General features: G+C 61.9%; 393 protein-coding genes, 6 tRNA genes, 5 pseudogenes and 1 riboswitch (1 of these 405 cut by a window edge). Of the genes and pseudogenes, 213 read left to right on the forward strand and 191 right to left on the reverse strand.

Going from position 1 to position 461373, the window contains the following annotated elements; genetic code table 11:
- The coding region (locus tag ACZYR5_RS07750) for a hypothetical protein (protein ID WP_489107616.1) at positions 1–1883 on the reverse strand (1883 nt) is incomplete at its 3' end.
- A 69-nt stretch (positions 1884–1952) separates the two neighbouring features.
- Here ACZYR5_RS07750 and ACZYR5_RS07755 point away from each other — a divergent pair.
- From ACZYR5_RS07755 to ACZYR5_RS07775, 5 genes are all read left to right on the forward strand, one after another.
- Positions 1953–3890 carry a BapA/Bap/LapF family large adhesin gene (locus tag ACZYR5_RS07755; protein ID WP_489095165.1) on the forward strand — a complete coding sequence of 646 codons (1938 nt, stop codon included), beginning with the start codon at positions 1953–1955 and terminating at the stop codon, positions 3888–3890.
- A 266-nt stretch (positions 3891–4156) separates the two neighbouring features.
- On the forward strand, positions 4157–5554 hold the full coding sequence (locus ACZYR5_RS07760) for a TolC family outer membrane protein (RefSeq protein WP_489089517.1): 1398 nt from the start codon (positions 4157–4159) through the stop codon (positions 5552–5554).
- Positions 5551–7734 (forward strand): type I secretion system permease/ATPase, encoded by a 2184-nt coding sequence (locus ACZYR5_RS07765; protein WP_489089093.1) that lies wholly within the window; start codon positions 5551–5553, stop codon positions 7732–7734. Before ACZYR5_RS07760 ends, ACZYR5_RS07765 begins: the two co-directional genes overlap by 4 nt.
- A gap of 42 nt (positions 7735–7776) precedes the next feature.
- Positions 7777–8973, forward strand: coding sequence for a beta-barrel domain-containing protein (locus ACZYR5_RS07770; protein WP_489089094.1), 1197 nt, complete (start codon positions 7777–7779; stop codon positions 8971–8973).
- A gap of 34 nt (positions 8974–9007) precedes the next feature.
- Complete coding sequence (locus tag ACZYR5_RS07775) at positions 9008–9889, forward strand: alpha/beta hydrolase family protein (protein ID WP_489089095.1); 882 nt, start codon at positions 9008–9010, stop codon at positions 9887–9889.
- Between the two features lies 1 nt (position 9890).
- Here ACZYR5_RS07775 and ACZYR5_RS07780 read toward each other — a convergent pair whose 3' ends face one another.
- Entirely contained in the window at positions 9891–13034 is a 3144-nt protein-coding gene (locus ACZYR5_RS07780) for a Mur ligase family protein (RefSeq protein ID WP_489089096.1), read from the reverse strand.
- Between the two features lie 161 nt (positions 13035–13195).
- The gene (locus tag ACZYR5_RS07785; protein WP_027617210.1) at positions 13196–13396 is read right to left on the reverse strand and encodes a hypothetical protein; all 201 of its coding nucleotides are present in this window, start codon (positions 13394–13396) and stop codon (positions 13196–13198) included.
- 569 nt (positions 13397–13965) lie between these two features.
- Here ACZYR5_RS07785 and ACZYR5_RS07790 point away from each other — a divergent pair.
- Positions 13966–14811 carry a MinD/ParA family ATP-binding protein gene (locus ACZYR5_RS07790; protein ID WP_489089097.1) on the forward strand — a complete coding sequence of 282 codons (846 nt, stop codon included), beginning with the start codon at positions 13966–13968 and terminating at the stop codon, positions 14809–14811.
- 52 nt (positions 14812–14863) lie between these two features.
- Here ACZYR5_RS07790 and ACZYR5_RS07795 read toward each other — a convergent pair whose 3' ends face one another.
- The 4 genes from ACZYR5_RS07795 to ACZYR5_RS07810 form a co-directional block, all read right to left on the reverse strand.
- Positions 14864–16207, reverse strand: coding sequence for an OprD family outer membrane porin (locus tag ACZYR5_RS07795; protein ID WP_489089098.1), 1344 nt, complete (start codon positions 16205–16207; stop codon positions 14864–14866).
- Positions 16208–16350: 143 nt separating this feature from the next.
- Positions 16351–17673 carry an MFS transporter gene (locus ACZYR5_RS07800; protein ID WP_489089099.1) on the reverse strand — a complete coding sequence of 441 codons (1323 nt, stop codon included), beginning with the start codon at positions 17671–17673 and terminating at the stop codon, positions 16351–16353.
- 64 nt (positions 17674–17737) lie between these two features.
- A complete protein-coding gene (locus ACZYR5_RS07805) occupies positions 17738–18802 on the reverse strand; it encodes a M14 family metallopeptidase (protein ID WP_489089100.1) in 1065 nt (354 codons plus the stop codon).
- Positions 18799–19614, reverse strand: a complete 816-nt coding sequence (locus tag ACZYR5_RS07810; protein ID WP_489089101.1) for a gamma-glutamyl-gamma-aminobutyrate hydrolase family protein — start codon at positions 19612–19614, stop codon at positions 18799–18801. The genes ACZYR5_RS07805 and ACZYR5_RS07810 overlap by 4 nt, the downstream gene beginning before the upstream one ends.
- A gap of 109 nt (positions 19615–19723) precedes the next feature.
- Between ACZYR5_RS07810 and ACZYR5_RS07815 the strand changes: the two genes are divergently transcribed.
- The 4 genes from ACZYR5_RS07815 to pcaG all read left to right on the forward strand — a co-directional run bounded on the left by ACZYR5_RS07815 (position 19724) and on the right by pcaG (position 23145).
- Positions 19724–20653 (forward strand): LysR family transcriptional regulator, encoded by a 930-nt coding sequence (locus tag ACZYR5_RS07815; protein ID WP_489089102.1) that lies wholly within the window; start codon positions 19724–19726, stop codon positions 20651–20653.
- A 130-nt stretch (positions 20654–20783) separates the two neighbouring features.
- Entirely contained in the window at positions 20784–21713 is a 930-nt protein-coding gene (gene pcaQ / locus ACZYR5_RS07820) for a pca operon transcription factor PcaQ (protein WP_489089103.1), read from the forward strand.
- A gap of 97 nt (positions 21714–21810) precedes the next feature.
- On the forward strand, positions 21811–22530 hold the full coding sequence (pcaH, locus tag ACZYR5_RS07825; RefSeq protein WP_489089104.1) for a protocatechuate 3,4-dioxygenase subunit beta: 720 nt from the start codon (positions 21811–21813) through the stop codon (positions 22528–22530).
- A gap of 12 nt (positions 22531–22542) precedes the next feature.
- Positions 22543–23145 carry a protocatechuate 3,4-dioxygenase subunit alpha gene (pcaG, locus tag ACZYR5_RS07830; protein WP_489089105.1) on the forward strand — a complete coding sequence of 201 codons (603 nt, stop codon included), beginning with the start codon at positions 22543–22545 and terminating at the stop codon, positions 23143–23145.
- A 195-nt stretch (positions 23146–23340) separates the two neighbouring features.
- Here the strand turns inward: pcaG and ACZYR5_RS07835 are convergent.
- Positions 23341–23417 (reverse strand) — tRNA-Arg (locus tag ACZYR5_RS07835).
- Between the two features lie 346 nt (positions 23418–23763).
- Between ACZYR5_RS07835 and gabD the strand changes: the two genes are divergently transcribed.
- From gabD to ACZYR5_RS07850, 3 genes are all read left to right on the forward strand, one after another.
- Complete coding sequence (gabD, locus tag ACZYR5_RS07840) at positions 23764–25206, forward strand: NADP-dependent succinate-semialdehyde dehydrogenase (RefSeq protein WP_489089106.1); 1443 nt, start codon at positions 23764–23766, stop codon at positions 25204–25206.
- Positions 25207–25402: 196 nt separating this feature from the next.
- Complete coding sequence (gene gabT / locus ACZYR5_RS07845; RefSeq protein WP_489089107.1) at positions 25403–26680, forward strand: 4-aminobutyrate--2-oxoglutarate transaminase; 1278 nt, start codon at positions 25403–25405, stop codon at positions 26678–26680.
- Positions 26681–26816: 136 nt separating this feature from the next.
- Positions 26817–28037 carry an HDOD domain-containing protein gene (locus ACZYR5_RS07850; protein WP_489089108.1) on the forward strand — a complete coding sequence of 407 codons (1221 nt, stop codon included), beginning with the start codon at positions 26817–26819 and terminating at the stop codon, positions 28035–28037.
- Between the two features lie 34 nt (positions 28038–28071).
- Here the strand turns inward: ACZYR5_RS07850 and desA are convergent, their stop codons facing one another.
- A complete protein-coding gene (gene desA / locus ACZYR5_RS07855; protein ID WP_105755918.1) occupies positions 28072–29253 on the reverse strand; it encodes a delta-9 fatty acid desaturase DesA in 1182 nt (393 codons plus the stop codon).
- A gap of 146 nt (positions 29254–29399) precedes the next feature.
- Between desA and dibA the strand changes: the two genes are divergently transcribed.
- From dibA to ACZYR5_RS07885, 6 genes are all read left to right on the forward strand, one after another.
- On the forward strand, positions 29400–31319 hold the full coding sequence (gene dibA, locus ACZYR5_RS07860; protein ID WP_489089109.1) for a phosphodiesterase DibA: 1920 nt from the start codon (positions 29400–29402) through the stop codon (positions 31317–31319).
- Between the two features lie 178 nt (positions 31320–31497).
- Entirely contained in the window at positions 31498–31683 is a 186-nt protein-coding gene (gene oscA, locus ACZYR5_RS07865) for a sulfur starvation response protein OscA (RefSeq protein ID WP_489089110.1), read from the forward strand.
- A gap of 74 nt (positions 31684–31757) precedes the next feature.
- Complete coding sequence (locus ACZYR5_RS07870) at positions 31758–32771, forward strand: sulfate ABC transporter substrate-binding protein (protein ID WP_489089111.1); 1014 nt, start codon at positions 31758–31760, stop codon at positions 32769–32771.
- A 138-nt stretch (positions 32772–32909) separates the two neighbouring features.
- On the forward strand, positions 32910–33728 hold the full coding sequence (cysT, locus tag ACZYR5_RS07875; protein ID WP_489089112.1) for a sulfate ABC transporter permease subunit CysT: 819 nt from the start codon (positions 32910–32912) through the stop codon (positions 33726–33728).
- A 13-nt stretch (positions 33729–33741) separates the two neighbouring features.
- Entirely contained in the window at positions 33742–34614 is an 873-nt protein-coding gene (gene cysW, locus ACZYR5_RS07880) for a sulfate ABC transporter permease subunit CysW (protein ID WP_489089113.1), read from the forward strand.
- Between the two features lie 3 nt (positions 34615–34617).
- Entirely contained in the window at positions 34618–35607 is a 990-nt protein-coding gene (locus ACZYR5_RS07885; RefSeq protein ID WP_489089114.1) for a sulfate/molybdate ABC transporter ATP-binding protein, read from the forward strand.
- A gap of 135 nt (positions 35608–35742) precedes the next feature.
- Here ACZYR5_RS07885 and ACZYR5_RS07890 read toward each other — a convergent pair whose 3' ends face one another.
- Entirely contained in the window at positions 35743–36363 is a 621-nt protein-coding gene (locus tag ACZYR5_RS07890; RefSeq protein ID WP_489089115.1) for a LysE family translocator, read from the reverse strand.
- 179 nt (positions 36364–36542) lie between these two features.
- Positions 36543–37199: a response regulator gene (locus ACZYR5_RS07895; RefSeq protein WP_489089116.1), complete on the reverse strand. Its 657-nt coding sequence runs from the start codon at positions 37197–37199 to the stop codon at positions 36543–36545.
- 34 nt (positions 37200–37233) lie between these two features.
- On the opposite strand from ACZYR5_RS07895, the gene ACZYR5_RS07900 reads away from it, so the two are divergent.
- Complete coding sequence (locus ACZYR5_RS07900; RefSeq protein ID WP_489089117.1) at positions 37234–38991, forward strand: hybrid sensor histidine kinase/response regulator; 1758 nt, start codon at positions 37234–37236, stop codon at positions 38989–38991.
- Positions 38992–38994: 3 nt separating this feature from the next.
- On the opposite strand, the gene ACZYR5_RS07905 is transcribed toward ACZYR5_RS07900, so the two are convergent.
- Complete coding sequence (locus ACZYR5_RS07905) at positions 38995–39525, reverse strand: Mpo1 family 2-hydroxy fatty acid dioxygenase (RefSeq protein WP_489089118.1); 531 nt, start codon at positions 39523–39525, stop codon at positions 38995–38997.
- An 86-nt stretch (positions 39526–39611) separates the two neighbouring features.
- Here ACZYR5_RS07905 and ACZYR5_RS07910 point away from each other — a divergent pair, with 86 nt between their 5' ends.
- The 3 genes from ACZYR5_RS07910 (at position 39612) to ACZYR5_RS07920 (ending at position 41884) form a co-directional block, all read left to right on the forward strand.
- Positions 39612–40292, forward strand: coding sequence for a Crp/Fnr family transcriptional regulator (locus ACZYR5_RS07910; protein WP_489089119.1), 681 nt, complete (start codon positions 39612–39614; stop codon positions 40290–40292).
- A 127-nt stretch (positions 40293–40419) separates the two neighbouring features.
- Positions 40420–40668 carry a helix-turn-helix domain-containing protein gene (locus ACZYR5_RS07915; protein ID WP_489089518.1) on the forward strand — a complete coding sequence of 83 codons (249 nt, stop codon included), beginning with the start codon at positions 40420–40422 and terminating at the stop codon, positions 40666–40668.
- Positions 40661–41884, forward strand: a complete 1224-nt coding sequence (locus ACZYR5_RS07920) for a type II toxin-antitoxin system HipA family toxin (RefSeq protein WP_489089120.1) — start codon at positions 40661–40663, stop codon at positions 41882–41884. The genes ACZYR5_RS07915 and ACZYR5_RS07920 overlap by 8 nt, the downstream gene beginning before the upstream one ends.
- On the opposite strand, the gene ACZYR5_RS07925 is transcribed toward ACZYR5_RS07920, so the two are convergent.
- Positions 41885–42889, reverse strand: coding sequence for an AraC family transcriptional regulator (locus tag ACZYR5_RS07925; protein ID WP_489089121.1), 1005 nt, complete (start codon positions 42887–42889; stop codon positions 41885–41887). It abuts the gene before it with no gap.
- A gap of 100 nt (positions 42890–42989) precedes the next feature.
- On the opposite strand from ACZYR5_RS07925, the gene ACZYR5_RS07930 reads away from it, so the two are divergent.
- Entirely contained in the window at positions 42990–44063 is a 1074-nt protein-coding gene (locus tag ACZYR5_RS07930; protein WP_489089122.1) for a fatty acid desaturase, read from the forward strand.
- On the opposite strand, the gene ACZYR5_RS07935 is transcribed toward ACZYR5_RS07930, so the two are convergent.
- From ACZYR5_RS07935 to ACZYR5_RS07950, 4 genes are all read right to left on the reverse strand, one after another.
- The gene (locus ACZYR5_RS07935) at positions 44011–44964 is read right to left on the reverse strand and encodes a LysR family transcriptional regulator (protein ID WP_489089123.1); all 954 of its coding nucleotides are present in this window, start codon (positions 44962–44964) and stop codon (positions 44011–44013) included. The two genes, ACZYR5_RS07930 and ACZYR5_RS07935, sit on opposite strands and share 53 nt — an antisense overlap.
- Before the next feature lie 246 nt (positions 44965–45210).
- Entirely contained in the window at positions 45211–45561 is a 351-nt protein-coding gene (locus tag ACZYR5_RS07940; RefSeq protein ID WP_489089124.1) for a DUF6124 family protein, read from the reverse strand.
- Positions 45562–45915: 354 nt separating this feature from the next.
- A complete protein-coding gene (locus tag ACZYR5_RS07945; RefSeq protein WP_489089125.1) occupies positions 45916–47136 on the reverse strand; it encodes a CynX/NimT family MFS transporter in 1221 nt (406 codons plus the stop codon).
- Between the two features lie 16 nt (positions 47137–47152).
- On the reverse strand, positions 47153–47815 hold the full coding sequence (locus ACZYR5_RS07950) for an ankyrin repeat domain-containing protein (protein ID WP_489089126.1): 663 nt from the start codon (positions 47813–47815) through the stop codon (positions 47153–47155).
- A 108-nt stretch (positions 47816–47923) separates the two neighbouring features.
- On the opposite strand from ACZYR5_RS07950, the gene ACZYR5_RS07955 reads away from it, so the two are divergent.
- The 9 genes from ACZYR5_RS07955 to ACZYR5_RS07995 all read left to right on the forward strand — a co-directional run bounded on the left by ACZYR5_RS07955 (position 47924) and on the right by ACZYR5_RS07995 (position 59827).
- Positions 47924–48805, forward strand: a complete 882-nt coding sequence (locus ACZYR5_RS07955; RefSeq protein ID WP_489089127.1) for a LysR substrate-binding domain-containing protein — start codon at positions 47924–47926, stop codon at positions 48803–48805.
- A gap of 333 nt (positions 48806–49138) precedes the next feature.
- Positions 49139–49945 (forward strand): energy transducer TonB, encoded by an 807-nt coding sequence (locus ACZYR5_RS07960; RefSeq protein ID WP_489089128.1) that lies wholly within the window; start codon positions 49139–49141, stop codon positions 49943–49945.
- A gap of 45 nt (positions 49946–49990) precedes the next feature.
- On the forward strand, positions 49991–50713 hold the full coding sequence (locus ACZYR5_RS07965) for a MotA/TolQ/ExbB proton channel family protein (protein ID WP_489089129.1): 723 nt from the start codon (positions 49991–49993) through the stop codon (positions 50711–50713).
- Position 50714: 1 nt separating this feature from the next.
- A complete protein-coding gene (locus tag ACZYR5_RS07970) occupies positions 50715–51116 on the forward strand; it encodes an ExbD/TolR family protein (RefSeq protein ID WP_027617233.1) in 402 nt (133 codons plus the stop codon).
- Between the two features lie 178 nt (positions 51117–51294).
- On the forward strand, positions 51295–51876 hold the full coding sequence (locus ACZYR5_RS07975; protein ID WP_489089130.1) for an alpha/beta hydrolase: 582 nt from the start codon (positions 51295–51297) through the stop codon (positions 51874–51876).
- Between the two features lie 57 nt (positions 51877–51933).
- Positions 51934–52863, forward strand: coding sequence for a sigma 54-interacting transcriptional regulator (locus ACZYR5_RS07980; protein WP_489089131.1), 930 nt, complete (start codon positions 51934–51936; stop codon positions 52861–52863).
- 195 nt (positions 52864–53058) lie between these two features.
- A complete protein-coding gene (locus tag ACZYR5_RS07985) occupies positions 53059–54150 on the forward strand; it encodes a hypothetical protein (RefSeq protein WP_489089132.1) in 1092 nt (363 codons plus the stop codon).
- A gap of 16 nt (positions 54151–54166) precedes the next feature.
- Entirely contained in the window at positions 54167–58879 is a 4713-nt protein-coding gene (locus ACZYR5_RS07990; RefSeq protein ID WP_489089133.1) for an RHS repeat-associated core domain-containing protein, read from the forward strand.
- Between the two features lie 165 nt (positions 58880–59044).
- Entirely contained in the window at positions 59045–59827 is a 783-nt protein-coding gene (locus tag ACZYR5_RS07995) for a MetQ/NlpA family ABC transporter substrate-binding protein (protein WP_489089134.1), read from the forward strand.
- A gap of 387 nt (positions 59828–60214) precedes the next feature.
- On the opposite strand, the gene ACZYR5_RS08000 is transcribed toward ACZYR5_RS07995, so the two are convergent.
- Complete coding sequence (locus ACZYR5_RS08000) at positions 60215–61384, reverse strand: AAA family ATPase (protein ID WP_489089135.1); 1170 nt, start codon at positions 61382–61384, stop codon at positions 60215–60217.
- A gap of 206 nt (positions 61385–61590) precedes the next feature.
- Here ACZYR5_RS08000 and ACZYR5_RS08005 point away from each other — a divergent pair, with 206 nt between their 5' ends.
- The 3 genes from ACZYR5_RS08005 to ACZYR5_RS08015 are packed head-to-tail and all read left to right on the forward strand — an operon-like array spanning position 61591 to position 66802.
- Positions 61591–62688 carry an efflux RND transporter periplasmic adaptor subunit gene (locus tag ACZYR5_RS08005; protein ID WP_489089136.1) on the forward strand — a complete coding sequence of 366 codons (1098 nt, stop codon included), beginning with the start codon at positions 61591–61593 and terminating at the stop codon, positions 62686–62688.
- Positions 62685–63752 carry an efflux RND transporter periplasmic adaptor subunit gene (locus ACZYR5_RS08010; protein WP_489089137.1) on the forward strand — a complete coding sequence of 356 codons (1068 nt, stop codon included), beginning with the start codon at positions 62685–62687 and terminating at the stop codon, positions 63750–63752. The genes ACZYR5_RS08005 and ACZYR5_RS08010 overlap by 4 nt, the downstream gene beginning before the upstream one ends.
- A complete protein-coding gene (locus tag ACZYR5_RS08015; RefSeq protein ID WP_489089138.1) occupies positions 63749–66802 on the forward strand; it encodes an efflux RND transporter permease subunit in 3054 nt (1017 codons plus the stop codon). Before ACZYR5_RS08010 ends, ACZYR5_RS08015 begins: the two co-directional genes overlap by 4 nt.
- A gap of 73 nt (positions 66803–66875) precedes the next feature.
- On the opposite strand, the gene ACZYR5_RS08020 is transcribed toward ACZYR5_RS08015, so the two are convergent.
- The 12 genes from ACZYR5_RS08020 to ACZYR5_RS08075 form a co-directional block, all read right to left on the reverse strand.
- The gene (locus tag ACZYR5_RS08020; protein WP_489089139.1) at positions 66876–67499 is read right to left on the reverse strand and encodes a class I SAM-dependent methyltransferase; all 624 of its coding nucleotides are present in this window, start codon (positions 67497–67499) and stop codon (positions 66876–66878) included.
- A 53-nt stretch (positions 67500–67552) separates the two neighbouring features.
- Positions 67553–68197 (reverse strand): methionine ABC transporter permease, encoded by a 645-nt coding sequence (locus tag ACZYR5_RS08025; RefSeq protein ID WP_489089140.1) that lies wholly within the window; start codon positions 68195–68197, stop codon positions 67553–67555.
- Positions 68187–69308 carry a methionine ABC transporter ATP-binding protein gene (locus ACZYR5_RS08030; protein WP_489089141.1) on the reverse strand — a complete coding sequence of 374 codons (1122 nt, stop codon included), beginning with the start codon at positions 69306–69308 and terminating at the stop codon, positions 68187–68189. The genes ACZYR5_RS08025 and ACZYR5_RS08030 overlap by 11 nt, the downstream gene beginning before the upstream one ends.
- A gap of 2 nt (positions 69309–69310) precedes the next feature.
- The gene (locus ACZYR5_RS08035) at positions 69311–70120 is read right to left on the reverse strand and encodes a MetQ/NlpA family ABC transporter substrate-binding protein (RefSeq protein ID WP_489089142.1); all 810 of its coding nucleotides are present in this window, start codon (positions 70118–70120) and stop codon (positions 69311–69313) included.
- 129 nt (positions 70121–70249) lie between these two features.
- Entirely contained in the window at positions 70250–71614 is a 1365-nt protein-coding gene (locus tag ACZYR5_RS08040) for an LLM class flavin-dependent oxidoreductase (RefSeq protein ID WP_489089143.1), read from the reverse strand.
- Complete coding sequence (locus ACZYR5_RS08045) at positions 71614–72807, reverse strand: SfnB family sulfur acquisition oxidoreductase (RefSeq protein ID WP_489089144.1); 1194 nt, start codon at positions 72805–72807, stop codon at positions 71614–71616. The genes ACZYR5_RS08040 and ACZYR5_RS08045 overlap by 1 nt, the downstream gene beginning before the upstream one ends.
- Before the next feature lie 26 nt (positions 72808–72833).
- Positions 72834–74075 (reverse strand): SfnB family sulfur acquisition oxidoreductase, encoded by a 1242-nt coding sequence (locus tag ACZYR5_RS08050; RefSeq protein WP_489089145.1) that lies wholly within the window; start codon positions 74073–74075, stop codon positions 72834–72836.
- Positions 74076–74268: 193 nt separating this feature from the next.
- Positions 74269–75045, reverse strand: a complete 777-nt coding sequence (locus ACZYR5_RS08055; protein ID WP_489089146.1) for a hypothetical protein — start codon at positions 75043–75045, stop codon at positions 74269–74271.
- A gap of 450 nt (positions 75046–75495) precedes the next feature.
- Entirely contained in the window at positions 75496–76242 is a 747-nt protein-coding gene (gene tcyN, locus ACZYR5_RS08060; protein WP_489089147.1) for an L-cystine ABC transporter ATP-binding protein TcyN, read from the reverse strand.
- A gap of 4 nt (positions 76243–76246) precedes the next feature.
- Positions 76247–76912 (reverse strand): cystine ABC transporter permease, encoded by a 666-nt coding sequence (gene tcyL, locus ACZYR5_RS08065; RefSeq protein ID WP_489089148.1) that lies wholly within the window; start codon positions 76910–76912, stop codon positions 76247–76249.
- Positions 76912–77712 (reverse strand): cystine ABC transporter substrate-binding protein, encoded by an 801-nt coding sequence (gene tcyJ, locus ACZYR5_RS08070; RefSeq protein ID WP_489089149.1) that lies wholly within the window; start codon positions 77710–77712, stop codon positions 76912–76914. The genes tcyL and tcyJ overlap by 1 nt, the downstream gene beginning before the upstream one ends.
- Before the next feature lie 195 nt (positions 77713–77907).
- Positions 77908–78903, reverse strand: a complete 996-nt coding sequence (locus ACZYR5_RS08075) for a D-cysteine desulfhydrase (RefSeq protein WP_489089150.1) — start codon at positions 78901–78903, stop codon at positions 77908–77910.
- Positions 78904–79095: 192 nt separating this feature from the next.
- Here ACZYR5_RS08075 and epsC point away from each other — a divergent pair, with 192 nt between their 5' ends.
- Both epsC and betT read left to right on the forward strand, forming a co-directional pair.
- Positions 79096–80022 carry a serine O-acetyltransferase EpsC gene (epsC, locus tag ACZYR5_RS08080; RefSeq protein WP_489089151.1) on the forward strand — a complete coding sequence of 309 codons (927 nt, stop codon included), beginning with the start codon at positions 79096–79098 and terminating at the stop codon, positions 80020–80022.
- Between the two features lie 232 nt (positions 80023–80254).
- Positions 80255–82255 (forward strand): choline transporter BetT, encoded by a 2001-nt coding sequence (gene betT / locus ACZYR5_RS08085; protein WP_027617254.1) that lies wholly within the window; start codon positions 80255–80257, stop codon positions 82253–82255.
- 17 nt (positions 82256–82272) lie between these two features.
- On the opposite strand, the gene ACZYR5_RS08090 is transcribed toward betT, so the two are convergent.
- The 8 genes from ACZYR5_RS08090 to ACZYR5_RS08125 all read right to left on the reverse strand — a co-directional run bounded on the left by ACZYR5_RS08090 (position 82273) and on the right by ACZYR5_RS08125 (position 91053).
- The gene (locus ACZYR5_RS08090) at positions 82273–82533 is read right to left on the reverse strand and encodes a hypothetical protein (RefSeq protein WP_489089152.1); all 261 of its coding nucleotides are present in this window, start codon (positions 82531–82533) and stop codon (positions 82273–82275) included.
- A gap of 62 nt (positions 82534–82595) precedes the next feature.
- Positions 82596–83432, reverse strand: a complete 837-nt coding sequence (tauD, locus tag ACZYR5_RS08095; protein WP_489089153.1) for a taurine dioxygenase — start codon at positions 83430–83432, stop codon at positions 82596–82598.
- Between the two features lie 143 nt (positions 83433–83575).
- A complete protein-coding gene (gene tauC, locus ACZYR5_RS08100) occupies positions 83576–84409 on the reverse strand; it encodes a taurine ABC transporter permease TauC (protein ID WP_489089154.1) in 834 nt (277 codons plus the stop codon).
- Positions 84406–85200: a taurine ABC transporter ATP-binding subunit gene (tauB, locus tag ACZYR5_RS08105; protein ID WP_489089155.1), complete on the reverse strand. Its 795-nt coding sequence runs from the start codon at positions 85198–85200 to the stop codon at positions 84406–84408. Before tauB ends, tauC begins: the two co-directional genes overlap by 4 nt.
- Before the next feature lie 15 nt (positions 85201–85215).
- The gene (gene tauA, locus ACZYR5_RS08110) at positions 85216–86193 is read right to left on the reverse strand and encodes a taurine ABC transporter substrate-binding protein (RefSeq protein ID WP_489089519.1); all 978 of its coding nucleotides are present in this window, start codon (positions 86191–86193) and stop codon (positions 85216–85218) included.
- A gap of 311 nt (positions 86194–86504) precedes the next feature.
- Positions 86505–88088 carry a glutamate--cysteine ligase gene (gshA, locus tag ACZYR5_RS08115; RefSeq protein ID WP_489089156.1) on the reverse strand — a complete coding sequence of 528 codons (1584 nt, stop codon included), beginning with the start codon at positions 88086–88088 and terminating at the stop codon, positions 86505–86507.
- Positions 88089–88345: 257 nt separating this feature from the next.
- Positions 88346–88729, reverse strand: a complete 384-nt coding sequence (locus ACZYR5_RS08120) for a PaaI family thioesterase (protein ID WP_489089157.1) — start codon at positions 88727–88729, stop codon at positions 88346–88348.
- Positions 88729–91053: a Tex family protein gene (locus tag ACZYR5_RS08125; RefSeq protein WP_489089158.1), complete on the reverse strand. Its 2325-nt coding sequence runs from the start codon at positions 91051–91053 to the stop codon at positions 88729–88731. Before ACZYR5_RS08125 ends, ACZYR5_RS08120 begins: the two co-directional genes overlap by 1 nt.
- Positions 91054–91414: 361 nt before the next feature.
- Between ACZYR5_RS08125 and ompR the strand changes: the two genes are divergently transcribed.
- Positions 91415–92155 carry an osmolarity response regulator transcription factor OmpR gene (gene ompR, locus ACZYR5_RS08130; RefSeq protein ID WP_489089159.1) on the forward strand — a complete coding sequence of 247 codons (741 nt, stop codon included), beginning with the start codon at positions 91415–91417 and terminating at the stop codon, positions 92153–92155.
- 108 nt (positions 92156–92263) lie between these two features.
- Positions 92264–93577 carry an ATP-binding protein gene (locus tag ACZYR5_RS08135; protein WP_489089160.1) on the forward strand — a complete coding sequence of 438 codons (1314 nt, stop codon included), beginning with the start codon at positions 92264–92266 and terminating at the stop codon, positions 93575–93577.
- 134 nt (positions 93578–93711) lie between these two features.
- On the opposite strand, the gene rimK is transcribed toward ACZYR5_RS08135, so the two are convergent.
- Both rimK and rimB read right to left on the reverse strand, forming a co-directional pair.
- Positions 93712–94617: a 30S ribosomal protein S6--L-glutamate ligase gene (gene rimK / locus ACZYR5_RS08140; RefSeq protein WP_025855543.1), complete on the reverse strand. Its 906-nt coding sequence runs from the start codon at positions 94615–94617 to the stop codon at positions 93712–93714.
- Entirely contained in the window at positions 94614–95096 is a 483-nt protein-coding gene (gene rimB, locus ACZYR5_RS08145; protein ID WP_489089161.1) for a retropepsin-like aspartic endopeptidase RimB, read from the reverse strand. The genes rimK and rimB overlap by 4 nt, the downstream gene beginning before the upstream one ends.
- 220 nt (positions 95097–95316) lie before the next feature.
- On the opposite strand from rimB, the gene ACZYR5_RS08150 reads away from it, so the two are divergent.
- The gene (locus ACZYR5_RS08150; RefSeq protein WP_489089162.1) at positions 95317–95721 is read left to right on the forward strand and encodes an RNA-binding S4 domain-containing protein; all 405 of its coding nucleotides are present in this window, start codon (positions 95317–95319) and stop codon (positions 95719–95721) included.
- Positions 95722–95769: 48 nt separating this feature from the next.
- Here the strand turns inward: ACZYR5_RS08150 and ACZYR5_RS08155 are convergent, their stop codons facing one another.
- On the reverse strand, positions 95770–96570 hold the full coding sequence (locus ACZYR5_RS08155) for a phosphatase PAP2 family protein (protein ID WP_489089163.1): 801 nt from the start codon (positions 96568–96570) through the stop codon (positions 95770–95772).
- A 100-nt stretch (positions 96571–96670) separates the two neighbouring features.
- On the opposite strand from ACZYR5_RS08155, the gene hslO reads away from it, so the two are divergent.
- Together hslO and ACZYR5_RS08165 are read left to right on the forward strand one after the other, a co-directional pair.
- Positions 96671–97573, forward strand: coding sequence for an Hsp33 family molecular chaperone HslO (gene hslO / locus ACZYR5_RS08160; protein ID WP_489089164.1), 903 nt, complete (start codon positions 96671–96673; stop codon positions 97571–97573).
- Positions 97574–97752: 179 nt separating this feature from the next.
- Positions 97753–99294, forward strand: coding sequence for a phosphoenolpyruvate carboxykinase (locus ACZYR5_RS08165; protein WP_027617268.1), 1542 nt, complete (start codon positions 97753–97755; stop codon positions 99292–99294).
- A gap of 60 nt (positions 99295–99354) precedes the next feature.
- On the opposite strand, the gene ACZYR5_RS08170 is transcribed toward ACZYR5_RS08165, so the two are convergent.
- The 4 genes from ACZYR5_RS08170 to ACZYR5_RS08185 form a co-directional block, all read right to left on the reverse strand.
- A complete protein-coding gene (locus ACZYR5_RS08170) occupies positions 99355–99708 on the reverse strand; it encodes a DUF1493 family protein (protein ID WP_489089165.1) in 354 nt (117 codons plus the stop codon).
- A 66-nt stretch (positions 99709–99774) separates the two neighbouring features.
- Positions 99775–100071, reverse strand: a complete 297-nt coding sequence (locus ACZYR5_RS08175) for a hypothetical protein (RefSeq protein WP_489089166.1) — start codon at positions 100069–100071, stop codon at positions 99775–99777.
- A gap of 86 nt (positions 100072–100157) precedes the next feature.
- Positions 100158–101288 carry a hypothetical protein gene (locus ACZYR5_RS08180; protein ID WP_489089167.1) on the reverse strand — a complete coding sequence of 377 codons (1131 nt, stop codon included), beginning with the start codon at positions 101286–101288 and terminating at the stop codon, positions 100158–100160.
- Between the two features lie 80 nt (positions 101289–101368).
- On the reverse strand, positions 101369–101653 hold the full coding sequence (locus tag ACZYR5_RS08185; RefSeq protein WP_489089168.1) for a hypothetical protein: 285 nt from the start codon (positions 101651–101653) through the stop codon (positions 101369–101371).
- Positions 101654–102053: 400 nt separating this feature from the next.
- Here ACZYR5_RS08185 and ACZYR5_RS08190 point away from each other — a divergent pair, with 400 nt between their 5' ends.
- Both ACZYR5_RS08190 and ACZYR5_RS08195 read left to right on the forward strand, forming a co-directional pair.
- Positions 102054–104003, forward strand: a complete 1950-nt coding sequence (locus ACZYR5_RS08190) for a RecQ family ATP-dependent DNA helicase (protein WP_489089169.1) — start codon at positions 102054–102056, stop codon at positions 104001–104003.
- Positions 104004–104090: 87 nt separating this feature from the next.
- Positions 104091–104519 carry an acyl-CoA thioesterase gene (locus ACZYR5_RS08195; RefSeq protein ID WP_489089170.1) on the forward strand — a complete coding sequence of 143 codons (429 nt, stop codon included), beginning with the start codon at positions 104091–104093 and terminating at the stop codon, positions 104517–104519.
- A gap of 55 nt (positions 104520–104574) precedes the next feature.
- Here ACZYR5_RS08195 and ACZYR5_RS08200 read toward each other — a convergent pair whose 3' ends face one another.
- The 4 genes and pseudogenes from ACZYR5_RS08200 to ACZYR5_RS08215 form a co-directional block, all read right to left on the reverse strand.
- Complete coding sequence (locus tag ACZYR5_RS08200) at positions 104575–105069, reverse strand: glycine zipper domain-containing protein (protein WP_489089171.1); 495 nt, start codon at positions 105067–105069, stop codon at positions 104575–104577.
- Between the two features lie 199 nt (positions 105070–105268).
- Positions 105269–107617: an FdhF/YdeP family oxidoreductase gene (locus ACZYR5_RS08205; protein ID WP_489089172.1), complete on the reverse strand. Its 2349-nt coding sequence runs from the start codon at positions 107615–107617 to the stop codon at positions 105269–105271.
- Complete coding sequence (gene fdhD, locus ACZYR5_RS08210; protein WP_489089173.1) at positions 107614–108453, reverse strand: formate dehydrogenase accessory sulfurtransferase FdhD; 840 nt, start codon at positions 108451–108453, stop codon at positions 107614–107616. Before fdhD ends, ACZYR5_RS08205 begins: the two co-directional genes overlap by 4 nt.
- Before the next feature lie 131 nt (positions 108454–108584).
- Positions 108585–108773, reverse strand: a pseudogene (locus ACZYR5_RS08215) (LysR family transcriptional regulator); the annotation flags it as partial.
- A gap of 136 nt (positions 108774–108909) precedes the next feature.
- Between ACZYR5_RS08215 and lysM the strand changes: the two are divergent.
- Entirely contained in the window at positions 108910–109350 is a 441-nt protein-coding gene (lysM, locus tag ACZYR5_RS08220) for a peptidoglycan-binding protein LysM (RefSeq protein WP_489089174.1), read from the forward strand.
- A gap of 51 nt (positions 109351–109401) precedes the next feature.
- On the opposite strand, the gene yrfG is transcribed toward lysM, so the two are convergent.
- Positions 109402–110064, reverse strand: a complete 663-nt coding sequence (gene yrfG, locus ACZYR5_RS08225) for a GMP/IMP nucleotidase (protein WP_489089175.1) — start codon at positions 110062–110064, stop codon at positions 109402–109404.
- 88 nt (positions 110065–110152) lie between these two features.
- Between yrfG and nudE the strand changes: the two genes are divergently transcribed.
- Both nudE and cysQ read left to right on the forward strand, forming a co-directional pair.
- Positions 110153–110719, forward strand: a complete 567-nt coding sequence (gene nudE / locus ACZYR5_RS08230; protein ID WP_027617280.1) for an ADP compounds hydrolase NudE — start codon at positions 110153–110155, stop codon at positions 110717–110719.
- Positions 110716–111543 carry a 3'(2'),5'-bisphosphate nucleotidase CysQ gene (gene cysQ / locus ACZYR5_RS08235; RefSeq protein WP_489089176.1) on the forward strand — a complete coding sequence of 276 codons (828 nt, stop codon included), beginning with the start codon at positions 110716–110718 and terminating at the stop codon, positions 111541–111543. Before nudE ends, cysQ begins: the two co-directional genes overlap by 4 nt.
- A gap of 448 nt (positions 111544–111991) precedes the next feature.
- Here cysQ and ACZYR5_RS08240 read toward each other — a convergent pair whose 3' ends face one another.
- Genes ACZYR5_RS08240 through rfbB form a run of 7 tightly spaced genes read right to left on the reverse strand, consistent with a single transcriptional unit; the run spans position 111992 to position 119087 of the window.
- Positions 111992–112447, reverse strand: a complete 456-nt coding sequence (locus tag ACZYR5_RS08240; protein ID WP_489089177.1) for a YiiD C-terminal domain-containing protein — start codon at positions 112445–112447, stop codon at positions 111992–111994.
- A 35-nt stretch (positions 112448–112482) separates the two neighbouring features.
- On the reverse strand, positions 112483–113874 hold the full coding sequence (locus ACZYR5_RS08245) for a sigma-54-dependent transcriptional regulator (RefSeq protein ID WP_489089178.1): 1392 nt from the start codon (positions 113872–113874) through the stop codon (positions 112483–112485).
- On the reverse strand, positions 113871–115679 hold the full coding sequence (locus ACZYR5_RS08250) for a sensor histidine kinase (RefSeq protein ID WP_489089520.1): 1809 nt from the start codon (positions 115677–115679) through the stop codon (positions 113871–113873). The genes ACZYR5_RS08245 and ACZYR5_RS08250 overlap by 4 nt, the downstream gene beginning before the upstream one ends.
- A gap of 39 nt (positions 115680–115718) precedes the next feature.
- Positions 115719–116594 (reverse strand): dTDP-4-dehydrorhamnose reductase, encoded by an 876-nt coding sequence (gene rfbD / locus ACZYR5_RS08255; RefSeq protein WP_489089179.1) that lies wholly within the window; start codon positions 116592–116594, stop codon positions 115719–115721.
- The gene (gene rfbC, locus ACZYR5_RS08260; RefSeq protein ID WP_489089180.1) at positions 116591–117136 is read right to left on the reverse strand and encodes a dTDP-4-dehydrorhamnose 3,5-epimerase; all 546 of its coding nucleotides are present in this window, start codon (positions 117134–117136) and stop codon (positions 116591–116593) included. Before rfbC ends, rfbD begins: the two co-directional genes overlap by 4 nt.
- Positions 117133–118008 carry a glucose-1-phosphate thymidylyltransferase RfbA gene (gene rfbA, locus ACZYR5_RS08265; RefSeq protein WP_489089181.1) on the reverse strand — a complete coding sequence of 292 codons (876 nt, stop codon included), beginning with the start codon at positions 118006–118008 and terminating at the stop codon, positions 117133–117135. Before rfbA ends, rfbC begins: the two co-directional genes overlap by 4 nt.
- Positions 118005–119087, reverse strand: a complete 1083-nt coding sequence (gene rfbB, locus ACZYR5_RS08270) for a dTDP-glucose 4,6-dehydratase (protein WP_489089182.1) — start codon at positions 119085–119087, stop codon at positions 118005–118007. Before rfbB ends, rfbA begins: the two co-directional genes overlap by 4 nt.
- A gap of 163 nt (positions 119088–119250) precedes the next feature.
- Here rfbB and ACZYR5_RS08275 point away from each other — a divergent pair, with 163 nt between their 5' ends.
- The 4 genes from ACZYR5_RS08275 to ACZYR5_RS08290 all read left to right on the forward strand — a co-directional run bounded on the left by ACZYR5_RS08275 (position 119251) and on the right by ACZYR5_RS08290 (position 124801).
- On the forward strand, positions 119251–122163 hold the full coding sequence (locus ACZYR5_RS08275) for an aminotransferase (protein WP_489089183.1): 2913 nt from the start codon (positions 119251–119253) through the stop codon (positions 122161–122163).
- A 208-nt stretch (positions 122164–122371) separates the two neighbouring features.
- Entirely contained in the window at positions 122372–123250 is an 879-nt protein-coding gene (aguB, locus tag ACZYR5_RS08280; protein WP_489089184.1) for an N-carbamoylputrescine amidase, read from the forward strand.
- Positions 123251–123255: 5 nt separating this feature from the next.
- A complete protein-coding gene (gene aguA / locus ACZYR5_RS08285) occupies positions 123256–124362 on the forward strand; it encodes an agmatine deiminase (RefSeq protein WP_489089185.1) in 1107 nt (368 codons plus the stop codon).
- Positions 124363–124600: 238 nt separating this feature from the next.
- The gene (locus ACZYR5_RS08290; protein WP_489089186.1) at positions 124601–124801 is read left to right on the forward strand and encodes a hypothetical protein; all 201 of its coding nucleotides are present in this window, start codon (positions 124601–124603) and stop codon (positions 124799–124801) included.
- Positions 124802–124855: 54 nt separating this feature from the next.
- On the opposite strand, the gene ACZYR5_RS08295 is transcribed toward ACZYR5_RS08290, so the two are convergent.
- Positions 124856–126949, reverse strand: a complete 2094-nt coding sequence (locus tag ACZYR5_RS08295) for a TonB-dependent receptor (protein ID WP_489089187.1) — start codon at positions 126947–126949, stop codon at positions 124856–124858.
- 223 nt (positions 126950–127172) lie between these two features.
- On the opposite strand from ACZYR5_RS08295, the gene ACZYR5_RS08300 reads away from it, so the two are divergent.
- Positions 127173–127874 (forward strand): DsbA family protein, encoded by a 702-nt coding sequence (locus tag ACZYR5_RS08300; RefSeq protein ID WP_489089188.1) that lies wholly within the window; start codon positions 127173–127175, stop codon positions 127872–127874.
- A 238-nt stretch (positions 127875–128112) separates the two neighbouring features.
- Positions 128113–129399 carry an OprD family porin gene (locus ACZYR5_RS08305; RefSeq protein ID WP_489089189.1) on the forward strand — a complete coding sequence of 429 codons (1287 nt, stop codon included), beginning with the start codon at positions 128113–128115 and terminating at the stop codon, positions 129397–129399.
- A 213-nt stretch (positions 129400–129612) separates the two neighbouring features.
- Here ACZYR5_RS08305 and ACZYR5_RS08310 read toward each other — a convergent pair whose 3' ends face one another.
- From ACZYR5_RS08310 to ACZYR5_RS08325, 4 genes are all read right to left on the reverse strand, one after another.
- Complete coding sequence (locus ACZYR5_RS08310) at positions 129613–130446, reverse strand: hypothetical protein (RefSeq protein WP_489089190.1); 834 nt, start codon at positions 130444–130446, stop codon at positions 129613–129615.
- Positions 130446–132254 (reverse strand): hypothetical protein, encoded by a 1809-nt coding sequence (locus ACZYR5_RS08315; RefSeq protein ID WP_489089191.1) that lies wholly within the window; start codon positions 132252–132254, stop codon positions 130446–130448. The genes ACZYR5_RS08310 and ACZYR5_RS08315 overlap by 1 nt, the downstream gene beginning before the upstream one ends.
- A gap of 19 nt (positions 132255–132273) precedes the next feature.
- On the reverse strand, positions 132274–133791 hold the full coding sequence (locus tag ACZYR5_RS08320; protein WP_489089192.1) for an OmpA family protein: 1518 nt from the start codon (positions 133789–133791) through the stop codon (positions 132274–132276).
- Between the two features lie 405 nt (positions 133792–134196).
- The gene (locus ACZYR5_RS08325; protein ID WP_489089193.1) at positions 134197–135075 is read right to left on the reverse strand and encodes a LysR family transcriptional regulator; all 879 of its coding nucleotides are present in this window, start codon (positions 135073–135075) and stop codon (positions 134197–134199) included.
- Between the two features lie 100 nt (positions 135076–135175).
- Between ACZYR5_RS08325 and ACZYR5_RS08330 the strand changes: the two genes are divergently transcribed.
- The 3 genes from ACZYR5_RS08330 to ACZYR5_RS08340 all read left to right on the forward strand — a co-directional run bounded on the left by ACZYR5_RS08330 (position 135176) and on the right by ACZYR5_RS08340 (position 137089).
- On the forward strand, positions 135176–136102 hold the full coding sequence (locus tag ACZYR5_RS08330; RefSeq protein ID WP_489089194.1) for a DMT family transporter: 927 nt from the start codon (positions 135176–135178) through the stop codon (positions 136100–136102).
- A 107-nt stretch (positions 136103–136209) separates the two neighbouring features.
- Positions 136210–136563, forward strand: a complete 354-nt coding sequence (locus ACZYR5_RS08335; protein ID WP_489089195.1) for a type II toxin-antitoxin system HigB family toxin — start codon at positions 136210–136212, stop codon at positions 136561–136563.
- Between the two features lie 52 nt (positions 136564–136615).
- Positions 136616–137089 (forward strand): helix-turn-helix domain-containing protein, encoded by a 474-nt coding sequence (locus ACZYR5_RS08340; RefSeq protein ID WP_489089521.1) that lies wholly within the window; start codon positions 136616–136618, stop codon positions 137087–137089.
- Positions 137090–137201: 112 nt separating this feature from the next.
- Here ACZYR5_RS08340 and ACZYR5_RS08345 read toward each other — a convergent pair whose 3' ends face one another.
- From ACZYR5_RS08345 to ACZYR5_RS08395, 11 genes are all read right to left on the reverse strand, one after another.
- On the reverse strand, positions 137202–139574 hold the full coding sequence (locus tag ACZYR5_RS08345) for a TOTE conflict system archaeo-eukaryotic primase domain-containing protein (protein ID WP_489089196.1): 2373 nt from the start codon (positions 139572–139574) through the stop codon (positions 137202–137204).
- Between the two features lie 372 nt (positions 139575–139946).
- Positions 139947–140022, reverse strand: a tRNA-Thr gene (locus tag ACZYR5_RS08350).
- Positions 140023–140100: 78 nt separating this feature from the next.
- Positions 140101–140922: an FkbM family methyltransferase gene (locus ACZYR5_RS08355; RefSeq protein WP_489089197.1), complete on the reverse strand. Its 822-nt coding sequence runs from the start codon at positions 140920–140922 to the stop codon at positions 140101–140103.
- A gap of 324 nt (positions 140923–141246) precedes the next feature.
- A complete protein-coding gene (locus ACZYR5_RS08360; RefSeq protein ID WP_489089198.1) occupies positions 141247–142476 on the reverse strand; it encodes a methyltransferase in 1230 nt (409 codons plus the stop codon).
- Positions 142457–143146, reverse strand: a complete 690-nt coding sequence (locus tag ACZYR5_RS08365; protein WP_027617340.1) for an ABC transporter permease — start codon at positions 143144–143146, stop codon at positions 142457–142459. The genes ACZYR5_RS08360 and ACZYR5_RS08365 overlap by 20 nt, the downstream gene beginning before the upstream one ends.
- Positions 143143–143838 (reverse strand): ABC transporter permease, encoded by a 696-nt coding sequence (locus ACZYR5_RS08370; RefSeq protein ID WP_489089199.1) that lies wholly within the window; start codon positions 143836–143838, stop codon positions 143143–143145. The genes ACZYR5_RS08365 and ACZYR5_RS08370 overlap by 4 nt, the downstream gene beginning before the upstream one ends.
- Positions 143839–143915: 77 nt before the next feature.
- Positions 143916–144671, reverse strand: a complete 756-nt coding sequence (locus ACZYR5_RS08375) for an ABC transporter substrate-binding protein (RefSeq protein WP_489089200.1) — start codon at positions 144669–144671, stop codon at positions 143916–143918.
- A gap of 13 nt (positions 144672–144684) precedes the next feature.
- Positions 144685–145458, reverse strand: coding sequence for an ABC transporter ATP-binding protein (locus tag ACZYR5_RS08380; protein WP_489089201.1), 774 nt, complete (start codon positions 145456–145458; stop codon positions 144685–144687).
- 395 nt (positions 145459–145853) lie between these two features.
- Positions 145854–146306 carry a hypothetical protein gene (locus tag ACZYR5_RS08385; protein ID WP_489089202.1) on the reverse strand — a complete coding sequence of 151 codons (453 nt, stop codon included), beginning with the start codon at positions 146304–146306 and terminating at the stop codon, positions 145854–145856.
- A 6-nt stretch (positions 146307–146312) separates the two neighbouring features.
- A complete protein-coding gene (locus tag ACZYR5_RS08390; protein WP_489089203.1) occupies positions 146313–146729 on the reverse strand; it encodes a hypothetical protein in 417 nt (138 codons plus the stop codon).
- A 36-nt stretch (positions 146730–146765) separates the two neighbouring features.
- Entirely contained in the window at positions 146766–147746 is a 981-nt protein-coding gene (locus ACZYR5_RS08395; RefSeq protein WP_489089204.1) for an alpha/beta hydrolase family protein, read from the reverse strand.
- Positions 147747–147919: 173 nt separating this feature from the next.
- Here ACZYR5_RS08395 and ACZYR5_RS08400 point away from each other — a divergent pair, with 173 nt between their 5' ends.
- The gene (locus ACZYR5_RS08400; protein WP_489089205.1) at positions 147920–148366 is read left to right on the forward strand and encodes a carboxypeptidase regulatory-like domain-containing protein; all 447 of its coding nucleotides are present in this window, start codon (positions 147920–147922) and stop codon (positions 148364–148366) included.
- 73 nt (positions 148367–148439) lie between these two features.
- On the opposite strand, the gene ACZYR5_RS08405 is transcribed toward ACZYR5_RS08400, so the two are convergent.
- The 7 genes from ACZYR5_RS08405 to ACZYR5_RS08435 form a co-directional block, all read right to left on the reverse strand.
- On the reverse strand, positions 148440–148880 hold the full coding sequence (locus ACZYR5_RS08405) for a hypothetical protein (RefSeq protein WP_489089206.1): 441 nt from the start codon (positions 148878–148880) through the stop codon (positions 148440–148442).
- A gap of 181 nt (positions 148881–149061) precedes the next feature.
- Positions 149062–149137 (reverse strand) — tRNA-Phe (locus tag ACZYR5_RS08410).
- A 76-nt stretch (positions 149138–149213) separates the two neighbouring features.
- Positions 149214–149289: transfer RNA gene (locus ACZYR5_RS08415), tRNA-Phe, on the reverse strand.
- A 103-nt stretch (positions 149290–149392) separates the two neighbouring features.
- Positions 149393–149665, reverse strand: coding sequence for an oxidative damage protection protein (locus tag ACZYR5_RS08420; RefSeq protein WP_489089207.1), 273 nt, complete (start codon positions 149663–149665; stop codon positions 149393–149395).
- Positions 149662–150729, reverse strand: coding sequence for an A/G-specific adenine glycosylase (gene mutY, locus ACZYR5_RS08425; protein WP_489089208.1), 1068 nt, complete (start codon positions 150727–150729; stop codon positions 149662–149664). Before mutY ends, ACZYR5_RS08420 begins: the two co-directional genes overlap by 4 nt.
- Positions 150726–152951 carry an AsmA family protein gene (locus tag ACZYR5_RS08430; protein ID WP_489089209.1) on the reverse strand — a complete coding sequence of 742 codons (2226 nt, stop codon included), beginning with the start codon at positions 152949–152951 and terminating at the stop codon, positions 150726–150728. Before ACZYR5_RS08430 ends, mutY begins: the two co-directional genes overlap by 4 nt.
- Positions 152952–153035: 84 nt before the next feature.
- Positions 153036–153434 (reverse strand): acetyl-CoA sensor PanZ family protein, encoded by a 399-nt coding sequence (locus ACZYR5_RS08435; protein ID WP_489089210.1) that lies wholly within the window; start codon positions 153432–153434, stop codon positions 153036–153038.
- Between the two features lie 274 nt (positions 153435–153708).
- Between ACZYR5_RS08435 and ACZYR5_RS08440 the strand changes: the two genes are divergently transcribed.
- The 7 genes from ACZYR5_RS08440 to ACZYR5_RS08470 all read left to right on the forward strand — a co-directional run bounded on the left by ACZYR5_RS08440 (position 153709) and on the right by ACZYR5_RS08470 (position 159505).
- Positions 153709–155370 (forward strand): OFA family MFS transporter, encoded by a 1662-nt coding sequence (locus ACZYR5_RS08440; protein WP_489089211.1) that lies wholly within the window; start codon positions 153709–153711, stop codon positions 155368–155370.
- 262 nt (positions 155371–155632) lie between these two features.
- On the forward strand, positions 155633–156226 hold the full coding sequence (gene hisB / locus ACZYR5_RS08445; RefSeq protein ID WP_027617353.1) for an imidazoleglycerol-phosphate dehydratase HisB: 594 nt from the start codon (positions 155633–155635) through the stop codon (positions 156224–156226).
- Entirely contained in the window at positions 156226–156864 is a 639-nt protein-coding gene (hisH, locus tag ACZYR5_RS08450) for an imidazole glycerol phosphate synthase subunit HisH (protein WP_489089212.1), read from the forward strand. Before hisB ends, hisH begins: the two co-directional genes overlap by 1 nt.
- A complete protein-coding gene (locus ACZYR5_RS08455) occupies positions 156864–157124 on the forward strand; it encodes a DUF2164 domain-containing protein (protein WP_489089522.1) in 261 nt (86 codons plus the stop codon). The genes hisH and ACZYR5_RS08455 overlap by 1 nt, the downstream gene beginning before the upstream one ends.
- A 42-nt stretch (positions 157125–157166) precedes the next feature.
- Positions 157167–157904, forward strand: a complete 738-nt coding sequence (gene hisA / locus ACZYR5_RS08460; protein ID WP_489089213.1) for a 1-(5-phosphoribosyl)-5-[(5-phosphoribosylamino)methylideneamino]imidazole-4-carboxamide isomerase — start codon at positions 157167–157169, stop codon at positions 157902–157904.
- Positions 157905–157913: 9 nt separating this feature from the next.
- Positions 157914–158684, forward strand: coding sequence for an imidazole glycerol phosphate synthase subunit HisF (gene hisF / locus ACZYR5_RS08465; protein WP_027617357.1), 771 nt, complete (start codon positions 157914–157916; stop codon positions 158682–158684).
- 65 nt (positions 158685–158749) lie between these two features.
- The gene (locus tag ACZYR5_RS08470; protein ID WP_489089214.1) at positions 158750–159505 is read left to right on the forward strand and encodes a substrate-binding periplasmic protein; all 756 of its coding nucleotides are present in this window, start codon (positions 158750–158752) and stop codon (positions 159503–159505) included.
- Here ACZYR5_RS08470 and ACZYR5_RS08475 read toward each other — a convergent pair.
- From ACZYR5_RS08475 to gpmI, 4 genes are all read right to left on the reverse strand, one after another.
- Positions 159502–160281 carry a divergent polysaccharide deacetylase family protein gene (locus tag ACZYR5_RS08475; RefSeq protein WP_489089215.1) on the reverse strand — a complete coding sequence of 260 codons (780 nt, stop codon included), beginning with the start codon at positions 160279–160281 and terminating at the stop codon, positions 159502–159504. The genes ACZYR5_RS08470 and ACZYR5_RS08475 overlap by 4 nt on opposite strands.
- A gap of 1 nt (position 160282) precedes the next feature.
- Complete coding sequence (locus ACZYR5_RS08480) at positions 160283–161590, reverse strand: S41 family peptidase (protein ID WP_489089216.1); 1308 nt, start codon at positions 161588–161590, stop codon at positions 160283–160285.
- A 30-nt stretch (positions 161591–161620) separates the two neighbouring features.
- On the reverse strand, positions 161621–162916 hold the full coding sequence (locus ACZYR5_RS08485; protein ID WP_489089217.1) for a murein hydrolase activator EnvC family protein: 1296 nt from the start codon (positions 162914–162916) through the stop codon (positions 161621–161623).
- A gap of 219 nt (positions 162917–163135) precedes the next feature.
- Positions 163136–164665, reverse strand: coding sequence for a 2,3-bisphosphoglycerate-independent phosphoglycerate mutase (gpmI, locus tag ACZYR5_RS08490; RefSeq protein WP_489089218.1), 1530 nt, complete (start codon positions 164663–164665; stop codon positions 163136–163138).
- 155 nt (positions 164666–164820) lie between these two features.
- Here gpmI and ACZYR5_RS08495 point away from each other — a divergent pair, with 155 nt between their 5' ends.
- The 3 genes from ACZYR5_RS08495 to secB are packed head-to-tail and all read left to right on the forward strand — an operon-like array spanning position 164821 to position 166023.
- Entirely contained in the window at positions 164821–165234 is a 414-nt protein-coding gene (locus tag ACZYR5_RS08495) for a rhodanese-like domain-containing protein (protein WP_027617363.1), read from the forward strand.
- Position 165235: 1 nt separating this feature from the next.
- A complete protein-coding gene (gene grxC / locus ACZYR5_RS08500; protein ID WP_489089219.1) occupies positions 165236–165490 on the forward strand; it encodes a glutaredoxin 3 in 255 nt (84 codons plus the stop codon).
- A 50-nt stretch (positions 165491–165540) separates the two neighbouring features.
- Positions 165541–166023, forward strand: a complete 483-nt coding sequence (gene secB, locus ACZYR5_RS08505) for a protein-export chaperone SecB (RefSeq protein WP_489089220.1) — start codon at positions 165541–165543, stop codon at positions 166021–166023.
- 102 nt (positions 166024–166125) lie between these two features.
- On the opposite strand, the gene ACZYR5_RS08510 is transcribed toward secB, so the two are convergent.
- Positions 166126–166581: a tRNA (cytidine(34)-2'-O)-methyltransferase gene (locus tag ACZYR5_RS08510; protein ID WP_027617366.1), complete on the reverse strand. Its 456-nt coding sequence runs from the start codon at positions 166579–166581 to the stop codon at positions 166126–166128.
- Here ACZYR5_RS08510 and ACZYR5_RS08515 point away from each other — a divergent pair.
- Positions 166580–167020: a hypothetical protein gene (locus ACZYR5_RS08515; RefSeq protein WP_489089221.1), complete on the forward strand. Its 441-nt coding sequence runs from the start codon at positions 166580–166582 to the stop codon at positions 167018–167020. The two genes, ACZYR5_RS08510 and ACZYR5_RS08515, sit on opposite strands and share 2 nt — an antisense overlap.
- A gap of 401 nt (positions 167021–167421) precedes the next feature.
- Here the strand turns inward: ACZYR5_RS08515 and ntrC are convergent, their stop codons facing one another.
- The 4 genes from ntrC to glnA all read right to left on the reverse strand — a co-directional run bounded on the left by ntrC (position 167422) and on the right by glnA (position 172226).
- Entirely contained in the window at positions 167422–168858 is a 1437-nt protein-coding gene (gene ntrC / locus ACZYR5_RS08520; RefSeq protein WP_489089222.1) for a nitrogen regulation protein NR(I), read from the reverse strand.
- Entirely contained in the window at positions 168855–169940 is a 1086-nt protein-coding gene (gene glnL / locus ACZYR5_RS08525; RefSeq protein WP_027617369.1) for a nitrogen regulation protein NR(II), read from the reverse strand. The genes ntrC and glnL overlap by 4 nt, the downstream gene beginning before the upstream one ends.
- 274 nt (positions 169941–170214) lie before the next feature.
- The gene (locus ACZYR5_RS08530) at positions 170215–170634 is read right to left on the reverse strand and encodes a cupin domain-containing protein (protein WP_489089523.1); all 420 of its coding nucleotides are present in this window, start codon (positions 170632–170634) and stop codon (positions 170215–170217) included.
- Between the two features lie 185 nt (positions 170635–170819).
- Entirely contained in the window at positions 170820–172226 is a 1407-nt protein-coding gene (gene glnA / locus ACZYR5_RS08535) for a type I glutamate--ammonia ligase (protein ID WP_489089223.1), read from the reverse strand.
- A 331-nt stretch (positions 172227–172557) separates the two neighbouring features.
- On the opposite strand from glnA, the gene thiI reads away from it, so the two are divergent.
- Complete coding sequence (gene thiI, locus ACZYR5_RS08540; RefSeq protein WP_489089224.1) at positions 172558–174012, forward strand: tRNA uracil 4-sulfurtransferase ThiI; 1455 nt, start codon at positions 172558–172560, stop codon at positions 174010–174012.
- A 139-nt stretch (positions 174013–174151) separates the two neighbouring features.
- Entirely contained in the window at positions 174152–175975 is a 1824-nt protein-coding gene (gene typA, locus ACZYR5_RS08545) for a translational GTPase TypA (protein WP_489089225.1), read from the forward strand.
- Between the two features lie 267 nt (positions 175976–176242).
- Here typA and ACZYR5_RS08550 read toward each other — a convergent pair whose 3' ends face one another.
- Positions 176243–176680, reverse strand: coding sequence for a YkgJ family cysteine cluster protein (locus tag ACZYR5_RS08550; RefSeq protein WP_489089226.1), 438 nt, complete (start codon positions 176678–176680; stop codon positions 176243–176245).
- A gap of 252 nt (positions 176681–176932) precedes the next feature.
- On the opposite strand from ACZYR5_RS08550, the gene ACZYR5_RS08555 reads away from it, so the two are divergent.
- From ACZYR5_RS08555 to ACZYR5_RS08575, 5 genes are all read left to right on the forward strand, one after another.
- The gene (locus tag ACZYR5_RS08555; protein ID WP_489089227.1) at positions 176933–179383 is read left to right on the forward strand and encodes a glycogen/starch/alpha-glucan phosphorylase; all 2451 of its coding nucleotides are present in this window, start codon (positions 176933–176935) and stop codon (positions 179381–179383) included.
- 100 nt (positions 179384–179483) lie between these two features.
- Positions 179484–182624, forward strand: a complete 3141-nt coding sequence (locus ACZYR5_RS08560; RefSeq protein ID WP_489089228.1) for a DUF2339 domain-containing protein — start codon at positions 179484–179486, stop codon at positions 182622–182624.
- Complete coding sequence (locus tag ACZYR5_RS08565) at positions 182621–183994, forward strand: DUF3999 domain-containing protein (protein ID WP_489089229.1); 1374 nt, start codon at positions 182621–182623, stop codon at positions 183992–183994. Before ACZYR5_RS08560 ends, ACZYR5_RS08565 begins: the two co-directional genes overlap by 4 nt.
- A gap of 168 nt (positions 183995–184162) precedes the next feature.
- Positions 184163–185173 carry a class 1 fructose-bisphosphatase gene (locus ACZYR5_RS08570; protein ID WP_489089230.1) on the forward strand — a complete coding sequence of 337 codons (1011 nt, stop codon included), beginning with the start codon at positions 184163–184165 and terminating at the stop codon, positions 185171–185173.
- 3 nt (positions 185174–185176) lie between these two features.
- Positions 185177–185779: a DUF924 family protein gene (locus ACZYR5_RS08575; RefSeq protein ID WP_489089231.1), complete on the forward strand. Its 603-nt coding sequence runs from the start codon at positions 185177–185179 to the stop codon at positions 185777–185779.
- 85 nt (positions 185780–185864) lie between these two features.
- On the opposite strand, the gene ACZYR5_RS08580 is transcribed toward ACZYR5_RS08575, so the two are convergent.
- On the reverse strand, positions 185865–186629 hold the full coding sequence (locus ACZYR5_RS08580) for a methyl-accepting chemotaxis protein (protein WP_489089524.1): 765 nt from the start codon (positions 186627–186629) through the stop codon (positions 185865–185867).
- 93 nt (positions 186630–186722) lie between these two features.
- A pseudogene (locus tag ACZYR5_RS08585) lies at positions 186723–187757 on the reverse strand (HAMP domain-containing protein); the annotation flags it as partial.
- Between the two features lie 271 nt (positions 187758–188028).
- Here ACZYR5_RS08585 and ACZYR5_RS08590 point away from each other — a divergent pair.
- Positions 188029–188283: a hypothetical protein gene (locus ACZYR5_RS08590; protein ID WP_027617380.1), complete on the forward strand. Its 255-nt coding sequence runs from the start codon at positions 188029–188031 to the stop codon at positions 188281–188283.
- Positions 188284–188314: 31 nt separating this feature from the next.
- Positions 188315–188884, forward strand: a complete 570-nt coding sequence (locus ACZYR5_RS08595; RefSeq protein ID WP_489089232.1) for a lipocalin family protein — start codon at positions 188315–188317, stop codon at positions 188882–188884.
- A gap of 45 nt (positions 188885–188929) precedes the next feature.
- On the opposite strand, the gene ACZYR5_RS08600 is transcribed toward ACZYR5_RS08595, so the two are convergent.
- Positions 188930–190294, reverse strand: a complete 1365-nt coding sequence (locus ACZYR5_RS08600) for a formimidoylglutamate deiminase (RefSeq protein ID WP_489089233.1) — start codon at positions 190292–190294, stop codon at positions 188930–188932.
- Between the two features lie 187 nt (positions 190295–190481).
- Here ACZYR5_RS08600 and hutC point away from each other — a divergent pair, with 187 nt between their 5' ends.
- Positions 190482–191150: a histidine utilization transcriptional repressor HutC gene (hutC, locus tag ACZYR5_RS08605; RefSeq protein WP_256351103.1), complete on the forward strand. Its 669-nt coding sequence runs from the start codon at positions 190482–190484 to the stop codon at positions 191148–191150.
- Positions 191151–191164: 14 nt separating this feature from the next.
- The gene (locus tag ACZYR5_RS08610; RefSeq protein ID WP_489089234.1) at positions 191165–191737 is read left to right on the forward strand and encodes a HutD/Ves family protein; all 573 of its coding nucleotides are present in this window, start codon (positions 191165–191167) and stop codon (positions 191735–191737) included.
- 6 nt (positions 191738–191743) lie between these two features.
- On the opposite strand, the gene ACZYR5_RS08615 is transcribed toward ACZYR5_RS08610, so the two are convergent.
- Positions 191744–193381 (reverse strand): HAMP domain-containing methyl-accepting chemotaxis protein, encoded by a 1638-nt coding sequence (locus ACZYR5_RS08615; RefSeq protein ID WP_489089235.1) that lies wholly within the window; start codon positions 193379–193381, stop codon positions 191744–191746.
- A 442-nt stretch (positions 193382–193823) separates the two neighbouring features.
- On the opposite strand from ACZYR5_RS08615, the gene hutU reads away from it, so the two are divergent.
- The 16 genes from hutU to ACZYR5_RS08695 all read left to right on the forward strand — a co-directional run bounded on the left by hutU (position 193824) and on the right by ACZYR5_RS08695 (position 214326).
- Entirely contained in the window at positions 193824–195506 is a 1683-nt protein-coding gene (hutU, locus tag ACZYR5_RS08620; RefSeq protein ID WP_489089236.1) for a urocanate hydratase, read from the forward strand.
- Between the two features lie 220 nt (positions 195507–195726).
- Entirely contained in the window at positions 195727–196689 is a 963-nt protein-coding gene (locus ACZYR5_RS08625) for an ABC transporter substrate-binding protein (RefSeq protein WP_489089237.1), read from the forward strand.
- 70 nt (positions 196690–196759) lie between these two features.
- Complete coding sequence (locus ACZYR5_RS08630; RefSeq protein ID WP_489089238.1) at positions 196760–197611, forward strand: ABC transporter permease; 852 nt, start codon at positions 196760–196762, stop codon at positions 197609–197611.
- Positions 197608–198432: a quaternary amine ABC transporter ATP-binding protein gene (locus ACZYR5_RS08635; protein ID WP_489089239.1), complete on the forward strand. Its 825-nt coding sequence runs from the start codon at positions 197608–197610 to the stop codon at positions 198430–198432. Before ACZYR5_RS08630 ends, ACZYR5_RS08635 begins: the two co-directional genes overlap by 4 nt.
- 120 nt (positions 198433–198552) lie before the next feature.
- The gene (gene hutH / locus ACZYR5_RS08640) at positions 198553–200076 is read left to right on the forward strand and encodes a histidine ammonia-lyase (protein ID WP_489089240.1); all 1524 of its coding nucleotides are present in this window, start codon (positions 198553–198555) and stop codon (positions 200074–200076) included.
- A gap of 129 nt (positions 200077–200205) precedes the next feature.
- Entirely contained in the window at positions 200206–201744 is a 1539-nt protein-coding gene (gene hutH, locus ACZYR5_RS08645) for a histidine ammonia-lyase (RefSeq protein WP_489089241.1), read from the forward strand.
- Positions 201745–201823: 79 nt separating this feature from the next.
- Positions 201824–203218: an amino acid permease gene (locus tag ACZYR5_RS08650; RefSeq protein WP_489089242.1), complete on the forward strand. Its 1395-nt coding sequence runs from the start codon at positions 201824–201826 to the stop codon at positions 203216–203218.
- 17 nt (positions 203219–203235) lie between these two features.
- Positions 203236–204441, forward strand: coding sequence for an imidazolonepropionase (gene hutI, locus ACZYR5_RS08655; protein ID WP_489089243.1), 1206 nt, complete (start codon positions 203236–203238; stop codon positions 204439–204441).
- A gap of 10 nt (positions 204442–204451) precedes the next feature.
- Entirely contained in the window at positions 204452–205252 is an 801-nt protein-coding gene (hutG, locus tag ACZYR5_RS08660; RefSeq protein ID WP_489089244.1) for an N-formylglutamate deformylase, read from the forward strand.
- A 150-nt stretch (positions 205253–205402) separates the two neighbouring features.
- Positions 205403–206374 carry a prolyl aminopeptidase gene (gene pip, locus ACZYR5_RS08665; RefSeq protein WP_489089245.1) on the forward strand — a complete coding sequence of 324 codons (972 nt, stop codon included), beginning with the start codon at positions 205403–205405 and terminating at the stop codon, positions 206372–206374.
- Positions 206371–206808: a D-aminoacyl-tRNA deacylase gene (gene dtd / locus ACZYR5_RS08670; RefSeq protein WP_489089246.1), complete on the forward strand. Its 438-nt coding sequence runs from the start codon at positions 206371–206373 to the stop codon at positions 206806–206808. Before pip ends, dtd begins: the two co-directional genes overlap by 4 nt.
- A 277-nt stretch (positions 206809–207085) precedes the next feature.
- Positions 207086–208903 carry a glucan biosynthesis protein gene (locus ACZYR5_RS08675; RefSeq protein WP_489089247.1) on the forward strand — a complete coding sequence of 606 codons (1818 nt, stop codon included), beginning with the start codon at positions 207086–207088 and terminating at the stop codon, positions 208901–208903.
- A complete protein-coding gene (gene mdoH, locus ACZYR5_RS08680) occupies positions 208896–211466 on the forward strand; it encodes a glucans biosynthesis glucosyltransferase MdoH (protein WP_489089248.1) in 2571 nt (856 codons plus the stop codon). The genes ACZYR5_RS08675 and mdoH overlap by 8 nt, the downstream gene beginning before the upstream one ends.
- 243 nt (positions 211467–211709) lie before the next feature.
- On the forward strand, positions 211710–212507 hold the full coding sequence (locus ACZYR5_RS08685) for a transporter substrate-binding domain-containing protein (RefSeq protein WP_489089249.1): 798 nt from the start codon (positions 211710–211712) through the stop codon (positions 212505–212507).
- 132 nt (positions 212508–212639) lie between these two features.
- Positions 212640–213599, forward strand: a complete 960-nt coding sequence (locus tag ACZYR5_RS08690) for an amino acid ABC transporter permease (protein ID WP_489089250.1) — start codon at positions 212640–212642, stop codon at positions 213597–213599.
- Positions 213592–214326, forward strand: coding sequence for an amino acid ABC transporter ATP-binding protein (locus tag ACZYR5_RS08695; protein ID WP_027617397.1), 735 nt, complete (start codon positions 213592–213594; stop codon positions 214324–214326). Before ACZYR5_RS08690 ends, ACZYR5_RS08695 begins: the two co-directional genes overlap by 8 nt.
- A gap of 55 nt (positions 214327–214381) precedes the next feature.
- Here ACZYR5_RS08695 and ACZYR5_RS08700 read toward each other — a convergent pair whose 3' ends face one another.
- Positions 214382–216706 (reverse strand): fibronectin type III domain-containing protein, encoded by a 2325-nt coding sequence (locus ACZYR5_RS08700; protein WP_489089251.1) that lies wholly within the window; start codon positions 216704–216706, stop codon positions 214382–214384.
- 157 nt (positions 216707–216863) lie between these two features.
- Between ACZYR5_RS08700 and ACZYR5_RS08705 the strand changes: the two genes are divergently transcribed.
- On the forward strand, positions 216864–217334 hold the full coding sequence (locus ACZYR5_RS08705; protein ID WP_489089252.1) for an HIT family protein: 471 nt from the start codon (positions 216864–216866) through the stop codon (positions 217332–217334).
- Between the two features lie 30 nt (positions 217335–217364).
- On the opposite strand, the gene ACZYR5_RS08710 is transcribed toward ACZYR5_RS08705, so the two are convergent.
- The 11 genes and pseudogenes from ACZYR5_RS08710 to ubiE all read right to left on the reverse strand — a co-directional run bounded on the left by ACZYR5_RS08710 (position 217365) and on the right by ubiE (position 225385).
- Entirely contained in the window at positions 217365–218228 is an 864-nt protein-coding gene (locus tag ACZYR5_RS08710; protein WP_489089525.1) for a methyl-accepting chemotaxis protein, read from the reverse strand.
- Positions 218223–219281, reverse strand: a pseudogene (locus tag ACZYR5_RS08715) (methyl-accepting chemotaxis protein); the annotation flags it as partial. The gene ACZYR5_RS08710 and the pseudogene ACZYR5_RS08715, both read right to left, overlap by 6 nt.
- 72 nt (positions 219282–219353) lie before the next feature.
- The gene (locus tag ACZYR5_RS08720; protein ID WP_489089253.1) at positions 219354–220061 is read right to left on the reverse strand and encodes a 16S rRNA (uracil(1498)-N(3))-methyltransferase; all 708 of its coding nucleotides are present in this window, start codon (positions 220059–220061) and stop codon (positions 219354–219356) included.
- Positions 220058–220852 carry a twin-arginine translocase subunit TatC gene (tatC, locus tag ACZYR5_RS08725; protein ID WP_027617401.1) on the reverse strand — a complete coding sequence of 265 codons (795 nt, stop codon included), beginning with the start codon at positions 220850–220852 and terminating at the stop codon, positions 220058–220060. Before tatC ends, ACZYR5_RS08720 begins: the two co-directional genes overlap by 4 nt.
- A complete protein-coding gene (gene tatB / locus ACZYR5_RS08730; RefSeq protein ID WP_489089254.1) occupies positions 220849–221268 on the reverse strand; it encodes a Sec-independent protein translocase protein TatB in 420 nt (139 codons plus the stop codon). Before tatB ends, tatC begins: the two co-directional genes overlap by 4 nt.
- Before the next feature lie 10 nt (positions 221269–221278).
- The gene (locus tag ACZYR5_RS08735) at positions 221279–221557 is read right to left on the reverse strand and encodes a twin-arginine translocase TatA/TatE family subunit (RefSeq protein ID WP_489089255.1); all 279 of its coding nucleotides are present in this window, start codon (positions 221555–221557) and stop codon (positions 221279–221281) included.
- Positions 221558–221582: 25 nt separating this feature from the next.
- Positions 221583–221915: a phosphoribosyl-ATP diphosphatase gene (locus ACZYR5_RS08740; protein ID WP_489089256.1), complete on the reverse strand. Its 333-nt coding sequence runs from the start codon at positions 221913–221915 to the stop codon at positions 221583–221585.
- Complete coding sequence (gene hisI, locus ACZYR5_RS08745) at positions 221908–222309, reverse strand: phosphoribosyl-AMP cyclohydrolase (RefSeq protein WP_489089257.1); 402 nt, start codon at positions 222307–222309, stop codon at positions 221908–221910. The genes ACZYR5_RS08740 and hisI overlap by 8 nt, the downstream gene beginning before the upstream one ends.
- A gap of 81 nt (positions 222310–222390) precedes the next feature.
- A complete protein-coding gene (ubiB, locus tag ACZYR5_RS08750) occupies positions 222391–223995 on the reverse strand; it encodes a ubiquinone biosynthesis regulatory protein kinase UbiB (protein ID WP_489089258.1) in 1605 nt (534 codons plus the stop codon).
- Complete coding sequence (locus tag ACZYR5_RS08755) at positions 223992–224615, reverse strand: ubiquinone biosynthesis accessory factor UbiJ (protein ID WP_489089259.1); 624 nt, start codon at positions 224613–224615, stop codon at positions 223992–223994. The genes ubiB and ACZYR5_RS08755 overlap by 4 nt, the downstream gene beginning before the upstream one ends.
- The gene (gene ubiE / locus ACZYR5_RS08760; protein ID WP_027617408.1) at positions 224615–225385 is read right to left on the reverse strand and encodes a bifunctional demethylmenaquinone methyltransferase/2-methoxy-6-polyprenyl-1,4-benzoquinol methylase UbiE; all 771 of its coding nucleotides are present in this window, start codon (positions 225383–225385) and stop codon (positions 224615–224617) included. Before ubiE ends, ACZYR5_RS08755 begins: the two co-directional genes overlap by 1 nt.
- A gap of 165 nt (positions 225386–225550) precedes the next feature.
- Here ubiE and ACZYR5_RS08765 point away from each other — a divergent pair, with 165 nt between their 5' ends.
- The 3 genes from ACZYR5_RS08765 (at position 225551) to ACZYR5_RS08775 (ending at position 227387) form a co-directional block, all read left to right on the forward strand.
- Positions 225551–225826 (forward strand): polyhydroxyalkanoic acid system family protein, encoded by a 276-nt coding sequence (locus ACZYR5_RS08765; RefSeq protein WP_489089260.1) that lies wholly within the window; start codon positions 225551–225553, stop codon positions 225824–225826.
- A gap of 246 nt (positions 225827–226072) precedes the next feature.
- Entirely contained in the window at positions 226073–226495 is a 423-nt protein-coding gene (locus ACZYR5_RS08770) for a phasin family protein (protein ID WP_489089261.1), read from the forward strand.
- A 10-nt stretch (positions 226496–226505) separates the two neighbouring features.
- Positions 226506–227387, forward strand: a complete 882-nt coding sequence (locus ACZYR5_RS08775) for a phasin family protein (protein ID WP_489089262.1) — start codon at positions 226506–226508, stop codon at positions 227385–227387.
- Between the two features lie 189 nt (positions 227388–227576).
- On the opposite strand, the gene ACZYR5_RS08780 is transcribed toward ACZYR5_RS08775, so the two are convergent.
- From ACZYR5_RS08780 to ACZYR5_RS08825, 10 genes are all read right to left on the reverse strand, one after another.
- On the reverse strand, positions 227577–228197 hold the full coding sequence (locus ACZYR5_RS08780) for a TetR/AcrR family transcriptional regulator (protein WP_489089263.1): 621 nt from the start codon (positions 228195–228197) through the stop codon (positions 227577–227579).
- A gap of 75 nt (positions 228198–228272) precedes the next feature.
- The gene (gene phaC / locus ACZYR5_RS08785; protein ID WP_489089264.1) at positions 228273–229955 is read right to left on the reverse strand and encodes a class II poly(R)-hydroxyalkanoic acid synthase; all 1683 of its coding nucleotides are present in this window, start codon (positions 229953–229955) and stop codon (positions 228273–228275) included.
- A gap of 112 nt (positions 229956–230067) precedes the next feature.
- On the reverse strand, positions 230068–230925 hold the full coding sequence (gene phaZ, locus ACZYR5_RS08790; protein ID WP_027617414.1) for a poly(3-hydroxyalkanoate) depolymerase: 858 nt from the start codon (positions 230923–230925) through the stop codon (positions 230068–230070).
- A 72-nt stretch (positions 230926–230997) separates the two neighbouring features.
- Positions 230998–232677 (reverse strand): class II poly(R)-hydroxyalkanoic acid synthase, encoded by a 1680-nt coding sequence (gene phaC, locus ACZYR5_RS08795; RefSeq protein WP_489089265.1) that lies wholly within the window; start codon positions 232675–232677, stop codon positions 230998–231000.
- 257 nt (positions 232678–232934) lie between these two features.
- On the reverse strand, positions 232935–233306 hold the full coding sequence (locus tag ACZYR5_RS08800) for a gamma-butyrobetaine hydroxylase family protein (RefSeq protein ID WP_489089266.1): 372 nt from the start codon (positions 233304–233306) through the stop codon (positions 232935–232937).
- A 134-nt stretch (positions 233307–233440) separates the two neighbouring features.
- Positions 233441–234778, reverse strand: a complete 1338-nt coding sequence (gene hslU, locus ACZYR5_RS08805) for an ATP-dependent protease ATPase subunit HslU (protein ID WP_489089267.1) — start codon at positions 234776–234778, stop codon at positions 233441–233443.
- Positions 234779–234830: 52 nt separating this feature from the next.
- Positions 234831–235361, reverse strand: coding sequence for an ATP-dependent protease subunit HslV (gene hslV / locus ACZYR5_RS08810; RefSeq protein ID WP_007975582.1), 531 nt, complete (start codon positions 235359–235361; stop codon positions 234831–234833).
- 239 nt (positions 235362–235600) lie between these two features.
- Positions 235601–236299: an SPOR domain-containing protein gene (locus tag ACZYR5_RS08815; protein WP_027617418.1), complete on the reverse strand. Its 699-nt coding sequence runs from the start codon at positions 236297–236299 to the stop codon at positions 235601–235603.
- A gap of 1 nt (position 236300) precedes the next feature.
- A complete protein-coding gene (argS, locus tag ACZYR5_RS08820; protein ID WP_489089268.1) occupies positions 236301–238037 on the reverse strand; it encodes an arginine--tRNA ligase in 1737 nt (578 codons plus the stop codon).
- Between the two features lie 154 nt (positions 238038–238191).
- Positions 238192–240411: a primosomal protein N' gene (locus tag ACZYR5_RS08825; RefSeq protein ID WP_489089269.1), complete on the reverse strand. Its 2220-nt coding sequence runs from the start codon at positions 240409–240411 to the stop codon at positions 238192–238194.
- Positions 240412–240701: 290 nt separating this feature from the next.
- On the opposite strand from ACZYR5_RS08825, the gene rpmE reads away from it, so the two are divergent.
- The gene (gene rpmE, locus ACZYR5_RS08830; RefSeq protein ID WP_027617421.1) at positions 240702–240920 is read left to right on the forward strand and encodes a 50S ribosomal protein L31; all 219 of its coding nucleotides are present in this window, start codon (positions 240702–240704) and stop codon (positions 240918–240920) included.
- A 441-nt stretch (positions 240921–241361) separates the two neighbouring features.
- The gene (locus ACZYR5_RS08835) at positions 241362–242630 is read left to right on the forward strand and encodes a malic enzyme-like NAD(P)-binding protein (RefSeq protein ID WP_489089270.1); all 1269 of its coding nucleotides are present in this window, start codon (positions 241362–241364) and stop codon (positions 242628–242630) included.
- Positions 242631–242772: 142 nt separating this feature from the next.
- Here ACZYR5_RS08835 and ACZYR5_RS08840 read toward each other — a convergent pair whose 3' ends face one another.
- The gene (locus ACZYR5_RS08840; protein WP_489089526.1) at positions 242773–245214 is read right to left on the reverse strand and encodes a penicillin-binding protein 1A; all 2442 of its coding nucleotides are present in this window, start codon (positions 245212–245214) and stop codon (positions 242773–242775) included.
- Between the two features lie 218 nt (positions 245215–245432).
- Between ACZYR5_RS08840 and pilM the strand changes: the two genes are divergently transcribed.
- From pilM to ACZYR5_RS08960, 24 genes and pseudogenes are all read left to right on the forward strand, one after another.
- A complete protein-coding gene (gene pilM, locus ACZYR5_RS08845) occupies positions 245433–246461 on the forward strand; it encodes a type IV pilus assembly protein PilM (RefSeq protein WP_489089271.1) in 1029 nt (342 codons plus the stop codon).
- Positions 246461–247030 (forward strand): PilN domain-containing protein, encoded by a 570-nt coding sequence (locus ACZYR5_RS08850; protein WP_489089272.1) that lies wholly within the window; start codon positions 246461–246463, stop codon positions 247028–247030. The genes pilM and ACZYR5_RS08850 overlap by 1 nt, the downstream gene beginning before the upstream one ends.
- Positions 247027–247638 (forward strand): type IV pilus inner membrane component PilO, encoded by a 612-nt coding sequence (locus tag ACZYR5_RS08855; RefSeq protein WP_489089273.1) that lies wholly within the window; start codon positions 247027–247029, stop codon positions 247636–247638. Before ACZYR5_RS08850 ends, ACZYR5_RS08855 begins: the two co-directional genes overlap by 4 nt.
- A 23-nt stretch (positions 247639–247661) precedes the next feature.
- The gene (locus ACZYR5_RS08860) at positions 247662–248162 is read left to right on the forward strand and encodes a pilus assembly protein PilP (protein WP_489089274.1); all 501 of its coding nucleotides are present in this window, start codon (positions 247662–247664) and stop codon (positions 248160–248162) included.
- A 121-nt stretch (positions 248163–248283) separates the two neighbouring features.
- A pseudogene (locus tag ACZYR5_RS08865) lies at positions 248284–249507 on the forward strand (type IV pilus secretin PilQ); the annotation flags it as partial.
- Between the two features lie 4 nt (positions 249508–249511).
- On the forward strand, positions 249512–250030 hold the full coding sequence (gene aroK, locus ACZYR5_RS08870; protein ID WP_489089275.1) for a shikimate kinase AroK: 519 nt from the start codon (positions 249512–249514) through the stop codon (positions 250028–250030).
- A 147-nt stretch (positions 250031–250177) separates the two neighbouring features.
- Positions 250178–251278: a 3-dehydroquinate synthase gene (gene aroB, locus ACZYR5_RS08875; RefSeq protein WP_489089276.1), complete on the forward strand. Its 1101-nt coding sequence runs from the start codon at positions 250178–250180 to the stop codon at positions 251276–251278.
- A gap of 10 nt (positions 251279–251288) precedes the next feature.
- Positions 251289–252881 (forward strand): SPOR domain-containing protein, encoded by a 1593-nt coding sequence (locus ACZYR5_RS08880; RefSeq protein WP_489089277.1) that lies wholly within the window; start codon positions 251289–251291, stop codon positions 252879–252881.
- 348 nt (positions 252882–253229) lie between these two features.
- Complete coding sequence (gene gltB, locus ACZYR5_RS08885; RefSeq protein ID WP_489089278.1) at positions 253230–257675, forward strand: glutamate synthase large subunit; 4446 nt, start codon at positions 253230–253232, stop codon at positions 257673–257675.
- Between the two features lie 33 nt (positions 257676–257708).
- On the forward strand, positions 257709–259127 hold the full coding sequence (locus tag ACZYR5_RS08890) for an FAD-dependent oxidoreductase (RefSeq protein WP_027617432.1): 1419 nt from the start codon (positions 257709–257711) through the stop codon (positions 259125–259127).
- A gap of 186 nt (positions 259128–259313) precedes the next feature.
- Positions 259314–260381, forward strand: coding sequence for a uroporphyrinogen decarboxylase (gene hemE / locus ACZYR5_RS08895; RefSeq protein ID WP_489089279.1), 1068 nt, complete (start codon positions 259314–259316; stop codon positions 260379–260381).
- A 295-nt stretch (positions 260382–260676) separates the two neighbouring features.
- Complete coding sequence (gene gbpA / locus ACZYR5_RS08900) at positions 260677–262143, forward strand: N-acetylglucosamine-binding protein GbpA (RefSeq protein WP_489089280.1); 1467 nt, start codon at positions 260677–260679, stop codon at positions 262141–262143.
- A 76-nt stretch (positions 262144–262219) separates the two neighbouring features.
- Positions 262220–262756 (forward strand): cytochrome b, encoded by a 537-nt coding sequence (locus ACZYR5_RS08905; protein ID WP_489089281.1) that lies wholly within the window; start codon positions 262220–262222, stop codon positions 262754–262756.
- A gap of 10 nt (positions 262757–262766) precedes the next feature.
- Entirely contained in the window at positions 262767–263303 is a 537-nt protein-coding gene (locus ACZYR5_RS08910) for a type II secretion system protein N (RefSeq protein WP_489089282.1), read from the forward strand.
- 8 nt (positions 263304–263311) lie between these two features.
- Positions 263312–265240, forward strand: coding sequence for a type II secretion system secretin GspD (gene gspD / locus ACZYR5_RS08915; protein ID WP_489089283.1), 1929 nt, complete (start codon positions 263312–263314; stop codon positions 265238–265240).
- Positions 265237–266709, forward strand: coding sequence for a type II secretion system ATPase GspE (gene gspE / locus ACZYR5_RS08920; RefSeq protein ID WP_489089284.1), 1473 nt, complete (start codon positions 265237–265239; stop codon positions 266707–266709). Before gspD ends, gspE begins: the two co-directional genes overlap by 4 nt.
- A 3-nt stretch (positions 266710–266712) precedes the next feature.
- Positions 266713–267921, forward strand: coding sequence for a type II secretion system inner membrane protein GspF (gspF, locus tag ACZYR5_RS08925; RefSeq protein WP_489089285.1), 1209 nt, complete (start codon positions 266713–266715; stop codon positions 267919–267921).
- A gap of 3 nt (positions 267922–267924) precedes the next feature.
- Positions 267925–268377 (forward strand): type II secretion system major pseudopilin GspG, encoded by a 453-nt coding sequence (gene gspG, locus ACZYR5_RS08930; RefSeq protein ID WP_489089286.1) that lies wholly within the window; start codon positions 267925–267927, stop codon positions 268375–268377.
- 3 nt (positions 268378–268380) lie between these two features.
- Positions 268381–268848: a type II secretion system minor pseudopilin GspH gene (gene gspH / locus ACZYR5_RS08935; protein WP_489089287.1), complete on the forward strand. Its 468-nt coding sequence runs from the start codon at positions 268381–268383 to the stop codon at positions 268846–268848.
- A complete protein-coding gene (gene gspI, locus ACZYR5_RS08940) occupies positions 268841–269206 on the forward strand; it encodes a type II secretion system minor pseudopilin GspI (RefSeq protein ID WP_489089288.1) in 366 nt (121 codons plus the stop codon). Before gspH ends, gspI begins: the two co-directional genes overlap by 8 nt.
- A complete protein-coding gene (locus ACZYR5_RS08945) occupies positions 269199–269741 on the forward strand; it encodes a type II secretion system protein GspJ (protein WP_489089289.1) in 543 nt (180 codons plus the stop codon). The genes gspI and ACZYR5_RS08945 overlap by 8 nt, the downstream gene beginning before the upstream one ends.
- Positions 269738–270586, forward strand: a complete 849-nt coding sequence (locus ACZYR5_RS08950; protein WP_489089290.1) for a type II secretion system minor pseudopilin — start codon at positions 269738–269740, stop codon at positions 270584–270586. Before ACZYR5_RS08945 ends, ACZYR5_RS08950 begins: the two co-directional genes overlap by 4 nt.
- Positions 270583–271677, forward strand: a complete 1095-nt coding sequence (gene gspL / locus ACZYR5_RS08955; protein WP_489089291.1) for a type II secretion system protein GspL — start codon at positions 270583–270585, stop codon at positions 271675–271677. Before ACZYR5_RS08950 ends, gspL begins: the two co-directional genes overlap by 4 nt.
- The gene (locus tag ACZYR5_RS08960; protein WP_489089292.1) at positions 271674–272132 is read left to right on the forward strand and encodes a type II secretion system protein M; all 459 of its coding nucleotides are present in this window, start codon (positions 271674–271676) and stop codon (positions 272130–272132) included. Before gspL ends, ACZYR5_RS08960 begins: the two co-directional genes overlap by 4 nt.
- Here ACZYR5_RS08960 and ACZYR5_RS08965 read toward each other — a convergent pair.
- On the reverse strand, positions 272125–273372 hold the full coding sequence (locus ACZYR5_RS08965; RefSeq protein ID WP_489089527.1) for an MFS transporter: 1248 nt from the start codon (positions 273370–273372) through the stop codon (positions 272125–272127). The genes ACZYR5_RS08960 and ACZYR5_RS08965 overlap by 8 nt on opposite strands.
- A 151-nt stretch (positions 273373–273523) precedes the next feature.
- On the opposite strand from ACZYR5_RS08965, the gene ACZYR5_RS08970 reads away from it, so the two are divergent.
- On the forward strand, positions 273524–274411 hold the full coding sequence (locus tag ACZYR5_RS08970; protein ID WP_489089293.1) for a LysR family transcriptional regulator: 888 nt from the start codon (positions 273524–273526) through the stop codon (positions 274409–274411).
- A gap of 202 nt (positions 274412–274613) precedes the next feature.
- On the opposite strand, the gene ACZYR5_RS08975 is transcribed toward ACZYR5_RS08970, so the two are convergent.
- The 19 genes from ACZYR5_RS08975 to ACZYR5_RS09065 are packed head-to-tail and all read right to left on the reverse strand — an operon-like array spanning position 274614 to position 291911.
- Positions 274614–275840, reverse strand: a complete 1227-nt coding sequence (locus tag ACZYR5_RS08975) for a beta-ketoacyl-ACP synthase (protein WP_489089294.1) — start codon at positions 275838–275840, stop codon at positions 274614–274616.
- Positions 275840–276568, reverse strand: a complete 729-nt coding sequence (gene fabG / locus ACZYR5_RS08980) for a 3-oxoacyl-ACP reductase FabG (protein WP_489089295.1) — start codon at positions 276566–276568, stop codon at positions 275840–275842. The genes ACZYR5_RS08975 and fabG overlap by 1 nt, the downstream gene beginning before the upstream one ends.
- The gene (locus tag ACZYR5_RS08985; RefSeq protein ID WP_489089296.1) at positions 276561–277025 is read right to left on the reverse strand and encodes a hotdog family protein; all 465 of its coding nucleotides are present in this window, start codon (positions 277023–277025) and stop codon (positions 276561–276563) included. Before ACZYR5_RS08985 ends, fabG begins: the two co-directional genes overlap by 8 nt.
- Positions 277022–278218 carry a beta-ketoacyl-[acyl-carrier-protein] synthase family protein gene (locus ACZYR5_RS08990; RefSeq protein WP_489089297.1) on the reverse strand — a complete coding sequence of 399 codons (1197 nt, stop codon included), beginning with the start codon at positions 278216–278218 and terminating at the stop codon, positions 277022–277024. Before ACZYR5_RS08990 ends, ACZYR5_RS08985 begins: the two co-directional genes overlap by 4 nt.
- The gene (locus ACZYR5_RS08995; RefSeq protein WP_489089298.1) at positions 278215–278703 is read right to left on the reverse strand and encodes a hypothetical protein; all 489 of its coding nucleotides are present in this window, start codon (positions 278701–278703) and stop codon (positions 278215–278217) included. The genes ACZYR5_RS08990 and ACZYR5_RS08995 overlap by 4 nt, the downstream gene beginning before the upstream one ends.
- Positions 278700–279932, reverse strand: coding sequence for an NAD(P)/FAD-dependent oxidoreductase (locus ACZYR5_RS09000; RefSeq protein ID WP_489089528.1), 1233 nt, complete (start codon positions 279930–279932; stop codon positions 278700–278702). The genes ACZYR5_RS08995 and ACZYR5_RS09000 overlap by 4 nt, the downstream gene beginning before the upstream one ends.
- Position 279933: 1 nt before the next feature.
- Complete coding sequence (locus tag ACZYR5_RS09005; RefSeq protein ID WP_489089529.1) at positions 279934–281094, reverse strand: sodium:proton antiporter; 1161 nt, start codon at positions 281092–281094, stop codon at positions 279934–279936.
- Positions 281091–283430: an MMPL family transporter gene (locus ACZYR5_RS09010; protein WP_489089299.1), complete on the reverse strand. Its 2340-nt coding sequence runs from the start codon at positions 283428–283430 to the stop codon at positions 281091–281093. Before ACZYR5_RS09010 ends, ACZYR5_RS09005 begins: the two co-directional genes overlap by 4 nt.
- Positions 283414–284070: an outer membrane lipoprotein carrier protein LolA gene (locus ACZYR5_RS09015; RefSeq protein ID WP_489089300.1), complete on the reverse strand. Its 657-nt coding sequence runs from the start codon at positions 284068–284070 to the stop codon at positions 283414–283416. Before ACZYR5_RS09015 ends, ACZYR5_RS09010 begins: the two co-directional genes overlap by 17 nt.
- Positions 284064–284492, reverse strand: a complete 429-nt coding sequence (locus ACZYR5_RS09020) for an acyl-CoA thioesterase (RefSeq protein ID WP_489089301.1) — start codon at positions 284490–284492, stop codon at positions 284064–284066. Before ACZYR5_RS09020 ends, ACZYR5_RS09015 begins: the two co-directional genes overlap by 7 nt.
- Entirely contained in the window at positions 284485–286029 is a 1545-nt protein-coding gene (locus ACZYR5_RS09025; RefSeq protein ID WP_489089302.1) for an HAL/PAL/TAL family ammonia-lyase, read from the reverse strand. The genes ACZYR5_RS09020 and ACZYR5_RS09025 overlap by 8 nt, the downstream gene beginning before the upstream one ends.
- Complete coding sequence (locus tag ACZYR5_RS09030; protein ID WP_489089303.1) at positions 286010–286957, reverse strand: lysophospholipid acyltransferase family protein; 948 nt, start codon at positions 286955–286957, stop codon at positions 286010–286012. Before ACZYR5_RS09030 ends, ACZYR5_RS09025 begins: the two co-directional genes overlap by 20 nt.
- Positions 286954–287688 (reverse strand): glycosyltransferase family 2 protein, encoded by a 735-nt coding sequence (locus tag ACZYR5_RS09035; protein WP_489089304.1) that lies wholly within the window; start codon positions 287686–287688, stop codon positions 286954–286956. The genes ACZYR5_RS09030 and ACZYR5_RS09035 overlap by 4 nt, the downstream gene beginning before the upstream one ends.
- Positions 287681–289363: an ApeI family dehydratase gene (locus ACZYR5_RS09040; RefSeq protein WP_489089305.1), complete on the reverse strand. Its 1683-nt coding sequence runs from the start codon at positions 289361–289363 to the stop codon at positions 287681–287683. Before ACZYR5_RS09040 ends, ACZYR5_RS09035 begins: the two co-directional genes overlap by 8 nt.
- The gene (locus tag ACZYR5_RS09045) at positions 289360–289905 is read right to left on the reverse strand and encodes a COG4648 family protein (protein WP_489089306.1); all 546 of its coding nucleotides are present in this window, start codon (positions 289903–289905) and stop codon (positions 289360–289362) included. Before ACZYR5_RS09045 ends, ACZYR5_RS09040 begins: the two co-directional genes overlap by 4 nt.
- Positions 289902–290156, reverse strand: a complete 255-nt coding sequence (locus ACZYR5_RS09050) for an acyl carrier protein (protein ID WP_489089307.1) — start codon at positions 290154–290156, stop codon at positions 289902–289904. The genes ACZYR5_RS09045 and ACZYR5_RS09050 overlap by 4 nt, the downstream gene beginning before the upstream one ends.
- A gap of 9 nt (positions 290157–290165) precedes the next feature.
- The gene (locus ACZYR5_RS09055; protein WP_489089308.1) at positions 290166–290426 is read right to left on the reverse strand and encodes a phosphopantetheine-binding protein; all 261 of its coding nucleotides are present in this window, start codon (positions 290424–290426) and stop codon (positions 290166–290168) included.
- Positions 290407–291216, reverse strand: a complete 810-nt coding sequence (locus ACZYR5_RS09060) for a lysophospholipid acyltransferase family protein (RefSeq protein WP_489089309.1) — start codon at positions 291214–291216, stop codon at positions 290407–290409. The genes ACZYR5_RS09055 and ACZYR5_RS09060 overlap by 20 nt, the downstream gene beginning before the upstream one ends.
- Positions 291192–291911: a beta-ketoacyl synthase chain length factor gene (locus ACZYR5_RS09065; protein ID WP_489089310.1), complete on the reverse strand. Its 720-nt coding sequence runs from the start codon at positions 291909–291911 to the stop codon at positions 291192–291194. The genes ACZYR5_RS09060 and ACZYR5_RS09065 overlap by 25 nt, the downstream gene beginning before the upstream one ends.
- Before the next feature lie 325 nt (positions 291912–292236).
- On the opposite strand from ACZYR5_RS09065, the gene ACZYR5_RS09070 reads away from it, so the two are divergent.
- Positions 292237–293007 (forward strand): ParA family protein, encoded by a 771-nt coding sequence (locus ACZYR5_RS09070; RefSeq protein ID WP_489089311.1) that lies wholly within the window; start codon positions 292237–292239, stop codon positions 293005–293007.
- Positions 293008–293021: 14 nt separating this feature from the next.
- Here ACZYR5_RS09070 and trxC read toward each other — a convergent pair whose 3' ends face one another.
- Positions 293022–293456, reverse strand: coding sequence for a thioredoxin TrxC (gene trxC, locus ACZYR5_RS09075; protein ID WP_489089312.1), 435 nt, complete (start codon positions 293454–293456; stop codon positions 293022–293024).
- 192 nt (positions 293457–293648) lie between these two features.
- On the opposite strand from trxC, the gene ACZYR5_RS09080 reads away from it, so the two are divergent.
- The gene (locus ACZYR5_RS09080; RefSeq protein WP_489089313.1) at positions 293649–293945 is read left to right on the forward strand and encodes a type II toxin-antitoxin system HigB family toxin; all 297 of its coding nucleotides are present in this window, start codon (positions 293649–293651) and stop codon (positions 293943–293945) included.
- Complete coding sequence (locus ACZYR5_RS09085; RefSeq protein ID WP_489089314.1) at positions 293942–294343, forward strand: helix-turn-helix domain-containing protein; 402 nt, start codon at positions 293942–293944, stop codon at positions 294341–294343. The genes ACZYR5_RS09080 and ACZYR5_RS09085 overlap by 4 nt, the downstream gene beginning before the upstream one ends.
- A 6-nt stretch (positions 294344–294349) precedes the next feature.
- On the opposite strand, the gene selO is transcribed toward ACZYR5_RS09085, so the two are convergent.
- Genes selO through ACZYR5_RS09100 form a run of 3 tightly spaced genes read right to left on the reverse strand, consistent with a single transcriptional unit; the run spans position 294350 to position 300988 of the window.
- Complete coding sequence (gene selO / locus ACZYR5_RS09090) at positions 294350–295813, reverse strand: protein adenylyltransferase SelO (protein ID WP_489089315.1); 1464 nt, start codon at positions 295811–295813, stop codon at positions 294350–294352.
- 48 nt (positions 295814–295861) lie between these two features.
- Positions 295862–299212 (reverse strand): mechanosensitive channel MscK, encoded by a 3351-nt coding sequence (gene mscK / locus ACZYR5_RS09095; RefSeq protein ID WP_489089316.1) that lies wholly within the window; start codon positions 299210–299212, stop codon positions 295862–295864.
- A 33-nt stretch (positions 299213–299245) separates the two neighbouring features.
- Entirely contained in the window at positions 299246–300988 is a 1743-nt protein-coding gene (locus ACZYR5_RS09100; protein WP_489089317.1) for a potassium/proton antiporter, read from the reverse strand.
- Between the two features lie 320 nt (positions 300989–301308).
- Between ACZYR5_RS09100 and ACZYR5_RS09105 the strand changes: the two genes are divergently transcribed.
- The 4 genes and pseudogenes from ACZYR5_RS09105 (at position 301309) to ACZYR5_RS09120 (ending at position 303876) form a co-directional block, all read left to right on the forward strand.
- Positions 301309–301539, forward strand: a complete 231-nt coding sequence (locus ACZYR5_RS09105) for a hypothetical protein (protein WP_489089318.1) — start codon at positions 301309–301311, stop codon at positions 301537–301539.
- Positions 301536–301838 carry a cell division protein ZapA gene (locus ACZYR5_RS09110; RefSeq protein ID WP_489089319.1) on the forward strand — a complete coding sequence of 101 codons (303 nt, stop codon included), beginning with the start codon at positions 301536–301538 and terminating at the stop codon, positions 301836–301838. Before ACZYR5_RS09105 ends, ACZYR5_RS09110 begins: the two co-directional genes overlap by 4 nt.
- A 262-nt stretch (positions 301839–302100) precedes the next feature.
- Positions 302101–303012 (forward strand): annotated as a pseudogene (locus tag ACZYR5_RS09115) (HAMP domain-containing protein); the annotation flags it as partial.
- A gap of 132 nt (positions 303013–303144) precedes the next feature.
- On the forward strand, positions 303145–303876 hold the full coding sequence (locus ACZYR5_RS09120; protein ID WP_489089530.1) for a methyl-accepting chemotaxis protein: 732 nt from the start codon (positions 303145–303147) through the stop codon (positions 303874–303876).
- Between the two features lie 102 nt (positions 303877–303978).
- On the opposite strand, the gene ACZYR5_RS09125 is transcribed toward ACZYR5_RS09120, so the two are convergent.
- A complete protein-coding gene (locus ACZYR5_RS09125) occupies positions 303979–305781 on the reverse strand; it encodes an acyl-CoA dehydrogenase (protein WP_489089320.1) in 1803 nt (600 codons plus the stop codon).
- A gap of 80 nt (positions 305782–305861) precedes the next feature.
- On the opposite strand from ACZYR5_RS09125, the gene ACZYR5_RS09130 reads away from it, so the two are divergent.
- On the forward strand, positions 305862–306182 hold the full coding sequence (locus ACZYR5_RS09130) for a hypothetical protein (protein WP_489089321.1): 321 nt from the start codon (positions 305862–305864) through the stop codon (positions 306180–306182).
- A gap of 141 nt (positions 306183–306323) precedes the next feature.
- Here ACZYR5_RS09130 and putA read toward each other — a convergent pair whose 3' ends face one another.
- A complete protein-coding gene (gene putA / locus ACZYR5_RS09135) occupies positions 306324–310277 on the reverse strand; it encodes a trifunctional transcriptional regulator/proline dehydrogenase/L-glutamate gamma-semialdehyde dehydrogenase (RefSeq protein ID WP_489089322.1) in 3954 nt (1317 codons plus the stop codon).
- A gap of 461 nt (positions 310278–310738) precedes the next feature.
- Between putA and putP the strand changes: the two genes are divergently transcribed.
- Positions 310739–312223 carry a sodium/proline symporter PutP gene (gene putP, locus ACZYR5_RS09140; RefSeq protein WP_489089323.1) on the forward strand — a complete coding sequence of 495 codons (1485 nt, stop codon included), beginning with the start codon at positions 310739–310741 and terminating at the stop codon, positions 312221–312223.
- A gap of 191 nt (positions 312224–312414) precedes the next feature.
- Positions 312415–313251 (forward strand): 23S rRNA (adenine(2030)-N(6))-methyltransferase RlmJ, encoded by an 837-nt coding sequence (locus ACZYR5_RS09145; protein WP_489089324.1) that lies wholly within the window; start codon positions 312415–312417, stop codon positions 313249–313251.
- Between the two features lie 115 nt (positions 313252–313366).
- Here the strand turns inward: ACZYR5_RS09145 and msrA are convergent, their stop codons facing one another.
- The 5 genes from msrA to aceE form a co-directional block, all read right to left on the reverse strand.
- Positions 313367–314017, reverse strand: coding sequence for a peptide-methionine (S)-S-oxide reductase MsrA (gene msrA / locus ACZYR5_RS09150; RefSeq protein WP_489089325.1), 651 nt, complete (start codon positions 314015–314017; stop codon positions 313367–313369).
- 73 nt (positions 314018–314090) lie between these two features.
- A complete protein-coding gene (locus ACZYR5_RS09155) occupies positions 314091–316784 on the reverse strand; it encodes a sensor domain-containing phosphodiesterase (protein WP_489089326.1) in 2694 nt (897 codons plus the stop codon).
- A 212-nt stretch (positions 316785–316996) separates the two neighbouring features.
- A complete protein-coding gene (locus ACZYR5_RS09160; protein WP_489089327.1) occupies positions 316997–318391 on the reverse strand; it encodes an alkaline phosphatase D family protein in 1395 nt (464 codons plus the stop codon).
- Between the two features lie 304 nt (positions 318392–318695).
- Positions 318696–320330 carry a dihydrolipoyllysine-residue acetyltransferase gene (gene aceF, locus ACZYR5_RS09165; protein ID WP_489089328.1) on the reverse strand — a complete coding sequence of 545 codons (1635 nt, stop codon included), beginning with the start codon at positions 320328–320330 and terminating at the stop codon, positions 318696–318698.
- 11 nt (positions 320331–320341) lie between these two features.
- Complete coding sequence (gene aceE / locus ACZYR5_RS09170; RefSeq protein WP_489089329.1) at positions 320342–322987, reverse strand: pyruvate dehydrogenase (acetyl-transferring), homodimeric type; 2646 nt, start codon at positions 322985–322987, stop codon at positions 320342–320344.
- Positions 322988–323369: 382 nt separating this feature from the next.
- Here aceE and glnE point away from each other — a divergent pair, with 382 nt between their 5' ends.
- From glnE to ACZYR5_RS09235, 13 genes are all read left to right on the forward strand, one after another.
- Positions 323370–326309 carry a bifunctional [glutamate--ammonia ligase]-adenylyl-L-tyrosine phosphorylase/[glutamate--ammonia-ligase] adenylyltransferase gene (glnE, locus tag ACZYR5_RS09175; RefSeq protein ID WP_489089330.1) on the forward strand — a complete coding sequence of 980 codons (2940 nt, stop codon included), beginning with the start codon at positions 323370–323372 and terminating at the stop codon, positions 326307–326309.
- Between the two features lie 168 nt (positions 326310–326477).
- Positions 326478–327512: a lipopolysaccharide heptosyltransferase II gene (waaF, locus tag ACZYR5_RS09180; protein WP_489089331.1), complete on the forward strand. Its 1035-nt coding sequence runs from the start codon at positions 326478–326480 to the stop codon at positions 327510–327512.
- A gap of 1 nt (position 327513) precedes the next feature.
- Positions 327514–328575, forward strand: a complete 1062-nt coding sequence (gene waaC / locus ACZYR5_RS09185) for a lipopolysaccharide heptosyltransferase I (RefSeq protein WP_489089332.1) — start codon at positions 327514–327516, stop codon at positions 328573–328575.
- Entirely contained in the window at positions 328575–329696 is a 1122-nt protein-coding gene (locus ACZYR5_RS09190) for a glycosyltransferase family 4 protein (protein ID WP_489089333.1), read from the forward strand. The genes waaC and ACZYR5_RS09190 overlap by 1 nt, the downstream gene beginning before the upstream one ends.
- Complete coding sequence (gene rfaP / locus ACZYR5_RS09195) at positions 329696–330502, forward strand: lipopolysaccharide core heptose(I) kinase RfaP (protein WP_489089334.1); 807 nt, start codon at positions 329696–329698, stop codon at positions 330500–330502. The genes ACZYR5_RS09190 and rfaP overlap by 1 nt, the downstream gene beginning before the upstream one ends.
- Complete coding sequence (locus ACZYR5_RS09200; RefSeq protein ID WP_489089335.1) at positions 330502–331254, forward strand: lipopolysaccharide kinase InaA family protein; 753 nt, start codon at positions 330502–330504, stop codon at positions 331252–331254. The genes rfaP and ACZYR5_RS09200 overlap by 1 nt, the downstream gene beginning before the upstream one ends.
- Positions 331254–332690 (forward strand): lipopolysaccharide kinase InaA family protein, encoded by a 1437-nt coding sequence (locus ACZYR5_RS09205; protein ID WP_489089336.1) that lies wholly within the window; start codon positions 331254–331256, stop codon positions 332688–332690. The genes ACZYR5_RS09200 and ACZYR5_RS09205 overlap by 1 nt, the downstream gene beginning before the upstream one ends.
- Before the next feature lie 142 nt (positions 332691–332832).
- Positions 332833–334590 carry a carbamoyltransferase family protein gene (locus tag ACZYR5_RS09210; protein ID WP_027617485.1) on the forward strand — a complete coding sequence of 586 codons (1758 nt, stop codon included), beginning with the start codon at positions 332833–332835 and terminating at the stop codon, positions 334588–334590.
- Positions 334574–335704: a glycosyltransferase gene (locus tag ACZYR5_RS09215; RefSeq protein ID WP_489089337.1), complete on the forward strand. Its 1131-nt coding sequence runs from the start codon at positions 334574–334576 to the stop codon at positions 335702–335704. The genes ACZYR5_RS09210 and ACZYR5_RS09215 overlap by 17 nt, the downstream gene beginning before the upstream one ends.
- The gene (locus ACZYR5_RS09220; RefSeq protein WP_489089338.1) at positions 335704–336600 is read left to right on the forward strand and encodes an antimicrobial resistance protein Mig-14; all 897 of its coding nucleotides are present in this window, start codon (positions 335704–335706) and stop codon (positions 336598–336600) included. Before ACZYR5_RS09215 ends, ACZYR5_RS09220 begins: the two co-directional genes overlap by 1 nt.
- A gap of 8 nt (positions 336601–336608) precedes the next feature.
- Positions 336609–338012 (forward strand): PIG-L deacetylase family protein, encoded by a 1404-nt coding sequence (locus ACZYR5_RS09225; protein WP_489089339.1) that lies wholly within the window; start codon positions 336609–336611, stop codon positions 338010–338012.
- Between the two features lie 85 nt (positions 338013–338097).
- Positions 338098–339054 (forward strand): glycosyltransferase family protein, encoded by a 957-nt coding sequence (locus ACZYR5_RS09230; protein ID WP_489089340.1) that lies wholly within the window; start codon positions 338098–338100, stop codon positions 339052–339054.
- Positions 339055–339163: 109 nt separating this feature from the next.
- Positions 339164–340264, forward strand: a complete 1101-nt coding sequence (locus ACZYR5_RS09235) for a glycosyltransferase (RefSeq protein WP_489089341.1) — start codon at positions 339164–339166, stop codon at positions 340262–340264.
- Here ACZYR5_RS09235 and ACZYR5_RS09240 read toward each other — a convergent pair.
- Entirely contained in the window at positions 340250–340816 is a 567-nt protein-coding gene (locus ACZYR5_RS09240) for a BUD32 family EKC/KEOPS complex subunit (protein ID WP_489089342.1), read from the reverse strand. The two genes, ACZYR5_RS09235 and ACZYR5_RS09240, sit on opposite strands and share 15 nt — an antisense overlap.
- 148 nt (positions 340817–340964) lie before the next feature.
- Between ACZYR5_RS09240 and ACZYR5_RS09245 the strand changes: the two genes are divergently transcribed.
- The 3 genes from ACZYR5_RS09245 to hldE all read left to right on the forward strand — a co-directional run bounded on the left by ACZYR5_RS09245 (position 340965) and on the right by hldE (position 345603).
- Positions 340965–342137, forward strand: a complete 1173-nt coding sequence (locus ACZYR5_RS09245; RefSeq protein WP_489089343.1) for an O-antigen ligase family protein — start codon at positions 340965–340967, stop codon at positions 342135–342137.
- A 15-nt stretch (positions 342138–342152) separates the two neighbouring features.
- Positions 342153–343961 (forward strand): lipid A export permease/ATP-binding protein MsbA, encoded by a 1809-nt coding sequence (gene msbA / locus ACZYR5_RS09250; protein WP_489089344.1) that lies wholly within the window; start codon positions 342153–342155, stop codon positions 343959–343961.
- Between the two features lie 217 nt (positions 343962–344178).
- The gene (hldE, locus tag ACZYR5_RS09255; RefSeq protein WP_489089345.1) at positions 344179–345603 is read left to right on the forward strand and encodes a bifunctional D-glycero-beta-D-manno-heptose-7-phosphate kinase/D-glycero-beta-D-manno-heptose 1-phosphate adenylyltransferase HldE; all 1425 of its coding nucleotides are present in this window, start codon (positions 344179–344181) and stop codon (positions 345601–345603) included.
- A 52-nt stretch (positions 345604–345655) separates the two neighbouring features.
- Here the strand turns inward: hldE and ACZYR5_RS09260 are convergent, their stop codons facing one another.
- From ACZYR5_RS09260 to ACZYR5_RS09275, 4 genes are all read right to left on the reverse strand, one after another.
- Entirely contained in the window at positions 345656–346621 is a 966-nt protein-coding gene (locus ACZYR5_RS09260; protein ID WP_489089346.1) for a metal ABC transporter ATPase, read from the reverse strand.
- A 43-nt stretch (positions 346622–346664) separates the two neighbouring features.
- Entirely contained in the window at positions 346665–347477 is an 813-nt protein-coding gene (locus ACZYR5_RS09265; RefSeq protein WP_489089347.1) for an aldo/keto reductase, read from the reverse strand.
- Entirely contained in the window at positions 347474–348649 is a 1176-nt protein-coding gene (locus ACZYR5_RS09270; protein ID WP_489089348.1) for an NAD(P)/FAD-dependent oxidoreductase, read from the reverse strand. Before ACZYR5_RS09270 ends, ACZYR5_RS09265 begins: the two co-directional genes overlap by 4 nt.
- A gap of 90 nt (positions 348650–348739) precedes the next feature.
- A complete protein-coding gene (locus ACZYR5_RS09275) occupies positions 348740–349072 on the reverse strand; it encodes a DMT family transporter (protein ID WP_027617498.1) in 333 nt (110 codons plus the stop codon).
- Positions 349073–349285: 213 nt separating this feature from the next.
- Between ACZYR5_RS09275 and ACZYR5_RS09280 the strand changes: the two genes are divergently transcribed.
- Complete coding sequence (locus ACZYR5_RS09280) at positions 349286–350176, forward strand: LysR family transcriptional regulator (protein WP_027617499.1); 891 nt, start codon at positions 349286–349288, stop codon at positions 350174–350176.
- Positions 350177–350199: 23 nt separating this feature from the next.
- Positions 350200–351480, forward strand: a complete 1281-nt coding sequence (gene waaA, locus ACZYR5_RS09285) for a lipid IV(A) 3-deoxy-D-manno-octulosonic acid transferase (RefSeq protein ID WP_489089349.1) — start codon at positions 350200–350202, stop codon at positions 351478–351480.
- A gap of 30 nt (positions 351481–351510) precedes the next feature.
- Here waaA and ACZYR5_RS09290 read toward each other — a convergent pair whose 3' ends face one another.
- Positions 351511–352944, reverse strand: coding sequence for a TolC family outer membrane protein (locus ACZYR5_RS09290; RefSeq protein WP_489089350.1), 1434 nt, complete (start codon positions 352942–352944; stop codon positions 351511–351513).
- A gap of 205 nt (positions 352945–353149) precedes the next feature.
- Positions 353150–353255: riboswitch (TPP riboswitch) on the forward strand.
- A 142-nt stretch (positions 353256–353397) separates the two neighbouring features.
- On the opposite strand from ACZYR5_RS09290, the gene thiC reads away from it, so the two are divergent.
- Complete coding sequence (gene thiC / locus ACZYR5_RS09295) at positions 353398–355287, forward strand: phosphomethylpyrimidine synthase ThiC (protein ID WP_489089351.1); 1890 nt, start codon at positions 353398–353400, stop codon at positions 355285–355287.
- 124 nt (positions 355288–355411) lie between these two features.
- Positions 355412–356704, forward strand: coding sequence for a putative hydroxymethylpyrimidine transporter CytX (gene cytX / locus ACZYR5_RS09300; protein ID WP_489089352.1), 1293 nt, complete (start codon positions 355412–355414; stop codon positions 356702–356704).
- Here cytX and ACZYR5_RS09305 read toward each other — a convergent pair.
- Positions 356673–357419, reverse strand: a complete 747-nt coding sequence (locus tag ACZYR5_RS09305; protein ID WP_489089353.1) for an RsiV family protein — start codon at positions 357417–357419, stop codon at positions 356673–356675. The two genes, cytX and ACZYR5_RS09305, sit on opposite strands and share 32 nt — an antisense overlap.
- 214 nt (positions 357420–357633) lie before the next feature.
- On the opposite strand from ACZYR5_RS09305, the gene ACZYR5_RS09310 reads away from it, so the two are divergent.
- From ACZYR5_RS09310 to ACZYR5_RS09350, 9 genes are all read left to right on the forward strand, one after another.
- Entirely contained in the window at positions 357634–358251 is a 618-nt protein-coding gene (locus tag ACZYR5_RS09310; RefSeq protein WP_489089354.1) for an NUDIX domain-containing protein, read from the forward strand.
- Positions 358242–358694 carry a DUF1249 domain-containing protein gene (locus tag ACZYR5_RS09315; protein ID WP_489089355.1) on the forward strand — a complete coding sequence of 151 codons (453 nt, stop codon included), beginning with the start codon at positions 358242–358244 and terminating at the stop codon, positions 358692–358694. Before ACZYR5_RS09310 ends, ACZYR5_RS09315 begins: the two co-directional genes overlap by 10 nt.
- Before the next feature lie 105 nt (positions 358695–358799).
- A complete protein-coding gene (cpdA, locus tag ACZYR5_RS09320) occupies positions 358800–359615 on the forward strand; it encodes a 3',5'-cyclic-AMP phosphodiesterase (RefSeq protein WP_489089356.1) in 816 nt (271 codons plus the stop codon).
- A gap of 90 nt (positions 359616–359705) precedes the next feature.
- Positions 359706–360314 carry a YqiA/YcfP family alpha/beta fold hydrolase gene (locus ACZYR5_RS09325; protein WP_489089357.1) on the forward strand — a complete coding sequence of 203 codons (609 nt, stop codon included), beginning with the start codon at positions 359706–359708 and terminating at the stop codon, positions 360312–360314.
- Between the two features lie 42 nt (positions 360315–360356).
- On the forward strand, positions 360357–362261 hold the full coding sequence (parE, locus tag ACZYR5_RS09330; RefSeq protein ID WP_489089358.1) for a DNA topoisomerase IV subunit B: 1905 nt from the start codon (positions 360357–360359) through the stop codon (positions 362259–362261).
- Positions 362261–363244, forward strand: a complete 984-nt coding sequence (locus ACZYR5_RS09335) for an esterase-like activity of phytase family protein (protein ID WP_489089359.1) — start codon at positions 362261–362263, stop codon at positions 363242–363244. Before parE ends, ACZYR5_RS09335 begins: the two co-directional genes overlap by 1 nt.
- On the forward strand, positions 363241–363762 hold the full coding sequence (locus tag ACZYR5_RS09340) for a retropepsin-like aspartic protease family protein (RefSeq protein WP_489089360.1): 522 nt from the start codon (positions 363241–363243) through the stop codon (positions 363760–363762). Before ACZYR5_RS09335 ends, ACZYR5_RS09340 begins: the two co-directional genes overlap by 4 nt.
- A 10-nt stretch (positions 363763–363772) precedes the next feature.
- On the forward strand, positions 363773–366037 hold the full coding sequence (parC, locus tag ACZYR5_RS09345) for a DNA topoisomerase IV subunit A (RefSeq protein WP_489089361.1): 2265 nt from the start codon (positions 363773–363775) through the stop codon (positions 366035–366037).
- A 176-nt stretch (positions 366038–366213) separates the two neighbouring features.
- The gene (locus ACZYR5_RS09350) at positions 366214–366927 is read left to right on the forward strand and encodes a PqiC family protein (protein ID WP_489089362.1); all 714 of its coding nucleotides are present in this window, start codon (positions 366214–366216) and stop codon (positions 366925–366927) included.
- Positions 366928–367086: 159 nt separating this feature from the next.
- Here ACZYR5_RS09350 and ACZYR5_RS09355 read toward each other — a convergent pair whose 3' ends face one another.
- Positions 367087–368631: an AhpA/YtjB family protein gene (locus ACZYR5_RS09355; protein ID WP_489089363.1), complete on the reverse strand. Its 1545-nt coding sequence runs from the start codon at positions 368629–368631 to the stop codon at positions 367087–367089.
- Positions 368632–368765: 134 nt separating this feature from the next.
- Between ACZYR5_RS09355 and serB the strand changes: the two genes are divergently transcribed.
- Positions 368766–369980: a phosphoserine phosphatase SerB gene (gene serB, locus ACZYR5_RS09360; protein ID WP_489089364.1), complete on the forward strand. Its 1215-nt coding sequence runs from the start codon at positions 368766–368768 to the stop codon at positions 369978–369980.
- Between the two features lie 109 nt (positions 369981–370089).
- Here the strand turns inward: serB and asd are convergent, their stop codons facing one another.
- The 3 genes from asd to ACZYR5_RS09375 are packed head-to-tail and all read right to left on the reverse strand — an operon-like array spanning position 370090 to position 373353.
- On the reverse strand, positions 370090–370950 hold the full coding sequence (asd, locus tag ACZYR5_RS09365) for an archaetidylserine decarboxylase (protein WP_489089365.1): 861 nt from the start codon (positions 370948–370950) through the stop codon (positions 370090–370092).
- Positions 370951–370968: 18 nt separating this feature from the next.
- Entirely contained in the window at positions 370969–371784 is an 816-nt protein-coding gene (rhdA, locus tag ACZYR5_RS09370) for a thiosulfate sulfurtransferase (RefSeq protein WP_489089366.1), read from the reverse strand.
- Positions 371785–371826: 42 nt separating this feature from the next.
- Entirely contained in the window at positions 371827–373353 is a 1527-nt protein-coding gene (locus tag ACZYR5_RS09375) for an HDOD domain-containing protein (RefSeq protein WP_489089367.1), read from the reverse strand.
- A 166-nt stretch (positions 373354–373519) separates the two neighbouring features.
- On the opposite strand from ACZYR5_RS09375, the gene motA reads away from it, so the two are divergent.
- Positions 373520–374371 (forward strand): flagellar motor stator protein MotA, encoded by an 852-nt coding sequence (gene motA / locus ACZYR5_RS09380; RefSeq protein ID WP_489089368.1) that lies wholly within the window; start codon positions 373520–373522, stop codon positions 374369–374371.
- A gap of 3 nt (positions 374372–374374) precedes the next feature.
- Positions 374375–375400, forward strand: coding sequence for a flagellar motor protein MotB (gene motB / locus ACZYR5_RS09385; RefSeq protein ID WP_489089369.1), 1026 nt, complete (start codon positions 374375–374377; stop codon positions 375398–375400).
- Positions 375401–375437: 37 nt separating this feature from the next.
- Here motB and ACZYR5_RS09390 read toward each other — a convergent pair whose 3' ends face one another.
- Together ACZYR5_RS09390 and rsgA are read right to left on the reverse strand one after the other, a co-directional pair.
- Complete coding sequence (locus ACZYR5_RS09390) at positions 375438–375929, reverse strand: toll/interleukin-1 receptor domain-containing protein (protein ID WP_489089370.1); 492 nt, start codon at positions 375927–375929, stop codon at positions 375438–375440.
- A gap of 162 nt (positions 375930–376091) precedes the next feature.
- Complete coding sequence (gene rsgA, locus ACZYR5_RS09395) at positions 376092–377123, reverse strand: small ribosomal subunit biogenesis GTPase RsgA (protein ID WP_489089371.1); 1032 nt, start codon at positions 377121–377123, stop codon at positions 376092–376094.
- A gap of 107 nt (positions 377124–377230) precedes the next feature.
- On the opposite strand from rsgA, the gene orn reads away from it, so the two are divergent.
- Positions 377231–377773: an oligoribonuclease gene (gene orn, locus ACZYR5_RS09400; protein ID WP_105754010.1), complete on the forward strand. Its 543-nt coding sequence runs from the start codon at positions 377231–377233 to the stop codon at positions 377771–377773.
- Positions 377774–377872: 99 nt separating this feature from the next.
- On the forward strand, positions 377873–378484 hold the full coding sequence (locus ACZYR5_RS09405) for a trimeric intracellular cation channel family protein (RefSeq protein WP_027617524.1): 612 nt from the start codon (positions 377873–377875) through the stop codon (positions 378482–378484).
- A gap of 12 nt (positions 378485–378496) precedes the next feature.
- On the opposite strand, the gene queG is transcribed toward ACZYR5_RS09405, so the two are convergent.
- The gene (queG, locus tag ACZYR5_RS09410) at positions 378497–379561 is read right to left on the reverse strand and encodes a tRNA epoxyqueuosine(34) reductase QueG (RefSeq protein ID WP_489089372.1); all 1065 of its coding nucleotides are present in this window, start codon (positions 379559–379561) and stop codon (positions 378497–378499) included.
- Positions 379562–379624: 63 nt separating this feature from the next.
- On the opposite strand from queG, the gene ACZYR5_RS09415 reads away from it, so the two are divergent.
- From ACZYR5_RS09415 to ACZYR5_RS09470, 12 genes are all read left to right on the forward strand, one after another.
- Positions 379625–380485: an NAD(P)H-hydrate dehydratase gene (locus tag ACZYR5_RS09415; RefSeq protein WP_489089373.1), complete on the forward strand. Its 861-nt coding sequence runs from the start codon at positions 379625–379627 to the stop codon at positions 380483–380485.
- Positions 380473–380943, forward strand: coding sequence for a tRNA (adenosine(37)-N6)-threonylcarbamoyltransferase complex ATPase subunit type 1 TsaE (gene tsaE / locus ACZYR5_RS09420; protein WP_489089374.1), 471 nt, complete (start codon positions 380473–380475; stop codon positions 380941–380943). The genes ACZYR5_RS09415 and tsaE overlap by 13 nt, the downstream gene beginning before the upstream one ends.
- Before the next feature lie 3 nt (positions 380944–380946).
- Complete coding sequence (locus tag ACZYR5_RS09425) at positions 380947–382374, forward strand: N-acetylmuramoyl-L-alanine amidase (RefSeq protein ID WP_489089531.1); 1428 nt, start codon at positions 380947–380949, stop codon at positions 382372–382374.
- On the forward strand, positions 382371–384293 hold the full coding sequence (gene mutL, locus ACZYR5_RS09430; RefSeq protein WP_489089375.1) for a DNA mismatch repair endonuclease MutL: 1923 nt from the start codon (positions 382371–382373) through the stop codon (positions 384291–384293). Before ACZYR5_RS09425 ends, mutL begins: the two co-directional genes overlap by 4 nt.
- Complete coding sequence (miaA, locus tag ACZYR5_RS09435) at positions 384293–385264, forward strand: tRNA (adenosine(37)-N6)-dimethylallyltransferase MiaA (RefSeq protein WP_489089532.1); 972 nt, start codon at positions 384293–384295, stop codon at positions 385262–385264. Before mutL ends, miaA begins: the two co-directional genes overlap by 1 nt.
- 96 nt (positions 385265–385360) lie before the next feature.
- Entirely contained in the window at positions 385361–385621 is a 261-nt protein-coding gene (gene hfq, locus ACZYR5_RS09440) for an RNA chaperone Hfq (RefSeq protein ID WP_007921378.1), read from the forward strand.
- 12 nt (positions 385622–385633) lie between these two features.
- The gene (hflX, locus tag ACZYR5_RS09445) at positions 385634–386935 is read left to right on the forward strand and encodes a ribosome rescue GTPase HflX (protein WP_489089376.1); all 1302 of its coding nucleotides are present in this window, start codon (positions 385634–385636) and stop codon (positions 386933–386935) included.
- 96 nt (positions 386936–387031) lie between these two features.
- Positions 387032–388201, forward strand: a complete 1170-nt coding sequence (gene hflK / locus ACZYR5_RS09450; RefSeq protein WP_489089377.1) for an FtsH protease activity modulator HflK — start codon at positions 387032–387034, stop codon at positions 388199–388201.
- Positions 388201–389070 carry a protease modulator HflC gene (gene hflC / locus ACZYR5_RS09455; protein WP_401120868.1) on the forward strand — a complete coding sequence of 290 codons (870 nt, stop codon included), beginning with the start codon at positions 388201–388203 and terminating at the stop codon, positions 389068–389070. The genes hflK and hflC overlap by 1 nt, the downstream gene beginning before the upstream one ends.
- 313 nt (positions 389071–389383) lie before the next feature.
- A complete protein-coding gene (locus tag ACZYR5_RS09460) occupies positions 389384–390571 on the forward strand; it encodes an ATP phosphoribosyltransferase regulatory subunit (protein ID WP_489089378.1) in 1188 nt (395 codons plus the stop codon).
- Between the two features lie 54 nt (positions 390572–390625).
- Positions 390626–391915, forward strand: a complete 1290-nt coding sequence (locus tag ACZYR5_RS09465; protein ID WP_027617535.1) for an adenylosuccinate synthase — start codon at positions 390626–390628, stop codon at positions 391913–391915.
- A 138-nt stretch (positions 391916–392053) separates the two neighbouring features.
- Positions 392054–393988 (forward strand): methyl-accepting chemotaxis protein, encoded by a 1935-nt coding sequence (locus tag ACZYR5_RS09470; RefSeq protein ID WP_489089379.1) that lies wholly within the window; start codon positions 392054–392056, stop codon positions 393986–393988.
- Between the two features lie 6 nt (positions 393989–393994).
- On the opposite strand, the gene ACZYR5_RS09475 is transcribed toward ACZYR5_RS09470, so the two are convergent.
- The 5 genes from ACZYR5_RS09475 to ACZYR5_RS09495 all read right to left on the reverse strand — a co-directional run bounded on the left by ACZYR5_RS09475 (position 393995) and on the right by ACZYR5_RS09495 (position 397205).
- Positions 393995–395560, reverse strand: coding sequence for an ABC transporter permease (locus ACZYR5_RS09475; RefSeq protein ID WP_489089380.1), 1566 nt, complete (start codon positions 395558–395560; stop codon positions 393995–393997).
- Positions 395560–396570 (reverse strand): extracellular solute-binding protein, encoded by a 1011-nt coding sequence (locus ACZYR5_RS09480; protein ID WP_489089381.1) that lies wholly within the window; start codon positions 396568–396570, stop codon positions 395560–395562. Before ACZYR5_RS09480 ends, ACZYR5_RS09475 begins: the two co-directional genes overlap by 1 nt.
- A gap of 12 nt (positions 396571–396582) precedes the next feature.
- Positions 396583–396843: a hypothetical protein gene (locus tag ACZYR5_RS09485; RefSeq protein WP_489089382.1), complete on the reverse strand. Its 261-nt coding sequence runs from the start codon at positions 396841–396843 to the stop codon at positions 396583–396585.
- A gap of 23 nt (positions 396844–396866) precedes the next feature.
- Positions 396867–396953: transfer RNA gene (locus ACZYR5_RS09490), tRNA-Leu, on the reverse strand.
- 165 nt (positions 396954–397118) lie between these two features.
- Positions 397119–397205 (reverse strand) — tRNA-Leu (locus ACZYR5_RS09495).
- Positions 397206–397431: 226 nt separating this feature from the next.
- On the opposite strand from ACZYR5_RS09495, the gene rnr reads away from it, so the two are divergent.
- The 11 genes from rnr (at position 397432) to ACZYR5_RS09550 (ending at position 414349) form a co-directional block, all read left to right on the forward strand.
- Entirely contained in the window at positions 397432–400053 is a 2622-nt protein-coding gene (rnr, locus tag ACZYR5_RS09500; RefSeq protein WP_489089383.1) for a ribonuclease R, read from the forward strand.
- Positions 400050–400817: a 23S rRNA (guanosine(2251)-2'-O)-methyltransferase RlmB gene (gene rlmB / locus ACZYR5_RS09505; protein WP_489089384.1), complete on the forward strand. Its 768-nt coding sequence runs from the start codon at positions 400050–400052 to the stop codon at positions 400815–400817. Before rnr ends, rlmB begins: the two co-directional genes overlap by 4 nt.
- Before the next feature lie 296 nt (positions 400818–401113).
- Entirely contained in the window at positions 401114–401536 is a 423-nt protein-coding gene (gene rpsF / locus ACZYR5_RS09510) for a 30S ribosomal protein S6 (RefSeq protein WP_003217491.1), read from the forward strand.
- A 28-nt stretch (positions 401537–401564) separates the two neighbouring features.
- Entirely contained in the window at positions 401565–401795 is a 231-nt protein-coding gene (rpsR, locus tag ACZYR5_RS09515; protein WP_002551829.1) for a 30S ribosomal protein S18, read from the forward strand.
- A gap of 36 nt (positions 401796–401831) precedes the next feature.
- Positions 401832–402725: a hypothetical protein gene (locus ACZYR5_RS09520; RefSeq protein WP_489089385.1), complete on the forward strand. Its 894-nt coding sequence runs from the start codon at positions 401832–401834 to the stop codon at positions 402723–402725.
- A 19-nt stretch (positions 402726–402744) separates the two neighbouring features.
- Positions 402745–403191 (forward strand): 50S ribosomal protein L9, encoded by a 447-nt coding sequence (gene rplI, locus ACZYR5_RS09525; protein WP_027617542.1) that lies wholly within the window; start codon positions 402745–402747, stop codon positions 403189–403191.
- Between the two features lie 121 nt (positions 403192–403312).
- Positions 403313–404710 (forward strand): replicative DNA helicase, encoded by a 1398-nt coding sequence (gene dnaB, locus ACZYR5_RS09530; RefSeq protein ID WP_489089386.1) that lies wholly within the window; start codon positions 403313–403315, stop codon positions 404708–404710.
- 187 nt (positions 404711–404897) lie between these two features.
- Entirely contained in the window at positions 404898–407213 is a 2316-nt protein-coding gene (locus ACZYR5_RS09535) for a YgiQ family radical SAM protein (protein ID WP_489089387.1), read from the forward strand.
- A gap of 409 nt (positions 407214–407622) precedes the next feature.
- Positions 407623–410898 (forward strand): transglutaminase family protein, encoded by a 3276-nt coding sequence (locus ACZYR5_RS09540; protein ID WP_489089388.1) that lies wholly within the window; start codon positions 407623–407625, stop codon positions 410896–410898.
- 77 nt (positions 410899–410975) lie between these two features.
- Complete coding sequence (locus tag ACZYR5_RS09545) at positions 410976–413462, forward strand: circularly permuted type 2 ATP-grasp protein (protein ID WP_489089389.1); 2487 nt, start codon at positions 410976–410978, stop codon at positions 413460–413462.
- Positions 413462–414349 carry a transglutaminase family protein gene (locus tag ACZYR5_RS09550; protein WP_489089390.1) on the forward strand — a complete coding sequence of 296 codons (888 nt, stop codon included), beginning with the start codon at positions 413462–413464 and terminating at the stop codon, positions 414347–414349. Before ACZYR5_RS09545 ends, ACZYR5_RS09550 begins: the two co-directional genes overlap by 1 nt.
- Positions 414350–414384: 35 nt before the next feature.
- On the opposite strand, the gene ACZYR5_RS09555 is transcribed toward ACZYR5_RS09550, so the two are convergent.
- Complete coding sequence (locus tag ACZYR5_RS09555) at positions 414385–414570, reverse strand: hypothetical protein (RefSeq protein ID WP_489089391.1); 186 nt, start codon at positions 414568–414570, stop codon at positions 414385–414387.
- A gap of 68 nt (positions 414571–414638) precedes the next feature.
- Positions 414639–415226 carry a cytokinin riboside 5'-monophosphate phosphoribohydrolase gene (locus ACZYR5_RS09560; protein WP_489089392.1) on the reverse strand — a complete coding sequence of 196 codons (588 nt, stop codon included), beginning with the start codon at positions 415224–415226 and terminating at the stop codon, positions 414639–414641.
- Positions 415227–415569: 343 nt separating this feature from the next.
- Between ACZYR5_RS09560 and azu the strand changes: the two genes are divergently transcribed.
- The gene (gene azu / locus ACZYR5_RS09565; protein WP_489089393.1) at positions 415570–416016 is read left to right on the forward strand and encodes an azurin; all 447 of its coding nucleotides are present in this window, start codon (positions 415570–415572) and stop codon (positions 416014–416016) included.
- A gap of 193 nt (positions 416017–416209) precedes the next feature.
- On the opposite strand, the gene nadE is transcribed toward azu, so the two are convergent.
- The 3 genes from nadE to ACZYR5_RS09580 form a co-directional block, all read right to left on the reverse strand.
- Complete coding sequence (gene nadE / locus ACZYR5_RS09570) at positions 416210–417037, reverse strand: NAD(+) synthase (protein ID WP_489089394.1); 828 nt, start codon at positions 417035–417037, stop codon at positions 416210–416212.
- A gap of 3 nt (positions 417038–417040) precedes the next feature.
- Positions 417041–418267, reverse strand: coding sequence for a nicotinate phosphoribosyltransferase (pncB, locus tag ACZYR5_RS09575; RefSeq protein ID WP_489089395.1), 1227 nt, complete (start codon positions 418265–418267; stop codon positions 417041–417043).
- A gap of 93 nt (positions 418268–418360) precedes the next feature.
- Positions 418361–419260, reverse strand: a complete 900-nt coding sequence (locus ACZYR5_RS09580) for a LysR family transcriptional regulator (RefSeq protein ID WP_489089396.1) — start codon at positions 419258–419260, stop codon at positions 418361–418363.
- A gap of 161 nt (positions 419261–419421) precedes the next feature.
- On the opposite strand from ACZYR5_RS09580, the gene amaB reads away from it, so the two are divergent.
- From amaB to ACZYR5_RS09625, 9 genes are all read left to right on the forward strand, one after another.
- Positions 419422–420912 carry an L-piperidine-6-carboxylate dehydrogenase gene (gene amaB, locus ACZYR5_RS09585; protein WP_489089397.1) on the forward strand — a complete coding sequence of 497 codons (1491 nt, stop codon included), beginning with the start codon at positions 419422–419424 and terminating at the stop codon, positions 420910–420912.
- A gap of 110 nt (positions 420913–421022) precedes the next feature.
- On the forward strand, positions 421023–422306 hold the full coding sequence (gene amaA / locus ACZYR5_RS09590) for an L-pipecolate oxidase (RefSeq protein ID WP_489089398.1): 1284 nt from the start codon (positions 421023–421025) through the stop codon (positions 422304–422306).
- A 362-nt stretch (positions 422307–422668) separates the two neighbouring features.
- The gene (locus ACZYR5_RS09595; RefSeq protein WP_489089399.1) at positions 422669–423802 is read left to right on the forward strand and encodes an ABC transporter substrate-binding protein; all 1134 of its coding nucleotides are present in this window, start codon (positions 422669–422671) and stop codon (positions 423800–423802) included.
- A 204-nt stretch (positions 423803–424006) separates the two neighbouring features.
- Positions 424007–424921 (forward strand): ABC transporter permease subunit, encoded by a 915-nt coding sequence (locus tag ACZYR5_RS09600; RefSeq protein WP_027617557.1) that lies wholly within the window; start codon positions 424007–424009, stop codon positions 424919–424921.
- 3 nt (positions 424922–424924) lie between these two features.
- Complete coding sequence (livM, locus tag ACZYR5_RS09605) at positions 424925–426232, forward strand: high-affinity branched-chain amino acid ABC transporter permease LivM (RefSeq protein WP_489089400.1); 1308 nt, start codon at positions 424925–424927, stop codon at positions 426230–426232.
- Positions 426225–427097, forward strand: coding sequence for an ATP-binding cassette domain-containing protein (locus ACZYR5_RS09610; protein ID WP_489089401.1), 873 nt, complete (start codon positions 426225–426227; stop codon positions 427095–427097). Before livM ends, ACZYR5_RS09610 begins: the two co-directional genes overlap by 8 nt.
- A complete protein-coding gene (locus ACZYR5_RS09615) occupies positions 427094–427810 on the forward strand; it encodes an ABC transporter ATP-binding protein (protein ID WP_489089402.1) in 717 nt (238 codons plus the stop codon). Before ACZYR5_RS09610 ends, ACZYR5_RS09615 begins: the two co-directional genes overlap by 4 nt.
- A complete protein-coding gene (locus ACZYR5_RS09620; RefSeq protein ID WP_489089403.1) occupies positions 427797–427976 on the forward strand; it encodes a hypothetical protein in 180 nt (59 codons plus the stop codon). The genes ACZYR5_RS09615 and ACZYR5_RS09620 overlap by 14 nt, the downstream gene beginning before the upstream one ends.
- Before the next feature lie 573 nt (positions 427977–428549).
- The gene (locus ACZYR5_RS09625) at positions 428550–429317 is read left to right on the forward strand and encodes an SDR family oxidoreductase (protein WP_027617561.1); all 768 of its coding nucleotides are present in this window, start codon (positions 428550–428552) and stop codon (positions 429315–429317) included.
- Here the strand turns inward: ACZYR5_RS09625 and ACZYR5_RS09630 are convergent, their stop codons facing one another.
- The 7 genes from ACZYR5_RS09630 to ACZYR5_RS09660 form a co-directional block, all read right to left on the reverse strand.
- Entirely contained in the window at positions 429318–430457 is a 1140-nt protein-coding gene (locus ACZYR5_RS09630; RefSeq protein WP_489089404.1) for an AGE family epimerase/isomerase, read from the reverse strand. It lies immediately after the preceding gene.
- 130 nt (positions 430458–430587) lie between these two features.
- Positions 430588–431160, reverse strand: a complete 573-nt coding sequence (locus tag ACZYR5_RS09635) for a HupE/UreJ family protein (protein ID WP_489089405.1) — start codon at positions 431158–431160, stop codon at positions 430588–430590.
- A gap of 37 nt (positions 431161–431197) precedes the next feature.
- Positions 431198–431812: an urease accessory protein UreG gene (gene ureG / locus ACZYR5_RS09640; protein ID WP_489089406.1), complete on the reverse strand. Its 615-nt coding sequence runs from the start codon at positions 431810–431812 to the stop codon at positions 431198–431200.
- A gap of 23 nt (positions 431813–431835) precedes the next feature.
- Positions 431836–432510, reverse strand: coding sequence for an urease accessory protein UreF (locus ACZYR5_RS09645; protein WP_489089407.1), 675 nt, complete (start codon positions 432508–432510; stop codon positions 431836–431838).
- A complete protein-coding gene (gene ureE, locus ACZYR5_RS09650) occupies positions 432507–433007 on the reverse strand; it encodes an urease accessory protein UreE (RefSeq protein ID WP_489089408.1) in 501 nt (166 codons plus the stop codon). The genes ACZYR5_RS09645 and ureE overlap by 4 nt, the downstream gene beginning before the upstream one ends.
- 227 nt (positions 433008–433234) lie before the next feature.
- Positions 433235–433867, reverse strand: a complete 633-nt coding sequence (locus tag ACZYR5_RS09655) for a TetR family transcriptional regulator (protein WP_489089409.1) — start codon at positions 433865–433867, stop codon at positions 433235–433237.
- 172 nt (positions 433868–434039) lie between these two features.
- Complete coding sequence (locus ACZYR5_RS09660) at positions 434040–434381, reverse strand: hypothetical protein (protein ID WP_489089410.1); 342 nt, start codon at positions 434379–434381, stop codon at positions 434040–434042.
- A 389-nt stretch (positions 434382–434770) separates the two neighbouring features.
- Between ACZYR5_RS09660 and ACZYR5_RS09665 the strand changes: the two genes are divergently transcribed.
- Positions 434771–436840: an AsmA family protein gene (locus ACZYR5_RS09665; RefSeq protein ID WP_489089411.1), complete on the forward strand. Its 2070-nt coding sequence runs from the start codon at positions 434771–434773 to the stop codon at positions 436838–436840.
- A 63-nt stretch (positions 436841–436903) separates the two neighbouring features.
- Here ACZYR5_RS09665 and ACZYR5_RS09670 read toward each other — a convergent pair whose 3' ends face one another.
- From ACZYR5_RS09670 to ACZYR5_RS09680, 3 genes are all read right to left on the reverse strand, one after another.
- Complete coding sequence (locus tag ACZYR5_RS09670; RefSeq protein WP_489089412.1) at positions 436904–437623, reverse strand: hypothetical protein; 720 nt, start codon at positions 437621–437623, stop codon at positions 436904–436906.
- A gap of 76 nt (positions 437624–437699) precedes the next feature.
- Positions 437700–438476: a hypothetical protein gene (locus ACZYR5_RS09675; protein WP_489089413.1), complete on the reverse strand. Its 777-nt coding sequence runs from the start codon at positions 438474–438476 to the stop codon at positions 437700–437702.
- Between the two features lie 151 nt (positions 438477–438627).
- Positions 438628–439158, reverse strand: a complete 531-nt coding sequence (locus ACZYR5_RS09680; RefSeq protein WP_489089414.1) for a ferritin-like domain-containing protein — start codon at positions 439156–439158, stop codon at positions 438628–438630.
- 171 nt (positions 439159–439329) lie between these two features.
- Between ACZYR5_RS09680 and ACZYR5_RS09685 the strand changes: the two genes are divergently transcribed.
- Entirely contained in the window at positions 439330–440229 is a 900-nt protein-coding gene (locus tag ACZYR5_RS09685) for an esterase/lipase family protein (RefSeq protein ID WP_489089415.1), read from the forward strand.
- Here ACZYR5_RS09685 and ACZYR5_RS09690 read toward each other — a convergent pair.
- Positions 440226–441101, reverse strand: coding sequence for a DMT family transporter (locus ACZYR5_RS09690; RefSeq protein ID WP_489089416.1), 876 nt, complete (start codon positions 441099–441101; stop codon positions 440226–440228). The two genes, ACZYR5_RS09685 and ACZYR5_RS09690, sit on opposite strands and share 4 nt — an antisense overlap.
- Positions 441102–441196: 95 nt before the next feature.
- Here ACZYR5_RS09690 and ACZYR5_RS09695 point away from each other — a divergent pair, with 95 nt between their 5' ends.
- From ACZYR5_RS09695 to ACZYR5_RS09710, 4 genes are all read left to right on the forward strand, one after another.
- A complete protein-coding gene (locus ACZYR5_RS09695; RefSeq protein ID WP_489089417.1) occupies positions 441197–441979 on the forward strand; it encodes an AraC family transcriptional regulator in 783 nt (260 codons plus the stop codon).
- Positions 441980–442158: 179 nt separating this feature from the next.
- Complete coding sequence (locus tag ACZYR5_RS09700; RefSeq protein ID WP_489089418.1) at positions 442159–446538, forward strand: dermonecrotic toxin domain-containing protein; 4380 nt, start codon at positions 442159–442161, stop codon at positions 446536–446538.
- 126 nt (positions 446539–446664) lie between these two features.
- On the forward strand, positions 446665–446970 hold the full coding sequence (locus tag ACZYR5_RS09705) for a PsiF family protein (protein ID WP_489089419.1): 306 nt from the start codon (positions 446665–446667) through the stop codon (positions 446968–446970).
- 107 nt (positions 446971–447077) lie between these two features.
- On the forward strand, positions 447078–448091 hold the full coding sequence (locus ACZYR5_RS09710; protein WP_489089420.1) for an AI-2E family transporter: 1014 nt from the start codon (positions 447078–447080) through the stop codon (positions 448089–448091).
- 9 nt (positions 448092–448100) lie between these two features.
- Here the strand turns inward: ACZYR5_RS09710 and ACZYR5_RS09715 are convergent, their stop codons facing one another.
- Positions 448101–449375 carry an Hsp70 family protein gene (locus ACZYR5_RS09715; RefSeq protein WP_489089421.1) on the reverse strand — a complete coding sequence of 425 codons (1275 nt, stop codon included), beginning with the start codon at positions 449373–449375 and terminating at the stop codon, positions 448101–448103.
- Positions 449376–449667: 292 nt separating this feature from the next.
- Between ACZYR5_RS09715 and cbpA the strand changes: the two genes are divergently transcribed.
- From cbpA to ACZYR5_RS09730, 3 genes are all read left to right on the forward strand, one after another.
- On the forward strand, positions 449668–450609 hold the full coding sequence (gene cbpA / locus ACZYR5_RS09720) for a curved DNA-binding protein (protein WP_489089422.1): 942 nt from the start codon (positions 449668–449670) through the stop codon (positions 450607–450609).
- Between the two features lie 39 nt (positions 450610–450648).
- Positions 450649–450954, forward strand: a complete 306-nt coding sequence (locus tag ACZYR5_RS09725) for a chaperone modulator CbpM (RefSeq protein ID WP_489089423.1) — start codon at positions 450649–450651, stop codon at positions 450952–450954.
- 170 nt (positions 450955–451124) lie between these two features.
- Positions 451125–456356, forward strand: a complete 5232-nt coding sequence (locus ACZYR5_RS09730; RefSeq protein ID WP_489089424.1) for an NEL-type E3 ubiquitin ligase domain-containing protein — start codon at positions 451125–451127, stop codon at positions 456354–456356.
- Between the two features lie 188 nt (positions 456357–456544).
- Here ACZYR5_RS09730 and ureC read toward each other — a convergent pair whose 3' ends face one another.
- The 7 genes from ureC to urtE form a co-directional block, all read right to left on the reverse strand.
- Positions 456545–458245, reverse strand: a complete 1701-nt coding sequence (ureC, locus tag ACZYR5_RS09735) for an urease subunit alpha (protein ID WP_489089425.1) — start codon at positions 458243–458245, stop codon at positions 456545–456547.
- 111 nt (positions 458246–458356) lie between these two features.
- The gene (locus ACZYR5_RS09740) at positions 458357–458662 is read right to left on the reverse strand and encodes an urease subunit beta (protein ID WP_489089426.1); all 306 of its coding nucleotides are present in this window, start codon (positions 458660–458662) and stop codon (positions 458357–458359) included.
- Positions 458659–459195 (reverse strand): GNAT family N-acetyltransferase, encoded by a 537-nt coding sequence (locus ACZYR5_RS09745; protein ID WP_489089427.1) that lies wholly within the window; start codon positions 459193–459195, stop codon positions 458659–458661. The genes ACZYR5_RS09740 and ACZYR5_RS09745 overlap by 4 nt, the downstream gene beginning before the upstream one ends.
- Positions 459196–459201: 6 nt before the next feature.
- Positions 459202–459735: a GNAT family N-acetyltransferase gene (locus ACZYR5_RS09750; protein ID WP_489089428.1), complete on the reverse strand. Its 534-nt coding sequence runs from the start codon at positions 459733–459735 to the stop codon at positions 459202–459204.
- Between the two features lie 9 nt (positions 459736–459744).
- Positions 459745–460047: an urease subunit gamma gene (gene ureA, locus ACZYR5_RS09755; RefSeq protein ID WP_007907366.1), complete on the reverse strand. Its 303-nt coding sequence runs from the start codon at positions 460045–460047 to the stop codon at positions 459745–459747.
- A gap of 37 nt (positions 460048–460084) precedes the next feature.
- The gene (locus ACZYR5_RS09760; protein ID WP_489089429.1) at positions 460085–460924 is read right to left on the reverse strand and encodes an urease accessory protein UreD; all 840 of its coding nucleotides are present in this window, start codon (positions 460922–460924) and stop codon (positions 460085–460087) included.
- Positions 460925–460954: 30 nt separating this feature from the next.
- Positions 460955–461373: the 3' portion of an urea ABC transporter ATP-binding subunit UrtE gene (gene urtE, locus ACZYR5_RS09765; RefSeq protein ID WP_489089430.1), read on the reverse strand. 280 nt of this gene lie beyond the right edge of the window; the window shows 419 of its 699 coding nt (coding positions 281–699); its start codon lies beyond the right edge, outside the window; the stop codon is at positions 460955–460957.

A 461373-nucleotide genomic window follows, 5' to 3' on the forward strand; every position in this document is an offset into this window, starting at 1 on the left:
CCGACGCCGACGCCGATGCGGACGCTGACGCCGATGCCGATGCGGACGCTGACGCCGATGCCGATGCCGATGCTGATGCCGATGCCGATGCCGATGCCGATGCTGACGCGGATGCCGATGCCGATGCTGATGCGGATGCGGATGCGGATGCGGATGCCGATGCCGATGCCGACGCGGATGCGGATGCCGATGCCGACGCGGATGCGGATGCCGATGCCGATGCTGACGCGGATGCCGACGCTGATGCTGATGCCGACGCCGACGCCGACGCCGACGCCGATGCGGACGCTGACGCCGATGCCGATGCGGACGCTGACGCCGATGCCGATGCCGATGCTGATGCCGATGCCGATGCCGATGCCGATGCTGACGCGGATGCCGATGCCGATGCCGATGCCGACGCCGATGCTGACGCGGACGCGGACGCGGACGCCGACGCCGACGCCGACGCCGACGCGGATGCCGATGCGGATGCGGATGCCGATGCCGATGCCGACGCTGATGCTGATGCTGATGCTGATGCCGACGCCGATGCGGATGCTGATGCTGATGCCGATGCCGATGCCGATGCCGATGCCGATGCCGATGCCGATGCCGACGCCGATGCGGATGCCGATGCCGACGCCGATGCGGATGCTGATGCCGATGCCGATGCTGACGCGGATGCGGACGCCGATGCGGATGCGGATGCGGATGCGGATGCCGACGCTGATGCCGACGCCGATGCGGACGCCGACGCCGACGCCGATGCTGACGCCGACGCCGACGCCGACGCCGACGCCGACGCCGACGCCGACGCGGATGCGGATGCCGATGCGGATGCCGACGCTGATGCGGACGCTGATGCTGATGCTGATGCTGATGCTGATGCTGATGCTGATGCTGATGCTGATGCTGATGCTGATGCTGATGCTGATGCGGATGCGGATGCGGATGCGGATGCGGATGCGGATGCCGACGCGGATGCGGACGCCGATGCGGATGCCGATGCCGATGCTGACGCGGATGCCGATGCCGATGCGGATGCGGATGCGGATGCCGATGCCGACGCTGATGCTGATGCCGACGCCGACGCCGACGCCGATGCGGACGCTGACGCCGATGCCGATGCGGATGCCGATGCTGATGCTGATGCCGATGCCGATGCCGATGCCGATGCCGATGCTGACGCGGATGCCGATGCCGATGCCGACGCCGATGCTGACGCGGACGCGGACGCCGACGCCGACGCCGACGCGGATGCCGATGCGGATGCCGATGCCGATGCCGATGCCGACGCTGATGCTGATGCTGATGCCGACGCCGATGCGGATGCTGATGCCGATGCCGATGCCGATGCCGATGCCGATGCCGATGCCGATGCTGACGCGGATGCGGACGCCGATGCGGATGCGGATGCGGATGCCGACGCCGATGCGGACGCCGACGCCGACGCGGATGCGGATGCCGATGCGGATGCCGACGCTGATGCGGACGCTGATGCTGATGCTGATGCTGATGCTGATGCGGATGCTGATGCGGATGCTGATGCGGACGCCGACGCCGACGCCGATGCTGACGCGGATGCCGATGCCGATGCCGACGCTGATGCGGATGCGGATGCGGATGCCGATGCCGATGCCGATGCGGATGCCGATGCTGATGCGGATGCTGATGCTGATGCTGATGCTGATGCTGATGCCGACGCCGACGCCGACGCCGATGCCGATGCCGATGCCGACGCTGACGCTGACGCTGACGCTGACGCTGATGCTGATGCTGATGCTGATGCCGATGCCGATGCCGATGCCGATGCCGATGCGGACGCCGATGCCGACCTGGAAGCCTTCGACGATATCGCCACCGCTAAACTGAGCGTGACCCCAGCAGATCCGGTCAACCATCAGTTGCAGTCCGTAACCGTAGGCTCGTTGATAGTGGTCGCGGGGCTACCGGTGGGTGGTGTGCTCACGATGTCGCGGGACTTCACGGTGGAGGAGAGCCATACCGGCACCTTGAATATGTCCTTTGGCGGGGCCAGCGTGCTTTCCCTGGTGACGGGCGGGTTCACTGCGACGCTTGAGGTCAGTGACGGGGCAGGTGGTTGGCTGCCGGTTGCTCAAGGAGGCGCAGGAGGTGGCTTACTTGATCTGCTGGGGCTGTTTGGCGCAGGAGGGAGCGGGCAAGTCGAGGGTCTGGCGGCGGGCGATTATCGCTTTACGCTCACTCTGGATCCGCAACTCCTGGGCGTCATTTCCCTTGCGACAGCAACGCTGAGTGTTGATAGCCAAAGCCTGGTCGACTTCAACGTCACCGGCGGTGAAGTCAGCGGTAACGTCATCACCGACAACGGCGTGAGTGGCTTGCCAGACTCTCCAGGTACCAGCGCCGATGCGAAGGTCGAGGAAGTCAACGGGTTCACGGTCGATCCTGCAGCACCTACCGTGATTCACGGGTTGTACGGCGATCTGACGATCTCTGCCAACGGTGATTACAGCTACACGCCGAATGGCGATCCGGCCAACATCGGCAAGGTCGACAACTTTGTCTACGAGCTGGTGACAGCGGCGGGCGGGACGGCTACGGCCACCTTGCACGTGCGCATCGACAGCACTGACAGCAGCGTCACCTGGAGTCCTGCCGATCCGTCGGCACCGGGAACCGTTGCAGTGGTTGCCACCGATGACATCGGTACCGCGCAGATCGATCTGGTCCATCCAGTCGTTCCAACGGATCTGACCGACATCACCTACTCGCCTCCGTTGGTCGGCTCCAGGACAAAAGACGGTAGTGCCTTCACGGTCGCAGCCGACACCACAGTGGAGGTGGTTGTCAGCCGTAGCTTCGTCGGACTTGGTGTACTGCCAACGACCACCATCGTCTTGCAGAAATGGGACGGTTCAACCTGGAAACCGGTGGCGGGGCAAAGCACCACCGACCCGACCCATACCTTCACCATCAGCGCGCCGGGTGACTACATGGTGTCGTCAACCACCGGGGCCTTGGTCTCGGCCGGAACGATCACGGTGACGCAGACCCTGCACACCACGCTGCTGACGGAGTTCGTTACCGGTCCGGCCACTGCCGCAACCGGCAACGTCCTGGCGCTCAGTGACCACTCCGCAGCAGACAGCCTCGGCTCGACGTTGACGGTGCTGAGTGTGTTGGTCGGTGCCACCTACGTGATCCCGGGTCAAACCGGCGCCGTGGTCCACGGCCAGTACGGCACGCTGACGCTGCACGCAGACGGTGATTACAGCTACACACCGAACGCGAACCTGCTGGCGGCTGATATCGGCAAGGTCGATAGCTTCCTTTACAAACTCACCACACCAGGTGGCCAGGAGGACACCGCCACGCTGTACGTACGCCTTGACTCGCCGGATGTCGATCTGGTCTGGGACGATGCCCATCCGGGCGATCCAGGTACGCCTGGTGCCGAAGTCGCGGGCTTCGCGGCCGCTTCGTTCGAGCAAACCTCGTTCGAAGGGGACTCGTCACACGCCACGATCACCGAAGGTGCCAACGGTGATGACCACATCGCGATCCATGACACCGAGTTTGCAGCGGTAGATGGCGGCGATGGGTTCGACACCCTGGCATGGGACGGTGGCGATGCAACGATCAACTTGAGTCTGCTGGTCGGTAAAGTCAGCGACATCGAGAGCATCGACCTCAACGACTTCAGTGCCGTCAACCTGACCCTGAGTCTGGAAGACCTGGTAGCTGTCACGGCGCCCGAGACGGATAGATTGTTTATCCAGGGCGACGAACAAGACAGCGTCCAACTGACGGGCAACTGGTCGGTGGGAGCCACGCAACTGGAGAACGGGCAGGAGTACGTGGTGTACACCAGCCAGGAAGATGAAACCCATCAACTCTGGGTGCAAAGCGGCGTCAACGTGGTGTAGCCACGTTGCAGGCGGGGAGCGTCGGGCCGTTGGCCTGGCGTTCTCCTGCCCTTCCTTCAATCACTGAACGTAACCCTCCAGGCGGCGCGCGTGCGTCGTCCTGGCGGTTACCCAACGCATTCGAACAGCGCTGTGCACGTCTCTGAAATGTTCTCGGCAGCATGGCGAAATAGTGGCTATCTTTCTGACAGCACGTCGTATTGGAGCATTACTTGAAGCCTAAGGATCGGTTCGAGTTCCTGTTTGTGACTCTGTTGGCCGTGGCCATGCAGTCACTGACTATAGAGAAGGCCGTGGCGCTGACACGCGACTACGCACCTGAAAATCTCTCCACCATCAGCCCAAAAGATGTGGGCCAGCATTTACCGGGCGATTCGTTCGGAGCCAGCCGACCGGCTGCCCCCAGCAACGTGGTCCCCGACAACCTCGACCTGCCACGCGCCATTCAATTGGCCGTCGCCTGGCACCCCGCGATTGCGGAGTCCATTGGTCAGCTCTACCAGCAGCACGACAACGTCACCGTCGCCCGCTCGGGTTACTACCCGCAGATCAAGGGCGGTTTCAACAGCGGTTATGACAGCGGCCTGACCGGCAATGGCCAGAGCCAGGCCTTTACCCTGTCGATGTCACAAATGCTCTATGACTTCGGCAAGGTCGACAGCGCGGTGGACAGCGCCGTGGCCAAGCTCAATGGCAAGCAAGCCTCGGTGCTGCTGGCCATCGATCAGGTGGCCCGCGACACCGCGTTTGCGGTGATCGAGTTGCAGCGCTACCAGGCCCTGCTGGCGATTTCCCGGGAACAGGTCAAAGGCCTGACGGCGATTGCCGACCTCGCGCAAAAGCGCAGCGACATGGGCGCCAGCACTCGCTCCGACCTGATCCAGGCACGCTCGCGGGTCGAGGCAGCCGTCGCCACGCAACTGCAATACACCGCGCTGTACAACCGCTGGCGCAGCACCCTCGGCAGCCTGCTCGGGGCGCGGACGCCGGTGAGCATCACCGCGAGCATGCCGGCGACGCTCAAGCAGTCCTGCGACGGCATCAATGCCGACCAGGTGCTGACGCCTTCGCTGTTGATCGCCCAGGCCCAGCAGGTCGACGCCCAGGCGCAAATCGCCCAGGCGCGCGCCGAAGCGATGCCGACCGTATCGCTGGACCCCACCGCCACCCAATACCTGGACAACAACGACGAGGACGGCAGCGTCGGCGGCCGCGATCGCACGCGCTATGGGGTGTTCCTCAACGTGCAGATGCCGCTGTATCAAGGCGGCGCCATCACTGCCCGCAAATCGGCGGCGGCCCAGGCCCTGCGCGCGGCCGAGGCGGCCAACGATGCCGCGCGCCTGGCGGTGCGCCAGGGCTTGCTCGAGGCGCGGGACCAGACGTCCAGCCTCGAACAGCGCCTGTCGACCCTGGATTTTCGTGAACGCAGCATTTCCGAAACCCGCGATTTGTATCGCCAGCAATACCTTGAACTGGGCACGCGACCGCTGCTCGATCTGTTGAACGCCGAACAGGAAATCCACCAGGCCGCCATGGACCGGGCGAACACCGCCGCCGACCTCAATCGCCTGGAAATCGATTGCCTGTACAACAGCAGCGCCCTGCGCACGGCGTTCAACCTGGACAGCAGCACCATCCAAGGTGTGGAGATTCGACCATGAATGACGCCGTCAACCTCGATACCCAGAGCGCGAGCCAACCCCAGAGCCTGGACGCGGCGCTGGCTCTGAATTATGAAGGCTGGCTGGAAGCGATTATCAGCGTCGCCCGGCATAACCGCCTCGATTGCTCGGCGCAGAATGTGCGCATTGCCGCGCAGTGGAGCACCGGCGTCGACCTTGACCTGGTGCTGCGGCAGATGGCGCGCCAGGCCGGCCTGAGCCTGAAGATTGTCGATTTTTCTCCGGCATTGCTGGTGCAGCGCCGCCTGCCGTTGGTCGTGCAATTGGATGACGGACAGATCGGCGTCCTGCAGACCCTGGGTGACGACGATGAACTGGGAATTGTCTACAGCGGTGATCAGGGCCTGCAGAGCCGTATCAGCCGGGCCGAGCTGATCGCTGGCGCGCGCAAGGCGCTGATCCTGCGCCCGGCGCGGGCGGCGCGGGACTCGCGCGTCGACGACTACGTCAAACCCTACGAAAAAAGCTGGTTCAAAAGTATTGTCCTGCGTGATCTGCGCCCCTACGGCCACGTCATGCTCGCGTCGCTGGCAGCCAACGTGCTGGGCCTGGCCGGCGTGCTGTTTTCGATGCAAGTGTATGACCGGGTGATCCCGGCCGAATCGATGCCGACTCTGTTAGTGCTGTTTGGCGGGGTGATGCTGGCGTTGTTCTTCGATTTTGTCCTGCGGATCATGCGCGTGCGCATCACCGACCTGCTCGGCAAGCGTGCGGATATGCGCGTCTCCGACCTGGTCTTCGGCCATGCCATTCGCCTGCGCAACAGCGCACGACCGAAATCCACCGGCTCGTTCATCTCGCAGTTACGCGAGCTGGAACAGCTGCGCGAACTGATTACCTCGAGCACCGCCAGCGCCCTGGCCGACTTGCCGTTCTTCCTGCTGTTCGTAGTCATCTACTGGTTCATTGGCGGGCCGTTGGTGGCGGTGCCCTTGGGCGCGCTGCTGGTGCTGGTGGTGCCGGGCTTGCTGGCGCAGAAGAAACTGGCGCGGCTGGCCAACCAGTCAATGCGCGAAAGCTCATTACGCAGCGCCATGTTGGTGGAAACCGTGCAGGGCCTCGATGACATCAAGATGCTCCAGGCCGAGCAGCGCTTCCAGCAGCAATGGAATCACTACAACGCCACCGCCGCCGAGGCCAGCCTGCGCTCGCGGACCCTGACCAGCGGCCTGGTGACCTGGACCCAGACCGTGCAGGGCGGGGTGTTCGCCGTGGTGGTGGTGTTCGGTGCGCCGATGGTCATGGCCGGCGATATCACCACCGGTAGCCTGGTGGCGTCGTCGATCCTGGCCTCGCGGATGATGGCGCCGATGTCGCAGATCACCATGGTGCTGACCCGCTGGCAGCAGGCCAAAGTGGCGCTGCAGGGCCTGCACCGGATCATGCAATTGCCGGTCGACCAGCCCGAAGGCAGCAAGCGCGTGCAGTTGCCGGTGGTGCAGGGCAACTATGAGTTCAAACAGGCGGAGTTCAAGTACAGCGAAGACGCGCCGATGCCGGCCTTGCTGGTCAAGGACCTGAAAATCACCCCCGGCGAACGCATCGCCGTGCTCGGGCGCAACGGCGCCGGCAAGTCGACACTGTTGCAGGCGATGGCCGGGATGATCGAGCTGAGTTCGGGCTCGCTGACCCTGGACGGCGTCGGCCTGAGCCATATCGACCCGGCCGATGTGCGCCGCGATGTCGGCCTGCTGACCCAGAACTCGCGGCTGTTCCACGGCACCCTGCGGGAAAACCTGATGCTCGGTGCGCCCCATGCCAGTGACCAGGAGATCCTCGAGGCATTGACCTTGACCGGCGCCCTGGAATTCATCAGCAAATTCGCCCTGGGCATGGACCACATGATTCTCGAGGGCGGATTGGGCCTGTCCGGCGGCCAGCGGCAGTCGCTGTTGCTGTCGCGGCTGATCATTCGTCAGCCGCAGATCGTGCTGCTCGACGAACCGACCGCAGCCCTCGACGACGCCAGCGAGCGCAAGCTGATCCAGGGCCTCGACCAGTGGGGCGCGCAACGCACGCTGGTGATCGCCACGCACCGCATGAGCGTGCTGAGCCTGGTGGACCGGATCATCGTGGTCGACAACGGCACGGTGGTCATCGACGACACCAAGGACAACGCCATTGCCCGGCTTTCCAAACCCAGGAATCAGGCGCAATGAGCCGGCTGAAACTGCAATCGACTGCGCTGAAGGATAGTTCGCATGGCTACTGACACCCGTACCCCCGAGCATGCCCAGGCTCCCGACGACGGCCTCGACGACGCCACCGTGGTGCGCTCCACCCGCGTCGTCTGGTGCGTGGCGCTGATGCTGCTGGCCTTCGGCACCTGGGCGTACCTGTTTGAAGTCGACGAGGTGTCGACCGGCACCGGCAAGGTCATCCCCAGCTCGCGCGAGCAGGTGATCCAGTCGCTGGAAGGCGGGATCATTGCCGAGCTGAATGTCGCCGAGGGCGATATCGTTGCGCAGGGGCAGATCCTCGCCAAGCTCGACCCGACCAAGACCGAGTCCAATTTCGGTGAAAGCGCGGCCAAGTACCGTGCATCGCTGGCCAGCGTGGCGCGCCTGCAGGCGGAAGTGAACGGCACCGCGTTGAGCTTCCCTGCGGAACTCAAGGCCTACCCGGCCTTGATGGCCGCCGAAACCGATCTCTACCAGACCCGGCGCAAGGGTCTGGAGGAATCCCAGGCCGGGGTGCGCACTTCGTTGGGGCTGGTACGCAGTGAGCTGGAAATCACCGAAAACCTGGCCCGGGTCGGCGCCGCGAGCAACGTCGAGGTGCTGCGTCTGAAGCGGCAGAAATCCGAGCTGGAGCTCAAGCTTACCCAGTCACGTTCCGAGTACATGGTGCGGGCCGGCGAGGAACTGGCCAAGGCCAACTCCGATGTGCAGACCCTGTCCTCGGTGCTCATGGGCCGTTCCGACTCGGTCACCCGGCTGACCTTGCGTTCGCCGGTGCGCGGCATCGTCAAGGACATCGAGGTCACCACCATCGGCGGGATCATTGCGCCCAACGGCCGCTTGATGCAGATCGTGCCCATGGACGACCAACTGCTGATCGAGGCGCGGATTTCTCCCCGGGACATTGCCTTCATCCATCCCGACCAGGAGGCCAAGGTCAAGATCACCGCCTATGACTACTCGATCTACGGCAGCATGGACGGCAAGGTGGTGACGATCTCCCCGGACACCATCCAGGATGAAGTCAAACCCGAGGTGTTCTACTACCGGGTGTTCATCCGCACCAACGACAACGAGCTGCACAACAAGGCCGGCAAGGCGTTCTCGATTGTGCCGGGGATGATCGCTGCGGCAGATATCAAGACCGGGCAGAAGACGGTGCTCGACTTCCTGATCAAGCCGATGAACCGGGCGCGTGAAGCGCTGCGGGAACGTTAGTGGGCGAGGCGGCGGCGTGTTCGGATTGAGGCCCATGCGCGGGGTATGGGCGCTGGCTCTGCTGACCAGCTGGAGCCTGTCGGTGGGCGCCAGCGATGATTCGCCGCTGCTGTGGAATGCCGCCCCTGATCGCGCCAACTGCAACGACCCGCACTCGGCGCTGTGGGTCGAATCTGCCAGCGGCGAATCCTGCATCCGCTATTTCAGCGGCGTGGCGCTGGAGCATGCGCCGGTGGTGATCGTGATGTTCCACGGTGACCGCGACAAGGAGATGCGCCAGGCGCCCGAGCTGATCGCCGGCAACACCGTGGCGGCCAAGGACAAGCAGGCGGCGACCCTCAGCCGGCGCGCCCATGTTCCGGTGGTGATTGTCGCGCGTCCGGGAACCTACGGCTCCAGCGGCAACCACCTGCATCGGCGTCAGGCCAGCGAATTCCAGCCGCTGGATGCGGCGCTCGATGCGTTGCGCGCACGCTATTCGATCGGCAAGTTCGTTCTGCTCGGCCACAGTGGCGGCGCGACGGCGGTAGCGGCGTTGCTGACCCAGGGGCGCGAGGATGTGCAATGCGCGGTCATGACCTCGGGAGCGTTTGACCTGCTGAAGCGGGCACAGATGGTTCGTCAAAGAAGAGGCCTGCCGCCGCGTGAAGGGCGCGACACCAACGGCATGCTCAACCCCTACGATCCCCTGGATCATGTCGATGGCATCGCCAAAATACCCGGGCAGGCGCTGTTCGTCATCGGCAACCCGGACGACCAGATCACCTCTTTCGCGCTGCAGCAGAATTTTTTTGCGGCGCTGCAGGCGGCGGGGCTGCCGGCGCAGTTGATCGAAGCGCCGGCGGTGAGTCCGACCTTCCACCACCTGCGCAACGACATCGGCCTGAAGACCGCGGCGCGTTGCGCCCGACCCTGAGTCAGGGGGTCGCCAATGCCGGCTCGTTGTTGGTCAGTGATTCCACCAGCTCTGACAAGCGGGTGCCGCCCGAGCTTTTAACCAGCACATAGTCATCTGCGCGGAACCAGCGCGCGGCGTTATCGGGCAGTTGCTCGCGCAAGGCACTGACGTCCTCGAACCACTCGATGCTCAACTGCCCGCGCAACTGCGCGTACAAGGCGTGCATCAACGGGCCGCACAGCAGGGTATGGCGCGGCTTGGCCGCCAGCAGGTGTTCAGCCAGTTCCAGGTGATAACGCTGGCTGTCGGGGCCGAGCTCAAGCATGTCTCCCAGCACGGCGACCCGTTGTTGCGGCAGCCCGGGTAGCTCGGCAAGCATTTTCAACGAGGCGCCCATCGAGCCGGGATTGGCGTTGTAGGCGTCGTTGATCAACTGGTACGCACCGCCTTCGCAGTGAACCGTCAGGGTGTTGCCGCGACCTTGCACCGCTTCGAAGCTCTCCAGGGCAGCCAGCGCTTGTTCGGTGGGTAAGCCGGCGGCAATCAGCGCGGCGACGACCGACAAGGCGTTGAGCACCATATGGTGGCCGCGAGCGCGCAGGGTGAAGCGCAATGGCGCGCCGCGGAAACTGGCAGTGACTTGCACGTGCGAAGGCGTGGTGACGCAGTCGACCAGCCGCAGGTCGGCCTGCGCATGCTCGCCATAGCTGAGCTGGGATAACTGCGCGCGCCGGGCGGCATCCGCGAACACCTGGTAATACGGCATGTCGTGGTTCAGCACCGCGTGCCCGCCGGGCGCCATGGACCTGAAGATCGCGCTTTTCTTGCGCGCGACATTCTCCAGGGTGCCGTGATACTCCAGGTGTGCCGGCGACAGGCTGGTGACCACGGCAATGTGCGGGCGTACCAGTTCGGAGTTGATCGGCATCCTGCCCACCGCCATTTCCAGCACCCAGAAACGCGCTGGGGCGGTCATGCACGACAGGTTCCAGGCGATGCCGTGGGGCAGGTTGGCGTTGCCTTCGGTCTGTGCCACCGGCCCTAACGGCTGCAGCGCATGGGTGAGCATCGCCACCACCGTGGTCTTGCCGGCGCTGCCGGTGACACCGAACACCTGGCCGCCGAAGTTCAGGCGGGCATGCCGGCCCATTTGCAGCATGGCCTCGGCGGTGTCGGCGACTTGCAGCACTGGCAGGCCGGTGTCGAGATAGGGCGTTGGCTCGACGCAGACGAAGGCGGACGGCCGGCGCGATGGATCGGCGTTGGCCCACATCCGCGCCAGATGCGCCTCGTTGGGGCGCGCAGGGCTCGGTGGGCGACTGAGCATGCGCTGGTAATTGCCGAAGACCATCGACGGCACCAGGCCGCTGGCCTGCCAATCGGCGGGCGGCGCGACCACCCAGGTGCCGCCGGTGGCCCGGGCCACCGTGGCCGCGTCCCAGTGCCAGGCACCTTGCGTGCGCGGCAGTGCGCGAGCGACCTGGGGTGCGCCATCACGCAGGTACAGGTGATAGGCGATCAGCCCGGACAAGTAGTGTTCGACGTCGTCGATGCGCACCCGAAACGCGTGGTGGCGAATGAAGAACGCACCGACGATGCGCGCCGGATTGCGAAAGAACATCGCGATTTCCGGCCAGAAATAGCCGTTCATCAAATGCCCGGCGCGGTGGTGCAGGGCGCGGTAGAACGCTTGCAGATCGACTTCATTGAGCAAGTGGCGCAACTCCGGCATCTGCTCGATCCGCTGCAGCATCTGCTGGGCGGCCATCATCAGCTCCAGCAGGGTCGGGAAGGTGGTGATGCGCTGCTGGACGAAGCCCAGGTAGTCGACGAAATTGTTCAGGCCGAAACGGAAGTATTTTTCCTCGGGACGGTAGCGAGTCAGCTCGTTGACGCAGTAGCTCAGCCAGTGGTCGTGCTCGCGATGGTGCTGTTTGGCGATGAAGTAGTCGAAGGCTTTTTCCACCACTTGCAGCCAGCGCTCGTCGCCGCTCAGGCCATACAAACGCATCAGGCCAAAGGCCGCTTCGCCGTCGTAGTAGATGATGCGGAAGGGCGCCTTGATGCTCAGGTCGCCGGCGTGCAATACGTGATTGAAGCCGCCGGTGCGCGGGTCCTGCATCGAGGCGATGCCGTTGGCCAGCGCGGTCAGCAATGGCAGGTAATCGCGGCTGTCGGTGACTTCGCAGTATTTGACCAGGACCAGCAGGCAAACTGCGTTGCCGCCCAGTTTGATCTCATCGCCGGTATCCACCAGGAATGCTGCCGCGCTGCCGTCGGCCAGGGTATAGGGCTTGATCAGCTGCGTGGTGAGATAGCCGAGCGCACGCTGGATCGACCCATGCAGCGCTTCGTCGCCGGTCAGTGCAAAGGCTTCGATCATCGAGTAGGTGGTGCTGGCATGGCGCAGGGCGTTGTAGTTTTCGATGGTGCGATCGAAGCAGGGGAACACACCGTAGACGAACTGCCCGCTGTCCTTGACCTGGCGGCTGAGAAATTCAGAGGCGCTGACGACCTTTTCGCGAACATCGCCAGCGCTCAGCTCGGCGGTTTTGCGCCGACCGACGCTGGAGCCATTGCCGTGCAATTCATGGACGACACCGTCTTCACCACAGAACACACCGCGGGTCTGGAACAGGTAGACCAGTGAGCTCGGGTCGGCCTGCGCGGCCACCGCGGCGTCCAGTGCGGCAGTGTCGCTGAAGCGCCTTTTCACGTAGATCGAAAAGTTGCCAATGTTGAAGGTGGCCAGTGGCATGTTGGCGCCGCCATAAAGGATGGCGTTGGCGTTGATCTCCTGCTCGGTGAGTGCGGTCTTCAACGCCGGATCGAAAGCGATGCCCTGCCTGAAATAGTTGCGCTTGTAGCGCTTGAGTCGCTCCTGCAATTGCGCCCAGGACAATGAGGTCACGTTGACTGCACGCTCGACCCGCAGCCAGAGCGGCCCCTGCGCTTGTTCGTGTGCCTGCATCGCCTGCAATCCACTGTCCCAGGCAGCCTCGAAACCCACTGCGCTGACCTGGATCACCCGCGCTCGCTGGGAGCCGTCGCTGATGGAAAAGAACAGGCTGCAGTCGTCTGGATTGTCATTTTTGGCCGTGAGGTCGGCATCCTGCTGTTGCAGAAAGTTGTAACAAGCCGTTAGTTGCTGTTTCAAAGACATAAGAAAATCCATTGTCAGCGTCAGTTGAAGACAGGGGCAGGGCGAAGTGCTCGATGGACGCAACAGGATAGTTATGTGAGCTGCGTCACACTTGGCATCATTGCTCCCCACCGAAATGGGCTGATTCAGGTGGGGAGCCGAGAAGACTTAGTACGTTGGTCCTAGTTAAGAGGGAAATTATCTTCGCGAATCGATTCCTCTGCGGAAAAGTTGATCGGCTGATCAAATTCGCTCAAGTGGTTCTTGATTAGTTTTCTGAGGATCTGCGATACGGTTAGATCAACTGTCTCAGAGAGATCTTCTAATTTCTTTTTCGTCGGAAGATCGATCAATATAGTGAGGCGCGCGGTTTTCTTGTGCATATGCGGTCCTTCTCTCCCATCACCAAATTACAGCGATGGTTGGTTCTCCAATTCCCGATAAAAAATAGGGCTTTAGGTTGAAATTCCAAAGCTCAGTTAGGACTCTAATTCAACCGCTGAAGATTTTCTACATGAGCGGCAAAAAAATATCATCCGTCTGTGAGCCTTGATTTAAAGGGCTTTGTGAGTCCTATTGGGCCATTATTACAATCAGGCACACATCTTATTATCATCATGTTAGGTTGTTTTTCGGTATCCGCAAGGCGCATTTCATATTGTTCTGAAATCACGTTAAGGTAATGCTTTTGGATTAAATACAATTGCCTGGGAATCAGACTCTTGCGCATGTTTCCAGGTGTGTATCATTGTTTTTATCTGCGTGTTGTTGCCAGCGTGATGTCGCCCGTTGTGGCGGTCGTGGTCAACTTGATTTAGTTGCGCTGCAGTCGAGCGGTGACGAGACTTTCTGTTCTTCGACAGGAGTTGTTTGCGTGCAGAGCAACTAATTCAAAAGTATTAAGTGCCTAACAAGCCTGCCCAGTGATTGTGGTAAAGGAAAGATGTGCTCTATGCATGCAATAGACCCGTTGAAGATCACTCCAGTCCATCGCGTGCGTGTTATCGCGGTCGGTGGAGGCAAGGGTGGTGTCGGTAAAACCACCGTTGCGGTCAATCTTGCCGTGGCGTTGGCGAAGGCCGGAAAGCGTGTTGTGTTACTCGACGCCGACTTGGGCCTGGGCAGTATCGATGTGCTGTTGGGGTTGTTCCCGCGATTTACCCTGGCGGACGTCATTGAAGGTCGTTGCAGCCTTGCAGAGGCACTGATTCGTGGGCCTGGCGGGATTCGCATCGCACCCGCGGCATCGGGCGTGCAGAGCATGCTCAGGCTGCAACCGGCGCAATTTCGCGCGCTCACCCATGCCTTCAGTGCCATCAGTGAAGAGTTGGATGTGCTGGTGATCGATACGGCCGGTGGTATCGGGCAATGGGTGCTGAGTTTTTTGCAGGCCGCTCAGGAAGTCCTGTTGGTGATTTGCAACGAACCCGCTTCGATCCGCGGCACCGGCAACCTGATCAAGTTGCTGCATCAGGAATATGGTCTTCATCGTTTTCGAATACTGGTCAACCGCTCAGTCGGGCCACTTGAAAGTCGCAAGCTATTTGCCGAGTTGCATAAATACACCGATCCTTTCCTTGACGTACAACTGCATTACATAGGTGCGGTGCCCAGCGACGAGGCCGTGGCCAGGGCCGTGCGCAAGCGTCAGGCGGTAGTCGATGGCTATGCACGTTCAAAGTTCGCCCGGGCCTTTCGCGATATCGCCTTGAAAACCGAAGCCTGGCCGTTGCCGACTCACCCGGCAGGGCATGTAGAGTTTTTCGTCGAGCAACTGGCGCGTAGTTCCAGGGGCTAGGTCGATATTCGAAAACCGGGCCTGAAGGCCCGGTTTTTCCCGTCTCCACCCGTTACAGGATCTTGAACGGAACGTTGATGATCAGGCGAAACTCTTCGATGTTGTTCTCCAACTGGTACGGGCTGGAGCGGTGCCAGACGTAGCCACCGGTGATATTGGCGCCTTTGTAGGTGCCGGACTGCAAGACGTAGCTGGCCAGGGTGCCGACTTCGTAGTGGTTCTCGTTGTCCATCTTCTTGAAGTCGGCGTACATGCCATTCGGGCCGCCATCGTAGTGAGTGGCGTCGATACCCCAGCCCTTGATGTACCAGACCGAGGTGCGCAAGCCGGGCAGGCCGTACGCGGCAAGATCGTTCATGTAGTTGATCTGGAACGATTTCTCGTTGGGGCCGTTGTAGTTCGAGAGCGCGAGGTTGGGCAGGGTGATTGCATTGGACTCACCGACATAGTCGAAGAACTCGTCGCCATCGATCTTCTGCAGGCCGAACTTCAACGTATGGTTTTTCCAACTCGGCGCGATGCTCAGGCCGTAAGCCTGCTGGTCGATGTAGCCGCCTTTCTCGGTGCCGCTGGACTGGGTGTTGTAGACATCCAGCTGGACATCGGTGCTGATCGGGCCCGTCTGGAGCTTCTTGCCCAGGCCAACATATTCACGGTCCCAGATATCGTCGAAGCGCGACACGTAGGCACTGGTGCGCCAGCCGTCCCTGGTCACGTAATCACCGCCACCATAGGCAATGAAATCGCTGGTCACGTGGCGGTAAGTGAAGGTCGGGGTCAGGTCCTGGGTGCCGGCGCCGGTGCGCGGCGAGGCACGGTCGAAGTAGCCGGACTTGATGGTCAGGCCGTCGATGTCATGGCTTTCCAGCGAGACACCGTCAAACGAGGCGGGCAGGGTTCGGGTGTCGGCGAAAGCCATGACCGGTGTCTTGGCCATTTGCTGGCGACCGACTTTCACCGTGGTCCCCGCGAGTTTGACCTTGAGCGCGGCCACGCCGATTTTGCTCCAGTCGTCGACCACGTTGCCGTCCTTGTCCACCAGCACCCGGTTGCTGCCGCCGGCGGTCTGCAACTGGCTACGCTCCAGCGCCACCGCCGAGTAGGTCGAAAAGTCCAGGCCGAAGCCCAGCGGGCCCTGGGTAAAACCAGAGATGTAGTCGAGCTTGAAGCCCTGTACCCAGGCAGTACGGTCGCGCACCGCACGCGGTCCCTCATTGGTCTGCGCACGAAAACGCACGGCCTTGCTGCCGACTTCATGGGAGTACCACTGGCGGGTATTGAGCGTCAGCGAGCTGTCTTCGACAAAGCCGTGTTCTTCTGCAAAAACCGGCGACGCTGAAATCGCGGCCGCGAGCAAACCCGCCGACCATACTGGCAACTTTTCTGTGGGGTACATGGATCGCACCTATAGCTGTGGTGTTAACAGACGAACGTCTGAAGTTATTGTTGTTGTTCTAAGGGACGGGTCGAAGGCGCGCTTTTCAGGCGCACCCCGACCCTTGCGCTACGCAAGAGCACAGGTTCAAGCGGGGTCAGTAGTTACTGCTGAACGTTGGCGTCGCGGGATTCCGGCAGCATGCGCATGGCGATCAGGCTCAGCACGCTGATACCCACCAGGTACCAGGCGGGTGCCATCGGACTCGACGTTGCTGCAATCAGCCAGGTGACGACGAATTGGGTGCTGCCACCGAAAATCGCTGCGCCAAAGGCATAGGTGATCGACAGCCCGGTGCTGCGCACCGCGATGGGCAGTAACTCCGGAACCTGGACGATACCGGCCGCGCCGAACATTGCGGTCAGTGCGGCGATCACTGCACTGACAGTCAGCAGGGTGGCCAGGCTCGGTGAGCCCGAGAGCCACAAAAACAGCGGGACAATCAGCAAGGTCAGCGCGACGCGTGGCAGGATGTTGAGCAGGCGTCGCCCGTAGCGATCGCTCAAGTGCCCGCCCAACAGGGAAAACGCGAAGGTCACCAGGCCGCCGATCAAGACGCTACTTTGCGCCACGGCAGCCGGCAGCTTGAGCACCTGCACCGCATAACTGACCATATAGTTACCAATTTGCGACGCAACGGCGATCGAGGCGAACAGCATCACGCCGAGGATCAGGACCTTCTTGTGATTGCGCAGCACCTCGCCAACGATCGCACCGCCACTGCGCTCCGTCGTGCCTTCATGGGTTTCGGGCAGGGCGCGGCGCATGTACACCACCAGTGGAATCAGCACCAGGCTCAGCAGGAAGGGAATCCGCCAACCCCAACTGGCCAGTTGCTCGGTGCTGAGACTCAGGGACAGCATGACGCCGAGCACGCCGCCGACAGCGACCGCCAGGCCCTGGCTGGCGACTTGCCAACTGGCGTAAAAACCGCGGCGCCCTGGCGGTGCCGCTTCAATCAGCAGCGAAGTCGCCGGACCCAGTTCGCCACCCAGGGCCAGGCCCTGCAGCAGGCGGCAGATCACCACGAAGATTGGCGCGGCGATACCGATGGTCTCGTAGCTGGGGGTGATGGCCACACCCAGGGTGCCGAGAGTGATCAGCGTTGCGGTGAGGATCATCGCCGGCTTGCGCCCGGCCTTGTCGGCGAAGGTGCCAATCAGCACGCCGCCCAGGGGCCGCGCGAGGAAGCCAACGCCGAAGGTTGCGGCCGCTGCCATCAGGCTGCCGTATTCGCCCGCGACCGGAAAAAAGGCCTTGCCGATGTAAATGGCGAAATACGCATAGATGACGAAGTCATAAAATTCCAGCGCGTTGCCGGCCACTGCGGCGGCCACCGATTTCTTGCTGATGGAGGCGTGTGGAATGGCCCCTTCAGGGCTTTCCCCACTGGGGGTTTCGGTGATCGGTAATGTTGAGTAGTTCATAGTCAAGATGTCTGTAGTTATTAGAATTGATCTTAAACAGGTCCGTGTTTTCCGCTGTATGCCCTTACCAGTTGCCCAACCCTTGCAGCGCCTGTTTCATGACCTCGCTGGCCTGGTTCCAGACCGGTGTTTTCCAGTCTGTGTGGTTGGGATAGAACAAATCCTTGAGCTGCTGGGTGATCTCGCTGCTTTGTGCCGTGTGTTGTTGGCCGCGGCGGAAAACCCAGTGGTCGGCCCGTAGGGTGGTGATCATTTTCTCGATCGGGTAGGTGCCGAACTCCAGGCAGATCCCGATGTGCTTGGCCGCCGGGCATTCCTCCGAAATGGCGACCTGAATCGGTCCGCTCATCGGCACGCTGGTCGAGCTGCCGGCGTGCACATCGGTGATCTCACCCCACCAGTGGCGGGCTTTTTCCAGGGTGCAGTAGTCGCGGGTGGCGAAGATTTTTTCCCCGTAGCCGTAAGGGCCGAGCCCGGTGTGGACGTCTACCGAGGCAATCACCCTGGCCTGGGCGGCGTAGGTACGCAGAATCTGACGGAAGGTGGTGTTGCTCCAGGTCGGCGCGAGGCCGCCGAAGAACATGCCGTCCGGGTAGTGGTATTGCCCCAGGGAAATGGCGCACTGGAACTTCTTGTCGCCGTGAGTCAAACGGTATTGCTGCAGGACCTGATCGTCCTCGGGCGGCCAGTGCGCCGGCAGCAGGGCCTCATGAATTTCAGGGTAGCCCTCGTTTTGCGGCAACGGGCCGTCGAAGTCGATGAAGTTGCGGTTCAGATCGACGTTTTCCTGAGTCACCCGGCGCAGGTGGGAAAAGCCATGGGGGTTGATCCCGTGAACGTAGAGGATCGCCGTATCGTCCGGCTTGGCCAGGTCGAGTCGTAATGCACCGATTTGTATGGCCGAGCCCGGAAAGCCTTCGACGCCGTGCACGCCACTGAGCACCACGAGCAATTTCGACGCATCCCTCGGGCCGTCGAATACCACGTCGGTGGCCAGGGTTTCGTCACGGGCACCCTTGAGGTCCAGTTCATAGCTGTCGACGGTGAGGTCTTTGGCGTGGGCAGTGGCGAGGAATTTTTCTCGGGCCTGGGCGTACGAGTCGCTGAACAGCTCATCAATGTTGATCATGAAATCGAAGTCTCGGCTGTGACGATCGAGCGCAGGCGCAGTTCGTGCCGGCGTCGGCAGGCGTCACCAAAGGCCTGGAAAATGTCGCGGGAAAGGCGGTCGTCGTGCACGCGCATTTCTGGATGCCACTGCACGGCCAGGGCGAACCCCGGGGCGTCGGTCACCGAAAAAGCCTCGATCAAGCCGTCCGGCGCGGTCGCTTCGACGGTCAGACCGCTGCCCAGCCGGGCAATGCCCTGGTGGTGCAGGGAATTGACTTGCGCGTCCTCGGTGCCGCGCAGTCGCGCCAGCAGCCCGCCCTCGGCGACCTGGATGGCATGGCTGTGCTGGTACCACTCGATGATGGGACGGGCATGATCGCCTTCGCGGTGATCGATGGCGCCAGGGCGTTCATGCACCGCAGTGTCCAGGGTGCCGCCCCAGGCGACATTCATTTCCTGGAAACCACGGCAGATGCCCAGCACCGGAACCCCGGCGCTCACCAGTCTTCTGACCAACGGTATGACGGTCGCGTCCCGTGCCAGGTCCAGCGTCGACACATCCGCCGTGGCACTGCCGCCATAACGCAGGGGCGAAATGTTCGACGGGCTGCCCGTCAGCACCAGCCCATCGACATTGGCCAGCAGGCTGTCGAAGTCGATTGCGTCAGGATCGGCGGGCAATGCCAGGGGCAGGGCGCGAGCGGTGCTCGACACAGCATCGACGTAGCCATGCAACAGCGAGTGTGCGGGATGGCCATGGCGCTCTACGCGATCAGTGGCGATGGCAACGAGCGGTCTGGCGCCGTCGGCAAATAATGGCGGTGGGTTCATGGTCAAGTCCCGTAGGGGTTGGACGAGAACCCAGTCTATGAGAAGGGGGTATTGTGGTAAATTGCATAATAAATTCAGATTTCATGCGCACACTGCAAGTGAGAAGCCGATGAACATCCGCCAGTTGCAGCACTTTCTCGCCCTCATGGATAGCGGATCGCTCAGCGCCGCGGCCGAGACGGTCCATCTCAGTCAGCCGGCGCTTTCCCGGAGCATCAAGGCGCTGGAAGACGAGCTGCGGGTGTCGCTGTTCGATCGGACCAATCGTCGCCTGCACCCCACGCCTTTTGCGATGGAGTATCTGGAGCGGGCCAAACGTATCGTGTTCGACGAGCGTGAAGGCGCGCGCACCCTGAGCTTGATGAAGGATGGCGCCTACGGGCCGCTGGCGTTCGGCCTGGGGTCGTCTGTGGCCCTGGATTTCCTCGCGGCGTTGATCCGCCAGCTACTGGCCTCCGGTCCTGGCTTGCGGATCAAGGCCCAGGTGCACAGCACCGATGTGCTGCTCGATGCCCTGCTGAAGGAGAAGCTCGATTTCTTTATCGGCGAGGTTGGGGCGGCGGCCCGCCACCCCGAGCTGTTGGCCGAGCCCTTGTACACCTGCAGTTTTGGCTGGTTTGCCCGAGCCGACCATCCGCTGGCCGGACGCAAGGGGCTGACCCTGGATGACCTGAAAGCGTACCCCTTGATCGGCTCCGGCTACATCAGCGACATGCTGGCCCTGAAAATGGCCGATCTCTACGGCATGCAGATGCCGATCGAGAATAATTTCTCCGCGAGCATCAACAACATAGAAACGGCGCACGACCTGATACTCAGCACCGAGGTGATTTTTCCTACTACTTTCTTGGCCATGATCAAGCTGCTGCGGGACAAGTCGGTGACCCTCCTCGATGTGCAACCCGCTTTCGAGCTGGACCTGACCCTGGGCATCGTGACCCTCCGCCATCGAACCCTGGCGCCGGCCGCCGAGCAGTCGTTCAGCATCATTCGCGAGTATTTCCGGGCGATCGAGCAGGAGATCGCCACGTATTTGTAGATTGTAGGAGCGAGCTTGCTCGCGAGGGCATTCGTCCAGTTGAATTCGCGGGCAAGTCGCACCGCCGCTCCCACATAGACTGTTCTACGCCACAATAATGGCTACCATCCCCTCAAGGCAGAGCGCTCGATTGAACATCGATACCCGCATCAAATTCCGCCATCTGCTGTGTTTTCTCGAAGTCGCGCGCCAGGGCAGCCTGGCCCGTGCCTGCGACAAACTGGCGATCAGCCAGCCGGCATTGTCGAAGACCTTGAAGGAGCTGGAGACCCTGCTCGAGTCGACCCTGTTCGAGCGCAGCAAAAAGGGCACGACCCTGACCGAGGCCGGCGTGGCGTTTCTGCGTTATGCCGGGCCGAGCGTGCAATCGCTGCGCGAGGGGGTGAACAGTCTGCGCTCCGGGGTACACGAGCCCATCACCCTGCAGCTCGGTGTGCTGTCCACCGTCGAAAGCCTGTTGGTGCCGGAAGTGGTGCGTCGTCTGCACGAACGCCATCCGCCGCTGGTGGTGAATGTGGTGACCGGGGCCAGCGCCCATCTGCTGGCGCAACTGCGCGTTGGCGAGCTGGACCTGGTGGTGGGCCGCATGACCGACAGTCCGGCGATCCTCGGCCTGGCCTTTGAGCACCTGTACAGCGAGTCCATGACCCTGGTGGTGCGTACCGGTCATCCGGTTCTGGCCGATCCGCAGGGCCAGCACGACTGGCAGGACTATCCGCTGGTCCTGCCGTCGGCGGGCACCACCATTCGCCAATTTGCCGACAGCCTGTTCGTCCAGCACGGCATCACCCCGTCGCGGCAACGCCTGGAAACCCTGTCGGTAGCCCTGAGCCGACGCTACGTGCAAACCAGCCAGGCGATCTGGGTCGCGCCGCTGGACGCGGTCCGCGAGGACTTGCGCCAGGGTGACCTGGTCGAGCTCGACCTGGGCATGCGCGAGCCCGGTGGCTCGGTCGGGCTGTGCAGCAACCCGGCCTTGCCGCTGACGTCGGCGGCGCAATGGTGTGCGCAGGTGCTGCGCGAGGTGGGCGAGGAATACCGTGGCGGGCAGTATCCATAACCATATGGATATGGATAGGGTTGGTATTTTCAATGTTTGATTGGGCCGCAACAGGCGAAGCTGACGGACCTTTCACCATAATAATAGGAAGTACGACATGTCCGACGCGCACGACAGCCGCTTCGTCATTCGTGACCGTAATTGGCATCCCAAAGCCCTGACGCCTGACTACAAGACCTCGATCCTGCGCTCGCCGCGCCAGGCTCTGGTGAGCATTCCGCAATCGGTCTCGGAAACCAGCGGCCCGGATTTCTCCCACCTGCGCATGGGCAAGCACGACAACGACCTGCTGCTGAATTTCAATAATGGTGGGCTGCCGATTGGTGAGCGCATCCTGATCGCCGGTCGCGTCTGTGACCAGTACGGCAAGCCGATTCCCCACACCCTGGTGGAAATGTGGCAAGCCAACGCCGGCGGCCGTTACCGCCACAAGAAGGACAGCTACCTGGCGCCGCTCGATCCGAACTTCGGCGGCGTCGGCCGTGCGCTGACCGACAGCGAGGGCAACTACTGCTTCCGCACCGTCAAACCCGGCCCGTACCCATGGCGCAACGGCCCCAACGACTGGCGCCCGGCCCACGTGCATGTGTCCATCAGCGGCCCGTCCATCGCCACACGCCTGATTACCCAGCTGTATTTCGAAGGGGATCCACTGATCCCGATGTGCCCGATCGTCAAGTCGATCGCCAACCCGGAAGCGGTGCAGAGCCTGATCGCCAGACTCGACATGAGCATGGCCAATCCGATGGATTGCCTGGCCTATCGCTTTGACATCGTCCTGCGCGGCCAGCGCAAGACCCACTTCGAAAACCGCTGAGGAGGCCCGCACATGCCCGTTCAACTGCTGAATGAAACCCCGTCGCAAACCGCCGGCCCCTACGTGCACATCGGCCTGGCGCTGGAAACCGCCGGCAACGAGCCGCGCGAAGAGGAAATCTGGAACCAGATGGCCAAACCCGGCGCACCGGGCGAGCACATAGTGGTAGTCGGTTGCGTCTACGACGGCAACGGCCAGTTGATCCGCGATGCGTTTCTGGAGTGCTGGCAAGCCAACCACGAAGGCGTCTACGACAGCGACTACAACCTGGAAAAACCCTTCAACGGCTTCGGTCGCACCGCCACTACCGATGCTGGCGAATGGACCCTCAACACCATCAAGCCAGGCGTCGTGAAAAACGCCGCCGGCGTACCGATGGCCGCGCACATCAACGTGTCGCTGTTCGCCCGAGGCATCAACATCCACCTGCAGACCCGCCTGTACTTCGACGACGAAGCCGAAGCCAACGCTGTGGACCCGGTGCTCAACCTGATCGAACAACCCCACCGCCGCGAATCGCTGATCGCCAAGCGCTGCACGGTGGACGGCAAGTTGGCTTATCGCTTTGATATTTATCTGCAGGGGCCGGCGGAGACGGTGTTCTTCGATTTCTGAGGAGGGCGCATGGTCTAGCTGTTTGGCGTGGAGCTGCCACTGTTCGTGATCAAGCGAATCGCTGGCAGCTGCGCGCAGGTGGCTAACCCGGGAGTCCGGCAAGGTCGAATATCTCCCACACACTGCCGCCAAAAAACACCACCCACAAAAAAGCCCCAGACCCATAAGGCCTGAGGCTTTTTCTTTACAGCGGTATGGTGCACCAGGCGGGATTCGAACCCACGACCCCTGCCTTCGGAGGGCAGTACTCTATCCAGCTGAGCTACTGGTGCAGCGGGCGCCATGATACGCATAACCATTGCAGGCGTCCATGCTGCTGAAAATCCTGTTGTTTTGCCTCTGTCGACGCGCGTTCGTCACGTTGATCCGAAATACTGGGCAAAAGTCGGCTTTACGTTCTTTTTTTCGAACAGCCTATTGTCCTTTACCCCCTTTGATCCTAGGATTCGTTTGAGATTTCAAACGCTCTTGTCTGGGTGCTGAACCGTACGTGTTTCGAACCGTGCGCTATTTATGTGCTTCAGCCCGGTGAATGAGTTCCCTGACGGCAGCCCAAGGGCGCCTTTCTACAATCATAATTCGCTCCGCGCGTGCGCGGTGCTGTTAAGGAAAGCCGACATGCAGCTTAAAGATTCCCTGTTGTTCCGCCAGCAAGCCTTCATCGATGGCGCTTGGGTGGATGCGGACAATGGTCAGACGATCAACGTCAACAACCCGGCAACGGGCGAGATTCTGGGCACCGTGCCGAAAATGGGCGCTGCCGAAACCCGCCGTGCCATCGAAGCTGCCGACAAGGCGCTGCCGGCCTGGCGTGCACTGACCGCCAAAGAACGTGCGAACAAGCTGCGTCGCTGGTTTGAGCTGCTGATCGAAAACCAGGAAGACCTCGGTCGCCTGATGACCCTCGAGCAGGGCAAGCCATTGGCCGAAGCCAAGGGCGAAATCGTTTACGCCGCTTCCTTCATCGAATGGTTCGCCGAAGAAGCCAAGCGCATCTACGGTGACGTGATCCCGGGCCACCAGCCAGACAAGCGCCTGATCGTGATCAAGCAGCCGATCGGCGTGACCGCAGCGATCACCCCGTGGAACTTCCCGGCCGCCATGATCACCCGTAAAGCCGGCCCGGCCCTGGCCGCCGGTTGCACCATGGTGATCAAGCCTGCTTCGCAGACCCCATTCTCAGCCCTGGCCCTGGTTGAGCTGGCGCACCGTGCCGGCATCCCGAAAGGCGTGCTCAGCGTGGTCACCGGCAGCGCCGGCGACATCGGCGGCGAGCTGACCAGCAACCCGATCGTGCGCAAGCTGTCGTTCACCGGCTCGACCGAAATCGGTCGCCAGTTGATGGCCGAATGCGCCAAGGACATCAAGAAAGTGTCCCTGGAGCTGGGCGGCAACGCGCCGTTCATCGTGTTCGACGACGCGGACCTGGATAAGGCCGTCGAAGGCGCGATCATTTCCAAGTACCGCAACAACGGCCAGACCTGCGTCTGCGCCAACCGCCTGTACATCCAGGACTCGATCTACGACGCCTTCGCCGAAAAACTCGCGGCGGCCGTGGCCAAGCTGAAGATCGGCAACGGCCTGGAAGAAGGCACCACCACCGGCCCGTTGATCGACGGCAAGGCAGTGGCCAAGGTCCAGGAACACATCGCCGACGCCCTGAGCAAAGGCGCCACCCTGCTCACCGGCGGCAAGGTGATGGAAGGCAACTTCTTCGAACCGACCATCCTCACCAACGTGCCGAATACCGCGGCCGTGGCCAAGGAAGAAACCTTCGGCCCACTGGCGCCGCTGTTCCGCTTCAAAGACGAAGCCGAAGTGATCGCGATGTCCAACGACACCGAGTTCGGCCTGGCCTCGTACTTCTATGCCCGCGACCTGGGCCGTGTGTTCCGTGTGGCCGAGGCCCTGGAATACGGCATGGTTGGCGTGAATACCGGGTTGATCTCCAACGAAGTCGCGCCATTCGGCGGCATCAAGGCCTCGGGCCTGGGCCGTGAAGGCTCCAAGTACGGCATCGAGGATTACCTGGAAATCAAATACCTGTGCCTGGGCATCTAAGCCGCAAGGCTTGAGCCGGGCAGGGCATTGCTTGAAACGCAAAGGGCACGAGAGCGCTGACCCTTTGCGTGTTTCACCGGATTCTTATCTGTGGCCGGGAAAGCTGTGGCAGTCGATCATCGCATGCTGCCGTAGTTGCCTCCCCGCCGCGTAATCCTTGAGCCACGCCGACCGATGAGCGGCGAATGAGGACACTATGAGCAAGACTAACGCTTCTTTGATGAAACGCCGCGAAGCCGCTGTACCCCGCGGTGTTGGCCAGATTCACCCGATCTTCGCCGAGTCCGCGAAGAACGCCACCGTGACCGACGTTGAAGGTCGCGAGTTCATCGACTTCGCCGGCGGTATCGCCGTGCTGAACACCGGTCACGTGCACCCGAAAATCATCGCCGCAGTGACCGAGCAGCTGAACAAGCTGACCCACACCTGCTTCCAGGTGCTGGCGTACGAACCGTACGTTGAACTGTGCGAAAAAGTGAACGCCAAGGTTCCAGGTGATTTCGCCAAGAAAACCCTGCTGGTCACCACCGGTTCGGAAGCCGTGGAAAACGCCGTGAAAATCGCCCGTGCCGCCACTGGCCGCGCTGGCGTGATCGCCTTCACCGGCGCCTACCACGGCCGCACCATGATGACCCTGGGCCTGACCGGTAAAGTCGTGCCGTACTCGGCCGGCATGGGCCTGATGCCAGGCGGCGTGTTCCGCGCGCTGTACCCGAACGAACTGCACGGTGTGAGCATCGACGACTCGATCGCCAGCATCGAACGCATCTTCAAGAACGATGCCGAGCCGCGTGACATCGCTGCCATCATCATCGAGCCGGTGCAGGGCGAAGGTGGCTTCTACGTCGCGCCTAAAGCCTTCATGGCGCGTCTGCGTGCCCTGTGCGACCAGCACGGCATCCTGCTGATCGCTGACGAAGTACAAACCGGCGCTGGCCGTACCGGTACTTTCTTCGCCATGGAACAGATGGGCGTTGCTGCCGACCTGACCACCTTCGCCAAATCCATCGCTGGCGGCTTCCCGCTGGCCGGTGTTTGCGGCAAGGCTGAATACATGGACGCCATCGCCCCTGGCGGCCTGGGCGGCACCTACGCCGGTAGCCCGATCGCCTGTGCTGCGGCCCTGGCCGTGATGGAAGTGTTCGAAGAAGAGCACCTGCTGGACCGCTGCAAGGCGGTAGGCGAGCGTCTGGTGACCGGCCTCAAGGCCATCCAGGCCAAGTACCCGGTGATCGGCGAAGTACGTGCCCTGGGCGCGATGATCGCGGTCGAGCTGTTCGAAAACGGCGACAGCCACAAGCCTAACGCTCCGGCCGTGGCTGCAGTGGTTGCCAAGGCCCGTGAGAAAGGTCTGATCCTGCTGTCCTGCGGCACCTACGGCAACGTGCTGCGGGTCCTGGTTCCGCTGACTTCGCCTGACGAGCAACTGGACAAAGGCCTGGCGATCATCGAAGAGTGCTTCTCCGAGCTCTGATCACCGAGTGTGACCGGCTTCACAAAAAACCCGCTTCGGCGGGTTTTTTTGGTCTTTGGAAACACATCACCGGCTTTTCACCTGTATCGAAGTGCCAGCATTGTCTAAGGTGCAAGGATTGTCCCGGAGTGAAAAGATGACCGTTGTAGAGCTTCCCGCTGTGCCCCGCGTGCTGATTGCCGAAGCCGATCCCTGGTCGCGCGATCTGCTCAAACAGGTGTTGCTCAACGTGCGTTGCGACGCGCGGCTGGACCTGTGCGCCGATGGCCAGCAAGCGCTGCAACTGTTGAGTGAGCAGCCCTACGACCTGGTGATCGCCGACTGGGAGCTGCCGGGGGTCGATGGCCTCAATGTGCTGCGCAGTGTGCGTCAGCGCCGTCGCCAGCCGTTGCTGCCGTTCATACTGATGAGCAGCCGCAACGACAGCGCCAGCGTCCACGAAGCCGTGCCGTTGCACCCGAGCGCCTACCTGACCAAACCACTGGACATGGAAAACCTGACCCTGCGCTTGCAGCAGTTGCTGCTCAATGCCGGGCAGACCGTGTCCTGCGAGGTGCCGACCCTGGCGCCGGGCATGAGCCTGTCGACCTTTCTCGAGCGCCGCCGCGAGCTGGCCGACGGTGCGCCGCTGCTTACCGACGTGCAGCAGGCGGTCAAGCGCAGCCTCAATCCCAACGGCCTGGACCTGCGTTTGCTGGAAGAGGAAGTGCGCACCGACCCACAGATCACCGCCGTGCTGATCGCCGCCGCCAACAGCGCCGCCCATCACCTGGGTGAAGGCGTACAGACCCTGTCCCAGGCCCTGCATCGCCTGGGTACCGGGCAAAGCATGAACCTGGTGCTCGGGCTGGCCCTCAAGCGCAGCGCCAGGTTGAGCGACCCGCTGCTGGCCGACTACGCCGAGCGCTACTGGGAGCTGTCACTGCACACCGCGGAATACGCCCGCACCCTGGCCCGCCTGCTCGATCTCGATCAGGAGCGCTGCTATTGCGCCGGCATGCTCCATTGTCTCGGCGACCTGGCGCTGCTGCGCTGCCTGCAGGAGTGGAAGCAGGGCGGCGGCGAGCTGGACGATCAGGAGCAGATTGGCAACGCCCTCAAGGAGTTTGCCGCCGCCTACGGCTCGGCCTTGCGCACCCGCTGGCGTCTGCCGCTGGAACTGCGGGAATTGATTGCGGCGGTCTATCAACTCGGTGGTGGGGTGTACTCGCGCGAGGCGCTGGTGATGAACATGGCGGCCAGTCTGGCGCGCCTGACCGAGCATGAAGGTGTGGAGGAGCTGGCCAAGAGCCGGACGGCACGCCTGCTGAAGATTGGTCTGCCGGAATTGATGCGCCTGCGCAAGACGCCAGCCTGAACGCGGGAGTGAGTCACCTCACTCCCGCCGAGTGTCAGGCCGCTGGACGCAGCGAGTAGGTTTTCAGCTGGTGGGCGAAGTCGCGCAGCGATTGGATACCGCTGGCTTCGGCTTCGTGCACCCAATCCTTGATTGCCGCCAGCATGTCGTGGCCGTTGGAGCTGGTCTTGACCCAGATCTGCTGCAGGGCCAGGCGCTTCTCGTAGATCACCTTCAGTGCCTGACTGTGCTCGAGCATGGTCTGGATGCGCAGGTGATGGCGGTCTTCCAGCAGGCTGGTCTCACGCGACAGCAGGCGTTTGGCGCGGTGGAATTGGTGGCGTACCGAATGGTCGACCTTTTCCAGCTCCTGCTTGACCAGCGGGCCGATCACCAGCTTGCGGTACTGGGCCATGATCTGGAAGCGGTTGTTGAGGATCGCCATGGCGGTGTCCATGTCCAGGCTGCCCTTGCCTTCGACGCGGTGGGCGATGGGCGCCACCCGCTGCACCTTGGCCAGGCGCAGGAAGCTGAACACCTGGATCCAGGCCCAACCCATGTCGAACTCCCACTTCTTCACCGACAGCTTGGCCGAGTTGGGGTAGGTGTGATGGTTGTTGTGCAGCTCTTCACCCCCGATCAGGATGCCCCAGGGCACCAGGTTGGTCGCCGCATCGCGGCACTCGAAGTTGCGATAGCCCACGGCATGTCCCAGGCCATTGATCACGCCGGCCGCCCAGACCGGGATCCACATCATCTGGATCGCCCAGATGGTGATACCGATGGTGCCGAACAGCAGCAGGTCGATGACCCCCATGATCGCCACGCCCAGCAGCGGGTAACGGCTGTACAGCTTGCGTTCGATCCAGTCTTCGGGGCAGTTCTTGCCGTAGATGCGCAGCGTCTCGGCGTTTTCCGCCTCGGCGCGGTACAGCTCGGCGCCTTTGCGCAGCACGGTCGACAGGCCCTTGATCACCGGGCTGTGCGGATCGTCGACGGTTTCGCACTTGGCGTGGTGCTTGCGGTGGATCGCCGTCCACTCGCGGGTGTTCTGCGCCGTGGTCAGCCACAGCCAGAACCGGAAGAAGTGTTTGAGGCCGGCATTCAGCTCCAGGGAGCGGTGCGCCGAGTAGCGATGCAGGTAGACCGTGACGCCGACGATGGTGATGTGAGTCATGACCAGAGTGACGGCCACCAGTTGCCAGGCTGACAAGCCGAGTAAACCTTCGTACCACATAGGCTGTTGGGCCCTCGATAAAGAAAAAAATAGCTCGCGCATTATCACTCAGGACACAGATAAAACCAGTCGGCCTTTCAGATAAGAGAGGAGTGGTGGCTCTTTGCTCTATAATCCTGAGCTTTCGTAGGGACATGGATGACCGAATGTCGGCTTCATATCGCGCAGCCTTCCGTGCGGCGCTGCTTTACCTGGTGATTTCCGGCGGGTGGCTGGGTGTCACAGGTTGTTTTTTGAGCAACATATTCGATGGTTCAGCGGATCTGCCACGCTGGCAACTGATCAACGGTTATGTCTGGGTTGGCCTCAGCGCCGGCCTGATGCTGCTGGCCCTGGCCGGGCGCTGGAATGTGCTTGGGCTCAAGGATGCCCTGCGTTATCGCCAGGAAGATCGCGGGCGTCTGCGTCAGGCCCAGGCGGTGTTCGACTGCACTCACGAAGGGGTATTGGTCACCGATCGCCAGCGCAAGATCGTTCACGTCAACCGCGCGTTCATGGCCATTACCGGTTACCAGCCCGACGAGGTATTGGGGCATACACCGAGCCTGTTCAAGTCCGGTCATCACTCGTCGGATTTTTATAAGCAGATGTTTCAGGCTCTGGGTCGGCACGGTGAATGGAGCGGTGAAATCTGGAATCGGCGCAAGAGCGGCGAGATTTTTCCGCAGTGGCAGACCATCCGGGTCATTCGCGATGACTGCGGCCAGCTCAGCCATTACGTGGCGGTATTCTCCGACATCAGCGCGATCAAGGACTCCGAGCACGAGATCAAGCGCCTGGCGCACCACGATCCGCTGACCGATCTGCCCAACCGCCTGCTGTTCCGCGACCGGGTCGAGCAGGCCCTGGCGTCGGCGCAGGTGCACAAGCGCGGCTGTGCGTTGCTGATGATCGACCTCGACCAATTCAAGATGATCAACGACAGCCTGGGGCACAACGTCGGTGACCGCCTGCTCAAGGCCGTGGCGGCACGCTTGCGCGAGCTGTTCGGCCCGGGCGTGACCCTGGCCCGGCTGGGTGGCGACGAATTTGCCGTGCTGGTCGAAGATTGCGCGCAACTGGTGCAGGCGGCGGGCCATGCGCAACGCATCCTCGACAGCCTGAAAGAGGCGTTCGTGATAGATGGCGGCCAGTTGTTCATCAATGCCAGCGTCGGCATCAGCCTGTTTCCCAGCGACGCCTTGAGCGCCGATCAATTGCTGCGCAATGCCGATACCGCACTATTCAAGGTCAAGAGCTCCGGGCGCAACGACTACGCGCTGTACACCGAAGAGCTGACGGCGCATGCCCAGCATCGAGTGGAAATTGCCTTCGAACTGCGCCGCGCCCTCGAACAGCAGGAGCTGCGGGTCTATTACCAGCCGGTGCATGACCTGCAATTCAGCCGCCTGGTCGGCGTCGAGGCACTGGTGCGCTGGCAACACCCGCAGCGCGGGCTGGTGGCACCGGGTGAGTTCATTCCGATTGCCGAGCGCACCGGACTGATTGCCGAGATCGATGCCTGGGTGATGCAGCAGGCGTGTCAGCAGATGTGCGCCTGGCAGCAGGCCGGGGTGGTGCTGTCGTTCGTCGCGGTGAATGTCTCGACCCATCTGTTCGCTCGGCGGGAGCTGTATGAGCGGGTTGCTCAGGTTTTGCACGACACCGGCCTGGACCCGGCCTTCCTCGAGCTGGAGGTGACCGAAAGCGCGGTGATGCTTGATCCGGAGGTGGCGCTGGAGCAGATGCATCGCTTGCGTGAGTTGGGCGTGCGCCTGGCCATCGACGATTTCGGCACCGGCTATTCGTCGTTGCTGCGGCTCAAGCGCCTGCCGGTGCAGAAGCTGAAGATCGACCAGGGCTTTGTCGCCGGCCTGCCGGCAGACGACGATGACGCGGCGATCGTGCGGGTGATCATCGCCCTGGCGCAAAGCATGGGCATGCAGGTGCACGCCGAGGGCATCGAGCATCAGGAGCAGGCGGGCTTTCTGCTCGATCAGCGCTGCGACCTCGGCCAGGGCTACTGGTTTGGTCGGCCGATGCCGGCGAGCGAGCTGGACTGGTCACGGGCTCCGGCGATCCGCTAGGCCATGCGGGAGAGGGGCTGCGGTGCGGCCCCTTTTCCATGCAACTCATGTTGGTTGTTTCGGTTATATAAACATTCTTAAATAGTATTTTTAAGAATATCCAAGCCTCTCTACTATTGCTCCTACGCCGCAAGCAGTGCCGCCACTGCCAGGCACTTCCCCTTTCAGGAGCAGCACCATGAGCGCATCTCTACGTAGCGTTGACGGACATGACGAAGCCACCATTCTGCGTGAAATCCAGAGCGCCCTGCGCGATCTGCGGTTTGGCGCGGTAGAGATCACCGTGCACAACGCGCAGGTGGTGCAGATCGAGCGCAAGGAAAAATTCCGCCTGCAGAACCCGGCCGGCAACAAGCCGAGCTGAGTCGGCCTGGCACCGGCAACCCGTTTCCAGAACTCCATAAGAACAGCCCACACAAAAATTTCAGGAGCTTCACCATGTCGTCGATTCGCCGTTACGCTTTGGCCGCTCTGGCCAGTGCCATTTTTGCCGGTTCCGCGGTTGCCAAGGATTACGAGTTGCTGAACGTGTCGTACGACCCGACCCGTGAGCTGTATCAGGACTACAACGCCGAATTCATCAACTACTGGAAGAAAGAACACGCTGGCGACAACGTGAAGATCCAGCAGTCCCATGGTGGCTCCGGCAAGCAGGGCCGGGCGGTGATCGATGGCCTGCGCGCCGACGTGGTGACCCTGGCCCTGGCCGGCGACATCGACGAAATCGCCAAGCTGGGCAAGACCCTGCCCACCGACTGGCAGAAACGCCTGCCCGATGCCAGCACGCCTTACACCTCGACCATTGTGTTCCTGGTGCGCAAGGGCAACCCCAAGGGCATCAAGGACTGGGGCGACCTGACCAAGAACGGCGTCGAAGTGATCACCCCGAACCCGAAAACTTCCGGCGGTGCGCGCTGGAACTTCCTCGCGGCCTGGGCCTACGGTCTGAAAGCCAACGGTGGCGACGAAGCCAAGGCCAAGGAATACGTGCAGACCCTGTTCAAGCACGTACCTGTGCTGGACACCGGTGCCCGCGGTTCGACCATCACCTTCGTCAACAACGGTCAGGGTGACGTGTTGCTGGCCTGGGAAAACGAAGCCTTCCTGGCGCTGAAGGAAGATGGCGGCGCGGACAAGTTCGAAATCGTCGTGCCATCGCTGTCGATCCTCGCCGAACCACCGGTGGCCGTGGTCGACAAGAACGCCGAGAAAAAGGGCAACGAGCAGATCGCCGAAGCCTACCTCAAGCACCTGTACAGCCCGGCTGGCCAGGAGATCGCGGCGAAGAACTTCTACCGTCCGCGTGACAAGGAAGTGGCCGCCAAGTACGCCAAGCAGTTCCCGAGCCTGGACCTGGTGACCATCGACAAGGACTTCGGCGGCTGGAAAACCGCCCAGCCAAAATTCTTCAATGATGGCGGAGTGTTCGACCAGATCTATCAGGCGCAGTAATCTGACGACCGCCTTACCTGTAGGAGCGAGCCTGCTCGCGATGACGGACGATCAGCCAACCCATTTGTTGTCTGAGCCACCGCCTTCGCGAGCAAGCTCGCTCCTACCGTTGTAACCAGCCATTGACCAAGGACTTTTATGTCGCGTCGTATCTCCCCCGTCATACCCGGCTTCGGGCTGACGCTGGGCTACACCTTGGTGTACCTCAGCCTGATCGTACTCATACCCCTGGCGGCCATGTTCGTGCATGCCGCGCAACTGACCTGGGATCAGTTCTGGGCAATCATCAGCGCCCCCCGGGTGCTGGCGGCGTTGAAGCTGAGCTTCGGCACGGCGCTGTGCGCGGCCGTGATCAACGGCATCATCGGCACGCTGCTGGCCTGGGTGCTGGTGCGCTACACCTTCCCCGGTCGCAAGGTCATTGACGCGATGATCGACCTGCCATTCGCCTTGCCGACGGCGGTCGCCGGTATCGCCTTGACTGCGCTCTACGCCCCCAATGGTCTGGTCGGTCAGTTTGCTGCGGACCTGGGTTTCAAGATTGCCTATACCCCCCTGGGCATCACCCTTGCCCTGACGTTTGTGACCCTTCCGTTCGTGGTACGTACAGTACAGCCGGTATTGGCCGATATCCCCAAGGAGATCGAAGAAGCCGCCGCGTGCCTGGGTGCCAAACCGCTGCAAGTGTTCCGCCATATCCTCCTGCCGGCGCTGTTGCCGGCCTGGCTGACCGGCTTTGCCCTGGCGTTTGCGCGGGGTGTTGGTGAATACGGTTCGGTGATTTTCATTGCCGGCAACATGCCGATGAAAACCGAAATTTTGCCGTTGCTGATCATGGTCAAACTCGACCAGTACGATTACACCGGTGCCACTTCCATTGGCGTGTTGATGCTGGTGGTTTCCTTTGTCCTGTTGCTGCTGATCAACTTGCTGCAGCGGCGCATCGAAACCCCTTAAGGAGGCGCGAACCATGTCCCAATCGTCTATTAGCGCCGCATCTTCGGCCAACGCCGCCCGGCGTGGCAGTCCCGGCGCTCGGCGCGTCCTGATTGTCCTGGGCTGGCTGATCTTTGCCCTGTTCCTGCTGTTGCCGCTGTTCATCGTGGTGTCCCAGGGCCTGAAACTGGGCCTGGGTGCGTTCTTCACCGCGATCTTCGAACCGGACGCCCTGTCGGCGTTGAAGCTGACGGTGATTGCCGTGCTGATTTCGGTGCCGTTGAACCTGGTGTTCGGCGTCAGCGCCGCCTGGTGCGTGAGCAAGTACTCGTTCCGTGGCAAGAGCATGCTGGTGACCCTGATCGACCTGCCGTTCTCGGTGTCGCCGGTGATCGCTGGTCTGGTCTACGTGCTGATGTTCGGCGCCCAAGGCTTCTTCGGCCCGTGGCTGTCGGATCACGACATCCAGATCGTCTTCGCCTTGCCGGGCATCGTGCTGGCAACCATCTTCGTCACCGTGCCGTTCGTGGCCCGTGAGCTGATCCCGCTGATGCAGGAGCAGGGCACCCAGGAAGAGGAAGCCGCACGCCTGCTGGGCGCCAACGGCTGGCAGATGTTCTGGCACGTGACCGTGCCGAACATCAAATGGGGCCTGATCTACGGCGTGGTGCTTTGTACCGCGCGGGCGATGGGTGAGTTTGGCGCGGTGTCGGTGGTGTCCGGGCATATTCGCGGGGTGACCAACACCTTGCCGTTGCACGTCGAGATCCTCTACAACGAGTACAACCACGTCGCCGCCTTTGCCGTCGCGAGCCTGTTGCTGATCCTGGCGCTCTTCATCCTGCTGCTCAAGCAGTGGAGCGAAAACCGTATTAACCGCCTGCGCGCCAGCGCCGCGGAGGAATAATTCATGTCGATCGAAGTGCGTAACGTCAGCAAGAATTTCAATGCGTTCAAGGCGCTGGACAACATCAGCCTGGACATCCAGAGCGGTGAACTGGTGGCTTTGCTCGGCCCGTCCGGCTGCGGCAAGACGACTCTTTTGCGGATCATCGCCGGCCTCGAGACCCCGGATCAGGGCAACATCGTGTTCCACGGCGAAGACGTCTCGGGCCACGACGTGCGTGATCGCAACGTCGGTTTCGTGTTCCAGCACTATGCGCTGTTCCGTCATATGACGGTGTTCGACAACGTCGCGTTCGGCCTGCGCATGAAGCCGAAGAACCAGCGTCCGAACGAAAGCCAGATCGCCGCCAAGGTCCACGAGCTGCTGAACATGGTGCAACTGGATTGGTTGTCGGATCGCTACCCGGAGCAGTTGTCCGGCGGTCAGCGCCAGCGTATCGCCCTGGCCCGCGCCCTGGCGGTGGAACCCAAGGTGCTGCTGCTCGACGAGCCGTTCGGTGCCCTCGATGCCAAGGTCCGTAAAGAACTGCGCCGCTGGTTGGCGCGCCTGCACGAAGACATCAACCTGACCTCGGTATTCGTGACTCACGACCAGGAAGAGGCGATGGAAGTCGCTGATCGCATCGTGGTGATGAACAAGGGCGTGATCGAGCAGATCGGCTCACCCGGCCAGGTCTACGAGAATCCGGCCAGCGATTTTGTCTACCACTTCCTCGGCGACTCCAACCGCCTGCACCTGGGCGAGGACAACCATGTGTTGTTCCGTCCCCATGAAGTGTCGCTGTCGCGCCATGAACTGGAAGATCACCACGCCGCCGAAGTGCGCGACATCCGTCCGCTGGGTGCGACCACCCGGGTGACCCTGAAAGTCGAAGGGCAGAGCGAGTTGATCGAGGCTGAAGTGGTCAAGGACCACGACAGCCTGACCGGGCTGGCCAAGGGTGAGACGTTGTTCTTCAAGCCGAAGGTTTGGCAGAAGGTCGCGAATATCTGACGCTCGTCCTCCAGGGTCGAAACCGGTTTTTTCGGCACGACCCATTTCACTGTAGGAGCCGGCTTGCCGGCGAAGGCGGTTTGCCTGGCACGTCGAGGCGCTCCCTTCGCTGGCAAGCCAGCTCCTGTCGGGCATTCATGCCCAGCCGCTTTGCAGCACCAGCACACACCCCAACCCAATCAGAATCGAGCCGCTGAAACGCGGCACGAATCGCTGGCAGCCGGGCGACGACAACGGCCCGAGCAATAACGAAGCACCGAGCACCGCCGCCACGTCGGCCAGCGAAAACACCAGGTTGACGAAACTGCCCAGCAGCAGGAATTGCAGCCACACCGGTGCGGACGCGGTGACGTCGACAAACTGGGGCAGGAACGTCAGGAAAAACAGCGCCGTCTTCGGGTTGAGCATTTCCACCACCACACTGTCGCGCAAGACGCCGGGCTCGCGGGCGTCGCCGGTCGTGGCCGCGTGGCCGCTCTTGACGATCATCGAGCCGCCGAGCCAGATCAGATAACCCGCTCCCGCCAGACGAATCACATCGAACGCCATGGGCGCGGCGTGCAAGAGCGCCGACAAGCCGAACGTGGCTGCCGCGATGTGCGCATAGCAACCCAGGTGAATACCCAGGGCCGCCTTGAGTCCGGCGCGTCTGCCGTGGGCGAGCGTCTGGCTGGTCATGTAGAGGATCGCCGGGCCGGGCATGCAGGCGAATGCCAGGGTGGCGGTGGCGAAAGGAATCCAGAGGTGCAGGGACATGGTGGCGCTCTTCCAGTGAGTGATGCCGTCGGGCAGGTTCTGGAAGACGCTGTGGGTTTGGCCTTGGAGGTCGCGGGTGCAGCGCAGTACCAGAGCTGCAAGGTTAGGGAGAGGGCATGGGCGCTGAAATACGGCAGGTGTCGTATTTTATCTGTCGGCTGCGCGCAGGATGATGGGCCTCAACCCACCGCCAGACCCAGGCGAACGGCATACACGGCCAGTTCAGCGGTGTTGTGCAGATCGAGCTTGCGCATCAGGTTTTCCCGGTGCTTGCGCACGGTCAGCGGGCTGATATGCAAGGCGTCGGCAATCTCGCGGGCCGTTGCGCCCTGGGCGACCAGGCCGAGGATCTGCTGCTCGCGCGCCGTCAGGCCGGTGGTGTTGGCGATAAGGTGTTCGCCTGGCTGGCTGTTGCCGTGACCCTCTACCGCAAAGCGCACGGCCACCGCCAGGTAGAGTTGGTTGAGGCGGACGGCGTCGATGGCATCGAGCAGCTCCTGGCTTTCATCGGCCTTGGTGACGTAGGCCTGAACACCGGCATCGAGCACGCCGCGAATGGTGCTCAGTTCGACGTTGGCGGTCAGCACCAGGATTTTCAGGCGAGGGTAGGCGCTGCGCAGGTCGCGGATGAATTGCAGGCGATTGACCCCGGGCATGCCCAGGTCCAGAAGCAGCAGGTCGACCGGGTATTCGGCCAGCACCTTGAGGATCGCCTCGCTGTGGGCCGCTTCGCCGATCACCTGGAGATCGTCGCGGGTGGAGAGCAGAAACTTCAGACCATCGCGCACGATGCTATGGTCATCGGCAATCAACACGTTCAGGCGCTTCACATCCATTTTCAGTCGCTCTTTTTATTCTTGGGGTTTGGCCATGCCGCAGACAATCCAGCGCAAGCAGCTCGTCGATCTGTTGTATCGGCAATCTTACGCCGTATTGTTTGCCAACTTCGTTATTCCGTTGCCGGTGGCCTATGTCCTGCGTGATGCCCTGGTCCTGAATGAAATCATCGTCTGGATCCTTGGCATGTATGGCCTGACGCTGGTGCGGCTGGTGCTCTCGCGTCGCTATTTTAGTCGGTCCGCCACGATGGAGCCGCGCGAGGCCGCGAACTGGGGGTGGCGGGCCGCGTTGCTGTCGTGGTGGTCGAGTCTGCTGTGGGGCGTGCTTGGCTGGGTCGGGTTTGCCATGGGCGATCCGCAGCTCCTGGCCTTTACCTGCGTGGTGCTGACCGGGCTGGTGTGCGGCGCGGTGCCTTCACTGTCGGCCTTTCCCGCGGCCTACGCCGGCTCGTTGCTGGCGATGCTCGCGCCAGTCACGGCGCAATGCCTGCTGCAGTCGGGGGACACCTACACCATCTATTTGTTTTTCCTCGCCTGCCTGGCTGGGGTCAATCTGTACTACAGCCGGGTCACCTACCGCACGCTGTGCGAGACCATCCGGCTACGCCTGGAAAACCTCGACCTGGTCAGTCGCCTGGAGCAGGAACGCGACCGGGCCCAGGCCGCCGATCAGGCTAAATCACGTTTCCTTGCGGCGGCCAGCCATGATCTGCGCCAACCCATCCATGCGCTTGGCCTGTTTGTCGCCGGGCTGGCGGCGTTGGCCGAGCGCGGCGATGTGCTGGCTGACAAGGCCCGCGAAGTCGCGGCGCGCCTAGGCGCTGTGATCGGTAACCTTGGTGGGCTGTTGAATGGCTTGCTGGACATCTCGCAATTGGACGCCGGAGTGGTCGCGGTCAAGCGTGAGGCGGTATCGCTGGAGCGTCTGTTCGCCGACCTGGCTGATGAATTTATCGCGACCGCCCGTAGCCGCCACCTGCGATGGCGAGTGCGCCACAGCCAGCAGTGGGTCGACAGCGATCCGGTGCTGCTCAAGCGAGTGCTCGACAACCTGTTGTCCAATGCCTTTCGCTACACCGAGCGCGGCGGCGTACTGCTGGGTTGTCGTCGCCGAGGTGCCGAGCTCGAAATTCAGGTCTTCGATAGCGGCCCAGGGATTGTCGCTGAATTCCGTCGGCAGATTTTCGAAGAGTTCGTGCAACTGCATAACCCCGAACGCGACCGCAGCCAGGGACTCGGCCTGGGTCTGGCAATCGTGCGTCACACCACGCGATTATTGGGGCATGAGGTGCGCCTGGAGTCGGTGCCGGGACGTGGTTCGATGTTTTCCGTGCGGGTGCCGCTCAGCGCACCAGCCGGCCTCTCTTCTGCGCCGCCGGTGTTGGCGCGCCCGGCGGACGCCCTGGGCATTCTGATTATCGATGACGAACGCACGGTGCTGGACGCCCTGCGCAATCTGCTCGAGGTCTGGGGGCACAGGGTTTATGCCGGTGCCTCGGTGGAGGAAGCCTGTGATCGCCATGGCGAGGCGGCCGAGGTGGGGCCGGCGGCGGTCGACCTGATTCTCAGCGATTATCGTCTGAGCCGGATGACTGGCCTGGAAGCAATCAGCCGCGCCCGGCAGTATCTCAAGCGCAGCGTGCCGGCGATGATCATCACCGGCGATACCTCGGCCGCTTGCCTCGACGAGGCTGCGGCGAGCCAACTGCGGGTGCTGCGCAAACCGCTGGATGCGACGCTGCTGCGCGACAGCCTCAAGGCCTGCCTGGAGGCTCGGCAGTCGCGCTGAGCATCAAGCGCGGCCCGAGCGGCCGTGGACCGTATTGCGAACAGGGCCGCAGCGTTGCTCGATCTGTTCCTTGAGGTCATGCCGCAGGCCGAGCATGAACGCCAGTTCTGCCACCACGAACAATGGGCCGACGATCAAACCGGTCAGGTCATCGACAAACGCCGGCTTCTTGCCTTCGTAGTAATGCCCGACAAACTGGATCACCCAGCCCACCACAAACATCCCCACACCGCTGCTGAGCCAGACCATGGTGCCTTGCGCCGCCAGCGCGTGTCCGACCCATACCGACAGGCCCATCAGCACCGTCATCAGCACCCCCAGCGCCAGCTCAAGGCGCAAGTAGAACCACGCCGAAGCCAGGGCAACCAGCAGCGCAGGCGATAGCCAGAATCCGGCCACGGGCATCGAGGGACGCGACAACAGCACGGCCACCGCCACCACAATCAGCGGAATGCCGATAAAGTGGCTGGCGATGTTGCGTGGGTCACGGTGGTACGCGGCGTATTGACTGAGATGGTCAACGAGGCTTTTCATTGTTATTTCCTCCTGTAGGGATGTTGATCATGCCCTGCGGCCCGTCGGCGCTCTGTCAGGCAGACGACAATCAGCTTGGAGTGTGCATGCAAATCCCGGTCTGGCGTTCGCGCCTGATGCAAGGTCAGTGGTTCAGCCATCTGCCGCCTGAGTTACAGGATAGTCTGCTGGGCCTGGCCCGCGTGCGGCGGCTGACGCCGGGCCAGCGCCTGTTCGGCCGCGGCGATGCGCCCTGTGGCCTGTACGCGGTACTCGAGGGGGCGGTGCGGGTCGGCGCGGTCAGCGAGCAGGGCAAGGAAGCGCTGTTGAGCCTGATCGAGCCGGCACAGTGGTTCGGCGAGATATGCCTGTTCGACGGTCAGCCACGTACCCATGATGCGTACGCCGTCGGATCCTGCACCTTGCTGCAGCTTCCCCAGGCGGCGATGCTCGAACTCCTCGAACAGCACCCCGGGCACTGGCGACAGCTGGCGTTATTGATGAGCCACAAGTTGCGCCTGACCTTCATCAACCTCGAACAGCTGACCCTGCTGCCAGCCCCGGCTCGCGTCGCCCAACGCTTGCTGATGATCGCCGACGGCTACGGCGAAATCGAGCCGGCGCGCCGCGTGTTGCAATTGCCCCAGGAGCAGTTGGCGCTGCTGTTGTCGCTGTCCCGGCAGACCACCAATCAGATCCTCAAGGATCTGGAGAATCAGGGTCTGCTGCGGATCGGTTACGGCACCATCGAGATTGTCGACGCGCAGGGTTTGCGGGCGTTGGTTTGATTGCCTTCCGTCTTGCGCCGCCGTGTTTGGTCAAAAAACGAGCTATGCTTGGTTGGTTTATGCATCAAATACGATGCAAATTTAAATAATTTAATAAAGTGCATTCTATAGAGTGCATCTGGTGTTTATGGAAAACCTCGGTCAACTGATCAAATCGCTACGCAAAGAACGTCGGCTGACACAGCAGATGCTCGCCGAACAATACGGCATGAGCCGTGCGACGATCTCGGGTATCGAGAACAACACGCTGCCGGAGATCGGCATCCGCAAGGTCGAAGCCATCCTCAATGGCTTCGGCTACGAACTGACGGCTGCGCCCCGTCAGACCTCACGCCCAACCCTCGACAGTCTGCAAAAAGCAGGTTTCCATGGCTGAGCCTCGCGACGCCCGGCGATTACAGGTCAAGGCAGGCGAGCGCCAGGTGGCGACGTTGGGGCGTGGCGAAGTCTTGGCCGACACCGTGCTCAATTACGCGGCGGATGCTGCGGATAGCGACGCAGTGTCCCTGACCATGCCGATTCGGCTCGAGAGTTATCGATGGGAAGGAGGCGTACCGCCGGTTTTGCAGACGAATCTGGCGCAAGGCGCGTTGCGCGACGAACTGCAGCGACGGTTCGCCAAATCCGCTGGCGGGTTTGACGACTTCGACCTGCTGGCGATCACCGGTCCACACCTGTTGGGCCGATTGCAGGTCACCGACGGTCAACGGGAAAAACACCGATTCCCGGAAACCAGCCTCACCGAGTTGCTCGCCCAGGACACCACGCCAGGCCTGTTTGAAGCGCTGCTGCAGACCTGTGCCGAGTATTCCGGTGTCAGCGGCGTGCAGCCCAAAGTGCTGGTGCGTGACAGCGCCGCACGCTTGGCCCATCGGGGCGCCTCCCACCTGCTCAAGACCTTCGATGCCGAGCACTACCCGGAACTGGCCAGCAACGAATATTTCTGCCTGCGCGCGGCCCTGCATTCGGGGCTCGAGGTACCGAAATTCGAGTTGAGCGAGCGCGGTCAATTCCTCCTCGTGGAGCGTTTCGACTGCACTGCCCAGGGCACGCTGGGGTTCGAAGATCTGTGTGCGCTCAACGCCTGGCCGGCAACCGCTCGATACGCGGGCTCTTACGAAGGCGCTGCCAGGCAGATCAAGGCATTCGTTTCGCCGCCCTTGCTCAAGCACGCGCTGGAGTCGTTGTTCAAGAGGGTCGCCCTGTCAGCGGGGGTGAAAAACGGCGATGCCCACCTGAAGAATTTTGGCCTGCTGTACCCCGATTGCGCGGCGCACGCCCCGGTCAGCCTGGCGCCGGCCTACGACATCGTGACCACCTCGGTGTACGGCGGCAACGACAGCCTGGCGCTGCTGTTGGACGGTTCGAAAGCCTGGCCTGCGCGCAAGCGACTGGTGCGCTTCGGCCGGCTGGCCTGCAACCTGTGCGAGGGCCGCTGCAACGAGCTGTTGCAGCAGGTGGTGCACGGCATGGCATTGGCGATGGTCGAGATGAAGCGCTATATGAAGTTCAACCCGGGCTTTGTCGAGATCGGCACTGCCATGCTCGAGCAATGGCGCGCCGGCGCGGCGTTCAGTCTGGTGAACAGCTGATCAACTCAAACCATCGCGAAACTGCCCCGGCGTCATTCCGGTCCAGCGTTTGAAGGCACGGCTGAAGCTGCTGGTGTCGGCAAATCCCAACAGGTAGCTGATCTCGCTCAGTGAGCACTGCGGGTCGCGCAGGTGCAGCAGCGCGAGGTTCTCGCGGCTTTCGTTGAGCAGTGTGTCGAAGCGACAACCTTCATCCGCCAGGTGCCGTTGCAGGCTGCGCAAGCTCAAGTGCAAGGCCTGGGCGATACGCTCGGCGCTGGGTTCGCCTTCGGGCAATTGTTCCTCGATGGCGTCGCGCACCTTGCGTTCCCAGGTCAGCGGCTTGAGTTGCGCCAGGGTGCGCTTGAGCACGGTTTCGTTGTGCTCGGCCAGTTCCGGATTGGCGTCGTCCAGGTGGCTGTCGAAGTCATCGAGGGAAAATTCCAGGCGGTCTTGCGCGGCGGCGAAATGCACCGGCGCGCGGAATACCTTGTGCCAGGGATGGGGATCCGCCGGTGGCGGGCGGCGCAGGTACACCGCCAGCGGTGCGTAGTCGCGGCCCAGGCGGTTGCGGCAGGTGCGCACGTAGATCGCGGCAAAGGCATCGATGGCTTCCGGTGCCGGCGCCGGGTTGTTCTCGGGGACGGTGAGGGTGAAGCAGTAGCGGTCCTCGTCACGGCTCAGGTGCAACTCAAGGGCGTCGCTGACCACCTGGTGATAGCGCACGATGCGTTCGAACACCTCGCGCAGGTTGCCGCTGGCCACCAACGCATAGCCCAGTGCATGAAAGGTGGTGGGGCTGACAAAGCGCGAGACCCGCAGGCCGATCGCCGGGTCGCCGCTGACCTGCACCGCCAGTTCCCACAGGCGGGTGGTGGCCGACAGCGGGTAACGGGCATTGGGATCGTCCATCAGTTGCGGGTCGAGCCCGGCCTGCAGGCACAGCGCGCCGCTGTCCAGGCCCAGGGCATCGAGTTGTTTGCGCAGTGCGCGCGTCCAGCTGGCGAGGGAGGTGGGTTCAATCATGATGATTGGCGCTTCCGGTCAACAGGTTGGCGTCCACAGCTAGCGCCCGGGGCGACCGCGCAAGGCAGCATGCGAACCTCAATAACCAGAGGATGGAAGCATGCACGGTACTTCTGCAAGTCCCGATCGCCTGAATGCCCAGCAACGTTCGGCGCATATTCGTGAAGTGGTGCTGGCCAGGGGCGTCGAACTGCGCGAGCGCTACCCGTTGCTCAAGCATCAGGATGCGCTGGGCGCAGGCATCCTGGCGTTCGCCCTGGCCGGGATGATCGGTTCGGCGACGCTGTACATCAACGGCCATCTGGCGTGGTGGGCGTGCCTGCTGCTCAACGCGTTCCTGGCGTCGCTGACCCATGAGCTGGAGCACGACCTGATCCACAGCATGTACTTTCGCAAACAGCGCGTGCCGCACAACCTGATGCTCGGGCTGGTATGGCTGGCGCGGCCGAGCACCATCAACCCGTGGCACCGCCGCCACCTGCACCTCAATCACCACAAGGTGTCGGGCACCGAAGCCGACATGGAAGAGCGTGCCATTACCAATGGCGAGCCCTGGGGCATCGCGCGTCTGTTGATGGTCGGCGATAACCTGATGTCGGCATTCATTCGCCTGCTGCGGGCACCCACCTGGTCCCACAAATTGAGCATCCTGCGCCGGGTGTTGAAGGTCTATGCACCACTGGCGTTGCTGCATTGGGGCGCGTGGTACGTGTTTCTCGGCTTCCACGCCATCAACGCCGTGGCTTATCTGGCGGGCACTTCAGTGCAGTGGTCGCAGGCCACGCTGGCGGTGATGCAGGTAATCGATATTGCCGCGGTAGTGATCATCGGGCCGAACGTGTTGCGCACTTTTTGCCTGCACTTTGTCAGCTCCAACATGCACTACTACGGCGACGTCGAGCCGGGCAATGTGATGCAGCAGACCCAGGTGCTCAACCCCTGGTGGTTGTGGCCGCTGCAGGCGTTTTGCTTCAACTTCGGCAGCAGTCACGGCATCCATCATTTCGTGGTCAAGGAGCCGTTCTACATCCGCCAATTGACCGTGCCGGTGGCGCACAAGGTGATGCGCGAGATGGGGGTGCGCTTCAATGACTTCGGCACCTTCGGCCGGGCCAACCGCTTCACGCGCAAGGCGTCGCCACAGGCTGAGGCCGCGCCAGGGTTGCGGGTGTGAGCGCAGGCTTTGGTGGCTGATCCAGCGTCAGCAGGATGTCGATCAGGGCCCGTGCGGCGGGGGACAACCGATACCCGGTGCGGCTGACAATTCCGCAGCGGGTGCTCAGGCTCTCGAGGTGCGGCGGCAGGTTGCGCCAGTGCAGCAGGGCCACGTTGTCATCGGTGATCTCCTCGGTGCTGGCGACGCCGATGGCGTTGGATTGCAGCACGATCTTCAACAGCGCGGGCACGTGCTCGGTCTCGATGCTCGGCGAAAAGTCGCTGCGGCCGCTGAGGTTGGCCAGCGCCTTGCGAATACCCGCCGGCAGCTGGGTGGTGGCCAGCGGATAGACGAACATGTCGTTGGTCGACAGACTGTCCTTGGTCAGCAAGGGGTGTCCTGGCCGGCAGAAAAACACGCTGCGCCTGGGGGTCAAGGGGCGGGTCTGGAAATTTGGATCAGCCTCGAAATGCCGGATGTCGGCGATGAAGAATTCGATCTCTTCGCGGCTCAGGGCGCGGCTCAGTCGCGGGCCGTTGTCCACCTGAAAACTGCTGCGCAGCTTTGGGTGTGAATGGACCAGGCGCGCCACCGCGTCCGGCACCAGCCTGGCGGCCGAGGCCGGGTCGCAGCCGAAGCGCACTTCACCGGCATCGAGCTTGGTCATCTGCGTCACCTGGGCCGTCAGCAAGGCGGCGCCCTGCACCAGACTCAAGGCATGCTGCAACACCACCTGGCCTTCAGGCGTGGGTCGTAAATCCTTGTGCCCGCGATCCACCAGCACGCAACCGAACTCCTGCTCCAGGCCCTGGATGCTGCGGCTGAAAGCCGGCTGAGTGATGCCCATGGCATCGGCGGCACGGACGAAGCTGCGGTGCTCGTTGAGGGCGATGAAGTAGCGCAGCTGGCGAAGGTCCATGGTGATTGGGGCGTCCTGGAAAAGGCTGGGTGGTGAGGGATGCCTGAGGTTTTAAAGGGGATTTTATATGCCGTCAATTGATCAGTTTTTATGTTGTTAGATTATATTGGAATATGCACGCCCTCCCTGTAGGAGCTGGCTTGCCAGCGAAAATCGTCAACGATGACGCGCGGCATACTGAATAAACGCGGCGTTCTCGGGTTTTTCGCGAGCAAGCTCGCTCCTACAGGGATTGAGGTCGATGGATCATTCGCCCAAATGCATAGCCCCGGGCTGATCAATCCGCTCCAGTGTCTGCGCAACCAACAGCGCGCCCAGCGACACCATCTGCTGGATCGCCAGCGCCACATGGCGTTGTTTGCCTTGCAGTTCAAAAGCCAGATCACTGCTCATGGCATCAACCGCCGCCAGGGTTTGCGAGGCATGGATCAGCAGGGTTTCGGTGTCCTGGTTGGGGTTCACACTGAAGAGGTGCGAGGCGGGTTTTTCGGGGGATTCGGTGGGGCGGGAGGCTGGGCCGAGGTAGTGGTTCAGCGCGCGTTCGGCGGCGTCGTGGAGGGGGTGTAGCGGCGGGGGATTGGGGGTGATTTTGTGCATGGTGAAGCTCCTAGAGTAGTGAGCTGCCACCGTCCGCGGTCAAACGAATAAGGGTGGCGGCTGTACTCGGGTTGACCGACCGGGACTCTAGGAACCCGGCATACCCGAAGGTATCCCGCGCACGGCCGCCATAACATGAAATGATAGACATAAAAAAAGCGTCTGCTCATGATCAATGGACGCTGTGCGCCTAGAGTTTACACGGACGGTCAAATCCGATCGCTGAATGGGCAGCGACCGTCGAAGCCTAAAGAGACCGCTTCCGAGCGACAACCTGAAAGCCCTGTCAGATATTTTCCGCCGAGTCTGCGGTGACCGCATCCCCTGTAGGAGCTGGCTTGCCAGCGAAAATCGTCAATGATTACGCGCGGCAGCCTGAATGCACGCGGCGTCCTCTAGATCTTCGCGGGCAAGCCCGCTCCTACAAGGACTGAACACCCGCGTCAGCATCAGCATCGCCAGCACCGTGACGATCAACACCCACCAGGCGCTGGTGAAGCTGCCAGTGAGTTCGCGCAGCCAGCCGCTCAGCCACGGCGAGACGGCGTTGATCAGAAAACCCACGCCTTGTACGAACGCCGCCAATTGCCCGGCTGCCCGTGGGTCGCGGCGGTGGTCGAGGGTCAGCAGCAGGCTCAGGGCGAAGCAGGCACCAAGGCCGAAACCGATCAGCGCCACCCAGGCATGCGGTGCCTCCAGCGGCCACAGCACCAGGCCGGTAAAACCCAGGGCCTGGGCCATGAGGCTGATGCCCAGCAATGGCCGGCGGTCGATTCGTCGTTGCGCCAGGGCCGGCATCAGCAGCGCCGCGCTGACCTGGAAAATGGTCATGAACGCCAGCAGCGAACCGCTCTGCGTAGCGCTCCAGCCCAGTTGCAGGTAATAGGCCGGCAGCCAGGCGACCATGCTCATGTAGCCGCAGTTGATCAGACCGAAATACAGCGCCAGCAACCAGGCCCGGCGCTGGCGCCACAGCGTTTCGCCGGGCATGGCAGTAGCGGTGCCGTGCACGACGGTCGTCGGCATCCACAGCCACAGCATCAAGGCCGCCAGCGCCGGCAACAACCAGATGCCGAGCCCGGCCTGCCAATGACTGAAATGGCTCGCCAGGTGCGGGCTGAGCAAGGCGGCCAGGCCGCCACCGCCCATCAGCGACGCGGAGTAGACGCCCATCGCCAGGGCTACGTGGCCGGCGAAGCGGCGCTTGATCAGCGCGGGCACCAGCGCCTGGATCAAGGCCACGCCGATCCCGCCGAGCAGGGCGGTGGCAAGCAGGGTCGCGGCCTGGTCGAGCAACAGGCGCAGCAGGCACGCGAGGGCGATCAACAGCAGGCCGAGGGCGATGCCGCGACGCTCGCCCAAGCGTGCCTCCAGGCGAATGCCCAGCAAGGCGACCAGGCCCATGCAGATCACCGGCAGGCTGGTCAGCCAGGCACTGCTTTGAAAGCTCATGCCGGTGGCGCTGCGGATTTCGTTGAGCAACGGGCTGATGGAGCTCAGGAGTGGCCGAAGGTTCAGACCCAGGGCGATCAACAACAGCCAGCCCGCGAGCGGCTGCAGGCGCGAAGGGTTCATGGCAGATCCTGTGAGTTCAAGAGGCGCCGGCGTCGCGCAGCAGTTTGGCGATGGCCTGCTGGCCGCGTTGTTCGGCGTGGCGCAACGGGCTGACCCCGGCGTTGTCCGGCAGATTCAGGTCGGCCCCGGCGGCGATCAGTTGGGCGACGATCTGCTGGTGCGCCGGGCCGCCGTCGGCCAGCACGATCGCTTCCAGCAGGCAGGTCCAGCCCAGGCGGTTGATGTGGTTCAGGTCGACACCGGCAGCAATCAGCAGGCGCACGGTCTCGACATGTCCACGCTCGCACGCCGGGATCAGCGCCGTGCCGCCATAGCGATTGGTGCTTTTCAGGTCGGCGCCATGGCTCAGGGTCAGGCTGAGGATCTGGTTGTAACCGCTGGCGCCGGCCAGCAGGTAAGGGCTGTCCTGAATCAGGTTTTTCTGATTGACGTCGGCCCCGGCCGCGATCAGCGCCCGGGCGATTTCCACCTGGTTGTCGGCGGTGGCCAGCAGTAGCGGGCTGCTGCCATCGGGCCCGCGCTCATTCACCTCGGCACCTTGCTGCAGGAGCGTTTGTACCTGCTGCAATTGCCCGTCGCGCACCGCTTGGAGCAGCGCATCGTTAGCGGCCATGACGCCTCCCATCGTGAGCAGCCCAGCGAGTAGCAGGCCGTGTTTGAGCGTGTTGCGCAGGGTCATCGACAGATTCCCGAGACGACAGATTGGCCGCCAGTATGCTGAGGCCCTGTTGTATTCTGAAATTAAATATAACCATGCCAATCAGTGGCATTCGTAATGGTGATACCCATGTTCGACCCCGTGTTGCTGCGCAGTTTTGTCGCCGTGGCCGACAGCGAAAATTTCACCCGCGCTGCCGAGCGCCTGCACCTGACCCAATCCACGGTCAGCCAGCAAGTGCGCCGGCTGGAAGACAGCCTCGGCTGCAAACTGCTGGATCGCGACCAGCGCCGCGTAGTCGCCACTGCGGAAGGCGAGCGCCTGCTGGCGTATGCCCGGCGCATCCTGGCCTTGCAGGACGAAGCGGCGGACGTGTTGATTCATCAGCAAAGCGAAGGGGTGTTGCGCCTGGCGGTGCCGGAGGACTTCGCCGCCGAGCGCCTGATGCCGTTGCTCTCGGCCTTTGGCGTCGAGCATCCGGGGGTGCGCCTGGAGGTCACCAGCGGCCTGGGGCCGGAGTTGCGGCGCCTGTACCAGCGCGGCGAGTTCGATCTGCTGCTGGTCAAGCAAATGGGCCACAACGACGAGTGCCTGGCGTCCTGGCCGGAGCCGCTGTGCTGGGTCGACAGTGCCGAGAACCCAGCGTTCGGTCGCGAGCCGTTGCCGTTGGTGGCGTTTCCGGTGGGAGGGCTGTATCGCCACGAAATGCTGCATCACCTGGAAGTGGGCGGCTGGCGTTGGCGCATCGCCTATTCCAGCGCGAGCCTGGCCAGTGTCTGTTCGGCGGTGACTGCCGGGCTGGGCATCAGCCTGTTGCCGGTGCGCGTGGTCACGGCCGGTCATCGGGTGCTCGAGACCAGCAGTGGCTTGCCGGATATCCAGGGCGTGCGCCTGGCGCTGTATGCGCGCAGCGGCTTGAGCCGGGCGGGCAAGGCGCTGGAGGGGCAGTTGCTGGAGTTGGGCCGTAGGAGCGAGCTTGTCGAATCGTCGCACCGTCGCGAAAAACGTTAACGATGACGCGTTGTATCTGAAAGTCCGCGGTGCCCTCAAGATCTTCGCGAGCAAGCTCGCTCCTACAGGGGGAGGGGAGTTTTTCATGCCTTGCGTGAATATTTTCCATGCCTGTAAAGCATCGACTTTTCACCCCTTCGCTACAGCCCTTGATCGGCGTGGCTCTACGTCATTCAGCAAAAACATATATTCCATTCGGATCTATGCGAAGCCTTAAAAATTACTTTAAGGGATAAGCACTCCACGCCAATCATTCACCCCTGACACCAGCGCGGGGGGCTGTACAAGCGTGGGTGGCGGGTTATTCGCAAAGAGACCGTAGGGAGTCATTCAATGGGCAACGTCCAGACCGCCGCCAGCGCACATGACGTGTCGTGGCGCCAGGCACCGAGTGCCGAGCTGGTCGATCTTGGTCGACCGTACCGCACGCCGCTGGGCCAATTGCGCCTGCAGCAGACGCCGAAAAGTAGTCTGCGTCGGCGGGAGGCGATTGCGCTGGCGGTGCTGGCGGTGCTGGTGCATGGCGCGGTGATTTACTGGGTCAATCAACAACCGACGCCAGCGCTGCCGATTGTCCCGCCGGAAATTCCGCCGATGACCATCGAGTTCTCGCGTCCGGCACCGCCGGTGGTCGAGCCGCCACCACCGGCACCCGCGCCGCCAGTGGTCGAGCCACCGCCACCGCCGCCCGTAGTGGATGAATTGGCCGCCAAGCCGGCGCCAAAACCCAAGCCCAAGCCGGTGGTGAAGCCGACGCCGAAGCCTGCGCCCAAGGCGGTTCAACAACCGCCGGCACCCGCGCAACCGGCAGCCCCGGTGGCGGCTCCGGCACCCCCTGCACCACCGGCGCCCGCGCCGGTAACGCCGGCCTCGGCCAACGCCGCTTACCTGAAAAATCCGGCGCCGGAATACCCGTCGCTGGCCCAGCGTCGCGGGTGGGAAGGCACGGTGCTGTTAAGGGTGCACGTGTTGGCCAGCGGCAAGCCGGGTGAGATCCAGATCCAGAAGAGCAGTGGCCGCCAGCAACTCGACGACGCGGCTTTAAGCGCGGTGAAGCGCTGGAGTTTCGTCCCGGCCAAACAGGGCGACGTGGCCCAGGACGGCTGGGTCAGCGTGCCGATCGATTTCAAGATTCATTGAACAGCAACCTATTCGCGCTAAACGTTTACACAGAGGGAACACATCATGACGTTACTGGCATCTCCACTCGAATCCATCGAAAGCGCGGTGATCTGGCTGCTGGTGGTTTTTTCCGTCGCCACCTGGGGCCTGGCGTTGCTCAAGGGCGTGCAGTTCGCCCGCCTCAAGGCGCAAGATCGCAAATTCCATAAGCAATTCTGGGCTGCCTCCAGCCTCGACGCGGCGGCCGAGTTGAGTGAGACCCAACCCGGTGCCGCAGCGCGAGTGGCGCAGGCCGGTTATGCAGCGATCCAGGTCGGCGACGCGCCGGCGGCAGACCTGAGCCAGGCGATCAATCATCAGGACCGTCTGGAGCGCGCCTTGCGCCAGCAGATCGTGCGCGAGCGGCGTTCCCTGGAAACCGGCCTGGCGGTGGTCGCGAGCATTGGCAGCACCTCGCCGTTCATTGGTTTGTTCGGCACCGTCTGGGGAATCATGGAAGCCTTGAAAGGCATCAGCGCCGCCGGCTCGGCGAGCCTGGAAACCGTGGCCGGGCCGATCGGTGCGGCGCTGGTGGCGACCGGCGTGGGGATCGCGGTCGCTGTCCCGGCAGTGCTGGTTTACAACTATTTCCTGCGGCGCCTGAAGCTGACGGCCGCCGACCTCGATGACTTTGCCCACGACTTCTACAGCCTGGCGCAGAAGAGTGCGTTCCGCGTGCTGCTGCACCCCGCCGCACAGAAACAGGCGGTGCAGGGCGGCGCGCTGAAAGTGAAGGAGGCGTCCTGATATGGCCTTCTCCACCCAAGACAGTGATGAGGTGCTGAGCGAGATCAACGTCACGCCTCTGGTGGATGTGATGCTGGTGCTGCTGGTGGTGTTCATCGTCACCGCGCCCCTGCTGACCAATGCCATTCCGATCAACTTGCCGAAGACCGAGGCGGTGGCCCCGGTGGAGCAGAAAGACCCGTTGGTGGTGAGCATCGACGGCGCCGGCAAGCTGTTCATCAACAAGGATGAAATCGCCCCCGACCTGCTGGAGTTCAACCTGCAGGCCGCCAAGGCCAAGGACCCGGAGGTGCGTGTGCAACTGCAGGCCGACGACGGCGTGAACTACGGCGAAGTGGCGCGGGCCATGGCTTCGATCGAGCGAGCGGGCATCACCAAGTTGTCGGTGATCACCGCACGTTAAATAAATTTTGCTTTTCGAGGGCCGTCTCCTTGGCAGGGTGCGGCCCTTTTTTTCGGACTTGAAAAACTCAGGCCTTATATTCCATTCGAGTCTTAATAAATAGCTTCTTATTCCTTAACGAATATATGAGTCGTCCCTATACTGGATCAGGAACAGACACGCACCGGAGAGCTTCCCCATGCGCAACGAATCGATTCGCTATCTGATTGTGCCGGGCTGGCAGGGATCGCCAGCAGATCATTGGCAGAGCCACTGGCAGAACAGTTTGCCGAATAGCGCACGGGTCGAGCAGGCCGACTGGCTGACGCCGCGCCGTGAAGATTGGGTCGCGGCGCTGGCCGAAGCGATTGCCGCCGACAGCACGCCGGTGATCCTGATCGCCCACAGCCTGGGCTGCATCACGGTAGCGCATTGGGCGGCCACCGCACCGGTGCCGATGCTGCGCCAGGTACGCGGTGCCTTGCTGGTGGCGCCGGCCGATGTCGAGCGTCCGGCGTGCGCCCCGGCGTTGCGCAATTTCGCGCCGATCCCCACACAGCTGCTGCCGTTCCCGAGCCAGGTCGTGGGTTCCGACAACGATGCGGCCGTCAGTGCCCCGCGTGCGCTGGAGCTGGCGCGCCACTGGGGGGCCGAGGCCGGCATCCTGGCGGGGGCCGGGCACATCAATGTGAAGTCCGGCCATCAGCGCTGGGAGCAAGGATTCGCTTATCTGTACCGCCTGCAAAGCCGCCTGGAACATCACCAGCTGCGACGTGCCTGATTGTCCCTTTTTACTTGAACGCCCCCGTCCGCTGGCGGTTTTGGGCGGGAGCCTGCCATGAGTCTGCATGAATCTTTCGGTCAGCCGTTGCTGACCTTTCCCGACGCTGAAAAAAGCCCGTTGAGCATCCGCGCCAAGGCGCTGGTGTTCGTCGACCCGCGCTCGCGCACCTTGCGCCATGAGCTCGAACAACTGGCCCCGCGCTCGACCAGCGTGTTGATTCACGGCGAAACCGGGAGCGGCAAGGAGTTGCTCGCGCGGCATATCCACCGGGCCAGTGATCGCGGTGGGCTGTTCGTGTCGGTCAATTGCGGCGCGATCAGTCCGACCTATGCCGACGCTGAACTGTTCGGCTATGCCCCCGGCAGTTTCAATGGCTCGGCCAGCAGTCGCGCCGGCTGGTTCGGTTCGGCCAATGGCGGGACCCTGTACCTGGATGAAATTGGTGATTTGCCCCTGCCGATCCAGATCAAATTGCTCGCCGCCCTGGAAAATCACGAAGTCACCCGCGTCGGCGCCCAGCATCCGAGCCCGGTGGATGTGCGCCTGGTAGCGGCCACCAGCATCGACCTGGCCCAGGCGGTGGCGGCCGGTAAATTCCATGAGCGGCTGTACCACTACCTCAGCGAAGGCCAGTTGCAATTGCCGGCGCTGCGCGAGCGCCCGGGGGACATCTTGTCGTTGGCGGAATACTTCCTGGGGATCTACAGCCAGCGACTCGGCTTGCCAGTACCGCTGATCAGCGAAGCGGCGCAGCTGGCGCTGGAGCGCCACACTTGGCCGGGCAACACCCGCGAGCTGGAAAACGTCATTCACTTTGCCTTGTTGGTCAGTACGGGTGACGAGATTTTGCCGGCGCATTTGAATTTGCCGGTGGTTGACGCTTCGGCGGACTTGATCAGGCAGTGGGTGGATCGGCTGGTGGAAAGCGGCGAAGTCGGTGAGGTTCAATCATTGAAACGCTATCTGGAGCGTATAACTATCTAACTCAGGTAGCGGGTTAAACAAGGCATGGCAACTCAGGGTTGTTGTGCCTTTTTTTGTGGGCGTTATGTTTAGTAATATTTGCAGGGGGGTGGAGTATTTATTAAGTGCGTGGCTTTTTTTGTTCTGATTATAGTTGCGCTTGTCGGGAGTTGATTTCGATAAGTGGCTATTATTTTTCAGGGAAAAGGAAGTTTTATGAGTGTTATGGGTAATGATGCGGAAATGGCTCCCGGTCATGATGTTGAAGTGAATGAGATTGATGAAGTTGATGAGTTCTATGACCTCTACGAATTCGAAAAGCTTGATGAGGGTTCAATGTCAGAGGTCGCCGAGCCTTCTCCAATGGTCGTTGACGTTGCCGACACGCCGAGGTGGAGTGGACTTGAAAAGCTTCAAGTATTTTCCGCTACGGGCGCCACTGTTATCTATGCCAATGGTCATCAGCAGATCAAGTTAATAGTTGTCGTTCGAGCGGTCAACGATGCGTTCGAGGGCGTGAACCTATCCGAGGGGGAGTTCAAGAATATACATCTAGTCGACGCCTATAGCCGCCAGGCCCTGGAGTTTGATTATATCCGAGACGGTGATCCTCCTGTCTGGAAGTACAGCATGGACAAGATCGGTGATTTTGCACCGCTGCCCTATTCGGGAGAGTTCAATGGGCCAAGGACCCATGGGCCAGGTCTTTTTGTCAAAGCGTTCTATGTGAACAGTAATACGCCTTCGACAATCAATCTGGTGGCTGCCATCACCCGCTCTGATGGCAAGGTCTTTTACTCCGATGAAGAAGCACCGTTCGGCCGGGTAAGTCTCAAGGCGATTGCGCCGGCAGTCTACGCCAGGGATAAATTCATATTCAAACACTACGCAAATGAACGTTATGACTCCGAAGTCGTTGAGCGGCTTGATCGTTATCAACTACATCTGGAGGCCGAGCAGCACCATATAAAGTTTGTCAGTTGTCGGTTGAGCAACCTGCTGCGCGCTCGCAGCCATCCAGATAAACATTTTATTGATACTTATGTGATCAGTTACTTGAAGGGGCAGGAGGTCTTTCAAGAGTACGACTCCTACGCGGAGAAGGCTGACAGCGTCGCCATTGAGCACAATGAAGACGGCAAGATCACATTGCTTGTGCATGTTTCAAAAAAGCGAATCAGCGATCCGCTCATGCTCAATGACTGTCTGTCGGTAGAGATGTTCTTGCAGGACATGTATGGGAATAAACAGGTGCTCGAACTGCGCATTGACCCGGCGGACCCTACGCGCATTGTGTTGATGACTTGATATCAAGGAGAGATAGATGAGCACAGCAACACCCGAAGTCGAGTCAGGCGCGTTCAAGTTTTCTGATTTCGTCAAAAGCGGTGTGGATGCCCGCACCGGCACTTACAGCACCACTATCAGCCTCGCGGGCTGGAGGGCCAATAACGGTTGTGGTCCGCATATACCGCTGGCCCTATCCTTCAACTGTTTCCGAGCGCTGGACATTGGCTGGGGAGCAGGTTGGTCGTTGAGCTTGAGTTCCTATAACCAGAAAACCCACAGGTTGACGCTCGCCAGTGGGATTTCCTACCGTGTCCACAGGGTCGGTGGGAAGGTGGTAGTCAAAGATAAAAAACTGGAAAACACCCGGCTCACTCTTCACGGTGACAGGCTGATTGTCAGCCATAAGGATGGAATGGTCGAAGAGCTTTCCCGACCGGATGAAACCCATGACGAGTGGTTGCCTGAACGCGTGTATTCCAACGAAGGACGTTGGGTCAGCCTGGCCTACACCCTGGTTGGAGGTCGGCGCGTGCTGCGGGAGGTGCGTGATCAATTCCATCGCGCGGTAGTCCTCGAGTACGGCCTGGAAGACGCGCCTCCCAGCATCACGCTGTGGCCGGATCATCCGCAAAGGCGTATCAGCTTCAGCTTTTTCCTGAGCAATGGCTGGCTGCGCAAGATCAACCTCTCGCACACAAGCGCTGAGCGGCTGACCTGGTCATTCGATTACCAACAGTTGAATGGTTTCCTGGTGATGACGCAGGTCAGTACACCCAGCGGCTGCAGCGAAACCATTGAATACAAGGCGCGCGGTCATCAAGTACCGCCGGGGGCTCCGATCACCACGGTGCCTGCGGTGAGCCGCAGCGTGCTGGCGCCCGGTCAAGGATTGCCAAGCATCACCCGAGACTACGAGTACTCGGTCAGCAACTTCCTGGGTTATCTCTCCGGCATGCCCTGGTCGCAGGACGGCGATTGCCTTTACGACCATACGGGGACTTACACCTATTCCTCTACCGAGCGTCTGGTCACGTTGATCGCTGGCGAAGCCAGGGAAGAAAGCCGGATCGAAAGGACCTATAACCGCTTCCACCGGATGCTGTCGCAAATGTCGGTTGCCAAGGGCAAGATCCAGCACAAGTCGTTTACCTATCACGATGTCGATGGCCTGGATTTTTATCAGCAGCCCGCCAACGTTCAAATGCAACGCAGCGCGGCTGTTACTTATAAAGACAGCGCCACGAGCACGGCGACCCGAACTGAAATCACCCACACCACCTATGATCAGTTCGGCAATCTGCTGGAGCAGGTCAACCCCAGTGGCGCCCGGGAGGTTTATGTCTACTACCCTGCCGAGGGGGCCGAGGGGTGTCCGCCCAACGAGCTGGGTTTCAAGAGTGCGTTGAAACAACGTTCGGTCATTGCGTCAGCGGATTTTGCGTCGGCGCCGACCGTGACCGTTTTTTTTACCTACCTTGCTATGCCGTCATTGCGCGACGGCGGTCACAGCTTCCTGTCTCCGGCCACGGAAATGCTATTCGAGCGCGGCAACGAGGAGCCTCTGGTTGATACCCGCTTCGACTACATCGACGATGCCAGCCACGCCTTTTATGGTCGTCTCAAGCGGCGGACGTTGATCCAGCACGATGGCCACAATCGTCTCGAATTCGAGTATTCGATCGATGAGGATTCGGTCAGGACTCACCAGCAACTACAGGTCGCAGGTCTGACCTATGACTGCAATACCTGGCATGAGCGATTCAGCGGGAATCAGGTCAAGACTCGGGATGGCGCAGGCAACGAATATTCGACGCAGTACGACAGCCTGAACCGCGTCATCAAGGAAACCGCGGCCACCGCTGGGGTGAATCCAGCCTCGCGCACCACCTCTTTTGAACTGAGCAACGCGCCCGGGGCGTTGGGCGGCCTGGTGGTTCACACAACCAGTGTGCGGGGTGTGTCGAGCCAGTGCTGGGTCGATGGATTGGGGCGCAAGACCCGCCTTGAGCTTCAGGACGTCGATAGTCCGGGCAAGCCGATGCGCCTGACCTACGCCGCTCATTACGACCACCTGGGCCAATTGCTCAGCGAGACCCACACCGATTGGTTCGAGGGCGAGCCCGCCGTCTCGACGACCACCTTTGCCCATGACGATTGGGGGCGCGTGTGCAAAACCGTGGGTCCGGACGGGGTTGCGGTCAATGATGTGTTTGATCCGGTTGCGCTGACCCGAACCCGCTGGACCGAGGGAGGAGGGAAAACCCGGACCGTACTCAATGTTTTCGGCAAGCCGGAACGGGAGGAGCGTATTGATTCCCAGGGTACCCTCAGCGTCATTGCGAGGTTCACATACGACGGGCTGGGTCGTTGCCTGAGCCGAACCAACGAAGCCGGGTTTGCAACGGGTTTTCGCTACGACGTGTTCGGCCGGGTGGTGGAGACAATCTTGCCCGATGGCACCTCGATCAAAAAAAACTACAGCCCCTGCAGCACCCAGGACTATCCGCTCGACATCCGCGCCAACGACTATGTGCTGGGCAGCCTGGCCTACGATGGCCTGATGCGCATCACCCGCAGCACCGTCGGCGACAGAACCGAGCAATTGAGCTACGAAGGCTGGCAAACCCAGCCGTCCCAACGCATTACGGCAGCTGGCGAGGTGATCACGTTTGCTTTTGATCCATTGCTCAACGGGGTCGTGAGCTCAAGGGAAGGCAGCCATGCGGCGTTGTCGGCCCGCTACCGATTCGATCCTCGCACGGCGCAACTGATCGAAACCGCCAATCCCGTGGTGCAGCACCGGCTGGACTACTTTGAGTCGGGCAACGTGAAGACTCAGGAGTGGGTCGCCAGCGCGGGTAGCTACCGCACAAGCACTTCCAGCTCATTGAATGGGCTGCTCACCGGCTTTGTCGATGTCAACAACCTGCAAACCACCTATGACTACGACAGCGCAGCGCGACCGGTGCAGATCGAGCAAGGTCCGGTGTCGGCCCACTACACCTATGGCCCGCGAGGTGATCTGCTCACGCTGAGTGTTCGGGATTCGGCGTCTCGACGTTCGCAGACGACTCGCTTGGTGCACGATGAATTCGGTCGCGAAATAAAGCGCAGTTCGCTGTTGAGTGATGGCTCAGAGCTGGTCATTGAGCAAGTGTTCGGCGCCGACGACAAGCTGCGTCAGCGATCACTGACTCACGGCGACTCGACGCGCACCGAGACATTCGCCTACGACAATCGCGCGCGGCTGGTGCGCTATGACTGCGAGGGCTCGGCGAGGCCGGTCGACCCCTGGGGCAAGCGCATCAACTCCCAGCAATACAGTTACGACTACCTGGACAACCTGCTGACGGTGCTGACCGCTTTCGACGGTGGTGAAGACCTGTGTACCTTTGCCTACGAGCGTGCGGACAAGACGCAGATGAGTTCATTGACCCACAGCCATGGGGATTATCAGCCGCAGGCGGTGAGCTTTGAATACGATGGCAATGGCAACCTGCTCAACGATGAACAGGGGCGCCAATTCAGGTTTGATGCCTTGAGTCGGCTGGCGAGCGTTTCAAGCAGCGCCGATACGCACTATGGGTTCGACGCCGAGGACCGGTTGCACAGCGTCAGCAGCGAGTCGGGTGAGTGGACCAGGCAGTTCTATAAGGGCGATGCGCTGTGCAGTGAGGTCGACGGGCGCCAGCGTCGCAGCCTGCTGGAGTGCGGCGGCCAGGTGCTGGCCGAACAGCAGGGTGATTCGACTGTCCTGTTCGTTACCGATGGTCAGGGGACGGCGCTCAAGCGTGTGTCCGCAGAGAGTGATTCCGTGTTGTCCCACGCGCCCTATGGTCATCGCGCAATCACCGCTGGGTTGGGCGGTCTGCTGGGGTTTCAGGGCGAGCGCCTCGACCCTGCGACCGGGTGTTATTTGCTCGGCAACGGCTATCGGCCCTACAACCCGCAGTTGATGCGCTTTCACAGCCCCGACAGTTGGAGCCCGTTCGGTGGCGGTGGGCTCAATGCCTACGCGTATTGCCAGGGCGACCCGATCAATTTCAAGGACCCCAGCGGGCACATTTCGGTCTGGGGCTGGGTGAAAATCGGCGTCACCGCGTTATTGGCGGCCGCCGCAGTGGCGTTGACCGTTGTCACCCTCGGCGCGGCAGCACCCCTGGCAGGGCTATCGATTTCAGGCCTGGCCTATTTGACCCTGGAAGTCGTATCCGGTGTGGTGTCGGTGGCCGCAGCGGTCACCAGTGAGTTGGCGCCCGATTCCACTGCTTCCCAAGTCTTGACCTATGCCAGCCTGGCGTTGGGGGTTGTTTCGCTTGGCGCCACGACGCTGGCGACGGCGGGCAGCAAAGGCATCGGTTTCGCGCTGACCAAGAGCGTCAACTCATTGTCATCAGTCTCTGCTGCGCAGCGAACTGTGCAACGGGCGGCCGAGGGCGGGGGCATGTATGCCCGGGCTTCGGTTCTCGCTGCGGCAGCGAGGCAGACACTGAATGTGCAGAGCAAGCTGAATCATGTGCTGACTGCCAAAACAGTGATCTCCGCCCTGAGCGCTACAAAAACCGGAGTGGTCGTCGCCGCACAATCGGAAGAACTGGCCATCGAGGCGGACAGGCGACTACGCGAGGTATGGCCCAGCGCTGCAGACGCCGTCAGCCTCCAGGAGGTGCGCAAGGAGGTGCTGGGGGCCTGGGAGGATCTGGCGCGGCAAGTCGGTAGCAAAGCCATGGCATTGCGCAACGAATGAGCCCTGCGGACACCGTGTTAAATTGCAAAAAAGATATAAGAAGCTAGCTAAAAGATATTGTTCAGGAATAAAAAACCTCGGTATCTTCCACTTCACGCCAGCGATAGCACTTCGCTGGCAACCCACTTTTACGCCGTTGTCGACAACGACAATTAAGGACACCGCATGAAAAAGGTTCTGTTGTTTACTGCATTGGCGGCTGCCCTGACCGCTGGTTTGGCCCAGGCCGGCGAGAAACTGGTGGTTGCCGCGACCCCGGTACCGCACGCCGAGATTCTTGAACTGATCAAGCCGACCCTCGCCAAAGAAGGCGTGGATCTGGAAATCAAGGTGTTCACCGACTACGTGCAGCCGAACGTACAGGTGGACCAGAAGCGCCTGGATGCCAACTACTTCCAGACCCTGCCGTACCTGAAAAGCTTCAATGAAGGCAAAGGCACTAACCTGGTGACCGTGATCGGCGTGCACGTCGAACCCTTCGGTGGTTACTCGAAGAAAGTCAAAAGCCTGGCTGAGTTGAAAGACGGCGCCACCATCGCCATCCCCAACGAAGGCAGCAATAGCGGCCGTGCCCTGATCCTGCTGCAGAAAGCCGGCCTGATCGAGCTCAAGGACCCGAAAAACGCCCTGGCCACGCCCAAGGACATTGCCAAGAACCCGCATAACTTCAAGTTCAAGGAACTGGAATCGGCCATGCTCCCGCGTGTGCTGGACCAGGTTGACCTGGACATGATCAACACCAACTACGCGCTCGAAGCCGGCCTGAACCCGGCCAAGGACGCACTGGTCATCGAAGGTGCGGATTCGCCTTACGTGAACTTCCTGGTGGCGCGTCCGGACAACAAGGACAGCGCCGCCATCCAGAAACTGGCCAAGGCCCTGACCAGCCCCGAGGTGAAGGAATTCATCGCCAAGAAGTACAGCGGCGCGGTATTGCCAGCGTTCTGATAAACCCCTTCAAGGTTATAACGCCGACGGCTGATACAGCGTCGGCGTTTTTTTTGGCTTGTTGGAAGCGGATGCGCCCGCAAATCCCTGTAGGAGCTAGCCTGTCGAATCGTCGCACCGTGGCGATGAAATTGATGCGGTGGGGCTGATGCCGCCATCGCGAGCAAGCTCGCTCCTACAGGGGTTTGTGGTATGCCGCCCATATTGCGAACATCTCGGGACCCTGTAGGAGCTGGCTTGCCAGCGAACCAGACGCCGCAGTGCATCAGACACACCGCCTTCGCCGGCAAGCCGGCTCCTACAGATTTTGTGGCATGCCGCCCATTTTGCGCAGTTCAGTTTGTGGTTGATCAGAAAATCAGCGGTCACCCTGACACCGTTGGCTGGTCAATCCGGCCATTTCCACGCCGGCTCATCGAGCATGCCCTGACCCACCACTTCGGTCTGGCCGAAATTCTTCTCCAGCACGATGCAGTTGCATTGCTCATCCTGTTGCAGCGCCGCAATCAGTCGGCTGGCATGGGACACCACCCACACCTGGCAGTCCTGCGAGGCGCGGATGATCAGGCGGGCCAACGCCGGCAGCAGGTCCGGGTGCAGGCTGGTTTCCGGTTCGTTGAGCACCATCAGGGTCGGCGGACGCGGGGTCAGCAGCGCGGCGATCAGCAGCAGGTAGCGCAGGGTGCCATCGGACAGCTCGGCGGCAGACAGCGGGCGCAGCAAACCTTCCTGATGAAACTCGATGGCAAAGCGGCCGCCTTGCAGCGGCACGACGTTCAGTCGGGCGCCGGGGAAGGCGTCGCTGACGGCTTGTTGCAGCGCCTGGGGATCACCGATTTCACGGATGGTCTGCAACGCGGCGGCCAGATCGCGGCCATCGTGATGCAGCACCGGCGTGCGCGTGCCCAATTGCACCTGGCGCGCGGGGGCCTCGGCGTCGCTGCGAAAGTGATCATAAAAGCGCCAGCCGCGAATCTGTTCGCGCAGCAGCAACACCTCGGGCGAAGCACGCAGGTTGCCGACCTGATCGAACAGGCTGTCGAAGGCCGGTGTGCGCTGGGCCAGAACGTCCCAGTCGCGACCGTCGCGGGCCTTGATCATCGCCCCGGCGCGATTGACCAGCAGGCTGGCCGGGCGATACACGGCGCCGGCCCAGATGCACTCACGCTTGATTTCCGGGTCCAGGGAAAAAAATGACACCTCTGCAGGCAACGGCATCGGTAAGCCCAACGCGATGGCGTAGCTGAAATCTTCGCCGGCGAAGCCCAGGCGCAGGCGTTTGGGGCCTTGGCGCACACTGGCTTCGATGGCCACCTCGCCATTGCGCATGCGCCGGCTGAGGGTTTGCGGGCCAGCCCAGAAGGTCGAATCCAGCCCGCCCTCGCGTGCCAGGGCGTTGACCACACCGCCCTGGGCGGTCTCGGCCAGCAGGCGCAAGGCGCGGTACAGGTTGGATTTACCGCTGCCGTTGGGACCGGTGATCAGGTTCAGCCGGCCCAGCGGAATCACCAGTGTGTTGATCGAGCGGTAGTTGGCGACCGCCAGGGTTTTGAGCATCGGCAAATTCCTTTGCTGCGCGATGGGAAATGTGGCCGGGTTTTGATGTCGGACACCAAGCAATCGATGCGCAATGTCAGGATCCGGACCGTTTAATTCGTGCAGTTTGCATTGATTTTTCAATGGCTGCAGGCGCCGTGGTTTCCCTGATCTAAGCTCATCGGTCGTACGTCGCGAAATTGTAGGAAACAAGCAAAGGAGCCTGCATGACTGGTCTCGCAATGAAGTTCATCGTTTACCTGAGTCTCTGTGGGTTGCTGACCGCATGCAACGACAAGCCGGAAGTGGAAAAAGAACGCCCGAGGGTGTTTGTACAGGAGGTCAAACCCGCTGATTTTGCGGCGTCGGTGACGTTGACCGGGGATATCCAGGCGCGGGTGCAGACCGACCTGTCGTTCCGCGTCGCGGGCAAGATCATCCAGCGCACGGTGGATGTCGGCGATCGGGTCACGGCCAATCAGGTCCTCGCGCGGCTCGATCCCAAGGACCTGCAGACCAGCGTCGATTCGGCCCAGGCCCAGGTGGTCGCCGAAGAGGCGCGGGTCAAGCAGATGGCGGCGGCGTTCGTGCGCCAGGAAAAACTCCTGCCCAAGGGCTACACCAGCCAGAGCGAATATGACTCGGCCAAGGCCGCCTTGCTCAGCAGCAAGAGCGCGCTGGTGGCGGCCCAGGCGCAGTTTGCCAACGCCCGCGATCAACTGAGCTACGCCGCGCTGGTGGCCGATGCCCCCGGTGTGATCACGGCGCGCCAGGCCGAAGTCGGCCAGGTGGTGCAGGCCACTGTGCCGGTGTTCAGCCTGGCCCGCGATGGCGAGCGTGATGCGGTGTTCAACGTGTACGAATCCTTGCTGATGGAAGCGCCCAGCTCCCGGGACGTGGTCGTCAGCCTGCTGGATAACCCGAAGATCCAGGTCACCGGCACCGTGCGCGAAGTGACGCCTTCGGTGTCGGCACAAACCGGCACGGTGCAGGTCAAGGTGGCGCTCAAGGAGTTGCCTGAAGGCATGCGCCTGGGTTCGGTGGTCAGCGCCACCGGCAATGTCGCGGCGCAGAAAGTCGTCGAGTTGCCGTGGTCATCCCTGACCAAGAAAGTCCATGAGCCGGCAGTGTGGCTGGTCGATGACCAGGGCAAGGCGAGCCTGCATGTGGTCAAGGTGGGGCGTTACCAGACGGGCAGTGTGCTGATTCGCGATGGGCTGGAGCCTGGGCAGAAAGTGGTCACCGCCGGTGGCCAACTGCTGCACCCGGGGGTGCTGGTGGAAATTGCCCCGCCATCCGATAAAGCCGCGGAGAGTCTGCCATGAAGCGTTTGTTAGTGATGTCGGCGGGCCTGTTGCTGGTGGCCTGTTCGAAGCAGGAGGAGCCGCCGGCACCGATTCGCCCGGTGCTCTCGATGGTGGTCGAGGCCATGGGCCAACAAGACCTGGGACGCTTTGCCGGGAGTATCCAGGCGCGCTATGAGAGCAATACCGGCTTTCGTGTGGCCGGACGCATCGCCAGTCGCAGCGTCGACGTCGGCAGCGAGGTCAGCGCCGGCACGTTGCTGGCGAGCCTCGACCCGACCGATCAACAGAACCAGTTGCGCGCCGCCCAGGGCAACCTGGCGCAGATCCAGGCGCAACTGATCAACGCCCAGGCCACGGCCCGTCGGCAACAGGAACTGTTCAACCAGGGCGTGGGTGCCCAGGCGCAACTGGACACGGCCAACACCGACCTGAAAACCACCCAGGCTTCGATGGATCAGGCCAAGGCGGCGGTCGATCAGGCTCGCGATCAATTGTCGTACACCGAGTTGCGCGCCGATCATGCGGCGGTGGTCACTGCCTGGAGTGCCGAGGCCGGGCAGGTGGTGACGGCAGGGCAACAGGTGGTGACCCTGGCGCGCCCGGACATCAAGGAGGCGGTGATCGACTTGCCGGCGGAGCTCGCCGAGCAACTGCCGGCCGATGTGGTGTTCGAGGTCAGCGCGCAACTCGACCCGAGTATCCATACCACGGCCGTGGTGCGCGAGATCGAGCCCCAGGCCGATAGCGCCACCCGCACCCGGCGTGCGCGCCTGACCCTGGCCGAGACGCCAGCGGGCTTTCGCCTCGGCACCTCGATCAGGGTCAGCCTCAGCTCCAGCGTCGCGCCGCGTATCGAATTGCCGTTGACGGCCTTGCAGGAGGTGGATGGCAAGCCCCGCATCTGGGTCGTCGACCCGGCGACCAGGACCGTCTCGCCACGGGACATCACCGTCATCAGCCGCAGCGACGGCAGCGCGACGCTTGCCGGTGGCGTGAGCCAGGGTGAGCGCGTGGTCACGGCCGGGGTCCACAGCCTGAAACCCGGACAAACAGTCAAAATCGACGAAGGAAGCCCACAATGAAAGGGAGTTTCAACTTATCCGAATGGGCTCTGAAGCATCAGTCGTTTGTCTGGTACCTGATGTTCGTTGCCTTGTTGATGGGGGTGTTTTCCTACCTCAACCTGGGGCGCGAAGAAGACCCGTCGTTTGCCATCAAGACCATGGTGATCCAGACCCGCTGGCCGGGCGCGACCCAGGATGAAACCCTCAAGCAGGTCACTGACCGGATCGAGAAAAAGCTCGAAGAGCTGGACTCCCTCGACTATGTGAAAAGCTACACCCGCCCGGGTGAGTCGACGGTGTATGTGAACTTGCTCGACACCACGCCGGCCAAGTCCATTCCGGACATCTGGTACCAGGTGCGCAAGAAGATCGGTGATATCCGTGGCAGTTTCCCCGCCGGTATCCAGGGCCCCTCGTTCAACGACGAGTTTGGTGACGTCTACGGCTCGGTCTATGCGTTCACCGCCGATGGCCTGACCATGCGTCAGTTGCGTGACTACGTCGAGCAGGCCCGCCTGGAGATTCATAGCGTGCCGGGGCTGGGCAAGATCGAGATGGTCGGCCAGCAGGATGAAGTGCTGTACCTGAACTTCTCGACCCGCAAACTGGCGGCCCTGGGCCTTGACCAGCGCCAGGTGTTGCAGAGCCTGCAAACCCAGAACGCGGTGACGCCGGCCGGGGTCATCGAGGCCGGTCCCGAGCGTATTTCCGTGCGCACCTCCGGGCAATTTGTCTCGGAGAAAGACCTGCAAGCGGTCAACCTGCGGCTCAACGACCGCTTCTACCGCCTGGCCGATATTGCCGAGATCACCCGTGGCTACGTCGACCCACCGGCGCCGATGTTCCGCTTCAATGGCGAGCCTGCCATTGGCCTGGCGATCAACATGAAGGCCGGTGGCAACATCCAGGAATTCGGCAAGTCGCTGCACGAACGCATGAATCAACTGACCGCCGATCTGCCGGTGGGCATCGGCATCCACGTCGTTTCCGACCAGGCGCAGGTGGTGGAAGAAGCGGTAGGCGGCTTCACCAGCGCCTTGTTCGAGGCGGTGATCATCGTGCTGGTGGTCAGCTTCATCAGCCTCGGGGTACGCGCGGGGCTGGTGGTGGCCTGCTCGATTCCGCTGGTGCTGGCCATGGTCTTCGTGTTCATGGAGTACAGCGGCATCACCATGCAGCGGATTTCCCTCGGCGCCCTGATCATCGCCCTCGGACTGTTGGTGGATGACGCGATGATCACGGTGGAGATGATGGTCTCGCGCCTGGAAATGGGCGACACCAAGGAGCAGGCGGCGACCTTTGCCTATACCTCGACCGCGTTCCCGATGCTCACCGGGACCCTGGTCACCGTTGCCGGCTTCGTGCCCATCGGCCTCAATGCCAGTTCGGCCGGTGAGTACACCTTCACCCTGTTTGCGGTGATTGCGGTGGCGATGATCGTGTCGTGGATCGTGGCGGTGCTGTTCGCCCCGGTGATCGGCGTGCATATCCTCAGCACCCAGGTCAAAGCGCATTCCACTGAACCCGGACGGGTCGGTCGGGCGTTCAACAACGGCTTGCTGTGGAGCATGCGCAATCGCTGGTGGGCCATCGGCATCACCGTGCTGTGCTTCGCCCTGGCGCTGTTTTCCATGCGCTTCGTGCAGAACCAGTTCTTCCCGGCCTCGGACCGGCCGGAAATTCTGGTCGACCTGAACCTGCCGCAAAACGCTTCGCTGGAGGAAACCCGCAAGGCGGTCGACCGCCTGGAAGCGACGCTCAAGGGGGACCCGGACATCGTGCGCTGGAGCAGCTACATCGGCCAGGGTGCGATCCGTTTCTACCTGCCGCTCGACCAGCAATTGCAGAACCCGTACTACGCGCAGCTGGTGATCGTCAGCAAGAGCTTCGAGTCGCGCGAGGTGCTCAGCCAGCGCCTGCGCGAACGCCTGCGCAAGGATTTCGTCGGTATCGGCAGTTATGTCCAGGCCCTGGAAATGGGCCCGCCGGTGGGGCGTCCGATCCAGTACCGGCTCAGTGGCAAGGACGTCGACCTGGTGCGCAAGCATGCCATCGACCTGGCCGCCGAGCTGGACAAAAACTCGCACATCGGCGAGATCATTTTCGACTGGAACGAGCCGGGCAAGGTGTTGCGCGTTGATATTGCGCAGGACAAGGCGCGTCAGTTCGGCTTGTCGTCCGAGGACGTGGCCAACCTGATGAACGGCATTGTCAGCGGCTCGACCGTGACCCAGGTCGACGACGATATCTACCTGATCAATGTCATCGGCCGGGCCGTGGACTCCGAGCGGGGCAGCACCAAGACCCTGCAGAACCTGCAGATCGTCACCCCGAGCGGCACCTCGATTCCGCTGCTGGCGTTTGCCACGGTGCGTTATGAACTGGAGCAGCCGCTGGTATGGCGTCGTGACCGCAAGCCGACGATTACGGTCAAGGCGGCGGTGCGCGACGAGATCCAGCCCACCGACCTGGTGCGCCTGCTCGAGCCGAAGATCAACGCGTTCGCCGCAGCGTTGCCCGCCGGTTACACCGTGGAAACCGGCGGTACGGTGGAGTCCAGCGCCAAGGCCCAGGGGCCGATCGCCAAGGTGCTGCCGTTGATGCTGTTCTTGATGGCGACCTTCCTGATGATCCAGCTACACAGCGTGCAGAAGCTGTTCCTGGTGGTCAGCGTCGCGCCGCTGGGCTTGATTGGCGTGGTCCTGGCGCTGGTGCCGACGGGCACGCCCATGGGCTTTGTGGCGATCCTCGGGATTTTGGCGTTGATCGGTATCATCATCCGTAACTCGGTGATCCTGGTGACGCAGATCGACGAATTCGAACGCAATGGCTCGACGCCTTGGGATGCAGTGGTGCAAGCCACCGAACACCGGCGTCGACCGATCCTGCTCACGGCCGCTGCGGCGAGCATGGGCATGATCCCGATTGCCCGGGAAGTGTTCTGGGGGCCGATGGCCTACGCGATGATTGGCGGGATTGTGGCGGCGACCTTGTTGACCCTGTTGTTCCTGCCGGCGCTGTATGTGGCCTGGTACAAGATCAAGGAGCCGCAGAAACAAGCCCTGTAAACCGAGTGCTTCGCACTCATCGCGAGCAGGCTCGCTCCCACATTGGATCTGTGCGGTCCTGTAGGAGCGAGCTTCAGCTGCGCCAGACACTCGCCAACCAGGGCTGCTGCTCACGCGGCAGCCCTGCCGGGCGGTAGTAGTGCTCCAGCTCGACAAACCCCGCCTCGGTGAGCAATTGCTGCCACGCCTGAAGATCGTGATACGCCCCATAGCGCGGCCCGTTCCAGCCTCCCTGGTTGTCGCCGCGGGGATTGGAGCTGAACAACACGCCCCCAGGTTTCAGCGTCCCATGCAGTTGGCGCAGCACCCGTGGCAACTCCTGCCGCGGGATGTGGAACAGCACGGCGTTGGCGAAGATCCCGTCGAAATACTCGATGGGCAGGTCGAGCTTGAGGAAGTCCTGCTGCCAGACTTCGCAGCCGCTGTCCTCGCGGGCCATTCGGGCAAACTCGGCAGAGCCATCCAGACCGACAGCCACGTGGCCCATGCGGGTGAACGTCTGCAAGTCGCGGCCAGGGCCACAGCCGAAATCCAGCAGGGTAAAGGGCTCCGCGGCGTTGATATGACGCAACAGCGCCGCGATGTTCTGGCTGACGTCGAGATCGCGGGTGCCTTCGCGAAAGCCCTCGGCCACCGAGTTGTAGTGGCCCAGGGTGGTGCGGGTGATCTGTTCGAGGTCGGCGTCGGTGTGCTTCATGATCGGCTGCGCAGGCAAGGGAGTTGCCTGCGACTATAAGCGTTTTTCGTCGCTCAGCGCTTGTTCAGCCCCCGCGCCAGGCGGTCGCCGCCGAGCTGGATCGCGGCCACCAGCAGCACCAGCAGCACAATCACCGTGAGCATGATCTGGCTGTCGAAACGCTGGTAACCGTAGCGGTAGGCGATGTCTCCCAAACCCCCGGCACCAATGGCCCCGGCCATGGCGGACGAATTGATCATGGTCACCAGGGTGATGGTGAAACCGCCGACGATCCCCGGCAGTGCCTCGGGCAACAACACGTGGCGGATGATGTGCCAGCGTCGGCAGCCCATGGCTTGCGCCGCTTCGATCAGGCCGTGGTCGACTTCACGCAGACTGACTTCGGCGATCCGTGCAAAAAACGGTGTGGCGGCGATGGTCAGCGGCACCACGGCGGCCCAGACACCGTAGGTGGTGCCGACGATCAAACGGGTAAAGGGAATCAGCGCGACCATCAGGATCAAAAACGGAATCGAGCGGAACAGATTGACGAAGGCGCCCAGCGCGCGGTTCAGCGTTGGTGCTTCGTAGATCCCGCCCTTGGAACTGGTGACCAGGATCACCGCCAGCGGAATCCCCGCCAGCAGGGCGATCAACGACGACACGCCGACCATCAGGAAGGTGTCGATAAAACCTTGCAGCAAGCGATCAAACCACATAACCCAGCACCTCCACCTGTTGTGCCCAATTGCCGGCGCGTTGGTGCAGGGCGTCGGCCGTGTGCGGCGAGTCGGTGACCGCCAGCAGCAGTTGCCCCAGGGCATGCCCCTGGATCCGTTCGACCCCGCCTTGAAGCAGCCGCACACGACCACCGAGGGCGGTGAACAGCGCGGCGAGATCGGGCTCCTCGCTGGTGCTGCCGGTAAATTGCAGGCGCAGCACCACAGCGGCATTTGCCGAGGGTGGTTGGGCCTGCAGGCGCTTCTGCAGTTCGGCGGGCAGGGCATGTTGCAGCGGCGCCAGCAGGGTTTTGCTGACCTCGTGTTGCGGGTTGCCAAACACTTCCCAGACCGGTCCTTGCTCGACAATGCGCCCGTGTTCGAGCACCACCACCCGATCGCAGATGTCGCGGATCACCGCCATCTCGTGGGTGATCAGCACGATGGTCAGGCCCAGGCGCTGGTTGATCTCGCGCAACAGGCCGAGAATCGACTGGGTGGTTTCCGGATCCAGCGCCGAAGTAGCCTCGTCGCACAACAGGATCGCCGGATCGTGGACCAGTGCGCGGGCAATGCCGACGCGCTGTTTCTGACCGCCGGACAATTGCGCCGGATAGGCTTTGTGCTTCTCCTGCAGGCCCACCAGTTCCAGCAGTTCACGGACCTTTTTCTCGCGCTCGGCCTTGGCCACGCCCGCCACCTTGAGCGGCAGTTCGACGTTCTGCCACACCGTCTTCGCCGACATCAGGTTGAAGTGCTGGAAGATCATGCCGATGCGTCGTCGTAGCGCCACCAGCCGGTCTTCGTCGAACTCGCCAATGTCGACCTGATCAATCAGCACCCGACCCGAGGTCGGTTGCTCAAGGCGGTTGATGGTGCGGATCAGCGATGACTTGCCGGCGCCGCTGCGGCCGATGATGCCGAACACCTCGCCACGCTGGATCGCCAGGTCGATGCCCTGCAGCGCCGCGACCGGACCCTGTTGGCCGTTGTAGGTCTTGCCCAGGCCGACGAAGCGTACATGGGCGTGATTAAGCTCGGGGTGCAGCTCGCTGCGCACCGCCGATTGGGGCTCTGGAATTTCCAGTCGCCGTTGGCTCGCGGCACTCATCCTCAGCTTTCCCAGCCGGCTTGGTAGAGCTTGCCGTGGGCCTTGTCGAGGGCGGCGCGCACGGCGGGCGAGTGCTGGTAAATGTCGACGAACTTGATCAGGCGCGGATCGGTTTTGTGGTCCGGCTGGATCACGAACTGAATCACGTATTCCTTGTGGTCGAGGCCGTCGAACAGCAGGGCCGAGCCGGCGTCGAAAGTCTTGGCCAGACGGATGTAGGCCGGGTAGCCCTGGACCAGATCGGCGTCGTCATAGGCGCGGACCAGTTGCACGGCTTCGACCTGGAGAATCTTGATCTTCTTCGGGTTGGCGATGATGTCGTCTTCGGTGGCCTTGTAGCCGACACCCTGCTTGAGGGTGATCAGACCGGCCTTGGCCAGCAGTTGCAGGCCGCGACCGCTGTTGATCGGGTCGTTGGCGATGGCCACGCTGGCGCCTTCCGGCAGTTCGTCGAAGCTTTTGTATTTTTTCGAGTACAGGCCGACGTTGTTGATGATCCCCGGCGCGAATGGCACCAGGTCAAAACCGGCGGCCGCCTTGGCGTTTTCCAGGAAGGGGATGTGCTGGAAGTAGTTCACGTCGATATCGCCGGAAGCGAGGCTGACGTTAGGCGCGATCCAGTCGCTGAACTCCACCAGTTCGACTTTCAGGCCTTGCTTGCCGGCTTCTTCGACGGCGGCCTCGAGGGGAATGGCGAAGGCGGCGGTGGTGCCGACTTTCAACGGGGCATCGGCGGCGAAGACGGCCGAGCTGAAAAGACCGAGGGCCAGGGCCAGTGCTTTGACTGGGTGGGAGAGGTAGTGCTTTTTCATGATGAGTTATCCAGTCAATAAATTAGGGTTGTGTCGTTTGGTCAGGCCTCTTCGCGAGCAGGCTCGCTCCCACAGTGGATCTCGGGTGTTCACATAACCCCTGTAGGAGCGGGCTTGCCCGCGAAGCTCTTAGCGTCTGAAGGACGCGCCCGTATGCCGGGCAGGCAATTGCGCTTGTTCCTGGAACAACTTTTCGCGCAACGTCCCTTGCTCGTAAGCCGTCTTGTACGACCCCCGTCGCTGCAACTCGGGAATCACCAGTTCGATGAAATCGACATAGCTTTCCGGCGAGACAATGCGCGTCAGGTTGAAGCCGTCCAGGCCGGTTTCGGCGATCCACGATTCCAGCTCGTCGGCGACCTGCTCGGGGGAGCCGACCAGGGTGATGTAGCGCCCGCCGAGGGCGTGTTGTTCGAGCAATTTGCGCCGGGTCCAGTCGTTGTTTTTCAGGTGCTGGGTGGCGGACTGGATGGCGTTGCTCTTGACGTACTGGATCGGCTCATCGAGTTCGTATTCGGAAAAGTCGATGCCGGTGGACGCCGAGAAATGCGCGACGCCGGCTTCGGCGCTGGCGTAGCTCAGGTACTCGGCATGCTTGGCCCAGGCCGCCTCTTCACTGGCGCCGACTATCACGTTCAAGCCCATGAACACCTTGATGTCCTCGGGATTGCGCCCGGCGCTGACGGCGCTGGCGCGGACCTTGTCCACCTGGGCCTTGGTCGAGGCTTTGTTCTGGCCGCTGATGAACACACATTCGGCGTGCTGCCCGGCGAACTGCAAACCGCGCGCCGAGCTACCGGCCTGGAACAGCACGGGGGTGCGCTGTGGCGAGGGTTCGCACAGGTGATAACCCTCGACCTGATAGAACTCGCCACGGTGCTCGACCTTGTGCACCTTGTCGGGTTGGGCATAGACCCGCTGTTCGCGGTCGTTGCGCACCGCGTCGTTTTCCCAGCTGCCTTCCCAGAGTTTGTACAGCACTTGCAGGTATTCGTCGGCCTGGTCATAGCGCCGGTCATGTTCGACCTGCTCTTGCAAGCCCATGGCCTTGGCGGCGCTGTCGAGGTAGCCGGTGACGATGTTCCAGCCCACCCGTCCACGGCTCAGGTGATCGAGGGTGGACAGGCGCCGGGCGAACAAATAGGGCGCCTCGTAGGTCAGGTTGGCGGTCAGGCCGAAGCCGAGATTCTTGGTCACCGCGGCCATCGCCGAGACCAACAGCAACGGGTCATTGACCGGCAGCTGGATCGACTCCTTCAACGTCACATCGACCGACTGCTGGTAGACGTCATACACCCCAACGATGTCAGCGATGAACAGCCCGTCGAACAAACCGCGCTCCAGCAGTTGCGCGAGTTCGGTCCAGTATTCGACGCTTTTGTACTGGGTCGAATTGTCCCGTGGATGGGTCCACAGGCCGTGATTGATGTGGCCGATGCAGTTCATGTTGAACGCATTGAGGAGGATTTTTTTCCGGGCTGGCTGGGCGCTCATCAGATCGTCCCTCGCAGTGGCGGATTTTCCTGATTGAGGTAGTAATTGCCGACGGCGTGGTACTTCCAGCGCACCGGGTCGTGCAGGGTGTGCACCCGGGCGTTGCGCCAGTGGCGATCGAGGCCGTGTTCGGCCAGGGTCGCGCGGCTGCCGGCCAGTTCGAACAGGGTGCTGCCGGCGGCCAGGGAAATCTCGGTACTGATGGCACGGGCTTCGGCCACGGCAATCGAGGCCGCCGCCACGCTCTGTGCATCGGTGGTTGCCTGGGCCAGGTCGAGAAATTCGCCAGCACGTTCGAGCAGGGCTTCGCTGGCGTGCAGGCGGATGCTCAGGTGGCCGAAGCTTTTGATGGTCAGGGGGTCGGCAGTCGCCTGGTCGTGGCCGGAGTCGATCCAGGGGCGGGTCTTGGTGCGCACGAAATGCAGCGCGTCTTCGTAGGCGGCGCGGGCGATGCCGGTGTCGATGGCGGCATGGAGAATCTGCGCCAGCGGGCCAACGGTGGTGGGGCGTTCGAACGCGCTCTGGAACGGGATCACATCATCTGCCGCGACGTAGACGTCCTCGAACACCACCGAACCGCTGCCGGTGGTGCGCTGGCCGAAACCGCTCCAGTCGTCGATCACGCTCAGGCCCTGGCTGTCACGCGGGACAAACGCCAGGTGCTGGACGCCGTGTTCATCGACCACCGAGGTCGGAATCCGCTGCGCGTAGATCGCACCGGTGGCGTAGAACTTGCGCCCGTTGATGCGATAGCCGCTGCCGTCCTGGCTCAGGCGGGTCAGGCGATCGTGAGCGGTTTTGGTGCCCAGCTCGGCCAGGGCGTTGCCGAAACGTTGACCGGCCAGGACCTCGGCGTACAGGCGCTTTTTCTGCGCCTCGCTGCCGTTCACCCGCAGCACTTCGAGGGCATAGAAATGGTTCTGCGGGATCTGTCCGAGGGAGCCGTCGGCCTGGGCGATGAGCGCGATGACCTTGGCCAGGGTGACATTGGAGACGCCGGCGCCACCGTACTCCTTGGGTACGCTGATGCCCCACAGGCCCGAGCGGGAAAACACTTCCAGCTCCGGGTGTGGCAGACGGCGTTCGCGGTCGCGCAGGGCGCTGTCGCGCTGGAAGTCTTCGGCCAGGTCGCTGGCGACAATAAGGGCTTGTTCATCGCTGGTAATGACCGCGACGGAGGGGGAGTACGTCATGTTTTTCTCTCCAGAGGTCTGGTCGGTCAGATCCAGGAATGCCGGTTGGGCAGGGTGCCGTTGAGGTGATAGTTGCCCACGGCGTGGTACTTCCAGCGCACCGGGTCGTGCAGGGTGTGCACCCGGGCATTGCGCCAGTGACGGTCGAGATTGAACTCGGCGAGGGTCGCGCGACTGCCGGCCAGCTCGAACAGCTTTTCACTGGCCAGCAGCGAGATTTCGGTGGTCAGCACCTTGGCCTCGGCAACGGCAATCGAGGCGCGAGCCGCGGAAGCGGCGGTGATGGGCGCGGCGCGGACCTGGTCGAGGACTTTGCCGGCTTTACGCAGCAGGGCTTCGGCGGCGTGCAGTTCGATCTTCAGCTTGCCGATATCGGCGATCACGTAGAGGTCGTCACTGGCGCGTTCGACCTTGGCATCGATCCAGGGCCGGGCACGGGTGCGCACGAATTCGATGGCGTCATCCAGCGCGCCACGGGCAATGCCGAGGTCGATGGCGGCCTGGATCAACTGCGAGACGGCGCCCTGGATATTCGGCGTGTCGTTGATCCGCCAGGTTTCGACCACGAGCTCGGCGTCGACGCGTACATCGTTCAGCAGCACGGTGCCGCTGGCGGTGGTGCGCTGGCCGAAGCCGGACCAGTCATCGACGATGCGCAAGCCCGGGGTGCCGCGCCGCACGAACGCCATGACTTGCCTGCCCTGGTCATTCAACGCCTTGACCGCGACCCAATGAGCGAACAGGGCGCCGGTGGAGTAGAACTTCTGGCCATTGAGGACCCATCCATCGCCCTCGGCGGTGATCCGGGCCTTGAGCTCCAGGGTGTTTTTGCTGCCGCGCTCCGGCCCGGCATTGCCGATGCGCCAGCCGTCGAGCACGCTCTGGAACAACTGCTGTTTTTGCCCTTCGCTGGCGACCTGTTGCAGCAGGTTGAGGATGCCGAACTGGTTTTGCGGAATTTGTCCCAAGGCCGGGTCTGCCGCGCTGATGATGGCGAAGACTTCAGCCAGGGTGACATGGGAAATTTCGGGGCCACCGAAGGCCTTGCCCAGGGTGATGCTGCCCAGGCCACTGCGGGTGAACTGCTCGATCTCGGCCCAGGGCAGTTTGCGCTGCTGATCGCGGCGTGCGGCTTGCAGGCGGGCGACAGCGGCGAGTTGGCGGGCGGCTTCGAGAGCCTCGGCATCGTTGCTCAGCACCTGTGCAGGCAACAATGCCGGGGAGACGTCCAGATCGCTCTGGACAGTTGCTTCGGCCAGATTGGACATCACTGCCACTCCTTGGCTGCACGCAATGCCCTGGCTGGGGTGATTGTGTTCCGGACCATACCTACCTCACATCTCATGGATAAGCCGCGGGTTGCGGCGAAATCAGAATCTGGAATGTCCGGTGGTCCGGTATATATACCCTAATGGCTTATAAAAAATAAATGAACTAACTTTTTGGAATATATATAGAAGGTCAGCGCTGCTTCTTCTTCGAGCGTGCGGCGCTGTGGCGCAGGGCCTTTTGGCAGAGGATTTTCAGGCCGGGATCGCTGCCTCCGACCCTCAGCGTGCGGGCGGGAGCCCAGCGTGAATTGTTGCCGACCCGGTCGATGATGCAGTAAGTGACTTCGAGCCGGCTGTCCTCTCCAGCCTGGGCAATGACCTCGGGGGTCACCCAGACCTGAATTGGCCGGCCAACGTCGTCCGGCCGCAGCTTGGGCAGGTCCATGCGCGCGTCGCCCCAGCGCAGGGTGATGGCATCGTCCGCGGCCATGTTCAGGTACGGCGCGATGGTCAGCGGGACGCCGCGCTTGATCTGGTAGGCATTGACCCCGTGGCGAGCAATCATCAGCGCAATGCCCGCCGGCTCCAGGCTCTGGTTCTCGTCGGCGCACTCACCCAGGGGCTGGCCGCCGGGGCAATCCAGCTTGGCTTGCAGGCATCTGGTGGGCGAGATCAGCGGATTCTGGCCGACCTGCATCAGTCGGTAATGAACGCGTGACTGGCCGTTGCGGATAAAGCTTTCAGGGATCCGCACGTGCACCGGGTGGCCGATATCCGCGGGCTCAAGCAACCGCGAGGCGACGTAGCAGTTGTCCCAGAACAATTCGATCAGGTCGCCCTCGTCCATGCGGGCAGAAGGCGGGATCTCGATCAGCAGGTCGGCGGCCGAGGCGAGGTTGATGGCTGACCCTGGTGATTGCGCCAGGCAGGGGGCCGACAGTTCAATAGTGGGCGACAGGCAGGTCATAGGTGTATCTCCTTGAAATACCGCTGCGAAGTCCATTCGAAAGTGCGTTAGTTCATATCGATGAGAGTGGGGAGTTCGGCGAACAGTGCGTGAGCCGCCATTGGCCGTTAGGTAAAAGTGCGCTCGATAAGGCGTCAATAGAACAAGGTTGAGAACATGGCGAGGGCTCAGCTAATCCGAAATTTCCGACATTTTGCAGCGGTAAAGCTCACGGATGGCCGCGCGCTTTCTTCGCTGTACTTGGGGCGAGAGCTAGATTAGTCGGGGCTTTTCGTGGCTGAAAGCAGCAGGGCCTGTGCCAAGGTACGGCACAAGCGGAGGCGGGGAGAGGTATCTATTTGTAGTGAGTCTGTGTGCTGCGAAAGTTGCTGGGTTTTGTGTCTAAAAGCGTCACTTCCATCCGTGGAAAGTGATTGGGGTTACATAAAGTATTGGTTGGCTTTGGCAACTTCAGGCGTTGAGGAACTTGCTGAGAAACTGCCGGGTTCGCTCTTCTTTCGGGTTGGCAAACAAGGCCTTTGCCTCGCCTTGTTCGACGATCACACCCTTGTCGAAAAACACCACCCGATTGGCCACGTCACGGGCGAAGGCCATTTCATGAGTGACGATCACCATGGTGCGATTTTCCTCGGCCAGGCCGCGGATGGTCGCCAGCACTTCGCCGACCAGTTCAGGGTCGAGCGCCGAAGTGGGTTCGTCGAAGAGGATGACTTCTGGCTCCATGGCCAGTGCCCGGGCAATGGCCACGCGTTGCTGCTGGCCGCCGGAAAGGCGTCGCGGGTAGGCGTCTTCCTTGCCCGCAAGACCGACCTTGGCCAACAGTTTGCGCCCCAGGGCCAGGGCTTGTTCGCGGGGGACTTTCTTCACCACCAGCGGCCCTTCGGTGACGTTTTCCAGGGCTGTGCGGTGGGGAAACAGGTTGAAGTTCTGGAACACGAAGCCCACATGCTGGCGCAGCGTGCGGACCTGGCTCTGCTGTTGGTTCAGCGGTCGGCTGCCATCGATCTCGATGTCACCGACCTTGATTCGGCCACTGCTGGGTTCCTCGAGAAAATTCAGGCAGCGCAGGAAGGTGGTCTTGCCCGATCCGCTGGGGCCGATGATGGCGACCACCTCGCCTTCCTTGACCTCGAGGTCGATGCCATTGAGCACCACGTGACCCTTGAACTGCTTGGTCAGTTTTTCCACGACAATCATTGGGTCAGGACTCCTGATCGTGCCGATTGACCCGCTCTTCCAGCTTGTTCTGCAGGTGCGAAAGCACTGTGGCGAGAACCCAGTAGATCAGCGCGGCGGCAAGGTACATGGTGAAGATTTCGAAGGTCCGGGCGGTGATCAACTGCGCCTGGCGGAACAGCTCCGGCACCTGGATGGTGGCCGCCAGCGCGGTGTCCTTGACCAGTGAGATGAAGCTGTTGCCCAGCGGCGGCAGGGCGGTGCGTGCCGCTTGCGGGAGGATCGCACGACGCAGGGTTTGCGCCCGGGTCATGCCGATACTGGCTGCGGCCTCCCACTGGCCGCGATCGATGGAGCTGATGGCGGCACGCAGGATTTCACAGGCATAGGCCGCCATGTTCAGGGAAAAACCGATCAGTGCGGCCGGCAGCGGATCGAGCTCGATGCCCAGTTGCGGCAAGCCGTAATAGATCACGAACAGTTGCACCAGCAACGGCGTGCCGCGAAAGAACGACACGTAGATGCGAGCTATCCAGCTCACCAGCTTGTGGCGTGACAGGCGCATCAGCGCCAGGCCGAAGCCCATCAGCAGGCCGAAGAACATCCCGCCGAGGCTGAGGACCACCGTGTAGTACGCGCCCTTGAGCAGAAAGGGCGCGGAGTCCAGTGCGAGTTGGAAAGCTGCTTCCATTATTGAGTGACGTCAGCGTTGAAGTACTTTTCCGAGAGCTTTTTCAGGGTGCCATCGGCGCGCAGTTCATCGAGTGCCTTGTTCACTGCCGCCAGCAGTTCAGGTTCGCCTTTGCGCAGGGCAATGCCGGCTTCCTGGCGGGAGAAAGCTTCACCGGCAGCGACAGTTTTCGGTGCTTTCTTGGCGTATTCGAGGGCAGCCAGGCGGTCGATCAGAATGGCGTCGGTACGGCCGTTGTTCAGGTCGGCAAACTTGGTCGGATCATCGTCGTAGGTGCGCACGTCAGCACCCGGTACGTTGGCACGAACCCATTGCTCATAGTTGGTGCCCAGGCCGACACCGACTTTTTTGCCGGACAGGTCAGCGGCGGTCTTGATGTTCAGCGCGGCTTCCTTGTCTTTGAGCACCAGCGCCTGGATCCCGGACACGGTGTAGGGCTCGGAGAAGTCATACTTTTTCTTGCGCTCGTCGGAGATGGTCACCTGGTTGACCACCGCGTCCAGGCGCTTGGATTCGAGGGCGGCGAGGATGCCATCCCATTTGGTCTGTTGCAGTTTGGCCTTGACCCCGAGTTTTTTCGCCAGGGCTTCGGAAAGCTCCACTTCAAAACCGGTCAGCTTGCCGTCGGCATCGACGAAACTGAAGGGTGGGTAGGTGCCTTCAAGGCCGATGTTGATCGTGCCCGCGTCCTTGATTTTCTGTAACTGCTCACCGGCCACCGCCTGCCCCAGCAGACCGGCACTCAGCGCCAGACCCAGCGAACCCACCAGCAGATTTCGACGTAGTGCGGAAAAATTCATGACAAGCCCCTGTGTGTTTTTTATCAAGACGTTTGTTATCGAGCAGGCAACATCGGTTATCGAGCGATTGCAGCATCCTGCATTAAAGCAGCGTATGCGTCCCGCGGCGATTGCGCCTGCGGCGGGACTATATGACGACGCTGTTAGATTGGAAAATACTATTAAACTACTTGCTTATAACCGATTGTTGTCAGCTCAGGCAAAGGACCCTGCATAGGCAAACAACGCCGGTGCCCCACCGGTGTGCAGGAAAATGATCGGACCCTCATCGAAGCGCTGGCGGCCGATTCCATCCAGCAGACCGGCCATGGCCTTGCCGGTGTAGACCGGATCAAGCAGCAGACCCTCCTGACTGGCGAGGAGTTTCACCGCGGCCAGGGTGCCGGCATTCGGCTCGCCGTAACGCGGGGCGAAATACTCGTCCCACAGCTGCACCTTGAACGCCGGCGGCAGCGTCACGCCCAGCAGTTCTGCGGTGCGCTCGGCCAGGCCCTGGACCTTGGGCCGTTGATCTTCATCGCTGCGCGACACGGTGACGCCGATGACCGGCAGGCCCGGCAAGGCTTCGCCGAGGGCCAGGCCCAGGCCGCTGTGGGTGCCGGCGCTGCCCGAGGCCAGGACCACCGCGGCGAACTGCAGGCCGGTGTCCTTGATCTGCTCGGCCAGTTCCAGCCCGGCGCGCACATAACCCAAGGCACCCAAGGCGTTCGAGCCGCCAATCGGCACCAGGTAAGGCTGCCTGCCGTTGCTGCGCAGGCGCTCGGCCAAGGCTTGCAGTTGCTGGTCGGCGTTATCGAGGTTGTCGACCAGCTCGACCTTGGCATCGAACAGATCCAGCAGCAGGCGATTACCATTGCCCAGGTAATTCGGGTCTTCGGTCGCGATCGGGTTTTCCAGCAAGGCGACGCAGCCCAGGCCCAGCTTTGCGGCAATGGCCGCCGTCTGGCGCACGTGATTGGACTGGATGGCGCCGGCGGTGATCAGGGTATCGGCGCCTTGTGCCAGCGCATCGGCGGCGAGGTATTCGAGCTTGCGCAGCTTGTTGCCACCCATGGCCAGCGGCGTCAGGTCGTCACGCTTGACGTAGACATCGCGGCCCAGCCAGTTCGACAGGCGCTCGAGCTTTTCCAGGGGCGTGGCGTGGGTGAGCAGGTCCAGACGGTTAAAACGAGCCAGCTGTTGTTTGATCATGGGGCCGCACGGGTTGTAGGAAGTCTCTGGACTATAGGCAGGGGGATTTACTCGGGCAACCGTCAATCACTTATAGCTAAAAGTGCTGAGGGCAGGAAAATTCGTTCTTAAACGCGTTTTGAGCCCATGTCGTACAGTGATCGGCATTTCAGCGACCCATCGTGCGGTCGCAGCGTGTGAGGAGTCTTGACCGTGAGTGAACGTTCCAGCCATTGGCAATTACAGACCATCGTTGGCCAACTGCGTGCAGCCCGCGACCAGTGGCGTGCGCAGAATGGTCGCAGCAGCGGCGAGCAGGGCGGCCGTGAGCTGCCTTCGCGCGCAGCCATGGCGGAGATTCTTGAAGCGCTCTGTGGCGCCTTGTTCCCGATGCGCCTGGGGCCGGCGGACCTGCGCGAGGAAAGCGAGGATTTCTACGTCGGGCATACCCTGGATGTGGCGCTCAACGCGCTGTTGGGTCAGGCCCGTCTGGAGTTGCGCTACGTCGCCCGGCAAAGCGCGCAGGTTGACAGCGAAGTCGACGCACGCGCCATCAGCCTGATCCAGGATTTCGCCCTGGCGTTGCCGGCGCTGCGCAGCCTGTTGGACACCGATGTGCTGGCGGCCTTCCACGGTGACCCGGCGGCGCGCAGCGTCGACGAGGTGCTGCTGTGCTACCCGGGGATTCTGGCGGTGATTCACCATCGCCTGGCGCACCACCTGTACCGGGCCGGTTTGCCGCTGCTGGCGCGGATCAGTTCGGAAATTGCCCACTCGGCCACCGGCATCGACATTCACCCCGGCGCGCAAATCGGCCGCAGTTTCTTCATCGATCACGGCACCGGCGTGGTGATCGGCGAAACCGCGATCATTGGTGAGCGGGTACGCATTTACCAGGCGGTGACCCTGGGTGCCAAGCGCTTCCCGGCGGACGAGGATGGTCAGCTGCAGAAAGGCCACCCGCGTCACCCGATCGTCGAGGACGATGTGGTGATTTACGCCGGGGCGACTATTCTCGGGCGAATCACCATCGGCAAGGGCTCGACCATTGGCGGCAACGTCTGGCTGACCCGCAGCGTTCCCGCCGGTTGCAACCTGACCCAGGCCAACCTGCAGCACGATGACGGGACGCAGAAATAAGTTTTTGCCGACAGGATGCGAGCCCTTGCCAGCAGGGGCTTTGCGAGCGTGATAGCGGTTGGCGAGGGGCTACCGTCGAGCCCGCGGATTGGTCCTTAGCCCCCTATTCATGTTTAACTTGAACGTTCATTCAAGTTAAACCGGCAGTTCGCTGCCCGCTCACAACAGGAGGCTTGCCTTTGCTGAGTCCGATTTCCACAGCCACGTCCCACCTACAAAAGGTGCACCGAACATGAGTGCATCCGCTCCTGCTGCAAACAGTCAAATCCGCATGAACCCGCCGGTGTTTTACTTCGCCGCGACCTTCATTCTGCTCTTCGGCCTGGTGGTCATCGCTTTTCCGCAACAGGCCGGTGCCTGGCTGTTGGCGGCGCAAGACTGGGCGGCCAATACGGTCGGCTGGTACTACATGCTGGCGATGACCCTGTATCTGGTCTTCGTGGTGGTCACCGCCTTGTCTGGCTACGGCAAGATCAAGCTCGGTGCCGACCACGACGAACCCGAATTCAGTTACCTGTCCTGGGCCGGCATGCTGTTCGCCGCCGGGATCAGCATCACCCTGTTTTTCTTCTGCGTTTCCGAACCCCTGACCCATCTGTCGCTGCCGCCCCAAGGTGAGGCCGGTACCGCCGACGCAGCGCGCCAGGCCATGCAGATCCTGTTTCTGCACTGGGGCCTGCACGGCTGGGGCGTGTTCGCCTTCGTTGGCATGGCCCTGGCGTATTTTGCCTACCGGCATAACCTGCCGCTGGCCCTGCGCTCGGCGCTGTACCCGCTGATCGGCAAGCGCATCAATGGTCCGATCGGTTACGCGGTGGATGGTTTCGGCATCATCGCCACGGTGTTCGGCCTCGGTGCCGACATGGGCTTCGGGGTGTTGCACCTCAACTCCGGGCTCGACTACCTGTTCGGCATCGCCCACACCCAATGGGTGCAGGTCGGCCTGATCACCTTGATGATGGGCGCGGCGATCATCGTCGCGGTCGCCGGCGTCGACAAGGGCGTGCGGGTGATGTCCGACATCAACATGCTGCTGGCCTGCGCGCTGTTGCTCTTCGTGTTGTTCGCCGGCCCCACCCAGCACCTGCTCAATACCCTGATCCAGAATCTCGGTGACTACCTCGGCGCCTTGCCGATGAAGAGTTTCGACCTGTACGCCTACGACAAGCCGAGCGACTGGCTGGGCGGCTGGACGGTGTTTTATTGGGCCTGGTGGATTGCCTGGTCGCCCTTCGTGGGCCTGTTCATTGCGCGCATTTCCCGCGGCCGGACCATCCGTGAATTCGTCTTTGGCGTGCTGCTGATTCCCCTGGGCTTCACCCTGGCGTGGATGTCGATTTTCGGCAACAGCGCCATCGACCAGGTACTCAATCACGGCATGAGCGCGCTGGGCATGTCGGCCATCGACAACCCGTCGATGACCCTCTACCTGCTGCTGGAAACCTACCCGTGGAGCAAGACGGTGATCGCCGTCACCGTATTCATCAGCTTCGTGTTCTTCGTCACTTCGGCTGACTCCGGCACCGTGGTCTTGTCGACCCTGTCCGCCAGGGGTGGAAGCGCTGACGAAGACGGGCCGAAATGGCTGCGGGTGTTCTGGGGCGCGATGACGGCGCTGGTCACCAGTGCCCTGTTGTTCGCCGGCAGCATCGACTCGTTAAAGTCGGCGGTGGTCCTGACCTCGTTGCCGTTCTCGATGATTCTGCTGCTGATGATGTGGGGGCTGCATAAAGCCTTCTATCTCGAGTCGCAGAAGAAAATCGCGCAGATGCATTCGCTGGCGCCGGTCTCGGCTTCACGCCGGGGCAAGGGTGGCTGGCGTCAGCGCTTGAGCCAGGCGGTGCACTTCCCGTCACGTGACGAGGTGTATCGCTTCCTCGACACGACGGTGCGCCCGGCCATCGAGGAAGTGACAGCGGTGTTTGTCGAGAAGGGCCTGAACGTGATCGCGCAGCCCGATCCGGCCAACGACAGCGTCAGCCTGGAGATCGGTCACGGCGACCAGCATCCGTTCATCTATCAGGTGCAGATGCGTGGCTACTTCACGCCGTCCTTTGCCCGTGGCGGGATGGGGCCCAAGGAGTTGCGCAATCGGCGCTACTACCGGGCCGAGGTGCACCTGAGCGAGGGCAGTCAGGATTACGATCTGATGGGTTACACCAAGGAGCAGATCATCAACGACATCCTCGACCAGTACGAGCGGCACATGCAGTTCCTGCACCTGGTGCGTTGAGCGAGAGCCGGGGCTGCTCAGGTGTTGGCCGTCAGGGTCATGTACAACACCAGGGTGGCCACCGGCACGGCAAACACCAGGCACCCGGTCATCACTTCTTCGCGCGGCGAGCGCTCGGCGATCTTTACGCCGATGGCGCCGTTGATCGTTGTCAGTGCCAGCCACAGTACGATAAAGCTGTAGGTCATGACCTCGGGTGTGAAGCCCAGTTGCTGGCCGATGAACAGCATCAGCGCCAGCAGGATCAGGCCAAACGCGATGATGATGGTGGTGTGCATGGGCGAGCGCTCCTGTGCCGTCTATCGAGCATAGGCGGCGTTCAGGCGCGCAGGCCGAAAAGTTAGAACGGCACGTCGCCCAGCACTGTAGCGCGGTGCATCACCCGGCGGGCTGGACGGTAATCGTCGACGGCAAAATGCTGGGTCACGCGGTTGTCCCAGAAGGCTACGTCGTTGGTCTGCCAGCGCCAGCGGATGGTGAATTCCGGGCGGGTGGTGTGGGCGAACAACAGCTTGAGGATTGCCTCGCTTTCGGTCTCCGACAGTTCGTTGATGCGAGTGGTGAAGCCTTCGTTGACGAACAGCGACTTGCGCCCGCTGACTGGGTGAGTGCGGACAACCGGGTGCGACAGCGGTGGGTTTTTCTTGCGCGTGGCTTCCCACTGCGCGAGTGCTCGCGGACTGTTGCCGAAGCGTTCCAACGGGAAGGATTTGACGAAATCGTGGGTCGCCGTGAGTCCCTGCAGCAACTGCTTGAACGGTTCGGACAGCGCCTCATAGGCGGCGATGCCACTGGCCCACAAAGTGTCGCCGCCGAACTCCGGCAGCAGCTTGGCACTGAGCACCGCGCCCAGTGCGGGAGTCGGCAGGAAGGTCACGTCGGTGTGCCACACGGCGTTGTCGCGCACGTCGGTTTCGGCGGTGTCGAGGATCAGCACTTCCGGCTGTTCCGGGACGTTGGGGTAAATCGGGTGGATGTGCAGGTCACCAAAGTGGGCGGCGAACCGCGCCTGCTGTTCCGGGGTGACAGGTTGGTCGCGGAAGAACAGCACCTGATGCTTGAGCAGGGCTTGTTCGATGGTGTCGCGTTGTTCGACGTTCAGCGGCTGGGCAATGTCGAGGCCGCCGATCTGCGCACCGAGGGCACTGCTGAGTGGGGTGATGGTCAGGCTGCTCATGGGGGTTCTCTTCTTTACAAACTGTAGGAGCGAGCCGGCTCCGGGCGGCGTTCCGACGAAAGCGGTGGATCAGTCACAGCCTTATTGGCAGATGTACCGCTTTCGCGAGCAAGCTCGCTCCTACAAGGGGTTCAAGGTGCAGTTCAATGGCTCTGGCCGTGCCAGGGCACCAGCTTGCGTTGCAGGGCGCGCAGGCCCATTTCCATGGCGAAGGCGATCAGCGCGATCACCAGGATTCCCAGCACCACCACATCGGTGACCAGGAACTGCGCCGCCGACTGCACCATGAAACCCAGGCCGCTGGTGGCGGCGATCAGTTCGGCGGCGACCAGGGTCGACCAGCCGACACCCAGGCCGATGCGCACGCCGGTCAAGATGTCCGGCAGGGCGCTGGGCAAAATCACATGGCGGATCAGTTGGCTGCGGGTCGCCCCGAGCGACTGTGCGGCGCGCAGTTTCGCCGGGTCGACGGTGCGCACGCCGGTGGCGGTCGCGATGGCAATCGGGGCGAAGATCGCCAGGTAAATCAGCAGCACCTTGGACAACTCGCCGATGCCGCACCAGATCACGATCAATGGCAGGTAGGCCAGCGGCGGGATCGGTCGGTAGAACTCGATCAGCGGATCGAGCACGCCACGGGCGATACGGTTGTGGCCGATGGCAATGCCCACCGGCACTGCGGTCAGCACCGCAAAACCGAGGCCCAGGCCGATGCGCTGGAGACTGGCCGCCAGGTGTTGCCAGAGTGTCGAGTCCATGTAGCCGCTGGTCGCCAGCAGCCAGCCTTTTTGCACAACGGCCGAGGGCGGCGGCAGGAACAGCGGTTCGATCAGGCCGGTGGCGGTCACGGCCCACCACAGGGCGATCAGGCTGATCAGCGTCAGCACGCTGATCCAGCGAATGCTCAGGCTGCGGCGCGCCGGGCGCGATGGGGTTGTGGTGGGCGCCGCGGCGCGGCTGATTTCGTAAGTGCTCATGCGCGCTCCTGCCGCTGGGCGGCGCTGCGTTGCGAGAACACACGGGCCAGGACGTGCTCGCGGGTTTCGATAAAGCGTGGGTCGGATTTGATCGCGCGGGCCGATTCACCGGCGGCATAGCGCTGGCCGAAATCCAGCTGCAGGCGTTCGACGATCTGGCCGGGATTGGGCGCCAGCAGAATCAAGTCCGTGGCGAGGAACACTGCTTCTTCGATGTCGTGGGTAATCAAAAACACTGGCTTCGCCGTGCGCCGCCAGACTTGCAGGAGCAGCTCTTGCATCTGTTCGCGGGTGAAAGCGTCGAGAGCGCCGAAGGGCTCGTCCATCAGCAACACCCGTGGGTCGGCGGCCAGGGCGCGCGCCAGGCCGACGCGCTGTTTCTGCCCGCCGGAAAGCTGCCAGATACGCCGACTGTCATAGCCGGCGAGATCGACCAGGGCGAGCATTTCCCGGGCGCGGGCCTCGCGTTGCGCGCGGGGCACGCCGGCCAGTTCCAGGCCGAACGCAACGTTGGCCAGCACGTCCTGCCAAGGCAGCAAGGCGTCGTCCTGGAACACCACCCCGCGTTCGGCGCTCGGGCCTTTGACCGGTACCTCGTCGAGAGTGATCCGCCCGGCGCTGGGTTCGACGAAGCCGGCGATCAGGTTCAGCAACGAGGTCTTGCCACTTCCGGACGGGCCGAGGGCGACCAGCAGTTGCTGGGGCCCCAGGGTCAGGGAAATATCCGCCAGTACCGGTTCCGGGTTACCTGGGTACTGTGCGCTGATGCGCTCCAGTTGTAGCAAGGCCATCGCAGGGTGCTCCGATCAGTTGGGGATGAACTTGGCGCTGACGTACGGCGCGTAGTCCGGCAGGACGGCCTCGACCTTGCCTTGTTCCTTGAGGAACGCGGCGGTGTCGGTGATGGCCTTGGTGGTCGGTGCGCCGAGGCTGATGACCTGGTCAGCGGCCAATGGGTAGACGTTGCCTTGCAACAGCAGGGGGATATCGCTGGCCTTGGCGCCGGAGAGTTTCACCAGCTTGTCGACGTTGCCTTGATTGGCCAGCCAGGCTTGTGGGTCTTTGCGGTAGTCGGCATAGGCATCAAGGGTGACCTTGGCGAACGCGCTGACGATCTCCGGGTGTTTCTCGGCGAAGTCCTTGCGCACGATCCAGGCATCGAAGGTCGGCGCGCCGAACTTGGCCAGTTCACCGGAAGTGATCAGCACCTTGCCGTTTTCCTTGGCCACACCCAGGGCTGGGTCCCAGACGTAAGTGGCGTCGATGTCACCGCGTTTCCAGGCGGCGATGATTGCCGGCGGAGCCAGGTTGAGCACGGTGACTTTCGACGGGTCGATGTTCCAGTGCTTGAGCGCGGCCAGCAGGCTGTAGTGGCCGGTGGAGACGAAGGGCACGGCGATTTTTTTGCCGATCAGGTCTTGCGGGGTGTTGATCCCGGAGCCTTCACGGGCGACCAGCGCTTCGGCGGCACCGATCTGGGTGGCAATGAGGAAAGTCTGCACCGGCACTTTGCGGGTGATGGCGGCAGTCAGCGGGCTGGAACCGAGGTAGCCGATCTGCACATCGCCGGAGGCGATAGCGGTGATGACGTCAGCACCGTTGTCGAATTTGCGCCAGTCGATCTTCGCGTTGGTGGCTTTTTCATAGCTGCCGTCAGCCTGGGCCACTTTGGCCGGGTCAACGGTGGTCTGGTAGGCGACGGTGAAGTCTGCTGCCTGGGCGAAGAAGCTTGCTGCGGCCAGAGTCGCGGCCGCCAGGAGGCGAAGGGGGAAATGTCGTTTCATCATGAAAGTCTCATCAGGCGGCCGGGGTTTCGGCGAGTGATGAGACTAAATGATCTAAGAATCCGAAAATAAATAACTTTTTCGAATTAGCTTATATGGGGAAGTTTTCCTCGAGTGACCGCTGCGCGGTCTTCGCGGGCGACCGCTCCCACAGGGTTTGTGTCGGTCGCAGATTCTGTGGAGCGTACCCTGTAGGAGCCAGCTTGCTGGCGAAGGCGGAGTGTCAGTCACGGCATTCGTGACTGACCTGGCCTATTCGCTGGCAAGCCAGCTCCTACAGTCGCGTAATCCAATGTGGGAGCGGTCTCCCGCTAGTTGCTGATCGCCAAAATGCTCGCCTGATACGAGCCGACAAACACATCAAAGTCACCGACTTCGTTCTGCTCCAGCTCGCTTTGCTGTTGCAGCGAACTGCGCGCCAGTTCTTCGAACTTGGCCTGTTCCTCAGCCGGTAGAGGCTCGCTGCGGAAGAACTCGGCGTGGGCTTCGCTCTGGTGCAGGGAGAATTGGGCGAAGCTCTGCTGGTGCTGCTTCATCGTCGCCAGCACCTGGGCAGAAGGTGTTAGCGACGCATCGCGAATCTTCGCCAATTGGGCGTCAAGGGCTTGGCTGTGGGCGTCGCCGCCATGGCTCTGATCCAGCAAGGCTGCCAATGGGGCGATGTTTTCCAACAGCTCGCTGGCCCATTCCTTGAGGTCCACCGGCTGTCCGTCACGCTGCAATTGCAGGCCCGGACGGCGACCTTCCTTGACCACGCTGAGGAAGTTCGAGGTGGCGTTGCTGCAGGAGTCGCCGGTCAGCAGCGGGCTGTCGTTCAGCGCGCAGTACAGCAGGAAGGCGTCGAGGAAGCGCGCCTGCGGCAGGTCGATGCCCAGCGGCAGGAACGGGTTGATATCGAGCAGGCGCACTTCGACGTACTGGATGCCCCGGGCCATCAGCGCCTGGATCGGCCGCTCGCCGGTGTAGGTCACGCGTTTCGGGCGGATGTTGGAGTAGTACTCGTTTTCGATCTGCAGGATGTTGGTGTTGAGCTGGACCCACTCACCGTCCTTGTGCGTGCCGACTTCGACGTACGGTGGGTAAGGCGTGGCGACGGCCTTGCGCAGGCTGTCGGTGTAGCTGTTCAGGTCGTTGTAGCACGGCGTCAGTCCGGCCTGGGCGTTGCTCTGGTAACCCAGGTCGCTCATGCGCAGGCTGGTAGCGTAGGGCAGGTACAGGGTGTCGGCGTCCAGTTGTTCCAACTGGTGCGCTCGGCCGCGCAGGAAGCCTGCGTCGAGTGCCGGCGAGGCGCCGAACAGGTACATCAGCAGCCAGCTGTAGCGGCGGAAGTTGCGGATCAGGGCGATGTAGGCGACCGACTGATAATCGCGGTCGCTGCCGACGAAACCTTCGTCCTGCTTGAGCAGGGGCCAGAGTTTTTCCGGCAGCGAGAAGTTGTAGTGAATCCCGGCGATGCACTGCATGGTCTTGCCGTAGCGCAGGGCCAGGCCCTTGCGGTACACGTACTTGAGCTGCCCGATATTGGAGGTGCCGTAGTAGGCAATCGGGATGTCTTCCTCGGCCGGCAACGGGCACGGCATCGACGGACTCCACAGGTACTCGTTGCCGAGCTTGCTGTAGGCAAAGCGATGAATGCTGTCCAGGCTCGCCAGAGTGTCGGCCGGGTCGGGCAGGGCGGGCGTGATGAACTCCAGCAGCGACTCGGAATAGTCGGTGGTGATCTGTTCGTTGGTCAGCGCGGAACCCAGGCTTTCGGGGTGCGGCGTTTGCGCCAGGCGACCTTCCTCGGTCACGCGCAGGCATTCACGTTCAATACCGTGAAGACACTGTTCGAGCAGAGAGAGGTTGTCGCGCTCGCCGAGCAGAGCCAGGCGGCGGTTGAGAAGTTCGCTCAAGTTGGATTCCTTCACGCGTCAGTCGCCCCAATATGGGGGTGGGCCGGACGGTCTACAAGGGTGAAGTAGAAACTGGCGTTTTCGCCTTGTTTTTCGACTCATCAAAACCATTGTGGGAGCGAGCCTGCTCGCGAAGGGGGCGTGTCTGTCGATACAGACGTCACTGACACACCGCCTTCGCGAGCAGGCTCGCTCCCACAGAAAATCCCGGTGCTGCGGTCACAGCACCGAAATTACCCCAAATTGATGACGGCTAGCTACAGGACAGCGAACGTGCCTTGTGCTTTTACGACCAGTTTGTCGCCCTGGACCACCTCGGCCTCGACCACCAGCGTGCGCCGGCCCGGGTGAATCACCCGGGCCGTGCACAGCACCTCGCCGTCGGCGACGGCGCGGATGTAGTTGATCTTGCACTCGATGGTCGCGCTCTGCTGGTCAAAGCCGTGGGAGCTGGAGCAAGCCAACCCCATGGCAATGTCCACCAGGCTGAACAAAGCCCCGCCGTGCAGTTTGCCGGCACGGTTGCGCAGTTCTGGCGCCAGCTCCAGGGCAACTTGCGCGACCCCGGTTTCAAGGCTGTGCAAACGGCAACCCAGCAGCTTGAAAAAGGCGCTTTCGGTGTACCCGGCAGGGACCTCCATCAGCGCTTCTTCAACTGTTTGGCGTTGGCGAACAACGAGGCCATGGCGTTGTTGCTCGGTGCCGCTGCCGTGGTTTCCTTGCGTGGCGCGTTGCCCTGCGACTGACGTGGCGCCGAGCCAGGGCGGGCGCCACGGGCACCGTCGACCTTCTCGCCCGGGGTGTCGCTCATGCGCATCGACAGGCCCACGCGTTTACGCGGGATGTCGACTTCCATGACCTTGACCTTGACCACGTCGCCAGCCTTCACCGCTTCACGCGGATCCTTGATGAACTTCTCGGATAGCGCGGAGATATGCACCAAACCGTCCTGATGCACGCCGATATCGACGAAGGCACCAAAGGCCGTCACGTTGGTTACCACACCTTCGAGAATCATGCCCGGCTGCAGGTCCTTGAGGTCTTCGACGCCTTCCTGGAACTCGGCGGTCTTGAACTCGGGACGTGGGTCGCGGCCAGGTTTATCCAGCTCTTGCAGGATGTCGGTGACCGTCGGCAAGCCGAAGGTTTCGTCGGTGTATTTCTTCGGGTCCAGGCGCTTGAGGAAAGCGCTGTCGCCGATCAGCGAGCGAATGTCGCGGTCGGTTTCGGCGGCGATACGTTGCACCAGCGGGTAGGCTTCCGGGTGAACGGCGGACGAGTCCAGCGGGTTGTCACCATTCATGACACGCAGGAAGCCAGCAGCCTGTTCGAAGGTTTTTTCACCCAGGCGCGCGACTTTTTTCAGCGCCGCACGGGTCTTGAACGCGCCGTGTTCGTCACGGTGGCTGACGATGTTCTGCGCCAGGGTCGCGTTGAGCCCGGAGATCCGCGCCAGCAGCGCCACCGAGGCGGTGTTCACATCGACGCCGACGGCGTTCACGCAGTCTTCGACCACCGCGTCCAGGCCGCGCGCCAGCTTCAGCTGCGACACGTCATGCTGGTATTGGCCGACGCCGATCGATTTCGGGTCGATCTTCACCAGCTCGGCCAGTGGATCCTGCAAGCGTCGGGCAATCGACACCGCGCCACGGATCGACACGTCGAGGTCGGGAAATTCCTTGGACGCCAACTCGGACGCCGAGTACACCGAAGCACCAGCCTCGGAGACCATGACCTTGGTCATTTTCATCGCCGGGTATTTCTTGATCAGGTCGGCGGCCAGCTTGTCGGTTTCCCGGCTGGCGGTGCCGTTGCCGATGGCGATCAGGTCGACCGAGTGCTTGGCGCACAGGGCGGCAAGCACGGCGATGGTCTGGTCCCACTTGTTGTGCGGCACGTGCGGGTAGACCGTGGCGTGGTCGAGCAGCTTGCCGGTGGCGTCGACCACGGCAACCTTGCAGCCTGTGCGCAGGCCCGGGTCGAGGCCCAGGGTGGCACGCGGGCCGGCCGGCGCGGCCAGCAGCAGGTCGTGCAGGTTGTGGGCAAAGACGTTGATCGCCTCGGCTTCGGCGCCGTCGCGCAGCTCACCCAGCAGGTCGGTTTCCAGGTGGGTGTAGAGCTTGACCTTCCAGGTCCAGCGCACCACTTCCGACAGCCATTTGTCCGCCGGGCGATTCTGGTTGGCGATGCCGAATTGCTGGCCGATCATGCCTTCGCAGGGGTGCATGCTGCCCGGCAGTTCATCGCCGACTTTCAGCGCGGAACTGAGGATGCCTTCGTTGCGGCCACGGAAAATCGCCAGGGCGCGGTGCGACGGCATGCTTTTCAGCGGTTCGTCGTGCTCGAAGTAATCGCGGAACTTGGCGCCTTCCTCTTCTTTGCCGGCAATGACCCGGGCGCTGAGGGTGGCTTCCTGCTTCAGGTAGCTGCGCAGCTTGTCGAGCAGGCTGGCGTCTTCGGCGAAGCGCTCCATGAGGATGTACTTGGCGCCTTCGAGGGCGGCCTTGACGTCGGCAACGCCTTTTTCGGCATCGACGAAGCGCGCGGCTTCGGCGTCTGGCGTCAGGCTCGGGTCGTTGAACAGGCCGTCGGCCAATTCGCCGAGACCCGCTTCCAGGGCAATCTGGCCCTTGGTGCGGCGCTTCTGTTTGTACGGCAGGTACAGGTCTTCAAGACGGGTCTTGGTGTCGGCGAGCTTGATGTCACGTTCGAGTTGCGGGGTCAGCTTGCCCTGCTCCTGAATGCTGGCCAGGATGCTGACGCGCCGTTCGTCGAGTTCTCGCAGGTAGCGCAGGCGCTCTTCCAGATGACGCAATTGCGTATCGTCGAGGCTGCCGGTCACTTCTTTCCGGTAGCGGGCGATGAAGGGCACCGTGGAGCCTTCATCGAGTAGCGCGACGGCCGCTTCGACCTGTTGTGGGCGGACACCGAGTTCCTCGGCGATGCGGCTGTTGATGCTGTCCATAAAACCACCTGACAAATTGTGAAAGCAGGCTCGCGGGCGCAGGAACAAGGCCCGGCGAGTCTGGTTGAGCGGCCTGGGCTGCGCCGCTACCTGGATCAAAAGGCATCCCATTGACCCGTGAAATCGAACAATTACTGCCCGCGGCGAAAAAATAAAAAGCTGCCACGGACGTTAACGATCTGACGTTGCCTGACACAAAACGCCGCGCATTATAACCAGCGTTCCGCGCTTCGGGGGGTATCCCGACCTGTAGGCACAATGCCTGTATCACTGGCAGTAGAAGAAAAATCTGCTAACAATGCACACGGTACGTATAACGGCAGCTACGCCATAATGCGCGCCGAGATCAAAGGAGCATCCAATGAGCAGCACTGCACAAACTGCTGAAGGCGAAAAAATTCTTATTGTTGACGACGATCCGGGGCTCAGCAGCCTGCTGGAGCGTTTTTTTGTCAGCAAGGGCTACCGTGCCCGCGCAGTATCCAACACCGAACAGATGGACCGCCTGCTGGCGCGTGAAGTGTTCAACCTGGTCGTCCTCGACCTGATGCTGCCCGGCGAAGACGGCCTGACCGCCTGCCGCCGCCTGCGTGGCGCAAACAACCAGATCCCGATCATCATGCTGACCGCCAAGGGCGATGAGCTGAGCCGTATCAAGGGCCTCGAACTGGGCGCTGACGATTACCTGGCCAAACCGTTCAACCCGGACGAGTTGATGGCCCGCGTCAAGGCCGTCCTGCGTCGTCAATCGGCACCCGTGCCAGGCGCACCGGGCAGCGAGGACGAGAGCGTTACCTTCGGTGATTACGAACTGTCCCTGGCCACTCGCGAACTCAAGCGCGGCGATGAGGTGCACATGCTCACCACCGGCGAATTCGCCGTGCTCAAGGCCCTGGTGATGAACGCTCGCCAGCCGCTGACCCGCGACAAACTGATGAACCTGGCCCGTGGCCGTGAGTGGGATGCCCTGGAGCGTTCCATCGACGTGCAGATCTCCCGCCTGCGCCGGATGATCGAGCCCGATCCATCGAAACCACGCTACATCCAGACCGTCTGGGGCGTGGGTTACGTATTCGTCCCGGACGGCACCGCGACCAAGTGATGGGCGATTTGTAGGAGCGGGTCCGCCGGATAATGCGTTATCCGGTTGATTCGCGATCCGCAATTCTGCGAGGCTCTCTCGCTCCTGCAAAGTGTGTAGCTGCCTCCCATGAAAACCCCCGTGTGGTTCCCCCAGAGTTTTTTCTCCCGCACCCTCTGGCTGGTGCTGATTGTCGTGCTGTTTTCCAAGGCGCTGACCCTGGTTTATCTGCTGATGAACGAGGACGTGCTGGTGGATCGCCAATACAGCCACGGCGTCGCGCTGACCCTGCGCGCCTACTGGGCGGCCGATGAAGACAACCGGACCAAAATCGCCGACGCCGCCGGGCTGATCCGTGTGGTCGGCGCCGGCGTGCCGGAGGGTGAGCAGCACTGGCCCTACAGTGAAATCTATCAGCGCCAGATGCAGGCCGAACTGGGTGGCGACACCGAAGTGCGGCTGCGCATGCATGCGCCTCCTGCGCTCTGGGTGCGGGCGCCAAGCCTGGGCGATGGCTGGCTGAAAGTACCGCTGTACCCGCATCCGTTGCGTGGGCAGAAAATCTGGAGCGTGCTGGGCTGGTTCCTTGCCATTGGTTTGTTGTCCACCGCCTCGGCGTGGATCTTCGTCAGCCAGCTCAACCAGCCACTCAAGCGCCTGGTGGATGCGGCCAGGCAACTGGGCCAGGGCCGCAGCGTGCGGTTGCCGATCAGCGACACGCCGAGCGAGATGGCCGAGGTGTACCGCGCCTTCAACCAGATGGCCGAAGATGTCGAGCAGGCCGGACGCGAGCGCGAGTTAATGTTGGCGGGAGTCTCCCATGACCTGCGTACGCCCCTGACACGCTTGCGCCTGTCGCTGGAACTGATGGGCAGCCATAGCGATTTGACCGACGACATGGTGCGCGATATCGAGGACATGGACGCCATCCTCGACCAGTTCCTGGCGTTTATCCGCGATGGTCGCGATGAGTCGGTGGAAGAGGTCGACCTGACCGACCTGGTGCGTGAAGTGGCAGCGCCCTACAACCAGAACGAAGAGCGCGTGCGCCTGCGCCTCGAGCCGATCCAGCCATTCCCGCTGCGCCGGGTGTCGATGAAACGGCTGCTCAACAACCTGATCGGCAACGCCTTGAATCACGCCGGGAGCGGGGTAGAGGTGGCGGCCTATGTTTCGGGCGATGTCAGCGCGCCCTACGTGGTGCTCAGCGTGCTCGACCGTGGCGCAGGCATCGATCCGTCGGAGCTGGAAGCGATCTTCAACCCGTTCACCCGCGGCGACCGCGCTCGCGGCGGCAAGGGCACCGGGCTGGGCCTGGCCATCGTCAAGCGCATCGCCTCGATGCATGGTGGCAATGTCGAACTGCGCAATCGCTCCGGTGGTGGTCTCGAGGCGCGGGTGAGATTGCCGTTGGGGTTGATGTTGCCCAGGGATGCGGTTTAGAAGCAGTGGTGAGTTTCAAGCGGCAAGCTGCAAGCTGCAAGAGGAGAGCAAAGGCAGTCCGTGCCCGGCACAACCGACACCAACCGCTCCTGCTTTTAACTTGCAGCTTGTAGCTTGCCGCTCACCAACTGTTCTTATCCTTTCCCTTTGGTCCGGGTCATGTTCGGCCCGCCATTTTTCTCCAGGTGCTGGATGATGATCCCTGCCACGTCCTTGCCGGTGGTGGTTTCGATGCCTTCCAGGCCGGGTGAAGAGTTCACCTCCATCACCAACGGCCCGTGATTCGAGCGCAGGATGTCTACGCCGGCCACCGCCAGGCCCATGACCTTGGCTGCGCGCAACGCGGTCATGCGTTCTTCCGGGGTGATCTTGATCAGGCTGGCGCTGCCGCCACGGTGCAGGTTGGAGCGGAACTCACCGGGCTTGGCCTGGCGTTTCATTGCGGCGATGACCTTGTCGCCGACCACGAAGCAGCGAATGTCGGCGCCGCCGGCTTCCTTGATGTACTCCTGGACCATGATGTTCTGCTTGAGGCCCATGAACGCCTCGATCACCGACTCCGCCGCGGTTGCTGTTTCGCACAGCACCACGCCTATGCCTTGGGTGCCTTCCAGGACCTTGATCACCAGTGGCGCGCCATTGACCATGTCGATCAGGTCGGGGATGTCGTCCGGTGAGTGGGCAAAGCCGGTCACCGGCAAGCCGATACCACGACGCGAGAGCAGCTGCAGCGAACGCAGTTTGTCCCGCGAGCGGGCAATGGCCACCGATTCATTGAGCGGAAACACCCCCATCATTTCGAACTGGCGCAATACCGCGCAGCCATAAAACGTCACCGATGCGCCGATCCGCGGGATCACAGCGTCGAAGCCTTCCAGGGGTTTGCCCCGGTAGTGAATCTGCGGCTTGTGGCTGGCGATGTTCATGTAGGCGCGCAGGGTATCGATCACCACCATCTCATGCCCGCGTTCGGTCCCGGCTTCAACCAAACGACGAGTGGAATACAGACGCGGGTTCCGCGAAAGCACAGCGATCTTCATGCAACACCTGTGGAGGAAAGAATGGACACCGGGAACACCGGCTTGTCTTGAACGTATTTGATGCCGGGATTGACGACCAACTGGCCGTCGATCAAGGCCTTGGAGCCGAGCAGCAGGCGATAGCGCATGGACTTGCGGCAGGCGAGGGTGAATTCGACTCGCCAGACCCGATCACCGAGCGCGAGAGTAGTGCTGATTACGTAGCGAACCTGGGCCTGGCCGTTGGAACTCTTGATGGTCTTGCGGGTTACCAGCGGCGCCTCGCAGCGACGGTGACGCAGTTGCACCACCGTGCCCAGGTGAGCGGTGAAACGCACCCATTTCTCGCCATCGCGCTCGAAGGGTTCGATGTCCGTGGCGTGCAGGCTGGAGGTGCTGGCACCGGTGTCGATTTTCGCTCGCAGGCCGGCGACTCCCAGATCGGGAAGCGCTACCCACTCGCGCAGACCAACAACGGTCAAATGGTCAAATGTCTTCAAATGTGCTCAGCCGGTGAGAGACCTGCTCGCCGCGCAACGCGGACGAATGAGCGGTATTCACGCAGAATAGTGGTTAAAAGGCGACAGATATCTACAGCCCGGATTCCCGGCCCTCGAACGCAGTCCGAGGAGGTCGCGCATTGTATGCTGAGCCGGTGAAAATCATGGCACGTCAGAAACGGTAGTACAGTTCAGAAATATTTCAGAATGAGGAAATCCCATGGCACAAAAAACCGAAGAGGACGACAAGGTCCGTCTCGATAAATGGTTGTGGGCGGCGCGATTCTACAAAACCCGCGCGCTGGCCAAGGCCGCCATCGAGAGTGGCAAAGTGCATTGCCGGGGTGAGCGCTGCAAGCCGGGCAAGGAGCCTAGAATCGGTGACGAGTTTCAGATTCGCGCGGGTTTCGACGAGCGCACAGTGGTAGTCCAGGCGCTCTCGATTGTCCGCCGAGGCGCCCCCGAGGCGCAGACCCTGTACGCCGAAACCGAGGCCAGCATCGCCAAGCGCGAGAACGCCGCGGCACTGCGCAAGGCGGGCGCACTGGGCGTCAGCACCGATGGCAAGCCAAGCAAGAAACAACGTCGCGACCTGTTCAAGTTCCAGGGCAGCAGCCACGACTGAACGGCCAGGATCACAACCCATGGTTGTGATCCTGGCGCGAGGGAGTTGTCAGGCGCTGCGCACCACACTCATCCGCGAAACCAGCGGTAATTTGTCCAACAACTTGAAAAGTGGCGCTGTCAGCCGCATTAACAGTTCCGCGGCCTTTGCGGCAAAGGGTGTGTAATAGCCCCAACCCAAGGCCCAGACTGCCAGCAACAGGCCGCCGATATAATCGTCCTGGCCCCAGTGCGCCCCCGCCACCAGGCGCGGCAGCATGAACAGCAGCGCCAGGCCCCAGATCACCAGCCGTTGCCCGAGGGTACGGCTGAACAGGCCCATGAACAGCGCCCAGATAATCAGCACGGACGCATGATCGCCAGGGAAGCTCTGACTGGAACGGTCCTTGAGCTCCCAGGTTTTTTCCAGGCCGGGGAAGTAGTCACTCATTTGCACGGCGCCAGCGATCACCATCGATGGGCTCTGATGCTGCCAGCCCAGGTGGGCGGCGACTTTGGAGAACAGCGTGCGGATCACCAGCATCAACAGCAGGATGGCGAAGAACCCAAAAAATGCCCGGCGCACGTCACCGGCCTTGAACACCCAGTTGCCGCGTATCAGCAGCGCCAGCAGGATCACCCCGACCACCGCGTCGAAGGGGCGCAGGCTGGCGATTGCCCAGACATGCAACCAGCTGGCGCTGCTGGCCAATGGGTCATTGAGTAGGTGAAAAAGCCATTCGTCGAAAATTACACACAGCATTTGTCCCGCAGGCCATAACCAGAAACTCAGCAGAGCGAGCGGGATCAAATTACACAGCGTCAATCGGCCGAGGTCCCACCTTGCTTGGAACAGACTCGGATTGTTCATAAAATGCCTCCCATGGCAGTCAATCACGCACCAAAACAGTGCGATAGCGTGATTTTCGGCTCTTGGACACACTTTGTCATTACTTCAGATACCCAGACCTATGACTGATCTACCGGATACCGACTTCACCCAACGCTTCATCTTCGATGACAGCGACACCCGCGGCGAGCTGGTGGCGTTGGAGCGTAGCTACGCCGAAGTCCTTGCCAAACACCCCTACCCGGAGCCGGTTGCGCAATTGCTTGGCGAACTGATGGCGGCCGCGTCGCTGCTGGTTGGCACCCTCAAGTTCGATGGCTTGCTGATTCTCCAGGCGCGTTCCGAAGGGCCGATTCCGCTGCTGATGATCGAGTGTTCCAGCGAGCGTGAGATCCGTGGTCTGGCGCGTTATGACGAAGCGAAGATCGCTGCGGGCGCGACGCTCGGCGACATGATGCCCGACGGCTCACTGACCCTGACTGTCGATCCGGTGCGCGGCCAGCGTTATCAGGGCGTGGTCGATCTCGACGGCGAAACGCTGTCGGATTGCTTCACCAACTATTTCGTCATGTCCCAGCAGATTGGCACTCGCATTCAGCTGTGCGCCGATGGCCGCCGTGCCCGCGGCATGCTGCTGCAGCAATTGCCGGCCGATCGCCTGAAGGATGAAGAGGAGCGCGCCGCTAGCTGGCAGCACCTGACCGCCCTGGGCGGCACCTTGAAGGCCGATGAACTGTTGAGCCTGGACAACGAAACCGTCCTGCATCGCCTGTACCACGAAGAGCAGGTGCGCCTGTTCGATGTGCAGAAATTGCGTTTCCATTGCAGCTGTTCGCGTCAGCGTTCGGGCAATGCCTTGGTCAGCCTGGGGCAGGAAGATGCCCAGGCATTGGCGGTCGAACATGGCGGCAGCGTCGAGATCGATTGCCAGTTCTGCAACCAGCGCTACCTGTTCGATTCGGCCGATATCGCCCAATTGTTCACCGGAGCGGGTGTGGATACACCATCGGATACTCGGCACTAAAACGCTTCAGCGCAGGTGAATTCACTGCTTTGCGCCGGATTTGCGCCGTACTGACGGGAGGACTCTACTCTTTTCAGGCTTTTCTGGCATAATCCGGCCCACTTTTTTCGCGGTAGTAGTGCAGGACTTTCTACTACAAAACGTTCGGAGCACTCGGCCAATGGCCGACGGGGAACCTCATGACGCAAGCCAATAACGCCGTTTACACCGATCTGAGTGTTGATGATCTGGTTAAAGAAGCCCTCAATCGCGGTGAAGGCGAGCTTGCCGATACTGGCGCGCTGGTTGTTCGCACCGGTCACCGTACCGGCCGTTCGCCAGTTGACCGTTTCATCGTTGAAGAGCCAAGCACCCAGGACGCCATCGCTTGGGGCCCAATCAACCGCAAGTTCCCGGCCGACAAGTTCGATGCCCTGTGGGACCGCGTTGAGGCGTTCAACAACGCTCAAGAGCATTTCGTTTCCCACGTGCATGTAGGCGCGGCGGCTGATCACTACCTGGCCGTGAAGATGACCACCCAGACTGCCTGGCAGAACCTGTTCGGTCGTTGCCTGTTCATCAACCCGGCCCAGTACAACCCGGCTGGCCGTGAAGAGTGGCAGATCCTCAACGTGGCCAACTTCGAATGCGTGCCAGAGCGTGACGGCACCAACTCCGACGGTTGTGTGATCCTCAACTTCGCGCAGAAGAAAGTGCTGATCGCCGGCATGCGTTACGCCGGTGAAATGAAGAAAGCCATGTTCTCCGTGCAGAACTTCCTGCTGCCAGCTGCCGACGTGCTGCCAATGCACTGCGCCGCCAACATCGGCGAAGAAGGCGACGTGACCCTGTTCTTCGGTCTGTCCGGCACTGGCAAGACCACCCTGTCGGCTGACGAAAGCCGTTACCTGATCGGCGACGACGAACACGGTTGGGGCGAAGGCGTTGTCTTCAACATCGAAGGCGGCTGCTACGCCAAGTGCATCGACTTGTCCGAGAAGAACGAGCCGGTCATCTGGAAAGCCATCAAGCACGGCGCGGTCCTGGAAAACGTCGTGATCGACGATGCCAAGCACGCCGACTACAACGATGTCAGCCTGACCCAGAACAGCCGTGCGGCCTACCCGCTGGAGCACGTTGCCAAGCGTTCGGAAGCGAACCTGGGCGGCGAGCCGAACGCGGTGATCTTCCTGACCTGCGACCTGACCGGCGTACTGCCGCCTGTGTCGATCCTCAACGAAGAACAAGCGGCCTACCACTTCCTGTCCGGCTACACCGCTCTGGTGGGCTCGACTGAAATGGGTTCGGGTAGCGGCATCAAGTCGACCTTCTCCACCTGCTTCGGCGCTCCGTTCTTCCCGCGTCCAGCTGGCGAATACGCTGAACTGCTGATCAAGCGCATCCGTGGTTTCAACTCCAAGGTCTACCTGGTCAACACTGGCTGGACCGGTGGTGGCTACGGTTCGGGCAAGCGTTTCAGCATCCCGACTACCCGTGCAGTGATTGCAGCGATCCAGAGCGGCGCACTGGTCGGTGCCGAGACCGAGCACCTGGGCACCATCAACCTCGACGTGCCAAAAGCCGTACCGGGTGTTGAGACCGAGCTGCTGAACCCGCGCACCACCTGGGCTGACAAAGCCGCCTACGACGAAGCCGCCAAAGCACTGGCCGGCCTGTTCATCGAGAACTTCAAGAAGTTCGACGTGAGCGACGCGATCAAGGCTGCGGGTCCACAGCTGTAAGGGTTGCTTTGATGCAATGAAAAAACCGCCCTCCGGGGCGGTTTTTTTATGCCTGCGCCCTTACAGGCTTTCCAACTCTGCGGTGTCCCAATGCTGGGTTTTGATCAGTTGATAAAGCATGCCAATGGTCAGCGGCAGCTTTTCGCCACGACCCTTGGCGCGGCGTTTGAGAGACAGGTCCTGGCCTTCGGGGTGGAAGTAGCGATGGCTGTCGAAGTCATTCAGGTCAACGTCGAACTGTTCTTCCAGGGTCTCCATCAACAGCCGGGCATCGGAGCCGTCACAGCCAAGGTCGAAATTGACGCAGGTCCCGAGGCTGATGGTTTTGCGCTCGGGCAGGCCGAGCTCTTCGTGCAGCAACTGCATGAGCAGGTGCATGGCACGGTCGTCGGGGAAGTGGGGAGCGAGATTCATGGTGCGATCCGTCCGGGGTAGGGCTGGATGGTAGAGCGTGGGGAGACCTGGTGCAAAGCCCGGCCGTCAGCCCGGGGCCTGCCCGTCGAGCAACCGCTGCTGGGCGACCTGCAACAGGTCGCGGCCGTCCAGCGTCAGCAGGCGCAGGGCTCGGGTGAGGTGGGCGATGTCCTTGATGTCTGCGTGGCTGAAGGATTGGCGGTGCAGGGTGTCGAGCAGGTCGCTGGCAGCGCGGATGCGTTGCAGGGCGACTTCGAGGATGGCCTGTGGGTCGGTTTGCGTGTCGATCAGCAGGATCGGGGTGTCGTCCAGGTTGCTGCGCAGTGCGCGGAAGCGGGTGGTAAACGGGTTCAGTGTGGTCACTGAGAACTTCCTCGGTGCAGGCGTGGATCTGTGAGGATCATTCCCGCGCCATCGGTGGGAATGATCGAAAGGGGTGACTCGGCCACTCAGCGGATTTCCTGGTAGCTCGATGCCTCCAGCGTCAGGCTGGCCGACAGACCGGTTGCAGGTCTCATGTGACCCCCTTGCACCTTGGAAAATGCGATGCCGTCCTTGCCATGGGTAACGTAGCGCTCGCCTTGATCCAGTTCGGTGAAATAGGTGTACGACTCCTTGCGCATCTGCAGGTATTTCGCGTCATCGTTTTTCAGGCTGTTGTGATGATTTTCCAGTTCGGCTTTGGACAGTTCGAGTGTCTTGTCGAGCTTGACGCCCCAGCGCTGCAGGCAGGTTTCGGCGAAGTGGCGAACGATCAGGCCAGGGGCGGCGAGGATTTTCGGCCCTTTGTTGCCATTGGCGGCGGCGTTGCCGACCAGGGTGGCATGACGTCCGGCCATCGGGTAGATATGGGTGCGGGTGCTGCTGTGGGTTCGCGGGATAAGGCAGGAAAAACCCTTTGAGCGTTCATCGCGGGCAAAGAAGCCAACATACTCCCTGACATTGGCGCCGAGCAATGCGCGCTCGTCCTTGTAGTTCATCGGGCCGGGCACCGGATCAATGGCGAATATATTGACCGGGACATTTTTCAGTTCTTCGTCGTTGAGCATTTGGTTGGCCATCATGTGACAGCTGACCGCGCCGCGGCTCCAGCCTACCAAGTTGACGGTAGTTGGAATTAATCCATCTTTGCGGAAGGTTTTTATAATTTGCTCCTGTAACTTCTGCTGGGTCACAGCGCGGTTGCCGTAGTTGTATTTGCGCCATAGCCACGAACCCTCAACTTGAACATCTTCAATGGGGATTCCGGCATCCTTGAGTCGCCGGTATTCATCCTCTGTGAGCTCGATGCGTTCCCAGGAATATTGACCTTTGGCGATTTGTACGGCGTGTTTGACGTTTTCATCCCAACCACGGCCAAACAGGGTTCCAGAGATTCCATAGTGTTCGGATTTGAAGAACTGTTCATCGGCCTGAAGATTGCTCGAGCCGGGGCCGTCAACCACTATCCATTCGGCAAATTCCCTGCCGAGGGAGTTGGCGGCCAACGTCGAAACAAGTTCGCCGTTCCAGTAGGTCTCGTTCTTATAGTCAAATCTGGTCGAGCTGGTGCCGCAAAAATACACGGTTAGTGTGGTCATGAAGTGAGCCTTTATATAATCAATGATTGTTCAGGCTAGGTGTGTTTGGTTGATTATAAAAGGTGTTAATTGTTGCAGGTTTATTGTTGTGTAAGTTGCAGCTGAGCAGCGTCGAGTAAATCACTGCCATCTTGCGTCAGCAGGTAAAGCGCGCTGACGACATGCGCCATGTCTTTGCTATCGACCTGGTCGAAACACAGGCAATAGAGCGTTTCCAACAGTTCGCTGGCGGCGCGGATGCGTTGCTGGGCAGCGTCGAGCAGGGTGTCACAGGTGGCCTGGGTATCGATGACCAGTACCGGGCTATCGCCCGCAGTCGCTGTCAGAGGCCGATAGCGTTCGCTGGGAGATGTGAGGGTTGTCATGGCTGTGGGTCCGGGAAACGTTCGCTAAGTCCATGGCGCAGAACTATAGGGAGTGGCGCCAGAGCGCAGCAATAGAGTGCATATGGACGGCGGTTGTAGGGGGTTTACGGGTTTTGCGCTGATCGGACTACAGTCCTTTCGGAAGGATTTTTCTCAGGCACCCAGCGTTCGGTTTTCATACGAGGGTGTCAGGCGTTATGCAGTCAGCTGCGCCGAACTTCAGTCTGGTGAAGTAAGGCATTTCGTATTCGGGTGCACGATGTTTGTAGGTCCAGGCACAGCGAGCTGTCGGACACTCTCCCTGTATCATCCAGTATCTTTTTTACCCCGAGCTTTTCTCGACGTGTTGCGCTCGCCCGCTAGGCTTTCGGCACCGCAGCCGTCAACGGAGTGACCGCTTATGCACAACACCCTCCAGCAGGTCTTTGGTTATCCACAGTTTCGTCCCGGTCAGGAGGCGGCGATCAGCGCAGTGTTGGCCGGCCGTTCGACGGCGGCGATTTTCCCCACCGGTTCAGGCAAGTCCCTGTGTTATCAATTGCCGGCCGTGCTGTTGCCGCACCTGACGCTGGTGGTCTCGCCGCTGTTGGCGCTGATGCAGGATCAACTGGCGTTCCTGCAGCGCCACGGGATTGCCGCCGGCAGTATCGATTCGGCACAGAGCCGTGACGACGCCAACGAAGTGATGGCGCGCGCTCGCAGCGGCGAATTGAAGATCCTGATGATTTCCGTGGAACGCCTGAAGAACGAGCGCTTTCGCAACTTCCTGCAGCAGGTGCCGATCTCGCTGCTGGTGGTGGACGAAGCGCACTGCATCTCCGAGTGGGGGCATAACTTCCGCCCTGATTACCTGAAGCTGCCGGACTACCAGCACCAGTTCAATATCCCCCAGGCCTTGCTGTTGACCGCCACCGCCACGCCGCAGGTGATTGCTGACATGCAGGCCCGGTTCGCCATTGCTCCCGGCGATGTGGTGACGACCGGTTTCTACAGGCCCAATCTCAACTTGCTGGTGGAGCCAGTGCACGGCCAGGACAAGCGGCGTCGTTTGTTGGAATGGATGACCGAACGCACAGGTCAGCCGAGCATCGTCTATGTGACCCTGCAGAAAACCGCCGAGCAGATTGCCGAATACCTGAGCCGCAACGGGCTTGAGGCGCAGGCCTACCACGCCGGTTTACCCCATGAGCAGCGCGAGACCATCCAGCGTCGATTCATGGCCGGGGAGTCCAACTGCATCGTCGCCACCATCGCCTTCGGCATGGGTATCGACAAGAGTGACATCCGCAATGTGGTGCACTTCGACCTGCCGAAATCGATTGAAAACTACAGCCAGGAAATCGGCCGTGCCGGACGTGACGGGCAGCCTTCGGATTGCCTGGTGCTGGCCAATCGCGACAGCCTGAATGTCCTGGAAAACTTCGTCTATGGCGACACCCCGGAACTGGATGGCATCCGCCATGTGCTGGATGAATTGCTGGCGGCCGCGCCGGATGGGCAGTGGGAATTTCTGCTGGGGCCGCTGGCCGATCACAGCAATATCCGTCAGTTGCCGCTCAAGACCTTGCTGGTGCAGCTTGAACTCAAGCGCTTGATAGCACCGCGTTATGCCTACTTTGCCGAGTACCGGTTCAAGTACCTGCTGGAGCCGGAGGATTTGCTCGCGCGGTTCGAGGGCGAGCGTCGGGAGTTTGTCCGAGCCGTCATCCAGACATCCGACCGCAAGCGAACCTGGGCCACGGTGAATTTCGACGCGCTGTACCTGCAGCATCAGGCCGAGCGCAGCCGTGTGGTCAAGGCTCTGGATTACTTCCAGGAAAAGGGCTGGGTGGAACTGGAAAGCAGGCAAATGACCGAGGTCTACAGCCTGCTGCGCAGCGACTTCGACGCGCGGGCACTAAGCCTTGAGCTGTTCGCCTACTTCACCCGCCACGAATGCACGGAAATCGCGCGGATCCACGCGATGCTCGATCTGTTTGCAACCGAGCGTTGCCTCGGCCAGCGGCTGGCGCAGTATTTTGGTGACGACAATGCGCCCGAACGTTGCGGGCATTGTTCGGTGTGCCGAGGCCAGGTGGCCCACTTGCCAGCACCGCCGACGTTGCCGGCGCTTGTGGATAAAAACTTCGCGGCCTTGTGCGGCGATTTTATCCACAAGCACCAAAGCCACTGCGGCCAGGCGCCGGGCGCAGAACGGCTGACCCGCTTCCTTTGCGGGATCAGCGTGCCGCTGTTCACCCAGCTCAAGGCCAGGGCAATTCCAGGGTTTGCGGCGCTGGAGGACTATCCCTATGCCGAGGTGCGGGCCTGGGCCCAGAGCCATCTGGCGGCCAATGCATCCAGCGGCTGAATGGCGACCATCAGGGTTATCCCTTCAAAAAGCGTGGCGGCCTGACTATGGTGATCGCCGAATGCTCATTCATTGCCAGGAGATCCCATGACCGACCGCATGCCGCAACGCTCCGACTACCGTCACTTCCAGCCGATCATCACGCGCTGGCACGACAACGACGTCTACGGACATGTGAACAACGTGACCTACTACAGCTTCTTTGACACGGCGGTGAACACCTACCTGATCGAAGTCGGTGGCCTGGATATCCATGACGGTGAGGTGGTCGGCTTCGTGGTCAGTTCGGCCTGCGATTACTTTGCCTCGATTGCCTTTCCCGAGCGCATCGAAATCGGCCTGCGCGTTGGCAAGCTGGGCAACAGTTCGGTGCAGTACGAATTGGCGGTGTTCAAGGCGGGAGAGGAGGACGCCTGCGCGGCAGGGCGCTTTGTGCACGTGTTTGTCGATCGGTCGTCGAATCAGCCAGTGCCGATTCCTGGCCAGTTGCGTGAGGCGTTGCAGCGGCTGGTGTAAAACGAAAAATCGCAGCCCGAGGGCTGCGATTTTCGTTTGGCAATTCACTGATTCATCAGTCGCGATAGTAGCGATGCTTGTGCTTGCGATGCCCGTAGGCATGACCGCGGCCATGGTGGCCATCGCGGTAGTAGCGACGGTCGTCATGACCACCGCGGTAGCGACGGCCGTCATCACGGTCTTCGTCGTCGTATTTGTTGCCCATGTAGTTACCCAGCGCACCACCGGCGCCACCACCGGCAGCGGCGCCGATCAGGCTGCCAGTGCTGCCGCCGACGCTGCGGCCCACCACGTTGCCGCCTGCCGCGCCGAGCGCGCCGCCAATGGCTGCTTCGCCACGGCTGTGTTTGTTGGCACCCACCGCACTACCACCCGCACCGCCCAGTGCGGCACCAATGGTCGAGCCGGTATTGCCGCCCAGCGACTGACCGACGACTGAGCCGAGAACCCCGCCCAATGCGCCGCCCACACCTGCTTCAGTGGTGCCTCCAGCTGACGCGACGCCACTGATCAGGCCAAGGGACAACAAGAGAATCGAGGAGAACTTCATACAGGAGCCTCAAAGGGATGACGAGGCGATCCTGAGGCTGTGACAGCATCGTTACAATCGGAATCCGACGAGTAACACGACTTGTGCACAATTAGCTAAGTTATTGTTTTATCGACGGAACTTAATGGATTTTCGCGGGTCAATGGTTACTTGAGACAGGCCGCTTTCCCCGTAAAGCGGCCTTTTTTGTGGGCGTTTTTTACGCTGACTTGCTCAGGATCAAGCCGCTGTCGCTGGCCGCTTCCAGACGGATCGCGACGAATTTCGAGGTCGGCGTATGGCTGCCATCGCCGATGCTCTCCAGTGGCACCAGCGGGTTCACTTCCGGGTAGTAGGCGGCTGCCTGTCCCGCCGGAATATCAAACGCCAGCAGCGTGAAGCCCTTCACCCGCCGTTCCACGCCATCGTCCCAGAGCGAGACGATATCGGCCTTTTGCCCCGGTTTGAACCCCAGGCGAATGATGTCGGCTTCGTTGACGAACAGCACATCACGCTGGCCTTTGACCCCGCGATAACGATCATTGAGACCATAGATGGTGGTGTTGTACTGATCGTGGGAGCGCATCGACTGCATGATCAGGTCCGGCGCCTGGCCGGAGGCGCGGCTGCGTTCGTGGATCAAATCGAGCGGCAGGCTGTTGGGGCGGAAATTGGCGCGACCGGAGGCGGTGTTCCAGCGTCGCTCACCGGCGCTGTTGCCCAGGTAGAAGCCACCCGGATTCTCGATCTTCTGGTTGAAGTCCTTGAAGGCCGGGAGGGTCTCGGCGATCAGTTCGCGGATACGTCGGTAATCGCCGACCAGCCAATTCCAGTCCACTGGTGTCTCGCCCAGGGTGGCGGCCGCGATGCCGGCGATGATGGCCGGTTCCGAACGCATTTGCCGCGACAGCGGGTCCAACTGGCCATTGGAGGCGTGCACCATGCTGAACGAATCTTCCACTGTCACCGCTTGCGCGCCTTCGGTTTGCAGGTCGATGTCGGTGCGCCCCAGGCACGGCAGGATCAACGCGTCCTTGCCATGGGCCAGGTGGCTGCGGTTGAGCTTGGTGCTGATCTGCACCGTCAGCTCGCAGTTGCTCAAGGCCTGGAAGGTACGTGGGCTGTCCGGTGTAGCCTGGGCGAAATTGCCGCCGAGGGCGATGAACACTTTCGAACGCTTTTCGAGCATGGCGTGGATGGCTTCGACCACGTTGTGGCCGTTGTCCCGTGGCACCTTGAACTTGAAACGTTTCTCCAGCGCATCGAGGAACGCTGCCGGTGGCCGTTCGTTGATGCCCATGGTGCGGTCGCCCTGCACGTTACTGTGGCCACGCACCGGGCACAGGCCGGCGCCAGGGCGGCCGATGTTGCCGCGCAAGAGCATCAGGTTGGCGATTTCCTGGATGGTCGCCACCGAATGACGATGCTGGGTAATGCCCATCGCCCAGCACATGATCACTTTGGTGCCGGTGGCGTACATGCGGGCTGCCCGTTCGACTTCCACCAGGGTCAACCCCGACTGCTGGACGATCTGCTCCCACGGGGTGTCGTCGACGGCGGCCAGGTAGTCCAGCAGATTGACGCTGTGCTCGTTGAGGAAGGCGTGATCGAACACCGCCGGCGCGCCAGCCTTTTGCGCATCGCGTTCCCATTGCAGGAGAAACTTGGCCATGCCGCGCATCAACGCCATGTCGCCGCCCAGCGCCGGGCGCAGGTACGCGGTGTTGGTCGGCTTGTCGCCGTTGGTGAGCATTTCGATTGGTTTCTGCGGGTTCTGGAAACGTTCCAGGCCGCGTTCCTTGAGCGGGTTGATGCACACCACTTGCGCACCGCGCTTCACTGCTTCGCGCAGCGGTTCGAGCATGCGTGGGTGGTTGGTGCCGGGGTTCTGGCCCCAGACGAAAATCGCATCGGCGTGTTCGAAGTCGTCGTAGGTCACCGTGCCTTTGCCCACGCCCACGCTCTGCGACAGCGCCACACCACTGGCCTCGTGGCACATGTTCGAGCAGTCGGGGAAGTTGTTGGTGCCGTAGGCCCGGACGAATAACTGATAAAGGAAGGCCGCTTCATTGCTGGCTCGGCCCGAGGTGTAGAACTCGGCCTGATTGGGGCTCGACAGGCCGCGCAGGTGTTTGGCGATCAGGGCAAAGGCCGCGTCCCAGCTGATGGGCTGGTAGCGGTCGGTCTCGGCGTCGTAGCGCATGGGCTCGGTGATACGGCCCTGGTATTCGAGCCAGTAGTCGCTCTGCGCCAGCAGCGAGGTGACGCTGTGTCTGGCGAAGAACGCCGGATCAACCCGACGCTTGGTGGCTTCCCAGTTGACCGCCTTGGCGCCGTTCTCGCAGAACATCACCATGCCGCCTTCCAGCGAGTCGCCCCAGGCGCAGCCCGGGCAATCGAAGCCGCCGTTCTTGTTGGTCTTGAGCATCATGCGCAGGTTTTTCAGCGCGTTGTCGCTGGTCAACCAGGCCTGGGCAACGCTTTTCAGCGCGCCCCAGCCACCGGCCGGACCTTTATAGGGTTTGTAACGCGGAACGGGTGTCTGGTCGGCTTGACGGTGTTGACTCACGCTTGATTCTCCGACGCCGGGCTGTACACCCGTGGGGCGTTTTTCTGGGGTAAATGGATGAGATTGAGGTTGTGTCGGCGCGCCCATTGCACGGCCAGGCCGGTGGGTGCCGACAGGCTGACCAGAGTCTGGATCCCGGCGCGCAGGGCTTTCTGGATCAGCTCCAGGCTGCAGCGACTGGTGACAATCGCCAGGCCACCGGCGGTCGGGATGTTCTGCCGGGCGAGGGCGCCGATCAGCTTGTCGAGGGCGTTGTGCCGGCCGATGTCTTCACGGCCCAGCAGCAGCTCGCCACGTTCGTTCATGAACACCGCCGCATGCACGGCGCCGCAGTGCTGGCCCAGCGGCTGGAAGGCGCTGATGCGCTGGCGCAGACCGTCTAGCCACTGCGCGGGCGGCAAGGGCGCGCCGGGCAACACCTCGAGTTGAGGCAGGGCCTGTTCCACCGCCTCGACCCCGCACAGCCCGCAACCGCTGGTCCCGGCCAGTTGCCGGCGCTGGCGCTTGAGCTGCCAGAACGCGCGACTGGCGATGTTGACCTGGGCGTATTGCGCCGAGCCACTGCCGCTGAGCTGGATGTCGTAGATGTCCGCCAGTTCACTGACGATGCCGCTGCCCAGGCTGAAGCCGACAATGAAGTCCTGCAGATCGCTGGGGGTCACCAGCATCACCGCCTGGCTGATGCCGTTGTAGGCGATGGCCAGCGCCACTTCTTCCGCCAGCGCGGTGTCGGCGGATTCGTTGCGATCCAGGTTGCAGTACTGGTAGTTCTGACTGGCGGCGGGCGCGGCCGTTTCGGCAGCGGGCGCCGCGCAGGTCGGGCGCTTGGTATTCATGGGGCGTTACCGGCGGATTGTCCAGCTTCCAGCCTATGCGCGACAAAGTGTCGCGTCTAATCGCTATTACTGATCTACCGATAGATGGCGTCGATCAAGCGCTTGTGGTTGATCGTTGGTAAAAGGCGAAACCGTTCGCCCGGGGCGATGAAGCCTTCGAAGCGCTGGCCACGATTGACCAGCGGCAAGTCGAGTTCTTCTTCGAGGCTGCGCAAGCGCATCGACAGGGTCGGCTGGGTGATGTGGCAGCGCGCGGCGGCTTGGCCGAAATGCCGGGTCTCGTCGAGGGCGATGAGGAATTTCAGTTGTTTGATGTCCATCTTCGGTCCTCGGCGCGCTGGAGTGCGGATTCTAGCGGCTGGCTTGACCTGCGTCATTGGTCGGTTGGCAGCCGCGTGGCGTAGAGTTGGTCTAGGCTTTTGCGACCGGACCAATGAAACCCAAGGAGAGTGCACCATGAGTCTTTTGAGCTTTGTCAAAGAAGCAGGCGAAAAACTGCTGGATCTGCTGACACCGGGTAACGCCAATGCGAGCGAGCAGTTGAAGGAGCACATCAGCAAGGTCGGCCTGGGCAATCCCAACGTGCAGGCCACGGTAGAGGGTGACAAGGTCACTGTGACCGGCGAAGTCGCCAGTCAGGAAGAGAAAGAAAAAATCCTTCTGGCGGTGGGTAACATCGCTGGCGTCGGCAGTGTCGACGACCAGATCACCGTAACTGGACCAGTGGTCACCGCAGCACGTTTTGTGGTGGTGAAGAAGGGCGACACCTTGAGCGCGATTTCTCTTGCGGTGTATGGCAGCGCCAATCAGTACAACAAGATTTTTGAAGCCAACAAACCGTTGTTATCGCACCCGGACAAGATCTATCCAGGGCAGACCCTGCGTATTCCCGAGTAAGCCATCCAGCGTCTCCCGCAGAGTGCCAAGCGCCCTGTGGGAGAGCTGTCGCTAGAGCCCTTCGATCAACTGCCGATAATCCCCCACCGCGGCGAACTCGGCTGTGTCCTTGGGCGCCTTGCGGCTGTCCGGCACGCTGACCGCGAGCAAATGCCCAACGCCAAAATCCCGTGCACTGCGCAGGATCGGCAGGGTGTCGTCGATGAACAGGCTGCGGCTCGGATCAAAGCCGATGTCGGCCTGCAAGGCGTCCCAGAATTGCCGGTTTTCCTTGGGGAAACCGTAGTCGTGGGAGCTGATCAGCCGTTCGAAGTACGGCGCCAGTTCAATCCGCTCCAGTTTCAGCGACAGCGAATCGCGGTGCGCGTTGGTGATCAGGATCACCCGCTTGCCGGCCCGCTTGATCGCCGCCAGAAAGGTATCGGCGTCCGGACGCATGGCGATCAGGTGCGCGGTTTCCAGCTTCAGCTCGCGCACCGGCAGTTTCAGCTCGCTGCTCCAGAAATCCAGGCAATACCATTGCAACTGGCCGGCGTTGCGCTCGAACAGCGGCTGTATTTCCAGTTCGGCCATCGCCCGGCTGATGCCATGCAGTTCGGCGTAGCGCTGGGGCAGGTGCTCCATCCAGAAGTGATTGTCGTAGTGCAGGTCGAGCAGGGTGCCGTCCATATCCAGCAGAACGGTATCGATGTCGCGCCAGGGCAGTGTGGGCATCGCGGACTTCTCCAGCGGTAAACAAATATCCGACATAAACAATCAGGGCAGGCCGGGTATAGTAACCCGTTCACGTCAAGGAGCCGCCATGCGCCAGAAACCCGAAGTCCTCGCCCGCGAAATCGTCGCCACCAGCCGTCTGTTTTGCGTTGAAGCGGTCCAGCTGCGTTTCTCCAATGGCGTCGAGCGCACCTATGAGCGCTTGGTTGGCAAGGGCGCTGGCTATGGCGCGGTGATGATCGTGGCGATGCTCGATGCCGACCACGCGGTGTTGGTCGAGGAATACTGCGGCGGTACCGATGCCTATGAAATGTCATTGCCCAAGGGCTTGATCGAGCCGGGCGAGGATGTGCTGGCCGCCGCCGAGCGCGAGCTCAAGGAAGAAGCCGGCTTTGGCGCACGGCAACTGGAACACTTGACCGAGTTGTCGCTGTCGCCGGGTTACATGAGCCAGAAAATCCAGGTGGTGCTGGCCACCGATCTTTACGAAGAACGACTCGAAGGCGACGAGCCGGAGCCGATGCGCGTTGATCGGGTCAATCTGCGCGAGCTGGCGGCGCTGGCGCAGAATCCGCAATTCACCGAAGGCCGGGCCTTGGCGGCACTCTACCTGGCGCGTGACCTGTTGACCCAGCGTGGAGCCTTCCAGCCATGAATTTTCCCCATCCATTGATGGCGCCAGTGGTCGAACTGGCCTTGCGCGCCGGCGAGGCGATCCTGCCGTTCTGGCGCAGCGGTATCGACGTGCTGACCAAGGCCGACGATTCACCGGTGACCGCTGCCGACCTGGCGGCGCACCACCTGATCGTTGCCGGCCTGACCGCGCTGGATCCGAGCATCCCGGTGCTTTCGGAAGAAGACGCGAACATTCCCCAGTCCGTGCGCGCCGGCTGGCAGCGTTGGTGGCTGGTGGATCCGCTGGATGGCACCAAGGAGTTCATTGCCGGCAGTGAAGAGTTCACGGTCAATATCGCCTTGATCGAGAACGGCCGCGTGGTGTTCGGCGTGGTATCGATGCCCACCAGTGGCCGGTATTACGTCGGTGGCAGCGGCCTAGGCGCCTGGCGCGCGGACCGGGGCGAGGAGGCCACGACGATTCAGGTACGCACGGCACCTGCTTCAGGCGAATCCTTCACGGTGGTCGCCAGCCGGCGTCATTCCAGCCCTGAGCAGGAACGCCTGCTCGCCGGCTTGAGTGCTGCATTGGGTGAATTGCACCTGGCCAATATCGGCAGCTCGCTGAAGTTCTGCCTGCTGGCCGAGGGCGCGGCGGACTGTTATCCGCGCCTGGCCCCGACTTCGCAGTGGGATACCGCTGCGGCCCAAGGCGTACTCGAAGGTGCGGGTGGCGAGGTGCTGGACTTGAGCGGCGCGCCGTTCAGCTATCCGCCGCGGGAGTCGTTGCTCAATGGCTTTTTCCTGGCGTTGCCAGCGCGAGCAGTCTGGCGGGAAAAGTTGCTGGAACTGGCGCGGGCTTGAGATTTGTAGGAGCCGGCTTGCCGGCGAAGGCGGTGTGCCTGATGTACCTTGGCGTGGTATTCGCTGGCAAGCCAGCTCCTACAGATTTGCGGCGTGTGCGTGATTGCACAAAACCTGTAGGAGCCGGCTTGCCGGCGAAGGCGGTGTGCCTGATGTACCTTGGCGTGCTATTCGCTGGCAAGCCAGCTCCTACAGATTTGCGGCGTGTGCGTGATTGCACAAAACCTGTAGGAGCCGGCTTGCCGGCGAAGGCGGTGTGCCTGATGTACCTGGGTGTGGTGATTCGCTGGCAAGCCAGCTCCTACAGATTTGCGGCGTGTGCGTGATTGCACAAAACCTGTAGGAGCCGGCTTGCCGGCGAAGGCGGTATGCCTGATGGACCTGGGTGTGGTGATTCGCTGGCAAGCCAGCTCCTACAGGCCTATCCCAGAGGCGCGAAGCCGGACCCTCAGCGATGCAACACGTACTGCCCGCTAAAGGTCACCGCAGACTCATCACTCCCGGCATTGACGATCCGCGTCTGCAGGGTCAGGCGGGCGCGGCCATACCGTTGGTACATCGCCAGAAATTTCTTCCACACCGTCGCATCGGGTGCATCGCACAGTGCAATTGCGTCGCCGGTGACCGGCAGCGGGTAGCTGATCTGGCCTTCCTGGATCACGATGTGACCGTCCTCGATCCCGGCTTCACGCAGGCGCAGATGCAACCAACCCCAGCCCGCCAGTACCGCGCCGCAATAAAGGCTGCCGCCGAACATCGTGCTCTTGTGATTGACGTTGGCTGCCAGCGGCAGTTGCAGGCGCAGTTGCTGGTCCTGCCAGTCGAGCACGGTGAGGCCCATCTCCCGGGTCAGGGGAATGTCGTGGTGCAGGATCGATTCCAGATAACGGCTGTCGCGGTTCATGCAGGGGCCTCTAGCTAAAGGTTGATCGGCACGGCTCAGTCGAGGTCGTCGCCGTGATGCTGGGCGGCATCGGCGAAGTTCAGGCCGTGCTTGCGCAGTTTGTCATGCAGGGTCTTGCGCGGCACGCCCAGGGCTTCGGCGACGCTGCGCAGCGAGCTGTGGGAACGCGCCAGTTCGGCGGCGATCAGGTTCTTCTCGAAACTTTCCACCTGTTCGCTGAGGTTGCCGCTCGGCGCCTGGTCCTGCGGTGCCGGGCTGCCATCGACGGCATTCGAATCCAGCGCCAGCTCCAGGCCCAGGGCGAAGCGCTCGGCGGCGTTTTGCAATTCGCGTACATTGCCCGGCCATGGGTGGCGCAACAACAAGGCCCGTTGCCCCGGCAGCAGCTCGTGGGGCGCCAGGCCGTGGCGTTCGCTGGCTTCATTGGCAAAGTGCTGGAACATCACCAGGGCATCTTCACCGCGTTCGCGAAGCGGTGGAATGCGCAACGGCGCGACATTCAAGCGGTAGTACAAGTCAGCACGAAAACGCCCCTGATCGGCGGATTGGCGCAGGTCTTCCTTGGTCGCGGCAATGATGCGGATATCCAGCGGGATCAGTTGATTGCCGCCCAGGCGCTCGACCACCCGCTCCTGCAGCAAACGCAGGAGCTTGACCTGCACATCCAGGCTCATGCTTTCAATTTCGTCGAGAAACAGCGTGCCGCCATTGGCGAATTCGAACTTGCCGATACGGCGTTTCTGCGCGCCAGTGAAGGCGCCGGGCTCATGGCCGAACAGCTCGCTTTCGACCACCGACTCGGCCAGTGCACCGGCGTTGATCGCGACGAACGGGCCGTTGCGCCGGTTCGACAGGTCGTGCAGGGCGCGGGCTACCACTTCTTTACCGGCGCCGGTTTCACCGAGGATCAGCACGTCGGCCTTGGTCGGCGCCAGTGCACCGATCTGCTCGCGCAGGCGCTGCATCGACGACGACTGGCCGATCAGCCGCGTGCTCAGCTCATTGCGATCGCTCAGGGCCAAACGCAGGCTGCGGTTTTCCAGGACCAGGCGGCGCAGGGCCAGGGCGCGGCGCACGCTGTCGAGCAAGGCATCGCTGGCGAAGGGTTTTTCCAGGAAGTCATAGGCACCGGCGCGCATCGCCTGCACCGCCAGCGGTACATCGCCGTGGCCGGTGATCAGCAGCACCGGTAGCTCCGGGTCCTGGGCGTGCAGCTCGGCCAGCAGTTCCAGGCCATCCATGCCCGGCATGCGGATGTCGCTGACCACCACGCCCGGCCAGTCGCGGCCCAGCTGTGCAGCCAGGCCCTGGGCCTGGGCCAGTGGCAGGATTTTCAGGCCGGCCAGGTCGAGCGTCTGGCTCAGCGCCTGGCGCAGATGGGGATCGTCGTCGATCAGGATGACTTCAATCCGCTCGTCGATACTCATTCACTGCGGTCCTCGGACGGTTGCAGACTGACACCGGGTGCACCAGCGCGTAGCCGCAGGGTAATCAGGGCGCCACCTTCCTTGTGGTTGGCGAACGACAGTTCACCGCCGAAGGCGCGCATCAGGGTTTCGCAGATGGCCAGCCCGAGGCCAAGGCCCTGGGTGCGGGTCTTGGTGGTGTAGAACGGCTCGCTGGCGCGGCCCAGGGCTTCCATGCAGAAGCCCGGGCCGTTATCGCGGATGTACAGATTGACGCCCTCAGCGGTGGTTTCGGCACTCAGCCAGAGTTTGCGCGGCGGGCCTTTTTCGGTGAGGGCGTCGAGGGCATTCGCCAACAGATTGCCCAGCACCTGGCGCAGGCGGGTTTCGCCGGCCTGGACCCACAGCGCGGCGGCGGGCAGGTCGCGGATCAGCTCCACCTCCATGCTCCGGCGGCGCTTGGCCAACAGCGCCAGGGCATCGTCCAGTGCCGGTTGCAGGGCGACACTTTCCGGGGCGTGGCGGTCGCGTCGGGCGAAGGCGCGCAGATGGGCAATGATCGAAGCCATGCGCCCGGTCAGTTCGCTGATCAGCTTGAGGTTGCCGCGGGCATCGTCGGTGCGTTGATGATCGAGCAGGATTTCGGCGTTCTCGGCATAGCTGCGAATCGCTGCCAGGGGTTGATTCAGTTCATGGCTGATGCTCGCCGACATGGTGCCCAGCGCCGAGAGTTTGCCGGCCTGCACCAGGTCATCCTGGGCACGCACCAGCTCCTGCTGTGCCTGCTCGCGCTCAAGCACTTCTTCCTTGAGCCGACGGTTGAGGCCTTCGAGGTCGCTGGTGCGTTCGGCGACTCGTGCTTCCAGTTCGCGCCGGGTCCGGGCTTCGAAGTCGATGCGCTGCAGGTAATGCCGGCGGCGCTGCATCAGCAGCCCGAGCAGCAACATCAGCACCAGCAAGGTCGCGCCGCCGATCACCACGACATTGCGCACCGGGCGATCGATCAGCGTGCGCGGCGCGAGGATGCTGACGCTCCAGCCGGTTTCATCGATCTGCTGGGTCTGGGTCAGCCAGGCGTCGCGGTTGATCAGCAGCGGGCGCGGATCGAGGGTCGGGTAAGGCTGTACGCCGGCGATGGCCTCGCGTTCGTCGGCGGTCAGCTCGCGGGTGGCGCGGAACCGCCAGTCGGGCCGCGAGGTGAGGATGACCACGCCGTTGTGGTCGGTCACCAGCAGTTGTTCCGGGGTCTTGCCCCACAGGCTTTCGGTGTGGTCGAGGTCGACCTTGATCACCAGCACGCCAAGAATGTCCTCGCCATCGCGGACCGCCGCGGCAAAGTAGTAGCCGCGTTTGGTCGAGGTGGTGCCAAGCCCGAAGAAGCGCCCGAGACGACCCTGCATGGCTTCACTGAAATAGGGCCGGAAGGAAAAATTGCGGCCGATGAAACTGTCGGGTTTGTCCCAGTTGGAGGCGGCCAGGGTATTGCCCCGGGTGTCCATCAGGTACATGACCTCGGCGCCGGTCTGCGCGCTGATGTTCTTCAGGAAGCGGTTGGCGTTGCCCTGGGTGACGCCGTCGTCCGGTGCACCGAGCACGGCGCGCAGGGCCGGCAGGTCGCCGAGGATCTGCGGCAGCACCTCGTAGCGGTGCAGCGTGCCCAGCAGGTTGGCGACGTAGAGGTCGAGGGTCTGGCGGTTCTGCCCGGCCAGCTCGCTGCGGTAGTAACGCTCGGCCAGTTGCTCCAGCGGCCAGAGCAAGGGTGCCAGGCACAGGGCGAGCAACGCCAGGCTGCGCCAACGGGGTCTACGGGGGAGGGCTGGGGTCATGGGCATCGGGCGTCGCCTGAGAGTACGGATGCATTATGCCTAGGCTGGTTCGGCGAGACACTCGCGCAGTGCATCTTGCCAGTCGGGTTGGCTGACCTGCCATTGCTGTTGCAGCAAACGGCAGTCGAGCCGCGAATTGAGTGGGCGCATGGCCGGCGTCGGGTATTCGCTGCTGGGGATTGGCAGCAGCTCGGCGCATGGCCGATCGTGCAAGTGCTCGGCAATTGCCTGGGCGAAACCAAACCAGGAGGTTTCACCCGCAGCACTCAAATGGTAAGTGCCCCAGGCGCCGTGTTGCCCGCTTTGCCAGCGCTCGATCAATGCGCGGGTGCTGATGGCGAGGGTGCCGGCCCAGGTCGGCGCGCCGAGTTGGTCAACCACTACCCGCAACTGCGGCTGCGCCTGTAGCAAACGCAGCATGCTCAACAGGAAGTTGTGCCCATGGCGCGAATACACCCAACTGGTGCGCAGGATCAGGTGTTGTCCGCCGACGGCGTTGATTGCCTGTTCGCCGGCCCATTTGCTGGCGCCGTAGACATTCAGGGGACGCGGTGTATCGCTTTCGACATAGGGGCGGTCCTGCTGACCGTCGAACACGTAGTCAGTGGAATAGTGGATCAGCGGGATGCCCAGCTCGAATGCCTGCTCGGCGAAGATCCCTGGGGCGATGGCATTGATCGCGAAGGTCCGCTCGGGTTCACGCTCGGCCTGGTCGACTCGGGTGTAGGCGGCGGCGTTGATGATCAGGTCCGGGCGCAGGCTGCGGATCTGCTGGCGGATCATCTGTGGTTGCGCCAGATCGAGCTCGTGGCGCGGCGGCACAATCAACCGGCCGATGCCCGAGAGGCGTCGCTGCAACTCGGTGGCAACTTGTCCATGGTCGCCGCTGATGAGGATTTTCAGTGGCGCGCTCACGGGAACAGATCCGCCTCGGCCAGGGGTTTTCCAGCCATGTCCTTGGCGGAGAGTTGCGGCGCCTGGGTGAGTTGCCAGTCGATGCTCAGTTGCGGGTCGTCCCAGCGAATGCAGCGTTCGGCCGTCGGGTTGTAGTAGTCAGTGGTTTTGTAGAGAAACTCCGCGTATTCGCTCAACACCACGAAACCATGGGCAAAGCCTTCGGGGATCCAGAGTTGGCGGCGGTTGTCGGCTGAGAGATGCACACGGGTCCAACGGCCAAAATTTGCCGAGCTGCGGCGAATATCGACAGCAACGTCCAGCACTTCGCCAGCCGTCACCCGCACCAGTTTTCCCTGGGGCTGTTCCAGTTGATAGTGCAAGCCACGCAGCACGCCCCGTTGTGAGCGCGAATGGTTGTCCTGGACAAAAACCGGGTTCAATCCTGTCGCGTGTTGGAAGTCCCGGGCATTGAAGCTTTCGTAGAAAAAACCGCGCTCATCACCGAATACCTGGGGTTCGATAATCAGCACTCCGGGCAATTCGCTGTGGATGACGTTCACGGCGTTTCTCCGGCCAGGCTGTACAGGTATTGGCCGTAGCCAGTTTTGTCGAAGAAAGCCGCCTGGGCCAGCAACCGCTCACGGTCGATCCAGCCCTGGTGGAAGGCGATTTCTTCCAGGCAGGCGATTTTCAAACCCTGGCGATGCTCGATCGTCTGCACGTATTGCGAGGCTTCCAGCAGGCTGTCGTGGGTGCCGGTATCGAGCCAGGCAAAGCCGCGGCCGAAACGTTCGACCCGCAGGTCGCCGCGCTGCAGATAGGCGTTGTTGACGTCGGTGATTTCCAGTTCGCCACGCGCCGAAGGGCTGAGCGAGCGGGCAATCTCAACGGCCGAGTTGTCGTAGAAATACAGCCCGGTGACGGCGTAGCTGGATTTCGGCTGCTGGGGTTTTTCTTCGATCGAGAGGGCGTTGCCGTCAGCGTCGAAATCGATCACGCCAAAGCGCTGCGGGTCCTTGACCCAATAGCCGAAAATCGTCGCGCCGCTGTTCTGTGCGGCGGCTCGCAGGAGTTTTTCGGTGAAGTGCTGGCCGTGAAAAATGTTGTCGCCGAGGATCAGGCACACCGAGTCATCGCCGATAAACGAGGCGCCGATCAACAGCGCCTGGGCCAGGCCTTCTGGCGCCGGCTGTTGGGCGTAGCTCAGGCGTACGCCAAACTGGCTGCCGTCGCCCAACAGATTGCGGTATTGCGGCAGGTCGTGGGGCGTGGAGATCAGCAGGATGTCCTGGATGCCGGCGAGCATCAGTACCGAGATCGGGTAATAGATCATCGGTTTGTCGTACACCGGCAGCAGCTGTTTCGAGATTCCGAGGGTGATCGGGTGCAAACGCGTCCCCGAGCCGCCGGCCAATACGATGCCCTTCATCATGCAATCAAGTCCTTGAAGTCGCTCAGGCCCAGGCGCTGGCCCTGATAGCTGCCATCCGCCACCGCTGCGCACCATTCGCGGTTATCGAGGTACCACTGCACGGTCTTGCGCAGTCCGCTGGCGAAGGTTTCGTCGGGGGTCCAGCCCAGCTCGCGCTCGATCTTGCCGGCATCGATGGCGTAACGCAGATCGTGACCGGGACGGTCTTCGACGAAACGAATCAGCTCTGCGTAGCGGCCGATCCCGGCAGGCTTGTGCGGCGCGAGCTCCTCCAGCAGCGTGCAGATGGCGTGGACCACATCGATATTGCGCTGCTCGTTGTGCCCGCCGATGTTGTACGTCTGGCCGACGATTCCCTGGTCCAGCACCTTGAGCAATGCACGTGCGTGGTCTTCGACATACAGCCAGTCCCGCACTTGCTGGCCGTTGCCGTACACCGGCAGTGCTTTTCCGGCGAGGGCGTTGAGGATCGTCAGCGGGATGAGTTTTTCCGGAAACTGAAAAGGCCCGTAGTTGTTCGAGCAGTTGCTCAGCAGCACCGGCAGTCCGTAGGTGCGCTGCCAGGCACGGACCAGATGATCGGACGCCGCTTTGCTGGCCGAGTAGGGCGAGCTGGGGGCATAGGCGCTGGTTTCACTGAACAATTCGTCAGGGCCGTGCAAGTCGCCGTACACCTCGTCGGTGGAGACATGGTGAAAGCGCAGGGCACGCTTTGCCGGTTCGGCGAGGCGCTGCCAGTAGGCGCGGGTGGCTTCCAACAGGTTGTAGGTGCCGACGATATTGGTCTGGATAAAGGCTGCCGGGCCGTCGATGGAGCGGTCGACATGGGACTCGGCCGCCAGGTGCATGATCGCCTCGGGCTGGAAGCGCGCCATGACCGCACTGACCGTCGCCTGGTCGGCGATATCGGCCTGGACGAATTCGTAGCGAGTGTTGGTGGCGATGCTGGCCAGCGACTGCAGATTGCCGGCGTAGGTCAGCTTGTCCAGGTTGAGCACTTCATGATCGGTGTGCCGGATCAGGTGGCGAATCAGCGCCGAACCGATAAAGCCGGCACCGCCGGTGATGAGAATGCGCATGGAGAGGGCCTTTTTCACGTCTGAGCCTGTGAATCATAGCGTGTCGCGGGGTCCGGACGCGCCATCGGCGTGCCGGGCGCCCGATCACTGACCGCTGCCGGGGGTTGCGTATCGCCCCGAGCGGTGGCGATATAGGCGCCTTACAAAAAATCCAGGGGTCGTCATGTTGCTCGCCACGTTGATTCATCGCGCCAGTCTGGCCAGTCCGCAAGTCACTGCCGAGCAGGCGTTGGAGCTGCTGCACGAGCACTACGGCCTGAGCGGAACGCTGAAGTCGCTGGGCAGCCAGCAGGATCTCAACTATCGGCTCGACAGCGACCAGGGCCGCTTCGTCCTGAAAATCTGCCGGGGCGACTACGCGGCGCTCGAGCTCGAGGCCCAGCACGCGGCGCTCAAGCACCTCGGCGCACACCCCGGCCTGCACGTACCACGAGTGATTGCCGCGAAGAACGGCCAGGACCTGCTGACCCTAGAGCTGGCCGGGCAATCCCTGCATTTACGGCTGCTCGATTACATCGAAGGCCAGTCGCTGACCCACCTCGACCACCTTGGCCACGACGTGGTCGCCGGGTTCGGCCAACTCTGCGGGGAAATGGACCTGGCCCTGGCCGGCTTCGATCATCCCGGCCTCGAGCGTACCCTGCAGTGGGACGCCCGCCACGCCAGCGCCCTGACCGAGCACCTGCTGCCGGTGATCGCCGACGAAGCGCAGCGCGCCCGCCTGGCCGATGCCGCCCAGCGTGCCGAGCGTCGCTTGCAGCCATTGCAGGCGAAGCTGCCGGTGCAGGCGATCCACATGGACATCACCGACGACAACGTGGTCTGGCAGCGTGATCAGCAGCGGCACTGGCAGTTGCAGGGGGTGATCGATTTTGGCGACCTGATCCGCACCTGGCGCATCACCGATCTGTCGGTGACCTGCGCCGCGCTGCTGCACCATGCCGATGGCGATCCAATGGTCATCCTGCCGGCGGTGCGCGCCTATCACGCGGTCAATCCCTTGCGCCGCGAAGAGCTGCAGGCGCTGTGGCCGATGATCGTGGCGCGGGCGGTGGTGCTGGTGCTCAGCGGTGAGCAGCAGGTCAGCATCGATCCGCAGAACCAGTACAGCCGCGACAACCTGAACCACGAGTGGGAGATTTTCCGCGTCGCCACCTCGGTGCCGTTCGAACTGATGGAAGCCGCGATTCTGGTGGCCGTCGGCGAGTCGCTGCCGGTGATCGCCAGCCAGGGCTTCGCACCTTTGCTGCCGAGCCTGGTGGGGCGCGAGTTCGCGCTGATCGACCTCGGGGTCTTGAGTGCGCATTTCGAAGCCGGCAACTGGGAGCAGGAGGGCATTGATCAGCGCCTGCTGCAGGAAGCCGCGGCGGTCCATGGCCTGGCGGCCAGTCGCTATGGCCAGTTCCGCCTGTCGCGCACGCAACCAGACAGCGCCGTCGAGCCCGACACCTGCCCACTGCATGTCGACCTGCAGGTTCCCGAAGGGACCACGGTCGAGGCGCCGTTTGCCGGGATCGTGCACCTGGGTCGCGAGGGTCGTCTGCAACTGGACAGCGCGCAATTGAGCGTGCGCCTGTGGGGCGTCAATCCGTCGCTGCACGCCGGTGCCGCGGTGATCAAGGGCCAGGTGCTGGGTGAGGTCAGCGGTGCGCTGCGGGTGCAGTTGAGCCGTGGTGCCGAACTGGATCCACCGCTGTTCTGCAGCCCGTCGCGGGCGCCTGCCTGGCAAGCCCTGTGTCCGTCACCGGCGGCGCTGCTGGGGCTGGCCTGCGATGCCGAGGCCGAACTCGATCCGCACACCTTGCTGGCGCGCCGCGATGCCAGTTTCGCCCGCTCGCAGAAACACTATTACGTTGACCCGCCGCGTATCGAACGCGGCTGGCGCAACCACCTGATCGACATGCAGGGCCGCTCCTACCTGGACATGCTCAACAACGTCGCGGTGCTGGGTCATGGTCATCCGCGCATGGCCGCCGAAGCCAGCCGCCAGTGGTCGTTGCTCAACACCAACTCGCGTTTTCACTACGCGGCGATTGCCGAGTTTTCCGAGCGTCTGCTGGCGCTGGCGCCGGATTCGATGGACCGGGTGTTCCTGGTCAACAGCGGCACCGAGGCCAACGACCTGGCCATCCGCCTGGCCTGGGCCTACAGCGGCGGCCGCGACATGCTCAGCGTGCTCGAGGCCTACCACGGCTGGTCGGTAGCGGCGGACGCGGTGTCGACCTCGATTGCCGACAACCCGCAAGCCCTGAGCAGCCGACCGGACTGGGTGCATCCGGTCACCGCGCCCAACACCTATCGTGGCGAATTCCGCGGCCCGGACAGCGCGCCGGATTACGTGCGCAGCGTCGAGCACAACCTGGCAAAAATCGCCGAGCAAAAGCGCCAGTTGGCCGGGTTCATCTGCGAGCCGGTGTACGGCAATGCCGGCGGGATTTCCCTGCCGCCGGGCTATTTGCAGCAGGTTTACAAACTGGTGCGCGCCCAGGGCGGCGTGTGCATCGCCGACGAGGTGCAGGTCGGTTACGGGCGCATGGGCAAGTTCTTCTGGGGCTTCGAAGAGCAGGGCGTGGTGCCCGACATCATCACCATGGCCAAGGGTATGGGCAACGGCCAGCCCTTGGGCGCGGTGATCACCCGCCGGGAAATTGCCGAAGCACTGGAAGCCGAGGGCTATTTCTTCTCCTCGGCCGGCGGCAGCCCGGTCAGTTGCCGGATCGGCATGGCGGTGCTCGACGTGATGCACGAAGAGAAACTCTGGGAAAACGCCCAGGTCGTCGGCGGTTACTTCAAGGAGCGCCTGGAAGCCTTGATCGAACGCCATCCGCTGGTCGGTGCGGTGCACGGTTCGGGCTTCTACCTGGGCGTGGAGTTGATCCGCAATCGCCAGACGTTGGAACCGGCCACCGAGGAGACCACGCTGCTGTGTGACCGCCTGCGCGAGCTGGGGATTTTCATGCAGCCCACCGGCGATTACCTCAACATCCTGAAGATCAAGCCGCCGATGGTGACCTCGCGCCAAAGCGTGGATTTCTTCGTCGACATGCTGTCCAAAGTGCTGGATGAGGGGTTGTAGGCGTTTTTCACGGGCAATTTAACTCGATTAATATCGGCTTAAATATGTGTATTTCTGACGAAATGAATGAAGCGAGCTTCTAAAGCCGATTTTTATCGGTTATAAAGTCGCCTGACGCCGGGCTGTGGGTTGCCATGCCCGGACGTCCCCATTTCTGTCATCGGTCGAGGCCATACTCGATCCTCTGCACCCGCCCGGGAGATGATTCATGAGTCGTATCGTTACTGTCGCTGCTACCCAGATGGCCTGTTCCTGGGACCTTGAAGCCAACATCGAGACCGCCGAGAAGCTGGTCCGCGAGGCCGCGGGCAAGGGCGCGCAGATCATCCTGATCCAGGAGTTGTTCGAGAGCCCGTACTTCTGCCAGAAGCCGAACCCGGATTACCTGCAACTGGCGACCTCGGTCGAAGACAACGTGGCGATCAAGCACTTCCAGAAAGTTGCCAAGGAGCTGCAGGTGGTACTGCCCATCAGCTTCTACGAACGGGCCGGCCGTGCCCGTTTCAACAGCATTGCGATCATCGATGCCGATGGCAGCAACCTCGGGATTTATCGGAAAAGCCATATCCCGGACGGCCCTGGCTACCACGAAAAGTACTACTTCAACCCGGGTGATACCGGCTTCAAGGTCTGGAACACCCGCTACGCGAAGATCGGCGTGGGCATCTGCTGGGACCAGTGGTTCCCCGAGTGCGCCCGCAGCATGGCGCTGCTTGGCGCGGAAATCCTGTTTTATCCAACCGCCATCGGCAGCGAGCCCCACGACCAGACCATCTCCTCGCGTGACCACTGGCAGCGCGTACAGCAAGGCCATGCCGGCGCCAACCTGATGCCACTGATCGCCAGTAACCGTATCGGCAACGAAGAGCAGGACGGCTACGACATCACCTTCTACGGTTCCTCGTTCATCGCCAATCAGTTCGGCGAGAAGGTTGAAGAGCTCAATCAGACTGAAGAAGGCATACTGGTGCACAGTTTTGATTTGGATGAGCTGGAGCACATCCGCAGCGCCTGGGGTTCGTTCCGCGATCGTCGCCCGAACCTCTACGGCCCGCTGAAAACCCTCGACGGTTCCCTGGAGTCCTGATTGCAATGACCACTTTACACAGCACCCCGCGCGAAGACGGCTTCCACATGCCCGCCGAGTGGGCCCCGCAAACCCAGGCCTGGATGGTCTGGCCGGAGCGTCCGGACAACTGGCGCCTGGGCGGCAAGCCGGCGCAAGCAGCCCACGTTGCGGTGGCCAAGGCCATTGCGCGGTTCGAGCCGGTGACCGTTGCCGTGTCTGCTGGCCAATACGAAAACGCCCGCGCCCGCCTCGATGTGCCGAATATCCGCCTGGTCGAAATGTCCAGCGACGACGCTTGGGTGCGCGACACCGGGCCGACCTTCGTGATCAACGGCAGCGGCGAAGTCCGGGGTGTCGATTGGGATTTCAACGCCTGGGGCGGTTTTGACGGTGGCCTGTATTCGCCGTGGAACCGCGACTCGCAGGTAGCCGGCAAGATTCTCGAAATCGAACGCGCGCCACGCTATCGCACCGAGGGCTTCGTGCTCGAAGGCGGTTCGATCCACGTCGACGGCGAGGGCACGCTGATCACCACTGAAGAGTGCCTGCTCAACCGCAATCGCAATCCGCACATGAACCGCGCGCAAATCGAAGCGGTGCTCAGCGCGCAGCTGGCTGTGGATAAAATCATCTGGCTGCCGGACGGTTTGTTCAACGACGAAACCGACGGTCATGTGGATAACTTCTGCTGCTACGTGCGCCCGGGCGAAGTGCTGCTGGCCTGGACCGACGACCCGCAGAACCCCAACTACCCGCGCTGCCAGGCGGCAATGAATGTGCTGCAAAACAGCACCGACGCCAAGGGTCGCCCTTTTATCGTGCACAAGATGCCGATTCCGGGGCCGTTGTTTGCCACCGAGGAAGAGTGCGCCGGTGTCGATCCGGTGGACGGCACCCAGGAGCGCAATCCGTCGGTGCGCCTGGCCGGTTCCTACGTCAACTTCCTGATCGTCAACGGCGGGATTATCGCGCCGAGCTTCGACGATCCAATGGATGCGCCGGCCAGGGAAATCCTGCAGAACCTGTTTCCGCAGCACGAAGTGGTGATGGTGCCGGGCCGTGAACTGTTACTGGGGGGCGGCAATATCCATTGCCTTACCCAACAGCAGCCAGCGCCGCACACCGTTTGAGTGGAGATGTAACAAGCGTTTAGCCGGGTGCTCCACCCGTCTGAAGCACCCGTCAGCAAGCAAGCCCGCAGCCTTGACCGGTTGCGGGCTTTTTTGTTGCCGCACGTCGGCTCACCCGGCAGATTGGCATAGCTCTTGTATCTTTTTGAGAGTGATTCTCGGGAATGTAGAACGGCGTTGTTCTGTCATAAACCTTGGATAAGTTAGGCCGCTCACAAACCGGGAGAGAGCGCTGCACATGAACAGGGTCAGCGAGCAGACGCCGCATCCCTTTGTAATCAATAGCGAATCCCTGCAAGTGCTGGCGCAGTGGTTGAAATCCAACGGAACGCGACAGGTCAGGGAACCCGACCCGCGCAGGATGATGATCGAGCGCTACCCCGCTGGCTTGCTCAGCGAGGCAGAACTTGAGGCGCTGTGGGATGTGATGGAAGGATAGACAACAACGGATTGGTAAAGCGCTGCCCGGATGGCAGCGCTTTTTTTTCGCCGGTCAGAAACTGTAGGTGCCGGTCACCACCAGGCTGCGTGGCGCGCCCGGCTGGATCTGGAAGGCGCTGGTCGACGACTCGTAGTAGTGCTGGTCGCTGATATTGTTCAGCGCCGCGCGCAGGTCCCAGTCTTTCTGGCGGAACCCGGCCAGCGCATCCCAGCGGCCGTAACCCGGCAGCACAGTGGTGTTGAGGTTGTCGGCGTAGCGGTCGCCGACCAGGGTCAGGCCGGTCTCGGCGTACCAGCCCATTTCCGGTTTCCAGGTGATGAACAGGCTGCCGTTGCGTTTGGCGACGTTGCTGATGCGCTTGCCTTCAAAGCCGTTGTTGTCTTTCTCCACGGTCGCGTCCTGGAAACCGGCGCCACCGCGCAGGTACCAATTGCCAGTAATCTTGCCGGCCGCCGTCAATTCGATCCCGCGCGAGCGCTGCATGCCGGTCAGCAGGGTCACGGTTGGATCGTTCGGGTCGCTGGTGCGGCGGTTGTACAACTCAAGTTCGTAGACCGCCAGAGTGGTGCTCAAACGCTCGTCCAGCCAGTCGCTTTTGACACCGATTTCTTTCTGTTTGGTCAGCTCGGGGCTGAGGTCGTTGACGTTGGTGGTCACCCCCGGCGTGATGCCGATCAGGCCGCCGCCGACCGGGGAGAAGGTCTTGCTCCAGGAGGCATAGAACGAGTGGTTGCGCAGCGGCGTCCAGACCACGCCGACCCGCGGGCTGGTGCTGTGGCTGTCGCGGTCTTCGGAGATGTCCTTGAGCTGGTTGGTCGAATCGACCTCGAAGGTGTCGTAGCGCACGCCGCCGAGCAGTTGCCACTGATCATTCAGGCGCAGTTGATCCTGGACATAAATGGCGCGGCTTTCGACCTCGGTGTGTGAGTCGCTGAACACCTGCATGCGTCCGGTGTGCACCAGGTCGCGGTTGGGGTTGTACAGGTCCAGCCCCGGCACGGCCGTGTTGCCCGGTGGCGTGGTGGCGGCGTTGTAGAGTTTCGGGTCGCGGCGCTGGCTGCCCAGTTCCAGCCCGGTCAACAGACGATGCTCGAAACCGTAGGTGTCGAAGCTGCCTTCGAGCTCGAGGTTGTTGTAGAGGTTGCGAGTGGTCAGGTCCTGCTGCCAGTGCTGGCGCACCACCTGGTTGGTCGCGGTGTTCACGTTGGTGACGTAGGTGTTGTCGAAATCGCTGTCGAGCTTGAACACGCCGAGGGTCTGGCGCAGTTGCCAGTTGTCGGCGATCTCGTAGCTGAGTCTGGAGCGCAGGGATTGCGACTTGTCGTCGATGAAATCGTTGTCGGTGCCGTAGGTGGTATCGCGGCCGACGTCGGCGGGGCGGCCGTTGATCGCCGGGATGCCGCGATCGGGTGTGCGGTTGTAGCGGCTGTATTCGTACTGCACCAGCCAGTTCAGGTCGGGCGTCAGTTGCCAGCTCATCGAGGGCGCGAACAATTGACGACTGCCACTGACGCCGTCGCGGAAGCTGTTTTCGTCCATGTTGCCCATGTTCAGGCGCAGGCTAAGGTTGTCGCTGGGGTCGGTGCTGAGGTCGGCGTACAGGCTGCGCAGGTCTTCGCTGCCACCTTGGGCCTCAATCGTTGAGCGACGTCCGAACTCCGGCAATTTGCTCACCCGGTTGACGATCCCGCCCTGGCTGCCACGGCCATACAGTACGGCGGCCGGGCCCTTGAGCACCTCGATGCGCTCGATGTTGTGCAGGTCGCGCACGTACTGGCTGTCGTCGCGGATGCCGTCGAGGTAGAAGTCGTTGCTGGCGTCGAAGCCACGGATGCGCAGGCTGTCGAAGCGCGTGTCGGCGCCGCTGCTGACGTTGGGAATGCCGCTGAGGGCGGTGCCCAGATCGTTGGTGCCGTAGTCGGAAACGTTGGCGGTCTTGATCGAGTCGATGGCCTGGGGAACGTAGCGCACCGGAGTGGCGGTGCGCGTGGCGGTACTGGTTTCCTTGACCCGTGGGTCGTCGACGTCGGCGTCAGCGTTGATGGAGGTGGCGGGCAGTTCAGTGGTGGCAGCGTAAGTGAAACCGCCGCTCAACGAGGCGCAAAGGCCCAGGGTGACGGACGTAAGACGGAAGGGGGCAGGCATGGAGGAAACGCATCCGGAAAGGGTGGGAAATTTAAGGGTGCGAATGGTAATGCTTGCTATTTGCGTGCGTTAATTATTCTTGGGTCGCGCTGATGTTTCTTTGTTTCCAGTTGTGTCTGGGTTGATTTGACCGCTTGGCGCAACAAACTAAGTGCCATTACGGCGTTTTTCGAGGGCAGTGACAGGGCTAGTCTGTCGGCATTCAATTTTCTCGGAGCTGTCCATGTCTGCCGCGACCCTGCATTACCTTTACGATCCCCTGTGCGGCTGGTGCTATGGCGCCAAGCCGTTGATTGCGGCAGCACAGGCGGTGCTGCCGGTGGTCGCCCACGGTGGCGGGATGATGACCGGGGCCAATCGCCAGCCGGTCTCGGCGCAACTGCGCGACTACGTGATACCTCACGACCGGCGAATTGCCGAGTACACCGGCCAGCCGTTTGGCGAGGCCTATTTCGAAGGTTTGCTGCGCGATCACACGGCGCTGTTCGATTCCGCGCCGCCCACCGCAGCGGTACTGACGGCCGAGCAATTGGCCGGGCGCGGTCTGGAACTGCTCGGGCGTCTGCAAAGTGCGCACTATGTCGAGGGCCGGCGGATCGCGGATGAAGCGGTTCTGGTCGAGCTGGCCACAGCGCTGGGCCTGGAATCTGCCGCCTTCACTCAGACCTTCAAGCAGGTCTTGGCCAACGAACTGCCGGCGCATTTCAAGCACAGCAGGGCGCTGCTGGCGCAAGTCGGTGGTCAGGGTTTCCCGACTTTGGCGCTGGAGCAGGACGGGCGGTTTTCACTGATTGATATCGGTCCGTGGCTGCGCAGGCCGGACGCGTTCGCCCATTGGCTCAAACACTCTGTAGGGCAGGCGGCGGCGCAGAGTTCTTCAGACAATCCGAGCTGCAGCCTCGACGGCTGCGCGCCAGGCAATTGATTTCTTAGACGATTTTCTACTTATTACAGACGATTCACGAAATTGACACACAGTTACATGCGCGGCTAGGATCCGCCCCACGCCTGTGGCACGTAGCCACGACCTCAAAACAATAAAAAGGGCCCGCCACGCTTTCGCGTGGGCGGGCCCTTTTGTTTGACGGATGAAAAAAGAGCGCAAAAGCAGCCATTTCAGCCAGCGGTCACAGTGCGTCTCAACCCGTAATAAGGAAAATAACATGTTGAATAAGCGTATTAGTCTGATCGCTCTGGGGATGTTGAGCGCGACTCAAGCCATGGCCAATGACCAGGCGGAGTCCAAGGGTTTCGTTGAAGACAGCAGCCTGAAAGTGCTGCTGCGCAATGCCTACATCAATCGCGATTACAAGGATGGTAACGAAGACAAGGCCGAGTGGGGCCAAGGTGTAATCGGCACCTTCTCCTCGGGCTTCACCCAGGGCACCGTCGGTGTCGGCGTGGACGCCTTCGGTCTGTACGCCCTGCGCCTGGATGGCGGCAAGGGTCGTAGTGGTGCCGGCGGTATCGATTTCTTCAAGCAAGGCGACAGCGGCGCTGCGGCCAATGACCTGTCCAAGGGCGGCGCAGCGGTGAAATTCCGTCTGTCGAGCACCGTGCTGACCTACGGTGACCAGATGCCGGCCCTGCCGGTATTGAACTACGACAACTCGCGTCTGCTGCCGGAAAGCTACACCGGTACCCTGATCACTTCGAAAGAAATCGAAGGCCTGGAACTGAACGCCGGTCGTTTCACTGCTGAATCGCGCAAGAGCGCGGAAGGCCGTGACAGCGGTGGCCTGAAGTCGATCAACGTGTTGGGCGGCAGCTACCAGTTCACCGAACAGTTCAAGGGCGCGCTGTACGCTTCCGACGTCGAAGACGTGCTGAAGAAGCAGTACATCAACCTGAACTACGTGTTCCCGCTGGCTACCGATCAGTCCGTGACCCTGGACCTGAACGGCTACCGTACCAAGCTGGAAGACTCCTACGTTCGTGAAAGCGGCGCCACTGGCGACGACAACAAGATCTGGAGCCTGGCCGCCACTTACGCCACTGGCCCGCACTCGTTCACCCTGGCGCACCAGCGCAGCACCGGTGACAGCAACCTGGGCTACGCCTACGGCGGCTACCAGAAAGACCAGGGTCGCGTCGGTGACGGTGGCAACACCATCTACCTGGCCAACTCCTACTGGTCCGACTTCAACGCTGAAGACGAGCGCAGCTGGCAGTTGGGCTACGGCCTGGACTTCGGCGCGTTCGGCGTGCCTGGCCTGACCTACAACGTGGCTTACGTGCGTGGCGACAACATCACCACCTCCACCAGCACCGGTGGCACCGAGCGCGAAATCTTCAACCAGTTCAAGTACGTGGTCCAGAGCGGCCCGGCCAAAGACCTGAGCGTGAAGCTGCGCAGCTCGGTCCTGCGCGTGTCGCAGAAGTCCAGCGAATACAACGTCAGCGGCAACGAGCTGCGTGTGTTCGTCGACTACCCGATCAACGTGTTCTGATCCAGAGCGCTTGATTGCGGCCTGATTCACAGGCTGAAAAAAAGCCCCGGCTCGCGAGAGTTGGGGCTTTTTTATGCTGAAAAGATCCCCGTAGCTGTAGGAGCTGGCTTGCCAGCGAAGGACGTCAACGATAACGCAGCTACTTGATAGAACGCGTTATCGTTCACGTCCTTCGCGAGCAAGCTCGCTCCTACAGGGGGGCGTGTGGCGCAATCACTCCACCGCGCTGGTCAGCTCAGGATTACCAAAGCCTTTGAGCGACGCATTGGACTTGGCGAAGTACTGGCTCCAGAAGCCTTCGAGGTTCTGGATCATCTTGCCGCTGCGGTAGCCGTTCTTGATCTGGGTCGGCACGAAGGCGGCCCCATGCACGTAGACCCGGGCACCGTTGAAATCCGCCAGCAGGTTCTGCTTCTCGACCTTCGCCAGTTCCACGCCTGGATTGATCTCGCGGATTCCGTTGTTGGTGTAGAAGCTGCCGAAGTCGCTGTATTCGAGCATGTCGGACATCAGCAGGATGACGTTGTCGTCCACCCCTTCGGCGGTCTTGGTGTCGTCGCCGATGGACTTCAGGCTGAAGAGGATTTCGCTGCGCGGGATGTCCGAGCTGGACTTGCCCATGGTGCCGGCGAAGGCCTTGCCGAAGCGTTGGTAGAACGCCGTCGACTGACCCTTGAGGCAGGCATCGAACTTGCGCGTGGCCATCATCGGCACGTCGCCCAGCACGGCAGCATCGATGGGTTTCTCCAGCTCGCCGGCAAATTGCAGGCGAGTGTAGTGACCTTCGAGGTAGGCGCTGAACGAGTATAGGCGCAGTTTGTCGCCCGGTTGCAGGAAGCGCTTGATGTGGCCCCAGGCGGTTTTTTGCAGGTCCGGGGTCAGCGGCGTGGTCTGGTCGACCACCACCGTCAGCATGCGGCCGGACGGCGCGCTGCGGAATTGCTCGATCTTCGCTTGGGCGTAGCAGCTCGGGACATCATTGCGCTCCGCTGCCACCAGGGCAGCGGGCGCCAATGCCAGAGCCAGGATCAGGCTCTTGAACTTCATCAGGCCTCCGACTTGTCGAGCAATTGCAGTTTGCGCGCACGGCGGATGGTGGCCACGTCCACGCCCTTCTTGCCGGCCACATAATCCATGTCGTCGTCATCGTAGGCGGTCAGGTCGCCGTAGGCGTTGTGGTCGAAGGCGCCGGTCGAGGGGACAGGAGCTGGTGCGGCAACGGGCGCAGGTGCCGGGGCGGCTTCCACGGTGGCGGCTACGACTTGGGTGACAGCAGGTGCTGGAGCTGGCGCTGCCACCGGTGCAGCCGTCGGTGCCACGTAGAAGATCTTCAAGGCGGCGAAGCTCTTCTTGTAGCCGGCCAGTTCCGTGTCGTTATCACTGATCTGATCGAAGCGCGGGCTGGCCTTGGCGATCAGATCGTTGATCTTGTTGTCGTCGCCGGCATCGATGGCTGCGGTCAGTTCGCTGACGATCTTCGCCATGTAGTCGACGATGACCTTGCGATTGCCAGTGTCGGTCTCGTTTTTGATGCGGATTCGTTCCTTGGTCGCCACCTTGTCGTCTTCCTGCTGAATGTAAGACTCGAAAGTACGGTTCAGCAGGTCCGCGCGCAGTTGTTCCTGGTCGGTGCCGCTGACCCGGAACACGCTCAGTTGCAGGCCTTGCAGGGTGCCCAGCGAAGCCTGGGCATCGTTGGCGACGCTACGAGCCTGGTTGGCGTGATAGCGCATGTAGTCATCGGCGCTGGAGAACTTGTGGGTCAGCTCCCAGGCCTTGCGCGAGTGGGTGCCGGCGAAGCCGAAGATGAACGCCAGGTAGGTCGAACTGGCCTGGATGAAGATGAACAGGCCGCTGAGCACGGCGAAGGTCACCAGGGACGCGCGATGCAGGGCATCGATCTGGTCCTGTGCCGATTTACCGGCAGCGCTGTCGGAGAGTGCCTGCATGTCGTCCGGCAGTGGGATGGCGTCGGCGCTCGGGAAGTCGTCCGCCGCCTGGCTGACGGCGGGCGGGTTGGCGATCAGGTCGGTTTCCTGGGCGTTGAGGGTTTCGGTGCGCACCCAGAACGCAGCAATCGCCAGGCCGACGATGAAGATCCCGTAGCCGATCAACATGGTGTAGCGCTTGGCTGGCTTGTCGCCGTCCTTGTCCACTTTGACCCGGTTGAGGATCTGCTGATAAGGCGCGGCGCCGTCATCGATGTTGGTATTGTCGAGAGTGATGACGGCGGTGCTCATCATGTCGCCACCGGTGCCGCTGCGGCGCAGGTTTTCGTAGGACATGATGTGGTCGACCACGCGATTCTTGTACAACGCGCGACCGGCAAACTCGGACAGGAACAGGCCGATGATGGAAATCACCAGGCCGATGGCAAAGGCGCCGGCCAGCGCCGTGTTCGGTGTGGCCAGGGTCAGGGCAAAGGGCGCCAGGGCGAAACCGAAAGCGGTGGCCTCGATCAGCATCAGGATGACGATCAACGTCCACAGGCCCAGGCCTTTCTCGCGACGACCGTCTTCATGGATCTTGCCCAGATAATCCTGGTTACGGCGGAAGGCCGCTTCCGAAGGCTGGTGCAGGCGATAGTAGGTCTCGTAGAACCCGCACAGCTCCTTCTCGGACGACAGGAAGCCGATAGGCTTGGGGTTGGTTTCGCTGGGCTTTTCCTTTTCACCCGGGTTCTTGACCCAGTGGCGAATCCGACCAAAACCCGGCATGCGAATGCGCAGGTTCATCCACCAGTAGCGGAAGGACGACCAGTAGACGATCACTGGAATCGCCAACAGGATGGTGAAGACGACTGGAATGATCACATACCAGTACGCCGCAAAAAACGTACGAAAAATCTCGAGCATGTTGAGGGTCTCTCTCTATTTAACGGCGCTTGGGCGTGAACTGAGCGACGTAAGCGTCACCCTGTTTCGGGTAAAAGATTTCACCGGCGACTGCGTTGCCGGCGCGTTTGTCGAAGACGATGTCGATGCAGCTCACCGGCGACTGCTGCTGATCGAGCGCGAACACCCGATACAGAATCTGGCTCTCGCCTTCGTAGGTATTGGCGACCGAGGCGTAACCCGGGCTCTGTTTTTTCTGGGCGCTGGCGTAGTCGGTGATGAACTGCAGCTTCGGCGCCTGGGCCACTTTGGCCCCGTCACGCAGCACCGCCACCGGACCGACCGCCACCGAATGGCCGTTGACCGCAGTGGCCCACGGCTTGCCGTTGAGGCCGGGGAAGAACTCGTTGGTGGCGAACTCCTGCAGCGGCTTGTCGTCCGCCAGGCTCTTCACCTGGCCCTCGATGCGCGGCAGGTCGGCGACGCAGGAACTGAGCGGGGCTGCCGCGTTGGCACTGGCAATCAGGGCGAAAGGCGAACTTTTCGGGGTGATGCCCATGGCCAGCAGCGAACGGGTATCGGTGACGGCGTGGCCACCGAAATCAACGCCGCCCTTGCCGCTCAATGGCACGGTCGGCGAGCTGTCGACCACCACCGGCGCTGGCACTTCAGGGGCTGGGGTTTTGCTGGCAGGCTTGCTCGCCACCACCGCAGGTTTGCTCGCCGGTTTGGCGGCAGCAGGCTTGGCCGCCGCAGCCGGCGCGGTGCCGTGGGCGAGGTACTTGGCGTTGCTGCGTTCACTGCGCACGCGCTCGACCAGCAACTGCTCGTTCTCGACTTCGACAAACTCCACTCGACGGTTGGCTGCTCGGCCCTGTTCGGAAGTGTTGTCGGCCAGTGGGCGGGAAGCGCCGGCACCCTGGTAGTAGATGTCCTGACGGGGGATGCCGGCATCGGCGAGGATTCCGCCTACCGCACGGGCGCGCTGTTCCGAGAGTTGCTGGTTGAATTCGGCGGCGCCGGTGGCATCGGTATGACCGACCACCAGGACCTTTTTCGCCACCTGGCCCTTGGCCGGCTGTTTGTCGGTGAGCGCGGCGGCCAGCAGCGTCAGCTGCCGACGACCCGCCGGGGTCAGTTGCGCCGAGCCCACCGCGAACATCTCGGAGGATTGCACCTGGGCTTCCACGCCCACCGGCTGCACGCTTGGCGCGGCGCTCGGGGTGGCGGCGACGTTGGCCTTGATCTCGCTGACCTGCATCACCAGGCCTTCCTGCTTGGCCACGGCCTGCAGCTTCTTCACCCGATCCTGATACAGCAGCGCCACGCCGCAGCCGGCGCCGGCACCCACGGTCGCACCCGCGACCATGGCCTTGCCGTCACCTTTGGTCAGCGCCACGACGGCCACGCCGAGCACCGCTCCCACTGCACCGCCGGCCAGACAGGCGCTGGTTCCCGAGGACTGGCCCAGGTAGCCGTCGACCTGCGCGCAACCGCCCAGGCCCATCGCCACTGCCACGGCAAGTGCCGTCGGCTTCAATATTGTTTTCACACGCATGCCAATGTCCTTTTCCCCATTCCTTGACCCGCCATCAGACGGGGATGCTTGCCAACCCAGCCGTTGAATTTCCAATGCCCGAAGCCCGCCCACGGAAAATCGCAGGCGAGCGAAAGCCCGAGCTGCGCGCATAGCGCGAAACTCCAGGCGAACGAGAGATGTCATGACCCAGGCAAAAGCCCATGAAAGGAAATATCCGTATAAGTGCCAGCCATAAAAGGCCGGGACGTCCGTGTTTGCAGGTGCTGCTCAGAGGGCAGCAAATCTAGCACAACAAAGCGTCAGCTATTCGATCGAGGGTAATGGGCACATGATAGTGCCAAATAGCAGGATAGTGGCAATGTGATATGCAGAAAAACGGCAAATGTGACTTTTGACAGCTCGTATTGGTCGCTGATTGAAGCGTCAACGCGGTGCCGGGTGAGCGAATTCTGCCTGCAGCAAGGCGACAAAGGCCTCCCGCGCCGGATGGCGGACGGCGTGGGCATGCCAGTAGAACAGGTTATCGACGCGTGTCAGGTCGTCGAACTCATAGCCTAACCATCCGGCGTTATGGCGATACTGTTCGTAGATTCCGCGCGGCACCAGGGCCACGCCGGCACCGGCACTGACACAGCCGACGATGGTCCCGTAGCTGGCGATGCTGACGATCTTCTGCGTCAGCTCATGACGCAACAACCACTGCTCGAGCGCCAGGCGGTAAGGGCAGCCTGGCGGCCACATGAACAGGTCCTTGCCATGCAGATCCGCCGCGGTTTGCAAGGGGCCATGGGATTGGGCAGCGATCAGGACCAAGTCCTCGCCATACATCAGTGTGCGTTTGAGTGCAGGACGCTCGACGTCCACCGCCACTATCGCGCCATCGAGCCGGTGATGCTGAACATCGTCGAGCAACTGCGACCAGGTCCCGGTACTCAGCTCCAGCGACACCTTCGGATAGAGCGCATGATATTTGGCCAGCAACGGCGGTAAACGCCCTGACGCGCTGGACTCGATCGCACCAATGCGCAGCGGCCCGCTGGGCTCGTGAGTCGGCGCAACCGCACGCTGCGCCTCAGTCGCCAGATTGAGAATGCGCGACGCGTAATCGAGGAACACCTCTCCGGCCGGGGTAATCCGCAGCCCTCGGCCATAGCGGAAAAACAACGCAGTGCCGAGTTCACGCTCAAGGGACTTGATGCGCGCGGTGACATTAGACGGCACGCAGTGGAGCAATTCGGCGGCGCGCGCGATGCTGCCGCTATCGGCCACCGTCTTGAACATGCGCAGTTGGGACAGTTCCATAGCTCACCAAAAGTGAATTCTCGTAGCAGTTTAAGTCACTTGTTGTGAATGAAGGCGTTTTTGATACTCCCTGTGAGTCGTACACATCAGAGGAGTCTCCATGCAGCGCAGTTTGCTCAACATCAAACCCGGACTGAAAATCAGCATGGCGACGGTCTTTGTCATCCTGTGCTGGGCCTATTCGCCGATCGGCATCCGCATCGGATTGCAGGGTTACGAGCCTGGCCAGTTGGCCTTGATGCGCTTCCTCATCGCCTCGGCGTTCATGGCCGCAGTCGCCGCCGTCATGGGCATTTCCCTGCCGCGACTCAAAGACCTGCCACTGCTGATGCTGCTCGGCTTCTTCGCCGTCAGCCTGCACCACATCGCGCTCAACTTCGGCCAACGCAACATCAGCGCCGGCGCCGCGAGCGTCCTGGCGCAATCGACACCGCTGTTCAGCACACTGCTGGCGCACTTCGTGTTCAAGGATCGGGTCAACACCTGGCAATGGCTCTGCCTGCTCTGCGGCCTGTTCGGCGCCGCCGTGGTCATCAGCGGGGACCGGGGCCTGGGCCAACTCGACGCCCACGGTCTGCTGATCCTGCTGGCGGCACTGTCGTGGAGCCTGTACTTCGCCCTGCAGAAACACCACGCCCACCGCTACGACCCACTGACCATGGTCTGCTACACCATCTGGTCCGGCACCGCGCTGCTGCTGGTCTACGCGCCGGGCCTGTGGCACCAGGCACAAAACGCCCCGATCAACGTCAACCTTGCACTCATCACCCTCGGCATCTTCCCCAGCGCCCTGGCGTACCTGGCCTGGGCTTATGTGCTCAAACACAGCGTGGTCAGCCGGGCGTCGATGGCCCTGTACCTGATCCCGCCGACGGCTATGGGGATGGCTTCGGTGGTGTTGGCGGAGCGGCCTTCAGTGATGGTGGTTGTGGGTGGGGTGATTGTGTTGGGGAGTGTGGTGGGGGTTAGGTTGGGGCCTGTGCGGGGGCGGGAGGAACTGGGCAGTGAGAATGGCGCGAGGCCGTGACGCTTAGAAACAGAACATGAAATTATCTGGCGGGCAGATATCTGTTTGACAGATATCTGGATATGAGATAAAACTCATTGTATGCAAGGACGCCGGAGACCAAAAATATGCGAGTGGTTACAAAGACGGCGGTTGCTCAAGCTATTGAAGCGTACAGCCAATGGAAAGAGCCACTGAATTTGTGGCTGATCACCTTTGACAGGCCGCCTCTTCGGTTCGAGTCCTTTGAGCAGATTCGCGGCGTTTGGCTCACTGCCTCAGGATGGAACGTTGATCGTATCCCCCACTCAAAGCTGAGGCTCGCGAGTAAGAAAGGACCTCTTGATATCTATGTATTTGATATCAAGAAAAATGAGTGTCGAGTCATCGCGTGGATCAACACGCGGACCGGCACCATCTACATCAAGGACATTCTGTCCCACGCCGGCTATGACAAGTGGTGCAGAAGTGATGTTAAGTAGCTGATCAGGAAAATCGGCTCTATTTATGAATGATGCAATTATAGGTGACAAGATGAAGCGTGATAAGATCGAAGCCACTGGACTAGATTCCTTCATTGCTAATATTTCACCAATGTTTGAAGGGCTGAGTGATCAGATAGCCACAATGTCCAAGTTGTTGTCAGCATGTCATGATCCGATTGAAGATGATAATGACTTGCAGGGACGTATGGCGCTAATTGATGAACTCTACTCTCACGCAGACAGTGAAGATCATGCAGCGGCACGTTTTGCTGAGCTGGTTGCTGATCGGGTGTATGAGTACGAAACTGAAACGGTCTTGATACCGCAAACCTCCCAGTCGGAAGCGCTAGCGTTTCTGATTTCCGATAGGGGAGTTAAACAAAAAGATTTATCGGGTATTGCAACGCAAAGTGCTGTTTCTGAGATCCTGAACAACAAAAGAAAAATGACGGTTGCCCAAATAAAAGGTTTTGCCGGTTTCTTTAATGTTCCGGTTGAGTTTTTTATGCAGGGTGCAGTCTAAAGAAAGGTTTGGTGTGAGTTTGGAAAAATAGCCCCTTCGAATTAAATGTGATTTGGGGCTTTCGTCTATGAAATATGGGCTGTTGATGTGATAACGGCCAAACCAGTGAGCGTCAAAGAAGATCCATGGTGTCCATGGAATCTGCCATGCGGTAACCCATCGCCTTGTAACCCGCCTGGCGCTTATCCCACATCCTCAGCAGCGCGACATTACCCTCGTCAACGAAGTCGATTACTCGCACGTCCGTCTTGTCGGCATGGGATCGATGCAGTCGTCCCGCATATTGCTGAAGAATTCCCTTCCAGGAGACGGGCATTGCCAGCACCAGCGTGTCCAGCGGCGGATGATCGAAGCCTTCACCTACCAGTTTTCCTGTTGCTAAAAGTACTCGTGGAGCATCCGGGGGAAGGGACTCAAGCTCATGCATGCGGGAAATCCGCTGTTTCTTGGGTACTCGCCCATGCAGCGTGAACAGGTCAGGCACGCGAGGCTTCAATTCTGATTCAAGGATATCCACATGTTCTGTCCGTTCCGTCAGCACCAGAACTTTTCTACCCTCGTTGTACGCCAACTCGATCTCCGAGACTATCTTGGCGGTCCGCTCAGAGTCGTCGGCTAGATGACGAAAAATATCCTGAATCCCGAAGCCGTCGGGGACCACTATGGGTTTGGGTAGCAATCGAGGCACGACAGTCAGGTCATGGGGAGCGCTCGCTGGTCGAGCAGCAGAATGTCGGATGGGGCCGCACTGCATGAAAATAATGGGTTGCTGCCCATCCCGGCGCACTGGTGTCGCTGTGAGTCCCAATACGTATCGTGCGTTCGCGTTCCGCAGTAGTGCCTCGAATGACACTGCTGATAGGTGATGACACTCATCAACGATGATCTGGCCGTAGTTTTTGACCTGATCGCTAATCTCACCTTTTCGTGATAACGACTGCATGACGGCAATATCGATGATGCCTGTGAGTTTTGCTTTTCCGCCCCCCAGCGTGCCAACGACAGTATTTCCTACTCCCAGGAACGCCTGCAGGCGCTCTTGCCACTGCCTTAACAGTTCCGTCCGATGTACAAGCACCAACGTGTTAATGCCACGTGCGGCAATCAACGCCGCAGCGCTTACCGTTTTACCGAAAGCTGTCGGTGCACAAAGGATACCGGTGTCATGAATTAGCATTGCGCTGACAGCGGCATCTTGGTCGGGCCGCAAGGTTCCTAGAAAGCTCACGGTGATGGGTGCGCCCGGGAAGCGTTCATCTTTAACCGCAGGGGAAATCCTGTTTTTCTTTAGCAACTCCAGCGCTGCATCCAAACAACCGCGCGGTAAAGCAATGTGCTTGGGAAAGTTCTGGGCACAGCTGATTATCCTTGGCTTGTTCCATACTGACATGCGCATGGCCTGGGCTTTGTAGAACTCAGGATTTTGAAAGGCCGCGAGTCGGATAAGCTGGTTTGCCAATGGTTGTGGCAACTCCGACTTTTCAAAGTAAATCATGTTAGCCAGCGTGATGTTGACAGCAGCAGGCAACGGGCATGTCAACTTGCTCGATCTTGGCTCACGATCTTTCCATGGTTCTGCATCAGCTTCGTCATCCACATAAGCGACCCCTAATGGATCTCGATTGCCGACCGCCTTGATAATAACGGGCTGGATATCTTCTGGATTCATGCGCTGAATTGATGCCAGGAAGACCCATTGATCAGGATGAGGTAACAGCTCGTCGTCTACAAACACGCTGTTGTTTTGGGCTCTGGCGCGCTTCTGTAAAGGGAGTGCAATGAGATTTCCGAAGCCGCCCTTAGGCATATAGTCCTGATTTGGAAACAATCGATCATAGGAGCTGAGCGCCAATTGGCGAGTGCGCTCACAGGCGTGACTGATGATCGCCGCACCGAGGCGGCGCGCATCATGGGCAGGAACATTGCGTTCAAAGAATATCCAGCCATGAGCACCTTGGCCCGAGCGCGATATTTCCAGCGCTACTGGAACGTTCAGCTCATGGCATGACTGCACAAACGCCTTGGAGTCATCACGCCATTCGGCCTCATCGAAGTCGACCGCCAAAAAGTAACAACTGTCATCAGAGAGTAGGGGATAGATACCTACGACCCATTCGCCCGCCAGATGTCGATAGACCACCTCATCGGTCAGTGGAAGCAGCTTGCGGTTGCCGCAGTCGCCACATTTGATCCGGGGCTTCTCGCAAACGCCAGGTTTCCATTCGTGTGCGCAAGCGGGTGCGTATCCTGATTTGCCTGCCTTGCTTTCCCAGCGAACTGGATAAACGTCCGTTCTGCCACGAAACAAACTTCGGAATAAGGCAAGCTTTCCATCGGTATCAAGTTGCTGTGATTGTTCTGTCTGGACAATCGCTATCCTGACTGGCTCAGCAGATGGGCGCCATTCGATGCCATGAGTTTCCAGCAAGGCAATCAGTCTTGCGTTCTCAGCCTTTAGCTTCGCCACCAGACCAGTGTCTATCACCGCCTTCAGCCTCGACGTCTCAGATGGAGTGCATGGCCGAAATTCACAACTTCGACAAATTAAAACGTAGAGGTTATCAAATTATTGAAACAGCTTGCTTTGGCAGAGGTTGAGCAAAGTACGGGTCGTCAAACCGGCGATCAGGATTCAGGGAACGTCCTTGAATCAAAGTAAAGGAGTTGCGCGAAGCGGATTGCCATTGTGGGGGAGGATCATTGGCAGAAGATGTTGTTTGGTTGAGCTGGTTGTCTTGGGCTCAGATCTTCGCTGGAGCTGATGGCCTCTTCGCGAGCAGGCTCGCTCCTACAGGGTCCAGAGTGGCATTCCAGAAACAACAAAGCCCTCGTATTTCTACGAGGGCTTTGTTTTGTATGGTGCCGGCACCAGGAGTCGAACCCGGGACCTACTGATTACAAGTCAGTTGCTCTACCAACTGAGCTATACCGGCGTGTTGGGCGACGATTATAGCGATTGCTTGGCGTCTGTAAACCCCTGAATTCTGACTATTTTTGCATCAGGCTTTGGGTCAGGCCCGGCGCAGGACTTTCTTGAGCTTTTCCAGGGTGCGCCAAGTGCGGCTGTTGCGCAGGGCGTGGAGTTCGGCTTCGGCGCGTTCGGCGCGTTGGCGTTGGCTGTGCAGGGCGTTTTCCAGGTCGGCGATGGGGTGGCTGAATTTGTGGCCGTAGCAGAACTGGAACTCGTCGAGGTTGCACGGGGCGAGGTCGAAGGCGCCTTTGAAGTGCAGGTGTTCTTCGGCCAGGTAGAAGGTGTTGAGGCCGTCGAACAGCACGGATTGATAGCCGGCGTCGGTCAGCAGGGGCTCCCAGGTCTGGTCGCGGGCCCAGGGGGTTTCGATCAGGATGATCCATGGGCGCCAGCGGCTGAAGTCCATGCCGCGCAGGACGGTTTCTTCGTGGCCTTCGACGTCGATTTTCAGGAAGTGGATCGGGCCCTTGACGTGTTCTTCGCAGATCGAGCTCAGGGTGCGCGAGGTGACGGTGTGGCTGCGCACATCCATGCCCGCGTCCTGATGCTGTTTGGCGACGGCCGGCTCGACGGTGGACAGGCCGGTGTCGGCGATGGCGTAGAAGGTCACGTCGGCGGCGTTTTCGCCGGCCACGCATTGCAGGTTGATGTCCCGGGGCCGCTCCCTGCACAGGGCGTCGTGGTAGGCCTGCACCGGCTCGATGTTGATGCCGGACCAACCGCGCTCGTAGAACGCCTTGGTCACCGAGTCGGCGGTCGGCTCGTTCGCGCCGACGTCAATGTAGAAGCCGTTTTCGAAAAATTTCAGAGCGCGCCACAGGCGAATGTCTTCGAAGTTCTGTGCATAGGAAATGAACGTCACGGGCGGTTCCTGTCGGTCTGCTCAGGGCACGCGCGCGGCGCCCGTTCGCCTTGTATAGCAACTGCGTTTATCCGGCGCAATTACTGGCGTGAGAGGTCCGGGATTCGGCAGTTATGTCCTTTGGTTTTAACGCTTATGCACAATCGACAGTTGTTTCAACGCTGCGACGCGAGTGTTCCAGCCTTGATTCTCATCAAATGCGCAACTGGCTGTTATTTGGGTGATTTTTTTCTTGTGAACAAAAAATGAACAGTTGCATTTTTGTTACACGACCCTAGGATTCATGGGCTTTCGGTAATTTAATCAACAGAGTTATCCACAGGCTCAGTGGCGTTCGGCGAGTAGCAGCAAATTACGCGGAGTCAGGGCGGTTTCGCAGAAAGTGCCCAAGCGTACGGTATAGCCTTTGGATTGCAGAAACAGGGCGCGGTCAAGCACCAGCCAGAGTTCGAGCGGGCGGCGAAACAGGCCGCGCAGCAGCTCGAGGTTGCGTACTTCGGCCAGGCGTTGCCAGCCGGCGGCTTCCAGTGCCGGCCAGTTCTGAACGCCGACTGTGGATAATTCCTTCAGCGCGGCCAGGTCGCGGCAGTAGTCGGCGAAGGGTTTGTCCAGCCAGGCGCTGGGCAGCGACGGTGTGGGCAGGTAGTCGTCGCAGCCGCGCAGTTGCCGCTGCAGCAGGTCAAAGCCGAGGCGCCGGGCCATGGAGCTGTCGCGCTGGCGGCGGACCCGGGCGCCGGCCGTCACGGTTTCGCTGAGGGGCAGGGCCAGGTCGTCGAGCGACAGCCGCAAGGCCGAGTTTTGCCCGGCTGCTGACAGCGCCTGATAGTGGTTGGCGTGAATGCGGTTGTAGCAGCACGGCGCGACTGCCAGTTGTCGGCAGCCGGCGGCGCTGGCCAGTTGCAACAGGCGCACGTGTAGATCGCCGCAGGCGTGCAGGGCCACCGGGGTCAGGTCGGCGTTCAGGTGCTGGGCGGCATCGTCTGCCAGCACGTCCTGCTGGCGGTGCAGGGCCGGCAGATGGTGGTGTTGGCTCAGCGCCTGGCCACTGCTGACCAACGTCGGGTCATATTCCAGGCAGGTCAGCTGTTGATGGGCTTGTAGCAGGCGGCGGCCCAGATGACCCTTGCCGGAACACCAGTCCAGCCAGTGCCGAGGCTGATCGCCAAATTGCAGGCAGGCGGCGAAGGCTTCGATCTGCTGCCATTTGCGTCCCGGCACGTCGACGTTGAGGCGATGGGCGGCGGGCGCGATGGCTTGGACAGGAAGCTCGCCGACAGCGCTGAGGGCAATGGCCTGGGCTGCCAATGCCGGAAAGGGCGCCGGTGCGTCGAGTTGTTCAGGGTGGTTGTGGCTGTTTTCTGCGTCTTCCTGCGTGCGCTGGCGCAGCCAGGCGGCCAGTTCAGGGTGCTCGGTTTCCCAGGGCAGCTGGCGCTGGGTAAACGGACGCGGGCGCCAGAGTGCCTGGTGCTGGCTGAGGAAGGTGTCGAGGGCGTTGAAGCGGGCGAGCAGCTGCTCGCCCGTCAGCACCGGGGTGTCAGCGGCCCTGGCAGGCATCGACGCGCAACCAGCGCTCCAGCAACTTGAAGCCGCGCACCAGGATGTAGGCCATCAGCAGGTAGAACATCCCGGCGGCGAAGAAGATCTCTACCGGCAGGTAGGTCCGGGCAATGATGGTGCGGGCCATGCCGGTCAGTTCCAGCAAGGTCACGGTGCTGGCCAGGGCGCTGGCCTTGAGCATCAGGATCACTTCGTTGCTGTAGGCCGGCAGGCCGATCCGCGCGGCACGCGGCAGGATGATGTAGAACAGCGCCTTGGGCCGCGACATGCCGAGCGCCCGGGCGGCTTCGATTTCACCCGGCGGGATGGCCTGGATCGCGCCGCGCAGGATCTCGGCGATGTAGGCGGCGGTGTGCAGGGTCATGGTGGCGGTGGCGCACCAGAACGGATCGCGCAGGTACGGCCACATCGCGCTGTTGCGCACCGCATCGAACTGCGCCAGGCCGTAGTAGACCAGGAACAACTGCACCAGCAGCGGCGTGCCGCGGAAAAAGAAGATGTAGGCGTAGGGCAGGGCGCGCACGTACCAGAGCTTGGACGAACGGGCGATGCCCAGCGGAATCGCCAGCAGCAGGCCGAGGATGACGGCGATGGCCACCAGTTCCAGGGTCAGGGTGGCGCCCTGGGCCAGTTTCGGCAGCCACTTGATGATCACTTCCCAGTTCATTCGGTGCTCCGGGCAAAGCCGCGAGCGGCGCGTTTTTCCAGCAGGTGCATGGCGGTCATGGCAATCACGGTCAGGCCCAGGTACATGAAGGCGGCGACCATGTAGAAGGTGAAGGGCTGCTTGGTCATGGTCACGCCGTTCTGCGCGTGGCGCATGATTTCTTCAAGGCCGATGACCGATACCAGTGCGGTGTCCTTCATCAGGATCATGAACAGGTTGCCCAGCCCCGGCAGGGCAATGCGCCACATCTGCGGCATGATCAGCTTGGTGAAAATCCGCCATTTCGACAGGCCGAGAGCTACGCCAGCTTCACGATGGCCCTTGGGGATGGCCAGGATCGCCCCACGGAACACTTCCGTGGCATAGGCGCCGAAGCACAGGCCAAGGGCGATGACGCCGGCGGCGAAGGCGTTGAGGGCCAGGTCGGGGGTGCCGAAGAACTCGCCGATGACGCGCATCAGGTTGACGGTGCCGAAGTAGATCAGCAGGACCCACAGCAGTTCGGGAATGCCGCGAACCAGGGTCGAGTAGGTGCCGCCAAGCCACTGCAGTGACTTGTACGGAGAAGTCTTGGCCAAGGCGCCGAGCAGGCCGAGCACCAGCCCCAGGCACAGTGCCGTGAGAGCCAGTTTGACGGTCATCAGCGCGCCAGCGGCGAGCGCCGGGCCGAATCCTTGGAGATCGATAATCATGGAAGTCTATTCAGGTTGCAGCAGGCTTTGCAAAAGACCGGCGCAGCCAGGGGCTGCGCCGGTCAGGCACGTCAGGATCAGTAGATGCTGAACGGGAAGTACTTGTCGTTGATCTTCTTGTAGGTGCCGTCAGCGACGATTTCTTTCAGTGCGCTGTTGAGCTTGTTGCGCAGCTCGTTGTCACCCTTGCGCACGGCGATGCCGATCTTGTCGCTTTCGACAACCGGGTCGCCCTTGAACTCGTAGTTCTTGCCGGCGTCGCTTTTCAGCCAGTCGTAGTTGGCGTACTTGTCGGCCAGGATCGCATCGACGCGACCGGAGGTCAGGTCGAGGTAGGCGTTTTCCTGGGTGTCGTACAGGCTGACCTTGATCTCGTCACCGTAGGTGTCTTCCAGCCAGGTGCCCGCCAGGGTGGCGCGTTGGGTGCCGATGGCCTTGCCCTTGATGGAGTCCTTGTCGGTCTTGAAGTCGACGTTTTTCGGCGCGATGAATTGCAGTTTGTTCGAGTAGTAGGGGTCGGTGAAATCAACCGCCTGCTTGCGTTCATCGGTGATCGACAGCGAGGACACCAGGAAGTCGAACTTCTTGGCGTTGAGGGCCGGGATGATGCCGTCCCAGTCGGACGTGACGACTTCGCACTCGACCTTCATCTTGGCGCACAGGGCGTCGCCGATGTCTTTGTCGAAACCGACGACCTGGCCGCTGGCATCCTTGTTGTTGAACGGCGGGTAGGCCGCCTCGATACCCATCCGCAGTTTTTCCGCGGCCATGGCGTTGGCCGAGAACACCAGGGTGGCGGCCGCGGCCAGGAGGAATTTCTTGTAGGTCTGCATGCGGGGAGCTCCGTTAGCGGTTGCTGGACATGAATTGTTTGCAGCGCGCCGAAAGCGGGTTTTCAAACACCTGCTGTGGCGATCCTTGCTCTTCTACCAGGCCCTGGTGCAGGAACACCACTTCACTGGAGACCTGACGGGCAAAGCCCATTTCATGGGTGACCAGCAGCATGGTGCGGCCTTCTTCGGCCAGGGCGCGGATCACACTAAGTACTTCCTGAACCATTTCCGGGTCAAGTGCGGAAGTCGGCTCGTCGAACAGAATCACCTTCGGCTGCATCGCCAGGGTGCGGGCGATGGCCGCGCGTTGCTGCTGGCCGCCGGAGAGTTGCGCCGGGTAGGCGTGGCGCTTGTCGGCGATGCCGACCTTGGCCAGCAGGGCTTCGGCGACTTCAGTGGCCTCGGCCTTGCTCTGGCCCAGTACCCGACGCGGCGCCTCGATGATGTTGTCGAGCACGCTCATGTGCGGCCACAGGTTGAAATTTTGAAACACAAAACCGATCTCGCTACGCAGACGATTGATCTGTTTGCCGTCGGCGGCCACCAGTTCGCCGTTTTTCGCGGCCTTGAGCTTGAGCTCTTCGCCGGCCACCAGGATCTGCCCCTGGTTGGGGTTTTCCAGCAGGTTGATGCAACGCAGAAAGGTCGATTTGCCGGAGCCGGAGGAACCCAGGATCGAGATCACATCGCCGTCGCGTGCGGTCAGCGAGACGCCTTTGAGCACCTCGAGCTGGCCGTAGCGTTTGTGCAGGTTGCGGATTTCAAGCGCGGGCGTGGCCTCGGCCATGTGCGGTCCTCATTGTATTCGGTTGTGCTTGTGCTGTTGGGCAGCCTTCCTGGCGAGGCGCCAAGCTAGCATAGCGGTGGAATGGCGGCCAACAGCCCCACGGGGCGTACACGGGATGTGGTGAGCGGGTGTCGCATCGACGCAGCAGACTGTCGCGCCATCAACAACCGAACATCCGTTCGATGCCATGTGTGCGTGGGGGGAGCGTAAAAAAAGGCGCGATGGTGCCAGCTTTGGCCGGGTGTTGGAAGGCTTGAGCGGACATTCGGTACAGATCTGCACAATTAGTGTGCACGGGATTTTCAGCGCGAAGCCGCTTTGATTTGGTCATGCCTTGAAATAATTTGCCGGCCCGCAGCGCGTGAACTGCGGACCGGCGATTGGCCATGACCCGTTTACTCGGCCTTGTCCTGCGGCTCCTCGAGGGATGCGCGGTAGCTGTCCAGGGCCTTGCTGAAATCGCTGATGAACTGTGGCTCGGTGAGCCAGGCCTGGGCGGTCTCGCGATCCATGCCATCGGCCCACATGCGGTAGTCGATCAGCATGTCGGCAGCCAGGTGGGTGGCGGCCATCGATTCGTTCTCGGCGTTTTCCATGTCCAGCAGTTCTGGGCGTTCGTTGATGATGCCGCTGAGGTCGTTCAGCAGGATCAGCAGCATCTCGTCACGGCTGTTGGCTTCGGCTGCATGCATCTTGCTGAACATGGCCAGGGTGTACTCGGGGATCGGCTCGGCGAGGTGGCCGGTGTCGTCGTCCAGCGCCAGCGGCTTGCGGCCGACCATGCGGATCTGTTTGGCCTTGGCCTTGGCGCGCTTGGCGCGTTTTTGCTGCTTGTTCGGGGATGCCATGTCGTGTCAGTTCGCTGTGTGTTGAGAGGTGGCTGCGATGGCGTCGGAAGCGGCCACGTAGTCGGCCTGGAAAGCCGGTGATTCGATCCACGCCAGCGCGCCGGCTTCGTCGGTCTCGGTGGACCATTGGCGATATTCGATCAGGGCCGCGAGGATGAAGTCCATCGCGCCTTCTTCGCCTTCCTGTTCGAACACCAGTTCCAGCAGCGGGTCTTCGAGGAAGGCTTGGCACATGGCCTGCTGGCTGGTTTTTTCGGCGTCGATCATCTTTTTGAACAGTTCGGTCAGGTCGACTGACTCGAAGTCGATGCGGTCATCGTTCGGGTCCAGCTCCACCTGCGGCGCTGCGCGCTGAGTGCGGTTCTGCTTGGCCTTGGCTTTGGCGCGGGAGGCACGTTTTTGCTGCTTGTTCGCGGAGGCCATGGGCTTCGTTCCGTATTTCGTCGAGAGGGTGCAGGTCTAGTGGCTGCGCGGGACTCGCCGCCCGGGATGATCGGGGGCCAGCTCGCCGTGTTGCAGCCAGGACAATGCAATGGGCCATAGTGTGGCTTGGTATGGGCTGCGAAAAAAGCCGAAATGTCCGACTTGTTGTTCGCCGATGTCTTGTGGGGCGATTCGCAGATGGGTGGTCGAACTGCCGCTGAAGTAGCCGAGCAGGCGTTCGATAGCTGGCACGGTGCCATAGGGATCGTCGCTGAGACTGATGGCCAGGGTGTTCGCGGTCACGCTGGCGAACGGCAGGCTTGAGCCTCTGGCCGCCAGCAGGCGGCCGCTGGGGCGTTGCTCGTAGCGCGCGGTGGAAAAGCTCCAGTCGCGGACCACACCGGCCGGCGTGTCCTCGAGCCAGCCCAGGCGCTTGCCGGGGAAGTAGCCGCAGAACAATGTGACCAGCGGCATCAGCACGTGCCACTTGCCGAGCATCTGCCAGCGCTGGGCCGGTGTGTAGTCGCGCCAGTAGGCGAATTGCGCGCCGACCGTCACCAGGCGGCGGATCACATGCCCGGAATTCGCCAGCCCCGCCGCGCAGCCGCCGAAGCTGTGGCCGACGACATCGATCGGCTGACCGGGAAACTCGCGCTGGGCACGTTTGAGCATGCACTCGAAGTCCAGCGATCCCCAATCCGACCAGCTTGCCTGGAGGTTCTTCATCGACGCCGGGCGCGACTCGCCGATGCCCCGGTAGTCGTAGGTGATGACGTCGAAGCCGTTGGCGAACAGGTAGTCGGCGAAGCGCGAGTAATGCCGGCAGCGCACGGAAGTGGCGGCATTGATGATCACCACGGAGCGGGAGGTGGTCGTGGCGGCCTGGCGCCAGGTGAAGCCACCAAGGGTGAAGCCATCGGCGGCGCGTTCCTGGAACGGCTCGGCGCGCAGGGCGGCGGCAGTCAGCGCCAAGGCCATCTGGGAGGGAGTCGGGGTAGGGGCGTCATGCACAGTCATCGGCTTCGAACCTCGGCGGCTAGCAGGCAACCATAGTCGGCGAAATGCCGATGGACAATCGGCTAGTGCGTTTTGCAGTGGGCTCAAGCGCCAATCAATCTGAAACGACGCCTGGCTCGAGGACCTCCAATGTAGGTAACGAATGGGTTCTTTTGAGCCCGGGAGTTGTCATCATGAAACATGTCCATTCATTCATCGTGCCTGTTGCTGCGCTCGGCTTGCTGATATTTCCGCTGATGGTGCAGGCCGTCAATTACGAGACAATTGACAGCGCCGGGGTGCAGGCGCAGCCGCAACAGCAAAACGGCGTGACCTACCTGTCGGGCGGTATCGGTCTGGACGAGTCGCGCAGCATTCTGCAAGCCCAGGGCTATAACCTGCACATGACGTTCGCCATTGGCGCACAGAACCAGTACACCTCCGATGTCGATGTGACGGTAGAAAAGGCACCGGGGCAGGCCGTGCTCAATCTGGATCATGTCGGGCCGCTGGTGTACGTGCAGTTGCCTGCGGGCAAGTACTCGGTGGTTGCTACGCGTAACGGCGAGGTGCGGCATGACGTGGCGGATATCGGCAATGGCGCCGCAAGAAATCTGGTGTTCCATTGGGCGGGAGAATAGCCGGGCCGGTATCTCGAAGGTTGCCGGCGTCGCGCGAGCGACGCTGGCAACCTACCACCTTGGGGCGATGGATTTAGCGGATGCTGCGGATGTTGCCTTTGTTGCCTTTGACGGTGACCGAGACTTTCTTGAAGAGGAAGTAGTTCTCTTCGTTCACTTCGTAGCGCGGGGCAACGATCAGGTCGGCGCCGGACGATTTGACCGCCTTGTAGGCCGCCGCCGATTTCACCGCGCTCACTGGATCCAGGCCCAGACCACCGAGGCTCAAGCCGCTGTCTGCGCCGTAGGCCACGCCGTCGGCGAACTGGCTATCGTCGCCGAACTTGAATACGCCGAACAGGATGTTGACGGACGACTGGCCGGAGATGGCGTCGCCCACGGCAACGTCGGCCTTCAGGTCGGCCTTGACGGTGCTGTCGATCGGGGAGGAGGGCTGGCTGGTGTTGTAGCTGACGCAACCGCTGGCGGTGGCGATGAGGGTGGAGAGGGCGAAGATCTTCAGAATTGCATTCACTTGCTACTTCCTTGCGTTGGATCATTGAGAGCATTGATTCAGCTTTGTGCAACTGCTCAAGCTTGACCGTGGCAGGGGAGCAACTCTATGAGAGAACTCTCAAACTGTAGGGGCGTGAATGACAAGGGGTAAATCGCAGGCATAAAAAAACCCTGAATCTTGCGATTCAGGGTTTTTGTATTGGTGCCCAGAGACGGAATCGAACCGCCGACACGGGGATTTTCAATCCCCTGCTCTACCGACTGAGCTATCTGGGCGAGATAATAAAAAACCCGCGCTAGGCGGGCTTTTTGTAGCTTTCGGGTGATTTTGACACCACCTGAAATGAATAAGTGGTGCCCAGAGACGGAATCGAACCGCCGACACGGGGATTTTCAATCCCCTGCTCTACCGACTGAGCTATCTGGGCAACGGGGCGCATTAAACGGCTTTTTCCGGGGGTCGTCAAGCGGGTTTTCAGAAAAATTTTAATTTATTCCGTCGCTTACGATCCGACCCCCGATTTTGCGGGGTTATTCCGCTGGTGGAACGTAGCCTTCGGCCTTGGCGTAATCTTCGCCCGAGAAGAACTTGTCCATCTCGCCCTGCAGATATTTGCGGTCTTCGGCGTTCATCATGTTCAAACGCTTCTCGTTGATCAGCAGGGTCTGGTGTTTCTGCCAGTCGGCCCAGGCTTTCTGCGAGACGTGATCGAAAATGTCCTGGCCTTTGGCGCCCGGGAAGGGAGCGCGCTCCAGGCCCGGCAGTTCTTCGTGGTACTTGCGGCACATGATGGTGCGGGTCATGACGACTCTCCTGCGTTCAATACGTCGGCCGCGCGCTTCAGCAGTTTCTTCACCGGGGCGGCAAGGCCCAGGCGCGGCGGGGTGGCGAGGTTATACCAGAGCCAGTCGGCCTCGGCCACGTGCCGGCCGGCCTCCTGGACCTGCACCAGCCAGGGTTCGATAGCCAGTTGGAAATGGCTGAAGGTGTGGACCAGGTTCGGCAGTTCGGTTTGAGTGCCCAGTTGCAGCGAGTGTTGCAGGGCCAGGTGTTCGAGGTCGCCGAGATCATCCAGTTCCGGCAGGCTCCACAGGCCGCCCCACAGGCCCGTGGACGGGCGCCGGTAAAGCAGAATGGCGCCCTCGCGATTGGCCAGCAAGGGCATCAGGGTGCGCTTTTGCGGCACGCTCTTGCGCGGCTTGGGAATCGGGTAGCGGGTTTCCAGGCCCAGCATGTGCGCCTCGCAGCCCTTTTCCAGTGGGCACAGCAGGCAGCTGGGCTTGCTGCGGGTGCAGAGCGTGGCGCCCATGTCCATCATTGCCTGGGTGTAGGCATTGACGCGGTCGTGGGGAGTAAAGCGTTCGGCGGTGGCCCACAGCTGTTTCGCCACCTTGGGCTCGCCCGGGTAGCCCTCTTGCGCGGTAAAGCGCGCCAGCACTCGCTTGACGTTGCCGTCGAGGATCGGTGCGCGCAAGCCCATGCTCAGGCTGGCGATGGCGCCGGCGGTGGACAGGCCGATGCCCGGCAGCTCGGTGAGCTTTTCGACATCGCGGGGAAACTCGCCGCCATACTCGGCGACGACGATTTTCGCGGTCTTCTGCAGGTTGCGCGCACGGGTGTAGTAACCCAGCCCGGTCCACAGGTGCAGCACTTCATCTTCCGGCGCCGCCGCCAGGGCCTCGACCGTCGGCAGCGAGGCCATGAAGCGGTCGAAGTAGTTCAGCACGGTGCTGACCTGAGTCTGCTGCAGCATGATCTCCGAGACCCACACCCGGTAGGGCGTGATGCCCTGTTGCCAGGGCAAATCGTGGCGCCCGTGGCGGTCGTACCAATCGAGCACTGCCGTGGAAAATTGCTCGGATCTCATCGCTTGAACAGCCCCTTGAGTGCGTCTTTGAGTTCCGGGCTGACCTTGTCGCCAAGCTTCTCGTCGATTTTTTCACTGAGTTTGTCGCCGGCCATCTTGCTGGCGACCTGGCCCAGGCGTTCGTTGTCCAGGCGGCAGGCCTTGGCGCCGAGTTCCAGCGGACCGCGGCAGCGCAGCGGCCATTCGACGCCGACGAATTTCTCGCCGACCTGGCAGGCCGGATCCGGCATCTCGCGCTGGTCGCCTTCGACGATGATGCCGACGCGATAGTCCATGCCCAGCACGCGGAGGTCGAGGTCACCGTTGCCGTTGACGGTCATGCCCGGGATGCGCACTTTCAGGTCCGGGTTGCTGGCCACGCCATTACGAAAGGTCAGGTTGCCCTTGAGCTCCTGGAACGGCGTGTCCTTGCCCCGCGGTTCGCCGCTCAGGGTCTTGCGATTGAGGGTGGCGATGCCTTTGCACAGCTGTTGTTCAAGATTGGCGTTGAGCAGCATGCCGTTGTTGATCACGAAGCTGGCGGTGCCGTTGAGGCTGTCGATCAGGGTTTTCTGGCTGTTGCCGCTGGCGGTCAGGTTGCTGTTGAGTGTGACCAGGCCCTTGACCGGTGGATTCTTGCCCTGGCTTTCGAGGATTTTCTCCGCCGGCACCCGGTTGATCGCGGTCTGCATGCTCAGCGCCGGCACCGTCTGGCGCACATCGAGGGTGCCCTTGGCGTTGAACGTGCCGTTGTACAGCTCACCACTGAGGTTCTGCAGGGTCAGCAGGCCGCCCTGGCCAGTGGCCTTGAGCGCGGCGTTCTGAATCGGCAGCTTGTCGAGGGTCAGCTGGCCGAAGGTCAGCTCGGCATCCAGGTCGAGCTTGCTCAGGCGTTCGGTGGGGATCAGCTTGTCGGTGCTCCAGGCGCCCTTGGTCGGCGCATTCGGCAACGGTGTGCTGCCGGCGCCGGCCATGGCATCGGCCTCGGTGCTGCTGACTTCCGCCTGGCGGGCCACGGCGGCGCTGTTGGCTTCGGCGGATTTCGGCGGCAGGTAGCGATCGGCGTTGAAGGTGTCGCCCTTGAGCTGCACGCGCAGGGCCTGTTTGGCGAAATCCTCGACGGCGATGCGACCACTGAAGGTGCTGTCGTCGAGCTTCAGGTTGAGGTTGTCCAGCGCCACGCTGGTGGGGGTCGCGGCGATGCGGCTGACCAGCTCGACCTTGCTCAGGCTGCCTTCGCCCATGGCCGGCAGTTTCTGCCCGATGCTGTCGACGAACTTCGCCAGGTCGAACTGGGCAATCGACAGCGCGCCGCTGATTTGCGGGGTCTTGTCGAGGTCATTGGCCTTCAGTTCGCCGAGTGCGCGCAGCTGGTTGATCGACAGCTTGATGCCGGTCCATTCGGCGACATTCGCCGCTTTATCCACGGCAATTTGCCCCTGGGCGGAGAAGGTCACGGCCTTGCCTTCGAGCGGCTCGCCGGTCAGTTCGCCAGTCAGCTTCATGTCTTCGAACTTGTAGCGCTGCAGGGCGCGTTCGAAGCGCAGCTCGCCATTGAGCTCGCTGCGCACCCGCAGGGCCGGCTGGTTGCTGGAGAGGAAGGCGGTGAGCTTGACGTCGATATTGGTCGAGTCATGCACCGGGCCGGTGCTCAGCTGGATGCTTTCGGCGCTGAACTGTTTGCCGGTGCGCTCGTCGGTGTATTCCACACGGGCGTTGTTGACGGTCAGGCTGTCGATGTCGAGGCGCATGGGCTGCGCCGGCTTTTCCACGTTGGCCGGGGTTTCGCTGGTGGGCGCAGGGCTGGTCGCCGGGGTGCCGGTGCTGTTCGCCACGGGGGCGGCCTTGCCAATGTCTTCCCAGTTGCCGTGGCCGTCCTTGTCGCGGTTCAGGCGCAGGTTCAGGCCTTCGACGCGCACATCGCTCATCTGCACTTCGCGGCGCAGCAGCGGCAGCACGCGGACCGACAGGCCGAGCATCTGCAGGTCGGCGAAGGGGGCGCTGGGGTTGGCCAGGGTCGCGACGCTGGCTTCATGCAGCTCGAGGCCGAGCCAGGGGAACAGGCTCCAGCCGATATCGCCATTGAGCGTCAGCTCGATGTGGGCCTTGTCGCGGGCAATCTGGCGAATCTCGTCTTTGTAGTCATTGGGGTCAAACCAGTGGGTCAGGGCAAAGCCCAGGGCCACAATGACCAGCAATAGCCCGAGAAGTACCAGACCCAGGATTTTGCCGAACGCTTTCATGGGCGAGTCCTTGTAGAGAGTCGAATTCGAAATTTAGCCGGGGAGTATAGCGCCCCGAAACTGACGACTGGTCAGCGATCACATTTACAGCAGGTCCAGCGGCAGCTTGAGCTTGGCGGCCAGCGCCTGTACCTCGAGGTGGCCGGCGGGGGCCAGCAGGTGCAAGGTCGCGCCCGCGCGCTCGGCCATGCTGCGGGCTTCGCTGACCAGGCGCTCGGCCACCCCGCGGCGTCGAGTGACCTTGCGCACGCACAGTTGGGACAGCTGCCACACGGTCGCCTGGCGATGCAGTCGCGCAGCGCCCAGCAGGCGGTCATTGAAGCGCCCGGCGATCAGGCTGCCGTCAGACAGACTATCTTCAATCAGTTGGCGTTCATCGGCGTAGGGCGCGAACAGCCACTGCGGGGCGTCCTGATAAATTTTCTGCAGATCCTGCTGATCCTGATAGCTGGGGGTGTGCAGCGATTCGACAACGATGGGCATGGGAATTCCTTGCAGAGAGCGATCCTGACTGTTCGCTCCGGGGTTAAAACGGCTTTTTGCCGGGTGATCGACGCAAATCACCTGAAAAAAGGCCTGGTCGGTCAGGTTTTTCCAGGGCAGGCAAATGCTACCCTGCGGCCGTTCGTCGGTATCGCTGCGACCTGTTGTCGCGCAGAGCGTTGCTTCATTCGAAAAAACGGCCATGCCTGGTGTGCAACAAGGCCGGGAACGAGGTCAATCCGGCGAACCATACTAATAATTGGGGGAAACACAAATGAGCACGAGCACCGTGGCCGGCAATAGTGCCGCCGAGCCGGCGTTCCTGTCCAAGGAACGCATCATCGCCAAGCCCGGTTTCAACCGTTGGCTGGTTCCACCGGCCGCATTGGCCATCCACTTGTGCATCGGCATGGCCTATGGCTTCTCGGTGTTCTGGCTGCCGTTGTCCAAGGCGCTGGGGATCACCGCGCCGGTGGCCTGTGCGCCGGACATGAGCTTCATCGCGCAGGTTTTCTCGTCGCAGTGCGACTGGCCGATCTCGATGCTCGGCTGGATCTACACCCTGTTCTTCATCTTCCTCGGTTGTTCGGCAGCCATCTGGGGCGGCTGGCTGGAGCACGCCGGGCCGCGCAAGGCCGGTGTGGTGTCGGCGCTGTGCTGGTGCGGCGGCCTGCTGATTTCGGCGCTGGGTATCTATACCCACCAGATCTGGCTGATGTGGCTCGGCTCCGGCGTCATCGGCGGGATTGGCCTGGGCCTGGGCTACATTTCCCCGGTCTCGACCCTGATCAAGTGGTTCCCGGACAAGCGCGGCATGGCCACCGGCATGGCGATCATGGGGTTCGGCGGTGGTGCCATGGTCGGCGCGCCATTGGCGGCGGCCCTGATGGGCCATTTTGCTTCGCCCAGCGGCGTGGGCGTGTGGCAGAGCTTCCTGGTGATGGCTGCCATCTACCTGGTGTTCATGCTCGGCGGCGCGATGTCCTACCGAGTGCCGCCGACCGGCTGGAAGCCTGAAGGCTGGACGCCGCCGGAGAAAAAAACCGCGAACGCGATGATCACCCATCGCCATGTGCACGTGAACGTTGCGTGGAAAACCCCGCAGTTCCGCCTGGTCTGGCTGGTGTTGTGCCTGAACGTTTCGGCCGGTATCGGCATCCTCGGCATGGCTTCGCCGCTGTTGCAGGAAGTGTTCGGCGGCAAGCTGCTGGGCAATGACTTGCCTTTCGGCGCGCTGGATGCCGGACAATTGGCCTCGATTGCGGCGATCGCGGCGGGCTTCACCGGCTTGCTGAGCCTGTTCAACATCGGCGGGCGCTTCTTCTGGGCGTCGTTTTCCGACTACCTGGGACGAAAAAATACCTACTTCGTGTTCTTCGCCCTGGGTTTCGCCCTCTATGCGCTGATCCCGAATCTCGGACACCTGGGTAACGTTTCGCTGTTTGTCGCGGCGTTCTGCATCATTCTCTCGATGTACGGCGGCGGTTTTGCCACCGTGCCGGCGTATCTGGCCGACCTGTTCGGTACGCAAATGGTCGGCGCGATCCACGGTCGACTGCTGACGGCCTGGGCCGCGGCGGGCGTGCTGGGGCCGGTGCTGGTGAACTATCTGCGTGAGTATCAGCTGAGCATCGGCGTCGAGCGTGCGGCGGCCTATGACATCACCCTGTACATCCTCGCCGGCCTGCTGGTGCTCGGGTTCCTGTGCAATCTGCTGGTGCGGCCGGTGGCCGACAAGTACTTCATGACCGACGCCGAACTGGCCGCCGAACAGGCGCTGGGCCACGACAAGGGCGCCAACAGCAGCACGGTGCTGGAGTGGAAAGCCTCCTCGGGTAGCGTGCCGTTGGCGGTGGCTGCCTGGCTGGCGGTGGGGATTCCGTTGGCGTGGGGGATCTGGGTGACGTTGCAGAAGACGGCAGTGTTGTTCCACTGACACCGCTGCCCCTGTGTAGGAGCGAGCTTGCTCGCGAAAGCGGTCTGACAGTCGACGACGATGTTGAATGTGGGGTCCCCTTCGCGAGCAAGCTCGCTCCTACAGGTTTCTTCAGGCATGGCCGATATGCCTTGTATGGACATGTCTATCCCCGCAAATACGGGCTTCTATCCGTCAGCCATCTCACCTCGCATGTTTCTGTTTCCGGCCCGCGCGCCTATACTGGCTGCCTTTTTCGCCCAATGATTTTGCGGAGCTGGTGATGGCCGAACGTATTGCCTCCGTCGAGCGCGACACTCTGGAAACCCAGATCAAAGCCTCGATCAACCTGGATGGCACCGGAAAGGCCCGATTTGATATCGGTGTACCTTTTCTTGAGCACATGCTGGACCAGATCGCCCGTCACGGGCTGATCGACCTGGATATCGAGAGCAAGGGCGACCTGCATATCGACGATCACCACACCGTGGAAGACGTCGGTATCACCCTGGGCCAAGCCTTCAGCAAAGCCATTGGCGACAAGAAAGGCATCCGTCGCTACGGCCACGCCTACGTGCCGCTCGACGAAGCGCTGTCGCGCGTGGTGATCGACTTCTCCGGCCGTCCTGGCCTGCAGATGCACGTTCCCTACACCCGTGCGACCGTCGGTGGCTTCGACGTCGACCTGTTCCAGGAATTCTTCCAGGGCTTCGTCAACCACGCCAACGTCACCCTGCACATCGACAATCTGCGTGGGCACAACACCCACCACCAGATCGAAACCGTGTTCAAGGCTTTCGGCCGCGCCTTGCGCATGGCCGTCGAACTGGATGACCGCATGGCCGGGCAAATGCCTTCGACCAAGGGCGTCCTGTAATGCAGACCGTTGCGGTAATCGATTACGGCATGGGCAACCTGCATTCGGTGGCCAAGGCGCTGGAGCACGTCGGTGCCGGCAAGGTACTGATCACCAGCGATGCCGCTGTGATTCGCGAAGCCGACCGGGTGGTTTTTCCCGGGGTCGGCGCGATTCGCGACTGCATGGCGGAAATCCGGCGCCTGGGCTTCGACTCGCTGGTTCGCGAAGTCAGCCAGGACCGGCCGTTCCTCGGCATTTGCGTGGGCATGCAAGCCTTGCTCGACCACAGTGAAGAGAACGATGGCGTCGACTGCATCGGCCTGTTCCCCGGTCAGGTGAAGTTCTTCGGCAAGGACCTGCACGAAGACGGCGAACACTTGAAAGTCCCGCACATGGGCTGGAACGAAGTGCAGCAGACGGTGGATCACCCGCTGTGGCACGAGATCCCGGACCTGGCGCGTTTCTACTTCGTGCACAGCTACTACATCGCCGCGGGTAATCCGCGCCAGGTGGTGGGTGGCGGTCACTACGGCAACAATTTCGCTGCTGCGCTGGCCGAAGGCTCGCGCTTCGCCGTGCAGTTCCACCCGGAGAAGAGCCATTCCCATGGCCTGCAGTTGCTGCAGAACTTCGCTGCGTGGGACGGTCGCTGGTAATGGCAGCCAAGAAATCCAAGCCGCCGATCCTCACGCTCACCGCCGAGCAGGAGAACGAGGCCAACAGCAAGATCAAGCGGTTCATGGAGGACCGCTTCGAACTCGACCTCGGTACGTTCGAGGCGGCTGAGATTCTTGAGCTGTTTACCCGCGAAATTGCTCCGCACTATTACAACCGGGCGATTTTCGATGTGCAGACACACCTCAAAGAGAGGTTTGAAAGCATCGAAAGCGACCTGTGGGCGCTCGAAAAAAACTGATTTCCGAGCAACGCTGAAAAATCGAATTGAAGGTTTTGCCAGATGCTGATTATTCCCGCTATCGATCTCAAAGACGGTGCCTGTGTACGTCTGCGCCAGGGCCGCATGGAAGATTCCACGGTGTTCTCCGATGACCCGGTGAGCATGGCCGCCAAATGGGTGGAGGGCGGCTGCCGTCGTCTGCATCTGGTCGACCTGAACGGCGCCTTCGAAGGCCAGCCGGTCAACGGCGAAGTCGTCACTGCGATTGCCAAGCGCTACCCGAACCTGCCGATCCAGATCGGCGGCGGCATTCGTTCGCTGGAAACCATCGAGCACTACGTCAAGGCTGGCGTGAGCTACGTGATCATCGGCACCAAGGCGGTGAAAGATCCGGCGTTCGTCGCCGAAGCCTGCCGCGCGTTCCCGGGCAAAGTGATCGTCGGCCTGGATGCCAAGGACGGTTTCGTCGCCACCGACGGCTGGGCTGAAATCAGCACCGTGCAGGTGATCGACCTGGCTAGGCAGTTCGAAGCCGACGGTGTGTCCGCCATCGTTTATACCGACATCGCCAAAGACGGCATGATGCAGGGCTGCAACGTGCCCTTCACCGCAGCGCTGGCAGCGGCCACGAGCATTCCGGTGATCGCTTCGGGCGGTATCCACAACCTGGGCGACATCAAGACCCTGCTCGACGCCAAGGCCCCCGGCATCATCGGCGCCATTACCGGTCGCGCGATCTACGAAGGCACTCTCGACGTCGCCGAGGCGCAAGCCTTCTGCGATTCGTACAAAGGCTGAGGACTGACCATGGCGCTGGCCAAACGCATCATCCCTTGCCTGGACGTGGACAACGGCCGGGTGGTCAAGGGTGTGAAGTTCGAGAACATCCGTGACGCCGGCGATCCGGTGGAAATTGCCCGTCGCTATGACGAGCAGGGTGCCGACGAGATTACCTTTCTCGACATCACCGCCAGCGTCGACGGCCGCGACACCACGCTGCACACCGTCGAGCGCATGGCCAGCCAGGTGTTCATCCCGCTGACCGTCGGCGGTGGCGTGCGCACCGTGCAGGACATTCGCAACCTGCTCAATGCCGGTGCGGACAAGGTCTCGATCAACACCGCCGCGGTGTTCAACCCGGAATTCGTCGGCGAAGCCGCGCAGCACTTCGGCTCGCAGTGCATCGTCGTCGCCATCGATGCCAAGAAGGTTTCGCTGCCGGGCGAAACCCCGCGCTGGGAAATCTTCACCCATGGTGGACGCAAACCGACCGGGCTGGATGCGGTGGAGTGGGCGAAGAAGATGGAAGGCCTGGGTGCCGGTGAAATCCTGCTGACCAGCATGGACCAGGACGGCATGAAAAGCGGCTTCGACCTCGGTGTAACCCGCGCCATCAGCGATGCGCTGGGCATCCCGGTGATCGCCTCCGGCGGCGTCGGCAACCTGCAGCATCTGGCCGACGGCATCCTCGAAGGTCACGCCAGTGCAGTGCTGGCGGCCAGTATCTTCCACTTCGGCGAGTACACCGTGCCGGAAGCGAAGGCCTACATGGCGGCACGCGGGATCGTGGTTCGCTAAAGGCCAGTGGACAGCATGGCGGGCTCAAGGCAAGCTTGGGCACGCCATGGATTTCGGTAGCCGACATGCTCAGACGCCTTCTCCTCGTTCTCGCCAGTGCCTCGTTGCTGTTATCCAGCCCACTGCGCGCCGCAGAAAGCATCAACACCGACCTGGTGTTGCTGACGGAAAACTTCCCGCCCTACAACATGGCGAAGAACGGCAAGAACTTCGCTCAGGACGAGAATATCGACGGCATTGCCGTGGACATCGTCCGGGAAATGTTCAAACGCACCGACCTCACCTACAGCCTGACCCTGCGTTTCCCCTGGGAGCGTGTCTACAAGCTCGCCCTCGAAAACCCCGGCTACGGCGCCTTCGTCATGGCACGCCTGCCGGACCGCGAGAAGTTGTTCAAATGGGTCGGCCCCCTGGGCCCGGACGACTGGATCCTGCTCGCCAGGGCCGACAGCAAGATCACCCTCGAATCCCTGGAGCAGGCGCGCAAGTACAAGATCGGCGCCTACAAGGGCGACGCCATTGCGCAAACCCTGACCAAGCAGGGGCTCAAGCCGATTGTGGTACTGCGCGACCAGGACAACGCGAAGAAGCTGGTCAATGGTCAGATTGATCTGTGGGCCACTGGTGACCCGGCTGGCCGCTACCTGGCGCGCCAGGACGGCGTGACCGGGCTGAAGACCGTGCTGCGTTTCAACAGCGCGCAGTTGTACCTGGCGCTGAACAAGGACGTCTCCGACGAAACCGTCGCCAAGCTGCAGGCCGCGCTGGACAAGTTGCGCGCCGAAGGCGTGGTCGACGACATCATGGCGCGCTATCTCTAGCGGTAACGCCCATCCTTGCCATGCCCGGCCATCGCCTGGTTGCTGCGCAGGCTGATCATCGACTTGATATCAATCCACTCGACGCCCTGGGCCTTGAGCCGGGGCAGTTCGCGCTCCAGCACCGCCAGCGTCTGCGGATAAGGGTGGCCGATCATCACCGCCGAGCCCTGTTTGCGCGCCAGGCTGATGGCGGTTTGCAGTTGCCCGAGGATCGCCGCCTCGGTGCGCACATCATCGAGGAATACATCCCGCGACAGGCTCGCCAGGCCGATTTTCTGCGCTTCGGCAGCAGCAACGGTCTGGGCGCTTGTGCGACTGTCGAGGAAAAACTTGTGGCGCCGCTGCAACTCGGCCATCAACCAGGTCATGGCGGGGCGCTGGGCGGTCATGCGGCTGCCCATGTGGTTGTTGATGCCCGCCGTATAGGGCACGGCCTTGAAGGCTGCATTCAGGCGACTCTGCAATTCTTCGATGGGCAATTCAGGGTGCCAGGCGAACGGCCCGGTGGCCGGGTCCATGGGCATGTGCAGGATCACGATCTTGCCGGCGCGGTGCGCCTCGCGGGCGAATTCGGCGGCGTGGGGCGTGTCGGGCATGACGGCGGCTGTCACCGGGCCGGGCAGGCTGAGCACGCGCCGGTCCCGGGGCAGGTTCTGTCCCAGGTCATCGATGATCAGGCTCAGGTAAGCCTTGTGCGTGGGGGAGGCCTGGGCCAGGGTCGCATGGGCGACGCTGGCCAGGCAGCACAACAGGCAGAGGATGCCGCGCAAACCCATCTCAGCGGCTACGGGTGATGCTCAGGCCCTTGAGCAGGCTCAATGCCTGGGCCAGCTGGTAGTCATCATCCTGTGGCATCGGCTTGGCCTTGGCGCCCGAACCGCTCGGCTTGTCGGCGCCGCCGTTGCCATTGCCCAGGTGGCCTTGCAGGTCGGCTTCCTTGAAGTACTCGCTGTCCTGCTCGTTGGTGATCTTCGCCCGGCGCACTTCGATGTCCGGGACGATGCCCTGGGCCTGGATCGAACGGCCGTTGGGGGTGAAGTACAGCGCTGTGGTGATTTTCAGCGCGCGGTCGTTGTTCAGCGGCAGCACGGTTTGCACCGAGCCCTTGCCGAAACTGGTGGTGCCCATGACCACCGCGCGTTTCTGGTCCTGCAGGGCGCCGGCGACGATTTCCGAGGCCGAGGCACTGCCACCGTTGATCAGTACCACCATTGGCACGGCTTCGCTTTCGTCCTTGCCGGTGGCGGAGAAGCGCAGCTCGGAGTTGGCGATTCGGCCCTTGGTGTAGACGATCAGGCCTTTGGTGATGAAGTGGTCGACCACTTCCACCGCCGATTGCAGGACGCCGCCCGGGTTGTTGCGCAGGTCGAGGACGATGCCGCTGAGCTTCTTGCCGTTTTCCTTGCGCAGCTTGGCCAGGGCCTGGGACACCTCGTCACCGGTCTTGACCTGGAACTGGGTAATGCGGATGTAGCCGTAGCCCGACTCCAGCAACTGGGCCTTGACGCTCTTGACCTGGATGGTCGCGCGGGCCAGCGTCACGTCGAATGGCGTACCGCCGTCACGCACCAGGGTCAGGGTGATCTTCTCGCCGATCTTGCCGCGCATGCGGTCCACGGCTTCAGTCAGGCTCTGGCCGCGGGTCGGCTGGCCATTGATCTTGACGATGAAGTCACCGGCCTGGATGCCGGCCTTGGACGCAGGGGTGTCGTCGATCGGCGAGACCACCTTGATGAAGCCGTCTTCGGAGCCGACTTCGATGCCCAGGCCGCCGAATTCGCCGCTGGTGCTTTCCTGCAGCTCGGCAAAGTCTTCCGGGCCCAGATAGGCGGAATGCGGATCGAGGTTGCTGAGCATGCCCTTGATCGCGTTTTCCAGCAGGGTCTTGTCGTCGACCGGCTCTACATAAGCTGCCTTGATCCGGTCCATGACCTCGGCAAAGGTGCGCAGCTCGTCCAGCGGCAGTGGCGCCTTGGTGGTCGCGGCCGAGGTCGAGGAGGCGGGCTCGGCGGCAAACACCAGGGGCGCGCCGATCACCAGGGCGATCGTCAGGGCCAGCGAATTGAGGCGGGACAAATGCAGCATGTCGAACGAACTCCTGAGTTAGGTGGCGCCCTATCCTTGCGCGCGACACCATTGTGCCGGATCACTCGGGTGACCCTGCTGACGAATAGCGAAATACAGGGCGGGCGTGTCCTGGCCACCACTGTTACCGACCGTGGAGATGGACTCCCCGGCCTTGACCACATCGCCGGCTGACTTGAGCAGCGTCTGATTGTGGCCATACAAACTTAGAAAACCGTTGCCGTGGTCGAGAATCACCAGCAGGCCGGCACCGCGCAACCAGTCGGCGAATACCACGCGGCCGCCATGCACGGCGTGCACCTGGCTGCCGGCGGAGGCGCTGATCATCACGCCGTCCCACTTGGTGCGGGCGTCATCGCCGCGGGTCTCGCCAAAGCGTGCTAGCAATCGACCATCAACTGGCCATGGAAGTTTTCCCCGGGTTGCCGAAAAAGCCCCGCCGAAGGTTTCGCCGGAGCTGGAAACCAGTGCGCCAGGCGTTGGCCGGGTGATTTTGCGTGGGGCGTCAGTTTCGGCGTCTGCCGCGGCCTGGGCCTCACGTAAACGCTTTTTTTCTGCTTCCTGCTGGGCGATCAGCGCTTTCTGCCGCGCTTCTTCTGCCTCTCGGGCCTGGCGGGCCAGGGTTTCCTCGATGGTCTTGAGTACTTTAGACAGGTCGGCCTGATCCTGCTCGCGGGCTTGCAGCTTCTGGTCGCGGTCTTTGACGTCGGTGTTGAGCTTGGCCAGCACCAGTTGACGTTCCTTGCGCACTTTGTCGAGTTCGTCGCGCTGGCTGTCGAGGCTGCTTTTCTGCACCAGCAACTGGGCCTGTTGCTGGTTGATTTCCTGCTCGACGTTGGCCAGTTGGCGCAGGGTTTCGTTGAAATTCTTCAGCTGCTCCAGGCGGGCCTGGCTCAGGTAGTCGTAATAGGTGAGGGTGCGGGCGAATTTCTCGGGGTTCTGCTGGTTGAGCAGCAACTTGAGGTATTCCTGGCGGCCGTTCTGGTAGGCCGCGCGGGCCTGGGTGGCGATCAGTTGTTGCTGTTCAGTGCGCGCGCTCTGGAGTTTTTTTTTCTCGGCATCGAGTCGCTTCAGCTCGGATTCGCTTTTCTGCAGCTCTTTTTGCAGGGCATCGACCTGCTTTTCGAGCTTGCCCATCTCGGTCTCGGTGCCCTTGAGCTCTTTCTGCACGCCGGATTTTTCTTCCTGCAGCTTGCCCAGCAGCTTTTTCAGCTCGGCAATATCCTGACGCGTGGCGTCCAACTGTTGTTGGGTTTGCGCGCGCTCGTCAGCGAAGGCCGGTTGGAGCAGGCAGGTCAGAGCGAGGGCTATCAGGACGCGGAGCATAGAGGTGGGTAACACCAGGGGGAAAAAAGACAGCTTAGTATGCCCGCCATGGCCGGCAAAAAAAATGCCCTTTTCCGAGTGTGTGATAACTGGATGGAAAAACCCCGTAACAACCTGTAGGAGCGAGCTTGCTCGCGATGGCGTCAGATCAATCACCAATAATGGTGAATATCAGATTGCTTTCGCTGGCAAGCCAGCTCCTACACAGGGGGCTGGCGGTTAGACGAGGATTGATTTGCCGGTCATTTCCGCCGGCTGTTCCAGGCCCAGCAGCTTGAGCATGGTCGGCGCCACGTCGGCCAGGACGCCGCCTTCACGGACCTTGAGGTCACGCTTGCCGTAGTAGATGAACGGTACCGGTTCGGTGGTGTGGGCGGTGTGGGCCTGGCCGGTGGATTCGTCGGACATCTGCTCGACGTTGCCGTGGTCGGCGGTGATCAGCGCTTCGCCGCCGACTTTTTCCAGCGCATCGACGATGCGGCCGACGCACTGGTCCAGGCATTCCACGGCCTTCACCGCGGCGGCGAACACGCCGCTGTGGCCGACCATGTCGCCGTTGGCGTAGTTGACCACGATCACGTCGTAGCGCTGGTTTTCAATCGCATCGACGATGCGGTCGGTGACTTCCGGGGCGCTCATTTCCGGCTGCAGGTCGTAGGTGGCGACTTTCGGCGAAGGAATCAGGATGCGCTCTTCACCCGGGAACGGCTCTTCGCGGCCGCCGGAGAAGAAGAAGGTCACGTGGGCGTATTTTTCGGTTTCGGCGATGCGCAATTGGGTCTTGCCGTTTTTCGCCAGGTAGTCGCCCAGCACGTTTTCCAGGCTGCCCGGGGCAAAAGCCGAGGGTGCAGGAATGCTGGCAGCGTATTGGGTGAGCATGACGAAGCCGGCCAGTTTCGGTTGGCGCGCACGTTCGAACTCGCTGAAGTTGTCTTCGACGAACACCCGGCTCAGCTCGCGCGCGCGGTCGGCGCGGAAGTTCATGAACACCACGGCGTCGCCGTCTTCTACCGTGACCTTGTCGCCAATGGTCGTGGCTTTGACGAATTCGTCGCTCTCGCCGCGCTCGTAGGCGGCTTGCAGGCCTTCCTGAGCCGAGGCAGCGTGGAATTCACCGGCGCCGTCGACGATCAGGTTGTAGGCCTGGGCGACGCGATCCCAGCGGTTGTCGCGGTCCATGGCGAAATAGCGGCCAATCAGGCTGGCGATCCGGCCCTTGCCCAGGGTCTTGAAGGCTTCGTCCAGCAGTTCGATCGACGATGCAGCGCTTTTTGGCGGCGTGTCGCGACCGTCGAGGAAGGCGTGCAGGTAGACCTTCTCGGCGCCACGCTTGACTGCCAGCTCGGCCATCGCGATCAGGTGATCCTGGTGACTGTGCACGCCGCCATCGGACAGCAGGCCCATGAAGTGCACGGCTTTGCCGGCGGCAACGGCTTTGTCCACCGCAGCGCAGATGGTCGGGTTTTCGAAGAACTCACCGTCGCGGATTGCCTTGGTCACGCGGGTGAAGTCCTGGTACACCACGCGGCCGGCGCCGAGGTTCATGTGGCCGACTTCCGAGTTGCCCATCTGCCCGTCCGGCAGACCGACATCCATGCCCGAACCCGAGATCAGGCCATTCGGAACGGTGGCGCACAGGCGATCGAGGACCGGCTTGTTGGCCGCGAACACGGCATTGGATTCCTCGCTCTCGCTGTGACCGAAGCCGTCAAGAATCATCAGGACCAAAGGTTTAGGCGTGGTAGTCATAGATTCCGCTCTGGCTGGAGTTAAAAAAGGGGCGATGGAAAAAGGGAGTGGCAGTTTAAAGGCAAGTTCCTTCCACGTCACCGCCGGACGGGGTTTGGCCGACCATAGTGGCTGTGTATACTGGCCGACATTTTAACGCCCTGGAACCTCCTTCGATGGTTGCTCACCTGATTGAATTTGCCACTAATCACTATCTGCTCGTCGGTATCTTCGTGGTACTGCTGGGCCTGCTGATCGCTTACCAGATGCAAGGTGGCGGCCGCAGCCTGAGCACCGGCGAACTGACCGCGCTGGTCAACAAGGATTCGGGTGTAGTGATCGACATCCGTTCGACCAAGGATTTCGCCGCCGGCCACATCGTTGGCGCGCTGAACATCCCGCACGACAAGCTGACGGCCCGTGTTGGCGAGCTGGAAAAGCACAAGGCCAAGACCCTTATCCTGGTGGACGCCATGGGTCAGACCGCCGGCACTCACGCGCGCGAACTGCTCAAGGCCGGTTTCACCGCGGCCAAGCTGTCCGGCGGGATTTCCAGCTGGAAAGCCGACAACCTGCCGCTGGTGAAGTGACATGGCCCAGGTCGTCGTCTATTCCAGCGATTACTGCCCCTACTGCTCGCGTGCCAAGTACCTGCTCGAGAACAAGGGCGTAGCCTTCGAAGAGATCAAGGTCGATGGCAAGCCGCAAGTGCGCGCCGAAATGGCCCAGAAGGCGGGGCGTACGTCGGTGCCACAGATCTGGATCGGCAGCACCCACGTCGGTGGTTGCGATGATTTGTTTGCCCTGGACCGCGCGGGCAAGCTCGACGCGCTGCTCAAGGCCTGAGCTACACGATAAGCCAACCTAAAAGACCCCTGGATCAAGAAGGATCTGCGATGACTGACCAACAGAACACCGCTGCAACAGAAGAAGAAAATGCACCGCAATTCTCCTTGCAGCGCATCTATGTACGTGACCTGTCCTTCGAAGCCCCGAAAAGCCCGGCGATCTTCCGCCAGCAGTGGGAGCCGAGCGTCGGTCTGGACCTGAACACCAGCCAGAAGGCCCTGGAAAGCGATTTCCACGAAGTCGTGCTGACCCTGTCGGTGACCGTGAAGAACGGTGACGAGGTGGCGTTCATTGCTGAAGTCCAGCAGGCCGGTATCTTCCTGATCAAGAACCTTGATCCGAACTCGATGAGCCACACCCTTGGCGCGTTCTGCCCGAACATCCTGTTCCCGTACGCTCGCGAAGCGCTGGACAGCCTGGTGACCCGTGGCTCGTTCCCGGCCCTGATGCTGGCTCCGGTGAACTTCGACGCGCTGTACGCGCAAGAAGTGCAGCGCATGCAGCAGGAAGGCGCGCAGACCGTTCAATAAACGGCGCGGCTGACACCCTCGCGGGCAAGCCCGCTCCCACAGGTTTTGCACAATCCTGTGGGAGCGGGCTTGCCCGCGATTGTTTTGGCTTGGCGAAAAGGTTTACTTGAAGCCCAACTGCCGCCAGCCCTCGTAAACAGCGACCGCCACGGTATTGGACAGGTTCAAGCTGCGGCAGCCCTCCCGCATGGGCAGGCGCAGGCGGTGGCCGGCGGGCAGGGCGTCGAGCACTTCGGCGGGCAGGCCGCGGCTTTCCGGGCCGAACAGGAACGCATCGCCCTCGGCGAAGCTGACGTCGTGGAAGGGTTGCGAGCCCTTGGTGGTGAAGGCGAACACCCGTGGCTGGCCGAGGCTTTCCAGGCAACTGGCGAGGTCGGCGTGGCGCTGCAGGGTGGCATACTCGTGGTAGTCGAGCCCGGCCCGGCGCAGGCGCTTGTCATCCATCTCGAAGCCCAGTGGCTCGATCAAATGCAGGTGGCAGCCGCTGTTGGCGCAGAGCCTGATAACGTTGCCGGTATTCGGTGGAATTTCCGGTTGAAAAAGGATGACGTGAAACATGCACGGCTCCGAAGGTAAAGACAGCCGGCATTCTACGCCGGAAGTGGACCTGCGATCGAAGCTATTCCCGCGGGTGATGGGCTCGTTGGCGATTGTCGGGGTGATGGTGGGCTTGATGATCGGCCGCCTGACCACACCAGATCCGACCGAGCTGCAGCAGGTCGAGGTGACGGGCGATGGCCTGGTGGTGTGGTTCAACAATGAGCCGAAGGTCCACGGCGAGCAGATCGACGGTACCGTGGCGCTGCTGTTCGATGCGCAGGGCAAGTCTGCCAAGGGCCAGCTCAAGCTGAATCAGCGTGACGTGAATTGGCGAGTGCGCAAGAGTGACCAGGGGCTGTTGCTGACGCTGGTGGCGGCCCGGCCGCTGAAGGGCGCTTGGGCCGGCAGCGAGGTGGATGATCGCTGGCGGTTGGAGATCCATCTCCAGGAGCAATAAAAGAGGGATCCCCGGCCTGCCTGTACCAAGGTCCCCAAACGGGAAGGGCTGCGACGTGCGTCGCAAGCCCGGTGTAAAGAGGGGAATCCTCGGCCTGCCTGTACCAAGGTCCCCGAAACTGGGTAGTACTGGAGTTATTGCAGGGGGCGTGCCAGAACGCGCGAGTTGTGCCAAAAATTTTCAGATAAAAGCGCAAAGCCCCGGGATACGAGGCTTTGGTGTTTTTGGTCTACAAGATGCTTACTGCTTTCTCTTGGTTTTTGCATGCGCGATTGCAGGTCAGGGTGCATTGCTGTGGTGCATGCTGGCCCCAAAAGCATCGCGAGCAGGCTCGCTCCTACACTTGTAGGAGCGAGCCTGCTCGCGATTGGATTTAACAGCCAGCAATGAATCCGGGTCGTTCAGCCTTCGTCCGCCTCGTCGTCATCCCCGCCATCCACCTTCATCCCCAACTCCTTGATCTTGCGGGTCAAGGTGTTGCGGCCCCAGCCCAGCAGCACGGCGGCGTCGCGACGGCGGCCGGCGGTGTGCTTGAGGGCGGTTTCGATCATGATTCGCTCGAAGGCCGGCACGGCGCTGTCGAGCAGGCTCGACTGGCCGCGGGCCAGGGCCTGGTCGGCCCATTGGCGCAAGGCCTGTTCCCAGTTGGTGACCGGTGCAGAATCCTGCGGCAGGTTCAGCAGTTCCGGTGGCAGGTCGCTGATGTGCACTTCGCGGCCCGAGGCCATCACCGTGATCCAGCGGCAAGTGTTCTCCAGCTGGCGCACGTTGCCGCCCCACGGCAAGTTCTTCAGGTATTCCTCGGTTTCGCTTTTCAGCAGCTTCGGCTCGACCGCCAGCTCCTGTGCAGCCCGGGCGAGGAAGTGCTTGGCCAGGGTCGGAATGTCTTCGCGACGGTCCGACAGGCGCGGAATATGGATGCGAATCACGTTCAAGCGGTGGAACAAGTCTTCGCGAAACTTGCCAGCGTGCACCAGGGTTTCCAGGTTCTGGTGGGTCGCGGCGATGATTCGCACATCGACCTTCACCGGCACGTGACCGCCGACCCGGTAGAACTCGCCATCGGCCAGGACCCGCAGCAGGCGGGTCTGGGTGTCGGCTGGCATGTCGCCGATTTCGTCGAGGAACAAAGTGCCGCCGTCGGCTTGTTCAAAACGCCCGCGGCGCAGGTTGGCGGCGCCGGTGAACGCACCTTTCTCGTGACCGAACAGCTCGGATTCCATCAGGTCCTTGGGAATCGCCGCCATGTTCAGGGCGATGAACGGCGAGGTCGCACGCGGGCTGTGACGGTGCAGGGCGTGGGCGACCAGCTCCTTGCCGGTGCCGGATTCGCCATTGATCAACACGGTGATGTTGGAGTGGCTCAAGCGTCCGATGGCGCGAAACACTTCCTGCATCGCCGGCGCTTCGCCGATGATTTCCGGGGTGCGGGTCAGGGTCGGGGCCACTTCCAGGCCTTGTTGTTCCTGGGCGTGCTGGTTGGCGCGCTTGACCAGTGACACCGCTTCGTCGACGTCGAAGGGCTTGGGCAGGTATTCGAAGGCGCCACCCTGGTAGGACGCGACAGCGCTGTCCAGATCGGAGTGGGCGGTCATGATGATCACCGGCAACCGCGGGTGCTGTTCGCGAATCCGCGCCAGCAGGTCCAGGCCACTGGCGCCGGGCATGCGGATGTCGGAAATGATCACGTCTGGCTGCTGGCGCGCCAGGCGGCTCATCACGCCATCGGCGCTGTCGAAGCTCTGGGTGGTCATGCCTTCCTGTTGCAGGGCTTTTTCCAGGACCCAACGGATTGAACGGTCGTCATCGACGATCCACACGGTTTCACTACGGCTCATGTCGATGTGGCTCCTTGTTCCAGTGGCAGAAAGATCGAGAACGTGGTGTGGCCTGGGTGGCTGTCACACTCGATCAGGCCCTGGTGCTGGCTGATGATGTTCTGGGTAATGGCCAGGCCCAGCCCGGTACCGTCCGGACGGCCGCTGACCATGGGAAAAAAGATGGTTTCCTGCAGGTCCGCAGGAATACCCGGACCGTTGTCGATGATTTCGATCTTGGTCACCAGGCGATGGCGCACGTGGCCGATGGTGAACTGGCGCATGGCCCGCGAGCGCAGGGTGATGCGCCCCAGGCGCAGTTCGTTCTGGCTGCTGATGGCCTGCATCGCGTTGCGCACGATATTGAGCACGGCCTGGATCATCTGCTCGCGGTCGATCAATACGTCCGGGATGCTCGGGTCGTAGTCGCGCACCAGGGTGATGCAGCCCTGGCTTTCGGCCTCGACCAGGCTGCAGACGCGCTCCAGCACTTCGTGAATGTTGCACATGGCCAGCGACGGCAACTTGTTCGAGCCGAGCATGCGATCCACCAGGTTACGCAGGCGATCCGCTTCTTCAATGATGACGTTGGTGTAGTCCTTGAGGCTTTCTTCCGGCAGTTCGCGCGCCAGCAGCTGCGCGGCGCCACGAATCCCGCCCAATGGGTTCTTGATTTCATGGGCCAGGCCGCGCACCAGCATTTTGCTGGTTTCCTGCTTGGACAGTTGGGCCTCTTCCTTGGTGATGCGCAGCAAGCGGTCCCGTGGGTGGACTTCAAGCAGCAAGAGCGTGGCGCCGTTGCTGAGAATCGGCGTGACCGCGTAATCGACGGTCAGGGTCTGGCCGGTCAGGGCGGTGAGCAGGGCTTCGCGCTTGGTGAACGGGTGCGCCTGCTCGACGGCCTGGCGCAGCGAGTTCAGGGCTTCGGTCGACTCGGTGAACAGTTCGCTGATGAACTGCCCGTGACTGCGCTGGCCGCTGATGGCCAGGAGCATTTCCGCGGCCGGGTTCATGTACTCGAGGCGCAGGTCGGCGTTGAGCAGAATGGTGGCGGTGGTCAAGTTGTCGAGTAGCAAGCGGTGCAGTGCGTCGCTGATGGTCATTAGGACCTCTTTTGGAGCAGGCGCGCGCGAGAATAAGGCGCTGTTACAAAGAAAATGCAAAAACCAAACCAAGGCTCCGAAAAGAAGCAATCAACCCACTGAAACGGGCGTTTCAAGTTCACTGGCGTGGCGAATTGCAAGCACTGCCCGGGTATTTACGAACCAAAATGGGTTTCAAGGTATGAGCGAGTGCAACCTATCGCACCAATATAGTGCGCAACGCCGGACAACGCTTTTGGTAATTGCACGTTCCTCGCCTGGGTCGCGCTTGTCCTCAGGGTGTTTGCGACAAGGGGATGCCCGGGCTGCCGGCGTAGAACACGATCAGCTCGACCGGGTTGTCGCCGGTTTTGCCGCGATGCACCGTGTCGACCATCTCGGCCAGGGTGTGCCCTGCCTTGAGGACCTGCTGCTGGCCGCTGGCTTGTGCTTGCACGGTCAGCTCGCCGGAGAGGATGTAGGCCAGGTTGGGCATGGGGTGGGTGTGCCAGTCGAGGGCGGTATTGGCGGGGATGCGCAGTTTCAGCAGGGTCAGTTCGGGGCGGCCCTCGGGGTAGGCGGCATAGGCGTTGCCGTCCCAGGAATGGCTGGTCTGGATCAGGATCTGGCGTTCGGGCTGGGGTTTGCTCGGGCTGCTGACGCAACCGCTCAGCAACAGGCAGGCGACGAAAATGTTCAGCGGTTTCATAGGCAAGGCTCGCACTCGGTTTATCCAGTGGGTGAGCCGAAAAGATTAAGAGATGTGTCTCCTGCTGGATGCCGGACGCAACCTTGTTTGGCCCGGGCGCAATTGCTTTGCCGTGTCGGAATTTTCCATAAAAAAAGGCCTTCCGAAGAAGGCCTCTTTCAAGTCACGCCGCGAGTGCTGGCGCTACTGGATCAGCAGCTGTAGTACAGCTCGTATTCCAGTGGGTGCACGAAGGTGCGCACTTTGATTTCTTCTTCGCTTTTCAGGGCGATGTAGGCGTCGATGAAGTCATCGGAGAACACGCCGCCTTTGGTCAGGAACGCACGACCTTTGTCCAGCTCTTCCAGGGCTTCTTTCAGGCTGCCGCAAACTTGCGGGATCTCTTTCGCCTCTTCAGGCGGCAGGTCGTACAGGTTTTTGTCAGCGGCATCGCCAGGGTGGATCTTGTTCTGGATGCCATCCAGGCCAGCCATCAGCAGTGCAGCGAAGCACAGGTACGGGTTGGCAGCTGGATCCGGGAAGCGGGCTTCGATACGGCGGGCTTTCGGGCTCGACACGTAAGGAATACGGATCGAAGCGGAACGGTTGCGAGCCGAGTAGGCCAGCATTACCGGAGCTTCGAAGCCTGGTACCAGACGCTTGTAGGAGTTGGTCGCCGGGTTGGTGAAGCCGTTCAGCGCCTTACCGTGCTTGATGATACCGCCGATGAAGTACAGGGCGGTGTCCGACAGGCCGGCATAGCCTTCGCCGGCGAAGGTGTTCTTGCCATCTTTCCAGATGGACATGTGCACGTGCATGCCCGAACCGTTGTCGCCGTACAGTGGCTTCGGCATGAAGGTCGCGGTGCGACCGTATGCGTCAGCAACGTTGTGCACAACGTACTTCAGGGTTTGGGTTTCGTCGGCTTTCTTCACCAGGGTGTTGAACTTGACGCCGATTTCGTTCTGGCCGGCAGTCGCCACTTCGTGGTGGTGAACTTCAACGGTCAGGCCCATTTCTTCCAGTGCGTTGCACATGGAGGTACGGATTTCGTGGTCGTGGTCGAACGGCGGAACTGGGAAGTAGCCACCTTTGACGCCTGGACGGTGGCCTTTGTTGCCGCCTTCCACGTCCTGGTCGGACATCCACGAGCCTTGCTCGGAGTAGATCTTGAACATCGAGCCGGAGATGTCCGACTTGAACTTGACTTGGTCGAAGATGAAGAACTCTGGCTCTGGACCTGCGAATACGGTGTCACCGATGGCGGTGGCCTTCAGGTACTCTTCGGCGCGCTTGGCGATCGCACGAGGGTCGCGGTCGTAGCCTTGCATGCTCGAAGGTTCGATGATGTCGCAGACCAGGATCAGGGTCGGCTCTTCGGTGAACGGGTCCAGCACGGCGGTTTCGTCAACCGGCATCAGGATCATGTCGGAGGCTTCGATGCCTTTCCAGCCAGCGATGGAGGAACCGTCGAACATCTTGCCGACTTCGAAGAAGTCGTCTTCCAGCGCATCGCGAGCCGGCATGGTCACGTGGTGCTGAGTGCCTTTGGTGTCCGTGAAGCGCAGATCAATCCATTTAACGTCATGATCTTTGATGAGTTGAACCGACTTCGACATAGTGTCCTCCGGGTGGCTTCGGGCTTGGTAGTGGATGCCCTAAGTAATGTGGGTGATGCCGGCGCGAATACTCTGCCAAGGCAACCTGCCTCACAAGAGAGCAAATTGCATGCCAGTGCCCCAGCATGGGTTTTTCGCCCCAAAATCACCCTTATAAAGGTGAAAACGGTCCAAAAGTCTAAAAGTGCGCCCCCTAATGTAGCGCTCAAAGCCACAAATGACCCGTTTTGGTGCGTTGCAAATCAGATGCAGATTAATTGGTTAAACCTTGAGCAATTTCCGCTATAATCCGCGCCCCCCTTTTTCGGCTGGCCCAGCGCGCGCTGTTTTCATGAAACTAATCGTAAAAGTCTTCCCCGAGATCACCATCAAAAGCCGCCCGGTACGGATGCGTTTCATCCGTCAGTTGGCCAAGAACATCCGTGCCGTGCTCCGCGATCTGGACCCGGCCGTGGTGGTGAACGGCGTGTGGGACAACCTCGAGCTGGAAACTCACGTCACTGACGCCAAGGCCTTGAAGGACATGACCGAGCGCCTGAGCTGCACGCCAGGCGTCGCGCACTTCCTGCAGATCGACGAGTACCCGCTGGGTGATTTCGACGACATCGTCGCCAAGTGCAAGCAGCACTACGGCGATGCCCTGGCCGGGAAGATCTTCTCGGTGCGCTGCAAGCGTGCCGGCAAGCACCCGTTCAGCTCGATCGACATCGAGAAATACGTCGGCAGCCAGTTGCGCCGTCAGTGTGGGGCCGCCGGGATCGACCTGAAAAAGCCGGAAATCGAAGTCCGCATCGAAGTTCGCGACCAACGGTTGTTCGTGATCCACAGCCAGCACAACGGCATCGGCGGCTACCCGCTGGGCGCGCTGGAGCAGACGCTGGTATTGATGTCCGGGGGGTTCGACTCCACTGTCGCCGCCTACCAGATCATGCGCCGCGGCCTGATGGCGCACTTCTGCTTCTTCAACCTCGGTGGTCGTGCCCACGAATTGGGCGTGATGGAAGTCGCGCATTTCATCTGGAAGAAGTACGGCAGCTCGCAACGCGTGTTATTTGTCAGTGTGCCGTTCGAGGAAGTGCTCGGCGAAATTCTCGGCAAGGTCGATAACAGCCATATGGGCGTCGTATTGAAGCGTATGATGTTGCGCGCTTCCGAGCGGATCGCCGATCGCCTGCACATCGATGCGCTGGTCACCGGCGAGGCGATTTCCCAGGTCTCGAGCCAGACGCTGCCGAACCTCAACGTGATCGACTGCGTGACCGACAAGCTGGTGCTGCGCCCGCTGATCGCCAGTCACAAGCAGGACATCATCGACACCGCCATCGAGATCGGCACCGCCGATTTCGCCCGGCACATGCCGGAGTACTGCGGGGTCATTTCGGTGAACCCGAAGACCGCTGCCAAGCGTCATCGCGTTGAGCACGAAGAGAAAGAATTCGACATGGCGGTGCTTGAGCGAGCGCTCGAGAACGCCAAGCTGGTGCCGATCGATCGGGTGATCGACGAATTGGGCCAGGACTTGCAGATTGAAGAAGTCAGCGAAGCGCTGGCCGGTCAGATCGTCATCGACATCCGTCACCCGGATGCCGCCGAGGATGACCCGCTGGACCTGGCTGGCGTCGAGGTACAAACGATGCCGTTTTATGCACTGAACGCTCGTTTCAAGGAACTGGACCCTACTCGCCAGTACCTGCTGTATTGCGACAAAGGCGTGATGAGTCGCCTGCATGCCCACCATTTGCTCAGTGAGGGGCATGCCAATGTGCGCGTTTATCGACCGAGCTAAGAGCCCGGGGCTGTATGCCTGTGGCCTGCGTCACCGGCCCCCCGACTCTGCCGTCAAGCTGTAACGGCATGGCCTGACTCTACTGTAAATCGCTGCCAAGACTTGTCAGCACACCGAATCCTCTGATCGAGATACACAAGTGATCGAAAATCTACGCAACATCGCCATCATTGCTCACGTTGACCACGGTAAAACCACCCTGGTAGACAAACTCCTGCGTCAATCCGGCACCCTGGAGCGCAACGAGCTCAACGACGAGCGCGTGATGGACTCCAACGACCAGGAGAAAGAGCGCGGTATTACCATTCTGGCGAAAAACACCGCCATCAACTGGAACGGCTACCACATCAACATCGTGGACACCCCGGGCCACGCCGACTTCGGCGGCGAAGTAGAGCGCGTAATGTCGATGGTCGACTCCGTTCTGCTGCTGGTTGACGCTCAAGACGGCCCTATGCCGCAAACCCGTTTCGTGACCAAGAAGGCGTTCGAAGCCGGCCTGCGTCCGATCGTGTGCATCAACAAGGTTGACCGTCCAGGCGCGCGTCCGGACTGGGTTCTGGACCAGATCTTCGACCTGTTCGACAACCTGGGTGCCACCGAAGAACAGCTGGACTTCAAAGTCGTCTACGCCTCGGCCCTGAACGGTATTGCCGGTCTGGACCACACCGACATGGCTGAAGACATGACCCCGCTGTACCAGTCGATCGTCGACAACGTACCAGCGCCGTCCGTTGACCGTGACGGTCCGTTCCAGATGCAAATCTCCGCTCTGGACTACAACAGCTTCCTGGGTGTTATCGGTGTTGGCCGTATCGCCCGTGGTACCGTCAAGCCAAACACTCCGGTAGTGGCTATCGGCGCCGACGGCAAGAAGCGCAACGGTCGTATCCTGAAGCTGATGGGTCACCACGGTCTGCACCGCATCGACGTTGAAGAAGCGGCAGCTGGCGACATCGTGTGCATCAGCGGCATGGACTCGCTGTTCATCTCCGATACCCTGTGCCACCCGGACACCGTCGAGGCGATGAAGCCTCTGACCGTCGACGAGCCAACCGTTTCCATGACCTTCCAGGTAAACGACTCGCCATTCTGCGGTAAAGAAGGCAAGTTCGTGACCTCCCGTAACATCAAGGAGCGTCTGGACAAAGAGCTGCTGTACAACGTTGCACTGCGCGTTGAAGAAGGCGACTCGGCTGACAAGTTCAAGGTATCCGGCCGTGGTGAGCTGCACCTCTCGGTACTGATCGAAACCATGCGTCGCGAAGGTTTCGAAATGGCTGTAGGCCGTCCGGAAGTGATCATCCGTCTGGTAGACGGCGTGAAGCACGAACCGTTCGAAAACGTCACCATCGACCTGCCGGAAGAATCCCAGGGCAAGGTGATGGAAGAGATGGGTCTGCGTAAAGGCGACCTGACCAACATGGTGCCGGATGGCAAAGGCCGTGTGCGTCTGGAATACAACATCCCTGCTCGTGGTCTGATCGGTTTCCGTAACCAGTTCCTGACCCTGACCAACGGTGCTGGCATCCTGACCTCGATCTTCGACCGTTACGACGTGATGAAATCGGGCGACATGTCCGGTCGTCAGAACGGCGTTCTGGTTTCGGTTGAAACCGGCAAGGCGCTGACCTACTCCCTGGAAACCCTGCAGGCGCGTGGCAAGCTGTTCGTTGAACACGGTCAGGAAATCTACAACGGTCAAATCGTTGGCCTGAACAGCCGTGACAACGACCTGGGCGTCAACCCTACCAAGGGCAAGAAGCTCGACAACATGCGTGCTTCGGGTAAAGACGAAACCATCGCCCTGGTTCCACCTGTTCGCTTCACCCTGGAACAGGCTCTGGAATTCATCCAGGACGACGAGCTGTGCGAAGTCACTCCTAAGTCCATCCGTCTTCGCAAGAAGATCCTGGACGAAAGCGAGCGTACCCGCGCTGCCAAGAAAGCCAAGGCTAACTAAGTCACTTAGTTAACCGGGCTCAAAAAAACGCCCCCGACCGCAAGGTTGGGGGCGTTTTTGTTTGTCTGGGGTATTTGCGGTAGGGCTTGGCAATCCACCACCCCTGTAGGAGCCGGCTTGCCGGCGAAGGCGTTTGCACTGTCGATGCAAGGCTTGGGTTTGCCTTCGCTGGCAAGCCAGCTCCTACAGTGGACCGGCGTCGATCACGCGGCGGCGCTCCATCGCTCGCGATGGCGGTCTGTCTGTCGACAAATAAACCCGGAAATATCAGAACCGATCAATACTCCGCGAATTGCTCTGGCGCTCCACTTCCTTGGGTTTATACGCGCAATAACCCGGACGCGGCCCGATCTTCGGGTGGTTGCGGCAGGTGTCGGGGCGTTTTTCATAAATAGTGCACAAACGCGATTTACGATCCAGGTAGTAGCAATCGTTGTTGCTCATGCGCTGGATGGTGAAGATCTCGGTGCGCTGGTTGAAGCGCTCGACGATTCCTTCCTTCTGCAGGCGCTTGGCGATGTTCTTCGGCGGATCGCCCATTTCGAACTCGTCGACGATGCCAATGCGGATCAGGTCCTTGATCTTCACTTCGACCGGCAGCGTGCAGCAGCTGGAGATGCAGGCGCCACACATGGGGGCGGAATACTTGGCCCAGGTATCGAGACGGTCGATCTCCGCGGCAGCGATCAGGGTGGGCTTCATCATGGGCAATATCCGGCGTGCATCAGGGCGCGCGATCATACCGGGACTGGTGGATTTTTGAACAACCTTTCGCCAGATTTTTTTTCGCCAGGCTCAAGGTCCGCAAACCCCGGCACGACCCCTGCATTCATTTACCGTCAACAGCCACACATTCGCGACTGACTCGCACCCATTGGAAAAACTGCCGAACCCGCGCCTCTACCGTCTGTCAGACCGTCTAGGCTCAGACAATTCCATGCTCCCGAGGTCCTATCGATGACTCAAGAACCACTTGTTCGCGAAGCCGAGGTGGCTGCGTTCCGCGAAGCCGTCCTGACCAAACTGACGTACGCCGTCGGCAAAGACCCTGATCACGCCTTCGACCACGACTGGTTCGAGGCCATTGCGCTGGCGGCGCGCGATCACATGGTCGAGCACTGGATGGACCACACGCGGCAGATCTACCGCAAAGGCCAGAAGCGGGTGTATTACCTCTCGCTGGAATTCCTCATCGGCCGCCTGCTCTACGACAGCCTGAGCAACCTCGGTTTGCTCGATGTCGCCCGCGAGGCGCTGACCGAATTGGGTGTGGACCTTGAACGCATCCGCCTGCTCGAGCCCGACGCGGCGCTGGGCAACGGCGGCCTGGGGCGCCTGGCGGCGTGCTTCATGGAAAGCATGTCGACCCTTGGCATTGCCGGGCATGGCTATGGCATCCGCTACGAGCACGGCCTGTTTCGCCAGGCGATTGTCGATGGCTGGCAACAGGAACAGACCGAACACTGGCTGGATTTCGGCAACCCCTGGGAGTTCGAGCGCCCGGAGGTGATCTACCCGATCGGCTTTGGCGGCAGCGTCGAGACCCTCACCGATGCCAGCGGCAAGACCAAACAGGTCTGGACGCCTGGGGAGACGGTGCGGGCGGTGGCCTACGATACCCCGGTGGTCGGCTGGCGCGGTGCCAGCGTCAACACCCTGCGGCTGTGGCGGGCACGGGCCATGGAGGACCTGCACCTGGAGCGCTTCAACGCCGGCGATCACTTGGGCGCGGTGGCGGAAGTGGCGCGGGCGGAAAGCATCTCCAGGGTGCTGTACCCGGCCGACAGCACCGAAGCGGGGCAGGAATTGCGCCTGCGCCAGGAATACTTCTTCGTCGCCGCCTCGCTGCAGGACCTGCTGCGCCGCCATCGCAACATGCACACCTCGGTGCTGACCTTGGGCGATCACGCGGCGATCCAGCTCAACGACACCCACCCCTCGATTGCCGTGGCCGAACTGATGCGCCAGTTGGTGGACGTGCACGACGTCGAGTGGGATGCGGCCTGGCAGGTCACCGTCGACACGCTGTCCTACACCAACCACACCCTGTTGCCTGAGGCGCTGGAGACCTGGCCGGTCGGATTGATGGAGCGCATGCTGCCGCGGCACATGCAGATCATCTACCTGATCAACGCCCAGCACATCGATTCGCTGCGGGCCAAGGGCATTCATGATTTCGATGTATTGCGCGCGGTGTCGCTGATCGAGGAAGACAACGGCCGTCGCGTGCGCATGGGCAACCTGGCGTTCCTTGGCTCCCACAGCGTCAACGGCGTCTCCGGCCTGCACACGCAGCTGATGCGCAGCACGGTGTTTTCCGAACTGCACAAACTGTACCCGGAGCGGATCAACAACAAGACCAACGGCATCACCTTCCGCCGCTGGTTGTACCAGGCCAACCCCGAGCTGACGGCGATGATGGTCGACGCCATCGGCCCTGAATTGCTGGATAACCCCGAGGAGCTGTTGGTCGGCCTGGAAGCGTTCGCCGAGAAGTCGGCGTTTCGCAAGCAGTTCGCCGAGCAACGCCTGCACAGCAAGAAGGCCCTGGCCTACCTGATTCACGAGCGCCTGGGCATCGCGGTCAATCCGGCGGCGCTGTTCGACGTGCAGGTCAAGCGGATTCACGAGTACAAGCGCCAGTTGCTCAACCTGCTGCACACCGTCGCCCTGTATCAGGCGATTCGCGCCGAGCCGGAAACCGACTGGGTACCACGGGTGAAAATCTTCGCCGGCAAGGCGGCTGCCAGTTATCACCAGGCCAAGCTGATCATCAAGTTGACCAACGATGTCGCCCGCACGGTGAACAACGACCCGACCGTGCGTGGCCTGCTCAAGGTGGTGTTCCTGCCCAACTACAACGTCAGCCTGGCCGAGAGCATCATCCCGGCGGCGGACCTGTCGGAGCAGATCTCCACCGCTGGTTTCGAGGCTTCGGGCACCAGCAACATGAAGTTCGGCCTCAACGGGGCGCTGACCATCGGCACCCTGGACGGCGCCAACGTGGAAATGTGCGAGCGCATCGGCGCCGAGCACATGTTCATCTTCGGCCTCAGCGCCCAGCAGGTGGAAGCGCGCAAGCAGAACCACGAGTTCCACGCCGGTCCGGATATCGCCGCCTCCCATCGCTTGAACGACGTGCTGCAAGCGATACGCAGCGGGGTGTTTTCACCGGATGATCCGGCACGCTACACCGGCCTGATTGATTCGTTGATCGACTATGACCGCTTCCTGGTCTGTGCCGACTTTGACTCCTACTGGGCGGCGCAGATGCGCGTCGAGAGCCATTGGCATGATTCGAAAGAATGGTGGCGTTCTGCCGTACTGAACAGTGCGCGAATGGGCTGGTTCTCGTCTGACCGCACCATCCGCGAGTACGCCACGCAAATCTGGAAAGCGCTGGAGTAGCAATAAGGATAATTCTGTTGCAAGCCCAACGTTTGTTGGGCTTGGTCGATATACTAGGCGCCGGCTTTACTGGATTCTGCAGCGCTTAGGGATATCGACCATGCAATGGACGTACATGCTGATTGGACTGGTGCTCGGCTGGCTGCTGGATGAGTCCCTCAGCGACGCCTTCGTGGGCGCGCTGATGGGCCTGGGCATTGGCCAGGCGCTGGCGCTCAGGCAATTGGCCGGCCAGGCCGTCGAGCAGCGACGCCAATTGCAACTGGCGCAGGTTGCGCTGGGTGCGGTCGAACAACGCCTGGCGTTGCTGGAGGCCGGCGGCGAGCGCGTGGCAAGCGTTGCCGAGCCGCAGACGGTTGCCTCAATAAGCCCAGAGCCGGCTGCGCCAGAACTGGTCTGGGAGCTGCCCCCTGAACTCGAGCCGCAACCGACGCCGGTCGACCACTGGAGCGCCCGCGAGCCTGAGCAACCTGCCGCCCCGCGTGGGCCGAACCTGATCGAACGCGGCATCAGCGCGGCGCGCAATTGGCTGCTGGGCGGCAACACCGTGCTGCGGGTTGGCGTGGTGCTGTTGTTTTTCGGCCTGGCGTTTCTGCTGCGCTATGCCACCGAAGGCATGGTGGTGCCGTTGGAAGTGCGCTACGCCGGGGTCGCGCTGGCCGCTTTGGCGCTGATGGGCCTGGGCTGGTGGCTGCGCCAGCGCAACCCTGACTACGCGCTGATACTGCAAGGTGCCGGGATCGGCGTGCTGTACCTCACCGTATTCGCCGCCATGCGCTTGCACCCCTTGCTCGATCCGACAGCGGCCCTTGGCTTGCTGGTGGCGGTCACGGTGTTCTCGGCGCTGCTGGCGATCAAGCAGGACTCCCTGGCGCTTGCGTGCGCGGCGGCGCTGGGCGGATTTGCCGCGCCGATCCTGACTTCCACCGGCGCCGGCAGCCATGTCGCGCTGTTCAGTTATTTCCTGTTGCTCAATGCCGGCATCCTCGCCATCGCCTGGTTCAAGGCCTGGCGCATGCTGAACGTGATCGGCTTCGTCGGCACCTTTGGCATCGGATTCACCTGGGGCTTGCGCGCCTACACGCCGGACCTGCTGGCCAGCACCGAGCCGTTTCTGATCGGGTTTTTCCTGATGTACCTGGCCATCGGCCTGCTGTACGCCCGGCGCAAATTGCACGAGGCGCAGGACGTCCCGCAGACCGAGGACCGCGCGGCACTGCTGCAATGGTCGGCGCGCAACGGCGATTACGTCGACGGTACGCTGCTGTTCGGTCCGCCGCTGGTGGGCTTCGGCCTGCAGTTCGCGTTGGTCCAGCACCTGGCGTTGGCGCCGGCGTTCAGCGCCCTGGTGCTGGGTTTCCTCTATATGGGCCTGGCGTATGTTGTGCGCGGCGGACGGGCCTGGTTGCTGGCGCAAACCTGTCTGGCGCTGGGGGTGATTTTTACCAGCCTGGCGATTCCCCTGGGCCTGGATGCGCGCTGGACCACCGCGGCCTGGGCCGTGGAAGGGGCGGGCATCTACTGGCTCGGCCTGCGTCAGCAGCGACCCATCGCCCGCGCCTTTGCGTTGTTGCTGCAACTGGGCGCGGCGCTGATGTTGCTCGGCGAATTGCGCGAGGGCGACAGCAGCCTGCTTGCCGGTTCGACCCTGGGCGCGTTGCTGGTCGGTGTGGCGTTGCTGTTCAGCTTCTGGCAACTGCACCAGGCGCCCGTTGAACGCAGTCGCAGCTGGGAGCGCAAAGGCCTGCCAGTACTGGCCTGCGTCGGCCTGAGCTTTGTCTACCTGTTGGCACCGCTGGTGTTCTTCAGCCATGGCACGGTGATCGGCTGGGCGCTGGCCGGGTTGCTGACACTGCTGGTGGGCGTGCGTCTACCGTCGCGCAGCGTGCTATTGAGTGCCCTGGCGGTGCAACTGCTGGCGGGCGCGATGTTGCTGGTGGCGGGCAGCGCTGCTGAAGATCGCACGCTGCTGGCTCATGGCGGTTTCTGGGCGCCGGCGTTGCTGGGTGTGGTCGCGATGCTCGGGGCTTGGCAGTTGCAACGGTTCGCCAGTGTGTTCCGCGGACTCGACCTGCAACGTCTGTCCTACGGTCTGCTGGCCTGGGGCGCGGGCTGGTGGGCGTTGGCACTGGGCAGTGAGGTGTTGCATTTCGCCGCGCCGGCGCTGCAGCCGGCCTGGTTGCTCGGCCTGCTGGCGCTCAGCGTGGCGCTGTGGAGTTGGCTGGCCTTGCGCCTGAACTGGGCGGCGCTGGGCGTGCTGTGCACGGTGATGACGCCGGCTGCGGCGCTGGTGCTGCTGGGTGCCTGGCATTCGCGCTACCACCCGGCAGCCGACTTCGGCTGGCTGGCCTGGACGTTGTTGTTCGCCGTGCATTTGCTCTCATTGAAACGCCTGGCGAGCCTGCTGCCGGCGCGCGTCGTTAGTGTCGCCCATGTGCTCGGCTGCTGGCTGTTGCTCGCGGTGCTGGTGCTGGAGTTGCGTTACGGCCTGCTGGTGCTGTCCGAGCAGTACAACGCCTGGCGCTGGCTCGGCTGGGCGCTGGTGCCGAGCCTGTACCTGGTGGCCATGGCCGCGCCGCGTGCCTGGCCGTGGCCGCTGTCGAGCTACAGCCGCGAGTACCGGCTGTACGCTGCGCTGCCGTTGGCGTTGCTGATGCTTGGCTGGTTCTGGCTGGCGAACATTGCCAGCGACGGCGCCGCTGAGCCGTTGCCCTATGTGCCGCTGATCAACCCGCTGGAGATCGGTCTGCTGTTCAGCCTGTTTGGCGTGTACCAGTGGTCGTGCAACTACCTCGACCAACTGCCGTTTGCCCGGGGCCAACTCAGACAGATTGTCGTCGGTCTTTCACTGTTCGCCTTCTTCACCGCAATGGTCATGCGCACGGCCCATCATTGGAGTGGCGTGCCCTATGAGTTGGAAGCCTTGCTGGACTCGATGCGGGTGCAGGCCGGCTTGTCGATTGTCTGGACCCTGATTGCCCTTGGCCTGATGATCGGCGGCCATCTGCGCAATCGCCGTGAGGTCTGGCTGGTGGGCGCGGCGCTGATCGGCGTGGTGGTGGCCAAGTTGCTGTTTGTCGAGTTGAGTAACCGTGGCGGTCTGGCGCGGATCGTGTCGTTTATCGGGGTCGGCGTGTTGCTGCTGGTGGTGGGCTATTTCGCCCCGTTGCCGCCGCGACGCATCGATGCCACGGCTGGGCCGCAAGAGGCGGTCGATGAATCCAAAGGAGTGTCGTCTTGAACATGATGTTGAACCGGTCCTGGCTGGGCGTCCTCGGCTGCTGTATCGCGTTGGCGGCACAGGCCCAGGACACGCCTGCGGATTTCACCACCCAGGTGCCGCTGACCGTGAGCGGCGAGGGCCCCTGGTATCGCCTCGATCTGCCATTGGCGGTGCAGTTGCACGCGCGCCAGAGCGATCTCAGTGATCTGCGCATCTTCAACGCCGCCGGTGAGGCACAGGCCTATGCGCTGACCCTGGCACCGGCCGCCAGTGGCGAAAGCCTGCCGCTGCATGAGCTTAAGGCGTTCCCGCTGTATGACTCGGCGGACGCCGGCTCGGCGGTGCCGAATGTGCGTGTGCAGTCCAATGCCAATGGCACCCTGGTGCAGGTCCAGCCGCCCAGCCAGCTGGAGGCGGGTGAAGAGGTGCGTCGCGGTTGGCTGCTGGACGCCAGTGCGATCAAGGCGCCGTTGCAGCAGTTGATTCTCGACTGGTCGAGCGAACTGGATGGGTTCCAGCGTTTCAGCATCGAAGCCAGCGACGACCTGCAGCATTGGCAGGCCTGGGGCGAAGGGCAGGTGGCGCGCTTGTCGTTTGCCGACGAACGGGTCGAGCAGCGTGAAGTCGAGCTGCCGGCGCTGCGGGCGCGTTACCTGCGGTTGTTGTGGCTGTCTCCGCAGGGGGCACCGGTGCTGACGTCGGCGCAGGTGCAGAGTCTCGACTCGCATAGCCCGCCGCCGCCACTCGCCTGGTCGGCGCCCTTGGCCGGCAATCGGGTAAAGGACGCCGAATACAGCTGGCAGCTGCCCGTGGGGTTGAATGTCGAGCGCGTCCAGGTGCAATTGGATGAGGCCAACAGCCTGGCGCCGGTGCTGCTCTCGGGGCGGCGTGAAAGCAGCCTGCCGTGGCAGCCGTTGAGCAGCGGTCTGCTCTATCGCCTGAGCCAGAATGGCCAGGATGTGGTGCAGGATCAGTTGCCCCTGCCGGGGCAGGTGGTGCAGCAGCTGAAGCTGACGGTGGATGATCGTGGTGGCGGTCTCGGTGCGCAGGCGCCGACGGTGCGCTACGCCGTGCGTTCGACCCAGGTGGTGTTCCTCGCCCGCGGCGCCGGGCCTTACAACCTGGCGCTCGGCAACCCGACGGTGAAGGCGGCGAACTTGCCATTGGTCACGCTGATTCCGGATTTCAGCCCCGAGCGCCTTGAGCATCTCGGCCAGGCCCGGGTTGAGGACGGCACGCTGGTGGCGCCGCCGAGCGTGGCGCTGACACCGGCCTCGGCGACCAGCGACTGGAAAAGAATCGGCCTGTGGGCGGTGCTGCTGCTCAGCGTGCTGTTCCTGGCAGCCATGGCGTTCAGCCTGTCGCGCAAGCCGCCGGTCAAGTCGTGATGAGGCCTGGCCATCGCGTTGCGCACGTACACCCAAACGTCCATTTTTCGGACTACGCTCAACCCGCCTATGAACTCTGTTGGGCGAATCTCGTCTGATAAGAGCAATTGCCTGACGACTCGCGTTAAACTGCGCGGGTTTTTAGCCCCCATTCCTTCGGAGCCTTCCATGTCCCGCGTTACCCTGAGTCGCTATTTGATCGAGCAGACCCGTAGCAACAACACGCCTGCCGATCTGCGTTTCCTGATCGAAGTGGTGGCGCGTGCCTGCAAGGAGATCAGCCACGCTGTGTCCAAAGGCGCCCTGGGCGGCGTCCTGGGCAGCATGGGCACCGAGAACGTGCAGGGCGAAGTGCAGAAGAAGCTCGACGTGATCTCCAACGAGATCCTGCTCGAAGCCAACGAATGGGGCGGTCACCTGGCCGGCATGGCGTCCGAAGAAATGGACAACGCCTACCAGATCCCGGGCAAATACCCGAAAGGCGCCTACCTGCTGGTATTCGACCCGCTGGACGGTTCGTCGAACATCGACATCAACGCCCCGGTCGGCACCATCTTCTCGGTACTGCGTTGCCCGAACGAATACCTGAGCCAGAACGAAGCGCTGAACGAAAACGCTTTCCTGCAGCCAGGCACCCAGCAGGTTGCTGCCGGCTACGCCATCTATGGCCCACAGACCATGCTGGTGCTGACCCTGGGCGACGGCGTCAAGGGCTTCACCCTGGACCGCGAGATGGGCAGCTTCGTGCTGACCCACGAGAACATCAGCATTCCTGAAACCACCCAGGAATTCGCCATCAACATGTCCAACCAGCGTCACTGGGAAGCCCCGGTGCAGCGCTACGTGGGCGAGTTGCTGGCCGGTGAAGAAGGCGCGCTGAAAAAGAACTACAACATGCGCTGGGTCGCGGCGATGGTTGCCGACGTGCACCGCATCCTGACCCGTGGCGGTCTGTTCATGTACCCGCGCGACAGTCGTGAGCCGTCGAAGCCGGGCAAACTGCGCCTGATGTACGAAGCCAACCCGATGTCGTTCCTGGTGGAACAGGCTGGCGGCGCGTCCACCGACGGTCACCAGCGCATCCTCGACATCAAGCCTGAAGGCCTGCACCAGCGCGTTGCAGTGTTCCTGGGCTCGAAGCAGGAAGTTGAACGCATCACGGCTTACCACAAGGAATAAACCGTGACCGCGCCCTGGCAGCCGTTGCTTGAGTGGTGGTTCGGTTCGGCCGATGACCCCAACGCAGTGGCGGCGCAACAGGGCAGGTTATGGTTTGGCAAGCGTGACAGCCAGGACCTCGAAGCGCGCGAGCGTTTCGGGGAGCTGGTGGAACAGGCGCTGGCCGGCGGATTGACCGAGTGGACGCAAGGTCCCGAAGGTTGGCTGGCCCTGGTGTTGTTGCTCGACCAATTACCGCGAATGATCTTTCGCGAGACCCCCAAGGCCTTCTCCGGCGATCTGCGTGCGCAACAGCTGGTAGCCCAGGGCATCGCGGCGGATTTCGACCGCGCGTTGCGGCCGATCCAGCGGGTATTTATCTACCTGGTATTCGAACACTGCGAGCACCTCGCGGTGCAGAACGAAGCGATTTCGCGCTTCACTGAGCTGATGAATCAGCAGCCCGAAGCCGATCGCGCGGTGTTCGCCGATAACCTCGACTATGCCGAGCGGCATCAGCAGATCATTGCCCGGTTCGGGCGCTTTCCCCATCGCAATGCGGTGTTGGGGCGGGAGTCGACGGCTGAAGAGCTGGCGTTTCTCAAGCGGCCTGGGTCGGGGTTTTAAAAGCTTCGCTGGCAAGCCAGCTCCTACGGATCGCACACGTCCCGGTAGGAGCTGGCTTGCCAGCGAAGAGGCCCTGAAGGGCACCTCAGATCCTGAAACTCCCCACCAACTGCTTCAACCGCGCCGCCTGTTGCTCAAGGTCGGCACAGGCACGCAAGGTCGATTGCAGGTTCTCCACGCCTTCCTGGTTCAGCGTGTTGATCTCGGTGATGTCGACATTGATCGACTCGACCACCGCAGTCTGCTCTTCGGTGGCGGTGGCCACGGATTGGTTCATGCCGTCGATTTCGCCGATGCGCTGGGTCACGCTGCCCAGGCGTTCACCAGCCTGGTTGGCGATGCCGACGCTGTTTTCACTCTGGCGCTGACTGTCGGTCATGATGTTCACCGCGGCGCGGGCGCCGACCTGCAGTTCTTCGATCATGGTCTGCACTTGCTGCGCCGAGTCCTGGGTGCGGTGGGCGAGGTTGCGCACTTCGTCGGCGACCACCGCGAAGCCACGCCCGGCCTCACCGGCGCGGGCGGCTTCAATGGCGGCGTTGAGCGCCAGCAGGTTGGTTTGCTGGGAGATGCTGGTGATCACCTCGAGGATCTGCCCGATGTTCACGGTGTTGCTGTTCAGGGTTTCGATGTTGCCGCACGAATCGCTGATCTGCGCCGACAGTTGCTGCATCGCCGCGATGGTTCTATCCACCACCTGCTGACCGTCCTCGGCGAGGCCGCGGGCGTCGCTGGAGTGCTGCGAGGCGAGGGCGGCGTTCTGCGCGATTTCCTGGGCGGCGGCGCCCAGCTCATTGATCGCCGCGGCCACACTGCTGGTGCGCGAGGCTTGCTGGTCGGAGTTGAACATCGACGAGTTGGAGGCGCTGACCACCCGCAGGGCCACTTCGTTGACCTGGCCGGTGGCCGAGGCCACTTCGCGGATCGAATGGTGGATGCGTTCGACGAATCGGTTGAACGACAGGCCCAGGGTGCCGAACTCGTCGTGGCCGTGAATCTTCAGGCGCTTGGTCAGGTCACCTTCGCCTTCGGCGATGTCGTGCATGGCGCGGCCCATGTCCAGCAGTGGCTGCATCAGCACGCGAATCAACATGCCCAGCAGGCTGATGATGATCAGCACGGCAATCAGCATGGCGACGATCGCCGAGGTACGGAACTCGCTGAGCATCGAGAAAGCAGTGTCCTGGTCGAGCACCAGGGCCACGTACCAGTTGGCCGAAGGCACGCCGTTGACCGGGGTGAAGGAGATGAACTGGGCACGGCCATCGACCATGACCTCCTGCAGGCCGGCGCGCACTTGCGGCGTGCCGTTGGGATACGCGTCGGCCAGGGATTTGAGGGCCAGCTTGCTCTCGGGATGGACCAGGATCTTGCCGTCGCTGCTGACGATGAACGCATGGCCGTGGCCGTCGAAGTCCAGCGAGTTGATGATCGAGCTGACACTGCCCAGGTCGATGTCGGCGCCGGCGACACCGATCATCTGGTTCTGCCGCTGCACCGGAGTGGCCACGGTGATCACCAGCTTGCCCGAGGACGCAGCCACGTAGGGTTCGGTGACAATGCTCTGCTGTGCGGCGTTGGCCGCCTTGTACCAGCCACGGCTGCGCGGGTCGTAATCCGCCGCGCGATTGCCCGCCGGCACCGAGTACATCACGCCATCGGCGCCGCCGAAGTAGCTCAGCTGGAAGTTGCGGGTGTACACCGGCAGGCCCACCGCGCGCTGCAGGCTGGCGGCGCCCGGACCGTCGGCGGCGACTTGCTGCGCCAGCGATTGCAGCAGCTGGATGCGGCTTTCCAGCCAGGTCTGGATGTTGCTCGTGGTCAGGCTACCCAGTTCCTGCATCGAGGCCTCGGTGCTGGCGCGCAGGGTCTGGCGCTGGCGGTAGTCGTTGAACAGGATGAAACAGGCAAATGCGACGGCCACCACCAGGGCGGCAGCGAGCAGGATTTTGTGGCTGAACTTCATGTTTCTGGTCATTAAAGGCGCTACCGCGGGAGGACTGATCAACGAGGGGGCGCCACAGCTGGCTTGGCGCAGCTTCTATGTCGACAGGGCGGCGCCAAAGATTAGGCGGCTTTTGCGATTTACGACGAAATGCCGATCAGCCGAAAAAAGTCGCTGATTTGCCGGCGAAATGTCGATCTGACCGTTCAAGAAATTCCCACGGGGGCTGGGAACCAGATGGGGGTTTTCTCTTCTAAGCTTCTGGTTGGCAGCCATGCCAGCGTTTCTTTCCAGGAGTTTCACCATGTCGCTGCGATCTATCGCCTTGCTTTCGTTTTGCGTGCTGTTGGTCGCGTGCAGCAAGGTCAACCAGGAAAACTACTCGAAATTGTCGACGGGCATGCCCAAGGCCGACGTGGAAAACCTGCTCGGCAAACCAGCCGATTGTTCCGGCGCACTGGGCATGTCCAGCTGCACCTGGGGCGACAAGAACAGCTTTATCAGCGTGCAGTACGCCGGTGACAAAGTGCTGATGTTTTCCGGGCAAGGCCTGAAGTAAACCGGGGCCACGCGCCCTCGGGAGAAGAATAATGATGCGGTTTGTAATAGCTCTCTTTGCCAGCCTGATCTTGGCTGGCTGCGCCACCCATGGCGATGATTCGCTCGCCCCGAAAACGGCCGGCGAGGTCAATCTCAAGCGTTATCAGGGCAAATGGTACGAACTGGCGCGCATGCCGATGTACTTCCAGCGCAACTGCGCGCAATCCGAAGCCCACTACGCACTCAAGCCCAACGGCGAAATCGATGTGCTCAACCGCTGCCTGACCGCCGACTGGAAGTGGGAAGAAGCCCGCGGCACGGCCGTCGCGCAGGTGCCGGGCAAGACCGACAAGCTCTGGGTCAATTTCGACAACTGGTTCACTCGCTTGCTGCCGGGCGTGGTCAAGGGCGACTACTGGGTGCTGTACGTCAGCGATGACTACCAGACCGCGATTGTCGGCAACCCCAATCGCCGCTACCTGTGGCTGCTGTCGCGCAAGCCGGAAGTCAACGCCGAGACCCGCGAAGAGCTGCTCAGCCGCGCTCGTCAGCAGGGCTACGACACCACCCGCCTGATCTGGCGCGTGTCGGACACCCGCATGGCGCAGACCTCGAAGTAAGCCTGCTGCGAGGGAGCCAGCTCCCTCGCCACAATCCCGAGCGTTTCAGCCGAGCAAATCGCGCAGCACCTGGGTGAAGGCGCGATTGCTTTCCTCTTCGCCTGCATGCTGCCCGCCGCGCACCACCCACTGGCCATTGACCAGTACATCACGTACCTGGCGGTCGCCGCCAGCAAACAACCAACGATTGAGAATCCCGTCGCCGCTCGCGGTCGCCAGGTACGGGTCGTTGCCATCGAGCACCAGCCAGTCGGCGCGCTTGCCGACTTCCAGGGCGCCAATCGGTTGGCCCAGGGCCTGTGCGCCACCGTCGAGCGCGGCGTCGTACAGGGTGCGACCGACCATCGGCTGTTCAGCGCCATACAGGCGATTGCGCCGCTGGTCGCGCAGGCGCTGGCCGTATTCCAGCCAACGCAATTCTTCCACCACGCTCAGCGACACGTGGCTGTCGGAACCGATGCCCATGCGACCGCCCTGGGCGAGGAAGTCCACGGCCGGGAAGATGCCGTCGCCGAGGTTGGCTTCGGTGGTCAGGCACAGGCCGGCGATGGCGCGACTTTTCGCCATCAGGCTGACCTCTTCGGGATTGGCGTGGGTGGCGTGGACCAGGCACCAGCGCTGATCGACCTCGGTGTTTTCATACAGCCATTGCAGCGGCCGGCGACCGCTCCAGGCCAGGCAGTCGTCGACTTCCTTTTGCTGTTCGGCGATGTGAATGTGCACCGGGCACTGCTTGTCGCTGGCGGCCAGCACCTCGTTGAGCTGTTGCGGCGTGACCGCGCGCAACGAGTGGAAGCACAAGCCCAGGGATTGCGCCGGCTGCTTCGCCAGGATCGGCTGCAGGCGCGCTTGCAGGTCGAGGTAGTGTTGCGTGCTGTTGATGAAGCGGCGCTGGCCGTCGTTCGGCGCCAGGCCACCGAAACCGGAGTGGCTGTAGAGCACCGGGAGCAGGGTCAAACCGATGCCGGCGGCGCTGGCAGCCTGGCTGATCTGCAACGACAGCTCGGCCGGGTCGGCGTAGGGCTGGCCATTGTGGTCGTGGTGCACGTAATGGAATTCGGCGACCGAGGTGTAGCCGGCCTTGAGCATCTCGATGTACAGCTGGCGGGCAATTACGCCCAGCTGTTGCGGGCTGATTTTTCCGACGAGACGGTACATCAAGTCGCGCCAGGTCCAGAAACTGTCGTTCGGATTGCCGGCCACTTCCGCCAGCCCGGCCATGGCCCGCTGGAATGCGTGGGAGTGCAGGTTGGGCATGCCCGGCAGCACCGGCCCACTCAAGCGCTCGGCGCCTTCAGCACTGGCATCGGCCTGGATGTGGGTCAGCAGGCCGTCGGCGCCGACCTCAAGACGTACATGATTGGCCCATCCGTTAGGCAGTAGCGCGCGCTCGGCAAAGAAGGCGGACATGGTTCAGCACCCCATCGTGTGTTATTTGTATATACATATACAGACGTTTGCCTGCCCGGTAAACTCCGGCAAGCTAGCAACCTTTATCCCTCAACAAGGATTTCCCGTGCCGACTCCGCCTGCCAACACGCCGCTGAGTGCCAACCTGGGCGACAGTCCGGCGCCCTTGTATGCCCGCGTCAAACAGATGATCACCCAGCAGATCGACAGCGGGAACTGGCCGCCGCACTACCGCGTGCCGTCGGAAAGCGAGCTGGTCAGCCAACTGGGTTTCAGCCGCATGACCATCAACCGCGCCTTGCGCGAGATGACCGCGGACGGCCTGTTGGTGCGCATGCAGGGCGTCGGCACCTTTGTTGCCGAACCGAAAAGCCAGTCGGCCCTGTTTGAAGTGCATAACATCGCCGATGAAATCGCCTCGCGCGGTCATCGCCACACCTGCCAGGTGATCACCCTGGAAGAGGAAGCCGCCGGCTCCGAGCGCGCGCTTGCGCTGGATATGCGCGAAGGGCAAAAGGTTTTCCACTCGCTGATCGTGCATTACGAAAACGACATTCCGGTGCAGATCGAAGACCGCTTCGTCAACGCGCTGGTGGCGCCGGAGTACCTCAAGCAGGACTTCACCGTGCAAACCCCCTACGCCTACCTGAACCAGGTGGCGCCGCTGACCGAGGGCGAGCATGTGGTCGAGGCGATCCTCGCCGAGTCGAGTGAATGCAAGTTGCTGCAGATCGAGAAAGGCGAGCCGTGCCTGCTGATTCGTCGGCGCACCTGGTCGGGTCGCCAGCCGGTGACCGCCGCACGGCTGATTCACCCTGGTTCCCGTCATCGCCTGGAAGGGCGCTTTCACAAGTAAGCATTGAGGCAGTCATGAGTCAGTTGAAAGTCTTGCGCGCGGTCGACTATCCGCGCATGCCGTGGAAAAACGGCGGCGGCAGCACCGAGGAAATCACCCGCGACGCCGGCACCGGGCTGGACGGCTTCGGCTGGCGCCTGTCGATTGCCGACATCGGCGAGTCGGGCGGTTTCTCGACCTTCGCCGGCTACCAGCGGGTAATCACCGTGCTGCAAGGCGAGGGCATGACACTGACCGTTGATGGCCAGGACACTCGCCCGTTGCTGCCCCTCGATCCCTTCGCCTTCAGCGGCGAGAGCCAGGTGTCCTGCACCTTGCTGGGCGGGGCGATTCGCGACTTCAACCTGATTTATGCGCCCCAGCGCTACCGTGCGCGGTTGCAGTGGCTGGCGGGCGAGCAGCGGTTTTTCAGTGCCGCGAGCACCTTGCTGGTGTTCAGCGTCGCCGAGCAGCTGGCGGTCACTGTTGATCAAGACACCCAGCGGCTCGGTCGCCACGACTGCCTGCAACTGGACGCCAACAGCACCCTGCTGGAGGTGGCTATCAATGGCTCCTGCTGTGTGATCGAGCTGACACCGCACGGCTGATCGCGATTACTGCCGTTCGAGCACAAACCCTCGAACGGTCCCCTCCAGTTCACTCGACATTTGCTGCAGGGCATGGATGGTCTTGACCACATCCTGCTGCGCCGTGACATTTTCTTCGACCCGCTGGGCGACGGTTTCCACGTTGCGCGCAACGTCCTCGCTGGCCTCGCGCTGCTCCTGCAAGGCGTGGGATATCTGCCTGACCGCCTCCAGCGAGGCGTCCAGCACCGCCTTGACGTCATTCATCGAGCTGCCGGCGCTGTCGATCAGTTGCTGGCCTTGAAGCACTCGCTCGCGGCCGGCGTTCATGCTGCTGTTGGCCTTGCGCATACCACTTTGAATGGCGCTCACCAGCGCCACGATTTCATCGGTGGAGCGGGTGGTGCGGGTGGCCAGCTCGCGCACTTCTTCGGCCACCACGGCAAAACCACGGCCCTGTTCGCCAGCCCGGGCGGCTTCGATGGCGGCATTCAGGGCCAGCAGGTTGGTCTGTTCGGCAATGCTGTGGATCACGTCGACAATCTTGCCGATGGCATTGGAGTGCAGGGTCAGTTGATCGATTTCGCTCGAGGTCTGGGTCACCATTACGGCGATCTGCTGCATCTCGATGATCGAGCGCTCCATGCTGGTGATGCCCAGGGCGGTGATCTGCTCGGCCTTCTGCGTGGTGGCCTGGGCCTGGGCGGCGTTCTCGGCGATGTGGGTGATGTTGGCGGACATTTGCTCCACCGCCGCAGCAATCGACGAGGCGGCGGCGTTTTGTTCGGCGGCCTGGCGCAGGCCCTGCTCGGACACCACGCTCAGGTTCAGGGTCGACGACTCGATGTGTCGCGAAGCCTCGCGGACCTTGCTGATCATCCCGCGCAAGCTGCGGCGCATGGCTTCTACCGAGTGCATGACGCCGGTGGAAAGCGGGCCGTAGGTGGCCGGTTCGCTGAGCTGGCCCTGGGCAATCTGGGTGCTGATGCTCGCCAGTTCGTGGGGTTCGGCGCCGAGGTAGCGGCTCAGGCGGGCGCCAAACAGCAGGGCATAAAGGCTGCCCGACAGCAGGGTCAGTGCCAAAAGCAGCGCCACCCACAGTACGTAGGTTGCGTAGCGATCCTGGCTGTGGACGAACTCTTGCCGGGCCTCGTCGAGCTGAGCCTGGATCAACTGCGCGAACAGCTCGCTCAACGGATCGATCAGGGGATACAGCTCGTTGGCAACGAACTGTTCCAGGCTCGGGTCGCTGAGCGGGTGACGTCGCAGTATCAGCTGCAGCCGTTCGAGCGGTGCGTCGGTGGCCTGCATCAACGGCGTGATCCGGTGGATCAACTGCACCTCCCGGGCAATCAGCTGGGTCGAGCGATAGTGGCGCCAGAGTGTGTCGATTTCAGCGTGCGCCCGTTCAATCTGTTCCACCGCCTGTTCGCCGGTAAAGGCGCCACTGCGGGCCTTGTGGGCGGCGTCGACGATCTGCGCCGAGTACAGCTCGGCGATCCGCTTCAAGTCCTGCAACGGAATGACTCGGTCCAGGTACACCGTTTCCAGTCCCTGGACGGTCGAGCGCATGCCGTACAAGCCGAGGGCGCCAATGCCCGTCACGCTGCTGAGCAGGAGGCTGGCCAGCAGCAGGAGGTGAGTTCTGACTTTCCACTGTTTCATCGGGTGTTCCTCGCAAAAGTAGCGTCACTGGGTAGTCGGCGAGGATCCGGGTTGATGGAGTAGGGCGCATCTGGTGAGCGCGTAGGGTGTTTCCTGAATGCTCTGTTGTGTGCCGCGCGTGTTACCGAATGCCCCAGTTCAGGGCGAAAGCACACCTAAGTAACAGTCGCCGTCGCTTGTCGGCGCTGGTCGGTCGAGAATCACTCCACCGTGCAAACCCTTGCGCTTGTGGTGTTTCAGCCATTTCCAACACTTTATTGAACGGCTATCCAATAAGTTGGCCGCTCGATTGCATATGCTTGTATGTACAAGTAAAGACGTATGCGTATGAGTCACGAAGACTCGACCATCGTCCACTGATTCGCTGGCAAGCACTGTTGCTCGCCGGCTCGCTCGCCCACCGCCTGGGTTGGTTTGGATTGATTGCTGAGGAGTGCTTTTCGTGACCGAGAATAAACCGACGAAGTTTCGTGACGTAGAAATCCGCGCTGCTCGCGGCAACCAGCTGACCGCCAAGAGCTGGCTGACCGAAGCGCCGCTGCGCATGCTGATGAACAACCTCGACCCACAGGTTGCCGAAAACCCGAAAGAACTGGTGGTTTACGGCGGTATCGGTCGCGCAGCGCGTAACTGGGAGTGCTACGACAAGATCGTCGAGAGCCTGACCAACCTGAATGACGACGAGACCCTGCTGGTGCAATCCGGCAAGCCGGTCGGCGTGTTCAAGACCCACAGCAATGCCCCGCGCGTGCTGATCGCCAACTCCAACCTGGTGCCACATTGGGCGAACTGGGAACACTTCAACGAACTGGATGCCAAGGGCCTGGCCATGTACGGCCAGATGACCGCCGGCAGCTGGATCTACATCGGCAGCCAGGGCATCGTCCAGGGCACCTACGAAACCTTCGTCGAAGCCGGTCGCCAGCACTACAACGATGACCTGACCGGCAAGTGGGTCCTGACCGCCGGCCTCGGCGGCATGGGCGGCGCCCAGCCACTGGCCGCGACCCTGGCCGGCGCGTGCTCGCTGAACATCGAATGCCAGCAGGTGAGCATCGACTTCCGCCTGAACAGCCGTTATGTCGACGAGCAGGCCAAAGACCTCGACGACGCCCTGGCACGTATCGCCAAGTACACCAAGGAAGGCAAGGCGATCTCCATTGCCCTGCTGGGTAACGCCGCGGAAATCCTCCCGGAACTGATCAAGCGTGGCGTGCGCCCGGACATGGTCACCGACCAGACCAGCGCCCACGACCCGCTCAACGGCTACCTGCCGGCTGGCTGGACCTGGGAAGAGTACCGCGCTCGCGCCAAGACCGAGCCGGCTGTTGTGGTGAAGGCCGCCAAGCAATCGATGGCCGTGCACGTCAAAGCCATGCTCGAGTTCCAGAAGCAGGGCGTGCCGACCTTCGACTACGGCAACAACATTCGCCAGATGGCCCAGGAAGAAGGCGTGGAAAATGCCTTCGACTTCCCGGGCTTCGTCCCGGCCTACATCCGTCCGCTGTTCTGCCGCGGCATCGGTCCGTTCCGTTGGGCTGCGCTGTCGGGTGATCCGCAAGACATCTACAAGACCGACGCCAAGGTCAAGGAACTGATCCCGGACGACGCCCACCTGCACAACTGGCTGGACATGGCGCGTGAGCGCATCAGCTTCCAGGGTCTGCCGGCACGTATCTGCTGGGTTGGCCTGGGCCTGCGCGCCAAGCTCGGCCTGGCGTTCAACGAAATGGTGCGCAGCGGCGAGCTGTCGGCGCCGATCGTCATCGGTCGCGACCACCTGGACTCCGGTTCGGTATCGAGCCCGAACCGCGAAACCGAATCGATGCAGGACGGTTCCGACGCCGTGTCCGACTGGCCACTGCTCAACGCCCTGCTCAACACCGCGAGCGGCGCGACCTGGGTTTCCCTGCACCACGGCGGCGGCGTCGGCATGGGCTTCTCCCAGCACTCGGGCATGGTGATTGTCTGCGACGGTACCGACGAAGCGGCTGAGCGGATCGCACGTGTCCTGCACAACGACCCGGCCACTGGTGTCATGCGTCACGCCGATGCCGGTTACCAGATCGCGATCGATTGCGCCAAGGAACAAGGTCTGAACCTGCCGATGATTACCGGCAAATAAAAGCAGAACCCTGTAGGAGCTGGCTTGCCAGCGAAGGACGCACCTAGGTGTGTCAGGAAAGACGCCTTCGCGAGCAGGCTCGCTCCTACAACTAAAGCGGTCATCGAACAAAAGCTGAGTGGAGCAAGCCGCGTGACAGCGGTATCGCTCAATTGGACGTAGACAGGGCTGGATGCCTCTTGACTGCCGTATGCCAATTCTTGATTAGGAGCGAACAACAATGCATAAGACTCTGCTGGGCACTCTGATTGCTGTGGGCCTGATGGCCAGTGCTGGCGCCTCCCAGGCGGCCGGTTGGTGTGAATCGGGCAAACCAGTGAAATTCGCCGGGCTGAACTGGGAAAGCGGCATGCTGCTGACCGACGTGATGCAGGTGGTGCTGGAGAAAGGTTACGACTGCAAGACCGACAGCCTGCCAGGCAATTCCATCACCATGGAAAACGCCCTGAGCAGCAACGATATTCAAGTCTTCGCCGAGGAGTGGGTAGGCCGCAGTGAAGTCTGGAACAAGGCCGAGAAGGCCGGCAAGGTGGTGGGCGTCGGTGCACCGGTGGTCGGTGCCATCGAAGGCTGGTACGTGCCGCGTTACGTGATCGAAGGCGATGCCAAGCGCAAGCTGGAAGCCAAGGCGCCGGACCTCAAGTCCATTGCCGACCTGGGCAAGTACGCCGCCGTGTTCAAGGATCAGGAAGAACCGAGCAAGGGCCGTTTCTACAACTGCCCGGCTGGCTGGACCTGTGAGCTGGACAACAGCGAAATGCTCAAGAGCTACGGCCTGGAAAGCAGCTACACCAACTTCCGCCCAGGCACCGGTCCGGCCCTCGATGCCGCCGTCCTGTCGAGCTACAAGCGTGGTGAGCCGATCCTGTTCTACTACTGGTCGCCCACTCCGCTGATGGGCCAGATCGACGTGGTCAAGCTGGAAGAGAAGGCCGGTGTCGACAAGAGCGTGACCATCAAGGTCGGCCTGTCGAAAACGTTCCACGACGAGGCACCGGAACTGGTGGCCGTGCTGGAAAAGGTCAACCTGCCGATCGATCTGCTGAACCAGAACCTGGCACGCATGACCAAAGAGCGGATCGAGTCGCCAAAACTGGCGAAGATCTTCCTGAAGGAACATCCTGAAGTCTGGCACGCATGGGTCAGTGAAGATGCGGCCAAGAAAATCGACGCGGCTTTGTAGGTCGAGCCTTTCCGGCTGCCTGCAAGGGCAGTCGGACGCTTGATCACAACCCCTTGATTGAGAGTCTCCTATGTTTCCTGAAAGCTTTACCTTTTCCATCGCCGACTGGGTCAACGGTTGGGTCGATTCGCTGGTGACCAACTACGGCGATGTGTTCCGCCACATCTCCGACACCCTGCTCTGGGCCATCGTCAACCTTGAAGGCCTGCTGCGTGCGGCGCCCTGGTGGCTGATGCTGGCAATCGTTGCCGGTGTCGCCTGGCACGCCACGCGCAAGCTGGTGACCACCGGCGTGATCGTTGGCCTGCTGTTCCTGGTGGGCGCGGTCGGCCTGTGGGACAAGCTGATGCAGACGCTGGCGCTGATGATGGTGGCCACGGTCATTTCGGTGCTGGTCGGCGTGCCGCTGGGGATCCTCTCGGCCCGCAGCAATCGCCTGCGCTCGGTGCTGATGCCGCTGCTCGACATCATGCAGACCATGCCCAGCTTCGTGTACCTGATTCCGGTGCTGATGCTGTTTGGCCTGGGCAAGGTCCCGGCGATTTTCGCCACGGTGATCTACGCCGCGCCGCCGCTGATCCGCCTGACCGACCTGGGCATCCGCCAGGTGGACGGCGAGGTGATGGAGGCGATCAATGCTTTCGGTGCCAACCGCTGGCAGCAGCTGTTTGGCGTGCAACTGCCACTGGCCCTGCCGAGCATCATGGCCGGGATCAACCAGACCACGATGATGGCCCTTTCGATGGTGGTGATCGCCTCGATGATCGGTGCCCGCGGCCTGGGCGAAGACGTCCTGGTCGGGATCCAGACCCTCAACGTCGGACGTGGCCTTGAAGCCGGCCTGGCGATCGTGATTCTCGCTGTGGTCATCGACCGCATTACCCAGGCCTACGGCCGGCCACGGCATGAGGTGAGCAAATGAGCAACGCAGCCAAGATCGAAGTCAAAAACGTCTTCAAGATTTTCGGCAATCGTTCGGCCGACGCGCTGAACATGATTCGCCAGAACAAGACCAAGGACCAGGTGCTGGCCGAGACCGGTTGTGTGGTCGGGGTCAACGACCTGTCCCTGAGCATCGGCAGCGGCGAGATCTTCGTGATCATGGGCCTGTCGGGTTCCGGCAAGTCGACCCTGGTGCGCCACTTCAACCGCCTGATCGACCCGACCAGCGGCGCGATTCTGGTGGACGGCCAGGACATCCTGCAATACGACATGGAAGCCCTGCGCGAATTTCGCCGGCGCAAGATCAGCATGGTGTTCCAGAGCTTCGGCCTGTTGCCGCACCGCAGCGTGCTGGACAACGTCGCCTATGGCCTGAAGATCCGTGGCGAGAGCAAGCAGATGTGCAACGAACGCGCGCTGCACTGGATCAATACCGTGGGCCTCAAGGGCTACGAGAACAAGTACCCGCACCAGCTGTCCGGCGGCATGCGCCAGCGCGTTGGCCTGGCCCGTGCCCTGGCGGCCGACACCGACATCATCCTGATGGACGAAGCCTTCAGTGCCCTCGATCCGCTGATCCGCGCCGAGATGCAGGACCAGTTGCTGGAGCTGCAAAAGACCCTGCACAAGACCATCGTGTTCATCACCCACGACCTCGATGAAGCGGTGCGTATCGGCAACCGCATCGCCATTCTCAAGGACGGCCGCCTGATCCAGGTCGGCACGCCGAAAGAGATCCTGCATTCGCCGGCGGATGAGTATGTCGACCGGTTTGTGCAGCGGCGGGCGGCGGTGGTTTAAGAGATTGGTGGTGCAAGTGCGGGCTCCTTCGCTGGCAAGCCAGCGTGTAGGAGCTGGCTTACCAGCGAAGGCGTCGGCAATGCTGCATCAATATTCAGGATGTACGGTTGAGGTTTGAAGATGTCCCAGGCTGAAAAAATCATCATCGCCGACGCCCCCATGCGTTGGCAGGACGTGGTCGCCGTTGCCCGGCATGGCGCGCAGCTCGAGCTGGCGCCCGGCACCTGGGCGCGGATCGACAACGCCCAGGCCATCGTCCAGCGCATCGTCGCCAGTGGCGAGCGTGCCTATGGCATCAACACCGGCCTCGGCGCCTTGTGCAACGTGTCGCTGCAGGACGAACAACTCAGCCAGCTGTCACGCAACACCTTGCTCAGCCATGCCTGCGGCGTCGGTGCGCCACTGGCCGACGAGCAGACCCGGGCGATCATCTGCGCCGCCATCGTTATCTACAGCCAGGGCAAATCCGGCCTGCAGCGCCAGGTGGTCGAAGCGCTGCTGGCGCTGCTCAACCGCGGCATCACCCCACAAGTCCCGGCACAAGGTTCGGTGGGCTACCTGACCCACATGGCCCACGTCAGCATTGCGCTGCTGGGCGTCGGCAACGTCAGCTATCGCGGACAGATCGTCCCGGCGCAGCAGGCGTTGGCCGAAGAAGGGCTGCCAGTGGTGCGGCTCGGCGCCAAGGATGGTTTGTGCCTGGTCAACGGTACGCCGTGCATGACCGGCCTGAGCTGCCTGGCACTGGACGACGCAAGCCGTCTGCTGGAGTGGGCCGATGTGATCGGGGCCATGAGTTTCGAGGCCCAACGCGGCCAGATCGATGCCTTCGATCCACAGATAATCGCGCTCAAGCCGCACCCGGGCATGCAACAGGTCGGCGTCAATCTGCGGGCTCTGCTCGAGGACAGCGAAGTGATCGCCCAGAGCAAGGGCATTCGCACCCAGGACGCCCTCAGCCTGCGCTCGATTCCCCAGGTCCACGGCGCCGCACGCGATCAGTTGGCGCATGCGAGCCGGCAGATCGAAACCGAGCTCAACAGCGCCACCGACAACCCGCTGGTGCTGGGCACCCCGGACAATTACCGGGTGGTGTCGCAGGCCAACCCCCATGGCCAGTCGGTCGCCATGGCGGCCGACTTGCTGGCGATTGCCATGGCGGAAATCGGTTCGATTGCCGAGCGACGCCTCGACCGTTTGATCAACCCGCACGTCAGCGGCCTGCCGGCGTTTCTGGTGGCCAATCCGGGCGTCAACTCGGGAATGATGATCGTGCAGTACGTCGCCGCGTCGCTCTGTGCGCAAAACCGCCAGTTGGCACAGCCGGCCGTGCTCGACAACTTCGTCACCTCGGGGCTGCAGGAAGATCACCTGAGCATGGGCACCAACGCCGCACTTAAACTGCTGCAGACCCTGGAAAACTGCACGCAGATCCTCGCCATCGAGTACTTGCTGGCCGCTCAGGCTTTCGAATTTCTCAAGGCCCAGCGCTTCGGCGCGGGCACCGATCGCGCCTGGCGCCTGTTGCGTGAGCGCGTGCCAGCCTATGACCAGGATCGCTGGTTGGCCCCGGATATTGCCGCCGCCGCCAGTGTCTTGAAACAACCGAATTTGCTGCACCAGGTAGTACCCGATCACCCCTGATTTTTCGAACCCAGCCAGCGTGCCAAGGCGCAATCCCTCACAACCAGAGGGAAGCGACGGACAACGGATATCTCCGGAGCGTCTGGTTACAGCCCTTGAATTCAAGGGCCTATAACTCTCAAAAGGAGAATGAATGTGACTGCACTGAAACTGATCCCTGGCCAACTGAGCCTCGCCCAATTGCGCGCCGTGTACCAACAGCCGGTCAGCATTACCCTGGACGACAGTGCCTCGGCGCAAATCGACGCCAGCGTCGCCTGCGTTGAGCAGATTCTTGCGGAGAACCGCACCGCCTACGGCATCAACACCGGTTTCGGCCTGCTGGCCTCGACCCGGATTGCCAGCGAAGACCTGGAAAACCTGCAGCGCTCGCTGGTGCTGTCCCACGCCGCCGGTGTCGGCGAGCCAATCAGCGACGCGCTGGTACGGCTGATCATGGTGCTCAAGGTCAACAGCCTGAGCCGTGGCTTCTCCGGTATCCGTCGGCTGGTGATCGATGCTTTGATCGCCCTGATCAACGCCGAGGTCTACCCGCACATTCCGTTGAAAGGTTCGGTCGGTGCCTCCGGCGACCTCGCACCGCTGGCGCACATGTCGCTGGTGCTGCTGGGCGAAGGCAAGGCGCGTTACAAAGGTGAGTGGCTGGAAGCGACCGAAGCGCTGAAAGTCGCCGGCCTGACCCCGCTGACCCTGGCCGCCAAGGAAGGTCTGGCGCTGCTCAACGGCACCCAGGTCTCCACCGCTTACGCCCTGCGTGGCCTGTTTGAAGGTGAAGACCTGTTCGCCGGCGCGCTGGCGCTGGGCGGCCTGACCGTGGAAGCCGTATTGGGCTCGCGCTCGCCGTTCGACGCGCGCATCCACGCCGCTCGCGGCCAGAAAGGCCAGATCGACGTCGCCGCCGCTTACCGCGACCTGCTGGGCGCGCGCAGTGAAGTGTCCGACTCGCACCAGAATTGCGAAAAGGTCCAGGACCCGTACTCCCTGCGTTGCCAGCCACAGGTCATGGGCGCTTGCCTGACCCAGTTCCGCCAGGCGGCCGAAGTGCTGGCAATCGAAGCCAACGCCGTGTCGGATAACCCGCTGGTGTTCGCTGCCGAAGGCGACGTGATTTCCGGTGGTAACTTCCACGCCGAGCCTGTGGCCATGGCGGCGGACAACATCGCCCTGGCGATCGCCGAAATCGGTTCGCTGAGCGAGCGTCGCATCTCGCTGATGATGGACAAGCACATGTCGCAGCTGCCGCCGTTCCTGGTGGCCAACGGTGGCGTCAACTCCGGCTTCATGATCGCCCAGGTGACTGCAGCGGCACTGGCCAGCGAGAACAAGGCCCTGGCCCACCCGCACTCGGTGGACAGCCTGCCGACGTCCGCCAACCAGGAAGACCACGTCTCCATGGCGCCAGCCGCTGGCAAGCGTCTGTGGGAAATGGCCGAAAACACCCGTGGTGTATTGGCGGTCGAGTGGCTGGCTGCCTGCCAGGGCCTGGACCTGCGCGACGGCCTGAAAACCTCGACGAAACTCGAGCAGGCCCGTGGCGTGCTGCGTGCTGAAGTGCCGTTCTACGAGAAGGACCGTTTCTTCGCGCCGGACATCAACGCGGCCAGCGCGCTGTTGGCGTCGCGCTGCCTGAATGAGCTGGTGACGGCGAAGTTGCTGCCGAGCCTGTAAGGACCCATCGCGGGCAAGTCGACGATTCGACTTGCCCGCGATTCGCTTTTGCGTCGACAAGAATAATTAGGGACGAGCAATGCAACCGCCAGACAAAGGCTTGAAACGCGGGCTATCTGCCCGACATATTCGCTTCATGGCACTGGGGTCGGCGATCGGCACCGGGCTTTTCTACGGCTCCGCCTCGGCCATCCAGATGGCCGGCCCTGCCGTATTGCTGGCCTACCTGATCGGTGGCGCAGCGGTATTCATGGTCATGCGCGCCCTCGGCGAAATGGCCGTGCACAACCCGGTCTCCGGCTCCTTTGGCCACTACGCCAGCACCTACCTCGGACCGATGGCCGGCTTTATCCTTGGCTGGACCTACGCCTTCGAAATGATCATCGTCTGCCTGGCGGACGTCACCGCCTTTGGCATCTACATGGGCTTCTGGTTTCCCGAGGTCGCGCGCTGGATCTGGGTGCTGGGCATCGTGCTGCTGATCGGCGGCCTGAACCTGTGCAACGTCAAGGTATTCGGCGAGATGGAGTTCTGGCTGTCGCTGCTGAAGGTCGCGGCCATCGTCGCGATGATCCTCGGCGGCTTCGGCATCATGCTGTTCGGCATCGGTTCGGCCAGCACTGAACAGGCCACCGGCGTCAGCAACCTCTGGGCCCATGGCGGCTTCATGCCCAATGGCATCGGCGGCGTTATCGCTTCCTTGGCCGTCGTCATGTTCGCCTTCGGCGGCATCGAAATCATCGGCATCACTGCCGGCGAAGCCAAGGACCCACAACGGGTGATTCCGCAGGCGATCAACGCCGTACCCCTGCGAATCCTGTTGTTCTACGTGCTGACCCTGTTCGTGCTGATGGCAATCTTTCCTTGGCCGCAAATCGGTAGCCAGGGCAGCCCGTTCGTGCAGATTTTCGACAGCCTGGGCATCAGCTCGGCGGCGATCGTCCTGAACATCGTGGTGATTTCGGCCGCGGTCTCGGCGATCAACAGTGACATCTTTGGCGCCGGGCGCATGATGTACGGCCTGGCCCAGCAAGGTCATGCGCCGAAAGGTTTTGCGCAGTTGTCGAAACAGGGCGTGCCGTGGATGACCGTGGTCGTCATGGGCGCTGCGTTGCTCGGCGGCGTGGTGCTGAACTACCTGATTCCCAAGGACGTGTTCCTGGTGATCGCTTCGATCGCGACATTCGCCACCGTCTGGGTCTGGCTGATGATCCTGGTCACCCAGGTCGCCATGCGCCGCTCCATGACCCGCGAGCAGGTGGCCGCACTGCAATTCCCGGTACCGTTCTGGCCCTACGCGCCGGCGGCGGCCATCGTGTTCATGCTGTTCGTGTTTGGTGTACTGGGTTACTTCCCGGACACCCAGGCCGCGCTGGTGGTGGGTGCCGTGTGGATCGTGCTGCTGGTGATTGCTTATAAACTGTGGGTCAAGCCGGTCGAAGTCGCCCGCGACCCTTCTACCTCTCATCGATAACCCCACGGAGGCCCGGGATGAAAACCCTCTGGCAACACTGCCACGTCGCAAGCATGGCGCAGGGCACCTACTCGATCATCGAGGATGCCGCCATCGTGACGTCCGGTGCGCTCATCGAGTGGATCGGCCCACGTCTTGAGCTGCCGTCCGACTACTACCCCGAGGTCCACGACCTCGGCGGCGCCTGGGTCACCCCGGGCCTGATCGACTGCCACACCCACACGGTGTTCGGCGGCAACCGCAGCGATGAATTCGAAAAGCGCCTGCAAGGCGTCAGCTACGCGGAAATCGCCGCCAGCGGTGGCGGCATCGCCAGCACCGTGCGCGCGACCCGCGCGGCCAGCGAAGATCAACTGTTCGCCAGCGCCGCCAAGCGCCTGAAAAGCCTGCTGCGCGACGGCGTCACCAGCGTCGAAATCAAGTCCGGCTACGGCCTCGACCTGGCCAACGAAGGCAAGATGCTGCGGGTCGCCCGGCGCCTCGGCGAAGCCTTTCCGATCAGCGTGCGCACCACCTGCCTGGCCGCCCACGCCTTGCCGCCGGAGTACAAGGACCGCGCCGACGACTACATCGAGCATATCTGCGCCGAGATGCTCCCGGCCCTGGCGGCCGAGGGCCTGGTGGACGCGGTGGATGCGTTCTGCGAGTACCTGGCGTTTTCCCCGGCGCAAGTCGAGAAGGTGTTCATTGCCGCGCAGCAACTCGGTTTGCCGGTGAAATTGCACGCCGAGCAATTGTCGTCGCTGCACGGCTCCAGCCTGGCAGCGCGTTACCAGGCGTTGTCCGCCGACCACCTGGAGTTCATGACCGAAGACGACGCCATCGCCATGGCCGCCGCCGGCACGGTCGCGGTGCTGTTGCCGGGGGCGTTCTACTTCCTGCGCGAAACCCAGCTGCCCCCCATGGATGCCTTGCGCAAACACAAGGTGAAGATCGCAATTGCCAGCGACCTCAACCCTGGGACTTCGCCGGCGCTGTCGGTGCGCCTGATGCTCAACATGGCCTGCACCTGTTTCCGTATGACCCCGGAAGAAGCCCTGGCCGGCGCGACCATTCATGCGGCCACGGCCCTGGGCATGCAGCAGACCCATGGTTCGCTGGAAGTGGGCAAGGTCGCCGACTTTGTCGCCTGGCAAATCGATCGTCCCGCCGACCTGTCGTACTGGTTGGGTGGCGAACTGGAAAAACGCGTCGTGCGTCACGGCGTCGAAGTCGAGATTTAGGAGAGCAGCTGTGGATAAGGTTCTGAACTTCAAACAAGGCCGGCTACCGCTGCTGATCAGCATGCCTCACGCCGGTACCCGCCTGACCCCGGCGGTCGAAGCCGGCTTGATCGCTGACGCGAAAAGTCTGCCGGACACCGACTGGCACATTCCGCAGCTGTACGATTTCGCCGCGGAACTGGGCGCCAGCACCTTGGCAGCCGAGTACTCGCGCTTCGTCATCGACCTCAACCGGCCGTCCGACGACAAGCCGCTGTATGTCGGCGCTACCACTGGCCTGTACCCGGCGACGCTGTTCGATGGGATTCCACTGTTCAAGGAAGGGCAGGAGCCGTCGAAAGAAGAGCGTGCCACTTATCTGCAGCAGATCTGGACCCCGTATCACCAGACCCTGCAAAGCGAACTGGCACGCCTCAAGGCCGAATTCGGTTACGCGCTGCTGTTCGACGCCCACTCGATCCGCTCGATCATCCCGCACCTGTTCGACGGCAAACTGCCGGACTTCAATCTCGGTACCTTTAATGGCGCCAGTTGCGATCCGCAGTTGGCATCGCAGCTGGAAGCGATCTGCGCCGGGCATCCGGCCTACAGCCATGTGCTGAACGGGCGCTTCAAAGGCGGCCACATCACCCGCCATTACGGCAATCCGGCCGAGAACATCCATGCCGTGCAACTGGAACTGGGCCAGTGCACCTACATGGAAGAGTTCGAGCCGTTCCGCTATCGGACGGATCTGGCGGAGCCGACGCGGGGGGTGTTGAAGGAGTTGCTGCAGGGGTTGTTGAGCTGGGGGCAAAAGGCTTACCGCTAAGCTGCAGTGCGGCGGGCATCGCCATCAGGTGCCCGCAAAACCGTATTTTCTTCAGGGACATGCTCCGCGCTTCAATCGGGTTTATGATGCCCAACGGCAGAATAAAAGTAGTCCCCCCAGGGATGACCTCGACCCTTTACGGAGCGCGCAATGCAGACATTGTTTCCGCAGATCAAACCCTACGCCCGGCACGATCTGGCTGTCGATGAAACCCATACCCTGTATGTCGACGAGAGCGGCTCACCGGAAGGTTTGCCAGTGGTGTTCATTCACGGCGGTCCGGGGGCCGGCTGCGATGCGGCGAGCCGCTGCTATTTCGATCCGAACCTGTACCGTATCGTCACCTTCGATCAGCGTGGCTGTGGCCGGTCCACCCCGCACGCCAGCGTGGAGAACAACACCACCTGGGACCTGGTGGCGGATATGGAGAAAATTCGCCAGCACCTGAACATCGACAAATGGGTGCTGTTCGGCGGCTCCTGGGGTTCGACCCTGGCACTGGCCTATGCGCAAACCCATCCCGAGCGTGTCCATGGTCTGATCGTGCGTGGGATCTTTCTCGCCCGCCCGCAAGAAATCGAATGGTTTTACCAGGCAGGCGCCAGCCGTCTGTTCCCTGACTATTGGCAGGACTACATCGCGCCGATTCCTCAGGACGAGCGCCACGACTTGCTCAGCGCCTTCCACAAGCGCCTGGTGGGCAACGACCAGATTGCCCAGATGCACGCCGCCAAGGCCTGGTCGTTGTGGGAAGGCCGTACCGCGACCCTGCGTCCGAACCCGCTGGTGGTCGATCGCTTCTCCGAACCGCAGCGTGCGCTGTCGATTGCCCGGATTGAATGCCACTACTTCACCAACAATGCCTTCCTCGAGCCGGACCAGTTGATTCGTGACATGGGCAAGATCGCCCACCTGCCAGGCGTCATCGTCCATGGTCGCTACGACGTGATCTGCCCGCTGGACAATGCCTGGGAGCTGCACCAGAACTGGCCGAACAGCGAGCTGCAAGTGATTCGCGACGCCGGCCACGCGGCTTCCGAGCCGGGCATTACCGATGCCCTGGTACGGGCGGCGAGCCAGATGGCGCGACGCTTGCTCGACCTGCCGCCGGAAGAAGCATGAAGGGCCTGTTGCAGCGCGTGCGAGGTGCGCGCGTCGAAGTGGCGGGGGAAATTGTCGGGGCGGTCGACCAGGGGTTGCTGGTGCTGGTCGCCGTCGAGCCTCAGGATTCCCGGGCAAGTGCCGACAAACTTCTGCATAAGCTGCTTAACTATCGGGTGTTCAGTGACGCCGAGGGCAAGATGAACCTGTCCCTGGCCGACGTTGGCGGTGGTTTGCTGCTGGTCTCGCAGTTCACCCTCGCCGCCGATACCAAGAGTGGCCTGCGCCCGAGCTTTTCGACCGCTGCCCCTCCGGCACTCGGCGAAGCGCTTTTTGACTATCTATTAGGCAAAGCGCAACAGTTGCATGGCAATGTGGCATCAGGCAGATTTGGCGCGGACATGCAGGTGCATCTGGTCAATGATGGCCCGGTGACTTTCCTGTTACAGACCTGAAAGCGTTTGAAACATCTTTTCCGGCGTGTTTCGGGATGAAACAGGGGTTTTTCGCAATAAATACTTTGTTACCCCTGATGCGTTGTAACGCGGGCTACTAGATAATCCCGCGCTACGGGGATCAGCGTTCGTTGGCCCATTTTTGACTTAGGTAGAGACTTGTTCGCGACCGTTTGGGGAATCATTTTGCCCCATCGGAGTCCGAACAATGCTCGCCAACCTGGCATATAGATAGCTGGCCGTTGGTTTTTTGATCTGTTTTCGGCGAGGGTTGCTCGTGATTGTTAGTCCCTGTACTGCACCAAAATTGTCTGCCAAACGGTTGCGCAACGCACTGGCTGCGGGCTCTGCCCTGTTGTGCCTGCTCAGCGCCGGCCAGCTCTGGGCATTCAATCTGAACGACGTGTCGGCCAAGGCGCAAGAGTTGGCCGGGCAGAAGTACGAAGCCCCGCGCAGCAATCTGCCGAACGAATTCCGCGAGATGAAGTTCGCCGATTATCAGAAAATTCGCTTCCTCACCGAAAAGGCCGAGTGGGCGGACAAGAAGACCCCGTTCAAGCTGTCGTTCTATCACCAGGGCATGCACTTCGATACGCCGGTGAAAATCAACGAAATTACGGCTAACACCGTCGAAGAGATCAAATACGACCCAAATCGTTTCGATTTTGGCGACCTCAAGTTCGATCCAAAGGCCACCGAGCAACTGGGTTATGCCGGTTTCCGTGTGCTGTACCCGATCAACAAGGCCGACAAGCAAGACGAAATCATGACCATGCTCGGCGCGAGCTACTTCCGCGTGGTCGGCAAGAATCACGTCTACGGCTTGTCCGCCCGCGGCCTGGCAATCGACACCGCCTTGCCATCCGGCGAAGAATTTCCGCGTTTTCGCGAGTTCTGGATTCAACAGCCGAAGCCAGGCGACAAGCATCTGGTGATCTTCGCCCTGCTGGATTCGCCACGGGCCACCGGTGCCTACCGCCTGATCCTGCGTCCAGGCAGCGACACCATTGTCGACGTCAAGGCGCAGATGTTCCTGCGTGACAAGGTTGGCAAACTGGGCATCGCGCCGCTGACCAGCATGTTCCTGTTCGGCGCCAACCAGCCGTCGAAAGTCCTCAACTACCGCCGTGAACTGCACGACTCCAGCGGCCTGGCGATTCACGCCGGCAATGGCGAGTGGATCTGGCGTCCGCTGAACAACCCGAAACACCTGGCCGTGAGCAACTTCTCGGTCGAGAATCCGCGTGGTTTCGGCCTGCTGCAACGTGGCCGCGATTTCAGCCACTACGAAGACCTCGACGACCGCTACGACAAGCGCCCAAGTGCCTGGATCGAACCGAAAGGCGATTGGGGCAAGGGCACCGTCGACCTGGTGGAGATTCCGACCGCTGACGAAACCAACGACAACATCGTAGCGTTCTGGAGCCCGGAAACCATGCCGGAACCGGGCAAGCCGCTGGACTTCGCCTACCGCATGCACTGGACCATGGACGAGGCGGCGATTCACGCGCCGGACAGCGCCTGGGTCAGCCAGACCTTGAAATCCACCGGTGACGTCAAGCAGTCCAACCTGATTCGTCAGCCGGACGGCAGCGTGGCCTACCTGGTGGACTTCGAAGGTCCGTCCCTGGCGGCATTGCCAGCCGATACTGACGTGCGCAGCCAGGTCAGCGTTGGCGATAACGCCGAACTGGTCGAAAACAGCGTGCGCTACAACCCGGAAACCAAGGGCTGGCGCCTGACCCTGCGACTGAAGATCAAGGATCCGAGCAAGTCCACCGAGATGCGCGCAGCTCTGGTGCAGAACATCGTGCCGGCCGATCTGGCCAAGACCTCGATCCCGGCGTCCACCTCGTCGGTGGCCAAGGCTGACAAGGTCGCTGCGAAGCAGGCGGAGAAAGCCGAGAAAGATGCGAAGGCTACCGAGGCGAATAAAGCCGAAGCCAAGCCGGTCGCGGATGCCAAGGACAAGGCTACCAACAATGACGCCAAGCAGCCTGCTGCTGCCGACGCGGCCCCAGCCACACCGGAATCGGCGCCGACTGAAGAAGTCCTGACCGAGACCTGGAGCTATCAGTTGCCTGCCGATGAGTAATTCCCACGCACAGCCAGAGACTCTCAGCGAGTATCTGGCGCACCTGCCGATGACCGATGAGCAGCGCGCCGAACTGGCGGGCTGCAAGTCTTTCAGCGAACTGCATGAACGCCTGTCGTCCTCGACCTTCGACGCACCGAGCGAGGCCGCACAGGCCTCGGTTGGCCGCCGCCTCACTCTCAACTCCGCCGAGGAGCTGGAGGAGGCCGAAATGCTTGCGCTCGACGCCAGCGGTCGGGTCTGCCTCAAGGCGACCCCGCCGATCCGTCGGACCAAGGTGGTGCCCGAGCCGTGGCGCACCAATATTCTGGTGCGTGGCTGGCGGCGGCTGACTGGCCGCACCAACCCGCCGGCGCCACCCAAGGATGAGCGGGTGTTGCCGGCTGCGCGCTGGCGCACCGTCGGTTCGATCCGGCGTTACATTCTGCTGCTGCTGATGCTCGGCCAGACCATCGTCGCCGGCTGGTACATGAAAGGCATCATGCCGTACCAGGGCTGGTCGTTCGTCGACCTCGAAGAAGTCATGCACCAACCGCTGCTGCAGACCGCCACGCAAGTGCTGCCGTATGCCTTGCAGACCAGCATCCTGATCCTGTTCGGGATTCTGTTCTGCTGGGTCTCGGCCGGTTTCTGGACCGCGCTGATGGGTTTTCTGGAATTGCTCACCGGTCACGATAAGTACCGTATCTCCGGGAAAAGCGCGGGCAACGAGGCGATTCCGAAAGACGCGCGCACCGCGTTGGTGATGCCGATCTGCAACGAAGACGTGCCTCGGGTGTTCGCCGGTTTGCGTGCCACTTTCGAATCGGTCGCCGCCACCGGCGATCTCGACCGTTTCGATTTCTTCGTCCTCAGTGACAGTAACGACACCGATATCTGTGTGGCCGAGCAACAGGCCTGGCTGGACGTCTGCCGCGAGGCCAAGGGCTTCGGCAAGATCTTCTATCGCCGTCGCCGCCGTCGCGTGAAGCGCAAGAGCGGCAACCTCGACGACTTCTGCCGGCGCTGGGGTGGCGACTACAAGTACATGGTGGTGCTCGATGCCGACTCGGTGATGAGCGGCGAGTGCCTGACCAGCCTGGTGCGCCTGATGGAAGCCACGCCGGACGCCGGGATCATCCAGACCGCGCCACGGGCGTCGGGCATGGATACGCTCTATGCACGCATGCAGCAGTTCGCTACCCGTGTGTACGGTCCGCTGTTCACCGCCGGCCTGCACTTCTGGCAGCTGGGTGAATCCCACTACTGGGGCCACAACGCGATCATCCGCATGAAGCCGTTCATCGAGCACTGCGCCCTGGCGCCGCTGCCCGGTAAAGGCGCGTTCGCTGGTGCGATCCTGTCTCACGACTTCGTTGAAGCGGCGCTGATGCGCCGTGCCGGCTGGGGCGTGTGGATTGCCTATGACTTGCCGGGCAGCTACGAAGAACTGCCGCCGAACCTGCTGGACGAACTCAAGCGTGACCGTCGCTGGTGCCACGGTAACCTGATGAACTTCCGCCTGTTCCTGGTCAAGGGCATGCACCCGGTGCACCGCGCGGTGTTCCTCACCGGCGTGATGTCATACCTGTCGGCGCCGCTGTGGTTCTTCTTCCTGGTGCTGTCGACGGCGCTGCTGGCGGTCAACACGCTGATGGAGCCGCAGTACTTCCTCGAACCCCGCCAACTGTATCCTCTGTGGCCACAATGGCACCCGGACAAGGCCATCGCGCTGTTCTCGACCACCATCGTGCTGCTGTTCCTGCCCAAGTTGCTGAGCATCATCCTGATCTGGGCCAAGGGCGCGAAAGAGTTCGGCGGCAAGTTCAAGGTGACCTTGTCGATGCTGCTGGAGATGTTGTTCTCCATGCTGCTGGCGCCGGTGCGGATGATTTTCCACACCCGTTTCGTGCTCGCCGCGTTCCTCGGCTGGGCCGCGACCTGGAATTCGCCGCAGCGTGACGACGACTCGACGCCGTGGAGCGAAGCGGTCAAGCGCCACGGTCCGCAAACCCTGCTGGGTTTCTTCTGGGCGCTGCTGGTGATCTGGCTGAACCCGAGCTTCCTGTGGTGGCTGGTGCCGATTGTCGGTTCGCTGATGCTGTCGATCCCGGTCTCGGTGATCTCCAGCCGCGTTGGCCTGGGCCTCAAGTCCCGTGACGAGAGCCTGTTCCTCATCCCTGAGGAATACAATCCGCCACAGGCCTTGCTGGCGACTGATCAGTACACCCACGAAAACCGTTGGCACGCGCTGAACGACGGCTTCATCCGTGCCGTGGTCGATCCGCAGCAAAACGCCCTGGCGTGTGCGCTGGCGACTTCGCGTCACGGCCAGGCCGAGCCGATCGAGTGGTTGCGCGCCGAGCGTGTGCGCCATGCGTTGAAAGTCGGCCCTGCGGGGCTGAACAACCATGAGCGCCTGCAACTGCTCAGCGACCCGGTGGCCCTGGCCCGTCTGCACGAGCAGGTCTGGAGCGAAGGTCATGCCGAGTGGCTGGACGCCTGGCGCGGTTCGGTGAAAGCCGACCCCCATGCGCCCTTGTTGCCGCTCAAGCCCCTGAGCGTGCAGGCACAACCGGCCTGACGAAAAACCCCGCATGCAGATGCGGGGTTTTTTTTGCCCGTCGAAAACGGTGAATCTTCCTACGTGCTGCGAAGGCAATGAACTACGACAAAAGCCTTCATCCTCTTTGTCCAAGTCGACGAGTGCGTTAGCATCGCTGCCTTCTTTGGTGCGCCTGGACAGCCTTCTGTCCTTTTCTGCCGGATTTCCACAAGAAAACGGCAATTTGCGCGCCTGACTACAAAAAGATTGGGGACTTTGATGATGAAGAAGTATCTCTCGATGCTGCTGCTTGGCGTCACCGCACTGGTTGCCGTCAACGCCGCACAGGCTGGCGCCATCGATGACGCGGTCAAGCGCGGCACCTTGAAAGTCGGCATGGATCCGACCTACATGCCGTTCGAAATGACCAACAAGCGCGGCGAAATCATCGGCTTTGAAGTCGACCTGCTCAAGGCCATGACCAAGGCCATGGGCGTCAAGCTGGAGCTGGTGTCCACCGGTTACGACGGGATCATCCCGGCCTTGCTGACCGACAAGTTCGACATGATCGGCAGCGGCATGACCCTGACCCAGGAGCGCAACCTGCGCCTGAACTTCAGCGAACCCTTCATCGTGGTTGGCCAGACCCTGCTGATCCGCAAGGAACTGGAAGGCACCATCAAGTCCTATAAAGACCTGAACAGCGCCGACTACCGCATCACCTCCAAGCTGGGCACCACCGGCGAAATGGTCGCCAAGAAGCTGATGTCCAAGGCCAAGTACCACGGCTACGACAACGAGCAGGAAGCTGTGCTGGACGTGGTCAACGGCAAGGCTGATGCCTTTGTCTACGACGCGCCGTACAACGTCGTGGCGGTGAACAAGGTAGGTAACGGCAAGCTGGTGTTCCTCGACAAGCCGTTCACCTACGAGCCTCTGGCGTTCGGTCTGAAGAAGGGCGACTACGACAGCCTGAACTTCATCAACAACTTCCTGCACCAGATCCACGAAGACGGCACCTACGATCGCATCCATGACAAGTGGTTCAAAGACACCGCTTGGCAGAAAGACATGGAATAAGACCGGTCAGCCAGACCGCGTCGCGTCATTCGCTGGCAAGCCAGCTCCTACAAGGGTATGCGCGTCCCTGTAGGAGCTGGCTCGCCAGCGAAGGCGGCCTCCAAGGCAACATAGAACTCCCCGGAACCCGCAATGAAACATAAAAAAGCCCAATGGCCCTGGCACGTCCTGACCGTGCTGGTGCTGGTCGGCCTGGCTGGCGCGTTGTACTACGCCACCTCGCTGATGTCCTACGAATGGCGTTGGAATCGCGTCCCGCAATACTTCGCCTACCACGCCGAAGAAACCCAGCGCGCCGCCGACATCTCCACCGTCAGCGAACTGGTGCGCAAGGGCGACAAGGCAGAAGTGACCCTGCGCAACGACGCCGGCACCGAGCAAGTGCTGGTCGTCGACGACAACAGCCTGCAAGTGGCCCGTGGCGACGATGTGGCTGAAGGCGATGTCGTGGGTGTCACTCGGCATTGGGCTGCCGGACCGCTGCTGTGGGGGCTGTGGACGACCTTGTGGCTGTCGCTGGTCTCGGGTGTGCTCGGCCTGCTGATCGGCCTGGCCACCGGCCTGTGCCGGCTGTCGAACAACCCGACCCTGCGCGACCTGTCGATCGTCTACATCGAACTGGTGCGCGGTACGCCGCTGCTGGTGCAGATCTTCATCTTCTACTTCTTTATCGGCACGGTGCTCAACCTGTCCCGCGAGTTCGCCGGGATTGCCGCACTGTCGCTGTTTACCGGCGCGTATGTGGCCGAGATCATTCGTTCCGGCGTGCAGTCGATTGCTCGCGGACAGAACGAAGCGGCGCGCTCGCTGGGCCTCAATGCCAGCCAGTCGATGCGCCACGTGGTCTTGCCGCAAGCCTTCAAGCGCGTGTTGCCGCCGTTGGCCGGGCAGTTCATCAGCCTGGTCAAGGACACCTCGCTGGTGTCGGTGATCGCTATTACCGAGCTGCTCAAGAGCGGACGGGAAGTTATCACCACCTCGTTCTCGCCGTTTGAAATCCTGTTCTGCGTGGCGGGCCTGTACCTGTTGATCAACCTGCCGCTGTCGAAAATCGCCAGCCGGCTTGAGCGGAGGCTCGCGCAAAGTGATTGAAGTCCGCGATCTGATAAAAGTCTTCGACACCCGCGGCCAGATCGTCCGCGCGGTGGACAACGTCACCACCCAAGTGGCCAAAGGCGAAGTGCTGGTGGTGATTGGTCCGTCCGGCTCGGGAAAATCGACCTTCCTGCGCTGTCTCAACGGCCTGGAAGAGTTCGACTCGGGCTCGGTGAGCATCGACGGCCTGCAACTGGCCGACCCGAAAACCGACATCAATGCCTACCGCCGTGAAGTCGGCATGGTGTTCCAGCACTTCAACCTGTTCCCGCACATGACCGTGCTCGACAACCTGTGCCTGGCGCAGAAGGTCGTGCGCAAGCGCGGCAAGAAGGAGCGCGAGGCCAAGGCCATGGCGCTGCTGGAAAAGGTCGGCATCGCGCAGAAGGCCCACGAGTTCCCTTCGCGCCTGTCCGGCGGCCAGCAACAGCGCGTGGCGATCGCCCGCGCGCTGGCCATGGAACCCAAGGTCATGCTGTTTGACGAACCGACCTCGGCCCTCGACCCGGAAATGGTCGGCGAAGTGCTGGACGTGATGAAGACCCTGGCCGTGGAAGGCATGACCATGGTCTGCGTCACCCACGAAATGGGCTTCGCCCGCGAAGTGGCAGACCGAGTGCTGTTCTTTGATCACGGCAAGCTGCTGGAAGACGCCTCGCCAGCGGAATTCTTCGATGCACCGAAGGATCCGCGGGCGCAGGCGTTTTTGCGGCAGGTTTTATAGACGAATCAGTCTCTGCAATCCCCGAGCAGGCGCTCGATTGCTCGGGGAGTTGATTTCACAGCGTGGTGAACTCGCCGATCAATGGTAACGACTCTCCTTCTTCGGTTTTGGCTGTGATGCTGACGTCGTATCGCGTTTTAGGCAGTAAGAAAGTTTGAAGCCTTGGTACGCTTACCCTGTAAACCAGTGGCGTTCCGCCAGGGCCGATCAGGGTGACGTTGTAACCAGAGACGGGCTGGTCCGGCGCATCCCAGTCCAGGGTGGGCAATTGCGATTGGGAATAACGAAAGTTTTGTGGGGGCGCTACGTACCCAGGAATCGGTTCGATGGTGAGTGATTTAGCTATGGACTGCTCGTCAAAATCGTTGATTGCCCAGATTTCCAGCAAAAAGGTTTTGTGGGCGGGCAGCTTTTCGAACTCATAGGAACGAGCGTCTTTAGCCAGAATTATTGGTGATTGTTCATTCAGTGAAAGTGCAAAGTTTACAAAATTTCGATCGAAAGGTTCCCCCCATTTGACAATGGTGCTTGCTGTTGTGCGTGACTGTAATTGGAAATTTCGAGGGGGAAGCACTAGCTGACCGGTATAGGTAAAGGTACGTGTGCTCATCTCGCCCTTTTCGCCGGTATAGCCGAAGAGGGCGCGTGCCGTTATTGTAACTTCCTCGTGCAAACGGCCTCGAAAATAATGGAGCGGAGGGAGAGTTGGAAAGTGAGCAGTGATAAATGGGACTCCGCGATTAGTGTATTCGTTAATGAAACCTCCGGCGGGGGCGTCAATAAAGTCCCAATTGATTGTGCCTTCATAGGTTGCGGACTCTTCTATGTATTTTAGTATGGTGATTTTTGGGTTTTCATATTTTGGATTTAGTGGTTGGTAGAGTAGCTGTGTGTATTCAGAGAACAGGCCGTTGTTGTCTTTTGCTCTGATCTTGAAAGTGTATGGTTGATTCGGAATTAGTTGCGAAAATCTGGCTGTCAATTCTGATGTGATATTGGGTGGTTGGTTTTCAAGGCTCACTTCGTAATGTCTTATCCCTGCTTCATCATACGAAGCGTTCCACGCAAGCTCAATCGCAGTGAATCCATACCGAGAAACCCTGAACTCTGCAGGAACGCTGGGGGGCACCTCATCCTGAATGAATAGGTAGGGCGCCGAAAATTCTGATTTTTTGCCGTTAACGTTAACCGCTCTGACTCTCAGGGTGTAATTTATCAGCGGCAGGTTTTTTTCTTGATGAGGAATCTCGCTGGTGATGAACAGCAGATTATCGCCTTCATATATTTCGTATTTACGGATCCCAATACCATCGTCCGAACGATCCCAACTCACTTCCACAGTATTCTGCAGATTGTCTCCAGGGACCTTTCTGGCTTTAAGGTTTTGGGGAGTGGTCGGCGGTTCTACATCATGTGAGCGCAGTCTATTCAGTGCTATACACATATCTGTAACGCTGGCTATGGTTTCTGCTCTTTCAATGAAGTCCACCATGACAATGTTGGCGGTTTGCCTGCCATTTCTGAATACTTCAGTTCGTATCGGATGGTTGGCTTTAAGGTGCATTGGGCCATTTGCGTTACGGGCGGCTGCGCTTAAAGCCCAGAAAACATGGTGCGGTGGTGAAAGCACGGCGGCTTCAACCTGTTCCGTAACCGCTTTCTCGGATAAATCCGTACTCCATACATAGTATATAGGCCGCCATAGTTGATCTCTCTGAACCCACTCCGGTTTCCAGTTGTCTGGATAAGCATGATCATAGCATAAAATTATATTGCGCCCTGAGTAGTTTGAGCGAATAAGATCTATAGTGAATGAGTATGCTTCTACAGGAATTAAAAATTGCTTTAAGGCTGTCAAGTGCGCGAAAAGTCGATTAGCGCTATCTGCCTTCAAGCCTTTGAAATGGCGAATGTTTAGAATGATGATCTCGCCAGGATTCATCACGGCAAATACAACGGCGGAAGTCACAAGATCCTTCACGCTCCGTCCCGCGCTGACGTTGAAAATCGAACCTTCTTGGCCGTGGGTAAACTCGAGCGCTTCGATATAGACGCGCTCCGGGGCGAAGTTACCAACCAACTTCCAATAACTTTTGTCCTCAAGGCGCAAATCGAGAAATCGTGCCCCGGCGTAGAATTGGGGTAGAAACGTATCGTTCTGACACGCACCCAGCAGCTCTTCAAGACCCCAGGTGCCCTGCATATCTACACCAGAATTATGCGCCCCAGGGATCGCCAGCTGATGTAGGGTCAGCCCGCCGATTTCCGCCGCCATGTCGGTCATCCAGCGGCTGTAGTTGGTAAGAGGTGCTTCTGGCTCAACGGGTTCGAGTTCGGGCAGTTGTGGTTGGGCAGAGGTATCGACTGAGTCATCGTTCATGATTGTGCTCCGAGACTTTGACGGGAATACAATCTTGGACTCGATCTGAATTACGCATACCTATCAGAACTGTTAGTGTCGACGAAGCGTTGTGAAGTTTTTAAATCGATAGGCACCTGAAACGTCTACCCACGATCACCCGGAAGATTTACAGCACATGGATTGTATTTTTTGCGCAATGCTCGCCGGCCAGGCGCCGATGCATCTGATTTGGCAGGATGAAGGCCACGTCGCCTTTCTTTCCATTCGTCCTAACACCCCAGGCTTTTCCGTGGTGGTGCCCAGGCAGCACCATGGCAGCTACGCGTTTTCCCAATCGGACGAAGTGCTGACGGCGCTGATGATTGCGGCGAAAAAAGTCGCCTTGCTGATCGACCGTGCATTGCCAGACGTTGGACGCACCGGCCTGATGCTCGAAGGCTATGGCATCGATCACCTGCACGCGAAACTCTTTCCCATGCATGGCACGGGCGACTCCAGCGCGTTCAAGCCGCTGGCGTCCAACGTCGACAAGTTCTACGCGCTCTACGAGGGCTATATCTCGTCCCATGACTTCAAGGGCGAGCTCAACCACGACCTGGCGGCAATGGCCCGGCATATTCGTCAAGTAGACGGCGCGCTGGACTGAAACGGGAGGCTGCCAGCCTCCCGGTATTCATCAAACTCGAAACTTGCCCACCAGCATATGCAGGTGAGTACCCAGTCGCGCCAGTTCGACGCTGGAGGACGCGGTTTCTTCGCTGGCGGCGGCGGTCTGTTCGGAAACGTCACGCACATTGAGCACGCTGCGGTTGATCTCTTCGGCCACCGCGCTTTGCTGTTCGGCGGCGGCAGCGATCTGCTGGTTCATCGCCTGGATCGCCGACACGGTGCGGGTGATGTTGTCCAGTGAACCGCCGGCGCGGCGGGTCAGCTCGACGCTGCTGTCGGTCAGGGCGCGGCTGTTGTCCATGATGCTGGCGACCTGCTGGGTGCCGCTCTGCAGGCCGACGATCAGCTCTTCGATCTCTTCCGTGGACTTCTGGGTGCGCTGCGCCAGGCTGCGCACTTCGTCGGCGACCACCGCGAAACCGCGTCCGGCTTCACCGGCACGGGCGGCCTCGATGGCGGCGTTGAGGGCCAGCAGGTTGGTTTGCTGGGCCACGGACTTGATCACGTCCAGCACACTGCCGATCTTGTCGCTCTCGCGCTGCAGATGGCCCATGGCTTCGGTGGAGTGGCCGACTTCGGTGGCCAGGCGCTCGATCTGCGCGATGGCCTCGTTGACCACCTTGTCACCTTCGCGGGCCTGCTGATCGGCGGCTACGGCGGCCTCGGAAGCCTCTTCGGCGTTGCGCGCGACTTCCTGCACAGTGGCGGCCATTTCATTCATGGCGGTGGCGACCTGGTCGGTTTCGACTTTCTGGCTGTTGACCCCGGCGCTGGTCTGTTCGGTCACGGCCGAGAGCTCTTCGGCAGCGCTGGCGATTTGCGTCACGCCATCGCTGATGCCACCAATCAGCTCGCGCAGGCCGACGGTCATGCTCTGGATGGCGCGTTGCAACTGGCCCAGTTCGTCGCGACGCTGGGACACCAGGTCGTGGGTCAGGTCACCGGCGGCGATACGCTGGGAGACCGTCAGCGCCTGATTCAGCGGGATGATGATCTGGCGAGTGATGGCCCAGGCCGCGATCAGGCCAAAGACCAGCGCAAGGATGGTGGCCAGCAGCAGGGTGTTCTTCGCGTGTGCGGCATCGCTGTCGCGTACCCGGGTCTGGGACAGCGTCAACTTTTTGCTCAGGTCCATCAGCAACTCGCCTTGCTGGGCCATGTCCTTGAGCGCGGCCGCGCTGGCGACCTGGGCGTCGCGAAACTGACTGACTGCTGCACGGTAGCCGACCAGCGAATCGCTGGCCTGCTGCAGGTTGGTGGTGTGTCGATCAGGCAATTGCCCGGGCAGATTCTTCAGGTACTGCAAGGCATTGTCGATGGCGTCGAGGGCCGGTTGCTGGGCCTCGGCCTTGCCGCTGTAGGTGTAGCCGCGTACCTGGAAACGCGCTTGCTGGAGCAGTTTGCTCAGCTCGACGACGCTGTTGAACTGGCTGACGTTGTCGCCTTGCAGCAGGGTTTTTTCGACTTCGCCGACCCGTGCCACGGCATTGTCGGCGGTGGCGCCGAGCCTGGCGCGCGCGGCTTCGCGGCTGGCGGTGGCCTGGGTCAGGTCGGTAAAGGCGCTACGGTAGGCGCTGACGGCGTCCAGTTGCTGCTTGAGCATGGCCAGGTCAGCCGGCTGCTCGATCATCGTCAGGGCGCTCTTGAGGCCCTGGTCGAGCTTGTTCAGCACCTCGCTGACTGCCGCCGGGCCTTGCTCGCCATGCTGCATGTCGTAGTTCAGGCGAGCGATGCGCAGGTCCTTGGTCAGCTCGTTGAGGCTGGAGATGTAGCCCAGCTTGTCGCCCCGGCTGATGATGCCGCTCATGCCCGACCAGCCGTTGACGGTGATCAACAGGGTCAGCAACAGCACCAGTCCAAAGCCGATTCCCAGCTTGCGATTGACGCTCACATTGCCCAGATTCTCGGCTAACCATCGGTACATGCTGCGAACTCCCCATCGAATCAATTCTTGGGGAGGTTATCGGCAGGCGAGCGTGAATCTGTAGGCGCCGACTTAGAACAGGCGGGCCAGCAAGGCGGTGACGGCGGTTTCAACCCGCAGGATGCGTTCACCCAACTGCACCGGTTGCAGCCCGGCCTTGCCCAGCAGGTCGATTTCGTAGGGGATCCAGCCGCCCTCGGGGCCGATGGCCAGGGTCACCGGCTCGTCCAGCGCGCGCGGGCAGGGTGGGTGGTTGCCGGGGTGGCCGACGAGGCCCAGGGTGCCTTCGACGATGGCCGGCAGGCGGTCTTCGACAAAGGGCTTGAAGCGCTTTTCGATGGTGATGCTCGGCAACACCGTGTCGCGGGCTTGTTCGAGGCCCAGCACCAGTTGTTCGCGGATCGCTTCGGGATCGAGGAACGGGGTCTGCCAGAAGCTTTTTTCCACGCGGTAGCTGTTGACCAGCACCACGTTGGCGACGCCCATGGTGGCCACGGTCTGGAACACCCGACGGAGCATCTTCGGGCGCGGCAGGGCGAGGACCAGGGTCAGTGGCAGCTTGGCTGGCGGCGCTTTGTCGAGGCTGACCTGCAGCTCGGCTTCGCCGGCCTCCAGGCGCAGCACCTCGGCGGTGCCCATCAAACCACCGATGCGTCCGACCCGCAGGCTGTCGCCGACGGCCACACGATGCACTTCCTGCATGTGGGTCAGGCGCCGATCGCGCAGCACCACGCGGTCGGCTGCAATGAAATCAGCCTCTTCGAGGAGCAGCAGGTTCACGGCTGGGTCGCTGGCGGCTGGTCGTTGTGATCGTCTGCCGCCTGGTCGTCCGGATGGTCACCGCGTTTGCTGATCAGGCTGCCAAACAGAATGCCGACTTCAAACAGCATCCACATCGGCACGGCCAGCAGGGTCTGGGAGAAGATGTCCGGTGGCGTAAGGATCATGCCGACCACGAAGCAGCCGATGATCACGTACGGGCGGATTTTCTTCAGGTAGGCCACGTCGACCACGCCGATCCACACCAGCAGGACCACGGCCACCGGGATTTCAAACGCCACGCCAAAGGCGAAGAACAGCGTCATGACGAAATCCAGGTAGCTGGTGATGTCGGTCATCATTTCCACGCCGGCCGGCGTGGCAGCGGCGAAGAACTTGAAGATCAGCGGGAACACCAGGAAGTAGGCGAAGGCCATGCCGGCGTAGAACAGCACGATGCTCGAGCACAGCAACGGCACGGCAATGCGCTTCTCGTGCTTATAGAGACCCGGTGCGATGAAGCCCCAGATCTGATGCAGGATCACCGGGATCGCGAGGAACAGCGAGACCATCATGGTCAGCTTCAGCGGCGTCAGGAACGGTGACGACACGTCGGTGGCGATCATCGTCGCACCGGCGGGCAGATAGGCGCGCAGCGGGGTCGAGACGAAGGTGTAGATCTGCTGGGTGAAAGCGAACAGCCCGGCGAAGATCAGGAAGATCGCCGCGACACAGCGCAGCAGGCGGGTACGCAGCTCGGTAAGGTGCGAAACCAGCGGCATGTGCTGGTCATTCTCTGGAATATCGCTCATGGGGCTCGCGGCGGCAGAGTGGAGTCATGGGGGGCAGGCGCCGCAGCGGCCGCCTCGGGAGTAGCTGTTGCTTGCGCAGGCGTGGTGGTCGGTGCCGCGGTTGGCTCGACCGGGGCCGCGGCCTGGGGGGGCTGCTCGGTCGAAGTGGCCGGTGGAGTCGGCTGCTGCTGGACCGGGTTGAGGATGTTGCGTGCCTCTTGCTCCAGCGACAGGATGTGCTCGTTGTGCAGTTGCCGACGGATTTCGTCGGCACCGATCTCACGCTCAACTTCCTGTTTGATCGCGTTGAAGCTGCGCTTCAGGCGCCCGACCCACAGACCGGCGGTGCGCGCAGCGCCGGGCAGGCGCTCGGGGCCCAGCACCAGCAGGGCGACGAGGCCGACCAGCAGCAATTCAGAGAAGCTGATACCGAACATTAGTCTGTGCTCACGAGTCTTTGCGGGTCGGCTCTTCGACTTTCTGCGCCTGCACGTCGATGGTGTGCGGCTCTTTCAGGGTCGAAGCCTGTGGCTGCACCGGCGGTACGGGTTGTGCAGCCGGTGGAACGCCCGGCTCGGCAGGTTTTTCGTCGTCGTTCATGGCTTTGCGAAAGCCCTTGATCGACTCGCCAACGTCAGTGCCGAGGTTTTTCAGTTTCTTGGTGCCGAACACCAGGACCACCACCACGAGAATGACGATCCAGTGTTTCCAGTCAAAAATGCCCATGTTGCAACTCCTCTCTAATAGTTATTCAGTTGGACGGACGCGAGGCTTTCTCGACGTGCCCGGAAAGGCCGAAGCGACGGTCCAGTTCGTCCAGGACCGCCTGTGGATGCTGACCCAGTTGGGCGAGCATGATCATGCTATGGAACCACAGGTCGGCGGTCTCGTAGATGACATCGCTGCAATCGCCGCTGGCAGCGGCATCCTTGGCGGCGATGATGGTCTCGACCGACTCTTCGCCGACCTTTTCCAGAATCTTGTTCAGGCCCTTGTGGTAAAGGCTGGCGACATAGGAACTGTCGGCGGCGGCGCCTTTACGCTCTTCGAGCACCTGGGCCAGGCGGTTCAGGGTGTCACTCATGGGTGTGTCCTGCGCTGTAGATGGCATGCGGGTCCTTGAGCACCGGATCGACGGTTTTCCAGTCGCCGTTTTCAAAGACTCGATAGAAGCAGCTCTGACGACCGGTATGGCAGGCGATGTCGCCAATCTGCTCGACCATCAGGATGATCACGTCGGCGTCGCAGTCCAGGCGCATCTCATGCAGTTTTTGCACGTGCCCTGATTCTTCGCCCTTGCGCCACAGTTTGCCTCGTGAACGCGACCAGTAGATGGCGCGGTTCTCGGTGGCGGTCAGTTGCAGGGCTTCGCGGTTCATCCAGGCCATCATCAGCACGCGCCCGGTCTTGTGGTCCTGGGCAATCGCCGGCGCCAGGCCGTCGTTGTCCCATTTGATCTCGTCCAGCCAGTTTTTCATCTTCGACTCCGACAACCTGGCCCGGCAGATTCGCAAGGCCCAGGCGAATTGAAACAGTGTGCCAGCCGATGACGCGGCTGGCTATCGACGAACGACCAGATACAAGCCCACAGCCACCATCACGCCGCCGGGCCAGTGACCCAGTTCGTTCAGCGGGCCGCCTGCCAGCAGGATTGCGCCTCCGGCCAGGTGCGCGGTGCCGAGCAGGCGCAGGAACCAGTCGTCGCGGCGCCGGTGCCAGGGTGGTGGCGGGTCGTTGGCGTGAGGTTGGGACATGCGTTCAAGCAGGTCGCGGGTCATGTTGGCCAGGTGCGGCAGTTGTTCCACCTGGCTGTGCAGGTTGCCCAGCAAGGCTTTCGGGCTGACGCGCTCGCGCATCCAGCGTTCGAGGAACGGCTGGGCGGTGTTCCACAGGTCGAGGTCCGGGTACAGCTGACGGCCCAGGCCTTCGATGTTGAGCAGGGTTTTCTGCAAAAGAACAAGCTGCGGCTGCACTTCCATGTTGAAGCGGCGTGCGGTCTGGAACAGGCGCATCAGCACCTGGCCGAAGGAAATATCTTTTAACGGTTTTTCGAAGATCGGTTCGCACACAGTGCGAATCGCCGCTTCGAACTCGTTGAGCTTGGTCTCCGCCGGGACCCAGCCGGAGTCGATGTGCAACTGCGCTACACGGCGGTAGTCACGCTTGAAGAAAGCGAACAGGTTGCGCGCCAGGTAGTCCTGGTCTTCGGGGGTCAGGCTGCCGACGATGCCGCAGTCGATGGCGATGTACTGCGGGCTCCACGGATTGACGGTGCTGACGAAAATGTTGCCCGGGTGCATGTCGGCGTGGAAGAAGCTGTCGCGGAACACCTGGGTGAAGAAGATTTCGACGCCGCGTTCGGCGAGCATTTTCATGTCGGTGCGCTGGTCGGCGAGGGTCGCCAGGTCGGTGACCTGGATCCCGTAGATGCGCTCCATCACCAGCACTTTTGGGCGGCACCAGTCCCAGTAGACCTGAGGCACGTAGAGCATCGGCGAGCCGTCGAAGTTGCGCTTGAGCTGGCTGGCGTTGGCGGCTTCGCGGAGCAGGTCGAGTTCGTCGTAGATGGTCTTTTCGTAGTCCTGGACCACGTCCACCGGGTGCAGCAGGCGTGCATCGGCGGAGAGCTTTTCGGCAGCACGGGCGAGGATGAACAGCCACGCCAGGTCCTGCGCGATGATCGGCTTGAGGCCCGGGCGGATCACCTTGACCACCACTTCTTCGCCAGTTTTCAACTGCGCGGCATGCACCTGCGCCACCGAGGCCGAGGCCAGCGGCTCGACGTCGAAACGGCTGAACACTTCGCTGATCTTCTTGCCGAGCTGCTCTTCGATCAGCTTCACCGACAGCTGCGAGTCGAACGGCGGCACCCGGTCCTGTAGCAGCATCAACTCGTCGGCGATGTCCTCGGGCAGCAGGTCGCGGCGGGTGGACAGGATCTGCCCGAACTTGATGAAGATCGGTCCCAGGTCCTGCAACGCCAGGCGCAAGCGCGCGCCACGGCTCAGGTCCAGGGATTTGCGCGGGAACCAGCGCCACGGCAGTGCGTAGCGCAAGGCCAGCAGGAACCAGGGCAGGGGCAGGGCAAACAGCAGGTCATCGAGGCGGTAGCGGATCACGACGCGCTGGATGCGCAACAGACGGCGGACGGCGAGCAGCTTCATGCGTTATCGCTTGAGTCGAGGGATCGGGAGAGACGCTCCAGGCGCGCCTCGAGACGTTCCAGGTCGAGTTTGACCTGATCCAGTTCACTGAATCGGGCTTCGGCTTCGCGCTGGCCCACCAGGGTGCGCGATTCTTCGGCGAGGTATTCGGCGAGGTTCTGGTTGAGACTGGCGAAACCTTGTTGATACCAACGGGCGCGACTGCGCAGGTGACCGCCGACCAGGTGGCTGGCCACCGGGCCGAGCCAGCGCGAGAGTTCGTACTCCCAGTCCAGCTCCAGGTCCTGCAGTACGCCGGCCAGTTCCAGCAGCACGCCGCTGTCGCCATCGAGCTCGACTTCGGGGCGGTGGAGAATGGCCGTCTTGTCCTTGCTCAACGCCAGCGCCAGCAAACTGGAGGCGGGGGCGCGCAAGGTGCAGTCGGCGTCGGCTTCCCAGTGTGCGGCGAGCATCAGGCCTTCATCGCTGGGCAGGATGAACAGTTGCAGCGCCGGGCTGCGGCACTCGACGGCAATCACCTTGCCGGTCAGGTGTGCCAGGCGCGGCAGCGCAGTACTGTCCAGGCGCAGGACCCGGTTCAGGCCGAGTTCGACACTGGCGAGCAGGCCGGCGAGCAGCATCAGGGCTTGATGCCGCGGTGCAGGGCGACGATGCCGGAGGTCATGTTGTGGTAGGTCACGCGGTCGAAACCGGCCTCGACCATCATCGACTTCAGGGTTTCCTGGTTCGGGTGCATGCGGATCGATTCGGCCAGGTAGCGATAGCTTTCCGGGTCGTTGAGGATCAGCTTGCCAACCATCGGCATGAAGGCGAACGAGTAGGCGTCGTAGACCTTGGACATCAGCGCGTTGGTTGGCTTGGAAAACTCCAGCACCAGCAGTCGGCCACCGGGCTTGAGTACGCGCAGCATCGAGCGCAGGGCGTCTTCCTTGTGCGTTACGTTGCGCAGGCCGAAGGCGATGGTCACGCAATCGAAGTGGTTGTCCGGGAAGGGCAGCTTCTCGGCGTCGGCCTGGACGAACTCGATGTTGCCGGCCACGCCTTTGTCCAGCAGGCGATCACGACCGACCTTGAGCATGGACTCGTTGATGTCCGCCAGCACCACCTGGCCGGTCGGACCGACCAGATGCGAGAACTTGGCCGCCAGGTCGCCGGTGCCGCCAGCGATGTCCAGCACGCGATTGCCCGCCCGCACGCCCGACAGCTCGATGGTGAAACGCTTCCACAGGCGGTGCATGCCGCCGGACAGCACGTCGTTCATCAAGTCGTACTTGGCCGCTACCGAGTGGAATACTTCGGCGACTTTTTCCGCCTTCTGGCTTTCCGGAACGTTTTTGAAGCCGAAGTGCGTGGTGGGTTCGGCATCGCTGCCTTTGCGCTGATCAGTCATATCGCTGTCACCATAAGAGAATGCGCGCCATTCTAATCCCCAAGCCATGCTTTGTCTTGGAATGGCTAAAGGTAAGATGGGCGACCTTCGGGACGATTTGCCGCAGTGGCGGTCAGATTTACCGACAAGCATCCATCGCTGAATTCAAAAAGAAGGAGTCATTCAATGGCCCGCATTAGTGTTGAACGTGCCCACAGCCTGGGTAAGGACGCGGCCCGCGAGAAGGCCGAGAAGCTGGCGAAGAAGCTCTCCGAGGAATACGGCCTGGAGCCGCAATGGGCCGGCGACACCCTCAATCTCAAGCGTTCGGGGGTCAAGGGCGCGGTGCATGTGGCCGAGGATTCGATTCGGGTCGATGTCGAGCTGGGCCTGATGATGTCGGCGATGAGCGGCATGATCAAGGCTGAGATCGAAAAGGCGCTGGATAAGGCGTTGGTTTGAGCCTGATGTTGGAATGATTTCTCTGTAGGAGCGAGCTTGCTCGCGAAAAACGTTAACGATGACGCGTGCATTCCGGATGTACGCGGCGCCCCCGGATTTTTCGCGAGCAGGCTCGCTCCTACAGTTCAAACGGTGTACTCGGCAATCCCCGGTTAGGGTGCCGTTTCTAATTTTTCTCCTTACCGTGTGCCTGAGCCCGACTCTTTCGCGGGCAGTTCCTCAAACCTTCTGCGCGTGAGGTGCACCATGGCCAAAGTTATTCTGAAGAAAAAAACCGACGTTCAGCCTGCCCCGGTGAATGAAGTGAAATCCTATGCCCGCAAGATCTGGCTGGCTGGCCTGGGTGCCTACGCCAAGGTTGGCCAAGAGGGTAGCGAGTACGTTCAAGAGTTGATCAAGGCTGGTCAAACTGTTGAAAAGAAAGGCAAAAAAGTTGTTAACGAACAACTTGAAGCCGCCAACACTCAGATCGATAACGTCAAGGGTGATGTGGTCAGTCTCAGGGAACGTGTTGAAGTGCAGTTCGACAAAGTCGAGCGGGCGTTCGACACCCGTGTCGCCAATGCCTTGAATCGTGTCGGCATTGCGTCTAAACATGACGTTGAGACACTCTCTGCTAAGCTCGATGGGCTGACGGCATTGCTCGAACGTGTCGCGCGTAAACATTAAGGAGAACGGGATGGCTGGTAAAAAAACCACTGATAAAGAAGGCAGCTCGTGGATCGGGAAAGTCGAAGACTACTCCCGCAAGATCTGGCTGGCCGGTTTAGGCGTGTACTCGAAGATTGACAGTGACGGCAGCAAACTCTTCGATGCATTGGTTAAAGATGGCGAGAAAGCAGAGAAGCTCACCAAGAGCGCTGTGGGTAAAAAAGTCGATGCTGCCAAAGACTCTGCGTCGTCCGCCAAGTCGCGTATCTCCGGCGTGAAAGATCGTGCGCTGGGCAAGTGGGATGAACTGGAAGGGGCTTTTGACAAGCGCCTGAACAGCGCCATTTCCCGTCTGGGCGTGCCGAGCCGCAATGAGGTCAAGGCACTGCACAGCAAGGTCGATACCCTGACCAAGCAGATCGAAAAACTCACCGGCGCCAAGGTCGCGCCTGTTGCGGCGAAAACCGCAGCGGCTAAACCTGCTGCTGCCAAGCCAGCCGCCAAACCGGTTGCCGCCAAGGCCGCCGCCAAACCTGCAGCCAAACCTGCAGCCAAAGCAGCGGCCAAGCCGGCTGCGAAAACGGCAGCGGCCAAGCCTGCAGCGGCCAAACCCGCCGCCAAGCCAGTTGCCGCCAAGGCAGCAGCAAAACCGGCAGCCAAGCCAGCCGCCAAGCCAGCCGCCAAGCCTGCGGCGAAAACCGCAGCGGCCAAACCGGCAGCCAAACCGGCCGCAGCGAAAAAGCCGGCAGTGAAAAAACCAGCGGCACCGAAAGCGCCAGCCGCCGCTGCCAAACCCGCCACTGCTGCTGCGCCAGCTCCGGTCAGCACGGCGAACTCCGCCGCCGCACCGGCGCCAACGGCTGCACCGACTGCAACGCCCGCTCCAGCGGCGCCAACCAGTCAGTCCTGATTACTGCGGGACACACAAAAACGCCCGGCCTGCGAAGGTCGGGCGTTTTTGTTTGGGCCTTTTGAGTTGAACCACCGACCACTGCAATGTGGCTGAGAGCCCCTTCGCTGGCAAGCCAGCTCCTACAGGTTTTGCAAGCCCCACAGATTTGTGGTCGACACTTGTGGGAGCCTGCTGGCGATGGGGCTATCAGGCATGCGCCTCGAGATACTGCTGCGCCAGTTGCTCGGTCGCAATCTTGCCCGCCGGCTGCAGGTGGGGCGCCACCAGCATCATGATCTGGTAGACCACCACCCGCACCTCGCCTTCGCGGTCGAGAATCCGCTGGTAGTCCAGCGAGAACAGCAGGGTCATGGTGATCTGCTCGACCAACTGACCCAGGGCGCGGGTATCGCTGATCAGGCGTCCTTCCGCCTTGAGGCGTGCCAGCAACGAGGCCAGGGTGCGCTTGAGGGCGTTGAGCAGGTTGCGGATGCCCTTGGCCAGTTTCGGCAGGCGTCCGGCCAGGTTCGACAAGTCCTGGAACAGAAAGCGGTAATGCGCCAGGCGCTCGATGATCAGGTGCAGGAACAGCCAGTATTCATCCGGGCTCAGGCGCGCATCGGAGGGCGGATCCAGCAGCGGTGTCAGCTCGCTCTGAAAGCGTTCGAACAAACCGAGAATCAACGGCTCCTTGCCGTGAAAGTGGTAGTAGAGGTTGCCGGGGCTGATCCCCATTTCATTGGCAACTTCCATGGTCGAGACATTCGGTTCGCCCTTCTGGTTGAACAACAACAGGGCGCATTCAAGAATCCGGTCGCGGGTTTTCATCCAGTCTTCTTAGTGATCGATGCTTGAGGTCGGTGGATACGGCGGCCATTGTCCCAGCCGCCGCGCAAAGGGTTGTCAGCGCACGCGCACGTAGGTGCCAGGTGCGGCTTCCTGGGGTGGGTAGGTTTGGTTGCCCAGGGCTGTGAGCGTTTCCCGTTGAGCGCCGGAGCGCGACTGGATCCAGCCCAGCCATTCGCTCCACCAGCTGCCTTCGGCCTGCTTGGCGTCGTAGTACCAGGCCCGGGGATCGCTGGTCATTTTCGCGCTTTCGACGAAGTGGGCCTTGGGGTTGCCGGGCGGGTTGAGAATGCTCTGCACATGACCGCTGTTGGCCAGCACGAAACGCCGATTGCCGCCGAGCAGCAGGGTGGAGCGATACACCGCGTCCCACGGGGTGATGTGGTCGTTCATTCCGGCCACGCTGAAACTGTCGACGGTGACCTTCTGCAGGTCGATCGGCGTGCCGCACACCTCCAGGCCGCCCGGGTGGGTCAGCGGGTTGTGCTTGAAAAAGTCCAGCAGGTCGCCGTGCAGGGCTGCCGGCAGGCGCGTGTTGTCGTTGTTCCAGTAGAGGATGTCGAAGGCCGGCGGCTCCTTGCCCAGCAGGTAATTGTTGACCCAGTAATTCCAGATCAGGTCGTTGGGGCGCATCCAGGCGAACACCCGGGCCATGTCGCGGCCGTCGAGCACGCCTTGCTGGTAGGAGCGACGCTTGGCCGCTTCGAGGGTCTGCTCATCGGCAAACAGTGTGGCCGGGCTGTCCAGCTGGCTGTCGAGCAGGCTGACCAGGTAGGTCGAACTGGCGATGCGGCGCAATTGCCGCTTGGCCTGCAGGTGCCCCTGCAAGGCGGCAATGGTCAGGCCGCCGGCGCAGGCGCCCATCAGGTTGACGTCGCGGCTGCCGGTGATCGCCCGGCACACGTTCATCGCCTCTTCCACGGCTTCGACGTAGCTGGACAGGCCCCATTCGCGGTGCCGCACATCCGGGTTGCGCCAACTGATCATGAACACTTGCAGGCCATTCTTCAGGGCGAACTGGACGAAGCTGTTGCTCGGGCTCAAGTCGAAAATGTAGTACTTGTTGATCTGCGGCGGCACCACCAGCAACGGCCGGGCGTACTGCTTTTCGCTCATCGGCTTGTATTGCAGCAACTCCAGCAGCTCGTTGCGAAACACCACGGCGCCGGGGGTGGTGGCGACGGTTTTGCCGACCTCGAAGGCGTGCTTGGTGACCTGGCTGGGCAAGCCGTTGTTGTGCAGCAAATCATCGAACAGATGGCTCAGGCCGCGGACCAGGCTGTGGCCGCCGGAGTTGAACAGCTCTTTGACCGCCAGTGGGTTGAGCAGGGTATTGGAAGGCGATACCGCATCGTTGATCAGGGCGAAGGCGAAGTGCGCGCGGGCGCGGTCATCGTCGGGCATGGCGCTTTCATCGATCCAGCTTTTGACCTGCTTCTGCCAGCTCAGGTAGGCCTGCAGGCTGCGCCGATAAAACGGGTTGAGGCTCCAGCTGGGATCACTGAAACGACTGTCGCTGGCGTGGGGCTGGTGCAGTGTCTCGCCCAGCAACACTCGGCCCAATTGCCCGCCCAGCGCCAGGGCGTGCCGAGCGCTGTGCACGGGATGGCGCAAGCCATGGGCGGCGACGCTGCGCAGGGTTGAGAGCAGGTCGCGGCCACGCAGGCCGGTGATCGCACTCTGGGCATTGATGAACGTCGCCGCTGTGGGCAAGGTGCCCGGCGCTGGTTTGTCTCGCATGAGTCAACACTCCTTCGTCAAGCCTTCAACACATTGCTCAATCCTGCACGCGCGCATGTTGCGCGGCAGGCCTGCGCGGCGCCTCGACTGCCTTGTCGAGACACGCCGTGCCTCATGTACCGCCATAGGGCGCCGGATGCGGGTGCATGACCGCGCGCTGGCGTTCTTCCTGGAGGAATTTCATGATGATGGGGGCGACGGCCTCGGCCCGGGTGATCAGGAATAAATGACCGTCGTCGATTATGTGTAGCTGGGCATTGGGAATACGCCAGGCGAGCATGCGCATATTGACCAGCGGGATCAGCGGGTCGTCGTCACCGGCCAGCACCAGGGTGGGTTGGCGGATCTTGTGCAGCCAGTGAATGCTGGTCCAGCCCAGGCCTGCGAACAGTTGCCAGTAGTAGCCGAGCTTGCCGGCCGAGCGAACCTTGCTCGCGTGGTCCGCTGCCAGGTTCGGGTCGCGGCGGAACGAGCCGCCATAGATCATCGGTGCGATGCGAATCACGTGGGACGGCTGGATGTAGCGTCGCGGGCTTGCCATCATCCACAGCACCTTCGGCTTGCCCGGCACCATCACTGCACCGGCTGCCGTTGCCGCCAGCACCAGCTTTTTGCAGCGTTCGGGATAGTCATGGGCGAACTGTTGCGCCAGGGCGCCACCCCAGGACACACCAATCGCATTGACCTGGCCGTAGTCGAGGTAGTCGAGCATGCGCGCGGTCAATTTCGCCAGGCCGGGAAAGCGGTAGGGCCGTCGAGGTGTCGAGGAACCGCCGACACCGGGCACGTCGAAGGCAATCACTTCGAGGTCCGGGTCCAGCGCCTGGACGAACGGAAACACCAGCTCCAGGTTGGCGCCGATGCCGTTGAAAATCAGCAAGGGGGTCAAGTGTGACTTGCCCGGGCGTACCGCGGTGCGGATGGTCTGGCCATCCAGGTCGACGGTACGAAAGATGAACGGTTGCGGCATGATTCGGAACCTGCAGTTGGGGTCGAGCAGATTCCAGCTGCAAGCGTCTGGCTTGCAGCTGGAAGCTTGTCGCTAGCGTTCGTGTACGTACGTCCCCGGTGCGGCTTCACCCGCAGTGAAGGTCTTGTTGCCGAGGACGGCCGGAGCCTTTTTCAGCTTGCCCGCACGTTCGGCCTGCCAGGCCTGCCAGTGCAGCCACCAGGAGTCGGTGTGTTTGGTCGAGTTTTCCTGCCATTCATCGGCGCTCGCGGCTGATTCCGAGTTGGTCATGTAGCGCGACTTCGGATTGCCCGGCGGGTTCAGGATGCTCTGGATATGACCGCTGCTGGACAGCACGAACTCGACCTTGCCGCCAAACAGCTGGGACGACTTGTAGCAGGACTTCCACGGCGTGATGTGGTCGCTGGTGCCGGCCAGGGCGTAGACATCGGCGGTGACCTGCTTGAGGTCGATCGGCGTGCCGCACACTTCCAGTGCATTCGGGCGGATCAATGGGTTGCTCTTGAACATTTCGATCAGGTCGCCGTGGAACGCCGCCGGCAAGCGGGTGGTGTCGTTGTTCCAGAACAGGATGTCGAAGACCGGCGGCTCGTTGCCCAGCAGGTAGTTGTTGACCCAGTAGTTCCAGATCAGGTCGTTGGGGCGCATCCAGGCGAAGACCTTGGCCATGTCTTTGCCTTCCAGAACGCCGGCCTGATAGGAGTGGCGCTTGGCGCTTTCGAGGGTCTGCTCGTCGACGAACAGGGCCACCTGGGAGTCCAGGGTGGTGTCGAGCACGCTGACCAGCAGGGTCAACGAGTTGACCTTCTTCTCGCCGAGTGCGGCGTAGTGGCCCAGCAGGGCGGTGCAGGTGATGCCGCCGGAGCAGGCGCCGAGCATGTTGACGTCCTTGCTGCCGGTGATGGCACTGACCACATCGACTGCCTCCTTGAGCGCCTCGATGTAGGTCGACAGGCCCCACTCTCGCTGCGCCTTGGTCGGGTTGCGCCAACTGACGATGAAGGTCTGCACGTTGCTGCGCAGGCAGAAGCGCGCCAGGCTTTTTTCCGGGCTGAGGTCGAATACGTAGAACTTGTTGATCTGCGGCGGCACCACCAGCAGCGGACGCTCGTAGACCTGTTCGGTGATGGGGCGGTACTGGATGAGTTCCAGCACGTCGTTGCGAAACACTACCGCACCTTCGGTGGTGCCCAGGCTCTTGCCGACTTCGAAGGCGCCCATGTTGACCTGGCTCGGCATGCCGCCGTTATGGACCAGGTCCTTGGCCAGGTGCGAGAGGCCGTCGAGCAGGCTCTTGCCGCCGGTTTCGAAGAAGCGTTTGACCGCTGCGGGGTTGGCCGCGCTGTTGGTCGGGGCCATGGCTTCGGTCATCAGGTTGATCACGAAGTGACCGCGGCTGATGTCCTGCTCGGACAGGTTGCTGTCGCCGATCCAGTCGTGCAGCTCCTTGCGCCAGGCCAGGTAGGTTTGCAGGTAGCGTTTGTAGAGCGGGTTCTGGCTCCATGCCGGGTCGTTGAAGCGTCGGTCATCGCCTTCCGGTTGCAGGTCGGACTTGCCGAACATCACGTTCTTCAGCTCAAGGCCGAAGTGGGCAACGTGCTTGACGCTATGGATGGGTTGTTTGATGGCCTGTGTCAGCACCATGCGAGCAGAACCAAGCAGATCTTTTCGGCGCAAGCCGATGACAGGATTGAGCCCAAGAGTGTTTTCCGAGGCTTGGCTTTTCAGGTCATCGTTATTCTTGTTACTCATCTACGACGCTCCATTGTCCCGAGTCGAGTACCTGAGTCCGGCTGTGGAGTCACACAGCTCTTGCCAGGTGCGCGCTCGGGTGACCGTTAATTGCACATCGCTGAGTTTTCAGTTCAGGGAGCGCTGCACAGAACTTGCCAGCTCCATTGGTTACCCGAGTTTAATTTTTTTCGCAAGCAGGCCAATCAATGGCTCACGGGGGGAGCATTCAAGCAGATGAAATTAGAAAATGCGCTCTAAAGAGCGAGAGGCCCGGACTAGAGCATCAGCTTGACGACGGACTCGCTGGGGTCGCGGGATTTTCCGGCGGCCTTGAGCTCGTCCAGGTAGTCGGCCCAGAGCTCGTCCTGACGACGCGCCAATTGGTACAGATAGTCCCAGGTGAACAGGCCGCTGTCGTGGCCGTCATCGAAGGTCAATTTCAGTGCGTACTGGCCGGCCGGTTCGACCTTGCTCAGGCCGACGCCGATCTTGCCAAATTGCAGGATAGGTTTGCCGTGGCCCTGGACCTCGGCGGAGGGGGAGTGCACGCGCAGGAATTCTGCGGGCAGTTGATACGCCTCGCCGGACGCGTATTTCAGCGACAGGGTTTTCGAGGCTTTGTGCAGTTTGATGTCGGTGGGGATCATGGCCAAAGTTCCGCTGAGGATGGAACCCTGTAGGAGCGAGCTTGCTCGCGAAGAGGCCGCCACATTCAAGGTAGTTGTTGAATGTGATGCCGCCTTCGCGAGCAAGCTCGCTCCTACATAGGTTCTTGTTTGGCTTACAGGATATAACGGGACAGATCTTCGTTCTGCGCCAATTCGCCCAGGTGGCTGTTGACGTAGTCGGCGTCGATGCGGATCGGCTGGTCGCTGTGGGCGCTGGCCAGGTCGCCGGCGCTGAACGACACCTCTTCGAGCAGGCGCTCAAGCAGGGTGTGCAGGCGACGGGCACCGATATTCTCGGTCTTCTCGTTGACCTGCCAGGCGATCTCGGCCAGGCGTTTGATGCCGTCTGGCTGGAACTCGATACCCAGGCCTTCGGTTTTCAGCAGGGCAGCGTATTGCTCGGTCAGGGAGGCGTGTGGCTCGCTGAGGATGCGCTCGAAATCTTCCGGCGACAGCGCCTTCAGTTCGACACGAATCGGCAGGCGGCCTTGCAGCTCTGGCACCAGGTCGCTCGGCTTGCTCAGGTGGAACGCGCCGGAAGCGATGAACAGGATATGGTCGGTCTTGACCATGCCCAGCTTGGTGTTGACCGTGCAGCCTTCGATCAGCGGCAGCAGGTCGCGCTGCACGCCTTCGCGGGACACGTCGACGCCACCGGCATTGCCGCGCTTGGCAACCTTGTCGATTTCATCGATGAACACGATGCCGTGCTGCTCGACCGCTTCCAGGGCCTTGGCCTTCAACTCTTCATCGTTGACCAGGCGGCTGGCTTCTTCGTCACGTACCAGCTTCAGCGCTTCCTTGACCTTGAGCTTGCGGGCCTTCTTCTTGCCCTTGCCCATGTTGGCGAACAGGCTCTGCAGCTGGTTGGTCATTTCTTCCATGCCCGGCGGCGCGGAGATGTCGACGCCGGCCATTTCGGCGACTTCGATTTCAATCTCCTTGTCGTCCAACTGACCTTCACGCAGGCGCTTGCGGAACAGCTGGCGGGTGTTGGAGTCCTGGGTCGGCGCTTCGTCGTTGTTGAAACCCATGCGCGCCGGCGGCAGCAGCGCGTCGAGGATGCGCTCTTCGGCGGCGTCTTCGGCGCGATGGCGAACCTTGGTCATTTCCTGTTCGCGCAGCAACTTGATCGCGGCGTCGGCGAGGTCGCGGATGATCGACTCGACGTCACGGCCGACATAGCCGACTTCGGTGAACTTGGTCGCTTCGACCTTGATGAACGGCGCGTTGGCGAGCTTGGCCAGGCGACGGGCGATTTCGGTTTTACCGACACCGGTCGGGCCGATCATCAGGATGTTTTTCGGGGTGACTTCTACACGCAGTTCTTCGGGCAGTTGCATCCGGCGCCAGCGGTTGCGCAGGGCGATGGCGACGGCGCGCTTGGCGTCGTCCTGGCCGATGATGTGGCGATTGAGTTCGTGGACGATTTCACGGGGAGTCATGGACATAATAATTGGCGGACCTCAAGCAAGCAGCAGCCGTGGCGCAGGGCGCACGGGCTTACTCGGCGCAGTCCTGCTCCTCAATGGTCTGGGTGTGGTTGGTGAACACGCAAATGTCGCCGGCGATGCCCAGGGCGGTCTCGACGATTTCACGGGCCGACAGATCGGTTTTTTTCAGCAGGGCGCTGGCGGCGGCCTGGGCGTAGGCGCCACCGGAGCCCATGGCGATCAGGCCATCCTCGGGCTCAACCACATCGCCGTTGCCGGTGATGATCAGTGAGGCGTCTTTGTTGGCGACCGCGAGCATCGCTTCGAGGCGGCTCAGGGAGCGGTCGGTGCGCCATTCCTTGGCCAGTTCGACGGCGGCACGCACCAGATGGCCCTGGTGTTTTTCCAGCTGGCCTTCGAAGCGTTCAAAGAGGGTAAAGGCGTCGGCGGTGGCGCCAGCGAAACCGGCGATGACCTGGCCGTGGTACAGGCGACGAACTTTTTTCGCGTTGCCTTTCATCACGGTATTGCCCAGGGAAACCTGGCCGTCGCCGCCCATGACGACTTTGCCGTGGCGGCGAACTGAAACGATGGTGGTCAAGGGAAGAGTCTCCACGCAGCGGGGCGAAAATGCCTTATGCAGACTCATATGGGGGTGGTGTGGCGTTTTTCAACTGTAGGACGTGGCGCAGGACGGGCGGTCAAACACCCTCGCCCCCCTGTAGGAGCAGCCGGGCGGCGATCCGTCTGCTCGCGATGAGGCTATCAGCCACACCGCGCAGACTTCATCGCTGGCAAGCCAGCTCCCACAGGGATGTAAAACCCTGAGGAAGCCGCCAATCAGCGGCTCTGGCGTTGTTGTAACAACAGATTGCTGAAACCACTGCCGGCCAGTTGCTTCTGCGCCGTCGTCAGTTGTTCACGATTGCTGAACGGTCCAACCAGCACCCGGTACCAGGTTTCATCCTTGACCGTGCCCGACTCCACCGAAACCGATTGGCCGAGCAGGATGATCTGCGCCCGAACCTTGTCGGCATCGGCCTCCTTGCGGAACGAGCCGGCCTGCAGGAAGAACTTGGTCACCGGCGCGGCTTTCGCCACTGGAGGCGCCGGTGGAGGCGTCAGGCCGCTGAGGGCGGCCTGGGCGCGGGCAGTGTCGATTTTCGCCGCTTCTGCCGGTGTCACAGGCGCCACGGGGGCGGTCTGCGGGGTCGGCAGGGTTTTCTCGGGCACGGCGTCCGGCGGCACGATGACTTCCGATTCCGGCAGCAAGGTGTAGAAGTCGTACTTCGGTTTCACCGGTTGCTGCGGGCTCGGCGGGGTCTTGTTGGCCTCGGCCATGCGCGTGGCTTTCTGCTCTTCCTGCTTGACCCGCTTGACGTCGTCGCCCTTGCCGGGCTCCAGCTTCATCAGGAACACGATGAACGCGCCCACGGTGAGGCCGATGGCCATCCATAGCCAGCCCGGAATCGGCTGTTTTGCTGGAGCTTGGTAACGGCTGGCGCCACGCTTGGGTGCAGGTTTTTTCTTGGCAGCCAACTTACATACGCTCCAGGGTTTCCAGGCCCAACAGCTCCAGGCCTTGCTTGAGAGTGCGACCGGTCAGTGCGGCGAGGCGCAAGCGGCTCTGCATCTGCGCCGGGGTTTCGGCAGCGAGGATCGGGCAGTTCTCGTAGAAGCTCGAGAACAGGCCGGCAACGTCATACAGGTAGGCGCACAGAATGTGCGGCGTGCCTTTCTCGGCGACGTTGTTCAGCACTTCGGCGAATTGCGCCAGCTTGGCAGCCAGTTCCTGCTCGTGGGCGGCTTCGAGGACGATCTGCCCGTCGATTTCGCTGAAATCCTTGCCCAGCTTGCGGAATACGCCGGCCACGCGGGTGTAGGCGTACAGCAGGTACGGCGCGGTGTTGCCTTCGAAGTTGAGCATCAGGTCGAAGTTGAAGCTGTAGTCGCTGGTGCGGTGCTTGGACAGGTCGGCGTACTTCACCGCGCCAATGCCCACCACCTTGGCGATGTTGCGCAGGTCGGCTTCGGCCAGTTCCGGGTTCTTGTCCTTGACCAGGCTGTAGGCGCGTTCCTTGGCTTCGTTGAGCAGGTCGATCAGCTTGACGGTACCGCCATCACGGGTCTTGAACGGACGGCCATCGGCGCCGTTCATGGTGCCAAAGCCCATGTGCTCCATTTCCATCGGATGGGTCACGAAGCCGGCCTTGCGAGCCACGGCGAACACTTGCTGGAAGTGCAGGGCCTGGCGCTGGTCGACGAAATACAGGGCGCGGTCGGCCTTGAGCACGCCGCTGCGGTAGCGCACGGCCGCCAGGTCGGTGGTGGCGTACAGGTAGCCGCCGTCAGCCTTGACGATGATCACCGGCAGCGGCTCGCCGTCGGCGTTCTTGAATTCATCGAGGAACACGCATTGTGCGCCATTGCTCTCGACCAGCATGCCCTTGGCCTTGAGGTCGTTGACCACGTTGATCAGGTCGTCGTTGTAGGCGCTTTCGCCCATCACGTCGGCCATGGTCAGCTTGACGTTCAACTGCTCGTAGATTTTCTGGCAGTGCGACAGCGAGATGTCCTTGAACTTGGTCCACAGCGCCAGGCACTCGGCATCGCCGGCCTGCAGCTTGACCACCAGGCCGCGAGCGCGGTCGGCGAACTCGGCGGACTCGTCGAAACGCTGCTTGGCGGCGCGGTAGAAGTTCTCGAGGTCCGACAGCTCGTCGCTGGTGATCGGGTTCTCTTGCAGGTAGGCCATCAGCATGCCGAACTGGGTGCCCCAGTCGCCGACGTGGTTCTGCCGGATCACGGTGTCGCCAAGGAACTCGAGGACCCGCGCCACGCCGTCGCCGATGATGGTCGAGCGCAAGTGGCCGACGTGCATTTCCTTGGCCAGGTTCGGCGCCGACAGGTCGACCACGGTGCGCTGCACTGGGCCGGCCTTGCGTACACCGACGTGGGCGTCGGCCAGGGCGGCATCCAGGCGCGCTGCCAGGGCCTGGGTGTTCTGGAAGAAATTGAGAAAGCCCGGGCCGGCGATTTCGGCCTTGCTGACGTTTTCGTCGGCGGGCAACGCGGCGATGATTTTCTCCGCCAGGTCGCGCGGCTTCATGCCGGCCGGCTTGGCCAGCATCATGGCGATGTTGCTGGCGAAGTCGCCGTGGGTCTTGTCGCGGGCGTTCTCCACCTGAATCGCCGGCGTCAGGCCTTCAGGCAACACACCGTCGGTAACGAGTTGGGTGAGGGCTTGCTGGATCAACTGGCGAATGGTGTCTTTCATGGGCTTCTCTTTCAACCGCATAGCGGCGGCGCGTCAATGCGCGGGTGGAAAAACTTGGCATTATCCGTTGCCGGGGCAGGCTTGCCAACCTTAGCAGGCCGGTTATAGATGTGTGGTGACAATTGCCTGCCTTGACTGGCGAGCGTGACGCCGGTCAATACAAATCCACCGGATCGACATCCAGCGACCAGCGTACCGCCCGCCCGCTGGGCATTTGCTCGAGTACCAGCATCCAGGCATTGAGCAGTCGATGCAGCGGTGCGCGAGCGTTGGCTTGCACCAGCAGTTGTGCGCGGTAGCGCCCGGCGCGGCGTTCCATGGGCGCCGGCACCGGCCCGAGCAGATCGATGCCACCGAGGTTCTGCTCGGCGAGCAAGCGTTCCGCCTCGCTGCAGGCTTCGTCGAGGAAACCCTCGGCCTGCCCTGGCTTGTGCGCCTCGGCGCGCAGCAGGGCCAGGTGGGCGAAGGGCGGCAGGCCGGCGGCGCGACGCTCGCTCAGGGCTTGCTCGGCGAACGCGAAGTAGCCCTGTTCGGTCAGTTGCACCAGCAGCGGGTGGTCGGCGAGATGGGTCTGGATAATCACTTTGCCCGGCTCTTCGGCACGCCCGGCACGGCCGGCAACCTGCACGATCAATTGCGCCATGCGTTCGCTGGCGCGGAAGTCACCGGAGAACAGGCCGCCATCGGCATCGAGGATCGACACCAGGGTGACGCGCGGAAAGTGGTGGCCCTTGGCGAGCATTTGCGTGCCCACCAGGATGCACGGCTGGCCTTTGTGGATGGTGGCGAACAGCTGGTTCATCGCATCCTTGCGTGAGGTGCTGTCGCGATCGACCCGCAGTACCGGGTAATCCGGGAACAGAATGCCCAGGCGTTCCTCGGCGCGTTCGGTGCCGGCGCCGACCGGCCGCAGGTCGACTTTGCCGCACTTGGGGCAATGCCGCGGGACGCGCTCGACGTAACCGCAGTGATGGCAACGCAGTTCGCCCGAGCGCTGATGCACGGTCATGCGCGCGTCGCAGCGCTGGCATTCGGACATCCAGCCGCAATCGTGGCACAGCAGGGTCGGGGCGAATCCGCGGCGATTGAGGAACACCAGGACTTGCTGGCCGGCCGCGAGGGTCTGGCCGATGGCCTGTTGCATCGGCCCTGAAATACCGCTGTCGAGCGGGCGACTTTTGACGTCCAGGCGCAGGAAGCGCGGTTGCTTGGCGCCGCCGGCACGTTCATTCAGGCGCAGCAGGCCGTAACGTCCGGTGTAGGCGTTGTGCAGACTTTCCAGGGAGGGTGTCGCGGAGCCGAGGACAATCGGGATGTTTTCCTGGCGTGCGCGCACCAGTGCCAGGTCGCGGGCGTGGTAGCGCAGGCCTTCCTGCTGTTTATAGGAGCCGTCGTGCTCTTCGTCGATGATGATCAGCCCGGGGTTCTTCATCGGTGTGAACAGTGCCGAACGGGTGCCGATAATAATGTCGGCCTCGCCATCGCGGGCGGCGAGCCAGGCATCCAGGCGTTCACGGTCGTTGACCGCCGAGTGCAGCAGGGCGATTCGTGCATTGAAGCGTTGCTCGAAGCGCGCCAGGGTCTGCGGCCCGAGGTTGATTTCCGGGATCAGCACCAGCGCCTGCTTGCCGGCCTCCAGGGTCGCGCGGATCAGTTGCAGATAGACTTCGGTCTTGCCGCTGCCGGTGACCCCCGCCAGCAGGAACGCGTGAAAGCTGTCCATCCCGGCGCTGATCGCTTCATAGGCGGCGCGTTGTTCGCCATTGAGCGGCAGTTCCGGTTGGGCCAGCCAGTGTTCGTGGCGTCCGCCCGGGGCATGCTTGCGGATTTCGACCTGCACCAGCTCCTTGGCCAGCAGCAGGTCGAGGCTGTCCTTGCTCAGCATCAGCTTGCTCAACAGCGCATGGGCGACGCCATGGGGGTGCTGGGCCAGGGTCGCGAGGGCTTCGCGCTGACGCGGAGCGCGGGCAATCCGTGGGTCATCGAGCCTGGCGCCCGGCGCCGCGGACCAGAAGCGTTCCTGGCGGGCTTCGGCCAGTTCGCCCTGGCGCAGCAGGACCGGCAAGGCCCAGTTCAGGGTGTCACCGAGGCTGTGCTGGTAATACTGGGCGGTCCACAGGCACAGCTTGAACAATGAAGCCGGCAGCGGTGGCGTGGCGTCCAGCAGGGCCAGTGCCGGCTTGAGCTTGTCGGCGGGCACTTCGCTGTGGTCGCTGATCTCCACCAGGATCCCGATCATTTCCCGGCGCCCGAACGGCACTCGCAGGCGCATGCCCGGCTGCAGCTGCGCGCGCTTGATACCGGCCGGGGCCCGGTAATCGAACAGGCGGCGCAGGGGCGAGGGCAGGGCGAGGCGCAGAATGGCGTCGGGCACGCGGGAGAATCTCGTTAACGGGCATAGGAAGATGGCGCGCCCCCTGTAGGAGCGAGCCTGCTCGCGATAGCGTTGTGTCAGGCGACATATCGACTGACTGGTACACGGCTTTCGCGGGCAAGCCCGCTCCCACAAGGGTTCGGTCGCACCCATAGGGGGCGGAGCCTAGCAGACGACCGGTTTGAGGGACAGCTTGCGTGATCGTCAAGGTCTGGTAGAATCCGCGGCCTAATTACGTGCGGTATTCAACAATGGTGTTGAGTGGCGGCACGCTAGCTGAGGAAAACACCATGAAAGCTGATATCCATCCAGAATACCCAGTCATCGCTGTGACCTGCAGCTGTGGCAACAAGTTTGAAACTCGTTCGACTTTCGGCAAAGCTCTGCCAATCGACGTTTGCAACGAGTGCCACCCGTTCTACACCGGTAAGCAGAAGACTCTGGACACCGGCGGCCGTGTACAGCGCTTCGCAGACCGCTTCGGTGCGTTCGGTGCGAAAAAGGCCTAAGGCCGATCTACCGGGAAAACCTTCGTGGCTTTTCCCGGGTGATGAAAAAAGCGTCCCTTGTGGACGCTTTTTTTGTGCCTGCGATTTGTTGTGCCCGGGCCTTGCCTGCGGCAATCGCGAGGTAATTTGGCGCAGGTTCAAGGGTCCGGTTGTATTGCCGGTTGCACCCAATCTGCTGCAGCCCGCTGGATTGAACACTGCTGCAGGGCTGGAGAGGATGTCCGTTTCGTGCGGGTCGCTCGAACGCAAGCGCGCGATAAAAAATTGTAGACATTTTTTATGTTGATTGTGAACACTTGTAGGCCTTGTGTTCCGTGGCTCTTGGGCGAAAGTCGTAGGGCTGGGCGCTTGACAGGGGTGACCGGTCAGTCTTGTGGGGACTTTGCGAGGCGCGTATCCTCGCTGACCAGTCTGTCCAACAGTAAAAAGCGGAATGCCCCTATGTCTGATCTGAAAACTGCCGCTCTCGAATATCATGCTCAACCTCGTCCAGGTAAGCTGAGTGTCGAGCTCACCAAGGCCACCGCTACCGCCCGCGACCTGTCGCTGGCCTACAGCCCCGGCGTAGCCGAACCAGTGCGCGAAATTGCTCGCGATCCTGAGCTGGCCTACAAGTACACCGGTAAGGGCAACCTGGTTGCAGTGATTTCCGATGGCACCGCGATTCTTGGCCTGGGTAACCTCGGCCCACTGGCGTCCAAGCCGGTCATGGAAGGCAAGGGTGTACTGTTCAAGCGTTTCGCCGGCATCGACGTATTCGACATCGAAGTCGACTCCGAAAGCCCGCAAGCCTTTATCGACACGGTAAAGCGCATCTCCATCACCTTCGGTGGCATCAACCTGGAAGACATCAAGGCGCCTGAGTGCTTTGAGATCGAACGTGCTCTGATCGAGCAGTGCGACATTCCAGTGTTCCACGATGACCAGCACGGCACCGCGATCGTTACCGCGGCCGGCATGATCAATGCCCTGGAAATCGCTGGCAAGACCCTGCCAGAAGCCAAGATCGTCTGCCTGGGCGCTGGCGCTGCCGCTATCTCCTGCATGAAATTGCTGGTGAGCATGGGCGCGAACATCGAGAACATCTACATGGTTGACCGTACCGGTGTGATCCACTCCGGCCGTGACGACCTGAACCAGTACAAGGCAGTCTTCGCTCACGCGACCGACAAGCGTTCGCTGGCAGACGCACTGGAAGGCGCTGACGTGTTCGTCGGCCTGTCCGGTCCGAACCTGCTGAGCGCTGAAGGCCTGAAGTCCATGGCAGCCAACCCGATCGTGTTCGCCTGCTCGAACCCGGATCCGGAAATCTCCCCTGAGCTGGCGCACGCCACCCGTGATGACGTGATCATGGCCACTGGTCGTTCGGACTACCCGAACCAGGTGAACAACGTACTGGGCTTCCCATTCATCTTCCGTGGTGCCCTGGACGTTCGCGCCAAGCGCATCAACGAAGAAATGAAAGTGGCTGCGGCCAACGCCCTGCGTGAACTGGCCAAGCTGCCAGTGCCTCAGGAAGTGTGCGACGCCTACGGCGGTATCAAGCTGGAATTCGGTCGTGAGTACATCATTCCGAAGCCAATGGATGCCCGCCTGATCACCGTGATCTCCGATGCCGTGGCCAAGGCTGCGATCGAGACCGGCGTAGCGACCCTGCCGTATCCGAAGAACTACCCGCTGAAAAGCGTGGATGATGTGTTCAACGGCTAAGTCGTTGTAGCGCTTCAACAGAAAACCCCGGCTCTCGCGAGTCGGGGTTTTTTTATGGCTGAGGTTTTGTGGGGGGGCTGTGCCGGCGCTTTCGCGGGCAAGCCCGCTCCTACAGGAGGCGGGGCTTTTTGGCAGGGCCAGATCAGAACAGATCGATCGGCGCCACTTCATCCGCCGGCAGCGGGCTGCCTGGTGCCGTGCCGTTGCCCAGTTCGCTACCGTTGGGTGGCGTGTCTTCGGCCTTGAACAGTTCGAAGTAGGCGCCTGGAGTGCCTGGGGAGGCTGCACGGCCGCTGATCGGATCGACGCGCAGGCTGAGGATGCCCTCGGGTTCCGGCTGGGTGTGAGGCGGCTTGTCCTTGAGGGCGGCGCCCATGTAGCTCATCCAGATCGGCAGCGCGACGGTGCCGCCGAACTCGCGTCGGCCGAGGCTTTCCGGCTGGTCGAAGCCGGTCCAGACCGTGGTCACGTAATCGCCGTTGTAGCCCGAGAACCAGGCGTCCTTGGATTCGTTGGTGGTCCCGGTCTTGCCGGCGAGGTCGGTACGACCCAGCGCCAGGGCGCGGCGCCCGGTACCAAGCTTGATCACGTCCTGCAGCATGCTATTGAGAATGTAGGTGGTGCGGGCATCGACGATGCGCTCGGCCACCGCAGGTGCTTGCTCGGTGGTCGCGGTTGTGGCCGGTGCTTCACCAGGCGTCGGGTTGATGGTGAACGTCTCGCCAGTGGGTGCTGCGATGCCGCTGGTGGCGGTATCGCCCTTGGGCACGCTTGGCGGGTTGGCGACGAACAGCGTGTCGCCATTGCGGCTTTCGATCTTGTCGATGATGTACGGGCTGATCTTGTAGCCGCCGTTGGCGAAGGTGCTCCAGCCGGTGGCGATCTCCATCGGCGTCAGGGTCGCGGTGCCCAGCGCCAGTGACAGGTTGGGCGGCAGATCCTGCTTGTTGAAACCGAAGCGGCTGATGTAGTCGATGGTCTTGCCGACGCCCATGGCCTGCAGCAGGCGGATCGACACCAGGTTGCGCGACTTGTACAGCGCTTCGCGCAGACGGATCGGGCCGAGGAAGGTGTTGGTGTCGTTCTTCGGGCGCCAGACCTTGTCCAGGTACTCGTCGACAAACACGATCGGCGCGTCATTGACCAGGGTCGAGGCGGTGTAGCCGCTGTCCAGGGCCGCGCTATAGACGAACGGTTTGAAGCTGGAGCCCGGTTGGCGCTTGGCCTGCATGGCCCGGTTGTAGTTGCTTTGCTCGAAGGCGAAGCCGCCGACCAGGGCGCGAATGGCGCCGTTTTGCGGGTCCAGCGACACCAGGGCGCCTTGGGCCGCCGGAATCTGTTTGAACTTCAGGCTGTTGTCGGCCTGGCGCTGTACCCGGATCAGGTCGCCGACCTGCGCCACATCCGACGGCTGGCGTGGGTTCGGGCCCATGCTGTTGGTGTTCAGGAAGGGGCGTGCCCACTTCATGCTGTCCCAGGCCACGTGCTCGGTTCCGCTGCGGGTCAGGACCTGCAGGCCGTTCTTGTCGACTTCGCTGACAATGGCCGGCTCAAGGCCGCTGATGGTCCGTTGCTTGGTCAGTTCTGTGGCCCAGGCATCCGGGGTCTTGCCGGGCAGGCGCGATTCCGGGCCGCGGTAGCCGTGCCGTTGGTCGTAGGTGATCAGGCCTTCGTGGACGGCGGTGTTGGCCATTTCCTGCAGGTTGCTCGGCACCGTGGTGGTGACGCGGAAACCTTCGGTGTAGGCATCGGCGCCGTAGCGGCCGACCATCTCGGCGCGGGCCATTTCGGCAATGTACGGTGCGTTCACTTCCGGGGTTGGCACGTGGTAGCTGGCATTCAGCGGTTCGTTGATCGCCGCCTGATACGCCGCTTCGTCGATTTTCCCGAGTTTGTACATGCGGCCCAGGATCCAGTCGCGACGCTCTTTGCTGCGCGCCGGGTTGGCCAGCGGGTTGAAGCGCGAAGGAGCCTTGGGCAGGCCGGCGATCATCGCCATCTGCGCCAGGCTGACGTCGCGGATCGATTTGCCGTAGTACACCTGCGCCGCCGCCTCGATGCCATAGGCGCGGTTACCCAGGTAGATCTTGTTCACGTACAGCTCGAGGATCTCGTCCTTGCTCAGCTGCCGTTCGATTTGCAGGGCCAGCAGAATCTCGGTGGTCTTGCGCGAAAAGCTGCGCTCGCTGGTCAGGAAGAAGTTCTTCGCCACCTGCATGGTGATGGTGCTGCCGCCGGACTGGATGTGTCCGCTCTTGACCAGTTGGGTCGCAGCACGCATCAGGCTGCTCGGATCGACGCCATAGTGATTGAGGAAGTTGTCGTCTTCAGCACTTAGTAACGCATTGATGAAATTGGGCGGAATGTCGGCGAAACGGATCGGATTTCGGCGCATTTCGCCAAATTCTGCGATCAACTTGTCGTCGCTGCTGTAGACCCGCAACGGAATCTGCAACTGGATACTTCTGAGCGCCTCCACCGACGGCAGACCCGGACTAAGGTAGAGAAACGCCCCGCTCAGACCCAGAAGCAGTCCGCAGAAAATGGCGACGATGGACCACCCGAAAAATTTCAGCAGACGAATCAAGGCTTTTGGATATCCAGGGCAAAGAATGAATTAGGCGTCAGGGCATTCAGGGTAAACAAGGTTCGACCTGCGCTTGAAGAAAGCGGAGAAAAACGCTGGGCATTATAAGCATTTTTCCGCAGGCAGCGCAGTTGGCCGCTGTGTCGAGGCGCTGGCATTGGACGCCAGTCACCATCAAGAGTTCGTAACTCACGGAAAGTCATAGGGAATTGCCAATGCCGGGAGTCTTCAGCAAAAAACACCGAATGTTATTGGGTATCGATATCGGCGCATCCGCGGTCAAGCTGGTCGAGCTGGCTCGTTCAGGCCCCCGGTATCAGGTCGAGGCCTACGCAATAGAGCCTTTGCCGGCGAATGCAGTGGTCGAGAACGCTATCCTCGAGCCCGAAGCCGTCGGGCACGCTGTGGCGCGATTGTTGGTCAAGGCCCGTGCCCGTTCCCGGCAGGCTGCCGTGGCAGTTTCCGGATCGGCGGTCATTACCAAGACCCTGGAAATGCCGGCGGATTTGTCGGTCGATGAGCTGGAGACCCGGCTACGAGTCGACGCTGATCAATACATTCCCTATCCCCTGGATGACATGGCTCTCGATTTTCAGGTGCTGGGTGCGGCTCCTGGAAATCCTCGGCACGTCAGTGTGCTGTTGGCGGCCTGCCGCCGGGAAAGTGTCGAGCGGCTGGAGGCGGTGCTCGACCTGGCTGGGTTGGTGCCTGCAGTCGTGGATGTCGAGGCCCATGCCTGGCAGCGGGCCGTCGCCTTGCTGCCGGATCTGCATCGGTGCTGCGTGGCGGTGATTGATGTCGGTGCCAGCGTTATCACCCTGAATGTGCTGCGCGATGGCCTGATCGTCTACAGCCGCGAGCATCTGTTCGCCCCTCAACAACTGCCCACCGATCTTCAGCCGTGCTACGTCCAGGGTGCGCCAATGGTCGCGCTGGATGAATGGGTGCCAAGCGTCCCTGGCCAGCCTTTTTGTGAGGTTTTGGTGCAGCAGGTTTCCCGCTCGCTGCAGTTGTATGCCGATACGGGGCAGCATCCCGCAATCGAACATGCGCTGCTGGCGGGAGTGGGCGCCTTGATCAACGGCCTGGAGCCGATGCTCGAACAATACCTGGGCATCCCGACACGGTTGGCCAACCCCTTTGTCGACATGAGCCTGGCCCGGCAGGTCGACGCGGCGGCGCTGGCTGGCGATGCGTCCGTCTTGATGATCGCTTGCGGCCTGGCGCTGAGGAGTTTCGACTGATGGCCCGGATCAATTTATTGCCGTGGCGTGAGGCCCGGCGCGAGGTGCGCCGCCGGCGATTTCTGCTGGTGTTGGGCGCCACGGTTTTGCTGGCGGTTGGGCTGGTGATCCTGGGTGATCGCTACATCGACCGCCTCATCGAGCGGCAATCCAGCCGCAATGTTTTTCTCGGCAAACAGACCGTTGCACTCGATGAGCGGATTCAGCAGATCAACGATCTGCAAGTCCGGCGCGAGCAATTGAGCGAGCGGATGCACATCATCCAGGGCTTGCAGGGGCAGCGTCCGGTCAGGCCGAGAGTCTTCGAGCAACTGGCCCGGGCGATGCCGGAGGATGTGTATTTCACCGACCTGCAATGGCGTGACCGAACGCTGTCCATCAGTGGCGTCGCCGCGTCCAACCACCGGGTTTCCGAACTGCTGCGCAATCTCGCCGCCGACGAAGTGTTCGCCGCCCCGAGCCTGACTGACGTGAAGGCCGCCGGTGGCGGTCGTCCAGAAGACTCGACCAGCCTGTTCCGCCTGACCGTTCGTCACGGCGACAGGCTGCCAGCGGAGGGCAGGCCATGAGTACCTTGCTCAATGCCTGCAAGATTGATTTCAGGCGTCTGGACATTCACGACATGGCTCAGTGGCCGAGTCTGGCGAAGGGTTTGCTCTGCGCAATTCTACTGGTGGCGGTGCTGGTGATGGGGTACGGCCTGCATTTGCGTGAACGGCTGGGGCAGTTGGAACACTTGCGCGCCGCTGAGTCAGAGCTCAAGCAGCAATTCGCTGACAAGGCCGGTCAAGCGGCCCATCTAACGCTCTACCGCGAACAGATGCAGGGTATGCAGCGCGCGCTCGATGAGTTGTTGCGGTTGTTGCCCAGGGATGCCGAGGTGCCCGGGTTACTGGAAGACATCAGTCGTACGGGCCTGGGCAGCGGCCTGGTGTTCGAGGAAATCAAGCTGCTACCCGAGGTCAGTGGGTCGTTCTACCTCGAGCTGCCGATCCAGATCACCGTGCTCGGCACCTACCATGGCCTGGCGGCGTTCGTCAGTGCAGTGTCGGCGCTGCCAAGGATTGTCACGCTGCATGACCTCAGCCTGGCGCCGGTCAACCAGGCGGGTGGATCTGTGCTGCGCATGAGCCTGCTGGCCCAAACCTATCGCTACCACGAAGGGCAGCAGCCTTGAGGGCGCTGGTGAGGGCGATGTCCATGGGTGCGCTCGTCGGGCTCGGTGGCTGCAGCGGGAGCGATACGTTCGTCGATCTTCAGGCCTTTATGGATGAGGTGCGCCAACAACCGCCCGCCCATATCGCACCAGTCCCGCCCTTCGAGCCGGATCCACCGTTTGCCTATGTCGCCACCTCATTGCGCAGCCCGTTTTCGCCTTCGCCCAGGGTTGAGCGCTCGACTGAGGAAGCGGGGCGACGAGGCGTCAGGCCAGACTCGCAGCGAGACAAGCAGTACCTCGAAGGCTTCGACATCGAGCAGTTCGTGATGGTCGGCAGCATGGCCAATGCCTCGGGCACGTCTGCGCTGCTGCGCGGGGCAGGCGGCGTCCACCGATTGCAGGTGGGGGACTACCTGGGGCGCAGCGACGGTCGCATCGTGTCCATCAACGAAACCCGGGTCGAACTGCTGGAAATCGTCGCCGACGGCGAAGACGCCTGGCGCGAGCAGTTGCGAACCCTCTCCTTGAATCTGCGCTCATAGTGGAAGTTGGATCATGAAAAGGATTTTCTCTCTCCCCGGTCTCACGCTGGGGATCGCATTGCTGTCGTCTTTGGTGCAGGCGGCCAGTCACTCGGTGCCGGAAACCATCAATCAGTCTGAATACCGTGGCGACAGGCTTTCGCTGAATTTCCAGGACATCGAGGTGCGCTCGGTGCTGCAACTCATCGCGGACTTCACTCAGCTCAACCTGGTGGCCAGTGATGCGGTACAGGGGCGTATCACCCTGCGCCTGCAGGACGTGCCCTGGGATCAGGCGCTGGATCTGGTGCTCAAGACCAGGGGGCTGGACAAGCGCCAGGTCGGCAATGTGCTGTTGGTCGCTCCCGCGGAGGACATTGCCAACCGCGAACGCCAGGAGCTTGAGTCGCAACAGCGTATCGCCGAGCTGGCACCGCTGCGCCGAGAGCTACTGCAGGTCAATTACGCCCGGGCGGCGGACATCGCCCAGCTGTTTCAGTCGGTCACCAACGGCAAGCCTGTCGAACGGGGGTCGCTGACCGTGGATGAGCGCACCAATCAACTGATTGCCTATCAGCCCCAGGAGCGTCTGGACGAGTTACGGCAAATCGTCACGCAACTGGATATCCCGGTGCGCCAGGTGATGATCGAGGCGCGTATCGTCGAGGTGAATGTCGATTACGACAAAAGCCTGGGCGTGCGCTGGGGTGGCGCGTTCGGCAGGGGCAATTGGAGCGCCTCGGGAGTCGGTGGCCCGGGCGATGCCGGCAGTGCGCCGTTCGTCGACATGGGCGTGATAGGTGCTACTTCGGGCATTGGTGTCGGTTACATCAGCGACAACCTGCTGCTGGATCTGGAGCTGACAGCCATGGAAAAAACCGGCAACGGCGAAATCATCTCGCAGCCCAAGGTGCTCACGTCCGACAAGGAAATCGCGAAAATCCTCAAGGGCACCGAGATTCCCTATCAGCAGGCTGGGGCCAATGGCGCGACTTCGGTGTCCTTCAAGGAGGCTTCGCTGTCGTTGGAGGTGACGCCACAGATCACTCCGGACAATCGCATCATCATGCTGGTCAAGGTGACCAAGGACGAGCCCGATTACCTGAACAAGGTGCAGGAAGTGCCGCCCATCAGGAAAAATGAAGTCAACGCCAAGGTGCTGGTGATCGATGGGGAAACCATCGTTATTGGTGGGGTTTTCTCAAATACTCAAAGCAAGGTGGTAGATAAGGTGCCATTTCTCGGTGATGTGCCGTATCTTGGCCGCCTTTTCCGGCGTGACGTGGTGTCGGAGAAAAAATCCGAGCTACTGGTATTTCTCACTCCGCGTATCATGAATAACCAGGCGATTGCTGTGAGTCATTGATTCTGTGCGAAATTTGATTCTTGTTGGGCCGATGGGTGCTGGTAAAAGCACCATCGGTCGCTTGCTGGCCAAAGAGCTGCGTCTGCCGTTCAAGGATTCCGATAAGGAAATTGAACTGCGCACCGGCGCCAATATCCCGTGGATCTTCGACAAGGAAGGCGAGCCCGGCTTTCGTGACCGCGAGCAGGCGATGATCGCCGAGCTCTGTGGGCTCGATGGCGTGGTGCTGGCGACCGGTGGCGGCGCCGTGATGCGTGAAGCCAACCGGCGCGCGCTGCACGCCGGCGGACGGGTGGTGTATTTGCATGCTTCGGTCGAGCAGCAGGTCGGGCGCACGGCGCGTGATCGCAATCGTCCGTTGCTGCGCACCGCCGACCCGGCGAAAACCCTGCGCGACTTGCTGACCCTGCGCGACCCGCTTTATCGGGAAATTGCCGATCTGGTGGTGGAAACCGATGAGCGGCCGCCGCGAATGGTGGTGCTGGATATCCTGGAGCGCTTGCAGCAACTGCCTCCCCGTTAATGCGCTGGGCGAAATGCGCTATCCTCGGCGTCGCGTCATGATGGCCACGAGTGTGGCGCAGGCGCAGCGGGCAGCGTCATACAGGCAGACGTTACCCGTCGATAACGCCAGGCGGGACGCCTGATTCCAACTTTTCTGTGGGGACACATGCAGACACTTAAGGTCGATCTGGGCGAGCGTAGCTACCCGATTCATATTGGTGCAGGGTTGCTGGATCAGCCCGAGTTGCTGGCGCCGCATATCAATGGGCGGCAAGTGGCAATCATCTCCAACGAGACGGTTGCGCCGCTGTATCTGGAGCGTCTGACCCGCAGTCTTGCGGCATTCTCGGTGATTTCCGTGGTATTGCCCGACGGCGAAGCCTACAAGACCTGGGAAACCCTGCAACGCATCTTCGATGGCCTGCTGACCGCGCGTCATGACCGCCGCACCACCGTGATTGCCCTCGGCGGCGGGGTGATTGGCGACATGGCCGGCTTCGCCGCAGCCTGTTACCAGCGTGGCGTCGATTTCATCCAGGTCCCGACCACCCTGTTGTCGCAAGTCGACTCTTCGGTTGGCGGCAAGACCGGTATCAACCATCCGCTGGGCAAGAACATGGTCGGCGCCTTCTATCAGCCCAACGTGGTGCTGATCGATACCGCGACCCTCAACACGCTGCCGGCCCGCGAACTCTCCGCCGGGCTGGCCGAAGTAATCAAATACGGGCTGATCTGCGATGAGCCTTTCCTGACCTGGCTCGAAGAGAACGTCGATCGCCTGCGGGCGCTGGACCAGGATGCCCTGACCTACGCCATCGAGCGCTCCTGCGCGGCCAAGGCGGCGGTGGTCGGTGCCGACGAGCGTGAGTCCGGGGTGCGGGCCACGCTGAACCTGGGCCACACCTTCGGGCACGCCATCGAAACTCACATGGGCTATGGTGTCTGGCTACACGGTGAAGCGGTCGCTGCTGGCACGGTAATGGCGCTGGACATGTCGGCGCGCCTCGGCTGGATTACCACAGCAGAGCGTGATCGCGGCATCGCCCTGTTCCAGCGCGCCGGGTTGCCGGTCATTCCTCCCGAGGAGATGACCGAGGCCGATTTTCTCGAACATATGGCAATTGACAAGAAAGTAATCGACGGACGTTTGCGCCTGGTGTTGTTGCGCCGCATGGGCGAAGCAGTCGTTACCGACGATTATCCGAAAGAGATTTTACAGGCAACGCTGGGCGCGGATTACCGCGCCTTGGCTCAGCTGAAAGGTTAATAAGATCCCGATGACCAGTTTGCATGCCGACGAGGCGTTCCTAGGCCACTTCCAGCTGAACCATGACCCATTCGCTCCACGGGTGCCTGGCTTCAAGTTTTTCCCCGCCCAGCGCAAGCCTGTTCTGGGGCAACTGCACCATCTGGCGCGCTACAGCCAGTTGCTGCTGGTAGTGACCGGGCCCCTGGGCAGCGGCAAGACGCTGTTGCGCCAGGCGCTGGTGGCCAGCACCAACAAACAAACGGTGCAGAGTGTGGTGGTGTCGGCCCGTGGTGCCGGTGATGCGGCGGGCGTGCTGCGCCAGATCGCGCAGGCGCTGGACGTCGGCGCTGAAGTCGGTGCGATCCTCAAGCAGGTGGTGCAGCTTGCGCTGACCGGCCAGGAAGTCTATCTGCTGGTGGATGACGCCGAGCAGCTCGACGAATCGGCCCTGGAAGTCCTGCTGGCGCTGGCGGCCGGCGCGCCGGAAGGGCGTCCGCATGTGTTCCTGTTTGGCGAGCCTTCGCTGATCGCCGGCCTGGACCAGCTGAGCACCGAGGAAGAGCGCTTCCACGTCATCGAGCTGCAGCCCTACACCGAAGAAGAAACCCGTGAATATCTGGGCCAGCGTCTCGAAGGCGCGGGCCGCGGAATCGAACTTTTCACGGCAAATCAGATCTCTGAGATTCACGAAAGCTCCGAGGGCTGGCCTGGAAACATCAATCAGGTGGCCCGCGATGCGATGATCGAAGCCATGATCGCCAGCCGTTCCGCGGTGAAGCGTCCAAGTATGGGGTTCAACATGCCGAAGAAACACGTATTGGCGATATCCGCCGTGGTCGTGGTTGCGGTGGCTGCCGCCTGGCTGTTGCCGGGTCGCAGCAAGACACCAACCACCGGTGCGCCGGCTAACGAGCAGGCGCAACTGCCACTCGGCCAGGGTGCCAATGGCGCTGCGCCGTCGGTCGAATTTGCCGGCAACACCCAGCCGATGCCGCTGCCGTTGGTCGGGCAGTCGCAGCCGGTCATGCGCGGTCCGCTGGCCGAAGAAGCCGGTGGTATCACCGAGGGTGACGATGGCGTTCCAGTGCCTGGTTCGAGCTCGGTGCCGCCGACCGTGACCACCATCGCCCCGCCTGCCGGCGTAGCCGCCGGTCCGGCACCTACCCCTGCGGCCAAGCCAGTACCGGCGCCGACTCAAGTCGCCGTGGCCAAGCCTGCACCTGCGCCTGCGCCAGTGGCCAAGCCAGCCCCGGCCCCGGTGGTCAAGCCTGCGCCCGTGACCAAGCCTGTCGAGAAACCGGCCACTGTCGCCAAAGCGACACCTGCTGCAGCCGGTGGCACCTGGTACGCCGGTCAAAAGCCTGGCAACTACGTGGTGCAGATTCTCGGCACCAGCTCCGAAGCGTCTGCACAGAGCTTCGTCAAGGAGCAGGGCGGCGAGTACCGTTATTTCAAGAAAGTCCTGAACGGCAAGCCGCTTTACGTCATCACCTACGGCAACTTCGCCAGTCGCGATGCGGCCGTTTCTGCCATCAAGGCCTTGCCAGCGAAGGTTCAGGCTGGTAAACCTTGGCCTCGCTCTGTCGCCAGCGTCCAACAGGAACTGGCAACAGCTCGCTGAAGATTCGGCGGCCTTACCCAGGCCGCCTCTCCCGGCACCTCAAAATTTCTACAAGGCATGCTGCCCTGGAGGCCGCGTGCCTTGTGGTGTCTGCGTCACAGTAGTCTTTGAGTCGTGCGGTCAAAATTGAAAAAAGTTTTGACTAGCACAGTAGATCGCTTTAAACCTTTCATAAATGCGACATGAATTTGCGACATTTCGTCGTCAAATTTGTGGGCGTCTGTGTCGGTGTGTACAATGACCTCCCTTTTGCCCCCGCAAAGCTGGCGTACGTTCGGCGCGGATGGTAAGTGGTTGAATTGAAAAGAAATTTGCCTCGACAAGAGGCAGCCTGGTGAGAAAGTGTCTATGAAAGCAGGTCTGTACCAACCAGATGAATTCAAGGATAACTGCGGTTTCGGCCTGATAGCCCATATGCAGGGCGAGCCCAGTCATACCCTTTTGCAAACGGCCATCGAGGCCCTGACCTGCATGACCCACCGCGGTGGGATCAACGCCGACGGCAAGACCGGTGACGGTTGCGGTCTGCTTATCCAAAAGCCGGACCAGTTCCTGCGAGCGATCGCCCAGGAAACCTTCGGCGTCGACATGCCCAAGCAATACGCGGTGGGCATGGTGTTCTTCAACCAGGATCCGGTGAAAGCCGAAGCCGCTCGCGAGAACATGAACCGCGAGATCCTGGCCGAAGGCCTGCAATTGATCGGCTGGCGCAAAGTGCCCATCGACACCAGCGTGCTCGGGCGTCTGGCCCTGGAGCGTTTGCCGCAGATCGAGCAAGTGTTCATCGGTGGTGATGGCCTGAGCGATCAGGACATGGCCATCAAGCTGTTCAGCTCCCGTCGTCGCTCGTCCGTGGCCAACGCCGCCGACACCGACCACTACGTCTGCAGCTTTTCCCACAAGACCATCATCTACAAAGGCCTGATGATGCCGGCGGACCTCACCGCCTTCTATCCAGACCTCAGCGACCAGCGCCTGCAGACCGCAATCTGCGTGTTCCACCAGCGCTTCTCCACCAACACCCTGCCGAAATGGCCGTTGGCCCAACCGTTCCGCTTCCTGGCGCACAACGGCGAAATCAACACCATCACCGGCAACCGCAACTGGGCCCAGGCCCGTCGCACCAAGTTCACCAACGATCTGATGGACCTGGAAGAACTCGGCCCACTGGTCAACCGCGTCGGTTCCGACTCCTCGAGCATGGACAACATGCTGGAGTTGATGGTCACCGGTGGCATCGACCTGTTCCGTGGCGTGCGGATGATCATTCCGCCAGCGTGGCAGAACGTCGAGACCATGGACCCGGACCTGCGTGCGTTCTACGAATACAACTCGATGCACATGGAGCCGTGGGACGGCCCGGCCGGCGTGGTCATGACCGATGGTCGCTACGCGGTGTGCCTGCTCGACCGTAACGGTCTGCGTCCGGCGCGCTGGGTCACCACCAAGAACGGTTTCATCACCCTGGCTTCGGAAATCGGCGTCTGGAACTACCAGCCTGAAGACGTGATCGCCAAGGGCCGCGTTGGTCCGGGGCAGATCTTTGCCGTGGACACCGAAACCGGGCAGATCCTCGACACCGACGCGATCGACAACCGTCTCAAGTCCCGTCATCCGTACAAGCAATGGCTGCGCAAGAATGCCCTGCGCATCCAGGCGACCATGGAAGACAACGACCACGGTTCGGCGTTCTACGACGTCGATCAGCTCAAGCAATACATGAAGATGTACCAGGTCACCTTCGAGGAACGTGACCAGGTGCTGCGTCCATTGGGCGAACAGGGCTACGAAGCCGTGGGCTCGATGGGCGACGATACGCCGATGGCCGTGCTGTCCCAGCGCGTGCGCACGCCGTACGACTACTTCCGCCAGCAGTTCGCGCAGGTCACCAACCCGCCGATCGACCCGCTGCGCGAAGCCATCGTCATGTCGCTGGAGATCTGCCTCGGTGCCGAGCGCAACATCTTCCAGGAGTCGCCGGAGCATGCCTCGCGCGTGATCCTCAGCTCGCCGGTGATCTCGCCGGCCAAGTGGCGCTCGCTGATGAACCTCGATCGCCCGGGCTTCGAACGCCAGGTCATCGACCTCAACTACGACGAGGCCCTGGGCCTGGAAGCCGCGGTGCGCAACATCGCCGACCAGGCTGAAGAAGCCGTGCGTGCCGGTCGGACGCAGATCGTCCTGAGCGACCGCCACATTGCGCCCGGCAAACTGCCGGTTCACGCTTCGCTGGCCACCGGCGCGGTGCACCATCGCCTGACCGAAAAAGGCCTGCGCTGCGACTCCAACATCCTGGTCGAGACCGCCACCGCGCGCGATCCGCACCACTTCGCGGTGTTGATCGGCTTCGGTGCATCGGCGGTCTATCCGTTCCTGGCCTACGAAGTGCTGGGTGACCTGATCCGTACCGGTGAAGTGCTGGGCGACCTCTATGAGGTGTTCAAGAACTACCGTAAAGGCATCACCAAGGGCCTGTTGAAGATCCTCTCGAAGATGGGCATTTCGACCATCGCGTCGTACCGTGGTGCGCAGCTGTTCGAAGCGATCGGCCTGTCCCAGGAAGTCTGCGACCTGAGCTTCCGTGGCGTGCCGAGCCGCATCAAGGGCGCGCGTTTCGTCGACATCGAAGCCGAACAGAAAGCCCTGGCTGTCGAAGCCTGGAGCCCGCGCAAGCCGATCCAGCAAGGCGGCCTGCTGAAGTTCGTCCACGGTGGCGAATACCACGCCTACAACCCGGACGTGGTCAACACCCTGCAAGCCGCTGTGCAGCAGGGCGACTACGCCAAGTTCAAGGAATACACGACGCTGGTGGACAACCGTCCGGTGTCGATGATCCGTGACCTGTTCAAGGTCAAGACCCTCGATACGCCGCTGGACCTCAGCGAAGTCGAGCCGCTGGAATCGGTGCTCAAGCGCTTTGACTCTGCCGGTATCTCGCTGGGCGCCCTGTCGCCGGAAGCTCACGAAGCCCTGGCCGAAGCCATGAACCGCCTGGGTGCGCGTTCCAACTCCGGCGAAGGCGGTGAAGACCCGGCGCGCTACGGCACCATCAAGAGCTCGAAAATCAAGCAGGTTGCGACCGGCCGTTTTGGCGTGACCCCGGAATACCTGGTCAACGCCGAAGTGCTGCAGATCAAGGTCGCCCAGGGCGCCAAGCCGGGCGAGGGTGGTCAGTTGCCAGGTGGCAAGGTCAACGGTCTGATCGCCAAGCTGCGTTATGCGGTGCCGGGCGTGACCCTGATCTCGCCGCCGCCGCACCACGACATCTACTCGATCGAAGACTTGTCGCAGCTGATTTTCGACCTGAAACAGGTCAATCCGAAGGCGCTGGTCTCGGTCAAGCTGGTAGCAGAAGCGGGCGTCGGCACCATCGCCGCCGGCGTGGCCAAGGCCTATGCCGACCTGATCACCATCTCCGGCTACGACGGCGGCACCGGTGCATCGCCGCTGACTTCGATCAAGTACGCTGGCGCGCCGTGGGAACTCGGCCTGGCCGAAACCCACCAGACCCTGCGCGGCAACGACCTGCGCGGCAAGGTCAAGGTGCAGACCGACGGCGGCCTGAAAACCGGCCTCGACGTGATCAAGGCGGCGATCCTCGGCGCTGAAAGCTTCGGCTTCGGCACCGCGCCAATGATCGCCCTGGGCTGCAAATACCTGCGTATCTGCCACCTGAACAACTGCGCCACCGGCGTGGCGACGCAGAACGAGAAGCTGCGCAAGGACCACTACATCGGCACCGTCGACATGGTGGTGAACTTCTTCACCTACGTCGCCGAAGAAACCCGTGAGTGGCTGGCCAAGCTGGGCGTGCGCTCCCTCGAGGAACTGATCGGGCGTACCGATCTGCTGGAAATCCTCGAAGGCCAGACTGCCAAGCAGCACCACCTGGACCTGACACCATTGCTCGGCAGCGATCACGTTCCGGCCGACAAGCCGCAGTTCTGCCAGGTCGATCGCAACCCGCCGTTCGACAAGGGCCTGCTGGCCGAGAAGATGGTCGATATGGCCACTTCGGCGATCAACGACCTGAGCGGCGCCGAATTCGCCCTGGATATCTGCAACTGCGACCGTTCCATCGGTGCGCGGATCTCCGGCGAAATCGCGCGCAAACACGGCAACCAGGGCATGGCCAATGCGCCGATCACCTTCCGCTTCAAGGGCACTGCCGGGCAGAGCTTCGGCGTGTGGAACGCCGGCGGCCTGAACATGTACCTGGAAGGCGACGCCAACGACTACGTCGGCAAGGGCATGACCGGCGGCAAGCTGGTCATCGTGCCGCCAAAAGGCAGCGTCTACCGTACGCAGGACAGTGCCATCATCGGCAACACCTGCCTGTACGGCGCCACTGGCGGCAAGCTGTTCGCCGCCGGTACCGCGGGCGAGCGTTTCGCCGTGCGTAACTCCGGTGCCCACACCGTCGTGGAAGGCACTGGCGATCACTGCTGCGAGTACATGACCGGTGGTTTCGTCTGCGTCCTGGGCAAGACCGGTTACAACTTCGGCTCTGGCATGACCGGCGGTTTCGCCTACGTGCTCGACCAGGACAACAGCTTCGTTGACCGGGTCAACCACGAACTGGTGGAAATCCAGCGGATCAGCGGTGAGGCGATGGAGGCCTACCGTAGCCACCTGCAGCGCGTGCTGAACGAGTACGTCGAGGAAACCGACAGCGAGTGGGGTCGTGAACTCGCCGAGAACCTCGATGATTACGTGCGTCGTTTCTGGCTGGTCAAGCCCAAGGCTGCCAACCTGAAATCGTTGCTTTCCAGCACCCGTGCCAACCCGCAGTGATATGCGCCTGAAGAGTTTGATGAGGTTTTAACAATGGCTGAACGTCTGAATAATGACTTCCAGTTCATCGAGGTCGGGCGCAAGGATCCGAAGAAGAAACTGTTGCGTCAACGCAAGAAAGAGTTCGTGGAAATCTACGAACCGTTCAAACCCCAGCAGTCGGCCGACCAGGCCCACCGCTGCCTGGGTTGCGGCAACCCGTATTGCGAATGGAAGTGCCCGGTGCACAACTTCATTCCCAACTGGCTGAAGCTGGTGGCCGAGGGCAACATCCTCGCCGCCGCCGAACTGTCGCACCAGACCAACACCCTGCCGGAAGTCTGCGGCCGGGTGTGCCCGCAGGACCGTCTGTGCGAGGGTGCCTGCACCCTGAACGACGGTTTCGGCGCGGTGACCATCGGTTCGGTGGAGAAGTACATCACCGACACCGCCTTTGCCATGGGCTGGCGTCCGGACATGTCCAAGGTCAAGCCGACCGGCAAGCGCGTCGCGATCATTGGCGCGGGCCCGGCGGGCCTGGGCTGTGCCGACGTACTGGTGCGCGGTGGCGTGACCCCGGTGGTGTTCGACAAGAACCCGGAAATCGGCGGTCTGCTGACCTTTGGCATCCCCGAGTTCAAGCTGGAAAAGACCGTGCTGAGCAATCGCCGCGAAGTCTTCAGCGGCATGGGCATCGAATTCCGCCTCAACACCGAGGTCGGCAAGGACGTGACCATGGAGCAACTGCTCGAGGAATACGATGCCGTGTTCATGGGCATGGGCACCTACACCTACATGAAGGGCGGCTTTGCCGGTGAGGACCTGCCGGGCGTCTACGATGCACTGGACTTCCTGATCGCCAACGTCAACCGCAACCTGGGCTTTGAAAAGTCGCCGGAAGATTTCGTCGACATGAAAGGCAAGAAGGTCGTGGTGCTGGGTGGTGGTGACACGGCCATGGACTGCAACCGTACGTCGATCCGCCAGGGCGCCAAGTCGGTGACCTGTGCCTATCGTCGTGACGAAGCGAACATGCCGGGCTCGCGCAAAGAGGTGAAGAACGCCAAGGAAGAAGGCGTGAAGTTCCTCTACAACCGCCAGCCGATTGCCATCGTGGGCGAGGACAAGGTCGAAGGCGTGAAGGTGGTCGAGACCCGTCTCGGCGAACCGGACGCCCGTGGCCGTCGCAGCCCCGAGCCGATCCCGGGCTCCGAAGAGATCATCCCGGCCGACGCCGTGGTCATCGCCTTCGGTTTCCGCCCAAGCCCGGCACCGTGGTTCGAGCAGTTCAGCATCCAGACCGACAGCCAGGGCCGCGTCGTGGCACCGGAACAAGGCCAGTACAAGCACCAGACCAGCAACCCGAAAATCTTCGCCGGTGGCGACATGGTGCGCGGTTCCGACCTGGTGGTGACCGCGATCTTCGAAGGCCGCAATGCGGCGGAAGGGATCCTGGATTATCTGGGCGTCTGATCAAGAGATTCGCCGGCAAGCCGGCTCCTACAGGATTGCGCATGACCTGTAGGAGCTGGCTTGCCAGCGAATTGCCCGACCTGCCAACCGCGACAAATTGCCCCGATAGACAAAAGGCTGACCTGCATTCGTGCCTTTTGCGTCCGGCTCTGAGAAAATGCCCGCACTTTTTTTCCGGATGCCGACATGACTGCCCTGAAGAACGACCGTTTCCTTCGCGCCCTGCTCAAGCAACCCGTAGACGTCACGCCCGTGTGGATGATGCGTCAGGCCGGTCGCTACCTGCCTGAATACCGCGCCAGCCGCGCCAAGGCCGGTGACTTCATGAGCCTGTGCATGAACCCCTCGTTCGCTTGCGAAGTCACGTTGCAGCCGCTCGACCGTTATCCACAGCTGGATGCGGCGATCCTGTTCTCCGACATCCTGACCATCCCCGATGCCATGGGCCAGGGCCTGTATTTCGAAACCGGCGAAGGTCCGCGCTTCAAGAAAGTCGTCAGCACCCTGGCCGACATCGAAGCCCTGCCGATTCCGGATCCGCAAAAAGACCTCGGCTACGTGATGGACGCGGTCAGCACCATCCGTCGCGAACTGAACGGCCGTGTGCCGTTGATCGGTTTTGCCGGCAGCCCGTGGACCCTGGCCACCTACATGGTCGAAGGCGGCTCGTCGAAAGACTACCGCAAGACCAAAACCATGCTCTACGACAACCCGCAAGCCCTGCACCTGTTGCTGGACAAGCTCGCGCAGACCGTCACCAGCTACCTCAACGGCCAGATCATGGCGGGCGCGCAAGCGGTGCAGATCTTCGACAGCTGGGGCGGCAGCCTGTCGGCGGCGGCGTACCAGGAGTTCTCCCTGGCCTACATGAAGAAAATCGTCAGCGGCCTGATCCGTGAGCACGAAGGGCGCAAGGTCCCGGTAATCCTCTTCACCAAGGGCGGTGGCCTGTGGCTGGAAAGCATCGCCGATGCCGGCGCTGATGCACTGGGCCTGGATTGGACCTGCGACATCGGCAGCGCCCGCGCGCGCGTCGGCAGCAAAGTCGCCCTGCAAGGCAACATGGACCCGACTGTGCTGTACGCCAAGCCAGAGACCATTCGCACCGAAGTCGGACGGATCCTCGCCAGTTACGGCAAGGGCAGCGGCCATGTATTCAACCTCGGTCACGGCATCACCCCGGAAGTCGACCCGGAACACGCCGGCGCCTTCCTGCGTGCGGTGCATGAGTTGTCGGCGCAGTATCACGAGTAACAATTTGCGCAGAGACTAAAGAAGCCTGTCCGGCCAAATCCCGGACAGGCTTTTTTTGTGTTCGGCTTTTTGTAATGAGTTTCCCAGGGAGTTGTAAGAGCGTTTTACATCGTTTGTCGGATCAATATACGAAGCGGCATTTCACTCAATAGGCGGAGACTTTCCCTACAGAGAAAGCGTCTCCATCCAAGTATGGTTCCGGACCCTTGCCCAGCGGCGCTCGCTGAGCAATGACGCAGTGATCGACGCCCTGAAGTGCGTCGCAATCTTCGATAAGCAGTCCGGAATTCATAAGATGAAAAATAACACTTACAAAGGAAGTGCATTAGCCGTCTGCACCTCCTCAATGATCCTGTTATCGACAATGCTCGCCTCTCAAACCGCTTCCGCCCACGGCTATCTGGAAACTCCGCCGTCGCGCGCGCTGGCTTGCCAGAAAGGCTTGAACACCAACTGCGGTGGCGCCCAATACGAACCCCAGAGTGTCGGCGAAACCTTCAAGGGCTTCCCGGCCGGTGTCGGTGGCGCTCCCCTGCAAGGGCCGGTCGATGGCAAGATTGCCAGCGGCGGTCACTCACTGTTCTCCGCCATGGATGCGCAATCCGCCACACGCTGGCACCCAACGGAAATCAAGGATCGCAACATCGATTTCCAATGGCGTTACACGGCCGTGCATCCGGCCACCAAACATGAGTACTTCATCACCCGCAACAACTGGAACCCGAATGAAGCGCTGAAACGCGCGACCTTCGAAAGCACGCCGTTCTGCACCGTCGACGGTGGCAACCAGAAGCCATCGGACAGCGACAAACACAACTGCAACATCCCCACCGACAAAACCGGCCAGCACGTGATCCTGGCGGTCTGGACCGTGGGTGACACCGATGCGGCGTTCTACAACGCCGCGGACGTGAACATCATCGCCGAGCCGGAACTGCCGGGTGGCTGGACTTCGGTCGGCGGCATCGCGCCTTCGACCCAGTTGCTGACAGGTGACAAGGTCAAGGCCCGGGCCTTCTCCGCCAATGGCGAGAACTCGAGCTACAGCGTCGAAATCAGCATTGCCAACCCCGAGGAAGGCTCGCCCAACAACTGGTCGTTCAAGCTGGCCGAAGCCATCAACCAGGCTCACACCCTGGTCCGCGCGGGTGTGCGTGATGAAAACGGCACGATCGAACCGGTCAAGGGCAACAACAGCCTGTATGCGCAGAAAGAAAGCGGCGTAACCCGCTACGAAGTGCAACTGGACATGCGCGAAGACGCGGCTGCACGCATGGCGGTGGCTTCCCAGCAAGCGGAGTACGTGCTCGACAAGGGCCAGGCCAAGGTCGAGTTCAGCATGCTTGCCAACCGCGACATGAACGTCGAAGCAAGCCTGTTCGACGAGCAGAACAAACTGGTCGGCGCCACCACGGCACGGGTCAACAGCGGTTCGACCTGGCTGAGCCTGGATGTGCGCAGCAACCCCGGCAAACACACCCTGACCCTGGTCGGCACTACGCTGGATGGTCGTACTACGCGCCAGGATACCCGGGCCACCCAACTGACCGGCGAGGGCGCCGGTGCCGACTATGACTTCGTGTTCCCGGAGGGCATCAGCGGCTACACCGCCGGCACCAAGGTGCTGCAACCGAAAACCAATGAAGTGTTCGAGTGCAAGCCGTTCCCCGAGTCGGGCTACTGCAAGCAATTCAGCCCCTCCGCCAACGGCTATGAGCCAGGCGTAGGCGCGCATTGGCACATGGCCTGGAACAAACTCTAAGCCCTTCGCGCAGCACTCCAGGCGATCGTTGGCGATCGCCTGGAGTTCACTCACTCAGTTGTCGATCGAGTTGAACATGAAAGCTTCGGGCTATTGCAGGCAGCGCGTGATGCTTCACTGGTTGTCGGCAGCGGTGATCCTCTGGACCTTGCTGTCCGGTTTTCTTGTGGCGGGCTTCGAGGTGTTTGCACACTTCAAGGAGCCGGTCGCTTTTTTCAATGTTTCGCTGACCACGGTGTTCATCCCGTTTTATGTATGGCGAGTGTTTTTGTTCATCACCCATACGCGCTTTTCGGGCATCAACGCCCGACCTCTTCTCGACGTGCTCGCCTTGGCTGCGCACACCTTGATCTACCTCCTCGTCGGTGCCGTCCTGCTGACGGGCGTATTGATGATGGACCGCGGGATCAATGTCTTCTGGCTCCTGGAAATCCCTCAGCCGGTGAGCGATCCACAGCTGCTTGCTCTGTTCATGACTGTGCATACGTGGCTGTGTGTGGTGCTGTCGCTGCTGCTGGTCGGGCACATCGGCGCGGTGATCGTGCACGAGGCCTGCAAGCACCCTGTCCTGCGAAAAATGTCTTTGCGCCGGCGCCGCGAGCCGCTCCAGTGAGCCGATGCTGATGTTTTCACCTGAGCGTCTGAACGGGCTTGCCTGGCGTCTGTTTCAGGCGGGGCTGCTGATCACTACCGTGCTCTATGGCGTATTCCTGGGGTGGCAGGAGTGGCGTTATCGCCAGCAGTGGGTGTTACCGACGCCGGTCGAAGTCGCCCCCCGTGTTGTGCAACCGCTACAAGCCCTCGATGCAACAGCGGTCGCGACCGCGCTCGGGCTGACGGCGGCAGGCGCGTTGCTGGCAAGTGCCGAACCACTGACCCTGCAGGCGAGTTTCGTCGTCAACAGCGGTGTGTCCAGAGCGTTGCTGGCCGGTGCCCAAGGCGCACGCGTTTATCAAGTGGGCGAAAGCCTGCCCGGTGGCAGTGTCCTGCGGCGGGTCGAGGCCAGTCACGTGGTGTTGTGGAACAAGGGGCGCGAGGAGCACTTGCTGCTGCAACCACCCGGCGGGCGCTTTCTGCGGCCACTCGAATCGCCTGCCGCTGTTTCCACCCCTGTTGTTTCCACGCGTTATCTACGTCCGATTGTCGAGCCCACAGAGTGAGCAAATCCATGAACATCCTCACCGGGGCGCGGGCCCTGCGGTGCATTTCGCTGACGGCCGTGTTGGCGATACTCGCCTGGTCCTGCGCACTCCAGGCCGCGGAAGAAAAGTGGCAGCTGGCAATGAACAACGCCGAGCTGCGGGACATCGTCGAAGAGATCTCCGCCATTCTCGGGACCACCGTGGTCCTCGATCCGCGGGTGTCCGGACGGGTAACGGTGATGTCCCGGCAAGCCCTCGATCGCGAGGGCGTGCGCCGGTTGTTCTATGCCGTCCTCGATGCCCACAACTTCACGGTGATCGATGAAGGCGAGCGCATTCTGATTACCCCGGTGACCGAAGCCAAAACCCGCGCCGGCACTTCATCGTCGCAAAAACCTACCGCCTCGCAATTCGTCACCCGGGTGATTGAACTGAACTCTGCCAGCGCCGCCGAGCTTGCCGGGCTGGTGCGACCGCTGGTATCGGCCAACGGTTATGTGGGGCCGTCGGCAGCGACCAATGCCCTGGTGGTGACAGACACCGCTGCCAATACCCAGCGCATCACCCAGGTGGTGCAGCAACTGGACGCCGGCCAGGGCAGCAAGCACAGCGTGGTGCAGTTGCAGCACGCCCAGGCCAGTGACCTGGTGCCGGTGATCGAGGCTTCGGTGGGCAAGCGCTCGGCTGACTCGGCGATCCAGGTGTTGGCGGATGCCCGGACCAATCGCCTGATATTGATTGGCCCCGCAGCGGTGCGCCAACGCCTGGCCGAACTGGCCGGCCATCTCGATATCCCTTCGACCTCGATGCCCGATAACGCCAGGGTGATCCGCTTGCGCCACAGCGACGCCAAGCAACTGGCGGAAATTCTGCAGTCCATGGGCCAGGTCGGCAAAGCTGGGTCGACGGTTGCCGGCAGCAAGGAAAGCAGCGCCAGCGCCTCGTTGTTGATCAAGGCCGATGAAAGCCAGAACGCCCTGGTGTTGATCGCCGAACCGGCCCAGGTCAGGACCATCGAAAGCATCGTCCGCCAGTTGGACCAGCCTCGGGCGCAGGTGCTGATCCACGCGGCGATTGTCGAAATTTCCGGTGACATCGCCGAGGCGGTGGGCGTGCAGTGGGGGCTGAGCACCGGTGATGCGCAAGGCTTCATCAACTTCCCTGGTACCGACATTCCGATCGTCGGCGGGCTGAAATTCGACGAGACCAAATCAGCACCGGAAGGCGCGCTGTTGCGCCTGGGCAGTGACCGATTTGGCGCATTGATTTCCGCGCTGGCGAGCAATACCCAGAGCAACCTGCTGTCCACGCCCAGCCTGTTGACCCTGGACAATCAGCAGGCGGAAATCATCGTCGGCCAGAACGTGCCCTTCAAGACCGGTTCCTACGCCACCAACAGCAATGGTGCGGACAACCCGTTCACCACGGTCGAGCGCAAGGACGTGGGCATCAGCCTGAAGATCAAGCCCTATATCAATGAGGGCTCGACCCTGCGCCTGGAAGTCGAGCAGGAAGTCTCGGACATCGCGCCCTCGGTGTCCGGCGTCAACACCTCGGACCTGATCACCAACAAGCGGGCGCTCAAGAGCACCATCCTCGCCGACGACGGCGAAATCATCGTGATCGGCGGGCTGATCCGCGACAGCGTGCGCACCCAGCAAAGCGGGGTGCCGCTGCTGCGCGAGATTCCTTATCTGGGTGCGCTGTTTCGCTGGAACCGCGAGACCCAGACCAAAAGCAACCTGATGGTGTTCCTGCGGCCGACCATCGTGCGCAGCAAGGAAGACCTGCTCGACGTCAGCCAGCAGCGCTACAACGCGCTACGCAACCTGAGTCAGGACAACGCCCGCGGCAACAATTCGTTGCTGCTGCCCGCCGACTCGCGGCAGTTGTTCGAACCGGCTTCCGATGCACCGGTGTTTGACCTGCGCAAGTCCGCACCGAGCCAACCATGACGCCTGTGTTTGAGCCGCTGCCGTTCGGATTTGCCCGACGTTTCGGCATCCTCTTGGCGTGTGACGAAGGCGAGTGGGGGTTGGTGCTGCGCAGCGACACACCGCTGACCGCGATTGCCGAAGCCCGCCGCCTGTGCGCGCAGGAGCTGCCGCTACGCTTGTTGTCCGCGCCGGAGTTCGCCGAGCGCCTGGCCGCGGCGTACCGCGAGGGACAGAGTGCTGCGCAACAGGTGGCGCAGGGCCTGGACGAGGATCTGGACCTGCTGAGCCTGGTGGATCAGGTGCCGCAAACCGCCGATCTGCTGGAGCAGCAGGGCGATGCGCCGATCATTCGCCTGATCAACGCGCTGCTCAGCGAAGCGGTGCGCGAGCACGCATCCGATGTCCACCTGGAAACCTTCGAGCAGTACCTGTCGGTGCGCATGCGAGTCGACGGCCAATTGCGTGAAATGCTCCGGCCACGGCGGGAACTGGCGACGCTGCTGGTATCGCGCATCAAGGTTATGGCGCGCCTGGACATCGCTGAACGTCGCGTGCCCCAGGACGGGCGGATTGCCCTGCGCCTGGCCGGCCATGAAGTAGACGTGCGGGTCTCGACCTTGCCATCGGCCCATGGCGAGCGGGTGGTCCTGCGCCTGCTCGACAAACAGGCCGGGCGCCTCGATCTGCAACGCCTCGGCATGGCCGAGGAGACCCTGGCGACCCTGCGCCAGTTGCTCGGCAAACCCCACGGCATCCTGTTGGTCACCGGCCCCACCGGCTCCGGCAAAACCACCAGCCTGTATGCCGCCTTGAGCAGCCTGAACGACCAGACCCGCAACATCCTCACCGTCGAAGATCCGATTGAATATCACCTGCCGGGAATCGGCCAGATGCCGGTCAATTCGAAGGTCGACATGACCTTCGCCCGAGGTTTGCGGGCGATTCTGCGCCAGGATCCGGACGTGGTAATGGTCGGCGAAATCCGCGATCGCGAGACCGTCGAGATTGCCGTGCAGGCGTCCCTCACCGGTCATCTGGTGCTCTCGACACTGCACACCAACAGCGCGGTCGGCGCAGTGACGCGGCTGGTGGACATGGGGGTCGATACCTACCTGCTGGCCTCGTCGCTGGTCGGCATTCTCGCCCAGCGCCTGTTGCGGACCCTGTGTGCCCACTGCAAGGCAGCGTACCTGGCCGATGCGACAGCCTGCCTGCGCCTGGGATACCAATCGACGGCGTCGTTGCAACTGTTCCGGGCCGTAGGTTGTGAGCAATGCCAGCACGGCTATCGCGGTCGCATCGGCATCTATGAGTTGGTCAGCGTGACCCCGGCCCTGGCCGCGTTGATTCATCAGGGAGCCAGCGAACAGACGTTGCTCGGCGAGGCGCGCAAGACCTCGCCAAGCCTGTTCCAGGACGGTCGCCAGCGGGTGCTCGACGGCCTGACCAGTCTCGACGAGCTGCTGCGCGTGACGCGGGAGGACTGAGGCATGCCGACCTTCGATTACCGCGCCGATGACGCCCGGGGCCGCCGTTGCAAGGGGCGGCTTGAGGCGGACAGTGCCCGGCATGCCCGGCAATTATTGCGCGAGCGCGGTTTCTGGCCACGCTCCGTCAGCCAGATGCAGGTCACGGGGGGCAGCGACCTGCGCCAGCGTGGCGGCCGTTTGAGTGCCGCCGACCTGGCGTTGCTGACCCTGCAACTGTCGACACTGGTCCAGGCCGGCCTGCCCCTGGAAGAAGCCCTCGACGCGGTTGCCAGGCAGACCGCCAAACGCCGGGTAGCCGTGCTGTTGGCGGCGGTTCGCGGTCACGTGATGGAGGGGCACGCATTGGCCACGGCATTGGCGCAGTTCCCCGCGGCCTTCCCCGAACTGTACCGCGCCACTGTGGCCGCCGGTGAGCGCTCGGGGCACCTGGGCCAAGTGTTGGAGCAACTGGCCGCTTACACCCAGGCTCGCCAGGCTGCCCGGCAGAAGATCCAGATGGCCCTGGTGTACCCGGCGTTGCTGATGCTGGTCAGCGTGCTGATCGTCGGCTTCCTGCTGGGGTACGTGGTGCCGGATGTGGTGAAGATTTTTGTCGAAAGCGGCCAGCCATTGCCGTGGCTGACCCGAGCGCTGATCGCCGCCAGTGATGGGCTGCGCAGCCAGGGCCTGTTGCTGCTCGGCGCGATCATGCTGTTGCTCGGCCTCTGGCGCTGGAGCCTGCGCCAGCCGCACTGGCGCGCGCGCTGGCACCGCGCGGTACTGAACCTGCCGGTGCTCGGCGAAGTGCTGCGGGCGATGGAAGCCGCGCGCTTTGCCAGCACCCTGGCAATCCTCGGCAAAAGCGCGGTGCCCCTGGTGGACGCCCTGGAAATCGCCGCCGCCGTGATCGGCAACCTGGGCATCCGCCAGCGCATGGTCGACGTGGCCCGCTCGGTCCGCGAAGGCGGCACCCTGACCCGTGGCCTGGAAGCGGGCGGTGACATCCCGCCGATGATGCTGCACCTGATCGCCAGCGGCGAACGGGCCGGCGAGCTCGACCGCATGCTGGCGCGCGCCGCCGAACAACAAGAGAGCAGCCTCGCCGCGCGCATCGCCGTGGTAGTGAGCCTGTTCGAACCCGCCATGCTGGTGCTGATGGGCGGCGTCGTGCTGCTGATCGTGCTGGCCATCCTCCTGCCGATTCTCAGCCTCAACCAAATGGTGAATTGATCCATGCAACCTGTCCGAAACACAGCTGCCTCGCAACGCGGTTTTACCCTGATCGAAATCATGGTGGTGGTGGTCATCATCGGCATTCTCGGGGCCATCGTGGTCCCGCAGTTCATGAGCCGTCCCGATCAGGCCAAGGCCACCGCCGCCAAAGTCGATATCCAGGCGATCTCCACGGCCCTGGAAATCTACCGTCTGGATAACTCGCATTACCCCTCGACCCAGCAGGGCCTGGAAGCCTTGACCCGGCGCCCGTCCGGAGTGCCGGTGCCGCGCGGCTGGAACCCCCAGGGTTACCTGAAAAGCCTTCCCGTTGACCCCTGGGGCACGCCCTATCAGTACCTCAACCCTGGGGTGAAAGCAGGCGATGGCAGCTACGACCTGTATTCCCTGGGATCTGATGGGGTGCCGGGTGGAGAAGGGCACGCGGGCGAAATCGGCAACTGGGGCCAGTGACAGATGGGGCGTCGCTGCCAGGGCTTCACCCTGCTCGAACTGATGATCGTGATCGTCTTGATCGGCGTGCTGATGGGCATGCTCAGTTACGCCACCGGCCTCAACCCGACCCGTCAGGCCCGGCACGAAGCGCAAGCGCTGGCCGGGCTGATCCGGCACTTGCGCGAGCAAGCGGTGCTGGAAAGTCGGGAGCATGGTGTGCGCCTCAGTGACAGCGGCTACCGCGCGATGCGCCTGGGTGTGCGCGGTTGGGAACCGCTGTCGGCGTTGAATCGATGGCCCGATACCCTGCGCCTGCAACTGAAGAACAATGGTTACCGGGTGATCCTCGGCGCTGATGAGGGGCCGCCGCAATTGCTCATGCTCAGCAGCGATGAAACCAGCGCGTTCAGCCTGACATTCGAGATCCAGGGGCGAACCTGGTTGAACCTGTCCAGCGACGGCATCGGCACGGTGCAGATCGATGGTTAGATCGTCAGGCTTCACCCTGCTGGAGGTGATGGTCGCCCTGGCGGTATTTGCCACGCTGGCGACGGCGGTCTTGTCCGCCAGTCAGTACGTCGTCAAGCAAGCCAGCGTGGCCGAAGAGCGGCTGATGGCGGCGTGGGTGGCGGACAATTATCTGAATGAGCTGCGCCTGCAATCGGCATCGGCGCTGGGCTCTGCGCAACACTCTGTGGTCATGGATCGCCGTGAGTGGCGGGTGCGCCAGCGCAGCGTCAATGCCAGCGAGCCGCGATTGGTCGAGGTCGAGGTTGAAGTGGGGCTCGTTGAGCGCGATCAGGTATTGCACCGGCGCAGCGGCTGGATTGCCAAACGCCATGAATAGACAAACCGGGTTCACCCTGCTCGAACTGGTGATTGCCCTGGCGATCTTTGCCCTGTTGGGTTTGGGTAGCTGGATGCTGTTGGGCAGCGTCGTGCGCGTGCAGCAAAGCAGCACGGCGCACGAGCGAGAACTCAGGAGCCTGCAGCGGGCGATCGCGGTGATCGAGCGCGATCTGCTGCACATCACCGAACAGCCGATCCTGCTTGAGCCAACGCAGTTGCAACTGCAGCGCGGCAACTGGCGCAACCCGCTGGACCAGTCACGCAGCGAGCGCCAAGCCTTGACGTATCGACTCGACAACTCAGCGCTGTGGCGCGACAGCCAGGGTGAGGGTTCGCCGCTGGTGCAGCAGCAGAAGCTGCTCGACGACGTCCGGCACCTGAGGTGGCGGCTGTTCGATGAGCGATACGGCTGGCGCGCCGAGTGGCCGACCGCTAAAGATAAAACGGCGCCACTGGCGCTGGAGCTGCAGCTTTCGGCAGGGCGTTTCGAGGCGATCCGCCGGGTGCTGTTGTTGCCGGAGAGCACGCCATGAAAACGGGGCAGCGTGGAATCGCGTTGATCAGTGTGTTGCTGGTCATGAGCCTGGCCCTGCTGATCATTTCCGGGGTGTTGCGCGGCCACCGTTTGTTGCTGCAAGGCAGCGCCCAACAGTTGCAGCACATGCATTTGCAAGAGCGTGCCCTGGCCAAGGAAGCCTGGGCCCTTCTGCGCTTGCAGGACGTCGGGCAGACGGAAAAGGGCCGTATCGACCTGACCCAGGACTGGGCCAGCGGGCGTGGCTATGAGTTTGATGACATTCAAGTGCGGGCCCAGGTCGAGGACCTGGCGGGGCGCTTCAATCTCAATGCCTTGTTGCGTGAGGGGCAGATCGATCAGCTCACGCGCGAGCGCTGGAGTCGTTTGCTGGCGTCGCTGGATTTGCCCGAGCTGCAACTGGAACAGGTCGGTACCTTGCGTGAACTGAGTCAACTGCGCCTGCTGCCGGGTGTCGATGGGCAGTGGCTACAGCGCATCGAGCCCTGGGTCGCGCTGCTGCCAACCCAGGCTGCCTTGAACATCAATACCGCACCACCGCAGTTGCTGCGGATACTCGATGACCTCGCTCCGAACACTGTCGCCAGCCTGGTGCGCCAACGCTCGACTACGCCCTGGTCGAGTGTCCAGGCCTTTACCCAGGACCCATTGCTGGCCGGTGTCGGCGTGAGCAGTCAGGGCCTGGGCATCGACAGCCGCTGGTTCCGCATCACCGTGCAGGTCACGCAAGGGCAACACGGTTTGCGCCTGGCCAGCGATGTCCAACGCGACCCCAAGAGCGCCCGGCTGAAGATTGTGCAAAGGCGTTTGCTGCCGCTCAGTCCCCACGAGATAACCCGATGAAAACCTGGCTCTACCTGACGGCCGAAGGCTTGTCCACGCTGTCACCCGAGTGGCCCTGCTGCCTGTGGTCGTCCGCTGGCGAACGCCAGCTCCAGCCATTGAATCAAGCGGCGCAGACGCTGCAGGGACGGGCAGTCGACCTGTTGTTACCCATGGAACTGTGCAGCTGGCTGCGCAGCGAGCCCTGGCCTTCCAGGCGAAAACCTGACGCACACGCCATTGCCTTTGCGGTCGAAGAGCAATTGAGCGAACCCCTGGAAAAACTCCACCTGAGCATCGGCGCCCGCGATGCGCAGGGGCGTTACCCGGTGCTGGTGGTTGATCGCCAACGCTTTGCCGCCGTCCTCAAGCTGCTGCAGGAGGCGGACATCAACGTGCGCTCGGTGTACGTCGATGCCGATCGCTTGCCCCACGAGCAGGCGTTGGGCGTCTGCTGGTTTGGCCGCTGGTTGCTCGGCGGTGATTTACCCGCGCGCCTGGCCTTGAGCGAACACAGCCTGGCGCTGCTCAAGCCGGTTTTGCCAGTGGATATCCAGTGGCAGGATAGCGCCGACGCGGATGCATGGCTGGACGCAGCCTCGCCGCGGTCGATCAATCTGCTGCACGGTCCTTTTGCCCGGCAGGGTAAGGGGCTGCCCTGGCGTTTCGGAGCGGTGTCGGTTCTCGCGTTGCTGCTGCTGACCTGGGGCGCGAGTGTCGCGCGCATCGGTTTTCTGGAAAGCCAAAGTCGGCAACTGCAAAGCCGTAGCGAGCAGCAGTTCAAGGCGCTCTACCCGGAGCAGACGCGCATCGTTGACCTGGCGGCGCAACTCGGCGCTTTGCAGAACCAGGATGCGCAACCGCAGGCCGGACGCATCGCCGAGCTGGTCAAGCTGGTGGAGCAGGTGATTGGCGCTACTCAGCTCGACATCCAGCGCATCGAGTTTCGTCAGGGCGAGGGTTGGAAAATCCCGTTGATCGCCAACAGCTTCGCCGAGCTGGAGGTGCTCCGCGAACGCGGCCGACAACAAGGGACACCCGTGCGCATCGATGGCGCGAGCAAAAATGGCAACCGGGTGCAGGCCACCCTGATCGTGGAGCAGGACACATGAAACCAGGCGCATGGCCGGCAGCGATGGGGCAACGCTGGCAGGGTTGTTCGCCGCGCGAGCGGTGGCTGCTGGGAGGGCTGGCGGTGTTCCTCCTGAGCGTCGCCGCCTTCAGTCTGATCTGGCAGCCGACTCAAGCCAGGCTGGCCCGTGCCGGGTTTGAGTACCAACGGCAACTGCAGCTGGCGGCGCAACTGCAACAGGCGCGCCCGCGCCTCTCGGTGCCCACTGCCGCCGACCAGCCCCTGTCGCTGCGCATCAGCGAAAGCGCCTCGGTGGCCGGCCTCGAGTTGCAGCAACTGGACAGCGACGGCACGCTGCTGCGCCTGACCATCAGCGGTGATGCGCTGACATTGCTGGCCTGGCTGGACCAGCTCGAACGGGATGGCGGGGTGCTGCAATCACTGACCCTGGACACGCGCGACGCGGCGCTGGAGGCGCGGGTCGAGCTCAGATAGTCGCACTGCCTTGCGCCAGCGGCGGCAACTTCGCCAGTTTCAACGCCACCAGCAGTGCCACCAGCAGCAAGCCGCCGATGAACAGGCCGATGCCGTTCCAGCCGCCCAGGTGCCAGAACACGCCGCCCGCCGTGCCGGCAATGCTCGAACCGGCGTAATAGCTGAACAGGTACAGCGACGACGCCTGGCCCTTGGCCTTGGTGGCGCGGCGGCCGATCCAGCTGCTGGCCACCGAGTGCGCGCCGAAGAAGCCGAAGGTGAAGATCAGCATGCCGAGGATCACCAGCGGCAACGGGCTGAGCATTGTCACCGCGAGGCCGGCGAGCATCAGCACAATGGTGCCCCACAGGACTTTGCGCCGACCCAGGCGGTCGGCCAGCGAGCCGATTTTCGCCGAGCTGTAGATCCCCGACAGGTACACCACCGACAGCAGCCCGACGAAGGCCTGGTCCATGTGATAAGGCGCGGCCAGCAGGCGGTAGCCGATGTAGTTGAACAGGGTGACGAAGGCCCCCATCAGCACAAAGGCTTCAAGAAACAGCAGCGGCAGGCCGGCGTCGCGAAAGTGCAGGGTGAAGCCGTCCAGCAGGCTGCGCGGATGCAGGGAACGTGGGCGGAAATTGCGCGACTCGGGCAGGACCTTCCAGAACAGCCCCGCGGCGATCAGCGCCAGGGCGCCGATCACCAGCATCGCCGTGTGCCAGCTGACGAAGTCGATCAGCACGCCGACGATCAGCCGCCCGCTCATCCCACCAATGGCATTGCCGCCGATGTACAGGCCCATCGCCAGGCCAATGTGCTGCGGGTGAATTTCCTCGCTCAGGTAAGTCATCGCCACCGCCGCCAGCCCGCTCAGGGACAGGCCGGTCAGGGCGCGCATCAGCAGGATGCCTTCCCAGGTCGGCATCAGCGCGCTGGCCAGGGTGCACAGGGCGGCGGCGAACAACGCGGCGACCATCACCGGCTTGCGCCCGACACGGTCGGAGATAGGGCCGGTGATCAACAGGCCGACGGCGAGCATGCCGGTGGAGACCGAGAGGATCAGGCTGCTTTGCGCCGCGTTGATGGAAAATTCCTGGGAAAACATCGGCATCATCGGCTGCACGCAATACAGCAGGGCGAAGGTCGCGAAGCCGCCGCAGAACAGTGCCAGCACCGTACGCAGGAACATCGGTGTGCCTTTTTCGATGTAGATCTCGTTGAGCAAGCTGGGCCCGCTGCCGAGCGCGGTGGGTGGCAAATCATGGGCGAGTGGCGCAGCAACAGTTTTCACGGGGACCTCGGGAGTACAGAGCACAGCGGGCAATGGAAAAAGCATATAGCCGGCTAATGTTTCTATCCAATATATTGTTCGACCTGTTTGATAGCTTTCACGACCTAATGGAAACCCCATGGAATTGCGTCACCTGCGCTACTTCATCGCCGTCGCCGAAGAACTGCACTTTGGCCGCGCCGCACAGGCACTGGGCATCTCCCAGCCGCCGCTGAGCCAGCAGATCCAGGTGCTGGAGCAAGAGCTTGGCGCGCGGCTGTTCGAGCGGACCAATCGTCGGGTCGAGCTCAGCGAGGCGGGGCGGCTGTTTCTGGAAGAGGCGCGGCTGGTGCTGGCACAGGTCGACAAGGCGGCGGATGTCGCGCGACGGGCACAACTCGGCGAACTGGGGGAGCTGAAAATCGGCTTCACCTCATCGGCACCGTTCAACTCGACCATCCCCCAGGCAATCTTCGGCTTTCGCCAGCGCTTCCCGGCAGTGCACCTGAACCTGCGGGAAATGAGCAGCACCCAGGTGGCCGATGCGCTGGTGGACGAGTCGATCCAGATCGGCATCATGCGCCCCTTGCCGTTGCCGGATTCGCTGCAGGTGGTCGAGCTCAACCGTGAACCACTGGTGGCAGTCCTTAGCTCCAAGGACCCGCTGTCGCTGGGCAGCGAGGAAGGCTTGTTCCTCTCGGCACTGGCCCATGAGCCGTTCGTGTTTTTCCCGCGCAGCTACGGCAGCGGTCTATACGCGCAACTGCTGAGCCTGGCCCGCGACGCCGGCTTCAGCCCGCATTTCGCCCAGGAGGCCGGAGAAGCCATGACCATCATCGGCCTGGTGGCGGCGGGCCTCGGCGTCTCGGTGCTGCCGGCGTCCTACCAGCGCATGCGCATCGACGGCGTGGTCTACCGCCCCTTGCTCGACCCGGCAGCGGAGACCGCAGTGTGGCTGGTGCAGCGCAAAGACCAGAAATCACCGATGGCGCGGGCGTTTGTCGAGTTGCTGACGAGCAGGGTGTAGGTGGACTTTGACTTGTGGGAGCCGGATTGCTGGCGATGAAGTTGATGCGGTGTGGCTGATGGCCTCTCGCTGGCAAGCCAGCTCCTACAGGTTTTGCGGGTGTTCAAAGAACCCTGTGGGAGCCGGCTTGCTGGCGATAGCGGATGAACAGGCGACGTTGCTCTCGACCGTTATATCGCTTTCATTGGCAACCAGGTCTTCATCACGACCACCGCCGAAACACCAACGACGTATTCACCCCACCAAACGCAAAATTATTGTTCATCACATACCGATTGCTCATCTGCCGGAATTCGCCGCGCAGGTAGTCGAGGGCGCCGCACTGTGGGTCGATGTGGTCGAGGTTGAAGGTGTGGGCGTATTCGTCGCGGTTGAGCATTTCGATGCTGAACCACGACTCCAGTGCGCCGCAGGCGCCGAGGGTGTGGCCGAGGAAGCTTTTCTGCGAGCTGATGGGCATGTGGCTGCCGAACAGGCTGCTGGTGGCCTGGGTTTCGGCAATGTCGCCCTGTTCGGTGGCGGTGCCGTGGCCGTTGACGTAGCCGATGGCCGCCGGTTGCAGGTCGGCGTCTTCCAGCGCGAGCTCCATGGCCCGGCGCATGGTGGCCTGCTCGGGACGGGTGGTGTGCTGGCCGTCGGCGTTGCTGCCGAAGCCGACGATTTCCGCGTGTATGTGCGCGCCGCGGGCCAGGGCGTGCTCGAGTTCTTCGAGCACCAGCATGCCGGCGCCTTCACCAATCACCAGGCCGTCACGGGCGCTGTCGTAGGGGCGTGGGCTGGATTGCGGGGCGTCGTTTTTCAGGCTGGTGGCGTAGAGCGCGTCGAACACCATGGCTTCGGTCGGGCACAGCTCTTCGGCGCCACCGGCGAGCATCAGCGGCAGGCGGCCGAACTTGATGGCTTCGTAGGCGTAGCCGATGCCCTGGCTGCCGCTGGTGCACGCGCTGGAGGTGGGAATCAGGCGCCCGGTCAGGCCGAAAAAGATGCTGATATTCGCCGCCGTGGTGTGGGGCATCATGCGCACGTAGGAGTTGGCATTGAGTCCTTCGGCCACCGAGTTCAGCAGCATGTTGCCGAAGGCCTTGATCTCGTCGGTGCTGCCGGTGGATGAGCCGCAAGCGACGCCCATGCGCCCGTCCTTGATCGACTCGTCGCCGAGCAGGCCGGCGTCGGCGAGCGCGCGTTCGGCCGCACCGACAGCGAGGCGCGATACCCGGCCCATGCTGCGCAGCTGCTTGCGGGTCCAGTGCCCGGGCACTTGGAAATCGTCGATTGGCCCGGCCAGGCGGGTGTTCAGTTCGGTGAAACGGTCCCACTCGTGCATCCGCCGGATGCCGCTGTGGTTGGCCTTGAAATGCCCGCAGATGGTTGCCCAGTCGCTGCCCAGAGAGGTGATGCCGGCCATGCCGGTGACGACGACGCGCTTCATCAGCACAGCCCTCCATTGACGGCCAGCACTTGCCGGGTGATGTACGAGGCTTCCGCCGACATCAGGAAATTCACCGCGCCGGCCACTTCTTCAGGCGTGCCCATGCGCTGTGCGGGGATCATTTTCATCAGTTCTTCCACTGGCACGTTGTCGTCGAGCATGGCCGTGTCGATCAAGCCAGGTGCGACACAATTGACCGTGATTTTGCGCTTGGCCAACTCGATCGCCAACGCTTTCGCCGCGCCGATCAGGCCGGCCTTGGAGGCGCTGTAGTTGACCTGGCCGCGATTGCCGATCAATCCCGACACCGAGGTGATGCAGACGATCCGGCCCGCTGCGCGGCGGCGGATCATCGGCATCATCACCGGGTGCAGGACGTTGTAGAAGCCGTCGAGGTTGGTGCGCAGCACGTCGTCCCAATCGTCCTCGCTCAGCGCGGGGAATGCGCCGTCGCGGGTCAGCCCGGCATTGAGCACCACGCCGTAATAGGCGCCATGGGTCTCGACATCGGCTTCCAGCGCTGCCCTGCAGGCGGCGCGATCGGACACGTCGAATTGCAGCACCCGGGCATTGCGGCCCAGGGCTTCGATCTCGGCCTGCACTGCGCTGGCCTCTGCCAGGCCGCTGCGGCAATGCACGACAATGTCATGCCCGGCCTGCGCCAGGCGCAAGGCAATGGCGCGGCCGATGCCACGGCTGGAGCCGGTGACCAGTACGGATTCAGTCATCGCGCAACTCCCTGGATGGATCGAGATAATGAGCCGCCTTGGGCGGCTTGAACACATTCAAGCGGGCGCTGGCGTGGATGCCCGGCGCATCGATGTGGCATTCGAACACGCCCATGCCGTTGTCATCCTCAAGCGAACGCCGGCCATGCAGGGTGAGTTCGCTACCCACCGGGAAGTGATCGACGTTGCACTCGAATTTTCGACTGCCAAGCAGGAACCCGAGTTCCACCGCGCGGCCTTCCTCGCGGGCGCGGCAGCCGGCAAAGGCGGCGACGGTCTGGGCCATCAGCTCGATGCCGACCCAGGCCGGCAGGCTGCCGTCCTCGCGGCTGAACAGACCGCCGGGCTTGACCGTCATGCGGGTGTGGATCTGCTCCTCGTCAAAGGAAAGGACCTGGTCGATGAAGATCATGTCGCCGGCGTGGGGCAGCAGTTCGGCGAGCGGCCAGTCAATCATGGTGCGTCTCCGATAATCAGGCTGACGTTGTTGCCACCGAAGGCGAAGGAGTTGCTCATCAGGTAGCGCGCAGCTGTGGACGCCAGGCGATCGGCCGGGGTCACCCAGTGCAGCGCTGGCAGCTCGGGATCGGCCTGGCCATCCCAGAGGTGCGGCGCCAGGCGCTGGTCGGGGTTGTGCTGGCTCAGGCTCAACCAGCAGAACGCCGCCTCCAGGGCGCCGGCGGCCCCCAGGGTATGGCCGGTCAGGGGCTTGGTCGAGGAACAGGCCACGCCCTCGGGAAACAGGTTGGCAACGGCACGGCTTTCCATGGCGTCATTGTGCTGGGTGGCAGTGCCGTGCAGGTTCAGGTAGCTGATTTGCCCGGCTTGCAAACCGGCACGGGCCAGGGCTTTGTGCATGGCTTGCAGTGCGCCACGGCCAGCCGGCTCCGGCGCGGAAATATGGTGCGCATCGGAACTGGCGCCGCCACCCAGCAAGGCGATGGCGGGTGTTTCGGTTGCGCTGCGGGTCATCAGGAACAGCACCGCGGCCTCGCCAATGTTGATGCCGTTGCGGTTGACCGAGAACGGATTGCAGCGTTGCCCGGACACCGCTTCCAGTGCCGAAAAACCGTTGAGCGTCAGCTTGCACAGGCTGTCGACGCCGCCACACAGCACCGCGTCGCACAGGCCCATGGCGAGCAGGCGCTGGGCGCTCATCATGGCCCTGGCGCTTGAGGTGCAGGCGGTGGAAATCACATAGGCCGGGCCGCTGACTTGCAGCCAGTCGGCGAGAAAATCCGCCGGCGCGCCCAGCTCCTGTTGCCGGTAGTCGTAGTCGGCGGGGAAGTGCCCGGCGTGCAGGTAGGTGCCCAGGCTTTCGCTGGCTTCATGGATCCCCGAGGTACTGGTGCCCAGCACCACGGCAATGCGCTCGCGGCCATAGCGGTGGATGGCCTGCTCGATGTCAGCGCGAATCTGCAGCGCCGCCTCCAGCAGCAGTTGGTTGTTGCGGCTGGCGTGGCGGCTCAGCTCGGCGGGGATCGCCGGCAACTCGCCCTCGACCGCACCCACCGGCAGCGAACGCTCGGGCACCCAGCCGGATGCTGCACGCATGCCCGAGTCGTCCCCGGCGAACAGGCGCTCGGCGACCTGGCGTTTGCCACGGCCGAGGCTGCAGACCAGCCCGAGGGCGTTGAGGTAGGCAGTCATGGCATGTCTCCACTGAGCGACGTGACCTGGTACGTCGGCCCCTTCATCAGGCTCAGTTCAAAGTTCAGCGGTTGCCGATAACGCACGTCCCAGCGTTCGGGCAGCGCGCGTTGGGCGCCATGCTGCCAGGCGACGGGGTAGTTGGCCGACAGTTCGTCGGCCGGGGTCAAGGCGAACAGCAGGGCGGCGAACAGCTCCCGGGCTTGTGGATTGGGCGGCAGCAGGCCGTCAGCCTGCCATTCGCCGTCCTGCAGGATCTGCCGCGCCTGGGGAATGCCCAGCAGGTCCATCATCGACCAGCGTAGCCCTGCGCCTTCGCGCTGAATCACCAGCACCCAATCCTGGCGTTGCTGGTCGACGGTCTGCTCGATGTGCAATTGCAACGGCAGGGCCAGGCTCGGTTGGGCGGCGGGCAACGGCGCGCGGCCGGCGCACGCGCTCAGCAGCAGGGCACAGGACAGCAGCATCAGGCGTATCAGGTTCATGTGGCCTCTCGGGCACAGATTTGCGAAATCATCTTCAGGCGTCGGCGCGCTTCGCTGACAAACGGATTGCGTTCATCCCAGGCGTAGCCGGCGAGGATCGAGCTGATCATGCGGCGGATTTCCACGGTGCCGCCCTCATGGTAGATCACGTCCTGGAAGGTCCCGTTGTACCAGCCTTCGACGTAGCAACGGAAGGTATCGACGCCGCGCTTCAGGGGCTCGGCGAACTCGATTTGCCAATCGACACGCTGGCCCTGCAATTGGCGGTCGAGCACGGCGGCGGCCATGCTCGCCGAGCGCATGGCGATGGTCACGCCGGAGGAAAACACCGGGTCGAGAAACTCTGCGGCATTGCCCAGCAACGCGAAGCCCGGGCCGTGCAGGGTCTTGACGTTGGCCGAGTAGCCGCCGATGGTCCTCGCTTCGGTGTCCCATACGGCGTTCTCCAGAACGCCGGCCAGGCTCGGGGTTTCGGCGATGAAGCCTTTCAGGCAGGCGTCGAGGTCGTCCGTGCGGCCGGCGAAGTGTTCGGCCGCTGCCACCACGCCCACCGAGCAGCGACCGTTGCTGAAAGGGATGGTCCAGAACCAGATATCACGCTGGGTCGGGTGGGTGGTGATGAGGATTTTTTCGCGGTCGAAAGACGGGCTGTCGATCCGGTCCTGGACGTGGGTGAACACCGCCTGGCGCGGCGGGAAATTCGAGGGTCGTTCCAGATCCAGCAGGCGCGGCAAGACCCGGCCGTAGCCGCTGGCGTCGAGCACGAAACTCGCCTCCAGCGCGTACTGGCTGGCATCTTCGCGCTGCACGACCAGGCGCGGTTGCGGCCGCTCGAAATCGACGCTGACGATGCTCTCGCCGTAGCGGATTTCCACGCCCTGCAAGGCGGCCTGGTCGGCCAGCAGCTGGTCGAAATCAGCGCGCTGCACCTGGAAGGTGGTGGGTTTGCCGGCGGTGAAGGTCTCGCCAAAATCGAAGGCGCTGTAGCGCTCGCCCCAGGCGAATGCCGCACCGTTTTTCCGCTGGAAACCGGCGGCGTTGACCGCCTCGAGCATGCCGGCTTCCTCGACAAAATCCAGGCAATGGCAGAGCAGGCTTTCGCCGATGGAAAACCTCGGGAAATGCTGGCGCTCGATCACCAGCACATCGTGACCCTTGCGCTTGAGCAGCGCGCTGGCGATGGCACCCGAAGGACCGGCACCAATGATGACGACCTGACGACGTTCCAGTTCAGTGTGGGACACGTGGACTCCTTGGCGCAGCGGCCGTGTTCAGGGGCGCGCGATGCAGGCCGAGCAGGGCCGGCAGCAGCGTCGCGGCGAGGCCCATCAGCATCAGCGCGAAGTACAGCGCGCCACTGATGAGCTGTTGTTGCAGCAACAGATTTAGAAAGAGGATTTCGCTCAAGCCGCGAATGTTCAGCAGCACGCTTTCACGCCAGCGGCTGGCGCCGGTGAAAGATTTTCCGGCCCAACCCAGGCCGAGCCAGTTGCCCAGCAGTTTGCTGGCAATCGGCAGCAGCAACAGGGCCGCCAGTTGCAGCCAGCCGAGGCTGTCGAGGGCGCTGTGCACGTTGATCTGCACAATGCCGAAGGTGAGGATCAGCGGAATCGCGAGCCAGGTCTGCAGGGCGGTCATGAGGGCGGCGGGCAGGGGCAGCACGAACGGCACCTTCAGGGTCGCCATGCACAGCAGGTAACCGATGCCCAGAATCAACGCGTTGAGCCGGTAGTGTTCGGCCACCACCAGCAGCGCGAAGAAGCACACGCAGTAGACCAGCGGCCGGCGCAGGCCGAGCAGACGCAACAGCAGCGGCGTGCAGCCGGCCAGCAGTGGCAGCAACAGGCTGCTCAGGTGCAGGCTGCCTTGGGCCAGGGCGAACAGGGTCCAGCAGGTCAGGTCGATCAGGATTGCGGTTTGTACCAGGCGCCGAGTGGCTGCCGGCGGATAGTTGATATGCCGCAGGTACAGGTACAGCACCGGAATCGCAGTAATGGCGAACAGCAGGCCGACCGCCAACGAGCTGATCCACGGCTGCGCTGGCAATAGCCAGACCGCGGTAGCCAGGCCGCAGGCGAAGGGGATGGCGAAACTTGGCAGGGCGATTTTCAGGCTCTGGCGATCCAGGCGCAGGTCGATCACGTCGCTCAGGATATGCCCCAGCAACAGGGCGAACGCCAGGCTGTAGAGGTTTTTCAGCCAGCTCGGGGCGATCAGGTCGGCGCCGCTGAGGTGCCAGCCGGGCTCGATCCAGAAGTACATCAGCAGCGGCAGGCCGAAGGTTGCCAGCAGCAACTGGCTGACGATTGGAATCAGGCCGAAATGCTTGCCGATACGGGTCGCCAGGGCGAACAGCGCCAGGGCCAGTAGCCAGAACAGGATGATCATCAGGCTGCCGGCTCCGTAACGGGCGCGACATGCACCTGGCGTCCGGCCCAGGGCGCGAGCATGAAGCTGAACATTAGGCCCAGGCTCACCGACAGGCCGAAGTTGCTCACCGCCGGGGTGCTGGAAACGGCCAACAGGCCGAACGACAGCCAGGTGGTCAGCGCCGCCAGCAGGGTGCCCAACAGGCTCACGGCGGCGCCGCCGATCTGCTCGCGCATGAGGATCGCGTAGTCGACACTGATGGCCGTGACCAGCAGCAGGCCGAACAGGCTGAACAGCGTCAGTGGTTGTCCCAGCCAGCCGAGGCTGGCCAGGCTGCACAGGGCGGCGAGCAGCGGCAGGGCGACGATTCGCGTGGCACCGCCGAGCCCGAACGGCAGGACCAGCACCAGGATGATCAGCACGCAGGATGCGAGCTTGAGTTCGGCGGCGCTGACCTGGGTCGCGGCAAAGACTTTGTTCAAATCACCGAGGCGATCCTCCAGCTCTACGCCAGGCAAGTCCAGGGCCTCCAAGCGCAGCAGCGCAGAATCGTTGAGGCCTTGCAGGCTCACGGTGGCGGCCACGCCGTCGGCCGTCTGGCCCAGCCACAGCATGCGATAGGGTTCGGCCAAGGGGCCTTGTAGCGCGGCGTCGATGTCTTCGTCGGGGAGTGCCTGCAACGCGGCCAGTTCGGTTTGCAAGGCTGCCTGCGGCACGCCGAGTTGCAGCAGCGGCTGCCAGTGCTCTGGCAGCTTGGCCAGGGCCTCGCGCAGGCGTTGCTGGTCGGCGGGCGGGCTGAGCAGTTGATCAAGGCTCAGGAAGCCTTCGAGTTTGTCCAGGGCGACCAATTGCTGCAGGCGTTCACTTAATGCGTGCAGGCGTTCGAGCAATTGCGACTGGTCGGCGGCGCGCACCAGGAAGAACTGGCTGGTGGGCTTGTAGCCGGTAATCTGCGCGATGGTCCGTGCATCATTGGTCAGTTGCTCGGGGGTGCCGACCCACTGGCGGATGTCGTTGTGAGTGCGCAGTTGCAGCAGTCCGCCCACACAGAAGGCCAACAGCAGGGCGAGCAGCAGCGGGGTGCGCAGGTGCTTGAGCAGGGCTTCACGCAGATTGAGCAAGGCCTCGCAGATGCGCAGCGGCCATTGCGCTGGGCGCAACTCGACCCCCTTGAGCAGTGCCGGCAACAGGCACACCGCCGACAGGTAGGCGCCGAGCAGTCCGGCGGCGGAGAACACGGCGATCTGGGTCAGGGCCGGGAAGGGCGTCCAGGCCAGCGCCAGGTAACCGATGCAACTGGTGATCAGGCTCAGGGTCAGCCCGGGCAGGGTCAGGCGCAGGGCCGGCCAGCTGCGCCAGGGTTTCAGGCTCCAACTCTTGGACAGGTAATGCAGCGGGTAGTCCACCGCCACGCCAATCAGGCTCGAGCCGAGCACCAGGGTCATGACATGCATGCGCCCGAACAGCGCCACGCAGGCCACCGCGCCGAACAGCATGCCCACCAGCACCGGCACAAACGCCAGCAGCACCCGCCAGCGCCGGAACGCCAGCAACAGCAGGAGCAGGATCCCCACCGTCGCACCGCCACCGACCCAGGTGATTTCCCGGGTGGCTTGCTGCTGACCGGCCGCGGCATACAGCAGACCGCTGGCCGCCAGCAGTTGCACGTCGTCGGTGGCTGCTTGTTCGCGGCTACGTTCCAGTAGCCCGGCGACTTGCAGCGGCAGGTTCATGTCGAAAGCGTCGCCACGGGTGCGTGCGCGCAGCAGCACCCAACTCTTGCCGTCGGCATCGGCGATCAACGCGCCGCTGCCCAGGTCCAGTTGCACCGTGCCGCGCCGCGGCTGGCTGTTCTGGATGCGCCCGGTCAGACCCAGCCAGTCGTCCTGGCTGGGCACCAGGCTGAAGCTGCCGAAGGGGTCGAACAAGGCTTGCACCCGTTGCTCGATAAAGGCCTCGGGGTGCTCGATCAACTGCTCTCGGTCTCCCGCCGAGAGCATCGCCAGGCGCCCGTGCAGCAACTGCTCACGCAGGGCCGGCAAGTCGGCCTGCAGGTTCCACTGGACCTTTTCGAACAAGCCGCTGGCCTGCCATTGCTCGCCGAGGGTTTGCGCAGTGCGAATCGCCTGATTGCGATCCTGATGACCGACCAGCACCAGCATTTCCCGGTTCAGCGGCTCCTGCATGCGCTGTTCGGCGCGCAATTGCAGGGCGTCAGGGCTGGTGCCGGGAGCCAGTTCCAGCAGGTTGGCGGACAGCGGCGGGCCATCGCGCCATTGCCAGGCGCCCAGCGCGACAACGGCCAGCAACAGACTGATGAACAGCCAGGGCAGGCTGCGCTCATTGGGCAAAGTCATGTTGCTCCGCGTCGCTCAAGGGTTGGCTGTCGGTGCTGTCGAGCATGCGCAGCACGGTGCTGTCGCCCTGGGTTTCCAGCAGTTCGATGCGTTGCACCAGGGCGCCACCGTCGATATTGATCTGCTTGAACACCTGTTGCAGCAGCAGCGAGCGCGGGGTCAGGGTCAGGCTCCAGTGTCGTGCGTCGCCGTTCAAGGCCAGTTCGAAATCCCGCTGCAGGCCGCTGCTGTCACCTTGCAGCACGGCCAGGAACAAACGGTTCTGTTCGGCACCGGCACTTTTGCCGGGCAACAGTTGCCAGGCAGCGCCTTCACGTCGGGCAATGCCTTGCGCGGTGATGCGGTAATCCTGTTGCAGCGGGGTCTTCAACAGCCACAACAGGCCGTGATCCCTGGCGAGGACGAAGCTGCCTTTACTGGTCAACGGCTGTGGCAGGGCTCGCAGGTGTTTTTCCTGGACGAAGTTGCCGTGGATCACCGCGGGTTTGGCCAACTGCTCGCTCAACTGCTGCAAATCGAAGGCCTGGGCCAAGGCTGGCATCAACAGCGCAATCACCACGACCCCTGTAGGAGCGAGCCTGCTCGCGAAAAACCCAAGAACACCCCGGACTACCTGGCTCTCCAACACCAGCCTCAGCATTTCAAAGCCCTCTCCACGGCATCAATCAACACCTTGGGCGACACCAACTGCATCTCCCGGCTCTCCAACGCCACTGCCACCTGCACGGTACTCGCGCGGGTCAACCGTTCACCGCTGGCCAGGTCGCTGATCAGGTAGTTGATCTTCAGCCGGTTCTCCCATTCCACCAGGCTGGCGCGCACATTCAGCTCCTGGCCAAACACCGCGCCGCGCACATAGCGCAGCTGCAGGTCGATCACCGGCCAGGCATAGCCGGCTTCCTGCATGGCCAGGTAGTTGTGGCCGAGCTGGTCGAGCAGGGCGCAGCGCGCGACCTCCAGGTACTTCACGTAATGCCCGTGCCAGACCACGTGCATGCTGTCGACGTCAAAGAACGGCACGCGGATCTGCGTGTCGCTGTGCAGCACTCCTTTGCTACGCATGCAACCTCCAGTGTTGTTCGCCGATGCGTTGCAGGCACAGGCGCAGATCGCCCTCCAGGGCGCGGTCTTCGATCACCGGCGCGAAATCCTTGCCAAGCGCCTCGTGCATGGCGGCCAGGGCCGGTGGCAATGGCCGAGTATCTTCGGCCTGACTGCGCAGCCAGACGCCCTGATTGGCCGCGAGCAAGGTGGCTGCGGCGACCTGCTCGGTCAGCTCCAGCACCCGTAGCGCATCGCGGGCGGCAATGGTGCCCATGCTCACTTTGTCCTGGTTATGACACTCGGTGGAGCGCGAGAACACACTGGCCGGCAGGGTGTTTTTCAGCGCTTCGGCGGTCCAGGCGCTGGCGCCGATCTGCACTGCCTTGAAGCCGTGGTTGAGCATCGCCCGCTCGGCGCTGGCGCCGGACAGGTTGCTCGGCAGCCCGTGGTTGTAGCGCTCGTCGACCAGCAGCGCGAGTTGCCGGTCGAGCAGGTCGGCGACGTTGGCCACGAGGTTTTTCAGGCTGTCCATGGCGAAGGCGATATGCCCGCCGTAGAAGTGCCCACCGTGCAGGACGCGCTCGGCCTCGGCGTCGATGATCGGGTTGTCGTTGGCGCTGTTGAGTTCGATCTCGATGAACGAGCGCAGCCAGTTCAGGCTGTCTGCCAACACGCCCAGCACATGCGGTGCGCAACGCAGGGAATAGCGGTCCTGCAGGCGGTGCAGCGGGGCGGTGGGGGCGTTGATCGCCAGGTCCGCGCGTAGCCAGGCGGCGACCTGCATTTGCCCGGGATGGGGCTTGGCGGCGAACAGGCGCTCGTCGAAATGTTCCGGATTGCCTTGCAGCGCGACCACGTTCAACGCGGTGATGCGCGTGGCCAGTTGCAGCAGGTAGTCGGCGCGGGCGAAGGCCAGGCAGGCCAAGCCGGTCATCACCGCCGTGCCATTCATAAGCGCCAGGGCTTCCTTGGGGCGCAGCACCAGCGGCGTCCAGCCCAGTTGTTGATGGACCTCGGCGGATGTGCGGCGCTCACCGCGAAACAGCACTTCACGCTCACCCGAGAGTGTCGCCGCGACGTAGGACAGCGGCGTCAGGTCGCCGCTGGCACCCACCGAACCTTCCTCCGGGATCAGCGGCAAAATGTCCTGTTCGAGGAACGCCTGCAGGCGCTCCAGCAACTCGACGCGAACCCCGGAGACGCCCTGGCACAGCGACTGCAAACGCGCCGCCAGCACCGCGCGGGTGGCTGCCGGGTCGAGCAGCTTGCCGAGGCCGCAGCCATGGAAGGTGTACAGGTGACGGGGCAGGGCCTCGACGTGCTGCAGGGGCACGGCGACCACGCAGGAATCGCCGTAGCCGGTGGTCACGCCGTAGATCACCCCTTCCTTGTCCAGCAGCGAATCGAGGAAGCGCGCACCCTTGGCGATGCGCTCGCGGAACGCGGCGTCTGCTTGCAGGCGAGCCGGTGCCTGCTGCCGGGCCAGGGCCAGCACGTCTTCGATGCGCAAAGGGAGTTCGCCGAAGGTGATCGGCTCAAGCGTTGGCGTCGTCATCGGTCTTCCAGAAAGGGTAGAAATTGAACCACTGTTGGGGCGCTTCGAGGCAATAGTGACCCAGCCGCTCGGCGTAGCGCGAAGCCCACTGATGAATGACCTGCTCGCGCTCACTGCGTTTCCAGACCACCGCAGCGGCAAAGGGTTCAAGGCTCAGTCGATAGCCGCCGGAGGGTTTTTTCAGGCACAGCAGCAGGTTCACCGGGCATTTCAGCAGCCCGGCCAGCAGCCACGGGCCCTGGGGAAAGGCGGCCGGGTGTCCGAGGAAGTCCACTGTCACGCTGCGCCCGCCATGCAGGGGTACGCGGTCGCCGGCAATCGCCAGCCATTCGCCGCGCTCCAGGCGCTCGTGCAGTTGCAGCATGATCAGCGGGTCGAGCTCGCTGACCTGGATCAGTCGCAGGTTGGTCGCCCCGGCCTCGCCCAGCAGGCGGTTGAACTGTTCGGCGTGCTTGGTGTGCACCAGCACGTTCATGGTGACCCGTTCACCGATCTCCGCCAGCGCGCGGCAGACTTCGAGATTGCCCAGGTGCGCGCCGACCAGCAGTTGCCCGCGAGCGCCGCGCAGTTGCGTGCGCAGCAAGGCCGGGTCGTTGATCTCGATCTGCTCGATGCCCAGCTTGCGATTCCACACGTCGAGCTTGTCGAGCATCGAGTCGGCGAAGGCCATGAACTGGCCGAACACCCGCCAATGACTGGGGCGCAAGTCGTCGCGCCCGCTCCAGTCGGCCAGGCGTTGCTGGTAGTGCCAGATGCTCTGGCGAGCGTTGCGGCCGAACAGGAAAAAGTACAGCACGATACCGTAGAGCAGCGGGCTGAGCAGGCGACGGCCGAGGACTCTGGCGGCGAGCGCGGTGAATTTCATCAGCCAGAAACTGCCGCGCTCCTCGCGGTCGGCCCAGTGCTGCTTGTCCAGCGGACGATTCATGCTCGGCACCGGCGCCAGAGGATCACCGGCAAGCGCAGCAACATGCCGAAGAACAGCCGGGTGTGCATGCTGGAAATCAGTACGTTGTCGTGGAACAGGCGGAAATGCGAAACGCCGTCCAGCGGGTAATGGACCCGGGTCTGCAGCCATTGCATGGGCTGATTGCGCCAGGCCAGGCGCACCAGGATGTCCGAGTCGAAGTCCATGCGCTTGCCGATGTTGGCTGCGGCGATCAGGGCCAGGGTCGGCGGCAGCGGGTACACGCGAAAGCCGCACATCGAGTCGCGAATCTGCAGGGACAGGGTGTTGATCCAGACCATCACGTGGGTGAGGTAGCGGGCGTACAAACGGCCCTTGGGCACGCTGGCGTCGTACAGCGGATAGCCGCAGATCAGCGCGTCGGGGTGGCGTCTTGAGTGGTCGATGAATCGCGCCACGTCCTGCAAATCGTGCTGACCATCGGCATCGACCTGCAGGGCATGGCTGAAGCCCAGGCGCGAGGCTTCGCGCAGACCGCACATGACCGCCGCGCCCTTGCCCTGATTGCTCGCGAGCCGCACCAGGAACACCTTATCGCGCTTGCTCAAACGGTCGAGTTCCCGGGCGCAAGCAAGGTCGCTGGCATCGTCCACCAGGATGCATGGCAGCTCATTGGCCAGCAGCGCATCGACCACGGTCGCAATCGCGCCTTCGTGGTTGTAGACCGGAATCACCGCGCAGGGGTTATGCATCATCCGCCGCCTTGAGCAGAATCCGCCCGCTGGAGCAGGTGGTCGTGGCGTTGCGGTAGGTGAAGTACAACTTGCCGCGAGCGGCATCGAAGCGCAGGTGCAACTGGATTTCATCGCCGGGGCGCACCAATTGCTGGAACTTCAACACTTCCATGCCGGCGAAGGTGTGCGGCAGGTCCATCAGTTGCTGGCCCAGGTGCATGGCCCAGTCCACTTGCACCACGCCGGGTAGCACCGGGGCTTGCGGGAAGTGCCCCGTGAAATAGGCGAGGTCGGGAGGCACGGCCAGTTGCAGGTTCCATTCACCCTCGGTGCAGGACTGCTCGAGGACTTCCGGGGCCTTGGTGCGTGGCGCCAGCAGCAGGGCGTCGACCTCGCGCTGGGGCAGTTTGCCCTGGGCGTTCAAGGGCAGTTGTCGCAGCAGGCGCCAGCGCCGCGGCAGGGCCAGGGTTTCGCAATGCTGGCTGAGGTGCTGGCGCAGCGCCTGGGTCAGGCCGCGGCGCCCGCCATTGCGCAGCGCATGCATGCCCGCGTCGCTCAACACCAGCAAGGCACCGAGTGACGCGCGGTTTTCCTGGACCACCCCCAAACGCGCCTCGGCGACCCAGGGATGAGTGAGCAAGGCGTTTTCCAGCATGGGCAGCGAGATGCGTTTTTCTTCCAGCTTGACGATGCGATCCAGCCGGCCCAGCAGTTCGAAACGGCCATCAGCCGCGATGCGCGCGGCATCAGCCGTGTGTTCGATGTGTCCGACTGGCAAGTAAGGCGAGGCGATCAGCAGGGCGCCATCGCTGTCCTGGCTCAGCGTGATTCCGGCGAAGGGCTGCCACAATGGCTGGCCCTGACGCCAGGCGATGCCGCCGGTTTCCGAGCTGCCGAGAATTTCCGTCGGCCATTGTTGCAAGCGCTCATGCAGGCTTTGCGCAGCGGAGTCGGGCAGGGCGCCACCGGAGGAGAACACCCGGCGTACCGCGCTCAGCGCCGGCCAATCGAGGTTGTCACCCATGCGCTTGAGCAACGCCGGGCTGGCGACCCAGGCAAACGCTGGGTGTTCACGGCTGGCGCGTTGCAGGTCTTCCGGGAAGGCCAACTGCCGGCGCACGAATGGGCGTCCGGCGCACAGCGGCCAGAGCACCCGGAACAGCAGGCCGTAGATGTGTTGCGTGGCGACGCTGCCGATCAGGCAGGCGTCGCCCAGGTCGGCGCCCCACAGCTGCTCCAGGGCGTCGACTTCGTTGGCCAGTTGGCGCAGGGATTTATCGATGCGCTTGGGTTCGCCGGTGGAGCCGGAGGTGCACAGGCTCAACTGGCAGCGGTCGAGGTCCAGCGCTGCCGGCGCAAGGGGCTCGCCGAGGCAGGCGGCCAGGTGGGCATCGCCGGGTTGGTCGGTCAGCCACAGGTCGACGTCGCTCGACCAGCGTTGCCGGGTTTGCGCCTGCAGGTCGGCGGGCAGCAGCACGCCCACCCCGGCCCGCCAGGCGCCGAGCAGGGCGATCGCCAGGTCGGCGGCGTCTTCCAGGTGCACGGCAATGCGCTGCACGCCCTGGGCCTGCAGATGGGCCGCCAGGCTCAGGGCCTGTTCGCACAACTGGGTATGGTCCAGCGCCGGACTGTAGGTCACGGTTCGGGACGTTGGCGTCTTGAGCAGCAATTGCTCAAGTTTGATCCACTTCATGGCTGGCCTCGTAGCCGTTGTCGAATGAGCCACTCAATGGCAAACATCAGGCCGATCAACCCGTAGGAGATCAGGCCGGTATACAGCGCCCACCAACTCAGCGGCGCCCAGAGGGTCAGGGCGGCGGCGCACAAGCCGTTGCACAGGAAAAACACGCACCAGGCCCGCGTGACCTGGCGGGTATAGACAATTGCCCTGGGCGGCAACTGCGGCTCGCGCAGACGGGCCAGGCGTTCGACCATGGGTGGGCCAACTTTCAGGCTGGCGGCGAACAGCCCCAGCAGCAGCATGCTGATCAGCACCGGGTACCAGCGCAGCAGAGCCGGGCTGTCGAACAGTGCCAGCAATAGGCAGAAAACAATGACCGCTCCGGCCATCCACAGGCTGCCTGGCTGGCGTTTACCGGCCAGGGCCTTGGCCAGCCATAGGCTGCCCAGCAGCAACGCGAACTGCCATGGGGCGAAATGCGCCATGCCGTAATACACCGCAAAGGGGTACAGCAGGCCCGCGAGCAGCAGGCCAAGGCCGATCAATTGGCTCATGCGGTTGGTTGAACCAGACGGTAGACCGCCTCGACCACATCGCCGACGGTGCGCACCGACTTGAACTCTTCGGCGGCGATTTTCTTGCCGGTCTGGCGCTTGATGTGGTCAATCAGGTCAACGGCATCGATGCTGTCGATTTCCAGGTCCTGATACAGGTTGGATTCCAGGCTCACGCGCGCCGGGTCCAGTTCAAAAAGCTCGACCAGGGCATCGCGAAGGGTGTTGAAAATATCGTCACGAGTTTGCATGGTCCGGTCTCAAGCTGCCTGTTTAGCGGTGACGAATGCCGCAAGGCTCGCCACGTTGCTGAAGTGATCGCGGGTGTCCTTGGCGTCGGCATCGATCTTGATGCCGTACTTTTTCTGGATGGCCAGGCCCAGTTCCAGCGCATCTACCGAGTCCAGGCCCAGGCCCTCGCCGAACAGCGGGTCTTGATCGTTGATGTCGTCGACGCCGATGTCCTCCAGGCCCAGGGCATCGATGATCAGCTGTTTCAAATCACGGTTCAGATCGCTCATCTGTGGCGAGCTCCTTGATGTAGTAGTGGTGCAAATAGTCGTTGAGCTTGCGCGAGGCCTGCGGTGCAGAGCCTGTGCCGGCAAACGCCTGCGGGTCGATATCAGTGCCGACGCGAATGCTGAAGTGCACGCGACGGGCGGGAATGCGGTACCAGGGCTCGGCCTTGGTCAGGGTGCTGGGGCTGACCTTGATGATCACCGGCGTCAGCACGCTCGCACCGCGCAGCGCAATCGACGCGCCGCCACGGTGGAACACCGGCGGCTGGCCGGGCTGGGTGCGGGTACCTTCGGGAAAAATGATCAGGGTCTGGCCGTGTTTCAGGGCGTCGGCTGCAGTGTCGAGCATGTCCATGCTGCCATCGTTGCTGATGTAGTCGCTGCAGCGTAGCGGAGTGCCGGTGAAAGGATTGTCCCACAGGCTTTGCTTGACCACGCAGTTGGCGTGGCGCACCAGGCCGATGAGGAACACCACGTCGATCAGCGACGGGTGGTTGGCCATGATCATTTGTCCCGGACGGCCCAGTCGCTCCGCGCCCTGGATCTCGTAGGTCAGTACGCCGGTGCGAGCCATGAAGCGCACGAAGCACCAGAACAGCCAGCTGACGGTACGGCGTGCCCGCTGACGATGGGTGTAGGCATCACCGGGCAGCCACCCCAGCACGGGAAAAACCACCAGGCGCAGGCACAGGCCGCCCAACCCGAACAGGGCAAAGCTTGCGGCGGTCGCCAGCAGCCGCCAGTAGTAGGCGTCGCGGTTTTTTTCGGTCACGGGTTGCGTTGCCAGGTCCATACACGATTTTTCCAGGCATGTTGGCAGGTGGTCTCCTGGCCGAGCAGGGTACGCAGCACGTTCAGCGCGTGCGGCCAGTGGCGTTTGGACAACGAATCGGGCGCGCTGTTCAGGGTCAGCTGCCAGTCATTTCCGGGAGTTATCAACAGGCCGACAGCATAGGGGAAAGGCACGTCGTCGATCCACGGCGAGTAGGCCTCGGGTGGCTGGTCTTCGCTGATCACCAGCAAGACCGCCGGCGCGCCTTCGTCCAGCAGCGCCGCCGCTTCGAGCATGCCGTGCTCAAGGCCGTCACCGGCAGCGGCCAGGGCGGTCATTTCGCTGGTTTCGCCGCGCATGATCGACCACAGGCCGATGATTGCGTTATGCACCGACAGGCTGAAACCGGTGGGCGACAGCGGCTGCTCCCTGGCCAGGTCGCTGAGGATCTCGAAGGTGCGCGGGGTTTCACCGTGGCGCGAGACGAACACCAGGGGCAGGGCCTCGCGGCCTTCGGCCAGTGGCCAGCCGACGCTGAAGGCCATGCGGGCCAGGCGGCTGAGGCGGCGTCGCTGCATGGCGGGCAGGAAGGACACATCGGGTGCGCCATCGCTGCTCGCAAGCCGCACCGGTTGCCGGCTCCAGGCTTGCCAGTCGTCCACGCTTGCGAGCCCAGGGGCCCACGCGCGCCATTGGGCGATGCTGAATCTGATCACTTGAAATTCATCCCGCCCCTGCGGGCTGTCTTGACGCGGTGAGCCGCTTTGAATGGCCACTGAACTGGCGTGGCACGAGGGCCGAATGTCGCGCATTATCCCGGTGCCGTTGGTGTGTAGCAAACGTTGGTTACATTTTGTTCAATGGATGATGTGCGTTCTCAAGCGACTAATGTCTGCAGGATTTTTCCTCGGACAATTCATGAAATCGCTGATTTTTCCGAAGAGATTGCAAATGACTCTGTAGTCCGTATGCCGCCGAGGTAGCTAAGCAGCGTAGTCGGCTACTACACTCGATCATTCTTTGATACACGGAGGTTTTGCAATGCGGCGCGTGGTGTTCAATCAGAAAGGTGGGGTGGGCAAGTCCAGTATTGCCTGCAATCTGGCGGCGGTCAGTGCCAGCGAGGGGTATCGCACCCTGCTGGTGGATCTCGATGCCCAGGCCAACTCCACTCAATACCTCACGGGCCTGACCGGCGAAGATATCCCGATGGGCATTGCCGACTTTTTCAAGCAGACCCTGTCGTCCGGGCCGTTCTCCAAGAAAAACCGGGTGGATATCTACGAAACTCCGTTCGATAACCTGCACGTGATTACTGCTACGGCTGAACTGGCCGACTTGCAGCCCAAGCTCGAGGCCAAGCACAAGATCAACAAGCTGCGCAAACTGCTCGAAGAGTTGTCGGAAGATTACGACCGGATTTACCTCGACACCCCGCCAGCCCTGAATTTCTATGCGGTTTCCGCGTTGATCGCCGCTGATCGCGTATTGATCCCCTTCGACTGCGACAGTTTCTCGCGCCAGGCGCTATACGGCCTGATGGCGGAAATCGAAGAATTGAAAGAGGACCACAACGAAGATCTGCAGGTCGAAGGCATCGTGGTCAACCAGTTCCAGGCTCGCGCCAGTCTGCCTCAGCAGATGCTCGACGAGTTGATTGCCGAAGGCTTGCCGGTTCTTCCGGTGTACCTGGGCAGTTCGGTGCGGATGCGCGAATCGCACCAGGCCAACATGCCGTTGATCCACCTGGACCCTCGGCACAAGCTGACCCAGCAGTTCGTCGAGTTGCACAATCTGCTGGAGCATTCCTGAATAGCGGCTGCGCCTCAGATGCCCTGGCTACGCAGCCACGCCAGCAACTGAGGTAGCGGCAGCGCCCCGCTCTGGCGGGCCACTTCGCGGCCGTTCCTGAACAGGATCAGGCTGGGGATCGAACGGATCCCCAGTTGCGCCGACAACTGCTGATTGGTCTCGCTGTCGAGCTTGGCCAGCCGGCATTTACCCTGCAACTGCCCGGCCGCTTGCGCAAATATCGGCGCAAACGACTTGCATGGCCCGCACCAGTCAGCCCACACATCCACCAGCAACGGCAGGTCACCCTTGATCTGGCTGGCGTAATCGCCCTGCTTCAAATCGAAAGGTTTGTTCAACAGCACCTCGGCCTTGCAGCGCCCGCACTTTGGCTGGTCGCCCAGGCGTTCAGCGGGAATGCGGTTGAGGCCGTTGCAGTGCGGGCAGGGTATGAGCAGTGGGTCGGTCATGGCAGGGGTCCAATCAAAGGCGGATATCCCTTATCTGGAGACAAAGCCTGACAATTTCAATCGGGCTATACGGCATCCGCTGCCTAGGCTGATGAAACTCGAATCACCGTTGGTCAGTCTTGCGTTATCGCATCTTGCGATACTCGCAATCTGTGATTAACTAACCATAGCAAAGTGCGATAAGGAGATTGCATGCATGTGATTACCGAAAAGCGAATCTGGGAAGCCAAGGCGCAGTGGCCGCATTCAGCCACTGCATTGGATCAGTGGTACCGCCTGGTCAAGCGCAACAATCCTCGGGATTTCGCGCAATTGAAGGCGATGTTTCCGGCAACGGACCGGGTGGGTTCGCTGCATGTGTTCGACATCGGTGGCAACAAGCTGCGCCTTATTGCCGTGGTGCATTTCAAGGCGCAACGGCTGTATATCAAACAGGTGTTGGATCACCGTGAATATGACAAGGGAAAATGGAAGGAGGAGCGTCCATGAGCGTTCTGATCAAGCAAGCTGCGGAACACTGGCACTTCATTGCGCCACTGCTGCGCAAACCCAAGAATGAAGCGGATTACGACGTGCTGGTGACCGCCCTCGATGAACTGCTGGAGCTGGTGGGTGAGGACGAATCCAGCCCGCTCATGAGCCTGGTGGATATCCTCAGCGACTGGATCGAAGCCTACGACCAGCAGCACCGGCCAATGCCGCTGGCCAGTGGGGTGGATGCGTTGCGCTACATGATGCGCGAGCACGGCCTGAGCCAGAGCGAACTGCCCGGGGTCGGCGCGCAGTCGGTGGTCTCGGAAATCCTCAGCGGCAAGCGCCAGCTCAACCTGCGGCAGGTCCGCTGGTTGGCCGAGCGCTTCGGCGTGTCGGTCGAAACCTTTATCTGACGGCTTTTACGACGAACAGCTGATTTCCAGGTGCTTGCCCCATTCCGGTGGCCGTTCCGCGAAGTGGGCCATGCCGGGTTGTTCGTTGAACGGATCGCTCAACACCTCGTGCAGGCGCCGGACTACCGAGTAATCGCCGGCCTCGGCTGCGTCGATGGCCTCCTGCGCAAGGTAGTTGCGCAAGATGTACAGCGGGTTGACCGCGTGCATGCGCCGGCGACGTTCGTTCTGGTCATCGTCGGCGTCACGGGCCACGCGGGCGCAGTAGCGTTCGGCCCAGGCATCGAAACCCTTGATATCGACAAAGTCATCCCGCAGGCGAGCAACCGCCAACTCGGCGCTTTCCTCGCCGAGGCGGCGCAAGAACAGGCTGTAGTCGACGGCGCTGCCCTGCATCAGCTGCAGCAGTTGCTCGACCAGCGCCTGATCGTTTTCTTCGCCGGTGGTCAGGCCCAGGCGGCGGCGCATCAGGTCCAGGTAGTGGGCCTGGAACAGTGGCAGATACAGGGCGAGGGTTTCGCGCAGCGCTTCGACGCTGATGAACGGGGTCAGTGCTTGCGCCAGGGCGCTGAGGTTCCACTGGCCGATCGGCACCTGGTTGCTGAACGAGTAGCGACCCTGGTCATCGGAGTGGTTGCAGATGAAGTTGGCGTCGAAGTCGTCGAGAAAAGCGAACGGCCCGAAATCGAAGGTGATGCCGAGGATCGACATGTTGTCGGTGTTCATCACCCCATGGCAGAAGCCATAGGCTTGCCATTTGGCGATCAGTTCGGCGTTGCGTTCGACGATTTCGCGGAACATCGCCAGATAAGGCTCCGGTTGTTCCAGGCATTCGGGGAAGTGCATGGCCAACACGTGCTCACCGAGGGCCTTCTGCTGCTCGGGGCGCTTGGTGTAGTAGAAATACTCAAAATGACCGAAACGGACGTGGCTGGGTGCCAGGCGCAGGACCATGGCCGCTCTTTCCTGCTTCTCGCGCCACACCGGGGTGTTCGAGCCGATCACGCACAGCGCGCGGGAGCTTGGAATGCCCAATGCCTGCAGGGCTTCAGAGGCGAGAAATTCGCGGATCGACGAACGCAATACGGCCCGGCCATCACCCATGCGCGAGTAGGGCGTCTGCCCGGCACCCTTGAGGTGCAAGTCCCAGTGTTCCCCCGCCTGGTTATACACCTCGCCGAGCAGCAGCCCGCGTCCATCACCCAGTTGCGGGTTGTAGGAGCCGAACTGATGCCCGGAGTACACCATCGCCCGTGGCTCGGCCTCGGCCCATAGCTTGTGGCCGCCGAACAGTTCGGCAAATACCGGGCTCTCGGCCACGGCCGGGTCGAGGTCGAGCAGCGCCATGGCGGCAGGGCTGGCTACCACCAGTCGTGGTTCGCTGATGGGCTCGGGCAGGACGTGGGTTGAGAACGCGTCGCCCAGGCGGGCGAAGCGGTTGTCGAAGGTCAGTTCGTCGAGGGCTTTCAACGGCCATCTCCAGCAGAATGTCCGAGCATTCTGCTGGGGATTGCGCTGTTAGTCGAGTTTGGGCGCGGGCGGCTGTTGCTCGGCGGGCAGGTCCTTGGCCGGAACGATGGTTTTTGCCTCTGGCTCGATCGGCACCATTTTGTATTCCTGGCCGTGCAGGTTCTTCAAGTAGACCTCCATCTGCCGGAACGAAATGTTGATGTGCTGCTTCTTGAACTCGCGATTGATGAAACGGTTGATCTCGTCGAGCACCGGGTTGCGGTCGCCGAGGTCGCGCACATGCACGCGCAGTTCGTGGTCCAGGGTGCTTTCGCCGAAGTTCAGGAAGTACACGTGGGGCTCGGGCTCTTTCAGCACGCGCGGGTTCTCGCGAGCAGCCTTGAGCAGCAGTTCCTTGACCAGGTCGAGGTCCGAGCCGTAGTCCACACCGAGTTTCAGGGTCACCCGGGTGACGGTGTCGGTCAGCGACCAGTTGATCAGTTGCCCGGTGATGAACGTCTTGTTCGGGACGATGATGTCCTTGCGGTCGAAGTCGGTGATGGTGGTGGCGCGGATGCGGATCTTGCTCACCGTGCCCGACAGGTTGCCGATGGTGATGGTGTCGCCGATCCGCACCGGGCGTTCGAACAGGATCATGATCCCGGAGATGAAGTTGGCGAAGATTTCCTGCATGCCGAAACCCAGGCCGACCGACAGCGCTGCCACCAGCCATTGCAGCTTGTCCCAGCTGACGCCGAGGGTGGACAGGGTCGAGACAAAGCCGACGCCGGCGATCACGTAGGTCAGCAGGGTGGTCGTGGCGTAGGCGCTGCCCTGGGCCAGGTCGAGCTTGGACAGCACCAGCACCTCCAGCAGGCCGGGCAGGTTGCGCGCCAGGGCCAGGGTGATGCCGATGATGATCAACGCGCCGAGCATGTCGCCGATACTGATCGGCACCATGCTCATGTTGGCGCCGGTGCCGCTGGTGTATTCGTACAGGGTGACGTTATCGAGGTACGAGAACACGGTGATCAGGTCGGCCCAGACCCAGTACAGCGCGGCGATGAAGCCACCCAGCAAGGCCAGGCGGATCAGACGCAGGGATTGCTCGTTGACCTTTTCGATGTCCAGGGTCGGCTCTTCGACCACCGCTTCGCCGTCGCCGGCTTCCTTGGCCGCCAGGCGCTTGGTCAGTGCCCGTTGGTAGGCCAGGCGCCGTGCGGCAACGGCCAGGCCGCGGACGAAAGTGGCCTCGATCACCAGCCAGAACATCAGCAGGTACAGGGTGTTGATCAGCCGGTCGCTGAGCTTCAGCGCGGTGTAGAAGTAGCCGAAGCACACGGCGATGAACAGGGCCACGGGCAGGGCGGTGAACAATACCCCCACCGCCTTGCGAAACAGCGAGGCATTGTTGTGGGTCGGGCTGTTGAGCAGCAGGCGGCTGAGCAGCCAGGCCATCAGCGCATAACAGGTCAGGACCACGGCGATGCCTAGCACGTCGTCGGCCAGCGCCGCCGGTTGCAACTCGGCCACCGAGACCACCGACACCAGGGCGAACACCACGATGCCCAGGCGGCGGATCCAGCGCCGCAGGAATTCGACCTGCGCGCGCTCCCAGCGGAAGTGCAATTCGGCCACGCCGCCGGGCGCGAGAATTCGGTAGGCGGTGTAGAACACCAGCCAGGCCTGGGAGATTTGCAGCAGGGCGGCGCCGAGGTTGGCGTTCTGGCCACGGGCGTCGAACTGCAAGGCATAGCCGCACAACGCCAGCGCCAGGGCGACCGGCATCGCCAGCAGCACGTTGATCAGGATCGCCTGCGGGGTGTGCCACTGGCTGTCGCGCTTGAAGTGCCCGATATCCTGGTGAACCTTGTTCAGCCGTGCATACAGGTACTTGCGGCGCCACAGCAGGAAGCCGATCAGCAGTGCCAGCGGAGTAAACAGCAACGGACGCTGGATCAGGCCATCACTGAGTTCGCTGAGGCTGGAGATCCACGGCAGGGTGTCGATCTGTTTTTCCAGGCGCGACGGCACGCCGCGCATCCATTCCGGATCCAGCGGCTTGTTGCTGGGAATCCAGAACATCTGCTCATCCAGCGTCGCGCGCAGATTCGACGCGGTGGTGAGCAGTTGCTTCTGGTTCAGTTGCAGGGTGATGGATTCGTTGAGCAATGCGCTCAACTCGCGGTTCAGCCGCTCCAGCAGATCGGCGCGGGTGAACGCCAGTTCCAGCAGGTTCTTGCGCAATTGCGGGGTGACCTGGTCGGCCGGCTGCGAGGCCAGCAGGTTATCCACATAGGCGGTGGGATTGCTGATCAGCTCGCGCTGTTGATTGACTTCGAACTGATACAGGCGGATGTCGGCAATCTGATCGGCGAGGTCGCGGTCGACCCGCAGACGCGGCAGGGCCTGCTTCTGTTTATAGAGAATTTTCGACAGCAACAGGCTGCCCTTGAGCACGCTGATCTGCTCGTCCAGGGCCGCATCGCTCTGGGTCACGATGTCGAGTTGCTGCTTGGTCTGCAGGTTCTGCTGGGTCAGCTCGTTGAGGCGATCGGTGCTCTTGAGCAGGTAATCGGACAGCTTCAGGTTGGCGGCGCTTTCGGTGGCCAGCAAACTGCTGCCGCCGGACTTCTGCGCTTCGATCGACTGCTGAGTGACCGTCTCCTGGGATTGCGCCAGGCGTTTCTGGTTGATCAGGTTCTGCAGCTCCTGGATTTCCTGCTCCATGCGCGCGGTGCGCTCGATCAGCAGGTCATGCTGGCTGTTGCCCAGGTCTTGCAGTTGGCTGTTGCCGGCCAGTTCCTGGCGGCGTAACGGGATCAGCGCATTGAGCGCGGCGAGTTCGGCATTGAGCTGGTCGCGCTGTTCGGCGGACAGCGTCTTGCCGCCATCCTTGCCGGCCTTGAGGATGTTGTTGATCTGCAGGATGCGCGACTGGCTGCTGGCAATTTCCGCCTGGGCTCGCTCGGGCCGGGTTTGCGCGGTGATGATCAGGCTGTTGGCGTCGGCCAGGGCTTTTTGCAGGTCACTTTGCTGAGTGCTGCGATCGGTGAGCATCTGCTCCAGTTGCGGCACCGTCAGGTTGGCGTAGCGCTGGGCCACCGGCACCACTTTGGTCGCGGTGAGGCGCTCCAGCTCGCGCTGATTCTCGAGGTTCTGCTTGGGGGCAGTGCTCAGCTGTTGCTTGAGGTCGCTCAGGCGTTTTTCATAATCGCTCTTGTTCGACAGCTGGGTCAGGGTCTGCTGCAGCACGGTCTGCAGGGCTTTCTGGTCAGCCTCGGGCAGTTTGCGCGCGGCAATGTTGTCCAGGCTCTTCTGGACGCTTTCGGCGGACGGTGGTTCGGCCGCTTGCAGGGTGCCAACGGAGAGACTCAGCCCCAGCAGGGCTATCGCTAGAAATGTACGCAGGGTTGGCATAGTGACCGATCAAAAGCAGGGCGAAAAAAGAGTTTAGAGGAACAACCCGGGGCCGGGGCGACTTCCTTCGGGGAATCTGACGCCCACTTTGGCAATCTTGTTCCCCTCCATGACCGCCACTGTCCAGATGGTGTTGTTCCATTCCACCTGGTCACCGACCACCGGGGCACCACCGACTTTCTGGGTGATGAAGCGGCCCAGCGGCATGTCCGGATCGACCCCTTCGAGCTGCAGTCCGTACAGCGCGGAAACCGCGCCCAGCTGGGCGTCGCCTTCGAGCACGAAGTCGCCGAAGAAGCGCAGATCGAGGCCTCGTTGGGGGGCCTGGCTGAAGAGTTTTCCGAGGGCCGCGAGGTTGTGTTCATGGCCGATGACGCAGAGCAGATCGTCGGCTTCAAGCACCGTACTACCCGACGGATGGAGCAATTGCTGGCCGCGAAACAGGGCCGCGATGCGTGTGCCTTCGGGCATTTTCAGCTCGCGCAGTGCCGCACCGATGCACCATTTTTCAGCACCGAGGCGATACACGAACAGCTCCCATTCGCTGGTCACGTGAACTTCCAGGGCCGCACGGGAAATCGGTGCAGGTTCGGGTGGAACCGTCACCTTCAACAGCTTGGCGACCCACGGCAGGCTGGTGCCCTGGACCAGCAACGACACCAGCACGATAAAGAATGCCAGGTTGAAATACAGCTGGGCGTTGGGCAGCCCGGCCATCAGCGGGAACACCGCCAGAATGATCGGTACCGCGCCGCGCAGGCCGACCCACGAAATGAACACCTTTTCCCGGCCATGGAAGGCTTTGAACGGCAGCAGGCCGACGATCACCGAGAGTGGGCGGGCGAACAGGATCATCCACAGCGCCAGGCCAAGGGCGGGCACGGCGATGGGCAGCAGGTCGTGGGGGGTGACCAGCAGGCCGAGGACCAGGAACATGCCGATCTGTGCCAGCCATGCCATGCCGTCGAGCATGTGCAAAATGCCGTGGCGGCTGCGCACCGGGCGGTTGCCGATTACCAAACCGCACAGGTACACCGCGAGGAAGCCGCTACCGTGCAGGGCGTTGGTCAGGGCGAAGACCACCAGGCCGCCGGCGATCACCAGGATCGGATACAGGCCGGTGGCCAGGTTGATCCGGTTGACCATCTGCAGCATCAGCCAGCCGCCGCCCAGGCCGATCAGCCCGCCGATGCCGAATTCGCGCAGCAGGTGGGTCAGCAGGCTCCAGTGCAGGCCGGTCTGGCCGCTGGCGAGCATGTCGATCAGGGTGACGGTAAGGAACACCGCCATCGGGTCGTTGCTGCCGGACTCGATTTCCAGGCTGGCGGTGACTCGCTCGTTCAGGCCCTTGCCACCGAGCAACGAGAACACCGCCGCGGCATCGGTCGAGCCGACAATCGCGCCGATCAACAGGCCCTGGATCAGGTTCAGGTCGAACAACCAGGCAGCTGCCATGCCGGTCAAACCGGTGGTGATCAATACGCCGACCGTGGCCAGCGATAACGCCGGCCACAGCGCCACGCGAAAGCTCGACACCCTCGTGCGCAACCCGCCGTCGAGCAGGATCACGGCCAGGGCCAGGTTGCCGACCAGGTACGCGGTGGGGTAGTTGTTGAAGATGATGCCGCCGCCATCGACACCGGCGGCCATGCCCACGGCCAGGATGATCACCAGGATCGGGATCCCCAGGCGCGAGGAAAGTGAACTCACCAGAATGCTCGCACCTACCAGCAACGCGCCGATCAAGAACAGGCTGTTGATGGTCGTCGCATTCAAAGGCAGTACTCCGCAAAGCAGGGAAAGACAGGCGCAAACTGCTCATGCAGCGTGCGTGCCAGCGATTCTAACCTGTTGAAATGTGATGCTGTCAAAAAGCTTTTGCCGAGTAAAAACTCAACCCGCCAGCATCCCCGCAGAATGAATGTCATGCCTGGTGATATGACGAAGGGTGGGAACCAGAAGGGGCATTCACAGTCTTTAAAACTCGCGAGAAAGTCCCTGTCAGACAATTCCAGGCTCCACGCCTGAATAACCCTGGCGCCTGTGGTGACTTTTCTTTATCTTACGCGCCCTTTGAAAATGCCCGGAAAATCAAAATGTTGGAAACAACCCTCAGCCAATTGGAACAACTGGTCAGCGAACTGGTGCAACAGAACCAGGAACTGCTCGGCCAAAACACTGCCCTGAGTGCCGAACTGGCCCAGGCCAAGGATGAAAACGAAAGCCTGCAACTGAGCCTGATGGAACAGGAAGAAAAGCAAGGCGCGACCGTTGCGCGCATTCAAGCCCTGGTTGAGCGCGTGAGCTCGGGTCCTGTCAGCGCATGAGCCACGGTGTCGATGGGGTGAAAGTCGTCTCGATTCTCGGGGAGGACTATTCGATCAAGGCGCCGGCCGGGGAAGAGCAGACCCTGCTGGACGCGGCGCTGATGTTGAAAGCGGCGCTGGCCGAGACCAAGAAGCGCTACCCGACCCTGATCGGCGACAAACTGCTGGTGCTGGCAGCGATGAACCTGTGCTCCAAGCAGCTGGAAATGCAAAAGCGCCACCAGCAGGAACTCGACCGTTATCAAGAGCAAGTCAGCGCCACGGTTGAGGTGATTGCCAAGACGATCAGCCAGGGTTGATCACAGTGAGCACATCCAAAGAGTAAATTGTCGAACTGGTTGTATACAATCGGCATGGCAGTTGCAGTGTGTTTCGCCTCTTACTCTTTGGGGGTGCTTCATGCAGTTCTGGCGACGCAGTATTCAATGGCAGTTGATCCTGAGTATGGGCACTGCCCTGCTCGTCAGTGTGCTGATCGTGGTTGGCATTTATACCCTCGTGGTCAACCGCCTTGCGCAGAACTATCTGGTCGAGCAGGCGCTGCCGTCGAGCATCGAGGCGATGCGCAACGACATCGAGCGTATCCTCGGCCAACCCCTGACCGCCGCCAGGGATATTGCCAGCAACAGCATGCTGCGCGACTGGCTGGCCGCAGGTGAAGACAGCGCGCAAATTCCCGCCTACACGCAGTATCTGGAAGGTATCCGCGCCGAACACAAGGCGTTCACCGCGCTGATCATCGGCGGTGCTTCCCATCACTACATCACTGAAAAAGGCCTGGATCGCACCCTCAGCCGCGCCAAGCCCAGCGATGCCTGGTACTTTTCGTTCCTGGACAGCGATCAGTCGCGCACCCTCAACATCGACAATGACACCGCCACCGGAGAATTGGCGCTGTTCATCGATATCAAGGTCGAGCAGGCCGGCAAGGTGGTGGGTGTTGCCGGGCTGGGCCTGAGCGTGAAGGAGTTATCCGAGCTGATTCACAACTTCAGCTTTGGCGAGCGCGGCAAGGTCTATCTCGTGCGTTCCGACGGGCTGATCCAGGTCCATCCCGGGGCGCAATTGAGCGGCAAACGCACCTTGACCGAGCAGATCGGCGAGTCGGCGGCGCAGGCCATCATCGGTCAAAAAACCGCCACCAGTCGCACCTTTGCCCGCGACGGTGAGGATTATCTGGCGCTAAGCATGCCGCTGCGAGGGCTGGGGTGGAGTCTGGTGGCCGAAGTGCCGCAGTCGCAAATCTATGCCGAAGCCCGACGTGCCATGTGGATGAGCAGCGGTATTGGCCTGGCGGTGGCGCTGATGTGCCTGTTGCTGGTGGTGCTGCTGGCCCGTGGCCCGGTGCGGCCGATTCGTCAGGTAACAACTGCGCTGGTGGCTATCGGTAGCGGTGGTGGCGATTTGACCCATCGGCTCGATGCCAGTCGTGCCGATGAGCTGGGTGACCTGGCGCGTGGCTTCAATCGGTTCCTCGACAGTCAGCGCGAGATGATCGGCGAAGTGCTGGCCACCAGCGAGCGCTTGCGGGTGGCGGTCGGCCAGGTGGCGACTGTCGTGGAGAACACCGCCGAGCGTTCCGGACGCCAGCAGGAAATGACCGACATGGTCGCCACCGCTGTCCACGAAATGGGTCTGACGGTGCAGGAAATTGCGCAAAACGCCGGAAACGCAGCTGTCGCGTCGCAAAGTGCGCGAGATGAAGCGATGCAGGCGCGGGAAGTGGTCGGTGGTTCGATTCGCCATATAGAAAGCATGTCCGACGAAATTGGCGTCGCTGCCAGCGCCGTAGGTGAGTTGGCGGACCAGGTGGCGTCGATCGATCAGGTATTGGCGGTGATCCGCGGGATTTCCGAGCAGACCAACCTGCTGGCGCTCAACGCAGCGATTGAGGCGGCGCGGGCCGGTGACATGGGGCGCGGATTTGCCGTGGTCGCCGACGAGGTACGCACGTTGGCGCGGCGCACGCAGTCGTCCACCGATGAGATTCAGCAGATGATCGGCAGCCTCAAGCAGGGGGCGCAGAACGCCGTGTCATCCATGCACAGCGGGCAGGCGGCAACGGGTACTGGTGTTGAATCGAGCCAGCGCACCGGCGCCTCGTTGACCGCCATTACCGGGCAGGTCGAGCGCATCAGCGACATGAATCACCAGGTTGCAACCGCGACCGAAGAGCAGTCGGCGGTGACCGAGGAAATCAACCGCAACGTGCAGGGCATTTCCGACCTGGCGCGGGCGACGGCGGGGGAGGTGCGGGCGTGCCGTGAGGATTGCCAGACGTTGCAGCGGCTGGCGGATGATCTGGCGCGGCAGATGGGTGGGTTCAAGCTGGGCTGACGTGTTGATGCATCGCGAGCAGGCTCGATCCTACAGGTTTCATGCAGCCTGTAGGAGCGAGCCTGCTCGCGATTGGATTTCAGCTAGACCAGGGTTCCGGGATCAGAACCACTCATCCTGCATCCCCAGGCACACATCATCCCGCGCTTCCAGAATCGCCAACTCATGGTGACAGCCCGGCACTTCCCAGGTCAGGAAGTACCGCGCCGCCTGCAGCTTGCCTTTATAGAAAGCCACATCCGCCGCGTTGCCCTTGAGCAACCCTTCCTCGGCCCGAACCGCCTGTTCCAGCCAGCGCCAGCCAATCACCGTATGGCCGAACACTTTCAGGTACAACGCCGAATTCGCCAGGCTGCTGTTGACCTTGCCCTGGCCGAGATCGGTCAGCAGGCCGATGGTCACGGTTTGCAGGCGCGCCACCAGTGTTTCCAGTGGTTCGCGCAGTGCGTCCAGAGACTCGTGCGCCTGAGCGCGCGCGCCGGTGGTGGCGATCAGGCGGATCAGTTGTTTCAAGCCGGCACCACCGTTCTGCGCCAGTTTGCGTCCCAGCAGGTCCAGCGACTGAATGCCGTGGGTGCCTTCGTGGATCGGGTTCAGGCGGTTGTCGCGGTAGTACTGCTCCACCGGATACTCGCGGGTGTAGCCGTGGCCGCCGAGGATCTGGATCGCCAGTTCGTTGGCCTTCAGGCAAAACTCCGACGGCCAGGATTTGACGATCGGGGTCAGCAGGTCGAGCAGTTCGTGGGCCTGTTTGCGTTCGGCTTCGGTCTCAAGGGTGGTGGTGTCATCGAACAGCCGGGCCGCGTACAAGCCGAGGTCGAAGGCGCCTTCCACGTAGGCTTTCTGGGTCAGCAGCATGCGCTTGACGTCGGCGTGCTGGACGATCGACACCGGCGCGGTGGTCGGATCCTTGCTGTCCGGCAGGCGGCCCTGCGGGCGTTCGCGGGCGTATTCCAGCGAATAGAGATAGCCGGCGTAGCCAAGCATCACCGCACCCATACCGACGCCGATCCGTGCTTCGTTCATCATCTGGAACATGCAACTCAAGCCCTGGTGCGGTTTGCCCACCAGATAGCCGACGCAGTTCCCGTTGTCGCCGAAATTCAGCGCGGTAGAAGTCGTCCCGCGCCAACCCATCTTGTGGAACAGCCCGGCCAGTAGCACGTCGTTGCGCTGGCCCAGGCTGCCGTCGTCGTTGACCAGGAATTTGGGCACGATAAACAACGAAATGCCCTTCACCCCGGGCGGCGCGTCCGGCAGCTTGGCGAGGACCATATGCACGATGTTTTCCGACAGCGGATGGTCGCCACCGGAGATGAAGATCTTGTTGCCCTTGATCCGATAACTGCCGTCGGCGGCCGGTTCGGCGCGGGTACGAATGTCCGACAACGACGAGCCGGCATGAGGTTCGGTGAGGGCCATGGTGCCGAAGAAACGGCCGTCGATCATCGGCTGCAGGAAGCGCTCTTTCTGCTCGTCGGTGCCGAAGCTTTCGATCAGGTTGGCCGCGCCCATGGTCAGGAACGGGTAGGAAGTCGACGCCGCGTTGGCCGACTGGAAGTGGGCGAAACAGGCTTGCGACAGCAAGGTCGGCAACTGCATGCCACCGGCCTCGAAACTGCGCGCGGCATTGAGGAAGCCGGCTTCGAGAAACGCATCGACGGCAGGTTTGACTTCCGGGATCAGGATCGCCTGGCCGTCTTCGTAGCGCGGCTCGTTTTCGTCACCCTTGCGGTTGTGCGGGGCAAAGAATTTTTCGGCGATGGTCCGAGCGGTGCCAATGGCGGCATCGAAAGTCTCGCGGCTGTGCTCGGCGAACCGCTCACGCTGGGTCAGGCCCTCGGCATCGAGGACTTCATACAGCTCGAAAGCCAGATTGCGGGAACTGAGCAGCGTCTCGGACATGGCGGCTTACCTTTGTGGGATTGAGCCGGAGTCTAAGTGGCGGCGCTGGAGGTTGAAAGGAAGATAGATGTGAGTGATGGATGAACAAAGCAGCGGGGAGATATTCGGTCGCGGAAAATCACCGTTTGGAAGCGGGCTCCAGCGAAGGACTGGAGCCCGCTCATGCACGCTTATTCCAGTGTTGTTATGTGGATGAAACTGCCATCAGCTTTCATCTCCCACTCTTGATTTATGATTTTGAGCGGTTGTCCACCCTGGGTGTAAACCGTTTGGCCAATTTTGGAGTACAACTGGAAATCTCTGGCAGGGAGGGAAATGACGCTTTTGACTATTTCAGCCTTTCCTTTTTTGGAGCCATGTGTGGTGTCCATTCTGAGTCTCCGATAGTTGATGTTACCTAAAGGACTACAAAACAACCGTCTAGGTTGGGTCATGCTAGCGCGGTAGGGAAAGTTCACATACCTATCAGAAGTGATAGGTATGAAGAGAGTAGGAGGTGGCGTAGGCTGGGCGTGCGTTGCACACGCCCAGCTGAGTTATTGTTAACCGATCGTCATCAAGCTCGCATTGCCACCCGCCGCAGCGGTGTTAACGCTCAACGCACGCTCGATCACCAGGCGCTCCAACGCAATGTTGGTCTCACCCTGCGACAAGCCCTGGACGCCGACAATCGCGCCGGCGCGCTTGGCCACTTGCTGGCACACCGCTTGCAACTGGTCGGAATGGCCGTGATGCAGCACCGCATCAAACACCACTTCGTCCTTGTTCCAGTCGGAAACCAGCTTGATGCGTGCCTGAATATCCTTCGGCAAGCGTGCGAACAGCTTCTTGCTCAGTTCGGTTTCCGGCCAGACAGCCGAACCACCTACAGCCAATACCGCGGCCAGTTGGGTCAACAGGTCGGCTTCGACTTCCGCCAGGCACAGCACGTGTTCGCGGGGCAGGATCGCGTAGCTGTTGCGCTCGCCGGTCGGGCCGGCCAGGGTGCGAGTGATGCCGCTTTGCGATTGCTTGGCGAACTGTGCACACAGGGCGCCCAGGTCATTGAGCTTGTTGCTTTCAGCCCAGGCTTTCAGGGCCGTCAGTGGCTTGCTCATGGCGTCACGCAGACGGGTATCCGGTGCAGTCTGGGCGTCGGCGCGGGCGAAGGATTGCTCGATCGCGTCGCTTGGACGGGTCGACAGCAGGCGGTACAGGTACAGCGGGCCACCGGCTTTCGGGCCGGTACCCGACAGGCCTTCGCCGCCGAATGGCTGGACGCCGACCACGGCACCGACGATGTTGCGGTTGACGTAGACGTTACCGGCGTTGACGGTGTCGATCACCTTGGCGATGGTCTCGTCGATGCGGGTGTGCACGCCCAGGGTCAGGCCGTAGCCGGACGCATTGATCTGCGCGATCAACTGGTCGATGTCCTTGCGCTTGTAGCGAACCACGTGCAGCACCGGACCGAAGATCTCGCGTTGCAGCTCATCGAAGCTTTCCAGTTCGATCAGGGTCGGCATGACGAAGGTGCCGCGCTTGATTTCCTCGCCGTCGGCGATCGCCACCTGGTACACGCTGCGGCCTTTGTCGCGCATGCCCTGGATGTGCTTCTCGATGCCCGCCTTGGCTTCGGCGTCGATCACCGGGCCGATGTCCACGTTCAGGCGCTCCGGGTTGCCGAGGCGCGATTCGGCCATGGCGCCCTTGAGCATTTCGATCACACGATCAGCCGAATCTTCCTGCAGGCACAGTACGCGCAGGGCCGAGCAACGCTGGCCGGCACTGTCGAAGGCCGAGGACACCACGTCGATGACGACTTGTTCGGTCAGTGCCGAAGAGTCGACGATCATCGCGTTCTGGCCGCCCGTTTCGGCGATCAGCGGGATTGGGCGACCCTGGGAGTCCAGGCGCCCGGCGATGTTGCGTTGCAGCAGGCGCGCCACTTCGGTGGAACCGGTGAACATTACGCCCTTGACCCGATCGTCGCCGACCAGGCCGGCACCGACGGTTTCGCCACGGCCCGGCAGCAGTTGCAGGACGCCTTCGGGAATCCCGGCTTCGAGCATCAGGCGCACGGCCTGGGCCGCCACCAGCGGGGTTTGCTCCGCCGGTTTGGCCAGTACCGGGTTACCGGCAGCCAAAGCAGCCGCCACTTGACCGCTGAAGATTGCCAGCGGGAAGTTCCACGGGCTGATGCACACCACTGGGCCCAGTGGGCGGTGGGCGTCGTTGCTGAAATCGTTGCGTGCCTGCACGGCGTAGTAGCGCAGGAAGTCCACGGCTTCGCGCACTTCGGCGATGGCGTTGGCGAAGGTCTTGCCGGCTTCACGGGCGAGCAGGCCCATCAGCGGCTGGATATCGGCTTCCATCAGGTCGGCAGCGCGTTCCAGGATCGCGGCGCGCTCGGCCGGCGGCGTGGCTTGCCAGATTGGTGCGGCGTTGAGGGCGCACTGGATCGCATTGTCGACGTCTTCGACCGTGGCTTCCTGGACATGGCCGACCACATCACGCAGGTCCGACGGGTTCAATACCGGGGCCGGGGTTTCGCTGCTGGAGGCGCAACCGAGCATCGGCGCGGCTTTCCAGTTGTTGTGGGCGGTGGCGAGCAGGGCGCAGGACAGCGAAGCCAGGCGATGTTCGTTGGCCATGTCGATGCCGCTGGAGTTGGCGCGCTCGGAACCGTACAGGTCACGCGGCAACGGGATGCGCGGGTGCGGCAGGCCGAAGCCGCCTTCCAGGGTGGCCATTTGCTCGATGCTGGCCACCGGATCGGCTACCAGTTCCTGAATGGAGATCGACTGGTCGGCGATGCGGTTGACGAACGAAGTGTTCGCACCGTTTTCCAGCAGGCGGCGTACCAGGTAAGCCAGCAGGGTTTCGTGGGTGCCGACCGGTGCGTACACGCGGCACGGACGGTTCAGCTTGCCCTCGGAAACCTTGCCTACAACTTGTTCGTACAGAGGTTCGCCCATGCCGTGCAGGCACTGGAACTCGTACTGGCCCGGGTAGTAGTTCTGACCGGCGATATGGTAGATAGCCGACAGGGTGTGGGCGTTGTGCGTGGCGAACTGCGGGTAGATGACTTCTGGTACCGACAGCAGTTTGCGTGCGCAGGCGATGTAGGAAACGTCGGTGTACACCTTGCGGGTGTAGACCGGGTAGCCTTCCAGGCCTTCGACCTGGGCGCGCTTGATTTCGCTGTCCCAGTACGCGCCTTTCACCAGGCGGATCATCAGGCGATGACGGCTGCGGCGAGCCAGGTCGATCACGTAGTCGATCACGTACGGGCAACGCTTCTGGTAAGCCTGGATGACGAAGCCGATACCGTTCCAGCCGGTCAGTTGCGGCTCGAAGCACAGGCGCTCGAGCAGATCCAGCGACAGTTCCAGGCGGTCGGCTTCTTCGGCGTCGATGTTCAGGCCGATGTCGTACTGCTTGGCCAGCAGGGTCAGCGACAGCAGGCGTGGGTACAGCTCATCCATCACGCGCTCGTACTGGGCGCGGCTGTAGCGTGGGTGCAGGGCCGACAGCTTGATGGAAATGCCTGGGCCTTCATAAATGCCACGGCCGTGGGAAGCCTTGCCGATCGAGTGGATGGCTTGCTCGTAGGACGCCAGGTACTTCTGCGCGTCATGTTCGGTCAGTGCGGCTTCACCGAGCATGTCGTAGGAATAGCGGAAGCCCTTGCTTTCGAACTTGCTGGCGTTGGCCAGGGCTTCAGCGATGGTTTCGCCGGTGACGAACTGCTCGCCCATCAGGCGCATGGCCATGTCGACACCCTTGCGGATCATCGGCTCGCCGCTCTTGCCGATGATGCGGCTCAGGGACGAAGTCAGGCCGGCTTCGTTATGGGTGGAAACCAGTTTGCCGGTCAGCAGCAGTCCCCAGGTGGCGGCGTTGACGAACAGCGACGGGCTGTTACCCAGGTGCGGCTGCCAGTTGCCGGTGCTGATCTTGTCGCGGATCAGTGCGTCGCGGGTGCCTTTGTCCGGGATGCGCAGCAGCGCTTCGGCCAGGCACATCAGCGCCACGCCTTCCTGGGACGACAGGGAAAACTCCTGCAGCAGGCCCTGGACGATGCCGGCACGGCCACCGGCGCTCTTCTGATTGCGCAGTTTTTCGGCAATCGAGGCAGCCAGCTTGTTGGTGGCTTCGGCCATCGGAGCCGGCAGACGCGCCTGTTCGATCAGCATCGGCACCACTTCGGGTTCCGGGCGACGGTAGGCGGCGGTGATGGAAGCGCGCAGTACCGATTGCGGAAGGATGCTTTCAGCGAACTCGAGGAAGCACTGGTGCGCGTGGTCGACTTGCACTTCTGCGCTGTCATCGGCATCGACACGGGTCAAACCGTTGAGTTCGGTCAGGGTTGCACCACCCTCGAGTTTTTCCAGGTAATTGAAAATCGCCTGCTTGATCAGCCAGTGTGGCGTGCGATCAATCGAGGTAGCCGCGGCTTTCAGGCGCTCGCGGGTTGGGTCGTCGAGTTTGACCCCAAGGGTGGTGGTAGCCATATTTTTATCCTCATGTTTGCCACGACCGCGTGGCATCAGCTGGCGGCAAGATTAGCCGTGAGCTGAAAGAGGTGCAACCGGGTGCAACCCTTTTTTTGCTGGACGGCTCGGCAGCTCGTCAGGAAATAAATACCGGTCCATCAGACGCGCACGTTGTGAGTGCATTTTCTCGCAGTCGCCTGGCTTTCTTGCTCCGAAAGGGAGCAAGAAACTGTCCCGCAAAATAAATTTCCGACTGGGTGCAACTTATTCGGGCGAAACAGGTTGCACCTCATTTGCTTTGTTGAATAGGATTCGCGCCCAAGGTGCAACCGTCCACGAGACGATTCATCGGCCGATGGCTTTCCTGGGGAAACATCGGTCATAAATGCGCGGATTATCCGATCGTCTTTCAAGCGTAATCGTTTGGCGGCGCTCCATCAGACCGCCGCTACATAAAAACAAAGCCAGGGCGTAACTCAATGAGTGCAAGCAATCCAACCCTGATCACGTTCGTGATCTACATCGCAGCAATGGTGCTGATCGGCTTCATGGCCTATCGCTCCACCAACAACCTTTCCGACTATATTCTCGGTGGCCGTAGCCTGGGCAGCGTCGTGACTGCGCTTTCCGCTGGTGCTTCCGACATGAGCGGCTGGTTGCTGATGGGCCTGCCGGGCGCCATCTACATGTCCGGTCTGTCGGAAAGCTGGATCGCCATCGGCCTGATCGTCGGTGCCTACCTGAACTGGCTGTTCGTTGCTGGTCGTCTGCGCGTTCAGACCGAGCACAACGGCGACGCGCTGACCCTGCCGGACTACTTCTCCAGCCGTTTCGAAGATAAAAGCGGCCTGCTGCGGATCATCTCTGCGATCGTGATCCTGGTGTTCTTCACCATCTACTGCGCCTCCGGCATCGTGGCTGGCGCCCGTCTGTTCGAAAGCACCTTCGGCATGTCCTACGAGACAGCGCTGTGGGCCGGTGCTGCAGCGACCATTGCCTACACCTTCGTCGGTGGTTTCCTGGCGGTGAGCTGGACTGACACCGTGCAAGCCACGCTGATGATCTTCGCCCTGTTGCTGACGCCGATCATCGTGCTGCTGGCCACCGGTGGCGTCGACACCACGTTCCTCGCCATCGAGGCGCAGAACCCTGAAAACTTCAACATGCTCAAAGGCACCACCTTCATCGGCATCATCTCGCTGATGGGCTGGGGCCTGGGCTACTTCGGTCAACCGCACATCCTGGCGCGCTTCATGGCGGCGGATTCGGTCAAGTCGATCGCCAATGCCCGTCGCATCTCCATGACCTGGATGATCCTGTGCCTGGGCGGTACCGTGGCGGTAGGCTTCTTCGGCATCGCTTACTTCTCGGCGCACCCGGAAGTGGCTGGTCCAGTGACCGAAAACCACGAGCGCGTGTTCATCGAGTTGGCGAAGATCCTGTTCAACCCATGGATCGCGGGCGTGCTGCTGTCGGCCATTCTGGCTGCGGTGATGAGCACCCTGAGCTGCCAGTTGCTGGTGTGCTCGAGCGCCCTGACCGAAGACTTCTACAAGGCGTTCCTGCGTAAAAATGCTTCCCAGCTGGAACTGGTGTGGGTCGGTCGTGCGATGGTCCTGGTGGTTGCGCTGATTGCTATCGCCATGGCCGCCAACCCGGAAAACCGCGTACTGGGCCTGGTGAGCTACGCCTGGGCCGGCTTCGGTGCCGCCTTCGGTCCGGTGGTGCTGATTTCGGTGCTGTGGAAAGGCATGACCCGTAACGGCGCACTGGCCGGTATCCTGGTCGGCGCGATCACCGTGATCGTCTGGAAGCATTTCGCCCTGCTGGGCCTGTACGAAATCATCCCGGGCTTCATCTTCGCCAGCCTGGCCATCTTCCTGGTCAGCAAGCTGGGTGAGCCTTCGGCAGGCATGCTGCAGCGTTTTGCTGCGGCAGAGAAAGATTTCCACCTGAACAAGTGATTGGCGGGGCTTATGCCCTGATCAGTTATTGATCAAAAAAGCGGCTCGCAGCCTCAAGGTGCGGGCCGTTTTTTTTGCTTGTCATTACTGACCGGGAGCCAGGTCGGCGCCGGGACGCGGGCCACTCAGCTGCGAACCCCTGACGCTGGGCGCGCTACAGGGTAAACTTCGCCTCCTTCGCAGGAGCAGCCATGAATTATCGTCACGCCTTCCACGCCGGCAATCACGCCGATGTGTTCAAACACCTGACCTTGACCCGCCTCATCGCCCTGATGTCGCGCAAGGAGCAGCCGTTTGCCTATCTCGACACCCATGCCGGCATTGGTTTGTATGACCTGCAAGGCGATCAGGCCAACCGTACCGGGGAGTATCTGGAAGGTATCGCGCGGTTGTGGGGCGAGTCGGACCTGCCAATCCTGACGGCCGACTACATGCAGGTGCTGCATGAGATGAACCCGGATGGCCAGTTGCGCTATTACCCAGGCTCGCCAGAGCTGGCGCGGCGCCTGACGCGGCCGCAGGACCGCGTGCTGCTCAATGAAAAGCATCCGGAAGATGGCTTGCTGCTCAAGGACAACATGAAAGGCGACCGTCGGGTCAAGGTGCACCTGGGCGAAGGCTGGCATGTGCCGCGTGCGCTGTTGCCGGTGCCGGAAAAGCGTGGCCTGATGCTGATCGACCCGCCGTTCGAGAAGCTCGACGAGATGCAGCGTTGTGCCGCGTCGCTCAAGGAAGCGATTGGCCGGATGCGCCAGACCGTCGCTGCGATCTGGTACCCGGTGAAGGACCAGCGCATGCTGCGACGCTTCTACCAGGACCTGGCTGGCAGCGGTGCGCCGAAGCTGTTGCGCGTGGAGTTGCTGGTGCATCCGCTGGACACGCCGAACAGCCTGAACGGGTCCGGGCTGGCGATTGCCAATCCGCCGTGGGGGTTGGAGGAGGAGTTGCGTGAGCTGCTGCCGTGGCTGTCGCAGAAGCTGGGCCAGACCCAGGGTGGGTGGCAGATGGATTGGCTAATTGCTGAGTAATTGCTGCATTCCAGCCTCCCTGTAGGAGCCGGTTTGTCGGCGATATCGGTGCAGAGGGCACTGCTGAGCCCACTGCCGCCATCGCCGGCAAGCCGGCTCCTACAGGTTTTCTTTTTCAGATCGGGCAAGTCACGCCTGTGCCGCCGATCCCGCAATAGCCTTGAGGGTTTTTCGCCAGGTACTGCTGGTGATAGGCCTCGGCGAAGTACACGGTTGGCGCCTGGTCGATCTCGGTGCTGATTTCACCCATGCCGGCCTTGGTCAATTCAGCCTGATAGGTGGCCTTGCTCTTCTGTGCCGCCTCCAGTTGCTCTGGAGTCGTGGCATAGATGGCTGAACGGTACTGGGTGCCGATGTCATTGCCCTGGCGCATGCCCTGGGTCGGGTTGTGCAGTTCCCAGAACATCGCCAGCAGTTCGTTGTAGCTGACCTTGGCCTTGTCATACACCACCAGCACGACTTCAGTGTGGCCGGTCAGGCCCGAGCAGACCTCTTCGTAAGTCGGGTTCGGGGTGAAGCCGCCGGCGTAACCGACCACCGTGCTGACCACGCCTTCACGCTGCCAGAAGCGACGCTCTGCGCCCCAGAAGCAGCCAAGGCCGAAGATCGCGAAGTCGACATCCTGGAAAAACGGACCGAGCAACGGCGTGTCTTTGAACACGAAGTGGTTTTCCGGCAGCGTCATCGCTGTTTCACGGCCAGGCAGGGCTTGTTCTTGAGTAGGCAGCACGTTTTTATTCACCAGAATTTCCGAGCGCAAGACCATGATCAGTCCTCCAGTCAGGTTGGGGATGTAATAAGGAGTCAGACCGCCAGTGTGCCCGAGTGTTACCGCGCTGTCAGGCGATTGGGCCACGCGGATAGCGTTTGAGCTTGTCGATCAGCTCGGTGCCGGGGATCGGCCGGTCGAACAGGTAGCCCTGGCCGACGTCGCAGCGATGGCGGCGCAGGAACGCCAGTTGCGCGGCGGTCTCGATCCCTTCGGCCACCACCTTGAGTTTGAGGTTGTGGGCCATGGCGATCACCGCCGAGGTGATTTCCATGTCGTCCTGGTTGTCCGGGATTTCATGGATAAAGCTGCGATCGATCTTGATGATGTCGATCGGGAATTTCTTCAGGTAGCTGAGGGATGAATAACCGGTGCCGAAATCGTCCATGGCCAGGGTCAGGCCCAGGCGCTTGAGCTGGTCGAGTTGCAGGTGGGTGTCTTCGGTCGCTTCCAGCAGCAGGCCTTCGGTCAGTTCCAGCTCCAGCAGATGGGCGGGCAGTTGTTCTTCCTTGAGAATGTTGGCGATCGACGACACCAGGTCCGGGTCGGAGAACTGCTTGGGCGACAGGTTGATTGCCACCTGCAGGTTGCCCAGGCCGGCGGCGCTCAGCTCGATGCTCATGCGGCAGGCCTGGCGGGCGATCCACTTGCCGATCGGGATGATCAGGCCGGTCTCTTCGGCAACACTGATGAACTGGTCCGGGCGGATCATGCCCTTTTCCGGATGATTCCAGCGCAGCAGCGCCTCCATCCCCAGCAGGCGACCGGTGCGCAGGCACAGCTTGGGCTGGTAGAACACGTCCAGCTCATTCTGGGTCAGGGCGCGTCGCAGGTTGTTTTCGACGAACAGCTTGTAGCTGGCCTCGGCGTTCAGGGCTTCGGTAAACACCTGGACCTGATGCTTGCCGTTGGCCTTGGCCTTGTGCAGCGCGAGGCCGGCGTTGCGCATCAGGGTCTGCGGGTCGCTGCCGTGCAACGGCGCACAGGCCACGCCCACCGAGGCGGTTACGCTGATCAGTTGGTTGTCGACGAACATCGGCTTGTCCAGCGTCATCAGCAACTGGCTGGCCATCTGCTGGCCGACACTCAGGCTGGCGTCGTCCAGCAATACCGCAAACTCGTTACTGGCAAACCGCGCCAGGCTGCCGCTCGGGCTCAGGCTGTTACGCAGGCGCCGGGCCAGGCTGATCAGCAGCTTGTCGCCGGTCTGGTGGCCGAGGCTGTCGTTGATCCGCTTGAAGTTGTCGATGTCCACCAGCAGCAGGCAGGTCGGGCTGTCGCTGTTGCGGGCGAAGCGTTCGTCGAGGTTGCGGATGAACGCCGGGCGATTGCCCAGGTTGGTCAGGTTGTCGGTGTAGGCCAGGCGCTCGATGCGTTGCTGGGCGAGCTTGGTCTGGGTGATGTCTTCGTAGATGCCGATGTAGTGGGTCAGTTCGCGGTTGTCGCCGTACACCTTGGAGATCGACAGTTGGCCCCAGTAGGGTTCCAGGTTCTTGCGCCGGCTCTTGAACTCACCTTGCCAGCTGTTGCTCTTGGCCAGGCTGGAGGGTGCATCGAACAGCAGTTCGCTGAGGTTTTCCAGGGCCGGCAGTTCCGACAGGCGATAGCCGTGGACTTCTTCGGTGCTGTACTGGGTGATCGCGGTGAAGCTCGGGTTGACGTATTCGACCACGCCGTCGCAGTTGACCAGCAAAAAGGCGTTGGCGCTTTGCTCGACGGCACGCTGGAACAGGTGCAGGGCGCTGGTTGCCGTGCGGCGGTTGTGGTTGTTGATGACCTGGGCGAATTGGTCGGCCAGCTCGCCGGCGAAGGCAATTTCATCGGATTGCCAGGCGCGGGTGACACCGATCTGCTCAAGACAGAGCACGCCGACCACCTGGCCATCGACGCGGATGCTGGCATCGAGCATGGCGTTGACGTCGCGCGGACGCAGGCTCTCGGCCATTTCCCGGGTGCGTGGGTCGTGCATGGCATTGTGCGCGTCGATGGCCCGGCTGGAGTGCAGGGCTTCGAGGTAATCGGGAAAGCCGCTGGCGTCGATGATCTCGGGCAGGCGGTATTCCTGGGAGGCGCGGTGGTAGGCGGAAATTGGCAGCAGGCGCTGGCCGTCGAGGTTCCACAGGCTGGCGCTGTCGATCTCGTAGATCTCGCAGGCGCTGCGGGTGATCAGCTTGGCCGCTTCCTGCAAGGAGTTGCCGGAGCTGTAGCGCTGGCGCGTGAGCAGCAGGATCAGGTCTTGTTGGGCGCGCATGCGGTCCAGGTGCTGCAGTTGTTCCTGTTGCGCACGCTGATTCAGCTCCAGGGCGATCTGCAGGCGTGAGTTCTGGGTTTCCAGGTCGAGCGCCGGGACCAGCGGATCATTTTCGAACATGCCGTCGACCACCAGCAGGTAGCCGCGCAGCAGGTGACGATTGTGTTGTTTGTAGGCTTCGCCCATTTCCAGCAGGCTCAGCGGGCCTTGCGCGGTGTGCAGGGTATAGCGGATCAGGTAATGCGGGGCTTCGCTCAGTTGCTGCTGGATCGCGTCGTGCAATTGGTAGCGAGCCTCGGGCTCCATCAGGCTGGCGTAGGGCGAGCCGACCAGGGCGCAGAGTTCGACGGCGGGCAGGCCGAATTGGCGTTCGCAATTGGGGTCGAGGAACAGCAGGGCCCAGCTCGCTTCATTCAGCCGTTCGAAACGCAGCATGCCCAGCCGCGAGGGCACAGGCAATTGCGTCACTACCTCGGCCACCATTCGGCTGGCGGCATCGGGATGGCTTTTCATTGAAGGAACTCGCTTCGAAAATGCTGAGCGCGATGGGCTCTCGCCCGCCGTTCTGTTGCCTGGCGCAAGGTTGCATGATGCAGCCCTGACTGACAATAGAAGATGAAGGCTAAATGCTATAAGCCTTTATCGGCAGAGTGCCTAACTTCTGTAGGAAATACTGCGTGTAAATTGTAGGAGTCAGCCTGCCAGGAACCGGCTCCTACGAGGGTTTATGGGCGCAACGGCAGGGCGACTGAATACAGGTGCTCGCCGTCAGGGCCGCGGTACTCCACTTTGAGGTGCTCTCTCTCGACTCGCAGATAGGCAAAGTTGTCCTGGCTGATGACCGGGCTGGTCCATTGCAGGTGATAGTCGCCTGCCACGGTGCGGGTCAGGGGCTGGTCAAGGATGAACCAGGTGGCCTTGGCATAGGGCAGCAGGACGCTGTTGCACAAGGGCGAGGAGACGATGGTGTGCACTTCGAAGTCGCGATCTTCGGTGTGTTTCAGGCGCGAGACCAGCGAGCCGTGAACGTCGCCAGAGACAATGAAGACGTTTTTGATCTTATGGCTGCGGATGGTTTCCAGAATGCGCAGGCGTTGCTCGGGAAAGGCTTTCCAGGCGTCACCGTCAGCGCTTGAGCGATCCGGGTAGAACATCACGCTGCTCACCAACAACTTGACCCGTGCCGGGCTGTTGATCAGCCACGACAGCAGCGCGTATTCCTGCTCGACATCGAGGATTCGCCGGTCAGTGGGCGTCAGGTTGCGCCGGGTTCGGCTGTCGGTGACAAACCATTCGATATCGCCCTGGGCGAACTGGTACCAGTAGTGCGGCAGTTTGCGGGCAGGCTGCCCGCTTTCCAGCAGTTCATGGGCCGGGCTGTGGCTGGCCTGATAAATCTCGTAGGCGTCCATGGCATTGCGATACAGGGCGAAATCGTTGTCGGCCCTGGCAGGCCAGTTATCTTCAATTTCGTGATCATCGAGGATCATGTAGGTCGGCACCGAGGCCATGAGTGCGCGGATATGGGGTTGGGAAAAGGCCGCGCGATACTTGGCCAGGATCTCCTTGTATTCGCGATCCGGGCCGACGATGTTCATGTCGTCCACGTAGACCTGATCGCCGGTCATCAGCAGTGCATCCACCGGTGTCGAGGGTTGTTTCGACAGCTGGTGGATGGCCGAGAAGATCTTGTCGCCCTTTGATGGCAGCGACGGGATACCCAGGGTCATGCGCAAGTAACGGCAAGAGCCGACCACATAACCACGCAGCGTGCTCGTTTCGCTGGGGTGGGTGCGCAACCGGTAAATCTCCTCGGGCCAGCGCAGGGGCAGTGCCTGCAGGGCCGGTGTGCTCGCCAGGCCTTTGCCGATGTTGAACCAGCCAGCCTGGTACTCGTAAGGCGTATCGCTGTCCAGGTGGTTGAGGGCGATGACGGTTGAATGGTCGCGGGACGCTGAAAGTTCGGAAAATACCGGCACGGACCAGTCCGGCTCGCCTAAGCGTCGATAGCGGACTGCGGCAAACAGTCCTGCCTTGCTGATGGATTCACCACGGATAAACAGGCGTGTGTGATGGGCAGTGGTGTGGCCGACAATGGGGCCGACAGTGGGCTTGAACATATTCGAGTCCATTCGAAGTGCAGCGTTGAATTGGGGGGGGGCGGGGCGCGAAGCGATGATGTTTCTTGGCCGACTTATCGTATGACTCGTGGCAAAGGAAATATTGGCGGGTAAGCGGACTCGGGATGTGGTCTGGATCAGCGCTGGCTGTGGGGACCAGCCGTGATTGAAGTAGGCGTATTCAGGCTTTCAAGGAACGCCGGGCAAAAAAAGCCCCGCCAGATTGGCGGGGTTGAGGTACGAGCGTGGCGCTCGGAAAACGTGGAACCCGAAGGGCCCTTCGTTGAAGAAGGGCCGTCCGGTCTTACAGCAGGATGGTACGGATGTCGCCCAGCAGGTCGCTCAGACGCTTGGTGAAACGGGCCGCAGCGGCGCCGTTGATCACGCGGTGGTCGTAGGACAGCGACAGCGGCAGCATCAGTTTCGGCTGGAAGGCTTTGCCGTCCCAGACTGGCTGGATGGTGGCCTTGGAAACACCCAGGATCGCCACTTCCGGCGCGTTGACGATCGGCGTGAAGCCGGTGCCGCCAATGTGGCCGAGGCTGGAGATGGTGAAGCAGGCGCCTTGCATCTCGTCTGCCGAGAGCTTCTTGGTCCGGGCTTTTTCAGCCAGGGAAGCGGCTTCGGCTGCCAGTTGCAGCAGGCTCTTCTGGTCGACGTTCTTGATGACCGGCACCAGCAGGCCTTCAGGGGTGTCGACGGCGAAGCCGATGTTCACGTACTTCTTGCGGATGATTGCCTTGCCGCTTGGCGCCAGCGAACTGTTGAAGTCCGGCAGTTCCTTGAGCAGGTGCGCGCAGGACTTGAGCAGCAGCGGCAGCACGGTCAGCTTGACGCCAGCCTTCTCGGCCACGGCTTTCTGCGCGATACGGAACGCTTCCAGCTCGGTGATATCCGCCGAGTCGAATTGGGTTACGTGCGGCACGTTCAGCCAGCTGCGGTGCAGGTTGGCAGCGCCAGCCTGCATCAGGCGGGTCATCGGCACTTCTTCGATTTCACCGAAGCGGCTGAAGTCCACGACCGGGATCGGCGGAATGCCAGCACCACCGGTAGCGCCGGCGGCCGGAGCTTCCTTGGCCTTCTGCATCATCGCCTTGACGTAGACCTGCACGTCTTCCTTGAGGATGCGGCCGTGGGGGCCGGTAGCGCCTACAGCGTTCAGCTCGACGCCGAACTCACGGGCCAGCTGACGAACTGCCGGGCCTGCGTGAACCTTGCCAGCGCTTGGCGCTGGAGCCGCAGCAGGGGCTGGAGCAGCCTCGGCTTTTGGCGCAGGAGCAGCAGCCGGTGCAGGCGCTGCTTCAGCCTGGGCCGCAGGCGCGGCGGCCGGTGCAGGAGCGGCCGGTGCCGAAGCGCCAGTCACTTTCAATTTGAGGATGAAGTCGCCAGTGCCGACTTCGTCTTCCAGTTTGACCGCGATGCTTTCCACGACGCCGGCAGCCGGCGAAGGGATTTCCATGCTGGCCTTGTCCGATTCCAGGGTGATCAGCGATTGATCAGCCTCGACGGTGTCGCCGACCTTGACCAGCACTTCGATGATCTTGGCCTTGCCCGACGAGCCGATGTCCGGAACATGAATGTCCTGGACAGTGGCGGCAGCCGGGGCCGCAGCTGCTGCAGGAGCAGCCGCCGGGGCTGGCGCGGCAGCAGGTGCCGCCGCAGCCGGTGCAGGGGCCGCGGCCGGAGCCTCGGATGCCGCAGCGGCACCCTCGACTTCCAGTTCCAGCAGTTCGTCGCCTTCTTTCAGGCGATCGCCCAGCTTCACTTTCAGGCTCTTGATGATGCCGGCCTTGGGAGCTGGAACTTCCATGCTCGCCTTGTCCGATTCCAGCGTCAGGATGCTCTGTTCGGCTTCGACACGGTCGCCGACCTTCACAAACAGTTCAATTACTTCACCTTCACCGCTGCCGATGTCAGGTACGCGAATGAGTTCGCTCACAGGGGTTCTCCTCAGCAGTCCAGTGGGTTGCGTTTTTCCGGGTTGATACCGAACTTGACGATAGCTTCAGCTACCACCTTAGGCTCGATGTCACCACGGTCAGCCAGTGCTTCCAGGGCTGCCAACACCACGAAATGACGGTCAACTTCGAAGAAATGACGCAGTTTCTTGCGGCTGTCGCTGCGGCCGAAACCGTCGGTGCCCAGGACTTTGAATTCCTTGGACGGTACCCACTGACGGATCTGCTCGGCGAACAGCTTCATGTAGTCGGTAGAGGCAATCACCGGACCTTTACGGCCGTTCAGGCACTCTTCGACGTAGCTCAGCTTAGGCTTCTGGCCAGGGTGCAGACGGTTGCTGCGCTCTACGGCCAGGCCGTCGCGACGCAGTTCGTTGAAGCTGGTAACGCTCCACACGTCGGCGCCGACGTTGAACTCTTCACGCAGGATCTTCGCCGCTTCACGAACTTCACGCAGGATGGTGCCGGAGCCCATCAGCTGGACGTGGTGCGCCGCTTCGCGGTTGTCTTCCTCGAGCAGGTACATGCCTTTCTTGATGCCTTCTTCGGCACCGGCCGGCATGGCTGGCTGCTGGTAGGACTCGTTCATCACGGTGATGTAGTAGAAGACGTCCTGTTGCTCTTCGGTCATCTTCTTCATGCCGTCCTGGATGATCACCGCCAGCTCGTAGCCGTAGGTTGGATCGTAGGTGCGGCAGTTCGGGATGGTCGCGGCCAGCAGGTGGCTGTGACCGTCTTCGTGCTGCAGGCCTTCACCGTTCAGGGTGGTCCGGCCGGCGGTGCCGCCGATCAGGAAGCCACGGGTACGGCTGTCGCCAGCGGCCCATGCCAGGTCGCCAATGCGCTGGAAGCCGAACATCGAGTAGAAGATGTAGAACGGCAGCATCGGCTGGTTGTGGCTGGAGTACGAAGTACCGGCAGCGATGAAGGAGCTCATGGCGCCCGCTTCGTTGATGCCTTCTTCAAGGATCTGACCTTTCTGGTCTTCCTTGTAGAACATCACCTGGTCTTTATCGACTGGTTCGTAGAGCTGGCCGACGGACGAGTAGATGCCCAGTTGACGGAACATGCCTTCCATACCGAAGGTACGGGCTTCGTCCGGGATGATCGGAACGATGCGTGGGCCGATTTCCTTGTCCTTGACCAGTTGCGCGAGGATCCGCACGAAGGCCATGGTGGTGGAGATTTCGCGGTCGCCCGAACCGTCGAGGATGGCCTTGAGGGTCTCCAGCGGTGGCGTCGGGATGTTGAAGCTTTGCGCGCGGCGCTGAGGAACGAAGCCGCCCAGTGCGGTGCGACGCTCGCTCAGGTAGCGGGCTTCGGCGCTGCCTTCTTCAGGTTTGAAGAACGGCAGGTTTTCCAGCTCTTCATCCTTGACCGGGATGTCGAAGCGGTCACGGAACAACTTCAGGCTGTCGACGTCGACTTTCTTGGTGTTGTGCGCAGTGTTCTTCGCTTCGCCGGCACCGGTGCCATAACCCTTGATGGTCTTGGCCAGGATGACGGTTGGTTGTTCCTTGTGGTTGACCGCTTCGTGGTACGCCGCGTAGACCTTGTACGGGTCGTGGCCGCCACGGTTGAGTTTCCAGATCTCGTCGTCGGACAGATCGGCAACCATCGCCTTGAGTTCTGGCGTGTTGAAGAAGTGTTCACGCACGAACGCGCCGTCTTTGGCTTTGTAGTTCTGGTACTCGCCGTCGATGACTTCGTCCATGCGGCGTTGCAGGATGCCGTCGACGTCCTTGGCCAGCAGTGGGTCCCAGAAACGGCCCCAGATGACTTTGGTGACGTTCCACTGAGCACCGCGGAACACGCCTTCGAGTTCCTGGATGATCTTGCCGTTGCCGCGAACCGGGCCGTCGAGGCGCTGCAGGTTGCAGTTGATGACGAAGATCAGGTTGTCCAGCTTCTCGCGGCCGGCCAGGGAGATCGCGCCCAGGGATTCCGGCTCGTCGCACTCGCCGTCGCCCAGGAAGCACCAGACTTTCTGCTTGCCTGGCTGGATGAAGCCACGGTGTTCCAGGTACTTCATGAAGCGTGCCTGGTAGATCGCCTGGATCGGGCCCAGACCCATGGACACGGTCGGGAACTGCCAGAAGTCAGGCATCAGCCAAGGGTGCGGGTAGGACGACAGGCCCTGACCGTCGACTTCCTGGCGGAAGTTGTTCATCTGGTCTTCGGTGATGCGGCCTTCCATGAACGCACGGGCGTAGACGCCTGGCGAGGTGTGGCCCTGGAAGTAGATCAGGTCGCCGCCGTGTTCGTCGGTCGGGGCCTGGAAGAAGTAGTTGAAGCCGATGTCATACAGGGTCGCACTGGAAGCGAAGCTGGAGATGTGACCGCCGAGGTCGGAATCTTTCAGGTTCGTACGCATTACCATGGCCATCGCGTTCCAGCGTACCAGCGAGCGAATGCGGCGTTCCATGAACAGGTCGCCAGGCATGCGTGCTTCGTGGGTAACAGGAATGGTGTTGCGGTAAGGCGTGGTGATGGCGTATGGCAGTTGCGAGCCGCTGCGGGTCGCAAGTTCGCCCATACGGGTCATCAGATAGTGAGCACGGTCTTCGCCTTCTTTGTCGAGAACCGATTCCAGGGCGTCCAGCCATTCCTGGGTTTCGACGGGATCGAGGTCTTGCATGGCTTGCTCCAGGGCGGAAAGGCTACCAGAATCGGTTGCCTGAGTTAGCGACTGGCCTTGTGGGCAGACGTTTATGAATTCTTGGATTGCCGGAGGTTATTCGGCGGCGTGTAGTTTTACTACAAATCTTCAGGCATTTCAGCCTTTCGCCTGTATAGACGAGTAGTAAAACTACAGGAGAACGGCTTGTGGCCTCCTGCTGCGTTGTGAGAATAATCGTTAATCTTGGTCTTTCGTCATTCGCAATTGGGTAGAGCTTGATGCTGGCTGCCAAAAAAAACCGAATTTCAGCTATTTCTAACTTTTGTTCGACAGTCATTTGCGTAGTGGATGTGACGGGTTCACTACAAACCGCCCTTTCTACGCCGATCAAGGATAGACCATGAGCCTTCCTTCGCTTGCCCCACTGCCCGCCATTCTCCTGCCATTGGTCAGCCGCGCCGAGCAATCGTTCCGCGCGGCGGTAGCCACCCTCGATGACGATCACGGCCTGTCCAATTGGACGCCTGAGCGCTGGGCAGATTTCGCCCGGGTCACCGCCGCCAGCGACTTTGTCATTGAACAGAGCGTGCGTGACCCTTTGATGTTGCTGGCGCTGGTGCAGTCCGGCGAGCTTGAGCGCAGTTATGCCGTGGGCGAGTTGTGCGCGCAAATCGCCACGGCGGTGCAGGCCGCGACCACCGAAGATGAACTGGCCCGCGCATTGCGCCGCCAGCGCAACCGCCATCAGGTGCGAATCATCTGGCGCGACCTGACTCGCCAGGCCGACCTGGTGCAGACCTGCCGCGATCTCTCGGACATGGCCGACGCCTCTATCGACCAGGCCTACCAATGGCTGTACCAGCGCCATTGCCAGCAGTTCGGCACGCCGACCGGCTGGCGCAGCGGCGAACCGCAGCAGATGGTCATTCTCGGCATGGGCAAGCTCGGCGCCGTGGAACTGAACCTGTCATCGGACATCGACCTGATCTTCGCCTTCCCCGAGGGCGGCGAAACGGTCGGGGTGAAACGCCCCCTGGATAACCAGGAGTTCTTTCTGCGGCTCGGCCAGCGCCTGATCAAGGCGCTGGACCCGATCACCGTCGACGGTTTTGTGTTCCGCGTCGACATGCGCCTGCGCCCTTACGGCTCATCCGGGGCGCTGGTGCTCAGCTTCAATGCGCTGGAGCAGTACTACCAGGACCAGGGGCGCGACTGGGAACGCTACGCGATGATCAAGGCGCGGGTGGTGGCCGGCGACCAGGCCAAGGGCGCGCAACTGCTCGAGCTGCTGCGCCCCTTCGTCTATCGGCGTTACCTCGACTTCTCGGCAATCGAAGCGCTGCGCACCATGAAGCAGTTGATTCAGCAGGAAGTGCGGCGCAAAGGCATGGCCGACAACATCAAGCTGGGTGCCGGTGGTATCCGCGAGGTCGAGTTCATCGCCCAGGCCTTCCAGTTGATTCACGGCGGCCGCGACCTGAGTCTGCAGCAACGCCCTCTATTAAAGGTGCTCGGCACGCTGGAGGGGCAGGGCTATCTGCCGCCGGCGGTGATCAGCGAGCTGCGTGAAGGCTACGAATTCCTGCGCTACACCGAACATGCGATCCAGGCGATTGCCGATCGGCAGACGCAAATGCTCCCCGACAATGAACAGGATCAGGCGCGTATCGCCTTCATGCTGGGCTTTGGCGACTGGGCAGCCTTCCATGAGCAACTGATGTACTGGCGCGGCCGAGTTGATTGGCATTTCCGCCAGGTGATCGCCGATCCTGACGAGGATGAGGGTGAGGAAGGTGAGGTGATCGTCGGCGGCGAGTGGCTGCCGCTGTGGGAAGAAGCGCAGAACGAGGAGGCGGCTTGCCGGCAGTTGGAGGAAGGTGGCTTCGCCGATGCGCCCAAAGCCCTTAAAGCCTTGGCTGGGTTGCGCGGCAGTCCGCAGTTGCGGGCGATGCAGCGCCTCGGTCGCGAGCGGCTCGATGCCTTTATCCCGCGCCTGCTGGCCCAGGCGGTGGAGCACGCCAGTCCGGACCTGGTGCTGGAGCGCGTGCTGCCGCTGGTCGAAGCCGTGGCTCGGCGCTCCGCCTATCTGGTGTTGCTCACGGAAAACCCCGGGGCGCTGCGCCGCCTGCTGACCCTGTGCGCCGCCAGCCCGTGGATTGCCGAACAGATCACCCGTTTCCCTTTACTGCTCGACGAATTGCTCAACGAGGGGCGCCTGTTCAAGCCGCCATTGGCGCCGGAATTGGCCGCCGAACTGCGCGAGCGCCTGACGCGAATTCCCGAGGACGACCTCGAACAGCAAATGGAGGCGCTGCGTCATTTCAAGCTGGCCCACCGCTTGCGCGTGGCAGCCTCTGAAATCGCCGGCAGCCTGCCGTTGATGAAAGTCAGCGATTACCTGACCTGGCTGGCCGAAGCGATTCTCGAGCAAGTGCTGGCCCTGGCATGGCGCCAGACGGCGGCCAAGTACGGTTCGCCGCGGCGTCTCGACGGCACGATTTGCGATCCGGGATTTATCATTGTCGGTTACGGCAAGGTGGGTGGGCTGGAGTTTGGGCACGGCTCTGACCTGGACCTGGTGTTCATCCATGACGGCGACCCGCAGGCGGAAACCGACGGGCCCAAGCCCATCGACGGCGCGCAGTTTTTCACCCGGTTGGGGCAGCGGATCATCCATTTATTGACCACCCAGACCAACTCCGGTCAGTTATATGAAGTCGATATGCGCCTGCGGCCGTCGGGGGCTGCGGGTCTGCTGGTCAGCTCGCTGGGCGCTTTCGAGCGTTATCAGGAGAACGAGGCCTGGACCTGGGAGCATCAGGCTTTGGTGCGCGCGCGCGTGCTGGTGGGCAGCGAGGATGTTGGCCAGGCATTCGAGAAAGTCCGCGCCAAAGTCCTTGCCCGGCAGCGGGATTTGCCCAAGCTGCGCCAGGAAGTCAGCGAAATGCGGGCCAAGATGCGCGACAACCTGGGAACCAAGGGCACCGCCGCCGGCACTGCTGCCAATGCCTTTGAAGCGACCTCGCCGTTCGACCTCAAGCAGGATGCCGGTGGTATCGTCGATATTGAATTTATGGTGCAATACGCCGCTTTGGCGTGGTCGCATAGCCATCCGCCGTTGCTGCGCTGGACCGACAATATCCGCATTTCCGAGGAGCTGGAGCACGAAGGGCTGATGCCGGTCGAAGACGCCAGCCTGCTGCGCGAGGTGTATAAAGCCTACCGCGCCGCTGCCCACCGGCAGGCCCTGCAGAAGGAGGCCGGAGTGGTTCCAGGCGATCAGTTTGTGCAAGAGCGTCGGCAGGTGATGCGGATCTGGCGTGAGCTGGGGCTAAGCTGATAGCGAATGCACAACCCCAATGTGGGGGCGGGCAATGTGGGAGTGGGCTTGCCCGCGATTGAAGGTGCCGGCCTCATCGCCAGCAGACTGGCTCCCGCAGGGGATCTCCCACAGTGATTCTCGAGACGGGGAGGCATACAGCCTCCCCGGTTCGTTTTTGGAAGGCACATGAATATTCTGATCGTTGGGCCCAGTTGGGTCGGTGACATGGTGATGGCGCAGACACTGTTCCAGTGTCTGAAACAGCGTCATCCGCAATGCGAAATCGACGTCCTGGCCCCGGAGTGGAGCCGGCCGATTCTCGAGCGCATGCCCGAAGTACGCCAGGCCTTGAGCTTTCCGCTCGGCCACGGCGCGCTGGAATTGGCGACGCGGCGGCGCATCGGCAAATCCCTGGCAGGCAAGTACGACCAGGCGATTTTGCTGCCCAATTCGCTGAAATCGGCGCTGGTGCCGTTTTTTGCCGGCATTCCCAAGCGCACGGGCTGGCGTGGCGAGTTCCGCTACGGCCTGCTCAATGACGTGCGCACCCTCGACAAGGCGCGCTACCCGCTGATGATCGAGCGTTTCATGGCACTGGCCTACGAGCCGGGGGCCGAATTGCCCACGCCGTACCCGCGTCCAAGCCTGCAGATTGATCCGGTGACCCGCGAGGCCGCCCTGGCCAAGTTCGGCCTGAGTCTCGATCGCCCGGTGCTGGCGCTGTGCCCGGGGGCCGAGTTCGGTGAAGCCAAGCGCTGGCCCTCCGAGCACTATGCCAAGGTCGCCGAGGCGAAGATTCGCGACGGTTGGCAGGTCTGGCTGTTCGGCTCGAAAAACGATCACGCGGTGGGCGAAGATATTCGTTCGCGGCTGATTCCCGGCCTGCGCGAAGAAGCGGCCAACCTCAGCGGCGACACCTCGCTGGCCGAAGCCATCGACCTGCTGTCCTGCGCTGACGCCGTGGTGTCCAACGACTCCGGCCTGATGCACGTGGCGGCGGCGCTGAATCGCCCGTTGGTGGCGGTCTACGGTTCGACCTCGCCGGGCTTCACCCCGCCGTTGGCCGAGCACGTCGAAATCGTGCGCCTGGGCATCGAATGCAGCCCGTGCTTCGATCGCACTTGCCGCTTTGGTCATTACAACTGCCTGCGCCAATTGCTGCCGCAGCCGGTCAATGATGCTTTGCAGCGATTGCAGGGCTCTGTGGTCGAGGTTCAATAAGTTGCGGGTACTGCTGATCAAGACCTCTTCGCTGGGCGACGTGATTCATGCGTTGCCGGCGCTGACTGACGCGGCGCGGGCGATCCCGGGCATCCAGTTCGACTGGGTGGTGGAAGAAGGCTTTGCGGAAATCCCGACCTGGCATCCGGCGGTGGGCAAAGTTATTCCGGTGGCGATCCGCCGCTGGCGCAAGAATATCTGGCAGACCATCAAGAGCGGCGAGTTCAAGCGCTTCAAGCAAAGCGTACGCGCCAGCCGCTACGACCTGGTGATCGACGCCCAGGGCCTGCTCAAGAGTGCCTGGCTGACGCGCTACGTGCGTGCGCCGGTGGCCGGGCTGGACAAAAACTCGGCACGTGAGCCGCTGGCCGCGCACTTTTACACGCGGCGCCTGGCTGTGGCCCGCGGCCAACATGCTGTGGAACGCTTGCGCCAGCTGTTTGCCGTGGCGTTGGGTTATGACCTGCCGCAGGGGCTGGGCGATTACGGACTGAACGTCGAGCGTCTGGTCGAACTGCCGCGCAAAAATCCCTACGTGTTGTTCCTGCATGGCACCACCTGGGACACCAAGCACTGGCCCGAAGCCTATTGGCGTGAACTGGCCGAGCGCATGGGGCGTCTTGGCATGGCCGTCAAATTGCCGTGGGGCAACCCGGCGGAGAAGGCCCGCGCCGAGCGGATCGCCCAAGGCCTGCGCAACGCCGAAGTGCTGCCGAAGCTGAACCTGGCCGGCGTGGCCAAGGTCCTGGCCAGCGCCCAGGCCTGTGTCGCGGTGGATACCGGTCTCGGTCACCTGGCGGCGGCGCTGGACGTGCCGACGATTTCCTTGTTCGGCCCGACCAATCCCGGCCTGACCGGTGCCTATGGCCGCGGCCAGGTGCACCTGGGGAGCGACTTCCCCTGTGCGCCGTGCCTGCAGAAGAAATGTACTTACCAACCGACGGCTGAAGATCAGCGTCGGTTCGATCTCAAGCGCGAGTGGCCGTTGTGCTTCACTCGCCTGAACCCCGAGCGTGTCGCGAGCCGACTGAGCACGTTGTTAATGGCTGAGGAGCTGCGTTGATGCAATTGGCTTTTGTGCTGTACAAATATTTCCCGTTTGGCGGCCTGCAGCGCGATTTCATGCGCATTGCCCTCGAATGTCAGCAGCGTGGGCACCAGATCCGCGTTTATACGCTGATTTGGGAAGGCGACATCCCGCCCGGTTTCGAAGTACTGGTGGCGCCGGTCAAGGCGATCTTCAACCATCGGCGCAACGAAAAACTCAGCGCCTGGATGGCCGCCGACCTGGCCAAGCGCCCGGTGGATCGACTGATCGGCTTCAACAAAATGCCCGGCCTGGATGTGTATTACGCCGCCGACGGTTGTTTCGAAGACAAGGCGCAGAATTTGCGCAACTCGCTGTACCGGCGCTGGGGCCGCTACCGGCACTTCGCCGAGTACGAGCGTGCAGTGTTCGCCAAGGACGCGAAAACCGAAGTGCTGATGATCTCCGAAGTTCAGCAGCCGCTGTTCATCAAGCATTACGACACGCCCCTGGAACGCTTCCACCTGTTGCCGCCGGGCATTGCCCAGGATCGCCGGGCGCCGCCGAATGCAGCCGAGATTCGCGCGGATTTCCGCCGTGAATTTGCCCTGGCTGACGATGAGTTGCTGCTGGTGCAGATCGGCTCCGGGTTCAAGACCAAGGGCGTCGATCGCAGCCTCAAGGCCCTGGCCGCGCTGCCCGCCGAGTTGCGCAAGCGCACCCGGCTATTTGTAATTGGCCAGGACGACCCCAAAGTATTCCAATTGCAGAGTGCCGCATTGGGCCTGGGCGACAACGTGCAGTTCCTCAAGGGCCGCAGTGATATCCCGCGTTTCCTGCTGGGCGCCGACCTGTTGATCCACCCGGCGTACAACGAAAACACCGGTACCGTGCTGCTTGAAGCGCTGGTGGCCGGGCTGCCGGTGCTGGTGAGTGCGGTGTGCGGCTACGCGCACTACATCGCCGAGGCCGACAGCGGCCTGGTGCTGGACGAACCGTTCGACCAGGCGCAACTCACGCAATACCTGACGACCATGTTGAGCGATGACGCCGCACGTGCGGCCTGGAGCCGTAATGGCCTGGCCTTCGCCGACACGGCCGACCTTTACAGCATGCCGCAGCACGCGGCGGATGTAATTCTGGCGGAGCACCACTGATGAAGCTGATTCTGGCCGAACCCTTCAAGAGCCTGTGGGCCGGACGCGATGCGTTCCACGAAGTCGAAGGCCTGCAGGGCGAGGTTTACCGCGAGCTGGAAGCGCGCCGCACCTTGCGCACCGAAGTGGCCGGCAACGGCTTCTTCGTGAAAATTCACCGAGGTATTGGCTGGGGCGAAATCTTCAAGAACCTGCTCACAGCGAAACTCCCTGTACTTGGCGCAGGTCAGGAATGGCGGGCGATCCAGCGCTTGCAGCAAGCCGGTGTGCCGACCATGACGGCGGTGGCCTATGGCGAGAAAGGGCGCAATCCGGCGGACCAGCATTCGTTCATCGTCACCGAGGAACTGGCGCCCACCGTCAGCCTCGAAGATTTCAGCATCAACTGGCGCACGCAGCCGCCGGAGCCACGGCTCAAGCGCGCGCTGATCGATGAGGTGGCGCGCATGACCGGCATGATGCACCGCGCCGGAGTCAACCACCGTGACTGCTACATCTGCCACTTCCTGCTGCACACCGACAAACCGGTGACGGCGGACGATTTCAAGTTGTCGGTCATCGACCTGCACCGCGCCCAGACCCGCCCGGCGATCACCCAGCGCTGGCGCAACAAGGATCTGGCTGCGCTGTACTTTTCGGCCCTGGACATCGGTCTGACCCGGCGCGACAAACTGCGCTTTCTCAAGGGCTACTTCATGCAGCCGCTGCGCCAGATCCTGCGCGAGGAAGCGTCGTTGCTGGCCTGGCTGGAAGGTAAGGCGAACAAACTGTACGAGCGCAAACAGCGCTATGGGGATGCGCTCTGATGACTGATTTTCTCGCCGCGCAGGACCGCGAACTGTTCGAGCGCCATGGCCTCAACAACTTCGACGCCCTGTGGGAGCGCCAGCTTGAGGCTGTCGACGAGCCCAACACCGCCGGTGGCGGCTGGAGCAGCGTCTACCGTCTCGACCTCGACGGCCAGGGCTACTACCTCAAGCGCCAGAGCAACTACCTGACCCGGACGCTGCATCGGCCATTCGGTGAGCCGAGCTTCGCCCGTGAGTTCCGTAATATCAGCCGTTACCGGCAGTTGGGTATCCCGGCGCTGGAAGCGGTGTTTTTTGGTGAGCGCAAAGTGGCCGGCGAAGTCCGGGCGATCCTGCTGACGCGGGCTCTGGATGGCTGGAGCGACCTCGATGCGCTGCTGCAACAATGGCCGCAGCTCAGCGCAGCGCAGCAAACGGCAATCCTCCAGGCTTGTGGTTCGCTTGCCCGCCAATTGCACGGGGTGCGTCAGGTCCACGGCTGCTTTTATCCCAAACACATCTTTCTGCAGGCCGACGGCGAGCGCTATCGGGCGCAACTGATCGACCTGGAAAAAACCCGGCCCTTGCTGTTCGGCCAGCGTGACCGGGTCAAGGACCTCGAGCCGTTGCTGCGCCGTGCGCCCGTGTGGAGCACCGATAACGTGCGCACCTTGCTGGCGGCCTATCTGGATCAGCCGGCCGACAGTTCGCTGGTGGATGCCTGGCTTGGGCGGCTGTCGGCCCGGCGCAGCCACAAGGGAGCGCGTTGATGCGTTTGTCTGAACTGAAAAACGCCGGGCGCACGCCGACTCTGCCGTTGAGCCTGGAATTGGCCGATGCGGCGGGTCCTGCCCAGTTGCAACTGCTCAGCCTGCTGCGGGTGCTTCCCGGCCAGCGGTACGTCGGCGCGGGCGTGTGGCGCGGGCGGCCGGTGCTGGCCAAGTTGTTGGTCGGCAGCAAGGCGGCGCGACACTTTCAGCGTGAGCTGGACGGCGTGCGCCTGCTCGCAACCCAAGGACTGACCACGCCTTTGCTGCTTGCCGACGGCCTGAAAGAGGGCGAGGGCGGCTGGTTGCTGTTCGAGTTGCTGGAGGGCGCTGAAAGCCTGGGCGATGCCTGGAAGCAGGTCGAGACCCTGCCGGTGCTGGCGGATGAGCAGAGCGCAGTGCTGGCCGAAGCGCTGGCCGCCGTCGCGCAGATGCACAGCAAGGGCCTGTGGCAGTCCGACCTGCACCTGGACAACCTGCTGCGTCATGGCGGCAAACTGTATTTGATCGACGGCGCCGGGATTCATGCCGAAACTGCCGGTCAGCCGCTGTCGCGCGATAAGGTCCTGGAAAACCTCGGGGTATTTTTTGCCCAGTTGCCCAAGTCGCTGGAACCGTTCACCGAAGAGCTGCTGGTGTATTACCTGCTGAGCAACGCTGAGCATGCGCTGCCGCTGGAAGCCTTGCAAAAGCAGGTGGACAAGGTGCGCAGCTGGCGCCTGAAAGACTTCCTGATCAAGGTCGGTCGCGAGTGCTCGCTGTTCAGCGTGCAGCGCACCGCCTTTGTCCTGCGGGCGATTCGCCGTGAAGAGCAGGCGGCCATGCTGCCGGTGCTGGAACAGGCCGATGCGCTGCTGGACCAGGGCCATCTGTACAAGACCGGTGGCGCGGCCAGCGTCGGCAAGGTCGAGGTGGCGGGGCGCACCCTGGTGGTCAAGCGCTACAACATCAAGGGCTTCGCCCATTGGCTCAAGCGCTTCTGGCGCCCGAGCCGTGCCTGGCATTCGTGGCGCGAAGGCAATCGCCTGGCCTTCCTCGGCATCGCCACGCCCAAGCCGCTGGCATTGCTGGAAAAGCGTTTTTTCTGGCTGCGCAGCCGCGCCTATCTGATTACCGAATACCTGCCGGGGCCGGACATCATCGAGCGCTTCGCACCTTACGTTGAGCGGGGCGATGCGCCGCAAGCCGAGCTGCAGGCGCTGGACCGGCTGTTCGCCGAGCTGATCGCCGAGCGCATCAGTCATGGCGACTTCAAGGGCCACAACCTGTTCTGGGATCAGGATCGCTGGTCGCTGATCGACCTCGATTCGATGTGCCAGCACCGTACCCAAGGCAGCTTTGCACCCGCCTATGCACGGGACCGGGCGCGATTCATGCGCAACTGGGCCGAGGATTCGGCGCTGTATCGGGTAATCGACCAACGCTTGCCGCGGTTGTAGGGCTGCGCCAAACAACCGCTGGGTCATTCTCGTCATCTTTACGCTATAATCTCGCCCTTTAGCTGTTTCTCGCCCTGGTGCGGAGACACACAATTTCCAGGCGCCCCGGCGCCTGCATGCAGACTAAAGAGGCTAGACCCCTGTGGCATTGACGATTCTTGGCCTGTCCGGCGCCCTTAGCCATGATCCTTCCGCAGCGCTGTACATCGACGGCAAGCTGGTCGCGGCTGCTGAAGAAGAGCGCTTCGTACGCGATAAACATGCAAAGAACCGCATGCCCTACGAGTCGGCGAAGTTCTGCCTGGAACAGGCCGGTATCAAGCCGTCCGACGTTGACGTGGTCGCGATCCCGTTCGCTCCGATCAGCATCTTCGGCAAAGCCCGCTGGCAGTACGCCAAGCGTTACTGGTATGCCCCGGACCGCGCCCTCGATGCGATCCTGATGGGCAACCGTCGCTACAAGCGCTACCGCAACAAGATCGTCTGGTGCCTGGAGCAACTGGGTTTTGATCCGAAGAAGATCAAGATCGAGCCGGTCGAGCACCATCTGGCCCACGCTTCCAGCGCCTACCACTGCTCCGGTTTCAAAGAGAAAACCGCGATCCTCGGTATCGACGGCAAGGGCGAGTACGCCACGACCTTCTTCGGCTACGGCGAAAACGGCAAGATCCACAAGATCAAGGAATTCTTCGATCCGGACTCCCTCGGCGGCTTGTACGGCGCGATCACCGAGTTCCTCGGTTTCGACATGCTCGACGGTGAGTTCAAGGTCATGGGCATGGCGCCATATGGCGATGCCAGCAAATACGATTTCTCGCGCCTGGCTTCCTTCGAGAATGGCGAACTGGTGATCAACACCGATTACGCCAACGTCATCGGCCTGCGCCGCTACAAAGAGAAGGGCAAGGGTTACTACTTCTCGCCGAAGCTGATCGAGTGGCTGGGTCCAAAGCGTGAAGGCGATATCGCCGACGAGCCTTACATCCATTACGCCGCCAGCATTCAAGCGCTGTTCGAAAAGATTGCGCTGCAGATGATCGACCACTACCTGGGCGACGTGCTCAAGGAAACCGGCAAGCTGGCGTATGCCGGTGGCTGTGCGTTGAACGTCAAGCTGAATCAGAAAATCATCGCCCGCGATGACGTCAAGGAACTGTTCGTCCAGCCGGCCTCCGGCGACGCCGGTACTGCTGTTGGCGCCGCTGCCTATGTGTCCAACGCCCGTGGCGTGCCGGTCGAGAAGATGGAACACGTCTACCTCGGCCCGTCGTACAGCAACGAAGACGTGATCGCCGCCTGCGCCCGTCACGAGAACAAGCCGACGTGGCGCAAGCTCGACAACATGCCGGAGCAGATTGCCAAAATCATGGTCGATGGCAACCCGGTGGCCTGGTTCCAGGGCCGCATGGAGTTCGGTCCGCGTGCACTGGGCGGTCGTTCGATCATCGGTTGCCCGAGCGTGGCCGGCGTGGCTGACCGGATCAACCACCAGATCAAGTTCCGCGAGCGCTGGAGGCCTTTCTGCCCGTCGATGCTCGACACCGTTGCGCCACAGATGATCAAGATCGATCACCCGGCGCCGTTCATGACCTTCACCTTCGAAGTGGCGGAAGAGTGGAAGACCCGTGTGCCGGAAGTGGTCCACGAAGACGGTACGTCGCGGGCCCAGGTGCTCAAGCGCGAATACAACCCGCGCTACTACGACATGATGAAAGCCCTGGAAGTGCTCACCGGTAACGGCGTGTCGCTGAACACCTCGCTGAACCGCCGTGGCGAACCGATGATCTGCTCGCCGACGGACGCGCTGAACATGTTCTTCGGTTCCGATCTACAGTACTTGATCATGGAAGACATTCTGGTGGTCAAAGACGGCGCAGACGCTTATGACTCGCTCGGCTGAGCGTCATGTGCTGCAGTTCTGCCACGGCTATGACGGGCCGTTCCTGGACTGCGCCCGACAGTACGCCAGCCTGTTCGCAGGCTCCGGCTATCGCGTGACCACGGTGTTTCTCACCGGGGTCGCCGATGCCGACGTCGCCGCCGGTTGTGCGTCTGACGAAGTACTGTTCATGGAATACAGCTCCAAGGCCATTCGTGGCCTGAAGCTGGGGGCGATTGCCGATCTGCGCAAGATCGCCCAATCGCGCCAGTTCAGTTTCTGCATCGCCCACCGCTTCAAGCCGATCTACATCGCCTTGCTTGGTACGAAGTTGCCGGTGATTGGCGTGCACCACGCCTTTGGCGACTACCAGCGGCGCTCGCGCAAACTGTTTGCGCAGATTTTCCGCAAGCGCCTGAGCCTGCTCGGGGTCTCCGATGCGGTGCGTGACGACATGCGCCGCTGCCTGCCGAAGTGGCCGGCGGCGCGCATTCAAACCCTCTACAACCGCATCGACGTCGAGGCGCTGCAAGCCACTCAAGTGTCCTTTGCCGAGGCGCGGGACGCCTTGGGTCTGTCGCCGGATGCCTGGGTGGTGGGTAACGTGGGTCGCCTGCACCCGGACAAGGACCAGGCAACCCTGCTTCGGGGTTTCGCCCAGGCCTTGCCGCGCTTGCCGGCCGACAGTCAGTTGGCGATCCTCGGCACCGGTCGCCTGGAACAGGATCTCAAGGAGCTGGCCCGGGAGCTGGGTATTGGTGACCGTGTGCTGTTCCTCGGCCAGGTCCCCGAGGCCCGTCGCTATTTCCGCGCCTTCGATGTATTTGCCCTGAGTTCCGATCATGAACCTTTCGGCATGGTGCTACTCGAAGCCATGGCGGCGGGCGTGCCCTTGCTGGCTACGGCCTGTGGCGGCGCGAAGGAAGTGGTCGAAGGCGTGGGCATTCTCTTTCCGCTGGGTGATGCCGAGCATCTGGCCCAGGGCCTGCAGCACCTGGCGGCCATGGATCAGCATCAGCGCCAGGTGTGCGCCGAGCTGATGCTTGAACGCTTGCACAAGCACTTTTCCGATCGCGCGGTACGCGATGCATTCTGGCGTTTGCCGGCGGTCATTGATCTGACGACGAGGGCTTGATGCTCAACCGATTCCAAGGCTGGCGCGAACGCGGCTGGTCCGTTGTCGACGCGTCGACCTATGCCGATGCCTGGCAGCGATGGGGCGGCAGCGTGGCGACTCATCCGCTGGTGGTCGAACGCCTGGCCCATCTGGCCGGCATCCCGGTACGCTACCTGGCCTGGGAACAGGCCGGCGAGCTGCAAGCGGCGATTCCCACATGGGGCCGCGACCTGGCCTTGTCCAAGGACGTGCTCAAGCGTCACGGCAAGAAAGGCCTGTTCGATCTCGGCAACGCCGAACTGATCCTGCCCGCGGCCGCCGATGCCCAGGCCCCGTTGCGCCACCGCGCACGTTACCTCTCGGCCCTCAACGAAGGGCGCTTTGCCGGCCTCAAGCTGCAAGCCGAGCAATTGGCTATGGCGCGCACCCCGGAAGAGTTGTCGAAGAAGTTTCGCTACAACCAGCGCCGTGAACTGCGGTTGCTGGAAGAGGCGGGTGGCGTCGTACGTCCGGTCAGCGACTTCAGCAGCCAGGAACTGGCGGCGATCTACTGCGATCTGTTTCAGCGTCGCTGGGGATTTGCGGCCACTGGCGCGGCGCGCATGAGCGAAGTGCTGGAGCTGCTGGGCGAACTGTTGATCGGCTCGGTGATCTTCCTCAACGATGCGCCGATTGCGATCCAGTTGGTGTACCGGGTCGAGGCGCCGCAATGGGTCAGCGTTGAATACATCAACGGCGGCGTCGATCCTGAAACCCGCGAGTTCAGTCCGGGCAGCGTGCTGAGTTTCCTCAATACGCAAAGTGCCTGGGAGCAGGCGCGGGCGCTCGACAAGCCGCTGCGCTTCTCGTTTGGCCGCGCCGATCGTGAGTACAAGGACCGTTGGTGCAATCCCGTGCCGGTCTTCACCGTATGAGTGCGCCCATGAGTCGCAAGCAGCAATTGCTCAAGCGGCATCGCCGCAATAAACGGATCGGCCTGCTGATCGCCCTCGTGCTTTTAGTTGCCGTCGGTGTACTGGTGGCGTGGTGGTTGCCGCTGGTCCTGGCGGTCCTGGCCTGGGTAGCCCACGAAGCCTGGTTCGCCGACCACCTGTTTTACTCCCCGCGCGACGATTACCAGTACAGCTTCCCGCCTTACACGCCGCAACCGAAGATTCGCTTGGACGGTGAGCGCCTGCTGCTCGCCGACGGTGTGATCCTCGCCGACGACACCACGCTGATCCTCGCGTTGCGGGTGAAAAGCAGCTGGTTGGGGCGCTTTCTCGACCCGGCGGTAGAGTTGTTGGGCGGTGACAATCCGGATCGACAAGTCTTCGAGCGTGGCGTCAATGGTTTGCGCTATCTGAATCTCAGCGGCCAGGCGCAGGCGCTGTCGGCGGGCCAGTTGCGCGTGCGCGGACGCCATTGCCAGGTACATGGCGAGCCGCTGCTGTGGTCGGTCGAGCAGCCGGACTACCGACGCCAGCGGGTGATGGTGATCGCGCCGCACGCCGACGATGCCGAGTTGGCCGCGTACGGGCTGTACAGCCAGGCCGACGAGACCTGGATTGTTACCCTGACCGCCGGTGAAATCGAAGCCGAGCACTATCAGCAGATGGGCTTGAGCACAGTCGAGGCCTCGCGACTCAAGGGGCGTTTGCGCGCCTGGGACAGTATTGCCGTGCCGCGCTGGGCGGGCGTGCCGGCGGCACACTGCGTGCAGTTGGGCTACTTCTGCCTGCAATTGCCCGCCATGCAAGCCGCACCGAATCAGCCCATGCCTTCGCGCGAAGCCGGGCTGGATGACATTCGCGGGTTCCGTCAGCTCAATCCGTTCGCCTTGCCGGGCGATCAGGATGGCCAGCCGACCTGGAGCAACCTGCTGGCCGACCTGCGTGAGGTGCTGCTCAAGGCGCGCCCGCAGGTGATCGTCCTGCCGCACCCTTCGCTTGATCCGCACCCCGATCACATCTGCGCCCAGCAAGCGGTGCTGGAGGCGCTGAACGGCCTCGAATGGCAGCCTACGACGTTGCTCGGCTACGCTAATCACTTGCACGACAACGATCGCTGGCCCATGGGCGACTCCGGGGCCGGCATTGCCTTGCCGCCAGTCTTTGATCCGGCGCAAGTGCTGCAGCCGTTCTGTCTGGCATTGTCGCCGCAGCAGCAGATCGACAAGGCCATGGCCTTGGGCATGATGCATGACCTGCAGCCCCCTGCGCCGTTCAAGCGCCGCCTGCGTCGGTGCTTGCAACGCTGGCTGGCGGGGCGGCGCGGTTCGCTGTATGGGGAGAACGAATTCTTCCGCAAGGCCGTACGCCGGCATGAGCTGTTCTGGCGTTTGTAAGTATGTATTTCGTGAAATATCTCGACCGATACTCTGGGTTAATCTCTGCACTTTTTTGGGGCTGCCGGGCCTCGCAAGGAACACGATGAAGGTTTTATTTCTGGTGCAGAAAGAACAGCGGGCGATCCTCGACCGCCTGTATGAAGGCGTGGCCGCGCATTGCGAGTGCGACCTGCGCTGGCTCAGCAGTGATGAGCAGCGCAACCTGCGTGGCTATTTCCGTCGCGAAGTCGACGTCTCGCGCTACGACCGGATCATCTTTTTCCTGCGCTTCAAGCAGGAAATTCGCCAGGCAAGTTTCATCCGCACCATCCCCAACCTGGTGATCCTCGAGCACGACGCCTACCAGAACTACATCCCGTGCAAGTACACCGGCAAGTTCAGCGCGCACTATCGCCGGCTGCCATGGGCGCGGGTGATCAGCTCGGGCTTCGTGGTCGCCGAGCGCCTGCGCGAAGAAGGCTTCGACGCGGTGTTCGTGCCCAAGGGCTACGACCAGGCGCTGTTGCACGATCAGGGACGCGAACGTGATATCGAACTGGCCTTCGTCGGCAGCACCAACAGCGTCGCCTACAGTGGGCGCAAGGCGTTGCTCGATGAACTAGCGAGTGTCGAGCCACTGGTGGTGACCCGCACCAAGTCCGGTGACGAGTACCGCGACACCCTCAACCGCATCCGTTTTTTCGTCAGTGCCGACGTCGGCATGGGCGAATTCATGATCAAGAACTTCGAAGCCATGGCCTGCGGCTGTGTGTTGCTGGCCTTCGACCAGGGCGAGGCAGAGAGTCGCGCGCTGGGGCTGCAGGACATGCACAACATCGTGTTCTATCGCGACATTGCGCACCTGCAGGAAAAACTCGCGCAGTTGCGTGCCGATCCCGAGTTGGCGACCAGTATCGCGCGCAATGGTCGCGATCTGGTGGTGAACCAGTTCAGTTTTGCCCGTGTCGGCCAGCGTATCGTCGAAGTGCTCGCGCCGCCGTTGCGTCCGCGTGCAGACCTGAGCCTGGTCGAGCGACTGCGCTTGAAACTCGGCGTTTGAATCGGCGTTCACGGCATTTGAACGTATTGGCAACTATAACTGGCAAGGACCCGTCACTGTTGAGGCTCAGCAGTGTCAAAAGCCGATGTGGAAAAGGGCGTCTTGCTCAATGAGTATCCTCAATGTCATGTGGTCCGGTGGCTCTGCCTTTGCCTCCATCCACAAGGTTCACCGGCAGTTGCTTGACCAGGTGGCCCCGTCCACCGCCATCAATACCTGGCTATTGTGCGGCGATGCGCAAGGCTGTGCCGCGGCGTTCGGCGAGACCCGCGAGTGGCGCCTGTCCTCCAGCCAGCTCAAGGCCAAGCACCTGTGGAAACTGCTGGTGCCGCGCATGCAGGCGCGTTTCTACCAGGCGCTCAAGGACAGTGACGTGCAGGTGGTGTTGCTCGATGGCCTGGGCGCCGCGAGGGCGCTATTGCCCGTTCTCGGAAAACTGCCGAACCTGCGTGCCGTGGTGATGTTCCACGGTGAAACCCGCATCCGCCCGGCAGATGTCGCTTTGCTCGGAGCGTTTGATCCTTCCCGGCTGACCCTGGCCGCCGTTTCGCAAACCCTGGCCGATTCATTGGCCCGTGATCTGCAGATCCCGGTCGTCGCCGTTCGTGGCGCCCTCGATCCCGTCGATTTCCGTTCGAAGCTGTTGTCGCGCCAGCAGGCGCGCAGCCGTTTGCAGTTGCCCGAGGACGCGCCGGTTGTCGGTGCGGTGGGGCGCCTGGTCGATAACAAAGGCTTTGCCTGCCTGATCGAAGCGTTTGCCCGCGCCCGCCAGCAGCAACCGCAATTGCGCCTGGTGATCGTCGGCGAGGGGCGAGCGCGAGAAGCGCTGCAGTCGCGCATTGATCAACTGGGTCTGGGCGAAGCGGTGACGCTCCCCGGGCACCTGGATGACGTCGCCACGCTCTATCGGGCATTCGATTGGGTGGCGATCCCGTCGCTGGAGGAAGGTCTCGGCCTGATCCTGCAGGAAGCTGTATTGGCAGGGGTTCCAGTAGTGAGCAGTGAGCTTGCGGTGTTTCGCGAGCAGCTGGCTGACGCAGGTCGCTACGTCGCCCTGCAGGATGTCAGCGCCTGGAGCACGGCGCTTGTCGAGGCGTTCAACGTCGTTCCCGAGCAGGTCGCGAATGCCCAGAGTGCGGTACTTTCCCCGGAGAGCGCCTGGCTGGAGTTCAGCCAGGCGTCGCGCACGCTGCTGTCAGGCCGGCAGTAAGGATTGCGCCAACGTCTGCATTGGAAAGCTGTCGTTCAGCTTCTCGCGCTCAATATATCGCGCGAAGTGTTGCAGGTTGCGCTTGACTAGATGAGGCGGCAGCGGCCCGCGCGTGAAGCGCATGTCGGCAACGTCAATCAGGCCGTAGCGGTTGTCGGGCGTGACCACGATGTTGCCCAGGTGCAGCGAACGGAAATAGACCCCGGCGCTGTGCAGTTCGCGAATGAACTGACTCAAACCGGGCAGCGCCTGTTGCCAGTCGAAGCCATCCTTGTTGGCGATCTGGCGCAGGGTTTCACCGGGCAGGGGGCGGTACAGCACGGCTGTCATCCCGGGGGTTTCCAGGCGATGGAACTTGAGTGCTTGAAGGGTCGGGATACCGCGCTTTTCCAGTTGCACTGCGTTATCGATGAAGCGTTTCGAATACGGCCGCAAGAGTGCCGACGACAACAGGCGCTTGCGGCGAAACAGCTTGAGGATGTTGCCGTCCGGTAGCATGTACACTTTCGGGCCGAAGCTGTCGGCTTCTAGTACTCTGGCGCCTTCAACCATTTGATTTAACGTGGCATTGGGTAGCCGGAAGCATTGCATGTAGGAAGCCTTGTCGAAAAAAGGGGCGTATGTGCAAACAATGATGCCGAAAAGTTGGTGGTTTAACCATGCCGTGTTGGCAGTTGGATTTTTCAGTGGGAGCGGTTAGATGCAGGAAACGCGCTGGGCGCAGGTTTGGATGGCCACGGGCCTCCTATGGTTTTTGCTCGCCATTGCATTTGCACCGACCAACAAGATCTACCAGCAAGGGCTGGTCGCGTTTCTCTGGTTGCCGACACTGTTCCTCGCCTGGTCGGCGCGCGCCCGCCTGAGGGAGCTTTGGCAGGGCCAGCGGCTGGTGTGCCTGGCGGTACTCGGGCTGGGCTGCTGGGCCATGATCACCCTGCTCTGGACCCAGGACCCCGATCCTTCACGCGGCGCCAAGCGCTCCCTGTACATCATCGTCTTCCTGTTGTTTTTCCCGATATTCGCCAATGGCCAACCTGAGCGAGTGATTCGCGTCATGCAGTGGGGTGGGCTCGGGTTGGCCTTGACTGCGCTGCTAGCGGCCATCAAGTTCTATGGCGTCGACGGCAACCATTGGATGGCACGCCTGGTTGGCCTCGGGCAACTGGCGCATCCGATCCTGGGTGGCTATGTGCTGGGGCTGGCGGCGGTGTGGATGGTCCACTGGATTCCACAAGGCCGCGCCAAGCAGGCACTCTGGCTCCTGGCAGTGGCGCTTCTCAGCGGTTTTGTCCTGCTCTCGCAAAGTCGTGGCGCTGCACTGGCGCTGTTGCTGAGCTTCCTGGCCATGCCTATCTGGTGTCGCGACCGCCACAGTCGGCTGATTGCCGCAGGTGCTTTGCTGTTGGCGATGCTGGCGTTCTGGGTGCTGGAACCTTTGGTATTGGCGCGGGGTACGTCCTACCGTCCGGAAATATTAATGGCCAGCCTGGACATGATTGCCCAGCGTCCATGGACAGGCCTGGGCATGGGCTCGGGTTATTCGGTATTTGCCGCCGGCCTGCAGTTCGATCATGCGCACAACCTGTTCACCCATATCGCCATCGAACTCGGCTTGCCCGGCCTGCTGCTGTGGTGCGTGCTCTGGTTCGCCGTGCTGCGCGAAGCCTGGCGTGCCCGTGATACCTTGTACGGCCGTGGCATTATCGGGATCTGGATGTTTTCGTTCCTGGCCATGCAGTTCGACGCGGCAAGTATCAGTGGAACCCCGCGTGCCGAATGGTTCATCAGTTGGTTTCCCGTAGGCCTGGCCAGCGTTTTGGTATGGACGCAGGCCAAATACCAAGCCTGTGATAAAATTCCGCGTTCTACCTAAGAAGTGAGCTCGACGATGAGTGCAACACCGCCCAATGCGGAGCAGGATTCAAGCCTGAAAATCTATTTTCGACTGCTGGGGTACGTCAAACCCTACGTAGGCATTTTCCTGTTGAGTATCCTGGGTTTCGTCATATTTGCCTCCACCCAGCCCATGCTGGCGGGGATCCTCAAGTATTTCGTCGACGGTTTGAGCAACCCGGAAGCCGTGCTGTTCCCCCACGTGCCGTTCCTGCGGGATCTGCAACTGCTGGTGGCCGTGCCCCTGCTGATCATCCTGATCGCGGCGTGGCAGGGGCTGGGCTCGTTTCTCAGTAACTACTACCTGGCCAAGGTATCGCTGGGCCTGGTGCACGACTTGCGGGTCGAGTTGTTCAACAAGCTGCTGGTACTGCCCAATCGCTATTTCGATACCCACAACTCCGGGCACCTGATTTCGCGTATCACCTTCAACGTGACCATGGTCACCGGCGCCGCCACCGATGCAATCAAGGTGGTGATTCGCGAAGGCCTGACCGTGGTCTTCCTGTTTGCCTACCTGCTGTGGATGAACTGGAAGCTGACCCTGGTGATGCTGGCGATCCTGCCGCTGATCTCGTTCATGGTCGGCAACACCAGCAAGAAATTCCGCAAGCAGAGCAAGCGCATCCAGGTGGCGATGGGCGATGTAACCCACGTCGCCTCCGAAACCATCCAGGGTTATCGCGTGGTGCGCAGCTTCGGTGGTGAGACCTACGAGCAGCAACGGTTTGCCCGCGCCAGCCAGAGCAATACCGACAAGCAACTGCGCATGACCCGCACCAGTGCCATCTACACGCCGGCACTGCAGTTGGTGATTTACACCGCCATGGCCACCTTGATGTTCCTGGTACTGTTCCTGCGCGGCGATGCCACCGCCGGTGACCTGGTGGCCTACATCACCGCGGCTGGCCTGCTGCCCAAGCCGATTCGTCAGTTGTCGGAAGTCAGCTCGACCATCCAGAAGGGTGTGGCCGGTGCCGAGAGCATTTTCGAGCAGTTGGATGTCGAGCCGGAAGTCGACAATGGCACCGTCGAGCGCGAGCGCATCAGCGGTCGCCTGGATGTGCACAACCTGAGCTTTACCTATCCGGGCACCGATCGCGAGGTGTTGAAAAACATCAGCTTCACCGCGACGCCTGGGCAGATGATTGCGCTGGTGGGGCGTTCCGGTAGCGGCAAGTCGACGCTCGCCAGCCTGATCCCGCGCTTCTACCATCACGAAAGCGGCAAGATCCTGCTCGATGAAATCGAGATCGAGGACTATCGCCTGCGCAACCTGCGCAAGCATGTGTCCCAGGTGACTCAGCACGTAACCCTGTTCAACGACACCGTTGCCAACAACATCGCCTACGGCGACCTGGCCGGCGCGCCGCGCGAGGACATCGAGAAGGCCGCTGAAGATGCCTACGCGATGGACTTCATTTCCCAGTTGCCGCAAGGCCTGGACACCGAGGTCGGGGAAAACGGCGTGTTGCTCTCTGGTGGCCAACGCCAGCGTCTGGCAATCGCCCGCGCCTTGTTGAAAAACGCCCCGCTGCTGATTCTCGACGAAGCGACCTCGGCTCTCGACACCGAGTCCGAGCGTCATATCCAGGCGGCACTGGATAAGGTCATGAAGGGCCGCACCACCCTGGTGATCGCCCACCGCCTGTCGACCATCGAAAAAGCCGACCTGATCCTGGTCATGGACCACGGTGAGATTGTCGAGCGCGGCACCCACGCTCAGTTGCTGGCACAGGGTGGCTACTACTCCCGTCTGCACGCCATGGGCCTGGATGAACCGACCTCGGCGGGCATCGCCTGATCCGCTCGCAGACCGCTTGTTCGCCGGGCACGCAACGCGCCCGGCGGATGATTTACCAGTCTGCGACGCTCGCCTCAAAACGCCTCTCATCAGGCAGTTTTGCTCAAGAATTAACCAAATCAACAGCGTGTATTACCGCGGATGAAGCCGGCGAACGAGCCGGCGTTCACCCTGTGTTAATATCGCGCCCCTGTTCATTTTGTATGTGGGTTGCACCATGAAGTTGTCCATGCCGCGTTTCGATCAGGCCCCTGTCTTGGTGGTCGGCGATGTCATGCTCGACCGTTACTGGCATGGTGGTACCTCACGGATTTCTCCTGAGGCACCCGTGCCGGTGGTCAAGGTCGATCAAATCGAAGACCGCCCGGGCGGTGCCGCCAACGTTGCCCTGAACATTGCCGCGCTCGGTGCGCCTGCCTCGCTGGTTGGCGTGACCGGTGATGACGAGGCCGCCGACAGCCTGGCCAACAGTCTCAAGGGCGCCGGCGTCCGCGCTTTGTTCCAGCGCATTGCGCACCAGCCGACCATCGTCAAGCTGCGGGTCATGAGTCGGCACCAGCAATTGCTGCGTATCGATTTCGAACAACCCTTCGCCACAGACGCCCAGGCCCTCGCTGCTGAAGTCGACAGCCTGCTCGAAGGCATCAAGGTGCTGGTGCTGTCCGATTACGGCAAGGGCGCACTGAAGAACCACCAGGCGCTGATCGAGGCTGCCCGTGCCAAGGGTATTCCGGTACTGGCGGACCCCAAGGGCAAGGATTTCTCGATTTACCGTGGTGCCAGCCTGATCACCCCGAACCTCAGCGAGTTCGAAGCCATCGTCGGCGGTTGTGTCGATGAGCACGACCTGGTGAGCAAGGGCGCGAAGCTGATGCACGACCTCGAACTCGGCGCATTGCTGGTGACCCGTGGCGAACACGGCATGACCCTGTTGCGCCCGGAGCATCCGCCCCTGCACTTGCCGGCACGGGCCCGTGAAGTGTTCGACGTGACCGGTGCCGGTGACACGGTGATTTCCACCCTGGCGGCCGCGATCGCGGCCGGCGAGGAACTGCCGCACGCGGTGGCCCTGGCCAACCTGGCGGCGAGCATTGTGGTCGGCAAGTTGGGTACTGCCTCCATCAGCGCCCCGGAACTGCGTCGTGCGATCCAGCGCGAAGAGGGCTCCGAACGCGGCGTGCTGGGCATCGAACAATTACTGCAAGCGGTCGAGGATGCGCGTGCGCACAACGAGTCGATCGTGTTCACCAACGGCTGCTTCGACATCCTCCACGCCGGTCACGTGACCTACCTGGAGCAGGCGCGCGCCCAGGGCGATCGCTTGATCGTCGCGATCAACGATGACGCCTCGGTCAGTCGCCTGAAAGGGCCGGGCCGGCCGATCAACAGCGTCGATCGGCGCATGGCCGTGCTGGCGGGTCTGGGCGCGGTGGATTGGGTGATCAGTTTCCCGGAAGGGACGCCGGAAAACCTGCTGTCCCAGGTCAAGCCGGACGTGCTGGTCAAGGGTGGCGACTACGGGATCGATCAGGTCGTGGGTGCCGACATCGTCAAGGCCTATGGCGGCACCGTGAAGGTGCTGGGGCTGGTGGAAAACAGCTCGACCACCGCGATCGTCGAGAAGATCCGCAAGACCGAGTAATAACCTTCTCAACCGTACTGCGGGCGCGTGCCGGCAGTGCGGTTGAGTGGGTTCAGCGACTGGCTTTTTTCGCCACGATCTTGCGCAGCATCTGCCGGGCCTTGCCGGTCAACTGGCGCAGTTTCGAATCCTTGGCCGGGGCGACCAGCCCTTGTTGCTTGAGCCAGTCCTTCCAGCGAATCCGCTCTTCCCTGACCAACCAACCGTCCTGCCGGGCAAAGCTTTCTGCCAGGTACAGGCCGCGTGTGCTCGCCGGGATTAGCTGGTCTTTCTTCAGGGTGTAGAGCTCGGGCAGTGGTTGCCCGTCCTTGAGCGGCATCAGGTACAGGTCGGGGCGCTTGCGGTCGAGGCGGGCGACCAGTTGATCACCCTCCAGGCGCTCATCGACGTGAAACAGGCTCAGGGACTTGGCTTCCTTGGGCACGTCCAGGCGCAGATCGTAAATCAGCTGCAATGACGCCGTGGGCAGATGCACGTAGGCCCGTGGACGCTCGATCAGTTGCAGGTTGGCGCAGCGCACCGGGCGCGCGGCGCCGGACTCCGGACTCAGGCGAAACGGCATGGCCTCGCGATAATGCAGCGCCGTGGCGTACGGCGCCGGCAGCCAGGTGTCATTGAACCGCCCGCCGAGCCAGCCCTCCGGGGTTTCCAGCAGGCATTCCTCGGCGATCTCCTGGATGGCGGTGTGCAGCGGCAGGTTCAGTTCGTGGGCCGGAACGTAGCCGGAAATCAGCTTGAGCACCACATCGCCGCGATCCTGGCGGCGTTGGCGCACCAGCACCCAGTAGTCGCGATTCTGCCAGCGCAGGGTCAGCCGCACCGAGACACCGAGGTTGGCCAGTTCCAGGGCAAAACGCTCGGCATCGGCCACGTTCACCGGCCGCCGGCGCTGCAGGGTCTGTGCGAAGTTCAGCGGCATCCCGACGCTCTGATAGCTCAGGCCTTCGGGAGTCGCTTCGACGTAGAGGGGCAGGGTCTTGAAGTTGCTCGGGTTCTTGCGGATCAGCGTTCGCGGCATGTCGGCTCCTTCTTGCGTCGGGGTCGGCCGCCTCGACGGCGGTTCAACGACTGGCTAGGACTTGAGCAACGGTCGCCACATTGTGGGCGAGGTGCAGCGGATTGATGGTGCCGACAATAGCACTGGCGACCCCGGGTTGGGCGAACAACAATTCGAAACTGGCGCGCACCGGATCGACTCCCGGACTCAGGCACACGTGACCGCTGGCCAGGGCCTTTTTCACCAGGATCGCCTTGCCGTGGGCAGCAGCGTAGTCGATCACAGGGCGCTCGGCCTGTTCGTTGAGATTGTAAGTGACCATGGCGCAGTCGCCTTGCTCGAGGGCCTTGAGGCCGCCTTCGACGGTTTTTCCGGAAAAACCGAAACCGCGAATCTTGCCTTCGGCCTTGAGCGCGGCGAGAGTCTGGTAGACCTCGCTGTCATCGAGAATCGCCAGGTCATTGCCATCCGAGTGCACCAGCACCAGGTCGATAAAATCCGTTTCCAGACGTTGCAGGCTGCGCTCGATGGAGAACCGCGTGTGCGCCGCAGTGAAATCGTGACGCGACAGGCCATCGGCGAATTCCTCGCCGACCTTGCTGACAATCACCCAGTCCTGGCGCTGGCCGCGCAGCAGTGGCCCGAGACGTTCCTCGCTGCGACCATAGGCCGGTGCAGTGTCGATCAGGTTGATGCCCAGGTCGCGGGTCAACTTGAGCAGCATGCGCGCTTCATCATCGTCGGGAATCTGGAAGCCATTGGGGTACTTGACCCCCTGGTCGCGGCCGAGCTTGACCGTGCCCAGGCCCAGGGGCGAAACCCGCAGGCCGGTGCTGCCCAGCGGGCGATGCAGATCGTGCAGGGTCGCCTGGCTCATGGCAGCAGTTGCTCCCAGGCCGGTACGGCCAGCGGCGGTTTCGGCAGCTCCGGCAAGGCAGTCGAAGTGCCGGGCTGGATGCCGTCGCGTTGCAGTGCGGCGATCACCCGGTCGGCGAAATCAGGGGCCAGCGCCAGCTTGGTCGGCCAGCCCACCAGCAGGCGGTCCTGCTCGGCGAGGAACGCGTTGTCGGGGCGAATCAGGCCTGATTGCTGGGGTTCTGCGCGGTCCACCCGCAAGGTGGCCCACTGTGCCTGGCTCAGGTCGATCCATGGCAGCAGGTGTGCCAGTTCTTTCTGCGCGGTGGCAATCTGCTCGGCAGGCTCGCGGGCCACACCTTCAGCCTCGGCAATGTCGCCGCCGACGTACCAGACCCATTGCCCGTCGGCCGCCGGATGCGTAGTTACGGTAATCCGTGGTTTCGGCCCGCCGCCCAGGCAGTGGGCGTACAGCGGCTTGAGACTCGGCCCCTTGACCAGGACCATGTGCAGCGGGCGCAATTGCATCGCCGGCTGGCTCAGGCCCAGTGCTGTGAGCAATTCGGCAGTGCCAGCACCGGCGCTGAGGACGATGCGCTGTGCGCGGATTTCCCGCCCATCGACCCGCAGGCCCACCAGTTCACCGTTTTCCTGCAGGGGGTGGATCTGTTGGGCGGCCAGCAGACCGTCGCCGGCCAGTTGGGCCAGGCGCGCGATCAGGCTCGGAATGTCGACCACCAGTTCGGCCAGGCGATAGACCTTGCCCTTGAAGCGTTTGTCTTGCAACGCGGCGGGCAGTCGCTCGCCCTTGACCTGGTCGACGCGTCCGCGCACGGCCTTGCTGGCGAAGAAGCTGGTGAGGTTGCCAGCCAGGGTGCCCGGCGACCACAGGTAGTGGGCGTCGGAGAGCAGGCGTACGCCGGACAGGTCCAATTCGCCATTGCCGTTCAGGGCTTCACCCCAGCGGCGCGGCATGTCGGCGATCGCCTCGGAAGCGCCTGTCAGCGCGCCGTGCAGCGCGTATTTGGCGCCACCGTGGATGATCCCCTGGGATTTCACGCTCTGCCCGCCACCGAGGCTGGCACTTTCCACCAGTACCGTGGAAAAACCCAGGCGGCGCAGGCGTGCATTGAGCCAGAGCCCGGCAACTCCGGCGCCGACAATCAGGACGTCGGTGGAAATATCGGTGGGCATGGGGGCGACCTCAGTGTTCAAGACTAGGGCCGCAGTATACAGACTCAATGTGCAGTGCAAGCGCCGAGCGCATTGCTGTCTTGCTCTAGATCAATGCCCCGCGGTTTTCGAAAACAGCTGAATCACCACCACGCCAAGCACAATCAGCGCCATGCCGAGCATCGCCGGCACGTCGAGTTTCTGGCCGTAGATGAACAGCGCCGCAACGCTGACCATGACAATCCCCATGCCAGCCCACACCGCATAGGCGACCCCCACCGGCACGCTGCGCACCACCAGGGTCAGCATCCAGAAGGCAATGCCGTAGCCGCAGATCACCAACAGCAGGGGCAGGGGCGTGCTGAAGCCCTTGACGGCTTTCATCGAGACGGTGGCGATCACTTCGGCACAGATGGCGATGGCCAGGTAGTAGTAAGCGCTCATTGATCAATCCTCGTATGAAATAGTGGCGGGCTCCCCCTTTCTGTAGGAGCGAGCTTGCTCGCGAAAAACTCAAGAACGCCGCGCTCATTCAGGATATTCGCGTCATCGTTAACGTTTTTCGCTAGCAAGCTAGCTCCTACATAGGTGGGTATTTTAGGGATTCAACAGATGCGGTAAAGTCATTACCTATCTGAAACCAAGATAGGTTGGGCCATGAGCATCCAATGGAATCTCGAACAGATGCAGCTGTTCGTCAGCGTCGCCGAGCAGCGCTCGTTTTCCGCCGTCGCGCGCGACCAGCGCAAGGCGCAATCGGCGATCAGCACGGCGATTGCGCTGCTGGAGGAAGACCTGGGCGTCTGCCTGTTCGAGCGTAGCAGCGGTCGCCAGCCAAGGCTGACCGAAGCCGGCAGTGCATTGCTGGAGGAAGCGCGGGAGGTGCTGCGCCAGTGCGAGCGGCTCAACGGTAGGGCGCAGGCGTTGATGCGCGGGCAGGAAGCCCGTATCCGCCTGGCCCAGGACGAGGCGATGCCTTATCAGCCGGTGATCGAGAGCCTGGAAGCGCTGGCCGAGCAATTCCCCAGCCTGGAGGTGCAGCTGGCCAGTGCCGCGCAGGGCGATGTCGCGCGCAAGCTGGTGCAGCGCCAGGCCGACCTCGGCCTGCTGTTCTATCACGAGCAGATCCCCGAGGCGCTTGAGCGACGGGTGCTGGGCAGTATCGAGATGGTCACGGTGTGTGGGGTCGGGCATCCGTTGGCGCTGACGGGCCAGGTCAACTGCCAGCAGATGGCCCAACACCGACAGTTGCTGATGGCCACTCATTCCAGCGTGTATCCGGGCAGCGAGCAGGCCAGTCCACAGGTCTGGCGTGCCGACAGTTTCTACGTCCTGGCCGAATGGCTGATGCGCGGCCTGGGTTGGGGCTGGCTGCCGCGACACGTGGTGCAATATCCGGCCTATCACGGGCAGATTGTCGAACTGGTCAGCGAATGGACGCCACCGGCACTGGTGGTGGAGCTGGTCTGGCGCCGCGATGAAACCCTGGGGCCGGCGGCTCGCTGGTTGGCCGAGCGGTTTGCCGTGCAGTTGCGGGCGATCGGCTGAAAAAGCCGATAGACTCCGCCTCCATGAATAGAACCCTGTACACCGCACTGTTTTACCTGGGGCTGCCGCTGGTAGCGATTCGGCTATGGCTGCGTTCGCGCAAGGCGCCGGCCTATGCCAAGCGAATTGGCGAGAGATTCTCCATCGGCTTGCCGACCTTGCAGCCTGGCGGGATCTGGGTGCATGCGGTGTCGGTGGGCGAGAGCATCGCCGCAGCGCCGATGATTCGAGCGCTGCTGGTGCGTTATCCACAGCTGCCGATCACCGTCACCTGCATGACCCCGACCGGCTCCGAGCGGATCCACGCGCTGTTCGCCAACGAATCGCGGATCCAGCATTGCTACCTGCCCTACGACTTGCCTTGCGCAGCAGCAAGGTTTCTCGACCGGGCCCGGCCCAAACTGGCGGTGATCATGGAAACCGAACTGTGGCCCAACCACATTCACCAGTGCGCCAAGCGCGGGATCCCGGTGGCGCTGGCCAATGCTCGACTGTCCGAGCGCTCGGCCAGAGGCTACGGGCGCTTTCGCAAACTGACCCAGCCAATGCTCGCCGAAATGAGCCTGTTCGCCGTGCAGACCGCAGCCGAAGCCGAGCGTTTTCGCGCCCTGGGTGCCCGCCCGGAAACGGTCGAGGTGACGGGCTCGATCAAGTTCGACCTGAACATCGATCCGCAGCTGCTGATCCGCGCCACGGCCCTGCGTGAACAATGGCAGGCGCAGCAGCGTCCGGTGTGGATTGCCGCCAGTACCCATGAAGGCGAGGACGAGGTGGTGCTGGCAGCCCATCGCCAACTGCTTGCCAGCCACCCAGACGCGCTGCTGATCCTGGTGCCGCGCCATCCCGAGCGCTTCAATTCAGTGTTCGCTCTCTGCCAGCAACAAGGCTTCGCCACTGTGCGTCGCTCCAGCGGTGATCCCGTCAGCGCCGGCACTTCGGTGTTGCTCGGCGACACCATGGGCGAATTGCTGTTCCTCTATGCCCTGGCAGACAGTGCGTTTGTCGGCGGCAGCCTGGTGCCCAATGGCGGGCACAACCTGCTGGAACCGGCCGCCCTGGGCAAGCCGGTACTCAGCGGTCCGCACCTGTTCAACTTTCTCGAAATCGCTGCGTTGATGCGCAGCGCCAATGCCCTGCAGGAAGTCGACGACGCCCACGGCCTGGCAGTGGCCGTGCAGCGCCTGTTCGAGTTGCCCCGTGATGCGCAGCAAATGGCCGAGGCGGGGTTGCGGGTGATGCGCGCCAATCAGGGCGCGCTGCAGCGCTTGCTGGATGGGTTGGGACGCTTGATCGACAGGGCTTGAGAATGGCGAGGGGCCCTCGCCACGGGAGGTTCAAGGACGGGCTTTGAGCTGCTCCGCCGCCTCTTTCGCCAGATCCGGCGGCAGGAAGTCTTTGTCCGGGTTGTAGTTGGGATTCAGCCAGCGCGCCAGGTCCTGCAGGTCGCCCGGGTTCAGGGTGCCGGCCTGTTGCTTGAGCTTCAGGTTGTCGATGATGTAGTCGTAGCGGGTGTTGTTGTAGTCGCGTACCGAGGTGTACAGCGAGCGCTGCGCATCCAGCACGTCGACGATGTTGCGGGTACCCACCTGGTAGCCGATTTCGGTCGCGTCCAGCGCGCTCTGGTTGGAGATGATCGACTGCTTGCGCGCCTGGACCTGTTCGACGTCGGTGTTCACCGCGCGGTGCAGGTCGCGGGTGTTTTCGACGATCTGCCGGCGCAGGGATTCGCGTTGCTGTTCGGTCTGGTCCAACTGGGCATAGGACTGACGGACTTGCGAGTTGATCAGGCCGCCGCTGTAGATCGGGATATTCAGCTGCAGGCCGATGGTCGTCTGTTGCACGTCGCCGCCATAAGGCTGGCCGGTGGCGTTCGGGTTGCTGAAGCCCAGGGCATCGTTATCGCCTTTTTCGTAGCGGGCGATGGCGTCGACGGTAGGTGCGTGGCCGGCCTTGCGCTGCTTGAGCGTCTGCTCGGCGGCGCTGACCGCGTAGTTACTGGCCAGCAGATTGAGGTTCTGCCGGGCTGCGGTTTCGACCCAGGCCTTGGCGTCATTCGGTGCCGGCGGCAGGATCGGCAGTTTGTGGCTGATGCCCTGGACCGAGTTGTAGCGACGGTTGGTCAGGGTCACCAGGGCTTCGAAGGCGTCATCGACCTGGCGCTGGGCAACAATGCGGTTGGCCCGCGCGGTGTCGTAGCTGGCTTGCGATTGCAGGACGTCGGTCTTGTCCGACAGGCCCACGTCAAAACGCTCGTTGGACTGGTCGAGCTGGCGCTTGAACGCCGCCTCTTCGGCCTTGGTCGAGGCCAGGTTGTCCTGGGTGCGCAGCACATTGAAGTAACTGTTGGCGGTTTGCAGGATCAGGTTCTGCTCGGTCGCCGAGAGTTGCAGGGCGGCCTGTTCGTTGACTTCCTTGGCAGCCTGGAACTGGAACCAGCGATCGGCGCGGAACAGTGGCTGCGCCAGGGTCGCCTGGTAGGAGTGGGCATTGCGGTTGAAGGTGGCCGACGGCTGATCGAGCGAGGTGCGCACGTTGTTCACATCGGCACCGCCCGAGAGATTGGGCAACAAGCCGGCGCGGGCCTGGGGCACCACTTCTTTCTGCGCGCCATACTGGGCGACGGCGGCGGCCAGGTCGGCGTTGTTGTCGACCGCTTCCTGATACACGCTGACCAGGTCCGTCTTGGTCGATACGGGCGCTTCTGCTGCCCAGGCCATTCCATTGGACGCACAAGACACGGCAAGGGCCAGTGAGAGTTTGCGCAGCATAAGCGTTCCCTAAATAAGGTATTACACGGGTAATTTGACGGCCAAGGCTAAGGCGCCGCGAATGCAGCGTCAATGCGTGGAGTGGCGTAGCGAGTGTAGATGTGCAAAGGGTCGTCAACAATCCTACTTCTGCGCGCAATTACGCCATTCATCACGCTGTTTGAACCGGTGTTGGCGTTCTTTGGCAGTTATGTCTAGACTGGCCGGGTTCTTGTCGGGGTGCCTTGCTATGAGGCTGAGATCGAATAATTTCGGATCCCGTTGAACCTGATCAGGTTAGCGCCTGCGTAGGGAACAAGATTTCTCGTCACCCGGCGAGTCCTCTTGTGCTTCGTCCGGGATTTTGTTCGACAATCGAACACCGACGATGCACAGCACCATTCCTGGTGCGTCCGTGCCTTTCAGGTTCTGCTCCGACAATCCACTGCCTGGATGCTGTCTGGAGAGCCCGTGATGACCATAAAAGCTAAAAACGCGATCAATCTGAGTGAGTCGGCCAAGGTCGATGAACAGTCGGTTCAACCCTTTACCCGCTCGCAAAAAGTCTATGTGCAGGGCTCTCGCCCGGACATCCGCGTACCGATGCGGGAAATCACGCTGGACGTGACCCCGACCGATTTCGGCGGCGAGATCAACGCGCCGGTGACCGTCTACGACACCTCGGGTCCGTACACCGACCCCAACGTGGTGATCGATGTGCGCAAAGGCCTGGGCGACGTGCGTTCGGCGTGGATCGACGATCGCGGCGACACCGAGCGCCTCAGCGGCCTGAGCTCGAACTTCGGCCAGGAGCGCCTGGCCGATCCCGAGTTGACCAAGCTGCGTTTTGCTCACGTCAACAACCCGCGCCGGGCCAAGGCCGGGGCCAACGTCAGCCAGATGCACTACGCGCGCAAAGGCATCATCACCGCCGAGATGGAATACGTCGCCATCCGCGAAAACATGAAGCTGCAAGAGGCCCGCGCCGCCGGCCTGTTGAAGCAGCAGCACGCCGGCCACAGTTTCGGCGCGAGCATCCCGAAGGAAATCACCCCTGAGTTCGTCCGCGAGGAAATTGCCCGCGGTCGCGCGATCATCCCGGCCAACATCAACCACACCGAACTGGAACCGATGATCATCGGCCGCAACTTCCTGGTGAAGATCAACGGCAACATCGGCAACAGCGCCCTAGGTTCGTCCATCGAGGAAGAGGTGGCGAAACTGACCTGGGGCATTCGCTGGGGTTCGGACACCGTCATGGACCTGTCCACCGGCAAGCACATCCACGAAACCCGTGAGTGGATCATCCGCAACTCGCCGGTGCCGATCGGTACGGTGCCGATCTACCAGGCCCTGGAAAAAGTTGGCGGCGTCGCCGAGGACCTGACCTGGGAGCTGTTCCGCGACACGCTGATCGAACAGGCCGAACAGGGTGTCGACTACTTCACCATCCACGCTGGCGTGCTGCTGCGCTACGTGCCGATGACCGCCAAGCGGGTGACCGGCATCGTTTCCCGTGGCGGCTCGATCATGGCCAAGTGGTGCCTGGCGCATCACCAGGAGAACTTCCTCTACACCCACTTCGAGGAAATCTGCGAAATCATGAAGGCCTACGACGTCAGCTTCTCGCTGGGCGATGGCCTGCGTCCGGGCTCGATTGCCGACGCCAACGACGAAGCGCAGTTCGGTGAGCTGGAAACCCTCGGCGAGCTGACCAAGATCGCCTGGAAACACGACGTGCAGTGCATGATCGAAGGCCCTGGCCATGTGCCGATGCAGTTGATCAAGGAGAACATGGACAAGCAGCTGGAGTGCTGCGACGAGGCGCCGTTCTACACCCTCGGCCCGTTGACCACCGACATCGCGCCGGGCTATGACCACATCACTTCGGGCATCGGTGCCGCGATGATCGGCTGGTTCGGTTGCGCCATGCTCTGCTACGTGACGCCAAAGGAACACCTGGGCCTGCCGAACAAGGATGACGTGAAGACCGGGATCATCACCTACAAGATCGCCGCGCATGCTGCCGATCTCGCAAAAGGTCATCCTGGCGCACAGATCCGCGACAACGCCTTGAGCAAGGCACGGTTCGAATTCCGTTGGGAAGACCAGTTCAACCTCGGCCTGGATCCGGACACCGCGCGTTCGTATCACGATGAAACCCTGCCGAAGGATTCGGCCAAGGTCGCGCACTTCTGCTCCATGTGCGGCCCGAAATTCTGCTCGATGAAAATCACCCAGGAAGTGCGCGAGTACGCGGCCAACCAACGGATCGAAGCGGTCGACGTGGACGTCGCCCAAGGCATGGCCGAACAGGCCGAGCGCTTCAAGCAGGAAGGTAGTCAGCTGTACAAGAAGGTTTGATCCGAGCTGAAAAGGTGGGGCCTGTATTGGCCCCATCGCGAGCAGCGGAACGCCGCCCGGGCGGCGCTCCGCTGCTCGCGAAGGCGATCAACACAACAACAAATGTCCCTCTGAGATAACACCCTTGAGCATTCAACCCAGCACCTACTCCCCCGATACCGCGGTCCCGTTGGACAAGCGTGTGTTCGGCGGGCGCGATCTGTTTTCCCTGTGGTTCTCCCTCGGTATCGGCCTGATGGTCCTGCAGACCGGGGCCTTGCTGGCGCCTGGCCTGGGTTTGTCGGGTTCGTTGCTGGCGATTTTTCTTGGTACGCTGGTGGGCGTCTTGCTGCTGGCCTGCGTCGGCGTGATCGGCAGCGACACCGGCTTGTCGTCGATGGCCGCGCTGAAGCTCACCCTCGGCGCACGGGGCGCCAGCTTGCCGGCGTTGCTCAACCTGCTGCAGCTGGTGGGCTGGGGCTCGTTCGAAATCATCGTCATGCGCGACGCCGCCAGCCTGCTCGGTGCGCGGGCCTTCGACGAGGCCAGCCTGATGGCCAATCCACTGGTCTGGACCCTGTTCTTTGGCGCCCTGGCGACGCTGCTGGCGATTAGCGGCCCGTTGACCTTCGTCCGGCAGATCCTGCGCAAGTGGGGTATCTGGCTGCTGCTGGCCGCGTGCATCTGGCTGACCTGGAACCTCTTCGCCAAGGCCGATCTGGCCGCACTGTGGGCGCAGGCGGGTGATGGTTCGCTGCCGTTCGCCGTCGGTTTCGACATTGCGATCGCCATGCCGTTGTCCTGGCTGCCGCTGATCGCCGACTACTCGCGTTTCGGCAAGCGTGCGAAAAATGTGTTTGGCGGCACTGCGCTAGGCTTCTTCATCGGCAATTTCTGGCTGATGAGCCTGGGCGTGGCCTACACCCTGGCGTTCGCCCCGAGCGGCGAAGTCAACGCCTTGCTGCTGGCGCTGGCCGGCGCTGGCCTGGGCATTCCGCTGCTGCTGATCCTGCTGGATGAATCGGAAAACGCCTTCGCCGACATTCACTCGGCGGCGGTGTCCAGTGCGACCCTGTCGCGCTTGAAAGTCGAACACCTGGCGCTGGCTATCGGCGTGATCTGCACCCTGATTGCCTTGCTCGCACCCCTGGCGCAGTACCAGAACTTCCTGCTGCTGATCGGCTCGGTGTTCGCACCCTTGTTCGGCGTGGTGCTGGTGGATCACTTCAGCCTGCGCAAGCGCCGCGCCGTGGCGGGCTCAGCCGCGTCGCGCGGCTCGGCGCTGATTGCCTGGTTGGGCGGGGTGGCGACCTATCACTTGCTGGCCAATCTCTATCCCGAGCTGGGCGCAACCCTGCCGGCGTTGATCCTGGCAGGGCTGCTGCAGCTGGTGCTGGGCCGGATCGTTACTTTTGGGCGGGAAACAGCTCAGGCTTGAGGATGCCGCTCAGGCGCGAGTAGGGGATCTTCAACTCGACGTGGCCCAGCGCGTAAGGCGCGATGGTGGTCACGTCGTACTTGAGCATCACCCCGGCCGTGGTCAGCGCCACGTTAGGGGTCTGCTTGAAGGGCCAGGCCTTGAGGAACTCCGGCTCCTGATCGAGTCGGGTGCTGATCAGCCAACTGTTGTGCGCCACCTGGGCGGCTTTCCAGAACGCCGTTTCTTCACCCGGTTTGAGCATGTCGGCCAGGGTCAGCACCTTGTGCTCCTGGCGCGAATAGTTGATGAAACCGCGGCCCGGAACGCCATGGGCGGTGCCGTTATCGAAGTAGCTCGACAACTCGATGATCACCAGTCCGTCATGCTGCTCGCGTACCTTGGCTTGCAGGTAGCTGCTGGTGCGTGGGCCGGCCGTGCGCAAAAACTCATCGCGATAGGCGGCGAGCGAGGCGGGCAGCGGTGCGTCGGGTGAAGTGCGGGTCATTTGCAGCAGGCGTTTATCGATGATGCCATCGAGTTGCGGCTCACCGGGGAAGCGCACGGTGTCGATGTTCACCAGTGGGCAATCGGCAGCGGTGCAGCCCGGCTTGATGGTTTCGGCGGTGTCGCGCAGGGTTTCCAGCGGTGCCTTGTAGCTCGGTTGAAACAGGCTTTGGCAGGCGCCCAGTGTCAGGGCGATACAGGCCACGGAGGCGATTTTCAAAAGTGACATGGGCGTCCTTCAAGGATCAAGGGGAGGCAAAAGTTACCGGCTTCGACTGTCGGCGGGGCAGTCAGTTCGCCACTAAGCTAATTAGAGTGGTTTACAGCCTTGCCGTCTATCCCGCTGGTGGCAAAGGGGCTGCATCCAGCATCGCGAGCGCGTTAGGATGGCGCGATGTCGAGGTGGGAGCCTCGTACCGGTTTTGCAGTAGACGAGGATAACCATGACTGATTTCGCCAATGCCATCCCGACCCAGGTTGAGGTCGTGCGCACCGAGAACTGCCACAAGGGCTTCTACCAGCTCGACCGGGTGCATTTGCGCCACGAGCTGTTTGCCGGGGGCATGAGCCGGGAAATCAATCGTGAGCTGTTCGTGCGCCATGATGCGGTGTGCGTCCTGCCTTACGATCCGCAGCGCGATACAGTGGTGCTGATCGAGCAGTTTCGCGTGGGCGCCATGGGCAAGGTCGAGAATCCGTGGCTGATCGAACTGGTCGCTGGTCTGATCGACAAGCAGGAACAGCCGGAAGAAGTTGCTCGCCGCGAAGCGCAGGAGGAAGCTGGGCTGGAAATCTCGGCGTTATGGCCGATGCTCAATTATTTCCCGTCGCCGGGCGGCAGCACTGAATATGTGCACCTGTACCTGGGACGTTGCGACAGCACGGGGGCTGGCGGCCTGCATGGGTTGCTGGAGGAAGCAGAAGATATTCGCGTGACGGTCTGGGACTTTGAAGATGCCCTGCAGGCCGTGCGTGACGGACGGATTTCCAACGCGGCGAGCATTATTGCCATGCAGTGGCTGGCTTTGAACCGCGCTGAAGTGAGGGGGCTATGGTCGTAAACAAACAACGCGACCGCTACCGGGTCGACCTGGCGGGGCTACAAAGCGCCTGCGAGGCCAACTATGCCCGGCTGCTGCGGCTGCTGCCGGACATGCGCGAGAGCCCGGCAGCCCGACGCATCGCCATGACCCAGGGCGACCAGATGCTGGGCGTCCTGACCCTGGAGGTGCTGCTGACCTGTCCCTACACCACCACCCTGCGCGTGCGCCAGGAGCACAGCCTGCCCTGGCTGCCGGTGCCGCAGCTGGAAGTGCAGGTCTACCACGATGCGCGCATGGCCGAAGTCATCAGCGCCGAGCATGCGCGCCGCTTTCGCGGCATCTATCCTTACCCCAATGCGTTCATGCACCAGCCGGATGAAAAGTCTCAGCTCAACGTGTTCCTCGGTGAATGGCTGAGCCATTGCCTGGCGTGCGGGCATGAATATGAAGTGGTGCGTTAAACGCCAGATGTGAACTGCGTCCGGTTCATGGCTTTGCTCTTTTCCTGTGTCCCAGCATAATTGCGCCACTTATCCGCCTGCGTGAACACGCCCTGGGAGAACGCCTTGCCGAGCGTATCCACTCTGACCGTCAACGACCCTGTGATGCTGGTGCAACTGTCCGACAGCCATCTGTTCGGCGAGGCGCACGGCACTCTGCTGGGCATGAACACCCGCGACAGCCTGCAACAGGTCATCGACCTGGTGCTGGCCCAGCAGCCGCAGATCGATCTGCTGGTGGCCAGTGGCGACCTGTCCCAGGACGGCAGCCTGGAGTCTTATCAACAGTTCCGCCAGATGAGCGCGCAATTGTCAGCGCCGGCGCGCTGGATCCCGGGCAATCACGATGAACCGATGGTGATGGAACGGGCCGCGACCCAGAGTTCGCTGCTCGAGCCGGTGGTGGACATCGGCAACTGGCGCATCACCTTGCTCGACTCCGCCGTCCCGGGCTCGGTGCCAGGCTATCTGGCGGATGAGCAACTGCAACTGCTCGCCCGCGCCTTGAGCGAGGCGCCGCAGCGTCATCACCTGGTGTGCTTCCATCACCACCCGGTGTCCATCGACTGCCCGTGGATGGAGCCGATCGGCTTGCGCAACCCGGAGGCGCTGTTTGCCGTGCTTGACCGCTTCCCCCAGGTGCGCGCGGTGCTGTGGGGGCATGTCCACCAGGAAATCGACCGCATGCGCAATGATGTGCGCCTGCTTGCGTCGCCCTCGACCTGTATCCAGTTCGCCCCCCGCAGCGAAGACTTCAAGCTCGACACCCTGGCGCCCGGCTACCGCTGGCTGCGCCTGCTGCCGGACGGGCGGCTGGAAACCGGGGTGGAGCGGGTCAGCGGCTTTGCCTTCGAGGCCGATTACGGCGCCAACGGCTACTGAGATCGAAACAAGGCGTTTCGCGCCAGGGCAAGTCAAGCGCCCGGACTCCCTGTAAACTGCCGCTCTTTGTCTCAGGTGCAGGGAGCTTGCATGTCCGGTTCGATCCTCTATATCCACGGTTTCAACAGCGCACCTTCGTCGAAGAAGGCGTGCCAGCTGGTCGGCGTGATGGAGCGTCTGGGCCTGGGCGAGCAACTGCGGGTCCCGGCCTTGCACCATCACCCGCGCGAGGCCATCGGTCAGTTGCAGCAGGCGATTGTCGAGCTGGGGCGGCCGCTGCTGGTCGGCAGCTCACTCGGCGGCTACTATGCCACTCACCTGGCCGAACAGCATGGTCTCAAGGCATTGCTGATCAACCCGGCCGTCGCTCCCCACCGGATGTTCGACGGGTATCTGGGGACGCAACAGAACCTGTACACCGAAGAGACCTGGGAATTGACCCACGACCACGTCGCGGCCCTCGCCGAACTGGAAGTGCCGGCGCCCCAGGATCCACAGCGTTACCAGGTGTGGCTACAGACCGGCGATGAAACGCTGGACTATCGCCTCGCCCAACAGTATTACCGAGCCTGTGCCTTGCGCATCCAGGCGGGTGGCGACCACAGTTTCCAGGGGTTCGCCCAGCGCATGCCGGCGCTTCTGAGCTTTGCCGGCATTGGCGCCGATGTTTACCAGGCAATCGATTTCACCTGCGTGTGAAGCCTGGCTCCTATTTTCATGAATGACTGACGACGAGACCCCATGGCCACTCCCAGCGCTAGCTCTTATAACGCAGACGCCATCGAAGTCCTCTCGGGCCTCGACCCGGTGCGCAAGCGCCCTGGCATGTACACCGACACCAGTCGGCCGAACCACCTCGCCCAGGAAGTCATCGACAACAGTGTCGACGAAGCCCTGGCCGGCCACGCCAAGTCGGTCCAGGTCATCCTGCATGCCGACCACTCCCTGGAAGTCAGCGATGACGGCCGCGGCATGCCGGTGGATATCCACCCCGAAGAGGGCGTCAGCGGCGTCGAGCTGATCCTCACCAAGCTGCACGCCGGCGGCAAGTTCTCCAACAAGAACTACCAGTTCTCCGGCGGTTTGCACGGCGTGGGCATCTCCGTGGTCAACGCGCTGTCGACCGAAGTGCGGGTGCGGGTCAAGCGTGATGGCAACGAATACCAGATGACCTTTGCCGACGGTTTCAAGAAAACCGAACTGGAAGTCGTCGGTACCGTCGGTAAGCGCAACACTGGCACCAGCGTATTCTTCGCCCCGGACCCGAAATACTTCGATTCGCCGAAATTCTCCATCAGCCGTCTCAAGCACGTGCTCAAGGCCAAGGCCGTGCTGTGCCCGGGGCTGCTGGTCAGCTTCGAAGACAAGGCCAGCGGCGAAAAAGTCGAATGGCATTACGAAGACGGCCTGCGCTCCTACCTGGTGGATGCGGTCAGCGAGTTCGAGCGCCTGCCCGACGAACCGTTCTGCGGCAGCCTGGCGGGTAACAAGGAAGCCGTCGACTGGGCGCTGTTGTGGCTGCCCGAAGGCGGCGACAGTGTCCAGGAAAGCTACGTCAACCTGATCCCGACGGCGCAAGGCGGCACCCACGTCAACGGCCTGCGCCAGGGGTTGCTCGATGCCATGCGCGAGTTCTGCGAATTCCGCAGCCTGCTGCCGCGCGGCGTCAAACTGGCACCGGAAGACGTCTGGGAGCGGATTGCTTTCGTTCTGTCGATGAAGATGCAAGAGCCGCAGTTCTCCGGCCAGACCAAGGAACGCCTGTCGTCCCGTGAGGCGGCAGCGTTCGTCTCCGGCGTGGTCAAGGATGCCTTCAGCCTGTGGCTTAATGCGAACCCGGAAACCGGGATGCTGCTGGCCGAGCTGGCAATCAACAACGCCGGGCGTCGCCTCAAGGCGAGCAAGAAGGTCGAGCGCAAGCGCATCACCCAGGGGCCGGCGCTGCCGGGCAAGCTCGCCGATTGCGCCGGGCAGGACCCGATGCGCTCCGAACTGTTCCTGGTCGAAGGTGACTCCGCCGGCGGTTCGGCCAAGCAGGCACGAGACAAGGAGTTCCAGGCGATCCTGCCGTTGCGCGGGAAGATCCTCAACACCTGGGAAGTCGATGGCAGCGAAGTCCTCGCCAGCCAGGAAGTGCACAATATTGCCGTGGCCATCGGCGTCGATCCGGGTGCCACGGACATCAGCCAGCTGCGCTACGGCAAGATCTGCATCCTTGCCGACGCCGACTCCGACGGCCTGCACATCGCGACCTTGCTGTGTGCCTTGTTCGTCCAGCACTTCCGCACCCTGGTGGATGCCGGTCACGTCTACGTGGCCATGCCGCCGCTGTATCGCATCGACCTGGGCAAGGAGATTTTCTACGCTCTCGACGAAGCCGAACGCGATGGCATCCTCGACCGCCTGGTGGCCGAGAAAAAACGTGGCAAGCCGCAGGTCACCCGATTCAAGGGCCTGGGTGAAATGAACCCGCCGCAGTTGCGCGAGACCACCATGGATCCGAACACTCGGCGTCTGGTGCAGCTGACCCTCGATGATTTCGAGGCAACGGCGGAAATCATGGACATGCTGCTGGCGAAAAAACGCGCCGGCGATCGCAAGTCCTGGCTGGAATCCAAAGGCAACCTGGCCGAGGTGCTGGCCTGATGCGGAGCGGCTTTGCCCTCGCATTGCTGTTGCTAGCCGGAACTGTCAGTGCACAGCAGGCGCAGGAGCTGCGCCTGCTGTCCGAGCATGCCGTGGAAGGCATGCGCGGCGGTAATCTGTCCGGGCTGGCGCAGTGCGGTGGCGACCTCCTGACCATTTCCGATCGAGATGACGACCGCCTGTACCGGCTCGATACCCGTGACAGCACCTGGCAAGCCGAAGCGCTACCGGTCGATGTGCCGCCGGTGCCCGACAGTGGCCTGCCCTGGGGGTTGAAGACCCGGACCTGGGCGACGTCCGTGGTACGTGGCGGTGAGCTGGATTACGAAGGCATCAGCTGTGATCAGGCGGGCAATCGCTACATTGTCAGCGAAGCGCATGCGGCGGTGCTGCAGGTGGCGCCGACGGGCTCTGCACAATGGCTGAAAATTTCGCCGAACCTGGTTCGCGAAGCGCGCGCCAGCGGCATGTTGTTGCACTTCAATGCCTTGTTCGAGGGCCTTGCAGTCAATCCAGAAGGCAACCAGCTGTGGCTGGCGGCCGAGCGCGAGCGACGTGGGTTGCTGCGCATCAAGCGTCAGCAAACGGTGTGGGACTGCGACGGCAGCTGTGTGTTGCTCAGCGAGGCCGGCACACAGATGCAACCCGCCCAGTTCCCCAATGCCAGGCCGGTGTCCCGGGATTTTGCCGACCTGGCCTGGTTTGCCGGCAAGCTCTTCACCCTGGAGCGCAACGCCTACGAAATCTGCCGCCGCGATGCCGAGAGTGCCAAGGTCGAACAATGCTGGTCGTTCGCTGCCGAAGCCTTGCAGCAATCGCGTCGTTATCCACAGGCCTATGGTCTTGCCGAAGCGCTGGTGATCGACGCCGAAGGCGCCTGGATCGGTATTGATAACAACAACGGCGCCCGCGCCGACGGTGAGGTCAGGCCGGTGGTCTGGCGTTTCGCTGCGCCTGCGGGCGGCTGGAGTGACAAATCGTGAGTCAACCGGTACCGGGTAAACGCGCCGGGCGCATCCTGCTGGTGCTCGCCTGGTGTGCCGGACTGTTTCTGGCCACCCGTTTCTTTGGCGAGTGGGAGCAGCGTCGGCAAAACCCCAATACCCAGGTCAGCTCACAGCAGGTCGACGGCTACATCGAGGTCAAGCTGGTGGGCAATGGCCAGGGGCATTTCGTTGCCGATGGCCAGATCAACGGCCAGCCGGTGAACTTCATGCTCGATACCGGGGCCACGGATGTGTCGATCCCGGCGGGCCTGGCCGAGCGCCTGAGCCTGGAAAAGGGCGCGCCGGTCATGCTCAGCACGGCGAATGGCCGCAGCCAGGGCTATCGCACCCGGCTGGAACAATTGAAACTGGGCGACATTGTCTTGCATGACGTGCGCGCCCTGGTGGCGCCAGGCCTGAGCGGCGATCAAGTGCTGCTGGGCATGAGCGCCCTGAAACAACTCGAATTTACCCAGCGCGGCGGCACCTTGCTGCTGCGCCAGTCAACCCATTGATGAGGCCCGCATGAGCGATATCCTTGCAGACAGCTTAGATGGCGTAGAGCGCCGGTCGCTGGCTGACTTCACCGAAAACGCCTACCTCAATTACTCCATGTACGTGATCATGGACCGTGCCCTGCCGCACATCGGCGACGGTCTCAAGCCCGTGCAGCGACGCATCGTCTACGCGATGAGCGAGTTGGGGCTGGACGCCGACTCCAAGCACAAGAAGTCCGCGCGTACCGTCGGTGACGTGCTCGGCAAATTCCACCCCCACGGCGACTCGGCCTGCTACGAAGCCATGGTGCTGATGGCGCAGCCGTTCAGCTACCGCTACACGCTGGTGGACGGGCAGGGTAACTGGGGTGCCCCGGATGATCCGAAATCCTTCGCCGCCATGCGTTACACCGAGGCGCGCCTGTCGCGTTATTCCGAAGTCCTGCTCAGCGAACTGGGCCAGGGCACCGCGGACTGGGGGCCGAACTTCGACGGCACACTCGACGAGCCGCTGGTGTTGCCCGCGCGTTTGCCGAACATCCTGCTCAACGGCACCACCGGTATCGCCGTCGGCATGGCCACTGACGTACCGCCGCACAACCTGCGCGAAGTGGCCACCGCCTGCGTCCGCCTGCTCGATGAGCCCAAGGCCACGGTCGAGCAGCTCTGCGAGCACATCCAGGGCCCGGATTACCCGACCGAAGCGGAAATCATCACGCCGCGCGCCGACCTGCTGAAAATCTACGAAACCGGTCGTGGTTCGGTGCGCATGCGCGCCGTGTATCACATCGAAGATGGCGACATCATCGTCACCGCGCTGCCCCATCAGGTTTCCGGCGCCAAGGTGCTGGAGCAAATCGCCGCGATGATGCAGGCCAAGCCGTCCAAGGCGCCGCAAATCGCTGACCTGCGCGATGAGTCCGACCACGAGAACCCGTGCCGGATCGTGATCATTCCGGTCAACAGCCGGGTTGATCATGAAGCGCTGATGCAGCATCTGTTCGCCAGTACCGAGCTGGAATCCACCTACCGGGTCAACATCAACATCATCGGCCTCGACGGCAAACCGCAGTTGAAGAACCTGCGCGCGCTGCTGGTGGAATGGCTGGAGTTCCGGGTGCGCACGGTGCGTCGCCGCCTGCAATTCCGCCTGGACAAGGTCGAGCGTCGCCTGCACCTGTTGGACGGTTTGTTGATTGCCTACCTCAACCTGGATGAAGTGATCCACATCATCCGCACCGAGGAGCATCCGAAGGCCAGGTTGATCGAGCGTTTTGCCCTGAGCGAAATCCAGGCTGACTACATCCTCGACACCCGTTTGCGTCAGTTGGCCCGTCTCGAAGAGATGAAGCTGCGCGACGAGCAGGACGAACTGCTCAAGGAACAGGCGAAGTTGCAAGCCCTGCTCAGCAGCGAAGCCAAGCTGAAGAAGCTGGTGCGTAGCGAATTGATCAAGGACGCTGAAACCTATGGCGACGACCGTCGCTCGCCAATTGTCGAGCGTGCCGAAGCCAAGGCACTGACCGAGCACGATCTATTGCCGAACGAGAAAGTCACGGTCGTGCTGTCGGAAAAAGGCTGGGTGCGTTCGGCCAAGGGCCATGACATCGACGCCACCGGTCTTTCGTACAAGGCGGGGGACGGCTTCAAGGCTCTCGCGGCGGGGCGCTCCAACCAGTTCGCCGTGTTCATCGACTCCACCGGGCGCAGCTATTCGGTGGCGACCCACACCCTGCCGTCGGCACGGGGCCAGGGTGAGCCGTTGACCGGTCGTCTGACGCCGCCACCGGGTGCGACCTTTGAATGCGTATTGATGCCTGAAGATGAAGGGCTGTATGTCATCGCTTCCGACGCGGGCTACGGCTTCGTGGTCAAGGGCGAGGACCTGCAGGCCAAGAACAAGGCAGGCAAGGCGCTGTTGAGCCTGCCCAACAACGCCAAGGTGATCCAGCCACGACCGGTCGCCGACCGCGATGAGAACTGGCTGGCTTCGGTGACGACCGAAGGTCGTCTGCTGATCTTCAAAATCAGCGACCTGCCGCAGCTGGGCAAGGGCAAGGGCAACAAGATCATCGGCATCCCCGGCGAACGTGTGGCCAACCGCGAGGAATACGTCACCGATATCGCCGTTCTGCCGGACGGTGCGACCCTGGTGCTGCAAGCCGGTAAACGCACCCTGTCGCTCAAGGCCGATGACCTGGAGCACTATAAAGGTGAACGTGGACGGCGCGGCAACAAGCTGCCGCGTGGCTTCCAGCGGGTCGACGCACTATTGGTAGAAACTCTCAATTAAGCGGTCTAGAGCGCTCGATCTACGATTTAACCCGTAGATCGACGCTTTCGCGCTGGAGTCGCAGGGCATATTCACGGATGATATGGCCTTTCAAGCGCCGGCGTGGTCGAGCGTTCTTCATATTTATTGAGTATTTTCACAGTGAGCGGCCTTATGCTCCTCACCTGGATGGGATGATGACTGTTCTGCGCTTTCCCCTAATTTTGTTGCTCGCCGGCGTTCTTGGCCTGGCGGGTTGCAGCACCCATCAACCGGTGTCGCTGTATCAGCTGGACAGCGGTAGCCCGGCGCAGCCTGCGCAAAGCGCCGGCATGGCGGTTTTGCTTGGTCCGGTGTTGATTGCGGATTACCTGCAGCGTGAAACCCTGTTGCAGCGCCAACCGGACGGCAGCCTGCAAGCCTCGACCGACGGTCGTTGGGCGGGCAGCCTGTCTTCGGACATCAATCAGTTGCTGCTGCGTCAGGTGGCCGGTCACCTCGACAGCCAGCGCGTCGTGCTGGCCCCGGCGACCCTGGGTTTTGCCCCGGACGTTCAGGTGTTGTTGTCGATTACCCGCCTGGATTCGGGCGAGTCGCAACCGGCGGTGCTTGATGCACAGTGGCGCTTGATCGACCGTCGTGGTCAGGTTCGCGACAACCGCATTATTCACCTGCAGGAACAGCACGCTGGCGGCACTGCGGCGCAGGTTCAGGCGCAAGGCATATTGCTGCAGCGCCTGGCCGAGCAACTGTCGGTTGCACTCAAGCCGCTGGCCAACCAGCCCGCTATCGTCGAAGCGCCACGCAAGCCGGCAGCGGTCAAGCCTACGGCGCCAGCGGAGCGGGAGAAACAACCGAAGATCCCGATGGCGGCACCGATTCGTACCGATATGGAAGTGTTCCGCTTCTGATTTTCGCAGACCTGGAGGAGCGAGCCTGCTCGCGAAAGTTTGTAGGCGCCGCGCGCATTCAGGAGGCGCGCGTCATCGTTAACGTTTTTCGCGAGCAAGCTCGCTCCTGCAGACAACAAAAAGCCCGCGAATGCGGGCTTTTTGTTGTCTGCGATTGGCTCAATCCTTGGCGCTGGTCTCGTGCATGCGTGCCAACTGGCGTTCCAGCATCGACGGATAAGGCTCCATCAGGCGTTCGACGCAGCAGGCACCTTCCGGGCTGGCGATAGGGCGGATGCGGGCGCGTTGGCGGATCAGCGCATCGTCGTTGATCTTGCGCTCCACCAGCAGCAGGTTGCGGCTGTGTTGGGACAAGGCCAGGGCGTCCTGGGCGGTTTCGGTCAGCAGCAGGTCGATCTGGCTCAGGCCATGGAGCTCGTCGCCCAGGGTCAGGCCCAGTTGCAGCTGCAGGGTGATGCCACTGTCCGCCACTTCAATCTGCAATTGATGGCCGAGTGCACGCAGCAGTTCGCCGCAGCAAATGGCGTTGGTCAGGTAGTCCTCACCGCTGTCCTGGGTGTGGAACAGCATCAGCGTGCTGCCGTCGTTGAGGGTATGCAGCTCGCTTTCATACAGCGAGGCGGCCTGGTCGAGGCAGTCGCGGTAGCGGTCGAGCAGCTCGGTCAGGCGCGCCCGTGGCAAGCGTCGCAATTGTTCCTGGGCGCCCAGTTGCACCGCCAGTACGGCGCTGAACTGTGGCTGCGTCGAGGCGATGGCCTTGGCTTGTGGCTTGAGCACCACAGGGGCGGTGGCGCTGTCGCGAAGATCGGCGAACGGGTCTTCGTCGTCTTCGTCCGACTCATCCTCAGTCGCCTTGACCACGTGCCGCGGCGCCGCCTTTGCAGCGGGGATCGGGGCGCTTTCGTCGAAGCTCGGGTCGCGCAGGTTGCGCACTTCGAACGCCGGCTCATCGTCTTCGTCTTCGTCGAGGTCTTCGACTTCAGGCTCTGCAACCGGCTCGGGAATCACTGGCTCCGGCGCAAAACTGGCGTGCAGTTGGCGGGCGAGGTCGCCAATTTCGTCCTGGCGCTGGGTGGCCGGGGTGTGTTCGTCGATATCGCGCAACCACACGCGCAGTTGCAGCAGCGGCGTGGAGATGTGCCGCCCCAGGCGCAGGCTCAAGGCCAGGGCCAGGGCCAGCAGGATGGCGCTGAGGATGCCCATGCTTTGCAGGCTGATGGTCATCGGCTGTTCGAACTGATCCATGTCCAGGCTGATGCGCAGTTGGCCGGCATTCACATCCTGAAAGGTGATCTTGCTTTCGTACATGCCCTGGGTTTCACCCAGCAGGCTCTGCTTGGGGCGCTGCCCGGCCTCGGCGAGAATCCGGTTGTCCACGCTATAAATAGCAGCGTGGGCCACCAACGGGTTCTTCGTCAGGTTATTCAGCAAGACGTTGAGGCTGAGGATGTCGTTGGACACCAACAGCTCGGTCGCTGACGTCGCCGTCTGGGTGGTCAGGCTCTGGCCAAGGGCATCGGCCTGCTCGTGCATGGCCTGCTTGAACTGCAGACCCATCACGCAGGCGTAGATCACCAGGGCCAAGGCGACCAGGATCACGTTATGGCTGGCGATGCGCAATGCAATCGGTACACGGCGGTGGCGCAGTGCACGGAAGATCAGCAGGAAGAAGTTATCGGGTTTGACTGGCGTGGGCCGGTTCACTGAGCTCGGCTCTTTTGTCCGTGGAGTTGGAGCGCAGTATAGCGATAGCCCCCAGACCGGCAAAGCGCTCGCTGTGCCCGATGGTCACCGAAAGTGGGTAGAATGCGGTTTTTTTCCACTTGCGGGGGTGCGCCTTGCGCGAAATCGTCCTGATAAACATCACGGGAGTCGACCGTCCGGGTCTGACTGCGGCCATTACCGGTGTACTGGCCCAGGGTGGTGTGAACATTCTCGACATCGGTCAGGCGGTGATTCACGACACGCTGTCGTTCGGCATCCTGGTTGAAATTCCCGACACCGAACAAGGCAAGTCGGTGCTCAAGGACATCCTGTTCACCGCCTACAAGCTCGATCAGCAGGTGCGTTTCACGCCGGTGTCCGAAGAGGATTACCAGCTGTGGGTCGGCAACCAGGGCAAAAAACGTCATATCGTGACCTTGTTGACCCGCAAAGTGACCGCCGAGCAACTGCAGAGCGTGAGCTCGATCACCGCCAAGTACGGCTTGAACATCGATCACATCGATCGCCTGTCCGGGCGCATGCCGCTGGATACCCCGGCCGACAAGGGCAAGGGTTGCATCGAGTTTTCCGTGCGTGGCGAAGCCGCCGATCCGCAGGCCCTGCGTGCCGAGTTCCTCAGCGTTGCCCAGGAATTGAACGTCGATATCGCCTTCCAGGAAGATTCGCTGTTCCGGCGTAACCGTCGCCTGGCGGTGTTCGACATGGACTCGACGCTGATCGAGGCGGAAGTCATCGACGAATTGGCCAAGGCCGCCGGTGTCGGCGAGCAGGTCTCGGAAATCACCGAGCGGGCGATGGCCGGCGAGCTCGATTTCCGTGCCAGCTTCAAGGAGCGCCTGGCGCTGCTCAAGGGCCTGGATGTCAGCGTGCTCGACTCGATCGGCGCCTCATTGCGCCTGACCGAAGGCGCCGAAACCCTGTTCGCCGAACTCAAGCGCCTGGGCTACAAGACGGCGATCCTGTCGGGTGGCTTCACCTACTTCGCCAAGCAACTGCAAGCCAAGCTGGGCATCGACTACGTGTTCGCCAACGAGCTGGAAGTGCTCGACGGCAAGGTCACGGGTGTGGCGGTGGAGCCTATCGTCGACGCGCAACGCAAGGCTGATCTGCTGCGCGAGCTGGCACACAAGGAAGGATTGCGACTGGAACAGACCATTGCGGTCGGGGACGGTGCCAACGATCTGCCGATGCTGGCGATTGCCGGGTTGGGCGTGGCGTTTCGGGCCAAGCCGCTGGTGAAGCAGTCGGCCAAACAGGCGATTTCCACCCTCGGGCTGGATGGCGTGCTGTACCTGCTGGGCTTCCGCGACCGCGACGGCCAGCTGTAACGCCAAAATCCCTTGTAGGAGCGGGCGCCCGCTTGCGGCCTGCTCGCGATGAAGTTGATGCGGTGGGGCTGATGACCCCATCGCGAGCAGGCTCGCTCCTACATGTTAATCAAGCCTTCGGCGAACCCAGCCCCTGGCCCATCACCACTGGCGAACCTGCCGCCAGTTCCTGCGACCACTGCACCTGATCCGGGCCAAACAACACGACAGCCGTCGAACCCAATTTGAAACGACCCAGCTCCGCACCTTTTTCCAGGTGGATTGGCGCGCGGGCGGCTTCGTCGTAGCGGAAGGTTTTCAGTTCGCGCTTGGGTGGCGTGACCAGGCCGGCCCAGACGGTTTCGATCGAGGCGACGATCATCGCACCCACCAGCACCACGGCCATCGGCCCGCGCTCGGTGTCGAAAATGCACGCCACGCGCTCGTTGCGGGCAAACAGTTCCGGTACGTTTTCTGCGGTGGTCTGGTTGACCGAGAAGATCCGGCCAGGAATGTAGACCATTTCGCGCAGGGTGCCGGCCAGCGGCATGTGCACGCGGTGGTAGTCCTTCGGCGAGAGGTAGATGGTGGCGAAATCACCGCCCATGAACGGCGCCGCATTGGCCGCGTCACCGCCGAGCAGTTCCAGCACGCTGAAACTGTGGCCCTTGGCCTGGAAGACCCGGCCGTGTTCGATCGGGCCAAGCTGGCTGACCGCACCGTCGGCCGGGCTGAGGATAGCGCCCGGGGTTTGATCCAGCGGCCGCGCGCCGTCTTTCAGGGCACGGGTGAAAAAGGCGTTGAAGTGCTCATAGGCGGTCAGGTCTTCGACCAGGGCCTGGGACATGTCCACCTGATAGCGCTTGGCGAACCACGCGGTGAAGGCGTTCTTGAACCAGCGCACGCGGCATTCGGCAACGCAGCCGGCCAGGCGCGACAGCAGGTGGTGAGGCAGCAGGTACTGACTGATGATGAACAAGCGATTTTTCATTGGGTGTCCTTAAAAACCTTAAATCTCAACGGGCGTATCGGGGTGGTTGCCCCATTCGCCCCATGAACCGGCGTAGCCTTTGACCCGCGGATAACCGAGTGCCTTGGCCACCAGATAAGTGAAGCCAGAGCGGTGGTGGGTCTGGCAGTGAGTAATGATTTCCTTGTCAGCGGTGATGCCGAGCTGCTCGAGGATCTGCGGCATGTCGCGGCGGATCCGCAGGTTGCGCGCCTGATCCATGCCGGCGGTCCACTCGAAGTTGATCGCGCCGGGGATGTGTCCGGCTTTGGCGGCCAGGACTTTTTCGCCGGAATATTCCAGCGGCCCGCGGGCGTCCCAGATCGCCAGGTCGGCCGCACCGAGGCGGCTTTGCAGGTACTCGCGAGTGGCGGTGGGCGCCTCGTGCAGGGTCAGCGCCACCGGGCTGCCGACGGCCGGCGGTACTTCGGTGGAGGTCGGCAAGCCTTCAGCCAGCCAGGCCAGCAGCCCGCCGTCGAGGTAGTGGTAACGCGTGTGGCCGATGACATCCAGCAGCCAGATGAAACGCCCGGCCCAGCCACCGCCTTCGTCGTCGTACACCACGTAGACCGCGTCCGGGTTGTGCCCCAGTTCGCCGAACAAGGCTTCGAGCGCTGCTTGCGGCGGCATCAGGCCCGGCGCGGGCGGCTGACCCAATTGGGTGCGCTTTGGGTCGACGAAGCGTGCGCCGGGGATATGGCCCTCGGCGTAGCGGGCGCTACTGGTCAGGTCGACCAGAATCAATTCGCGGGCGTCGAGACGGGCGCTCAGGTCGCTCGGTTCGATGACCAGCGCCAAGCCAGAGAAGTCAGACATGTGAGGTCTCCAGAGCACAAAGGGGAGGATTGTAGCGCAGCGTCATTGGCCGCGGTGGCTAAAGCTGTGCAGGGCCTTTTCGAGACATTGCGCGGTTTTGCCGAAAGCTTGCACGGTGATGTCGGAGAACGCCCCGCCACCCTGATCCGCCACCAGCACCATGAGCACCTTGCCATTGATCGCCACTGAACGCAGCAGCAGGTGTTCGCCACTGAACAACTCGCGCAGGTTGGCTGGCAGGTGGGCGCTGAACTGCGCGTGATTGGCAGGTGTCAGGCGCAGTTGTGCCGGTTGTGCCAGCAGGCGTTGCAGGACGCTGCTCTGGCTGACCAGCAGATTCAGTGCGGCGGCATCCTGACCGAGGCCGAGAGTCTGGTGGGCGCGTAGCTGGCTCTGGCTGCGATCGGCCATCAGCAGCACGGCGCGACGCAGGCCGCAGGCCGCCAGGGCGTCGCGGGCGCAGGTGGTCAGGTGCAGGGCGTTGCTGAACGGGCTCGGCTCGGCCAGCAACTGCGCGCAGTGTTTGCGCCATTGCGCCAGGTCCTCGGCCGTTGGCCCGGCGGGCGAACGGTCGCGTTGTTCGTCGGCATTGCCCCAAGGCCACAGCAGCGCCTCGGCCGGGTGCCATATATCGGGCATGGCGTGGTTGCGCGCGCTCTGCGCGGCCTGCTGATGCTGCTGCTGTTGCACCTCATCCATGGGGATTTGCAGGTACAGACTGGTCAGGAACTGCCAGCGCAAGGTGTGCGGACTGACCCAGGAGCGTTGCGCCGACAGCGCCAGGCCGTTGGCCAGCAATACGGTGTTGGCCGGCTGATTGAGCCAGCGGCGCAGGGTTGGGTCATCGTCCAGGCGGTTTTGTTGGCGCAAGGGGTGATCGGCGTCTCGCGCGATCAGCAGGACCTTGGCCAGCTCGCGCTGTTCGCTGATCAACAGCCGATAACCCTGTGCGACCCAGTACGGCAGGCGCCACAGTTCCACCAGGGTCTGGCACAGCTCCAGCAGGTGCACGCCGAACAGCTCTTTTTCAACCTTGTGCGCCGCCTCGCCGTTGTGGATAACCCGGCGCTCCCAGTCTTCCAGGCGTTGCGGGTCGCTGAGCGCCAACGGCCACAGCGGTGCCAGGAACAGCAGGCTGCCCCAATGGATGTCCTGCCACAAACGCGCCAGGCGACTGGCGAAAAAGCCATTGGCCTGTTGCGAGGCGTGCTGGCTGATCATCTGCAGCTTGCGCAGCGCCGGCGGGATTTCGTTCTGCGGGACGGCGGGCAGGCGGGCGAGCAGTTGCGCGGTGCGCTTGAGGCCAAGACGGGTGATCGCCACCTCGAGGTTTTCGCAGGGCTCGGTGAGGCTGCTGCTGACATGCCGGTTGGCTTCGCGAATCACGCTCAGCGCCAGCGCCGGGCTGCCCTGGATCAGGTCGGCAATTTCGCGCAACGAGCTGCGCGGATTGTTCAGCGCCCGGCTCACCCGGTCATGGCTGGCCAGCGGTACAGGCAAGATCACGCTGTCGAGACGCTTGACCCAGTCCTGGAGTGTGGAAGGTGTGGAGTTGGTTGCATTAGCCATGGTCGGGCGCGGTCACCGTTGACTTCAAACACGCCCGAGTGGGGGCAAATTGGCTTTTCGCCATAACTGGCTATAGTCTGGCGCAGTTTTGCCGATAAGTAGAAGAAGAGATTGTTTAACTTCCGAATATGACCTTGAACCCGACTTAAGTAAGTACCTTCTACCTATGGCTAAAATTATCGGCATCATCGTCGTATTCGCGAGCGTGCTCGGCGGATACGTGCTTTCTCACGGCAAGATTGCCGCCCTGATCCAACCCTTCGAGGTGATGATCATCGGTGGCGCGGCGCTGGGTGCATTCCTCCAGGCGAACCCCGGCTACATGACCAAGCACGTGCTCAAGAAATCCCTGAGCATGTTCGGCACGCGCTTTACCCACGCCTTCTACCTGGAGGTGTTGGGCCTGATCTACGAGATCCTCAACAAGAGCCGTCGCGAAGGCATGATGGCGATCGAGGCGGACATTGAAGACGCCGCTGCCAGCCCGATTTTTGCCAAGTACCCGACCGTTCTCAAGGACGAGCGCATGACCGCTTTCGTCTGCGATTACCTGCGCATCATGTCCTCCGGCAACATGGCGCCCCATGAGCTCGAAGGCCTGTTCGACATGGAGCTCTACAGCCTCAAGGAAGACCTGGAGCACCCGTCCCACGCGGTGAACGGCATCGCCGACGGTATGCCCGGCTTCGGTATCGTTGCGGCGGTACTGGGGATCGTGGTGACCATGGCGTCGCTGGGTGAAGGCGACCAGGCATCCATCGGCCTGCACGTGGGCGCGGCGCTGGTGGGTACCTTCTTCGGTATTCTCGCGGCCTACGGTTTCTTCGGCCCATTGGCTCACTCCCTGGCCCACGATGCCAAGGAAGAGCTGAACACCTACGAAGCGATCAAGGCGTCGCTGGTGGCCTCGGCTTCCGGCATGCCGCCCTCGCTGGCGGTGGAATTCGGGCGCAAAGTGCTGTACCCGGCGCACCGTCCGAGCTTTGCCGAGCTGGAACAAGCGGTTCGCGGTCGCTAAGTCATGGAAAACAATCAGCCGATAATCATCAAGCGCGTCAAGCGCATTGCTGGCGGGCATCACGGGGGCGCGTGGAAAATCGCCTTCGCTGACTTCGCCACGGCGATGATGGCGTTCTTCCTGGTGCTGTGGCTGTTGTCCACGGCCACGCCGGAACAGAAGATCGCCATCGCCGGTTATTTCAAGGATCCGATCGGCTTCACCGAGAGCGGCACACCCTACGTCATTGACCTGGGTGGTTCACCGGAACTGGCGCCCGACCAGACCCTCAACCCGGAAGCCAAGTTCCAGCCGCAGCCGGACAAGGTCACGGTCGATACCGATCAGGTCGAAGGCATGGCCGAGCAGGTCGAGCAGGAGCGCCTCGAGCTGTTGCTGCAGGAATTGCAGAACAAGGTCGAAGAAAATCCGCAACTGCAGAAGTTCAAGGACCAGATTCTGTTCGAGATCACCCCGGACGGCCTGCGCATCCAGATCATCGATTCGGAAAACCGGCCGATGTTCGATTCCGGCAGCGCACGCCTGAAACCGTACTTCGAAGACATCCTGCTGGCCATGGCCGACACCATCAAGGCGGTGCCGAACAAGATCAGCATCAGCGGCCACACCGATGCCAAGCCGTACACCGGCTCGGGCGATTTCGGCAACTGGGAGCTGTCGTCCAATCGCGCCAACGCCGCCCGTCGAGCCTTGGTCGCCGGCAGCTATCCCGAGGCCCAGGTGGCGCGGGTGGTGGGCTATGCCTCGTCGGCGTTGTTCGATCGGGAGAACCCGTTCAACCCGGTCAACCGGCGCATCGACATTGTCGTGCTGACCAAGAAAGCCCAGCGCGCCATCGAAGGCGAGCAAGGTGCCGAGCCTGCTCCTGCTCCTGCGCCGACCCAGGGCCAGGGTGCGCCAGGCGAAGTGCCGGCCGATCCCCATGCCCTGCCGGCCGACCAGCAACCATTGCCGGCCCATGAGTTGCGCGAGCGTTTGAACCTGTTCGACGATCCCGCGCCCAAGCCGGCCGAGCCGCCGAAACAGTGAGAAAAAGCCGACAGCAATGTCGGCTTTTTTCTGCCTCTTAGAAACCGCGGCGGATGCGCGCCTTGAGTTCGTTGTGGAAGCGTTCGGCATTGGTTTTGTTGCTGGTGTGCAGCCACTCGTTGTCGATATCCGCGTCCAGGTTCAGTGAGCGACGGAGTGTCTGTTCGTTGCGGTAGGCATCGATGAAGAAGTCGAGATCGGCGATTTTTGCCAGGCGGGGCCATTTGTCGAGGTAGCCGGGCAGTTCACTGGCGCCGGTCTTGAAGGTGCAGATACGCCGATTGCAGATAGTCGCCTCGCCCAGGGCAAACGGCAGCCACCAGGACTGCGCAGACTTGTCGCTGGCCAGCGCCAGCAAGTGACTGCATTCGCCGATATTGCGGGTGATCAAGCCGGTCATGTCGTCGGTGGTCTGGGATTCCGGGTCCAGGACCTCCAGGCAGGTCTGGATGTTCGCCTGCATCAGGCGATTGTTGATGAGGATGGCGTGCGGGCGATCCATGTGGCGGTAGCTGATGAATACAGGCATTGAGTGAGTCCCTTGAGCGCGAAGTGGGACTGACTGTAGGAGAAGGGCCCGGGGCAGCAAGGCGGCCGAGCGCAAAGAGACGATTCCTTCGCTAGAAGGAAAAAATTCTTACAGAAGGTTTTTACCTGGCACGGACACCTGCGTCCGTGCCAGATCGTCTGATCAGTAGCTGGTTTCGGGCAGGCTGGCGATGATCGAGCGATAGCTGTTCATCCGCTGTTGCTGCACGCGGCCGTCTTCCAGGGCCTTGAGCAGGGCGCAACCTGGCTCGCGGTCGTGCTTGCAGTCGCGGAAACGGCAGGTGCCAATCAAGTCGTTGAACTCGATAAAACCGGCCTCGACGTCGTGACGGCTGACGTGGCCGAGGCCGAATTCGCGGATGCCCGGGGAGTCAATCAGCTCACCGCCACCGGGGAAGTGAAACAGGCGCGCGGTGGTCGTGGTGTGGGTGCCTTGGCCGGACAGCTCGGACAGCGGGCCGACACGGGTTTCGACGTCCGGCAGCAGGCTGTTGACCAGCGACGACTTACCGACACCGGACTGGCCGACGAACACGCTGATACGCCCGTCCAGCTGTTCCTGCAGGGTTTGCATGCCATTGCCGTGATGCGCCGAAACTTCCAGCACCGGGTAGCCGAGGGTGCGGTACACCTCCAGCAGGGCATTCAGTGCGGGCGCGTTGTGCTCGTCGATCAGGTCGAACTTGTTGAGCAACAGCAACGGGCGAATGCCGGCGTGTTCGGCGGCCACCAGGTAGCGGTCGATCAGGTTGGCATGGGGCTCGGGCAGCGGGGCGAAGACGATCACGATCATGTCGACGTTGGCCGCCACCGGCTTGAGCTGGCCACGGCTGTCCGGGCGACACAGTTCGGTGTGGCGCGGTAGCTGGGCGACGATGACCCCGATGCCCTGGTTGCCGGCACGCCAGACCACCTGGTCACCGGTCACCAGCGCTGGCAGGTTGGCGCGCAAGTGACAGCGGAATACCTGGCCGGCCAATTCGCCGTCACGGGCTTCGACTTCGACCTGCACGCCGAAGTGCGCAATCACCAGGCCCGTCTGTTCGGGGCCCAGGTCCCCACCTTCCAGCGCTTCGACGGCGGAGGATTCGCGTTTGGCGGCGCGGGCTGCGCGCTCGCCCTGAATCTTTTCGATGCGCCAGTTTTGACGACGATTGAGTTGGCGTTTGGCCATGGGTGTTCCGTGTTGATAATGCAGCGATTAGGTAAAACGGTCGCGAGTTTAGCACGCCCGCGCAGTCGCCTAGGCTAAACTGCGCAACTACGCCGAGGAGCCGACACATGCAAAACCCGCAGAATCTGATCTGGATCGACCTGGAAATGACCGGTCTGAACCCGGACACCGACGTCATCATCGAAATGGCGACCATCGTCACCGACAGCAACCTCAACACCCTGGCCGAAGGTCCGGTGATCGCCATCCATCACAGCGACGCGATCCTCGCCGGCATGGATGAGTGGAACACCCGTCAGCACGGCGGTTCCGGCCTGACCCAGCGCGTGCGCGAGAGCAAGATCAGCATGGCCGAGGCCGAGGCCCAGACCATCGCGTTTCTCGAGCAGTGGGTGCCCAAGGGCAAGTCGCCGATCTGTGGCAACAGCATCTGCCAGGACCGCCGCTTCCTTTATACCCACATGAAATCCCTGGAAAGCTATTTCCACTACCGCAACCTTGACGTCTCGACACTCAAGGAGCTGGCAGCTCGATGGGCGCCGGACGTACGCGACAGCTTCAAGAAAGGCAGCACGCACCTGGCGCTGGACGACATCCGTGAGTCGATCGCCGAACTGCAGCATTACCGCAAGCATTTCATCAAGGCTTGATCCACTTATATAAAGAAGGGCGGCTATTTCACGCGCTGCCCCCTTTTGGTGCTCGGGTGTTCTGAGTAGACTGCGCGCCTTCCTGCCAGGACCGCCGCCATGTTGTTGATGCTTTACCTGATTGCCATTACTGCTGAAGCCATGACCGGCGCGCTGTCTGCCGGGCGTCGCGGGATGGATTGGTTTGGTGTGGTGTTGATCGCCTGCATCACCGCGCTGGGCGGTGGTTCGGTACGTGATGTATTGCTGGGCCATTACCCGCTGACCTGGGTCAAGCACCCTGAGTACCTGGTGCTGACCTCCGTGGCGGCGATGATCACGGTGTTCACCGCACGCTGGATGCGTCACCTGCGCTCATTGTTCCTGGTGCTGGATGCCGTGGGGTTGGTGGCGTTTACCCTGATCGGCTGCATGACGGCGCTGGAAATGGGCCATGGCATGCTGGTGGCCTCCGTCAGCGGGGTGATCACCGGGGTCTTCGGTGGCATCCTGCGCGACATCTTCTGCAACGACATTCCCTTGATCTTCCGCCGCGAGCTGTACGCCAGCGTCTCGTTTGCCGCTGCCTGGTGCTACATGTTCTGCATTTACCTGCAGTTGCCGGGCGAGCAAGCGATCCTGATCACCCTGTTTGGCGGTTTTCTGCTGCGCTTGCTGGCGATCCGCTTTCACTGGGAAATGCCCAAGTTCGTCTACAACGACCAGGCCTGACGGACGCTCGCGTTACTGCATGCCGTGCTGCTTGAGGGCCCAGGCCACATGCTCGCGGACCAGTTCGGACGGGTGGTCGGCGCGGGCTTTCAAGGCTTCCAGCACCGGAATGCTCGAGGGCGCATTGCCCAGACCCACCGCCAGGTTGCGCAGCCAGTTTTCGTACCCGGTGCGGCGCAAGGGCGAACCTTCGGTGCTGCTGAGGAATGTCTCCTCGTCCCATAGGAAAAGCACCGCCAGTTCTGCGTTATCCAGATTGTGCCGTGGGGTGAAGTCGCTTTCGCCGGACGGACGGGCGAAGCGGTTCCACGGGCAGACGATCTGACAGTCGTCGCAACCGAACACGCGATTGCCGATCAGTGGTCGCAGGTCTTCGGGGATGGCGCCCTTGAGTTCGATGGTCAGGTAGGAAATGCAGCGTCGGGCGTCGAGCACGTAGGGGCCGACAAAAGCATTGGTCGGGCAGATATCCAGACAGGCGCTGCAGCGACCGCAATGTTCGGTGGCATGGGGCGGGTCGACCGGCAGGGGCAGGTCGACGAACAGCTCGGCGAGGAAGAAGTAACTGCCGGCCTTGCGATTCAGGACCAGGGTGTTTTTACCGATCCAACCCAGGCCGGCTTGCTCGGCAATGGCTTTTTCCAGGACCGGCGCGCTGTCGACGAAGGCGCGGAAACCGAAGGGGCCGATGTGCGCCTGAATCTTGTCCGCCAGTTGCTGCACGCGTTTACGGATCAATTTGTGATAATCGCGGCCCAAGGCATAACGGGACACGTAGGCTTTTTCCGGCTGGGCCAGGACTTGCGCCATTTTGCTGTCGCCGGCCAGGTAGTCCATGCGCAGGGAAACCACGCGCAACGTGCCGGGTACCAGTTCCTCGGGATGTGAGCGCTTGCTGCCGTGAGCGCCCATGTAGTCCATTTCGCCGTGGTAGCCGGCTTCCAGCCAGCGCTCCAGGTGTTGTTCATGCTCGCCCAGGTCCAGGCCACTGATGCCGACTTGTTGAAAGCCCAGCTCGCGTCCCCAGTCCTTGATCGATTGGGCGAGAGCGGGGAGGTCTGTAGTAATAGCAGGCATGGGACAAGAGAAACCGGAGCTGAGATGCGTATAATTCTGCCAGACATCGGAGCCTGAAGACGCATGCCGCAGACAAAACACGATTTACCCGACGTTCAGTTACTGGACGCCGCTCATTTGCCGACACTGGCTCCACGCTCTGCGCACGCCCATAAAGGCCAGTTCGGTCATGTCCTGTTGATCGGCGGTGATCGCGGTTTTGGCGGTGCGATCCTGCTCAGCGCCCAAAGCGCCTTGCGCAGCGGTGCTGGCCTGGTGTCACTGGCGACTCGCAGCGAGCATGTGCCGGCAGCCCTGGCGCGGTTGCCGGAAGTGATGGCGCTGGGCACTTCGTCTGCCAACCAGTTGATGGGCCTGCTGGATCAGGCTTCGGTGCTGGTGGTCGGTCCGGGGCTGGGGCAGGGCGCCTGGGGTCGCAGTCTGTTGTCGGCGGCGGCGAATGCGCCGTTGCCGCAAGTCTGGGATGCCGATGCCCTGAACCTGCTGGCCCAGGGCGGGGTGAGCCTGCCCAAGGACTGCGTGATCACGCCGCATCCGGGTGAGGCCGCTCGTTTATTGGGAATTTCGACAGCTGAGGTTCAGGCTGATCGCCTTAGCGTGGCGCGCGCGTTGAGCCAGCGCTTTGCCGCCGTCACGGTCTTGAAAGGCGCTGGCAGTCTGATCGCCAGTCCGGACGGGCGGGTCTATCGCTGCGACAAAGGGCATCCGGCCATGGCCAGTGCCGGTCTCGGCGATGTGCTGAGTGGTCTGCTCGGGGCCTTGCTGGCCCAGGGCATGAATGCATTTGAAGCGGCAACGCTGGGTGTCTGGCTGCACGCCGTGGCGGGCGAGCGTGAAGGCCGGCTGGGGCGTGGGCTGGCGGCCAGTGATTTGATTCCCGTCATTCGTCAGTTGTTGGAGGAGCAAGCACCGTGTCAGAAGTAACCCTGTACCTGGCGGATGAACAAGCCATGAGCGACTTCGGTGCACGCATCGCCCGTGTCACCGCAGGGCATGGCCTGATCTTCCTGGAAGGCAATCTCGGGATGGGCAAGACCACGCTGTCACGGGGCATCATTCGTGGCCTGGGCCATAGCGGTGCGGTAAAAAGTCCGACCTTTACCTTGGTCGAGCCTTACGAGATCGGCGAGGTTCGTGCCTTCCATTTTGATTTGTATCGGTTGGTCGATCCGGAAGAGCTGGAATTCCTCGGTATCCGCGATTACTTCGAAGATGATGCCCTGTGCCTCATCGAGTGGCCCGATAAAGGTGCAGGCTTTTTGCCAAAGCCCGACCTGACCATTACCATTAGCCCGCAAGACAGCGGGCGTTCGCTGACAATTTTATCCCAGGGGTCGCGTGGCGAGGCCTGGTGTGCCGCTTTGGCATCGGAAATCAAATAAATGATGGGGTTAGGTATGCGCTTTCGCGCGTTGGTTGCTGTCGTGGGAATGCTGCTTACGGCGGTGGCCGTTGATGCCATGGCCGCGACCAAGGTCAACAGTGTTCGCCTGTGGCGGGCGCCGGACAACACGCGACTGGTGTTCGACCTGTCGGGCACCGTCCAGCACAGCGTCTTTACCCTGACGGCCCCGGATCGCCTGGTGATCGACATCAACGGCGCCGTGCTGGGTGCGCCGCTGAACGTGGCCACTGCCAACACGCCGATTACCGCCATGCGCTCGGCGCAGCGCACGCCAACCGACCTGCGGGTGGTCATCGACCTGAAAAAGGCCGTGACCCCGAAAAGCTTCGTGTTGCCGCCCAACGCTCAGTACGGCAACCGCCTGGTGGTCGACCTGTTCGACAACCCGGCCGATGCCGCACCTGCGCCAGTACCGACCCCCAGCGTGGCGACCGTACCGGCCGTGCCCGTGACGCCGACCGAACCCGCGATCAAATTGCCACCAGCCCCGGCAGGCAAACGCGACATCATCGTGGTCATCGACGCCGGTCACGGTGGCGAAGACCCGGGCGCTTCCGGCTCCCGCGGCCAGCGTGAGAAAGACGTGGTGCTGGCCATTGCCCGCGAGCTACAGCGCCAGGTCAACGGCATGAAAGGTTTCCGCGCCGAACTGACCCGTACTGGCGACTATTTCATTCCGTTGCGCGGTCGTACCGAAATCGCCCGCAAGAAGGGCGCCGACCTGTTCGTCTCGATCCACGCCGACGCCGCACCGTCGAAGGCCGCGTTCGGTGCTTCGGTATTTGCCCTGTCCGACCGTGGCGCCACCTCCGAGACCGCACGTTGGCTGGCCGACAGTGAAAACCGTTCCGACCTGATCGGCGGTGCCGGCAACGTCAGCCTCGATGACAAGGACCGCATGCTCGCCGGCGTTCTGCTCGACCTGTCGATGACGGCCTCGCTGACCTCCAGCCTGAACGTCGGGCAGAAAGTCCTGAGCAACATTGGTCGAGTCACGCCGCTGCACAAACAGCGCGTCGAGCAAGCCGGCTTCATGGTGCTGAAATCCCCGGATATCCCGTCGATCCTGGTGGAAACCGGGTTCATCTCCAACGCCAACGAAGCCTCGAAACTGGCAGCTGCCAGCCACCAGCAAGCGCTGGCGCGTTCGATCAGCAGTGGTGTGCGGCAGTTCTTCCAGCAGAACCCACCGCCGGGCACCTACATTGCCTGGCTGCGCGACTCCGGGAAAATCGCCCAGGGACCGCGTGACCATACCGTGCGTCCTGGCGAAACCCTGGCGATGATCGCCGTGCGCTACCAGGTGTCCGCAGCGACGCTGCGCAGCGCCAATAGCCTGCAAAGTGATGAACTGAAAATCGGTCAACACCTGAACATCCCGGGCTCCGAACTGGCGGCCAAGGAATGAGCGAGCCCCTGAACAGCGGCGCGCGCATCGAGCTGCTCAGCCCGCGCCTGGCGAACCAGATCGCCGCCGGCGAAGTGGTCGAGCGCCCGGCCTCGGTGATCAAGGAGTTGCTGGAGAACAGCCTCGATTCCGGCGCCAGGCGCATCGATGTGGATGTTGAGCAGGGCGGCGTCAAGTTGCTGCGGGTGCGTGACGACGGTCGCGGCATCCCCGCCGACGACTTGCCGCTGGCCCTGGCCCGGCACGCCACGAGCAAGATCCGCAACCTTGAAGACCTCGAACAGGTGATGAGCCTGGGCTTTCGCGGTGAGGCGCTGGCATCCATCAGTTCCGTGTCGCGCCTGACCCTGACCTCGCGCACCCGGGATGCCGATCAGGCCTGGCAGGTGGAAACCGAAGGCCGTGAAATGGCCAGCCGGGTCCAGCCGGCCGCCCATCCGGTGGGCACCTCGGTGGAAGTGCGTGACCTGTTCTTCAACACGCCCGCGCGGCGCAAGTTTCTCAAGACCGAAAAAACCGAATTCGATCACCTGCAAGAAGTGATCAAGCGCCTGGCCCTGGCGCGCTTCGACGTGGCGTTCCACCTGCGGCACAACGGCAAGACCATCCTCAGCCTGCACGAGGCCCACGATGACGCAGCCCGTGCTCGGCGAGTAGCGGCGATTTGTGGCGCGGGTTTCCTGGAGCAGGCGCTGCCGATCGAAATCGAGCGCAATGGCCTGCATTTATGGGGATGGGTTGGCTTGCCGACGTTCAACCGCAGCCAGGCTGACCTGCAGTATTTCTTCGTCAACGGCCGTGCGGTGCGCGACAAGCTGGTGGCCCATGCGGTGCGCCAGGCCTATCGCGATGTGCTGTTCAATGGCCGGCACCCGACTTTCGCGCTGTTTTTCGAAGTCGACCCGGCGGCAGTCGACGTCAACGTGCACCCCACCAAGCACGAAGTGCGCTTCCGTGACGGGCGCATGGTCCACGATTTTCTCTATGGCACGCTGCACCGGGCCCTGGGTGATGTCCGTCCGGAAGACCAGTTGGCGGCGCCAGCGGCGGTCACCGGCATGGTGCGCCCGACCGGCCTGGAAGCGGGCGAGTTCGGCCCGCAAGGCGAAATGCGCCTGGCGGCCAATGCGCTGCTCGAGCAGCCGCAGGCCCAGCCATCCTTTAATACCACCCAGGCAGCGGGTTCGGCTGCCGGCGCCGGCTTTCAGTACCAGTACAGCCCGCGTCCGCAATCTTCCGGCGTGCCAGTAGCGGAAGCCCGGGCCGCCTATCGCGAGTTCTTTGCGCCGCTGCCCGAGGCCAACGCAACGGCGTTGCCGGCCGGTCAGGATGACATTCCACCGTTGGGCTACGCCCTGGCGCAACTCAAGGGCATTTATATCCTTGCGGAAAACGCTCAGGGGCTGGTGTTGGTGGACATGCACGCGGCCCATGAGCGGATCATGTACGAGCGCCTGAAAGTGGCGATGGCCAGTGAAGGCTTGAGCGGCCAGCCATTGCTGGTCCCGGAATCGCTCGCCGTCAGCCAGCGCGAAGCCGATTGCGCCGAAGAGCACGTCAGTTGGTTCCAGCGCCTGGGCTTCGAACTGCAGCGGCTCGGTCCGGAAACGTTGGCAATCCGCCAGATTCCGGCGCTGCTCAAGCAGGCCGAGGCCAATCGCCTGGTGCAGGATGTGCTCGCCGACCTGATGGAGTACGGCACCAGCGACCGTATCCAGGCGCACCTCAACGAACTGCTCGGGACCATGGCCTGCCACGGCGCAGTGCGCGCCAACCGGCGTCTGGCCCTGCCGGAAATGAACGGTCTGCTGCGTGACATGGAAAGCACCGAACGCAGTGGTCAATGCAACCATGGCCGACCGACCTGGACCCAATTGGGGCTGGACGATCTGGACAAACTGTTTCTGCGCGGTCGCTGATGAGCCCACTTCCTCCAGCGATATTCCTGATGGGCCCGACCGCTGCGGGCAAGACCGACCTGGCGATCGAGCTGACCAAGGTCCTGCCGTGCGAGCTGATCAGCGTCGATTCGGCTTTGGTCTACCGGGGCATGGACATCGGCACCGCCAAGCCTTCAAAAGAATTACTGGCCGAGCATCCTCATCGGCTGATCGATATTCTCGACCCGGCCGAGGCCTATTCGGCGGCCGATTTTCGCCGTGATGCCCTGGAAGCCATGGCCGATATCACCGCGCGCGGCAAGATCCCGCTGCTGGTGGGCGGTACCATGCTCTATTACAAGGCCTTGATAGACGGCCTGGCGGAGATGCCGGCGGCCGACCCACAGGTTCGCGCCGACATCGAAGAAGAAGCCGCGCGCCTTGGCTGGCAGGCATTGCACGAGCAGTTGGCGCTGATAGATCCCGTCTCTGCCGCGCGAATTCACCCCAATGATCCGCAGCGATTGAGCCGCGCCCTGGAAGTCTATCTGGTCAGCGGCCAGAGCATGACCGAGCTGCGCGCACGACAATCTGCGCAAAGTACTGAAGCAGGCGCTTCGGGGCGCCCACAATTGCCCTATACTGTCGCAAACTTGGCCATTGCCCCGGCAAACCGCCAGGTACTGCACGAACGAATTAAACAAAGATTCACACAAATGTTGGAACAGGGATTCATCGACGAGGTCGTAGCCCTGCGTAAAAGAAGTGACCTGCATGCCGGGTTGCCGTCTATACGCGCAGTGGGTTATCGACAAGTCTGGGATTACCTGGATGGCAAGCTGACGCCAGCCGAGATGCAGGAGCGTGGAATCATCGCCACGCGCCAATTGGCCAAGCGTCAGTTCACCTGGTTGCGCAGTTGGACCGACCTGCACTGGTTGGACAGTCTCGATTGCGACAATCTGCCACGCGCCTTGAAATACTTGGGATCGGTCTCCATATTGAGCTGAGTCCCTGCAATTGCCGTCTATCCTTGGGGGTGTGACGGCTGAAAGCTTTCTGTTTACCTATTTTTTTATTATTGAATCCTTAAAGGAGTGCGACACATGTCAAAAGGGCATTCGCTACAAGACCCTTACTTGAATACTTTACGTAAAGAGAAAGTTGGGGTTTCCATCTATCTGGTCAACGGGATCAAGCTGCAAGGCACGATCGAATCGTTCGACCAGTTCGTCATCCTGCTGAAGAACACCGTCAGCCAGATGGTCTACAAGCACGCTATCTCGACAGTGGTACCGGTTCGTCCAATTCGTCTGCCAAGCGCATCCGAATCCGAACAGGGTGACGCTGAGCCAGGTAACGCCTGATAGGAGTCTCCTTTGTTCTTTGAGCGCCACGGTGGTGGTGAGCGAGTGATCCTCGTTCACTTGGATGGACAGGACCCTGAGGCGCGCGAAGATCCGCAGGAGTTTCAGGAACTGGCAAATTCGGCTGGCGCCGAGACCGTCGCGTTTTTCAGCGTGCCGCGTCATCGGCCAACCGCCAAATTTCTGATTGGCAGCGGCAAGGTCGAGGAACTGCGCGACCTGGTCCGTACCGAAGAAGCCGATCTGGTGATCTTCAATCACATCCTCACGCCCAGTCAGGAACGTAACCTCGAACGTGTGTTCGAGTGTCGCGTGATCGACCGCACCGGTCTGATTCTCGATATTTTCGCCCAACGTGCCCGTACCCATGAAGGCAAGCTCCAGGTCGAACTGGCCCAGCTTGACCACATGAGCACGCGCCTGGTTCGCGGCTGGACTCACCTTGAGCGTCAAGGTGGTGGTATCGGCATGCGCGGCCCGGGTGAAACCCAGCTCGAAACCGACCGACGCCTGCTGCGGGTTCGCCTGCGTCAGATCAAGGGTCGCCTGGAAAAGGTGCGTAGCCAGCGCGAGCAATCGCGACGTGGCCGTACCCGAGCGGATGTCCCTACTGTCTCCCTGGTGGGCTATACCAACGCCGGTAAATCCACGTTGTTCAACAACGTGACCAAATCGGACGTGTACGCTGCCGACCAGCTGTTCGCCACCCTCGACCCGACCCTGCGCCGCCTGGAGCTGGACGACCTGGGGCCGATCGTCCTGGCCGATACCGTGGGTTTCATTCGTCATCTGCCGCACAAGCTGGTCGAGGCATTTCGGTCTACGCTCGAAGAGTCGAGCAATTCCGACTTGCTGCTGCACGTGATCGATGCGGCCGAGCCTGATCGGATGTTGCAGATCGAGCAGGTCATGGTGGTATTGGGCGAGATTGGTGCCCAGGACTTGCCGATCCTCGAGGTCTATAACAAACTCGATTTGCTCGAGGGGGTCGAGCCGCAAATCCAGCGCGACGCAGACGGCAAGCCCCAGCGGGTCTGGCTTTCGGCACGCGATGGCAGCGGCCTGGAATTGCTTGAGCAGGCGATTGCCGAGTTGCTGGGCGGCGATTTGTTCGTTGGCACCTTGCGCTTGCCGCAGCGTTTTGCTCGACTGCGTGCACAGTTCTTCGAACTGGGTGCCGTACAGAAAGAAGAACACGACGAAGAAGGCACTTGTTTGCTGGCCGTTCGTTTGCCACGGGTCGAACTCAATCGACTGGTGAGCCGCGAGGGAATGCAGCCGCTGGAATTCATCGAGCAACACACTTTGCAATAAAAGCCTGAAAAAGCGGTTGTGCCGCTGTGGCAGGCATTCTGTAGCATTGGTCGGCGCGCCGTGGGTGCGTCTTTGCTTTATCAGATGGAGAGCGCTATGGCTTGGAATGAGCCGGGTGGCAACTCGAATAATCAGGATCCCTGGGGTGGTAAGCGCCGCAATAATGGCGACCGCAAGGGTCCACCAGATCTCGACGAGGCCTTCCGAAAGCTGCAGGAAAGCCTGAATGGGTTGTTCGGTAGTGGCAACAAACGTGGTGATGACGGCGGCAGGACAGGCAAGGGCGGCGGTTACGGCCTGCTCGGCTTGGGCCTTGTCGTGTTGGCAGCTGTCTGGCTGTACAGCGCGGTCTACGTCGTCGACGAGCAGGAGCAGGCCGTGGTGCTGCGCTTCGGCAAATACTACGAGACCGTTGGCCCGGGCCTGAACATCTACCTGCCGCCGATCGACAAGAAGTACATGGAAAACGTCACGCGTGAGCGTGCCTACACCAAGCAGGGTCAAATGCTGACTGAAGACGAGAACATCGTCGAAGTGCCGCTGACCGTGCAGTACAAGATCAGCAACCTGCAGGACTTCGTGCTGAACGTCGACCAGCCGGAAATCAGCCTGCAGCACGCGACTGACAGTGCCTTGCGTCACGTGGTGGGTTCTACCGCCATGGACCAGGTCCTGACCGAAGGTCGTGAGCAGATGGCCGGCGAGATCAAGGAGCGTCTGCAACGCTTCCTCGATACCTATCGCACCGGTATCACCGTCACCCAGGTCAACGTGCAGAGCGCAGCGGCACCGCGTGAAGTCCAGGAAGCCTTCGACGACGTGATCCGCGCCCGTGAAGACGAGCAGCGTTCGCGCAACCAGGCTGAAACCTACGCCAATGGCGTCGTGCCGGAAGCCCGTGGTCAGGCCCAGCGCATCATCGAAGATGCCAACGGCTACCGCGATGAAACGGTTTCCCGCGCCAAGGGTGAGGCTGATCGCTTTACCAAGCTGGTCGCCGAATACCGCAAGGCTCCTGAAGTGACCCGTGAGCGTCTTTACCTGGACACCATGCAGGAAGTCTTCAGCAATACCAGTAAAGTCCTCGTGACCGGCAACAAGAATGGCCAGAGCAATCTGCTGTACTTGCCGCTGGACAAGATGATCGACAGCGGTCGCACCACCAGCGCTCCGGCAACCAATGCCGCAGCCAGCAGCAATGAAGCGAATGCACGTGCGGCAGCCGATCTGCAGCAACAGCAAGCACGTACCAGGGAGAGTCGCTGATGAGCAATAAATCGCTGATCGCCCTTATTGTCGGCGTCGTCGTGGCGATCGCTGCCTGGAACTGCTTCTACATCGTGGCTCAGACCGAGCGCGCGGTGTTGCTGCAGTTCGGTCGAGTAGTTCAGGCTGATGTCCAGCCGGGCCTGCATGTGAAAGTGCCCTACGTTAACCAGGTGCGTAAATTCGACGCACGCCTGATGACACTTGATGCACCGACACAGCGTTTCCTGACGCTGGAAAAGAAAGCGGTCATGGTCGATGCCTACGCCAAGTGGCGCGTGAAAGATGCCGAGCGCTTCTACACCGCGACTTCCGGCCTCAAGCAGATTGCTGACGAGCGTTTGTCGCGCCGTCTGGAATCGGGTCTGCGTGACCAGTTCGGTAAGCGTACCCTGCACGAGGTGGTGTCCGGCGAGCGTGATGCGCTGATGGCGGATATCACCGCTTCGCTGAACAAGATGGCGGAAAAAGAGCTGGGCATCGAAGTCGTCGATGTTCGGGTCAAGGCCATCGATCTGCCGAAGGAAGTGAACCGCAGCGTGTTCGAGCGTATGAGCACCGAGCGTGAGCGTGAGGCTCGCGAGCACCGCGCCAAGGGTAACGAGCTGGCAGAAGGCATTCGTGCCGACGCCGATCGTCAGCGCCGCGTACTGCTGGCTGAAGCCTATCGTGAATCCGAAGAGGTTCGCGGTGATGGTGATGCCCAGGCCGCCGCGATCTACTCCAAGGCCTACGGCCAGGACCAGGAGTTCTACGGCTTCTACCGTAGCCTGCGCGCCTACCGTGAAAGCTTCGCGAACAAAACCGACGTCATGGTCCTCGACCCAAGCAGCGACTTCTTCCGTTACCTGGAAAAGGCCAAGCCTTGATACGACGTTGACCTGAATCACTCCGCCCGGCGGTTAAAACATCGGGTGGGGTGATCCTTTGGGGAAACGTGTGTATGATGCGGCAGCCGGGAAATTCCCGGCTTTTTTGCGTCTGCACGTTTGATTGTTGTTTTTGCTGCAGAACATCGGGTTGAATGGCCCGACAGTTTTTCGAGGAAAGTGGTTGGCGAGGCCGGTAACCGGCGTGTCGCTGCGTCGTTCTTGCGCGTGTGTTTTGAACGACCCGACCATTTTCTGCTTCACTCAAGGCTCGCCCTAGGGTTGGCCGCCCGCATCAAAGGGGAATGGCGTAATGGCAACGGTAGACCGCTGGCTGCTGCCAGATGGCATCGAAGAAGTACTGCCACCGGAGGCGGCGCGCATCGAAGTAGCGCGTCGCCAGGTGTTGGATCTGTTCCAGAGCTGGGGTTACGAGTTTGTCGTGACTCCCCATATCGAGTACCTGGAATCCCTGCTCACTGGCGCAGGCCAGGACCTCGATCTGCGCACCTTCAAGGTCATCGACCCGCAATCGGGACGGCAGATGGGCTTCCGTGCCGACATCACGCCGCAAGTGGCGCGCATCGATGCGCACACCCTGCGTCGTGAAGGCCCGAGCCGCTTGTGCTACGCCGGCAGCGTGCTGCATGCGCAGCCGCGTGCCTTGTCGACTTCGCGCAGCCCGATCCAGTTGGGCGCCGAGTTGTACGGCGATGCCAGCCCGAGCAGTGACGTCGAAGTGATCAGCCTGATGCTGGCCATGCTGCAGCTGGCCGATGTGCCGGATGTGCACATGGACCTTGGGCATGTCGGCATCTACCGCGGCCTGGCCCGTGCGGCCGGTCTGTCCGGTGAAGTCGAGCAGCAGTTGTTCGATGCCCTGCAACGCAAGGCCATCGACGAGGTCATTACCTTGACCGAAGGCTTGCCGGCTGATCTGGCAGGCATGCTGCGCTCGCTGGTCGACCTGTGTGGCGGTCGCGAAGTGCTGGTTGCCGCCCGTGAGCGCCTGGCCCACGCGCCGGCTGCGGTAGTGGCGGCGCTGGACGATTTGCTGGCGATTGCCGAGCGTCTGTCCGTACGCTTCCCCGAGCTGCCGCTGTACTTCGACCTTGGCGAGCTGCGTGGCTACCACTACCACACCGGTGTGGTGTTCGCCGTGTTCGTCCCGGGTGTTGGCCAGTCCATTGCCCAGGGCGGTCGTTACGACGACATCGGGGCCGACTTCGGTCGTGCCCGTCCGGCAACCGGCTTCTCCACCGATTTGAAAACCCTGGTGACCCTGGGGCGTGCTGAGATCGAGCTACCGTCTGGCGGTATCTGGATGCCTGACAGTACGGATGCGGCACTCTGGCAGCAGGTTTGCCAGTTGCGCAGTGAGGGTCAGCGTGTTGTCCAGGCCTTGCCTGGGCAGCCTTTGGCCGCCGCCCGTGATGCGGACTGCGACCGGCAATTGATCCAGCAGAACGGGCTTTGGCAAGTATCGCCACTGGCCTCTTGAGTTTTCCTGCCGGCCGCGGCCGGCACCAAGTTTGCGCGAATGAGGACAAGTGTTATGGGTAAGAATGTCGTAGTCCTGGGCACCCAATGGGGTGATGAGGGCAAAGGCAAGATCGTTGATCTGCTGACCGAACATGCTGCCGCCGTAGTGCGCTACCAAGGTGGCCACAACGCTGGCCACACACTGGTGATCGACGGCGAGAAAACCGTCTTGCACCTGATCCCGTCGGGCGTGCTGCGCGAAGGCGTGCAGTGCCTGATCGGCAACGGCGTGGTGGTTGCACCTGACGCCCTGCTGCGCGAGATCACCAAGCTGGAAGAGAAAGGCGTACCGGTGCGTGAGCGCCTGCGTATCAGCCCGTCCTGCCCGCTGATCCTGTCTTTCCACGTTGCGCTGGACCAGGCGCGTGAGAAGGCCCGTGGCGAGCTGAAGATCGGTACTACCGGTCGCGGCATCGGCCCGGCTTACGAAGACAAGGTTGCACGTCGTGGCCTGCGTGTGGGCGACCTGCTCAACATGCCGCGCTTTGAAGACAAGCTGCGTGAACTGGTGGATTACCACAACTTCATGCTGGTGGGTTACTACAAAGAGCCGGCCATCGAGTTCGACAAGACCCTGGCCGAGTGCAAGCAATACGCTGAGCTGCTCAAGCCGCTGATGCTGGACGTGACCGCCGAGCTGCACGACCTGCGTCGCGCTGGCAAAGACATCATGTTCGAAGGTGCCCAGGGCTCCCTGCTGGACATCGACCACGGCACCTACCCGTACGTGACCAGCTCCAACACCACCGCCGGTGGCGTTGCGACCGGTTCGGGCGTGGGTCCGATGTTCCTGGACTACATCCTGGGCATCACCAAGGCTTACACCACCCGTGTAGGCTCGGGTCCATTCCCGACTGAGCTGTTCGATGACGTCGGTGCGCACCTGGCCAAGCAAGGTCACGAGTTCGGTGCAACCACTGGCCGCGCCCGTCGTTGCGGCTGGTTCGACGCCGTTATCCTGCGTCGCGCTATCGATGTGAACAGCATCTCGGGCATCTGCCTGACCAAGCTGGACGTGCTCGACGGCCTGGAAACCATCAACATCTGCGTTGGCTACAAAGACGCAGAAGGCAATGCCGTTGCCCCGACTGACGCTGACAGCTACGTCGGCCTGCAGCCGGTGTACGAAGAAGTGCCGGGCTGGACCGAATCGACCGTGGGCGCCAAGACCCTGGAAGAGTTGCCAGCCAACGCCCGTGCCTACATCAAGCGTGTTGAAGAGCTGATCGGCGCGCCGATCGACATTATTTCGACAGGTCCTGACCGCATCGAAACCATCGTTCTGCGTCACCCGTTCGCCTGATAAGTTGTTGATGTAAAAAACAAAGGGCCCTTGATTGGGCCCTTTGTCGTTTCTGTCCGCCGGGCGGCATGACCTTTGCTGTATTTATCCCTTCGCGAGTGCTGTCAGTTTAATAGCACCGAAGCAGGGGGATTTATCGTGTCTGCCGTTCTCTCACTGTTACAAAGCCGTCTCTTGCGGCCTGTGTTCGTTACCCTTGGTATCGCCCTTTTGGTGCAGGTGGTGGTGGCGGTCGCCCTGACCCGAAGCACCGTGACCGCCCTGGAGGCGGATCTGGCGTCGCGCCTCGGCGCTGATAGCCAGAAGCTCTCCGGCGAATTGGAGCAGGCCGGGCGTGAAGTCACCTCAAGCCTCGACAACCTCTCCAGCAGTACCCGTCAACGCCTGACAACCGGTTTGTCCTCGCGCCTGGAAGATGAGCAGGCGCAACTGCGTGCCACCCTGGAAAAGGACCTCAAGGACTCTGCCAATGACATGGCGCAACTCCTGGCGTCGGTTGCACCTCGGGCCATGTGGGACAACGACGTGCCGACCCTGTCCGAATTCGCACGCCGCGCCCAGCGCAATCCCAATGTGTTGTTCGTGGTCTACGATGACGCCACCGGTCAACATCTGACGCGCTACCTCAACCGTGAAAACCCGATCAACAAGGCCCTTCTGGAAAAAGGCCAGGGCGAGCGGGCGCTGGACAAGGTGCTGGATGCGGCGAAGAACGATCCGTCGGTGTATTACGTCGAGGCGTCGATCAACCCTAATGGCGTGGAAATCGGCAAGGTCCTGATGGGGGTGTCCACGGCGTCCGTGGAAACCGACCTGGTGGCGCTCGACAAGCGCTTCTCGGCCTTGATTGCCAGCAGTGATCAACTGGTCGGCGACAGCCTGAAGGGCGCTGCGGCTGACAGTGCGACCGCCATGCGTTCACGCTTGCAGTCGGCGCAGACGACGGCGACCGAAATGAAGGCCAATACCGCCAGTACCGTGCAGGAAGCTGCGGCGCAATTGCGCTGGCGGATCGGCCTGGCGTTGGCGCTGGTGGGCTGCGGGGTGTTGCTGCTGTTGGCGGTGGTGCTCGGGCGTCGGGTGGTCAATCGCCTGAAACTACTGATTGCGGCGATGGATGACCTGGCGGCGGGTGAGGGCGACTTGACCAAGCGCGTGCAAATCAACAGCAAGGACGAGATCGGCGACATGGCCTCGGCGGTCAATCGCTTTGTCGACAAGTTGCAGCCGATCGTGCGTGAGGCCGGTGATGTGGCCCAGCGTACTGGGGTCGAAATTGGTGCGCTGACCCAGCGCAATGCCGGGGCTGACGCGGCGGCGCAAACCCAGCGTGATGAAGTGGCGCAAAGCCTTCAGGCGTTGTCGCAGATGGCCGATGAGGCGCAGGCCGAAAGCCAGGCCATGCAGGCGGCCTTGCAGCAAGTGGTGGACATTCGCCAGGCCACTGATGAAAACACCCGCACTTCAGCGCAGGTGGGCAGCCTGATCGAAGCCCTGGCCGGGCAGGTGGATACCGGGGCCAAGGTGATCGAGCGTCTGGCGCAGCAAAGCGAGCAGATCGAGGTGGTGCTGGAGGTGATCCACGGGATCGCCGAGCAGACCAACCTGCTGGCGCTCAATGCGGCTATCGAAGCGGCACGGGCCGGAGAGACCGGGCGCGGGTTTGCGGTGGTGGCGGACGAGGTGCGGGCGCTGGCGAGCAAGACGCAAAGCTCCACCGGCGACATTCAGGCGCACATCGGCGCATTGCAGCAGGGCGCACGCGAGGCGGTGGCAGCCATTGGTCAGGCCGGGCGCCAGGCCAGTGAGGGGCTGCTGGTGTTGCGCGACAGTGCGCGGTTGCAGCAGTCGGTCCAGGCGTCGGTCGAGCAGGTGCATGCGGCCATCGGCCTGGCCACTCAGGCGGCAGAGCACCAGGCCAAGGGCGCGCAAGCGGTGCGTGGGCGAGTGCAGACCATCCACGCCCAGGCCGAGAAGGCCGCCCAGGCAGTGGAGCAGACCACCGCCAGCGGCAAGGTGCTGGACGGCCTGGCAGCGCAGTTGAAAGCCAGTCTGGGACAGTTCCGGGCCTGAGTGCTGTCAGCGGCTCAGGTACATCCGGGTGGTCAGCAGATACACCGGCAGCCCGGATACCAGGATCAACAACGCTGCATAGGGCGCCGCTGCCGCGAACTCGACATTGGCGGTATGCGCCCAGACTTCGGTCGCCAGGGTGTTGAGTCCGGTTGGGCTCAACAGCAGGGTGGCGGTCAGTTCCTTCATGGCGTCGAGAAACACCAGGGCAAAGGCGGCGCCGAGGGCGGGAAAGATGATCGGCAGCGTGACCCGGACAAAGGCCGTGAAGGATGAGGCGCCGAGAGTACGGGCGGCCTCTTCCAGTTGCGGCGCGGCCTTGTTCAGGGCAGTGCGAATCGGCGCCTGGGCCAGGGGCAGGAACAGCAGCGCGTAGGCAATCAGCAACAAAGCCGAGGTCTGGTACAGCGCCGGCACATAGTGCAGGGCGAAATACACCAGGGTCAGGGCGATCACCAGGCCAGGCAGGGCGTGCAGCAGATAGGGCAAGCGTTCCGCCCACAGCGCCAGGCGGCCCTTGTAGCGCACCACCAGCAAGCCGACCGGGACTGCCAGCACCAGGCACAGTGCGGCGCCGCCCAGCGACAATGCCAGCGACGACAGCAGCGCCTCGCCGATGGCCGCCACCGGGAATGCCGCTGACGAGCCGACCGCCAGCCAGTACACCAGCATGCCCAGGGGGATGCCGCTGCCGATGACGGTCAGCAGCAGGCAGTAGAGCTGCCCCAATGGCGCCCAGGCGCCCAATCGAACCTGTTCAGCGTGCCGCGCCGCGCCCTGGCCGATGCGTACATGGCGCCCCTTGCCGCGCACCCGCAGCTCCAGCCACAACAGCATCAAACATAGCGCCAGCAGCACGGCCGATAGCATGGCCGCATTGGCGTTGCTGAACTCCAACTCGAACTGTTGATAGATCGCGGTGGTGAAGGTCTGCAGGCCGATGATCGACAGTGCGCCGAACTCCACCAGCATGTGCAGGGCAATCAGCAGCGCGCCGGCCAGCAACGAAGGCCAGAGCAGCGGTAGGGTGATCTTGAAGAACACACCCCAGCGGTTCAGGCCGAGGGTGCGGGCCGATTCTTCCAGGGCAGGGTCGAGATTGCGCAGGGTGGCCGCCACCGGCAGGAAAATCAGCGGGTATTTGGACAGGGTCATGACCAGGATCGCCCCGCCCAGCCCTTCGAAGCTGGCGCTCAGGGACACCCAGGTAAAGCTGCTGACGAAGGCCGGAACGGCAAATGGCAAGCACAGGATCACGCCCCATAGACGCCGACCAGGCAGGTTGCTGCGCTCCAGCAGCCAGGCCAGCGTCAGGCCGATGAAAGCGCTGGCCAGGGTGACGCCGATCATCAGCAGCAACGTGTTGCGCAGCAGGCCGAACACGTACGGCCGCCACAGCAGGTGCACCGCCTCCGCCCAGCCGGCTTGCCACGTCTTGAGGCCGACATACAGCAGCGGCAGCAGGCTAAGGACAACCAGCAGCAGTACTGGCAACAGCAACCAGATCGAAGGTCTTTTGCGCCCGGGGACAAAGCCCGGGCGTGAGGCGGAGGCGGGCAGCGTTGCGCTCATCAGTTCAAGCCAACTTCACGTTCCAGTTCCAGGGCTTCCTCGGCGTTACCGAGATCGGCCGGGGTGACTTTCGGCGCTTCCAGTTCGCTGAACGGCTTGAGTCCGCGGTCGGATTCCATGCCTTTATGCAGCGGATACTCGGCGGTGACCTGGGTGATCACTCGCTGGCCTTCTTCGCTGGCCATGTAGGCGAGCAGTTGTTGCGCCTCTTGCGGGTGCTTGCTGGACTTGAGCACGGCAGCGCTGGAGACGGTGATCAGGCCGCCGACGTCGCCGCCGGTGAAATAGTGCAGCTTGGAGTCGAGTTGGCCTTTTTCCCGTTGCAGGGCAAACCAGTAGTAGTTGTTGACCAAAACCGTCGCCACTTCGCCGTTCTCCACAGCCTTCAGGGCGACCATGTTGTTGCTGTAGGTCTTGCCGAAGGCGCGCAGGCCAGTCAGCCATTCCTCGGCCGCCTCCATCCCGTGTACCTTGATGATCGCCACGGCCTGTTCCTGGAAGGCACCGCTGGTGGGCACGAAGCCGACCTTGCCTTGCCATTGCGGATCGGCAAACTCCATCACCGACTTGGGCAGGTCTTTTTCATCGATCAGTTTCGGGTTGAAGGCAACCACGCGGACCCGGGCGGTCACGCCGATCCAGGTGCCATTGCTGGCCACGTAGTCCTTGGGCAGAACGGCGAGAGTGGCGTCGTCGGCCTTGGCCAGCAGGCCTTGTTCGCCGAGTTTGTTCAGTGGCGGCGACTCTTCGGTGTAGATCACGTCGGCGGGCGAACGATCCCCTTCTTCGACGACCTGGCTGGCGAGCTGGTTGCTGCTGCCTTTGCGCACGTTGACGTGAATCCCGGTCTTGGCTTCGAAGGCTTTGGCGACGGCGTCGCCGACTTCCTTGTGTTGGCCGTTGTAGAGCGTCAGGGAAACCGGATCGGCGGCCTGGGTCAGCGGGGAGGCGAGCGCCAGCCCCAGGAGTGTGATGGTCAGGCCGCGGCGCAGGGTATTTCGAAACATCATTCGCAGGGTTCCTCACTGTCGCATTGCAAAAACTTGCAACAATGATAAACGATATTGTTTCTCAAGTGCGCCTTGCGTGGTGGCACCGGTTACTGTAGGAGCGAGCTTGCTCGCGAAGATCCCGGGAGCGCCGCGGACATCCAGGATATACGCGTTATCGTTGACGTTCTTCGCGAGCAGCCGCAAGCGGGCGACCGTTTCTACAGGGGAGGGTAGTGTTTCAGGAAGGCAGAAACGCAAAAACCCGCTTTCGCGGGTTTTTGTGAGATTCAAGATCGTAACCTTGAATTCGAAATTGGTGCCCAGAAGAAGACTCGAACTTCCACGACCGTAAGGTCACCAGCACCTGAAGCTGGCGTGTCTACCAATTTCACCATCTGGGCAGTATCAGCAACGTTGCCGCTGTTGATGTGGCGAACTATACGGAGCACTCTTTGATCTGTAAACCCCTGATTTGAAAAATATTTATCAGGGGCTGAAAATGCAAAAACCCGCTTTCGCGGGTTTTTGTGTGAGCCTTGAAATTGAACTAATCTCAAGCTCGAAATTGGTGCCCAGAAGAAGACTCGAACTTCCACGACCGTAAGGTCACCAGCACCTGAAGCTGGCGTGTCTACCAATTTCACCATCTGGGCAGTATCGGCAACGTTGTCCGTCGTCGATGGCGCGCACTATACGGAGCGACTATTTAGCTGTAAACCCCTGTCATCAAAAAAACAGGTAAATTTTGCTAAATGGTGCCAGGCGGTGCATGCGTCTGAGGTGGGAGGGGGCTTTTAACGGCTTCTATAGCCCGAAATTTCCCGTTTCAATACGCGTATGCCAAACTAACCCGCATATAGACAAGGTGAAAACTCTCTAATGGCCGATTGGCAGTCCCTCGATCCCGAGGCCGCTCGTGAAGCGGAAAAATATGAAAACCCTATCCCTAGCCGCGAACTGATCCTTCAGCACCTCGCTGATCGTGGTTCGCCCGCTGCCCGCGAGCAGTTGGTCGAAGAATTTGGTCTGACCACAGAAGACCAGATCGAAGCCCTGCGCCGCCGATTGCGCGCCATGGAGCGCGACGCTCAACTGATCTACACCCGCCGCGGTACTTACGCGCCCGTGGACAAGCTCGACCTGATTCTGGGCCGCATCAGCGGTCACCGTGACGGTTTCGGCTTCCTGGTTCCGGATGATGGCAGCGACGACCTGTTCATGAGCCCGGCGCAAATGCGCCTGGTGTTCGATGGTGACCGTGCCCTGGCCCGGGTTTCCGGCCTGGACCGTCGCGGTCGTCGTGAAGGTGTGATCGTCGAAGTGGTGTCCCGCGCCCACGAAACCATCGTCGGCCGCTATTTCGAAGAAGGCGGCATCGGTTTCGTCGTTGCCGACAATCCGAAGATCCAGCAGGAAGTGCTGGTGACGCCGGGTCGCAATGCCAATGCCCAGATCGGCCAATTCGTTGAAGTGAAGATCACTCACTGGCCGACGCCGCGCTTCCAGCCGCAAGGCGATGTGGTTGAAGTCGTGGGTAACTACATGGCGCCGGGCATGGAAATCGATGTCGCGCTGCGTACCTATGATATTCCGCACGTCTGGCCGGAGGCGGTGCTCAAGGAAGCGGCCAAGCTCAAGCCGGAAGTCGAAGAGAAGGACAAAGAGAAGCGCATCGACCTGCGCCATCTGCCGTTCGTCACCATCGACGGCGAAGACGCCCGCGACTTCGACGATGCGGTCTACTGCGAATCCAAGCCGGGCAAACTGCGCCTGTTCTCCGGCGGCTGGAAGTTGTACGTGGCGATTGCCGACGTTTCCAGCTACGTGAAGATCGGTTCGGCGCTGGATGCCGAGTCCCAGGTGCGCGGCAACTCGGTGTACTTCCCCGAGCGCGTGATACCGATGCTGCCTGAGCAGTTGTCCAACGGCCTGTGCTCGCTGAACCCGCATGTCGATCGACTGGCCATGGTCTGCGAGATGACCATCTCCAAATCCGGCGAAATGACCGACTACTGCTTCTATGAAGCGGTGATCCACTCCCATGCGCGCCTGACCTACAACAAGGTCAGCGCCATGCTCGAGCAGCCGAAAACCACCCAGGCACGCCAGTTGCGTGGCGAATACACCGACGTGGTACCGCACCTGAAACAGCTGTACTCGCTGTACAAGGTGTTGCTGGGCGCTCGTCACACCCGTGGTGCGATCGACTTCGAAACCCAGGAAACCCGGATCATCTTCGGCTCCGAGCGCAAGATCGCCGAAATTCGGCCGACCGTGCGCAACGACGCGCACAAGTTGATCGAGGAGTGCATGCTGGCGGCCAACGTGGCCACCGCCGAGTTCCTCAAGAAGCATGAAATCCCTGCGCTGTATCGAGTGCACGACGGCCCGCCGCCGGAGCGCCTGGAAAAACTGCGCGCGTTCCTCGGCGAGCTCGGCCTGTCCCTGCACAAAGGCAAGGATGGCCCATCGCCGAAGGACTACCAGGCTCTGCTGGCCAGCATCAAGGGTCGTCCGGATTTCCACCTGATCCAGACCGTGATGCTGCGCTCCCTGAGTCAGGCGGTGTACAGCGCTGACAACCAGGGCCACTTTGGCCTGAACTACGAAGCCTATACCCACTTCACCTCGCCAATTCGTCGTTACCCGGACCTGCTTACGCATCGGGCGATTCGCAGTGTCATTCACTCGAAAATGGACACCCCGCACGTCAAGCGTGCTGGCGCCATGACCATTCCGAAAGCGCGCATCTACCCGTACGACGAGGCGACGCTGGAGCAACTCGGCGAGCAGTGCTCGATGAGCGAGCGCCGTGCCGACGAAGCCACCCGTGACGTGGTGAATTGGCTCAAGTGCGAGTTCATGAAGGATCGCGTGGGTGAGTCGTTCCCGGGCGTGATCACCGCCGTGACCGGTTTTGGCTTGTTCGTCGAGCTGACCGATATCTACGTCGAAGGCCTGGTTCACGTCACCGCATTGCCGGGTGACTACTACCACTTCGATCCTGTGCATCACCGCCTGGCGGGTGAACGTACCGGTCGCAGCTTCCGTCTCGGCGATACGGTCGAAGTGCGCGTCATGCGTGTCGACCTCGACGAGCGCAAGATCGACTTCGAGATGGCAGAAAAAACCATCAGTGCGCCGATTGGTCGCAAGAAGCGTGGCAGCGAGAGCACTGCGCCAGCGGCCAAGGCTGCGGCCGAGCCGGCAGCGGAAAAAAGCGCTCGTCGCGGATCCGCCAAGGAAAAGGCCTCGGATGCCTACCGCCCAAGCGATGCTGCGGCGAAAAACGCCGAAGTGCGTAAAAGTCGGGAAATGAAACAAGCCTTGCTGGCTGAAGCAAAAGGCAGCGGCAAGGCGGCGTCCGGTGGTAAGCCTGGGCGTTCGTCCGCTGATAAGTCGGGCGCCAGCAAACCGAGCAAACACCGCAAGGGTCCGCCAAAGGCGGGCTCGGCTCCAGCCAAGAGTGGCGGGGCACGTAAACCGAAGGCCAAGTCATGAGTCAGTTGGAAAAAATCTACGGCGTGCATGCCGTGGAGGCATTGCTGCGTCATCACCCGAAGCGTGTGAAGCAGATCTGGTTGGCCGAAGGCCGCAGTGATCCGCGGGTGCAGACCCTGGTCGAGCTGGCCGGCGAAAACCGCGTTGCGGTGGGCCAGGCCGAGCGCCGTGAGATGGACGCCTGGGTCGAAGGCGTGCACCAGGGCGTGGTGGCTGAAGTCAGTCCGAGCCAGGTCTGGGGCGAGGCGATGCTTGATGAGTTGCTGGATCGCACCGAAGGCGCGCCGCTGTTGCTGGTGCTCGACGGTGTGACCGACCCGCACAACCTCGGCGCCTGCCTGCGTTCAGCCGATGCGGCCGGTGCGCTGGCGGTCATTGTGCCGAAGGACAAGTCGGCAACCTTGACGCCTGTTGTGCGAAAAGTAGCTTGTGGCGCGGCAGAAGTGATTCCGCTGGTGGCCGTGACCAACCTCGCGCGCTCCCTGGAGAAACTCCAGCAGCGTGGCTTGTGGGTCGTGGGTACGGCGGGTGAGGCCGAGGTCAGCATTTATGACCAGGACCTGACCGGCCCGACCATCCTGATCATGGGTGCCGAAGGCAAAGGTATGCGCCGCCTGACGCGTGAGCATTGCGACTATCTGGTCAACCTGCCGATGGCCGGCAGCGTCAGCAGCCTGAACGTGTCCGTGGCAACCGGTGTGTGCCTGTTCGAAGCACAGCGTCAGCGCGGTGCGAAAGCCAAGACAGCTGCCAAGAAGTCCTGACCCCCCCTGTAGGAGCGAGCCTGCTCGCGATGGCGGTGCAACATTCAACATTGATGCTGAATGTGACAACCTCATCGCGAGCAAGCTCGCTCCTACAGTGTTTTTGGTGTGACGTGAATCGGTGACTGTTCAAATATTCACCAATTACCTTGCACCTCTCCCGCCCCTTCTCTACAATTGCGCCCCTTGCTGTGACGGCAGGCACGCATGTGTCCATCGCCGGCAAGTCCATAAGTGTCATTCACTCCTTGTCTGACCGCTTTTGAGCGGCAGGCTACAACCCGTAAGGAGCATTCATGCGTCATTACGAAATCATCTTTTTGGTCCACCCGGATCAAAGCGAGCAAGTCGGCGGCATGGTTGAGCGTTACACCAAGCTGATCGAAGAAGACGGCGGCAAAATCCACCGTCTGGAAGATTGGGGCCGTCGTCAACTGGCCTACGCAATCAACAATGTTCACAAGGCTCACTACGTGATGCTGAACGTTGAGTGCACTGGCAAGGCCCTGGCCGAGCTGGAAGACAACTTCCGCTACAACGATGCAGTGATCCGTAACCTGGTCATCCGTCGCGAAGAAGCCGTTACCGGCCAATCCGAGATGCTCAAGGCTGAAGAAAACCGCAGTGAGCGCCGTGAGCGTCGCGACCGTCCTGAGCACGAAGGCGCTGAAAGCGCTGATAGTGATGACAGCGACAACAGCGATAACGCTGACGAGTAATCCACGGACCTTTTAAGGAGCCTATCAAATGGCACGTTTCTTCCGTCGTCGTAAATTCTGCCGCTTCACCGCTGAAGACGTGAAAGAGATCGATTACAAAGATCTCAACACTCTGAAAGCCTACGTATCCGAGACCGGCAAAATCGTTCCAAGCCGCATCACCGGTACCAAAGCTCGTTATCAGCGTCAGCTGGCCACCGCTATCAAGCGCGCCCGCTTCCTGGCCCTGCTGGCCTACACCGACAGCCACGGCCGCTGAGACCGGGCAGTCGACACGTAGCAAAGGATTGAATGCATGCGTGCCATAGCTGAGTTCATCATGCGCGGCCGGATGCAGGCCACTCTGGTAGTGGCTGGATGTGCAGCATTGCCGTTGTTGTATTGGTTGGGTGCTGCCGCGGGGAGCCTGGTGCTCCTGCGGCGCGGATTGAAGGACGCCCTTGGCGTTCTTGCTCTGGGAATGCTGCCAGCATTGATTTGGTGGCTGTATTCCGATGATCCACGGGCACTCATGGTGCTGCTGGGATCGTCGGGCCTTGCGTTGGTTTTGCGCGCAAGCGAGTCCTGGAACCGCACGCTGCTGGTCAGCGTAGCAATGGGAGTGGTGTTTTCAGTGGTGCTGGGTGCGGTTTACCGCCCTCACATCGAGATGCTGGCGCAGGAACTGGTAAAGATCCTGCCGCTGGCCCTTGGTGACCTCTACCAACAATTGTCGGAAGAGGAGCGAGCGCGTCTCGCCGCCCTGATTGCCCCGGTCCTGACCGGCCTGATAGCGGCCTTGCTGCAAATCGTCAGTGTGCTGAGCCTGATTGTCGGGCGCTACTGGCAGGCGTTGTTGTACAACCCCGGTGGTTTTGGCCGCGAATTTCGCGCCATCCGAATCCCGCTGGGGCCAGCGATGTTGCTGCTGGCGTGCATGCTCCTGGGGCCGAACTTCGGTACCCAGATGGCCATGTTGACGCCGTTGTGCAGCGTACCGCTGGTGTTCGCCGGGCTGGCCCTGATTCATGGGCTGGTGGCTGAAAAGCGACTGGCCAAGTTTTGGCTGGTGGGGTTGTACGTAACGCTGTTGCTGTTTATGCAGCTGATCTATCCGTTGCTGGTGGTCCTGGCCATTGTCGACAGCCTGATTGATTTTCGCGGTCGTTTGACGCCGAAAGACGTCGATAGCGCGAACGGTGAAGGTTAAAAGTTAAGAGGATTTCCACATGCAACTGATCCTTCTGGAAAAAGTCGCCAACCTGGGCAACCTGGGCGACAAAGTGAACGTTAAGGCTGGTTACGGCCGTAACTACCTGCTGCCTTACGGCAAAGCTACCGCTGCGACCGCTGCCAACCTGGCTGCGTTCGAAGAGCGTCGCGCTGAGCTGGAAAAAGCTGCAGCAGACAAGAAAGCTTCGGCTGAAAGCCGCGCTGCCCAACTGGCTGAGCTGGAAGTGACTATCACTGCCACCGCTGGTGACGAAGGCAAGCTGTTCGGTTCGATCGGTACTCACGACATCGCTGACGCACTGACCGCCTCTGGCGTTGAAGTTGCGAAAAGCGAAGTTCGTCTGCCGAACGGCACCATCCGCAACGTAGGTGAATTCGACGTAGCTGTGCACCTGCACGCTGAAGTTGAAGCCACCGTACGCGTTGTCGTGGTAGCAGCTTAAGCAGCACTTGTCGGCTGGCACCCTCGGGTGCTTGCCGGTAACATCGGGCACGATCCTGTTTACAGGTCGTGCCCTTTGTCTTTCTGCAGTTCCTGATTTTTCAATCTGATTCCAAGTGGCCATGAACGAAATCTCCGCTCCTGAGCAATACGATCTGCAAACCGCCGCGTTGAAGGTGCCGCCGCATTCCATCGAGGCCGAACAGGCTGTGCTCGGTGGTCTGATGCTGGACAACAACGCTTGGGAGCGCGTGCTCGATCAGGTCTCGGACGGTGATTTCTATCGTCATGACCACCGTCTGATCTTCCGTGCGATCGCCAAGCTGGCCGATCAGAACATGCCGATCGACGTCGTGACCCTGGCCGAGCAATTGGACAAGGAAGGGCAGACCTCGCAAGTCGGCGGCTTGGGTTACTTGGGCGAACTGGCGAAAAACACGCCATCGGTCGCCAACATCAAGGCTTATGCCGCAATCGTTCGCCAACGTGCGACCCTGCGCCAATTGATCGGTATCAGTAACGAAATCGCCGACAGCGCGTTCAATCCGGAAGGGCGTACGGCCGAAGAAATCCTCGATGAAGCTGAGCGGCAGATCTTCCAGATCGCCGAGGCCCGGCCGAAAACCGGCGGCCCGGTGGGTGTGAACGACCTGCTGACCAAGGCTATCGATCGCATCGATACCCTGTTCAACACCGACAGCGCCATTACCGGGCTGTCCACCGGCTATACCGACCTCGACGAGAAGACCAGTGGCCTGCAACCGGCCGATTTGATCATCGTCGCCGGTCGTCCCTCGATGGGTAAGACCACCTTTGCAATGAACCTGGTGGAAAACGCCGTGTTGCGCAGCGAGAAGGCGGTTCTGGTGTACTCGCTGGAGATGCCAGGCGAATCGCTGATCATGCGTATGCTCTCGTCCCTGGGGCGTATCGACCAGACCAAGGTCCGTTCCGGTCAGTTGGAAGACGACGATTGGCCGCGCCTGACCTCGGCGGTCAACCTGCTCAATGATCGCAAGCTGTTCATCGACGATACCGCCGGCATCAGTCCCTCGGAAATGCGTGCCCGAACCCGACGCCTGGCGCGCGAGCACGGTGAGATCGGCCTGATCATGATCGACTACCTGCAGTTGATGCAGATTCCGGGTTCCGGTGGCGATAACCGGACCAACGAGATTTCCGAGATCTCCCGATCCCTGAAAGCCCTGGCCAAGGAATTCAATTGCCCGGTGGTGGCGCTGTCCCAGCTCAACCGTTCCCTGGAGCAGCGCCCGAACAAGCGCCCGATCAACTCCGACTTGCGTGAATCCGGAGCCATCGAGCAGGACGCCGACGTCATCATGTTTGTTTACCGGGATGAGGTGTATCACCCGGAAACCGAGCACAAAGGCATCGCCGAAATCATTATCGGCAAGCAGCGGAACGGGCCGATCGGCTTTGTTCGGTTGGCGTTCATCGGCAAATACACGCGCTTCGAGAACCTGGCGCCGGGTAGCTATAACTTTGATGATGATGAATAAGTTGTCTGGTGGCTGAAAGGGCCCGATCGCCAGCAGGCTGGCTCCCACAAAGGAATGCATTCCAGGGTGGGAGCCAGCCTGCTAGCGATTGGGGTTCCAGAGATTTCCGACCATTATCGTCGGAATTGGTCAAAATTTGTGCTATATTCCGCGCCCGCGATTTTTCATCTCAACACCGGTCACCGTCATGCAAACAGCCAAGCCGTTATTTGACTATCCCAAGTACTGGGCCGAATGCTTCGGTCCAGCGCCATTCCTGCCGATGAGCAGGGAGGAGATGGATCAGCTCGGCTGGGATTCGTGCGACATCATCATCGTCACCGGTGATGCCTACGTCGACCATCCATCGTTCGGCATGGCCATCATCGGCCGGCTGCTGGAGTCCCAGGGCTTCCGCGTCGGGATCATTGCCCAGCCGAACTGGCAGTCCAAAGACGACTTCATGAAGCTCGGCGAGCCGAACCTGTTCTTCGGCGTCGCGGCCGGCAACATGGACTCGATGATCAACCGCTACACCGCCGACAAGAAAATCCGTTCCGACGACGCCTACACCCCTGGCGGCATGGCCGGCAAGCGTCCGGATCGCGCGAGCCTGGTGTACAGCCAGCGCTGTAAGGAAGCCTACAAGCATGTGCCGATCGTCCTCGGTGGCATCGAAGCTTCCCTGCGCCGCATCGCCCACTATGACTACTGGCAGGATCGAGTGCGCAACTCGATCCTGATCGACGCCAGCGCTGACATCCTGCTGTACGGCAACGCCGAGCGGGCGATTGTCGAAGTGGCTCAGCGCCTGTCCTACGGGCACAAGATCGAAGACATTACCGACGTGCGCGGCACCGCGTTTATCCGCCGCGATACGCCAAAAGACTGGTACGAAGTCGACTCGACGCGCATCGACCGTCCGGGCAAGGTCGACAAGATCATCAACCCGTATGTGAATACCCAGGACACCCAGGCCTGCGCCATCGAGCAAGAGAAGGGCGCGACTGTTTCAAGTGCAGAGGATCCTCAGGAAGCCAAGGTCGTGCAGATCCTGGCCAGCCCGAAGATGACTCGCGACAAGACCGTGATTCGCCTGCCGTCGGTGGAAAAAGTCCGCAACGATGCGGTGCTCTATGCCCATGCCAACCGCGTGCTGCACCTGGAAACCAACCCGGGCAACGCCCGCGCGCTGGTGCAGAAGCACGGCGAAGTCGACGTCTGGTTCAACCCGCCGCCGATTCCGATGACTACCGAAGAAATGGACTACGTGTTCGGCATGCCCTATGCGCGCATCCCGCACCCGGCGTACGGCAAGGAGAAAATTCCGGCCTACGAGATGATCCGTTTCTCGGTGAACATCATGCGTGGCTGCTTCGGTGGCTGCACCTTCTGCTCGATCACCGAGCACGAAGGGCGGATCATCCAGAACCGTTCCGAAGAGTCGATCATTCGCGAAATCGAAGAGATTCGCGACAAGGTACCGGGTTTTACCGGGGTGATTTCCGACCTCGGCGGCCCGACCGCGAACATGTACCGGATTGCCTGCAAGACTCCGGAAATCGAATCCGCGTGCCGCAAGCCGTCGTGCGTGTTCCCCGGGATCTGCCCGAACCTGAACACCGACCACTCGTCGCTGATCCAGTTGTATCGCAGCGCTCGCGCCTTGCCGGGTGTGAAGAAGATCCTGATCGCTTCCGGCCTGCGCTACGACCTCGCGGTCGAGTCGCCGGAATACGTCAAGGAACTGGTGACCCACCACGTCGGTGGTTACCTGAAGATCGCCCCGGAACACACCGAGGAAGGTCCGCTCAACCAGATGATGAAACCGGGGATCGGCACCTACGACCGGTTCAAGCGGATGTTCGAGAAGTACACCAAGGAAGCGGGCAAGGAGCAGTACCTGATTCCGTACTTCATCGCCGCTCACCCGGGCACCACCGATGAAGACATGATGAACCTGGCGCTGTGGCTCAAGGGCAACGGCTTCCGTGCCGACCAGGTGCAGGCGTTCTACCCGTCGCCGATGGCCACCGCCACCGCGATGTACCACTCGGGCAAGAACCCGCTGCGCAAGGTCACCTACAAGAGCGACGGCGTGACCATCGTCAAGAGCGAGGAGCAGCGTCGCCTGCACAAGGCGTTCTTGCGCTATCACGACCCGAAAGGCTGGCCGATGCTGCGTGAAGCGCTGACTCGCATGGGCCGTGCTGACCTGATCGGGCCGGGCAAGAATCAATTGATCCCGCTGCACCAGCCGTCGACCGACAGCTACCAGAGCGCTCGTCGCAAGAACTCGACGCCGGCCGGCAGCCATAAAGTCTCGGGCGAGAAGACCACCAAGGTGCTGACCCAGCACACCGGACTGCCACCGCGCGCCAGCGACGGCGGCAATCCATGGGACAAGCGTGAACAGGCCAAGGCCGCAGCGTTCGCCCGCAACCAGCAGGCCGCCAAGGAACGCAAGGACGCCGCCAAGGGCAAGGGCCCGAAGCCGGCCCGCAAGCCGGTGGTGCCACGCTAAACAGAACGCCAACCTCAGGGTTGGCGTTTTGCATTTTATGCCTTCAAGAAATGGAGTGAGGCGGCTGGCCTCATCGCTAGCAAGCCAGCTCCTACAGGTTTTGTGGACAGCTGAAAGATTTCTGCCTGGCCCAAGACCTGTAGGAGCTGGCTTGCCAGCGATGAGGGCATATCAGTCAGCATTGATTTCGACTGACACACTGCCCTCGCCAGCAGGCTGGCCACAAGGTCTGCTGGGAAGGCCCGTTCAGACATTCGCCACATTTACGTGCAATCCTGCGCCAGCCACCAGGCTGTCGCCCGGTTTTGGTGCCGTACGTCCTTCAGGATCAGGGTAAAGCGTCGCACGCGCCATATGGCATAAGTCTTGCGCGCTCTGCCTCACGCCCAAGGCTCGCAGGAGGCACGCCGTGTCGATTCATGTCGCTTTGCACCACGTCACGCACTACCGTTACGACCGTGCGGTCGAACTCGGTCCGCAGATCGTTCGCCTGCGCCCGGCTGCCCACAGCCGTACGCGGATTCTTTCCTACGCGCTGAAAGTGTTGCCCGAACAGCATTTCATCAATTGGCAACAGGACCCCCAAGGCAACTACCTGGCGCGCCTGGTATTCCCGGAGAAAACCACGGAGCTGCGCATCGAAGTTGATCTACTGGCCGAGATGGCGGTGTTCAATCCGTTCGACTTTTTCCTCGAGCCTTATGCCGAGCAAATCCCCTTCACCTATGCCGCTGACGAGCGCAAGGAACTGGCGCCCTACCTCGAAACGCTCCCCCTGACGCCCCGGCTCAAGGCCTACCTTGACGGGATCGATCGTACCCCGTTGCCCGCCGTGGATTTCCTGGTGGCACTCAACCAGCGCCTGAGCGAAGACATCAATTACCTGATTCGCCTGGAACCTGGCGTGCAGACCCCGGAATACACCCTGGAACATGCGTCCGGTTCATGCCGCGACTCGGCCTGGCTGCTGGTGCAATTGCTGCGCAACCTCGGATTGGCGGCGCGCTTCGTTTCAGGCTACCTGATTCAACTGACCGCCGACGTCAAAAGCCTCGACGGCCCGTCGGGCACCGAGGTGGATTTCACCGACCTGCACGCCTGGTGCGAGGTCTATCTGCCGGGAGCCGGCTGGGTCGGCCTGGACGCCACCTCCGGGCTATTTGCCGGTGAAGGGCATATCCCGCTGGCCTGTAGTCCCGATCCTTCCTCGGCGGCACCTATCAGTGGCTTGGTTGAACCCTGCGAGTGCGAATTCAGCCACGAGATGTCGGTTGAGCGGATCTGGGAAGCCCCACGGGTGACCCAGCCCTACACCGACGAGCAGTGGCAGGCGATTCAAGACTTGGGGCGGCAGATCGACGCTGACCTGCAAGCCGGCGATGTGCGCTTGACCATGGGAGGCGAGCCGACCTTTGTCTCCATCGATGACCCGGATGGCGCCGAATGGAACACCGCCGCCCTCGGGGCTGATAAACGCCGCCTGTCTGCCGAGTTGTTCCAGCGCATGCGCCAGCGTTACGCGCCCCAGGGCCTGGTGCACTTTGGCCAGGGCAAGTGGTACCCCGGCGAGCAGTTGCCGCGCTGGTCGTTGAATTGCTACTGGCGACGGGACGGCGTGCCGATCTGGCACGACCCGGCGTTGATCGCCGATGAGCAGCAGGACTACGCCGCCGACAGCACCCTGGCCGGGCGTTTCCTGGCGAGTGTCGCCGAGCGCCTGAAACTGCCTGCGCGCTTTGTGTTCCCGGCCTACGAGGACAGTCTTTATTACCTCTGGCGCGAAGGTGCCCTGGCGCAGAACGTCAGCGCGCAAGACTCCCGGCTGGAAGACCCGCTGGAACGTGCCCGCTTGCGCAAGGTCTTCAGTCAGGGCCTGGACAAGGTCATCGGTCAGGTACTGCCGCTGGCTCGCACCGCAAGGGGCGATCAATGGCAGAGCGGACGCTGGTACCTGCGTGATGAGCATTGCCGTTTGGTCCCCGGCGATTCGCCCCTGGGTTACCGTTTGCCGCTGGGGTCACAGCCCTGGGTGAAAGCCGCCGATTACCCGTTTATCCATCCCGTCGATCCCAATCAGGACTTGCCGGCGCTGCCCGACAGCGCACAACTGCGCGATCAGCAGCCCGCGGTAACGGCCGAGGAACGGGCGCCGGCCTTTGACGAATCCGCCGACTGGCTGACACGCACTGCGCTCTGTGCCGAAGCCCGGGAAGGGCGCCTGTACCTGTTCATGCCGCCGCTGCAGCAGGTCGAGGACTACCTGGAACTGGTCAGCGTCATCGAGGCGACGGCCGAGGAGTTGCAGTGCCCGGTCTTGCTCGAAGGCTATGAACCACCGAGCGATCCACGGTTGAGCCATTTCCGGATAACCCCGGATCCCGGCGTCATCGAGGTCAATGTGCAACCGTCCGCCAGTTGGGATGAGTTGGTGGAACGCACCGAATTCCTCTACGAAGAGGCGCGGCAGACGCGCCTGAGCAGCGAAAAATTCATGATCGATGGCCGGCATACCGGCACCGGTGGTGGCAACCATTTCGTCCTGGGCGGCGCGACACCGGCTGACTCACCCTTTCTGCGCCGCCCCGACCTGTTACGCAGCCTGATCAGCTACTGGCATAACCATCCATCGCTGTCCTACCTGTTTTCCGGACTGTTCATCGGCCCGACTTCCCAGGCGCCGCGGGTGGACGAAGCACGCAACGATGCCTTGTACGAGCTGGAAATCGCCTTCGCGCAGATGCCTGGACCGGGCGTCGAGTGTGCGCCGTGGCTGGTGGATCGCTTGCTGCGCAACTTGCTGATCGATGTCACGGGCAACACCCATCGGGCCGAGTTTTGCATCGACAAGCTGTATTCGCCGGATGGCGCCACCGGTCGCCTCGGTCTGCTGGAGCTGCGCGCGTTTGAAATGCCGCCCCATGCCCGCATGAGCCTGGCTCAGCAACTGTTGCTGCGGGCGCTGGTGGCGCGGTTCTGGCGCGAGCCGTATGCGCCCGCCAAGTTGGCACGCTGGGGCACGCAACTGCATGACCGTTTCCTGTTGCCGCATTTTATCGAGCAGGATTTCGCCGAGGTCATCGCCGAGCTCAACGCCGCAGGTTATGGGCTGCGCGCTGATTGGTTCGCGGCGCATCTGGAGTTTCGCTTTCCCAAGGTCGGTGATTACGCGGTCAACGGCATTGAACTGCAAGTGCGTCAGGCGCTGGAGCCGTGGCATGTGCTGGGCGAGGAAGGGGCGGCGGGCGGCACGGTGCGCTACGTCGATTCGTCGCTCGAACGCCTGCAGGTCAAGCTCACCGGGCTTGCGCCGCAGCGCTACAGCCTGACCTGCAACGGTATCCCGGTACCGCTGCAGCCGACCGGGCGCGTCGGCGAGTTCGTCGCCGGTGTGCGGTTCCGCGCCTGGCAGCCGGCCAATTGTCTGCAGCCGACCATCCCGGTGCATGCGCCCTTGGTGTTTGACGTGCTCGATACCTGGATGCAGCGTTCGCTGGGCGGCTGCCAGTATCACGTCGCCCATCCGGGGGGACGCAATTACGACAGCTTGCCGGTGAACGCCAATGAGGCCGAGAGTCGGCGCATGGCTCGGTTTTTCCGCTTCGGGCACAGCCCGGGGACCTTGTCTGCCGTGTCGCCGGTGATCGATGAGGAGTTTCCCTTGACCCTCGATCTACGACGTTTCTGAAGCAGCCGCGACGCCGCGCACCCCGGCGTCACAGGTCTGCGTAACTGTGATATTTCCTTGTCTCTGCCGAGCTTTCCATGTCCGACCTGCTAGACCGTTACCCGCTCACGGCGGGCACCTACCATGAACTGCTCGATGACAAGGGCAGCGTGCGCGCGCACTGGCGGCGGCTGTTTGATCATCTGCAGCGCAGCACGCCCGGACAGCTGCGCCAGCGACAGACGCTGCTGGCCCGGCAGATCCAGGAAAACGGTGTCACCTACAACGTCTATGCCGACCCCAAGGGCGCTGACCGGCCCTGGGAGTTGGACCTGTTGCCCCATGTGATCGCCGCCGATGAGTGGCAACAGCTGTCGGCCGGGATCGCCCAGCGGGCGCGCCTGCTGAATGCGGTGCTGGCCGATCTGTATGGCCCGCAACGCTTGATCGCCGAAGGGCTGTTGCCCGCTGAGCTGGTGTTCGGTCACAACAATTTTCTCTGGCCCTGCCAGGGCATCCAGGCGCCTGACGGCATATTTTTGCACCTCTATGCAGTCGATCTGGCCCGCACCCCCGATGGCCGCTGGTGGGTCACCGCCGACCGCACCCAAGCGCCCTCCGGCGCCGGCTATGCCCTGGAAAACCGCACCATCGTCTCGCGCGCCTTCCCAGAGTTGTATCGCGATATGCACGTTCAGCACCTGGCCGGGTTCTTTCGCACCCTGCAGGAAACCCTGGCCCGCCAGGCACCCTGCGACGACGAGGTGCCGCTGGTGGTGCTGTTGACCCCCGGGCGCTTCAATGAAAGTTATTTCGAACACCTGTACCTGGCGCGGCAGCTGGGGTATCCGCTGGTCGAGGGCGGCGACTTGACGGTGCGTGATGCCACGGTCTATCTCAAGACCCTCAGCGGCCTGCGCCGGGTTCACGCAATCATGCGCCGGCTCGACGATGACTTCTGCGATCCGCTGGAACTGCGCACCGACTCGGCTCTGGGTGTTCCGGGTTTGCTGGAGGCGGCGCGCCGAGGGCGGGTGCTGGTGGCCAATGCCTTGGGCAGCGGAGTGCTCGAGTCACCGGGTCTGCTGGGATTCCTGCCGAAGATCAATCAGTTCCTGTTTGGTGAAGAGTTGATCCTGCCGTCGATTGCCACCTGGTGGTGCGGCGAGCCTCCGGTGCTGGCGCAAGCGCTGGAAAAGTTGCCGGAGCTGCTGATCAAGCCAGCGTTCCCGTCGCAAAGCTTTTCGCCGGTTTTCGGCCGTGACTTGAGTGAAAAACAGCGTGAAGGGCTGGCTGAGCGCATAAGGGCGCGGCCTTACGCTTATGTCGCGCAAGAACTCGCGCAATTGTCCCAGGCGCCGGTCTGGCAGGCCGAGACGGGGCAATTGCAGCCACGTGCCATTGGCATGCGGGTGTATGCGGTGGCCGATGACGACGGCTATCGGGTGTTGCCGGGAGGCCTGACCCGGGTTGCCGGAGAGGCTGATGCCGAAGTGGTGTCGATGCAGCGTGGCGGTGCCAGCAAGGACACCTGGGTGTTGGGGCAGCGGGCGCCGGTTGGCGAGCAGTGGAAGGCGCAACGAACCCTGGGCGTCCACGACCTGATACGCCGTGATCCCTACCTGCCCTCGCGCGTGGTGGAGAACCTGTTCTGGTTTGGACGTTACTGCGAGCGCTGTGATGACAGCGCTCGGCTGCTGCGCATCATGCTCAGTCGTTATGTCGATGGTGATGATCCGCGTACCTTGCAGGCGGCTGTCGAGTTGGGTGAAAGCCTGTTGCTGTTGCCCGATGAGGGCGAATTGCCAGAGCGTCTGCTCGCCGCGCTGCTGGGGGAGGACTGGTCATTCAGCCTGCGCGCCAACCTGCAACGCCTGCAATGGGCGGCGTCCCAGGTGCGGGGCAAGCTGTCGCGGGAAAACTGGCAGGCGTTGGTTGAGCTGCAGCGCGAAGCCCTGGAGCTGGAAACCGAGGCCCCGGATTTTGGTGAGCTGCTGGACTTCCTCAACCGCCTGGTGATGTCGCTGGCGGCCCTGTCGGGTTTTGCCCTGGACGACATGACCCGCGACGAAGGCTGGCGATTCCTGATGATTGGCCGGCGAATCGAGCGCCTGCAGTTCCTGAGCAGCAGCCTGGCGGCCTTCCTGCGCGGCGCTGGCGCCTTTGAACAGGCCGGGCTGGAGTGGTTGCTCGAGCTGGGGAACAGCAGTATCACCTACCGCTCGCGCTATCTGGCGGTGGCGCAACTGATTCCGGTGCTCGACTTGTTGCTGCTCGACGAGCAGAACCCTCATGCGGTGCTTTTTCAACTGAAGCTGGTAAGCCGCAGCCTCAAGCGGCTGAACGATGATTTCGCCGCGCCTCGCGAGCTGGCGTTGCCGATACTGGTCGAGCGCCTGGCCAGCTTCGACCTGGGTTGCCTGGAGAACGCCCTGTTTGGCGACAGCAGCGTGCGTTCGGCGCTCAACGGGCTGGCAGACCTGCTGCAGGAAATCGCCGACGTCAGCAATCAGGTCTCGGACCGCCTGGCACTGCGCCATTTCGCCCATGTCGACGATATCAGCCAACGTACGGTGTCCGTGTAATGAGTGCCCGTTATCAGATTCTTCACGACACCCACTACCGCTACGACAGCCCGGTATCCCTGGCTCAGCAGCTCGCCCATTTGTGGCCACGCGCTTGCGCCTGGCAGCGCTGTACCGAACAGCAGTTGCTGATCAGCCCGGACCCGACGACTCGCCGAGACGAGCTTGATGTATTCGGTAATCCGCTGACGCGGCTGGCGTTTGAGCGACCGCATGATGAGTTGCAGGTCAATGCCCGCTTGAATGTCGAAGTGCTGGAACGCCCAGTGGTTGATTTCCAGCAGTCACCGGCCTGGGAGGCAACTCGCAGCGCCTTGACCTACAGCGGCCGGGCGGTCACCGAAGACCTGCTGCAGGCCTGTCGTTACCGCTTCGAGTCGCCCTATGTGCACCTCAAGAGTAGCTTTGTCGAGTTTTCCCACAGTTGCTTTCCGCCGGGAAGACCGTTGATGTTGGGCGTCCAGGCGTTGATGGAGAAGATCTTCAGCGAGTTTACTTTCGACGCCGAAGCCACGCAGGTGGCGACGCCGCTGGTGGAGGTGCTGGAGCGTCGACGTGGGGTGTGCCAGGACTTTGCCCACTTGATGCTCGCTTGCGTGCGCTCGCGGGGATTGGCGGCGCGCTATGTCAGCGGTTACCTGTTGACGCAGCCGCCACCGGGCCAGCCACGGCTGATCGGCGCCGATGCTTCCCATGCCTGGGTTTCAGTGTTCTGCCCGGAACTGGGTTGGGTGGATTTCGATCCGACCAACAATGTGCAGCCGGCACTGGAGCACATCACCCTGGCCTGGGGCCGGGATTTTTCCGATGTGTCGCCGTTGCGTGGGGTGATCCTGGGGGGTGGCAGCCACGACCCGGAAGTGCGGGTGACGGTGATGCCTTTGTAGAAGCGGGCGTGCCCACTTCTACAAAAGATCGGGACTCAGGCCTCGGGTGCCTGGTCTTTCGGCGTTTCTACGCTGTCATCTGCAACCACTTCACTGTCGGCGTCGGGGTTCAGTGCGTCTGTTTCGGCTGCCGCTTTCTTGCGTTGCAGCTTTTCCTCTTTCTTCTGCTCCTTGGCCAAGTCTCTCTGACGTTTGGCGAAGGAGTAATTAGGTTTGGCCATGGGCGATCCTCTGGGGTCGAAGGTGAGGTTGAGCGGCGCGTATTCTGCCTTTAAACGGGGGACAAGGGTTAGTTGGGTTTTTGTCCGTCCCATTTTGGCGCAGCGACGGGCTGCCAGGTATCCAGCGCATCCAGCAGCTCTTGCGGCGATTCGCTGGTTTGCAGCATGTCACGGTGATGGCCGCGAACGAAGCCTTCGCCGACGACATGATCAAGAAACGCGGTGAGTTTGCTATAGAAGCCATTCACTTCCAGCAACCCCAGCGGCTTGCCGTGGTAGCCGAGCTGGCCCCAGGTCCACACCTCGAACAGCTCCTCGAACGTGCCCAGGCCGCCGGGCAGGGCGATGAAGGCGTCGCTGAGTTCGGCCATCCGAGCCTTGCGCGCATGCATGCCATCGACCACTTCCAGGCGAGTCAGGCCGTTGTGGCCGATTTCCTTGCTCTTCAGGCTTTCGGGAATAATCCCGATCACTTCACCGCCTGCGGCCAGGGCAGCGTCCGCGACAATGCCCATCAGGCCGACGGCGCCACCGCCATAGACGAGGGTCAACTTGCGTCGCGCCAGCTCTTCACCCAGCGCCACCGCCGCTGCGCGGTAGGCCGGATTGGAGCCGGTGCTGGCGCCACAAAACACACAAACAGATGTTAACGACATGCCTTACTCCGTGATCAGTGACTCACGCAGAGTAATGGCTGGCGCCGGGTGCTCCAAGGATTAATCCGCGCGGCGAGGTTCTTCGCAGGTGCCGCTGGCACCACAGGCGTAGGCGGCGAGCAGGCTGCACAACAGGCTGTTGATGAACATGACGGGTACTCCAGGCTGGGGTCGATGGGCTGATCTTAGGCTGGCGCGAGGTGTCTGGCTGGTAGATTGTGTCGATGGGTCCCATAGCCCGAAAGTTGTATACAATTCTTGATTCAGGTCATATGAACTTCTGGAATTTTCAGGCAGTCTCTACACCATACGGATTTTTTTAACCCTGCCTTGGAGATTCACCATGTTTGCCAAACTTGTTGCGGTATCCCTGCTGACGCTGGCCAGCAGCCAATTGATGGCTGCCGAATGCAAGGTCACCGTCGACTCCACCGACCAGATGTCCTTCAACACCAAGGCCATTGAAATCGACAAGAGCTGCAAAACCTTCACCGTCGAGCTGACCCACTCCGGCAGCCTGCCGAAGAACGTCATGGGCCATAACTGGGTACTGAGCAAAGAAGCCGACATGCAGCCGATCGCCACTGACGGCCTGGCCGCCGGCATCGAGAAGAACTACCTGAAAGACGGCGACACGCGCATCATCGCCCACACCAAGATTATCGGCGCCAAGGAAACCGATTCGGTGACCTTCGACGTTTCCAAACTCGATGCCAATGAAAAATACGGCTTCTTCTGCTCGTTCCCTGGCCACATCTCGATGATGAAAGGCACTGTGACCCTGAAGTAAGCAGGTAAACCGCGTCATCGTTCTTCGCTGCGATGCGGCGTCCCGACAGGCCAGCTCCTACAATTAGATCGCGATCCATTGTAGGAGCGGGCTTGCCCGCGAAGGGGCCAGAAGCATCGACGCCTGTTTTTTGGCCAAAGAAAAAGCCCGCTGAAGTTCAACACTTCAGCGGGCTTTTTCATTCACTCACGCCTCAAGGCGCAAACGGCATCTCGCGTTTGTGCTGGGTCTTGCGATAGGTGTCGCAGATGATCCGGAACGCTTCTTCGCGAACCGGCTCGCCGTGCAGGAAGGCGTCGATTTCGCCGTAGGTCACGCCATGGGACGCTTCATCCGGTTTGCCCGGGGACAGGTCTTCGAGGTCGGCGGTCGGTACTTTTTCCACCAGCGACTCGGGAGCACCGAAGTGCCGGGCGATGGCCCGCACCTGGTTTTTCACCAGGCCACTGAGAGGGGCGAGGTCGCAGGCACCGTCACCGAACTTGGTGAAGAAACCCATCACCGCTTCGGCCGCATGGTCGGTGCCGATCACCAGGCCGTGAGCGGCGCCGGCGATGGTGTACTGCGCGACCATGCGCATGCGTGCCTTGGTATTGCCCAGGACAAAGTCCACCGAGGCTGCAGGCTTGCCGTCAAAGGCCGCGACTTCACTGGCCAGGGCCTTGACCGCCGGGCCAATGTTGACCGTGTGGCGCTCGTCGGGGGTGATGAAGTCCACGCAAGCCTGGGCTTCGTGTTCATCGAACTGGGTCTGGTACGGCAGGCGCACGGCGATGAACTTGTAGGACGTGTCGCCAGTGCGCTCGCGCAGCTCACGCATGGCGCGCTGGGCCAGCAGGCCAGCGGTCAGCGAGTCGACGCCGCCGCTGATGCCCAGCACCAGTGTCTTGAGCCCGGAATTGACCAGGCAATCCTGAATGAAGCTGACCCGCCGGGCGATCTCCGCTTCCAGGGCGGCCTGGTCGGCGAAGGGCGGTTGAACCTTGAGCTGCTCGGCAATCTCACGCTGTACGGCTTGCATGAATCACTCCTTGCTTGAATGTGCGGATGGGGCGGCAGGTACTTGAAACACGTGTCGCAAATAGGCGACGAAATTCGGGTCCTTGCAATGGGTCTTGCCCGGCTCATCGCTGATCTTGGCCACGGGCTGACCGTTGCAGGCGGCCATTTTAAGCACGATGCTCATCGGCTCGACACCGGGAATGTCGCAGGTCAGGTTGGTGCCAATGCCGAAACTGACATTGATCCGCCCACGCAGCGCCCGGAAGATCTCCAGCGAGCGGGGCAGCGTCAGGCTGTCGGAGAACACCAGGGTCTTGCTCATCGGCTCGATACCCAGCTTGTGGTAGTGGGCGATGGCTTTTTCGGCCCAGGCAATCGGGTCGCCGGAGTCGTGGCGCAAACCGTCGAACAGCTTGGCGAAGTACAGGTCGAAATCGTTGAGAAAGGCGTCGGTGGTGATGCAGTCGGTCAGGGCGATCCCGAGCAAGCCACGGTACTCGCGGACCCAGCAATCGAGGGCGGCGCTCTGGCTGTCGATCAGCCGTGGACCGAGTTGCTGGTGGGCCATGATCCATTCGTGGGCCATGGTGCCCAAGGGCTTCATGTCCAGTTCGCGGGACAGGTGCACATTGCTGGTGCCGACAAAGCGACCGGGGAAATCGTGCTTGAGCACCGTCACCACTTCTTCCTGCACGCGGTAGGAAAACCTACGCCGGGTACCGAAATCAGCCACCTGCAACTCGCATAATTCATCGCTGCTGGCATTGGCGGTCAGCCAGTCGAACTTGCGGTACAGCTGCTCGCGCGCCTGCTCCAGCACCACTTCGCGGTAGCGATAGCGGTTGCGCACTTCGCTGACAATCGCCAGCAACGGTACTTCGAACAGAATCACGTGCAGCCACGGGCCGCGCAGGCGGATAAACAGCTCGCCATTTTCGATGCCGGTGTGGATGTAGCGCAGGTTGAAGCGGAACAAGCCGAGAAAACGCAGGAAGTCCGGCTTCATGAAGCTGATGCGCTCGAGAAAGCCCAACTGGTCGGCGCTCAGGCTCAACTCGGCGAGGCGCTCGATCTGAAAGCGGATCTCTGCCAGATACGGGCGCAGGTCCTCGCTGTTACGGCAGCGAAATTCCCACTCGACCTCGACGTTGGGGTAGTTGTGCAGCACCGCCTGCATCATCGTCAGCTTGTAGAAATCGGTGTCGAGCAGGTTCTGCACGATGCGATCGGCAAACACACTCTCGCTCATAACGGGGGATCTCCAGGCTGGCCGCAGCCTATGCCGTGATTCAGTGAATGGGCCCAGTGGCGCATATCCACAAGGCCCAAGGCCAGTGTTTTTTCAGTGCGGCGACTCGATCTGCTCGAGCATCCACTTGACGAAGTCGCGCACCTTGGGCACTTCCGCCGAATGTTCCGGGTAAGCCAGGTAATAGGCGTCGCTGCTGGGCATGGCGTACTGCCAGGGAATCACCAGCTTGCCGTCGGCCAATTCCTCTTCCACCAGGAAGCGTGGCAGCAGGGCGACGCCGCAGCCGACCTGGGCGGCGCGAATACACATGTAGAAGGTCTCGAAGCGCGGGCCGTGGTAGCTGTGCTCGGTCTGGTAGCCCTGGTTGGCGAACCAGTCGTGCCAGGCCTGGGGACGCGAGGCGTTCTGCAGCAGGACCAGTTCGCTGAGCTGGGTCGGATCGGTAAACGGGGTTGCCGGCAGGCTGCCCGGCGCGCACACCGGAACCAGCTCTTCACCAAACAGTTTCAGGCATTCGGTGCCCGGCCGAGAGCCCTGGCCAAAGAAAAACGCCAGGTCGCTGTGGCCTTGCAGCAGGTCGTCGGCTTCCTGTTCGTTGCGCAGGTCGAGGTGAATCTGCGGATGGCGCAGGCGCCAGCCCTTCAGACGAGGCACCAGCCAGCGTGCGCCGAAGGTGGAGGGCGTAGAAACCCGCAGGACTTCTGTCTCGCCGCCGTAGGAACGCAGGTAATGCGTCGACATCTCGACCTGGGTGAGGATTTTTCGGACTTCGACCAGATACAAATCTCCGGCCGGAGTCATCTGTAGGCGTCGACGCACCCGGCGAAACAGCAGATGCTGCAGCAGCTCCTCGAGCTGGGCGACTTGTTTGCTCACGGCGCTTTGCGTCAGATTCAGCTCTTCTGCGGCACGGGTGAAGCTCAGGTGCCGGGTGACCGCTTCGAAGCACTGCAGGGCGGTGATCGAGGGCAGGTGACGTTTATTCAGCATGGGTGGTCCTTGTTCTTGTCGCGCGCTTTGCATGAATAAACGGAATGATATCTCGCTTAATGGTCGTTTGTTGCCACGTCTTCGTAGCGCTACAACTACAGTCCTGACCAGCCGTGCGTTTTCGGCTGCACACTTTCTGTTTTTTGCTTGAGGAGTGACCCATGGTTGCTGCATTGCTTGATCGTTTGGGAGTGAACTCGGCCCTGTACCAGAACGGCAAAGTGGCGGTGCATTCGCCCATCGATGGCAGCCAGATTGGCGCCGTGAACTGGGAAGGCGCCGCGCAAGTCGAGCAACACATCAGCCGTGCCGATCATGCCTTCGAACTGTGGCGCAAGGTGCCGGCGCCGCGCCGTGGCGAACTGGTCCGCCAACTGGGCGAGATCCTCCGTGAATACAAGGCCGACCTCGGGGAGCTGGTGTCCTGGGAAGCCGGCAAGATCACTCAGGAAGGCCTGGGTGAAGTGCAGGAAATGATCGACATCTGCGATTTCGCCGTCGGCCTGTCGCGTCAGCTCTACGGCTTGACCATCGCCTCCGAGCGCCCTGGCCACCACATGCGTGAAACCTGGCACCCGCTGGGGATCGTCGGGGTCATCAGCGCGTTCAACTTCCCGGTCGCGGTCTGGGCCTGGAACACTACGCTGGCGCTGGTCTGCGGCAACCCGGTGATCTGGAAACCTTCGGAAAAGACCCCGCTCACTGCCCTGGCCTGCCAGGCGCTGTTCGACCGCGTGCTGAAAAACTTCAGCGATGCGCCCCCGCACCTGAGCCAGGTGATCATTGGCGGCCGCGACGCCGGCGAAGCACTGGTGGACGACCCGCGCGTGGCGTTGGTCAGCGCCACTGGCAGCACCCGCATGGGCCGCGAAGTGGCGCCGAAAATCGCCGCACGCTTTGCCCGCAGCATTCTCGAACTGGGTGGCAACAACGCGATGATCCTCGGCCCAAGCGCCGATCTGGACATGGCCGTGCGCGCGATCCTGTTCAGCGCCGTCGGCACGGCTGGCCAGCGCTGCACCACCTTGCGCCGGTTGATTGCCCATGAGTCGGTCAAGGAAGAGATTGTCACCCGCCTCAAGGCCGCCTATTCCAAAGTGCGCATCGGTCATCCGCTGGAAGGCAACCTGATCGGTCCGCTGGTCGACAAGCACAGTTTTGACAACATGCAGGACGCCCTGGAGCAGGCCTTGAGCGAGGGCGGCCGGGTGTTCGGCGGCAAGCGCCAACTCGAAGACCAGTTCCCCAACGCCTACTACGTTTCGCCAGCAATCGTCGAAATGCCGGAGCAGAGCGACGTGGTCTGCAGCGAAACCTTTGCCCCAATCCTGTACGTGGTCGGCTACAGCGACTTCGCCGAAGCACTGCGCCTGAACAACGCCGTGCCACAAGGCCTGTCGTCGTGCATCTTCACCACCGACGTGCGTGAAGCCGAGCAGTTCATGTCGGCAGTGGGCAGCGACTGCGGGATTGCCAACGTCAACATCGGCCCGAGCGGCGCGGAAATCGGCGGTGCCTTTGGTGGCGAGAAAGAAACCGGCGGTGGTCGCGAGTCCGGTTCCGACGCCTGGCGCGGTTACATGCGCCGCCAGACCAACACTGTGAACTATTCGCTGGAATTGCCATTGGCCCAGGGCATTACGTTTGACTGATGGTCCCCTTCGCTGGCAAACCAGCTCCTACAGGATTTTGTAATGACCTGTAGGAGCTGGCTTGCCAGCGAAGCTCTTTTTGTTTGTTAGGTTTCTGTTGGAGTCTGGCAATGCCGTTACGCGAAGAGTGCTTATGGGAAAAACTGACGCCGCAGCGGCCTGACCGAGCGGCGCTCAAGGGTGAGATAACCGTAGATGTCTGCGTGATCGGCGCCGGTTTCACCGGTTTGTCGGCGGCGGTGCATTTGCTGGAACAGGGCAAGACGGTCTGTGTGCTGGAAGCCCAGCGCTGTGGTCAGGGCGGCTCGGGGCGCAATGTCGGGCTGGTGAACGCCGGCATGTGGATCCCGCCGGATGAAATCGAACAAGGCTTTGGCCAAGCTGTTGGCAGCCAGCTCAACCGCATGCTCGGCGCCGCGCCGGCGCTAGTGTTCAGCCTGATCGACAAATACAAAATCGACTGCCAGTTGCGCCGTGAAGGCACGCTGCACATGGCGCACAACGCGCGTGGCGAAGCGGATCTGCGCAGTCGCGAGGAGCAATGGAAGCGTCGCGGTGCCCCCGTGGAGTTGTTGACCGGATCGGCTTGCGAGCAAGCCACCGGGACCAAAAAAATCGCCGCTGCCCTACTCGATCGGCGAGCCGGTACGCTCAATCCGATGGCCTACACCAGTGGTCTGGCCAAGGCTGCCAGCGACCTGGGCGGTCAGTTGTTCGACCATTCGTCGGTGACCCGACTGGAACGCCAGGGTCAGCGCTGGTCGGTGCAAACCGCCGCGGGTTCGGTGCTGGCCGAGCAAGTGGTGATTGCTTCCAATGCCTATACCGAGGGCGACTGGACCGAGTTGCGGCGTAACTTCTTCCCCGGCTTTTACTATCAGGTGGCTTCGACGCCCCTGACTGAAGAGGCTGCGCAACAGATTCTGCCGGGCGGACAGGGTTCCTGGGACACCCGTCAGGTCCTCAGCAGCATTCGTCGCGACAAGGACGGCCGGTTGTTGCTCGGCAGCCTGGGCAATGGTAATCGCAAGCCGACCTGGTTCCTCAAGGCCTGGGCCGATCGGGTCCAGCAACACTATTTTCCGTACCTCAAACCGGTGGAATGGGAGTGCACCTGGACCGGCTGTATCGCCTTTACTCCCGATCATTTGATGCGTTTGTACGAGCCAGCACCGGGCCTGGTAGCTGTCACCGGTTACAACGGCCGGGGCGTGACCACCGGAACCGTGGTCGGCAAAGCCTTCGCCGATTACCTGTGTAACGGAAATCCTCAGGCCTTGCCCATCCCATTCGCCCCCATGCAGCCGGTGCTGGGGGTAGGGGTGCGCAGTTGCCTGTATGAGGCTGGTTTTTCGCTGTATCACGCGGGCCAGTGCCTGCGGATTGTCATTTAAGCAGCGGAATCTGCTCGCGCCAGCGGCAGTTTTCGAAGTTGCGACTAGCCTGTAGTGGTGCGGGTTGTAGCAGTCGCGCACCAGCAGTGTGCAGTTCGGTGACGCATGCTGTTACAGGCCGGTTGCACGTCGTTTCTGCTTATGGTTGCAATGGTGGCACGCGGAGGTTGCGCCAAAAATAAATAGTGGTTTTACCTTCTGCGTTTTAGACGGTTGCACGCCCAATGGAAATGGGCCCGAAACAGTCGAAATAACAATAAAGCAGCGACTTGTTCACGAATAAAAAACCGATGGCACGGCCCTTGCTCTGAGCATGGAGTGAAGTCGCAGTGCCAACTAAAAAAACCTTGGAGCACCACCTCATGTCCCAGACGTTTTACAAGAAAGGCTTTCTGGCCCTCGCAGTCGCTACTGCGCTGGGTGTTTCGGCGTTTGCTCAGGCTGACATCAAGATTGGTGTAGCGGGTCCGATGACCGGTGCCAACGCGGCATTTGGCGAGCAGTACATGAAGGGTGCACAGGCCGCGGCCGACGCGGTGAACGCAGCGGGCGGCGTCAACGGTGAGAAGATCGTGCTGGTCAAGGGCGATGACGCCTGCGAGCCAAAACAGGCGGTGACCGTCGCCAAGGACCTGACCAACCAGAAAGTCGCCGGCGTTGTCGGTCACTTCTGCTCCTCCTCGACCATCCCGGCGTCGGAGATCTACGACGAAGCGGGCATCATCGCCATCACCCCCGGTTCCACCAACCCGCAAGTGACCGAGCGTGGCCTGAGCGCCATGTTCCGTATGTGCGGGCGTGACGACCAGCAAGGCATCGTCGCCGGCGACTACATTGTCGACGTGCTCAAGGGCAAGAAAGTCGTGGTGCTACACGACAAGGACACCTACGGCCAGGGCCTGGCAGATGCGACCAAGGCTCAACTGATCAAGCGCGGCGTGACGCCGGTGCTGTATGAAGGCCTGACCCGTGGCGAGAAGGACTTCAGCGCCGTGGTCACCAAGATCCGCGCCGCCGGTGCCGACGTGGTGTACTTCGGCGGCCTGCATCCGGAAGCCGGTCCGCTGGTCAAGCAACTGCGTACTGAAGGCTTGAAAGACGTCAAGTTCATGTCCGACGACGGCATCGTGACCGACGAGCTGGTGACCACCGCCGGTGGCCCGCAATACGTCGACGGCGTGCTGATGACCTTCGGCGCCGACCCACGCTTGCTGCCAGAGAGCAAGGCGGTGGTGGACGCGTTCCGCAAGGCCGGCACCGAGCCTGAAGGCTACACCCTGTATGCCTACGCCTCGGTCCAGGCACTGGCCGCCGGCTTCAACGGCGCCAAGTCCAACAAGGGCGAAGACGCCGCCAAGTGGCTCAAGGCCAACCCGGTGAAAACCGTCATGGGCGAGAAGACCTGGGATGCCAAGGGTGACCTGAAAGTCTCCGACTACGTGGTTTACCAGTGGGACAAGGACGGCAAGTATCACCAGCTGGAAAAACAGAAGTAAGGGCTGAGCTCCCCCTGTAGGAGCGAGCTTGCTCGCGAAGAACCTTCAGATAACGCGGTTAAACAGCAAGTGCGCGTTATCGTTGACGTTTTTCGCGAGCAAGCTCGCTCCTACAGGAGGGCGGTAGTAGCGCGTAAATCTGTATTTTTCCTGGAAGAACCGCACACCCTGGGTGTGCAGGTTCTCACTGCGTGAGATTGCGTTATGGATGGTATTTTCCTGCAGCAACTGGTCAACGGCCTGACCCTCGGGTCGGTCTATGGCCTGATCGCCATCGGCTACACAATGGTCTATGGCATCATTGGCATGATCAACTTCGCCCACGGCGAGGTTTACATGATTTCCGCTTACCTCGCGGCAATCAGTCTGGCACTGCTGGCGTACTTCGGTATTGAATCCTTCCCGCTGTTGATGCTCGGCACGCTGGTCTTCACCATTGTCGTCACCGGGGTGTATGGCTGGGTCATCGAGCGAATTGCCTACAAACCCCTGCGTAACTCGACCCGCCTGGCACCGCTGATCAGTGCCATCGGTATTTCCCTGATCCTGCAAAACTATGCACAGATCAGCCAGGGCGCCCGCCAACAGGGTGTTCCGACGCTGCTCACCGGTGCATGGCGCGTGGATATCGGTGAAGGTTTCGTACAACTGACCTACACCAAGATCTTCATCCTGGTCGCCGCATTCGCCGGTATGGCGCTGCTGACCTACATCATCAAGTACACCAAGCTCGGGCGCATGTGCCGGGCGACGCAACAAGACCGCAAGATGGCCTCGATCCTGGGCATCAACACCGACCGGGTAATCTCCTACGTGTTCATCATCGGTGCCGCCATGGCGGCGTTGGCCGGTGTGCTGATCACCATGAACTACGGCACCTTCGACTTCTACGCAGGCTTCGTCATCGGCATCAAGGCCTTCACCGCCGCGGTACTGGGTGGTATCGGTTCATTGCCCGGGGCAATGCTCGGCGGAATCATCCTGGGGATCTCCGAATCGCTGTTCTCCGGCCTGGTCAACTCCGACTACAAAGACGTGTTCAGCTTCTCGCTGCTCGTACTTGTTCTGGTCTTTCGGCCTCAAGGCCTGCTCGGCCGTCCTCTTGTGTCGAAGGTGTAAGCGATGTCTGCAACCCATAAGAAATCCATCGATATCAAACAAAGTGTGGTCGACGCGATCCTCGCCGGCCTGATTTCCCTCATCGTTTTTGGCCCGATTGTCGGCGTCGTACTGGATGGCTACAGCTTCAACCTGGAGCCCACGCGGGTGGCCTGGATCGTCGCCGTGGTCATGGCCGGGCGCTTTGCCCTGAGCCTGTTCCTGCAGACCAGCAAGGGCCGGCGGATTCTCGAAGGTTTCGAATCCACCGGGTCCGGGGTGCATGTGCTGGCGCCCGACTACAAGTCACGCCTGCGCTGGATCATCCCGCTGATGATTGCGATTGCGGTGATCTTCCCGTTCTTCTCCAACTCCTACCTGCTGGGGGTGGTGATCCTCGGCCTGATCTACGTGTTGCTGGGCCTGGGCCTGAACATCGTGGTCGGCCTGGCCGGCCTGCTCGACCTGGGTTACGTGGCGTTCTACGCCATCGGCGCCTATGGCCTGGCGCTGGGCTACCAGTACCTGGGACTGGGCTTCTGGACCGTGCTGCCGCTGGCGGCAATCACCGCCGCGCTGGCCGGCTGCATCCTCGGTTTCCCGGTGTTGCGCCTGCACGGTGACTACCTGGCGATCGTGACCCTGGGCTTCGGTGAAATCATTCGCCTGATCCTCAACAACTGGCTGTCGCTCACCGGCGGCCCGAACGGTATGCCGGCGCCCTTGCCGACCTTCTTCGGCCTGGAGTTCGGCAAACGTGCGAAAGAGGGCGGGGTGCCGTTCCACGAGTTTTTCGGTATCGCCTACAACCCTGACGTGAAGTACTACTTCATCTACGCCGTGCTGTTCCTCGTCGTGCTCGCGGTGCTGTACATCAAGCACCGCCTGACCCGCATGCCGGTCGGTCGCGCCTGGGAAGCCCTGCGTGAAGATGAAATCGCCTGTCGCTCCATGGGCCTGAACCATGTGCTGGTAAAACTCTCGGCGTTCACCATCGGTGCTTCGACCGCCGGCCTGGCCGGGGTGTTCTTCGCCACCTACCAGGGCTTCGTCAACCCGACTTCGTTCACCTTCTTCGAGTCAGCGCTGATCCTCGCGATCGTGGTCCTCGGCGGCATGGGCTCGACCATTGGCGTGGTGATTGCCGCGTTCGTCCTGACCGTTGCCCCGGAGCTGCTGCGTGGCTTCGCCGAGTACCGGGTGCTGCTGTTTGGCGTGCTGATGGTGTTGATGATGATCTGGCGGCCACGTGGCCTGATCCGGATCAGCCGGACGGGCGTGACCCCGCGTAAAGGTGCCATTGCGTATGAAAGGGGGCAGGGCCATGAGTGAAGTCGTACTCAGTGTAGAGAAACTGATGATGCACTTCGGCGGTATCAAAGCCCTCAGTGACGTCAGCCTGAAAGTCCATCGCAACTCGATCTTCGCCCTGATCGGCCCCAACGGTGCCGGCAAGACCACAGTGTTCAACTGCCTGACCGGTTTCTACAAAGCCTCGGGCGGCAAGATCGAACTCAACACCCGCGGCAAGCAAACCAACGTCATCCAGTTGCTGGGCGAATCGTTCAAGGCGACCGACTTCGTTTCGCCGAAAAACTTTGCCTCGCGCCTGTATTACAAGATGTTCGGCGGCACTCATCTGGTGAACCGTGCCGGCCTGGCCCGGACCTTCCAGAACATTCGCCTGTTCAAGGAAATGTCGGTGCTGGAAAACCTGCTGGTGGCCCAGCACATGTGGGTCAACCGCAACATGCTGGCCGGCATCCTCAATACCAAGGGCTACCGCAAGGCCGAGAGCGACGCACTGGACTGTGCGTTCTACTGGCTGGAGGTGGTCGACCTGGTGGACTGCGCCAACCGGCTGGCTGGCGAACTGTCCTACGGCCAGCAACGACGCCTGGAAATCGCCCGGGCCATGTGCACACGGCCGCAGATCATCTGCCTCGACGAACCGGCTGCCGGCCTCAACCCGCAGGAAACCGAAGCGCTGAGCGCGATGATCCGGGTGCTGCGCGATGAGCACGATCTGACCGTGGTATTGATCGAACACGACATGGGCATGGTAATGAGCATTTCTGACCACATCGTGGTGCTGGACCACGGGAACGTGATCGCAGAGGGCGGACCCGAAGCGATTCGCAACGACCCGAAAGTGATTGCCGCCTACCTGGGTGCTGACGAAGAGGAGGTGGTATGAGCCAACCGATCCTCGAACTCAAGGAGTTGGACGTGTTCTACGGGCCGATCCAGGCCCTGAAAAAAGTCTCGCTGCACATCAATGAGGGGGAAACCGTCAGCCTGATCGGCTCCAACGGCGCCGGCAAGTCGACGCTGCTGATGTCGATTTTTGGCCAGCCGCGAGCCGCCGATGGGCAGATTCTCTATCAGGGCGTAGACATTACCCACAAGTCGTCGCACTACATCGCCTCCAACGGCATTGCGCAATCGCCGGAAGGGCGGCGGGTTTTTCCCGACATGACAGTCGAGGAAAACCTGCAGATGGGCACGATCCCGATCGGCGACAAATACGCGGCCGAAGACATGCAGCGCATGTTCGAGCTGTTTCCGCGGCTCAAGGAGCGGCGTAACCAGCGCGCCATGACCATGTCCGGTGGCGAACAGCAGATGCTGGCCATCGCCCGGGCGCTGATGAGCCGTCCCAAGCTACTGCTGCTCGATGAGCCGAGCCTGGGACTGGCGCCGATCGTGGTGAAGCAGATCTTCGCCACCCTGCGGGAATTGGCGAGCACCGGCATGACCATCTTCCTGGTCGAGCAGAACGCCAACCATGCGCTGCGCCTGTCGGATCGCGCCTATGTGATGGTCAACGGGCAGATCCGCCTGACGGGCAGCGGCAAGGAGTTGTTGGTCAATGAGGAGGTGCGTAACGCCTATCTTGGCGGGCACTGACAACGGCGGTTATCCACAAGCCCCGATGCGTTCGCTCGGGGCTTTTTTTCGTCTGGGTAAAAGCCTGCTTGATGACGGGCTCGGTGAAATTGTGGAAAACAATCTGAAGCAGTTGCCAAAGCGCGACATAAAGCCGCTGCAAATCACTGTTTTTCTACAGTTTTGAGTTGTCCCCGTTTGCTGTGGAGCGGGCTGTGGGTAACGTGGGTGCAACTCGCTGTAGGCCTTTGTTTTCGTGGCTTTCAGGGCTTTGGTGGTTTTTTGAGCAGGTGTTTTTACGCAGCTCCATGGGCGGAATGTCAACCTTTTTATTGGCTGGCAGATAGCACTGGAAAGGGCTGTATCAGCCTGTGGATAAGTCTGTGATCAAACTCTGGAAAGACCTCGCAAAGCAGCGTGGTTGCTGGCTTGCCGCCATCGTCAAGTTGACCGCACGGTCGAGTTTGAGGTCGATGGCTACACGCGAGGGAGTTCGGGTCAAGCAAAAAACTTTGCAATCTGCTGGCAAAGCCTTGTGGATAGCGGTTTTCAGCCCGATCGAGTTGCCCCCAGAGAATGTGGGTCGGGCTGTGGATAAGGTGGGTGTAATGCGCTGCAGGCCACGGATTTAAAGGCTTTGCTCGATCTGGTTGTTTTTTGTTCAATAAACCCGAGGTTGCCCGTCGCCAGCGGGCCGGGCATGCTGCCGCCTGATGGTTCATTACACCGGCTGTGTAGCAGCCCGATCAAGGAGAGCACGATGTCCAACACCCTGTTTATTACCGGCGCCACGTCCGGTTTTGGTGAAGCTTGCGCCCGGCGTTTTGCCGCGGCTGGCTGGAAGCTGGTGCTGACCGGGCGTCGTGAAGAGCGTCTGAATGCCCTGTGCGCCGAGTTGTCGGCACAGACCGAGGTCCATGGCCTGGTCCTCGACGTACGCGATCGCAAGGCCATGGAAGCGGCCATCAGCAACCTGCCACCGTCGTTCGCCACCTTGCGTGGACTGATCAACAACGCGGGCCTGGCCCTGGGGGTGGATCCTGCGCCGAAATGCGACCTGGATGACTGGGACACCATGGTCGACACCAACATCAAGGGCCTGATGTACAGCACCCGCCTGTTGCTGCCGCGGCTGATCGCCCACGGCCGTGGCGCGGGGATCATCAACCTCGGTTCGATCGCCGGCAATTACCCGTACCCGGGCAGCCACGTGTATGGCGCGAGCAAGGCGTTCGTCAAACAGTTCTCGCTGAACCTGCGTTGCGACCTGCAGGGCACCGGTGTGCGCGTCAGCAACATCGAGCCGGGGCTGTGTGAAAGCGAATTCTCGCTGGTGCGCTTCGGCGGTGATCAGGCGCGTTACGACGCCACTTACGCCGGTGCCGAGCCGATCCAGCCGGAAGACATTGCCGAGACGATTTTCTGGGTGCTCAACGCGCCGGCGCACATCAACATCAATCGCCTTGAGTTGATGCCGGTGAGTCAGACCTGGGGTGGCTTTGCCATCGATCGTGGCGCCAAGGGCTGATCAGCCTCTGGCGCAGTAGGCGGCCAGTCCGGCGTAGCAGGTCGCCAAGTGGTAAGGCGTGGTCGAGGGCATGTCCAGGCGACTGACCACGCCCTGGGCGTCCAGGCATTCGTACCAGCCAGCGGCATGCAGGAAGCGTTGCTGCAGGGCCGTCACTTGGTGCAGCAGCGCCGCCTGGCTGTGCGGTCGCAAGGTCAGCGCACGCAGGTACTCGGCCTGGGCCCAGATGCGCTGGGTCGCATCGCGTGGCGCTGCGGCCTGATCCAGTTCCAGCATGGCGGCGACCGCACCCGTCTGCGGATCGACGCCTCGCTGCTCGGTAAAGGCAAACGCGCGGGTCAACGAAGCGTGTAACGGCGACCCCTGCAGGGCAGTCGACGAATCCAGCAGGAAAAACCATTCGAACTGGTGCCCGGGTTCGAACCAGTTATCCACAGCTCCCAGCGGTTTCTCCATCATCACCCCGTGTTGCGGGTCGATGAAGTGTTTGTGCATCGCGTTGCACAGCGCGTTCAGCGCGTCGCCGACCGCAGCGTCATCGCGTACTGCGAGGGTCGCGAGGAAGGCTTCGGCCAAATGCATCAGTGGATTTTGCAGAGGTCCCGAGCCCAGCGATGACCAGTCGCGGTCAAGGCTGGCTTCGTACAGACCGTCGTTCGTGGCAAAGCGCTGGGCGATCACTTCCAGGGCCGCATTGAGCACCGATTCGACCAGCGGCTCCCGGACTCTGGCCCAGTAATGGGCACAGGCAAACAGGATGAAGGCGTGGGTGTAGAGGTCTTTGCGGGTGTCCAGCGGTGCGCCCTGGGCATCGATGCTATAGAACCAGCCGCCATGCTCGGCATCGTGGAAATGCCGTTGCAGCGAGCGGAACAACGCCGCCGCCCGCTCCTCGGCCCCCGTCACTTCACCGATCAGGCTGGCGAACAGGTACAGCTGGCGCGCGCACGCCATCGCCCGGTAGCGTTGTGGCGGCAAGGGCTGTTGCGCGGCGTCCAGCGCTTCGTAGGGCAGCGCCATGTCGGCGTTCCAGCCCGGGCCCTGCCACAGCGGCACGATGACCTGCCGGAAATGCGCTTGCACCGTGGCAAACAGAGCGGTCAGTTCAGGCTGAGGGGCAGAGCGGGGAGCGTGGGGCATTGGCGGGCGTCGTCACGGCGGTAAGGGTTGCGCGACATGGTAGCAGAGGAGCACAAGTTGCAAGCGGCAAGCCACAAGTTAATGAGGAGCCGCGTTGGCTCCTGATCTTGCTTGCAGCTTGCTGCCGTGCTTATCCCACCATAAGCCAGGCACCCATGCCGGCCGACACTGCCCCGGCGACGCGCACCAGCGGCGCAGCGGCTTGCGGCAATACCCGCACCAGCCCATAACCGGCCGCGTGCAGAGCCGCAGTGGCGAGGACGAAACCGGCGGCGTAGGTCCAGGGGCTCGACATGTCCGGCAGTTCCAGGCCATGGGCCACGCCGTGGAACAGGGCGAAGCCAGCCGTCGCGGCGACGGCCAGGCTCAGCGGTGGACGTACGGCAAGCGCCACGGCCAAGCCCAGCGCCAGTACCGAGGCAGCAATCCCGCTTTCCAGCGCCGGCAGTTCCAGGCCCTCGAACCCCAGCATTCCGCCCAGCAGCATGGTGCCGACGAAGGTGCAGGGCAGCGCCCAGCGTGCGGCGCCCTGTTGCTGGGCGGCCCACAAGCCGACAGCAAGCATGGCCAGCAAGTGGTCGAGGCCGCCGATCGGGTGGCTGATGCCGGCCAGCAGGCCGTTATCGCCATGCCCCGGGTGAGCAAAGGCCAGGGCCGGTGTGAGCAGTAGCGCCGCAGCGGCGAAAAGACGTTGGAGTGTCATGGATAAGCGTCCTTGTTGAGTGGCTTGTGGATAAGTGTCAGGCAGCGGTCAGCAGGCCCTGGCGTTCGATGAAGGCGATGATTTCCTCAAGGCCCTGGCCGATTTTCTGGTTGCTGAAGACGAAAGGCTTGCCGTTACGCATGCGCCGGGTATCGCTGTCCATCATCGACAGCGATGCACCCACCAGTGGCGCCAGGTCGATCTTGTTGATCACCAGCAGGTCGGATTTGCAGATCCCCGGTCCGCCCTTGCGCGGCAGCTTGTCGCCGGCCGAGACATCGATCACATAGATCGTCAGGTCGGAGAGTTCCGGACTGAAGGTCGCCGACAGGTTGTCACCGCCGGACTCCACGAGAATCAGGTCCAGCCCGGGAAACCGCCGGTTCAGTTGATCCACGGCCTCGAGGTTGATCGAGGCGTCCTCTCGGATCGCCGTGTGCGGGCAGCCACCGGTTTCGACGCCGATGATGCGCTCCGGGGCCAGGGCCTCATTGCGCACCAGGAAATCGGCGTCTTCGCGGGTGTAGATGTCGTTGGTGACCACTGCCAGGTTGTAGCGCTCGCGCAGGGCCAGGCACAGGGCCAGGGTCAGCGCGGTTTTGCCGGAGCCAACCGGGCCACCGATACCGACCCGCAGGGGTTGTGTGTTCATGTGATTCTCCAAAACAAGGGGCCCTAGGAACGAAACAGACGGCTGTACTGGCGCTCATGGGCCATGCACGCCAGGGACAGGCCGAAAGCGGCGCTGCCACAGTGTTGGGGATCAAGTGCCGCGGCTGCCTGCTGGGCCTGTTGCAGCAGCGGCAGCAGTTCACTGGTCAGGCGTTGCGCGGCCTGCTGGCCCAGCGGCAAGGTTTTCATCAGCACCGCCAGTTGGTTCTCCAGCCAACTCCACAGCCAGGCGGCCAGGGCGTCCTGCGCACTGATGTGCCAGGCGCGGGCGGCCAGGGCCCAGCCCAGGGCCAGGTGCGGCTCGGCGGTCTGCTCGAGGAACGTTCGTGCGTTGGCGTCCAGCTCCGGCAAGCCATTGAGCAGTTGCTGCAGGGAATAGCCCATCTGCCGGCTTTCCTGATGCAGCTCGCGGGTTTCGCGGCTGGCGCGGTGCTGATCGCAGTGCTGGCGCAACAGCGTCCAGTCTTCTTCGGCAGCGGCCTGACAATGGCCGAGCAGCAAGGGCGCCTCGAATCGGGCGAGGTTGAGCAACAACTGGTCGCTGATCCAGCGCCTCGCCGATCCGGGGTCGCTGACGCGACCATTCTCCACCGCCATTTCCAGCCCCTGGGAATAGCTGTAGCCGCCGATCGGCAGCTGCGGGCTGGCCAGGCGCAGCAGGGCCCATGCCGGATTCACAAGCGCACGCCAAACTGGTGCAGCTTCGGCGCGTAATTGAAGTCGTCATCGCCATGGCGCGAATGATGATGGCCACCGCCGTAGGCGCCGTGTTCCGGCTGGAAGGGGGCTTCGATTCGTTCGGTGCGGGCGCCCAATTGGTCGAGCATGGCCTGCAGGACATAGTCGTCGAGCAAGCGCAGCCAGCCATCGCCCACTTGCAGGGCGACATGCCGGTTGCCCAGGTGGTAGGCGGCGCGGGTCAGTTCGAAGGCATTGGCGCAAGTGACGTGCAGCAGTTGTTCGGGACGTGCGCAGACCCGCACGATGCGTCCGTCCTCGGCTTGCAGGCATTCGCCGTCGTAGAGCGGCGGTTGCCCGCGTTCGAGGAACAGGCCGACGTCTTCACCCTCGACACTGAAACAGCGCAGGCGACTTTTGCTGCGGGCGTCAAAGTTGAGCAGCAGTTCGGCGGCCCAGGCGGGTTGTGGGGCGATTCGGCGGTGGATGACCAGCATGGGGCAGCTTCCAGCGATGAGCAGTAAACACGCTAGAGCAAGGGGCTTGCCAACCCGGTCAAGTGTAGGAAAACCCTGTAGGTTTGGGCCGTGCGCCACTTAAGAGGGCGGCAATGGGTTTCATAATGTTTCATATTGGTGCGCGACGATGTTTATCGCGCTGAAATTGGGCGCCGGCGTTTGCGCAGTCAGCCCGTTCGGGAATAAACCTTCCGTTTGGCGACTGGCTATTCGGTGCTGCCCAATCCCTGCCAGTGCTTCAAGCCGATAAAGATAAAGCGCAATTGCTGGGTGATCTTCGCTTGCGGCGTCAAATGCTCGGGCAGCGCCTCGGCGGGCGGGTCGATGATGTCGGGCAAGGTGGCGAACACGCTCTTGACGATCAGGTCGGCAACCACCGAGAGGCCGGCCAGGTCCAGGTGTTGCAACTTGGGCATCAACGACAGGTCGGCGGCCAGGTCGGCGCTGATATTCTCGCGCAGTTGACCGATGGCCTGGCGTACCGGCAACGAGCCGCCGTACTGCTCGCGGGCGAGGAACAGGAATTGTGAACGGTTGGCGGCGACCACATCGAGGAAGATCCGTACCGAAGCGTCGATGATCCCGCCCATGACAAATTCGTTATGGCGCACCAGGCGAATGGTTTCGCGGAAGGTCTGACCGACCTCGCTGACCAGCGCCAGGCCCAGTTGGTCCATATCGGCAAAGTGACGGTAGAACCCGGTGGGGACGATCCCGGCGGTTTTCGCCACTTCCCGCAGGCTCAGGCTACCGAACCCCCGGCCACACTCCATCAGATGGCGAGCGGCGTCCATCAGGGCGTGGCGGGTCTGTTGTTTCTGTTCGGCGCGGGGCAGCATCAGGCGGCTGACTTCTCATCAGGTACGGCGGCGCACTCTAGCAAATCGGCTTTGCCGGCGTCGAACTGGTGTTGGCAGGTTCAGGCGGGGATTGTGTTGCGGGGGAAGTGCGTTTTCACACAGTCAAAGCCCGACTCCAGGGAGTCGGGCTTTTTTCCAGGCCACCATGGGCTCAGCTCACAGTGCTGTTGCGTTCGATCACACGGTCACCACCACCTTCGGCAACCACCTGGCCTTGTGGGGTACGGTCGTAGCCGTCTTCAACCAGGCCTTTTTCTTCCAGGCGGTCGCGGCCACCTTCGGCAATGGTCTGGCCTTGAGGCGTGCGGTCGAAACCATCGGCGGCGACTTTATTGCGCTCCAGCAGACGGTCGGATCCGCCTTCGGCAACGGTCTGGCTGAACACCGAGTGTTCGGCTTTGACTTGTGGCGTTGCTTGCTCGGCGGCGGGCAGGGCAAACGCGTTGGCGGCGAGAATCGAAAGGGTCAGGCTCAGCAGTAATTGGCGTTTCATGGTCGGGTGCTCCGTGGGTGGGCGACAAAGTGGGTACGAAGCCAATGCTACTCTCGATAAATCGATATAAAAGTTCATAAGGACAATGGTAATAATCAACGGAATTGATGGTTCTGCTGGATGGCTCTAGATCGGGCGTTTCCGGCGAGCGTTTCAGCACCGATGTGGGTATTTTCGACTCATGCGTGGGTCGTAAAAGTGCAGGGTGGGTAACGGATTCTTGTCGGGTTGATCAGGAAAAAGACGGTTATTTGCCCTTGAATCGGCTTTTTCATTAAACCTGCGGGCCATTTGCCAGTCGTAGTTTGCAGAGACGGTCGATTTTCGGCCCGGGATTTTCGACGTGCGTCGCGGTCAGGACGCCAAGCAGTGATCAGGAGCTTTGTGCAATGACGCGCCCCGGTAAAATTTTCGCCTGGATCCTCGCCAGCCTGGTGCTGTTGTTGGCTGTATTGCTGGTGTTCATCGCATTCTTTGACTGGAACCGAATCAAGCCCCCGCTCAATGCCAAGGTCTCCGAGGAGTTGCATCGGTCCTTCGCGATCAATGGCAACCTGGCGGTGATCTGGAAGCGTGAAGCCGATGAAGGCGGCTGGCGCGCTTGGGTGCCTTGGCCTCACGTGGTGGCCGAAGATCTCAGCCTCGGTAATCCGGACTGGTTGAAGCAACCACAGATGGCCACCCTCAAGCGCGTCGAGTTACGTATTTCGCCGCTGGCCCTGCTGGCGCAACGCGTGGTGATTCCGCGTATCGACCTGACGGAGCCCAATGCCCAGTTGCAGCGCCTGGCTGACGGGCGTGCCAACTGGACGTTCACCTTCGACCCCAAGGATCCGGATGCCGAACCGTCGAGCTGGGTGGTCGATATCGGCTCGATCGGCTTCGACAAAGGCCATGTGACCCTCGACGATCAAAGCCTGAAAACCCGCCTCGACCTGCTGATCGATCCGCTCGGCAAACCGATTCCGTTCAGCGATATCGTCGGAGACAAGGCGGCGAAGAAAGCCCGTGAGCAGGGCACGGCACCGCAGGATTACGCGTTCGCGCTGAAGGTCAAAGGCCAGTACCACGGGCAGGCGCTCACCGGCCAGGGCAAGGTCGGCGGCTTGTTGGCGTTGCAGGACGCGGCCCAGCCTTTCCCACTGCAGGCTCAAGTGCAGATTGCCGATACCCGAGTCGAGCTGGCCGGCACCCTGACCGATCCGTTGAACCTGGGAGCGCTGGACCTGCGCCTGAAACTCGCGGGCACCAGCCTGGGCAACCTCTATCCATTGACCGGCGTGACCCTGCCGGATTCGCCGCCTTACGCCACGGACGGCCACTTGAGTGCCAATCTGCGGGGATCGGAGGGGGCGAAATTCCGCTATGAGGACTTCAACGGCACCATCGGCAGCAGCGATATCCACGGCAACCTGACCTACGTCGCCAGCCAGCCACGGCCGAAACTCAGTGGTGCGCTGGTCTCCAATCAACTGCTGTTCGCCGACCTGGCGCCCTTGATCGGTGCCGATTCCAACGCCAGGCAAAAGGCGCGCGGCGGCGATAGCAAGCAACCAGCGGACAAGCTGCTGCCGGTGGAAGAGTTCCGCACCGAGCGTTGGCGGGACATGGACGCGGACGTCGAATTCACCGGCAAGCGCATCGTCCACAGCGAAAAGCTGCCATTCAACGACTTGTATGCCCACGTGATTCTCAATGACGGCCAGCTTAATCTCGAACCGCTGCGCTTTGGCGTGGCGGGCGGCAAGCTGGACGCGTTGATCCGCCTCAACGGCCACACCACACCGCTGCAGGGCCGGGCCAAACTCAGCGCCCGCGGTTTCAAGCTCAAGCAACTGTTCCCGACTTTCGAACCGATGAAGACCAGCTTCGGTGAACTCAACGGTGATGCCGATATCAGCGGGCGCGGCAATTCGGTGGCCGCGTTGTTGGGCAGTGCCAATGGGGATCTGAAGATGCTGATCAACGACGGCGCGATCAGCCGTGAACTGATGGAACTGGCGGGGCTGAACGTGGGCAACTATGTGGTCGGCAAGATCTTTGGCGACAAGGAAGTGAAGATCAACTGCGCCGCCGCCGACTTCGGCATCAAGGAAGGCCTGGCCACCTCGCGCCTGTTTGTGTTCGACACCGAGAACGCAGTCATCTACATCGATGGCACGGCAAATATGGCCACCGAACAGCTCGACCTGACCGTCACCCCCGAGTCCAAGGGCTGGCGCCTGATTTCGCTGCGCTCGCCTCTTTACGTGCGCGGCAAATTCATCAAGCCGGATGCCGGGGTCAAATCGGTGCCCTTGATGTTGCGCGGCGCCGGAATGGTCGCCTTGGGCGTTATCGCAGGCCCGGCAGCCGGGCTGCTGGCGCTGGTAGCGCCGAGTGGCGGCGAAGCCAATCAGTGTGCGCCGTTATTGCAGCAGATGAAGATGGGCAAGGCGCCGAAGACGGTGAAGAATTGATGTTGATTGGCGGGTATCTACCGCACTGGGCAGGGCAGCTGTCGAAGTGCGGTAGGGAGGCGCTCAATTCTCGGTAAGGGCTATTTCCACCGCTGGGGGGAGCGTCTGGATGGGAATGATTTTGCCGAGATCCTCCTCGATATACTCATCAATCCCCTGTTGCATCATTTTATAAAACGCCTCGTCCAAGGTGCTGCTTAATAACCATGCGTTGATTTCGCCATCATCGATGGTTTGCAATACCGGTTCATTGAGAAGCTTGATATCAAGCGCGTGCGTTGTTTTGAACGCGACACGCAGGGTGAAAATGGTTTTATCTTCGCGAATCAGCGTAAGTATCACGGCGCAATGCTTTGCCTGTTCAGTGTCATTGGTGGTTTCCTGGGAGACGCAAACCGCATCAGAGTCGAACCGTTCGGTCAGGGCCTTTATCACATCGGCGTCATGGGGGCGCTCCCGAAGCAGCGTACATACTACGGATAATGCCTCCTGCTCATCTTCAGACAGGGTCGGGCTACTGGCCTCGAAGACTATATCGAGCAGACTTTTTTCGCTCAGGGACAGGGTACGAGTGTGATCGCTGTTGGTGATCCAGTTAAAGTTTGAAAGGTTTTCTTTATAGAATGACCACGTTTCGGATGGGGCGGTGCTGACTGCCTCGGTTGCCAGATGGGCTGCAAGGCTGGAATGTAAAATGTCATCTTTAAATGAGGCATCTTGCTTTCCGTGAAAAATAAGGATGGAGCCGTTTACCAGGTACGGGTCTAGAATGATTTTTTTCATGGTGTGCGATCTTCAGGCTGTTCAATAATTTCAGGTGGTGAAGCCGACGAGGGTTCGTCGACTTCAGCGGGAAAAGTTATTGCTTTTTCAGGCGCGGAAGATTTTTTATCTTGCTTTTCGCATCTTCCAGAAACTCTTCACGCAAGACGCTGCGCAAGTCATTGAAGGTGCTATTGTCCAGATAAGTATGCACGGCACCGGATTGGATGAGCGTGGACTTTTTAGTGGTTTTCCAGAACAGAATATTCGTCGTACTTTCCCTGGCGTCCAGGTAAATGCTGTTCAGCACCATATTCGCCTGACCTTTGTTGTCGACCCAGGCAGGCGTTATGTCAAACTTGGATTGTTTTCCGATTTTTTGGTTTGAACTGAAAAGTTCGACGAGCTTTGAATCGCCTTGAACTTGGCTGATCACTCGTTTGGCAAGATTCGCCAATAGCGTGGCTTTGTCGCCAATAAGGTCCTTGATTACCGATAAAGCCACCTCGTCCATTGACAGGTTCACGCCTTTGATCTCGACGTCCTGAATGACCTTGGCCTGCATGATCCAGCCAAAACCTTTCAAGCCATCAATGTAGTAGTCAAACCACGCTGCCTGTTGGTCGTCTCTGGGGAATTCAATGTCTGCAGCATTTTGCATGACCAGCTTGCAGAGGTTGACGTCGGAAACAATGCTATCCGACACTCCGGGCATGTAAATATTAATGTTGTCCGCGCTGACGCTGGCCGCAGCTTCATTGGTGTCACCTGGCGGTGTTGGCGTTTCATCCGACATGTCTGCAAATTTGCGAATGGCTGAAGTTTGCAGTGCGGGCAGGGAGCGAATGAATTCCAGACGTTGATCTATGTGCATGTTTATATCCTTCCTTGGGTTTATAAAGCTATAGGGTTGCTACTCCATAATAATTAAGGAAGAGTTCAGGTCTATTGTTTAGTTGTTACTTGGAGTTTGTGCGAAAAAAAGACTTGCTGTAGAGGCTGCAGCAAGTCGATCTTTCTGCTCTTTACAATCCCTTCAGCAAATCCGCCATATCATCCGCATGCTCTTCTTCCTGAGCCAGGATGTCTTCGAAAATCCGCCGCGTCGTCGGATCCTTTTCGCCAATGTATTGAATGATCTCGCGGTAACTGTCGATGGCGATGCGCTCGGCCACCAGGTCTTCGTAGACCATTTCCTTGAGGGTGTTGCCGGCCACGTATTGGGCGTGGGAGTTTTTCGACAGCAGGTCGGGATTGAACTCCGGCTCGCCCCCCAACTGCACAATGCGTTCAGCGAGTTTGTCGGCGTGTTCGGCTTCCTGGGTCGCATGCTCGAGGAATTCTTCGGCGGCGACCGCGGCCTTCAGTCCCTCGGCCATGAAGTAGTGGCGTTTGTAGCGCAGCACGCAGACCAACTCGGTGGCCAGCGACTCGTTGAGCAGACGCAGCACCTCTTCGCGGTTGGCACTGTAGCCTTCGGTCACGGCACCGTTCTCGACGTGGGTGCGCGCACGCTGGCGCAGGGTGTTTACATCGGATAACTGGATGTCACTCATTTCGGTTTCCTCGGGCTGATCCGGTAGGCATACGCTCTATTGGCGTGTTCTTTAAGTGTGAGTGACGGGCCGTAGGAAAAGTTTTATCGGATTTTTCGTTGTCATAGACTGATCGTGAAGCTGTCATCAGCCCTGACGATGCTGGAACGCCCACCACAAGGAAGTCTGCCCATGCCGCAGGACACCGCCACGCGTTACCCCCTGGTGCTGGTCCCGGGCATGCTCGGGTTTGTCCGGCTGCTGCTGTATCCGTACTGGCACGGCATCATCCCGGCGTTGCGCCGTGGCGGGGCGCAGGTGATTGCGGTGCAGGTGTCGCCGGTCAACTCCAATGAAGTGCGCGGCGAAGAGCTGTTGCTGCAGATCCAGGCGATCCTGCAGGAATCCGGCGCCGACAAGGTCAACCTGATTGGCCACAGCCAGGGCTCGTTGACCGCCCGGTACGCCGCTGCCAAGCGACCAGACCTGGTGGCATCGGTGGCATCGGTGACCTCGGTCGCCGGCCCCAACCATGGCTCGGAACTGGCGGACTACCTGCACCGGCACTACCCGCCCCAGAGCGCCAAGGGCCGTCTGCTCAGTGGCGTGTTGAGCGTGGTTGCCTGGTTGATGGGGCTTCTGGAAACCGGGCATCACGTGCGCAAGTGGCCAGTGGATGTCCACGCGTCCCACAACTCGTTGACCAGCGCCGGCGTGGCGCTGTTCAACCAGTGTTATCCACAGGGGCTGCCCGAGACCTGGGGCGGGCAGGGCGCGGAAGAGGTCAACGGCGTGCGCTATTACTCCTGGTCGGGCACCCTGCAACCGGGCAAGACCGACCGCGGCGGCAACCTGTTCGACCCCAGCAACCGCAGCTGCCGGCTGTTTGCCCGGACATTCGTGCGCGAAGCCGGGCAGTGCGATGGCATGGTCGGGCGCTACAGTTCACACCTGGGCACGGTCATCGGCGATGACTTCCCGCTGGATCACTTCGATATCGTCAACCAGTCGCTGGGGCTGGTGGGCAAGGGCGCCGATCCGCTGCGCCTGTTTGTCGAGCATGCGCAACGCCTGAAGGCGGCGGGCCTCTAGCGGCGAGCGAGAACCCGGGTCCAGCGTTCCGAGACAATCACACCGCCCAGGGTCAGGGCGCCTCCCACCAGGTGGAACAGCGCCAGTTGCTCATGCAGCACCACGGCGGCAATCAGCGCGGTGATCAACGGCAGCAGGTTGAAGAACTGCGTGGTGCGACTCGGCCCCAGGCGCACCACGGCCTGCATCCACGCCAGCGGCGCGACCATCGAGGCCAGCAGGCAGGCATACAGCACCAGCGGAATGTTGTGCAGCGTTGGCCCGACCTTGTCCGATGCAACGAACAGCGGCAACAGCACCACCACCGCCACCAGCACCTGCAGGTACAGCAACACCAGCGGCGGCAGGCGCAGTTGCCATTTTTTCAGCAGGGTGCTGTAGATCGCATAGGCCAGCGTCGCGATCAGCATCATCGCATCACCGAGGTTGACCCCATGTTCCAGCAGCGTGCCGAGGCTGCCGGCTGACACCACCACCAGCACGCCGGCAAACGACAGCAGCGCGCCGACCAGGGCGCCGGCGGTCAAGCGTTGGCCGAGGCTGATGATGGCCATGGCCAGCGACATCAACGGCATCAGCGACAGGATGATGCCCATGTTGGTGGCCGTGGTCAGGCTCGCGGCGAAGTACGCCAGGCTTTGATACACCGCCATGCCGAGTACGCCGAGGATGAAAATCCTCCTCAGGTTGGGGCGTATCAGCGGCCAGTGGTTGATCACCGGTTTGAGCATGAATGGGGTGAACAGCAGGCCGGCGAGCAGCCAGCGATAGAAGCCGATCTCGGCGGGGTAGATGGCCCCGGCCGACATTTTGGTGATGACGGTGTTGCCCGCCCAGATGAAGATGGCCAGCAGCGGATAAGCGAATTGCATGGGGAAAACCAGAGCATTGATGAAGGGTGATTATCCGTTGTCTGGATCAATGCTTATACTTCGATCCAGACAAATTGCCTTTGCATACGGACAACATGCCCCGCCAGCCCATCGATGTCCTGGATTTCAGCGAGTTACCAGCCCCGGTGTACTTTCGCTACGCCGATTTTGCTGCCCATCGCTTTGCCTCGACCCATCGCCATCCCTGGGGCACCCTCGAGTACTCGGCCCATGGCGTGTTGCACATGGAGGTTGCCGGCAGCCGTTTCATGTCGCCGCCGCAATACGCGGTGTGGGTGCCGCCGCACACCGAACACAGCTTCTACAGCCATCAGCCGGTGAGCTATCGAGCCGTGTGCCTGGCGCCGTCGGTGTGCCAGGACTTGCCACGGCAGGGCTGTACCCTGGCCATCAGCGAGATCATCAAGGCGATCCTCAAGGACTTTGCCGTCCGCGACGTGAAGATTCCCGACCACGCAGCCGACGCGCGCCTGGCCCAGGTGCTGGTGGACCAACTGCAGCAGGCGCCGGTGCATGAGGGCTACTTGCCCTACGCCAGCAGCGCGGGCCTGCTGGGCATACTCGATGCCCTGCAAGCCACGCCGGGCGACAACCGAACGCTGGCACAGTGGGCCGAAGGCATTCATGTCAGCGAGCGGACCCTGGCCCGCCAGTTCGTCTGCGAGCTGGGCATGAGCTTTGGCCAGTGGCGCCAGCGCATGCGTTTCATTGCCTCGATTGAAGCACTGGACAGTCCGCGCAGTGTCCAGGAAATTGCCTTTGACATGGGCTACAGCACGGCGTCGGCCTTTATTGCGATGTTCCAGCGACAGGCGGGATGTACCCCGGAACACTATCGTCGTTATAAGGCTATTTAAAGCTGTTGATTAAAGCCACTGCAGAAAGTTGATATTTCTTACAGGCTTGCAGGAATCGAAGTTCATGTGTTGTGGGTGGCGCGCTGTAAGGTCTTCTGTGCGGTTTTTTCACGGTCGGAAACAAACTGTCGACCCTGTGAAGGAACTTACTCAGTTCACTTATTGTGCAGGTATCCGCAATGACGTTATCCCCAGAAAGTTCTGACGCGCCCGTCAGTGTTCATCATGAATTTATCAAGAAAGCCATTCCCGACTGGCTCGGCCAGGCCACACCACAGCGTTTGAGTACCCTGCGTAGCGGTCGTGGGGCCTTGCCGGATTGGGCCAGTACAGAGCCTGAGGCCAATCAGCAGGCACTCAGGAGTGCCCTGGCGGCCAGTTGGCTGGCACAAAACAAAGTCGATAAGATGTTTGCCGAGTTGAAAGACGCTCATGCGTTTTCTGCACCCCTTCTGCGTGAACGGGTATTACAGGATTATGGGGTCGATGTGGATGTCAGCGAAACGTTCCTGATGTTGTACACCTCCTCCGATTCTCTATTTGGGGCGGTAAAAGGGGCGACAAGCCGAATCACTTCCATGTTGGATGCGGCGATCAGGAACTTCGCAAGTTCCGAGACCTTTCTTGAGCACTCCGAGTTCATCAGTCGGCCGAACGCAGAGGGGCATTTTGATATAAAGCCGATTCGACAAAAGATGTCGATTGAACAGTTCAAACAACTCTGTCGGAGTCTGGACCTGGGCGCGCGTTACCAGGCTTATCTTGATGACTACCTGAATCTATCCGACGCCTTTTCCCATAACCTGGTGCGGATGCGTATCGCCGACAGTCACAAATGCGCTCTCAAGGCCGCCCTCGAGCTGGCGCGGTTGAACAGGCACATGGGGGCCGAGACCAGTCGGGTGGTCGATGGCTTGATCGAGGGGCGCGAGGAGGTGATGCTCGATGGCGCCCCGGTGCGCTTCTACCACCTGGAGATGATGGACACGCGCCTGATCGGCATCCTGCTGATTGCCCCCGACCTTGGCGTGCCGACAACCATCACTCGGCGAGTCATCGGCTATGTGCCCCATGACCCCGATCACCCACTCAAGGAATACCCTTCTTCTGTGGCATTTCTTGACGAATTGACCCGCCAACTGCGCAGCAACGCGGTGTCCGCAGGAGATGGGCAGACGTACCACCAGTTTTTCAGTCGTTTTATTGCGCACAGCAAACGTGGGTTTTTCTTTGCTGATCTGCACCAGCGCCTGAACCACGTGATCTGGCATCCACGCGAGCCCGGATCGACCTTGCCCACCTGGCGGGAAACCCCGATCGACCAGCCCGACCTGCGCTATGCAGTCGTGGCCTTTGACGATGACAACCAACATCGTTTTCGTGGCAACGTCTGGGACTACCTCTTCGAACAACAGATCAACAAAGTCTTCAACGATGCCCGGGAACTGGTGATTTCTACCGGTGATGCGGACCGTGCGGCTTTTTGGCATTGGATCGAAAACCTGGAAAGCATGCTGTCTGAGGTCTTCAATGTCGCGCTGCTGGTGATCACACCCTTTGTGCCTTTCCTGGGGGAGTTGATGCTGGCCTATACGGTGTACCAACTGACCTACGAGGTCATCGAAGGGGTTTTCGATCTTGCCGAGGGGCTCTACCTGCAGGCCAGCGAACACTTGATCGGGGTCGCAGAAAGTGTCGCGCAAATTGCCGCATTCGGTGCCGCCGCTGCGGTTGGCAAGCTGGCATTGTCACCGCTGATCGAAGGCGCGGCACCGGTCACCCTGGCCAATGGCAAACAACGTTTGTGGAGCCAGGACCTGGAACCCTATCGACAGCGTGAACTGAGCCTGCCTGCCGACTCGCAGGCCGATCCGCAGGGGCTGCATCAATACCAGGGCAAATCGCTACTGCGCCTGGACAGCGGTCATTTCGAGCTGAAGAAGGACCCGCTGAGCAATGAACATCGGCTGCAGCACCCCTCCCGGACGGACGCCTATCAACCTCGGGTGCGCAGCAATGGTGCGGGGGCGTTTGTCATCGAGGGCGAGCGCCCCGAGGGCTGGGATGAGCAAACCCTGATGACGCGCCTTGGGCCGCAGGGCCAGGGGCTGGAAGATGCCGGGCCAGCGGTTCGCACCATCAGCGGCACGCCGGTCGAGGCCCTGCGCCGCATGTACGGCAACAATGAGCCGCCCTTGCCGCTGCTCAGCGATACCTTGGCGCGCTTGCGCATCGACCGCTCGGTCGCGCGGTTCTGTGAGCAGATTGCCAGCGCGCAATCGGCCGATTACCTGCAAGCCGATATCTCCATGCAACTGCAGTTGATGGATGGCTTGTGGCCCAGCGAACGGCGAGTGCAAGTGATTGCCCGGGATGGCCGGACCAGCCTCGGCGAAATTGGCTCCAGCAGCGCCCCGCGTGAACGGGTCTATGAGGACCGCCTGCGTCAGGGCGACGTGCTGCAAACCCTGTTGTCGCACCTGAGTGAACAGCAGATCGAGCAGCTGATGGTGCGCGAACTGGGCGCTTCGCTGGCAACGCCCGAGGTCAATGCCCAGACCCTGAGGAGCGAATTGGCGCAGCGTGCTTTGCGTGCACGTGGGCAACTGTTCGAGCGCCGCTATGGCGACTTCGAGTCGCAATGGGATGCGCCCGTGCAGTTCGTGCGCCGGCAGGTCCCGGGTCTGCCCGGGGCGCTGGCGCAGGAGCTGCTCGCGGTGGCCAGTCCCGAAGAACTCCAGGCCGTGGCCAGCGGCACGTTGCCGACGCGACTTGAAGGGCTGGCCTCCTTTGCGCTGGAAGAAGTGCGTGTGGCGCGTGCCTATGAAGGGGTTTACCTGAGCTGCGTAGAAAGCTTCGACACCGACAAGCTGGTGCTGCACTCGCTGGAAAACCTGCCTGGCTGGCCGACGGATCTGCAGCTTGAGGTCAGGCGGTACGGTGATGATGGACAGCTGCTGGACCGAATGGGTCCGCAGCAGGCTCGGCTCAAGCGCACGATCATCCTTACCGCGGAGGGTGACTTCGAGGTCCGGTATGAACAAGGCACCGTGTTGGCCGAAGAAGACGATTTTCATGCGGCGATCATGCAGGCACTGCCGGATGATGCCCTCATTGGACTGGGCATTGGTCGCGGTGAAGTTTCAGCGTTCAAGCGGGCTGTGCGCGAACATTTGCTGGCACGTGAGGCGTTACCGCAAGTGCTGGCCGGCCATCCGGCGTCTGCTCCGCCTCCCTACGATCCACGCCTGCTTCGCCTGCGCGGCGGTGCGCCAGCGGATGTCGAGCAGCCGGTCATGCCAGGCAACAGTGTCGAGGAATCCTTTCAGCGCATTGACGGACGCGCTTACTTGGGAGAAGACGTCGTGGTCGGCGTCAGAGAGCGCTTCCGTGCCGGGCTGGAATTGATCCACGAACGCTTCGGTCTTTATGCGCTGAATGATCTGGAGTGGTGTTTCTACGATGTGGAGTCGGAAAAGGTGCCAAGTATCGAGCTCAGAAGGTGTGTCGAGTTCCTTGCGGAGTGGAAGCAGTATTTACCCTCGGAGCGATTTCTCGAATTGCTCGACAATTTGGCGCAAAGGCCGCCGGTGCTGCCCTCCACGGAACAGCAGGTGTTGGTCATCACTGCGCGCGACCTGCAGGCGGCCGGACGTGTTGCCGAGTACGATGCTCTGGTGCTTTCGGCAAAGGACGGCGAAGTGCCGACGAACCGTTTCGTCGAACTTCGGCACTATGCCACCCTGCTTAAGGCCGACGCGAGTTCATCTATTGTTGAAGTTGAACCGCAAACCATGGCCAATCTGCACTTGGCACAACGCGCGATCAGCCGTAGCAAGGAGTTGCTGCCTTTATCGGGTAACCAACATCCGAGCATCTGGGAAAAAGGTGGTTCAGCCATTGCCAAGCTGAAACACCTGAGAAAAGTCGATCTGGAAACCGGGCGGCCTACCGCCAATCTCACTATTTCCGAGGCGGCCAAGGCGGCTATCGAGATCAAGGGGGGTAACTGTTCGGAAAATTCCAAGGTGACCTTTTCAATTCTGGCCAGCCAGCCCCGCGACAGTGCCATTCATATCGTCGCGGCAGACAGGCTTGACCATCAATTTGTGCTCATTGGTGATCTGAACAGACCCGAGGAGCTGGTCGTTGCCGATTCCTGGCCGGAGTTCCCTGTCGCCCACCTGGCCAGCGACGGAGCCTTCAACTTCGATCCGGAGCCGATCGCGAGTCTCGCCCCTGGCCCTGCCGTAGCCGAATACCAGTTCGTTGCCGATACCGCCTCGGGCCAAGCACAGGTTCCACCCCGTGGCACGGATGATTCGACCTTGAGGCAGATCGTGATCGCCAAGCTGCACGTCAAGGGGGCCTACAGGCAATGGCTCTCGACCTACAAGTTGGGCGTCACTTATAAGGAGCCGCAGGGGCAACCTGTCTCATTTCAGCGTCACGACTTATCGACGATCGAGCGGCGAATCGATGCCTACCATCGGTACACGGTCGCGATCGAGCCTGACCTGGAGCGCTATCGCCAGCGCAACCCCAACCCCGAGTCATAAGGCGCAAGAACAGGGGCAACGCGCCGGTCGCGTTGCTCCTGGAATGCCGGGGTGAAGGTGTAACAGGCTTTGTCTACACTTCACCCCAGGCTGCGTCGCTCGGCGCAGCAATCAGGAGAGCTTGTCATGAAGATGCTGCGTATTCCGCTGTTGATGGTCGGTCTGTTGCTGTGCTCCCAAGGGTTTGCCGCCACGGCGCAACAGGACAAAATGACCACCTGCAACGCCGACGCCACCACCAAGGCCCTCAAGGGGGATGAGCGCAAGGCCTTCATGAGCAACTGCCTCAAGGCGACGCCGGCGGCCAACGATGCCAAGGCGCTGACCCCGCAACAGCAGAAAATGAAAACCTGCAACGCCACCGCCGCCACCCAGGCGTTGACCGGTGATGCGCGCAAGACCTTCATGAGCGATTGCCTGAAGAAAAAGTAACGCCTCCAGCACCACGGGCATGTCCGGCACAGTCTGCGGCGTGCTCGCTTCAGGGCGCGAACGCTGGCAGACTGCCGATCCTTTAACGCCGTTTGTTTTGAGGCTGTATGCCAACGTTTTCTCAGCGTCACGTGTTGCTGTTGGTCAGTTGGGTGATCATTTTTGGTGGGCTACTGCTGGTCCTGCCCTTGCGGTTGTTGCCCAGCCTGTTGGCCGGCCTGCTGGTGTATGAACTGGTCAACATGCTCACGCCGCAGTTGCAGCGCCTGATCGAAGGTCGACGGGCGCGCTGGCTGGCGGTGGCATTGCTCGGCACCTTGGTGGTCAGTGTGCTGGCGCTGATTTTCGCCGGCGCTTTCAGTTTCCTCCTGCACGAGGCGGAAAACCCCGGAGCCTCGCTGGACAAATTCATGGGCGTGGTCGACAAGGCGCGCGGCCAGTTGCCGCCGTTCGTCGACGCCTATTTGCCGGCCAGCGCCGCCGAGTTTCGCGTGGCCATCGGCGAATGGCTGAGCAAGCACCTGAGCGAGCTGCAACTGGTGGGCAAGGATGCCGCGCACATGTTCGTCACCTTGCTGATCGGCATGGTGCTGGGCGCGATCATCGCCTTGCAGCGGGTGCCGGACGTGACCAAGCGCAAACCGCTGGCCGCGGCCCTGTTCGACCGCTTGCACCTGCTGGTCCAGGCGTTTCGCAACATCGTCTTTGCACAGATCAAGATTTCCCTGCTCAACACCTTCTTCACCGGGATCTTCCTCGCAGTCATCCTGCCGATGTTCGGCATCCACCTGCCACTGACCAAGACCCTGATCGTCCTGACGTTCCTGCTGGGCTTGCTGCCGGTGATCGGCAACCTGATGTCCAACACCCTGATCACCATCGTCGGCCTGTCGTTGTCGATCTGGGTGGCGATGGCAGCGCTGGGCTACCTGATCTTTATCCACAAGCTGGAATATTTCCTCAACGCGCGGATCGTGGGTGGGCAGATCAGTGCCAAGTCGTGGGAGTTGCTGCTGGCGATGCTGGTCTTCGAAGCAGCGTTCGGCCTGCCGGGGGTGGTGGCAGGGCCGATTTATTACGCGTACTTGAAGAGCGAGTTGAAGCAGGTGGGGATGGTTTGATCCGCTGGATCAGCCCATGGAACCGTAACGCTTGGCCGCCTCGATCGCCAACCCACTACCGATGCTGCCAAAGATGTTGCCCTCGACATGCCGAGCGTTGGGCAGCATCGCCGAGACGCTGTTGCGCAGCGCCGGGATCCCGCTTGAACCGCCGGTGAAGAACACCGTATCGACCTGGTCAACGCGCACATTGGCGTCGCTCAACAGCTGGCTGACGCTGCCGCGCACCCGTTCCAGCAAACCGTCGATGGCCGACTCGAACAGCCCTCGGCTGAGGTCCACGCTCAAGCCGGCCTCGATGCGATCCAGCGCCACGTGGCGGTTGTCGGCGTGGGTCAGCTGGATCTTGGTTTCTTCGACTTCCATCGCCAGCCAGTGCCCGGCGCGCTGTTCGATCAGCTTGAACAGGCGGTCGATGCCGCCGGTGTCCTCGATGTCGTAGCGCATGCTGCCCAGGGCCAGTTGGGACTTTTGCGAATACACCGAGTTGATGGTGTGCCAGGTCGCCAGGTTCATGTGCTGGCTGGTGGGCATGTAGGCGCCGCTCTTCATCCGGCTGCCATAGCCGAACAACGGCATCACGCCCTGCAGGCTCAATTGCTTGTCGAAGTCGGTGCCGCCGACGTGCACGCCGCCGGTGGCGAGGATGTCGTCCTGGCGGTTATCCATCGTCCGTCGCTCTGGCGACAGGCGCACCAGGGAGAAGTCGGACGTACCACCGCCGATGTCGACGATCAGCACCAGCTCTTCTTTCTCGATGGTCGACTCGTAGTCGAAGGCCGCGGCAATCGGTTCGAACTGGAACGAGACGTCCTTGAAGCCGATCTTGCGCGCGACTTCCACCAGGGTGTCTTCGGCTTCCTTGTCGGCCAGCGGGTCATCATCGACAAAGAACACCGGTCGGCCCAGTACCACTTGCTCGAATTCCCGACCGGCGGCGGCTTCGGCACGGCTCTTGAGCTGGCCGATAAACAGCCCGAGCAGGTCCTTGAACGGCATTGCCGTACCGAGGACGCTGGTGTCGTGCTTGATCAGCTTGGAGCCGAGCAGGCTTTTCAGCGAGCGCATCAGGCGCCCTTCGTAGCCTTCCAGGTACTCGTGCAGCGCCAGCCGGCCGTACACCGGACGGCGTTCTTCGATATTGAAGAAGACCACCGACGGCAGGGTGATCTTGTCGTCCTCCAGCGCGATCAGCGTTTCCACGCCGGGGCGCAGCCAGCCGACGGTGGAGTTGGACGTGCCAAAGTCGATACCCACGGCACGGGCTGGAGATGCGTTGTTCATGTCTTTCAGGTTCCGGTTAAAAAACGGCCGCGCAGTGTATGTCAGTGCGCCGCAGAATCGAAGGCCGACTATCCGCTAAATCTGCGCTTTACGTGCCTTGAAAGACTATCCTTGTTCCCCAAACTTACAGGCATGGCTTGGCAGCCACCGTGCGATCAACCGATTCGGGCGGCTGCCGATAAACTTCTGACGCGCTGTCCGGTCACAACCTTGAGATCGGTCAAGCCTGCTGCAATCCACGAGCGCATGCTGGCAGGCAGCGCGATATCGATAACGGATGGTGATTCCCGCGATGGACTTCAAAGACTATTACAAGATTCTCGGTGTGGAACCGACCGCTGACGACAAGACGATAAAGGCCGCCTATCGCAAACTGGCGCGTAAATATCACCCTGACGTCAGCAAGGAAAAAGATGCCGAGGCCAAATTCAAGGATGCCTCGGAAGCCTATGAAGCGCTGAAAAGCGCCGACAAGCGCGCCGAATACGACGACCTGCGGCGTTACGGCCAGCACGGCCAACCCTTCCAGGGACCACCGGGCTGGCAGAGCCGTGGCGGCTTCGGCGGCGGCCAGGACACGGGCGACTTTTCGGACTTCTTCAGTTCGATCTTCGGCAACCGCGGCCCGGGCTTCGGTGGCGGACAATCCGGGCGTAGCGCCGGGCGGCGAGGGCAGGACGTGGAAATGGAACTGGCGGTGTTTCTCGAAGAGACCCTGTCCAACGAGTCAAAGAAGATCAGCTTCCAGGTGCCGCAGTACAACGCCGCCGGTCAACACGTCAGCAATACCAGCAAAAGCCTGAACGTGAAGATCCCGGCCGGGGTCAGCGATGGCGAGCGCATCCGCCTGAAAGGCCAGGGCGCACCGGGCATCGGTGGCGGCGCCAATGGCGACCTGTACCTGACCATTCGCTTTGCGCCGCATCCGAAATTCGATGTCGAAGGCGAGAACCTGATCATCACGCTGCCGTTGGCTCCGTGGGAGCTGGCGCTGGGCACCGAAGTGGCCGTACCGACCCTGACCGGCAAGATCAACCTCAAGGTTCCGGCCGGCAGCCAGAACGGCCAGCGCATGCGCGCCAAGGGCCATGGCCTGTTGAACAAGGCGGGTGAGCGCGGCTATCTGTTCGTGCAGCTCAAGGTCGTGATGCCGAAAACCGCCGATGACGAGGTCAAGGCCTTGTGGCAGGAACTGGCGAAAAAAGCCGCGTTCAACCCACGCGAGCATTTTTGATCGAGAACATTTGGTTCCAGAACACTGGAGACACTGACTATGAGCAGCCCCCTGATCGTTCAACTGGACATGGCGCAATTCTGTGAGGCGACCGATCTACCGGCCGTCTACGTGATCGAGATCGTCGAGCACGGCATCCTCGAACCCCAGGGGGCGCAGCCCCAGGATTGGCGCTTCAACGACTATGAACTGGCGTTGGCCAAACGCGCCGCCAAGCTGCGGCGCGACCTGGAACTTGAATGGGAAGGCGTCGCCCTGGCGCTCGACCTGCTCGAAGAAGTGCAGCAACTGCGTGCCGAAAACCAGATGCTCAAACAGCGCCTGGGGCGGTTGCTGGTGGAGTAGCGGTTGCCACATGTTGGGTTTTTGCTGGCCTTAGATATGCATTTTCGACTTCATGATTTTCGAATCAGCCTGGCCTGTTAAGGCGCCGGGCTGAGCAGTTATTTGGACTTTTGTTTCATCGACAGGTGAATAAGCTGATAGCTCTTTTCCTGTTATCAAGGTGATTCAAAGTGTCTGACTTGCATGGAAGCAACTCAAAGAAACAGCCGCCTGAAAGCCACGGCAGGCATTACCGCCGTGTCGATGACGCGATTCCCGCCGCGATCAAACAAGCGCCGCTGGCGAGGCTGGAAACCCTACCGACGCTTACCCCCAAAACTCCTGAATGGTATGACGACGCACGGCAAATCGACCGTCTGTACTTGAAGGATTTGCTGAGCGAACAGGCACGCCTGCAAGGTGTGCTGGACATCACACTGGGCAACTTGCAGCACGACATCAATGCCTTTGCCGAACCCCTGCTCAAGACGTCATTGCAGACCACCTTCAGTACCGTACAGAACTTCGACGAACTGACCCTGCAACTTGAAGTGCCAAGCACCATCGTCTTTGGCATCGATACCGGCGCCAGTCGTATCCGCTATTGCTCGCTGTTGGAAGCGGCCTTGCACAACTTCGAAGAGTACGAGACCCAAGCCGGCGCCTTTCGCGACAGTTCGGGTGTTTATCGCCCGGATCAACCAGGCCGTTCCAGCCTGGAGCCCGCCATCAGCGTGGCAGCCTTTGCCTCGATGTGCCGAACACTGGACATCGGCGGTCAGTATCAACGACACATCCAGTCCGTCCTGTTGCCCGATACTGAAGTCGCCAGGGTCAAGCTGCAGCAGGACAGTGTCGCTAGCGAAAAGGCCAGTTTCCATGTGGCGGCGCTGATCGCCCTGTTGAGGGGGGATATCAGCGGTCATGCCTACGCCCAGTTGGGGCGAATACGGGAAGGACAGGCCAATGTCACGCTGTACGAACAGCCCCTGCTTTGCCATCGATTATCGTTGATGGGCTTCAGGCTGACCGGCATCACCCTGTTCAGTGCCGTCAGCATTCCAAGCGAAATCAAAAAGGCAATCGATGCGCTGACCCCGTCCACGTGGAAGCTGTTGCTCGGCCTTGTATCCGACACCCCCGAGATGTCCATACCGGCTTTCGAACAGTTCAAACTGCTGCAGACCTACTTCGCCAACGGCTCCCAGGGTGTCACCGAGGAGTTGTTGCGCCGCGAGGACATTCATCTACAAAGCCGCTTGTCCGGTTCGTTGATCGCCTATGTGCCGGATGATCCGGATCACCCGCTGAAGGAGTATTCGTCGTTCAGCGCGTTCATGCAGGCGCTGTTGGGGCAGCTACGCAACAAGGATTACCAGGCGTTTTTCAGCCGTTTCGTCGCCCAGCAGGACAAGGGGCTGTTCTTCACCCGGGTCAACGAACGTCTTACGACTTACACCTGGCACGAGCGCGAACCACTGGACCCGGGCCCCTGGTGGCGCGAAACGGCGGTGGAAAACCCCGATGCCGAACCCATCACCAACCAGATCGCCGGCGATCTGTGGATCGCGCTGTTTGTGGCGCGGCGTGACAAGGCGATTGCCGATGCCCGGTTGATCGCCGTACCGACCGACGACGAAGACGCCACCTCGCGCTTCAAGCGCCTGACCAGCTACCTGTCGATCGGCTGGAACGTCTTCAACTTTGCCGCGATGCTGGTGCCCGGCCTGGGGGAAGCGCTGCTGGGCCTGATGATTGCGCAGATGCTGGCCGAAGTGGCCGAAGGGGTCGAGGACTGGCGCAAGGGCGACAAGGAAGAAGCCGCGGCCTACATCAATGGGGTCTTGATCAACTTCGCGCAGTTGGCGCTGATGAGCGCCGGTCATGTGTTGCCCAGCGGCGGGGTGACGCCGATCAAGGTCTCGCCCTTTGTCGAAGGGCTCAAGCCGGTGGAAGTCGGCGGCAAGTCGCGATTGTGGAACCCTGACCTGGCGCCCTATGAGAATCGGGGGCCATTGCCCGAAGGCCTGAAGCCCAATGACTTGGGGCTGGTGCAACACCAGGGCCAGGAGTTCGTGGCGCTGGCGGATAAATACTACCGGGTCAGGAAAGACCCACTCAGTGGCCAGTACCGCATCGCCCATCCCGAGCGGGCGGAGACCTACACTCCCGAGCTCAGGCATAACGGCAGCGGTGCCTGGAGCCATGAAGTGGAACAGCCGCGGACATGGCAGGGGACGCCGTTGATGCGGCGCCTGGGACATCGGGTCAGTCAGTACAGCGACATCGAACTGGAGCAGATTCGCCGGGTCAGCGGGATCGACGACAGTGTCCTGCGCAGAATGCATGTCGACAACCAGCCGCCAGCGACGATCCTCGAGGACACCCTGCAGCGCTTTGACACCTACCGCAAAGTCGAGGGCTTGATTGCCGATTTGAACCACGGCGCTGCTGTCGAAGAGCCGCTGCAGCCCGTGCAGGTCATGCACCGCTACGGCCAGTGGCCAGACAACCTGCTGTTGCAGATTGTCGATGGTCAGGGCGGCAAACTCGGCGAGTTCGGTCCGCCAGCGGGCAAGGCTGAGGTCATGAACGTGGTGCTTGTCGAAGAGACGCAAGTGCGCGACGGGCAGCTGCTGCAAAGACTGCTGGAACGCCTTGATCAGCGCGACACCAATACCTTGCTCGGTCAACGCCCCGACGCCCCGCTTGAGGCCATGGCGGCGCGCGTTGAATCGCTGCGCGGGCGCATCGCCGAGGTTGCCCGGCAGCATAAGGCCGAGTGGTTCGCCGACCTGTACCGCGCTTCAAGCTCCAGCAATGACCCTCGACTTGCGCTGATCCAGTCGCGTTTCCCCAGCGTTCCGAGCAATGCGATCGAACAACTGCTGGCCGAGGCCAGCAGCACAGAGCGCGAGCAAATGTCGCAGTGGAATTTCGCCGACACCCTGCAAACCAAGCCCATCCCCCTGCGCCTGTCGGAGGCGTTGCGCAGCCTGCAACGTGAGGTGCGAGTGTCGCGCGCCTACGAGGGGTTTTATCTTCAAGCCCTGATGAATCGAGATACCGAGGCGCTGTTGCTCGGCTCCCTGGAGAAACTGCCCGGTTGGTCGAATGACCTGCGCCTGGAAGTTCGCGAGGGAACGTTCCGCGGCGGCTTGCGGGCCAGTGTCGGCCCGCAGGATGCCGCCGGTCGCAAGGTCCTGGTGCGAGACGAGCAGGGCCAATACGCGGCGCGCGATCAGGACGATGGGCAGTTGCACGGCCCCGATGACTTCTACGCCGCGCTGCAGCATGCCTTGCCGGATCAGCAGTGCACGGCCATAGGGTTGCCGCATGTGGGGCAGGGGGCGGATTTGCAGGCGCTGCTCGACGAACACCTGCTGACGCCGATCGAGTTGCGCGCGCAGTTGCGCATGCAACCGGTCAAACCCGGGTTCCGGGCGCCGCAACGTCTGGCCGATGGGCGCCTGGGCTATCCGTTGAGCGGCCGTGGCGCGGGCATGAGTCCGCAGCTCGCGGCCTATACGGCGCGGGCACGCAAGCTTTTTCCCGGCTATCTCGACGGTCAGATCGAGCGCTTTGTGCAGTCGTTGGGAGCGGATGGCGAGCTGTACCTGACCAATTTCGAGGCCGAGTTTCAACGGCTGCTTGATGGCTCGCAGCAATGGGTCGATACCCCGACCACCCGTGTCCTGGCGGATGGCAGCCGGGTGGCGGTCGAGCCGCTGGAGAAAAAAATGGTCGCGGAGCTGCTCAGGCGCAGTTGGCAAAAATTGAGCGCCAGGTTCAGCGCGTTCGGCTATCCACGGGGTTACGAGCTGGTGCTCAAGGGGCGCCGAGCCGGGGCACTGCCGGCGCTGGAAGCCGACTTCGAGCGGGTGGAGTTTGTCGACCTGAGTGACATGGACCTGGAGGCGGCACCCAATGAGTTTCTTGATTCGTTTCCCGACGTCCGCTGGTTGGATCTGCGCAGTAACCGACTGGTCGATGTCCCCACGCAACTGGAGGGCAAGGCCAATCTGGTGGGGCTGAATCTTTCCAGTAATAACATCCGCTTGTCCGCCGATGAGGCGAGCACCCTGTCGCGTGCGAGAACCCTGAAAAAACTCCAGCTCAGTCACAACCCGTTGCAACGCACGCCTGACTTCAGCCAGATGATCGAGCTGACCGAGATCCGCCTGCAGGGCACCGGAATCAGCCAATGGCCGAGCGGGGTGGAAAATCTGCGGCAACTGGAGATGCTCGACCTGCGTGACAATCAGCTCACCACCTTCCCCGAATGGGCGGTCAATCCGCCTGCCGAACAGGCCGCAGTGATCGATCGGTTGCTGCGGGTCACCGAACTGAATGGCAACCCACTGTCCGAACAGGGTCTGCAGCAATATGCGGACATTCTGGAGCGCATCTACCAGAACGACAGCGAGATAGGCCTGGTGCCGGCACCTGCCGACCTACCCGCCGAGCGTGGCGCAGCGGGGGGCGAGTTGGCGCCATCGACGCAACGGGTTGATCCTTGGCTCACGGATGCTTCAGACGCGGACAAGGTGGCATGGAGGGAGTTATGGACGCTACTGGAGCAGGACACTCCCCTGGATCAGGGCAGCGAGGAATTCTTCCGTCTGCTGGAAAAATTGCGCCAGAGCGAGGAATACCGAAAGGCCTATCCCGACTTGCAAGCGCGGGTCTGGACGGTGCTCAAGGCGGCGTCAGAAAATGCCGAGTTGCGCGCGGAACTGTTCGAAGCCGCGGGCGAACCGCAAACCTGCAGTGATCGGGCGGCGCTGGTGTTCAGCACGCTGGAGGTGAAGGTGCAGATCCACAACGCCCTGGCGCGGGTCGGCGATCGGGGGGCCGGCCTGGAACTGTTGAAGCTGGCCAAGGGGCTGTTTCGCCTGGACCAGGTCGAGGAGTTCGCGCTCCTCGACATTCAGGAGCAGGTACGAGCGATCATGCGCGCCGGCCTGGGCAAGCGCGAAACCGGCAGGCGTCTGATACTGCTGGACCAGATTGAAGTCCGCCTGTCTTACCGGGTTGGCCTGCGCGACCGGCTGGAGTTGCCGGGGCAGCCGACCCGGGCGCAATACACCGGCTCGCAGTATGTGTCCGAGGCCAAGCTCAATGCAGCGGTGGAGCAGATCGCGAGTCTGAATAATTCCCAGGCTGAAATTGACTCGATTGCGGGGCGGGATTTCTGGGTCGCCTATCTCAAAGACAAATACCGCTCGCGGTTTGATCTGGGCGTCGAGCCGATACTGGAGCGCCTGGATGCACTGGAAGCCACCCAGGAAACCTTGACCAGCCAGCAGTACAACACGCAGATCAGCGCACTGTCGGCCGAAGCCGAAGAGGTGAAGCGCAAGCTGGTGAGTCTGTTGACCCCCCAGGAAATACTCGATCTGGAAGACGCGACGTCGCGCTAGTTGCTGCAGTAACCAGCTCGAGCCCCGAATGCCAATGCTGTGCAGTTATGGTTTTTGTAGGAGCAGCCGGACGACGCGCCGCGTTCATCCAGGATGTCCGCGTAATCGTTAACGTTTTTCGCGAGCAAGCTCGCTCCTACAAAATCTTGAACTGCGCCGCAATCTGTATTCGGGGTTTTTACGTGGGGCTAGAACAGGAAATAACGCTGCGCCATCGGCAGCACATCCGCCGGTTCGCACCACAACAATTCACCGTCGGCCTTGACCTGATAAGTCTGCGGATCCACCTCGATGTCCGGCAGGTAGTCGTTGTGGATCAGGTCGGTTTTCTGCACGTCGCGGCAGCCCTTGACCACGGCGATGGTCTTCTTCAACCCCAACTGCTCCGGTAGTCCGGCGTCGTGGGCGGCCTGGCTGATGAAGGTCAGGCTGGTGGCGTGCAGCGAACCGCCGAAGCTGGCGAACATCGGTCGGTAGTGCACCGGTTGTGGGGTCGGGATCGAGGCGTTGGCGTCGCCCATCAAGCTCGCCGCAATGGCCCCGCCCTTGATGATCAGTGTCGGTTTGACCCCAAAGAACGCCGGGCGCCAGAGCACCAGGTCGGCCCATTTGCCCACTTCGATCGAGCCCACTTCATGGCTGATGCCGTGAGTGATCGCCGGGTTGATGGTGTATTTGGCGATGTAGCGTTTGGCGCGGAAGTTGTCGTTGTCCGCGCCATCGCCGGGCAACGGGCCGCGCTGCTTTTTCATCTTGTCGGCGGTTTGCCAGGTGCGGGTGATGACTTCGCCGACCCGGCCCATGGCCTGGCTGTCGGAGCTGATCATCGAGAAGGCACCGAGGTCGTGGAGGATGTCTTCGGCGGCGATGGTTTCGCGACGGATGCGGCTTTCGGCGAAGGCCACGTCTTCGGCAATGCTTGGGTCCAGGTGGTGGCAGACCATCAGCATGTCGAGGTGTTCGTCGATGGTGTTGCGGGTAAACGGCCGGGTCGGGTTGGTCGAGCTGGGCAGCACGTTGGCAAACCCACAGGCCTTGATGATATCTGGCGCATGCCCGCCACCGGCGCCTTCGGTGTGGTAGGTGTGAATGGTCCGGCCCTTGAAGGCGGCGAGGGTGGTTTCGACGAAGCCCGACTCGTTGAGGGTGTCGGTGTGGATCGCCACCTGCACGTCGAACTGGTCGGCCACGCTCAGGCAGTTGTCGATGCTCGCCGGGGTGGTGCCCCAGTCCTCGTGCAGCTTGAGGCCGATGGCGCCGGCCCGGACCTGCTCGATCAACGGCTCCGGCAGGCTGGCGTTGCCCTTGCCGGTGAGGCCGATGTTCATCGCGAAGGCATCGGCGGCCTGGAGCATGCGCGCCAGGTGCCAGGGGCCCGAGGTGCAGGTGGTGGCGTTGGTGCCGGTGGCCGGGCCGGTGCCGCCGCCGATCATGGTGGTGACGCCGCTCATCAACGCCTCTTCGATTTGCTGCGGGCAGATGAAGTGGATGTGGGTGTCGATGCCGCCGGCGGTGAGGATCATGCCTTCGCCGGCAATCACTTCGGTGCTGGCGCCAATCGCGATGTTCACGTTGGGCTGGATATCCGGATTGCCGGCCTTGCCGATGGCCGCGATGCGCCCGTCCTTGAGGCCGACATCGGCCTTGACGATGCCCCAGTGGTCGATGATCAGCGCGTTGGTGATCAGGGTGTCGACCACCTCTGCGGCGAGCAGCTGGCTTTGGCCCTGTCCGTCGCGGATGACCTTGCCGCCACCGAATTTCACTTCTTCGCCGTAGGTGGTGAAGTCCTTCTCGACCTCGATCCACAGCTCGGTATCGGCCAGGCGGACCTTGTCACCGACGGTGGGGCCGAACATGTCGGCGTAGGCTTGTCTTGAGATTTTCATGCGCATGCCTTGGGATTCAATTGGGTTTTAGATCGCTCGCGGAGCTCGCTTTCGCGGGCAAGCCCGCTCCTACAGGGGCGAGCCGTTTCCCACAGGGGGGGCAGGCGTTGTTTAGAGGTCGCCCATGATTCGTCCGGCAAAGCCGAACACGCGGCGGTGACCTGCGAGATCAACCAGCTCGACCTCCCGGCTTTGCCCCGGCTCGAAGCGCACGGCGGTGCCGGCGGGGATGTTCAGGCGCATGCCGCGGCTGGCGGCGCGGTCGAACATCAGCGCGTCGTTGGTCTCGAAAAAGTGATAGTGCGAGCCGACCTGGATCGGCCGGTCGCCACGGTTGGCCACGGTCAGGCTCAGGGTGCGGCGGCCGGCGTTGAGTTCGATCTCGCCGGGCTGGATCCGGTATTCGCCAGGAATCATGCAGGTTGTCCCAGGGTCTTGAAGTAGATGGCGGTCGGCGCGTAATGGCCGGCCGGACTTTGGCAATAGTTCGGCAACTCGCCGACACGGGTGTAGCCCAGCGCCTGATAGAAAGCTTCTGCGGCCGAACCGGCTTCGGTGTCCAGGTACAGCAAGCCACGCTGATGCTGGCGGGCGGCGAGCTCCAGGGCGCTCATCAGTTGCTGCCCGAGGCCGCGCCGACGCGCCTGGTGCAACACCAGGAGCTTCTGCACTTCGGCGCGATTGCGCCCGTTGGCTTTCTGGCACAGCCCCAGTTGCACGCTGGCGAGGACTTTTTCCTCGTCGTCGACCACCACCCACAGCAACAGGCTGCCGTGCTCAAGATCGGCCTGCACGCTATTGATGTAGGCGTGCGCCTGGGTCTCATCGACATCGGCGAGGAAACCAATCGACGCGCCGTGCTCCACCGCATCGAGCAGCAGGTTGATAAGACCCCGGCGATAGTGGGCAAAGCTCTCGGCGTTGACCCGGCGTAGTTGGGCAGCGTTCATCGTGGCTTACTCCTTGTTGACGAGGGGAGGCTCCGAGCCTGGGTTGAGGGTCAGTTGCATGAAGGTCAGGTCCAGCCAGCGGCCGAACTTGGTGCCCACTTGCGGCATCTGCCCGGTGGTGATGAAACCGATGCGCTCATGCAGGCGGATGGACGCGGCGTTACCGCTTTCGATGGCCGCGACCATCACGTGCTTGCCGCAGTCCCGAGCGCGTTCTATCAGTACTTCCATCAGTCGTGGGCCGAGGCCGTTGCCGCGTTGGTCGCTGCGCACATAGACCGAGTGTTCGACGGTGTGGCGGAAGCCGTCGAACGGCCGCCAGTCGCCGAAGGAGGCGTAGCCCAGCACGCGCTCGGCGGTGTCGACGATCACCAGGATCGGATAGCCCTGGGCCTGACGGGCACTGAACCAGGCCTGGCGATTACCAAGGTCGACCGCCTGCTCGTTCCAGATCGCCGTCGTATTGAGCACCGCGTCGTTGTAGATGTCGCGAATCGCTGGCAGGTCGGCGTGCAGGGCATCGCGGATGGCATAAGTCATGGGCGGATCTCAGGCGATGGGTTGATGGACGGTGACCAGCTTGGTGCCGTCGGGGAAAGTGGCTTCGACCTGGATTTCGGGGATCATTTCCGGGATGCCTTCCATCACCTGTTCACGGCTCAGCAGGGTCGTACCAAAGTGCATCAACTCGGCCACGGTCTGGCCGTCGCGCGCACCTTCAAGCAGTGCGGCGGAGATGTAGGCCATGGCTTCCGGGTAGTTCAGTTTCACGCCGCGGGCCAGCCTGCGCTCGGCTACCAGGCCGGCGGTGAAGATCAACAGCTTGTCTTTTTCGCGTGGGGTCAGGTCCATCGTTGAGAATCCATGGTCGGCAGATAAAGGGGCATATTCAGGTGTTCCAGATGCGCGGCGCGAGTGCTTCGCGGCCGAGCAACGCCGGGCGCAGCAGCCGCCACAAGGCAATTAACCAGGCGCGCGCCAGCAATGCTTCACTGGCCAGGCAGCGTGCGACCAGCAGGCCGGGCAACTGGGTCAGGTCGCCGCGTACTGGATGGTCCAGCGAGCGGCAGCGTTCCAGCAGTTCGCTGTCGATTTCGCCGGTGACCAGCAAGGTGGCAAACACCGGCTGACCGTCCAGGCCGATTGGCGAGTCGAGCAAACCGTCGTTGCCGACAATGCGCTGGCGCTCGTGCCAGAGCAACTGGCCGTCGCGACGGATGTTCAATTGCGACTGAAAGTGCCCATGCTCGAAGCGCTCGCCACTGGCAGGCCGGCCGAGGGCGATCACGTCCCAATAGAACAACCGGGCGTCGCCCTGCAGGTCGATCGACGTGCTCAGTTCCGCCTGGGCTGCGCTGAAGACGATGGTTTCCTGGGGTAGCCATTCCAGTGTGGCACCGGCCGCCACCGTCACCTCGAGTTGCTGATAGGCGGGACTGTTGGCGCGATACCACTTGGCGGCGCCGGGGCTGGTCAGTTGCGCCCAGGCGTCGCGCTCGACGTTGGCGCTGATGTCCAGCCGGTCGCCACCGGCAATCCCGCCTGGCGGGTGGACGATGATGTGCTGGCAGGCCTGCGGACCCTCGGCGTACAGGTGTTTTTGCACCCGCAGCGGACCGCTGTGGCGGCGCAGAGTTGGCCGGGTGCTGTCACCGAAGCGGGCGTAGCCGAGTTGCAGTTCGGCGTGCCAGCTGGGCGTGAATAGAGCATGAGGGGCAGGGGCAGTCATATTTTCCAGTTATCGTCAGGACGCTACAGACTAGATCGTTACCAGGCCGCGTACACCTTCGGCCTCCATGTTTTCGCCACGACCTTGCTGGACGATTTCCCCGCGCGACATCACCAGGTACTGGTCGGCCAGTTCGGCGGCAAAGTCGTAGAACTGCTCCACCAGCAGGATCGCCATGTCGCCGCGCGCCGCCAGTTGTTTGATCACCGAGCCGATCTCCTTGATCACTGAAGGTTGAATGCCTTCGGTGGGCTCGTCGAGGATCAACAGGCGCGGACGGCTGGCCAGGGCGCGGCCGATCGCCAACTGTTGCTGTTGCCCGCCGGACAGGTCGCCACCGCGTCGCTGCTTCATTTGCAGCAACACCGGGAACAGCTCGTAGATGAACGCTGGTACTTCCTTGGCTTCGCTGCCGGGAAAACGCGAAAGGCCCATCAGCAGGTTTTCCT

It is taken from the genome of Pseudomonas sp. F007, assembly GCF_057814275.1.

Coding starts and splice junctions, on each gene's coding strand:
- ACZYR5_RS07755 (WP_489095165.1), top strand. CDS start 1,953: ATGTCGCGGGACTTCACGGTGGAGGAGAGCCATACCGGCACCTTGAAT.
- ACZYR5_RS07760 (WP_489089517.1), top strand. CDS start 4,157: ATGCAGTCACTGACTATAGAGAAGGCCGTGGCGCTGACACGCGACTAC.
- ACZYR5_RS07765 (WP_489089093.1), top strand. CDS start 5,551: ATGAATGACGCCGTCAACCTCGATACCCAGAGCGCGAGCCAACCCCAG.
- ACZYR5_RS07770 (WP_489089094.1), top strand. CDS start 7,777: ATGGCTACTGACACCCGTACCCCCGAGCATGCCCAGGCTCCCGACGAC.
- ACZYR5_RS07775 (WP_489089095.1), top strand. CDS start 9,008: ATGCGCGGGGTATGGGCGCTGGCTCTGCTGACCAGCTGGAGCCTGTCG.
- ACZYR5_RS07780 (WP_489089096.1), bottom strand. CDS start 13,034: ATGTCTTTGAAACAGCAACTAACGGCTTGTTACAACTTTCTGCAACAG.
- ACZYR5_RS07785 (WP_027617210.1), bottom strand. CDS start 13,396: ATGCACAAGAAAACCGCGCGCCTCACTATATTGATCGATCTTCCGACG.
- ACZYR5_RS07790 (WP_489089097.1), top strand. CDS start 13,966: ATGCATGCAATAGACCCGTTGAAGATCACTCCAGTCCATCGCGTGCGT.
- ACZYR5_RS07795 (WP_489089098.1), bottom strand. CDS start 16,207: ATGTACCCCACAGAAAAGTTGCCAGTATGGTCGGCGGGTTTGCTCGCG.
- ACZYR5_RS07800 (WP_489089099.1), bottom strand. CDS start 17,673: ATGAACTACTCAACATTACCGATCACCGAAACCCCCAGTGGGGAAAGC.
- ACZYR5_RS07805 (WP_489089100.1), bottom strand. CDS start 18,802: ATGATCAACATTGATGAGCTGTTCAGCGACTCGTACGCCCAGGCCCGA.
- ACZYR5_RS07810 (WP_489089101.1), bottom strand. CDS start 19,614: ATGAACCCACCGCCATTATTTGCCGACGGCGCCAGACCGCTCGTTGCC.
- ACZYR5_RS07815 (WP_489089102.1), top strand. CDS start 19,724: ATGAACATCCGCCAGTTGCAGCACTTTCTCGCCCTCATGGATAGCGGA.
- pcaH (WP_489089104.1), top strand. CDS start 21,811: ATGTCCGACGCGCACGACAGCCGCTTCGTCATTCGTGACCGTAATTGG.
- pcaG (WP_489089105.1), top strand. CDS start 22,543: ATGCCCGTTCAACTGCTGAATGAAACCCCGTCGCAAACCGCCGGCCCC.
- gabD (WP_489089106.1), top strand. CDS start 23,764: ATGCAGCTTAAAGATTCCCTGTTGTTCCGCCAGCAAGCCTTCATCGAT.
- gabT (WP_489089107.1), top strand. CDS start 25,403: ATGAGCAAGACTAACGCTTCTTTGATGAAACGCCGCGAAGCCGCTGTA.
- ACZYR5_RS07850 (WP_489089108.1), top strand. CDS start 26,817: ATGACCGTTGTAGAGCTTCCCGCTGTGCCCCGCGTGCTGATTGCCGAA.
- desA (WP_105755918.1), bottom strand. CDS start 29,253: ATGTGGTACGAAGGTTTACTCGGCTTGTCAGCCTGGCAACTGGTGGCC.
- dibA (WP_489089109.1), top strand. CDS start 29,400: ATGTCGGCTTCATATCGCGCAGCCTTCCGTGCGGCGCTGCTTTACCTG.
- oscA (WP_489089110.1), top strand. CDS start 31,498: ATGAGCGCATCTCTACGTAGCGTTGACGGACATGACGAAGCCACCATT.
- ACZYR5_RS07870 (WP_489089111.1), top strand. CDS start 31,758: ATGTCGTCGATTCGCCGTTACGCTTTGGCCGCTCTGGCCAGTGCCATT.
- cysT (WP_489089112.1), top strand. CDS start 32,910: ATGTCGCGTCGTATCTCCCCCGTCATACCCGGCTTCGGGCTGACGCTG.
- cysW (WP_489089113.1), top strand. CDS start 33,742: ATGTCCCAATCGTCTATTAGCGCCGCATCTTCGGCCAACGCCGCCCGG.
- ACZYR5_RS07885 (WP_489089114.1), top strand. CDS start 34,618: ATGTCGATCGAAGTGCGTAACGTCAGCAAGAATTTCAATGCGTTCAAG.
- ACZYR5_RS07890 (WP_489089115.1), bottom strand. CDS start 36,363: ATGTCCCTGCACCTCTGGATTCCTTTCGCCACCGCCACCCTGGCATTC.
- ACZYR5_RS07895 (WP_489089116.1), bottom strand. CDS start 37,199: ATGGATGTGAAGCGCCTGAACGTGTTGATTGCCGATGACCATAGCATC.
- ACZYR5_RS07900 (WP_489089117.1), top strand. CDS start 37,234: ATGCCGCAGACAATCCAGCGCAAGCAGCTCGTCGATCTGTTGTATCGG.
- ACZYR5_RS07905 (WP_489089118.1), bottom strand. CDS start 39,525: ATGAAAAGCCTCGTTGACCATCTCAGTCAATACGCCGCGTACCACCGT.
- ACZYR5_RS07910 (WP_489089119.1), top strand. CDS start 39,612: ATGCAAATCCCGGTCTGGCGTTCGCGCCTGATGCAAGGTCAGTGGTTC.
- ACZYR5_RS07915 (WP_489089518.1), top strand. CDS start 40,420: ATGGAAAACCTCGGTCAACTGATCAAATCGCTACGCAAAGAACGTCGG.
- ACZYR5_RS07920 (WP_489089120.1), top strand. CDS start 40,661: ATGGCTGAGCCTCGCGACGCCCGGCGATTACAGGTCAAGGCAGGCGAG.
- ACZYR5_RS07925 (WP_489089121.1), bottom strand. CDS start 42,889: ATGATTGAACCCACCTCCCTCGCCAGCTGGACGCGCGCACTGCGCAAA.
- ACZYR5_RS07930 (WP_489089122.1), top strand. CDS start 42,990: ATGCACGGTACTTCTGCAAGTCCCGATCGCCTGAATGCCCAGCAACGT.
- ACZYR5_RS07935 (WP_489089123.1), bottom strand. CDS start 44,964: ATGGACCTTCGCCAGCTGCGCTACTTCATCGCCCTCAACGAGCACCGC.
- ACZYR5_RS07940 (WP_489089124.1), bottom strand. CDS start 45,561: ATGCACAAAATCACCCCCAATCCCCCGCCGCTACACCCCCTCCACGAC.
- ACZYR5_RS07945 (WP_489089125.1), bottom strand. CDS start 47,136: ATGAACCCTTCGCGCCTGCAGCCGCTCGCGGGCTGGCTGTTGTTGATC.
- ACZYR5_RS07950 (WP_489089126.1), bottom strand. CDS start 47,815: ATGACCCTGCGCAACACGCTCAAACACGGCCTGCTACTCGCTGGGCTG.
- ACZYR5_RS07955 (WP_489089127.1), top strand. CDS start 47,924: ATGTTCGACCCCGTGTTGCTGCGCAGTTTTGTCGCCGTGGCCGACAGC.
- ACZYR5_RS07960 (WP_489089128.1), top strand. CDS start 49,139: ATGGGCAACGTCCAGACCGCCGCCAGCGCACATGACGTGTCGTGGCGC.
- ACZYR5_RS07965 (WP_489089129.1), top strand. CDS start 49,991: ATGACGTTACTGGCATCTCCACTCGAATCCATCGAAAGCGCGGTGATC.
- ACZYR5_RS07970 (WP_027617233.1), top strand. CDS start 50,715: ATGGCCTTCTCCACCCAAGACAGTGATGAGGTGCTGAGCGAGATCAAC.
- ACZYR5_RS07975 (WP_489089130.1), top strand. CDS start 51,295: ATGCGCAACGAATCGATTCGCTATCTGATTGTGCCGGGCTGGCAGGGA.
- ACZYR5_RS07980 (WP_489089131.1), top strand. CDS start 51,934: ATGAGTCTGCATGAATCTTTCGGTCAGCCGTTGCTGACCTTTCCCGAC.
- ACZYR5_RS07985 (WP_489089132.1), top strand. CDS start 53,059: ATGAGTGTTATGGGTAATGATGCGGAAATGGCTCCCGGTCATGATGTT.
- ACZYR5_RS07990 (WP_489089133.1), top strand. CDS start 54,167: ATGAGCACAGCAACACCCGAAGTCGAGTCAGGCGCGTTCAAGTTTTCT.
- ACZYR5_RS07995 (WP_489089134.1), top strand. CDS start 59,045: ATGAAAAAGGTTCTGTTGTTTACTGCATTGGCGGCTGCCCTGACCGCT.
- ACZYR5_RS08000 (WP_489089135.1), bottom strand. CDS start 61,384: ATGCTCAAAACCCTGGCGGTCGCCAACTACCGCTCGATCAACACACTG.
- ACZYR5_RS08005 (WP_489089136.1), top strand. CDS start 61,591: ATGACTGGTCTCGCAATGAAGTTCATCGTTTACCTGAGTCTCTGTGGG.
- ACZYR5_RS08010 (WP_489089137.1), top strand. CDS start 62,685: ATGAAGCGTTTGTTAGTGATGTCGGCGGGCCTGTTGCTGGTGGCCTGT.
- ACZYR5_RS08015 (WP_489089138.1), top strand. CDS start 63,749: ATGAAAGGGAGTTTCAACTTATCCGAATGGGCTCTGAAGCATCAGTCG.
- ACZYR5_RS08020 (WP_489089139.1), bottom strand. CDS start 67,499: ATGAAGCACACCGACGCCGACCTCGAACAGATCACCCGCACCACCCTG.
- ACZYR5_RS08025 (WP_489089140.1), bottom strand. CDS start 68,197: ATGTGGTTTGATCGCTTGCTGCAAGGTTTTATCGACACCTTCCTGATG.
- ACZYR5_RS08030 (WP_489089141.1), bottom strand. CDS start 69,308: ATGAGTGCCGCGAGCCAACGGCGACTGGAAATTCCAGAGCCCCAATCG.
- ACZYR5_RS08035 (WP_489089142.1), bottom strand. CDS start 70,120: ATGAAAAAGCACTACCTCTCCCACCCAGTCAAAGCACTGGCCCTGGCC.
- ACZYR5_RS08040 (WP_489089143.1), bottom strand. CDS start 71,614: ATGAGCGCCCAGCCAGCCCGGAAAAAAATCCTCCTCAATGCGTTCAAC.
- ACZYR5_RS08045 (WP_489089144.1), bottom strand. CDS start 72,807: ATGACGTACTCCCCCTCCGTCGCGGTCATTACCAGCGATGAACAAGCC.
- ACZYR5_RS08050 (WP_489089145.1), bottom strand. CDS start 74,075: ATGTCCAATCTGGCCGAAGCAACTGTCCAGAGCGATCTGGACGTCTCC.
- ACZYR5_RS08055 (WP_489089146.1), bottom strand. CDS start 75,045: ATGACCTGCCTGTCGCCCACTATTGAACTGTCGGCCCCCTGCCTGGCG.
- tcyN (WP_489089147.1), bottom strand. CDS start 76,242: ATGATTGTCGTGGAAAAACTGACCAAGCAGTTCAAGGGTCACGTGGTG.
- tcyL (WP_489089148.1), bottom strand. CDS start 76,912: ATGGAAGCAGCTTTCCAACTCGCACTGGACTCCGCGCCCTTTCTGCTC.
- tcyJ (WP_489089149.1), bottom strand. CDS start 77,712: ATGAATTTTTCCGCACTACGTCGAAATCTGCTGGTGGGTTCGCTGGGT.
- ACZYR5_RS08075 (WP_489089150.1), bottom strand. CDS start 78,903: ATGATCAAACAACAGCTGGCTCGTTTTAACCGTCTGGACCTGCTCACC.
- betT (WP_027617254.1), top strand. CDS start 80,255: ATGAGTGCATCCGCTCCTGCTGCAAACAGTCAAATCCGCATGAACCCG.
- ACZYR5_RS08090 (WP_489089152.1), bottom strand. CDS start 82,533: ATGCACACCACCATCATCATCGCGTTTGGCCTGATCCTGCTGGCGCTG.
- tauD (WP_489089153.1), bottom strand. CDS start 83,432: ATGAGCAGCCTGACCATCACCCCACTCAGCAGTGCCCTCGGTGCGCAG.
- tauC (WP_489089154.1), bottom strand. CDS start 84,409: ATGAGCACTTACGAAATCAGCCGCGCCGCGGCGCCCACCACAACCCCA.
- tauB (WP_489089155.1), bottom strand. CDS start 85,200: ATGGCCTTGCTACAACTGGAGCGCATCAGCGCACAGTACCCAGGTAAC.
- tauA (WP_489089519.1), bottom strand. CDS start 86,193: ATGAAACGACATTTCCCCCTTCGCCTCCTGGCGGCCGCGACTCTGGCC.
- ACZYR5_RS08120 (WP_489089157.1), bottom strand. CDS start 88,729: ATGGAGGTCCCTGCCGGGTACACCGAAAGCGCCTTTTTCAAGCTGCTG.
- ACZYR5_RS08125 (WP_489089158.1), bottom strand. CDS start 91,053: ATGGACAGCATCAACAGCCGCATCGCCGAGGAACTCGGTGTCCGCCCA.
- ompR (WP_489089159.1), top strand. CDS start 91,415: ATGAGCAGCACTGCACAAACTGCTGAAGGCGAAAAAATTCTTATTGTT.
- ACZYR5_RS08135 (WP_489089160.1), top strand. CDS start 92,264: ATGAAAACCCCCGTGTGGTTCCCCCAGAGTTTTTTCTCCCGCACCCTC.
- rimK (WP_025855543.1), bottom strand. CDS start 94,617: ATGAAGATCGCTGTGCTTTCGCGGAACCCGCGTCTGTATTCCACTCGT.
- ACZYR5_RS08150 (WP_489089162.1), top strand. CDS start 95,317: ATGGCACAAAAAACCGAAGAGGACGACAAGGTCCGTCTCGATAAATGG.
- ACZYR5_RS08155 (WP_489089163.1), bottom strand. CDS start 96,570: ATGAACAATCCGAGTCTGTTCCAAGCAAGGTGGGACCTCGGCCGATTG.
- hslO (WP_489089164.1), top strand. CDS start 96,671: ATGACTGATCTACCGGATACCGACTTCACCCAACGCTTCATCTTCGAT.
- ACZYR5_RS08165 (WP_027617268.1), top strand. CDS start 97,753: ATGACGCAAGCCAATAACGCCGTTTACACCGATCTGAGTGTTGATGAT.
- ACZYR5_RS08170 (WP_489089165.1), bottom strand. CDS start 99,708: ATGAATCTCGCTCCCCACTTCCCCGACGACCGTGCCATGCACCTGCTC.
- ACZYR5_RS08180 (WP_489089167.1), bottom strand. CDS start 101,288: ATGACCACACTAACCGTGTATTTTTGCGGCACCAGCTCGACCAGATTT.
- ACZYR5_RS08185 (WP_489089168.1), bottom strand. CDS start 101,653: ATGACAACCCTCACATCTCCCAGCGAACGCTATCGGCCTCTGACAGCG.
- ACZYR5_RS08190 (WP_489089169.1), top strand. CDS start 102,054: ATGCACAACACCCTCCAGCAGGTCTTTGGTTATCCACAGTTTCGTCCC.
- ACZYR5_RS08195 (WP_489089170.1), top strand. CDS start 104,091: ATGACCGACCGCATGCCGCAACGCTCCGACTACCGTCACTTCCAGCCG.
- ACZYR5_RS08200 (WP_489089171.1), bottom strand. CDS start 105,069: ATGAAGTTCTCCTCGATTCTCTTGTTGTCCCTTGGCCTGATCAGTGGC.
- fdhD (WP_489089173.1), bottom strand. CDS start 108,453: ATGAATACCAAGCGCCCGACCTGCGCGGCGCCCGCTGCCGAAACGGCC.
- lysM (WP_489089174.1), top strand. CDS start 108,910: ATGAGTCTTTTGAGCTTTGTCAAAGAAGCAGGCGAAAAACTGCTGGAT.
- yrfG (WP_489089175.1), bottom strand. CDS start 110,064: ATGCCCACACTGCCCTGGCGCGACATCGATACCGTTCTGCTGGATATG.
- nudE (WP_027617280.1), top strand. CDS start 110,153: ATGCGCCAGAAACCCGAAGTCCTCGCCCGCGAAATCGTCGCCACCAGC.
- cysQ (WP_489089176.1), top strand. CDS start 110,716: ATGAATTTTCCCCATCCATTGATGGCGCCAGTGGTCGAACTGGCCTTG.
- ACZYR5_RS08240 (WP_489089177.1), bottom strand. CDS start 112,447: ATGAACCGCGACAGCCGTTATCTGGAATCGATCCTGCACCACGACATT.
- ACZYR5_RS08245 (WP_489089178.1), bottom strand. CDS start 113,874: ATGAGTATCGACGAGCGGATTGAAGTCATCCTGATCGACGACGATCCC.
- ACZYR5_RS08250 (WP_489089520.1), bottom strand. CDS start 115,679: ATGACCCCAGCCCTCCCCCGTAGACCCCGTTGGCGCAGCCTGGCGTTG.
- rfbA (WP_489089181.1), bottom strand. CDS start 118,008: ATGATGAAGGGCATCGTATTGGCCGGCGGCTCGGGGACGCGTTTGCAC.
- rfbB (WP_489089182.1), bottom strand. CDS start 119,087: ATGCGCATTCTCATCACCGGCGGTGCCGGCTTTATCGGTTCGGCGCTG.
- ACZYR5_RS08275 (WP_489089183.1), top strand. CDS start 119,251: ATGTTGCTCGCCACGTTGATTCATCGCGCCAGTCTGGCCAGTCCGCAA.
- aguB (WP_489089184.1), top strand. CDS start 122,372: ATGAGTCGTATCGTTACTGTCGCTGCTACCCAGATGGCCTGTTCCTGG.
- aguA (WP_489089185.1), top strand. CDS start 123,256: ATGACCACTTTACACAGCACCCCGCGCGAAGACGGCTTCCACATGCCC.
- ACZYR5_RS08290 (WP_489089186.1), top strand. CDS start 124,601: ATGAACAGGGTCAGCGAGCAGACGCCGCATCCCTTTGTAATCAATAGC.
- ACZYR5_RS08295 (WP_489089187.1), bottom strand. CDS start 126,949: ATGCCTGCCCCCTTCCGTCTTACGTCCGTCACCCTGGGCCTTTGCGCC.
- ACZYR5_RS08300 (WP_489089188.1), top strand. CDS start 127,173: ATGTCTGCCGCGACCCTGCATTACCTTTACGATCCCCTGTGCGGCTGG.
- ACZYR5_RS08305 (WP_489089189.1), top strand. CDS start 128,113: ATGTTGAATAAGCGTATTAGTCTGATCGCTCTGGGGATGTTGAGCGCG.
- ACZYR5_RS08310 (WP_489089190.1), bottom strand. CDS start 130,446: ATGAAGTTCAAGAGCCTGATCCTGGCTCTGGCATTGGCGCCCGCTGCC.
- ACZYR5_RS08315 (WP_489089191.1), bottom strand. CDS start 132,254: ATGCTCGAGATTTTTCGTACGTTTTTTGCGGCGTACTGGTATGTGATC.
- ACZYR5_RS08320 (WP_489089192.1), bottom strand. CDS start 133,791: ATGCGTGTGAAAACAATATTGAAGCCGACGGCACTTGCCGTGGCAGTG.
- ACZYR5_RS08325 (WP_489089193.1), bottom strand. CDS start 135,075: ATGGAACTGTCCCAACTGCGCATGTTCAAGACGGTGGCCGATAGCGGC.
- ACZYR5_RS08330 (WP_489089194.1), top strand. CDS start 135,176: ATGCAGCGCAGTTTGCTCAACATCAAACCCGGACTGAAAATCAGCATG.
- ACZYR5_RS08335 (WP_489089195.1), top strand. CDS start 136,210: ATGCGAGTGGTTACAAAGACGGCGGTTGCTCAAGCTATTGAAGCGTAC.
- ACZYR5_RS08340 (WP_489089521.1), top strand. CDS start 136,616: ATGAAGCGTGATAAGATCGAAGCCACTGGACTAGATTCCTTCATTGCT.
- ACZYR5_RS08360 (WP_489089198.1), bottom strand. CDS start 142,476: ATGCCTGCCAGGGCCGCTGACACCCCGGTGCTGACGGGCGAGCAGCTG.
- ACZYR5_RS08365 (WP_027617340.1), bottom strand. CDS start 143,146: ATGAACTGGGAAGTGATCATCAAGTGGCTGCCGAAACTGGCCCAGGGC.
- ACZYR5_RS08370 (WP_489089199.1), bottom strand. CDS start 143,838: ATGATTATCGATCTCCAAGGATTCGGCCCGGCGCTCGCCGCTGGCGCG.
- ACZYR5_RS08375 (WP_489089200.1), bottom strand. CDS start 144,671: ATGCAGACCTACAAGAAATTCCTCCTGGCCGCGGCCGCCACCCTGGTG.
- ACZYR5_RS08380 (WP_489089201.1), bottom strand. CDS start 145,458: ATGGCCGAGGCCACGCCCGCGCTTGAAATCCGCAACCTGCACAAACGC.
- ACZYR5_RS08385 (WP_489089202.1), bottom strand. CDS start 146,306: ATGGCATCCCCGAACAAGCAGCAAAAACGCGCCAAGCGCGCCAAGGCC.
- ACZYR5_RS08390 (WP_489089203.1), bottom strand. CDS start 146,729: ATGGCCTCCGCGAACAAGCAGCAAAAACGTGCCTCCCGCGCCAAAGCC.
- ACZYR5_RS08395 (WP_489089204.1), bottom strand. CDS start 147,746: ATGACTGTGCATGACGCCCCTACCCCGACTCCCTCCCAGATGGCCTTG.
- ACZYR5_RS08400 (WP_489089205.1), top strand. CDS start 147,920: ATGAAACATGTCCATTCATTCATCGTGCCTGTTGCTGCGCTCGGCTTG.
- ACZYR5_RS08420 (WP_489089207.1), bottom strand. CDS start 149,665: ATGACCCGCACCATCATGTGCCGCAAGTACCACGAAGAACTGCCGGGC.
- mutY (WP_489089208.1), bottom strand. CDS start 150,729: ATGAGATCCGAGCAATTTTCCACGGCAGTGCTCGATTGGTACGACCGC.
- ACZYR5_RS08430 (WP_489089209.1), bottom strand. CDS start 152,951: ATGAAAGCGTTCGGCAAAATCCTGGGTCTGGTACTTCTCGGGCTATTG.
- ACZYR5_RS08435 (WP_489089210.1), bottom strand. CDS start 153,434: ATGCCCATCGTTGTCGAATCGCTGCACACCCCCAGCTATCAGGATCAG.
- ACZYR5_RS08440 (WP_489089211.1), top strand. CDS start 153,709: ATGAGCACGAGCACCGTGGCCGGCAATAGTGCCGCCGAGCCGGCGTTC.
- hisB (WP_027617353.1), top strand. CDS start 155,633: ATGGCCGAACGTATTGCCTCCGTCGAGCGCGACACTCTGGAAACCCAG.
- hisH (WP_489089212.1), top strand. CDS start 156,226: ATGCAGACCGTTGCGGTAATCGATTACGGCATGGGCAACCTGCATTCG.
- ACZYR5_RS08455 (WP_489089522.1), top strand. CDS start 156,864: ATGGCAGCCAAGAAATCCAAGCCGCCGATCCTCACGCTCACCGCCGAG.
- hisA (WP_489089213.1), top strand. CDS start 157,167: ATGCTGATTATTCCCGCTATCGATCTCAAAGACGGTGCCTGTGTACGT.
- hisF (WP_027617357.1), top strand. CDS start 157,914: ATGGCGCTGGCCAAACGCATCATCCCTTGCCTGGACGTGGACAACGGC.
- ACZYR5_RS08470 (WP_489089214.1), top strand. CDS start 158,750: ATGCTCAGACGCCTTCTCCTCGTTCTCGCCAGTGCCTCGTTGCTGTTA.
- ACZYR5_RS08475 (WP_489089215.1), bottom strand. CDS start 160,281: ATGGGTTTGCGCGGCATCCTCTGCCTGTTGTGCTGCCTGGCCAGCGTC.
- ACZYR5_RS08480 (WP_489089216.1), bottom strand. CDS start 161,590: ATGCTGCATTTGTCCCGCCTCAATTCGCTGGCCCTGACGATCGCCCTG.
- ACZYR5_RS08485 (WP_489089217.1), bottom strand. CDS start 162,916: ATGCTCCGCGTCCTGATAGCCCTCGCTCTGACCTGCCTGCTCCAACCG.
- gpmI (WP_489089218.1), bottom strand. CDS start 164,665: ATGACTACCACGCCTAAACCTTTGGTCCTGATGATTCTTGACGGCTTC.
- ACZYR5_RS08495 (WP_027617363.1), top strand. CDS start 164,821: ATGGTTGCTCACCTGATTGAATTTGCCACTAATCACTATCTGCTCGTC.
- grxC (WP_489089219.1), top strand. CDS start 165,236: ATGGCCCAGGTCGTCGTCTATTCCAGCGATTACTGCCCCTACTGCTCG.
- secB (WP_489089220.1), top strand. CDS start 165,541: ATGACTGACCAACAGAACACCGCTGCAACAGAAGAAGAAAATGCACCG.
- ACZYR5_RS08515 (WP_489089221.1), top strand. CDS start 166,580: ATGCACGGCTCCGAAGGTAAAGACAGCCGGCATTCTACGCCGGAAGTG.
- ACZYR5_RS08510 (WP_027617366.1), bottom strand. CDS start 166,581: ATGTTTCACGTCATCCTTTTTCAACCGGAAATTCCACCGAATACCGGC.
- ntrC (WP_489089222.1), bottom strand. CDS start 168,858: ATGAGCCGTAGTGAAACCGTGTGGATCGTCGATGACGACCGTTCAATC.
- glnL (WP_027617369.1), bottom strand. CDS start 169,940: ATGACCATCAGCGACGCACTGCACCGCTTGCTACTCGACAACTTGACC.
- glnA (WP_489089223.1), bottom strand. CDS start 172,226: ATGTCGAAGTCGGTTCAACTCATCAAAGATCATGACGTTAAATGGATT.
- thiI (WP_489089224.1), top strand. CDS start 172,558: ATGAAACTAATCGTAAAAGTCTTCCCCGAGATCACCATCAAAAGCCGC.
- ACZYR5_RS08550 (WP_489089226.1), bottom strand. CDS start 176,680: ATGATGAAGCCCACCCTGATCGCTGCCGCGGAGATCGACCGTCTCGAT.
- ACZYR5_RS08555 (WP_489089227.1), top strand. CDS start 176,933: ATGACTCAAGAACCACTTGTTCGCGAAGCCGAGGTGGCTGCGTTCCGC.
- ACZYR5_RS08560 (WP_489089228.1), top strand. CDS start 179,484: ATGCAATGGACGTACATGCTGATTGGACTGGTGCTCGGCTGGCTGCTG.
- ACZYR5_RS08570 (WP_489089230.1), top strand. CDS start 184,163: ATGTCCCGCGTTACCCTGAGTCGCTATTTGATCGAGCAGACCCGTAGC.
- ACZYR5_RS08580 (WP_489089524.1), bottom strand. CDS start 186,629: ATGTTCAACTCCGACCAGCAAGCCTCGCGCACCAGCAGTGTGGCCGCG.
- ACZYR5_RS08590 (WP_027617380.1), top strand. CDS start 188,029: ATGTCGCTGCGATCTATCGCCTTGCTTTCGTTTTGCGTGCTGTTGGTC.
- ACZYR5_RS08595 (WP_489089232.1), top strand. CDS start 188,315: ATGATGCGGTTTGTAATAGCTCTCTTTGCCAGCCTGATCTTGGCTGGC.
- ACZYR5_RS08600 (WP_489089233.1), bottom strand. CDS start 190,294: ATGTCCGCCTTCTTTGCCGAGCGCGCGCTACTGCCTAACGGATGGGCC.
- hutC (WP_256351103.1), top strand. CDS start 190,482: ATGATCACCCAGCAGATCGACAGCGGGAACTGGCCGCCGCACTACCGC.
- ACZYR5_RS08610 (WP_489089234.1), top strand. CDS start 191,165: ATGAGTCAGTTGAAAGTCTTGCGCGCGGTCGACTATCCGCGCATGCCG.
- ACZYR5_RS08615 (WP_489089235.1), bottom strand. CDS start 193,381: ATGAAACAGTGGAAAGTCAGAACTCACCTCCTGCTGCTGGCCAGCCTC.
- ACZYR5_RS08625 (WP_489089237.1), top strand. CDS start 195,727: ATGCATAAGACTCTGCTGGGCACTCTGATTGCTGTGGGCCTGATGGCC.
- ACZYR5_RS08630 (WP_489089238.1), top strand. CDS start 196,760: ATGTTTCCTGAAAGCTTTACCTTTTCCATCGCCGACTGGGTCAACGGT.
- ACZYR5_RS08635 (WP_489089239.1), top strand. CDS start 197,608: ATGAGCAACGCAGCCAAGATCGAAGTCAAAAACGTCTTCAAGATTTTC.
- hutH (WP_489089240.1), top strand. CDS start 198,553: ATGTCCCAGGCTGAAAAAATCATCATCGCCGACGCCCCCATGCGTTGG.
- hutH (WP_489089241.1), top strand. CDS start 200,206: ATGAATGTGACTGCACTGAAACTGATCCCTGGCCAACTGAGCCTCGCC.
- ACZYR5_RS08650 (WP_489089242.1), top strand. CDS start 201,824: ATGCAACCGCCAGACAAAGGCTTGAAACGCGGGCTATCTGCCCGACAT.
- hutI (WP_489089243.1), top strand. CDS start 203,236: ATGAAAACCCTCTGGCAACACTGCCACGTCGCAAGCATGGCGCAGGGC.
- pip (WP_489089245.1), top strand. CDS start 205,403: ATGCAGACATTGTTTCCGCAGATCAAACCCTACGCCCGGCACGATCTG.
- dtd (WP_489089246.1), top strand. CDS start 206,371: ATGAAGGGCCTGTTGCAGCGCGTGCGAGGTGCGCGCGTCGAAGTGGCG.
- mdoH (WP_489089248.1), top strand. CDS start 208,896: ATGAGTAATTCCCACGCACAGCCAGAGACTCTCAGCGAGTATCTGGCG.
- ACZYR5_RS08685 (WP_489089249.1), top strand. CDS start 211,710: ATGAAGAAGTATCTCTCGATGCTGCTGCTTGGCGTCACCGCACTGGTT.
- ACZYR5_RS08690 (WP_489089250.1), top strand. CDS start 212,640: ATGAAACATAAAAAAGCCCAATGGCCCTGGCACGTCCTGACCGTGCTG.
- ACZYR5_RS08700 (WP_489089251.1), bottom strand. CDS start 216,706: ATGAACGATGACTCAGTCGATACCTCTGCCCAACCACAACTGCCCGAA.
- ACZYR5_RS08705 (WP_489089252.1), top strand. CDS start 216,864: ATGGATTGTATTTTTTGCGCAATGCTCGCCGGCCAGGCGCCGATGCAT.
- ACZYR5_RS08710 (WP_489089525.1), bottom strand. CDS start 218,228: ATGACCGTCGGCCTGCGCGAGCTGATTGGTGGCATCAGCGATGGCGTG.
- tatC (WP_027617401.1), bottom strand. CDS start 220,852: ATGAGCGATATTCCAGAGAATGACCAGCACATGCCGCTGGTTTCGCAC.
- tatB (WP_489089254.1), bottom strand. CDS start 221,268: ATGTTCGGTATCAGCTTCTCTGAATTGCTGCTGGTCGGCCTCGTCGCC.
- ACZYR5_RS08735 (WP_489089255.1), bottom strand. CDS start 221,557: ATGGGCATTTTTGACTGGAAACACTGGATCGTCATTCTCGTGGTGGTG.
- ACZYR5_RS08740 (WP_489089256.1), bottom strand. CDS start 221,915: ATGAGTGACACCCTGAACCGCCTGGCCCAGGTGCTCGAAGAGCGTAAA.
- hisI (WP_489089257.1), bottom strand. CDS start 222,309: ATGAAAAACTGGCTGGACGAGATCAAATGGGACAACGACGGCCTGGCG.
- ubiB (WP_489089258.1), bottom strand. CDS start 223,995: ATGAAGCTGCTCGCCGTCCGCCGTCTGTTGCGCATCCAGCGCGTCGTG.
- ACZYR5_RS08755 (WP_489089259.1), bottom strand. CDS start 224,615: ATGCTGCTCGCCGGCCTGCTCGCCAGTGTCGAACTCGGCCTGAACCGG.
- ubiE (WP_027617408.1), bottom strand. CDS start 225,385: ATGACTGATCAGCGCAAAGGCAGCGATGCCGAACCCACCACGCACTTC.
- ACZYR5_RS08765 (WP_489089260.1), top strand. CDS start 225,551: ATGGCCCGCATTAGTGTTGAACGTGCCCACAGCCTGGGTAAGGACGCG.
- ACZYR5_RS08770 (WP_489089261.1), top strand. CDS start 226,073: ATGGCCAAAGTTATTCTGAAGAAAAAAACCGACGTTCAGCCTGCCCCG.
- ACZYR5_RS08775 (WP_489089262.1), top strand. CDS start 226,506: ATGGCTGGTAAAAAAACCACTGATAAAGAAGGCAGCTCGTGGATCGGG.
- ACZYR5_RS08780 (WP_489089263.1), bottom strand. CDS start 228,197: ATGAAAACCCGCGACCGGATTCTTGAATGCGCCCTGTTGTTGTTCAAC.
- phaC (WP_489089264.1), bottom strand. CDS start 229,955: ATGCGAGACAAACCAGCGCCGGGCACCTTGCCCACAGCGGCGACGTTC.
- phaZ (WP_027617414.1), bottom strand. CDS start 230,925: ATGCCGCAACCGTTCATCTTTCGTACCGTCGACCTGGATGGCCAGACC.
- phaC (WP_489089265.1), bottom strand. CDS start 232,677: ATGAGTAACAAGAATAACGATGACCTGAAAAGCCAAGCCTCGGAAAAC.
- ACZYR5_RS08800 (WP_489089266.1), bottom strand. CDS start 233,306: ATGATCCCCACCGACATCAAACTGCACAAAGCCTCGAAAACCCTGTCG.
- hslU (WP_489089267.1), bottom strand. CDS start 234,778: ATGTCCATGACTCCCCGTGAAATCGTCCACGAACTCAATCGCCACATC.
- argS (WP_489089268.1), bottom strand. CDS start 238,037: ATGAAAGACACCATTCGCCAGTTGATCCAGCAAGCCCTCACCCAACTC.
- rpmE (WP_027617421.1), top strand. CDS start 240,702: ATGAAAGCTGATATCCATCCAGAATACCCAGTCATCGCTGTGACCTGC.
- ACZYR5_RS08835 (WP_489089270.1), top strand. CDS start 241,362: ATGTCTGATCTGAAAACTGCCGCTCTCGAATATCATGCTCAACCTCGT.
- pilM (WP_489089271.1), top strand. CDS start 245,433: ATGCCGGGAGTCTTCAGCAAAAAACACCGAATGTTATTGGGTATCGAT.
- ACZYR5_RS08850 (WP_489089272.1), top strand. CDS start 246,461: ATGGCCCGGATCAATTTATTGCCGTGGCGTGAGGCCCGGCGCGAGGTG.
- ACZYR5_RS08855 (WP_489089273.1), top strand. CDS start 247,027: ATGAGTACCTTGCTCAATGCCTGCAAGATTGATTTCAGGCGTCTGGAC.
- ACZYR5_RS08860 (WP_489089274.1), top strand. CDS start 247,662: ATGGGTGCGCTCGTCGGGCTCGGTGGCTGCAGCGGGAGCGATACGTTC.
- aroB (WP_489089276.1), top strand. CDS start 250,178: ATGCAGACACTTAAGGTCGATCTGGGCGAGCGTAGCTACCCGATTCAT.
- ACZYR5_RS08880 (WP_489089277.1), top strand. CDS start 251,289: ATGACCAGTTTGCATGCCGACGAGGCGTTCCTAGGCCACTTCCAGCTG.
- gltB (WP_489089278.1), top strand. CDS start 253,230: ATGAAAGCAGGTCTGTACCAACCAGATGAATTCAAGGATAACTGCGGT.
- ACZYR5_RS08890 (WP_027617432.1), top strand. CDS start 257,709: ATGGCTGAACGTCTGAATAATGACTTCCAGTTCATCGAGGTCGGGCGC.
- hemE (WP_489089279.1), top strand. CDS start 259,314: ATGACTGCCCTGAAGAACGACCGTTTCCTTCGCGCCCTGCTCAAGCAA.
- gbpA (WP_489089280.1), top strand. CDS start 260,677: ATGAAAAATAACACTTACAAAGGAAGTGCATTAGCCGTCTGCACCTCC.
- ACZYR5_RS08905 (WP_489089281.1), top strand. CDS start 262,220: ATGAAAGCTTCGGGCTATTGCAGGCAGCGCGTGATGCTTCACTGGTTG.
- ACZYR5_RS08910 (WP_489089282.1), top strand. CDS start 262,767: ATGTTTTCACCTGAGCGTCTGAACGGGCTTGCCTGGCGTCTGTTTCAG.
- gspD (WP_489089283.1), top strand. CDS start 263,312: ATGAACATCCTCACCGGGGCGCGGGCCCTGCGGTGCATTTCGCTGACG.
- gspE (WP_489089284.1), top strand. CDS start 265,237: ATGACGCCTGTGTTTGAGCCGCTGCCGTTCGGATTTGCCCGACGTTTC.
- gspF (WP_489089285.1), top strand. CDS start 266,713: ATGCCGACCTTCGATTACCGCGCCGATGACGCCCGGGGCCGCCGTTGC.
- gspG (WP_489089286.1), top strand. CDS start 267,925: ATGCAACCTGTCCGAAACACAGCTGCCTCGCAACGCGGTTTTACCCTG.
- gspH (WP_489089287.1), top strand. CDS start 268,381: ATGGGGCGTCGCTGCCAGGGCTTCACCCTGCTCGAACTGATGATCGTG.
- gspI (WP_489089288.1), top strand. CDS start 268,841: ATGGTTAGATCGTCAGGCTTCACCCTGCTGGAGGTGATGGTCGCCCTG.
- ACZYR5_RS08945 (WP_489089289.1), top strand. CDS start 269,199: ATGAATAGACAAACCGGGTTCACCCTGCTCGAACTGGTGATTGCCCTG.
- ACZYR5_RS08950 (WP_489089290.1), top strand. CDS start 269,738: ATGAAAACGGGGCAGCGTGGAATCGCGTTGATCAGTGTGTTGCTGGTC.
- gspL (WP_489089291.1), top strand. CDS start 270,583: ATGAAAACCTGGCTCTACCTGACGGCCGAAGGCTTGTCCACGCTGTCA.
- ACZYR5_RS08960 (WP_489089292.1), top strand. CDS start 271,674: ATGAAACCAGGCGCATGGCCGGCAGCGATGGGGCAACGCTGGCAGGGT.
- ACZYR5_RS08970 (WP_489089293.1), top strand. CDS start 273,524: ATGGAATTGCGTCACCTGCGCTACTTCATCGCCGTCGCCGAAGAACTG.
- ACZYR5_RS08975 (WP_489089294.1), bottom strand. CDS start 275,840: ATGAAGCGCGTCGTCGTCACCGGCATGGCCGGCATCACCTCTCTGGGC.
- fabG (WP_489089295.1), bottom strand. CDS start 276,568: ATGACTGAATCCGTACTGGTCACCGGCTCCAGCCGTGGCATCGGCCGC.
- ACZYR5_RS08985 (WP_489089296.1), bottom strand. CDS start 277,025: ATGATTGACTGGCCGCTCGCCGAACTGCTGCCCCACGCCGGCGACATG.
- ACZYR5_RS08990 (WP_489089297.1), bottom strand. CDS start 278,218: ATGACTGCCTACCTCAACGCCCTCGGGCTGGTCTGCAGCCTCGGCCGT.
- ACZYR5_RS08995 (WP_489089298.1), bottom strand. CDS start 278,703: ATGAACCTGATACGCCTGATGCTGCTGTCCTGTGCCCTGCTGCTGAGC.
- ACZYR5_RS09010 (WP_489089299.1), bottom strand. CDS start 283,430: ATGACTTTGCCCAATGAGCGCAGCCTGCCCTGGCTGTTCATCAGTCTG.
- ACZYR5_RS09015 (WP_489089300.1), bottom strand. CDS start 284,070: ATGCTGAGGCTGGTGTTGGAGAGCCAGGTAGTCCGGGGTGTTCTTGGG.
- ACZYR5_RS09020 (WP_489089301.1), bottom strand. CDS start 284,492: ATGCGTAGCAAAGGAGTGCTGCACAGCGACACGCAGATCCGCGTGCCG.
- ACZYR5_RS09025 (WP_489089302.1), bottom strand. CDS start 286,029: ATGACGACGCCAACGCTTGAGCCGATCACCTTCGGCGAACTCCCTTTG.
- ACZYR5_RS09030 (WP_489089303.1), bottom strand. CDS start 286,957: ATGAATCGTCCGCTGGACAAGCAGCACTGGGCCGACCGCGAGGAGCGC.
- ACZYR5_RS09035 (WP_489089304.1), bottom strand. CDS start 287,688: ATGCATAACCCCTGCGCGGTGATTCCGGTCTACAACCACGAAGGCGCG.
- ACZYR5_RS09040 (WP_489089305.1), bottom strand. CDS start 289,363: ATGAAGTGGATCAAACTTGAGCAATTGCTGCTCAAGACGCCAACGTCC.
- ACZYR5_RS09045 (WP_489089306.1), bottom strand. CDS start 289,905: ATGAGCCAATTGATCGGCCTTGGCCTGCTGCTCGCGGGCCTGCTGTAC.
- ACZYR5_RS09050 (WP_489089307.1), bottom strand. CDS start 290,156: ATGCAAACTCGTGACGATATTTTCAACACCCTTCGCGATGCCCTGGTC.
- ACZYR5_RS09055 (WP_489089308.1), bottom strand. CDS start 290,426: ATGAGCGATCTGAACCGTGATTTGAAACAGCTGATCATCGATGCCCTG.
- ACZYR5_RS09060 (WP_489089309.1), bottom strand. CDS start 291,216: ATGGACCTGGCAACGCAACCCGTGACCGAAAAAAACCGCGACGCCTAC.
- ACZYR5_RS09070 (WP_489089311.1), top strand. CDS start 292,237: ATGCGGCGCGTGGTGTTCAATCAGAAAGGTGGGGTGGGCAAGTCCAGT.
- trxC (WP_489089312.1), bottom strand. CDS start 293,456: ATGACCGACCCACTGCTCATACCCTGCCCGCACTGCAACGGCCTCAAC.
- ACZYR5_RS09080 (WP_489089313.1), top strand. CDS start 293,649: ATGCATGTGATTACCGAAAAGCGAATCTGGGAAGCCAAGGCGCAGTGG.
- ACZYR5_RS09085 (WP_489089314.1), top strand. CDS start 293,942: ATGAGCGTTCTGATCAAGCAAGCTGCGGAACACTGGCACTTCATTGCG.
- mscK (WP_489089316.1), bottom strand. CDS start 299,212: ATGCCAACCCTGCGTACATTTCTAGCGATAGCCCTGCTGGGGCTGAGT.
- ACZYR5_RS09105 (WP_489089318.1), top strand. CDS start 301,309: ATGTTGGAAACAACCCTCAGCCAATTGGAACAACTGGTCAGCGAACTG.
- ACZYR5_RS09110 (WP_489089319.1), top strand. CDS start 301,536: ATGAGCCACGGTGTCGATGGGGTGAAAGTCGTCTCGATTCTCGGGGAG.
- ACZYR5_RS09120 (WP_489089530.1), top strand. CDS start 303,145: ATGGTCGCCACCGCTGTCCACGAAATGGGTCTGACGGTGCAGGAAATT.
- ACZYR5_RS09125 (WP_489089320.1), bottom strand. CDS start 305,781: ATGTCCGAGACGCTGCTCAGTTCCCGCAATCTGGCTTTCGAGCTGTAT.
- ACZYR5_RS09130 (WP_489089321.1), top strand. CDS start 305,862: ATGAACAAAGCAGCGGGGAGATATTCGGTCGCGGAAAATCACCGTTTG.
- putA (WP_489089322.1), bottom strand. CDS start 310,277: ATGGCTACCACCACCCTTGGGGTCAAACTCGACGACCCAACCCGCGAG.
- putP (WP_489089323.1), top strand. CDS start 310,739: ATGAGTGCAAGCAATCCAACCCTGATCACGTTCGTGATCTACATCGCA.
- ACZYR5_RS09145 (WP_489089324.1), top strand. CDS start 312,415: ATGAATTATCGTCACGCCTTCCACGCCGGCAATCACGCCGATGTGTTC.
- msrA (WP_489089325.1), bottom strand. CDS start 314,017: ATGGTCTTGCGCTCGGAAATTCTGGTGAATAAAAACGTGCTGCCTACT.
- ACZYR5_RS09155 (WP_489089326.1), bottom strand. CDS start 316,784: ATGAAAAGCCATCCCGATGCCGCCAGCCGAATGGTGGCCGAGGTAGTG.
- ACZYR5_RS09160 (WP_489089327.1), bottom strand. CDS start 318,391: ATGTTCAAGCCCACTGTCGGCCCCATTGTCGGCCACACCACTGCCCAT.
- aceE (WP_489089329.1), bottom strand. CDS start 322,987: ATGCAAGACCTCGATCCCGTCGAAACCCAGGAATGGCTGGACGCCCTG.
- glnE (WP_489089330.1), top strand. CDS start 323,370: ATGAGCCTTCCTTCGCTTGCCCCACTGCCCGCCATTCTCCTGCCATTG.
- waaF (WP_489089331.1), top strand. CDS start 326,478: ATGAATATTCTGATCGTTGGGCCCAGTTGGGTCGGTGACATGGTGATG.
- ACZYR5_RS09190 (WP_489089333.1), top strand. CDS start 328,575: ATGCAATTGGCTTTTGTGCTGTACAAATATTTCCCGTTTGGCGGCCTG.
- rfaP (WP_489089334.1), top strand. CDS start 329,696: ATGAAGCTGATTCTGGCCGAACCCTTCAAGAGCCTGTGGGCCGGACGC.
- ACZYR5_RS09200 (WP_489089335.1), top strand. CDS start 330,502: ATGACTGATTTTCTCGCCGCGCAGGACCGCGAACTGTTCGAGCGCCAT.
- ACZYR5_RS09205 (WP_489089336.1), top strand. CDS start 331,254: ATGCGTTTGTCTGAACTGAAAAACGCCGGGCGCACGCCGACTCTGCCG.
- ACZYR5_RS09215 (WP_489089337.1), top strand. CDS start 334,574: ATGACTCGCTCGGCTGAGCGTCATGTGCTGCAGTTCTGCCACGGCTAT.
- ACZYR5_RS09220 (WP_489089338.1), top strand. CDS start 335,704: ATGCTCAACCGATTCCAAGGCTGGCGCGAACGCGGCTGGTCCGTTGTC.
- ACZYR5_RS09225 (WP_489089339.1), top strand. CDS start 336,609: ATGAGTCGCAAGCAGCAATTGCTCAAGCGGCATCGCCGCAATAAACGG.
- ACZYR5_RS09230 (WP_489089340.1), top strand. CDS start 338,098: ATGAAGGTTTTATTTCTGGTGCAGAAAGAACAGCGGGCGATCCTCGAC.
- ACZYR5_RS09235 (WP_489089341.1), top strand. CDS start 339,164: ATGAGTATCCTCAATGTCATGTGGTCCGGTGGCTCTGCCTTTGCCTCC.
- ACZYR5_RS09240 (WP_489089342.1), bottom strand. CDS start 340,816: ATGGTTGAAGGCGCCAGAGTACTAGAAGCCGACAGCTTCGGCCCGAAA.
- ACZYR5_RS09245 (WP_489089343.1), top strand. CDS start 340,965: ATGCAGGAAACGCGCTGGGCGCAGGTTTGGATGGCCACGGGCCTCCTA.
- msbA (WP_489089344.1), top strand. CDS start 342,153: ATGAGTGCAACACCGCCCAATGCGGAGCAGGATTCAAGCCTGAAAATC.
- hldE (WP_489089345.1), top strand. CDS start 344,179: ATGAAGTTGTCCATGCCGCGTTTCGATCAGGCCCCTGTCTTGGTGGTC.
- ACZYR5_RS09260 (WP_489089346.1), bottom strand. CDS start 346,621: ATGCCGCGAACGCTGATCCGCAAGAACCCGAGCAACTTCAAGACCCTG.
- ACZYR5_RS09265 (WP_489089347.1), bottom strand. CDS start 347,477: ATGAGCCAGGCGACCCTGCACGATCTGCATCGCCCGCTGGGCAGCACC.
- ACZYR5_RS09270 (WP_489089348.1), bottom strand. CDS start 348,649: ATGCCCACCGATATTTCCACCGACGTCCTGATTGTCGGCGCCGGAGTT.
- ACZYR5_RS09275 (WP_027617498.1), bottom strand. CDS start 349,072: ATGAGCGCTTACTACTACCTGGCCATCGCCATCTGTGCCGAAGTGATC.
- ACZYR5_RS09280 (WP_027617499.1), top strand. CDS start 349,286: ATGAGCATCCAATGGAATCTCGAACAGATGCAGCTGTTCGTCAGCGTC.
- waaA (WP_489089349.1), top strand. CDS start 350,200: ATGAATAGAACCCTGTACACCGCACTGTTTTACCTGGGGCTGCCGCTG.
- ACZYR5_RS09290 (WP_489089350.1), bottom strand. CDS start 352,944: ATGCTGCGCAAACTCTCACTGGCCCTTGCCGTGTCTTGTGCGTCCAAT.
- thiC (WP_489089351.1), top strand. CDS start 353,398: ATGACCATAAAAGCTAAAAACGCGATCAATCTGAGTGAGTCGGCCAAG.
- ACZYR5_RS09305 (WP_489089353.1), bottom strand. CDS start 357,419: ATGTCACTTTTGAAAATCGCCTCCGTGGCCTGTATCGCCCTGACACTG.
- ACZYR5_RS09310 (WP_489089354.1), top strand. CDS start 357,634: ATGACTGATTTCGCCAATGCCATCCCGACCCAGGTTGAGGTCGTGCGC.
- ACZYR5_RS09315 (WP_489089355.1), top strand. CDS start 358,242: ATGGTCGTAAACAAACAACGCGACCGCTACCGGGTCGACCTGGCGGGG.
- ACZYR5_RS09325 (WP_489089357.1), top strand. CDS start 359,706: ATGTCCGGTTCGATCCTCTATATCCACGGTTTCAACAGCGCACCTTCG.
- parE (WP_489089358.1), top strand. CDS start 360,357: ATGGCCACTCCCAGCGCTAGCTCTTATAACGCAGACGCCATCGAAGTC.
- ACZYR5_RS09335 (WP_489089359.1), top strand. CDS start 362,261: ATGCGGAGCGGCTTTGCCCTCGCATTGCTGTTGCTAGCCGGAACTGTC.
- parC (WP_489089361.1), top strand. CDS start 363,773: ATGAGCGATATCCTTGCAGACAGCTTAGATGGCGTAGAGCGCCGGTCG.
- ACZYR5_RS09350 (WP_489089362.1), top strand. CDS start 366,214: ATGACTGTTCTGCGCTTTCCCCTAATTTTGTTGCTCGCCGGCGTTCTT.
- asd (WP_489089365.1), bottom strand. CDS start 370,950: ATGAAAAATCGCTTGTTCATCATCAGTCAGTACCTGCTGCCTCACCAC.
- rhdA (WP_489089366.1), bottom strand. CDS start 371,784: ATGTCTGACTTCTCTGGCTTGGCGCTGGTCATCGAACCGAGCGACCTG.
- ACZYR5_RS09375 (WP_489089367.1), bottom strand. CDS start 373,353: ATGGCTAATGCAACCAACTCCACACCTTCCACACTCCAGGACTGGGTC.
- motA (WP_489089368.1), top strand. CDS start 373,520: ATGGCTAAAATTATCGGCATCATCGTCGTATTCGCGAGCGTGCTCGGC.
- motB (WP_489089369.1), top strand. CDS start 374,375: ATGGAAAACAATCAGCCGATAATCATCAAGCGCGTCAAGCGCATTGCT.
- ACZYR5_RS09390 (WP_489089370.1), bottom strand. CDS start 375,929: ATGCCTGTATTCATCAGCTACCGCCACATGGATCGCCCGCACGCCATC.
- rsgA (WP_489089371.1), bottom strand. CDS start 377,123: ATGGCCAAACGCCAACTCAATCGTCGTCAAAACTGGCGCATCGAAAAG.
- orn (WP_105754010.1), top strand. CDS start 377,231: ATGCAAAACCCGCAGAATCTGATCTGGATCGACCTGGAAATGACCGGT.
- ACZYR5_RS09405 (WP_027617524.1), top strand. CDS start 377,873: ATGTTGTTGATGCTTTACCTGATTGCCATTACTGCTGAAGCCATGACC.
- queG (WP_489089372.1), bottom strand. CDS start 379,561: ATGCCTGCTATTACTACAGACCTCCCCGCTCTCGCCCAATCGATCAAG.
- ACZYR5_RS09415 (WP_489089373.1), top strand. CDS start 379,625: ATGCCGCAGACAAAACACGATTTACCCGACGTTCAGTTACTGGACGCC.
- ACZYR5_RS09425 (WP_489089531.1), top strand. CDS start 380,947: ATGGGGTTAGGTATGCGCTTTCGCGCGTTGGTTGCTGTCGTGGGAATG.
- mutL (WP_489089375.1), top strand. CDS start 382,371: ATGAGCGAGCCCCTGAACAGCGGCGCGCGCATCGAGCTGCTCAGCCCG.
- miaA (WP_489089532.1), top strand. CDS start 384,293: ATGAGCCCACTTCCTCCAGCGATATTCCTGATGGGCCCGACCGCTGCG.
- hfq (WP_007921378.1), top strand. CDS start 385,361: ATGTCAAAAGGGCATTCGCTACAAGACCCTTACTTGAATACTTTACGT.
- hflK (WP_489089377.1), top strand. CDS start 387,032: ATGGCTTGGAATGAGCCGGGTGGCAACTCGAATAATCAGGATCCCTGG.
- hflC (WP_401120868.1), top strand. CDS start 388,201: ATGAGCAATAAATCGCTGATCGCCCTTATTGTCGGCGTCGTCGTGGCG.
- ACZYR5_RS09460 (WP_489089378.1), top strand. CDS start 389,384: ATGGCAACGGTAGACCGCTGGCTGCTGCCAGATGGCATCGAAGAAGTA.
- ACZYR5_RS09465 (WP_027617535.1), top strand. CDS start 390,626: ATGGGTAAGAATGTCGTAGTCCTGGGCACCCAATGGGGTGATGAGGGC.
- ACZYR5_RS09475 (WP_489089380.1), bottom strand. CDS start 395,560: ATGAGCGCAACGCTGCCCGCCTCCGCCTCACGCCCGGGCTTTGTCCCC.
- ACZYR5_RS09480 (WP_489089381.1), bottom strand. CDS start 396,570: ATGATGTTTCGAAATACCCTGCGCCGCGGCCTGACCATCACACTCCTG.
- rnr (WP_489089383.1), top strand. CDS start 397,432: ATGGCCGATTGGCAGTCCCTCGATCCCGAGGCCGCTCGTGAAGCGGAA.
- rlmB (WP_489089384.1), top strand. CDS start 400,050: ATGAGTCAGTTGGAAAAAATCTACGGCGTGCATGCCGTGGAGGCATTG.
- rpsF (WP_003217491.1), top strand. CDS start 401,114: ATGCGTCATTACGAAATCATCTTTTTGGTCCACCCGGATCAAAGCGAG.
- rpsR (WP_002551829.1), top strand. CDS start 401,565: ATGGCACGTTTCTTCCGTCGTCGTAAATTCTGCCGCTTCACCGCTGAA.
- ACZYR5_RS09520 (WP_489089385.1), top strand. CDS start 401,832: ATGCGTGCCATAGCTGAGTTCATCATGCGCGGCCGGATGCAGGCCACT.
- rplI (WP_027617542.1), top strand. CDS start 402,745: ATGCAACTGATCCTTCTGGAAAAAGTCGCCAACCTGGGCAACCTGGGC.
- dnaB (WP_489089386.1), top strand. CDS start 403,313: ATGAACGAAATCTCCGCTCCTGAGCAATACGATCTGCAAACCGCCGCG.
- ACZYR5_RS09535 (WP_489089387.1), top strand. CDS start 404,898: ATGCAAACAGCCAAGCCGTTATTTGACTATCCCAAGTACTGGGCCGAA.
- ACZYR5_RS09545 (WP_489089389.1), top strand. CDS start 410,976: ATGTCCGACCTGCTAGACCGTTACCCGCTCACGGCGGGCACCTACCAT.
- ACZYR5_RS09550 (WP_489089390.1), top strand. CDS start 413,462: ATGAGTGCCCGTTATCAGATTCTTCACGACACCCACTACCGCTACGAC.
- ACZYR5_RS09555 (WP_489089391.1), bottom strand. CDS start 414,570: ATGGCCAAACCTAATTACTCCTTCGCCAAACGTCAGAGAGACTTGGCC.
- ACZYR5_RS09560 (WP_489089392.1), bottom strand. CDS start 415,226: ATGTCGTTAACATCTGTTTGTGTGTTTTGTGGCGCCAGCACCGGCTCC.
- azu (WP_489089393.1), top strand. CDS start 415,570: ATGTTTGCCAAACTTGTTGCGGTATCCCTGCTGACGCTGGCCAGCAGC.
- nadE (WP_489089394.1), bottom strand. CDS start 417,037: ATGCAAGCCGTACAGCGTGAGATTGCCGAGCAGCTCAAGGTTCAACCG.
- pncB (WP_489089395.1), bottom strand. CDS start 418,267: ATGAGCGAGAGTGTGTTTGCCGATCGCATCGTGCAGAACCTGCTCGAC.
- ACZYR5_RS09580 (WP_489089396.1), bottom strand. CDS start 419,260: ATGCTGAATAAACGTCACCTGCCCTCGATCACCGCCCTGCAGTGCTTC.
- amaB (WP_489089397.1), top strand. CDS start 419,422: ATGGTTGCTGCATTGCTTGATCGTTTGGGAGTGAACTCGGCCCTGTAC.
- amaA (WP_489089398.1), top strand. CDS start 421,023: ATGCCGTTACGCGAAGAGTGCTTATGGGAAAAACTGACGCCGCAGCGG.
- ACZYR5_RS09595 (WP_489089399.1), top strand. CDS start 422,669: ATGTCCCAGACGTTTTACAAGAAAGGCTTTCTGGCCCTCGCAGTCGCT.
- ACZYR5_RS09600 (WP_027617557.1), top strand. CDS start 424,007: ATGGATGGTATTTTCCTGCAGCAACTGGTCAACGGCCTGACCCTCGGG.
- livM (WP_489089400.1), top strand. CDS start 424,925: ATGTCTGCAACCCATAAGAAATCCATCGATATCAAACAAAGTGTGGTC.
- ACZYR5_RS09610 (WP_489089401.1), top strand. CDS start 426,225: ATGAGTGAAGTCGTACTCAGTGTAGAGAAACTGATGATGCACTTCGGC.
- ACZYR5_RS09615 (WP_489089402.1), top strand. CDS start 427,094: ATGAGCCAACCGATCCTCGAACTCAAGGAGTTGGACGTGTTCTACGGG.
- ACZYR5_RS09625 (WP_027617561.1), top strand. CDS start 428,550: ATGTCCAACACCCTGTTTATTACCGGCGCCACGTCCGGTTTTGGTGAA.
- ACZYR5_RS09630 (WP_489089404.1), bottom strand. CDS start 430,457: ATGCCCCACGCTCCCCGCTCTGCCCCTCAGCCTGAACTGACCGCTCTG.
- ACZYR5_RS09635 (WP_489089405.1), bottom strand. CDS start 431,160: ATGACACTCCAACGTCTTTTCGCCGCTGCGGCGCTACTGCTCACACCG.
- ureG (WP_489089406.1), bottom strand. CDS start 431,812: ATGAACACACAACCCCTGCGGGTCGGTATCGGTGGCCCGGTTGGCTCC.
- ureE (WP_489089408.1), bottom strand. CDS start 433,007: ATGCTGGTCATCCACCGCCGAATCGCCCCACAACCCGCCTGGGCCGCC.
- ACZYR5_RS09655 (WP_489089409.1), bottom strand. CDS start 433,867: ATGCTGCCCCGCGCCGAACAGAAACAACAGACCCGCCACGCCCTGATG.
- ACZYR5_RS09660 (WP_489089410.1), bottom strand. CDS start 434,381: ATGAAACGCCAATTACTGCTGAGCCTGACCCTTTCGATTCTCGCCGCC.
- ACZYR5_RS09665 (WP_489089411.1), top strand. CDS start 434,771: ATGACGCGCCCCGGTAAAATTTTCGCCTGGATCCTCGCCAGCCTGGTG.
- ACZYR5_RS09670 (WP_489089412.1), bottom strand. CDS start 437,623: ATGAAAAAAATCATTCTAGACCCGTACCTGGTAAACGGCTCCATCCTT.
- ACZYR5_RS09675 (WP_489089413.1), bottom strand. CDS start 438,476: ATGCACATAGATCAACGTCTGGAATTCATTCGCTCCCTGCCCGCACTG.
- ACZYR5_RS09680 (WP_489089414.1), bottom strand. CDS start 439,158: ATGAGTGACATCCAGTTATCCGATGTAAACACCCTGCGCCAGCGTGCG.
- ACZYR5_RS09685 (WP_489089415.1), top strand. CDS start 439,330: ATGCCGCAGGACACCGCCACGCGTTACCCCCTGGTGCTGGTCCCGGGC.
- ACZYR5_RS09690 (WP_489089416.1), bottom strand. CDS start 441,101: ATGCAATTCGCTTATCCGCTGCTGGCCATCTTCATCTGGGCGGGCAAC.
- ACZYR5_RS09695 (WP_489089417.1), top strand. CDS start 441,197: ATGCCCCGCCAGCCCATCGATGTCCTGGATTTCAGCGAGTTACCAGCC.
- ACZYR5_RS09700 (WP_489089418.1), top strand. CDS start 442,159: ATGACGTTATCCCCAGAAAGTTCTGACGCGCCCGTCAGTGTTCATCAT.
- ACZYR5_RS09705 (WP_489089419.1), top strand. CDS start 446,665: ATGAAGATGCTGCGTATTCCGCTGTTGATGGTCGGTCTGTTGCTGTGC.
- ACZYR5_RS09710 (WP_489089420.1), top strand. CDS start 447,078: ATGCCAACGTTTTCTCAGCGTCACGTGTTGCTGTTGGTCAGTTGGGTG.
- ACZYR5_RS09715 (WP_489089421.1), bottom strand. CDS start 449,375: ATGAACAACGCATCTCCAGCCCGTGCCGTGGGTATCGACTTTGGCACG.
- cbpA (WP_489089422.1), top strand. CDS start 449,668: ATGGACTTCAAAGACTATTACAAGATTCTCGGTGTGGAACCGACCGCT.
- ACZYR5_RS09725 (WP_489089423.1), top strand. CDS start 450,649: ATGAGCAGCCCCCTGATCGTTCAACTGGACATGGCGCAATTCTGTGAG.
- ureC (WP_489089425.1), bottom strand. CDS start 458,245: ATGAAAATCTCAAGACAAGCCTACGCCGACATGTTCGGCCCCACCGTC.
- ACZYR5_RS09740 (WP_489089426.1), bottom strand. CDS start 458,662: ATGATTCCTGGCGAATACCGGATCCAGCCCGGCGAGATCGAACTCAAC.
- ACZYR5_RS09745 (WP_489089427.1), bottom strand. CDS start 459,195: ATGAACGCTGCCCAACTACGCCGGGTCAACGCCGAGAGCTTTGCCCAC.
- ACZYR5_RS09750 (WP_489089428.1), bottom strand. CDS start 459,735: ATGACTTATGCCATCCGCGATGCCCTGCACGCCGACCTGCCAGCGATT.
- ureA (WP_007907366.1), bottom strand. CDS start 460,047: ATGGACCTGACCCCACGCGAAAAAGACAAGCTGTTGATCTTCACCGCC.
- ACZYR5_RS09760 (WP_489089429.1), bottom strand. CDS start 460,924: ATGACTGCCCCTGCCCCTCATGCTCTATTCACGCCCAGCTGGCACGCC.